This window comes from Amycolatopsis sp. GA6-003 (assembly GCF_046267895.1).
In the GTDB taxonomy this organism is placed as follows: Bacteria; Actinomycetota; Actinomycetes; order Mycobacteriales; family Pseudonocardiaceae; genus Amycolatopsis.
This window is the reverse complement of sequence record NZ_CP176499.1, coordinates 1,874,549-2,332,164: the sequence shown is the minus strand read 5'-3', so window position 1 is coordinate 2,332,164 and position 457,616 is coordinate 1,874,549. Positions and strand designations below refer to the sequence as shown.

Annotated in this window: 411 protein-coding genes, 3 pseudogenes and 1 riboswitch (1 of these 415 cut by a window edge); of the genes and pseudogenes, 240 read left to right on the top strand and 174 right to left on the bottom strand. The window is 70.4% G+C overall.

Annotated elements, in window-relative coordinates; all coding sequences use genetic code 11:
* The 22 genes from F9C12_RS09970 to F9C12_RS09865 form a co-directional block, all read left to right on the top strand.
* On the top strand, positions 1-823 hold the 3' portion of the coding sequence (locus tag F9C12_RS09970; RefSeq protein ID WP_409465670.1) for a Rieske 2Fe-2S domain-containing protein. It extends 236 nt beyond the left edge of the window; only the last 823 of its 1,059 coding nucleotides appear in the window; the start codon falls outside the window, past its left edge; the stop codon is at positions 821-823.
* Positions 824-839: 16 nt separating this feature from the next.
* Positions 840-1,766, top strand: a complete 927-nt coding sequence (locus tag F9C12_RS09965) for a VOC family protein (RefSeq protein ID WP_409181708.1) — start codon at positions 840-842, stop codon at positions 1,764-1,766.
* The gene (locus F9C12_RS09960; RefSeq protein ID WP_409465669.1) at positions 1,763-2,542 is read left to right on the top strand and encodes an aspartate dehydrogenase domain-containing protein; all 780 of its coding nucleotides are present in this window, start codon (positions 1,763-1,765) and stop codon (positions 2,540-2,542) included. The genes F9C12_RS09965 and F9C12_RS09960 overlap by 4 nt, the downstream gene beginning before the upstream one ends.
* Positions 2,539-3,327, top strand: a complete 789-nt coding sequence (locus F9C12_RS09955; protein WP_409465668.1) for an alpha/beta fold hydrolase — start codon at positions 2,539-2,541, stop codon at positions 3,325-3,327. Before F9C12_RS09960 ends, F9C12_RS09955 begins: the two co-directional genes overlap by 4 nt.
* A complete protein-coding gene (locus F9C12_RS09950) occupies positions 3,324-4,064 on the top strand; it encodes an SDR family oxidoreductase (protein ID WP_409465667.1) in 741 nt (246 codons plus the stop codon). The genes F9C12_RS09955 and F9C12_RS09950 overlap by 4 nt, the downstream gene beginning before the upstream one ends.
* An 11-nt stretch (positions 4,065-4,075) precedes the next feature.
* Positions 4,076-4,864 carry an SDR family oxidoreductase gene (locus F9C12_RS09945; protein ID WP_409465666.1) on the top strand — a complete coding sequence of 263 codons (789 nt, stop codon included), beginning with the start codon at positions 4,076-4,078 and terminating at the stop codon, positions 4,862-4,864.
* Between the two features lie 13 nt (positions 4,865-4,877).
* Positions 4,878-6,503 (top strand): thiamine pyrophosphate-binding protein, encoded by a 1,626-nt coding sequence (locus F9C12_RS09940; RefSeq protein ID WP_409465665.1) that lies wholly within the window; start codon positions 4,878-4,880, stop codon positions 6,501-6,503.
* Positions 6,504-6,515: 12 nt separating this feature from the next.
* The gene (locus F9C12_RS09935; protein WP_409465664.1) at positions 6,516-7,100 is read left to right on the top strand and encodes a dienelactone hydrolase family protein; all 585 of its coding nucleotides are present in this window, start codon (positions 6,516-6,518) and stop codon (positions 7,098-7,100) included.
* 114 nt (positions 7,101-7,214) lie between these two features.
* Positions 7,215-8,597 carry an MFS transporter gene (locus F9C12_RS09930; protein WP_409465663.1) on the top strand — a complete coding sequence of 461 codons (1,383 nt, stop codon included), beginning with the start codon at positions 7,215-7,217 and terminating at the stop codon, positions 8,595-8,597.
* Positions 8,594-9,487, top strand: a complete 894-nt coding sequence (locus F9C12_RS09925; RefSeq protein WP_409465662.1) for an MBL fold metallo-hydrolase — start codon at positions 8,594-8,596, stop codon at positions 9,485-9,487. Before F9C12_RS09930 ends, F9C12_RS09925 begins: the two co-directional genes overlap by 4 nt.
* 14 nt (positions 9,488-9,501) lie before the next feature.
* Positions 9,502-10,620 (top strand): FAD-dependent monooxygenase, encoded by a 1,119-nt coding sequence (locus F9C12_RS09920; protein ID WP_409465661.1) that lies wholly within the window; start codon positions 9,502-9,504, stop codon positions 10,618-10,620.
* 98 nt (positions 10,621-10,718) lie between these two features.
* On the top strand, positions 10,719-11,291 hold the full coding sequence (locus tag F9C12_RS09915) for a dihydrofolate reductase family protein (RefSeq protein WP_409465660.1): 573 nt from the start codon (positions 10,719-10,721) through the stop codon (positions 11,289-11,291).
* Between the two features lie 42 nt (positions 11,292-11,333).
* Entirely contained in the window at positions 11,334-11,915 is a 582-nt protein-coding gene (locus F9C12_RS09910) for a TetR/AcrR family transcriptional regulator (protein WP_409465659.1), read from the top strand.
* 128 nt (positions 11,916-12,043) lie between these two features.
* Positions 12,044-12,538 carry a hypothetical protein gene (locus F9C12_RS09905; protein WP_409465658.1) on the top strand — a complete coding sequence of 165 codons (495 nt, stop codon included), beginning with the start codon at positions 12,044-12,046 and terminating at the stop codon, positions 12,536-12,538.
* A complete protein-coding gene (locus F9C12_RS09900) occupies positions 12,535-13,728 on the top strand; it encodes a PPE domain-containing protein (protein WP_409465657.1) in 1,194 nt (397 codons plus the stop codon). The genes F9C12_RS09905 and F9C12_RS09900 overlap by 4 nt, the downstream gene beginning before the upstream one ends.
* 6 nt (positions 13,729-13,734) lie before the next feature.
* Entirely contained in the window at positions 13,735-14,556 is an 822-nt protein-coding gene (locus tag F9C12_RS09895; RefSeq protein ID WP_409181694.1) for an ESX secretion-associated protein EspG, read from the top strand.
* A gap of 36 nt (positions 14,557-14,592) precedes the next feature.
* Positions 14,593-15,354, top strand: a complete 762-nt coding sequence (locus F9C12_RS09890; protein WP_409465656.1) for a transglycosylase SLT domain-containing protein — start codon at positions 14,593-14,595, stop codon at positions 15,352-15,354.
* A 10-nt stretch (positions 15,355-15,364) separates the two neighbouring features.
* Complete coding sequence (locus tag F9C12_RS09885) at positions 15,365-16,471, top strand: CHAP domain-containing protein (RefSeq protein WP_409465655.1); 1,107 nt, start codon at positions 15,365-15,367, stop codon at positions 16,469-16,471.
* Positions 16,468-16,773, top strand: a complete 306-nt coding sequence (locus tag F9C12_RS09880) for a YbaB/EbfC family nucleoid-associated protein (RefSeq protein WP_409465654.1) — start codon at positions 16,468-16,470, stop codon at positions 16,771-16,773. The genes F9C12_RS09885 and F9C12_RS09880 overlap by 4 nt, the downstream gene beginning before the upstream one ends.
* Positions 16,774-17,243: 470 nt before the next feature.
* Complete coding sequence (locus F9C12_RS09875) at positions 17,244-17,924, top strand: hypothetical protein (protein WP_409465653.1); 681 nt, start codon at positions 17,244-17,246, stop codon at positions 17,922-17,924.
* Positions 17,925-18,070: 146 nt separating this feature from the next.
* Positions 18,071-18,220 (top strand): hypothetical protein, encoded by a 150-nt coding sequence (locus F9C12_RS09870; protein WP_409465652.1) that lies wholly within the window; start codon positions 18,071-18,073, stop codon positions 18,218-18,220.
* Positions 18,221-18,381: 161 nt separating this feature from the next.
* Complete coding sequence (locus tag F9C12_RS09865; protein ID WP_409181689.1) at positions 18,382-18,573, top strand: hypothetical protein; 192 nt, start codon at positions 18,382-18,384, stop codon at positions 18,571-18,573.
* A gap of 88 nt (positions 18,574-18,661) precedes the next feature.
* Here F9C12_RS09865 and F9C12_RS09860 read toward each other — a convergent pair whose 3' ends face one another.
* Positions 18,662-19,840: an amidohydrolase family protein gene (locus tag F9C12_RS09860; RefSeq protein WP_409465651.1), complete on the bottom strand. Its 1,179-nt coding sequence runs from the start codon at positions 19,838-19,840 to the stop codon at positions 18,662-18,664.
* A 233-nt stretch (positions 19,841-20,073) separates the two neighbouring features.
* Between F9C12_RS09860 and F9C12_RS09855 the strand changes: the two genes are divergently transcribed.
* From F9C12_RS09855 to F9C12_RS09820, 8 genes are all read left to right on the top strand, one after another.
* Positions 20,074-20,733, top strand: a complete 660-nt coding sequence (locus F9C12_RS09855) for a GntR family transcriptional regulator (RefSeq protein ID WP_409465650.1) — start codon at positions 20,074-20,076, stop codon at positions 20,731-20,733.
* On the top strand, positions 20,730-21,542 hold the full coding sequence (locus tag F9C12_RS09850; protein ID WP_409465649.1) for a carbon-nitrogen family hydrolase: 813 nt from the start codon (positions 20,730-20,732) through the stop codon (positions 21,540-21,542). Before F9C12_RS09855 ends, F9C12_RS09850 begins: the two co-directional genes overlap by 4 nt.
* The gene (locus F9C12_RS09845) at positions 21,539-22,198 is read left to right on the top strand and encodes a DUF2848 family protein (RefSeq protein ID WP_409465648.1); all 660 of its coding nucleotides are present in this window, start codon (positions 21,539-21,541) and stop codon (positions 22,196-22,198) included. Before F9C12_RS09850 ends, F9C12_RS09845 begins: the two co-directional genes overlap by 4 nt.
* Positions 22,198-23,658, top strand: coding sequence for a 4-hydroxyphenylacetate 3-hydroxylase family protein (locus F9C12_RS09840; protein ID WP_409465647.1), 1,461 nt, complete (start codon positions 22,198-22,200; stop codon positions 23,656-23,658). Before F9C12_RS09845 ends, F9C12_RS09840 begins: the two co-directional genes overlap by 1 nt.
* Positions 23,655-23,999, top strand: coding sequence for a cupin domain-containing protein (locus F9C12_RS09835; RefSeq protein ID WP_037353225.1), 345 nt, complete (start codon positions 23,655-23,657; stop codon positions 23,997-23,999). The genes F9C12_RS09840 and F9C12_RS09835 overlap by 4 nt, the downstream gene beginning before the upstream one ends.
* Before the next feature lie 63 nt (positions 24,000-24,062).
* Entirely contained in the window at positions 24,063-24,581 is a 519-nt protein-coding gene (locus tag F9C12_RS09830) for a flavin reductase family protein (RefSeq protein WP_409465646.1), read from the top strand.
* Positions 24,582-24,689: 108 nt separating this feature from the next.
* On the top strand, positions 24,690-26,030 hold the full coding sequence (locus F9C12_RS09825; RefSeq protein ID WP_409465645.1) for an MFS transporter: 1,341 nt from the start codon (positions 24,690-24,692) through the stop codon (positions 26,028-26,030).
* On the top strand, positions 26,014-26,757 hold the full coding sequence (locus tag F9C12_RS09820; RefSeq protein ID WP_409465644.1) for a cysteine hydrolase family protein: 744 nt from the start codon (positions 26,014-26,016) through the stop codon (positions 26,755-26,757). The genes F9C12_RS09825 and F9C12_RS09820 overlap by 17 nt, the downstream gene beginning before the upstream one ends.
* Here the strand turns inward: F9C12_RS09820 and F9C12_RS09815 are convergent.
* A complete protein-coding gene (locus F9C12_RS09815) occupies positions 26,741-27,721 on the bottom strand; it encodes a biotin-dependent carboxyltransferase family protein (RefSeq protein WP_409465643.1) in 981 nt (326 codons plus the stop codon). The two genes, F9C12_RS09820 and F9C12_RS09815, sit on opposite strands and share 17 nt — an antisense overlap.
* On the bottom strand, positions 27,718-28,671 hold the full coding sequence (locus tag F9C12_RS09810; RefSeq protein WP_409465642.1) for a 5-oxoprolinase subunit B family protein: 954 nt from the start codon (positions 28,669-28,671) through the stop codon (positions 27,718-27,720). The genes F9C12_RS09815 and F9C12_RS09810 overlap by 4 nt, the downstream gene beginning before the upstream one ends.
* A 181-nt stretch (positions 28,672-28,852) precedes the next feature.
* On the opposite strand from F9C12_RS09810, the gene F9C12_RS09805 reads away from it, so the two are divergent.
* The 15 genes from F9C12_RS09805 (at position 28,853) to F9C12_RS09735 (ending at position 40,908) form a co-directional block, all read left to right on the top strand.
* Entirely contained in the window at positions 28,853-30,376 is a 1,524-nt protein-coding gene (locus F9C12_RS09805) for a PucR family transcriptional regulator (RefSeq protein WP_409465641.1), read from the top strand.
* Between the two features lie 525 nt (positions 30,377-30,901).
* Positions 30,902-31,609, top strand: coding sequence for a hypothetical protein (locus F9C12_RS09800; RefSeq protein ID WP_409465640.1), 708 nt, complete (start codon positions 30,902-30,904; stop codon positions 31,607-31,609).
* A gap of 18 nt (positions 31,610-31,627) precedes the next feature.
* Positions 31,628-33,124, top strand: coding sequence for a YHS domain-containing protein (locus F9C12_RS09795; RefSeq protein WP_409465639.1), 1,497 nt, complete (start codon positions 31,628-31,630; stop codon positions 33,122-33,124).
* Positions 33,125-33,135: 11 nt separating this feature from the next.
* The gene (locus tag F9C12_RS09790; protein WP_409465638.1) at positions 33,136-33,390 is read left to right on the top strand and encodes a toluene-4-monooxygenase system B family protein; all 255 of its coding nucleotides are present in this window, start codon (positions 33,136-33,138) and stop codon (positions 33,388-33,390) included.
* A gap of 10 nt (positions 33,391-33,400) precedes the next feature.
* A complete protein-coding gene (locus tag F9C12_RS09785; RefSeq protein WP_409465637.1) occupies positions 33,401-33,724 on the top strand; it encodes an MmoB/DmpM family protein in 324 nt (107 codons plus the stop codon).
* The gene (locus F9C12_RS09780) at positions 33,721-34,707 is read left to right on the top strand and encodes a toluene monooxygenase (protein ID WP_409465636.1); all 987 of its coding nucleotides are present in this window, start codon (positions 33,721-33,723) and stop codon (positions 34,705-34,707) included. The genes F9C12_RS09785 and F9C12_RS09780 overlap by 4 nt, the downstream gene beginning before the upstream one ends.
* Positions 34,708-34,714: 7 nt before the next feature.
* Complete coding sequence (locus F9C12_RS09775) at positions 34,715-35,725, top strand: 2Fe-2S iron-sulfur cluster-binding protein (RefSeq protein ID WP_409465635.1); 1,011 nt, start codon at positions 34,715-34,717, stop codon at positions 35,723-35,725.
* Between the two features lie 15 nt (positions 35,726-35,740).
* Positions 35,741-36,076 (top strand): Rieske 2Fe-2S domain-containing protein, encoded by a 336-nt coding sequence (locus F9C12_RS09770; protein ID WP_409465634.1) that lies wholly within the window; start codon positions 35,741-35,743, stop codon positions 36,074-36,076.
* A gap of 33 nt (positions 36,077-36,109) precedes the next feature.
* Positions 36,110-36,832 (top strand): 5-oxoprolinase subunit PxpA, encoded by a 723-nt coding sequence (gene pxpA, locus F9C12_RS09765; protein WP_409465633.1) that lies wholly within the window; start codon positions 36,110-36,112, stop codon positions 36,830-36,832.
* Between the two features lie 43 nt (positions 36,833-36,875).
* A complete protein-coding gene (locus tag F9C12_RS09760; RefSeq protein ID WP_037717008.1) occupies positions 36,876-37,124 on the top strand; it encodes an acetyl-CoA carboxylase in 249 nt (82 codons plus the stop codon).
* A complete protein-coding gene (locus tag F9C12_RS09755) occupies positions 37,121-38,479 on the top strand; it encodes an acetyl-CoA carboxylase biotin carboxylase subunit (protein WP_409465632.1) in 1,359 nt (452 codons plus the stop codon). Before F9C12_RS09760 ends, F9C12_RS09755 begins: the two co-directional genes overlap by 4 nt.
* Complete coding sequence (locus F9C12_RS09750) at positions 38,476-39,366, top strand: 5-oxoprolinase subunit B family protein (RefSeq protein WP_409465631.1); 891 nt, start codon at positions 38,476-38,478, stop codon at positions 39,364-39,366. The genes F9C12_RS09755 and F9C12_RS09750 overlap by 4 nt, the downstream gene beginning before the upstream one ends.
* Positions 39,356-40,321 carry a biotin-dependent carboxyltransferase family protein gene (locus tag F9C12_RS09745; protein WP_409465630.1) on the top strand — a complete coding sequence of 322 codons (966 nt, stop codon included), beginning with the start codon at positions 39,356-39,358 and terminating at the stop codon, positions 40,319-40,321. Before F9C12_RS09750 ends, F9C12_RS09745 begins: the two co-directional genes overlap by 11 nt.
* Before the next feature lie 12 nt (positions 40,322-40,333).
* Positions 40,334-40,519 carry a tautomerase family protein gene (locus tag F9C12_RS09740; RefSeq protein WP_043840203.1) on the top strand — a complete coding sequence of 62 codons (186 nt, stop codon included), beginning with the start codon at positions 40,334-40,336 and terminating at the stop codon, positions 40,517-40,519.
* A complete protein-coding gene (locus F9C12_RS09735) occupies positions 40,519-40,908 on the top strand; it encodes an SRPBCC family protein (RefSeq protein ID WP_409465629.1) in 390 nt (129 codons plus the stop codon). Before F9C12_RS09740 ends, F9C12_RS09735 begins: the two co-directional genes overlap by 1 nt.
* A 42-nt stretch (positions 40,909-40,950) precedes the next feature.
* Here F9C12_RS09735 and F9C12_RS09730 read toward each other — a convergent pair whose 3' ends face one another.
* Positions 40,951-41,814 (bottom strand): MBL fold metallo-hydrolase, encoded by an 864-nt coding sequence (locus tag F9C12_RS09730; RefSeq protein WP_409465628.1) that lies wholly within the window; start codon positions 41,812-41,814, stop codon positions 40,951-40,953.
* Between the two features lie 91 nt (positions 41,815-41,905).
* Here F9C12_RS09730 and F9C12_RS09725 point away from each other — a divergent pair, with 91 nt between their 5' ends.
* From F9C12_RS09725 to F9C12_RS09715, 3 genes are read left to right on the top strand one after another with little or no spacing between them, the layout of a single operon-like run.
* Positions 41,906-42,106, top strand: a complete 201-nt coding sequence (locus F9C12_RS09725; protein ID WP_409465627.1) for a hypothetical protein — start codon at positions 41,906-41,908, stop codon at positions 42,104-42,106.
* Positions 42,093-43,409 (top strand): amidase, encoded by a 1,317-nt coding sequence (locus F9C12_RS09720; protein WP_409465626.1) that lies wholly within the window; start codon positions 42,093-42,095, stop codon positions 43,407-43,409. Before F9C12_RS09725 ends, F9C12_RS09720 begins: the two co-directional genes overlap by 14 nt.
* Positions 43,406-43,960: a TetR/AcrR family transcriptional regulator gene (locus tag F9C12_RS09715; protein WP_409465625.1), complete on the top strand. Its 555-nt coding sequence runs from the start codon at positions 43,406-43,408 to the stop codon at positions 43,958-43,960. The genes F9C12_RS09720 and F9C12_RS09715 overlap by 4 nt, the downstream gene beginning before the upstream one ends.
* Here the strand turns inward: F9C12_RS09715 and F9C12_RS09710 are convergent.
* From F9C12_RS09710 to F9C12_RS09695, 4 genes are all read right to left on the bottom strand, one after another.
* Positions 43,957-45,150 carry a GNAT family N-acetyltransferase gene (locus F9C12_RS09710; RefSeq protein WP_409465624.1) on the bottom strand — a complete coding sequence of 398 codons (1,194 nt, stop codon included), beginning with the start codon at positions 45,148-45,150 and terminating at the stop codon, positions 43,957-43,959. The two genes, F9C12_RS09715 and F9C12_RS09710, sit on opposite strands and share 4 nt — an antisense overlap.
* Positions 45,151-45,221: 71 nt before the next feature.
* Positions 45,222-46,046, bottom strand: coding sequence for a xanthine dehydrogenase accessory protein XdhC (gene xdhC, locus F9C12_RS09705; RefSeq protein WP_409465623.1), 825 nt, complete (start codon positions 46,044-46,046; stop codon positions 45,222-45,224).
* A complete protein-coding gene (gene xdhB, locus F9C12_RS09700) occupies positions 46,043-48,412 on the bottom strand; it encodes a xanthine dehydrogenase molybdopterin binding subunit (protein WP_409465622.1) in 2,370 nt (789 codons plus the stop codon). The genes xdhC and xdhB overlap by 4 nt, the downstream gene beginning before the upstream one ends.
* Positions 48,409-49,833 (bottom strand): xanthine dehydrogenase small subunit, encoded by a 1,425-nt coding sequence (locus tag F9C12_RS09695; protein WP_409465621.1) that lies wholly within the window; start codon positions 49,831-49,833, stop codon positions 48,409-48,411. Before F9C12_RS09695 ends, xdhB begins: the two co-directional genes overlap by 4 nt.
* Positions 49,834-50,255: 422 nt before the next feature.
* On the opposite strand from F9C12_RS09695, the gene F9C12_RS09690 reads away from it, so the two are divergent.
* Together F9C12_RS09690 and F9C12_RS09685 are read left to right on the top strand one after the other, a co-directional pair.
* Positions 50,256-50,951 (top strand): hypothetical protein, encoded by a 696-nt coding sequence (locus F9C12_RS09690; RefSeq protein ID WP_409465620.1) that lies wholly within the window; start codon positions 50,256-50,258, stop codon positions 50,949-50,951.
* 48 nt (positions 50,952-50,999) lie between these two features.
* Entirely contained in the window at positions 51,000-52,391 is a 1,392-nt protein-coding gene (locus tag F9C12_RS09685; RefSeq protein WP_409465619.1) for an MFS transporter, read from the top strand.
* Between the two features lie 51 nt (positions 52,392-52,442).
* Here the strand turns inward: F9C12_RS09685 and F9C12_RS09680 are convergent, their stop codons facing one another.
* The 3 genes from F9C12_RS09680 to F9C12_RS09670 are packed head-to-tail and all read right to left on the bottom strand — an operon-like array spanning position 52,443 to position 54,576.
* On the bottom strand, positions 52,443-52,865 hold the full coding sequence (locus tag F9C12_RS09680) for a DUF2871 domain-containing protein (protein WP_409465618.1): 423 nt from the start codon (positions 52,863-52,865) through the stop codon (positions 52,443-52,445).
* Entirely contained in the window at positions 52,862-53,560 is a 699-nt protein-coding gene (locus F9C12_RS09675; protein ID WP_409465617.1) for an ABC transporter ATP-binding protein, read from the bottom strand. Before F9C12_RS09675 ends, F9C12_RS09680 begins: the two co-directional genes overlap by 4 nt.
* A complete protein-coding gene (locus tag F9C12_RS09670; protein ID WP_409465616.1) occupies positions 53,560-54,576 on the bottom strand; it encodes an ABC transporter permease in 1,017 nt (338 codons plus the stop codon). Before F9C12_RS09670 ends, F9C12_RS09675 begins: the two co-directional genes overlap by 1 nt.
* A gap of 171 nt (positions 54,577-54,747) precedes the next feature.
* On the opposite strand from F9C12_RS09670, the gene F9C12_RS09665 reads away from it, so the two are divergent.
* The 7 genes from F9C12_RS09665 (at position 54,748) to F9C12_RS09635 (ending at position 61,927) form a co-directional block, all read left to right on the top strand.
* Positions 54,748-55,923: a sensor histidine kinase gene (locus F9C12_RS09665; RefSeq protein ID WP_409465615.1), complete on the top strand. Its 1,176-nt coding sequence runs from the start codon at positions 54,748-54,750 to the stop codon at positions 55,921-55,923.
* On the top strand, positions 55,920-56,537 hold the full coding sequence (locus F9C12_RS09660) for a response regulator (protein ID WP_409465614.1): 618 nt from the start codon (positions 55,920-55,922) through the stop codon (positions 56,535-56,537). Before F9C12_RS09665 ends, F9C12_RS09660 begins: the two co-directional genes overlap by 4 nt.
* A 361-nt stretch (positions 56,538-56,898) precedes the next feature.
* Positions 56,899-58,767, top strand: coding sequence for a hypothetical protein (locus F9C12_RS09655; RefSeq protein WP_409465613.1), 1,869 nt, complete (start codon positions 56,899-56,901; stop codon positions 58,765-58,767).
* A 193-nt stretch (positions 58,768-58,960) separates the two neighbouring features.
* Positions 58,961-59,707, top strand: coding sequence for a hypothetical protein (locus F9C12_RS09650; RefSeq protein WP_409465612.1), 747 nt, complete (start codon positions 58,961-58,963; stop codon positions 59,705-59,707).
* A gap of 103 nt (positions 59,708-59,810) precedes the next feature.
* Positions 59,811-60,767 (top strand): hypothetical protein, encoded by a 957-nt coding sequence (locus F9C12_RS09645; protein ID WP_409181662.1) that lies wholly within the window; start codon positions 59,811-59,813, stop codon positions 60,765-60,767.
* Between the two features lie 143 nt (positions 60,768-60,910).
* On the top strand, positions 60,911-61,507 hold the full coding sequence (locus F9C12_RS09640) for a GNAT family N-acetyltransferase (protein WP_409187039.1): 597 nt from the start codon (positions 60,911-60,913) through the stop codon (positions 61,505-61,507).
* Between the two features lie 48 nt (positions 61,508-61,555).
* Entirely contained in the window at positions 61,556-61,927 is a 372-nt protein-coding gene (locus F9C12_RS09635; protein WP_409465611.1) for a VOC family protein, read from the top strand.
* On the opposite strand, the gene F9C12_RS09630 is transcribed toward F9C12_RS09635, so the two are convergent.
* Positions 61,816-63,054, bottom strand: coding sequence for a cytochrome P450 (locus F9C12_RS09630; RefSeq protein WP_409465610.1), 1,239 nt, complete (start codon positions 63,052-63,054; stop codon positions 61,816-61,818). The two genes, F9C12_RS09635 and F9C12_RS09630, sit on opposite strands and share 112 nt — an antisense overlap.
* 300 nt (positions 63,055-63,354) lie before the next feature.
* On the opposite strand from F9C12_RS09630, the gene F9C12_RS09625 reads away from it, so the two are divergent.
* A complete protein-coding gene (locus F9C12_RS09625) occupies positions 63,355-64,854 on the top strand; it encodes an MFS transporter (RefSeq protein ID WP_409465609.1) in 1,500 nt (499 codons plus the stop codon).
* Between the two features lie 3 nt (positions 64,855-64,857).
* Here the strand turns inward: F9C12_RS09625 and F9C12_RS09620 are convergent, their stop codons facing one another.
* The 3 genes from F9C12_RS09620 to F9C12_RS09610 all read right to left on the bottom strand — a co-directional run bounded on the left by F9C12_RS09620 (position 64,858) and on the right by F9C12_RS09610 (position 68,281).
* Positions 64,858-65,853 carry an Lrp/AsnC family transcriptional regulator gene (locus F9C12_RS09620; protein ID WP_409181657.1) on the bottom strand — a complete coding sequence of 332 codons (996 nt, stop codon included), beginning with the start codon at positions 65,851-65,853 and terminating at the stop codon, positions 64,858-64,860.
* A gap of 127 nt (positions 65,854-65,980) precedes the next feature.
* A complete protein-coding gene (locus tag F9C12_RS09615) occupies positions 65,981-67,057 on the bottom strand; it encodes an LLM class flavin-dependent oxidoreductase (protein ID WP_409465608.1) in 1,077 nt (358 codons plus the stop codon).
* Positions 67,058-67,081: 24 nt separating this feature from the next.
* Positions 67,082-68,281: an aminotransferase class V-fold PLP-dependent enzyme gene (locus F9C12_RS09610; protein ID WP_409465607.1), complete on the bottom strand. Its 1,200-nt coding sequence runs from the start codon at positions 68,279-68,281 to the stop codon at positions 67,082-67,084.
* A 437-nt stretch (positions 68,282-68,718) separates the two neighbouring features.
* Here F9C12_RS09610 and F9C12_RS09605 point away from each other — a divergent pair, with 437 nt between their 5' ends.
* Positions 68,719-69,720 carry an isopenicillin N synthase family dioxygenase gene (locus tag F9C12_RS09605; protein ID WP_409181654.1) on the top strand — a complete coding sequence of 334 codons (1,002 nt, stop codon included), beginning with the start codon at positions 68,719-68,721 and terminating at the stop codon, positions 69,718-69,720.
* 59 nt (positions 69,721-69,779) lie between these two features.
* Here F9C12_RS09605 and F9C12_RS09600 read toward each other — a convergent pair whose 3' ends face one another.
* Positions 69,780-70,181: a nuclear transport factor 2 family protein gene (locus F9C12_RS09600; protein WP_409181653.1), complete on the bottom strand. Its 402-nt coding sequence runs from the start codon at positions 70,179-70,181 to the stop codon at positions 69,780-69,782.
* Positions 70,182-70,249: 68 nt separating this feature from the next.
* Entirely contained in the window at positions 70,250-72,118 is a 1,869-nt protein-coding gene (asnB, locus tag F9C12_RS09595; RefSeq protein ID WP_409181652.1) for an asparagine synthase (glutamine-hydrolyzing), read from the bottom strand.
* Between the two features lie 653 nt (positions 72,119-72,771).
* Here asnB and F9C12_RS09590 point away from each other — a divergent pair.
* The 12 genes from F9C12_RS09590 (at position 72,772) to F9C12_RS09535 (ending at position 86,044) form a co-directional block, all read left to right on the top strand.
* Positions 72,772-73,761: a ParB N-terminal domain-containing protein gene (locus F9C12_RS09590; RefSeq protein ID WP_409181651.1), complete on the top strand. Its 990-nt coding sequence runs from the start codon at positions 72,772-72,774 to the stop codon at positions 73,759-73,761.
* Between the two features lie 196 nt (positions 73,762-73,957).
* Positions 73,958-74,842, top strand: a complete 885-nt coding sequence (thpD, locus tag F9C12_RS09585; RefSeq protein ID WP_409465606.1) for an ectoine hydroxylase — start codon at positions 73,958-73,960, stop codon at positions 74,840-74,842.
* 312 nt (positions 74,843-75,154) lie between these two features.
* Complete coding sequence (locus F9C12_RS09580; RefSeq protein WP_409181649.1) at positions 75,155-76,774, top strand: AMP-binding protein; 1,620 nt, start codon at positions 75,155-75,157, stop codon at positions 76,772-76,774.
* Between the two features lie 3 nt (positions 76,775-76,777).
* Positions 76,778-78,007: an acyl-CoA dehydrogenase family protein gene (locus F9C12_RS09575; RefSeq protein WP_409465605.1), complete on the top strand. Its 1,230-nt coding sequence runs from the start codon at positions 76,778-76,780 to the stop codon at positions 78,005-78,007.
* Between the two features lie 40 nt (positions 78,008-78,047).
* Positions 78,048-79,151, top strand: coding sequence for an acyl-CoA dehydrogenase family protein (locus F9C12_RS09570; protein ID WP_409465604.1), 1,104 nt, complete (start codon positions 78,048-78,050; stop codon positions 79,149-79,151).
* 26 nt (positions 79,152-79,177) lie between these two features.
* Positions 79,178-79,813, top strand: a complete 636-nt coding sequence (locus tag F9C12_RS09565; protein ID WP_409181646.1) for a DUF6875 domain-containing protein — start codon at positions 79,178-79,180, stop codon at positions 79,811-79,813.
* A complete protein-coding gene (locus F9C12_RS09560; RefSeq protein WP_409181645.1) occupies positions 79,813-80,847 on the top strand; it encodes a ketoacyl-ACP synthase III family protein in 1,035 nt (344 codons plus the stop codon). The genes F9C12_RS09565 and F9C12_RS09560 overlap by 1 nt, the downstream gene beginning before the upstream one ends.
* Positions 80,847-82,475 carry a (2,3-dihydroxybenzoyl)adenylate synthase gene (locus F9C12_RS09555; protein WP_409466984.1) on the top strand — a complete coding sequence of 543 codons (1,629 nt, stop codon included), beginning with the start codon at positions 80,847-80,849 and terminating at the stop codon, positions 82,473-82,475. The genes F9C12_RS09560 and F9C12_RS09555 overlap by 1 nt, the downstream gene beginning before the upstream one ends.
* Positions 82,472-82,696, top strand: coding sequence for a phosphopantetheine-binding protein (locus F9C12_RS09550; RefSeq protein WP_344278357.1), 225 nt, complete (start codon positions 82,472-82,474; stop codon positions 82,694-82,696). Before F9C12_RS09555 ends, F9C12_RS09550 begins: the two co-directional genes overlap by 4 nt.
* The gene (locus F9C12_RS09545; RefSeq protein WP_409465603.1) at positions 82,693-84,174 is read left to right on the top strand and encodes an amidohydrolase family protein; all 1,482 of its coding nucleotides are present in this window, start codon (positions 82,693-82,695) and stop codon (positions 84,172-84,174) included. The genes F9C12_RS09550 and F9C12_RS09545 overlap by 4 nt, the downstream gene beginning before the upstream one ends.
* The gene (locus F9C12_RS09540) at positions 84,171-84,989 is read left to right on the top strand and encodes a tryptophan 2,3-dioxygenase (RefSeq protein WP_409465602.1); all 819 of its coding nucleotides are present in this window, start codon (positions 84,171-84,173) and stop codon (positions 84,987-84,989) included. The genes F9C12_RS09545 and F9C12_RS09540 overlap by 4 nt, the downstream gene beginning before the upstream one ends.
* Positions 84,986-86,044: a methyltransferase gene (locus F9C12_RS09535; protein WP_409181642.1), complete on the top strand. Its 1,059-nt coding sequence runs from the start codon at positions 84,986-84,988 to the stop codon at positions 86,042-86,044. The genes F9C12_RS09540 and F9C12_RS09535 overlap by 4 nt, the downstream gene beginning before the upstream one ends.
* A 42-nt stretch (positions 86,045-86,086) precedes the next feature.
* On the opposite strand, the gene F9C12_RS09530 is transcribed toward F9C12_RS09535, so the two are convergent.
* The 4 genes from F9C12_RS09530 to F9C12_RS09515 all read right to left on the bottom strand — a co-directional run bounded on the left by F9C12_RS09530 (position 86,087) and on the right by F9C12_RS09515 (position 90,020).
* Positions 86,087-86,932, bottom strand: coding sequence for an alpha/beta hydrolase (locus F9C12_RS09530; protein ID WP_409465601.1), 846 nt, complete (start codon positions 86,930-86,932; stop codon positions 86,087-86,089).
* 38 nt (positions 86,933-86,970) lie between these two features.
* On the bottom strand, positions 86,971-87,813 hold the full coding sequence (locus tag F9C12_RS09525; RefSeq protein WP_409465600.1) for a BTAD domain-containing putative transcriptional regulator: 843 nt from the start codon (positions 87,811-87,813) through the stop codon (positions 86,971-86,973).
* 140 nt (positions 87,814-87,953) lie between these two features.
* Positions 87,954-89,279, bottom strand: a complete 1,326-nt coding sequence (locus F9C12_RS09520) for a cytochrome P450 (protein WP_409181639.1) — start codon at positions 89,277-89,279, stop codon at positions 87,954-87,956.
* A gap of 195 nt (positions 89,280-89,474) precedes the next feature.
* Complete coding sequence (locus F9C12_RS09515) at positions 89,475-90,020, bottom strand: ArsR/SmtB family transcription factor (RefSeq protein ID WP_409465599.1); 546 nt, start codon at positions 90,018-90,020, stop codon at positions 89,475-89,477.
* Between the two features lie 46 nt (positions 90,021-90,066).
* Between F9C12_RS09515 and F9C12_RS09510 the strand changes: the two genes are divergently transcribed.
* Together F9C12_RS09510 and F9C12_RS09505 are read left to right on the top strand one after the other, a co-directional pair.
* Entirely contained in the window at positions 90,067-91,431 is a 1,365-nt protein-coding gene (locus F9C12_RS09510) for a M20/M25/M40 family metallo-hydrolase (RefSeq protein ID WP_409465598.1), read from the top strand.
* Between the two features lie 91 nt (positions 91,432-91,522).
* Positions 91,523-92,812 (top strand): MFS transporter, encoded by a 1,290-nt coding sequence (locus F9C12_RS09505; RefSeq protein ID WP_409465597.1) that lies wholly within the window; start codon positions 91,523-91,525, stop codon positions 92,810-92,812.
* A 28-nt stretch (positions 92,813-92,840) separates the two neighbouring features.
* Here the strand turns inward: F9C12_RS09505 and F9C12_RS09500 are convergent, their stop codons facing one another.
* Positions 92,841-93,854 (bottom strand): LacI family DNA-binding transcriptional regulator, encoded by a 1,014-nt coding sequence (locus tag F9C12_RS09500; protein WP_409181635.1) that lies wholly within the window; start codon positions 93,852-93,854, stop codon positions 92,841-92,843.
* A gap of 136 nt (positions 93,855-93,990) precedes the next feature.
* Here F9C12_RS09500 and F9C12_RS09495 point away from each other — a divergent pair, with 136 nt between their 5' ends.
* The 4 genes from F9C12_RS09495 to F9C12_RS09480 are packed head-to-tail and all read left to right on the top strand — an operon-like array spanning position 93,991 to position 99,266.
* On the top strand, positions 93,991-95,376 hold the full coding sequence (locus F9C12_RS09495) for an ABC transporter substrate-binding protein (RefSeq protein WP_409181634.1): 1,386 nt from the start codon (positions 93,991-93,993) through the stop codon (positions 95,374-95,376).
* Positions 95,373-96,329: a carbohydrate ABC transporter permease gene (locus F9C12_RS09490; protein WP_409465596.1), complete on the top strand. Its 957-nt coding sequence runs from the start codon at positions 95,373-95,375 to the stop codon at positions 96,327-96,329. Before F9C12_RS09495 ends, F9C12_RS09490 begins: the two co-directional genes overlap by 4 nt.
* A 1-nt stretch (position 96,330) precedes the next feature.
* Complete coding sequence (locus F9C12_RS09485; RefSeq protein WP_409465595.1) at positions 96,331-97,206, top strand: carbohydrate ABC transporter permease; 876 nt, start codon at positions 96,331-96,333, stop codon at positions 97,204-97,206.
* A gap of 5 nt (positions 97,207-97,211) precedes the next feature.
* A complete protein-coding gene (locus tag F9C12_RS09480) occupies positions 97,212-99,266 on the top strand; it encodes a glycoside hydrolase family 2 protein (RefSeq protein WP_409465594.1) in 2,055 nt (684 codons plus the stop codon).
* Between the two features lie 234 nt (positions 99,267-99,500).
* Here the strand turns inward: F9C12_RS09480 and F9C12_RS09475 are convergent, their stop codons facing one another.
* Together F9C12_RS09475 and F9C12_RS09470 are read right to left on the bottom strand one after the other, a co-directional pair.
* Positions 99,501-101,150 carry a ricin-type beta-trefoil lectin domain protein gene (locus F9C12_RS09475; protein WP_409465593.1) on the bottom strand — a complete coding sequence of 550 codons (1,650 nt, stop codon included), beginning with the start codon at positions 101,148-101,150 and terminating at the stop codon, positions 99,501-99,503.
* 194 nt (positions 101,151-101,344) lie between these two features.
* Entirely contained in the window at positions 101,345-101,629 is a 285-nt protein-coding gene (locus F9C12_RS09470; protein WP_409465592.1) for a hypothetical protein, read from the bottom strand.
* A gap of 470 nt (positions 101,630-102,099) precedes the next feature.
* Here F9C12_RS09470 and F9C12_RS09465 point away from each other — a divergent pair, with 470 nt between their 5' ends.
* The 4 genes from F9C12_RS09465 to F9C12_RS09450 all read left to right on the top strand — a co-directional run bounded on the left by F9C12_RS09465 (position 102,100) and on the right by F9C12_RS09450 (position 106,153).
* A complete protein-coding gene (locus tag F9C12_RS09465) occupies positions 102,100-102,852 on the top strand; it encodes an SDR family oxidoreductase (protein WP_409181628.1) in 753 nt (250 codons plus the stop codon).
* Entirely contained in the window at positions 102,849-103,622 is a 774-nt protein-coding gene (locus F9C12_RS09460; RefSeq protein ID WP_409465591.1) for an SDR family oxidoreductase, read from the top strand. The genes F9C12_RS09465 and F9C12_RS09460 overlap by 4 nt, the downstream gene beginning before the upstream one ends.
* Before the next feature lie 53 nt (positions 103,623-103,675).
* The gene (locus F9C12_RS09455) at positions 103,676-104,980 is read left to right on the top strand and encodes an MFS transporter (RefSeq protein ID WP_409465590.1); all 1,305 of its coding nucleotides are present in this window, start codon (positions 103,676-103,678) and stop codon (positions 104,978-104,980) included.
* Between the two features lie 198 nt (positions 104,981-105,178).
* Positions 105,179-106,153 (top strand): chitinase, encoded by a 975-nt coding sequence (locus tag F9C12_RS09450; RefSeq protein ID WP_409465589.1) that lies wholly within the window; start codon positions 105,179-105,181, stop codon positions 106,151-106,153.
* 542 nt (positions 106,154-106,695) lie between these two features.
* Here F9C12_RS09450 and F9C12_RS09445 read toward each other — a convergent pair.
* The 7 genes from F9C12_RS09445 to fabG all read right to left on the bottom strand — a co-directional run bounded on the left by F9C12_RS09445 (position 106,696) and on the right by fabG (position 113,072).
* Positions 106,696-107,247, bottom strand: coding sequence for a GrpB family protein (locus F9C12_RS09445; protein ID WP_409465588.1), 552 nt, complete (start codon positions 107,245-107,247; stop codon positions 106,696-106,698).
* Between the two features lie 64 nt (positions 107,248-107,311).
* A complete protein-coding gene (locus tag F9C12_RS09440; RefSeq protein WP_409465587.1) occupies positions 107,312-108,406 on the bottom strand; it encodes an acyl-CoA dehydrogenase family protein in 1,095 nt (364 codons plus the stop codon).
* Positions 108,403-109,581 (bottom strand): acyl-CoA dehydrogenase family protein, encoded by a 1,179-nt coding sequence (locus F9C12_RS09435; RefSeq protein WP_409465586.1) that lies wholly within the window; start codon positions 109,579-109,581, stop codon positions 108,403-108,405. The genes F9C12_RS09440 and F9C12_RS09435 overlap by 4 nt, the downstream gene beginning before the upstream one ends.
* On the bottom strand, positions 109,578-110,801 hold the full coding sequence (locus tag F9C12_RS09430; protein ID WP_409465585.1) for an acyl-CoA dehydrogenase family protein: 1,224 nt from the start codon (positions 110,799-110,801) through the stop codon (positions 109,578-109,580). The genes F9C12_RS09435 and F9C12_RS09430 overlap by 4 nt, the downstream gene beginning before the upstream one ends.
* Entirely contained in the window at positions 110,801-111,826 is a 1,026-nt protein-coding gene (locus F9C12_RS09425) for a phosphotransferase family protein (RefSeq protein WP_409181620.1), read from the bottom strand. The genes F9C12_RS09430 and F9C12_RS09425 overlap by 1 nt, the downstream gene beginning before the upstream one ends.
* Before the next feature lie 32 nt (positions 111,827-111,858).
* Complete coding sequence (locus tag F9C12_RS09420) at positions 111,859-112,311, bottom strand: MaoC family dehydratase (RefSeq protein ID WP_409465584.1); 453 nt, start codon at positions 112,309-112,311, stop codon at positions 111,859-111,861.
* Between the two features lie 5 nt (positions 112,312-112,316).
* Positions 112,317-113,072: a 3-oxoacyl-ACP reductase FabG gene (fabG, locus tag F9C12_RS09415; protein WP_409465583.1), complete on the bottom strand. Its 756-nt coding sequence runs from the start codon at positions 113,070-113,072 to the stop codon at positions 112,317-112,319.
* 140 nt (positions 113,073-113,212) lie between these two features.
* Between fabG and F9C12_RS09410 the strand changes: the two genes are divergently transcribed.
* The 3 genes from F9C12_RS09410 to F9C12_RS09400 all read left to right on the top strand — a co-directional run bounded on the left by F9C12_RS09410 (position 113,213) and on the right by F9C12_RS09400 (position 116,300).
* A complete protein-coding gene (locus tag F9C12_RS09410; protein WP_409465582.1) occupies positions 113,213-114,388 on the top strand; it encodes a sensor histidine kinase in 1,176 nt (391 codons plus the stop codon).
* Positions 114,389-114,398: 10 nt separating this feature from the next.
* Entirely contained in the window at positions 114,399-115,061 is a 663-nt protein-coding gene (locus tag F9C12_RS09405; RefSeq protein WP_409465581.1) for a response regulator, read from the top strand.
* A 102-nt stretch (positions 115,062-115,163) separates the two neighbouring features.
* Positions 115,164-116,300, top strand: a complete 1,137-nt coding sequence (locus F9C12_RS09400) for a glycosyltransferase 87 family protein (protein ID WP_409465580.1) — start codon at positions 115,164-115,166, stop codon at positions 116,298-116,300.
* Here F9C12_RS09400 and F9C12_RS09395 read toward each other — a convergent pair.
* The 3 genes from F9C12_RS09395 to F9C12_RS09385 form a co-directional block, all read right to left on the bottom strand.
* A complete protein-coding gene (locus tag F9C12_RS09395; RefSeq protein ID WP_409465579.1) occupies positions 116,236-116,892 on the bottom strand; it encodes a DUF998 domain-containing protein in 657 nt (218 codons plus the stop codon). The genes F9C12_RS09400 and F9C12_RS09395 overlap by 65 nt on opposite strands.
* Positions 116,893-116,931: 39 nt before the next feature.
* Complete coding sequence (locus F9C12_RS09390) at positions 116,932-118,011, bottom strand: J domain-containing protein (RefSeq protein ID WP_409465578.1); 1,080 nt, start codon at positions 118,009-118,011, stop codon at positions 116,932-116,934.
* A 100-nt stretch (positions 118,012-118,111) separates the two neighbouring features.
* Entirely contained in the window at positions 118,112-118,639 is a 528-nt protein-coding gene (locus F9C12_RS09385) for a GNAT family N-acetyltransferase (protein WP_409465577.1), read from the bottom strand.
* Positions 118,640-118,932: 293 nt separating this feature from the next.
* Here F9C12_RS09385 and F9C12_RS09380 point away from each other — a divergent pair, with 293 nt between their 5' ends.
* The 5 genes from F9C12_RS09380 (at position 118,933) to F9C12_RS09360 (ending at position 125,602) form a co-directional block, all read left to right on the top strand.
* Complete coding sequence (locus F9C12_RS09380) at positions 118,933-120,366, top strand: APC family permease (protein WP_409465576.1); 1,434 nt, start codon at positions 118,933-118,935, stop codon at positions 120,364-120,366.
* Positions 120,363-123,230, top strand: coding sequence for a glycosyl hydrolase 2 galactose-binding domain-containing protein (locus F9C12_RS09375; protein ID WP_409465575.1), 2,868 nt, complete (start codon positions 120,363-120,365; stop codon positions 123,228-123,230). Before F9C12_RS09380 ends, F9C12_RS09375 begins: the two co-directional genes overlap by 4 nt.
* Positions 123,227-124,117: an ROK family protein gene (locus tag F9C12_RS09370; protein ID WP_409465574.1), complete on the top strand. Its 891-nt coding sequence runs from the start codon at positions 123,227-123,229 to the stop codon at positions 124,115-124,117. Before F9C12_RS09375 ends, F9C12_RS09370 begins: the two co-directional genes overlap by 4 nt.
* A 6-nt stretch (positions 124,118-124,123) precedes the next feature.
* Positions 124,124-124,723: a formate/nitrite transporter family protein gene (locus tag F9C12_RS09365; protein ID WP_409465573.1), complete on the top strand. Its 600-nt coding sequence runs from the start codon at positions 124,124-124,126 to the stop codon at positions 124,721-124,723.
* A 105-nt stretch (positions 124,724-124,828) separates the two neighbouring features.
* Positions 124,829-125,602 carry a hypothetical protein gene (locus F9C12_RS09360; RefSeq protein ID WP_409465572.1) on the top strand — a complete coding sequence of 258 codons (774 nt, stop codon included), beginning with the start codon at positions 124,829-124,831 and terminating at the stop codon, positions 125,600-125,602.
* A 1,279-nt stretch (positions 125,603-126,881) separates the two neighbouring features.
* On the opposite strand, the gene F9C12_RS09355 is transcribed toward F9C12_RS09360, so the two are convergent.
* On the bottom strand, positions 126,882-127,382 hold the full coding sequence (locus tag F9C12_RS09355; protein WP_409465571.1) for a hypothetical protein: 501 nt from the start codon (positions 127,380-127,382) through the stop codon (positions 126,882-126,884).
* A gap of 1,065 nt (positions 127,383-128,447) precedes the next feature.
* Between F9C12_RS09355 and F9C12_RS09350 the strand changes: the two genes are divergently transcribed.
* The 3 genes from F9C12_RS09350 to F9C12_RS09340 are packed head-to-tail and all read left to right on the top strand — an operon-like array spanning position 128,448 to position 130,866.
* Entirely contained in the window at positions 128,448-129,017 is a 570-nt protein-coding gene (locus tag F9C12_RS09350; RefSeq protein ID WP_409181607.1) for an NADPH-dependent FMN reductase, read from the top strand.
* A 23-nt stretch (positions 129,018-129,040) separates the two neighbouring features.
* Positions 129,041-130,024 carry an ATP-binding cassette domain-containing protein gene (locus tag F9C12_RS09345; RefSeq protein ID WP_409465570.1) on the top strand — a complete coding sequence of 328 codons (984 nt, stop codon included), beginning with the start codon at positions 129,041-129,043 and terminating at the stop codon, positions 130,022-130,024.
* On the top strand, positions 130,021-130,866 hold the full coding sequence (locus tag F9C12_RS09340; RefSeq protein WP_409465569.1) for an ABC transporter permease: 846 nt from the start codon (positions 130,021-130,023) through the stop codon (positions 130,864-130,866). The genes F9C12_RS09345 and F9C12_RS09340 overlap by 4 nt, the downstream gene beginning before the upstream one ends.
* A gap of 56 nt (positions 130,867-130,922) precedes the next feature.
* Here the strand turns inward: F9C12_RS09340 and F9C12_RS09335 are convergent, their stop codons facing one another.
* Positions 130,923-133,577 carry a P-loop NTPase fold protein gene (locus F9C12_RS09335; RefSeq protein WP_409465568.1) on the bottom strand — a complete coding sequence of 885 codons (2,655 nt, stop codon included), beginning with the start codon at positions 133,575-133,577 and terminating at the stop codon, positions 130,923-130,925.
* Between the two features lie 882 nt (positions 133,578-134,459).
* On the opposite strand from F9C12_RS09335, the pseudogene F9C12_RS09330 reads away from it, so the two are divergent.
* A pseudogene (locus F9C12_RS09330) lies at positions 134,460-134,598 on the top strand (integrase); the annotation flags it as partial.
* A 90-nt stretch (positions 134,599-134,688) separates the two neighbouring features.
* On the opposite strand, the gene F9C12_RS09325 reads toward F9C12_RS09330, so the two are convergent.
* The gene (locus tag F9C12_RS09325; protein WP_409465567.1) at positions 134,689-137,778 is read right to left on the bottom strand and encodes an ATP-binding protein; all 3,090 of its coding nucleotides are present in this window, start codon (positions 137,776-137,778) and stop codon (positions 134,689-134,691) included.
* Positions 137,779-138,040: 262 nt separating this feature from the next.
* On the opposite strand from F9C12_RS09325, the gene F9C12_RS09320 reads away from it, so the two are divergent.
* On the top strand, positions 138,041-139,318 hold the full coding sequence (locus F9C12_RS09320; RefSeq protein WP_409465566.1) for a cytochrome P450: 1,278 nt from the start codon (positions 138,041-138,043) through the stop codon (positions 139,316-139,318).
* Positions 139,319-139,845: 527 nt separating this feature from the next.
* Here F9C12_RS09320 and F9C12_RS09315 read toward each other — a convergent pair.
* Positions 139,846-140,472 (bottom strand): alpha-ketoglutarate-dependent dioxygenase AlkB, encoded by a 627-nt coding sequence (locus F9C12_RS09315; protein ID WP_409181601.1) that lies wholly within the window; start codon positions 140,470-140,472, stop codon positions 139,846-139,848.
* A gap of 41 nt (positions 140,473-140,513) precedes the next feature.
* Positions 140,514-141,092: an ArsR/SmtB family transcription factor gene (locus F9C12_RS09310; protein WP_409181600.1), complete on the bottom strand. Its 579-nt coding sequence runs from the start codon at positions 141,090-141,092 to the stop codon at positions 140,514-140,516.
* A 194-nt stretch (positions 141,093-141,286) separates the two neighbouring features.
* Here F9C12_RS09310 and F9C12_RS09305 point away from each other — a divergent pair, with 194 nt between their 5' ends.
* Entirely contained in the window at positions 141,287-141,835 is a 549-nt protein-coding gene (locus F9C12_RS09305) for a hypothetical protein (protein WP_409466983.1), read from the top strand.
* A gap of 526 nt (positions 141,836-142,361) precedes the next feature.
* Here F9C12_RS09305 and F9C12_RS09300 read toward each other — a convergent pair.
* On the bottom strand, positions 142,362-143,291 hold the full coding sequence (locus tag F9C12_RS09300; protein ID WP_409465565.1) for an RluA family pseudouridine synthase: 930 nt from the start codon (positions 143,289-143,291) through the stop codon (positions 142,362-142,364).
* 12 nt (positions 143,292-143,303) lie between these two features.
* Positions 143,304-143,699 carry a DUF5313 domain-containing protein gene (locus F9C12_RS09295; protein ID WP_037353431.1) on the bottom strand — a complete coding sequence of 132 codons (396 nt, stop codon included), beginning with the start codon at positions 143,697-143,699 and terminating at the stop codon, positions 143,304-143,306.
* A gap of 104 nt (positions 143,700-143,803) precedes the next feature.
* Here F9C12_RS09295 and F9C12_RS09290 point away from each other — a divergent pair, with 104 nt between their 5' ends.
* Positions 143,804-144,247: a MarR family winged helix-turn-helix transcriptional regulator gene (locus tag F9C12_RS09290; protein ID WP_409181598.1), complete on the top strand. Its 444-nt coding sequence runs from the start codon at positions 143,804-143,806 to the stop codon at positions 144,245-144,247.
* A 65-nt stretch (positions 144,248-144,312) separates the two neighbouring features.
* Positions 144,313-145,197: a TIGR03854 family LLM class F420-dependent oxidoreductase gene (locus tag F9C12_RS09285; RefSeq protein WP_409465564.1), complete on the top strand. Its 885-nt coding sequence runs from the start codon at positions 144,313-144,315 to the stop codon at positions 145,195-145,197.
* On the opposite strand, the gene F9C12_RS09280 is transcribed toward F9C12_RS09285, so the two are convergent.
* Positions 145,194-146,720 carry an MDR family MFS transporter gene (locus tag F9C12_RS09280; RefSeq protein ID WP_409181596.1) on the bottom strand — a complete coding sequence of 509 codons (1,527 nt, stop codon included), beginning with the start codon at positions 146,718-146,720 and terminating at the stop codon, positions 145,194-145,196. The two genes, F9C12_RS09285 and F9C12_RS09280, sit on opposite strands and share 4 nt — an antisense overlap.
* A gap of 86 nt (positions 146,721-146,806) precedes the next feature.
* Between F9C12_RS09280 and F9C12_RS09275 the strand changes: the two genes are divergently transcribed.
* From F9C12_RS09275 to ligD, 3 genes are read left to right on the top strand one after another with little or no spacing between them, the layout of a single operon-like run.
* Entirely contained in the window at positions 146,807-147,943 is a 1,137-nt protein-coding gene (locus F9C12_RS09275) for a DUF1015 family protein (RefSeq protein ID WP_409465563.1), read from the top strand.
* 41 nt (positions 147,944-147,984) lie between these two features.
* Positions 147,985-149,061, top strand: a complete 1,077-nt coding sequence (locus F9C12_RS09270; protein ID WP_409465562.1) for an ATP-dependent DNA ligase — start codon at positions 147,985-147,987, stop codon at positions 149,059-149,061.
* Positions 149,058-150,059 carry a non-homologous end-joining DNA ligase gene (gene ligD, locus F9C12_RS09265; RefSeq protein ID WP_409465561.1) on the top strand — a complete coding sequence of 334 codons (1,002 nt, stop codon included), beginning with the start codon at positions 149,058-149,060 and terminating at the stop codon, positions 150,057-150,059. Before F9C12_RS09270 ends, ligD begins: the two co-directional genes overlap by 4 nt.
* 11 nt (positions 150,060-150,070) lie before the next feature.
* On the opposite strand, the gene F9C12_RS09260 is transcribed toward ligD, so the two are convergent.
* On the bottom strand, positions 150,071-150,340 hold the full coding sequence (locus tag F9C12_RS09260) for a hypothetical protein (protein ID WP_409181592.1): 270 nt from the start codon (positions 150,338-150,340) through the stop codon (positions 150,071-150,073).
* A 74-nt stretch (positions 150,341-150,414) separates the two neighbouring features.
* Positions 150,415-151,449 (bottom strand): CobW family GTP-binding protein, encoded by a 1,035-nt coding sequence (locus F9C12_RS09255; protein WP_409465560.1) that lies wholly within the window; start codon positions 151,447-151,449, stop codon positions 150,415-150,417.
* Between the two features lie 106 nt (positions 151,450-151,555).
* Between F9C12_RS09255 and F9C12_RS09250 the strand changes: the two genes are divergently transcribed.
* The 14 genes from F9C12_RS09250 (at position 151,556) to dnaE (ending at position 169,545) form a co-directional block, all read left to right on the top strand.
* Positions 151,556-152,515 carry a nucleoside-diphosphate kinase gene (locus tag F9C12_RS09250; protein WP_409465559.1) on the top strand — a complete coding sequence of 320 codons (960 nt, stop codon included), beginning with the start codon at positions 151,556-151,558 and terminating at the stop codon, positions 152,513-152,515.
* A 1,047-nt stretch (positions 152,516-153,562) separates the two neighbouring features.
* Positions 153,563-154,354 carry a YqcI/YcgG family protein gene (locus tag F9C12_RS09245; protein WP_409181588.1) on the top strand — a complete coding sequence of 264 codons (792 nt, stop codon included), beginning with the start codon at positions 153,563-153,565 and terminating at the stop codon, positions 154,352-154,354.
* A gap of 13 nt (positions 154,355-154,367) precedes the next feature.
* Positions 154,368-155,186 (top strand): arginase family protein, encoded by an 819-nt coding sequence (locus F9C12_RS09240; protein ID WP_409465558.1) that lies wholly within the window; start codon positions 154,368-154,370, stop codon positions 155,184-155,186.
* Positions 155,183-156,049 carry a diaminopimelate epimerase gene (gene dapF / locus F9C12_RS09235; RefSeq protein ID WP_409465557.1) on the top strand — a complete coding sequence of 289 codons (867 nt, stop codon included), beginning with the start codon at positions 155,183-155,185 and terminating at the stop codon, positions 156,047-156,049. The genes F9C12_RS09240 and dapF overlap by 4 nt, the downstream gene beginning before the upstream one ends.
* A complete protein-coding gene (cysK, locus tag F9C12_RS09230; RefSeq protein WP_409465556.1) occupies positions 156,024-156,986 on the top strand; it encodes a cysteine synthase A in 963 nt (320 codons plus the stop codon). The genes dapF and cysK overlap by 26 nt, the downstream gene beginning before the upstream one ends.
* A 33-nt stretch (positions 156,987-157,019) precedes the next feature.
* Positions 157,020-158,117 carry a homoserine O-acetyltransferase gene (locus F9C12_RS09225; RefSeq protein ID WP_409181584.1) on the top strand — a complete coding sequence of 366 codons (1,098 nt, stop codon included), beginning with the start codon at positions 157,020-157,022 and terminating at the stop codon, positions 158,115-158,117.
* A gap of 32 nt (positions 158,118-158,149) precedes the next feature.
* Positions 158,150-158,887: an SDR family oxidoreductase gene (locus F9C12_RS09220; protein WP_409181583.1), complete on the top strand. Its 738-nt coding sequence runs from the start codon at positions 158,150-158,152 to the stop codon at positions 158,885-158,887.
* Positions 158,888-158,918: 31 nt separating this feature from the next.
* On the top strand, positions 158,919-159,818 hold the full coding sequence (locus tag F9C12_RS09215) for a RimK family alpha-L-glutamate ligase (protein ID WP_409465555.1): 900 nt from the start codon (positions 158,919-158,921) through the stop codon (positions 159,816-159,818).
* Between the two features lie 48 nt (positions 159,819-159,866).
* Entirely contained in the window at positions 159,867-160,715 is an 849-nt protein-coding gene (locus F9C12_RS09210; RefSeq protein WP_409465554.1) for an aminodeoxychorismate lyase, read from the top strand.
* Positions 160,716-161,598: 883 nt separating this feature from the next.
* Positions 161,599-162,789: a CynX/NimT family MFS transporter gene (locus tag F9C12_RS09205; protein ID WP_409465553.1), complete on the top strand. Its 1,191-nt coding sequence runs from the start codon at positions 161,599-161,601 to the stop codon at positions 162,787-162,789.
* Positions 162,790-162,814: 25 nt separating this feature from the next.
* A complete protein-coding gene (locus F9C12_RS09200) occupies positions 162,815-163,321 on the top strand; it encodes a flavodoxin domain-containing protein (protein WP_409181579.1) in 507 nt (168 codons plus the stop codon).
* Between the two features lie 198 nt (positions 163,322-163,519).
* Entirely contained in the window at positions 163,520-164,722 is a 1,203-nt protein-coding gene (locus tag F9C12_RS09195; protein ID WP_409466982.1) for an MFS transporter, read from the top strand.
* Positions 164,723-165,444: 722 nt separating this feature from the next.
* On the top strand, positions 165,445-165,891 hold the full coding sequence (locus F9C12_RS09190; RefSeq protein ID WP_409465552.1) for a PadR family transcriptional regulator: 447 nt from the start codon (positions 165,445-165,447) through the stop codon (positions 165,889-165,891).
* 129 nt (positions 165,892-166,020) lie between these two features.
* The gene (gene dnaE, locus F9C12_RS09185) at positions 166,021-169,545 is read left to right on the top strand and encodes a DNA polymerase III subunit alpha (RefSeq protein WP_409465551.1); all 3,525 of its coding nucleotides are present in this window, start codon (positions 166,021-166,023) and stop codon (positions 169,543-169,545) included.
* 103 nt (positions 169,546-169,648) lie between these two features.
* Here dnaE and F9C12_RS09180 read toward each other — a convergent pair whose 3' ends face one another.
* Entirely contained in the window at positions 169,649-175,111 is a 5,463-nt protein-coding gene (locus F9C12_RS09180; protein WP_409465550.1) for a biotin carboxylase N-terminal domain-containing protein, read from the bottom strand.
* Positions 175,112-175,543: 432 nt separating this feature from the next.
* Between F9C12_RS09180 and F9C12_RS09175 the strand changes: the two genes are divergently transcribed.
* The 13 genes and pseudogenes from F9C12_RS09175 (at position 175,544) to metH (ending at position 192,364) form a co-directional block, all read left to right on the top strand.
* Positions 175,544-177,073: a sugar ABC transporter ATP-binding protein gene (locus tag F9C12_RS09175; protein WP_409465549.1), complete on the top strand. Its 1,530-nt coding sequence runs from the start codon at positions 175,544-175,546 to the stop codon at positions 177,071-177,073.
* Entirely contained in the window at positions 177,070-178,059 is a 990-nt protein-coding gene (locus F9C12_RS09170; RefSeq protein ID WP_409465548.1) for an ABC transporter permease, read from the top strand. Before F9C12_RS09175 ends, F9C12_RS09170 begins: the two co-directional genes overlap by 4 nt.
* 21 nt (positions 178,060-178,080) lie before the next feature.
* Positions 178,081-179,082 (top strand): substrate-binding domain-containing protein, encoded by a 1,002-nt coding sequence (locus F9C12_RS09165; RefSeq protein WP_409181573.1) that lies wholly within the window; start codon positions 178,081-178,083, stop codon positions 179,080-179,082.
* A 6-nt stretch (positions 179,083-179,088) separates the two neighbouring features.
* Positions 179,089-180,495 (top strand): L-fucose/L-arabinose isomerase family protein, encoded by a 1,407-nt coding sequence (locus F9C12_RS09160; protein WP_409465547.1) that lies wholly within the window; start codon positions 179,089-179,091, stop codon positions 180,493-180,495.
* 940 nt (positions 180,496-181,435) lie between these two features.
* Positions 181,436-181,738: a hypothetical protein gene (locus tag F9C12_RS09155; RefSeq protein WP_409465546.1), complete on the top strand. Its 303-nt coding sequence runs from the start codon at positions 181,436-181,438 to the stop codon at positions 181,736-181,738.
* A gap of 358 nt (positions 181,739-182,096) precedes the next feature.
* Positions 182,097-182,615, top strand: coding sequence for an SsgA family sporulation/cell division regulator (locus F9C12_RS09150; protein WP_409465545.1), 519 nt, complete (start codon positions 182,097-182,099; stop codon positions 182,613-182,615).
* Between the two features lie 735 nt (positions 182,616-183,350).
* Positions 183,351-183,680 (top strand): STAS domain-containing protein, encoded by a 330-nt coding sequence (locus tag F9C12_RS09145; protein WP_409465544.1) that lies wholly within the window; start codon positions 183,351-183,353, stop codon positions 183,678-183,680.
* Between the two features lie 43 nt (positions 183,681-183,723).
* Complete coding sequence (locus F9C12_RS09140; RefSeq protein ID WP_409465543.1) at positions 183,724-184,563, top strand: aldo/keto reductase; 840 nt, start codon at positions 183,724-183,726, stop codon at positions 184,561-184,563.
* Positions 184,564-184,610: 47 nt separating this feature from the next.
* A complete protein-coding gene (locus F9C12_RS09135; RefSeq protein ID WP_409465542.1) occupies positions 184,611-185,627 on the top strand; it encodes a glycosyltransferase family 4 protein in 1,017 nt (338 codons plus the stop codon).
* Positions 185,579-186,388, top strand: a pseudogene (locus tag F9C12_RS09130) (YbhN family protein); the annotation flags it as partial. The gene F9C12_RS09135 and the pseudogene F9C12_RS09130, both read left to right, overlap by 49 nt.
* A 251-nt stretch (positions 186,389-186,639) precedes the next feature.
* Positions 186,640-188,010, top strand: a complete 1,371-nt coding sequence (locus F9C12_RS09125; protein WP_409465541.1) for a carboxylesterase/lipase family protein — start codon at positions 186,640-186,642, stop codon at positions 188,008-188,010.
* 4 nt (positions 188,011-188,014) lie between these two features.
* Positions 188,015-188,617, top strand: coding sequence for a maleylpyruvate isomerase family mycothiol-dependent enzyme (locus tag F9C12_RS09120; RefSeq protein ID WP_409465540.1), 603 nt, complete (start codon positions 188,015-188,017; stop codon positions 188,615-188,617).
* Positions 188,618-188,661: 44 nt separating this feature from the next.
* Positions 188,662-188,740: riboswitch (S-adenosyl-L-homocysteine riboswitch) on the top strand.
* A gap of 18 nt (positions 188,741-188,758) precedes the next feature.
* Positions 188,759-192,364, top strand: a complete 3,606-nt coding sequence (gene metH / locus F9C12_RS09115; RefSeq protein ID WP_409465539.1) for a methionine synthase — start codon at positions 188,759-188,761, stop codon at positions 192,362-192,364.
* A 221-nt stretch (positions 192,365-192,585) separates the two neighbouring features.
* Here the strand turns inward: metH and F9C12_RS09110 are convergent, their stop codons facing one another.
* The gene (locus tag F9C12_RS09110; RefSeq protein ID WP_409181562.1) at positions 192,586-192,999 is read right to left on the bottom strand and encodes a MarR family winged helix-turn-helix transcriptional regulator; all 414 of its coding nucleotides are present in this window, start codon (positions 192,997-192,999) and stop codon (positions 192,586-192,588) included.
* A 97-nt stretch (positions 193,000-193,096) separates the two neighbouring features.
* Between F9C12_RS09110 and F9C12_RS09105 the strand changes: the two genes are divergently transcribed.
* The 4 genes from F9C12_RS09105 to F9C12_RS09090 all read left to right on the top strand — a co-directional run bounded on the left by F9C12_RS09105 (position 193,097) and on the right by F9C12_RS09090 (position 196,697).
* The gene (locus F9C12_RS09105; protein ID WP_409465538.1) at positions 193,097-193,582 is read left to right on the top strand and encodes a DUF6790 family protein; all 486 of its coding nucleotides are present in this window, start codon (positions 193,097-193,099) and stop codon (positions 193,580-193,582) included.
* A gap of 41 nt (positions 193,583-193,623) precedes the next feature.
* On the top strand, positions 193,624-195,219 hold the full coding sequence (locus tag F9C12_RS09100; RefSeq protein WP_409465537.1) for an FMN-binding glutamate synthase family protein: 1,596 nt from the start codon (positions 193,624-193,626) through the stop codon (positions 195,217-195,219).
* Between the two features lie 693 nt (positions 195,220-195,912).
* Entirely contained in the window at positions 195,913-196,287 is a 375-nt protein-coding gene (locus tag F9C12_RS09095) for an STAS domain-containing protein (protein WP_409181559.1), read from the top strand.
* A 2-nt stretch (positions 196,288-196,289) separates the two neighbouring features.
* Positions 196,290-196,697, top strand: a complete 408-nt coding sequence (locus tag F9C12_RS09090) for an ATP-binding protein (RefSeq protein ID WP_409181558.1) — start codon at positions 196,290-196,292, stop codon at positions 196,695-196,697.
* 277 nt (positions 196,698-196,974) lie between these two features.
* On the opposite strand, the gene F9C12_RS09085 is transcribed toward F9C12_RS09090, so the two are convergent.
* The 7 genes from F9C12_RS09085 to F9C12_RS09055 form a co-directional block, all read right to left on the bottom strand.
* Positions 196,975-198,588: an AMP-binding protein gene (locus F9C12_RS09085; RefSeq protein WP_409465536.1), complete on the bottom strand. Its 1,614-nt coding sequence runs from the start codon at positions 198,586-198,588 to the stop codon at positions 196,975-196,977.
* Positions 198,589-198,831: 243 nt separating this feature from the next.
* Positions 198,832-199,251 (bottom strand): contact-dependent growth inhibition system immunity protein, encoded by a 420-nt coding sequence (locus tag F9C12_RS09080; RefSeq protein WP_409465535.1) that lies wholly within the window; start codon positions 199,249-199,251, stop codon positions 198,832-198,834.
* Positions 199,252-199,492: 241 nt separating this feature from the next.
* Positions 199,493-201,622, bottom strand: coding sequence for a transglycosylase domain-containing protein (locus F9C12_RS09075; RefSeq protein WP_409465534.1), 2,130 nt, complete (start codon positions 201,620-201,622; stop codon positions 199,493-199,495).
* A gap of 45 nt (positions 201,623-201,667) precedes the next feature.
* Positions 201,668-202,477, bottom strand: a complete 810-nt coding sequence (locus tag F9C12_RS09070) for an ABC transporter permease (protein ID WP_409181554.1) — start codon at positions 202,475-202,477, stop codon at positions 201,668-201,670.
* Positions 202,478-202,534: 57 nt separating this feature from the next.
* On the bottom strand, positions 202,535-203,332 hold the full coding sequence (locus tag F9C12_RS09065; protein ID WP_409181553.1) for an ABC transporter ATP-binding protein: 798 nt from the start codon (positions 203,330-203,332) through the stop codon (positions 202,535-202,537).
* Entirely contained in the window at positions 203,329-203,781 is a 453-nt protein-coding gene (locus F9C12_RS09060) for a MarR family winged helix-turn-helix transcriptional regulator (RefSeq protein WP_409465533.1), read from the bottom strand. The genes F9C12_RS09065 and F9C12_RS09060 overlap by 4 nt, the downstream gene beginning before the upstream one ends.
* Positions 203,782-203,852: 71 nt before the next feature.
* On the bottom strand, positions 203,853-204,488 hold the full coding sequence (locus tag F9C12_RS09055; protein WP_409465532.1) for a LysE/ArgO family amino acid transporter: 636 nt from the start codon (positions 204,486-204,488) through the stop codon (positions 203,853-203,855).
* Positions 204,489-204,528: 40 nt separating this feature from the next.
* On the opposite strand from F9C12_RS09055, the gene F9C12_RS09050 reads away from it, so the two are divergent.
* The 3 genes from F9C12_RS09050 (at position 204,529) to F9C12_RS09040 (ending at position 206,329) form a co-directional block, all read left to right on the top strand.
* Positions 204,529-205,413, top strand: a complete 885-nt coding sequence (locus F9C12_RS09050; protein ID WP_409465531.1) for a LysR family transcriptional regulator ArgP — start codon at positions 204,529-204,531, stop codon at positions 205,411-205,413.
* Positions 205,414-205,724: 311 nt separating this feature from the next.
* Entirely contained in the window at positions 205,725-206,168 is a 444-nt protein-coding gene (locus F9C12_RS09045) for a hypothetical protein (RefSeq protein ID WP_409465530.1), read from the top strand.
* On the top strand, positions 206,138-206,329 hold the full coding sequence (locus F9C12_RS09040) for a hypothetical protein (protein WP_409465529.1): 192 nt from the start codon (positions 206,138-206,140) through the stop codon (positions 206,327-206,329). The genes F9C12_RS09045 and F9C12_RS09040 overlap by 31 nt, the downstream gene beginning before the upstream one ends.
* A 1-nt stretch (position 206,330) precedes the next feature.
* On the opposite strand, the gene F9C12_RS09035 is transcribed toward F9C12_RS09040, so the two are convergent.
* Positions 206,331-208,403 (bottom strand): AMP-binding protein, encoded by a 2,073-nt coding sequence (locus F9C12_RS09035; protein ID WP_409465528.1) that lies wholly within the window; start codon positions 208,401-208,403, stop codon positions 206,331-206,333.
* A 209-nt stretch (positions 208,404-208,612) separates the two neighbouring features.
* Here F9C12_RS09035 and F9C12_RS09030 point away from each other — a divergent pair, with 209 nt between their 5' ends.
* The 4 genes from F9C12_RS09030 to glgC all read left to right on the top strand — a co-directional run bounded on the left by F9C12_RS09030 (position 208,613) and on the right by glgC (position 212,288).
* Positions 208,613-209,098 (top strand): universal stress protein, encoded by a 486-nt coding sequence (locus F9C12_RS09030; RefSeq protein ID WP_409181547.1) that lies wholly within the window; start codon positions 208,613-208,615, stop codon positions 209,096-209,098.
* Positions 209,095-209,850, top strand: a complete 756-nt coding sequence (locus F9C12_RS09025) for a putative protein N(5)-glutamine methyltransferase (protein WP_409465527.1) — start codon at positions 209,095-209,097, stop codon at positions 209,848-209,850. The genes F9C12_RS09030 and F9C12_RS09025 overlap by 4 nt, the downstream gene beginning before the upstream one ends.
* A gap of 66 nt (positions 209,851-209,916) precedes the next feature.
* Entirely contained in the window at positions 209,917-211,074 is a 1,158-nt protein-coding gene (glgA, locus tag F9C12_RS09020; RefSeq protein ID WP_409465526.1) for a glycogen synthase, read from the top strand.
* Positions 211,071-212,288, top strand: coding sequence for a glucose-1-phosphate adenylyltransferase (glgC, locus tag F9C12_RS09015; RefSeq protein WP_409181544.1), 1,218 nt, complete (start codon positions 211,071-211,073; stop codon positions 212,286-212,288). The genes glgA and glgC overlap by 4 nt, the downstream gene beginning before the upstream one ends.
* Here glgC and F9C12_RS09010 read toward each other — a convergent pair.
* Complete coding sequence (locus tag F9C12_RS09010; RefSeq protein ID WP_409465525.1) at positions 212,285-213,499, bottom strand: nucleotide disphospho-sugar-binding domain-containing protein; 1,215 nt, start codon at positions 213,497-213,499, stop codon at positions 212,285-212,287. The genes glgC and F9C12_RS09010 overlap by 4 nt on opposite strands.
* 128 nt (positions 213,500-213,627) lie before the next feature.
* Between F9C12_RS09010 and F9C12_RS09005 the strand changes: the two genes are divergently transcribed.
* The 3 genes from F9C12_RS09005 (at position 213,628) to F9C12_RS08995 (ending at position 216,574) form a co-directional block, all read left to right on the top strand.
* Positions 213,628-214,392, top strand: a complete 765-nt coding sequence (locus F9C12_RS09005; RefSeq protein WP_409181542.1) for an SGNH/GDSL hydrolase family protein — start codon at positions 213,628-213,630, stop codon at positions 214,390-214,392.
* Between the two features lie 624 nt (positions 214,393-215,016).
* Positions 215,017-215,742 carry a GntR family transcriptional regulator gene (locus F9C12_RS09000; protein WP_409465524.1) on the top strand — a complete coding sequence of 242 codons (726 nt, stop codon included), beginning with the start codon at positions 215,017-215,019 and terminating at the stop codon, positions 215,740-215,742.
* A 67-nt stretch (positions 215,743-215,809) separates the two neighbouring features.
* Positions 215,810-216,574: a sulfite exporter TauE/SafE family protein gene (locus F9C12_RS08995; RefSeq protein ID WP_409465523.1), complete on the top strand. Its 765-nt coding sequence runs from the start codon at positions 215,810-215,812 to the stop codon at positions 216,572-216,574.
* A gap of 35 nt (positions 216,575-216,609) precedes the next feature.
* On the opposite strand, the gene F9C12_RS08990 is transcribed toward F9C12_RS08995, so the two are convergent.
* The 7 genes from F9C12_RS08990 to F9C12_RS08960 all read right to left on the bottom strand — a co-directional run bounded on the left by F9C12_RS08990 (position 216,610) and on the right by F9C12_RS08960 (position 227,313).
* Entirely contained in the window at positions 216,610-218,439 is a 1,830-nt protein-coding gene (locus F9C12_RS08990; protein WP_409465522.1) for an exo-alpha-sialidase, read from the bottom strand.
* A complete protein-coding gene (locus tag F9C12_RS08985) occupies positions 218,436-220,442 on the bottom strand; it encodes a beta-galactosidase (RefSeq protein WP_409465521.1) in 2,007 nt (668 codons plus the stop codon). Before F9C12_RS08985 ends, F9C12_RS08990 begins: the two co-directional genes overlap by 4 nt.
* The gene (locus F9C12_RS08980) at positions 220,442-221,371 is read right to left on the bottom strand and encodes a dihydrodipicolinate synthase family protein (RefSeq protein ID WP_409465520.1); all 930 of its coding nucleotides are present in this window, start codon (positions 221,369-221,371) and stop codon (positions 220,442-220,444) included. Before F9C12_RS08980 ends, F9C12_RS08985 begins: the two co-directional genes overlap by 1 nt.
* A complete protein-coding gene (locus F9C12_RS08975; protein WP_409465519.1) occupies positions 221,368-222,327 on the bottom strand; it encodes an ABC transporter ATP-binding protein in 960 nt (319 codons plus the stop codon). The genes F9C12_RS08980 and F9C12_RS08975 overlap by 4 nt, the downstream gene beginning before the upstream one ends.
* Positions 222,324-224,285 (bottom strand): dipeptide/oligopeptide/nickel ABC transporter permease/ATP-binding protein, encoded by a 1,962-nt coding sequence (locus F9C12_RS08970; protein ID WP_409466981.1) that lies wholly within the window; start codon positions 224,283-224,285, stop codon positions 222,324-222,326. The genes F9C12_RS08975 and F9C12_RS08970 overlap by 4 nt, the downstream gene beginning before the upstream one ends.
* A 445-nt stretch (positions 224,286-224,730) precedes the next feature.
* Positions 224,731-225,690 (bottom strand): ABC transporter permease, encoded by a 960-nt coding sequence (locus F9C12_RS08965; RefSeq protein ID WP_409181534.1) that lies wholly within the window; start codon positions 225,688-225,690, stop codon positions 224,731-224,733.
* A 15-nt stretch (positions 225,691-225,705) separates the two neighbouring features.
* A complete protein-coding gene (locus F9C12_RS08960; RefSeq protein WP_409181533.1) occupies positions 225,706-227,313 on the bottom strand; it encodes an ABC transporter substrate-binding protein in 1,608 nt (535 codons plus the stop codon).
* Positions 227,314-227,527: 214 nt separating this feature from the next.
* Here F9C12_RS08960 and F9C12_RS08955 point away from each other — a divergent pair, with 214 nt between their 5' ends.
* The 4 genes from F9C12_RS08955 (at position 227,528) to F9C12_RS08940 (ending at position 230,871) form a co-directional block, all read left to right on the top strand.
* Positions 227,528-228,259 (top strand): FadR/GntR family transcriptional regulator, encoded by a 732-nt coding sequence (locus F9C12_RS08955; RefSeq protein WP_409181532.1) that lies wholly within the window; start codon positions 227,528-227,530, stop codon positions 228,257-228,259.
* 156 nt (positions 228,260-228,415) lie between these two features.
* Positions 228,416-228,955, top strand: coding sequence for a GNAT family N-acetyltransferase (locus F9C12_RS08950; protein ID WP_409465518.1), 540 nt, complete (start codon positions 228,416-228,418; stop codon positions 228,953-228,955).
* A 93-nt stretch (positions 228,956-229,048) separates the two neighbouring features.
* Positions 229,049-229,780, top strand: coding sequence for a sugar phosphate isomerase/epimerase family protein (locus tag F9C12_RS08945; RefSeq protein WP_409465517.1), 732 nt, complete (start codon positions 229,049-229,051; stop codon positions 229,778-229,780).
* The gene (locus tag F9C12_RS08940; RefSeq protein WP_409465516.1) at positions 229,777-230,871 is read left to right on the top strand and encodes a Gfo/Idh/MocA family protein; all 1,095 of its coding nucleotides are present in this window, start codon (positions 229,777-229,779) and stop codon (positions 230,869-230,871) included. Before F9C12_RS08945 ends, F9C12_RS08940 begins: the two co-directional genes overlap by 4 nt.
* Before the next feature lie 266 nt (positions 230,872-231,137).
* Here F9C12_RS08940 and F9C12_RS08935 read toward each other — a convergent pair whose 3' ends face one another.
* Entirely contained in the window at positions 231,138-231,773 is a 636-nt protein-coding gene (locus F9C12_RS08935) for a TetR/AcrR family transcriptional regulator (protein ID WP_409465515.1), read from the bottom strand.
* A 101-nt stretch (positions 231,774-231,874) separates the two neighbouring features.
* On the opposite strand from F9C12_RS08935, the gene F9C12_RS08930 reads away from it, so the two are divergent.
* Entirely contained in the window at positions 231,875-233,044 is a 1,170-nt protein-coding gene (locus F9C12_RS08930; RefSeq protein ID WP_409465514.1) for an MFS transporter, read from the top strand.
* A gap of 1 nt (position 233,045) precedes the next feature.
* Here F9C12_RS08930 and F9C12_RS08925 read toward each other — a convergent pair whose 3' ends face one another.
* From F9C12_RS08925 to F9C12_RS08915, 3 genes are read right to left on the bottom strand one after another with little or no spacing between them, the layout of a single operon-like run.
* Positions 233,046-233,504, bottom strand: coding sequence for a hypothetical protein (locus tag F9C12_RS08925; protein WP_409465513.1), 459 nt, complete (start codon positions 233,502-233,504; stop codon positions 233,046-233,048).
* The gene (locus F9C12_RS08920) at positions 233,501-234,907 is read right to left on the bottom strand and encodes an ATP-binding protein (RefSeq protein ID WP_409181522.1); all 1,407 of its coding nucleotides are present in this window, start codon (positions 234,905-234,907) and stop codon (positions 233,501-233,503) included. Before F9C12_RS08920 ends, F9C12_RS08925 begins: the two co-directional genes overlap by 4 nt.
* Positions 234,904-235,596 carry a response regulator gene (locus F9C12_RS08915; protein WP_409465512.1) on the bottom strand — a complete coding sequence of 231 codons (693 nt, stop codon included), beginning with the start codon at positions 235,594-235,596 and terminating at the stop codon, positions 234,904-234,906. The genes F9C12_RS08920 and F9C12_RS08915 overlap by 4 nt, the downstream gene beginning before the upstream one ends.
* 198 nt (positions 235,597-235,794) lie before the next feature.
* Between F9C12_RS08915 and F9C12_RS08910 the strand changes: the two genes are divergently transcribed.
* Positions 235,795-236,346 (top strand): D-alanyl-D-alanine carboxypeptidase, encoded by a 552-nt coding sequence (locus F9C12_RS08910; protein WP_409465511.1) that lies wholly within the window; start codon positions 235,795-235,797, stop codon positions 236,344-236,346.
* An 8-nt stretch (positions 236,347-236,354) separates the two neighbouring features.
* Here F9C12_RS08910 and F9C12_RS08905 read toward each other — a convergent pair whose 3' ends face one another.
* From F9C12_RS08905 to F9C12_RS08895, 3 genes are read right to left on the bottom strand one after another with little or no spacing between them, the layout of a single operon-like run.
* Positions 236,355-236,876, bottom strand: coding sequence for a flavin reductase family protein (locus F9C12_RS08905; RefSeq protein ID WP_409181519.1), 522 nt, complete (start codon positions 236,874-236,876; stop codon positions 236,355-236,357).
* A complete protein-coding gene (locus F9C12_RS08900; protein ID WP_409181518.1) occupies positions 236,870-237,310 on the bottom strand; it encodes an acyl-CoA thioesterase in 441 nt (146 codons plus the stop codon). The genes F9C12_RS08905 and F9C12_RS08900 overlap by 7 nt, the downstream gene beginning before the upstream one ends.
* 1 nt (position 237,311) lies before the next feature.
* Complete coding sequence (locus F9C12_RS08895) at positions 237,312-243,047, bottom strand: type I polyketide synthase (protein ID WP_409465510.1); 5,736 nt, start codon at positions 243,045-243,047, stop codon at positions 237,312-237,314.
* Between the two features lie 218 nt (positions 243,048-243,265).
* Here F9C12_RS08895 and F9C12_RS08890 point away from each other — a divergent pair, with 218 nt between their 5' ends.
* Genes F9C12_RS08890 through F9C12_RS08865 form a run of 6 tightly spaced genes read left to right on the top strand, consistent with a single transcriptional unit; the run spans position 243,266 to position 250,028 of the window.
* Positions 243,266-244,246 carry a DUF1702 family protein gene (locus F9C12_RS08890; RefSeq protein ID WP_409465509.1) on the top strand — a complete coding sequence of 327 codons (981 nt, stop codon included), beginning with the start codon at positions 243,266-243,268 and terminating at the stop codon, positions 244,244-244,246.
* 11 nt (positions 244,247-244,257) lie between these two features.
* Positions 244,258-245,286 (top strand): DUF1702 family protein, encoded by a 1,029-nt coding sequence (locus F9C12_RS08885; RefSeq protein WP_409465508.1) that lies wholly within the window; start codon positions 244,258-244,260, stop codon positions 245,284-245,286.
* Between the two features lie 47 nt (positions 245,287-245,333).
* Complete coding sequence (locus F9C12_RS08880) at positions 245,334-247,241, top strand: CRTAC1 family protein (protein ID WP_409466980.1); 1,908 nt, start codon at positions 245,334-245,336, stop codon at positions 247,239-247,241.
* A gap of 5 nt (positions 247,242-247,246) precedes the next feature.
* Positions 247,247-248,245 carry an enediyne biosynthesis protein gene (locus tag F9C12_RS08875; protein ID WP_409181514.1) on the top strand — a complete coding sequence of 333 codons (999 nt, stop codon included), beginning with the start codon at positions 247,247-247,249 and terminating at the stop codon, positions 248,243-248,245.
* Entirely contained in the window at positions 248,242-249,552 is a 1,311-nt protein-coding gene (locus F9C12_RS08870; RefSeq protein WP_409465507.1) for a cytochrome P450, read from the top strand. Before F9C12_RS08875 ends, F9C12_RS08870 begins: the two co-directional genes overlap by 4 nt.
* A 47-nt stretch (positions 249,553-249,599) precedes the next feature.
* Positions 249,600-250,028 carry a nuclear transport factor 2 family protein gene (locus F9C12_RS08865; protein ID WP_409181512.1) on the top strand — a complete coding sequence of 143 codons (429 nt, stop codon included), beginning with the start codon at positions 249,600-249,602 and terminating at the stop codon, positions 250,026-250,028.
* A gap of 53 nt (positions 250,029-250,081) precedes the next feature.
* On the opposite strand, the gene F9C12_RS08860 is transcribed toward F9C12_RS08865, so the two are convergent.
* Complete coding sequence (locus F9C12_RS08860; RefSeq protein ID WP_409465506.1) at positions 250,082-250,867, bottom strand: SDR family NAD(P)-dependent oxidoreductase; 786 nt, start codon at positions 250,865-250,867, stop codon at positions 250,082-250,084.
* A gap of 155 nt (positions 250,868-251,022) precedes the next feature.
* On the opposite strand from F9C12_RS08860, the gene F9C12_RS08855 reads away from it, so the two are divergent.
* Genes F9C12_RS08855 through F9C12_RS08845 form a run of 3 tightly spaced genes read left to right on the top strand, consistent with a single transcriptional unit; the run spans position 251,023 to position 254,382 of the window.
* Entirely contained in the window at positions 251,023-252,483 is a 1,461-nt protein-coding gene (locus F9C12_RS08855; protein WP_409465505.1) for an aldehyde dehydrogenase, read from the top strand.
* The gene (locus F9C12_RS08850) at positions 252,483-254,129 is read left to right on the top strand and encodes a GMC family oxidoreductase (RefSeq protein WP_409465504.1); all 1,647 of its coding nucleotides are present in this window, start codon (positions 252,483-252,485) and stop codon (positions 254,127-254,129) included. Before F9C12_RS08855 ends, F9C12_RS08850 begins: the two co-directional genes overlap by 1 nt.
* Positions 254,077-254,382: a muconolactone Delta-isomerase family protein gene (locus tag F9C12_RS08845; protein WP_409465503.1), complete on the top strand. Its 306-nt coding sequence runs from the start codon at positions 254,077-254,079 to the stop codon at positions 254,380-254,382. The genes F9C12_RS08850 and F9C12_RS08845 overlap by 53 nt, the downstream gene beginning before the upstream one ends.
* Positions 254,383-254,959: 577 nt before the next feature.
* Here the strand turns inward: F9C12_RS08845 and F9C12_RS08840 are convergent.
* From F9C12_RS08840 to F9C12_RS08810, 7 genes are all read right to left on the bottom strand, one after another.
* The gene (locus F9C12_RS08840; RefSeq protein ID WP_409465502.1) at positions 254,960-255,862 is read right to left on the bottom strand and encodes an MBL fold metallo-hydrolase; all 903 of its coding nucleotides are present in this window, start codon (positions 255,860-255,862) and stop codon (positions 254,960-254,962) included.
* A complete protein-coding gene (locus F9C12_RS08835; RefSeq protein ID WP_409465501.1) occupies positions 255,859-256,770 on the bottom strand; it encodes an aromatase/cyclase in 912 nt (303 codons plus the stop codon). Before F9C12_RS08835 ends, F9C12_RS08840 begins: the two co-directional genes overlap by 4 nt.
* Positions 256,771-256,797: 27 nt before the next feature.
* Positions 256,798-257,037, bottom strand: a complete 240-nt coding sequence (locus F9C12_RS08830) for an acyl carrier protein (RefSeq protein WP_409181505.1) — start codon at positions 257,035-257,037, stop codon at positions 256,798-256,800.
* Entirely contained in the window at positions 257,034-258,275 is a 1,242-nt protein-coding gene (locus F9C12_RS08825; RefSeq protein ID WP_409465500.1) for a ketosynthase chain-length factor, read from the bottom strand. Before F9C12_RS08825 ends, F9C12_RS08830 begins: the two co-directional genes overlap by 4 nt.
* Positions 258,272-259,540 carry a beta-ketoacyl-[acyl-carrier-protein] synthase family protein gene (locus F9C12_RS08820; RefSeq protein ID WP_409181503.1) on the bottom strand — a complete coding sequence of 423 codons (1,269 nt, stop codon included), beginning with the start codon at positions 259,538-259,540 and terminating at the stop codon, positions 258,272-258,274. Before F9C12_RS08820 ends, F9C12_RS08825 begins: the two co-directional genes overlap by 4 nt.
* A gap of 172 nt (positions 259,541-259,712) precedes the next feature.
* The gene (locus F9C12_RS08815) at positions 259,713-260,009 is read right to left on the bottom strand and encodes a hypothetical protein (RefSeq protein WP_409465499.1); all 297 of its coding nucleotides are present in this window, start codon (positions 260,007-260,009) and stop codon (positions 259,713-259,715) included.
* Positions 260,006-260,887, bottom strand: a complete 882-nt coding sequence (locus F9C12_RS08810; RefSeq protein WP_409465498.1) for a helix-turn-helix transcriptional regulator — start codon at positions 260,885-260,887, stop codon at positions 260,006-260,008. The genes F9C12_RS08815 and F9C12_RS08810 overlap by 4 nt, the downstream gene beginning before the upstream one ends.
* A 489-nt stretch (positions 260,888-261,376) precedes the next feature.
* Between F9C12_RS08810 and F9C12_RS08805 the strand changes: the two genes are divergently transcribed.
* From F9C12_RS08805 to F9C12_RS08785, 5 genes are read left to right on the top strand one after another with little or no spacing between them, the layout of a single operon-like run.
* Entirely contained in the window at positions 261,377-262,558 is a 1,182-nt protein-coding gene (locus tag F9C12_RS08805; RefSeq protein WP_409465497.1) for an acyl-CoA dehydrogenase, read from the top strand.
* Positions 262,559-262,571: 13 nt separating this feature from the next.
* Positions 262,572-262,967, top strand: a complete 396-nt coding sequence (locus tag F9C12_RS08800; protein WP_409465496.1) for an SgcJ/EcaC family oxidoreductase — start codon at positions 262,572-262,574, stop codon at positions 262,965-262,967.
* Positions 262,968-262,996: 29 nt separating this feature from the next.
* Positions 262,997-264,124, top strand: coding sequence for an acyl-CoA dehydrogenase family protein (locus F9C12_RS08795; protein ID WP_409465495.1), 1,128 nt, complete (start codon positions 262,997-262,999; stop codon positions 264,122-264,124).
* Positions 264,121-264,915, top strand: a complete 795-nt coding sequence (locus F9C12_RS08790; RefSeq protein WP_409465494.1) for an SDR family NAD(P)-dependent oxidoreductase — start codon at positions 264,121-264,123, stop codon at positions 264,913-264,915. The genes F9C12_RS08795 and F9C12_RS08790 overlap by 4 nt, the downstream gene beginning before the upstream one ends.
* A gap of 24 nt (positions 264,916-264,939) precedes the next feature.
* A complete protein-coding gene (locus F9C12_RS08785; protein ID WP_409465493.1) occupies positions 264,940-265,617 on the top strand; it encodes an O-methyltransferase in 678 nt (225 codons plus the stop codon).
* A gap of 65 nt (positions 265,618-265,682) precedes the next feature.
* Here F9C12_RS08785 and F9C12_RS08780 read toward each other — a convergent pair whose 3' ends face one another.
* Complete coding sequence (locus tag F9C12_RS08780; RefSeq protein ID WP_409465492.1) at positions 265,683-266,840, bottom strand: epoxide hydrolase family protein; 1,158 nt, start codon at positions 266,838-266,840, stop codon at positions 265,683-265,685.
* 168 nt (positions 266,841-267,008) lie between these two features.
* On the opposite strand from F9C12_RS08780, the gene F9C12_RS08775 reads away from it, so the two are divergent.
* From F9C12_RS08775 to F9C12_RS08750, 6 genes are read left to right on the top strand one after another with little or no spacing between them, the layout of a single operon-like run.
* Entirely contained in the window at positions 267,009-268,988 is a 1,980-nt protein-coding gene (locus F9C12_RS08775; RefSeq protein WP_409465491.1) for a (2,3-dihydroxybenzoyl)adenylate synthase, read from the top strand.
* A gap of 32 nt (positions 268,989-269,020) precedes the next feature.
* Positions 269,021-270,349: an NAD(P)/FAD-dependent oxidoreductase gene (locus F9C12_RS08770; protein ID WP_409465490.1), complete on the top strand. Its 1,329-nt coding sequence runs from the start codon at positions 269,021-269,023 to the stop codon at positions 270,347-270,349.
* Between the two features lie 54 nt (positions 270,350-270,403).
* Positions 270,404-271,729: an FAD-dependent oxidoreductase gene (locus F9C12_RS08765; protein WP_409465489.1), complete on the top strand. Its 1,326-nt coding sequence runs from the start codon at positions 270,404-270,406 to the stop codon at positions 271,727-271,729.
* Positions 271,730-271,780: 51 nt separating this feature from the next.
* On the top strand, positions 271,781-271,930 hold the full coding sequence (locus F9C12_RS08760) for a hypothetical protein (RefSeq protein WP_409181491.1): 150 nt from the start codon (positions 271,781-271,783) through the stop codon (positions 271,928-271,930).
* A complete protein-coding gene (locus F9C12_RS08755) occupies positions 271,927-273,687 on the top strand; it encodes a carbamoyltransferase (RefSeq protein ID WP_409465488.1) in 1,761 nt (586 codons plus the stop codon). Before F9C12_RS08760 ends, F9C12_RS08755 begins: the two co-directional genes overlap by 4 nt.
* Positions 273,668-274,660 carry a hypothetical protein gene (locus F9C12_RS08750; protein WP_409465487.1) on the top strand — a complete coding sequence of 331 codons (993 nt, stop codon included), beginning with the start codon at positions 273,668-273,670 and terminating at the stop codon, positions 274,658-274,660. The genes F9C12_RS08755 and F9C12_RS08750 overlap by 20 nt, the downstream gene beginning before the upstream one ends.
* A gap of 534 nt (positions 274,661-275,194) precedes the next feature.
* Here the strand turns inward: F9C12_RS08750 and F9C12_RS08745 are convergent.
* From F9C12_RS08745 to F9C12_RS08720, 6 genes are all read right to left on the bottom strand, one after another.
* On the bottom strand, positions 275,195-276,016 hold the full coding sequence (locus tag F9C12_RS08745; protein WP_409465486.1) for an alpha/beta fold hydrolase: 822 nt from the start codon (positions 276,014-276,016) through the stop codon (positions 275,195-275,197).
* A 13-nt stretch (positions 276,017-276,029) separates the two neighbouring features.
* Entirely contained in the window at positions 276,030-276,947 is a 918-nt protein-coding gene (locus F9C12_RS08740) for a cyclase family protein (RefSeq protein ID WP_409465485.1), read from the bottom strand.
* A complete protein-coding gene (locus F9C12_RS08735; RefSeq protein ID WP_409465484.1) occupies positions 276,944-278,116 on the bottom strand; it encodes an epoxide hydrolase family protein in 1,173 nt (390 codons plus the stop codon). Before F9C12_RS08735 ends, F9C12_RS08740 begins: the two co-directional genes overlap by 4 nt.
* 30 nt (positions 278,117-278,146) lie before the next feature.
* A complete protein-coding gene (locus tag F9C12_RS08730; protein ID WP_409465483.1) occupies positions 278,147-278,968 on the bottom strand; it encodes a BTAD domain-containing putative transcriptional regulator in 822 nt (273 codons plus the stop codon).
* An 847-nt stretch (positions 278,969-279,815) separates the two neighbouring features.
* Positions 279,816-280,994 carry an RNA polymerase sigma factor gene (locus F9C12_RS08725; RefSeq protein ID WP_409465482.1) on the bottom strand — a complete coding sequence of 393 codons (1,179 nt, stop codon included), beginning with the start codon at positions 280,992-280,994 and terminating at the stop codon, positions 279,816-279,818.
* A 47-nt stretch (positions 280,995-281,041) separates the two neighbouring features.
* Positions 281,042-281,413, bottom strand: coding sequence for a YciI family protein (locus F9C12_RS08720; protein WP_409181484.1), 372 nt, complete (start codon positions 281,411-281,413; stop codon positions 281,042-281,044).
* Positions 281,414-281,561: 148 nt separating this feature from the next.
* On the opposite strand from F9C12_RS08720, the gene F9C12_RS08715 reads away from it, so the two are divergent.
* The 15 genes from F9C12_RS08715 to F9C12_RS08645 all read left to right on the top strand — a co-directional run bounded on the left by F9C12_RS08715 (position 281,562) and on the right by F9C12_RS08645 (position 296,383).
* Positions 281,562-282,104, top strand: a complete 543-nt coding sequence (locus F9C12_RS08715) for a dihydrofolate reductase family protein (RefSeq protein ID WP_409181483.1) — start codon at positions 281,562-281,564, stop codon at positions 282,102-282,104.
* Positions 282,105-282,147: 43 nt separating this feature from the next.
* Complete coding sequence (locus tag F9C12_RS08710; protein WP_409465481.1) at positions 282,148-283,632, top strand: DHA2 family efflux MFS transporter permease subunit; 1,485 nt, start codon at positions 282,148-282,150, stop codon at positions 283,630-283,632.
* Positions 283,633-283,666: 34 nt separating this feature from the next.
* The gene (locus tag F9C12_RS08705) at positions 283,667-284,035 is read left to right on the top strand and encodes a VOC family protein (RefSeq protein ID WP_409181481.1); all 369 of its coding nucleotides are present in this window, start codon (positions 283,667-283,669) and stop codon (positions 284,033-284,035) included.
* 133 nt (positions 284,036-284,168) lie between these two features.
* Complete coding sequence (locus F9C12_RS08700) at positions 284,169-284,603, top strand: enediyne antibiotic chromoprotein (protein WP_409181480.1); 435 nt, start codon at positions 284,169-284,171, stop codon at positions 284,601-284,603.
* 139 nt (positions 284,604-284,742) lie between these two features.
* Positions 284,743-286,947 (top strand): ATP-binding cassette domain-containing protein, encoded by a 2,205-nt coding sequence (locus F9C12_RS08695; protein WP_409465480.1) that lies wholly within the window; start codon positions 284,743-284,745, stop codon positions 286,945-286,947.
* Between the two features lie 7 nt (positions 286,948-286,954).
* Positions 286,955-287,632: a DUF899 family protein gene (locus tag F9C12_RS08690; protein ID WP_409181478.1), complete on the top strand. Its 678-nt coding sequence runs from the start codon at positions 286,955-286,957 to the stop codon at positions 287,630-287,632.
* Between the two features lie 205 nt (positions 287,633-287,837).
* Positions 287,838-288,392 carry a DUF5987 family protein gene (locus tag F9C12_RS08685; RefSeq protein ID WP_409187032.1) on the top strand — a complete coding sequence of 185 codons (555 nt, stop codon included), beginning with the start codon at positions 287,838-287,840 and terminating at the stop codon, positions 288,390-288,392.
* Positions 288,389-290,026, top strand: a complete 1,638-nt coding sequence (locus F9C12_RS08680; protein WP_409181477.1) for an FAD-dependent oxidoreductase — start codon at positions 288,389-288,391, stop codon at positions 290,024-290,026. The genes F9C12_RS08685 and F9C12_RS08680 overlap by 4 nt, the downstream gene beginning before the upstream one ends.
* The gene (locus F9C12_RS08675; RefSeq protein ID WP_409465479.1) at positions 290,023-291,051 is read left to right on the top strand and encodes a carboxymuconolactone decarboxylase family protein; all 1,029 of its coding nucleotides are present in this window, start codon (positions 290,023-290,025) and stop codon (positions 291,049-291,051) included. The genes F9C12_RS08680 and F9C12_RS08675 overlap by 4 nt, the downstream gene beginning before the upstream one ends.
* A gap of 37 nt (positions 291,052-291,088) precedes the next feature.
* Entirely contained in the window at positions 291,089-291,895 is an 807-nt protein-coding gene (locus F9C12_RS08670; RefSeq protein WP_409465478.1) for a TIGR03084 family metal-binding protein, read from the top strand.
* 1 nt (position 291,896) lies between these two features.
* Entirely contained in the window at positions 291,897-293,402 is a 1,506-nt protein-coding gene (locus F9C12_RS08665) for an MFS transporter (RefSeq protein WP_409465477.1), read from the top strand.
* Between the two features lie 67 nt (positions 293,403-293,469).
* Positions 293,470-294,285 (top strand): DUF1295 domain-containing protein, encoded by an 816-nt coding sequence (locus F9C12_RS08660; protein WP_409181473.1) that lies wholly within the window; start codon positions 293,470-293,472, stop codon positions 294,283-294,285.
* A 116-nt stretch (positions 294,286-294,401) separates the two neighbouring features.
* Positions 294,402-294,779, top strand: a complete 378-nt coding sequence (locus F9C12_RS08655) for a hypothetical protein (protein WP_409465476.1) — start codon at positions 294,402-294,404, stop codon at positions 294,777-294,779.
* 1 nt (position 294,780) lies between these two features.
* On the top strand, positions 294,781-295,827 hold the full coding sequence (locus tag F9C12_RS08650; RefSeq protein ID WP_409465475.1) for a hypothetical protein: 1,047 nt from the start codon (positions 294,781-294,783) through the stop codon (positions 295,825-295,827).
* A gap of 1 nt (position 295,828) precedes the next feature.
* On the top strand, positions 295,829-296,383 hold the full coding sequence (locus tag F9C12_RS08645; RefSeq protein ID WP_409465474.1) for a YbaB/EbfC family nucleoid-associated protein: 555 nt from the start codon (positions 295,829-295,831) through the stop codon (positions 296,381-296,383).
* A 4-nt stretch (positions 296,384-296,387) separates the two neighbouring features.
* Here F9C12_RS08645 and F9C12_RS08640 read toward each other — a convergent pair whose 3' ends face one another.
* Entirely contained in the window at positions 296,388-297,056 is a 669-nt protein-coding gene (locus tag F9C12_RS08640; RefSeq protein ID WP_409181469.1) for a TetR/AcrR family transcriptional regulator, read from the bottom strand.
* 140 nt (positions 297,057-297,196) lie between these two features.
* Between F9C12_RS08640 and F9C12_RS08635 the strand changes: the two genes are divergently transcribed.
* Positions 297,197-298,048, top strand: coding sequence for a 3-hydroxybutyryl-CoA dehydrogenase (locus tag F9C12_RS08635; RefSeq protein WP_409465473.1), 852 nt, complete (start codon positions 297,197-297,199; stop codon positions 298,046-298,048).
* A gap of 10 nt (positions 298,049-298,058) precedes the next feature.
* Positions 298,059-299,213, top strand: a complete 1,155-nt coding sequence (locus tag F9C12_RS08630; RefSeq protein ID WP_409465472.1) for an acyl-CoA dehydrogenase family protein — start codon at positions 298,059-298,061, stop codon at positions 299,211-299,213.
* 423 nt (positions 299,214-299,636) lie between these two features.
* Here F9C12_RS08630 and F9C12_RS08625 read toward each other — a convergent pair whose 3' ends face one another.
* From F9C12_RS08625 to F9C12_RS08615, 3 genes are all read right to left on the bottom strand, one after another.
* Complete coding sequence (locus tag F9C12_RS08625; protein ID WP_409181462.1) at positions 299,637-300,176, bottom strand: DUF6069 family protein; 540 nt, start codon at positions 300,174-300,176, stop codon at positions 299,637-299,639.
* A gap of 44 nt (positions 300,177-300,220) precedes the next feature.
* Complete coding sequence (locus F9C12_RS08620) at positions 300,221-300,814, bottom strand: HdeD family acid-resistance protein (protein ID WP_409181461.1); 594 nt, start codon at positions 300,812-300,814, stop codon at positions 300,221-300,223.
* 87 nt (positions 300,815-300,901) lie between these two features.
* The gene (locus tag F9C12_RS08615; RefSeq protein ID WP_409465471.1) at positions 300,902-302,047 is read right to left on the bottom strand and encodes a cytochrome P450; all 1,146 of its coding nucleotides are present in this window, start codon (positions 302,045-302,047) and stop codon (positions 300,902-300,904) included.
* Positions 302,048-302,135: 88 nt separating this feature from the next.
* Here F9C12_RS08615 and F9C12_RS08610 point away from each other — a divergent pair, with 88 nt between their 5' ends.
* Both F9C12_RS08610 and F9C12_RS08605 read left to right on the top strand, forming a co-directional pair.
* Positions 302,136-303,206 (top strand): TetR/AcrR family transcriptional regulator, encoded by a 1,071-nt coding sequence (locus F9C12_RS08610; RefSeq protein WP_409465470.1) that lies wholly within the window; start codon positions 302,136-302,138, stop codon positions 303,204-303,206.
* A gap of 106 nt (positions 303,207-303,312) precedes the next feature.
* Positions 303,313-304,239 (top strand): XRE family transcriptional regulator, encoded by a 927-nt coding sequence (locus F9C12_RS08605; protein WP_409465469.1) that lies wholly within the window; start codon positions 303,313-303,315, stop codon positions 304,237-304,239.
* Positions 304,240-304,284: 45 nt separating this feature from the next.
* Here F9C12_RS08605 and F9C12_RS08600 read toward each other — a convergent pair whose 3' ends face one another.
* From F9C12_RS08600 to F9C12_RS08570, 7 genes and pseudogenes are all read right to left on the bottom strand, one after another.
* Positions 304,285-307,581 (bottom strand): protease pro-enzyme activation domain-containing protein, encoded by a 3,297-nt coding sequence (locus tag F9C12_RS08600; RefSeq protein ID WP_409465468.1) that lies wholly within the window; start codon positions 307,579-307,581, stop codon positions 304,285-304,287.
* A 175-nt stretch (positions 307,582-307,756) separates the two neighbouring features.
* A complete protein-coding gene (locus tag F9C12_RS08595; protein ID WP_409465467.1) occupies positions 307,757-308,911 on the bottom strand; it encodes an MFS transporter in 1,155 nt (384 codons plus the stop codon).
* 494 nt (positions 308,912-309,405) lie between these two features.
* Positions 309,406-310,569, bottom strand: a complete 1,164-nt coding sequence (locus F9C12_RS08590; RefSeq protein WP_409465466.1) for a S8 family peptidase — start codon at positions 310,567-310,569, stop codon at positions 309,406-309,408.
* Between the two features lie 59 nt (positions 310,570-310,628).
* Entirely contained in the window at positions 310,629-311,099 is a 471-nt protein-coding gene (locus tag F9C12_RS08585) for a thioredoxin family protein (protein ID WP_409181454.1), read from the bottom strand.
* Between the two features lie 11 nt (positions 311,100-311,110).
* On the bottom strand, positions 311,111-311,512 hold the full coding sequence (locus F9C12_RS08580) for a rhodanese-like domain-containing protein (RefSeq protein WP_409187030.1): 402 nt from the start codon (positions 311,510-311,512) through the stop codon (positions 311,111-311,113).
* A gap of 147 nt (positions 311,513-311,659) precedes the next feature.
* A pseudogene (locus F9C12_RS08575) lies at positions 311,660-312,652 on the bottom strand (cytosine permease); the annotation flags it as partial.
* A gap of 137 nt (positions 312,653-312,789) precedes the next feature.
* Entirely contained in the window at positions 312,790-313,473 is a 684-nt protein-coding gene (locus F9C12_RS08570) for a tRNA-dependent cyclodipeptide synthase (protein ID WP_409465465.1), read from the bottom strand.
* Between the two features lie 226 nt (positions 313,474-313,699).
* Between F9C12_RS08570 and F9C12_RS08565 the strand changes: the two genes are divergently transcribed.
* Entirely contained in the window at positions 313,700-314,653 is a 954-nt protein-coding gene (locus F9C12_RS08565; RefSeq protein ID WP_409181452.1) for a LysR family transcriptional regulator, read from the top strand.
* Complete coding sequence (locus F9C12_RS08560) at positions 314,629-315,558, top strand: LysR family transcriptional regulator (RefSeq protein ID WP_409465464.1); 930 nt, start codon at positions 314,629-314,631, stop codon at positions 315,556-315,558. The genes F9C12_RS08565 and F9C12_RS08560 overlap by 25 nt, the downstream gene beginning before the upstream one ends.
* Positions 315,559-315,602: 44 nt before the next feature.
* On the opposite strand, the gene F9C12_RS08555 is transcribed toward F9C12_RS08560, so the two are convergent.
* The 3 genes from F9C12_RS08555 to F9C12_RS08545 form a co-directional block, all read right to left on the bottom strand.
* Entirely contained in the window at positions 315,603-318,971 is a 3,369-nt protein-coding gene (locus tag F9C12_RS08555) for a S8 family serine peptidase (protein ID WP_409465463.1), read from the bottom strand.
* Between the two features lie 243 nt (positions 318,972-319,214).
* Positions 319,215-320,441 (bottom strand): MFS transporter, encoded by a 1,227-nt coding sequence (locus tag F9C12_RS08550; protein ID WP_409465462.1) that lies wholly within the window; start codon positions 320,439-320,441, stop codon positions 319,215-319,217.
* Positions 320,438-321,076, bottom strand: coding sequence for a GntR family transcriptional regulator (locus F9C12_RS08545; RefSeq protein WP_409465461.1), 639 nt, complete (start codon positions 321,074-321,076; stop codon positions 320,438-320,440). Before F9C12_RS08545 ends, F9C12_RS08550 begins: the two co-directional genes overlap by 4 nt.
* Positions 321,077-321,169: 93 nt before the next feature.
* On the opposite strand from F9C12_RS08545, the gene F9C12_RS08540 reads away from it, so the two are divergent.
* Positions 321,170-322,051, top strand: coding sequence for an ornithine cyclodeaminase family protein (locus F9C12_RS08540; protein ID WP_409465460.1), 882 nt, complete (start codon positions 321,170-321,172; stop codon positions 322,049-322,051).
* A 36-nt stretch (positions 322,052-322,087) separates the two neighbouring features.
* Here F9C12_RS08540 and F9C12_RS08535 read toward each other — a convergent pair whose 3' ends face one another.
* Positions 322,088-322,558 (bottom strand): trehalase-like domain-containing protein, encoded by a 471-nt coding sequence (locus F9C12_RS08535; RefSeq protein WP_409465459.1) that lies wholly within the window; start codon positions 322,556-322,558, stop codon positions 322,088-322,090.
* 54 nt (positions 322,559-322,612) lie between these two features.
* On the opposite strand from F9C12_RS08535, the gene F9C12_RS08530 reads away from it, so the two are divergent.
* Positions 322,613-323,245 carry a class I SAM-dependent DNA methyltransferase gene (locus tag F9C12_RS08530; RefSeq protein WP_409465458.1) on the top strand — a complete coding sequence of 211 codons (633 nt, stop codon included), beginning with the start codon at positions 322,613-322,615 and terminating at the stop codon, positions 323,243-323,245.
* A gap of 703 nt (positions 323,246-323,948) precedes the next feature.
* Here F9C12_RS08530 and F9C12_RS08525 read toward each other — a convergent pair.
* Positions 323,949-324,479, bottom strand: a complete 531-nt coding sequence (locus F9C12_RS08525; RefSeq protein ID WP_409465457.1) for an antitoxin — start codon at positions 324,477-324,479, stop codon at positions 323,949-323,951.
* 208 nt (positions 324,480-324,687) lie between these two features.
* On the opposite strand from F9C12_RS08525, the gene F9C12_RS08520 reads away from it, so the two are divergent.
* Complete coding sequence (locus tag F9C12_RS08520) at positions 324,688-325,782, top strand: CaiB/BaiF CoA transferase family protein (RefSeq protein ID WP_409465456.1); 1,095 nt, start codon at positions 324,688-324,690, stop codon at positions 325,780-325,782.
* Between the two features lie 253 nt (positions 325,783-326,035).
* On the opposite strand, the gene F9C12_RS08515 is transcribed toward F9C12_RS08520, so the two are convergent.
* Positions 326,036-327,256 carry a cytochrome P450 family protein gene (locus F9C12_RS08515; RefSeq protein WP_409465455.1) on the bottom strand — a complete coding sequence of 407 codons (1,221 nt, stop codon included), beginning with the start codon at positions 327,254-327,256 and terminating at the stop codon, positions 326,036-326,038.
* A gap of 142 nt (positions 327,257-327,398) precedes the next feature.
* A complete protein-coding gene (locus F9C12_RS08510) occupies positions 327,399-328,805 on the bottom strand; it encodes a purple acid phosphatase family protein (protein ID WP_409465454.1) in 1,407 nt (468 codons plus the stop codon).
* 428 nt (positions 328,806-329,233) lie between these two features.
* On the opposite strand from F9C12_RS08510, the gene eno reads away from it, so the two are divergent.
* Positions 329,234-330,508 carry a phosphopyruvate hydratase gene (eno, locus tag F9C12_RS08505; protein ID WP_409181440.1) on the top strand — a complete coding sequence of 425 codons (1,275 nt, stop codon included), beginning with the start codon at positions 329,234-329,236 and terminating at the stop codon, positions 330,506-330,508.
* A 47-nt stretch (positions 330,509-330,555) separates the two neighbouring features.
* Here eno and F9C12_RS08500 read toward each other — a convergent pair whose 3' ends face one another.
* From F9C12_RS08500 to F9C12_RS08490, 3 genes are all read right to left on the bottom strand, one after another.
* Positions 330,556-331,653: an MFS transporter gene (locus F9C12_RS08500; protein ID WP_409465453.1), complete on the bottom strand. Its 1,098-nt coding sequence runs from the start codon at positions 331,651-331,653 to the stop codon at positions 330,556-330,558.
* A 1,518-nt stretch (positions 331,654-333,171) separates the two neighbouring features.
* Positions 333,172-333,930, bottom strand: coding sequence for a S1 family peptidase (locus F9C12_RS08495; protein WP_409465452.1), 759 nt, complete (start codon positions 333,928-333,930; stop codon positions 333,172-333,174).
* A 921-nt stretch (positions 333,931-334,851) separates the two neighbouring features.
* The gene (locus tag F9C12_RS08490) at positions 334,852-336,063 is read right to left on the bottom strand and encodes a hypothetical protein (protein WP_409181437.1); all 1,212 of its coding nucleotides are present in this window, start codon (positions 336,061-336,063) and stop codon (positions 334,852-334,854) included.
* Between the two features lie 173 nt (positions 336,064-336,236).
* Here F9C12_RS08490 and F9C12_RS08485 point away from each other — a divergent pair, with 173 nt between their 5' ends.
* Complete coding sequence (locus tag F9C12_RS08485) at positions 336,237-337,073, top strand: SDR family oxidoreductase (protein ID WP_409465451.1); 837 nt, start codon at positions 336,237-336,239, stop codon at positions 337,071-337,073.
* Positions 337,074-337,095: 22 nt separating this feature from the next.
* Here F9C12_RS08485 and F9C12_RS08480 read toward each other — a convergent pair whose 3' ends face one another.
* Genes F9C12_RS08480 through F9C12_RS08470 form a run of 3 tightly spaced genes read right to left on the bottom strand, consistent with a single transcriptional unit; the run spans position 337,096 to position 339,152 of the window.
* Positions 337,096-337,488, bottom strand: a complete 393-nt coding sequence (locus F9C12_RS08480) for an Imm1 family immunity protein (protein ID WP_409465450.1) — start codon at positions 337,486-337,488, stop codon at positions 337,096-337,098.
* Positions 337,489-337,518: 30 nt separating this feature from the next.
* Positions 337,519-338,757, bottom strand: coding sequence for an RNA polymerase sigma factor (locus F9C12_RS08475; protein WP_409465449.1), 1,239 nt, complete (start codon positions 338,755-338,757; stop codon positions 337,519-337,521).
* Complete coding sequence (locus tag F9C12_RS08470) at positions 338,754-339,152, bottom strand: YciI family protein (protein ID WP_409181433.1); 399 nt, start codon at positions 339,150-339,152, stop codon at positions 338,754-338,756. Before F9C12_RS08470 ends, F9C12_RS08475 begins: the two co-directional genes overlap by 4 nt.
* 196 nt (positions 339,153-339,348) lie before the next feature.
* Between F9C12_RS08470 and F9C12_RS08465 the strand changes: the two genes are divergently transcribed.
* Complete coding sequence (locus F9C12_RS08465) at positions 339,349-340,140, top strand: thioesterase family protein (protein ID WP_409181432.1); 792 nt, start codon at positions 339,349-339,351, stop codon at positions 340,138-340,140.
* Between the two features lie 11 nt (positions 340,141-340,151).
* Here the strand turns inward: F9C12_RS08465 and F9C12_RS08460 are convergent, their stop codons facing one another.
* Positions 340,152-340,526, bottom strand: coding sequence for a hypothetical protein (locus F9C12_RS08460; protein WP_409465448.1), 375 nt, complete (start codon positions 340,524-340,526; stop codon positions 340,152-340,154).
* Positions 340,527-340,558: 32 nt separating this feature from the next.
* Positions 340,559-341,335 carry a GntR family transcriptional regulator gene (locus F9C12_RS08455; protein ID WP_409181430.1) on the bottom strand — a complete coding sequence of 259 codons (777 nt, stop codon included), beginning with the start codon at positions 341,333-341,335 and terminating at the stop codon, positions 340,559-340,561.
* Between the two features lie 96 nt (positions 341,336-341,431).
* Here F9C12_RS08455 and F9C12_RS08450 point away from each other — a divergent pair, with 96 nt between their 5' ends.
* Entirely contained in the window at positions 341,432-342,484 is a 1,053-nt protein-coding gene (locus tag F9C12_RS08450; protein ID WP_409465447.1) for a YeiH family protein, read from the top strand.
* A gap of 4 nt (positions 342,485-342,488) precedes the next feature.
* Here F9C12_RS08450 and F9C12_RS08445 read toward each other — a convergent pair whose 3' ends face one another.
* Entirely contained in the window at positions 342,489-342,794 is a 306-nt protein-coding gene (locus F9C12_RS08445) for a hypothetical protein (protein WP_409465446.1), read from the bottom strand.
* 61 nt (positions 342,795-342,855) lie between these two features.
* On the opposite strand from F9C12_RS08445, the gene F9C12_RS08440 reads away from it, so the two are divergent.
* Positions 342,856-343,362, top strand: a complete 507-nt coding sequence (locus F9C12_RS08440; RefSeq protein WP_409465445.1) for a putative immunity protein — start codon at positions 342,856-342,858, stop codon at positions 343,360-343,362.
* Here the strand turns inward: F9C12_RS08440 and F9C12_RS08435 are convergent.
* From F9C12_RS08435 to F9C12_RS08420, 4 genes are all read right to left on the bottom strand, one after another.
* Positions 343,359-344,978, bottom strand: coding sequence for an ABC-F family ATP-binding cassette domain-containing protein (locus tag F9C12_RS08435; RefSeq protein ID WP_409465444.1), 1,620 nt, complete (start codon positions 344,976-344,978; stop codon positions 343,359-343,361). The two genes, F9C12_RS08440 and F9C12_RS08435, sit on opposite strands and share 4 nt — an antisense overlap.
* Before the next feature lie 99 nt (positions 344,979-345,077).
* Positions 345,078-346,604 carry a catalase gene (locus F9C12_RS08430; protein WP_409181425.1) on the bottom strand — a complete coding sequence of 509 codons (1,527 nt, stop codon included), beginning with the start codon at positions 346,602-346,604 and terminating at the stop codon, positions 345,078-345,080.
* On the bottom strand, positions 346,601-347,041 hold the full coding sequence (locus tag F9C12_RS08425; protein ID WP_409181424.1) for a Fur family transcriptional regulator: 441 nt from the start codon (positions 347,039-347,041) through the stop codon (positions 346,601-346,603). Before F9C12_RS08425 ends, F9C12_RS08430 begins: the two co-directional genes overlap by 4 nt.
* Positions 347,042-347,104: 63 nt before the next feature.
* Positions 347,105-347,740: a TetR/AcrR family transcriptional regulator gene (locus F9C12_RS08420; RefSeq protein WP_409465443.1), complete on the bottom strand. Its 636-nt coding sequence runs from the start codon at positions 347,738-347,740 to the stop codon at positions 347,105-347,107.
* Between the two features lie 67 nt (positions 347,741-347,807).
* Between F9C12_RS08420 and F9C12_RS08415 the strand changes: the two genes are divergently transcribed.
* The 3 genes from F9C12_RS08415 to F9C12_RS08405 all read left to right on the top strand — a co-directional run bounded on the left by F9C12_RS08415 (position 347,808) and on the right by F9C12_RS08405 (position 349,298).
* Positions 347,808-348,086, top strand: a complete 279-nt coding sequence (locus tag F9C12_RS08415) for a hypothetical protein (RefSeq protein WP_409465442.1) — start codon at positions 347,808-347,810, stop codon at positions 348,084-348,086.
* A complete protein-coding gene (locus F9C12_RS08410) occupies positions 348,083-348,226 on the top strand; it encodes a hypothetical protein (RefSeq protein WP_409181421.1) in 144 nt (47 codons plus the stop codon). Before F9C12_RS08415 ends, F9C12_RS08410 begins: the two co-directional genes overlap by 4 nt.
* Before the next feature lie 118 nt (positions 348,227-348,344).
* A complete protein-coding gene (locus tag F9C12_RS08405) occupies positions 348,345-349,298 on the top strand; it encodes an alpha/beta hydrolase (RefSeq protein WP_409465441.1) in 954 nt (317 codons plus the stop codon).
* Positions 349,299-349,663: 365 nt separating this feature from the next.
* Here the strand turns inward: F9C12_RS08405 and F9C12_RS08400 are convergent, their stop codons facing one another.
* From F9C12_RS08400 to F9C12_RS08390, 3 genes are all read right to left on the bottom strand, one after another.
* Positions 349,664-350,764, bottom strand: a complete 1,101-nt coding sequence (locus tag F9C12_RS08400; protein ID WP_409465440.1) for a PucR family transcriptional regulator — start codon at positions 350,762-350,764, stop codon at positions 349,664-349,666.
* A gap of 22 nt (positions 350,765-350,786) precedes the next feature.
* Positions 350,787-351,254, bottom strand: a complete 468-nt coding sequence (locus tag F9C12_RS08395) for an HNH endonuclease (RefSeq protein WP_182891972.1) — start codon at positions 351,252-351,254, stop codon at positions 350,787-350,789.
* Between the two features lie 261 nt (positions 351,255-351,515).
* Positions 351,516-352,403 (bottom strand): LysR family transcriptional regulator, encoded by an 888-nt coding sequence (locus tag F9C12_RS08390; RefSeq protein WP_409181418.1) that lies wholly within the window; start codon positions 352,401-352,403, stop codon positions 351,516-351,518.
* Positions 352,404-352,472: 69 nt separating this feature from the next.
* On the opposite strand from F9C12_RS08390, the gene F9C12_RS08385 reads away from it, so the two are divergent.
* From F9C12_RS08385 to F9C12_RS08375, 3 genes are read left to right on the top strand one after another with little or no spacing between them, the layout of a single operon-like run.
* The gene (locus F9C12_RS08385; protein ID WP_409465439.1) at positions 352,473-353,339 is read left to right on the top strand and encodes an EamA family transporter; all 867 of its coding nucleotides are present in this window, start codon (positions 352,473-352,475) and stop codon (positions 353,337-353,339) included.
* A gap of 50 nt (positions 353,340-353,389) precedes the next feature.
* On the top strand, positions 353,390-354,304 hold the full coding sequence (locus F9C12_RS08380; protein ID WP_409181416.1) for a hypothetical protein: 915 nt from the start codon (positions 353,390-353,392) through the stop codon (positions 354,302-354,304).
* A gap of 52 nt (positions 354,305-354,356) precedes the next feature.
* Entirely contained in the window at positions 354,357-354,725 is a 369-nt protein-coding gene (locus F9C12_RS08375; RefSeq protein WP_409181415.1) for a hypothetical protein, read from the top strand.
* 635 nt (positions 354,726-355,360) lie between these two features.
* On the opposite strand, the gene F9C12_RS08370 is transcribed toward F9C12_RS08375, so the two are convergent.
* Entirely contained in the window at positions 355,361-355,816 is a 456-nt protein-coding gene (locus F9C12_RS08370; RefSeq protein ID WP_409181414.1) for a hypothetical protein, read from the bottom strand.
* An 87-nt stretch (positions 355,817-355,903) separates the two neighbouring features.
* Between F9C12_RS08370 and F9C12_RS08365 the strand changes: the two genes are divergently transcribed.
* A complete protein-coding gene (locus tag F9C12_RS08365) occupies positions 355,904-356,641 on the top strand; it encodes a TetR family transcriptional regulator (RefSeq protein ID WP_409181413.1) in 738 nt (245 codons plus the stop codon).
* A 506-nt stretch (positions 356,642-357,147) separates the two neighbouring features.
* On the opposite strand, the gene F9C12_RS08360 is transcribed toward F9C12_RS08365, so the two are convergent.
* The gene (locus tag F9C12_RS08360; RefSeq protein ID WP_409465438.1) at positions 357,148-358,041 is read right to left on the bottom strand and encodes an NAD(P)H-binding protein; all 894 of its coding nucleotides are present in this window, start codon (positions 358,039-358,041) and stop codon (positions 357,148-357,150) included.
* An 80-nt stretch (positions 358,042-358,121) separates the two neighbouring features.
* On the opposite strand from F9C12_RS08360, the gene F9C12_RS08355 reads away from it, so the two are divergent.
* Entirely contained in the window at positions 358,122-358,778 is a 657-nt protein-coding gene (locus tag F9C12_RS08355; protein ID WP_409465437.1) for a TetR/AcrR family transcriptional regulator, read from the top strand.
* An 82-nt stretch (positions 358,779-358,860) separates the two neighbouring features.
* Here the strand turns inward: F9C12_RS08355 and F9C12_RS08350 are convergent, their stop codons facing one another.
* The 3 genes from F9C12_RS08350 to F9C12_RS08340 all read right to left on the bottom strand — a co-directional run bounded on the left by F9C12_RS08350 (position 358,861) and on the right by F9C12_RS08340 (position 361,908).
* Entirely contained in the window at positions 358,861-360,033 is a 1,173-nt protein-coding gene (locus tag F9C12_RS08350) for a glycoside hydrolase family 64 protein (RefSeq protein WP_409466979.1), read from the bottom strand.
* Between the two features lie 188 nt (positions 360,034-360,221).
* On the bottom strand, positions 360,222-360,740 hold the full coding sequence (locus F9C12_RS08345) for a lytic polysaccharide monooxygenase auxiliary activity family 9 protein (protein ID WP_409181410.1): 519 nt from the start codon (positions 360,738-360,740) through the stop codon (positions 360,222-360,224).
* 598 nt (positions 360,741-361,338) lie between these two features.
* Positions 361,339-361,908 (bottom strand): CGNR zinc finger domain-containing protein, encoded by a 570-nt coding sequence (locus tag F9C12_RS08340; protein WP_409465436.1) that lies wholly within the window; start codon positions 361,906-361,908, stop codon positions 361,339-361,341.
* Positions 361,909-362,196: 288 nt separating this feature from the next.
* Here F9C12_RS08340 and F9C12_RS08335 point away from each other — a divergent pair, with 288 nt between their 5' ends.
* A complete protein-coding gene (locus tag F9C12_RS08335) occupies positions 362,197-362,622 on the top strand; it encodes an Ohr family peroxiredoxin (RefSeq protein WP_409181408.1) in 426 nt (141 codons plus the stop codon).
* A 97-nt stretch (positions 362,623-362,719) separates the two neighbouring features.
* On the opposite strand, the gene F9C12_RS08330 is transcribed toward F9C12_RS08335, so the two are convergent.
* Positions 362,720-363,652: a LysR family transcriptional regulator gene (locus F9C12_RS08330; RefSeq protein WP_409465435.1), complete on the bottom strand. Its 933-nt coding sequence runs from the start codon at positions 363,650-363,652 to the stop codon at positions 362,720-362,722.
* Positions 363,653-363,736: 84 nt separating this feature from the next.
* On the opposite strand from F9C12_RS08330, the gene F9C12_RS08325 reads away from it, so the two are divergent.
* Together F9C12_RS08325 and F9C12_RS08320 are read left to right on the top strand one after the other, a co-directional pair.
* The gene (locus F9C12_RS08325; protein WP_409465434.1) at positions 363,737-364,951 is read left to right on the top strand and encodes an MFS transporter; all 1,215 of its coding nucleotides are present in this window, start codon (positions 363,737-363,739) and stop codon (positions 364,949-364,951) included.
* Positions 364,951-365,373 carry a PPOX class F420-dependent oxidoreductase gene (locus tag F9C12_RS08320; protein ID WP_409465433.1) on the top strand — a complete coding sequence of 141 codons (423 nt, stop codon included), beginning with the start codon at positions 364,951-364,953 and terminating at the stop codon, positions 365,371-365,373. The genes F9C12_RS08325 and F9C12_RS08320 overlap by 1 nt, the downstream gene beginning before the upstream one ends.
* A 3-nt stretch (positions 365,374-365,376) precedes the next feature.
* On the opposite strand, the gene F9C12_RS08315 is transcribed toward F9C12_RS08320, so the two are convergent.
* The 9 genes from F9C12_RS08315 to hpnC form a co-directional block, all read right to left on the bottom strand.
* Positions 365,377-367,158, bottom strand: a complete 1,782-nt coding sequence (locus F9C12_RS08315; protein WP_409465432.1) for a hypothetical protein — start codon at positions 367,156-367,158, stop codon at positions 365,377-365,379.
* A gap of 13 nt (positions 367,159-367,171) precedes the next feature.
* On the bottom strand, positions 367,172-368,197 hold the full coding sequence (locus tag F9C12_RS08310) for a phenylalanine--tRNA ligase subunit alpha (protein WP_409465431.1): 1,026 nt from the start codon (positions 368,195-368,197) through the stop codon (positions 367,172-367,174).
* 266 nt (positions 368,198-368,463) lie between these two features.
* Positions 368,464-369,465 carry an adenosyl-hopene transferase HpnH gene (hpnH, locus tag F9C12_RS08305; protein ID WP_009076658.1) on the bottom strand — a complete coding sequence of 334 codons (1,002 nt, stop codon included), beginning with the start codon at positions 369,463-369,465 and terminating at the stop codon, positions 368,464-368,466.
* 3 nt (positions 369,466-369,468) lie between these two features.
* Positions 369,469-370,938, bottom strand: a complete 1,470-nt coding sequence (ispH, locus tag F9C12_RS08300) for a 4-hydroxy-3-methylbut-2-enyl diphosphate reductase (RefSeq protein ID WP_409465430.1) — start codon at positions 370,936-370,938, stop codon at positions 369,469-369,471.
* Positions 370,935-372,839: a squalene--hopene cyclase gene (gene shc / locus F9C12_RS08295; RefSeq protein WP_409181401.1), complete on the bottom strand. Its 1,905-nt coding sequence runs from the start codon at positions 372,837-372,839 to the stop codon at positions 370,935-370,937. The genes ispH and shc overlap by 4 nt, the downstream gene beginning before the upstream one ends.
* Positions 372,839-373,870, bottom strand: coding sequence for a polyprenyl synthetase family protein (locus F9C12_RS08290; protein ID WP_409465429.1), 1,032 nt, complete (start codon positions 373,868-373,870; stop codon positions 372,839-372,841). Before F9C12_RS08290 ends, shc begins: the two co-directional genes overlap by 1 nt.
* Positions 373,867-375,204, bottom strand: a complete 1,338-nt coding sequence (hpnE, locus tag F9C12_RS08285) for a hydroxysqualene dehydroxylase HpnE (protein WP_409465428.1) — start codon at positions 375,202-375,204, stop codon at positions 373,867-373,869. The genes F9C12_RS08290 and hpnE overlap by 4 nt, the downstream gene beginning before the upstream one ends.
* A complete protein-coding gene (gene hpnD, locus F9C12_RS08280; RefSeq protein WP_409465427.1) occupies positions 375,201-376,070 on the bottom strand; it encodes a presqualene diphosphate synthase HpnD in 870 nt (289 codons plus the stop codon). The genes hpnE and hpnD overlap by 4 nt, the downstream gene beginning before the upstream one ends.
* A complete protein-coding gene (hpnC, locus tag F9C12_RS08275) occupies positions 376,067-376,933 on the bottom strand; it encodes a squalene synthase HpnC (protein ID WP_409465426.1) in 867 nt (288 codons plus the stop codon). The genes hpnD and hpnC overlap by 4 nt, the downstream gene beginning before the upstream one ends.
* 150 nt (positions 376,934-377,083) lie before the next feature.
* On the opposite strand from hpnC, the gene F9C12_RS08270 reads away from it, so the two are divergent.
* On the top strand, positions 377,084-378,280 hold the full coding sequence (locus F9C12_RS08270) for a helix-turn-helix domain-containing protein (protein ID WP_409465425.1): 1,197 nt from the start codon (positions 377,084-377,086) through the stop codon (positions 378,278-378,280).
* A gap of 118 nt (positions 378,281-378,398) precedes the next feature.
* On the opposite strand, the gene F9C12_RS08265 is transcribed toward F9C12_RS08270, so the two are convergent.
* Complete coding sequence (locus tag F9C12_RS08265) at positions 378,399-379,148, bottom strand: SDR family NAD(P)-dependent oxidoreductase (RefSeq protein WP_409465424.1); 750 nt, start codon at positions 379,146-379,148, stop codon at positions 378,399-378,401.
* On the bottom strand, positions 379,148-379,813 hold the full coding sequence (locus tag F9C12_RS08260; protein WP_409181394.1) for a VC0807 family protein: 666 nt from the start codon (positions 379,811-379,813) through the stop codon (positions 379,148-379,150). Before F9C12_RS08260 ends, F9C12_RS08265 begins: the two co-directional genes overlap by 1 nt.
* Before the next feature lie 98 nt (positions 379,814-379,911).
* Between F9C12_RS08260 and F9C12_RS08255 the strand changes: the two genes are divergently transcribed.
* On the top strand, positions 379,912-380,895 hold the full coding sequence (locus F9C12_RS08255) for a DMT family transporter (protein ID WP_409465423.1): 984 nt from the start codon (positions 379,912-379,914) through the stop codon (positions 380,893-380,895).
* Positions 380,896-380,922: 27 nt separating this feature from the next.
* Positions 380,923-383,769 carry an MGDG synthase family glycosyltransferase gene (locus tag F9C12_RS08250; RefSeq protein WP_409466978.1) on the top strand — a complete coding sequence of 949 codons (2,847 nt, stop codon included), beginning with the start codon at positions 380,923-380,925 and terminating at the stop codon, positions 383,767-383,769.
* Position 383,770: 1 nt separating this feature from the next.
* On the opposite strand, the gene F9C12_RS08245 is transcribed toward F9C12_RS08250, so the two are convergent.
* The 3 genes from F9C12_RS08245 to F9C12_RS08235 all read right to left on the bottom strand — a co-directional run bounded on the left by F9C12_RS08245 (position 383,771) and on the right by F9C12_RS08235 (position 385,988).
* A complete protein-coding gene (locus tag F9C12_RS08245; RefSeq protein ID WP_409465422.1) occupies positions 383,771-384,502 on the bottom strand; it encodes a DUF427 domain-containing protein in 732 nt (243 codons plus the stop codon).
* 3 nt (positions 384,503-384,505) lie between these two features.
* On the bottom strand, positions 384,506-385,003 hold the full coding sequence (gene msrA, locus F9C12_RS08240; RefSeq protein ID WP_409465421.1) for a peptide-methionine (S)-S-oxide reductase MsrA: 498 nt from the start codon (positions 385,001-385,003) through the stop codon (positions 384,506-384,508).
* Between the two features lie 79 nt (positions 385,004-385,082).
* Positions 385,083-385,988, bottom strand: a complete 906-nt coding sequence (locus tag F9C12_RS08235) for a LysR family transcriptional regulator (protein WP_409465420.1) — start codon at positions 385,986-385,988, stop codon at positions 385,083-385,085.
* 108 nt (positions 385,989-386,096) lie between these two features.
* On the opposite strand from F9C12_RS08235, the gene F9C12_RS08230 reads away from it, so the two are divergent.
* Positions 386,097-387,320: an MFS transporter gene (locus F9C12_RS08230; protein WP_409465419.1), complete on the top strand. Its 1,224-nt coding sequence runs from the start codon at positions 386,097-386,099 to the stop codon at positions 387,318-387,320.
* Between the two features lies 1 nt (position 387,321).
* Here the strand turns inward: F9C12_RS08230 and F9C12_RS08225 are convergent, their stop codons facing one another.
* Together F9C12_RS08225 and F9C12_RS08220 are read right to left on the bottom strand one after the other, a co-directional pair.
* Entirely contained in the window at positions 387,322-388,128 is an 807-nt protein-coding gene (locus F9C12_RS08225; protein WP_409465418.1) for an ABC transporter ATP-binding protein, read from the bottom strand.
* A complete protein-coding gene (locus F9C12_RS08220; RefSeq protein WP_409465417.1) occupies positions 388,125-388,796 on the bottom strand; it encodes a FadR/GntR family transcriptional regulator in 672 nt (223 codons plus the stop codon). Before F9C12_RS08220 ends, F9C12_RS08225 begins: the two co-directional genes overlap by 4 nt.
* A gap of 187 nt (positions 388,797-388,983) precedes the next feature.
* Between F9C12_RS08220 and F9C12_RS08215 the strand changes: the two genes are divergently transcribed.
* A complete protein-coding gene (locus F9C12_RS08215) occupies positions 388,984-390,612 on the top strand; it encodes a choice-of-anchor A family protein (protein ID WP_409465416.1) in 1,629 nt (542 codons plus the stop codon).
* 205 nt (positions 390,613-390,817) lie between these two features.
* On the opposite strand, the gene F9C12_RS08210 is transcribed toward F9C12_RS08215, so the two are convergent.
* Together F9C12_RS08210 and F9C12_RS08205 are read right to left on the bottom strand one after the other, a co-directional pair.
* Complete coding sequence (locus F9C12_RS08210; RefSeq protein ID WP_409465415.1) at positions 390,818-392,020, bottom strand: FAD-dependent oxidoreductase; 1,203 nt, start codon at positions 392,018-392,020, stop codon at positions 390,818-390,820.
* A 90-nt stretch (positions 392,021-392,110) separates the two neighbouring features.
* On the bottom strand, positions 392,111-392,326 hold the full coding sequence (locus F9C12_RS08205; RefSeq protein ID WP_409465414.1) for a hypothetical protein: 216 nt from the start codon (positions 392,324-392,326) through the stop codon (positions 392,111-392,113).
* 32 nt (positions 392,327-392,358) lie between these two features.
* Between F9C12_RS08205 and F9C12_RS08200 the strand changes: the two genes are divergently transcribed.
* Positions 392,359-392,460, top strand: coding sequence for a hypothetical protein (locus tag F9C12_RS08200; RefSeq protein ID WP_409465413.1), 102 nt, complete (start codon positions 392,359-392,361; stop codon positions 392,458-392,460).
* On the opposite strand, the gene F9C12_RS08195 is transcribed toward F9C12_RS08200, so the two are convergent.
* The 3 genes from F9C12_RS08195 to F9C12_RS08185 are packed head-to-tail and all read right to left on the bottom strand — an operon-like array spanning position 392,457 to position 396,426.
* On the bottom strand, positions 392,457-394,550 hold the full coding sequence (locus F9C12_RS08195; protein WP_409465412.1) for an iron ABC transporter permease: 2,094 nt from the start codon (positions 394,548-394,550) through the stop codon (positions 392,457-392,459). The genes F9C12_RS08200 and F9C12_RS08195 overlap by 4 nt on opposite strands.
* Positions 394,551-394,554: 4 nt before the next feature.
* The gene (locus tag F9C12_RS08190; protein ID WP_409465411.1) at positions 394,555-395,565 is read right to left on the bottom strand and encodes an ABC transporter substrate-binding protein; all 1,011 of its coding nucleotides are present in this window, start codon (positions 395,563-395,565) and stop codon (positions 394,555-394,557) included.
* A gap of 30 nt (positions 395,566-395,595) precedes the next feature.
* Positions 395,596-396,426, bottom strand: coding sequence for an ABC transporter ATP-binding protein (locus tag F9C12_RS08185; protein ID WP_409465410.1), 831 nt, complete (start codon positions 396,424-396,426; stop codon positions 395,596-395,598).
* A 188-nt stretch (positions 396,427-396,614) separates the two neighbouring features.
* On the opposite strand from F9C12_RS08185, the gene F9C12_RS08180 reads away from it, so the two are divergent.
* Together F9C12_RS08180 and F9C12_RS08175 are read left to right on the top strand one after the other, a co-directional pair.
* A complete protein-coding gene (locus F9C12_RS08180; RefSeq protein WP_409181381.1) occupies positions 396,615-397,964 on the top strand; it encodes an aminotransferase class I/II-fold pyridoxal phosphate-dependent enzyme in 1,350 nt (449 codons plus the stop codon).
* A gap of 8 nt (positions 397,965-397,972) precedes the next feature.
* Complete coding sequence (locus F9C12_RS08175; protein ID WP_409465409.1) at positions 397,973-398,671, top strand: GNAT family N-acetyltransferase; 699 nt, start codon at positions 397,973-397,975, stop codon at positions 398,669-398,671.
* A 52-nt stretch (positions 398,672-398,723) separates the two neighbouring features.
* Here F9C12_RS08175 and F9C12_RS08170 read toward each other — a convergent pair whose 3' ends face one another.
* The 3 genes from F9C12_RS08170 to F9C12_RS08160 are packed head-to-tail and all read right to left on the bottom strand — an operon-like array spanning position 398,724 to position 401,466.
* Positions 398,724-399,713, bottom strand: coding sequence for a transporter substrate-binding domain-containing protein (locus tag F9C12_RS08170; RefSeq protein WP_409465408.1), 990 nt, complete (start codon positions 399,711-399,713; stop codon positions 398,724-398,726).
* Positions 399,710-400,495 carry an amino acid ABC transporter ATP-binding protein gene (locus tag F9C12_RS08165; protein ID WP_409465407.1) on the bottom strand — a complete coding sequence of 262 codons (786 nt, stop codon included), beginning with the start codon at positions 400,493-400,495 and terminating at the stop codon, positions 399,710-399,712. The genes F9C12_RS08170 and F9C12_RS08165 overlap by 4 nt, the downstream gene beginning before the upstream one ends.
* On the bottom strand, positions 400,492-401,466 hold the full coding sequence (locus tag F9C12_RS08160; protein WP_409465406.1) for an amino acid ABC transporter permease: 975 nt from the start codon (positions 401,464-401,466) through the stop codon (positions 400,492-400,494). Before F9C12_RS08160 ends, F9C12_RS08165 begins: the two co-directional genes overlap by 4 nt.
* 617 nt (positions 401,467-402,083) lie before the next feature.
* Here F9C12_RS08160 and F9C12_RS08155 point away from each other — a divergent pair.
* The 4 genes from F9C12_RS08155 to F9C12_RS08140 all read left to right on the top strand — a co-directional run bounded on the left by F9C12_RS08155 (position 402,084) and on the right by F9C12_RS08140 (position 409,465).
* The gene (locus tag F9C12_RS08155) at positions 402,084-402,797 is read left to right on the top strand and encodes a hypothetical protein (RefSeq protein WP_409465405.1); all 714 of its coding nucleotides are present in this window, start codon (positions 402,084-402,086) and stop codon (positions 402,795-402,797) included.
* A gap of 137 nt (positions 402,798-402,934) precedes the next feature.
* The gene (locus F9C12_RS08150) at positions 402,935-404,152 is read left to right on the top strand and encodes an SEFIR domain-containing protein (protein WP_409465404.1); all 1,218 of its coding nucleotides are present in this window, start codon (positions 402,935-402,937) and stop codon (positions 404,150-404,152) included.
* The gene (locus tag F9C12_RS08145; protein ID WP_409465403.1) at positions 404,149-407,253 is read left to right on the top strand and encodes a DEAD/DEAH box helicase; all 3,105 of its coding nucleotides are present in this window, start codon (positions 404,149-404,151) and stop codon (positions 407,251-407,253) included. Before F9C12_RS08150 ends, F9C12_RS08145 begins: the two co-directional genes overlap by 4 nt.
* A 37-nt stretch (positions 407,254-407,290) precedes the next feature.
* The gene (locus F9C12_RS08140; protein WP_409465402.1) at positions 407,291-409,465 is read left to right on the top strand and encodes a helix-turn-helix domain-containing protein; all 2,175 of its coding nucleotides are present in this window, start codon (positions 407,291-407,293) and stop codon (positions 409,463-409,465) included.
* 38 nt (positions 409,466-409,503) lie between these two features.
* On the opposite strand, the gene F9C12_RS08135 is transcribed toward F9C12_RS08140, so the two are convergent.
* A complete protein-coding gene (locus tag F9C12_RS08135; RefSeq protein ID WP_409465401.1) occupies positions 409,504-410,739 on the bottom strand; it encodes an FAD-binding protein in 1,236 nt (411 codons plus the stop codon).
* 64 nt (positions 410,740-410,803) lie between these two features.
* On the opposite strand from F9C12_RS08135, the gene F9C12_RS08130 reads away from it, so the two are divergent.
* From F9C12_RS08130 to F9C12_RS08105, 6 genes are all read left to right on the top strand, one after another.
* Positions 410,804-411,661, top strand: a complete 858-nt coding sequence (locus tag F9C12_RS08130; RefSeq protein WP_409465400.1) for an NAD(+)/NADH kinase — start codon at positions 410,804-410,806, stop codon at positions 411,659-411,661.
* A gap of 149 nt (positions 411,662-411,810) precedes the next feature.
* A complete protein-coding gene (locus tag F9C12_RS08125; protein WP_409465399.1) occupies positions 411,811-412,464 on the top strand; it encodes a hypothetical protein in 654 nt (217 codons plus the stop codon).
* A 110-nt stretch (positions 412,465-412,574) separates the two neighbouring features.
* A complete protein-coding gene (locus tag F9C12_RS08120) occupies positions 412,575-413,888 on the top strand; it encodes a M14 family zinc carboxypeptidase (protein WP_409181373.1) in 1,314 nt (437 codons plus the stop codon).
* Positions 413,889-413,940: 52 nt separating this feature from the next.
* Positions 413,941-414,078, top strand: coding sequence for a hypothetical protein (locus F9C12_RS08115; protein ID WP_409465398.1), 138 nt, complete (start codon positions 413,941-413,943; stop codon positions 414,076-414,078).
* Positions 414,079-414,383: 305 nt separating this feature from the next.
* Positions 414,384-415,742 (top strand): MFS transporter, encoded by a 1,359-nt coding sequence (locus F9C12_RS08110; protein ID WP_409465397.1) that lies wholly within the window; start codon positions 414,384-414,386, stop codon positions 415,740-415,742.
* The gene (locus F9C12_RS08105; RefSeq protein ID WP_409181370.1) at positions 415,739-416,197 is read left to right on the top strand and encodes a MarR family winged helix-turn-helix transcriptional regulator; all 459 of its coding nucleotides are present in this window, start codon (positions 415,739-415,741) and stop codon (positions 416,195-416,197) included. Before F9C12_RS08110 ends, F9C12_RS08105 begins: the two co-directional genes overlap by 4 nt.
* 382 nt (positions 416,198-416,579) lie before the next feature.
* On the opposite strand, the gene F9C12_RS08100 is transcribed toward F9C12_RS08105, so the two are convergent.
* The 4 genes from F9C12_RS08100 to F9C12_RS08085 all read right to left on the bottom strand — a co-directional run bounded on the left by F9C12_RS08100 (position 416,580) and on the right by F9C12_RS08085 (position 420,312).
* Positions 416,580-416,738 carry a hypothetical protein gene (locus tag F9C12_RS08100; protein ID WP_409465396.1) on the bottom strand — a complete coding sequence of 53 codons (159 nt, stop codon included), beginning with the start codon at positions 416,736-416,738 and terminating at the stop codon, positions 416,580-416,582.
* A gap of 284 nt (positions 416,739-417,022) precedes the next feature.
* Positions 417,023-418,612, bottom strand: coding sequence for an amidohydrolase (locus tag F9C12_RS08095; protein WP_409465395.1), 1,590 nt, complete (start codon positions 418,610-418,612; stop codon positions 417,023-417,025).
* Entirely contained in the window at positions 418,609-418,779 is a 171-nt protein-coding gene (locus tag F9C12_RS08090; RefSeq protein ID WP_409465394.1) for a hypothetical protein, read from the bottom strand. Before F9C12_RS08090 ends, F9C12_RS08095 begins: the two co-directional genes overlap by 4 nt.
* Positions 418,780-418,875: 96 nt before the next feature.
* Positions 418,876-420,312: a purine-cytosine permease family protein gene (locus F9C12_RS08085; RefSeq protein WP_409181367.1), complete on the bottom strand. Its 1,437-nt coding sequence runs from the start codon at positions 420,310-420,312 to the stop codon at positions 418,876-418,878.
* A gap of 119 nt (positions 420,313-420,431) precedes the next feature.
* On the opposite strand from F9C12_RS08085, the gene F9C12_RS08080 reads away from it, so the two are divergent.
* Positions 420,432-421,457, top strand: coding sequence for a LacI family DNA-binding transcriptional regulator (locus F9C12_RS08080; protein WP_409181366.1), 1,026 nt, complete (start codon positions 420,432-420,434; stop codon positions 421,455-421,457).
* A gap of 9 nt (positions 421,458-421,466) precedes the next feature.
* On the opposite strand, the gene F9C12_RS08075 is transcribed toward F9C12_RS08080, so the two are convergent.
* A complete protein-coding gene (locus F9C12_RS08075; RefSeq protein WP_409181365.1) occupies positions 421,467-421,886 on the bottom strand; it encodes a DoxX family protein in 420 nt (139 codons plus the stop codon).
* A gap of 369 nt (positions 421,887-422,255) precedes the next feature.
* Positions 422,256-423,173, bottom strand: a complete 918-nt coding sequence (locus F9C12_RS08070; RefSeq protein WP_409465393.1) for an NADP-dependent oxidoreductase — start codon at positions 423,171-423,173, stop codon at positions 422,256-422,258.
* Between the two features lie 82 nt (positions 423,174-423,255).
* On the opposite strand from F9C12_RS08070, the gene F9C12_RS08065 reads away from it, so the two are divergent.
* Positions 423,256-423,948 (top strand): TetR/AcrR family transcriptional regulator, encoded by a 693-nt coding sequence (locus F9C12_RS08065; protein ID WP_409465392.1) that lies wholly within the window; start codon positions 423,256-423,258, stop codon positions 423,946-423,948.
* A 741-nt stretch (positions 423,949-424,689) separates the two neighbouring features.
* On the opposite strand, the gene F9C12_RS08060 is transcribed toward F9C12_RS08065, so the two are convergent.
* Positions 424,690-425,262, bottom strand: a complete 573-nt coding sequence (locus F9C12_RS08060) for a TetR/AcrR family transcriptional regulator (RefSeq protein ID WP_409465391.1) — start codon at positions 425,260-425,262, stop codon at positions 424,690-424,692.
* A gap of 68 nt (positions 425,263-425,330) precedes the next feature.
* Here F9C12_RS08060 and F9C12_RS08055 point away from each other — a divergent pair, with 68 nt between their 5' ends.
* Positions 425,331-426,185 carry an SDR family NAD(P)-dependent oxidoreductase gene (locus tag F9C12_RS08055; RefSeq protein WP_409465390.1) on the top strand — a complete coding sequence of 285 codons (855 nt, stop codon included), beginning with the start codon at positions 425,331-425,333 and terminating at the stop codon, positions 426,183-426,185.
* Here the strand turns inward: F9C12_RS08055 and F9C12_RS08050 are convergent.
* The 4 genes from F9C12_RS08050 to F9C12_RS08035 form a co-directional block, all read right to left on the bottom strand.
* On the bottom strand, positions 426,178-427,203 hold the full coding sequence (locus F9C12_RS08050; RefSeq protein WP_409465389.1) for an NADPH:quinone reductase: 1,026 nt from the start codon (positions 427,201-427,203) through the stop codon (positions 426,178-426,180). The genes F9C12_RS08055 and F9C12_RS08050 overlap by 8 nt on opposite strands.
* Before the next feature lie 48 nt (positions 427,204-427,251).
* Positions 427,252-428,070, bottom strand: coding sequence for an LLM class flavin-dependent oxidoreductase (locus F9C12_RS08045; protein WP_409181360.1), 819 nt, complete (start codon positions 428,068-428,070; stop codon positions 427,252-427,254).
* A 57-nt stretch (positions 428,071-428,127) separates the two neighbouring features.
* Complete coding sequence (locus F9C12_RS08040) at positions 428,128-428,955, bottom strand: peptidoglycan-binding protein (RefSeq protein WP_409181359.1); 828 nt, start codon at positions 428,953-428,955, stop codon at positions 428,128-428,130.
* Positions 428,956-429,034: 79 nt separating this feature from the next.
* Positions 429,035-429,343 carry a cupin domain-containing protein gene (locus tag F9C12_RS08035; RefSeq protein ID WP_409465388.1) on the bottom strand — a complete coding sequence of 103 codons (309 nt, stop codon included), beginning with the start codon at positions 429,341-429,343 and terminating at the stop codon, positions 429,035-429,037.
* A gap of 174 nt (positions 429,344-429,517) precedes the next feature.
* Between F9C12_RS08035 and F9C12_RS08030 the strand changes: the two genes are divergently transcribed.
* A complete protein-coding gene (locus tag F9C12_RS08030; RefSeq protein WP_409465387.1) occupies positions 429,518-432,655 on the top strand; it encodes a GH92 family glycosyl hydrolase in 3,138 nt (1,045 codons plus the stop codon).
* A gap of 104 nt (positions 432,656-432,759) precedes the next feature.
* Entirely contained in the window at positions 432,760-434,022 is a 1,263-nt protein-coding gene (locus F9C12_RS08025; RefSeq protein WP_409465386.1) for a Bcr/CflA family multidrug efflux MFS transporter, read from the top strand.
* Positions 434,023-434,077: 55 nt separating this feature from the next.
* Here the strand turns inward: F9C12_RS08025 and lexA are convergent, their stop codons facing one another.
* A complete protein-coding gene (gene lexA / locus F9C12_RS08020) occupies positions 434,078-434,731 on the bottom strand; it encodes a transcriptional repressor LexA (protein ID WP_409181355.1) in 654 nt (217 codons plus the stop codon).
* A 129-nt stretch (positions 434,732-434,860) separates the two neighbouring features.
* On the opposite strand from lexA, the gene F9C12_RS08015 reads away from it, so the two are divergent.
* Positions 434,861-435,499 (top strand): hypothetical protein, encoded by a 639-nt coding sequence (locus tag F9C12_RS08015; RefSeq protein ID WP_409465385.1) that lies wholly within the window; start codon positions 434,861-434,863, stop codon positions 435,497-435,499.
* Here the strand turns inward: F9C12_RS08015 and F9C12_RS08010 are convergent, their stop codons facing one another.
* The 9 genes from F9C12_RS08010 to bla all read right to left on the bottom strand — a co-directional run bounded on the left by F9C12_RS08010 (position 435,500) and on the right by bla (position 441,539).
* Entirely contained in the window at positions 435,500-435,955 is a 456-nt protein-coding gene (locus F9C12_RS08010; protein WP_409181353.1) for a MarR family winged helix-turn-helix transcriptional regulator, read from the bottom strand.
* Positions 435,956-435,976: 21 nt separating this feature from the next.
* Positions 435,977-436,339 (bottom strand): VOC family protein, encoded by a 363-nt coding sequence (locus F9C12_RS08005; protein WP_409465384.1) that lies wholly within the window; start codon positions 436,337-436,339, stop codon positions 435,977-435,979.
* Between the two features lie 65 nt (positions 436,340-436,404).
* Entirely contained in the window at positions 436,405-437,130 is a 726-nt protein-coding gene (locus F9C12_RS08000; RefSeq protein WP_409181351.1) for a decarboxylase, read from the bottom strand.
* Between the two features lie 40 nt (positions 437,131-437,170).
* The gene (locus tag F9C12_RS07995; RefSeq protein WP_409465383.1) at positions 437,171-437,491 is read right to left on the bottom strand and encodes a hypothetical protein; all 321 of its coding nucleotides are present in this window, start codon (positions 437,489-437,491) and stop codon (positions 437,171-437,173) included.
* Positions 437,492-437,571: 80 nt separating this feature from the next.
* The gene (locus tag F9C12_RS07990; protein WP_409465382.1) at positions 437,572-438,306 is read right to left on the bottom strand and encodes a hypothetical protein; all 735 of its coding nucleotides are present in this window, start codon (positions 438,304-438,306) and stop codon (positions 437,572-437,574) included.
* A 61-nt stretch (positions 438,307-438,367) separates the two neighbouring features.
* Positions 438,368-438,907 (bottom strand): hypothetical protein, encoded by a 540-nt coding sequence (locus F9C12_RS07985; RefSeq protein ID WP_409465381.1) that lies wholly within the window; start codon positions 438,905-438,907, stop codon positions 438,368-438,370.
* A gap of 328 nt (positions 438,908-439,235) precedes the next feature.
* Complete coding sequence (locus F9C12_RS07980) at positions 439,236-439,988, bottom strand: hypothetical protein (RefSeq protein WP_409465380.1); 753 nt, start codon at positions 439,986-439,988, stop codon at positions 439,236-439,238.
* 136 nt (positions 439,989-440,124) lie between these two features.
* Positions 440,125-440,646 (bottom strand): D-alanyl-D-alanine carboxypeptidase family protein, encoded by a 522-nt coding sequence (locus F9C12_RS07975; protein ID WP_409465379.1) that lies wholly within the window; start codon positions 440,644-440,646, stop codon positions 440,125-440,127.
* Complete coding sequence (gene bla, locus F9C12_RS07970; protein WP_409465378.1) at positions 440,643-441,539, bottom strand: class A beta-lactamase; 897 nt, start codon at positions 441,537-441,539, stop codon at positions 440,643-440,645. The genes F9C12_RS07975 and bla overlap by 4 nt, the downstream gene beginning before the upstream one ends.
* A gap of 112 nt (positions 441,540-441,651) precedes the next feature.
* Here bla and F9C12_RS07965 point away from each other — a divergent pair, with 112 nt between their 5' ends.
* Both F9C12_RS07965 and F9C12_RS07960 read left to right on the top strand, forming a co-directional pair.
* Positions 441,652-442,530 carry a LysR family transcriptional regulator gene (locus F9C12_RS07965; protein WP_409465377.1) on the top strand — a complete coding sequence of 293 codons (879 nt, stop codon included), beginning with the start codon at positions 441,652-441,654 and terminating at the stop codon, positions 442,528-442,530.
* 4 nt (positions 442,531-442,534) lie between these two features.
* Complete coding sequence (locus F9C12_RS07960; protein WP_409465376.1) at positions 442,535-443,440, top strand: serine hydrolase; 906 nt, start codon at positions 442,535-442,537, stop codon at positions 443,438-443,440.
* Between the two features lie 295 nt (positions 443,441-443,735).
* Here F9C12_RS07960 and F9C12_RS07955 read toward each other — a convergent pair whose 3' ends face one another.
* Positions 443,736-444,689 carry an SEFIR domain-containing protein gene (locus F9C12_RS07955; protein WP_409465375.1) on the bottom strand — a complete coding sequence of 318 codons (954 nt, stop codon included), beginning with the start codon at positions 444,687-444,689 and terminating at the stop codon, positions 443,736-443,738.
* A gap of 180 nt (positions 444,690-444,869) precedes the next feature.
* On the opposite strand from F9C12_RS07955, the gene F9C12_RS07950 reads away from it, so the two are divergent.
* The 4 genes from F9C12_RS07950 to F9C12_RS07935 all read left to right on the top strand — a co-directional run bounded on the left by F9C12_RS07950 (position 444,870) and on the right by F9C12_RS07935 (position 450,957).
* Complete coding sequence (locus F9C12_RS07950; RefSeq protein WP_409465374.1) at positions 444,870-445,445, top strand: TIR domain-containing protein; 576 nt, start codon at positions 444,870-444,872, stop codon at positions 445,443-445,445.
* A 3-nt stretch (positions 445,446-445,448) separates the two neighbouring features.
* Positions 445,449-447,056, top strand: a complete 1,608-nt coding sequence (locus F9C12_RS07945) for a KGGVGR-motif variant AAA ATPase (protein WP_409465373.1) — start codon at positions 445,449-445,451, stop codon at positions 447,054-447,056.
* A 62-nt stretch (positions 447,057-447,118) separates the two neighbouring features.
* Positions 447,119-447,751 (top strand): hypothetical protein, encoded by a 633-nt coding sequence (locus tag F9C12_RS07940; RefSeq protein ID WP_409181339.1) that lies wholly within the window; start codon positions 447,119-447,121, stop codon positions 447,749-447,751.
* Positions 447,748-450,957, top strand: a complete 3,210-nt coding sequence (locus tag F9C12_RS07935) for a helicase HerA domain-containing protein (RefSeq protein WP_409465372.1) — start codon at positions 447,748-447,750, stop codon at positions 450,955-450,957. Before F9C12_RS07940 ends, F9C12_RS07935 begins: the two co-directional genes overlap by 4 nt.
* Before the next feature lie 54 nt (positions 450,958-451,011).
* On the opposite strand, the gene F9C12_RS07930 is transcribed toward F9C12_RS07935, so the two are convergent.
* Complete coding sequence (locus tag F9C12_RS07930; protein ID WP_409181337.1) at positions 451,012-451,719, bottom strand: S1 family peptidase; 708 nt, start codon at positions 451,717-451,719, stop codon at positions 451,012-451,014.
* Positions 451,720-451,979: 260 nt separating this feature from the next.
* Here F9C12_RS07930 and F9C12_RS07925 point away from each other — a divergent pair, with 260 nt between their 5' ends.
* A complete protein-coding gene (locus F9C12_RS07925) occupies positions 451,980-452,396 on the top strand; it encodes an STAS domain-containing protein (protein ID WP_009076775.1) in 417 nt (138 codons plus the stop codon).
* 115 nt (positions 452,397-452,511) lie between these two features.
* Here F9C12_RS07925 and F9C12_RS07920 read toward each other — a convergent pair whose 3' ends face one another.
* A complete protein-coding gene (locus F9C12_RS07920) occupies positions 452,512-453,162 on the bottom strand; it encodes a sigma-70 family RNA polymerase sigma factor (RefSeq protein WP_409181336.1) in 651 nt (216 codons plus the stop codon).
* 284 nt (positions 453,163-453,446) lie between these two features.
* Complete coding sequence (locus F9C12_RS07915; protein ID WP_409181335.1) at positions 453,447-454,406, bottom strand: hypothetical protein; 960 nt, start codon at positions 454,404-454,406, stop codon at positions 453,447-453,449.
* Positions 454,407-454,860: 454 nt separating this feature from the next.
* Here F9C12_RS07915 and F9C12_RS07910 point away from each other — a divergent pair, with 454 nt between their 5' ends.
* Together F9C12_RS07910 and F9C12_RS07905 are read left to right on the top strand one after the other, a co-directional pair.
* Entirely contained in the window at positions 454,861-455,004 is a 144-nt protein-coding gene (locus F9C12_RS07910; RefSeq protein ID WP_220507312.1) for a hypothetical protein, read from the top strand.
* A 62-nt stretch (positions 455,005-455,066) separates the two neighbouring features.
* Complete coding sequence (locus F9C12_RS07905; protein ID WP_409465371.1) at positions 455,067-457,229, top strand: ATP-binding protein; 2,163 nt, start codon at positions 455,067-455,069, stop codon at positions 457,227-457,229.
* Positions 457,230-457,616: the final 387 nt, after the last annotated feature.

The window sequence follows — 457,616 nt, the reverse complement described above, 5'->3', positions numbered from 1 at the left end:
CTACCACGGGGTGCAGGTGGACGGCGACGGCGTCGTCGTGTCGGTGCCCGGCAGCCCGGGGTGCGCGCTGGAAGGCCGTCGCGCGCTGCGGACGTTCCCGGCGGAGGAGCACGCCGGTGCCGTGTTCGCCTGGTTCGGCTTGGACGAGGCCGCCGAGCCGAAGCCGTTGCGGGTGCCGGACCCGATCGCGGGCGGCGAATGGGACAACTTTCTCTGCTACGTCGAATGGGACGCGCCCTACGGCTACTCCCTGGACAACCTGCTCGACCCGATGCACGGCGCGTTCCTGCACCGCAACAGCCACACCATGTTCGGCGGCAAGCGCGAAGCCGTCTTCCAGATCCGCGCGATCGACGACGGGTTCGTCTTCGAGAAGACCGACCAGCGCGGCGTGAACTTCGACTGGGTGCAGCTCACCGACGCCGGCGCGCAGTGGGTCACGCTCGACATCCCGTATCCGGACACCGCCGGTCCGGGCGGCGCGTTCACCATCGTGGCGGCGCTGTGCGCGATCAACGAAACCCAGCACGCGGCCTTCTTCTGGCGCTGCCGCAAGGTTTCCGGCTGGGAACGCGACAGCTGGCGCGTGCTCTACCGCAACCGGCTCGAGGCCCGGCACTGGGCGGTGCTGGAACAGGACCGCGAGATGGCCGAGGCGATGCCGCTCGACGCGTGGGACCGGGAAAACCTGTACCAGCACGACATCGCGCTCGTCCGGATGCGCCGGCTGCTGCGGTCGGAAGCCCGCCGCCAGGCCGCCGCGCTCGCCGCTCCCGCCGCCGCGCCGGCTCCGGCCGCGCCCGTGCCCGCCCCCACCCGCTGAAGCCCCAGGAGGCCTCATGTCCGCCGAACCCATCGCGCGGCTCCGCGCCCTGCGCGCGGTGACGCTGCGTTCGACGCAGTGCGCCGATTCCGGCGAGTTCTACCGCGAAGTCTGGGGGCTGCAGCAGGTCGAAGCCGACCGCGGCGCCGTGTGGCTGCGCGGTTCCGGCGACGAGCACCACGTGCTCCAGCTCGAACAGGCCGACCAGAACGCGCTCGGCAAGATCGCGTTCGCCGTCGCGACCCCGCGCGAGGTCGACGCGGCCGCCGCCCGGCTGGCCGCGCACGGCGTTCCGCTCGTCACCGAACCCGGCAAGCTCGACCAGGTCGGCGGCGGGTACGGCCTGCGCTTCGCCGACCCGGAAGGCCGTCTGGTGGAACTGTCCGCCGAGGTCGACGCGGTCGTCCCGGGCGATCCGGACGGCCGCGCCGCGGTGCCGCGGAAACTGGCGCACGTCGTGCTCAACACGGTCGACATCGACGCGGCCTGCGAGTTCTACACCCGGGTGCTGGGCATGCGGATCTCCGACTGGTCCGAGCACCAGATGGCGTTCCTGCGCTGCAACGCCGACCACCACGTGATCGCGTTCAACCAGGCCGAATTCGCGTCGGTGAACCACATCGCGTACGAGATGAACTCGATCGACCACTTCATGCGCGGCATCGGACGGCTCAAGCACAACGGCGTCACGCCGCTGTGGGGCCCCGGCCGGCACGGCCCGGGCAGCAACACGTTCAGCTACTTCGCCGACCCGGCCGGGCTCGTCTGCGAGTACACCTCCGAGGTCGCGCAGGTCGAGGAGGACGCGTGGCTGTGCCGGGTGTGGCGGCGCACGCCGGAGCTGTCCGACCTGTGGGGCACCGCGGGCCCGCCGTCGAAGGACGTCCGCTCGCACATGCGCGGCGTGCCGGACCCCGGCTACTCGGCGTGGTGGCAGTCGTGAAGATAGGAGTGCTGGGCGCGGGGTCGATCGGTTCCGTCGTCGCGGAAGCGCTGCGCGACGGGCGGGTGCCGGGCGCGGAGCTGGCCGGGGTTGTCGATCCGGCGCTTTCCTCGGCGGGACTGCCGATGTGCGCGTTGCCGGAGCTGCTGTCCGCTTCGGACCTGGTGGTCGAGGCGGCCGGGCAGCGGGCGCTGGCGGACGCCGGTCCGCAGGTGCTGTCGGCGGGATGCGATCTGCTGGTGGTCTCGGTCGGCGCGCTGGCGGCGGACGGGCTGCTGGACAAGCTGCTCGCGGCCGGGCCGGGCGCGGTCCATTTGTCGACCGGCGCGATCGGCGGGCTGGACCTGCTGCGCTCGGCGGCGCTGCTCGGGCCGTTCGAGCGGGTGGTCATCGAGACGACGAAGAAGGCGTCTTCGCTGGTGCAGCCGTGGATGTCGCCTGCGGAAGCAGAGGAATTGCGACAAGCGACTGAGCCGGTCGAGCTGCGGCGCGGGCCCGCGCGGGAGATCACCGCGGCGTTCCCGAAGTCGGCGAACGTGGCCGCGTCGGTGGCGTTGGCGGTGCGGGATTGGGACGTCGTGGAGGCGGCGGTGATCGCTGATCCGGCCGCGCCGTTGACTTCGCACGTGATCACCGCGGCCGGTCCGGCGGGGGAGTACCGGTTCGAGATCCGGAATCAGCCGTCGCCGCAGACGCCGACGTCGAGCCAGGTCGTGCCGTACGCGGTGCTTTCCGCACTGGAAGCGTTGGCGGCACCGAGGGCGGTGTTCCGGTGATCTCCACAGTGGACGGTGTGCGGGTGCGGATCGCCGGGGACGGCAGTCCGGTGTTGTTGCTGCACGGCATCGGCGGTTCGAGTGCGTCGTTCGACGCGCAGCTGGCTGGGCTGGCGCCGAAACACCGCGTGCTCGCCTGGGACGCACCTGGTTACGGCGGTTCGGCCGATCCGGAGAAGCCGCTGGGGATGGCCGGATACGCGGCGCTCGTCGGCCGTCTGCTGACCTCGTTGGACGCAGCGCCCGCGCATCTCGTGGGCGTGTCGTGGGGCGGCGTGATCGCGACGCGGGTCGCGCTCGACTACCCGGAGGTCGTGCGGTCGCTGGTGCTGGCGGATTCGACTCGCGGTTCCGGCATCGACTCCGAGCGCGCCGCGGTGATGCGGTCCCGGCCGAGCGAGCTGAACCGGGTGGGTGCGGCCGAGTTCGCTCGCCGTCGCGCGCCTCGGCTGCTCGCCCCTGGCGCGGATCCTGCGGTGGCGCAACGGGTCGAGGCCATCATGGCGGGCATTCGGCTGCCCGGGTACACGTCCGCCGCGGAGTCGATGGCCGAGACGGACCACGGTCCGCGGTTGTCGCGGATTTCCGTCCCCACGCTCGTTCTTGTCGGCGAGCACGACCAGGTGACCGGCGTCGGCGAGGCCCGGCGGCTCGCCGCGTCGATTCCGGGCGCCCGGCTGGAAGTGCTGCCCGGCGGGCACGCGGCGAATCAGGAGTCGCCGCGCCGGTTTTCCGCCGAGGTGCTGGACTTTCTGTCCGAAGTGGACTCGGTGGTGGCGCGATGAAGGACCGGCTGTATGTGGTCACCGGCGCGGGTCGCGGTCTCGGCTGGGCGATCGCCCGCGAAATCGGCAGGCAAGGCGGTCGCGTCGTGGTCGCCGAACGGTCTCCGGACCGCGCGGCGGACGGCGTCGCCCGGTTGCACGCGGAAGGCGTTGCGGCATATCGGATCGACACCGATGTAGCGGATCCGGAATCTGTCGCGGCCCTGGCGGACGCGGTCGCGAAGCTCGGCCCGTTGCACGGCTTGGTGAACAACGCGGCCATGGCGGACGGTGTGGGCGGCAAGCATTTCGCGGAGCTGGACGTCGAAGCGTGGGACACGTTGATGACCGTCAACGCACGCGGCCCCTGGCTCGTCTCCCGCGCGCTGTATCCGCAGCTCGCGCAGACCGGCGGACGCATCGTGAATCTCGCGTCGGACGCCGCGCTGTACGGCTCGCCGCGACTGGTCCAGTACGTGGCGTCCAAGGGCGCGGTGATCGCGATGACCCGGGCGATGGCGCGCGACGGCGGCCCGGACGGCGTGACCGTCAACGCGGTCGCGCCCGGACTGACCGAGGTCGAGGCCACCGCGGGCATTCCGCGGGAGCGGCATGAGCTGTACGCGCTGAACCGCGCGCTGACCCGGCCGCAGCAGCCGGAGGACGTCGTCGGTTCGGTGGCGTTCCTGCTGTCCGACGCGGCCTCCTACATCACCGGCCAGACCCTCGTGGTCGACGGCGGATTCGTCTGCAGCTGAAGGGAAAACCCGTGGATTTGGGATTGAAGGGCGCGGCGGTGCTCGTGACCGGGGCCAGCTCCGGCGTCGGGCTCGCGACCGCGGCCGCGCTGCTGGCCGAAGGCGCGCACGTCGCCGCCTGCGCCCGCGACGGCGTCCGGCTGGAGAAGGCCCTCGCCGATCTGCCCCGTGCCGAGGGAGCCCGGCTGTACACCGCGTCCTGCGACGTGCTCGACCAGCAGCAGGTGGAAACGTTCGTCGCCGACGCCGCCCGCGAGCTGGGCGGACTGACCGGGGTCGTCAACAACGCGGGCCGCTCGCTGATGGCGCGGCTCGCCGAGACCACCGACGACCAGTGGCGCGACGAACTGCACCTCAAGATCTTTTCGGTGCTGCACGTCGTCCGGGCCGCCCTGCCGTGGTTGCGCGCGGCTTCGAATCCGGCTGTGGTGAACGTGAACGCGATCCTCGCCCGCCAGCCCGAACCCCGGTTGGCAGCCACTTCGGCGGCAAGGGCAGCGTTGCTCAATCTCTCCACGACGTTGGCGACCGAATTGGCCGAGGACGGCGTGCGAGTCAACTCGGTCTGCCTCGGGCTGGTCGACACCGGACAGTGGCGGCGCCGGTACGAGGCTTCCGGCAGCGAGTTGTCCTTTGCGGACTGGTCGGCGGAGCTGGCCGCCGACCGAGGAATCCCGTTAGGACGGCTCGGCACCGCGGAAGAGGTCGCTTTCCCCATCGTCACGCTGCTTTCGCCGCGTGCCTCCTACGTGACCGGCGCGACGATCGACGTCGGCGGCGGCATTGCTCGTTACGTCTAGAAGGGACGGACCCATGAATCACGGTCACGGAGGCGAGCTGCTCGTTCGCCTGCTGTCCGAAGCCGGAGTGGACACCGCCTTCGGCGTGGTGAGTGTGCACAACCTGCCGCTGGTGGAAGCGGTTTCGCAGCACCTGCGGTTCGTGCCGGTGCGGCACGAGGCCGCCGCGGTGAACGCCGCCGACGGGTTCGCGCGGGCCAGCGGCGGCCTCGGCGTCGCGATCACCAGCACCGGCACCGGCGCGGGCAACGCGGCCGGCGCGCTGGTCGAGGCCCTCACGGCGGGCAGCCGCGTGCTGCACGTGACCGGGCAGATCGACTCCGAATTCCTCGGCAGCGGCCGCGGCGTCATTCACGAGACGCGGGACCAGATCGGCATGCTGACCGCGATTTCCCAGCACGCGGCCACGATCACGTCGGTGGAGACCGCCGAGGAAACGTTGCGCGTGGCGATCCGGCAAGCGCTGTCGGTGCCGAGCGGTCCGGCAAGCGTCGAATGGCCGATCGATCTGCAGTACTCGCGGCACGAGTTCCGTCCCGGCTCGCTGGAACCGACGCCGATCCCGCCGCCCGACCCCGCGATGCTCGCGCAAGCCGCCGAATTGCTGGCTGCCGCACGCCGTCCGGTGTTCTGGCTCGGCGGGGGAGCGACCGGCGCCCGCGACGAGGTGCGCGCCCTCGCGGAACGGCTCGGCGCGGCGGTGTTCACCAGCAACTCCGGCCGGGGCACGGTGCCGGAGAACCACGAACTGGTCGTCGGGAACTTCGCCGCCCACGAGTCGGCAGCCGCGCTGCTCGCCGACGCCGACCTGCTCGTCTCGGTCGGCACGCACTTCCGCTCCAACGAAACCAAGCACTACCACCTGAAACTGCCCGACCGGCACCTGCAGATCGACGTTGCCGCCGATGCGCTGGGCCGCGTCTACCCGGCCACTGTCGGAGTGCAAGGCGACGCCGCAACCGTCCTCGCCAGTCTGTCCACTGTGGAATCCAGCGCCGAAGCTGGCTGGCGCGACCGCGTGGTCGAGACCCGGAAAGCGGTGCGGGACAAGCTGAACGAGGCGATCGGCCCGTACGCGGAGATCTGCGCCGCGCTGCGCGACGGTCTCCCGGTCGAATCCGTGATCGCCCGCGACGTCACCATCCCGTCCAGCCAGTGGGGAAACCGGCTGCTGGACATCCACGACCCGCGCACCAACGTGTTCCCGGTCGGCGGCGGCATCGGCCAGGGCCTGGCCACCGGCATCGGGGCCGCGCTCGCGACACCGGACGCGCCCACCGTGGTCATGGTCGGCGACGGCGGTCTCGCGGTGCACCTGGGCGAACTGTGCACGCTGGCGCAGGAACGGCCGTGGCTCGCGCTGGTCGTGTTCAACGACGGCGGCTACGGCGTGCTGCGCAACATGCAAGACCACCACCGCGGACAGCGCGCCGGCGTCGATCTGTACACACCGGACTTCGCGCGCATGGCGCAATCGCTGGACCTGCCGCACGCGCTGGTGTCGAAGCCGGGCCAGTTCGCCAACGCGCTGGCGAAGGCGGTGGCCCAGCAGGGGCCGTTCGTCATCGAGGTGGACGTGACCGCCCTGCCCGCGACGCCGCGGCCGTTCGTGCCGCCGGTGCCGGTTCCGGAGAGCTGAGGGAGACCAGACGTGGGAGGCACCATCGAAGCTGCCGAAGTCCACCATCACGGGCACGGACCCGCGAACCGCCGCCGCCGGGTGGTGCGGACGTCCGCGCCGCTGCTGGTGCGGCATCCGCCCGGCCGCGTGCGCGGCGCGGTGCTCGTGCTGCACGGCGCCGCCGGGCTCGACGAACCCGTCGAAAACTGCTGCCGCACGCTCGCGAGCTGCGGATACGTCACCGTCGCGCCGCTGTTCTACTACGAGACCGGCGGCCACACTTTCGGTCCGGACAAAGCGGACGCCGCCTTCGCCGCGCTCGCGCTGTCCGATCTCGAAGCCGACCTCGCCGGCGCGCTCGACTACCTCGGCGCCCGGCTGGGAATTCCGCGGCACCGCGTGGCCGCCGCCGGTTTCGGTTCCGCCGCCCACCTGACCGAACTGGCCGGCGCGGACCTCGCCGCCGCTCTCGGGCCCGAGCCGCCACCGTGGCCCGGTTCGCCCGGATTCGACCCGCATGCGCCCGATCGGCTCGTGCTGCCCTTCGGACCGTCCGCTGTGGACGATCTGGTCCGGTTCCTGGACGCCGCCTGGAGTCCGTGCGGGGAACCCTGAGCGAAGCGGAGTCCCCGCACGGACACCAGCTGCCCACAGCGCAGCCGCGAGTTCCCGGCATCGCGCGCGAAACCCCTTACGATCGACTGCACGCTCCGGCTCCGAGGAGGGCCCATGAGTATCGCCGCCACCCCCGAGGTGACCCAGCGGGACATCGCCGCCCGGCTGGAACGGCTCCCGATGTCGCGCTGGCAGGTCTCGATCCGCCTGATCATCGGCATCGTCACGTTCTTCGAGGCGTTCGACCAGCTGCTGATCGCCTACACGCTTCCGGTCATCGGCCGCGAATGGCACCTGACGACCGCCTCCAGCACCGCGACCCTGACCGTCGGCTCGATCGGCATGCTGCTCGGCGCGCTGGCGTCCGGCTGGGCCGCCGACCGGATCGGCCGCGTCAAGGTGATCACGCTGTGCGTCGCGATCACCGCGTTGTGCAGCCTCGCGATGACGCTGTGCACCGCGCTCCTGCCGTTCCTGATTCTCCGGTTCGTCCAAGGCCTCGCCATCGGCGGTGAAGTGCCGACCGCGGCCGCGTACATCGCGGAGATCAGCCGGGCTCGCCGTCGCGGCCGGTTCGTGCTGATGTACGAGATCGTCTTCCCGGCCGGGCTCGCGGTCGGCGCGCTGGTCGCGGCCTGGGTCATCCCGCACTGGGGCTGGCGGCCGCTGTTCGCGCTGGCCGCCGTTCCCGGTCTCGCCGCGGTGCTGCTGCAGCTGCGGATCCCGGAATCGCCGCGCTGGCTCGCCGCGCACGGGCACACCGAGAAGGCCGAGGCGACGATGGCACTGATCGAGCGCCGGGTCGAGGAATCCCTCGGCCGCCCGCTGCCGCCGCCTGCCGCGGCCACTGCGGCACCGGCGGCCGGGCCCGCGAAGCGCGGTTCGCTGCGCGACCTGTTCGCCGGCCGCTACCGGCGGCGCACGCTGATGGTGTGGACGATCTGGTTCGTCGGCTACCTCGCCAACTACGGCATCACCTCGTGGCTGCCGACGCTGTACAAGGGCTCGTTCCACCTCTCGATCGGCCAAGCGCTCTGGTACAGCACCGCGACGTCGGTCGCCGGTCTCGTCGGCTGCTTGATCGCCGCGCTGGTCGTGGACAAGCTCGGCCGCCGCGTCGTGCTGGCCGCGGGCCTGGGCGGGACGACCGCGATGCTGGTGGTGCTGGGCGCGCTCGGCGCCGGAACCCCGCTGCAGCTGCTGGTGTGGTCGTCGCTCGCGGCGATGTTCAACTTCGCGGTGAACGTCTGCCTGTACCTGTACACGCCGGAGCTGTACCCGACCCGCAGCCGCGCGCTGGGCGTCAGCCTCGGCGGCGTGCTGAACCGGTTCGGCCTGATCCTCGGCCCGATCCTGGTCGGCGCGCTGTACGCCGGCGGCAGCGGTCTCGCGTCGGTGTTCCTCGTGCTCGGCGCGATCTGTCTCGTCGGTGCGCTGGTCGCCGGGTTCTTCGCCGAGGAGACGAAGGGCCGCACGCTCGAAGAGGTTTCGCCGTGACGGACGCGCTGCGCGTGGTCCTGCTCGGCACGGCGGCCGGGCCGTACCCGGCGCCGGGCCGGCAGGGCTGCGCGAACGCGGTGGTGGTCGGCGGCCGCGTGTACCTGGTCGACGCGGGCTACGGGACGCTCGGCAAGTACGTCTCCGCCGGGCTGTCCCTGCGCGATCTCGCCGCCGTGTTCGTGACCCATCTGCATTCCGACCACGTCGCCGAGCTGTTCACGCTCTTCCTGCTCGGCTGGGGCCCGGCCAACCAGGGCGTCGTCGATCCGGTGCCGGTCTACGGACCCGGCCCGGACCCCACCGACCCCGGTCCGCCCGCCGCCGGAACCGAGGGGCTGATCGCGGGCAATCTCGCCGCGTTCGGCCAGGACGTCGCGGTGCGCCAGCGGACCAGCGACCGGCCGCGGCTGGCTGGCCTGATCCGCGCCGCCGACGTCTCGGTAGCGGGGGAAACCGTGGTGCACGAGGACGATCGGGTGCGCGTGACGGCTCGGGCCGTTCCGCATCCGCCGCTGAATCTGGCGCTGGGCTACCGATTCGAGACCGAGCACGGCGTGGTCGCCTTCTCCGGCGACACCGCCCGCAGCGACGCGGTCGGCGAACTGGCCGCCGGCGCCGATTTGCTGGTCCACGAAGCGATGGAGCCCGATTTCTACCGCAGCATCGGCTATTCGCCGCGACTGCTGGACTTCCTCGCCGCCTCGCACACCTCGCCGGCGGACGTCGGCCGGGTCGCCGCGGCGGCCGGGGCCCGGCGGGTCGCGCTGTCGCACCTCGGCCCGGCCGACCCCGCCCGCCTCGACGACGAGGGCTGGCTGCGGCGGGTCCGTCCGCACTACTCCGGCCCGGTCGTCGTGGGCCACGATCTGCTCGATCTCACTGTCTAGAAGGAGCTTTCGCTGTGCCGGAAATCGCCATCGTCGGCGGCGGGATCGGCGGTCTCGCCGCCGCGGTCGCCCTGCGGAAGGCCGGATTCTCCCCGGTCGTGCACGAACAGGCGGCCGGATTCGGCCGCGTCGGCGCGGACATCAACCTGACCCCCAACGCCGTCCGCGCGCTCGACGGACTCGGCGTCGGCGGCGAACTGCGCGAAACCGCCGCGCGGCCGAAGTACCGGATCAGCCGCACCTGGGACACCGGCGAGGAAACCTCGCGGCTGCCGATGGGCGACGAGGCCGAACGCCGGTACGGTTCGCCGCAGCTCACGATGCACCGCGCCGATCTGCTGGCCGCCTTGGAACGCGCGCTGCCCGACGGCGTCGTCCACTTGGGACACAAGCTGACCGGACTGTCCACAACAGACTCGGTTTCGCTGGACTTCGGCGGCGCCAGTGCTTCCGCGGACGTCGTGATCGGCGCCGACGGCATCCACTCCGCCGTCCGCACCGCGTTGTTCGGCGCGGAACATCCGGAGTTCACCGGCGTGGTCGCCTACCGCGCGGTGCTGCCCGCGGGTTCGGTGGACGTGCCGAACCTGGACTGCTTCACCAAGTGGTGGGGTCCGGACCCGGACACGCAGTTGGTGACTTTCCCGCTCAATCGCGGTGCCGACGTGTTTGTCTTCGCCACGACCCGGCAAAGCCAGTGGCGGCACGAATCCTGGACCACCCCAGGCGATGTCGACGAACTGCGCGAGGCTTATCGCGGCTTCCACCCCGAGGCCCGCGCCTTGCTGGAGGCGTGCGATTCGGTGCTGCAGTCCGCGCTGTACGTTCGTGACCCGCTGCCGAACTGGTCGTCCGGCCCGGTGACGCTGCTGGGCGACGCGTGCCACCCGATGATGCCGTTCATGGCGCAGGGCGCGGGAATGGCCATTGAGGACAGTGTGGTGCTGGCGCGGGCGCTGGCGGCGTATCCGGACACCGAGGTCGCGCTGAAGGCATACCAGGCGGCCCGGCTCGACCGCACGCGCGAGGTGCAGCTGGCTTCGCGGGGCAACAGCTGGCTCAAGCAGAGCGGGACGAGTTCGGCCGCCGCGGACGCGATTTACGGCTACGACGCCTGGCACACTCCGGTGTGACCCAGGTCATACTCTTGGTTCGGGTGGCGTGTCTGTCCGGGACGGTTTCGTTCGACGCGTAGGTAAACCAGGCATTATCCCGAACCAGGAGCTGAACCATGCGCACCATCGTCGCCACCGCGTTCGTGTCCCTCGACGGCGTCGTCGAAGCCCCCGGCGGCGAGCCCGGCTACCGGAACGCCGGCTGGACGTTCAAGGACATCGAGTTCGACCCCGCCGCCTACGCGCTCAAGGGCGCCGAGCAGGAGGAAGCGACCGCGCTGCTGCTCGGCCGCGTCAGCTACGAGGCGTTCTCGCCGGTGTGGCCGGGCATGGCAGAGTTCCCGCACTACAAAGTGATGCCGAAGTACGTCGTGTCGACCACTTTGCGCGAGGAGGACCTCGTGTCGAACTGGGGCGAAACGACCATTCTTCGCTCGCTTGACGACGTCGCCGCGCTGAAGGAAACCGAGGGCGGCCCGATCATCGTCAACGGCAGCGCGACGCTGGTCCGCGACCTCACCGACGCGGGCCTGGTCGACCGGCTGAACCTGCTGGTCTTCCCGGTCCTGCTGGGCGCGGGGAAGCGGCTGTTCAGCGAAACCGACAAGGAAAAGCAGCCGCTGAAGCTGATCGAAAGCGAAAGCTACTCGAACGGGATCCAGAAGCAGATCTTCGAATTCGTCCGCTGAACGGCTGACCTGGGCGCGGGCAAGCCGGGCATACTCGAGCCCATGGCCCGTCGTTACCACCACGGCGATCTGCGGCAGGCGGTGCTGACCGAGGCCGTCGCGGTGCTCGGCGAATCCGGCCCGGGCGCGGTCAACCTGCGCGATCTGGCCCGCCGGGTCGGGGTCTCGCACGCCGCCCCGGCGCACCATTTCGGCGATCGCGCCGGCCTGCTCACCGCGGTGGCCGCGCAGGGCTTCGACCTGCTCGCGGACGCGCTCGAGGAGCTGCCGCCGTCGGCGGACCTGCTCGAGGCCGGAGTCGCCTACGCCTCGTTCGCGGTCGAGCACCGGGCCCATTTCGAGGTGATGTTCCGCGCGGACCTGCTCCGCGCCGACGACCCGGACCTGCGGGCCGCGCGGGAACGCAGCAGCCAGGCGCTGGACTGGGCCGTCGCCGGGTTCCGCGACGGCGGCGTCGATCCGGTGGTCGCGGGCGCGGCGGCCTGGTCGCTCGTGCACGGGTTCGCGACGCTGTGGCTGCAGCGGGCGCTTCCCGCCGGCCTTGGCGACGACGTCCGGGCGGCCGTCCGCGCGGTGGCGGACCTGCTCGTCCGGGGCGCGCACCCGCCTCCGCCGTCCGGGTGACCGGCGGAACCGCGGCCTCGCCGGGACCGTCTCATCGCCGACTTTCCCGGACCGGGTGCCTGCGGTCCGGACGGCTGACATACTGGTGCGCGCGTCCGCTGAGGACGCCCGCTGGGAGGTGGACTGGGGTGAGTTCGCACCGGGTATCAGACTGGGCAGACGTCCGTGCCCTGCACAGAAAACAGGCCAAGGAGACGCACCGGTCCGGGCGGCCGGAGACGGCGGATTCCGTGCGCGGCCCGTCCGGGGCGGGCAACGCCGAGATCGTCGCGGACACCGGCGTCATCGAGCTGGACCCGGCCGAGATCGCCGCGGCCGACGCGGAGCTGGAAAGGCGTCAGCAGGAGCTGACCGCCTGCCTCGAACAGGCCAAGCAGCTCACGCATCCGCTCAAGGACGGCACCAGCCCGGTCGCCGCGCACCTGCGGAAGGCGTTCGGCGTCCGCGGCTCCGCCGACGGCGGCGCGCAGGCGATCTTGCGGCAGTACCTCGACGAGCTGTCGGCCTTGCGCGAGGCCATCCGCCGGGCGAGCGCGGGCCACGTCCAGCAGGAAAGCGACGCCAAGGATTCGCTCGACGCGGTGGGCCGCCGGGCGGACGACGGGGGAGGGACGCCGGCATGAGCCGGACACCGGGCTACGAACGGCTGCCGTACGAGAAGCACCGCAAACACCGGCTGTGGAGCGAGGACCACCCGCCCACCGCCGCGCAGCGCCGGGTCCTGCGGCGCACCAAGCTCGCCCAGCGGGCGAACCTGAAGGACGCATCGTTCGGCAAGATCAACTGGAACGCCTGGGCGCACACCACGCTCTACGACATGATCATGACCGCGGACCCGGTCGAAATGGGCGCGTCCGCGCACCAGTGGGGCAAGCTCGCCTACGACGTCGACTCGGCGACCGCCGCGGTGCACAAAACGGTGCAGAAGCTGCTGCTGTCCTGGCGCGGCGGCGCGGCCGGGCAGGCGGCGCAGTCGGCCTCGAAGCTGACGTCGTGGGGCACCGGCGCGAGCGAGACGATGCGCGCGGTCGGCGACAAGCTCGACCACTACACGAGCGCGGTCGAAACGGCGAAGCACAAGATGCCGGAACCGGTGTTCTACGCGGCGGAAAACCAGTTCCGCGACGGCTACGACCTCAACGCGGCCAGCGGTCCCAGCGGTGCGGTGATGGTCGATCAGCTCCTCGACGACCACCTGCCGGCCAAACGCGCGGCGTCGCGGGCCAAGGCCGAGGCCGTCCGCGTGATGGAGAGCTACGAGACCTCGAGCAAGGGCGTGCACGACAAACTGCCGCACTTCACCGCCGCGCCGAAGACGACGAACATCGATTCCGCGGGCGGCGACGGACGCGGCAGTCGCGGCGAACGGCATTCCGGCGGTTCCGACGGAACGGGCAGCGACGCGACTACCGCGTCGTCGGTCGTGCCGGGCGGCGCCGGGCAGTTCGCGGACGGGTCGTTCGGGGGCGGGCCGTTCGGCGGGACGTCCGGAATGCCGGGTTCCGCCGGTGCGTTCGGGAGCGGGTCCGGCGGTGCGCTGGGCGGCACGGGTTCCGGCAGCGGCGGTGCGCTGCCCGGCTCGCTGTCCGGCGGGATGCCCGGCGGGGCGACCGGGCCCGGCGCCGCCGCGGCCGGGGCAGCCGGTGCGGCGGGCGCGCGCGGCGGGAGCCCGATGTCCGGCGGGTTCTTCCCGCCGATGGCGGGCCAGCGCGGCGAAGGCTCCGAAGACCACCAGAACCGTTACACCAAGGGCAGTTCCTTCGACTTCCTCGAGGACCTGCCGGACGCGTACCCGCCCGTGCTGGGCGAGTGAGGCGGGATGGCCAGACATCTCCCCGAGGTCGACGGGGTAGCGCTCTCGCACCTGGAATTCGACCTGCTGTGGGCGGATTTCGACCTCGGCCCCCTGCCGTATCCGCTCGACGTGCCCTCGCACGGTTCCACGATGGACGAACGCGACGAGCTGGGCGCGCAGGTCGCGGAAAGCCTCGCCGCGGCCGGGCTGCTCGACGCCGAGGACGAACCGCACCCGCGGCTCGGCCAGGTGTTCGCGGTGCTGGCCGATCCGGTGTTTTCGGTCGACCTGCTGGTGTTCCGCGATCCGCCGCTGCGCGCGCTGGCCGCGGCCGGGCGGAAACTGGGCGTGCTGGCCGTTCTCGACGCGGGCGAACTCGCGTTGCGGCCGTGCCTGCCCGACGACGTCCCGCAGCTCGCGGCGAGCGTCATCGGTCCGGCCGAACCCGGGCCGGGCAACGCGGTGCGGCTGCCGCGCGAGGCGTTTTCCGAGGCGATGCAAGCGTTCGCGGACCACGGGCACGCCGCGTTCGAGCGGGTGCTCGGCCGGGCCGGTCTCTCCGGCCGCGATCTGCGCGCGATTTCGACGCTCGTCGCCACGCCGCGGGTCGCGTACGGCCAGTTCGCGGTGAACGGTCCGGGCGGCCGTTCGCCGGTAGTCGCTTGGTACGACACGGAAGCCGGGCGGTACGGCGCGGTCGTGCGGGAGTCGGCGGGCACGAAGTGGGTCACCGTCGCGCCCGCCGACCACGCGTGGCTCGCCGACCGGATGCGGGAACTCGGGCGCGGGGTGTCGTCCGATCGGGGGACTAGGGAACCAGAACGCGAAGGGTTCCGTCTCACTTAGGGCAGCGGCGAAGCGCCCTGCTGAAGGGGGCAGGAGATGAGCAAGTTGTCGGCCGGGGAAATCGCCGAGCACGCGTACCGGGCCGGGTTCCGCGGGCACGCGCTGACCACCGCGGTCGCGGTGGCACTGGCGGAATCGGGCGGGAACACCCGTGCGCACAACGGGACGCCGCCGGACAATTCGTACGGGCTGTGGCAGGTCAACATGCTCGGCTCGCTCGGGCCCGCCCGCCGCCGCGAGTTCCGTCTGCACTCCAACGACGAACTGTTCAACGCGGACGAGAACGCCAAGGCGGCCTGGGCGATTTCGGGGCACGGCAAGAGCTTCCAGCCGTGGTCCACCTACACCAACGGCGCGTACAAGAGCCATCTCGCCGCCGCGCGCAAGGCCGCCGAGGACGTCGCCCGCCACCACGGCAAGGGCGGGCATCACCCGCACAAACCGCATCACGGCAAGGGCGGCAAGGACGGCGGGTTCAAGGCCGATCTCGAGCAGTTCCTCGCCTACGAGCGCACCACCGAGCACGTCGCGAACGAACTGGTGGCGGTCGGCAGGAAGACGGTGCACCGGGTCGCCGGGATCGCCAAGGACAGCTTCGGAAAGGTCGGCCAGGAAACCGGGTTCTCCGACGCGCTGGGGGATTTCAGCCGTTCGCTGGAATCGCAGGTGCGGGCCACCGGGGCGCACGCGCGCACGCTGAGCGCCTCGGTTTTCCGGGCCCGGCAGGCCTACGCGGGAGCCGATGCCGACGCCGGCGCGGCGATCCGCGAACACGACATCAAGGGCATTCTGGGCTGAGGGGGAATCCGTGCTGGACACCGCAGGGGTCGCGACGCTGTTCGCGGACGAGATGAAAACGCACCACGGCAAGCTCCAGGGCAAGGCCGCGGATTCGCAGGCCGCGCAGCACGCGCTGCAGCAAGCAGCGCGCGAGATCACCGCGCAGTACGAGGCGCAGCGCAAAGCCGCGCACGCGCTGCTGAACACCTGGCACAGCAAGGCGAATCCGGCCTTCGAGCACGACACCGACAAGTTCGGCCGCGACCTCAAGGTCACCGCGCAGGCGAGCACGCACGGGGCCAAAGTGGTCAGCGAGGTCACCGACGCGCTCGCCGGGCGGCACCAGGCCACCGGAAAGCTGATCGACGAGTTCGTCGCGAAGGCGCGCAAGATCATCGACGCCGGGTATGTCCTGGCGCGCAACGGAAGCCCGGCCGCGCTGCTGATGGCGATCGGCGACGTGGCCGACCTGGCGGGCAAGTACCTGAAGGAATCCGGCGGGCACTTGAAGAACGCCCGCGCGGAGATGGAGGAAGCGGCCCGGAAGCTGCGCGCGCTGCAGAAGGATTTGAACCACGACGGCGTCGCCGACCCGGGCGGAGCGCACCGCGCCAAGCCCGGCGACCATCGCAAGCACGAGCAGCACAAAAAGCACGAAGCGCACAAAAAGCACGTGCAGCACCACGGGGGCACGCACGCGAGCCACAGCAAGAAGGTCGACAAGATCCTCGACCACGCGCGGCACAACCTCGGCTACCACGAGGGCCCGAACAACCGGAACAAGTGGGGCCCGACCGGACAGCCGTGGTGCGCGTACTTCGCGACGTCGATGTGGCGTTCGGCGGGGGTCGACATCCCGAAGTACGGCTTCACTGGCGACGTCTACAAGTGGGGCCAGCGCCACCACCTCGCCTACGACCGCGCCGCCCTGGCGCACAACGCCCGCCCGGGCGACACCATTCTCTTCGGTGACGGTCCGTCCTGGGGGCACAGCCACCACATCGGGATCATCGAAAAGGTGGAGGGCAACAAGATCACCACGATCGAGGGCAACGCGAACGACCAGGTAGAGCGCCTCACGTATACGCTGCCGCGAGACCTGCACAAGTTCTACGGCGGAGTACACCCGAAGTGACCATCACCGGCACGGCGCGCCACGCCGGGGTGACAGTGGAGGTCGCCCCCGGCGGAGCCTTGCGCACTCTGGAACTGACCGCGAACGCCCTCCGAGGCGGCGGCCCGCGACTGGCGGACACCATCCTGCACGCGGTACGCGAGGCAACCGCCGAGGCGAACGAACGGGCCCGCCGAGCCCTGGAAGCCGAACTGGGCGATCTCGGCGGCACCGAGTTGAGCCGCCTCGGCCTCGGTTCGGAGAAGGAGCTGGCCGAGCGAGCCGAGGACACCACCCCGGACACGTGGAGGTGGAGGGTGTGATGACTGAGTCGCACCGGGGGAACGCGGCTGACCATCCCGAGGACGGGCGCGTGAATCTGGCTTCCGAGGGCGGCGGGGTTTCGGGGGAGTCGTTCGGGCGGTCTGGCGTTGTCGGTGGCGATGAGCGCGGGGCGGCTGTTCCGCTCGGCGGGCGCGTGATTCCGGCTGTCGGGACCGGTGGGGTTCCGGGGGAGCGGTTTGAGCGGTCTGGCGTTCTTGGTGGGGGCGAGCGTGGGGTGGCTGGTCGGCGTGTGGATGCGGTTTTCGTGAGTGGTGAGGGTTCGGCGGGGCCGTCCGAGCGGGCTGGCGTTCTCGGCGGGGATGAGCGCGGAGCGGCTGATCGGCCCGAGGGCGCGCGCGTGGATCTGCCTTTCGAGGGCGGTGGGGTTCCGGGGGAGCCGTTCGGGCGGGCCGACGTTCTTGGTGGGGGCGAGCGTGGGGTGGCTGGTCGGCGTGTGGATGCGGTTTTCGTGAGTGGTGAGGGTTCGGCGGGGCCGTCCGAGCGGGCTGGCGTTTTCGGCGGGGATGAGCGCGGAGCGGCTGATCGGCCCGAGGGCGGGCCCGCAGATCTGCCTTTCGAGGGCGGTCGGGTTTCGGGGGAGCGGGCCGACGTTCCCGGCGGCGCGCGTGCAGTCCCGGCTTTCGAGGCCAGTGAGGTTCCGGCCGAGACGCCTGACCAGGCCGACGTTCCCGGTGCGGACGAGCGAGGAATCGACGAGCTGATCGAGATCGCCGAGGAAATCCCGGAGCAGCTCGGCCTGTCCGAGGGCCTCGCCGCCATCCGCGCCACTGCCAGGGGCGAGGGTCTGAGCGTCACGGTGGATGTGCACGGCATGCTCGTCCACCTGGACATCGGCGAATCCGCTCTCGAACTGGGCCCGGCCGCGCTGGCCGCGGAGATTTCGCGCCTCAGCGCCGAGGCGGGGGCGCAGGCGTTGCAGCAGGGTATGCGGGCTGTCCGCGCCGGATGTGTCCCCGCGGTCGCGGCGGCTGTCGAGGACGTGTTGGCGCTGGACGACGTTCCGGAGCCAGCCCCGGCACCCCGTCCGGAGGTCACGCGCGAGCCGGAACCGCCGCCGGTCTCGCGGAGGCGGGCTCCGGTGGACGACCATGACGAGGAAGGGTTCGTGCTCAAGCCGGTGAGGGACTGACGCTCGCCCGACCAGGGCTGAAGGCCTGTCGGATTTGGGTGGTGTTTCGGAAAGGAGTCGTTCGCTGCCTCAAAGCCCCGCCAGGATCTCGCGCGGGGAGCCTGCTTGAGTGCTCGGCATCCCGAGCCGGGACCGTCTAGGGCGACGTGCGCGACCACCTCCCGTCCGAACGGCTGCACCAGCTCGTCGGCGGTGACGTCTTCCGCGGCGTCGATGCCGTAGCGGAATTCGGACCCGGCGGTGCGACGGCCGGTGCGGTGGCCAGATGTTCCTTGACGCTGGTCGGCCCCGGGTAGCCAGCCGGACGAGGCACGATGCCGACCGCGGCGGTGGTGGGGAGTCCAGTGGCGCGCCGGGCGGGTGGATCTGGGCGATGTTCAGGAGCCGTCCACTGCTCCCCGGACGCAGCGGGCGCGTCCCCGAGCGCACGTCCGCGCCCGATGCCATCCTGGGAGGCATGACCCACTACGCATTGACCCAGTCCGTGGCCATCGCGGCCGACCTCGAGGCCAAGGGCTTCCTCGGCACGGTCGGCAAAATCGCCGCCGCCACCGTCATTTTCTTCATCGCGATCGGCCTGATCGTCGGGCTCGTCCTCGGGTATTTCATCGGCCGTTCGGTCGGACGGCGCCAGGGCAGCGGCGGCTGACCGGGTTAACCCGGCTGTGCGAAACAGGGACAGAACCCGCGCGGGTTCGGTGCGGAGGTTCACCCGCCCGAAGACCCCGCGACGCGGGTCAGGAACCGTTGCGCCACACGCGCTGGATTGAGAGGGTGTCTCCGATGGTGACGGTCGGGTCGCCCGTGACCAGCACGAGATCCGCGCGCAAACCCGGCTTGATCCGGCCGCGGTCAGTCAGTCCGAAGCGCTGCGCCGGGACGGAGGTCGCTGCCCGCAGGGCTTCCGTCGGGGTGAAGCCCGCCGTCGTCAGAAGGCGAAGTTCGTCGTGCAGGCTGGCGCCATGGGCCATTCCCGGAGCGCCGAGGTGCGCCGCGTCCGTGCCCGCCAAGAGGTCGACTCCGGCTTTCTTCAACGCGGACAGCGTTTCCAGCGCGTAGTCGAAGTGCTCGCGGGGGCTGGTCGCCATCGCGCCGGACAGGTTTTCGCGCCATTCCGGCGTCAGCTTGGGGTAGACCCGCCGGTCCTCCGCGAGTCGGCGACCGGCGGGCTCGCCCGTGATCGACGCGATCACCGTCAACGTGGGAATGACGAAAGCGTTAGCCGCAGCGATCTTTTCGACCAGTTCCGCAGTGGGCGGCCGGTCGAAGAAAAGGTGAGTGAGACCGTCCACTCCGGCGTCGACGACCTGCCCGGCGGTCTCGACGGTCATCGCGTGCGCTAGCACCATCTTCCCGCGCCGGTGGCTTTCGCGAACCGTCGCCGCGACCAGTTCCGGTGCGAGCCGGGGCAGGGTGTCGCTTCCGAACAGCCGCCCGTCCTCCACCAGGACCTTGAGGTAGTCGGCCCCCTCGGAGACCCTGGCCTCGACAAAGGCCGCCACTTCCTGCGGACGGGTAGCAGTCGGCCACGGCGGGTCGCCTTCGTTCCTCCTCAGCTGGTGCGGATGCCCGCCCTTGGGAGTGAGCCCGATGGACGGCGACCGCACGTCGGCGAGGTCGTTCGAGGCGGCGGCCTTGCGGCGCAACGGAATCATCTGCTGCGGCATCGAGAGCATGTCGAATTCGGTGGTGACCCCGAACGCCAAGGCCTGGCGGAGCGACTCCTCGTCGGTGTGCGTGTGCGCGTCGATCAGCCCGGGCAGCAGGGTCGCGCCGGAGCCGTCGACGAGGTCGGCGTTCGCGGGGCGCTCGCCGCCGACGTTCGCGATTTTCCCGTCGGCGACCTCGACGTCCACGGTTCCGAGCGAGTTCTCGCCGTCGAAAACGTGGGCGCCGGTGATGACGAAGTGGTTCACGGAGGGCTCCTGGCAGGTGCTGCGGTGGCGATTCCGGAACCGTAAGCGGCGTGCTCGCGGGTGCCAAGAAGGCACTTTCCGGCTAGCTGGTGAGGCTCAGGTGACCAGGCGAGTTCTCCGGAGAGGGGCCGCTCAGCCAAGCCGCCGAGCGGCCCGACAGAGCCCGGCTCACCCGTTCAACCTCGGCAAACGCCTCTTGCCCGGCTGCCATGCGTGATGTATACATCTTGTCCATGAGCAGTGTACGACAGGCTGGGCGGGCCGGGTCCGCGCAGGACGTCACCTATCGGTTCCTCAAACAGCGGATCGCCGAGCTGCCCCGCGACGGCGGGACGTTCCTCACCGAATCGGAGGTCGCCGAGGCGGCGGGGACGTCGCGCACGCCGGTGCGGGAGGCTCTGCTGCGGCTCGAGGCCGAGGGCTTCCTCGAGATCGTGCCGAAGAAGGGCGCGTTCGTGCCGCCGATTTCCGACGCCGAGGTGCGGGCGGTGATGGAGGCGCGCGAGCTGGTCGAGGACTGGTGCGTCCGCAAGCTCGCCGAGCGCGTCGACGAAGCGTTTCTCTCCGAGCTGGACGACATCCTCGCGAAGCAGAGCGAAGTGGTGGACGAGCCGGTGCGGTTCATCGAGTTCGACCGCGCGTTCCACCGGGCGATCGTGCGGCGCGCCGGCAACCCGGTGCTGGCCGAGTTCTACGAATCGTTGCGGGAGCGGCAGGTCCGGATGGGGTTGCGCGCGGTCGCGGGCAGCGAGACCCGGGCGGGAACGGTGCTGGCGGAGCACGCGGCGATTGTCGAAGCGTTGCGCGGCGGCGAGCCCGCCGCGGCCGGGGACGCGCTGGCCAAGCACCTGTCCAGCACGATGACGGCGCTGCGAGTCGGGGAACCGCTGTGAAGGTCGCGTTGGTGCAGCTGGCCAGCCCGCCGGACGAGACGGCTGCGGACCGCCGCGTGCGGGCGGGGCAGCTGGTGGAGTCGGCGCGCGGGGCCGATCTCGTGGTGCTGCCGGAGTTGTGGGCGGCCGGATATTTCTCGTTCGACGCGTATCCGGCGGAAGCGGAATCGCTCGACGGGCCGACGGTCGCGGCGGGCCGGGAGTGGGCGCGCAGCCTTGGTGCGTATGTGCACCTGGGCAGTCTGGTCGAGCGGGACGCGGCCGGGCGGTTGTTCAATACCGCGGTGCTGCTCGCGCCGGACGGCTCGATCGCGCATACCTATCGCAAGGTGCACGTCTTCGGCTATGCCTCGCGAGAGGCGGAATTGCTGACACCGGGCGAAACGCTCAGCGTCGCGGAAACGGAACTGGGTCCGATCGGGGCCACGACCTGTTACGACCTCAGGTTTCCCGAATTGTGGCGCGGGCTGGTGGATCGCGGCGCGAAGACGGTCGTCGTTCCGGCCGCGTGGCCGGCCGCGCGGCGCGAGCACTGGCGGATGTTCACCTCGTGCCGGGCGGTGGAAGAGCAGGTTCTGGTGCTCGCGGTGAACTCGGCCGGCACCCAACACGGCGGCGTCGAGCTGGCCGGGACCAGCCGGATCGTGGATCCGTGGGGCACCGTGCTGGCTGAAGCGGGAACCGGCGAGGAAGTGCTGCGCTGCGAAATAGACCAATCCATTGTGGACACGGTACGGGCGGAGTTCCCGGTGCTGGCCGACCGGCGGTGGCCGGTGTCCACAGCAGACTTCACGGGAGCGGGAGTATGAGCACGATTGCCCTGCACGTCGCGGGAACCGGGGAGGAACTCGCGTTCGCCCCGGCGCGGCTGGTGGTGGCCGGGTACACCGGAAGCGACGAGGCCGCGGTCGAGGAGCACATCGCCGAACTCGAGGCGATTGGCGTGCCGCGGCCGGAATCGGTGCCCGCGTTCTATCACCTGGACCCGGAATTGCTGACGACGGAGCCGGTGGTGGGGGTGAGCGCGCCGGCGACGTCCGGGGAGGTCGAGCCGGTGCTGATCCGGTACCAGGGGCGGTATTTCCTCGGGGTCGGGTCCGATCACACCGACCGCGATCTCGAACGGGACGGCGTGGCACTGTCCAAAGCGGCCTGTCCGAAACCGCTCGGGGAAGTGGTCGCCGAGATCGGGGCCGAACTGTCCATTCCGGACTGGGAGCACGTCGTCGCGGATTCCAGTGTGGACGGATGCCCGTATCAGAAGGGCGAGCTGTCCGCGTTGCGGCATCCGGCGGACCTGCTCGACCGGCTCGGTCCGGTCGAGGGCGATTTCGCGCTGTACTGCGGCACTCTGCCGCTGCTCGGCGGGGAGTTCGCTTACGGCGCGTACTGGCGCGTCCACTTGGAACTGCCCGGCGGCCCGACCCTGACCCACGCGTACGAAACGAAACAGAGGAGCGAGTGATGCGCAGCGGAGCCGACTATCTGGCCGCACTGAAAGGCCCCCGGCGGATCTACCTCGACGGCGCGCCGGTCGAGGACGTCGCCCACCACCCGGCGTTCGCGCCGATCGCGAAGACCATCGCGGAACTGTTCGACCTCGCGGCCGACCCGGAGTCCGGCATCTCGGTCACCGACCCGGCGACCGGGTCCACGGTGAACCGCCTGTTCACGCCGCCGCGCAGCCGGGAAGACCTGAAGGCCTACCGCGAAGCGGCGACCACCTGGGCGCGGCACACGCACGGCTGGGTCGGCCGCAGCCCGGACCACGTGGGTGCGTTCGTCGCCGCGTTCTCCGCGCATCCGGAGGCGTTTTCCCAAGGGGAGCGCGACTTTTCCGCCAACATCGCCGCGTACCACAAGCGCGTGCTGGAGGAGAATTTGTACGTCTCCTACGCGATCATTCCGCCGCAGGTGTCGCGGGCGACCACCGCGCACGCGTGGGAAGGCGACCTGATCCAGGCAGGCGTCGCGGAGGAGCGCGAGGACGGGATTGTGATCCGCGGGGCGCAGATGCTCGCCACCGGCGGTGCGGTGGCCGACGAGATCTTCGTATCCTGCATCAAGCCGCTCGGACCGGAGGACGCGGATTTCGCACTCGGCTTCGCGGTTCCCGTTGACGCAGAAGGACTTAAGCTTTACTGCCGCCGTCCGTACGCCCCGGCTGCCACGAGTGAATACGACTACCCGCTCACCTCGCGCTATGACGAAACCGACGCGCTGGTGGTCTTCGACGACGTCTTCATTCCGTGGGACCGGGTGTTCGTTTACCGCGACGTCGCGGGATTGCGGCGGCAATTCTTCGACACCGGCGCGCACGTGTTCGGAAACTGGCAGGCGCAGATCCGGTTCATGGTGAAGACGCAGTTCATCGCCGGGCTCGCGCGCAAGGTCGCCGCGGTGAACGGGGTCGACAAGTTCCCCGGCGTGGTCGAGAAGCTCGGCGAGCTGGCGAGTCTGGCGTCCATTGTGGAGTCCGCGGTGCTGGCGGCGGAATACACCGCGGAACCGGACGGCAACGGCATGTGGCGGCCCGGTTCCCGTGCGGTGTACGGCGCGATGGGGCTGCAGGCCGAGCTGTACCCGCGGCTGCTGGCGATCCTGCGCGACCTGGTCGGCGGCGGGGTGCTGCAGGTCCCGTCGAGCGTCGCGGACCTGACCAATCCGGAGACCCGGGCCGATATCGACAAGTACATTTACAGCCCGTCCGCGCCCGCCGAGGAACGGGTGAAGCTGTTCAAGCTCGCCTGGGACGTCGTCGGCAGCGAATTCGCCGGACGCCACCACCAATACGAGATGTTCTACGCCGGCGCGCCGTTCGTGGTGAAGGGCTACGCCTTCCGCAATTACGGCTTCGACGCCGCGCTCGGCGACATCGACGCCTTCCTCTCCAGCTACGACCTCGACGGAGCGATCACCCGATGAACAAACCGGAACACGAATTCTTCCCGGTGACCGAAGTCCCGTTCACGGTGTGCCCGGGCGACGACCCGAAGATCACCGAACGGATTCTCGCCAAAGATCCGGAAACCGGCGTGGCGACGCGGATCCTCCGTTACGAGCCGGGAGCCGATTCGACGCCGATGGGCGTGCAGAAGCACGATTTCTGGGAGGAGGTCTACATTCTCGAGGGCTCGTTCACCGACCTCACGCTCGGCCGGACGTTCACCGCGGGGATGTACGCCTGCCGTCCGCCGGGCATGCCGCACGGCCCGTGGCGGACCGACGAGGGGGTCGTCACGTTCGAGGTCCGCTACCCCGCCTGAACCGCTCGTGAGCGGCTAAGCCGGCGCTTGCCACGCACGACCCCCTTCGCAAGGAGAACCCCCATGATCACTTCCTCGGCCGAGGTCGACCCGATGACGATGCGCCGCACGATGGGGCGTTTCGCCACCGGCGTCGCGGTGGTCACCACCCGGGCGGCGGGGGTGCCGCACGGGATGACTGTCAACTCGCTGACCTCGGTTTCGCTCGATCCGCCGCTGCTGCTGGTGTGCCTGACGACCGGTGCGCGCAGCACCGACGCGGTCGTCGACGCGGGCCGGTTCGCGGTCAACATCCTGTCCGCGCGGCAGGAACAGCTCGCGCTCCGCTTCGCCCGCCGCGGCGAGGACCACTTCGCCGGGCTGGAGGTGACCGAGGGCAGGCATCAGGTGCCGGTGATCCCGGACGCCTTCGCGCACCTCGAATGCGACGTCGAACGGCACCTCGTCGCCGGCGACCACGTGGTCGTGTTCGGGCACGTGCGCAGCGTGTGCGAGCGCGACGGCGAACCGCTGGCGTTCCACGGGGGGCGGTTCGCCGACATCGCCGACCGGGCCAACGAGCCCGTGCACTGGTTCTTCTGAGGCAGTCCCCAGGGGGGAACCCGCCTCGGTGGCTGCGCCAACAGCCACCGAGGCTTCCGGCACCAGCACTTCATCCGCGTCACGGACCCTCCGACTCCAGGAGCCGAAATGGCTGATACCTCTCGCGAACGTAACAGAAAACGCCCGCACACGCGGCTGGGGGTGGTGGCGGCGTCGAGCCTCGCCGGCACCGCCGTCGAATGGTACGACTTCTTTCTGTACGGCACCGCGTCCACTTTGGTCTTCAACAAACTGTACTTCCCGTCGCACGACCCGTTGGTCGGCACGGTTCTCGCTTTCGCCACCTACGCCGTCGGCTTCCTCGCCCGGCCCCTCGGCGCGGTAGTGCTCGGCCACCTCGGCGACCGCAAGGGACGGCGGTCGACGCTGATCGCCAGCCTGCTGTTGATGGGTGCGTCGACCTTCTTGATCGCACTGCTGCCCACGTATGAGGCGGTCGGCGTGCTCGCGCCGCTGCTCCTGGTCGTGTGCCGTCTGGTGCAAGGGTTTGCGCTCGGCGGCGAATGGGGCGGGGCGGTGCTGCTGGTGTCCGAACACGGCGGCAGTGCGCGCCGGGCGTTCTGGTCTTCGTGGCCGAATGTCGGGCCACCGCTGGGAAATCTGCTCGCCGCCGGAGTGCTGGCGGTGCTAGGCGCGGTGCTGCCGTCGGCGCAGTTCCTCTCCTGGGGCTGGCGGATCGCGTTCGGGTTGTCCGCGGTATTGGTGTTGATCGGCTTGTGGCTGCGGCTTTATGTCGCGGAAACCCCGTTGTTCAAAGACGCGCCGAAGCCCAAGGGACTGCCCGCCGGGGTGGTGGTCCGCAAACATTGGCGCAGTGTGCTGCTCGCCGCGGCGACGCGATTCGGCGAGAACGCCGGGTTCTATCTGTTCTCGTTGTTCGTGATCACCTACGTCACGACTGTGCTCAAAATGGACAGTTCGGTCGGATTGACGGCAGTGCTGGTCGGCCAGGCGTGCGCGGTGGTCACGATCCCGCTGTTCGCCCTGCTGGCCGACCGGATCGGACGGCGCCCGATTTACGTGGTCGCTTCGGTGGCGACGATCGTCTGGGCCTTCGTGTTCTTCGCGCTGGTCGACACGCGGAGCCCGGGATTGATCATGGTCGCGGTGGCAGGCGGATTGCTGATCTTCGCCGCGTACAGCTCGGTGATCGGGGCGTTCTTCGCGGAGTTGTTCCCGACCGAGGTGCGGTATTCCGGGGTTTCGCTGGCGTACAACCTGGCGTCGGTGCTGGCGGGTTCGCTCGCGCCGATCATCGCGATCGGGCTGTACGCGAAATTCAGCACCGGGTATGCGATCGGGGCGTACCTGGCCGTGATGGGTTTGATTTCACTGGTGGCGTCGCTGATCGCGAAGGAGACGAAGTCGGTCGATCTTGGTTCGGTGGCCGGGAAAGGGGAGGAGGAAGTTCGTGCATCCGTTGAATGAGTATCTGACTGCTTACGGTCGGGCGGAGGGGGATCTTCTCGACGGCGAGCGCGAGCAGATCGCGGCCGCCGACGCGGACTACGAGACGGACAAGCACTGGGCGTTCGAGATCAAGCCCGAGGAATGCGCGCTGATCGTGGTGGACCTCCAGGAGGACTTCGTCCGCCCCGACGGGCCGATGCGGGTGCCGGAGGCCTACCGGCAACTCCCGCGGGTGCGGGCGCTGATCGAGGCGTGCCGGGAAGCCGGGGTGCCGGTGCTCTACACCGAGCACACGATCGCGCCGGATGTCGCGCACGACTTCTCTTCCTTCTGGCCGCCGATCGCGAACGGCGCGATCGCGGAGGGAACTCCCGGAGCCAAGCTGTACCACGGGCTGAAGCCGCGCGACGACGAGCGCATCATTTCCGCGAAGCACACCTACGATTCCTTCGCGGGCACGGATCTCGACTATGCGTTGCGGTGCCAGGGAGTCCGGACGTTGATCGTGTGCGGCACCCTAACCAACTTCTGCTGCGAATCGACCGCTCGCACCGGATATTTCCTGGGCTACCACATCGTGTTCGGCTCGGACGTCAACGCGACCGACAACGCCGAAGCACACCGCGCCACTCTCCGCACCATTCGGCGGGGCTTCGGTCGCGTAATGGACCACCAGGCGATCATCGCCGCCTTGAGCGACGGCGACGCCCTTTACCGCGAAGCAAAACTCAAGACAGGGCCTTGACTTCCAGCAACTGATTCACCTGCGCATTGAGCGCCGCCGCCTGGCTGAGGTTGATTTCCCGGAACGTGACCGTGTCCCGGCCGGGCCGGAGCTGGCCGACCTTCCACAGCGAGGCCGACGCGACGGTGGCGATCACCGCGAACCCGCCGGAGGTGTTGCTGTCCGGGCCGAGCACGGTGAGCACGTCGCCGTAGGCCAGGATGCCGCCCGGCGGGTAGCTGGAGTCCAGGATGTTCGACGGGTGCCCGCCCGCCACGTCGCCGGACGGGCGGGCCCAGCGGAACCGGTGCGGGTTGAACCGGATGCCGACCCGGTCCGAACTCAGGTCGCAGCGCCACGACGCGGCCAGGAAGTCGGCGAAATCCTCCGCGGTCAGGAAATCCGGGTCGGCGTGCGGGCCGCGCAGGATTTCGATTTCCCACGCGGCCGGGTAGGTCGGGCGCAGGGAAACCGGGAGGCGGCGCGGCCGGGACGGGGCGGCCGGGAACGTGTCGAGGATGTCCGCGCGTTCCAGTGCCCGGCCGTCGAGGCCGCCGATTCCGGCGAGCAGAAATGTGGAGCGGGAACCGAATACTTCCGGCACCGCGATGCCGCCGGACAGCGCCAGGTACAGGCGGTGCCCGGGGCCGCGCAGCACTTCGCAGGCCAGCACGTCGCCGGTTTCCACCGGTACCGATTCCCATTGCGGGATCGGGGATCCGTTCACCGTGACCGTGGTTTCCGGGCCGGTGACGGCGATCCGGCCGGGAGCGAGGACGCCTGCTTGAAAACGGCCCAGCGGGATTTCCAGGGCGGCCGCGCCGGGACGGTTGCCGACGAGGAGATTCGCGAGGCGGAAAGCGAGCGAATCGACTGGACCGGAAGGGAAGAAGCCCAATGACTGCCTGCCGCGCCGTCCCGGGTAATCCTGCACGGTCGTCTGCAGGCCGGGTTCCAGCACTTCCAGGGCGGCGGTCTGGGTCACGGGATTTTCACCAGTTCCTGTGCGGCGACCCGGTCCGCGCGCCGTTTGGCCGCCTCGGCCGCGATCGCCGGATCGGCCTGGACGGCGAGGTGGTCGGCGACCGCGTACCGGCCGGGTTCGATGTCGTAGTCGTAGCGGCCTTCGAAAACCTGTCTGCGCAGTTCGATCAGCTCCGCCTCTTCGACGCGGTAGAAGGAAATCCGGTCGCCGGGGTGGATCAGGATCGGGTCCGCCCGGTGCGCGCGGGGGCGGCGGACAAGGTCGCAAATCGGCAGAGTCCGGCCGAAAAGCTGATACGAACCCGGCGATTCGATCGGATGGATCACCAGACAAGGACCGCCGAACGCGACGGCGCCCTCCGGGGTCCAGGAGCGGGCCGGATTGTACTTCGGCGCGACCAGTTCCGAGCGCGGGTCGAGCGGGAGCAGCGACGGCAGGCCGGGGTAGAAACCGGTGAACGCGTTCCACCACTGCGATTCCAGGATCCGCGCATACAGCGCTTCGCGGTTCGGCAGGCCGTTCGAGCGCACGAGGTAGTCGACGTTGGTGCCGTCGACGACGTTCGGCGCGTCCGGGCGCGTGGTGATCTGGTAGCGTTCCACGGCTTCCCGCGACGTCGAATCGTCGAACGCGATCGGGAGTTTCACCCGGCGGCTCGGCAGCACGAGCGAACCGGGTTCGGGGATTTCGCGGTGCAGCTGGTCCAGTTCGGCGATCACGGCGTCGTGCTGGATCGTTTCCGGGTCGTAGTGCACGAGCAGCGAACGCAGTCCCGGCGCGACTTCCAGCACGCCGCGCACCGGATTTTCCTCCAGCCGCCGGGCCGACGCGTGCGCGAAGAAGTTGAGCCCGAGGTCGACCGGCAGCGGCGGCCCGTACTCGACGAGCAGCGCGCGATCGCCCGCGGTCCGGTACGTGACGTCCGGCCGGGACGGGGCGGGTGCGGGCATCGGGATCCCTTTCCGTTGTGCCGCCGGACATCCGCGGGCGGGGAAGTCCGATCGGGACGGTTTCTACCCAGCGGAGCCGGGTTTTGTCCAGAACGTTGGTTCGTCCGGGTGGCGATCGCCCGGCAGCCCGGCGAAGCGCCGGTTACACTTCCGGCCGCCGGATCCGTCCCCGGGAGACACCATGCCGCTTACGGTCCAGATGCTGCTCGAACGCGGCGAACACGGTCTCGAACTCGCCGCCGAAGGAGCGCCCGGAGCTTTGGACCGGGCAGTCACGTGGGCGTTGATCAGCGAACTGCCCGACCCCTCGCCGTATCTCGAGGGCGGCGAACTCGTGCTGACCACCGGGTCGCGGCTCGCGCTGGGCGCCGCGGCCAGCCGGGAGTACGTCGACCGGCTCGTGGCCGGCGGTGCGGTGGCGCTGGGATTCGGGGCCAGCTCGTTCTATCAGAACGTGCCGCGGCCGCTGGTCGAGGCGGCAGGCGAGGCGGGATTGCCGGTGCTGGCGGTGCCCGCGACGACGCGGTTCGCCGCGTTGAGCCGGCTGGTTGCCGGGCATCTGTCCGACGAGCGGCAGCGGGAGTTGAATTACGCGGTTTCGGCGCAGCGGGATTTGACTAGGGCGTCGCTGTCGCCGTACTCGGCCCGGGCGATCGCGGAGCGGCTGGCGAAGGCGGTGCGCGGGTGGACGTTGCTGCTGGACGCGGCCGGCGGGTACCGGGCGGGGGTGCCGGCGGCTCGGATGCATGTGGCGCGGGTGCGGATCGAGCTGCCCCGGCTGCGGGACCGGGCCAATTCGGCGAGTCTCAGCATGACGATCGCGGGGGAGTCCGTCGTGGTGCTGCCGTTGGCGGTACGCGGGCGGGTGCAAGGGTTTCTCGTGGTCGGGCGGTCGACGCCGCTTACGACGGCTGAGCAGGCGATTGTCACTACCGCGGTGTCGTTGTTGTGCGCTGAGTTGCATAGTGCGCGCGGGGTGCTGGACAGCGAGCGGCGGCATCGGTTGGCGGTGTTCAAAGCTGCTGTCGCCGGCGACGTGGAGTTGGCTGCCGCTATTGGGGAGGCGCTCGACACGGACTTTCCGGAGGGGGATCTGCGGGTCGCGATTTTGGGGGTTCCCTCCGGGCACGAGCGGGAGTTGCTCGAGCATGCCGAGGGGGATCACGGGTTGCGGAGTCTTCGTGCGCTGGTTGCCGAGTGGGAGCGGGGGCGGGTGGTGGTGTTGATGCCGCCCGCGGAGGGGGACACGCGGACGTTGGAGGCGTTGTTGCGCCGGATTCCGCTGGCTCGGGGTGCGGTTAGCGATCCGACTCCTCCGGAGGGGCTGGCTGCTGCTTGGGAGCAGGTTCGGTCGGTGTTCACCAGTTCGCCCGGGGGTGCCGGGGTGCTGACTTGCGCCGGGGACGTGGCTGCCAGCGGGTTGATGCGGTTTCTCGACAACGACGAGGTGCGGGGGTGGGCTCGGGCTTTATTGGAGCCGGTGACGGACAAGACTGGGTCGGCGAAGATCGATTTGCGGCATACGCTGCGGACGTTTTTGGCGCATAACGGGCAGTCGGATGCTTCGGCCAGTGCGTTGGGGATTCATCGGCATACGTTGCGGTATCGGATGGGGAAGGTCGCGGAGGCGTTGGGGAGGGAGGTGGATGATCCGGCTGTTCGGGCGGAGTTGTGGATTGCTTTGCAGTTGGATGATCAGTTGTGAGTCGGCTCGTCGCCCTGGCGGGCGACATTGCCGGTGAATGGGTCGCGTGGGGCACCCCGATTTTTCATTGTGCTGACGGTTCGGGGGTGCTTGTCAAGGCGGGAAAGATGCCTTGACAAGCACCCCCGAACCGCAGGGCGGCTTTGTATCGGGGGCGGGGGGAGGTGTGGGTGCCTCGCTTTTTGGGTGCAGCGGTGGCGGTTGGAGGGGCTGGGTGCCTCGTTGTTTTGGTGCGGCGGTAGCGGTTGGGGGGGCCTCGTTGTTTTGGTGCGGCGGTGCGGTTGGTCGGGGAGGGGTTCCTCGCTCGGTGGGTGCACCGATTCAGAAGCGTTGCGGTGATCGTTGTGCGGGGTGCTGACCTGCGTTGATGGCCGGTGGTGCTCCGGTTTGGCAGTTGCGGCGGGTGCGTTGTCCAAGGTGCGCACTGGTGGGGGCGGGGTGCGTCGCGCAGTCTTTGGGGCACCGCTTCGGGGAGGTTGACCGGGGCGGGGGGCAAGTTCAACGGTGAACCTGGAGGCAACCCCTATGGGCACGTCGCTGCATCCGCCGCAGTTGGTGACCGGGTCTCGGACTCTCTATCTCGTGTGGGTGCCCGAGGATCCGGACGGCGTGGCGGAGCTTGTTCCGGAGGGGCTCACGCCGGCCGCGGATCGTTCGTGTTACCTCAATCAGTACGTGGTCGAGGGGGACTCTCAGACCTCGGCGAGCCAAGGGGACGACGCCTTCGGTGCTTACTCCCTGACTTATCTCGGCGTGAATCTGTCCGGGTTGGACACCGAGGCCGGTGTTCCCGGGCGGTGGTGGACCGATTATCACAACAGTTCCGAGCCGATGATCCGGTACGCCCGGGAGCACGGCGTTCCGGCCGGTGCGCCGGGCGAGACGACGCTCGATCTCGACGGGGAGCGGCTGGTCGCCACGACGGTCGTCGAGGGGCGGCCGATTATTCGGACTGTCGCGCGTCTCAAGATTGGCACGCCGCAGCGGGTTACCGGGCAGTTGCGGTACATCACCAGGCGTGGTGGTGAATTCGTCAGCGGGCGGTACGCCTATGTCGCTGATATAGCCGAGGAATTCGCGGTCGAATCCCTCGAGTTCCTCGACAAGGAGCATCCTGCCTACCGGCTGCGGCCTGCGCACCCCTTGCAGGTGACCTTCGGGTTCTACGCCCCGGCCATGTCCTTCGTCTACCCCGGCGGCGAAGGGCCGCTGGGTTCCGAGCACGGCAGCTAAAAAACAAGGAGCACCCGCATGGCTCTGCTGGACCGAGCACAGTGGTACGACATCGCCCGCGACACTCAATGGACTCCGCGTTACGTCACCGAGGCGGAATTGTTCCCGCCCGAGCTTTCCGGCGGCGAGGGGCTGCCCGACGAGGTGTGGGCGACTTATGACGAGCCGTACAAGGTGAGTTATCGCGAGTACGTCGATATTCAGCGGCAGAAGGACGCTGGGGCGTATTCGGTGAAGGCCGCGCTGGAGCGCGCGGATTTGTACAACAAAGCCGATCCGGGCTGGATTTCCATTCTCAAGGAGCACTACGCGGCGGTCGCGCTCGTGGAGTACGGCGCGTCGTTCCAGGAGTCTCGCTTCGTGCGCTGGTCGAAGGCTCCGGGCATGCGCAACATGGCGACGTTCGGGATGCTGGACGAGATCCGGCACGGGCAGATCCAGTTGTACTTCCCGCACGAGTACGTGAACAAGGACCGCCAGTTCGAGTGGTCGCACGCGGCGATGTTCACCGACAACTGGGTCACCCTCGGAGCCCGGCACTTCTTCGACGACGTGATGATGACCCGCGACGCCGTCTCGACCTCGATTTTCGCGAACTTCTCCTTCGAGACCGGCTTCACCAACCTGCAGTTCATCGGCCTTTCCGGCGACGCCGCGAAAGCCGGCGACTTCACGTTCTCCAAGCTGATCCAGAGCATCCAGTCCGACGAGGCCCGGCACGCGCAGCTCGGCACGCCGCTGCTGCAGATGCTGATCGAGAACGGCCAGAAGGAAGAAGCGCAGAAGAAGATCGACATCGCGTTCTGGCGGTCGTACCGGCTGTTCACCATTCTGTCCGGGATTCCGATGGACTACTACGTCCCGCTGGACGTGCGCGAGGCGTCCTTCAAGGAATTCATGGAGGAATGGATCGTCACCCAGTTCATGCGCTCGCTGGAGGACCTTGGCCTCTCCAAGCCGTGGTACTGGGACATCTTCCTGCGCGACATCTCCGAGCACCACCACGGCCAGCACCTCGGCACCTACTCGTGGCGGCCGACGCTGTGGTGGAACCCGGCGGCGGGCGTCAGCCCGGAGGAACGCGACTGGCTGGAGGAGAAGTACCCGGGCTGGAACGACACCTTCGGCAAGGTGTGGGACGTGCTGATCGACAACTTCGCCCACGACCGTCCGGAAAAGACGGTGCCCGGCACGCTGCCGATCATCTGCAACGTCTCGCAGCTGCCGATCGTCGGCACGCCGTCCCGGACGCTGCGCGACATCTCTCTGGTCCACGAAGGACGGCGCTACCACTTCGCGTCCGAAGTGGACAAGTGGATCTTCGAGGACGACCCGGAGCGCTACCGGCACCACAAGAACCTGGTCGACCGGTTCCTCGGCGGCGAGATCCAGCCCGCGGACCTCGGCGGCGTGCTGGAGTACATGGGCCTCGGCTCGGTCGGTCCCGGCGGCGACGACGCGCACGGCTTCTCCTGGGTCGACACCTACCGCAAGCAGCTCGTCAAGGCCGGCTGAAAGGAACGCTGATGGCCACCATTCCGCTCGCCGTGCACTTCGACGGCGACTTCGTGCTCAAACTGCTCCCCGCGGACAGCGAGCACACGATGGACGAACTCGCCGCCGCGGCGGCCGGGAACTCGGTCGGCATCCACGTGCCCGACCAGCCGGGCCGGACGCTGCGGGTGCGCCGCCAGGGCGACGCGCAGCCGTTCGAGCGCACCAGCACCGTCGCGGCGGCCGGCCTCGAGCCGACCGAATGCGTCGAAGTCTATTTCGAGTGAGGAGGACCGGATGAGCAGCATCGGACCCATCGCCGACCCGGTCGGCCCGGTCCTCCAGGTCGGCGAGGTGGCGCGCGCCGTCGCCGACGCCGCGGTGACCGACAACCCCGGCCGCCGGGTCGACATCCGCGACCGCGGTTCGTACGTGCGGGTCGAGGTCGAGGGCGGCGAATGCGTCCTGCGCCGCGAGACCATCGCCGAGGAACTCGGCCGCCCGTTCAAGATGTCCGAGCTGGAGCTGATCATGCCCTCGTTCGTCGGGCGGATCGAGACCGGCGGCGACGTCATCCGCTTCTACCTGGGCGCTTCCGCCCGCAAGGAGGCCAGCTCGTGAGCACCCCGCTCAAGCCGCTCAAGACCTGGGGGCACCTCGCCGCCCGCCGGCGCAAGCCGAGCGAGTACGAGATCGTCTCCACCAACCTGCTGTGGCACACCCGCGACCCGGAACAGCCGTGGGACGTCGGGCACACCGGGTTCATGGCGGATTTCTACCGCCGCTACCGCAACCAGAGCCCGGTCACGCACCCCGACTGGAACGCCTTCCGCGACCCGGACGAGCTGGTGTACCGCACGTACAACATCCTCCAGGACGGCCAAGAGTCCTATGTGGATGGCTTGCTCGACCAGCACGACGCCGAGGGCCATGACCGCGGGCTCTCGCCGGAGTGGGTCGCGGTGCTGGCCCAGCTGTACACGCCGAGCCGGTACCTGCTGCACACCGTGCAGATGGCCAGCGCGTACCTCGTGCACATGGCCCCGGCCAGCACGATCGCCAACTGCGCGGCGTTCCAGGCCGCCGACTCGCTGCGCTGGCTGTCCAATGTGGCCTACCGGACCGCGGAGCTGCGCCAAGCGCATCCGACCGCCGGGTTCGGCGAGCGCGAACGCGAGCTGTGGGAGGAACTTCCGGCCTGGCAAGGGTTCCGCGAGCTGATGGAACGCCAGCTGACCACCTTCGACTGGGCCGAGGCGTTCGTCGCGCTCAACGTGGTGGCGAAGCCAGCGCTTGACGAGATCGTGCTGCGCCAGCTCGGCGTCAGCGCCCGGCGGCACGGCGACGTGCTGCACGCGCTGCTGGCCGAATCGGCGTTGCGGGACAGCGAGCGTTCCCGGCGCTGGACCGAGGCGCTGGTCAAGCAGATGTCCGAAGTGGACTCGAACGTGCCGCAGCTGCGCGAGTGGGTCGCGAAATGGCAGCCGCTCGCGGTCGCCGCGATCGAGGCGTACGGCGCGGAGGTGGCGGAGAACGCCGAAGCGGCGGAGAACGCGATCGGCGCGGTCCGGGCGTTCCAGCGGCAGCTCGGCATCGGAGGCTGAACCGGCCATGACGACCGAACACCAAGTCCTCCTGCGGGGGACCGGCGTTCGCTTTCCTTGCGCGGAGGGCGACACGCTGCTGCGTGCCGCCCTCCGCGCGGGGGTCGGCCTCAGCTACGAGTGCAACAGCGGCGCCTGCGGAAGCTGCCGGTACGAGCTGCTGGAGGGCGACGTCCGCACGCGCTGGGCGGACGCGCCCGGACTCAGCGCCCGCGACCGCCGCAAGGGCCGCCGGCTGGCCTGCCAGAGCGAACCGGCCAGCGACTGCGTGGTCGACCTCAGTTCGGTGCCGGAACCCGCGCCGCACCGGCCGATCCGGCAGCGCGCCCAGCTGCGCGAGGTGCACCGGCTCACCCACGACATGGCCGAATTCGTCTTCATCGCGGAAAAGCACGCCGCGTTCAGCGCCGGGCAGTACGCGATGCTCGGGTTCCCCAGCGGCATCGAGCGCGCGTATTCGATGAGCAACCTCGGGAACTGCCAGCGGGAATGGAAATTCGTCGTCAAACGGTCGCCGGGCGGGAAAGCGACGTCGATCCTGTTCGACGGGCTCGACCTCGGCGAGACGATCGAGCTGGACGGCCCGTACGGCCAGGCGTACTACCGGGCCGGGGACGACCGCGACATCGTCTGCGTCGCAGGCGGTTCCGGACTCGGCGCGATGGTGAGCGTCGTGCTCGGCGCGGCCGCCCAGGCCGACGCCGGCGAGCGCACGGTCCATTTGTTCTGCGGCGGCCGTGCTCCGCGCGATTTGCACATTCCGGAAGCGATGGCGATGGCGCAGCGCCGGTTGCGCGCGCTCCACGTGCACACCGCGGTTTCCGAGCCCGGTGCGGCGGATTCCGGTTCGCACCAAGGATTCGTGCACGAGGCCGTGGTCGCGGAACTGGGCGAAACGCTGACTGACTTCACCTATTACGCCGCCGGGCCGCCCGCGATGACCGACGCGCTCGCCCGCGCGCTGGTGCTGGACGGCGGGCTGGACGCCGACCGGCTCCATTTCGACCGGTTCAGCTGAGAAAGGAGCTTCCGCATGGGTTTCGTGCGGGTGTGCAGCCTCGACGACGTCTGGGAAGGCGACATGGAGTCGTTCGAGGTGGGGGACAAGGAAGTGCTGATCGCCCACCTCGACGGCGGCGAGGTCGTCGCGACCCAGGCGATCTGCCCGCACCAGCAGGTCGAACTGGTCGAGGGCGAACTGGACAAGAAGACCCTCATGTGCAAAAGCCACCTGTGGACGTTCGACCTCGCCACCTGCCAGGGCATCAACCCCGGCCACGCGCGGCTGGCCCGGTACCCGGTGCGGCTCGAGGGCGACGACGTCTACATCGACCCCGACGGGGACACCCCGAAGATCGCGCATTCCTGAAAAGATCTTCCGAAAAGACAAGGAACAGCACTCATGGTTGCCATCAACTGCGACATGGGCGAGGCCTACAGCATCTACCGCTGCGGCGACGACGAGGGCATCATGCCCTACATCACGGTCGCGAACGTCGCCTGCGGTTTCCACGCCGCCGACCCGGTCGTCATGCGGCGGACCGTCGCGCTGGCGCACGAGCATTCGGTGAAGGTGGGCGCCCACCCGTCGTTCCCGGACCGCGACGGGTTCGGCAGGCGGGAGCTGAAGATGGAGCCCGGGGAACTCACCGCCGCGGTGGTGTACCAGGTCGGCGCGCTGACCGGATTCCTGGCCGAACACGGCATGCCGCTCAACCACATCAAACCGCACGGCGCGCTGTACGGCCTGGCCTCGCGGGACGAGACGGTCGCGCGGGCGATCGCGGAGGCGGCCGACGTGTTCGACGTGCCGTTGATGGGGATGGCCAATACCGTGCACGAAAAGGTGTGGGGCAAGCGCGGCCAGGGCTTCCTCGCCGAGTACTACACCGATCTCGACTACCGCGCCGACGGTTCGCTCATCATCACCCGCGAGCACGTCGCCTACGATCCGGCGATCGCCGCCGAACGGTCCGTGCGCGCGGTCACCGAGGGGCTCGCGACCTCTGTGGACGGTCAGGACATCCCGATGCGCGCGGACTGCGTCTGCGTGCACTCCGACACTCCTGGCGCGGTGGATCTGGCGAAAAGCGTGCACGATGCGCTGACGCCGTACCTGACCTGATTTCTGCAACTGTTCCCGCCGAACCGAGCGCGAGGTGACGCTGATGTCCCGTCTCGAAGTGGTTTCGCCCATTCCCGGGGTCTTTTACCGCAAACCCGATCCGGACAGCCCGGATTTCGTGAAGCCCGGCCAGAAGGTCGGCGCGGACGACACGGTCGGGCTGGTCGAGGTGATGAAGTCCTTCTACCCGGTGCCCGCGGGCGCGGCCGGGACCGTCGTGGAGTTCGCCGCGGACGCCGAGGCGGTCGTCGACGCGGGCCAGCCGCTCGTCGTGCTCGAGGTGGACGCGTGAAACGGGTGCTGATCGCCAACCGCGGCGAGATCGCGGTCCGGATCATCCGCGCGGCCAACGACCTCGGCATCGAGACGGTCGCGGTGGTCAGCGAGGCCGACCGCAGCGCCGCGCACGCGCTGCTCGCCGACCAGGTCGTCCCGATCGGCCCGGCCCCGGCGACGAAGAGCTATCTGGTGGCGGACGCGATCCTCGCCGCGGCCAAGGAAACCGGCGCGGACGCGGTGCATCCCGGTTACGGGTTCCTGTCTGAGCGCGCGTCGTTCGCCGCGGCGGTGGCGGACGCGGGGCTGACGTTCGTCGGTCCGGAGGCCTCGGTCATCGAGCAGATGGGGGACAAGGTCCGGGCGCGGCAGGTCGCGCAGGCGGCCGGCGTGCCGACGGTGCCCGGCACGCCCGGCGGAGTGTCCGATGCGGCCGAAGCCGTGGCGGCGGCGGACGAGATCGGGTACCCGATCATGCTGAAAGCGGCGGCGGGTGGCGGCGGTCGCGGGATCCGGGTGGTCGCGGACGAGGCCGAACTGAAGGCCGCGTTCCCGCAGGCGTCCGGCGAGGCGGCGAGCGCGTTCGGCGACGGGCGGATGTACCTGGAACGGTTCGTGCGGGCGGCCCGGCACGTCGAGGTGCAGGTGCTCGGCGACGGTTCCGAGACGGTGCACGTCTTCGAGCGCGAGTGCTCGCTGCAGCGGCGGCGGCAGAAGGTGGTCGAGGAGGCTCCGTCGCCGGGGATCGACGAGCGGATCCGGGCCGAGATGACGGCCGCGGCGGTGCGGTTGTGCAAGGAGGTCGGCTACCGCAGCGCGGGCACCTGCGAGTTCCTGGTGGACGACGACACCGGCGAGTTCTTCTTCATCGAGATGAACACCCGGATCCAGGTCGAGCACCCGGTGACCGAATTGATCACCGGGATCGACCTGGTCGCCGAGCAGTTGCGGATCGCGGCCGGGGAACCGTTGCGGTACCGGCAGCCGGACGTGGCCAAGCGCGGGCACGCCGTCGAATTCCGGGTTTGCGCCGAGGATCCGGAACGCAATTTCCTTCCCGGTCCCGGAAAGATCGGCGACGTCCGGTTGCCGGGCGGTCCGTGGGTCCGCACGGACACCTGGCTCGCGCCGGGGAGCCAGGTCCCGCCGTTCTACGATTCCTTGGTGGCCAAGGTGGTCGTGTGGGGCGAGGACCGGCCGACCGCGTTGCGCAGGGCGAAGCGGGCACTGTCCGAATTGGTCGTCGAAGGCGTTCCCACCACCACGGCGCTGCTGATCGAACTCCTCGGGCAGCAGTGGTTCGCCGACGGCGCGTTCACCACCGGGACGCTCGAAGAGTGGCTCCTCCAGCGAGCGGAGGCGGGCGCATGAGCGGCGTGACTCCCGCCCGGTACAGCTGGGGCGGGGACGAGCACATTTTCGTCGAGCTGGCCGAGGAAATGAGCCTGCAGGCCAATTTCCGCGCGATGGCGATCACCACGTCGCTGCGCGAGAACCGGCCGGACGGCGTCGTGGAGATCTGCCCGGCGAACGCGTCCTACCAGGTCCGGTACAACCCGGACGTGATCGAACCGCGCACGCTGCTGACGCGTCTGCGCGAGATCGAGGAGAAGGTCGGCGACGCCGCGGATTTCAGCCTTTCGACGCGCGTGGTCGAGATTCCGGTGCTGTATCAGGATCCGTGGACCACTGAGACGCTGATGCGGTTCCGCGACCGGCATCAGGACCCGGACGCCACCGACATCGAGTATGCCGCTCGGATCAACGGATATGCCGGGGCCGAGGAATTCATCGCGGCCCACAGCGGTGCGCCGTGGTTTGTTTCGATGGTCGGTTTCGTCGCCGGGCTTCCGTTCATGTATCAGATGGTGCCCCGGGAACGGCAGATCGTCGTGCCGAAGTATCTGCGGCCGCGCACCGACACTCCAAAGCAGACAGTCGGTTACGGCGGTTGTTTCAGCTGCATTTACTCAGTCCGCGGCGCGGGCGGGTACCAGATGTTCGGCATCACGCCCGCGCCGATTTACGATCCGGCGCGGGAACTTCCGGACTTCGCCGATTTCATGGTGTTCTTCCGCCCCGGCGACATCGTGCGGTTCAAGCCGATCGACCGGGACGCCTACGACGACCACGTCAAGGAGGTCGAGGCCGGGACGTTCCGGATCCGTTCGCGCCCGGTCGACTTCGGGCTGCGCGAGTACCTCGACGACCCGGACGGCTTCACCGCGGGACTGCTGGAGGTGCTCCGTGCCGATTGAGGTCCGCCAGCCCGGACTGGCCACGACGATCCAGGACGCCGGCCGCAACGGCTATTACGACGTCGGCATCCCGCCCTCGGGCGCGCTCGACCAGTACTCGTACTCGGTCGCGAACCGCCTGGTGGGCAACGATCCCGGCGCGGCCGCGCTCGAATGTGTCTACCTGGGACCGGAGCTGCACTTCACCGAGGACACGGTGGTCGCGATCGCCGGTGCGGAGTTGCCGCCGAAACTCAACGGCGAGGAACGGCCGCTGTGGGAGGCGTTCGCGGTCAATGCGGGCGATGTCCTTACGTTCGGGTTCTGCAAACGCGGCGCTCGCGCGTATCTCGCGGTGAGCGGCGGCATTGACGTGCCTTTGGTGCTGGGCAGCCGATCCACCTACGGACTCGGAAAGCTCGGCGGGATCAGCGGTGCGCCGCTGGTTGCCGGGGACGTCATTCCGGTGGGCGCTGGCGCCGGTGTGCCCGGGCGTTCCCTGCCGGAAAACTTGCGCCCGGCGTTGTCGAAGGAAATCGAAGTCCGCGTGGTGATGGGTCTTTACGACCACGTGCTCACCGACGCGGGCCGCGCGACGTTCCTGGACACCGAGTGGACGCTGACTCCGGTCGCCGATCGCGTCGGTTTCCGGTACCAGGGCGGGAAATTGGAGACCAAACCGCGCACGCCGCCGTTCGGGGCCGGACAGGATCCGTCGAACATCGTGGACGCGCCTTATCCGATCGGCTCGATCCAGGTCCCTGGCGGTGTCGAGCCGATCATCCTGCACCGCGACGCGGTGTCCGGCGGCGGGTACCTGATGGTCGGCACTGTCCTCAGTGGAGACCTGGACCTGGTGGCGCAATCCGCGCCGAACACCAAAACCCGCTTCGTCGCGGTCGATCTGGACGAAGCCCTCGCCCTCCGCCGCGATTACCGCGCCCGCACCCAGCGGGCCGCTGAATCCCTGAGCTGACAAGGAGTTCTCATGCCGCACGTTCAGATCGACTGGTTCCCCGGTCGCACGACCGAACAGAAACGCGAGCTGGCCGAGGTGCTGACCCGCGAGATCTGCCGGATCGGCGACTGCGCCCCGGAATCGGTCGGCATCGTGTTCACCGACGTCGACACCGCGAACTGGGCGCGGGCGGGCAAGCTTTTCTCGGACAGCTGATGGCCAGCCTTCGCTCCCACGTCCTGATCGACGCCCCCGCCGACGCGGTGTGGCGGGTGCTCGGCGACGCCGCGGCGGTCGCCGGCTGGTTCCCGTCGATGAAGTCCTCCACCGGCGACAGCCGCCACCGCACGGTGGTCCTGGGCGACGGGTCTGTCCTGGAAGAAGCCGTCGTCACCCACGACCCGGCCCGGCGGCGGTTGCAGTACCGGGTGACCGGCGGCGATCTCCCCGTCACCGACCACCTGGGCACGGTAGACGTGCTGGAGATCGATCCGGAACGGTCGATTGTCGTGTACAGCACGGAAATCTCGCCGGACTCGCTCGCCGGCGCCTTCGACGCGGCGATCAGCGAGGCCGTCGCGGGCCTGCCCGCACACCTGTCCTGAGGTCCGTGCGGGGAACCCAAGCTGATTCCCCCGGGGTTCCCCTCACGGACGATCGGCGAACCGGTAGCCGGACCCGTGGGCGGTCAGGCGGCCGCCGGTGGGCGGGGTGAAGTGCGTGCCCAGCAGGAGGGTGCCCGAATCGGCCAGTTCGGCGAGGAGGCGGCGGCGGGTCTTCTCGGATTCCGCCGGGTCGATGTCCACCGACGCGCCGATCCCCGGATGCGCGAACTGCACGGGATGGTGCACCGCGTCGCCGGTGATCAGTGCGGTCTCGCCGGAGCTGGCGAGTTCGACCGAGACGTGCCCCGGGGTGTGGCCGGGCGTCGGCCGCAAGCGCACGCCGGACACGATTTCGACTCCCTCCTCGGGGACGTCGACCAGGTCCAGCAGCCCCGCGCGCTCCACCGGCAGCACCGAGTCGTCGAACATCTGCCGGCGCGCCGCGTCCATGTCGTAGCCCGCCCAGAATTCCCGTTCGGCGCGGGCGGTGACGTACCGGGCGGAGGCGAACGTCGGCACCCACTCGCCGTCCTGTTCGCGGGTGTTCCAGCCGACGTGGTCGGCGTGCAGGTGGGTGAGCAGCACCAGGTCCACCTCGTCCGGTGCGAATCCGGCGGCGGCCAGCGCGTCGAGGTAACCGGTGTCGAGGTCGTGCCACGCCGGGTTGGCGCGCGTCTTCCCGTTGCCGATCCCGGTGTCGACGAGGATCTTCGTCCCGTCCTTTTCGAACGCGAAACTGTGGCTGTGCAAGCGGATCGCGCCGTCGTCGGCGAAGTCCGGCCGCAGCCAGTCCTCGCCCGAGACGACCTCGGCGGTCGCCCCGGGGAGCAGCCACGGTCCGGTCGCGGCGGGGAATTCGATCTCGTCGATCCGGTGCACAGTGATCTCGCCGACGGTCCAGGACATGGGGAGTGCCTCCTTAACGCAACATGTTTGCGTTAAGCGACGGTAGCGGCTATCGTCGGTTAACGCAAATACTTAGCTTTTAGGAGCGCTCGTGTCCGAATTGACCCCCGGCGAGGCGGCCCGTCTCGCCGCCCGAGCCGGATTGCCGCTGGCCGCCGCCCGGCACACCGACGTGGCCGCCGTCGCCAACCACATCCACTCCGTGGTGACCGTCCTGCGCGACCTGGATTTCGGCGACATCCCGCCGGCTTCCACGTACCGAGCGGAGGAGGTCCGGTATGTCGCTGGCTGACCTCACCCTCGCCGAAGCGTCCGCCGCGATCCGGGACCGGCGCGTGTCGCCGGTCGAGCTGGTCGAGGAGGTCCTCGCGCGCATCGCCGAGGTCGAACCCCGGCTGCACGCGTACGTCACGGTGGACGCCGACCGCGCCCGGGCCGAAGCCGCGGCGCTGGGCGAGATCCGCGGGCCGCTGCACGGCATTCCGATGGGCTTGAAGGACCTGATCGACGTCGCCGGAACCGCGACCACCGCCAGCTCCCAGGTCCGCGCCGGACATCGCGCCGAGCGGGACAGCACCGTCGCCGCCCAGCTCAAGGCCGCCGGAACGGTCCTCCTCGGCAAGACTCACACGCACGAATTCGCCTACGGCCTCACGACTCCGCAGACCCACAACGCCCGCAACCCGTCGCGCGTCGCCGGAGGATCCAGCGGCGGTTCCGCCGTCGCTGTCGCCGCGGGAGCCGCGACGTTCGCCCTCGGCACCGACACCGGCGGCTCGATCCGGGTGCCCGCCGCGCTGAACGGAGTCGTCGGCCTGAAACCGACCTACGGCCTCATCCCGCGCGACGGCGTGACGTCGCTGTCCTGGTCGCTGGACCACGTCGGCCCGATCACCCGCACCGTCGAGGACGCCGCACTCGTGCTGTCAGTCCTCATTGGACAGTCGGTCTCGGTCGGCGGCGAGCTGGCCGGGCTGCGGGTCGGAGTCCCGGGCAACTACTACTTCGACCGCGTCGACCCGGCGGTGGAAACCGCGGTCCGCGAGGCCATCGGGCATCTCGAGGAGCTGGGCGCCGAGCTGGTCGACGTCGAAATCCCGATGACCCGGTACCTCCAGGCAACGCAGTGGGGCCTGATGGTTCCGGAAGCCACGGCTTATCACGAGCGCAGCTTGCGTACCGTGCCGGACCAGTACGCCGCCGACGTCCGGATCCTGCTCGAAGCTGGCGAGCTGATGACTGCGGGGGACTACCTGCGCGCCCAACGCGCCCGCACCCTCATGCGGCAGGAATGGACGCGGCTGTTCGAGAAGGTCGACGTCCTCGCCGCGCCGACAGTCCCGATGACGGCTGTCCCGGCCGGACAGGAGACGGTCACCTGGTCCGATGGAAGCGTCGAAGCGGTTTCGGACGCGTACGTGCGGCTTTCGGCTCCCGCGAACATCACCGGCGTACCAGCGTTGACGGTCCCGATCGGCGACGATCCCGACGGATTGCCGATCGGCCTGCAGCTGCTCGCCCGGCCGCATGGCGAGTCCGTGCTGCTGCGGACCGGGCACGCCGTGGAACGGGCGCGCCTTACAGTGGCACGGTGAGCCAGAAGCGGATGGTGCGTCCGGGCGGGCGCAGTGCGCGAGTCCAGGAATCGGTGCACGCCGCGGTCCGCGACCTGATCGCCGAATCGGGCCGGGACGCGCTGACCGTGCCCCAGGTCGCGGCGCGGGCGGGCGTCACGCCGTCGACGATCTACCGGCGGTGGGGCGACCTGCAGGAACTCCTGTCGGACGTCGCGGTCGAACGGCTGCGCCCGGAAGCCCCGCCGGAGGACCACGGTTCGCTGGCCGCGGACCTGACGGCGTGGACCGAACTGTTCCTGGACGAAATGTCCTCGCCGGCGGGCCGGGCCTACATCCGCGACGCACTGCTCGGCGACCCGGACGGCAGCAACGCCGGCCAGTGCTCGGCGTACGCCGCCGACCAGGTCGAAGTCGTCCTGGCCAGGGCGATCGCCCGAGGCGAGGCGGCGCCGTCCGCGGAAACGGTGATGGACCGGGTGGTGGCTCCGATCATGTACCGGATCCTGTTCCGCCCGTACGGCCTGGACGCCGAGTACGCCCGCCGGTTGGCGGCTGAGGTGCTGGCTTAGAACCAGTGCACGCAGTGCGGCGCACGATCCGACCGGAACAACGCGTCCGCCACCCCGGCCGCCTCCCCGTGGTGCGCCCGGATATGCCCCGCCCGGACCAGCACGCTCGGCAATGTCCCGCCGAGATAAACCGAGCCCAGGTCGCTCACGTCGAGCGACAGGTCCGGCGCGAGGTCCGTCCGCACGCACTCCGCCTTCCCGTCCCGCACCGTCAGCCGGTAGCGGCCGTGTTCCTCCAGGAAGGGGTCCGTCACGTCGAGGACCAGCGAACCGTCCGCGAACCAGCCGCGGGTGGTCAGGGCGCGGGGGATGTCGAGCAGCCGCACCCAGAGCCAGTCCGTGGTGCGGGGCTCGGCCGCGCGCAGGTCCGCGAGCTGCCAGCGCAGCGGGTTCCCCGGCGGGAGGTGTTTGAAGTCGATCGTCTTGACCAGGTCGTGCCCCAGCAGGTACTGGGTGAGCGAGGTGAAGGCCGCGTCGTCGGCCGCGATGACCTCGTCGACCGTCAGGACGCCGTCGGTGACCAGGTAGCTCGCGTACCCGTCCGCGGTGCCGTCGGTGTCCCGGTGCACGGCGAGGTACCGCGGTTCCGGGCCGGTCGGCGGATGGCCCGCGCCCAGCGCCCACCAGCGGTGCGGCCGCGACAACGCGCCCGGCTGGGTGCGGCGGTAGCGGTCGTAGATCTCTTCCAGCAGGCCACCGCAGTCGACGCGGCGGAGCAGCTCGACCGAGCCCGTCGCGACCGGCGTACCTCCGCGCGGGGCACCGAAAGCGGAGCGGTGCCGTTCGACGGTCATCTGCTCGGTGGAGGTCGCCGGTCCGTAGCCGAACCGCCGGTAGATCACCGCTTCGGAGCAGAGCAGCACCGACAGGAACTCGCCACGGGCGCGGACGTCGGCTAGGTGCTCCTGCATCAGCGCGCGGAGCACGCCCTGCCGCCGGTGCGTCGGCAGTACGCCGACGGCGGTCACGCCAGCGGCGGAGGCGAGCACATCCCCGGGCAGCGTGAGGTCGAAGGAGAACGCGCCGGTGGTGCCGACCGGTTTCCCGTCTGGAGCGTAGGCGATCAAGCTCCGGTCGCTCTCGAAAGCGCCCAGGATGCCACTGCCCGGCGACTCGGGCCAGTAGCGGCCGAACGCGGCTTGGACGGTGCGGAAGAAGACGTCGTAATCGTTGTCGCGCCGGATTTCCATCGCAGAAGGCCCCCAGGAGCTGACGGTGTCTCCCCGTATCCCAGTCGTGCTCCCGGGGGCAGGCAAGCGATTTACGCCTGAAGCGCGCCCGGCTGCACCCGCGCCGGGAATTTCTGCAGCAGGTCGGCCGCCACGCTCACCGCGATCACCGCCGGTTCCTTGCCGGTCAGGCCCGGCAAGCCGATCGGCGTCGTGATCCGGGACAGCGCCGCCTCGTCGTGGCCGAGATCGGTGAGCCGCTTCCGGAACCTCGACCACTTCCCGGCGGATCCGATCAACCCGATCGACCCGCACGTGCCGCTGCGCAGCGCCGCGTCGCACAGGGCGATGTCCTCGGCGTGGTCGTGCGTCATGATCAGCACGTGCGTGCCCGCCGGCAGCTCGGACAGCACCGTCTCCGGCAGCAGCGGGACCTGGTGGACGTGCACGGTCGCCACCGCGTCATCGAGCACGGCCAACCGTTCCGCGGTCAGCTGCGCCGGCCGGCTGTCGATCAGGTGCAGCGAAATCTCGTGCCGGGCGAGCACCCGCGCCAGCTCCAGGCCGACGTGGCCGACGCCGAAGACCGCCACCGACGGACGCACCGGAAGCGGCTCGAACAGCAGCGTCATCGTCCCTCCGCAGCATTGCACGCCGTGCTGGTAAGGAGCCTTGTCGGACAGCGAAAGCGTTTGCAGCACCGGCGCGGTCGCGTTGTCCCGCAGCAGTTCCCGGGCCCGCTCGATGGCGACCGCCTCGGCATTGCCGCCGCCGATCGTGCCGTGGGTTTCCGCCGAGCCGACCACCATTTTCGCGCCGCCCTCGCGCGGAGTGTGCCCGCGCGAGGACGTCACCGTGACGAGCACGCCCGGCAGCCCCGCGTCCCGCAGGTGCTGTACCGCGCTGATCCAGTTCATGGCTGGCCCACCAGATCCGGTACCTGGGCCTCGACCTCCGGAGCCGCGGTGACAGCGCGGTCGATCGCCCAGAACACGGCTTCCGGCGTCGCCGGGGACGCCAGATCGACGCTGTGCCCGGGCTCGCCGAACGCGGCGACCGCCTGCCGCAGCGCTTCCCGCACCGAGAAGGCCAGCATCAACGGCGGTTCGCCGACCGCCTTCGACCCGTAGACCGCGCCTTCTTCGGTGGCATCGGTCAGCAGCGTGACGTTGAAGACTTCCGGCATCTCCGAGAAACTCGGCAGCTTGTACGTGCTCGCCGCCTGGGTCGCGAGCCGCCCGCGGGTGGGCCGGTCGGACTCGTCCCAGCGCAGGTCCTCCAGGGTCAGCCAGCCCATGCCCTGCACGAATCCGCCCTCGATCTGGCCGATGTCGATCAGCGGGGACAGGCTGTCGCCGACGTCGTGCACGATGTCGACCCGCCGCGTCCGGTACGCGCCGGTGAAGTCGTCCACCTCGACCTCGGCCAGCGCCGCGCCGTAGGCGAAGTACTTGAACGGCGAGCCGCTCATCGTGGCGGAATCCCAGCTCAGGCCCTCGGTCCGGTAGTACCCGGCGGCGGACAGGTGCACCCGGTCGAAGTAGGCCGCGTGCACCAGCTCGTCCCAGCCGATTTCCTCGCCGGACGGGGTGCGCGCCGCGCCGCGGACGATCCGGACGTCGCTTTCCGGCACGCCGAGCTTGCCCGCCGCGACGGCGAGCAGCCGGTCGCGGATCTGCTCGCAGGCGTTCTTGACCGCGCCGCCGTTGAGGTCCGCGCCCGAACTCGCCGCGGTGGCCGAGGTGTTCGGCACCTTGTCCGTCCGGGTCGGGGCCAGCCGCACCTTCTCCGGCGGCACGCCCAGCGCGGTCGCGGCCACCTGCAGCATCTTCGTGTGCAGTCCCTGGCCCATTTCGGTGCCGCCGTGGTTGATCAGCACCGAGCCGTCCTTATAGACGTGCACCAGCGCCCCGGCCTGGTTGAACGCGGTGAGGTTGAACGAAATCCCGAACTTCACCGGCGTGATCGCGAGCCCGCGCTTGGAATGCGCGTGTTTCACGTTGTACGCGGCGATCTCGGCCTGCCGGCGCTCGGCCTCGCCCGAGTCCAGCAGCTGCTGCCAGATCCGGTGGATGCGTTCCGGGTGCCGCACTGGCATCCCGTACGGCGTTTCCTGGCCTTCGGAGTAGAAATTGCGCCGCCGCAGCTCGGCCGGGTCGATGCCGAGCAGCGGTGCGCAGCGGCCGAGGATGTCCTCGATCACCAGCATGCCCTGCGGCCCGCCGAATCCGCGGAACGCGGTCTGCGACGTCTTGTTCGTTTTCGCGATCCGCCCCATCGCGCGGACGTGCGGGATCCAGTACGCGTTGTCGACGTGGCACAGCGCGCGGGCGAGCACCGGTTCGGACAGGTCGAGGCTCCAGCCGCCGTCCGCGGTCAGCACGACGTCCAGCGCCTGCAGCTTGCCGTCGGAGTCGAAGCCGACGCTCCATTCGGCGTGGAAACCGTGCCGTTTGCCGGTCATCGTCAGGTCCTGGGTGCGGGTGAGCCGCAGCCGCACCGGACGTCCGGTGAGCGTCGCGCCGAGCGCGGCGACGGCGGCGTACCCGTGCGGCTGCCATTCCTTGCCGCCGAACCCGCCGCCCATCCGCAGGCTCTGCACGGTGACCTCGTGGCTGTGCTTGCCCAGCACGTGCGCCACGATGTCCTGCGTTTCCGACGGATGCTGCGTGCTGCTCTGCACGAAAACCTGCTCGGACTCGTCGACGTGGGCCAGCGCGCACTGGGTTTCGAGGTAGAAATGCTCCTGCCCGGCGAAGTCGAACTCGCCGCGGAAGACGTGCGCCGAACCGGCCATCCCCGAGTCGACGTCGCCGCGCGCCACCACTCGCGGCTCGCCCTGGAAACTGCCCGCGGCGATGGCTTCGCCGACGGTGACCAGCGACGGCAGCGGTTCGGTGTCCACCTCGACGGCCGCCGCGCCCAGCCGCGCCGCTTCCAGCGTCTCGCCGAGCACCCAGCACACCGCGTGGCCGTAGAACATCACCTCGGACGGGAACAGCGGTTCGTCGTGGTGCACGCCGGAATCGTTGACGCCAGGGACATCCGCCGCGGTGAGGACGCGGACCACGCCGGGCACGGCCTCGGCCGCTTCGGTGCGGATCGCGAGCACCTTCGCGTGTGCCTCGGGTACCTGTACGGGGTATGCGTGCAGCACGTCTTTGGTGCGGGCGACGAGGTCGTCGGTGTACAGCGCGGTGCCCCGGACGTGCGCCGCGGCGGCCTCGTGCGGCCGGGCGATCCCGATGGACGGGCTTTCCGGGCGGTCCGAAAGTGCGCTCATGCTCGTGCTCCCTCGAGAGAGTCGGCGTGCAGTTTCAGCAGGCTGCGGCCCAACGTCGCGGCGCGGTAGGCGGCGCTCGCGCGGTGGTCGTCCATCGGCGTGCCCTCGCCGCGCAGGATTTCCGCTGCGGCGCGGACGGTTTCCTCGTTCCAGGGCTGTCCGACGAGCGCCGCTTCGGTGTCTTTAGCGCGGATCGGGGTCGCGGCGACCCCGCCAAGGCCGATCTGCGCGGTGCGGACGAGACCGTCTTCGAGGTCGAGCGCGAACGCGACGGCGACGCTGGAAATATCGTCGAACCGCCGTTTGGCGACCTTGTGGAACGCGGTGGTTCCGGCCAGCGGCAACGGAATCCGCACCGAACGGATCAGCTCGGCGTCCCGCCGCACGCTCTGCCGGTACCCGGTGAAGTACTCCGCGAGCGGCACCTCGCGCTCTCCGTCCACTGAGGACAGGACGACGCTGGCGCCGAGCGCGAGGAGCACCGGTGCGGAGTCGCCGATCGGCGAACCGGTGCCGAGGTTTCCGCCGAGGGTCGCGGCGTTCCGGATCAGCCGCGACGCGAATTGCGGGATCAGCTGGCTCAGCAACGGAATCCGGCCGTCGAGGCGGCGGTCCATTTCGGTGAGGCTCAGCCCGGCGCCGATTTCGATCGTGTCCGCGCCGACGTTCAGCACCTGCAGTTCGGGGATGCGGTCGATGGCGACGACGCAGTCCGCCCGGACGCCGCGGATGTTCACCTCGACGCCCCAGTCCGTCGACCCGGCCACGAAAGTCGCGTTAGGACGGTCGTGGCGCAGCCGGAGCGCTTCGGCCCAGCTGGCCGGGCGAAGGTAGTCCCGTCCGTCGCGGTGCAGTTGTGTCGCAACGGGTTCCGGCGCGCGGCAGGTGCGCCGCAGGGCCAGCGGGTCGTCGGCCGGGGGAGCGCCGAGCGCGTGCGCGGCGTCGCGGATCGGCCGGTATCCGGTGCAGCGGCACAGGTTTCCGCTCAGCGCGTGGATGTCGAAGCCGTTCGGCGCGTGGTCGTCGCCGGTCGCGGCGCGGTCGCCGCGGTAGTACTCGGCCGCCATGCTGCAGACGAACCCGGGAGTGCAGTAGCCGCACTGGGATCCGCCGCGCACGGCCATTTCGTGCTGCACCGGGTGCAGTTCTTCGGCGGACCCGAGACCCTCGGCCGTCCACACCTCCTGCCCGTCCAGCGAACCGACCGGGGCGAGGCAGGCGTTGATCGCGACCAGGTCGGTCGGGGATTCGACGCCGGGCCGCGCGACCAGGATCGCGCACGCGCCGCATTCGCCCTCGGCGCAGCCCTCCTTGCAGCTGGTCAGGCCCTGTCCGCGGAGCCAGTCCAGTGCCGTGGTGTGCACGGGGACGGCGCCGATCGCGGTGCGTTTCCCGTTGACGGTCACCTCGGGGTCGACCATCGGAGTTCCTCTCGTCTTTTCTCGGCTGGGGCCACGGCCGCCACCGCGCCGTCGGCGCAGGTCAGGGGACCGTGGGAAAGGGCGGCAACGGGACTGGGGGAGCCCGTGCGCGAGCGCGGCCGAGCGGGGGAGACCGCTCAGTGCCGCGTTGGCCAGCCGTGCGCGACGCGCCCCTTGTTCCAGGCGGACTGGCGCGTGCGCTGGCGGAGGTCGGCGAGCTGGCCGGAAGTCAGCAGCATCGCGCACCTCCTCGAGAGCGAACGGAACGGGCGGTGCGGGCGCACTGCCGTTGCCGAAGCGTAACGCCGGGCAAAGCCCGAGACAAGGGCCGGCGTCGCCCGGAAGGAGACCCAGGACACACTTCCAAATACCCCCAGGGGGTATAAGGTCTGTGGCGTCGAGAACGAGCGAAGGAGAGTCCGATGAACGGCAACGGCACCGCACTTTCGGCCGGCGGGGTCCAGCTCGGCGTCGTGCACGCCCCCGTCCGCGCGGGGGAGGACGGCGAGCTTGCGTTCACTGTCAGCACCGCCGACGGACAGCCGGTCACCAAATACGAGGAGGCGCACGGCAAGCAGTTGCACCTGATCGTGGTTCGCACGGACGGCGCGCACTTCCGGCACCGCCATCCGGTGCTCGACCCGGAGATCGGCGTCTGGTCGATCCCGTGGACCTGGGCAGCGGCGGGCGCCTACCGGGTCTTCACCGACCTGACTCCGGCGGGCGGCGAGAGCGTGACGCTGTCGCGGACGGTCGAGGTCGCCGGCGACTACCAGCCGCAGGCCGCGGAACCCGTCGCGAAGGACGTGGTGGACGGCTACGAAGTGACCCTCGACGGCACGCTCGCGGCGGGCGCGGCGACGATGCTGACCGCCCGCGTGACCCGCGGCGGACAGCCGGTCGCCGAGCTGGAGCCGTACCTGGGTTCGTTCGGCCACCTGGTCGCGCTGCGCCAGGGCGACCTCGCCTACCTGCACATCCACGCGCTCGGCGACGGGGAGCCCGGGGAAATCCGGTTCCACGCCGAGGCCCCGACGACCGGCCGCTACCTGCTGTACCTGGACTTCCAGGCCGAGGGCACGGTGCGCACCGCCGCCTTCGTCCTCGACGCGGCCTGAGCAGCTTCATGCCGTGCTGCCGATCCCCTTGAAGAGAAAGAGAAAACGATGACCACCGCACAGGAAACCCGGCCGAACACGCTCCGCTGGTGGGCGCTCGGACTGATCGCCCTCGCCCAGTTCATGGTGATCATGGACACCTCGATCATCGGCGTCGCCCTGCCGCGCATGCGCGACGCTCTCGGCTTCACGCCCAGCACGTTGTCCTGGGTCTTCAACGCCTACGTGATCGCCTTCGGCGGCCTGCTGCTGCTCGGCGGGCGGCTGTCGGATTTGTTCGGCGCCAGAAGGCTTTTCGCGACCGGATGGGCGATACTCCTGGCCGGTTCGGTGCTCGCCGGAGCCGCCGGGAACGTGCCGGTCGAACTCGCCGGCCGGATCGTGCAGGGCGCGGGAGCCGCGCTGATCGCCCCGTCCGCGCTGACGTTGCTGATGATGCTCTTCGGCAGCAGCCCGAAGGAACTCACGAAAGCCCTCGCGCTGTACGGCGCGGCGGCTCCGGCCGGCGGCACCGCCGGGGTGTTCCTCGGCGGGGTGATCACCGAATACCTGTCGTGGCCGTGGGTGTTCTACCTGAACGTGCCGATCGCGGTGCTCGCGCTGTTCGCCGCTCGCGCCGTGCTGCCCGGGGGAGCGACCGGAACCCGTGGCACGGTTGATGTTTTCGGCGCGCTGACCGTCACGCTCGGCTTGGGGACGCTGGTGTACGGGATCGTCCGCGCTCCGGAAGCGGGATGGACGTCCACCTGGATCGCGCTCGCTGCCGGTCTCGTGCTGCTGGCCGGTTTCGTTGTCCGCCAGGCGAAAGCGCGCACTCCGCTGATGCGGCTGTCGATCTTCCGCGCCCCGCGGCTCGGCGCGGCGAACCTGGCGCAGGTTTTCCTCGGCGCGGCCTGGATTCCGATGTGGTTCTTCCTGAACCTCTACCTGCAGCAGGTGCTCGGGTTCCGCGCCTTCCCGGCCGGCGCCGCGCTGCTGCCGATGACCGCGCTGATCATGCTGGGCATGATCGCCCTGGCCCCGCGGGTGATCGGCCGGTTCGGCCCGAAGCCGCCGATCGTGGCCGGATTGCTGCTGCTGGCGGCCGGCTTGGGCTGGCTCGCGCTGGTGCGCGCGGACGGCAGCTTCTGGGCGGACGTCCTGCCCGCGTCGCTGGTCGCGGCACTGGGGATGTCGCTGGCCTTCATCCCGTCGCTCGGCACGGCGATCTCGGCGGCCCGGCCGGAAGAAGGCGGGCTCGCGTCGGGAATCGTGAACACCGGCTACCAGGTGGGTTCGGCGCTGGGGCTGGCCGTGATGACCGCACTGGCGGCGGCTTCGGGCGCGGGCGCGCTCGGCGACCCGGCGGCGTTGACGAACGGCTACTCGGTCGCCTTCGTCGGCTCGGCGGTAATCGCCCTGGTGGGGGCTGGTCTCGCGGCTGTGACCTTCCGCCGGTAAGTCCGTGAGGGGACTCTGGGGGAATCTGATTCCCTCAGGGTTCCCCTCACGTCACGCCTTGGTCTCGGCGGGCTTCCAGATCCGCCCGTGCAGTCCCACGAACAGCAATACGAACGCGACCGTCAGCAGGATGTGCCCCAGCCCGGCGATCCCGGCGATCGCCGCGCCGGATTCCTTGCCCAGCACGGTGAGCGTGCCGTGCACGAGCATTCCGCCCACCGTGACGAGCATCCCGGCGTGGTAGATCCAGAAGAACGGCGCGAAGGAGCGGGTCGCCGACAGCGTGAACACCTTGTCCAGCACCAGGACGATCAGGAACACCAGCGTCCCGAGCGCGAGCAGGTGGGTGTGCACAATGGACAGCTGGGTGTCGCCGGTGAAATGCTCCGCCTTGGTCAGTTCGCGGTAGTAGAGCCCGCCGAGCAGGCCGAGGATCGTGTAGATCGCGGCGGCCCAGTAGATCTTCTTCGTCATCGGTTCTCCTCGGCGCCGGCCCGGGCCGGCTGGTGGATCCGTCCGTCGACGACCTCGTGCACCGAGTCGACCCCTTCGAGGTGGGAGCGGTCGTGGGTGACCAGCACGGTTGCCGTCGCCTGCTGGTGCGTGATCGTAGTGAGCAGATCGACGACCGCCGCGCTGCGGTCCTGGTCCAGCGCGCTCGTCGGCTCGTCGACCAGCAGCACGGCGGGCTCGTTCATCAGGGCGCGCGCGATGTTCACTCGCTGCTGCTGTCCGCCGGAAAGCCGCCCTGGCCGATGCGCCGCGCGATCAGTTAGTCCGACGGCGTCGAGCAGCTCCTTCGCTCGGTTTGTCGCGGCGCGACGCGGCGTTCCGTTCAGGTGCGCCATGACTTCCAGCTGTTCCACCGCGGTGAGCGACGCGAGCAGATTCGGTTGCTGGAACACGATCCCGATCTTGGTGCGCCGCAACTCGGCCAGCGCGGCCCGGTCCAGCTCGGCGGTGTCGACGCCGCCGACGACCACGCGTCCGTGATCGGGCCGGATGAGGGTCGCGGCGACGGCGAGCAGGCTCGATTTCCCGGATCCGGACGGTCCGACGACCGCGGCGACGTTTCCGGCGGGCACGTGCAGGTCGACCCGGTCGAGGGCGGTGAGGCGGGAATCGCCGTCGGGGTAGGTGAGGGTGATGCCGGACAGGTGCAGGCTCATCAGTGCGCTCCGGAGGTGAGGGCGGTCAGCGGGTCGACGGAGGTGATGCGGCGGACCGCGAGCGCGGCGCCGAGCGCGCCGAGGACCACCAGCACCGCGGCCGGGCCGAGCAAGGTGCCCGCGCTGAGCACGAACGGCACCGTTCCGGACGCGACCGCTCCGAGCGCGGCAGCGAGGCCGGTCCCGAGGGCAGTTCCGCCGATCAGCAGCACGACGGCTTGGCCGAGCGCGTCGCGCAGCAAGTACTTCGTGGTCGCGCCGAGTGCCTTCAGCACCGCGATGTCGCGGCTGCGCTGGATCGTCCACACGGTGAAGAACGCGCCGATCACCAGTGCGGAGATCACGAACAGAAAGCCGCGCATGAGCTGGAGCGAGCCGTTTTCCGCCGAGTAGGAGCCGATGGCGGACAACGCATCGTCCTTCGTGACGGTGCGGGTGCCGATCCGCGCATCTGCCGCGGCGATATCGGCGGACGGATCGGTGGTCACCGCGAGCACTGTCGCGTTTGGACCGGTGAAGTGAGTCCACACCACCGGGAGATGGCTATAGGACGCGTCTCCGTCGATGGCGGACACGGTGACTTTCTGGCCTTGCAGCGTGAGTTGGTCGCCTTGACCGGCCTTCAACGCGTCTGCGGCGCTCGTGGACAAGACGACCGTGCCTGGCCGTGAGTTCCGGACTCCGAACGCCGCCAACGTCGCGGTGCGCTCGCCGACCGCCGCGCTGGCGGTGCTGATCGCGATCGGTTCCGCGCTGGTCACTCCGGGCACCCGGGCGTACTCCTCGGCCTGCGCCCGGGTCACTGTGGACTGTCCAAACGAGAGCGATCCGCTGCCGGGATCGGCGAAGACCAGGTGGTCGGCCGGCAACCCGGTGATCGCGGACGTGCTCTTCTCGGCCAGCCCGGAGGTGAGCCCGGACAGCAGACCGACCAGCAACGTCATCAGCACGACGACGGTCCCCATCAACGCGAACCGCCCCTTGGCGAAGCGCAGATCCCGCCACGCGACGAACATGTGCGTCCCTTCCTTCTCGATGTGCGCTCCAGCGTGCTCCGGCCGAGGCGCGGGGACATCGCGCCGCGGACGGTCTCCCCGGAATCGATGGGCGCACTCGCCGCTCAACCTTTCGATTGATGCGGATTCCGCCCGGGACACGGACAATCGGCAGGGGAGGTAGCCGCTTTCGTGAATCCGCAGACCCTCGACCGGCCGTTGCGCGTGCTGCGCGTCTGCCTGCACCTTCTGCTGGCCGGGCTGCTGGTGCTCGCCGTCGCGCGCGCGTTCGCCGACGGACAGCCGCACGCGCCCGCGGTGCTGGCCGGGGCCCTGGTGATGGGCGGCGTTTACACGGTGGGCCCGCTGCTGCCGCGAATCGGCCGCCTCCCGGGTGCGACGGCGGCCTGGCTGGCCGTGCTGGGCGTCGCGTGGCTCGTGCTGCTGTGGCTCACTCCGGACGGGGTGTGGCTGGCTTTCCCGCTGTATTTCCTGCAAATGCACCTGCTGCCGACCCGCTGGGGCCCGGCCGTCGTCGCGCTGACCACCGTTCTGGCGATCGCCGGGTTCACCCGCCACCAAGGCGCGTTCAGCATCGGCGTGCTCCTCGGCCCGACGCTCGGGGCGGCGGTCGCGATCGCCACCGTCCTCGGCTACCAGGTGCTCTACCGGGAAAGCGAACAACGGCGGCGGCTCATCGAGGAGTTGCGCGAGACCCGCAACGATCTGGCCGCGATGGAACACTCCGCCGGAGTCCTGGCCGAACGCGAGCGGTTGGCGAGGGAAATCCACGACACCCTGGCGCAGGGCCTGTCGAGCATCCACCTGCTGCTGCGCGCCGCCGAACGCGCGCTGCCGGACCGTCCCGACGCCGCGGTCCCGCACGTCTCCCAGGCCCGGCAAGCCGCACAGGACAACCTCACCGAAGCCCGCCGCCTCGTCTACGCGCTGGCCCCAGTGGAACTGGAAGGCTCTTCCTTGCCGGCGGCGCTGGAACGCCTGTGCGCGACCACGCAGCAGCGTTCCGGCCTGACTGTCCACTTTCACCTCAGCGGCGAACCGTTCGACGTGCCCACCGCGTACGAGGTCGCGTTGCTGCGGATCGCCCAGTCGGCGCTGGCCAACACCGTCCGGCACGCCGCGGCCGGCCGGGCCGAACTGACCTTGAGCTACATGGACACGAGCGTCACCCTGGACGCCGTGGACGACGGCATCGGCTTCGACCCGCGGGAAGTGCGCGGCGGCAGCGGCTTCGGCCTGCCCGCGATGCGCGCCCGCGCCCGCTCGCTCGGCGGTTCGTGGACGGTGGAATCGTCCCCCGGCAACGGCACCGCGCTGGCCGTGAGTTTCCCGGTGGACCCGCGATGATCCGCCTCCTGCTGGCCGACGACCACCCCGTCGTCCGCGCGGGACTGCGCGCGGTCCTGGAGACCGAACCGGACCTGGAGGTCGTCGCCGAAGCCTCGTCCGCGGAGGAGGCCGTGCGGCTGGCGAGCGGCGTGGACGTGGTGCTGATGGACCTCCAGTTCGGCTCCGGAATGCATGGCTCCGAAGCGACCGCGCACATCACCTCCGCCGCGGACGCGCCGAAAGTCCTGGTCCTGACGACGTACGACACCGACGGCGACATCCTGGCCGCGATCGAAGCGGGCGCGACCGGGTATCTGCTGAAGGACGCCCCGCCGGAGGACCTCGCCGCCGCGGTGCGCAATGCCGCCGCCGGGCAGACCGTGCTGGCCCCCGCGGTCGCCCACCGGCTGATGAACCGCATGCGCGCCCCGGCGGCCGCGTTGTCGCCGCGCGAGATCGAGGTGCTGGGGCTGGTCGCGGACGGACTGTCGAATCAGGAAATCAGCAAGCGGCTGTTTTTGAGCCAGGCGACGGTGAAATCGCATCTGGTGCACATTTACGCGAAATTGGGAGTGGACTCCCGGACCACGGCGGTGGCGGCGGGCAAGGAGCGGGGGCTGATCCGCCGCTGACGGCCGCGCCGAGCGCCAGCACGATCAAGCACAGCCTGATAGTGGTTGACCATGACCTGATCGCTGCCCGGATTGTCTTGTTCAGTTCGGCGAACATCGTGCCCCTCTCTCGTGATGTGCCCCGAGAGTGGCGTGTCCGGGCCGTCGATGTCGTTGTTCGCGTGAACAATGCAGGTGCGGGATGAACAATGGGGAGTTGTTCGCGAACAAAGGGGAGCGCGTGGGAGGACGTCCGTGGGGTCCGATCAAGTCGGATGACCCTGCCACTCGAGACTCAGTGCTGTGGCTCAGAGGCTTGATGGAACGCTCGGGCAAGACGACGCGGGAGGTCGCCGCGGCGTGCAGTTGCAAGCCTTCGACGGTGTCGATGCGGCTCAACGGGACCAAGCCGCCTTCGCTGGAGTTTGGTGATCAGGTGATCGAGGCGTGTGCTCCGCGTGCGAAGTGGCCTGAGCGGAAAGCGGAGTTTCGGAAGCTGAGGAACCGCCCGCGGACGTCGACTGCCGCTCCGGTTGTCCTGGATGCCCGTACCCGGATCCTGGAAGCCCAGGATGAAACAGTTCGCGCGCAGGCGCACGCGATCCGCGCGCTGGACGAGTTGAACCACACGAGGGACCAACTGGCGGCTGGTGTTCGGCTGGAGTACCAGGCCGCGCAGATTATTGCTGCATTGCGGACGGTGTTGATGCACTTGGTCGGTGTCGGCGATTCGGTCGTCGGCGAGCGTGCGCAGGCGAAGATGTACCTGCAACGGGCGAAGGACGAGCGAGCCAGAGCGGAACACCTGGCCGATCAAGCGCAGACAGTGCTTGACGCGCTTGGTCAGCGCCTCGCCGCCGGGGAAGTGATCACCGCCGAGCCGGTGATCACTTCGGACGCTGTTCTCCTCGACGTGACAGCAGGCTTGGCCAGCGTCGAGCAGCTCTTGGACGAGCAGGATGCGCAGCTTAGCCACTGGGAAGACGCAGACTTGCCCGAGGTCGCTGCTCGATTGGGCGCGCAGTACGCGGACGCGTCGATGCCCATGGCGATCCTCGCCTCCGACGGCCGTATTTTATGGACGAATCGACAATTTCAATTCAGGTTCAAATGCTCCGCCGAGTCAGCAGCCTCGATGAGATGGACCGACGTGGTCCGAGGATGGATCGACGAGGACGACCATTTGATCCGAGTGGGGGACGGGTACCTCGATAGTGTTCAGGTGCGGTTTCGTCCGGAGGCTGGATGCACGGTAGCGGTGCTCTATGAGCCGAGGTATCCGGAATTCGTCGGAATTCCGCCGATTGTCTGGTTGGATACGAGATTCGGCGAGGTGGGCGGATTCAGTTCAGACAACGTGGGTGCGCTGCAAGTTTCGTTTGAAGTGGCACCGAATCTTGACGATGACTGGCGTTTCGACCAGATGTTTTTCGATCTGGTGTCGAAGGGGCGGGCGGTCATCGCGCGCGATGAAGGTTGCTACTTGCTGGTTTTCGACGGTTCTGTGCTAAGTTTGGCTGAATTGATTGAGGACGTGCGTCCGGTGTTCGAGGGGTTCGGTGAATTCACTCTTGACGCTGCAGTGGAACCAAGTGCCTTCTCGCCTGAGCGGTCGGCAGAGCTGCTGTGGCAGGTCGACACTTCGCTGCGGTGGGCGCGGGCGGTGGATTCGGGACGGCTTTGGCCAGTGCCTGTGCCAGTGTTCCGTCAAGCTGTCCCGGCTCCAGCCAGGCAGTTGCAGTTCCTGCCCTTGGTGGAAGGCTCAGGTGGGCTGGTCGGGTTGGAAGTGGTCAACCCGATATCCCTGGAGACATTCGACGGGGTTGCCGAGCAGCTTCGCGAGTGGCAAGAAAGTCCAGTCATCGGGATCATCCCGAGGGTGGAAATCATGGTCACGGCTGAGGATTTGCGCCGTTACGACTGGCGGCAGCGACTCATGCAATGGTGGGATGTAAAAAACTACATATGCTTAGTTCTCGACGAGTTGCGAGACTTTGAAAGCTTCGCGCTTTTGCGGCGGTTTGAGTTTATGGGCGCGGTCCGGGTCCGATCTTCGGTGTTTTCTGGCGAAGTCCTGGAGAAACTGTATCTGGATACTTCGAGATCGGTGGCAGATAGATGCCTGCCGCTAGACGCGCGCGAGGTTGAGAACGTGCTGCGACGGCAGCACGACAGCCGCCTGAACGCGGTATTTTCAAGGGCTTCCGGAAATTTCTCGAAAGAAACTCGCAGATCTCCGGGAGTTGACTAGTCTGCGCAGTGATGTTGTCGTCCGAACTTCGCGCAATGTCGGCCTGCGCCGGAATCGCTCGCTGCGGCGGTTCGGACGGCCGGCGGCGATCCTCCTGGCTGAGCGGCGCACCGCACCCGAGCCGCATCCAGGTGACGGAAGTAGCCCGTCCATCCGGACCGGGCGAGAATGCTTCGCGGGAGGAGGCGCGCCGATGATCCTGTTCGCGATGGCCGTGGTCCTCCTCGCCGGGCTGGCTAGACCGCTGCTGGGCGCTTCGCTCGAGCTGCGCGAGTTCGGCCAGCACCCGGTGATGTTCGTGCTCGCCGCGTTGATCGCGGCAGGGGCGGTCGTGGGCCGCGGCGCGACGCGGTTGCTGGGCCAGCCGTTGCCGCTGGCGGTGCTCACCGGCGCACAGCTGGGTGCGCCGGTCGCCATCTGCGCGCACGACAGTTGCTCGCCTCGGGCGAGGGCGGGCGATTCTCGCCGCGCCGCTGATCAGTGTCGGCGACACCGTGTGGGCCGCGTCCCGCGCTGCGAAAGATGCCAGGAATGCGAAGAAGCCCGAATCGAGGGAGGCGTCGTGAAAAAGCACTGGAAAGACGAACCGGACGAGCACGATTACCCGGCGGCGTTCGACTACCTCACCCTCATCGCGCCCGACGCGGTCGCGGCGGGTCTGGTCCGGCAGCTGAAAGAAGCGGAGCTGACCCGTCGCAAGGCGAAGGACATCCTGCGGGCCAGCAAGCTGAGGCTGCTGCCGGAGGACAACGCGCACGTCGAGAAGGACCTCGAGAAGGTCAAGGACGGCAAGGCGCTTTCGCCGGTGCTGCTCGTCCGCGGGCACGGCCACCCCGGCTTCGAGACGGCCGACGACCTGGTCGTCGCGGACGGTTACCACCGCGTGTGCGCTTCGTATCACCTCGACGAAAACACCGACATTCCGTGCAAACTGATTTGAGGTCCGGCCGGGTTCCGAATTGATTGCGAAGACCCGCCGCCCGTAACGCCCGCCCGCGGTTGTCGATCTTTGGTTGCGAGATCGACGACGCGAGGCGGAGCGAGTGGACGACCACGACATCGAAAGCCACCCGGACCTGATGGACCCGGATTGGCGGCGGCACGCCGAGAAGGAAGCCCGGACCGGCCTGCGCCGGGAGCGCCGCCGCGCGCGCAGGCTCAGGGCGGCGGTGCTCTCGGCGGCGGTGGTGGTCGTCGTGGCGGCGGCGGGGTTCTACGTGTGGAAGCGGGGGACGAGCCCGGAGGAGGTCGCCGGGGGCAGTCCGGCCGCGCCGGTGTCCACCACCACCGCGCCCGCTCCGAGCACCCTTCCCGACTACGGCCACGTCGACCTGGCCAAGCCGTTCCTCAACACCCCGGCGCAGAACTGGCCCGAGGGCATCGCCGGACTGACCGTCCCGGCCCCGGCGAAGGTCGGCTCGTTCTCCGCGAAGCAGGTCGGCGAGGCGCAGGAGCGGGTCAAGCACGCGGTCGAGGTCGCGCACTTCGACAAGGACGTCCTGGAAGGGCATCACCCGGACGGATACATCGGCCTTTTCGCCCCGGACGGCAGGGACCGGCTCCAGGCCGATCCGCAGGCTTACGTGGTCTACCTGCAGGACGGCTACCGTCTGCTGCCGGTGAAGCCGAGGATGACCGGGAAGATGACCGTGCGGCCGGGCGAGGCCGGGGAGCTGTACCTGCACGTCTCGTACGTGGTGGCCTACGCCTTCGATCCCGGCGGCCGGGTGGTCCAGGGACCGGGCGACCTGGAGCCGTTCGTGCGGACCGACGCCGACTACGTGCTGCGCAGCGGTTCGGCCTGGGCGCCGGGCAGCCGCGGCCTGTGGCTCGGCGAGACCAGCGGGTACTTCACCGAGGTCTCGTGCGTCGCGGCGAAGCAGCGCCTGCTCGCCCCCGCGTTCGCCGACCCGGACTTCGCCGGACCGTCGCTGTCGCAGGAACCGGGCCAGTTCGATCCGGAGAAACCCGCTCCGGTCAAGGGAAACTGCAGGGAGTGACCGGGTCCGGCTCCGCTCGGGGATTCTCGTGCGAGCCGTCCGGGCGCGGCCCGGTACCATCACTCCCGATGATCACGAACGCGTCTCGGCGGTCCGGGTCCGCAGCCGTCGCCCCGTGGCGGGTCGACGAGGTCGGCCGGAAGGTGCGGCTGCGCGCGGTCCGCCCCGGCGACCAGCGCACCCTCGCCGGATTCGACCGGGACTCGGTCCGGGCGCGGGACCCGCGGGTCGGCGGCTACCGGCACTGGGCGACGCACCGCGCGCACTCCTCCCCGGACGGTTTCCACTTCGCGATCGAGACCCTGCACAACCGGACGCTGGTCGGCTCCGTGTGGGTCGAAACGGACCCGTTCTCCGGCCGGTTCAGCTACGGCATCGGGATCGGCCCGCAGCACCGCCGCTGCGGGTACGCCGCCGACGCCGTCGCGCTGCTGCTGGCCTTCATGTTCGGGCGGTGCCGGTACCGGGCGTGCGAGGTGAGCGTGAACGGGAGCAATTTCGCTTCCCTGTCGCTGCACGGCGAGCTGGGGTTCCGGGAGGAGGGCCGGCTTCGCGACGCTGAGTTGTCGCGCGGGGAGGTCAAGTACCCGGTTCTGATGAGCATCACCGCGGAGCAGTTCGCGGAGCGTCACCTGGCGTTGGCGGCTCGCGGTTCGGGCCGGTCGTCGTCGCGCGGCCGGCACTGGCGGGTCCAGCGTCCCGGACGGCACCGTCGCGTCGCCTACTCCGCCGGCGGCTAGCTCCCTTTTTTCCAAGCCCTCGGCGAACCGGTCTGCGACGCTGGCCCGGTGATCAAGCGCATCATCGCCTACTCCGCGGGCTCCGACAACGCCGCGACCCGCGATTTCTACGTCCACGTCCTCGGGCTCGACGTCACCATGGACGACCCCGTCCTCGGCTTCCGCAGCCGCGACGACCCGGCCGCCCAAGTGCTCGTCCTTCCGCCCGGGAGCACCGACCCCGTTCCGCGCTGGGGCGTCGACCTCGGCGAACCGGAGGCAGTCGAGCGAGCCCACGCCGAGGCGGTCCGGCGCGGGCTGCGCGTCGTCTATCCGCTCACCGACGAACCGTGGGGCGTGCGGCGGTTCTTCGTCGAGGACCCGGGCGGCACCGTCGTCAACGTGCTCGCCCACGTGACGGGCAGCTCGCGCACCGAGTAGAAGATCGCGTTCTCCTTGAACTCCAAGCGATCCAGCGGCGCCGCCAGCTCCAGCGTCGGGATCCGGCGGCGCAACGCGGAGTACGCGACCTCCAGCTCGACCCGGGCCAGCGGCGCGCCGAGGCAGAGGTGCCGTCCGTAACCGAAAGCGACGTGGTGGCGCGCGGAACGGCGGACGTCGAAGCGGCCGGGATCCGGGAAGGCCAGCGGATCCCGGTTCGCCGTGCTCTTCACCGCGATGATCCCCTCGCCCGCGCGGATGAGCTGCCCGCCGATCTCCAGATCCGCCAACGCGACGCGCCGGGCTTCGGTGTGCGTGATGGACAGGTAGCGCAACAGTTCCTCCACCGGGTCGGCCGTGGCGTCGCGGAACTGCTCTGGGTGCGTCAGCAGCACAGCGGTGCCCAACGCGATCATGGCTGCGGTGGTGTCGTGTCCTGCCACCAGAAGAAGCTGGCCCAGAACGGCGATCTCGCGCGAGGTCATCGCTCCGCGCTGCTGGAGTTTGCTCAGCAGATCATCGCCTGGTTCGGCGGCTTTCGCGGCGACCAGGTCTTCCAGGTACGCGTTCAGCTCTTCGCTGGCGGCCACGGCGCGGGCCGGGTCCGGGTCGTCCATGACGAGCGTCCGGGCCACGCCCTGGAAGAAGTCGCGGTCCGCGTAGGGGACGCCGAGGAGTTCGCAGATCACCAGGGAGGGGAGCGGCAGCGCGAACGCCTCGACCAGATCGGCCGGATTCGGCCCGGCCAGCATCCGGTCGAGGAGACCGTCGACCAGTTCCTGAACGCGCGGCCGCAGCGCCGCCATTTTCCGGACGGTGAACTCCGGGGCCAGGAGCCGCCGCTGGACGGTGTGCTCCGGCGGATCCATCTGCATCAACGTCTTCATCCGCGCGTCGCGTGCCTTGCTGACCGCGTTGGTATGCGGAAAACCGGGCTGTGCGACGTCAACGCTGACGCGCGGGTCCGCCAGCACCGCACGGACGTCGGCGTACCGGGTGATCAGCCAGGGCTCGCTGCCGTCCCACAGCCGTACCCGGGACACCGGCGCCCGCTTCGCCAATCCGGGGGCGGGGTCGAAGGGGCAGCCGGCCGCCCGTGCCATCGGGAAGGTTTCCTTGCCGCTCATGCGGTCTCCTCACGGTCGAGTGCGGTTCGGACCTGAAGCATGGCCGCGGGGGAGGACCCGGTAATCAGACAAATCGGACGTGAACTGCGTCACAATCCATGCTGTCGCCGCGGTGGCGGCGCGGACGGGCGAAAACAGGTCGCCCACGGTCCCGGAGATGAGCGATTCCGTCATCTGAAGCCTTCTCGTGGAGGTCTTCGCCGATCTGCCGCGCAGAGGTGGAGGGAGTGCGGCCCGACCAGGCATCCTGCTCGCCGTGAGATCCGACATCTCACCCTTTTGGCTGGTCAGGGGGAATCGATGCGCAAGTGGTGGCCGTTGGTGGGCGTATGCCTCGGCACCTTCATGTTGTTGCTGGATCTGACGATCCTGTCCGTGGCGCTGCCCAGCGTCGCGGTGGGCCTGCACACCACGCTGGCCGGGTTGCAGTGGGTGCTGGACATCTACGCGCTGGCCCTGGCGGCTCTGGTGCTGGTGGGCGGATCGGTGGCGGACATCGTGGGCCGTCGCCGGGTTTATCTGTACGGCCTCGCCGTTTTCGCGGTGGCCTCGCTGGCCTGCGGGTTGTCCACGTCGGTGGTTTTTCTCGTCACCGCGCGGGCGGTGCAGGGCATCGGAGCGGCGGCGATGTACGCCACGACGATCGCGCTGCTGGCCGACCACTACACCGGCCGGGACCGGGGCACCGCGTTCGGCGTCTGGGGCGCGGTCAACGGCGTCGCCGGCGCGGCGGGTCCGCTGGTCGGCGGGCTGATCACCGAATACCTGAACTGGCGGTGGATTTTCGGGGTCAACATCCCGATCTGCCTCGTCGCCGTCCTGATCACCTTGCGCTGCCTGCACGAGACGGAAAAGCGCGCGCAGCGGAAGTTCGACATTCCCGGAATGGTGTCGTTCGCGGTGGCCGCCACCGCGATCGTCTACGGGCTGATCCTGGTCAACGGCACCGGCTGGACCGACCCGAGCACGCTGCTCGTTTTCGCGGCGGCGGTGGTGGCGCTGGTCGTGTTCGTCATCGTCGAATTGCGGACCGAATCGCCGTTCATCGATTTGCGCCTGCTGCGCAGCAAAGCGTTCAACATGATCATGGTGGCGACCTTGGTCCTGCAGGTCGCGGCGTTCACCTACATGCCGTTCACGTCGCTGTGGATCCAATCGGTGCTCGGCGCGGGACCGATGCAGGGCGGGCTGGTCTTCGCCGCACAGGGCGGCGGCGCGCTGGTGGCCTCCCTGCTGGCAGGGCGGTTCCTGCACGGGGTCGCGCCGCGCTGGTCGGTCGGGTTCGGCGTGCTGATCGTCGGCTGCGGCGCCTTGCTGCAAGCGGGGATCGGCGCGGACGCGGATTCGTCGGCGGTGATTCTCGGGCTGGCGGTGTCCGGCATCGGGATCGGTCTCGGAACCCCGACCCTGGTTTCGGCCGCGGTGGCCGCGGTGCCGCCGAAGGACGCGGGCATGGCGGGCGGCGCGGTGAACACGTTGCGCCAGTTCGGTTATGCGCTCGGCGTCGCGGTGCTGGGACTCATTTTCGCCTCCGCGGTGCAGTCCTCGTTCGAGTCGTCGCATTCGGTCGCCGACCCGCACGCCGCCGCGGAAAAGCTCGCCAGCGGCGGGGCCGGCGAACTGCTGGCGGCCAACCGCGGGCTGACCGGGGCGGTCCAGCACGCGTTCGTCTCCGGCCTGAACACGATCTGCCTCGTCGCCGGGCTGCTCGGCGTGGTCGGCGGATTGCTGGTGCTCGTGTTCGGCGCGGTGCGTACGAAGGACGACAAGGCCGTGCCGGAACCGGTCAAGACCACCTGACCGCTATCGCGGCCGGGCGGCGGTCCGGCCGAGGTCACGGGCCGCTCCCGCGCTCTTGAGCGTCTGGAGCACGGGAGCGGTCTCCATGTGGCGGATCGCGTCGAGGGAACACACGCGTTCGGTGAGGTATTCGTGCAGGGCGTCGAGGTCGCGGCACAGCGCGTGCACCACCAGGTTGGTCGGCCCGGTGGTGGCCGCGACCACGGCCACCTCGGCGTGGCCCGCCAGAGTCGTCGCGACCTCGACCAGCCGCGAGGGTTTCACCGACAGCCAGAGCCACGTTTCCGCGCTGTACCCCATCGCGAATTCGTCGATCTCGATGTCGAAGAACACCACGCCGTGCTGACGCAAGGCCTGCAACCGGCGTTTGACGGTGGTCTCGGACCATCCGGTGGCCGCCGCCAGCTCGCCGTAGCTCATCCGGCCGTCCCGCGTCAGCTCGGCCAGCAGCGGGGCGTCGGCGTCGGTGAGCGCGACGTCGCCGCCGGTCTCGACCGGGGGCGGGCGCAGCTCGTCCTGCTGCGCGGGCGTGAGCGCGGTGGTCAGCGCGCGCCAGCCGGACGGTCCGCCGAAGTACATGTGCAGCAGGCAATGCGCGGAAACCGACATGACCCGGGGAGTGCGCGGCAGTTCGCGCAAAAGCAGGGAACCCTGTGCGTTGCCCGGAACGGTGCGGACGGTGCACATGATTTCGGTGCCGCCGGAAATAAGCTGCACCCAGGAAGTGTCGGACCGCCGCGCCAATGCCTCGGCCACGGTTTTGGCGGCGTTCGGAGTCACCGACAATCGCACCATCCATTCGATTTCCCCGGAACGGCGCGGCGCGGGAAGCCCGACCACCCGGAGAATCCCGGCCTCGCGCAGCCGCCGGTACCGCCGCGCGACCGTCTGCTGGGAAACCCCGAGCACCGCCGCGACCCGGCTGAACGAAACCCGGCCGTCGAGATGCAGGGCATGGATCAGACCGCGGTCCACCTCGTCCAGGACGACTTTCTCCATGGGGCGAGCTTAGTCCGGCGGGGGAACGTGGTTTCGGAGGATTCCGGTTGAAACGCGTTCTGTTCGGACGCGGAGTGAGGCCGGCGGAGCGTCTGCGAGGGCAAACGCGCCGCCGGCCGTGATGGGGTTACGAAACGAGCGGGCGGACTTCCTCGGCGAGGAAGCGGAAAAAGCCGACTGGGTCGGGTTCGTCGGGGGTGGGTTCGAGGATTACCGTGTCGGCGCCGGCTTCGGACCATTGCGTGATGGTGTCCGCGATAGCGCGGGCATCGCCGACGGCTGTGAGACTGTCGCCGACGTCATGGCCCAGCCTTTTCGTTTCGGCTCCGGCTCGTTCGGCCGCGTCCGGTCCGGTCGCGGCCACCAGCTGGACCATGAACGGGAATTCCCCGCCGCTTTGTTCGCGCGCGGCCCGCCCTTCGCGCACCAATTCGATCGCTTGCGGAAGACCCGCCAAAGTCGTTCCGGTGACGACGCCGTCGGCGGTTTCCCCGATCAGCCGCAGGCTGCGCGGACCGAACGCGCCGGCCACCACCGCCGGAGCGGTTTCCGGCGGCCAGTCGAGAGCGACGTTGTCCAGCTGGACATAGCGGCCCTGCGTGGTGACGCGTTTCCCGGCGAGCAAATCCCGCAGGGCGTCGAGATATTCGCGCAGCAAGGTGAGCGGCGAAACGACCCGGGCCCCGACCTGGCCCATCCACTCCTGGTTGCCGTGGCCGACTCCCCAGATCGCCCGACCGGGGAACATTCTCTCGAGGGTGGCGATTTCCATGGCGGTCAGCGCGACATTGCGCAGCGGCACCGGAAGAACGCCGACGCCGATGCGAACGCGCTCGGACCAGGCGAGCGCCGCCGCGGCACTCGAGATGCCGCCTTCGGCGAAGCAGTCTTCGCACAGCCAAAGTTCTTCGAGACCCGCCGCATCTGCTACCTTCACCACCTCCCGGAGCAGCTCTGGGGGATTTTGCGGACGGAATACGACACCCATGGTTGTCATGCCCCTATTGCTACCATTCGGCACCGCTTCGGGCCAGCGAATATAGCCGCGATCGCGTACTACGGATCGGTGAACATTCGGGGGCGCTTTCCGCGGATCGCGGATCGGTGCCGGTCCGGTCAGCTCATTCGCCTGCCGGGAAGCCGGTCGCCTTGCCTGGTCCGCATTGCCGCCCGCCGCGATGTGCGAAAGCGTGTCCGCATTCACGACGACGGCCGAGTGTGGAATATTTCACGCCACCGCGGTCACTATGTCGACAACGCGCCGAATGTGGTCTTTCGTCACATAAAGCGGCGCGAAGGCGAAGCGAATCAGGTCCGGCGGCCGCGAATCGACGTGCACACCGCGTTCGGCGAGTTCGCGCTCGACCCGCTCGGCCTCCGCGACGCGCACCGCGAGATGCCCGCCGCGCCGAAGAGCGTCCCGCGGCGAGACAAGCTGCTCCGCCAGATCCGGCCGGCTTTCCTCGAGACAGGCGAGGAAATAATCGCCGAGTTCGCGAGTGCGCTGGTAGAGCGCTTCGACCCCCACCTCGAGCAGTGGATCGAGCGCGTGGTTCAACCCGGCGAGGCTGAGCACCGGCGGGGTTCCCGTGCGGGCCCGGTCGATCCCGTCGGCGGGCTCGAAACCGGCGGTCATCGCGAACGGCCTGGCGTGGCCGTGCCATCCGGCCAGCGGGAAATCCACGTCCGGCTGATGCCGCACGGGCACGTAGGTGAAAGCCGGGGCTCCCGGCCCTCCGCCGAGATACTTGTACCCGCAGCCGATGGCGAGGTCGACTTCGTTGGCGTCGAGTTCGACCGGGAGCACGCCCGCGGCGTGACTGAGATCCCACACCGAAATCGCTCCGGCGTCGTGGCACAGCGCGGTGGTCGCCCCGATGTCCCGGCGTTCTCCGGTGCGGAAGTCCACCGGCGAAGTGAGTGCGGCGGCCACTTCATCGCCGTGTTCGCGCAAGCGGCTGTCCAGTTCTGCGCGGGATACGGCGACCAAGCGCCGGTCGAGCAATCGCGCGACGGATGCCGCGATGTACAGGTCGGTGGGAAACGACTCCTGCTCCACCAGCAAAACCGGCCGGTCCGCGCGCAACCGGCAGGCCGCGACGAGGACATTGAACAAGGTCGTCGACGTCGTTTCTCCCGCGACGACAATCTGTCCCGGTTTCGCGCCGAGCAGCACGCCCAGCTTGTCTCCGACCGTGCGCGGCAGATCCAGCCAGCCTTCCTGGAACCATCCGCGCACTTGCAGAGGAGCCCATTGCCGGGAAATCAGCCGTCCGAGTTCGGGAACCAAGCTGTGCCGCGGAGCGCCGAGCGAATTCCCGTTGAGATGGATCCGGCCGTCCAGGGCGTACTCTCGCGAGTAGGGCGAAAGCGGGTCGGCATTTTCTTGGGTTGCTCCGCCTTCGTCGATCCTGGCCTGAATCGTCATTCCTGATTCTCCTTCTCGTCGGCCCCGGGGAAACAGTTATTGCCGAAGAATAGTCGCCGGTGTGGTGTCGCGCCATGAGTTCTGGCAGTGCCTACGGCCTCGGCGAACGAGATGAGCGGCTCTTGAGCCGCGCTTGAGCGAGCGCCGGTAATTTGGCGAAACCGCTTTTCTCTCCGGGCGCGCGGGAACCTCCGCGCGGTTGACACGCGGGGCGTCCGGTACCTACTCTCGATCAAGTCCTGCTCCGAATCAGGGCGCGCGGTAGTGCGATCGTCAGTGCTGGGGTGTCGAGACCAATCGGCGAAAACTGCCGACGGCCGTTTCCGGCCGGCCGAATTGTGCTGAACAGGCGAAGACGGGCGCCGCGTGCGATCGGCGGCGGATCAGTGGTGCGCTTTCCCGCGTTGTGGCAAGGGTGTATCAGAAAGGGACTCATCGTGCAGCAGAAATCGGTCACCATGGTCGACGGTTACGTGCCGGTCATCGACATTTCGTCCCGCGACAGCGCGGAGGGCCGCGGGGCACTGGCCGCCGCGATCGGCAAGGCGTGCGAAACGTCGGGCTTCTTCGTCATCGTGAACCACGGTGTCCCGCAGGAGCTCATCACCCGGACGTGCGAGGTGACCAACGAGTTCTTCCGGCTGCCGGACGAGGAGAAGGAGCTGATCGCCCACCGGCCCGGAGCGTCCGGCTTCCGCCGGTCCGGCGGCAAGGTGGCGCAGAGCATCGACCGGAAGACCCCGCCGGACCTGTGCGAGACGTTCGCCGCGCATTCCACCGGCGAGCTGAGCGAAACGGAACGCGCGAAGCTGGGCGACTACCAGGCGACCTGGAAGCTGGCCAACATCTGGCCGGAGCGCCCGGCCGGGTTCAAGGACACCTGGCACGAATACATGGCCGCCCTCGAAGCGCTGTCCGCCGACCTGATGCGCTTGTTCGCCCTCGCGCTCGGCCTGGACGAGAACTTCTACGACTCCAAATTCGACCGCCACGTGTCCGCGCTCGTCGCCAACTACTACTACCCGCAGCACGAAAAGCCCTTGCCCGGCCAGCTGCGGAAGGGCGCGCACACCGATTTCGGCAGCCTGACCGTCCTGTACCAGGAGGACAACCTGGGCGGGCTCCAGGTCCTTCAGGGCGAGGACGAGTGGCGGGACGTCCGGGCCATCCCGGGCAGCTTCGTGGTGAACGTCGGCGACCTGATCTCCCTGTGGACCGGAGGGCGCTGGGTGTCGACCATGCACCGGGTGGTCAACCCGGAGCAGGGCAACACCTCCTCCCGGCTGTCGTTGCCCTTCTTCTACCAGCCCAACCACGACGCCCGCGTAGAACCGCTGCGCCCGCTCGCGGCGGCGGCCGACGACAGCCGCTTCGACACCGTGATCGCCGGGGAATGGGTGGCGATGAAGATGAGCAAGCTGTTCGCGACCGCGCATTGACGGCTTGGGAAGGCTGAGGTGCGGCCGGCGGCCCGCCTCGGCCTTCCCCGCGTTCCGGGTCAAGGCCGCACGGCGTTCGCGACCGCGTAGCTGTCCTCGAGGAAGAGATAACGCGTGATCCGGCCGCCGGCGACGGTGATCCGGATGGCGAACTGGCTTTCGACCGGTCGGCCGGTGGCGCGCACGACAGACCGCAGGCGACCGGTGACCACGGCCTCCTCGCCGTCGACGAAGACCCGGTCCACTTCGAACAGTTCCTGGATCACGTACCGGCCCATCGAGGCGTAGAAGTCCGCGACCTCGGCCGGCGTGCGGCGGCGTCCGAGCCACGGAACAAGGTCGGCGGCGCCGGGGATATGCCAGTCCACTTCGTCGGCGAACAAGCTGTCGAGTCCGTCGAGGTCGGCTTTGGCCAGTCGCGCGAACAGTTCGTCGACGACGGCGCGGGTGCTCGGGGTCAAGGTTTCCTCCGGCGAGACAGTGGCGAGTACGGCAGGGCGGGCGGTCCGGGAACCGCCCGCCCTTTCTGCTACTTCAGTTGTTCGTAAGACACGCCGTAGGCGCCGAGCCAGTTGTTGAGCCGGATCGGGGTTTCGGCGAGGAGGATCCGTTCGAACATCGAGCACGGCTGGGTCACCGGCTGGTTCGCTTGCGCCCGGCAGGCCTCGACGTCGAGCAACGGCAGGGCGGGCGAATCCGGGTTCGCCACGATCTTGCCGAGTTCCTGGTTGATCGCCTCGTCGTAGGCAGTGTCCTGAGTGGACGGATACGGTGCCTTGCGGCGCTGCAGGATCGACTCGGGAAGCAGGTCGGTCGCCGCCGCCCGCAGGAGGCTCTTCTCGCGGCCGTCGAACGTTTTCATCGCCCACGGTGTGCCGTAGACGTACTCCACGAGCCGGTGGTCGCAGAAGGGCACCCGGACTTCCAGGCCGTTGGCCATGCTCATCCGGTCCTTGCGGTCCAGCAGCTGGGGCATCCAGCGGGTGATGTTGAGATAGTTGTTGTTCCGCATGCGGCGTTCGAACTCGGACTGGTCCGGCGGATGGGGCACCTCGGCCAAGGCCGTCTGGTACTGGTCGGCGACGTATTCCGGCAGGCTGAGCTCCTTGACGAGGTCGGGGCGGAAGAACCGGGTGGACAGACTCGCGGGGGACTCGCTGGCGAGCGCGTGCCACGAGAAGGTGTCGGCTTCCACCGCGCGCGGCAGATGACTCCACAGGTACCCGCCGAACACCTCGTCGGCTGATTCGCCGGACAGCGCGACCGTCGAATGTTCGCGGATCGCCTTGAACAGGAGGTACAGCGAAGGGTCGTGGTCGCCGAGCCCGTACGGCAGATCCCAAGCGCGCAGCACCTCCTCGCGCACCGCGGGATCCACGAGGTCGGCGTTATTGAGCAGAATGGTCGTGTGGTCGGTCCCGGCGTGTGCGGCCAGTTCGGCGGCGTACGGGCTGTCCGGGGCCTCGCGCAGCGGCTCGGGTTCGAAATTGCTGGTGTAGCCGACGAAGTCGACGGAAAACGCGCGGACCTTGCCCTCGCCGCGCGCGTTCGCGGTGCGTTGCGCCAGCGCGGTGATGACGCTCGAGTCCAGGCCGCCGGACAGCAGCGTGCACAGCGGCACGTCGGAGATCATCTGCCGGCTCATGATGTCGTCGAGAAGTTCGCGGACGGTGGAGATCGTCGTGCGCAGATCGTCCGTGTGCGGGTTGCCGGTCAGCGACCAGTAGCGCTGCTCGGCGAGCCCGTTCCCGCGCACGCGCACGAGATGTCCCGGTTTGACCTCGTGCATGCCGCGCAGCGGCGTCTGCCCCGGAACCCGCAGAAAAGAGATCGCGTCGCGCAGGCCGTCCACGGTGATTTCGGCGGAGCTGAGGGGGTTGGCGAGAATGGCCTTGGGCTCCGAACCGAACAGCACTCCGTCCGGCGTCGGGTAGTAGAACAGCGGCTTCACGCCGAGCCGGTCCCGGACCAGCAGGAGTTCCTGGGCGCGGTTGTCCCAGATCGCGAAAGCGAACATTCCGTTGAGGCGCTCCACGAAGCCGTGCCCCCACTGCAGGTAGGCCCGCAGCACGACCTCGGTGTCGCTGCGCGTGCGGAACCGATGCCCGTGTGCGGCGAGTTCGTCGCGGAGTTCGGCGAAGTTGTAGACCTCGCCGCTGTAGCTGAGCACCGCCAGCGGGTCGCCGTCGCTCGTCGTTTCCGGGCTGGACATCGGCTGCTGCCCGCCGGGAAGGTCGATGACGGCGAGCCGGCGATGGCCCAGCGCGACCCTCGGGCGGAGCCACAGGCCCGCCGCGTCCGGGCCGCGGCACGCCATCGTGGCGACCATGCGCTCAGCGGTTTTCTCCTGCCGCGTGAGATCGCGCTGAAAATCCACCCACCCAGTAATTCCGCACATGAAAGACCTTTCCCCGAGGAAGAAATGTGGATTGCCGTCCGTCGGCCTGCTGGCGAGAACCGGAAGCGGCAGGCCCGCTCGATTGTCCTTGGTAGCACGACTTCCGTCCGGGGCGGAACAGCAGACCATCGGCCGCACCGATTTCCGCGCTGCGGCCAAGGGCGGTGCCGAGGGCGGGCATCGGGCGCAGGAACCTGTCTTGCGGTTCGGCAAGCAAGCCGCCGTCGCGTCCCGGCGAGGTTGCCCCTAGTGAAATGACAGGGGTTGTGCACCTGATCTGCGATCACACAAATGGCGTATTCTTCGCCGGTTCCCGCTGGACAGCCGAGTGTTCGTCCGCGCGCAATTTCGCGCCAGGCTTCCCTTAGCTGGTGGCTAATTGCGTGAATCGGATTGCCGAATCCGGGATGCTACGAAATCCGTAGCTCATGCCTATGCGGTCGCGTTATCTGGACCGCGGCGGGCGCTCTCGACGAAGCGGACCCGAGATGATCGAGCTGGTAGACTCGTGATCGACACGATGCGGCACCGCTCGTCGGGGGTTGTATGTGCCAACCTGGGGGCAAGTCGCTGCTGAACACGTTCGGGCCGAGTTCAATCGTTACTGGGTACGTGGGGGCACGGTGGGCGACGTCATCAATGGTGAATCATCAATGGAGGAAGTGCGTTTCGCATCGGCGGCGATTCGGGAGCTGCCGTCCTGTTCCACAGTAGTGCAATGCCGGATATCGGACGTGCTGCCCGCGGATTCGTCGCCGCGCAGTGCGGCCCTGGATGCCGAGCACCTGAGAAAACTGCGCGAATCGGAGTCGCCGCTCCCGCCGATTGTAGTGCATCGGGAGACGATGCGGGTCGTCGACGGCTGGCACCGGCTGCACGCGGCGAAGTCGCGCGGGGACGCCACAATCGCTGCGGTGTTCTTCAACGGCACTTTCGAAGAGGCTTTCGTGCTGTCGGTGAAACTCAACTCGGCGCACGGGCTGCCGCTGTCGCTCGCCGAGCGGAAGGCCGCGGCGGAACGCATTCTGACGTGGTATCCGAACTGGTCGGACCGGTCGATCGCGGCCATCGCCGGGATCTCGCACACCACCGTCGCCGCCGTGCGCGGCCGGTCGACTGGCAAATCTGGCCAGTCGACCGGGCGGATAGCCCGCAACGGGGCGGTGTACCGGTCCAAGGTGCCGCAGGGGCGCCGGCGCGCGGCCGAGCTGTTCGTCGCCGACCCCAGCGCGTCGGCGCGCAAGGTGGCCCAGGCGGCGGGCATCTCCACCACCACGGCCAAGGACGTGCGGAAGAGGCTGCGGGCGGGGGAAGACCCGGCGGCGTCTCGCGGGGGCGCGTCCGGCGAGTCCCCGGCAGGCGAGCCGGACGGGAAGCTGCGGGTGCCGCACCAGAGGACCGTCGGCGCCGCCGAAATGCTCGACCGATTGCGCCGGGACCCGTCGTTGCGGTTCACCGATTTCGGCCGGAAACTGCTGCACTGGCTGGAGAGCCCGCTCGGCGACCACATCGACTGGGACGCCGTGGTCAGCAGGCTTCCGAGCCACTGCACCAGGAACATCGCCGAGATCGCCCGGCAGCGTTCCAAGGATTGGCAGCAGCTGGCGGAATTGATCGACCGCGACCTCAACGTCACCGGGTGAAAGCCGCCGCCTGCCCGCGGAGCGCCCGGATCGCCGAGGGTGACCGGGCTTCCTGACGCGCAACGGTCTCGTTAGGACAAGCGCCCGGATGACCGGGTGCAGTGTGTTCACCGCATTGGTGCTCGGTAAACAATGCGCGAAGAAACGGCGCATGTTCATTTTGTCGCGAGAAAAAACTGGTCAGGAGAAGAATGCCGTGACGACTTTGGCCGAAAGACGCATCGACCGGTACCGGACCCGGACCGACGAGGCCGCGCCGCTGATCCGGCGGACCGACCCCGCGGTGTGGGGAAAGAAGGATTCGCCCGTGCTGGGCCGGCTGGACGCGGACGGCTACGCGGTCCTCGACGCCTTGCTGAGCCCGGCGGAAACGGCGGAGCTGGCGGCCGGGATGGACCGGCTGGAAAGCGACCGCGACCTGCGGGACGACGAGCGGGTGGTCATCGAGAAGAAGGCGGACCGGGTCCGGTCGGTCTTCGAGGTGCACCGGATCAGCCCGGCCGTCGCGGATCTGGTGCGGGACGAGCGGCTGGCGGGCCTGGCGCGGCAGGTGCTGGGTTCGGAGGTCTACGTCCACCAGAGCCGCGTGAATTACATGCCCGGTTTCGACGGGGCCGGATTCTATTGGCATTCCGACTTCGAGACCTGGCACGCCGAGGACGGGATGCCGCTGCCGAGGGCGGTGAGCCTTTCGATCGCGCTGACCGACAACCTCCCGTACAACGGCAGCCTGATGGTGATCCCCGGTTCGCATCGCTTCTTCGTGCCGTGCCGGGGGAAGACCCCGGACGAGCACTACCGGGAATCGCTGCGGGAGCAGCGGATCGGTGTTCCTTCGGAGGAGCACGTCGCCGAATTGGCCCGCGGCCGGGGGATCGTCCAGTTCACCGGTGCTCCCGGGTCGGCGCTGCTGTTCGACTCGAACGTGATGCACGGCTCGGCCAACAACATCACGCCGTTCCGGCGCTCCAACATCTTCGTGGTGTTCAACAGCGTCGAGAACGCGCTGGAGGATCCTTTCGCGGCCGCCGCCCCGCGTCCGGCGCATGTCGCGGCGCGGGATTTCACTCCGGTGCGCTGACGCGCGCGGCCCGGTCCGCCGGGCGGACGGCGCGTTGACGACGGCATGGGACGGCACTAATCTCTCGTGAGAACCAGTGCGAACGTGAATTTCCGACTCGCACAATGTTGGGGGAATACCGGTCTTCGGCGCGGAAGCGGTTTTGCCCGGAGGCCGACGGACTCAGGCGCTCCGGACAGGCGAACCCGCGTTCCAGGAAATCGTTCTCGTTCAGTCGGGTCCGCGCCCGGCTCACGTTTCGCGAGGCGCGGAGAAAACGTCGTTGGTTTCCAGGGGCTGTTTCGGCGGCCCTGACAAGGGAGAGAAAACTTCGTGGATACGGAACCATTGCTGAACCTCGTCCTCGGCGACGTGCTGAGCAGGCAGGCCCGCGAATACCGGAACGAGGCGTTCCTGCGGTTTCGGGAGGGAGACCTGACCTACGGCGAGGTCGACGAGATGGTCAACCGGGTGGCGCAGGGGCTGATCTCGGCCGGCATCGGCCCCGGCGACCACGTCGCGGTGATGATCCCCAACCAGCCGGAGATCCTGTACTCGATTTTCGCGCTGGCCAAGCTGGGGGCGCCCTCGGTGCCGGTCAACACCGAATACCACAGCGAACTGCTGCGGCACGTGCTGCACAGTTCGGACAGCACGACGCTGATCGTCGATTCCCGCTACGTGGACCGGATACCGCCGTTGGCCGCGCGTCTTCCGCGGCTGGAGCGGATCATCGTCTGCGGCGCGGACGCCGCCGCGGCGGCCCGCCTGCCGCTGGGCAAACCGGCGGTGACGCTGAAGAGCCTGCTGGGCAACGGAAACGCGCGGCCGCTGGTCGAGGTCGGCTTCTCCGACCTGCAGGCGATCCAGTACACCTCCGGCACCACCGGCCCGTCCAAGGGCGTGATGGTGTCGCACGCGCACGCGCTGATGTGTTCGCTGGATTCGCTGAACTACCTGGACCGCTGGGGAAAGACGAGCTACAGCCCGCTGCCGCTGTACCACGGGTCCGCGTTGTGGGACGGGGCGTTCTCCGCGCTGCTGTGCGGCGGCTCGGTGGGGATCGTCGAGCGGTTCAGCGCCTCGCGGTTCTGGGACGACGTGCGGTTTTTCAACGCGAAGGTCGCGATGAGCGTGTTCACCATGATCCCGATCCTGCTCAACGCGCCGCCCAGCCCCCGGGACAAGGACCATCCGCTGGAGATGTTCTACACCGGCAAGTCCGCGCTGGACGACACCCTGCGGGACCGGTTCGGCGTGCGGTCGGTCGAGACCTACAGCGCCGCCGAGGTCGGCCTGCCGATCGCCAGCCCGTACGGGCAATGGCGCACCGGTTCGTGCGGCCGGGTGGTGGCGGACAAGTTCGAAGCCGCGGTCGTGGACGAGCACGATTTCGTGGTCGGTCCCGGGGTGGCCGGCGAGCTGGTGATCCGGCCGAAGCTGCCGTCGATCGTGACCGGCGGCTACTACGGCGTCCCGGAGGCGACCGCGCGGTGTTTCCGGAACATGTGGCTGCACACCGGCGACCGCGTGTGGCAGGACGCCGACGGCTACTTCTACTTCATCGACCGGATGCGCGACGCGATTCGCCGGCGCGGCGAGAACATCTCGGCGTTCGATCTGGAATGCGAGGTGAACCTGCACCCCGCCGTGCTCGAGACCGCGGCGATCGCGGTGCCGTCCGAACTGGGCGAGGACGACGTGAAGCTGGCCGTCGTGCTGCGGCCCGGTTCGACGCTGACGCCGCAGGAGCTGATCGAGTTCTGCACCGAGAAGCTGCCCCGGTTCATGGTCCCGCGGTACGTGGAGTTCGTCGATTCCCTGCCCCGGACCGGAAACGACAAGGTCGCCAAGTACCTGCTGCGGGCGCAAGGCGAGCACGGGGTCACGCCGGGAACGTGGGACCGGGACAAGCCGGCGCAGGCCGAGGCGAGCGCCGGGGAAGGGGCCTGAGGGGTGCACTGGGCCGACAGCGAGCAGGACGCGGCGTTCCGCGACGAGGTGCGCGCCTTCATCCGCGACTCCTTCCCGGCCGGGTACGAACCGGATCCGGCGGGCGAGAACAGCCTGGAGCCGGAGGACGCCCTCGGCTACGAGTGGTCGGCGGACCGGGTCAGTCCCGACCCGGCCCGCCGCGAACACGCGCGGGCGTGGGCGGCGGCGCTCGCCGGCCGGGGCTGGGTGGCGCCCCGGCTGCCGGAGAAGTACGGCGGGGCCGGGTGCTCTCCGATGCAGGAGCTGATCCTGCAGGAGGAGATGATGCGCGCCGGAGTGCCGACGGTGAACGGCATCGCGGCCTTCCTGTTCGCGCCGACCTTGCTCGCCTGCGGCACCGAGGAACAACGCGCCGCCCACCTGCCGGGCATCGCGCGCGGCGAAGTCACCTGGGCGCAGGGGTTTTCCGAACCGGACGCGGGATCCGACCTCGCGTCGGTGCGGACGAGGGCGGTCCGCCGGGGCGGCGAGTACGTCCTCAACGGGCAGAAGGTGTGGACCTCGCTGGCGCAGTACGCGGACTGGCTGTTCGTGCTCGCTCGCACCGATCCGGACGCGCCGAAACACCGCGGGCTCACCATGCTGCTGGTGGACGCCAGGTCGCCGGGCGTGGCGATCCGGCCGATCCGCGACCTCCGCGGCGCCGAGCCGTTCAACGAAATGTTCTTCACCGACGTCCGGGTGCCCGCGGAGAACCTGGTCGGCGCCGAGAACGAGGGCTGGAAGGCGGCGATGACGGCGCTGGGGTTCGAACGCGCCGGCATCGGGGCGACGATCAAGTACGAACGAGTGCTCGCCCAGCTTGTCGAGTACCTCCGGAGCGGGCAAGCGGTGCCGTTCGTGCGGGACGACGCCGCGGTGCTGCGCCGCGAGATCGCCCAGCGATACCTGGAAATCCGCGTGCTGCACAACCTGGCGCGCTACACCGTCAGCAAGCAGGAGGCGGGCGAGATGCCCGGATACGAGGCGTCGGCCAGCCTGTTGTTCGGCGCCGAGCTGAACCAGCGGCTGGCGCGCACGGGCGCCGGCGCGTTCGGCCCGTTCGCGAATCTGTGGCAGCGCGGCGAAGCGCCCTTGGGAGCGCTGTTCACCCATCTGCGGTTCGACTCGGTGGCCGCCACCTTCATCGGGGGCGCGGCGGAGATCCAGCGGCAGATCATCGCCTGCCGCGGCCTGGGTTTGCCGCGATGACCGCGAGCGGTCCCGGGCAGGCGACGAGGAAAGGCGAGCAATGGATCTGACCCTCACCGCGGACCAGCGGCTGATCCGCGACGCCGCGGCCGAGTTTCTTTCGGCGCGGGCGGCCGAGGCCGGAGCGCGGGCGGTGCGCACGGAAGCGGCGGGCTACAGCAGGACCTTGTGGAAGGAACTGGTCGACCTCGGGTGGACCGGGCTGCCGCTGCCGGCGAGCGACGGAGGCGAGGGCGCCGGATTCCTGACTGCGTGCCTGCTGCTCGAACAGCTGGGCGCGCACCAGATTCCCAGCCCGTATCTGCCGAGCGTGGTGTGCGCGGCGTTCCCCATCGCCCGGTTCGGAACGCCCGCGCAGCGCGAGGAATTCGTCGGCGGGATCGTGCGGGGCCGGGTGCTCAGCTATGCCCGCGCCGCACCGCGCGGGCAGTGGGACTCGGATGACTCGGAGGTGCGGGCCACGCCCGTCCCCGGCGGCTACCGGCTGTCCGGCACCGCGTGGTTCGTGCCGTATGCCGAGGCCGCCGAGCAGCTGCTCGTCGTGGCCGGACTGGACGGCGAGCTGGCCGTGTTCGTCGCGGACACCGCGGTCCCCGGCGTGCACAGCGCCGAGCTTGACGTGGTGGGCAGCGAACCGCAGTATCGGGTGGAGTTCCGCGACGTCGTGGTTCCGGCCTCCCGCCTGATCGACGGCGGGCGCGCCGTGGTGCGGCTGATCTCCGCACTCGGCGCGGCGGCCGCCTGCGCGGAGATGGCGGGCGGGGCGCAGCGGGTGCTCGACAGCACCGTCCAGTACGCCCGCACGCGCGAACAGTTCGGCAGGCCGATCGGCAGTTTCCAAGCGGTGCAACACCATTGCGCGGACATGGCGGTCGACGTGCTCGGTGCGCGGCTGACCGCGTACGAGGCCGCGTGGCGGCTGTCCGAAGGACTGCCCGCCGAGATGGAGGTGGCCGTCGCCAAGGCGGCGGTGAGCGAGGCGTACCGCCGGGTGTGCGCGCTGGGCCATCAGGTGCACGGGGCGATCGGCTTCACCGGCGAGCACGACCTGCACCTGTACACCCGCCACCAGTTCGCCTGCTCGCTCGCCTTCGGCGACGCCGGCGCGCACCTCGACTACGTCGCGCGGGCGCTCGGTATCTGATCATCGACCACAGTCCGGGGGACAAAGTGCTGTTAAAGCTGGACGAATTGGAAGGCGAGCTGGCCGCCACGTTCGACGAATGGCTGACCGGGTACATCGAAAGACCGCATCCGGAACTGGGCCGGAAAGGCGCGATCTGCCCGTTCGTCCGGCCCGCCCGGCTCGCGTCCGGGCTGCGCGCGTACCGGTACCACTGGCTCGCGGGCGGCGACCTCGGGGACATGCTGCAGATCTTCGACACCGCGATGTGCCGGTACCGGCAGGAGGACTTCGGCGAGCTCAAGCCGACCCTGCGCACGCTGGTGGTGGTGATTTCCGGGCTGCCTCCCCGGGACTACGAACTCGTCGACCAGGCGCACGCCGAGCGCAAGGGCGACGCGATCGCGCACGGGCTGATGCTCGGGCAGTTCCATCCGGAATGCCCCGCGCCGGCCGCGCACAACGAGCGGTTCCTGGTCAACCAGGCGCCGTTCGCCGCGGTGGCGGTCCGGGACATGGCGTTCCACGACATTCTGTTCCTGAACCACGTCGGAAAATGGTTCCGGGAGTACCGGGACCGGTTCGGCCATTTGTACGACGACGGCAAGCGGGTCGATCCGCATTTCCGGGAATTGTTCGACGCGGCGCAGTCCAGGCAAGAACACAAGATGGAGGTTGGGTAATGCGGATGGGGGACGTGTACATCGCGGGCATCGGGACCCACTTGCCGGATCGGTACAGCGCCGAGCAGGCCGTGGCCGAGGGACGCTACGACGAGGAGGTGCGCGAGGCGACGGGGATGCTGTCCGTGTCGGTCGCGGGGGACACGCCGGCCCCCGACCTGGCCATCGCGGCGGGCCGCGCCGCGCTGCGGATGGCGAACATCCGCGCGGAGGACTTCGCCGTCCTGGTGCACAGCCACGCCCATTTCCAGGGACCGGAGACCTGGTCGGCCCAGCACTACATCTTGAACAACACGGTCGGGCTTCCGATCCCGGCGCTCTCGTTGATCCAGGGGTGCAACGCGTCGGTGACGGCGCTGAGCTTCGTGCGCAGCTTTCTCAAGGCGGGCACGGAGAAAACCGCGGCGCTCATCACGGCGGGAGACAACTTCGGCACGCCGGTGATCGACCGCTGGCGGTGCATGAACCTGGCCCCGCTCGGCGACGGCGGCGGCGCGCTGGTGCTGTCCACCGAGTCCGGATTCGCCCGGCTGCTGTCCAACGGGGCCCATTCCAAGCCGATGATGGAAGAACTGCACCGGGGCGGCGAGCAGATGTTCCCGCCGCCGATCACCGTCGGCGAGCCGGTGGACCTGGAACGCCGGTTCGCCTACTGGAACCGGCAATGGGCGCAGGGCGTGAAACCGCCGACCGGCGACGCGACCGAGAACATCAGGGAAGCGGTCGGGCAGGCGCTGGCCGACGCGGAGCTGAAGATGGGCGACATCGCCAGGGTCGTGCAGCCGCACTTCGGCAAGCCCGCGATGCGCAACTTCTTCCTCGACCCCATCGACGTGGAACTGGAGCGCGGCACCTACGAGTTCGGCAGGCGGATCGGGCACGTCGGGCCGGTCGACATCATCGCCGGGCTCGAGCACCTGTGGCGCACCGGCGCGGTGCGGGCGGGGGAGATCGTGCTGCTGCTGTCCGAGACTCCGGGCATGGAGGCGGGCGCGGTGCTGGTCGAGATCACGCGCGACGGGAGCGACCAGTGATGCTCGCCGGATGCACGCCGTGGCCGGAGGAGTTCGCCCGGCGCTACCGCGAGGCCGGGCTGTGGCTCGACGTCCCCCTGGGCGAGCTGCCCCGGCAATGGGCCCGCGAATACGGCACGGCCACCGCCGTGGTGTCCGGCCAGGAGCGGCTGAGCTACGCCGAGCTGGACGAGAAGATCGACCGGATGGCGGGCGGCCTCGCCGGATACGGCCTCGTCCGCGGGGACCGGGCAGTGGTCCAGATGACCAACGAAAGCGCGTTCCTGATCGTCTGCTTCGCGATGTTCCGGCTGGGCGTCACCCCGGTGTTCTCGCTGCCCGCGCATCGCGACGTCGAAGTGATCCACCTGATCGAAACCTCCGGCGCGGTCGCGTACGTGATCCCCGACGTGCGGCTCGGCTACGACTACCGGCTGCTGGCGGCCCGGGTCGCGATTCCCCGGCGGAGCGTGCGGACCGTGTTCGTGGCCGGCGACGTGGGGGAGTACGCCGAGTTCGTTTCGCTGTCCACCGTGGGCGAGGAACCGGCCGAGCTGCCGGAGATCGACGCGCAGGACGTCGCGTTCTTCCTGCTTTCCGGCGGAACGACAGGGCTGCCCAAGCTGATCCCGCGCACCCACGCGGACTACTTCTACCAGCTGCGCTCGGCCGCGAAGCTGTGCGAGCTGGACCGGGACACGGTGTACCTCGCGGTGCTTCCGATGGAGTTCAACTACTGCCTCGGCTGCCCCGGGGTGCTCGGCACCCTGCACCACGGCGGCCGGGCGGTGCTCGCGCTGAGCCCGAGCCCGGACGGCTGCTTCCCGCTGATCGAACGCGAACGCGTGACGATGAGCTCCCTGGTGCCCACGATCGCGCACGCGTGGGTCGAAGCGCGGGAATGGAGCGAAGCCGACCTGAGCAGCCTGGAAGTGGTGCAGATCGGAAGCGCCAAGCTGCACGAGAGCCTGGCCCGCAAGATCACCCCGATGCTGGGCTGCCGGCTGCAGCAGGTGTTCGGCATGTCCGAGGGGCTGATGAGCTACGTGCGCCGGGGAGACCCGGAGTACACCGTGCTGCACACCCAGGGGCAGCCGCTGAGCGAATTCGACGAGCTGCGCGTGGTCGACCCGGAGACCGGCCAGGACGTGCCGCGCGGCGAATGCGGCGAATTGTGGGCGCGCGGCCCGTACACGATCCGCGGCTACTACAACGCGCCCGAGCACAACGCGGTCGCCTTCACCGAGGACGGGTTCTACCGCTCCGGAGACCTGATCTGGCAGACCGAGCGGGGCGACATGGTGGTCGCGGGCCGGATCAAGGACGTGATCAACCGGGGCGGCGACAAGGTGTCGGCGACCGAGGTCGAGGGCTATCTGCAGGCGGAGGAGGGAATCCGGCAGGCGGCCGTGGTGGCGATGCCCGACGAGGTGCTCGGCGAGAAGACCTGCGCCTTCGTCATCGCCGACGGAAAGGCGCCGACCGGGCTGCAGCTGCGGTCCTCCTGGCGGGCCAAGGGGATCGCGGACTTCAAGATCCCGGACCGGGTGGAGCTCGTCGACGAGCTGCCGCTCACCGGACTGGGAAAGCTGGACAAGGCCAGGCTGCGCGCGGACATCGCGGCGAAACTGCGGGAGGAGGCCGGATGAGCGGGCACGAGGAGCTCAGGGACGAGGTCGCGGGAGTGCTTTCCCTGCGCCCGGAGGACATCGAGGAGCATCGCAATCTCGCCGACCTCGGCATGACGTCGATGGAATTGATGGGACTGATCAACCGGTGGCGGAAGCGGGGGCTGCAGGTCTCGTTCGACACGCTGGTGGAACAGCCGACCCTGGCGGCCTGGCGGAAACATCTGGAGGCGGTTTCATGACGGCGGGCGAAGCGCAGCTGATCAGGGCCGGGATCGTCTACACCGCGGACGAGACCGAGCGGGTCGTCCCCGGCGGCGCGGTCCTGGTCGAGGACGGGAGGATCGCGGCGGTCGGGACGGACGCCGAGGTCGCCGCCGCGGCCGCGGCGCTGGACCGGCCGGTGCGCACGGTCGACGCGACGAACATGATGGTGCTGCCCGGTTTCGTCAACGCGCACTGGCACGAGTTCTTCTCGTCCCGGATCAGCCCCATGGACGCGCTGCGCCCGGTGCGCGACGACGAGGACGTGCCGGGATGGATGTCCTCGGGCGGCAACTTGCTGGCGGTCTCGCCGCTGTTCGACAGGTTCGCCGACCTGGTGCCGCGGCTGACCGAGCGGGAAGCGGTCGACATCGCCACCTACTCGGTGTGGACCCAGCTGCGTTCCGGGACCACCGCGCTCGCCGATCTCGGTTCGCTCAACCAGCCGGACGCCCTGGTCGCCGCGTTCCGCGCGGTCGGCATCCGCGGCGTGGTCAGCACCTGGGTCAGCGATGTCGTGTGCGAAGCGGGGGCGGCCCGCCCGCGGCGGTCGCGCCCGGCTGCCGCCGTCGTGGACGAACTGGACCGGGTGGCGAAGATCTGCGCCGCCGACGACACCGGGATGCTGCGGGCGCGCGCGTCGGTCGTCGTGGTGACCAATATGTCCGACGAAGCGGGAACGGGTCTCGCGGAGCTGGCCGACCGGTACGGGCTGACCACCGGGGCCCACTTGTGCGCGCTGCGCACGGAAAGCCCGACGGTGCGGGAGTTCTTCGGCCGGGGCTCGGTGCACCGGTTCGCCGATCTCGGGCTGCTCAACGACCGGTTGCTCGGCGCGCACACCAGTTTCGCCGACGAAGCCGAGCGGCGGCTGCTGATCGAGGCGGGCGTGCACGTCAGCCATTCGCCCGCCAAGTACGGGCCGGTGGGCGAATCCACGATGTCCGAAACCCGGCTGATCCCGGAGTTCGCCAAGGCCGGGCTTCCGGTGTCGCTGTCCACCGACGGCGCGGGCAAACCCATCGGCGGCATGGCGGAAAACATGCGCGCGGCGTGGCAGCAGCACAACGAGCTGTACGCCGACCCGACCGTGCTGCGCGCCAGCCGGGCACTGGCGATGGCCACCCGGCTGCCCGCCGAAGCCCTGCGCTGGCAGGACGAGATCGGCAGCATCGCCCCGGGCAAGCAAGCCGATCTGCTGATGGTGCGGGCGGACGACTGGCGGTACCTGCTGGAGCCGCGTCCGCTCGAGGCCTTCCTGCATCTGGGCGGGTCGCTGGACGTCGACACCGTGCTGGTCGCCGGCCGGACGCTGATCAAGGGCGGAAAATCGGTGCACCTGGACGAAACCGAACTGCGGAGGCGGTACCTGGACGCGCTGCGCTCGTGCTCGGCCCGGGTCTTCGACGTGGCGGAGCCGCAGCTGCGCGAGGTCTTCGCCAGGGCGGCCCGATGACCGCGGAACGGGAGGCGGTCTGCCCGCTGCGTCCGCCGGAATACGTCAGCTACGCGCACATGGACCGGTTGCACGAGCTGGTCGAGCCGAGGACGGACTCGCCGAGGGAAGTGGTTTTCCTTCTGGTGAGCCACGTCAAGGAGCTGCTGTTCCGGGTCGGGTACGTGGAGCTCGACCAGGCGCGCGAGCAGCTGCGCACCCGCCGGGTCGACCAGGCGTGCCTCGCGCTCGACCGGGCCGCCCAGTCGCTGCGGGTGCTCGTGCAGACCTGGGACCTGCTGACCTCGATGTCCCCGGACGAGTTCCTCGTGTTCCGGCACATCCTCGGCGAGGCGTCGGGCACCCAGTCCTTCATGTACCGCACCTTGGAGTTCTGCCTGGGCAACAAGGATCCGCGCATGGTCGCCGCGGCCGAGGACCAGCTGGCGCTCTACCCGCAGCTGCGCCGGGAACTGGCCGCTCGCACCGTCTACGACGAGGCGCTGGGGCTGCTGGCCCGCGAGGGCCTCGACATCCCCGCGGCGGTGCTGGAGCGGGACGTGTCCGCGCAGTACCGGCCGGACGCCGCGGTGGAACTCGCGTGGCGGGCGGTGTACGAGCAGCCGGCGCGGTGGCCGGCCGCGCACCGGATCGCCGAGCGGCTGACCGAGGTGGCGTTCCGGTTCTCCCACTGGCGCGCCAGCCACCTGCTGGTGGTGGAGCGGATGCTGGGCAGCAAGCCGGGAACGGGCGGCACCACCGGGGCGCCGTGGCTGCGCGAGATCAACGAACATCGGTTCTTTCCCGAACTCTGGTCAGTGAGGACGTCGCTGTGACCCCAACGCTCAAGAGCCGCACTGCCCCGCTGACCATGCCGGGGCTGGTCCCGATCCTGTTCGGGCACGCCGCGTTCCAGCAGCTGAACGCCGGTTTCCAGCTCGGGCTTTTCGCCCGGCTGGCCGAGCGTCCGGACAGCTCGAAGCCGGAGCTGGCCGCCGCGCTCGACCTGCCCGCCCGCTCGGCCGACGTGCTGCTGCTCGGCACCACCGCGCTGGGGCTCACCACCGCCGAGGACGGCCGTTACCGGAACGCGGAGATCATCGACGCGGCGTTCCGGGACGGCAGCTGGCAGACACTGCGCGACATCGTGGAGTTCCAGGCCCGGATCAGCTATCTGCCCGCGTCCGACTACGCGGAATCCCTGCGCACCGGCCGGAACGCGGGCATCCGGCATTTCCCGGGGGACACCGAGGACCTCTACAGCAGGCTGTCGAATTCGGAAGGCCTGGAGGAACTGTTCTACCGCGGGATGAACGCCTGGTCGAAGCTGTCCAATCCGGTGCTGGTGAACGGGCCGCGGTTCGCCGAGGTGCGCCGGGTGCTCGACGTGGGCGGCGGCGACGCGGTCAACGCGATCGCGTTGGCCCAGGCGCATCCGCACCTGCGGGTCACGGTGCTCGACCGCCCGGCCGCGCTGGAGGTCGCGGCGGAGCGGGTGCGCGCCGCCGGACTGCGGGACCGCATCGAGCTGCACGCCGCCGACATCTTCACCGGCGAGTACCCGGGCGGCCACGACTGCGTCCTGTTCGCCCATCAGCTCGTGATCTGGACGCCGGAGCAGAACCGCGAACTGCTCGGCAAGGCATGGCACGCGGTCGAGCCCGGCGGACGCGTGCTGATCTTCAACGCCTTCGCCGACGACGACGGGCAGGGGCCGTTGTACGCGGCGCTGGACAGCGTGTACTTCTCCACGTTGCCCTTCGCCGGCAGCACGCTGTATCCGTGGCACCGGTACGAGGAATGGTTGCGGGAAACCGGTTTTGCCGAGATCACCCGGGTCGGCACGTCGTCCTGGACGCCGCACGGGGTGCTTCAGGCGATCAAGTCCTGACTGCTGGGTGCCGCCGAGACTGGGCCTCGGCGGCACCCAGCGCTAGCGCGTCGCCATGGCCGCCAGCACCCGGGCGCCCAGCGGGTCCGCGGGATTTCCCAGTCCCAGCACCAGATCGAAATGGTTGGCCCCCGGGACGACCAGCTCGGCCGCCTGATTGCCCGCCCGGCGTGCCGCGGCCGCGAATTCCTTCTGCTGGCGAATGTATTCGCCGGTCTCGAATTCGCCCCGCGCCAGCAGCAGCCGGGGCGTCCGGCAGGGCAGCGCGTGCAGCGGGCTGTGCGCCCGGGCCGTCGCGGCGTCGAGGCCGAGCGCGTCGTTGACGTAGGTGTGCCGGATCGGTTCCAGGTCGTAGGTGCCGCTCAGCAGGCAAGCGCTGGCCAGCGGGGGCCGCTCGCCGGGCGTGCGCCGATCGGTGCACAGCGCCATGGCCAGCAGGTGCGCACCCGCGGAACTTCCGCTGGCGTGCACCGCGTCCGGCCTGGTGCCGAGTTTTCCGGCGTTGTCCCGGATCCAGCACAACGCCCGCCACACCGCGTCGCACATCTCGGGCAGGGTCCGGCCGGGCGCGAGGCCGTAGCCCACCGCGGCGAATCCGTAGCCCTGGTTGACGAAATCCAGTGCGCTGAAGCTGGCCTCGTCCTTGCTGGTCTGCTGCCAGTGTCCGCCGTGGACGAACACCTGCAGCGGCGCGCCGGGCTCGGAAGCGGGGAAGTGGTCCACGGCTTCGGCCGGATGCGGGCCGTAGGAATAGGTGGCGAATCCGGTCGTGTCTTTGGCTTTCCGGCTGAGTTCGGCGCATTCCTCGAGAATGGCCGGGAAATTCGGGGCCAGGCGGCTCGGGGAGAATTCCGCGTCCAGCCGGGATCGCGGGGTTGGGTCGACCATGAGTTCCATGGTCGGTTTCCGCGGAACCGGTGTCAATATCAGCGCCCGGGGGCGGCGTACAGCTGGTGGAGCAAAGAGTGCCGGGCGATCGGTTCGATCGCGGAAGTGCTGTTGGCGTCGAGCACCCTTCGCTGCAGCAGCTGCAGTTCGGCGGACGGTTCGATGCCCAGTTCCTCGGTCATCGATTTGCGCAGTTCATGGAATACGCGCAGCGCGTCCTGGCGTCTTCCCGCTCGCTGCAGCGCGATCATGTAGTAACCGTGCAAATGCTCGTCGAAGGGATGTTCCACGACCAGTCCGGACAATTCGGCGAGCACCTCGCGGAACTGCCCGATGTGCAGCTGGGTTTCCACTCGCTTGATCCGGGCGTTGGACCGCGTCTGCTCGATCCGGGCGACTTCGGCCTGCAGCAACGGCCCCTGGTCGACATCGAGCAGCGGGAGCCCGCGCCACAGCTGCTCGGCCGCGGCGAGCAGCCGCACTCCCTTGGCGTGGTCGCCGGCGTCCAGCGCGGTGCTGCCCCGTGCGGTCAGCCGCTCGAATTCGGCGAGGTCGAACCGGCTTTGCGCGGTGTCGAACAGATATCCCCGGTTGTGGGTCTGCAGTATTTCGGCGCGCACCCGGCTGCCGGGAACGTCCAGTGCCGCCGCCAGCTGCCGCCGGATGTTCAGAATGTAGGTCTGCACCGCGGTCACCGCGGACTTGGAAGGCTTTTTGAGCCACAGCTCGTCGATGATCCGGTTCAGCGAAACGACTTTTTCGTGCTGGGTGAGCAGCAACCCGAGCAAATGGCGTTCCTTCGGGGCGGACGGGGTCAGCGTCCTGTTCCCCGCGGATACCGAGAGAGGTCCTAATATCCTGAGGTCAAGAGTGCTCCGCATCTGGCTCCCCCATGAGACGCGCGCCGGTTTCCGGGCACGCTGTGCGCATTCGCGACGATTTTCCTGCATCGCCGGGCGAATGTGCAACAGGTCGGCCGATCCGAAGGGGAGTCTCCTGGCCGGGGAACGGGAAGCGCTGGTCAAGGCTTTCGGGCGGTCGCCCGCAACAGCAGCCCTTTGGTGCGCAGCGTCCCGGCGGGGACCGGGCGCACCCGGGCGCCGGGCACCGGGTCGAGGCGCCATTGGCGGGTGATGCCGGCGAGAGCCAGTGCCGCTTCGCCGAGGGCGAAGTTGTCGGCGATGCACTTGCGCGCCCCGTTGCCGAAGGGGATGTACGAGGCCGTCGCGGTAGCGCGGGTGTGCAGCCAGCGGTCCGGGTCGAAGCGTTCCGGATCCGGGTAGAGGTCCTCGCGGCGGTGGATGAGATAAGGGCTGACGATCACGTTCGTCCCGGCGGGCAGGAGGTGGTCGCCGAGTTTGGTGTCGGCGGTCAGCGAGCGGGAGGCGACCCAGCCCGGCGGCCGCAGCCGCAGCGTCTCGCTGATCACCCGGCGCGCGAGGGGCAGGCGCTCCAGATCCGCCGGGCCGACCGGATGGTCTGCCAGCACCTCGTCCGCCTCGGCGCGCAACCGGCTGGCCACCTCCGGCGCCCGCGTCAGGTGGTGGAGAGCCCAGGCCAGGGTGAGCGACGTCGTCTCGGCGCCGGCGAGGAAGAAGGTCAGCACGTTGTTGCTGATCTGTTCTTCCGGGGACGACAGGGCGCCCTGGTCGTCCTTGTCCGCGATCAGGATCGACAGCAGATCGTGGCGGTCGCGTCCGCCGGAACGGTGCCGCCGCACGAGGTCGGTGCTCACCTCCTGCAGCCGCTGCTGGGCTTGCTTGCGTTCCCGGACGTTCAGCACCGGCAGCTTGAATTCGCTCAGCGTGAGCAGCTGCACCGGAGTGTTGAGGAATACGTCCCCGTCCCGCAATGCCTGGCGGACCGTGTCCGGCGGAATCGAATCGGAGAACAGCGTGGACACCACGACCGACGAGGTGAGTTTCCGCATTTCCGCCGAGACGTCGAGAATCTGCCCGTCTTGCCAGGAACCGGTCAGTTCGGCGATCCGGGCCGCGGCTTTGCCCAGGTAACCGGAGACGAGGTCGCGGTGGAAAACGGGCTGGAGCTGCCGCCGCTGGCGGCGGTGGAGGTCGTGCGGGCAGGTGAACAGGCCGTCGCCCAGCAGCCGGCGATTCCATTCCGAGATCGGGCCGCCCTTGTCGAACGCGCGGTCGTCGCGGTGCACTTGGCGGGTCAGTTCGGGATCGCACACCACCACCACGGTCGCCGGGCCGGCCTTGACGCGCACCAGGTCGCCCTGTTCGGGCAGTCCGGTGAGAAAGCCGAAGGGATCGCGCAGCAAGGGGAGCAGATGCCCGAGGACGGGCAAGGCTCCGGCGGCGAGCGGGATCGTGCGCAGACTCATCGCTTGAAATTCTCCCCAGCACATCGGAAACGGGAAAGGCGGAATGCGTGACCCGGGGGCGCGCCGCCGTGGTCCGCGAAAAATACGCTTAGCCTGATCGAGGCTAGTCCTCGTCGCTCAAAGCGCGCTCAATTCCGGCGAGGCGACGGAATGGGCGTCCGCGATTTCCGCCCCGCGCGACAGCACTTGCCGTCGTCAGTCCTTCGCGGGGTCCGGCTCTCCGGGCCGCTCGACCACGCTCCACAGGAACGAATACCTGCGCCCGGTCGGTTCCTCGCGTTCGACGAACTCGTCCAGCAGTGCGTCCAGCCGGGACTGGAGTTCGGACGCGGCCTCGTCGCTCAGCCGGACCACGCCGCGGCGGGTCTGCTGGATCGACGCCGGGTCGGTTTCGAGCATTTCGGCTCGGTGCGCGTCCAGGGTCGCAAGTTCGACGCGTGCGGTCAGCGCCGGATCGCCTGCGTGGTCGAGGTCCAGGTGCCAGGTCCGCCGCGTCGTCCGGTAGGGGCGTTCCCACGCGCCCAGGTCGCTGCGGCGGGCCGGTTCGGCGACGAGGAAACCCGCTTCCGCGAGGGCGTGCACCCGGCGCAGCACGGTCGCCGGCGACTCTTCCAGCCGTTTCGCCAACTGCTGGTTCGTCCACGCGGAATCCAGGCACAGCCGCAGAATCCGCCAGCTCAGCGGGTGCGCGAGCGCGCGGAGGTCGGCGGCGGTCGCCTGGCGCGGGAGGGGCTCGTCCATTGACAGCAGCTTAGCCGATTTGCTTCGATGGTATCGATATCAGAAAATGAAATCACTGGAGGTCCGGGTGCGCCGCATCGAGTCGTACGTCGAGCAGCACCGGGAGCGGCACGAGGCGGAGCTGGCCGAGTGGATCGGCGTTCCCAGCGTGAGCGCCACCGGCGAGGGCATGGCCGAGGCGGCCGAGTTCGCGTGCGGGCTGCTGCGGCGCAGCGGGCTCGACGCGCGGCAGGTGGACACCGGCGGCTGGCCGTTGGCCGTGGGGCGCGCCGACGGGCCTCCCGGATCGCCGCACGTGGTGATCTACGGGCATTACGACGTCCAGCCGGCCGGGCCGCTGTCCGCTTGGGACAGTCCGCCGTTCGAGGCCAGCGTCCGCGACGGGCGGATGTACGGGCGCGGCACGGGGGACAACAAGGGGCAGCATTTCGCGCAACTGCTGGCGTTGCGGGCGCTCGCCGAGACCGGTGAACTGCCGTGCAGCGTGACGGTGCTGCTCGACGGCGAGGAAGAAATCGGCAGTCCGAACCTGGAGCCGGCGCTCGCCGGGCTGCGCGACGAGTGGGACGCGGACCTGGTGCTGTGGAGCGACGGGCCGGTGCACGACAGCGGCGAGCCGACGGTCAGCCTCGGCGTGCGCGGCGCGGTCCGGTTCGAGATCCGGGTGCCCGGCGCTCCGGCGGCCCTGCATTCGGGAAACTGGGGCGGGGTCGCGGCGAACCCGGCGTGGGAGCTGGTGTGGCTGCTGTCGACGATGCGCTCGCCGGAAGGGGAGATCCTGGTCGAGGGGCTCACCGACGGCATGGTCCCGCTGAGCCCGTCGGAACGGGACGCGCTCGACGCGCTTCCGGTCGACGTGCCCGCGGCGCTCGCCGAAGTCGGGCTGGACCGGATGGACGTGCCGGACGGCGCCGGGTTCAACGACCGCCTCGCCTCGCCCACCTTCAGCATCAACTCGCTGTCCTGTTTGGACGGAGGCGAGCACCGCACGGTCATCCCGGCGGTCGCGGTGGCCCGCTGCGATATCCGGACGGTCGGCGGCCAGCGGGCTTCCACGGTCATCGACGCGTTGCGCGCGCACCTCGCGCAACACCTTCCGCACGCCGAACTGCACGTCCCGGGCGGGGTGATGGAAGCTTCGCGGACGCTGCCGGAATCGCCTTACACCACGGTGATCACCGACGCGGTCAGCGCGGCCGCCGGGCGTCCGGCGGTGCTGGTGCCCGCGATGGGCGGCAGCCTTCCGATCGCCGCGCTGTCCGACGGTCTCGGCCTGCCGTGCTACGGAATCCCGCTGGCGAACGTCGACGAGCACAACCACGGCCCCAACGAGAATTTCGAACTCGCCCGGTTCCACGCCGGGATCACGGCCGCCGCGAACGTCCTGCTCGAATTGGGCAAGCTCCGCTGAATTCCCGCACATGGTTGCTCCGGGCGAATGCGCTCGGAGCCGCGATTCATCCACGAAGCCGAACCGCTGACGCACCGCCCCGGAGGCGACCATGTCGATCCCCGCTCCCGATTCCCCTGCCCTGAAAACCGGCCACGGCCCAGCACCGCGTTCGTCCCGGATCGTGTTCGCGGCCACGATCGGCAACACCCTGGAATGGTTCAGCCTCGGGGCTTACACCTTGTTTGCCGACGTGCTGGCGAAACAGTTCTTTCCCGCGACTGATCCGGCGGTTTCGCTGATGCTGGCTTTCGCCAGCGTCGCAGTAGCGTATTTGATCCGCCCGTTCGGCGGGATGATCCTCGGGTCCTACGCCGACCGCGCGGGCCGCAAAGCCGCGCTGGTGGTGTCGATCCGGATCATGGCGGTGGCCTCGCTGCTGATCGCGATCATGCCGAATTACGCGACGATCGGGATCGCGGCCCCGATCGGGCTGGTGTTCGCCAACCTGCTGCAGGGATTCTCGGCGGGCGGCGAATTCGGCAGCGCGACCGCGTATCTGGTGGAGAGCAACCGGAAACGCCGCGGCTTCATGGGCAGCTGGGGCGCGGCGAGCCAGGGCTTGAGCACCTTGCTGGGCATCGTGTTCGCCGCCGTGCTGAGCGCGGTGCTCACCGAACAGCAGCTGGGTTCGTGGGGCTGGCGGATTCCCTTTGCCTTCGGCCTGCTGATCGCGCCGATCGGTTTTTATATCCGGCGGCACGTCGAGGAATCCCCGGCATTCGAGAAGGAGTCCGTCGAGGCTCCGCTGCGGGAAGTCCTGCGTGCGCAGAAAACGCGGATTCTGGTCGCGATGGGCGCGATGGCGGTGTCGACCGCGATCAGTTACCTGATCATTTACCTGCCGACCTACGCGATCCGCAATCTCGGACTGCCCACATCGCTGGCCTTCACCACGACGATCGTCGCGCAGATCGTGCTGACCGTCCTCGCGCCGGTCGCCGGACGGCTCTCCGACCGGACCGGCCGCGTTCCGCTGATGGCGGCCGCCTGTTCGGTGCTGCTGCTGGCGATCTTCCCGTTGTTCCTCGCGCTGAACAGCCATCCGACGTTCGCGATGATGACGGCGGTGCTGGCGGCGATCGGCCTGGTCAAGGTCTGGTACGTCGGCCCGCTGGGCACGATGATGGCCGACGTCTTCCCGACCCGGACCAGGGCGACCGGGCTGGCGGTCAGCTACAACCTCACCGCCTCGCTGTTCGGCGGGTTCACGCCGCTGGTGGTGATTTGGCTGATCGAGGCGACCGGGAGCAACCTGGCGCCGAGTTACTACGTGATGGCGTTGGCGGTGCTGAGCCTCAGCGCACTGGTCTTCGCCCGGCGGCGGCTGCGGGTGCGCTGAAGCCACGGGTTGCTGTGCCGGTGCCGGGTCAGCTTCCTCCCGTGCTCTCGCGGGCGAGCAGCGTGTGCGGTGCGATGAACTCCTCCGCAGGCAGCCCAGGGTCCTCGATCCGCGCGGCCAGCCGGGCAACAGCCGTTCTCGCGATGAACGGCGTGTCAAGCGAAACAGTGCTCAGCGACGGCCGGGAGTAGCGGCCTTCCTCGATGTCGTCGATCCCGATGATCGCCACGTCTTCTGGCACCCGCAGACCGGCGTCGAACACCGCGCGCATCGCGCCCATCGCGAGGAGGTCGGAGTAGCAGAAGATCGCGTCCGGATGCGGTGACTTGCGCAGCAGCGACGTCGCGGCAGCGTAGCCGTCGGCGCGGCCGTAGTGCGCGGCCGTGCGCTGCAGCGCGTTCACCGGTTCGAGCCCGCGTTCCTCCAGTGCTTTCCGGAAGCCCTCCGTGCGTTGCAACGGCGTCGAGTAGGTCTGCTTGGGCTGGGCGCCGATCGCCGCGATGCGGGTGCGGCCGCGGTCGAGCAGGTGTTTCGTCGCGTCGTGGGCCGCGACGACGTTGTCGATCGCCACGTGGTCGAAGCGCTGGTCGAAGACGTGCTCGCCGAGCAGGATCAGCGGCGACGAGCGGCCCGGGTCGACGTCGCGCAGCTCGTCCCTCGTCGCGAGCGGGGCGAACAGCATGCCGTCGAACAGGTTGCGCCTGCCGCCGCCGCGCAGCAGCTGGCGTTCCCGCTCGTGGTCGTGCCCGGTCTGGTCGATCATCACCTGGAAGCCGAGACCCGCGGCGGCGTCGATGACCTCGCGCGCGAGCTGGCTGAAGTACGGCACGTCGATTTCCGGCACCACCAGCGAAAGCAGGCCGGTCTTGCCGGTGCGCAGCGTGCGCGCGACCGGGTTCGGGATGTAGCCGAGCTCCTCGATCGCCCGCAGCACGCGCTGGCGCATCTTGTCGCTGACGTGCTCGTAGCCGCTGACGACGTTCGACACCGTCCGCACGGAAACCTGTGCCCGATCCGCTACGTCCCGCAACGTCGCCGCCATGGAAACCCCCTTCGTCCGGAAGCCACCCTACCTTTTGCAACGTGTGCAAGCATGTCGTACAGTTTGCGTACGATGGCAAACGAGGGCGCGTCCTTCTCCCCGCGCCCCTTGTCACCGTCCCGCACAAAGGAGTGCCATGAAATCCACTCTCGGACGGAGCGGCGGACCAGCCCGCCTCCTCGCGCGCCGCGGCGGAACGGCCGCCGCGGCGGTCCTGCTCGTCGCCGGGCTGACCGGCTGCGGCCCGGACATCGGTTCCGGCGGCGCGGAGGCGGACAACGCCGTCCTGCAGGCCCCGGCGGAGGACGCGCCGAAAGGCGAGATCACCATCTGGGACCGCTCCGGCGACCTGTACAAGGTCTTCGACTCCGCGATCAAGAAGTTCACCGCCAAATACCCCGGCGTCACGGTCAAGCACGAGGCCGTCGACATCGACTCCAAACTGCAGAACACGCTGATCACCGGCACCGACGTGCCCGACGGCGTTTTCCTCGACGACGCCAAGGTCGGCGGCTACGTCAGCCACCTGTGGAATCTCAAGGACGTGCTCGCGCCCTACACCAAGGACATCGCGAAGCAGAAGGTCGACGTCAACACCGTGGGCGGCGGCATCTACGGCGTGCCCTTCGACCTCGACCCCGGGCTGCTGTTCTACAACGCGAAGGCGCTGAGCGCGGCCGGGATCGACCCGAACGGCATCAAGACCTACGACGACCTGCTCGCCGCGGCGAAGAAGTACCAGCAGTACAAGCCCGGCGCGAAGCCGATCCACCTGGAGCAGAACGCCTTCAACAGCCAGCTCCAGCTCGAGATGTTCGCCAGCCAGCTCGGCACCAGCCTGGCCGGCCCGGACGGCGCGCTGCGGCTGGATTCGCCGCAGTACCGCCAGATCTTGACCTGGCTCGACACCGTGCGCAAGGACGGGCTCGGCACCCGCGCGGAGTACCTCAAGCCCAGCGACGTCAGCGCGCTCGACTCCGGCAACGAGGTCTTCTACCCGTGGGCGATCTGGTTCGATTTCGCCCCGCAGCAGCAGCTGACCGCCACGAAGGGCGACTGGCGGGCGATGCCGTTGCCGGCGTGGACCGCGGGCGGCGCGCGCAGCGGCGCGATGGGCGGCTCGTCGTTCGTCATCCCCAAGGACGCCAAGAACCCGAAGCTGGCTTGGCTGTTCTACCGCTTCCTGGCGTTCGAGGAGGCCGGCTACACCGGGGTCTACGGCCCGAACGCGGTCTATCCGGGCGGCCTGAACACGTCGATCCCGGCCTACCGGCCCGCGGCCGACCCGGCGAAACCGCTGTTCCGCCCGATCGAGGCGATGGGCGGCCAGGACCTGTGGAAGACCGCGGTCGAAGCGAGCCGGGACATCCCCGGCGGCGCGCCGATCCCGTCCTGGTGGTCCGGCGCGGTCGACTACCTCGGCACCGGCCTGCAGAAAATGCTGGACGGCGCGCTCACCCCGCAGCAGGTGATCGACAAGGCGGGCAAGGACATCCAGACCAACCTGATCGACCGCAAATGACCACTCGTTCCGTTTCCGCCGCGACGAGAGCGTTCCGGGAACCGCCGCCTGCCGCCGCACCGCGGTCCCGGGCGCCCCGTCGGCGGCGGAGCGCCCTGTCCTGGCGCCGCCGGTTCGCGCCGTACGTCTTCGTGCTGCCGTTCGTGCTGGTGTTCTTGGCTTTCAGCGTCTACCCGCTGTTCTTCACGCTGCGCCTGAGCTTCACCGACTGGCACGGCTCCGGCGCCGCGCACTGGGTCGGCCTCGACAACTACCAGTACCTGCTGACCAACGGCGGTTTCTGGTCGTCGCTGGGCAATTCCGGGGTGCTGTGGCTGCTGATCGTCCCGGCGCAGATCGTGCTGGCGGTGCTCGTGTCGGTGCTGCTCAACGCGATCAAGCGGCTGCGCGGCTTCTACCGGGTGGCGTTCGTCGTGCCGTTCGTGACGCCGCTGGTCGCGGTCGCGCAGATCTGGATCGTGCTGTTCGACCAGGACAACGGCGCGGTGAACGCGCTGCTCGGCGCGGTCGGCCTGCCGCCGGTCGGCTGGCTCGTCACGAGCGGATGGGCGAAGCCGACGCTCGCGTTGCTGTTTCTCTGGAAGACCACCGGGTTCGTGGTGCTGATCGTCCTTTCCGGACTCCAGCAGATCGACCGCGGACTGTACGAGGCGGCCTCGCTCGACGGAGCCGGCCGGGTACGGCAGCTGTGGTCGATCACCGTTCCGCTGCTGCGCCGTTCGCTGATGTTCAGCGTCGTCCTGCAGACGCTGGCGGTGTTCCAGATGTTCGCCGAACCGTACGTGGTGACGAAAGGCGGGCCGTACACCTCGACCACCACCGCCGGGCTCTACCTGTACCAGCACATCACCCGCGCGGATCTCGGCACCGGAGCGGCGAACTCGTTCCTGCTGGTGATCGTCGTGATGGCGGTGTCGCTGCTTTTCGTGCGGCTGCTGCGAGCGGAGGACTGACATGACGACCCTCGGCGTCCGCGAACGGCGGTCCAAGGCGCGGCCGTTGCTCGGCTCGCACGCGTTCCTGATCGTGCTGACCGTGGCGCTGCTCGCGCCGGTGGCGTGGGCGATCCTGTCGTCGTTCAAACCGGCGGGCGAGATCATCCGGGACCCGCTCGGATTCGATCCGGCGACCTTCACCCTCGCCAATTTCCGCGGGATGTTCCAGGACGTCCCGATCGGCAGCGGGTTCGTCAACACCGGCGTCGTGCTCGTGGCGAAGGGCGCGATCACGATGTTCTGCGCGCCGCTGGCGGCGTACGCGTTCGCGAAGTACCGGTTCGCCGGCCGCAACCTGATCTTCGGCACGGTGCTGCTCACGTTGATGCTGCCGACGATCGTGCTGATCATCCCGCTGCTGCTGGAGATGAAGGAACTCGGCTGGGTCAACACCTACCAGGCGCTGATCCTGCCCGGTTCGGTCGACGCGTTCGCGATTTTCTGGATGCGCCAGGTGATCGCGGCGGTCCCGGACGAACTGCTCGACGCCGCGCGCGTCGACGGCTGCGGCGAGTTCGGCATCTTCTGGCGGGTGGTCGTCCCGGCGATCCGGCCCGGTCTCGCCGGGCTCGGCGTGCTGACGATCATGAACATCTACAACGATTTCGTCTGGCCGGTCGTGGCGGCCAGCTCCAGCCGGATGGCCACCCTGCAGGTCGTCCTCTCGACGCTCGCCCAGAACATCTCGGGCAACCGCGTGGACGCCGACTACGCGACGGTCACCGGCGAGCTGCTCGCCGCCGCGTCGCTCGCGCTCGTCCCGCTCCTGATCCTGTTCATCGTGCTGCAGAAGCATTTCATCAACGGCATCCTCGCCGGAAGCGTAAAGGGCTGACACACATGACGATTGCCGAGAACGCCGCCGAGCCGACCACTGCGGAGGCGGTGGCCCGGCCCGGATATCCGCGTCCCGACCGGGACCGGTCCGCGCGGTGGCTCAACCTGAACGGCCGCTGGCGGTTCACCGCCGACGACGGGGCTCCGGACTCGATCGTCGTCCCGTTCGCTTGGGAGACCGCGGCTTCCGGCGTGCAGCGGACGTGGCTGCCGCATGCGGTCTACGCGCGCACGGTCACGGTCCCGCCGGAGTGGGCCGGACACCGGGTGGTGCTGTGCTTCGGCGCGGTGCATCACCGGGCGGACGTGTCGATCGACGGCGTACCTGTCGGGTCGCACGTCGGCGGGCACAGCTCGTTCGAGTTCGATGTCACCGACGTGCTGGAACCGGGCCGCCCGGCCGAGCTGACCGTCGAGGTCGAAGCACCGGCGGACAAACGCGAAATCCCGCACGGCAAACAGCGTTCGATCCCGCGCGACGACTACGACGGCGTGTCGTTCACGCCGACGTCCGGGATCTGGCAGACCGTCTGGCTGGAAGCCCGCGGCCGCACGTACGCCGCCGAAGTCTCGGTGCGCGGAGATTCGCTGACCGGGTTCGACCTCGCGGGCGAACTCGCCGGCGACGCTCCGGACAGCGCGGTGGTGGTCGCTCGCCTCGAAGGCCGCGAGACCGTCCTTCCGGTGCGCGACGGGCGGTTCTCCGGACGGCTGGACCTTCCCGATCCGCAGTTGTGGAGCCCGGACTCGCCGCATCTCTACTCGATCGAGGTGACCGTCGGCGAGGGCGAGTACGCCGACCGGCTGACCGTGACCGGCGGATTGCGCCGGATCGAAACACGCGGCGAAGGGCTGTATCTCAACGGAGAGCGGCTGTACGTGCGAGGCGTGCTCGACCAGGGCTACTGGCCGGAGAGCGGGCTCACCGCACCGGACGACGAAGCGCTGGTCCGCGACCTCGACCTGGCGCGAGAACTCGGGTTTTCCCTGGTGCGCAAGCATCTCAAGGCCGAGGAACCGCGGTGGCTGGACTACGCGGACCGGACCGGGATGCTGGTCTGGGCCGAACCGCCGGGCCCGAGCCGGTTCAGCCCGGCGGCCGCGGCGGCCTTCGAAGCGCAGCTGCCCGACCTCGTGCGCCGCGACGGCAACCATCCGTCGATCGTGATCTGGGGGCTGTACAACGAAGAATGGGGCCTGGACTGGGACATCCCGGGCAGCCCGGAGCGCGCCGCCGCGGCCGAGCACGCGTACGACCTCATGCGGTCGCTCGACGACACCCGGCCGATCGTGGAGAACTCCGGCTGGGCGCACGTGAAGACGGACTTGGTCGACTGGCACTACTACGACGAAAACCCGCGCCACTGGGCGGAAAACGTCGCCGCGCTCGCGTCGGGGGAGCGGGAGTCGTTCGAGGTGAGGCTCCGGCCGGATTTCCTGGTCGACAAATCGTTCTACGGTTCGGCGAGCTTCCCGCGCTCCGGCGTCCCGGTGCTGAACAGCGAATACGGCGCCGGGTTCACCAGCCTGGAGCGGGCGTGGCACGTGCGCTGGCAGACCCAGGAGATCCGCAGGCACGACCGGTTCTCGGGCTACATCTACACCGAACTCACCGACGTGGAACACGAGATGGCGGGCCTGCTGGACGCACACCGGCGGCCGAAGGACTGGGGCGGGCTGAACCCGGCCGACGCCTTCGCGGAGACGACTCTCGTGGTCGACCTCGTGCCCGCGCACGCAGGCGCTGACGTCCCGGTCCCGACCGGGCCGCTGACGCTGGACGTGCACGTCTCGCACACCGGCCAGGAGCCGATCGCGGGGACGCTGCACGCCGGATGGGGCGCGCCGGGTTCGCGCAGTCTGCCTCCGGCCTCGGTTTCCCTTGCCGCGCAAGCGAAACCGTTCCGGCTCAGCGACGCGTTCCCGCTGACCGTCCCGGCGCCGGGCGGCCCGGCGCGGTTGCATCTGTGGTTGGAGACGGACGGCGTGGCGGTCGCGCGGACGTTTGTGGACGCCGCGGTGGTGGAGGAATTGAACCGGCGCGGCGCGCGGGAGTGACTGTCGCCGGGAAGGGGCGGTCAGCTTGGGCTGGCCGCCCCTTTTCGGTTAGGCCGGGAGGTGCCAGGCCTGGGTGGACAGTCCGTGGCAGATGCGTTTCCGCTGACTGTCCCGGCACCGCGGCCTGCATCTGTGGTTGGAGACAGACGGCGAGGATTTGAACCGGCCCGGCGCGCGGGAGCGACTCGCACGGCGAAGGGGGCGGCCAGTCTGAGCCGGCCGCCCCCTTCCCGATTAGGCCGGAACGTGCCAGACCTGAGTGAACAGCCCATTGCAGTCGTAGTTCTGCAACTGCGTGCCGTCCGCCGTCTGGGCCTGCGGGTCGTCGAGGCAGCGACCCGACTGCGGGTTGAAGAGCGACCCGTCGGCCCGAGCCCGCCACTGCTGCGAAGGCGTGCCGAGGCAGTCGCGAAGCTCCACTTTGGCCGAGTTCGCGGTCGCGCCGCCGACGATGTTGAGGCATTTGTCGAAGGCGCGGACCGTGCCGTCGGTTTCCAGCGACCACTGCTGCCCCGTCGCGATGCCGCAGGTGTAGAGCTGCACCGCGTTGCCGTTGACCGACGTGTTGGTGTTCACGTCGACGCACTTGCCGCCGGGGCCGGTGATCTGGCCCTGCGCGTTCGGCAGCGTCGCGGTGCCGAAGTCCGTTTCGCATTTGCCGGTCGGCAAATGCGTGCCCGCGAGCATCAGGAACGTGGCGCCCGACGGCGCGCCGAGCAACGGCGAGCTGTATCCGGCGCAGGCCGTCTCGCCGGCGTTGTAGCCGCCGGTCGGAGCGGTGGTCACCGGCGTGGTGATCTCCTGCCAGGGGCCCGATCCGAGGTTCCGGTTCACGAACAGCACGTGCCCGTCCTCCGGCTGGATCGCCAGCGATCCGTCAGTGCCCGCGACGACCCGCTGCCCGGACGCGACGAGCGTCCCGTTCGCGCCGCCCGCCGGGGACCACGTGAGATACGGCGTGTGCAGCAGGAACCGGTGATCGGCGGTCTCGATGCGGGTGCCGAGGCTGCCGGGATTCCACGTCACGGCGTCCGGCGAGGTCTTGAAGTAGACGTCGCAGGCCTGGTCCGGGTCGGCGCCGGCTTTGCAGTCCTCGTAGGTCATCGCGTACGTGCCGTTGGGCAACGGGACGACGGTGGCCATCCCCGGCCGGTCGACGCCGTTTTGCAGCGCGACGTCGTAGACCTCGTTGCCCCAGGTCAGGCCGCCGTCCGTGGAGACGGTGTGCGCGAGGACCTGGGCGTAGTTGTTCGCCGAGGGGCGCTCGTCGGAGAAGTAGCAGATGAGCCCGCTGTCGGTGACGGCGAATTCCGGTTCCCAGATGCCGTGGCCGATCGTGTTGGCCATGCCCGACTCGGCCGCGCACGAACTGCGGTAGGTCCAGCTCGCGCCCTGATCGGTGGACGCGAAAACCTCGACTGCCTGCTGCGTGTAGTCGCCATGGTTCCAGGCGGTGCCCGCGGCGAGCAGCGTGCCGGCCGGCAACGATCCTTGGGCGCGCGGCAGTTCGTAAAGCGTCGGACCGTCGAGATCCCAGCCGTGCTGGGTGTCGGTGACCGTGCTGATCGGCGAGGACGTCCAGGTGACGCCGTTGTCGGTCGAGCGGTAGATCGGGAAATTCGCCTTGCCGACGCCCGTGCCGGAATGGGAGAACGTCGCCAGCAGCGTGCCGTTCGCGCTGCCGTTGTGCGCGAGCCGGACGACCCGCGGATAGCTCGCGTCCTCAGTGGACCCGGCCGCGGTGCTGGGCCGGTAAAGCACTCCGCCGGACGTCGTCGCGGCCTGCCCCGGCGCGGCGGCCAGCACGGCCGCGCCGAGGACTGTCGCCGCGACCAGTGCGCCGCGTCTGAAGCGGTGCCGGAAAACCAGGGGACCAGGGGCCATGGACCTCACTCCTCGGACGGGAAGGCGCCGTGGCCCGCGGACGGCTTGGCGCAGCCAGGGTTCGCGCGTCGCGTCCGAAGCGCGCGAGCAGCGCGGGACGACCCGGGTGCTCGCTGCGGGCCAGTTTGCCATCGTGTGCAAGGAGGGTACCGCCGTTTTGCACACGATGGCAACCATGGCTGGATACCTGTCCGCTAAGCGTTTTCGGCGGACACGACCACCGGAATGCGCCGCAGCCTTTCGAGGAGCAGGCCGGTTTCCCTGGCGGTCAAAAGAACTGTGCAGCTCACCCGGCTTTCCACTACGCCTTCGCGCACGTCGACGTCGAGGCCGCGGACCGGATAACGCCGGCCGTGCAACAGGGTCAGGACGCGCAGTGCGCCGGCGAGCCCGCCGGTGACGTGGGCGGTGACAGCGCGGTAGACGGGGAATTCGGCCGGCGAAGCCGGGGAGACTTCCGGGGAAACGGCGGCACTCATGGTTGAACGAGACAAGACGGATCTCCTGCACCAGTGTTCGGGTGGATGATCCGGACCAGGTTCCGAAGCGCACGAAAGACAGCGCGCCGGCGACCTGGTCTAGCCGACGCGCCAGCGAATGATCAGCGTGCGCACGGGCTGAGCATACCCGGGGCGCTCCGGTTGTCCAGCCCGCGGCGGAGAAACCGGCGCGGCTGCGCTGCCGGAAAAGAAGAGCATTTCGGGTCGGCCGCCGCGATTGTTCTGGAGTATTCGAAATTCCGGGCCTCGCTGATCGACCCGACTTCGCCGAGTCGGCGTTGCGGAGGGCCGCTCCCGCCGGACACGCAGGGTTCGCGCCGCGGTGACTCGCGGTGGTGTGCCGGTCGCGCGGGCGGCCTGAGGTTGCGCGGGGAGCCCGGGCCGTTGTTATCCTGCGGTAAGCGGTCGCTTAGCGGCTGCTGTCCAGCGGCGGACAAGGAGACGGTGTGGTGGAGTCGTTCAAGGATCGCGTTGCCCTGATCACCGGGGCCAGCCGGGGGATCGGGCTGGCCATCGCGAAGGGGCTCGTCGAACGCGGGGCGAAGGTGTGCATCACCGCGCGCAAACCGGAGCCGCTCGCGGAGGCCGTCGAGCAGCTCGGCGGTCCGGACGTCGCGATCGCGGTGCCCGGCAAGGCCGACGACGCCGCCCACCAGCAGGAGGCGGTCGCCGCCGCGGTGGAGAAGTTCGGCAGGCTCGACATGCTGGTCAACAACACCGGCATCAACCCGGTTTACGGTCCGACGCTGGACGTCGACCCGGCCGCGGCGAGCAAGATCTTCGCGGTGAACGTGGTCGCGCCGCTGTCGTGGATCCGCGCCGCGCGGGACGCGTGGATGGGCGAGCACGGCGGGGCGGTGGTCAACGTCGCGTCGATCGCGGGCATCCGCACCTCGCCGGGCATCGGCATGTACGGCGTCAGCAAGGCCGCGCTGATCCGGCTCACCCAGGAACTCGGCGCCGAGCTCGGGCCGAAGATCCGGGTGAACGCGGTGGCTCCGGCGGTGGTCAAGACGCAGTTCGCGACCGCGCTCTACGAGGGGCGCGAGGAAGAGGTCGCGGCCGCGTATCCGATGAAGCGGCTCGGCGTGCCGGAGGACATCGCGGGCGCGGTGGCGTTCCTGCTGTCCGGCGAAGCGGGCTGGATGACCGGGCAGACGGTCGTCCTCGACGGCGGCGTGACGCTCGGCGGCGGCCTGTGAGCGCCGGCGTCGTCATCACCGGCGGCGGTGGCGGGATCGGGGCGGCCCTGGCCCGGCGGTTCGCGGCGGACGGGGCTCGCGTCGTCGTCGCGGACCTCGACGGCGACCGGGCGGCCGAAGTCGCGGCCGAGGTGGGCGGCACCTCTTTCGCGGGGGACGTGGCCAGCGAATCCGGGGTGGCCGACCTGATCACGGCAGCCCGCGAAACGCTCGGTGAGATCGACGTTTTCTGTGCCAACGCCGGGGTCGCGCCGTTCGGCGACGCGCACGCGGACGAGGACGCGTGGGCGCTGGCGTGGGACGTGAACGTGATGGCACACGTCCGCGCGGCCCGGCTGCTGCTGCCCGCGTGGCTGGAGCGCGGCGAGGGCCGGTTCGTCGCGACGGTGTCCGCGGCGGGCGTGCTGACCAGCCTCGGTTCGGCGCCGTATTCGGTGACCAAGCACGGTGCCCTGGCGTTCGCGGAATGGCTGTCGGCCACCTACCGGCACCGCGGGATCACCGTGCAGGCGATCTGCCCGCAGGGCGTGCGCACCGCGATGCTGGAGGAGACCGGGGAACGCGGCAAACTGCTGATGGGCGCGACCGCGATCGACCCGCCGCAGGTCGCCGACGCGCTGTTCGCCGCGATGGCCGAGAACCGGTTCCTGGTGCTGCCGCACGCCGAGGTCGCCGACTTCTATGCGTTGCGCGCCACCGAAACCGACCGGTGGCTCGGCGGGATGAACAAACTGCAGCGGAAAATGGAGGAGCTGCCCGGCGACGCGTGACCCGATATTCTCCTTGCGCGGCACGGGGCCGCAGGGAGAACAGGGGAACCGGAATGACCGCACCCGCGCGAGCCGGCCTTTCGCGCATCGCCACCGCCAGTTTCATCGGCACCGCCATCGAGTTCTGCGATTTCTACATCTACGGCACCGCGGCGGCGCTGGTGTTCGGGAAGGTCTTTTTCCCGACCTTCTCCTCGACCGCCGGGGTGCTGGCCTCGCTCGGTACCTTCGCGGTGGGCTTCGTCGCGCGCCCGGTCGGAGCGATCCTTTTCGGACACTGGGGCGACCGGATCGGCCGCAAGTCGATGCTGGTCGCGTCCCTGCTGGTGATGGGACTGTCCACCGTGGCCGTCGGACTGGTGCCGGACTACGGCACGCTCGGCCTCTGGGCGCCGATCCTGCTGGTGGCGCTGCGGTTCGTGCAGGGCATCGGCCTCGGCGGCGAATGGGGCGGCGCGGTGCTGATGTCGACCGAGTACGCGCCGCCGGGCAAACGCGGGCTGTACTCGGCCTTCCCGCAGCTCGGCCCGGCCATCGGATTCGTGCTGGGCAATCTGCTGTTCCTGGTGCTGGACGCGGCGCTCCCGCCCGCGGAGTTCCTGTCCTGGGGCTGGCGGCTGCCGTTCCTGTTCTCCGCGGTGCTGCTGGCGGTCGGGTTTTACATCCGGATCAAAATCGCCGAGACGCCGGTTTTCCAAGCTGCCTTGGACAAGGCCGAACAGGCGAAGGTTCCGCTGTTCGAATTGCTGCGGAAACAGCCGCGGGTTTTGGTGCTCTCCACGTTGTCCTTCGTGCTCGCTCACGCGCTTTTCTACACTGTGACCACATTCTGCCTTTCGATGGCGACGACCACGCTCGGCATTCCGCGCACGACCGTCCTGATCAGCCTGCTCATCGCCGCCACCGTGATGGGCGTGGCGACATTGGCGTTCGCCAGGAAATCCGACCAATGGGGCCGCCGGCGGCTGAGCACGGCAGCCGCGGTGTCGGTAGTGGTCTGGGCGTTTCCGCTGTTCGCCTTGCTGCACACCGGAAATCCGGTGCTGCTCACACTCGGGTTCGTCGGCGGTCTGACGTGCTTCGCGATGCTGTACGGGCCGATGGGCGCGTTTCTGCCGGAATTGTTCCGGGTGCGGTACCGCTATTCCGGCGCGTCGATCGCGTACAGCGCCGCCGGGGTGATCGGCGGCGGGGTCGTGCCGTTGATCTCGACGGACCTGTGGGCGTCGACCGGTTCGACGGTGCCGGTTTCGCTGGTCCTGGTGGTGCTCGGGGTGCTCAGTTTCCTGTGCGTGCTCGCGCTGCCGGAGACGCGGGACCACGACTTCTCCGACGGGCTCGGCGAGGGCCGCTCCTGACTTTCGGCCCCACCCGGGCGGGGGAAACCCGGCCGGGCGAGGGGTTTCCGCCTCCGGTGCGCCGTTCGGGCTGCGGCTCTTGACACGCCGATTTGGTCTAGTCCAGTGTGTGACGGCACCCTTCCGGGTGCACTCCTCCCGGGTTGATCCCGCCGCCTCAAACCGGAGGTGTTCCGTGGTGCTCGTGGGAGGAACACGATGAAGACAGTGCGTCGGCTGGCCGCGCTCGCGGCGGCGGCAGGGGCGGCCCTCGCGACCGCGGCCGGGGTGGCCACGGCCGCTCCCGCCGCTCGGCTCGCGGCCGCTCCGGACCCGGTTCTGGCCTCGCCGTACCTGTACCAGTGGGCGGGGCAGACCAGTGCGTCGGCGGCGATGTCCGCGACCGGGATCAAGACGTTCACGCTCGCGTTCATGCTGTCGGACGGCGGATGCAACCCGAAGTGGGACGGCGACCGTTCGCTGACCGGTTCGGACAAAACCCTGATCCAGGGCATCCGCGCCGCGGGCGGCGACGTCATCCCGTCCTTCGGCGGCTGGTCCGGCACGAAACTCGGCGCGAAGTGCACCTCGGCCGGCGCGCTGGCGGGGGCGTACCAGAAGGTGATCGACGCCTACGGCCTGAAGGCGATCGACCTCGACATCGAGAACACCGACGAGTTCGAGAACGCGACCGTGCAGGACCGGATCCTGAACGCGGTCAAGATCGCCAAGCAGAAGAACCCGGGCCTGCGCGTCGTGATCACGATCGGCACCGAAACGTCCGGCCCGAACGACTGGGGCAAGCGGCTGATCAAGCAGGCGAAGGCGATCGGCGCGCCGGTGGACGTGTGGTCGGTGATGCCGTTCGACTTCTCCAGCGGCGGCGACATGGCGGGCAAGACGAAGTCCGCGGTGGACGGACTGGCGGCCCAGCTGAAGTCGACTTTCGGCTGGGACAGCGCGACGGCGTACCGGCACGCGGGCCTGTCGTCGATGAACGGCAAGACGGACAACCCCGGCGAGGTCGTGTCGGTGGCCGATTTCACCGCGATCCGCGACTACGCCGCCAGCCGCCACCTCGGCCGCTTCACCTTCTGGGCAACGAACCGAGACTGCTCGGGCGGCGGCGAGTGCAGCGGAATCTCCCAGCCGAAGTACGCGTTCACGAAGATCGTCGCCGGATACCACGGCTGACCCTGCCCCAGGCCGGTGCCGAGGCCGCCGTTCCGAGGGGTGCGGCCCCGACACCGGCCTGCGGTGCGGCTGGGATTGGGCGGGTGGCGTGGTGGGGGTTCGGGGCGGCCGGTGGGGTGCCGGCGGAGTGGCGTTCGGCTCGGCAGGAGCGGCTGAGGTGGGTTCAGGCGCGACCGTGGTGGTTGGGGATGGCGCTGGCGCGGCCGGTCGGTGACGGGGAGTCGCCGCCGGGTCGGCGAGAGTGGCTGGGGGCGGGTGCAGGCGGGGGCCGGTGGGTGCCGGGGCAGTCGCGTTCGAATCGGCAAGAGCGGTCGGAGTGGGTCTTGGTGCGGCCGGTGGTCGCGGGGAGAGCCGCGTTCGGGTCGGCAGGAGCGGCTGGGCTGGGTTCCGGGCCGGTCGGCGACGGGCTCCGCAGGTGGAGCGACCAGAGCGCCGGGTTGGGATTCTGGCGCAGGGGGCCTGAATCCCGCGCAATCGCGCAGAGCAGCCGGATCAGCGAGCGAACAGCCAACGGTCCGAAACCGCCGACAAACCAGCCAAGCTCACTCTCCCAGCACCCGCCGCACGAACTCCGTCTTCCCCGCCGTGTACTCCTCCCGATCCGTCGCCTCCCCGGCAAGCCGCCGCTTCAGCTCGGCATACTCCTCGGCCAACCCGCGGTCCGCCCGCAGTGCGTTCCGGAAGCGGAGCTGGGCATGCCACCTCGGATGTCCCACCGGCAGCAAATGCAGATGCGCCACCCGCCGCCGCCCCTCCGTGTCCGGCAGCACGAAAAACCGTCGCCACGGTGCCGCGGCGTCCAGCGACGGCGGCACGAAACACCATCCGGCAGCGGAAAGCACCGGTACCACCGCCGCGACCGTCTCGGCGGACAGGTCCCGCATCGGGGCCATCACGTCGAGCACCGGTTTCGCCGCCAAACCGGGCACCGCGGTCGAGCCGACGTGTTCCACCCGCCCGGGGGCGAGCCACGGCGCGAGCAGCCGGGCGACCTGGGCGCACAGGTCGGAGCCCCGCGCCGCCCACGTCGGATCCGGGGGACGGATTTCCGGCCGTTCGTACGCCCAGGCCGGAACATCGGGCAGGTCAGCCATGCGAAAGTGAAGCCGGGGTCGCCACCATGCCCACTACGCTAACCCCGGCCACCGACAAAAACCGTCAGGCGGGCAGATCCACCAGGTCAGCCAGCCGGGCCCGATGCCGGCCCGGCGTGCCGAACGCGATCTGGTCGCTCTTGGCCCGCTTGAGATAGAGATGCGCCGGATGTTCCCACGTCATCCCGATCCCGCCGTGCAGCTGGATCGCTTCCTCCGCCGCGTGCACCGCGATCGGTGACACCCGCGCTTGCGCGACCGCCACCGCGATCGGCACGTCGTTCCCGGTCGCCAGCGCGTCCGCCGCGTACCGGGCCGTCGCCCGCGCGTTGACCAGTTCCGTGTACAGGTTCGCCAACCGGTGCTTCAACGACTGGAAACCACCCACCGGACGGCCGAATTGGTACCGCCCCTTCAGGTATGTCACGGTCTCCGTCAACGCCCACTCGGTGATCCCGGTCTGCTCCGAAGCCAGCAACCCGGCCGCAGTAGTCAGCGCGTGCTCCAAAGCCTCCGCGGCGGCGGCACCGGTGCAAATCACCTGCGCGGCAGCGGAATCCAGAGCCACGTCGGCGACCCGGCGGGTCAGGTCAAGCGACACCGCCTCGGTCACGGTCGCCGCGGAAGCGTCCACCGAGTACAGGCCAGGCCCGTCCGGACCGACAGCGGGGACGATCAGCAGATCAGCGACCGAAGCATCGACCACTGTGGACACTCGACCGGTCAAGGTTCCGTCGAGATACGAAACCGCGGAAGGGAAAGCGGAACCCGGCGCGGTCGACAACGGCACCGCCAAAGCGCCGATCGCCGAGCCGGAAGCGAGCCGGGGGAGCAGGTCCGAGCCCGCGGCCAGCAGAGCGGCGGTCGCGAGCACCGCACTGCCCAGATAGGGCACCGGCGCGACGCTCCGGCCCAGTTCCTCCATGACGACCGCGACCTCGCGCGCCGAAGCCCCGTGTCCGCCCAGGGATTCCGGCACCAGCAGCCCCGCCGCGCCGAGGTCGGCGGCCAGCGTCTTCCACAGGGCGAGGTCGTACGGAGTGTCCGTTTCGACCCGCGCCAGCAGCGCGGCCGGCCCGGCGCGGTCGGCGAGCAGCGCCCGCACCGAGGACCGCAGATCCTCTTCCACCTCCGAGTACAGCAGGTCCGGCGTGCTCATCGGGGCAGGTCCTTCCAGGCGACGTCCTTGTCCACCCGCGGCTCGGACGGCAGCCCCAGCACGCGTTCGGAGATGATGTTCCGCAGCACCTCCGAGGTGCCGCCCTCGATCGAGTTCCCCTTGGCGCGCAAGTACCGGTACCCGGCGTCGCGGCCGAAGAAGTCGACCTGTTCCGGACGGCGCATCGTCCAGTCCTCGTAGCGCAGGCCCTCTTCGCCGAGCAGTTCCAGCTCCAGCCCGGACAGCTGCTGGTTCAGCTCGGCGAACGCCACCTTCATCGCCGAACCCTCCGGACCGGGCGCGCCCAGCGCGAGCTGCTGCCGCTGCCGTTCCCCGGCCAGCCGCAGCGATTCGGCCTCGACCCAGTGCTGCACGAGCCGGTCGCGCAGTTCCGGCGTGCGCAGCTCCGGCCGCTCCCGCCAGGTTTTCGCGACCAGGCCGATCATCCCGCCCTCGCGCGGCATCGCGGTGCCGCCGATCGCGACGCGCTCGTTCATCAGCGTGGTCTGCGCGACCTTCCAGCCCTCGCCGACCGCGCCGAGCCGCTGCGAATCCGGGATCCGCACCTCGGTCAGGAAAACCTCGTTGAACTCCGCCTCGCCGGTGATCTGCCGCAGGGGCCGGACCTCGACGCCGGGCGCGGTCATGTCGCACAGGAAGTACGTCATGCCCTGGTGCTTCGGCACGTCCGGGTCGGTGCGGGCGACGAGGATGGCCCACTGCGCGAGATGCGCGCTGGACGTCCACACCTTCTGCCCGGTCACGACCCAGTCGTCGCCGTCGCGGACCGCGCGCGTGGCCAGCGCGGCGAGGTCGGAGCCGGCGCCGGGTTCGCTGAACAGCTGGCACCACACCTCCTCGCCGGTCCACAGTGGACGGAGGTAGCGCTTCTTCTGCTCCTCGGTGCCGAACGCGAGGATCGTCGGCGCGGCCATGCCGAGCCCGATCAGGATCCGGCGCGGGTTGTTGTCCGGCGCGCCCGCGGCGGCGAAAGCGGCCTCGACCTCGGCCTGCAGCGCACGCGGAGCACCCTGTCCGCCGAGGCCCTCGGGGAAGTGCACCCAGGCCAGCCCGGCGTCGAACCGAGCCCGCAGGAAGGCAGTAGCGGACATCGAGGCCGGGTCGTGTGCCGCGAGGAACGAAGCGACCTGCGCCCGCAACTCCTCGGCGGTCACTTGCCCGCCTCCGTCCGGTACTTCTTCAGCTCGCGCCGCGCCAGCGACCGCTTGTGCACCTCGTCCGGCCCGTCGGCGAGCCGCAGCGTGCGCACCCCGGCCCAGATTTCCGCCAGCGGGAAGTCCTGCGAAACGCCGCCCGCGCCATGCGCCTGGATCGCCTTGTCCAGGATCCACTCGACGGCCAGCGGGGTGGAGATCTTGATCGCCTGGATCTCGGTGTGCGCGCCCTGGTTGCCGACGGTGTCCATCAGCCACGCGGTCTTGAGCACCAGCAGCCGCTGCTGCTCGATCCGCACGCGCGCCTCGGCGATCCAGTCCTGCACCACGCCGGAATCGGCGATCGGGCGGCCGAACGTCTCGCGCGACAGCGTCCGGCGGCACATCGCCTCCAACGCCCGTTCCGCCATGCCGATCGCGCGCATGCAGTGGTGGATGCGGCCCGGCCCGAGGCGGGCCTGCGCGATGGCGAAGCCGGAACCCTCGTCGGCGATCAGGTTTTCCGCGGGCACCCGGACGTCCTCGAACAGCACCTCGGCGTGCCCGCCGTGGTCGCCGTCGGTGTAGCCGAACACCTGCATGCCGCGCACGACGGTCAGCCCCGGCGTGTCGCGCGGGACCAGGATCATGCTCTGCTGCTTGTGCGGGGGCGCGTCCGGATCGGTCTTGCCCATCACGATGAAGATCTTGCAGTTCGGGTTCATCGCGCCGGTGATGTACCACTTGCGCCCGTTGATGACGTACTCGTCGCCCTCGCGCCGGATGCTGGTGGCGATGTTGCGCGCGTCCGACGAGGCCACGTCGGGTTCGGTCATCGCGAACGCGGAGCGGATCTCCCCGGCCAGCAACGGTTCCAGCCACTGCTTCTTCTGCTGCTCGCTGCCGAACATGGTGAGCACTTCCATGTTCCCGGTGTCCGGGGCGGCGCAGTTCACCGCGGCGGGCGCGAGATGCGGGCTGCGGCCGGTGATCTCGGCGAGCGGCGCGTACTGCAGGTTGGTCAGCCCCGCGCCGTGATCGCCGGGCAGGAAGAAGTTCCACAGCCCGCGTTTGCGCGCCTCGGCCTTCAGCTCGTCGACGACCGGCGGCGGCGACCACGGGTCGGTGCGCGCGGCCAGCTGCTCGTGGAAAACCGCCTCGGCCGGGTAGACGTGGGAATCCATGAATTCGAGCAGCTGCCCGCGCAGTTCCTCGGTGCGGGCGTCGAACGCGAAGTCCATCAGTTCTCCTTGCTGAGCGTCTTGGCGCCCTGCTCGATCAGGGGAGCGACGGCGGCGCCGATCTGGTCGAAGCCCTCGCCGACGGTTTTGCCTTGCTGGAAACGGAAGTAGATGCCCTCGAGGATCACCGCGAGCTTGAAGAACGCGAAGCTGACATACCAGTTCAGCGCGGACAGATCGCGACCGGACCGCTGCGCGTAGCGGGCGATCGTCTCGTCGGTGTCCGGATACCCGGGCGCGCTGCTGGCGTTGGACACCATCGGCAGCGAAAGCTGGTCGCGCTGCGCGTAGGTGACCATCAGGCCGAGGTCGGTGAGCGGGTCGCCGAGCGTGGACATCTCCCAGTCCAGCACCGCGGTGATCCGGTCGTCGCCGTCGACGAGCACGTTGTCCAGCCGGTAGTCGCCGTGCACGATGGCGGGCGGGCCGGACGCCGGGATCGCCGCGGCGAGCTGGTCGTGCAGCCGCTCCGCGCCGGGAAGGTCGCGGCTGCGCGAACCGTCGAGCTGCTTCTTCCACCGGCGCAGCTGGCGTTCCAGGAAGCCGTCCGGACGGCCGAAATCGCCGAGCCCGACCGCTTCCGGATCGACCGAGTGCAGGTCCACGAGCGTGTCCACCAGCGAATCGGCGATCGCCCGCGTCCGCTCCGGGCCGAGCTGTTCCAGCTCCTCCGCCGTGCGGTACGGCGTGCCCTCGACGAACTTCATCACGTAGAACTGCGCGCCGAGCACGTCGGAGTCCTCGCACAGCAGAACGGTTTCCGGCACCGGCACCGCGGTTCCGGCGAGCCCGCTCATCACCCGGAACTCGCGTCCCATGTCGTGCGCGGTCGGCAGCACGTGGCCGAGCGGCGGACGGCGCACGACCCAGCGCTGCGTGCCGTCGGAGACGAGGTAGGTGAGGTTGGACCGCCCGCCCTGCACCACTTCCGCGGTGAGGGCGCCGGAGACGAGCCCGGGCCGCTCGCGGTCGAGATGGGAGCGCAGCCTCGCCAGATCGAGGCCGGGCGGGTCGGTTTCGGTCATCGGAAGGACTCCAGTTCGGGCTAGGTCGGCGATCAGAGGATGAGCCGGGAAACCATCTCGGCGACGCAGGCGGGCTTGTCCTCGCCCTCGATTTCGACGGTCCAGCACACGACGGCCTGCTTGCCGCCGGGCACGTCGGTCAGCTCGACCAGGTCGGCGGTCCCGCGCACCCGCGAGCCGACCTTCACCGGCTGCGGGAACCGCACCTTGTTGAGGCCGTAGTTGATGCCCATCTTCAGGCCCTCGACCCGGTAGATCTCCGGCAGGAACGCCGGGATCAGCGACAGGGTGAGGAACCCGTGCGCGATCGTCGTGCCGAACGGGCCGGCGGCGGCCTTTTCGGTGTCGAGGTGGATCCACTGGTGGTCGCCGGTGGCGTCGGCGAACAGCTGCACCTGCTCCTGGGAGACGGTGTGCCATTCGCTCGTGCCCAGCGTCCCGCCCACTGCTCCGGCGAGTTCGGCGACATCGGAGAACACGCGCATCGCGATCAGTCCTTCGGTCCGCCGGCGACGTAGATGACCTGCCCGGACACGAAGCCCGCGCCCTCGCTGACCAGGAACGACGCGACGTTCGCGATGTCCTCGGGCGTGCCGACGCGCTGCACCGGGATCTGCGAGGCGGCCGCGGCCTTGAAGTCTTCGAAGCTCATGCCGACGCGCTCGGCGGTCGCCGCGGTCATGTCGGTGGCGATGAACCCGGGCGCGATCGCGTTGGCGGTGACGCCGAACTTGCCCAGTTCGATCGCCAGCGTCTTGGTGAAGCCCTGCATGCCCGCCTTGGCCGCGGAGTAGTTGGCCTGCCCGCGGTTGCCCAGCGCCGACGTGCTGGACAGGTTGACGATCCGGCCCCACTTCTCCTGCGTCTGGTACTTCTGCACGGCGCGGGTCATCAGGAAGGAGCCGCGCAGGTGCACGTTCAGCACCGAGTCCCAGTCCTGTTCGGTCATCTTGAACAGCAGGTTGTCGCGGGTGATGCCGGCGTTGTTGATCAGCACGGTCGGCGCGCCGAGCTCCTCGGCCACGCGGGTCACCGCGGCCTCGACCTGCTCGGCGTCGCTGACGTCCAGCGCGACGCCGACCGCGCGGCCGCCGTCGGCGACGATCGCTTCGGCTCCCTGCTTCACCCCGGCCTCGTCGAGGTCCAGCAGGCCGACGGCGAACCCGTCGGAAGCGAGGCGGCGGGCTACGGCGGCGCCGATGCCACGGCCGGTGCCGGTCACGATGGCCACACGGGAAGCGGTCACGGGGATCTCCTCATCGTCGAGAAAGCGGTTCGGCAGCGGCGCTAAGCGTACGCTTAGTACGAGAATTTCGCGAGACCTCGGAAGGGCGGTTCGCCGCGTGCGGCCGGAATCGTCGGTCTGGACCGGTAGGGTCGCCGCCGATGAAGACGACGAGCGCGCCGCTCGCGGCGGCGGGACGCGCGCTGGGGCAGGCGGTCGCCGGGGGAGGCGGTCCGGCGGTCGCGCCCGGCCGGACGCACCAGGCGCTGATCGGGCTCGCCGCGGTCGTCGCCGGGGTGCTCGCGTTCTTCCCCGCCGACCGCGCGAACGAGGGCACGCGGGTGCTGGCGGCCGCGCTGACCATGTTCGCGGTCGGGCTCACGCTGGTGCGTCCGCTGTGGTCCTGGCGCGTGCTGATCGTGATGGTGGGCTGCGCGGACCAGCTGTACGGGATCCACGCCCGGTTCGGCTGGCCGTGGACCGGGGGGTTCGCGTTCGCGGCGATCCCCGTGCTCGCCGCGGTCGGCCGCAACCACCGGCCGGGCGTGCTGGCGTGGGTCTGGCTGATCTCCACCGGGGTCAGCGCCCTGCTGGCGAACGTGCGGGGCGAGCTGGTCGTGATTTCCGTGCTGCTCGCGGTGCCGCTGGCGTTCGGCTGGCTGGTTTCGCGGCTGCGCGGCGCCGAACGCGACCTGGAAGCGGAGTCCGCCCGCCGGGCGGTGCTGGAGGAACGGGCCCGGATCGCTCGCGAACTGCACGACGTGGTCGCGCACCACATGTCCGTGCTGGCCATGCGCGCGGATTCGGCGCGCTACCGGTTCCCCGGCCTCGACGACGGGTTGCGCGAAGAGTTCCAGTCGATCCAGGACACCGCCCGCAACGGGATGACCGAAATGCGCAGGATGCTCGGCCTGCTGCGCGCCGGGACGGGCCAGGAGACCGAGCCCCAGCCCGGGGCCGAGCAGATCGAACAGCTGGTGGAACGCGTCCGCGCGGCGGGTACCGACGTGCGGTTCGAGCTGCGAGGCGATTACCGCGGGCTGCCTGAGGGCGTTGGGCTGTCGGCGTACCGGATCGTCCAGGAAGGACTCAGCAACGCGGTGCGGCACGCTCCCGGCGCGCCGGTCGAGGTGTTCGTACACGTCGGTCCGGGACAGCTGCGGCTCGTCGTGCAGGACACCGGTGCCGTCGCGCGCGCTCCGGAGGACACGGCGGGCCGGGAGAAACACGGACTGCTCGGGATGCGGGAACGCGCGGCAGCGCTCGGCGGTACGTTTTCCGCGGGACGACGGGACGGCGGCGGGTTCGCCGTCGTCGTGACCGTTCCGCTGGACTAGGGGGACAGCCATGGCGGTGACGGTGGTGATCGCCGACGACCAGACCATGGTCCGGCAGAGCTTTCGCGCGGTGCTGGACGCGCAGCCGGACATCGAGGTGATCGGCGAGGCGGCCACCGGGACCGAAGCAGTGGCCGCGTGCCGCGCACTGCGTCCGGACCTGGTGCTGATGGACATCCGGATGCCGGACCTCGACGGGCTGGCCGCGACCCGGCTCATCCTTGGCGACGGGCGGGACGCCGGACCGAAGGTGCTCATGCTGACCACCTTCGACGCGGACGAGTACGTCTACGGCGCGCTCAGCGCCGGTGCCAGCGGGTTCCTGCTGAAGGACTCCCCGCTGGACGATCTGGTCGTCGCGGTCCGGATGGTGGCCGCGGGCAACGCGCTGTTCGCGCCCGCGGTGACCCGGCGGGTGATCGAGGGGTTCGCCGGGACGCGGCCGCCGACCCAGAACGTCGGCAGGCTGTCCGAACTGACCGCGCGCGAACTCGAAGTGCTGCGGCTGATCGCGCGCGGACTGTCCAACGCGGACATCGCGGGGCAGCTGGTGATCGCGGAGCAGACCGCCAAGACGCACGTCAGCCGGGTGCTGGGCAAGCTCGGGGTCCGTGACCGCGCCCAAGCCGTAGTGCTGGCGTACGAGGCCAAGGTCGTGGTGCCGGGCCAGTGATACGCCGGTAGCACTCGCGCGCGGGGACGCTACCGGGGGAGCAGCCGAAGACGGCTCCGCGGACCGACGATTCCGGGGCACTCGTCTCCCTAGCTTTCCCTGGTGCGCCAAGAGAAAAAGATCGTCCTCGGGGTCGCGATCGCCGTGTTGACCGGGATCGCCGTCGTCCGCTGGCTCGGCGGAGCGCCGCTCGGGGTGGACAGCGCGGTGTACCGCGCCGGTGCGCTGGCCGTGCTGCGCGGACAGCCGCTCTACGAACCCTTGCTCGCGCTCGACCCGAAGTCCGCGCTGGAACTGCCTTTCACGTACCCGCCGAGCGCGGCGTTGCTGTTCCTGCCGCTGGCCGCGCTCCCGGTGCACTTCGGGTGGCTGCTGATCGCGGTCGGCTCGGTGCTCGCGCTCTGGTCGGTGACGCGCCGGTTCGCCCGGGAACGGCCGCTGCCGGCGCTCTGTCTCCTGCCCGTGCTGGAACCCGTGTGGCGGATGATTTCGCTGGGCCAGATCAACGGTGTCCTGATGGCCATGGTCGTGCTGGACGCGCTGCCGGTCCGCAACCGCAGATCCGGCGGAATGCTGATCGGGCTGGCCGCGGCGGTGAAGCTGACCCCGCTGATCTTCGTCCCGTACCTGTTCCTGACCGGCCGCCGAACCGACGCGTGGCGTGCGCTGGCGACCTTCCTCGGAGTGAGCGCCGCCGGAGCGCTGCTCCTGCCGGGCGACTCGATCCGGTACTGGACCTCGGCCATGCTGGACAACCGCAACGCCGGAACCGTCGACTGGGTCCTCGACCAATCCCTGCACGGCATGTTCGCGAGGTTCGGTGCGACCTCGCTCGGCTGGTACGCGGCGTCGGCGGCGCTGTGCCTGCTGGCGGGCGCGCTGCTGGTCCGCGAGTTCCACCGGCGCGGCGACCCGCGAGCCGCGCTGCTCGTGACGGCGGCGTGCGGGCTGCTGGTGAGCCCGCTTTCCTGGACGCACCACTGGATTTGGGCGGTGCCGCTGGCCGGTTTTCTGTCGGGCAAACCGGCTGGGCTGATCTGCGCCGGGACGGTTTTCAGCGGGATCGCGCTGGCCGTGGTTCCCGAAGGCGGGCATCGGGAACTGTCCTGGAACCCGGTCGAGGTGGTGCTGGGCAACGCCTATGTGCTGAGCGCGTTGGCCGTCGGCGCGGTCCTCAGCGTCCGGCTGCTGACCCGGCGCTCGGGGCGGCTAGTGCGGCCAGCGCGACAAGTTCGGTGAGCGCCATCCCGCGTTCGACGAGGCCCAGCGGGATGAGCAGCCACCAGCGCTGGTCGGTCAGCGCGGCGACCACGACCGCACCGAGGATCACCGCGAACCAGGCGAGCGACGCGACCGCGAGCACGCGGGCGAGGAACCGGCGGCGCGGGGAGTCCGGAAAAGCCGCGCGCGCCGAGACGAGCACCGCGAGCGGAAGGCAGACGAACGCGACGACGCTGGCGATCCGGTGCAGCGTGCCGCCCGCGCCGGTGGCCGCCGCGTTGGTCCAGTCGGTCTTCGGGAACGCGACTATCACCAGCAGCCCGGCGGTCCAGAACGCACCGAGCACCGCCGCGAGGACCGGCAGCCGTCCCTGCAGCCGCAGCACGGCGAACGCGACCGCGGAACCGGCCGCGACCAGCACGACTGCCAGATCGAACACCCATTTGTGGTCCGACCGCCCGTATTCGCTGATCGTCCGGCGGGTCGCGCTGATCTCGTCGGTGGGCGGCACCACCTGCAACAGCAGCATCAGCACGGCGCCGAGAGCGAGCGCGGCGATCCCGGCCAGCGCGAGCAGGGCCGGGCGGCGGTCCGCGGAGACGGTGGTCATGCACTCACCGTGCCACGTGCCGGATATGCCCCGGGTGAATCAGGCCGCCCGGCCGGACCCGGTGACCTGCGCGCGCACCGTGCGCAGCGCGTCGTGGTCCACAGTGGACGGTTCGGCGGACAGCCAGCCGCCGATCTCGTGCAGGAACTGCTCCGGCGTCATCGGCGGACCGGGTTCGCCGTCCGGTTCGGCGGTGGTGACCTCGCCGTCGCGGCTGGGGTACACGATCATCGCGCCGCGCAGCGCGACGCCGGGCAGCAGTTCGCGGTAGCGCTCCAGGCTTTCTTCCAGCTGGCTGCCGCCGCCGCGGAACGGGCGGCCGTTGCGCAGCAGCCGTCCGTCCTCGGCGGTCTCGTAGTGCCCGGGCAGCCACAGCTTCGACTCGACCAGCACCAGCCGTTTCCCGCACAGCACCGCGTGGTCGACGTCGGCGAACACCGAACCCGGCCAGGCGAGCCCGTGGAAGATGCGCGCGCCGGGCAGCCGGGTCAGATACCGCTCCAGCAGGTCCGCGGTGAGCCGTTCGGCCAGTTCGTCGTCTTCGGCGCCGGGGGAGCCGAACACCGCGGTGGCGCCGAATTCCTCGGCGAACTCGTGCCGGGCGCGGCGCGCGGACAGGAAGCCGCGGGCGAGCCGGTGCACGAGCAGCGCGGTGCCCGCGGTGAGCGCGAGCCAGACGATCAGCACCGGCGGCGTGAAGTCGATCCCGGTGAGCAGCGGCAACAGCACCAGCACCGCGCCCGCGACCGCCGCGACGACCGGCGTGTGCCCCGGCCCGCGCCGCCGCCCGTGCCGCATCCGCGGGTCGGCGGCGGCGAACGACCACCACTCCAGGGTTTCCGGATCGATGTCCGGCGCCTCCGGCCGGTAGCCGGGCTGCTCGCCGAAACGCCGCCGCGGCCGGGGTTTGGGCACCGAGGCGGCCGGAACGCCGGCGTCGTAGCGCGCGCGTTGGTGGGGGTCGGCGAGCGTGTCGTAGGCCTCGCGCAACAGCTGGAAGGTGCCGACCGTGCCGCCCGCGTCCGGGTGCAGCGTCTTGGCCAGCCGGCGGTAGGCGGCCTTGATCTCCGTGGGGGACGCGGTTTTCCCCACGCCGAGTACCGCGTAGTAGTCGGGCACGGTTCGGGTTCCACCTCCGGACGGCTGCCCGCGCAACGATATGGGGTCGCCGGGGCGCGGCGCCATCCGCCTCCGCGGCGCGCCGGGGTGAACGTGTCCGCTACGCCCACTCCTCGCGGCCGATGGCGTACTCGACGGCGTGGCGGTCGTCGCCGGGCGAGAAGTACTCCGGGTCGGCGACGAAGTCCCGGACGTGCCGGAGCCCGATCGCGGCCATCGTCGCCTGGGAGCCTTTGTTGGCGGCCGCGGTGCGGGCGTAGACGCGGTCGAGCCCGACGTCGCGGAACGCGTGCCGGAGCATTTCGCGGCCGCCCTCCTTGGCGAGTCCCTTACGCCAGTGCCGGCGGTGCAGGCGGTACCCCAGTTCGGCCTGCCCGGCGGATTCGCCCGGCCGCAGGGACCAGAAACCGGCGAAACCGGCTTCGACGAAACCCGCCCAGCACCCGAGGCCGCCGCCGGCGTAGGCGAGGGTCTTCCGCAGCTCTTCCGCCGCCTGCTCCCGGGTCAGCACGCCGGCCAGATACCGCATCACTTCCGGGTCGGCGGAGAGTTCGGCCAGGTGCTCGAGATGTCCGGCGGACAACGGGACCAGCCGGATGCGCTCGGTGCGCAAGATCGGTTGCGACATCAGGCGAACCTCCCCAGTTCGGCACCCGAGCAGTCTGACAGCCGCGCGGGCCGTCCGTCAGCTCGTTTTCCGGCTGTCGTCGCAGGCCGGCGCGCCGCGGCGGCTCCCGGTCAGCGGGGCCGTCCGGCCGGAGCGCCCGCTTCCGCCGGGACTCGCCGTCTCCCCGGACCCGCGCCTCATCGTCCCCTTCTCCCACTCCCGCACCGGTTTCGGCAACTTTCCGGACGCAGCCCTTCCGCACCCCGTTCATTCTATGTTAAGAAGCTTTACTAACTATTGGATGGAGGCACGACGTGAGCTCACCCTCCCGCCCGGGGGACTCCGCGACCCTTCCGCGGACCGGTCTCGAACGCCGGATCGGGCCGCTGCAGGCGACCGCGATCAACATGACGCAGATGTGCGGGATCGGCCCGTTCGTCACCATCCCCGCGATGGTCGCGACCATGGGCGGCCCGCAGGCGATGTTCGGCTGGATCATCGGCGCGATCATCGCGCTCGCCGACGGGCTGGTGTGGGCCGAACTGGGCGCGGCGCTGCCCGGGGCCGGCGGCACCTACATCTACCTGCGGGAGGCGTTCCAGTACCGCTCCGGGCGGCTGATGCCGTTCCTCTTCGCCTGGAGCGCGGTGCTGTTCATCCCGCTGATCATGTCCACCGGCATCATCGGGCTGGTCCAGTACCTCGGCTACCTGGTGCCCGGCGTGACCGACGCGGACGGCGTGACCCCGCTGGGCAAACTCGTCGGCATCGGCCTCGTCGTGCTGATCGTGCTCGCGCTGTTCCGCCGGATCGGCCAGATCAGCAAGCTCACCACCGCGCTGTTCCTGATCATGCTGTTCGCCGTCTTCGCGGTGATCATCGCGGCCTTCACGCACTTCGACGCGCACCAGGCGTTCGCCTTCACCCCGGGAGCCTTCAGCTGGGGCGGCTCGTTCTGGGCCGGTCTCGGCGCGGGTCTGATCATCGCCGTCTACGACTACCTCGGCTACAACACGAGCGCGTACCTCGGCGGCGAGGTCCGGAACCCGGGCCGCACGCTCCCGCGCTCGATCATCTTCTCGATCCTCGGCATCATGACGCTCTACTTCCTGCTGCAGGTCGGCGTTCTGGGCTCGCAGCCGCTGGAGTCGATCAAGAGCGCGACGTCGGTGGCGTCGTCGGTGCTGGAGCAGGCGTGGGGTTCGGCGGCCGCCAAGATCGTCACCGTCTTCATCGTGATCGCCGCGGTCGGTTCGGTGTTCGCCGGGCTGCTCGGCGGGTCGCGGGTGCCGTTCGAAGCCGCGCGCGACAAGGTGTTCCTGCCGGTGTTCGGTACACTGCACCCCAAGCTGAACCTCCCGACCGCGGGCGTGCTCGCGATGGGGCTGATCACCGCGATCGGTTCGCTGTTCACGCTGACCGACGTGATCAACGCGGCGGTCACCGTGCTGGTGATCATCCAGTCGCTGGCGCAGGTCGCGGCGATCGTGGTGCTGCGCCGTCGGCAGCCGCATCTCAAGCGGCCGTACCGGCAGGTGCTGTATCCGGTGCCGACGATCATCGCGGGTATCGGGTGGGTGTACGTGTTCCATTCCGCTACGCCGCTGTCGAAGTGGCTCACGGCCGCGTGGATCGTTCTCGGCCTCGTCGCCTTCGCGTTTTATGCCGCCAAGGAAAAGGTGTGGCCGTTCGGTCCCAAGGAAATCCGCGAGGCGTTCGCCTCCCCGGCCGCGGGGGCGGAGTCATGAGGAAACCGCTGATCGCCGGGATCGCCGCGCTGGTCCTCGTTCCCGGCGTCGTTTCAGCCACCGCTTCGGCGCAGCAGCCGGAAACGGCGGCGTCGCGCCCGCAGGGACCGTCGACGATCGGCCTCGGCGGCTGGCAGGTGCTGACGACCGCGCAGGTCAAGGACGACGGACCGGCGGTGTCGAGGCCGGGTTACCCGACGCACGGCTGGCTGAAGGTGAAGCCGGACGACGCGGGCGCGCCGGGCACCGAGATCAACGCGCTGGTGCAGAACGGCAAGTGTCCGAACGTGTTCTACTCGGACAACCTGCGCAAATGCTTCGGCTACCAGGCGAAGCGCGGACCGGTCGGCACGAAGCAGTTCAAGGACCCGTGGTGGTTCCGCACCGATTTCAACCCCGGGTTCCGGCCGGGCAAAAACGCGAAGCTGACCATCCCGGGCGTCGTCGGCGAGGGCGACGTGTGGCTGAACGGCACGCTCGTCGCGGGCAAGGACGTGGTGAGCGGCGCGTACGCGAGCCACACCTTCGACGTCACGAAACTCCTGCGGCCGGGCAAGAACACGCTCGCGGTCAAGATGTACCCGAACGACCCGAATTCGATGTACACGCTCGACCAGGCCGACTGGGCGCAGATCGTGCCGGACAACAACACCGGTCTGCAGTTCCCGCCGACGCTGCAGCTGTCGGACGCGCTGAGCGGCGACAACGCGCACGTCGTGCAAGACAACGCGGCGGATCTGTCGACGTCCTCGCTGACCGCGAAGGTCGACGTCGCCAATGACGCGGACACGCCGCAGACCGGCGAGGTCACCGCGACCGTCACGCCGCCGGGCCGCGGTGCGCCGATCGTGGCGAAGCAGAGCGTCACGATTCCCGCGCACAGCAAGCAAACCGTGACGTTCACGCCGGCGAAGTTCCCGCAGTTGAAGATCGTCAAGCCTCAGGTGTGGTGGCCGTACTCGATGGGTGCCCAGCCGTTGTACACCTTGGGTACGACAGTTTCGCAGGGCGGCGTGGTCTCGACGTCGTCGTCGGAGACGTTCGGGATCCGGACGGTGACGTCGAAGCTGATCGGCAAGTCCCCGGCGCTGCCGGACGGCGCGCGGAAGTTCGCGATCAACGGCCGCGACTTCGTGTTCCGCGGCGGCGGTTTCGCCCCGGACCTGTTCCTGCGCTACGACAAGGCCGACATCGCGCACCAGCTCGCGCTGATCAAGAACCTGGGCCTGTCCGGCGTCCGCCTCGAAGGCCACGACATGCCCGCGGACTTCTACGAACAAGCCGACCGCGCCGGACTGCTCGTGCTCGGCGGATTCATGTGCTGCGACGCCTGGCAGCCGGAACATCTGGAGAAACTGACCGAGCGCGACTACCGGATCATGCACGATTCCGCGTACTCGATCGCGCGGGCCGAACGCAGCCACCCCAGCGTGATCACCTACGGCTGGAGCGACAACGAGCCGATCCCTCGGCAGGAAACCGAGACGCTGAACGCGTTCAAGGCGGCCGACTGGGACGTGCCGGTGATCGCGTCGGCGGAGTACAAGAGCACCAAGACGCTCGGCCCGTCGGGGGAGAAGGAAGGCCCGTACGACTGGGTCCCGCCGACCTATTGGTACGACTCGTCGACCTTCGACAAGACCGACCCGAGCCGCACGAACGCGGGCGGCGCCTGGGGTTTCGCGAGCGAACAGAGCGCCGGGCACACCGTCCCGACCCTGGATTCGCTCCGCCGGTTCCTGTCGCCGGAGGAGCAGGCGAAGCTGTGGCAGGACCCGGGTTACAACCAGTATCATGCGAACTACGAGTCCGGGCACGGCGGCTACAAGTTCGGCACCCTGTACACCTTGGACGAGTCGATCGCCCGCCGGTACGGCGAATGGGATTCGCTGGAGTCCTATGTGGAATCCGCGCAGATCGCGAACTACGAGAACACCCGTTCGCAGTTCGAGGCGTTCCTCGCGCACGCCAACGACAAGCAGAACCCGTCGACCGGCGTGGTGTACTGGCAGCTGAACAAGGGCTGGCCGACGCTGCTGTGGGCGCTGTACAACAACGACGGCGACCAGCCGGGCGCGTATTTCGGCGCGCAGAAGGCGAACAAGCCGCTGCACGCGCTGTACGCCTATGACGCCGGCACGGTCGCGCTCTCCAACCTGGGCGCCGCGCGGCAGAACGGGATTTCCGTGCAGGCCAAGGTGTACGACACCGCGGGCAAGGTCCTCGACGACCAAACCGCGCCGGCGGTTTCGCTGGACAGCCAAGGCGTCGCGACTGGGTTGCTGAAGCCGAAGGTGCCCGCGGAGACGAAGGCGCCGGCGAAGGCGCAGGTGTATTTCGTGGAGCTGCAGGTGCGGCAGGGCGGGAAGGTCGTGGACCGGAACGTCTACTGGATGTCCACCCAGAAGGACGTCGTGGACTGGGCGAAGACGCTGCAGAATCCGCAAGCGACGATGAGCCAGTACGGTGATTTCACCGCACTGCGCGATCTGCCGAAGTCGCAGGTCGCCGTGACCGCGTCCACCCGCCCGTCGCGCGGCCCGGACGGCACGGACACCGCGACGACGGTCACCGTTGCGAACACGTCGAAAACCTCCGCGGTCAGTTTCTTCCTGCGCGCGGATCTGCGCCGCAGTACTGACGGGTCGCAGCTGCCCGCTGCGCTTTGGGACGACAACGACATCACGTTGTGGCCGGGCCAGTCGCAGACGCTGACCGTCCGCTACCGGGCCGCCGACCTCCACGGCGCGGCCCCGACCGTCAGTGTCGACGGGTTCAACACCGGCCGGGTCGTGGTCCCGGCCGGTCCGCACCGGGACAGCCAGGACGCTGTCCCGCCGGTCATCGAGGGGACCCGCGAGTGACATCGGACGACCTGATCCTGGGCATCGACTTCGGCGGCACGAAAGTGGCGCTGGGTCTGTCCGACCGGACCGGCACGCTGCTGGCCACGCGCCGCCTGGACACCGACGCCGAAGCGGGCGCGGAACAGGTGGTCACGCGGGCGCTGACGGCCGCCGCCGAGCTGGCCGCCGGCTCCTCGCCGGCCGCGATCGGCGTGGTCAGCCCGGGAATCGTGCTGCCGGACCGGATCCTGCTGGCCCCGAACGTGCCCGGCTGGGAAGAACTCCGCCTGGCCGAACTGGTGTCGGCGGCCTTCCCCGCCGTGCCGGTGAGCGTCGGCACCGACGCGAAAGCCGCCGCGCTGGCGGAATGGACCTGGGGCGCCCTGGCCGGAGCCGACCCGGCGGTGTTCCTGTCCCTGGGCACCGGAATCGCCGCCGCGGTACTGGTCGGCGGCCGCCTGCTGACCGGCGCGAACGGGGCGGCCGGGGAGATCGGGTACAACCTGCGCACCCCCCAAGACACCGACGGTTTCGCCAGCGGAGCGGCGCCGCTGGAAGAAGCCGTCGGAGGCCGGTGGCTGGGCACGCGGGCAACCGCGCTGCTCGGCCGCCCGGTCACGGCGGGGGAGTTGTTCGCACTGGCCCGGGAAAACACGGAAGCGAAGGAATTGGTCGCGTCGGCGCTGGACGAGCTTTCCATGCACGTGGCCAACCTGGCGATCGCATTCGACCCGGCCCGGATAGCCGTCGGCGGCGGATTGGTCCGATCGGCTGACGTACTGCTTCCCGCCCTGCGAGAACGCTTGGCGGCGGCGGTGCCGTTCCCGCCGGAGTTGGTCCCCGCGCGGTTCGACCAGGACGCTTCACTGCTGGGCGCGGTGGCGCTGGCGTTGAGGGAGGAATAAGACTCCGTGACCGGCGGGGTTGGTTGTGCGCTTCGCCGGTCACGGGTTCCAGGGTTCTGGCTGGGGTTTCGCTGGGTTGGTTGCGGTTTTGGCTGGCCGGGGTTCTGTTCCTCGCTCTCGCGCCCCGGACTCCGTCGTGCCCCCGGCCCCGGCGCGGCTCTGCTCGCGAGCCTGGTCAAGGCGAAGACCGCGGAATCCGCGAGCGCGCTGTTCTTCCGCGGCGTGCTGTGCAACTTCCTGGTCTGCCTGGCGGTGTGGATGGCCGCGCGCACGAAGTCGGACGGCGCGAAGCTGGCGCTGATCTTCTGGTGCCTGCTGGCGTTCGTCAGCTCCGGATTCGAGCACGTGGTCGCCAACATGACGACCTTCTCGCTCGGCCTGCTCGACGGAGTGCCCGGCGCGTTCGGCCGCAACCTGCTGTTCGTCGGACTGGGAAACCTCGTCGGCGGCGGGCTTCTCGTTGGAGCCGCGTATGCCCGTGCTGGGCACCCGGCCCCGCACCGCCGTTCCCCCGGCCCCGGTGACGGAAGAACTCGCGACCACCGGCAGCTGACCCGGCTGTTTTCGCCGCCCGAGGCACCCTCCGCGCCCGCCTCGGCCGCGTAGCGACAGGGCGTTCGGCCCGGGCCTGCCGTCACAAATACCGATGTGCGCGGAAAGTCCCCTCAGTATCGTGTGGCCGACCGCACTCCCGGAGAGGACCGTGCCCCAGTGGACACCGTCGCCGATCTCGGCCCGTTGACCAGCACGCACCGCGTCGACAACCGCGCCCGGCAGCGCGTGGGGCTCGGCATGAGCGCGCTCGGCGCCGGCGCGGGGGTGCTGGGACTGCTGGTTTCGCAGCTCCCGATCGACCGGGCCGTCGCCCGTATCCTCGGCATCATTCTGGGGCTTGGGGTCGCGTTGCTGATCGTCGGGCTCCACGCCGTCGCCGTCGCGGTCCGCGGCGGGCCGGGCGAACGCGTCGACGTCCACGAGAACGGCATCGCCTGCCGGACCAAGCGCAGCGTCCGGCAGTGGAGCTGGGACCGGATCACCGCGATCCGCCTCCGCCAGACAGAGTCCTCGAACCCGCTCGCGCTGAAACTGCGCACGGACTACTGGTGCGACGTGGAAATCGACGGCAAACGGCAGCTCGTCATCACCGGAATGACCGACGAGCCCGAGGAACTGGTGCGCGCGCTGAAGCGGCGACGGCCCGACGTCTACGACGGGAACCCGCCGCACCCGGTGGCCCGGCTGCGCTGGTGGTGGCTCGGCGCGGGCATCGTGTTCTTCGCCGGGCTCGCCGCCGCGGTCATCTTCCTGATCACGCACCCGGACACCGAGGTCCAGGTCACGCACGGCACCATCACCGAGATCACCGACGTGCCCGCGATCAGCAAGGACGCGCAGCCGTATTTCTACGGTGCCATGCTCGCCTGCCTGGTTCTCGGGATCACGGGCATCCGGCTGTTCCTTTACGCCACCCGCGAACGCCGCTGAGCTTGCCCGGCCCGCTGGAGGGTCAGGTCTGGTGATGGACCAGGGTGGCGCCCGTCCGGAAGTCCTCGAGAACCGCGGTGATCGACCGGTGGGGCAACACGCGCGCATAGCCGGGGTCGGGCGTAACCCATACCTATCCCGGCGACGACGCTGTCCTTCACCGGGTAATCCTTGGCGGTCGCGGAGCCGGGGGTGTCGAGCGTCGGTTCGCCGTTGGTGCGGAAGTGCGCCGCGGCGGCCGAGGCGCCGTTGGCTCCGGCGGCGACTGGCCCGGCAGCGGCCCGCACCACTCGCCGCCGTCGCTGACGCGTTTCCGGCTGGCCGTGAACTCCCGGTGCTGGAAGCCCACTGGCACGTCGTTGGTGTCCTGGTCCTTGGCCCCGCCGCGGGCTCCGTTGACGACCGTGAAGTCCTTCGTCGTCGAGTCGCAGCCGCAGCGTCGCGAAACCGATCCGCGGACTGGAGACGCCCCGCAGGTTGGCGGCCGAAACCCGGAATTTGACGTCGATCAGCTGCTCGCTGTGGAAGACCTCTTCAAGCACGCTCCGGCTGCTGTCGTGCTTGAAGCGGACTGCCTGCACCCTCCAGCTGTCCGGCGACGGAAGGTCGCAGACCTGCCACCGGCTCTTGAAGGTGACGGCCGTGGAACCCTCCTCCGAGATCGAAACCGTGCGACTGGACCACGAGGTTCTGCAGGGAGCTGAACCCGTGGAACGCCGTGCCGTCTCCGGCCAGCGCGCCGCGTCCGCCTCGGGCGTCCCGGGACGACGTCGAACTGACTGGAGAAACCTCGGTCGCGGGCAAGCTCACCGCGCCGCGCGGAGCGGCGGAAGCCGCCGTCGCCCCGGGGCAACGCCACCACGCCGACCGCGACACGATTATCCATTTCTGCCTCTTTCCCTGTCCGGGACAAGACATGTTTCCGAAAGAAGGCTTTCGGTGGCTCGCGCCGCCGCCGAAGCACGCTCGGTCCCGAGTTCGGCAGAAAGAATGCTGCCTGAGTTGTCTCTTCCGGTAAAAGCCCGGCGGGTTTCGCCTCGGTCCGGAATTGCCCGCGGCCGAACGGCTCGGCAAGACTGCCGCTGGCGCCCCGAGGGCATGCGAGTCAGCTCACTTGCCCCGGAGTCGGCCACGACCCCGGCCTAGGCCGACACCGCGACGGCGACGACGCTCGTGCTCGCCAGACCCGACGTCGGCGGCCCGGTGTCGGCCTGGGCGACCGCGAAGTCCTCCGGCCGCTTGCCCCTCCGCGCCGGCAAGCGGCGCGGAGGAACAAGGATCAGCGAACAGTTTTCGATTCGGCGATGTAACGGCTGGACTCGGGCAGGAACGACAGCACCACGCCGACGACACCGCACACGGCGGAGGCATAGCCGATCACCGTGCCCTGCCCGAACAGCAAGGAAAGGACCTGCAAGGCGGTCAGCACCGTCAGCACGATCCGGGCCCAGTTGCGGCCCGCTCGCAGTTTGAACGCGAAAAGCAAGTGCAGCAACGCGACCACGAGCGCGATCGCCACGCCCATCGTGATGGCGATCGTCGCCGCCTGGTCGATCTGCGCGTCCGTGAGCTGCTGGGCGTTCTGCCCGTTGGCTCTGCGCGCCGCGTCGACCAGCGCGTCTTTCGAAAAGAGCAGCAACACCGCGGCGACCACCCCGACCGCCGTCGCGGCGACGAATGCCCAGAACGCACCGGTGATCGTTCCGGGTCGTTCGAGGACGCCCGCGCGCTCCGCGGGCTGGTCGGAGGAAGAGGAAGGGTAAGCAGGCAAGTCAGTCATGCGAAGAAGGTGGCACAACGCCGACGAGGCTGCACAATGAAACGCGAAATTCTCTCCGGAAGTCGTATTTCCCGAAGATATCCTTCATTGTCGCGCGCAATTCCGGTTTAGCGCCGGGGTGCAGCGGGTACCCATGGCGACTTTGGCCACTGCGGGTGCCATTCTGCCCTCGCCAGATAGGCTTCCTCTGCGGAGGATACGGCAACACCTGGCGAAACCCGAACCGGGCGACGAAAATAATGCTGAACACGCCGGAAAGTCGTCCTATTCGTCAACGGGGCAGCCTTTTCCTGAGAAATTCGGCACTCGTCCGAAGCGGACAGAGCGAGACCGCGCGGCGGGGTGCGGGCGAACGGATGCTCCGGACGTCGCCAGGGCTGCCAGCGGCTCGGCACGTCGTCCCCTGGGCGAAAGCCGGAGAATGTCACCTCGCGCGGCTTCCCTCGTTCGGCAGTGCGGTCACGGGGGGCGTGGGCGGCGACGGCAGCGCTGAACAGGGCAGCGTCCCCGACCCTGGTGGGGGTCGAGGCCCGTCAGGTCGGTGATCTTGCGGAGCCGGTAGTCGACGGTGTGTTGGGGCGGACGTGCAGGGCGGCGGCGGGGGTGCGCCGGCCGCTGTGCCGCGGTACCGAGGTGGTGCAGCCGGAGCTGCAGGACCAGATCAACGCCGCCGCCCACGCGGCGTACGTCCGCAGCATCTACGGCGAGCTGTCCGACGTCGGGGACAAGCTCACCACCGCTTCCGACGGCGCGCATCGGCTGGTCGACGCCACCACGGTCGGACAGCAGGCGGCCGACGCCCTCACCTCGGGCACCTGCACACTGCGCCAGAAGACCTCCGCCGAATCCCGCCCTCACAGGTGCCTCCGTCGAGCATCCGGCGGTCGGCCGCGGCGGTTCCCGGCCCGTCGCCGGGCCCGCCAGATCCTGTCTCGCATTCCGCGCCCCGCCCCTCCTCATCCCGCCACCAAGCTTCTTCCCCTCCCTCACCACCCTCCTGACCAGCGAAAACCCCCGCTAGATCCAACCTGGCACCCCCGCGCACCGATCTGGCGCCCAAGAAGTGTGGACGAGGAGCTGCGGGTTGCCGTGCTCGTCGCCAGCACCCGGGAGGGCCGGGTCGGCGGCGAGGTCGGCCGATGGTTCGTCGAGCGGGCCGCCGGGCACGGCGGGGTGGTGCTCGACGTGCTCGACCTCGCGACGTTCGCGATCCCGGCCCGGCTGCCCGCCGAGCCGACGGCCGCCATGGCCGGGTTCGCGAAGCGGATCGCGGCGGCCGAGGCGTATGTGGTGGTCACGCCCGAGTACAACCGCAGCTTCCCGGCGTCGCTGAAGCAGGCGATCGACTGCGCGTACGAGGAATGGCGGGCCAAACCGGTCGGCTTCGTCTCCTACGGCTACCGCGCGGGCGGCCGTTACGCGGTGGAGCACCTCCGGGATGTCTTCACCGAACTGCACACGGCGACGGTGCGGGATTCGGTGTGTCTCGACCTGTTCGAGCACGAATGCGGCGACCCCGGCGCGGGCCCGCACGGCGAATCCGCGGGCCACGCGGCCTCTGCTTTGCTGGACGAGCTGGTCTGGTGGGGCCTCGCGCTGCGCGACGGCCGGCGCGCGCGGCCGTATCGCGGATGAAGAACTGAGGGGAAAGGAAAGACATGAGCAACGCTGCCGGGGAACCGGCGATCGAGACTTCCGGGCTCGTCAAGGTGTTCGGCGAGACCCGGGCGGTCGACGGGGTCGACCTCGTGGTGCCCGCCGGAACCGTCTACGGCGTCCTCGGGCCCAACGGCGCGGGCAAGACCACCACGGTCCGGATGCTCGCCACGCTGTCCCGCCCGGACGGCGGCGAGGCGCGGGTGTTCGGCCACGACGTGGTGCGCGAGGCGGACGCCGTGCGCAGCCGGGTCAGCCTCACCGGCCAGTACGCCTCGGTCGACGAAGACCTGACCGGGCAAGAAAACCTGGTCCTGCTCGGCAAACTGCTGGGCCACCGCGGCGGTGCCGCGCGCGATCGGGCGGCTCAGCTGCTCGCGGCGTTCGGGCTCACCGACGCCGCGCGCCGCCAGGTGAAGAACTACTCCGGCGGCATGCGTAGGCGGCTCGACATCGCCGCGAGCATCCTCAACACGCCGGACCTGCTGTTCCTCGACGAGCCGACCACCGGTCTCGACCCGCGCAGCCGCAACCAGGTGTGGGACATCGTCCGCGCGATCGTCGCGCAGGGCACCACCGTCCTGCTCACCACGCAGTACCTCGACGAGGCCGACCAGCTGGCGTCGCGGATCGCGGTCATCGACCACGGCCGCGTCATCGCCGAGGGCACCAAGGGAGAGCTGAAGGCCTCCGTCGGGGTCGGAGCCGTCCACTTGCGGCTGCGCGACGCCGATCAGCGCGCGACCGCCGCCGAACTGCTGGAACGCTCGCTGTCGGCCACCGTGCAACTGGATCCCGACCCGGTCGCGATCACCGCCCGGCTGTCGTCCGAGGCGCACGAGGCCGCCGCCGACCGCGCGTCGCGTGCCCTCGCGGAACTCGCGAAGGCCGGCGTCATCGTCGACACGTTCTCGCTCGGCCAGCCCAGCCTCGACGAGGTTTTCCTGGCCCTCACCGACCGCACTGCCACCGAGGAGGCGGCGTGACCACCGTCAAGGAACCCGATCTCGACCTCGCGGCCCCGAAGCCGGACGAACTGGCAGCGGTCCTGCTCGCCACCGAACGGCCGCCGCGGCCGAGCGCGCTGTCCGCGTCGTTCTCCTTCGGCTGGCGGGCGGTGCTGAAGATCAAGCACGTGCCGGAACAGCTGTTCGACGTCACCGCGTTCCCGATCATGATGACGTTGATGTTCACCTACCTGTTCGGCGGCGCGCTGGCCGGTTCGCCGACGCAGTACCTGCAGTTCTTCCTGCCGGGCATCCTCGCGTCGAGCGTCGTGATGATCACGATGTACACCGGCGTCGCGGTGAACACCGACATCGCGAAGGGCGTGTTCGACCGGTTCCGCACCCTCCCGATCTGGCGGCCCGCCCCGATGATCGGCTACCTCCTCGGCGACGTGCTGCGGTACCTGATCGCGTCCGTGGTGATCATGGTCGTCGGCCTGATCCTGGGCTTCCGCCCGGACGGCGGGGTCGGCGGCGTGGCCGCGGGAGTCCTGCTGCTGCTCGTGTTCTCGTTCGGGCTGTCGTGGGTGTGGACGATGTTCGGGCTGCTGCTGAGGTCCGAAAAGTCGGTGATGGGCGTCAGCATGATGGTGATCATGCCGCTGACGTTCCTCAGCAACATCTACGTCGACCCGTCCACCATGCCCGGCTGGCTCCAGGCCGGCGTCTCGGCCAACCCGATCAGCCACCTCGTGACCGCGGTGCGCTCGATGATGTCCGGGACCTGGGACGGCGGCGCCATCACGTGGACGCTGATCGCGGCGGCCGCGCTGACGGCGGTGTTCGGGACGCTGACCATGCGGCTGTACAACCGAAAATGACCCGGCGTCGGGGGAGGCCGTCCGGCTGCGAACCGGACGGCCTCCCGGCCTCGGCTTCAGGTCGCGGGGGAGAGCACGTAAGAGAACCGGCGGACCGCCGGAACCCAGTGCTGGAAACGGGAAAGCGTGTCGATGCGCAGCGTGGCCGACACGTGCGCGAGTCCGCGATGGAGCTGACGCCAATCCCGCACTTCGTTGTCGCACAGCGTTCCGGCGACGGGATTCCGCCAGACCTCGCCCTGCCGCCGCGGTGCGCAATCGGCCACGAACCCGGACCAGGCGGCGTCCGGCGCACGGTGTACGAGGCCGCCGGTGACCGACCGGTCCGGGTCCGGCAGCGTGTCCAGCGCCTTTTCCAGCACGAGACCCGGCGCGGTCAACAGCCCGAGCAACGCCACCACCGCCTGGTAGTCGCCAGGCGTGGTGTCGTCGCCGAGGAAACGCGACGCCTCGGACAGATCCCGGGTCGCGCGAAGCATCCGGTACAGGTTGAACAGCCGTTTCGCCTCGCGCGGCGTGCTGATCAGCAGGTCCAGTTCGGACAACAGGTCGATTTCCGCGGGCGTGAGCGGACGCGGCGGGTCCGCGGCTCGTTCCGGACGGCTCTGACTGTCTACTTCGGACCCTTCCTCGATCTGGGGGACCAGGTCCGGGAGCGCTTTGGCCGGGGAAGGGATCCGCTGCGTCCGCGGCCGTTCCTCGCCCGCCGGTTCCAGCAGGCGGTCGTCGGTCAGCGACCGCAGCAGCCGGCGCAGGCTCCCCTCGGACATGGTGGGCAGCACGAACGGCAGATTGATGATCTTCCCGAGATAGTCCTCCGGCGAAGCGAGCCGGCCGGCGTCGGGCGCATCGTCGAGCATCCCGTCGTAGCGGCTGTGCAACGACCGGGTCAGCCACCGCGGGTCGACGCCGACCACCACCACGAACAGCTCCAGGGCGAGCAGCAGATGCACCGCCTCCAGCACCTCGACCACCTGGCGGGCGCTGCACCGGTCGAGGTCGTCGATGTACAGCACGATCCGGTCGATCGGCGTGCCGCCGGAGCCGGGGTGCGCGCGCCAATCGGCCATGAGTTCGACCAGCTGCTCGAAATCCTTCCGGATGGTCGAGATCAGCCCGAGGTCGCGCCGGTAGGAATCGCCGTGCGCGCGATCGGCGAGAAACGCGTAAAGATTGCGGCCCGGCGTCAGCTCGGTCAGCTCCCGGCCGAGTTCGCCGACCCGCGCCACCACTTCTTCCAGCTGAGCCTCGGCGACCCGCTGATCGGTCTCCGCCCGGCGGAGCTCCTCGAGCATCCGGGACACCTCGGGTGCGAGCATCCTGCTCGCACCCCGGTCGATTCCGCGCCGGAGATCTTCGCTGAGTTCGCGCAACTCCCGAAACCCCGCCCGGGCGCGGCTCAGCAACGCGATCCCAGTGCCCGCCGCCGCGGCGAATGCGACGCCGACCCCGGCCAGCCATTCCCGCGCCACCGGCATGATCGCGGCGACGAAAAACCCGGCGAACAAAATGACCGCGGACACGATCAGCGCTGCTCGGCCCCAGCGCCCTCTCGGCGATCTGCGCAACGCCTCGGCTTCGGACAACGTGCCGCGCAATTGCTCGACGAGCAGCGCCCCCTGCTCGGCCTCGTCCTGAATCCCGAGCCGCTGCCACACTTCCCGGCTGCCAGCCAACGCCCGAATCAGGATTCGCGCGGTGTCCTTTCGGCTCAAGGCGGCTTTGTCGACGTCCGCTTGAAGTTTCGCGGCGGTCGCCTGCGCCTGCCGCTTCGCGTCCTCGAGTTCGGTGACCTGATCAAGCCGTTTGGAGAGTTCCTCGCGCAGTTGCTCGCGCCGCTGCTGCGCGTTCGGTCCCGGACCGGCGAGCTGGCGGAAGATCTCGTCGCCGAGGCTGGCCCACAGATTGCGGTCCGCGTAATGCCAGGCGTTGAACCCGATCTGGACGATCTCGCCGCAGTAAGCCGGATTGCCCGACCCCGCGAGCCGGTCGACCTCGTTCCGCATCAGGCCCATGAAGTAGCTCTTGCCGGACCCCCATTCGCCGAACACCCCGACCGACAGCGGCGGCAGCGTGCTCCGGTCGGCGATCACTGTCGCGAGCATCGACACGTAGGGCGCGACACCGAGCCGGTCGCGCTCGAGCGGGATGCCGCGGGTCGGATCGACCAGGTCGTTGGAGATGCCGCCGGCCAGTTCGACCGCGGAGAACCGCAGGCCTCCCGCCTGCTGCCAAGCCGCGCGGATCGCGTCTTCGGCGGGTTCGGAGTTGCAGACGAAGACAAGACTGCGCAGCCCGCTGGTTTCTTGGAGAGCCTTGATCGCCGCCGGAACCGCTACCGCGGCGACTTCCGCTTCCCCAAGCCCGAGGTCGCCAGTGCCCAGCAGCGGCAACCCGAGTGCGACCACGTTCGCGCTCGCCGCGAACCGGATACCGGCGTCGGTGGCGGCAGAGATCGCCGTCAAAGACGGCAGACCGAACGCCCCGTCTTCATGCGGCGTCACGAGCACGGCGAACCGCAGCGGACCCCGGCCGGCGCCGCGGAGGTCCAGCAGGAACGGCCGCTCGGGCACGACCGCGTCGTAGTCGACCGAATCCCAGCCCGCGTCCGGATACTCCTCCCGGACGGCGCGGCCAAGACTGCCGAGCGTCCCGCCGACGGACACCGCGACCGCATCGATGCCGGTTTCCCACGGATGCTGCGTGCGCACCACATGGCACGAAGTCCCGCCTGCTGAACCGAGATAACCGGAGTCGGTGGGTGCTGGTGTGCCTGCCATATCAGCCCGCGGCCTCCACGACCTCGACGTCAACGCGGACGGCCAGCCTAGCCAACACCGCCGCTTCGGCGCTCGGACTGCGCGGTTTCGGATACACGAACGGCGCACTGCCGCACCCGTAAGCCTGAACGGCTTACGCTTCGCGGGTTCGGCCAGCGGCAGTCCGGTCTGGTTGCCTGAGCCGGGCGGAACGAGCGCGGCCTTGGACGACTCAGCGGCTGGCGCACGGCGCGGCCACGTTCCCACAACCTCGCCGATGCCAGTTTTCCGCTCCTCGCGATCGCTTCTGCCCTCGCGATCGCTTCTGCCCTCGCGATCGCTTCTCCCCTGGCAATCGCTCGGTCCCTAGCAATCGCTCCGCTGGCGGGTGCGGGAATTTCCGCCTCCCGCTCAGACAGCCTCACCATCACTCGGCTCGGTTTCGCGGCGTCCCTCGCCGCCTTCGCGTCGCTACTTTGCCTAGCCTCCTTCCGCTGGTTTCCTCATGCGGTGGTCGGGCAGCACGTCCTGCCGCACAGCCCCGGGCTTTGCTGGGCGGCCGCGGTTCGTTCTGGCAGATGGGTGCGTGGGGCGCTCGCCGCTCCGGCTGGCGGTCGGATTGTCTCGCTGGGCCCTGGCGCGGTCTGCTCCTGTTTGGTCTCCTCCCTTCGGTGCGGTGGTGCGGTGGTGCGGTGGTGCGGTGGTGCGGTGGTGCGGTGGTGCGGTGGTGCGGTGGTGCGGTGGTGCGGTGGTGCGGTGGTGCGGTGGTGCGGTGGTGCGGCGGTGCGGCGGTGCGGCGGTGCGGTGGTGCGGCGGTGCGGCGGTGCGGTGGTGGATCCCTGGCCGGAACGCGACGTGCTGGTGCTCGCGCTCGGGCTGCTCGCGGGCTCGCGGGCAGCGGAAATGCGCGCTCACCCCGCGGTCGGTGGTCGGCCGAGATGGTGAACTGCGGTCGCACGTCCACGGCAATGGCCGTGCGGTGGTGCGGTTTGTCTCCTTCTCTCTCCTTCCCCTCCTTGCTGAGGCGGCTGCGGTTCCGGTCCGGGGCTGGCGGGCGCGCTGGCTACAAACGCCAGGTCATGGGTGTGTCCGGTTGGTAGCTGCAGGACGAGCCGGTCGTGATGGTGTTGCGGAGGTGGTCGGCCAGTTCCGGGTGGAGGTCGTTCAGTTTGCGGAGGGTGTCGCGGATGCGGGCGGTCACGGCTTTGCGGGCGCGTTCCGTTTCGTCGCCGAGGCGGCGGGTACGGCCGGACAGGCCGGTGGACGTTCGGAGTTCCTCCAGCAGGGCGGCGCGTTCGTGGTCCAGGGCGGCGGCTTTGGCGTCGTCGCCGCGGAGGGTGGCGGTGTCGATGGCTTCGTCCAGTTGGTCCAGGCGGCGGCGGTAGGCGGCTTTCGCGGTGTCGTCCAGGATGGGGTCGCCGCTGAAGGTTCGGGTGGCTTCCGATTCTCGTCCGCCGTCCGGGGAAAGCAGTTGTGCGGCCGGGATTTCGGTTCCTGGTCTGCTCAGCAGGAAATTCAGGTCTCGCAGGCCTTTCGCGTCGGGCATGCGGACTTCGCGGTCGGCGAAGCGCAGGGTCCAGACCGCGTCGGTGCGGTGGAATTCGTTGGCGGGCACGGGCGGCGGCGAGGGCTCGGGGCGGGCGGTGATGTGGTGCAGGCCAAGTTCGGCTGCTTCGGCCGTGACGGCGTCGGCCAATGCGGTCGCGCGGTCGGTGTCGCCTAGGTCTCGCAACGTGGCTGCCAGGTGGTTGCGGGCTTCGACGGCCCACGGACGGGCGCGCAACCGGTCCGCGGAGCGGGCGGCGGCAGTGAGATGCGCGGCGGCGGTTTCGTGGTCGCCGAGGGTTCTGTGCAGCAGGCCGGTCCACAGGTCTACCGGGCCGCTCAATTCGCAGCCGTACAGGGAGACCAGCCATTCTCCTCGGTGTGGCGAGAGTTCGCGCAGCAAGCGTTCTGCCGCGGTGCGGTCTTTCAGCACTACGGCGGCTTGGGCCTGGCAGCGCAGCCATAGCGGGGTGAAAGTGCGGGCGTACGGGCCCTCTGCGTGTGCTTCGGACAGTTCGTATCGGGTGGTGGCTGCGTCGCCCGCCAACGCGGCGGTCAGGGTGCGGAGGAGCGCTGGGTGCGGGAAACCGGAATCGGCGACCTTTGTGGCGAGGTCGGCGGCTTCGGCGAATCGGCCTTGTACGAGCAGGGCGCTCCAGCGCAACTGGTCGGGCATATAGCCGTAATCGTTGCTGCCGAAGATTTCCGGGGCGGCCAGTGCCTCCGCGAGTGCCGCGTCGGCTTCGGCGAAGCGGCCGCGGAAGGTGCAGATGATGCTGCGGTCGATCGCTTCCGCCAGTTTCGCCGCTCGTACGCCTTCGTCGGCGATCCCTCGGAACACCTGGAATTGGTCCAGGTATCGCGGATCTCCCTGTTCCAGCATCGCGACCCACTTCAGCGAGGCCGCGAAGAACTCGGTCTCCCGGTCGCCGGTGCGTCTCGCGATGGCGGTCAGCTCATCGGTGAGCCGCTCGCGTTCGGCGCTGCTGCCCAGGCCCCAGATCGCGTCGTGTCTTGCCCACAAGGAGAACGCCAGCGCGTCGTCGTCTTCGTCGTCTCGGGCGAGGATCGCGGCGCGGGCGGTGAGTTCCAGCCGGATGCGGTCCAGCGAGAGAGGTTCGGACGCGTTGCCGCCGCAGAGTTTTTCGTGTGCCTCGCGGAGCACTTCAGCGGTGAACTCGCGCCGTGCCCCGCTCGTGCCGAATTTAGACAGGGTGAGGGCGGCGCGGGCGAGGAGGTTTGCGTTGTCCTGGCGGCGAGCCAGGGCGACGGCCTCCTCGCACAGAAGCCAGGCCTCGTCTTTCTCCTCGAAGCGCCACAGCGTGGTGGCCAATTCCAGCGCGACGACTGCTTGACTGCGTTCGTCGGCCGCTCTTTCCCGGGCTCGGCGCAGGTGTGCGATGGATTCCTCGAAGGCCATCCGGGCGGCTGCGTCCTTGGCGGCGGCGAGCAGCAGGCGGACGACGTGCTTCGGTTCGAGCTCGGTATGGGCGCGATAGGCGTGCCGGGCCCGCTCGGCGACGCCGATCAGGGTTGGCGTGTGCTCGCTGGCGCGCACGACCGCCGCGTGCCGGCGTTGTGCTTCGGCGGGCGTCAGCTCGGCGTATCTCGATTCTCGTACCAGGTCGTGCGCGAAGGAGAAGCGGCCTTCGCCGAGCGCGAGGACCAGCCGGGCGGCTACGGCGCGGGCGAGCAGGTGGTCGACCTGTGCGGCGGGCGCGCCGGCGGTGGCGGCGAGCAGTTGGAGCGAGAACTCGCGGCCGAGCACCGCGGCGTTGGTGAGCAGTTCGGTGACTGGACGGGGGAGGAGGGACAGCCGCCGCTGGAGGGCGTCGGCGACTCCGGGCGCGACTGCGGACACCGTGCTTCCGCTGCGCCACAACCGCGCTGTCTGTTCCACGAAGAACGGGTTGCCGCCGGTGCGCCGGTGGACCTCGGACGCCAGCTCGGCACCCGGATCCGCGCCCGCGGTGCGGCTCATCAGCTCGGCTACCCCGGCTTCGTCCAGGCCGGTGAGCGTGATCGTGGTCGCCTTGGCGACCAGCGGCAGCATCAGCTCGTGCAGAGGGTGGCCGGGCGCGTCCACCTCGACGTCGCGGTAGGTGCCGATGAGCAGCAGCCGCTCGAACCAGGTGTGCCGGGCCGCGAATTCGAGCAGCCGCAGCGACGCCGGATCGGCCCAGTGCAGATCGTCGAGGATGACCGTCACTGGGCGGTCCTGGGCCACCGCGACCAGCGCTCGGGTGACCGCGTCGGGCAGCTGGAACCCGTCGTCGGCGGGCGGTTCGGGGGTTTCGCCGAGCAGCGCGGACAGCGTCGGCGAGCTCGCGACGGCCCATTCGTGCGGCGCGGCTTCCCGCCGCAGCGAGCGCATGACCTGGACCCACGGCCAGTAGCCGGGCGCGGCCCCGGACTCCCAGCAGGTGCCGCCGAGGACGAGCGCGCCTGCCTCGCGCGCGTCGTCGGCCAGTGCGCTGACCAGCGTGGTCTTGCCGATTCCGGCCTCGCCGGCGACCAGCGTGAGGCCGCCGTGGCTGGCCTTGGCGCGCGAGAGCTGCGCACGCAAGGTCGCGGCGGGGTGGGCCCGCCCGATCAGCGCCGCAGTCATGTCCGGTTCCTCCCTTTCTCTGCGAGCCTCTCACGGGACTCGCGGTGCCGTCTCGTCCTTTCACCGCACGCGACCGGCCGGTCACGCAGTTCGTGCTGGTCGCGGGTGATGCGGGCCATTCTGTCCGCGGGGTCTGACAATTCCCGGGGGTCCGTCGCCTGACCGGGTGACGGGAGTCCACTGTGGACCGGCGCTGGCCTCGGGGTGACGGGCGTCTCCGCCCAGGACCGGCGGAAGGGGTGGTTGCGGTACTGTCGCGGCCATGGGGAGTCTCCGTTCGCGCATCCTCGCCTGGGCCGGCCGCCGGTACATCGCCCGCCAGCAGAAGCGCGGTTTCGATCTCGAGAAGATGGCGCTGCTGCCGGATTCGGCGCTGGAGCCGTTGCGCCGCCAGGGGCTCGACCCGCTGCCGGACCTCGGCCGGTTGCGCGGCGAGGCGCCGATCAGCAAGCTGGACCTGCCGTTCGGGATGAACGCCTGGCTCGTGACCGGGTACGAGGAGGCCAAGGCCGTCCTCGGGAAGGGCACGGAGTTCAGCAACGACTTCACGAACCTCGTCGGCAACGCGGGCGTCACCGAGGACCAGAACCCGGGCGGTCTCGGATTCGCCGACCCGCCGGTCCACACCCGGCTGCGGAAGCTGCTGACGCCCGAGTTCACGATGCGCCGGCTTTCCCGGCTCACGCCGCGGATCGACGAGATCGTGGCGGACCAGCTGGACGCGATGGCCGCCGCGGACGGGCCGGTGGACCTGTGGGAGCAGTTCGCGCTGCCGATTCCCTCGCTCACGATCTGCGAGCTGCTCGGCGTGTCCTATGAGGACCGGGCGGATTTCCAGCGGCTGAGCACCGCGCGGTTCGACCTGTTCAGCGGCGCGGGCGCGTCGCTGGGGGCGATCTCGGAATCGCTGGGGTACCTGCTGGAGATCGTGCGCAAACAGCGCGAGCAGCCCGGCGACGGCCTGCTCGGCATGCTGATCAAGGAGCACGGCGACGAGATCGACGACCGCGAACTGGCCGGTCTCGCCGACGGCATCCTGACCGGCGGCCTCGAGACCACGGCGAGCATGCTGGCGCTGGGCGCGCTGGTGGTGCTGCGCGACCCGGCCGCGTTCGACGCGGTCCGGGGCGACGACGATTCGGTGCACCGGTTCGTCGAGGAGCTGCTGCGCTACCTGACGGTGGTCCAGATGGCGTTCCCGCGGTTCGCGAAACAGGACATGGACATCGCGGGCGTGCACATCAGCGAGGGCGACATCGTGCTGGTGTCGCTGTCGGTCGCGGACCGCGACCCGGTGCTCGGCAAGGGCGACATGGACCGCTTCGACCCGACCCGCGAGCCGTCCTCGCACCTGGCCTTCGGGTACGGGATCCACCGGTGCATCGGCGCGGAACTGGGCCGGATGGAACTGCGGGCGGCGTACCCGGCCCTGGTCCGGCGCTTCCCGAACCTGCGGCTGGCGGTGCAGCCGGAGGAGCTGGCGTTCCGGAAGGTGTCGATCGTGTACGGGCTCGATTCGTTGCCGGTGCTGGTGGACTGATCTCGGCTTGCTGGACGGCCGAGGCGGCTGGGGTGGGTGCCTCGGGGTCGGTCGGCTGGGGACTGGTTCGCCCGCGGTTGGGTCGGCGCGGTTGGTCGCCTGCCGTCGGGATGCGGCGGATTCGGCCCGTGGATGGCTTCGGCACTCGCCGCACCGGTGCCGTAGCTGTTCGGGACAGTGGACGGTTGGATCGGCCGCGCGCTCACGGGTGGGCGAGATGGCTCCGTCCGACTTGCGGAGCGCGGGTGATGTGAACGGCCGCCCGGTTGAATCGGCGGCGCTTGAGATGCTCCGATTGGACGGACCGCGTGCGGGTGGGTTCACGGCGGCACGGTCGAATCTGCGGCGCGGAACGTACGAGGCGGTGCGCCAGGGCCCGCGGTGGAATCCGCGGTGCGCTCAGGAACGCACGAGGCGGACTAACCGAACCGACTGCGCACCCGTGATGGGCGAGGCGACGCGGTCGAACCAAATCCACGCAGGTGCTCGGAACCCGTCACGGTACCGCGTTCGCCGGGCTTCTCACCTCAGCGCACCCCTCTCGGCCGAAACTGGATACTGATCCGCGGCCCTACCGCGCGGGCCGTTTTCGGGATCGCGTGTTCCCACGTCCTCTGGCAGGATCCGCCCATCACGATCAAGTCCCCGTGTCCCAGCGGGTACCGCACCGATTCCCCGCCGCCTCTCGGGCGCAGTGCCAGGTGCCGGGCCGCGCCTACGGACAGGATCGCCACCATGGTGTCCTCGGTCCGGCCGCGGCCGAGGTCGTCGCCGTGCCAGGCGACGCTGTCCTGGCCGTCGCGGTAGTAGCAGAGCCCGGCCGTGCGGAACGGTTCGCCCAGTTCAGCCGCGTAGTGGGCGGAGAGTGCCTCCCGGGCCTCGGTGAGGACTGGGTGCGGCAGCGGTGCGTGTTCCCGGTAGAAGCACAGCAGCCGCGGCACGGCGACCACTCGGTCGTACATCTGGCGGCGTTCCGCGTACCACGGGACCTCGGCCGCCAGGTGCTCGTACAGCTCGTCCGAGCCGTCGAGCCATCCGGGCAGCACGTCGATCCACGCGCCTTGTCCCAGTTCGGTGCGCTGTATGCCGGACAGCGGGCCCAGCGTGGCCGGCCCGCTGGCACCGAACAGCGAGCCCTGAAATGCCTGACTCATGCCTCCAGGCTACACGACAATCGAACACCTGTTCGGATGAACTACTCGGCGGGCTTGGGATGCGCGGTGACGACGAGCCGGTGCAGGCGGGCGTCGGGGGCGGATTCGTTGTGGTAGCGGGAGACGAGGTCGGTCACGAGAGCGGTGAGTTCGTCGGTGAACGCGGATCGGTCGCGGGCGGAGGCGAAGGCGATTTCCGTGTCCAGGGTCAGCGTCGAGAGCGGTTTGCCCGCGCGGGCCGCGCGTCGGGTCAACCCGGCGACCTCGCGCAGGGTCCGGCCGGCGACGGCCAGCAGGTAGCTGACCGACAGGCGGTCCGGTTTCACGCGGGCGGAGCCGGCTGCGCCGAGGGCGGCGGGGGAGACGAGGTAGGCGCCGGCGGTGGCGGCGAAAAGCCGTTCGGTGAGGCCGCCCCACTGCCGGGTCCCGGCGGGTTCGACCAGGCCGTGCGTTTCGAGCGCGCGCAGGTGGTAGTTGACCTTTTGCCTGGTCAGGCCGACCTTGGCGGCCAGCGCCGCGGCGGACGCCGGTTCGGTCAGCGCGGCCAGCAGGCGGGCGCGCACCGGGTCCAGCGCGGCCGCCGCGACGGCGGGGTCCTCGATCACTTCGACGTCCTGCATCCCCTGAGCCAAGCAGTGACAAACAAAGTCGTCAAGGAGCCGGCCCTTGTCCGCGACCGGCCGGGGACTTACAGTGACCCACCAGTGGTCTGGACCTGTACCGCTACCGCCGCCCTGAGTTCGACGGAGGTTGGCACGTGCGCACGAGAACCCGGATCGGCGGAGCACTGGCGGCGGCGGTGTGCGGGCTGGCGATGCTCGCCCCGGCCGCGGACGCCCAGGTCGGCGGCGGCACCTGGAAGCCCTGGTCGCCGGGGTACAAGGAACAGCAGAAGGGCTGCGGCCAGATCAGCGGGCTCACCTTCAAGCTGACCTGCTCCGACGGCAGCGGCGAACAGCGCGCCGAACGCCGCTACGAGACCTACACCGGCGGCACGCACCAGTTCGAGGGCTCCTTCACGATCACCAGCATGGGCGGCTCGCGGACCAGCCTGAAGCAGACGTTCCGCGACGGGTCGGACGCCGGGCCGTATTTCCTGCTGGCGGTGGAGAAGGGCGGCCGGCTGTACGCCGTGGAGAACGGCCAGACGGTGGCGACCGGCGCGACGGTCGGGACTTCGGTGCGGGTCAACACGATCAATCAGGTGGGCAGCTCCCACAAGGTATACATCAACGGCTCGCTGAAGCAGACCGATGCCAGCCCATCGGGTAGTTATTACGACAAATTCGGGTCGTATCGGACGGCGAGCGGGGCGGGGCCGATCACCGTGCAGTGGAGCGGGATCAAGTTCTGGACCAGGTGATCTCCGCGACGGATGCCTGCCGCCGCCGGGCATCCGTCGCGCGGGAATTCCGTTGCCGCGGAAGGGGGATTCGGTCACTGTCGTGGCCATGACTTTGGTTGAGCACTACGACACCGCGACCGCGGAGAACACGCGGCTGGTCAGATCGCCGCAGGGCAGACTGGAATTCCTGCGCACGCGCGAGTTCGTGCGCAGAGCGACGCCTGCGCCGAGGCCGGAGAGCGCGCGACGTCAGCGGGGCGACCGGAGTGCATGCACGTTGGCTGGCTGCGGACGGACATTCGGTGCACGTGGTCGATCCGGTGCTCAGGCGCGTCGCGGAGGAGGTCGGAATCGAAGGTGTGACAGTGGAAATGGCTCTTGTCGAAGCCCGGTGCGTGCTTCGGCAAGCGGCATTTTTGGTCGCTGCGTCGACCAACCGTTATCTCCCGGGCGTGGGTCGGCTCACCGAACAGTTGTGCCCGGCAGCAACGGCGTCATCGAGGAATTACCGCCAACGCCAGCGCGCATTTCCTGGCCGTAGCCCTCAACTAGCCCATGCTTCGAGCGAATCCCACGCCGCCAGCGTCCGGCGGCTGGTGAAGCGGCGGTGTTCGCCGGTCAGCGGGTCGTCGAATTCCAGTACTTTCGCCAGCAGCTGCAACGGTTTCGTGAAGTCGTCGAGCGGTTTCTCGTGCAGTTCCGGATAAAAGTCGTCGCCAAGGATCGGGATGCCCAAAGAGCACATGTGCACTCGCAGCTGGTGCGTGCGTCCGGTGGCGGGGGTGAGGCGGTAGCGGCCCAGCCCGTCCCGGTGTTCCAGAAGTTCCACTGTGGACTCGGCATTCGGCGGGCCGGGAATCTCCTGTGCGGCCAGCACGCCGCGTTCCTTCACGATCCTGCTGCGCACCACCCGGGGCAGCTCCAGCGCCGGGTCATAGGGCGCGATCGCCTCGTATTCCTTGTGTACCAGCCGATCGCGGAACATCGTCTGGTACGCACCGCGCGCGGACGGCGTGATCACGAACATCACCAGCCCCGCCGTCACGCGGTCGAGGCGGTGGGCGGGGGAGAGGGCGGGCAGGTCCAGCGAACGGCGGAGGCGCACCAGGGCGGTTTCCAGGACGTGCCGCCCGCGCGGGATGGTCGCCAGGAAGTGCGGTTTGTCGACCACCAGCAGGTGTTCGTCGCGGTGGAGAACGGAGACGTCGAACGGCACCGGGACCTCGTCGGGCAGGTCGCGGTGGAACCAGATGAACGAACCGGGGACGTACGCCGCGTCGATCCCCAGTGGACCGTTCTCGCCGTGGATCCGCTGCTGGTGCAGCATTTCCTCGATCCGTGCGGGGGCGACCCTTGGCAGCCGTTCGACCAGATGCTCCAGCAGGGTCGTCCACGGACCCTCCTCGGGCAGCCGCAGCCGGGCGGGGTCCAGGCCGTGCCGGGGCGGGATCGGGGCCGGGCGCTTGCGTCTCATCGGCTCCCGAGTCTAGTCGGCCGGGTCCTGCCGGTAGGCCGCGATGTAGCGGGCGGTCGCCTCGGCGTTGGCCTCGGCGGCTTTCTCGCGCCGGATCCGCTTGCCGGTCCCGGGCGGGAAACCGTTGCGGGACAACCGGTGGTCGATGCTTTCTTCCATGTAGGCGCAGGAGTAGAAGTACGACACCAGCGCGGCCATCAGCACGATCGCCAGCCGCAGCCCGAGCGGGGCCGGCAGCAGCAGCCAGACCAGGCACAGCGGCGCGATGCCCACCGTCGCGCGCAGGACGTGCCGGGCCTTCCAGTGCTTGGACGTCGCGTCGTGCAGCAGCCAGTCGCGGTAGCGCTCGGGAAGCCGTCCGCTCACGGCATACCAGAACCAGCGGAGAACGCCGGGCCGGTCGGTCATCGCTCCTCCTCGGGGTCTGCTGCCACAGTACCCTAATGATTAGTACACTAACTATTAGTGTGGTGCAGCCCGCGCTAGAGTGGGCCCGAGCACGAGGAGGACGAGTGGCCGAGATCGACCTTGGCGAGGACCCGCTGAAGCTCGACCGGCAGGTGTGCTTCGCGCTGTCGGTCGCCTCGCGCAGCGTGATCGCGATTTACCGGCCGCTGCTGGAGCCGCACGGGCTGACCCATCCGCAGTACCTGGTGATGCTGGCGCTGTGGGAGCAGTCGCCGCGGTCGGTCAAGGACCTCAGCACGGCGTTGCGGCACGAGCCCGCGACGCTGTCGCCGCTGCTCAAACGGCTGGAGGCGATCGGGTACGTGACCCGCGGCCGCAGCCGCGCCGACGAGCGCCAGCTGACCGTCGAACTCACCGACAAGGGGCGGGAGCTGCGCGCCGAGGCGGAGAAGATCCCGTATCGCGTCGTGGAGCGGCTCGGCATGGAGGTGTCCGAACTGGAGGCGCTGCACGCCGCGCTGGGCCGGGTCATCGCGGCGACCGCCTAGCGGGAAGAACTCGCGCCGGGATCCGGTTCTGCCGAGGGAAACCTGTCGAGGAGAGCGGAGCGGGCGTGGACAAGATCCGGGTGGGGGTGGCTCCGGGGCTCGGGACCGGGCCGGCGGAATTCACCGGTCTGGCCGAGCTGACGGAGGCGGCGGGCGTCGACTCGCTGTGGCTGTCCGAAGTGGTCTATTCGCCGGACGTCGACGCGTTGATCGGCATGACGCACGCGCTCGCCCGCACCGAACGGCTCAAGCTCGGCACGGGCGTGGCGATCCTGCCTGGACGGAACCCGGTGCTGGTCGCGAAACAGCTGGTCACGCTGGCCGGGCTGGCTCCGAAACGCGTGCTGCCGGTGTTCGGCCTGCTGCCCGCGCAGCCCGCGGAACGCGCCCTGTTCCCGGTGCCGGAAGGCCGTCGCGCGGCGGTGTTCGACGAGTCGCTCGCCTTGCTTCGGCTGCTGCTCGAACAGGACAACGTGTCCTTCGACGGCGAGTTTTTCCAGGTCGACGGCGTGACGATCGGGCCGCGTCCGGCGAAGCGGCTCGACGTGTGGGTCGGCGGGGCCGCGCCTGCCGCCTTGCGCCGCGCGGGCCGGCTGTCCGACGGATGGCTCGGCAGTTTCCACACGCCGGAGCAGTCCCGGGCGGCGCGGCTGGCGATCCAGGAAGCCGCCGCCGACGCCGGCCGGGAGATCGAATCGGACCACTTCGGACTGAGCATGGTCCTGGCTCTGCACGGGATCCCGGAAAGGCTGCGCGCGGTGGCGCAGCAGCGCAATCCGGGCCGTCCGGCCACCGACCTCGTGCCCACCAGCTGGGCCGGGGCGCGCCGGATGATCGAGCAGCACCTCGAGGCCGGAATCACGAAATTCGTGGTCCGGCCGGGATACTCCGGCGACTACCGGCAGTTCCTCGACGATTTCGTGCGCGAACTCGTGCCGCTGCAGAACTAGAACGTCAGCTGTTCGGTCTTGCGGGGCATGAGCAGCAGCGCGACGACACTGAGCACCGAAACGGCGACGATCGCGAGGAACACGTTGTGCGTGGCCCCGGCGAGCGATTCGCGCACGTACGCCGTCGCCGGCGAGTTGTCGTGCGCGCCGCTGAGGACGCGGCTCGTGGCGTCGACGCTCTCCGGAAGATGGCCGGCGACCTCGGCGGGCGGGTTCGCGAACCGGCCGGCGAGGGTGGCGTTGGCGATCGCGCCGAAGATCGCCGTGCCGACCGCGCTGCCGAGCGAGCGGCTGAACATGTTGGTCGCGGTCACGACGCCGCGGCGTTCCCAGCCGACGGTCGACTGCACGGCCACCACGGTCGGGCTGGCGGAAAGCCCGAGCCCGACGCCGACCACGAACACGGCCGCCGCGGCCGTCCAGACCACCGAGTCCAGGCCGAGGAACGTCGCCATCACCGCCCCGACGAGCAGGAATCCGCTGCCGATCAGCGCGGTGTCGCGGAATCCGATCCGCAGGTAGATCTTGCCGGACAGCGAAGCCGCGATCGGCCAGCCGATCGTGAGCGCGGCCAGCGCGAAGCCCGCGGTGAGCGCGTCCGTGCCGAGCACGCCCTCGGAGTAGGTGGGCAGGAAGGAGCTGAAGCCCAGCAGGACCGCGCCGGTGACGAGAGCGACCAGGTTCCCGCCGATCAGCGTGCGGCGGGTGAACACCCACAGCGGCAGCACGGGTTCTTCCGCGCGCCGTTCGACCAGCACGAACGCGACCAGCAGCAGGACGGCGGCGGTGAAGATCGCCAGGCTCGGCGCCGACGTCCAGCCCCACGCGACGCCGCCTTCCAGCAGGGCCAGGATCAGCAGCGCGCACCCGAGCGTCAGCAGGGTCGCGCCCGGGTAGTCGACCTTGTGCCGCGTGCGTTTCACCTGCTCGGTGAACTTGCGGTAGAGCATCCACGCGGCGAGCGCGCCGAGCGGCAGGTTGACGAAGAAGATCCACCGCCAGCTGAGGTACTCGGCGAACACGCCGCCGAGCGTCGGCCCGATCACCGACGCGACCGCCCACACCCCGGCGAGGTAGCCCTGCACCCGGGCGCGCTCCTCGACCGTGTACAGGTCGCCGACCATCGTCATGCTGATCGGCTGGACCGCGCCCGCGCCGATGCCCTGCACCGCGCGCGCCGCGATCAGCACCGGCATGCTCCACGCGATCCCGCACAGCACCGAACCGAGCAGGAACGCGGCGATGCCGAAGAACATCACCGGACGGCGGCCGAGGACGTCGGCGAACTTGCCGTACAGCGGCACGGTGACCGCCTGGGTGAGCAGGTAGATCGAAAACAGCCACGGGAACTGGGAAAACCCGCCGAGGTCGCGGACCACCGAGGGGACCGCGGTGGCGATGATGGTGCTGTCGAGGGCCACCAGGCCGGTGCTCAGCATGACAGCGGCGAGGACGGGGCCCCGCTCGGATCGAAGGCCCACGGCGGCGCGTTTCGCCGCGGGCGGACTGCTCGTGCTACCCATGCCGGGAATGAACTCCTTCGCCTCGGCAAGCATTCCCCAGCCGATCGATCGGTGCCCGGCGTTCGCCTGGCCGCCATCATGGAGGCATGGACAGATGGGTGCGGCCGATCAGCCGGGGCTGGGTCGTCGAGGGAGCGGTGCCGGGACCGGACGTCGACGAGTTCGCCGAACCGGAGGCGGTGACGAGGGCGCTCGCGGCGGCGGAAGGGGACACGCTGCTGGCCGCGCAGCATCCGGCGCGCACGCCCGCGGCGCTGGCGGCCGGGCTGGACGTCGAGGCCGCGCTGCCGGAGGCCCGTGCGACGCTCGAACGCCTGCTGACCGGGCATTACCGGCCGGAGACCGGATTCGTCGCGGCTTACCGGATCGGCGAAACCATCGCGGGCGTGCTGTGCCTGGTCGACGTCCGGGAGCTGACCTCGGCCGGGGCGCACGTGAAGCACACCGAGGAGGTCTACCCGGAGGTGGTCGCCGAACGCGCGGCCGTGCTGGACGGCCTCGGCTGCGCGACGAGCGCCGCGCTTCTGGTGCCGGTCGGCGACGCCGCGGAGCTGACCGCCGCGGTCAAGGAAGCGGCGAGTTCGGCGGAACCCGACGTGTCCACTGTGGACCGGGCGGGACTGCCGCACGAGCTGTGGGTGGTGCGGCCGGGCGAGATGCAGGAACGGCTGCTGGAGGCGGCGTCGGCGAGCGATCTGCTGGTGGCGGACGGAAACCACCGGGTCGCGGCGGCGGCGGGGAGCGGGCAGCTGCTGGCGCTGATCACCGAGGGTGCGCAGCTGGAGATCCGGGCGATCAACCGGGTGCTCCTCGGGACCGGGCTTTCCGCGGAGAGCCTGTTCGCGGCTTGGCAGGAGGCCGGATTGGCCGTGGCCTGGGCGGACGACGCGACCCCGCCGTCCTGCCCCGGCACGGCGGTGGTGCTGGCCGGATCGCGGGCGCTCTCGGTGCGGCTGCCTGCCGCGGATCCGCTGGTCATCGACCACGAGGTGGTGGAACAAACGCTCCTCGGCTCGGCGCTCGGCCTCGACCCGGACGGCCCGCACGTGCGTCCGCTCCTGCCTGGCAGCCCCGTCCCGCCGGACGCGGACGCGGTGGTGCACCTGGCCCCGGTGCCGTTCGAGACGGTGCGGGCGGTGCACGCGGCGGGGCGGCGGATGCCGCGGAAGGCGACGTACTTCATGCCCAAGCCGCGGGGCGGGCTGGTGCTGGCGCGCTGGTAAAAAGGTGCAGGTCAGCGCCTGGTCCCTTTAGGATCGCGCAGGTGGAGCTACCCCTGATGCCGCCGGTGCGGCCGATGCTCGCCAAAGCCGTGCACGAGGTGCCGCGCGGCGGCGGGTTCTGGTATGAGCCCAAGTGGGACGGCTTCCGGTGCGTCGTGTTCCGCGACGGCGACGAGGTCGAACTCGGCTCGCGCAACGACCGGCCGCTCACCCGGTACTTCCCGGAGCTGGTCGAGCTGCTGCGGGACGCGTTGCCGGAGAAATGCGTCGTCGACGGCGAGATCGTGCTGGTCACGCCGCGCGGGCTGGACTTCGGGGCGCTGCAGCTGCGGCTGCATCCGGCGGCCAGCCGGGTCCGGAAGCTCGCGGCGGAGACCCCGGCCAGTTTCGTCGCGTTCGACCTGCTCGCGCTGGGGGAGCGGGACCTGACCGAGGAGCCGTTCGCCGAGCGGCGCCGGGCGCTGGAGGGCATTTTCGCGCCCTCGACCGGCTTGCAGCGGGTGCATCTGACCCCGCTCACGACGGACCCGGACACCGCGCAGGACTGGTTCACCCGGTTCGAGGGCGCGGGCTTCGACGGGGTGATGGCGAAGCCCGCCGACCTGCCGTATGAGCAGGACAAACGCGTGATGCTGAAGGTGAAGCACGAGCGCACCGCGGACTGTGTCGTCGCCGGGTTCCGGTGGCACAAGGACGGCAAGGGCGTCGGGTCGCTGCTGCTCGGGCTGTACGACGACGAGGGGTCGCTGCACCACGTCGGCGTCGCGAGCAGCTTCACCGCGGCGCGGCGGCGGGAGCTGGTCGAGGAGCTGGCCCCGTGGCGGGAGAACGCGCTGGACGGGCATCCGTGGCGGACGTGGGCGGAATGGCAGTCCGAGGAGGTGCGCCGGCCGGGGGCCAACAGCCGGTGGGCTCCGGACAAGGACCTGTCGTGGGAACCGCTGCGCCCGGAACAGGTCGCGGAAGTGCGCTACGAACACCTCCAGGGCGGCCGCTTCCGGCACGGCGGCCGATTGGTGCGGTTCCGCCCGGACCGGACCCCGGAATCGTGCACCTACGCACAGCTGGAAGAAGCCCCGCCGGCCGAACTGGCGGATTTGTTCGGGGAGGCCCGATGAGCGGCGTGCCGCTGGACGTCGACGGCGTGGAATTGACGATCTCCAGTCCGGACAAGGTGTATTTCCCCGAACGGGGCGAAACCAAGCTCGATCTCGTCCGGTATTACCAAGCCGTCGCCGGCCCGTTGCTGGCCCGGCTCGGCGGACGCCCATTGCTGCTGGAGCGCTATCCGGACGGCGCGGGCGGGAAATCGTGGTTCCAAAAACGCATCCCGAAGAACGCCCCGGCCTGGCTGACCACCGCCGTCGTCTCCACCCCCAACGGCACCACCAGCGACGCGCTGGTGGCCGCGGATCTGGCGCACGTCCTGTGGGCGGTCAACCAAGGCTGCCTGGGCTTCCACGTGTGGCCGAACCGCGCGGCAGCCTTGGAGATCGCGGACGAACTGCGCATCGACCTCGACCCGTCGCCCGGGATCGGCTTCCCGCAGCTGCGCGAAGCAGCGGTGCTGGTGCGGGAATTCCTGGCCGAATTGGGAATCGAGGTCTACGTGAAGACCTCGGGATCCCGCGGATTGCACCTGTATTCGATTCTGGAACCACGCTGGGACGGTTACGAAGTGCGAGCCGCCGCGGTGGCGCTGGCAAGGGCTTTGGAACGGCGGCACCCGGACTTGATCACCGCGCAGTGGTGGAAGGAAGAACGCGGCTCACGGGTCTTTGTGGACTTCAACCAGAACGCGCCGCACAAGACGGTCTTCGGAGCTTGGTGCGTGCGACCGAGGGTCGGCGGCCAGGTTTCCACCCCGATCGCCTGGGACGAACTGGCGACAGTGGAGCCGGACGCCTTGACGCTTTCGACGGTCCCGGCACTGGTCGCGGAACGGGGAGATCCGTGGGCCGGCGCGAACGACCGGCCGCAGTCGATCGAGGCGCTGCTGGAGATGTCGCGCGAGGACCTGGCCGGCGGGCTGATGGACGCGCCGTGGCCGCCGGTGTATCCGAAGATGCCGAACGAACCGCCTCGGGTCGCGCCGAGCCGGGCGAAGAAGGAATGACCCGGCAGGCCTCACCCCAGCGGCAGATCGAACGCCAGCTGCTCCTGCGCGCCCGCTCCCGCCGGCACTCCGGCCAAAGTGCCCGCGCACCCGGGACACGGCGTGACGTGCCCCGTCCCCGGAGCGGTCAGATCGACCGGCGTCCACGTCCGCGATTCCCGCTCCCCGCACGCGGACCGCCGGTACCGCAGATCGTCCGCCCGGGTCATCAGATGCGCGACCGGATCGTCCTCCGGCAGCGCGCCTACGAGGTACCACCGAGCCGCAATCGTCTTCGCCATGGAACTAGTCCTCCAAAGAGGCTGGTCCGAGCTACGAAGACATAGTGCGACTCCACTCCGGCAAACCCGCGCGTTTACGCGTCTTCGGCGTGGCGTTCTTCCGCAGGCTCGTCCAGATACCGCAGAAACCGCAAAAGCCCCCGCTCATCCGGCGCATCGTCCTCCGCCACACACGCGGCGAGCTGCCGCTCAACAGCCGCGGAATCAATCCCGGCGCCAATCAGCACCAGCTCGGTCCGCCGCGGCCCAGACCCCCACGAAGACCGCTCCACCTGCACAAACGCCCCGACAGTGTGCAGCCCGAACCGGGACCGGGCCTCGGCCGACCCGAGATCCACGTGCCCCTTGACCCGGTAAAGCCCAGCGGGCCGGCTCTCCAGAAACGCGAGAAACCGCCGAGGCGAAAGCGGCCGGTCAGCGGTGAACGTCACGCTCTCGTACTGTTCGTGCAGATGCTCGGAATGATCATGTTCCCGCAGATCGTCGAATGACAGCTGCCCGTAGCTTTCCCGAGGCCGAGGGTCGAAAAACAACCCCGGATCGACCCGTCCCCGTTCAGTCGCCAGCACCGGCACCCCGGGCGCGTGCTCCTCGACCACCGCCCGCACCTTGGCCAGCGCGTCCGCCTCGGCCCGGTCGGCCTTGTTGAGCACCACCAGGTCCGCGACCCGCAGGTGCTCGGTCAATTCCGGATGCCGGACCCGCGTGGCCTCGAACTCGACCGCGTCGACGACTTCGACCAGCCCGCCGTAGCGGATGTCCGGGTTCTCGCTGGCGATCATCAGCCGCAGCAGGTCGCGCGGCTCGGCGATCCCGCTGGCCTCCACGACGATCACGTCGATGCCCGCCTCCGGCCGCGACAGCTTGCCCAGCATCGCGTCCAGCCCGCTGGCGTCGACCGCGCAGCACAGGCAGCCGTTGCCCAGGGACACCATCGTGTCGACCTGCCCGGCGACCGCGAGCGCGTCGACGTTCACCTGGCCGAAGTCGTTCACCACGACCCCGACCCGGACGCCTTGGCGGTTGGCGAGCAGATGGTTGAGCATCGTGGTCTTCCCCGCTCCGAGAAAACCCGCGACGAGCACTACCGGAACCCGCTGCCTGGCCACGCGTCCACTCCTCCTTCACGTCCGGGCCGCCGACGATACCCGCAGCGGGCGCCGGGACCGGGGCAACCTCGGCGGACGGAGCGCGTCGTCGTGGCAGGATGACCTGATGATCTGGACGCCGGGCAGGGAGGACCGCGTCGACGGCATGCCGACGGCCGGGGAATGGCGGCGGTTGTCGGTCGTGCCGGAGAAACGGGAGGTGTTCGGCTGCGACCTGTACTTCCGCGAGGGCTGGGCGGACGTGCTTTCGGTGTTCGGCGGCGACGCGACCGGTGTCCTCGACGGGCTGGCGATGCTGGTGGTCAAACCGGACGCGGTGGCCGGCCGCAGGCTCGGCCCGATCATGGAGTACTTGGCGGACAACGGTTTCGTGCCCGTCGCCACGACGCGGTTCGGCTACACGCGGCATTCGATGCGCGAGGTGTGGCGCTACGACTGGCACATCTACACCGTGGACCGGCTGCAGCTGTGCACTTTCTGGTATCTCACCAACGACGTGCTGGTGTTCCTGGCGCGTGACGTCCGCCCGGTCCCGGGGCTGCCCGCCACGGTCCGGCTGTGCGATCTGAAGGGCGTCGGCGACCCGGCCCGGCGCCAGCCGCACCATCTGCGCACGAAGCTGAACCCGCCCAACCGGATGCTGAACTTCGTGCACGTCGGCGACGAACCGGCGGACATCGTGCGCGAGCTGGCGATTTTCCTCGACCGCCCGGAGCGGCTCCGGTTCCTCGAGGACCTGCGGGCGCATCTCGGCGAGGACCGCACGGCGCAGGCGCGGGCCGAGATCGCGGCCCTCGAAGCGGACTGCCCGGCGCACGACCTGGACCTCGCCGCGGCGTTGTCCCGGCTGGCCCCGCTGGCGGGCGAGGCCGCGGCGGCCCGGTTGCGGGACGTCGCCGCGAGCGGGCCGCGAATCAGCTGGGACGAGCTGGCCGAGCTGGTGCCCTTCGAGAAGGCCGATCGCTGGGACGTGATCGTGACGGCGTCGTTCGTGGTGCACGACGAACGTCCGGTGCCGCATGCGTTGCTGCCGCCCGTTTCTCCGGAGGCCTGGACGGCGCGGTAGCGGCGTCTGCAATGGACGCCGGGCCCGGGGTTTGTTCCCGAGCGGGGGAGCCGGGTTGGCGATTGCCTTCGGAGACCAGCCGGGACCACGGAGGCCAGTCCCGCCAGTGCTTCCCGGCGCTGCGGCGAGTCGAGCGGCAGGCTGAGTTCGCGGACCAAGTCGGCAAGCTCGTCGGCGACGTGCACGTATCTGAGGTTCCGGTTGTGCTGGCCCAGCAGGGCGCGCAGCGTGCCGGGCTCGCGCTCCCGCGGGCCGTCCCGCAGGAGCAGCAGGGCAGGGCGGTGTCGCGGGGGCCTTCCCGGAAATCGGTTTCGCGGCGGTAGGCGAGGCGCTTCGCGGGCGTGAAGCACCGATGAGCAGTCAGCCAAAAAATGCCGAACGCTTTCGGCGCGGAACTCCCGCGTACCGATCGTCCACTGTGGACAACGGGGTTTTCCCGCCAGGACAGGCGTTTTCAGTGGTCCGGACCAGCAAGCGCGGATGATCCCGCATCCCCGTACTCGCGGATTCCGCCGGATGTCGCAGGCGGATTGGTCGGTTCCGGGTCTTGTCTCCACATATTCCCCGGCATTCCCCGAATTCGCGTAGAATGTTGTTCACCCGGATGGTCGCTGCGCCGGTTTGCCGGGGTCCATAGAGTCTGAGGGGCAGCCCTGGTCCAGTGGGGGAATCACCGCCAGCGGCTTCGCTTCGCGGCTCGCACAGTGCCGCGCTGGAACGGACGGGTGCGGGTGAGCCCCGGACGCGCCGTGCGCGGCACTGGACCGATCGGCTGCGCGAACACCCCGTAATCGCACCGCATCCGGCACGCCGCGCCCCGAGCGGCGTGCAGCCGAGCACGAGCACCACCGCGCGCACCGTCGTCGCACCGGCGGCGCTTCGCGTGCCCGGACGGTCGACGCCGCACCGGGCGGCCGCCGACCAGCCGGAATCCGTTCCGCGGGACGGCCGGGGCACCCTGCTCGACCGATCTCCGCGCGCCCGCGGCCCGGCCGGAAGGCGGAAAGGACCACACATCCCGAGGAAGAACATTCCCGGAGGGCCGGAATGCACCGACTGCCCGAACCCCGCAGCATCACCCTGACCACCCAGCAGGAGGCCGAAACCTTCGGAACCGACTGGCGCGCCCGCGCGTTCCGCGACGTCGAATCCCGGCTCACCGACCGCGGTTTCCCCTGTGTCTTCTCGAGAAACGCGTTCCGGAAGAGGCTGCTGCTGTTCGCCTTCGCCGAGGACGCCGGTCCGGACGCCATCGCGAGACTCGGCGTCCAGCTGGCCGAGTACGTGGAGCTGTCCCGGGACTGGAACGGCCATCTCGACACCGCGTACCCGCTGCTGATCGTGTTCTCGCCCGCGGCGGTGTCCGCCGGGTCGGTCGCCGGGTACCAGGCGTTCGGCTGGGAGGTGCTCCAGAAGCTGCACCACGTCGACCCCGCGCCGTGGCCGGAGAACGTCGGCACCGACCCCGCGGACAGCTCGTGGTCCATGTGTTTCAACGGAATGCCGTTGTTCTTCAACATGAGCAGCCCCGCGCACCGGGTCCGGCGCAGCCGCAACCTCGGCGAGCACTTCGTGCTCGTGGTCAACCCGCGCGAGCGGTTCGACGTCGTCGCGGGCGACACCCCGAGCGGGCGCAAGGTCCGCGGCAACATCCGGGCGAGGATCGACCGCTACGACGGCGCCCCGCGCGCCCGCCAGCTCGGCTCGTACGGCGTCGCCGGGCTCGAATGGTGGCAGTACGGCCTGCCCGAGGACGACGTCGACCGGACCGATTCCTGCCCGTTTTCCTTCCGGGCCCCCGAAACCGCGCAGCCGGACGGGGCCGCGGCCGCTACCTGATCGGAGACAGGCGATGATGGAACTGATCGTTTCCCAAGGCCGCATCGGCGACCGCGGCGCGGGAATGATCGAGGGCGCGGCCCGTACGGCGCGTGCGCTGCACGAGCGGTACGGCGTCGAACCGCGGTACGTCGGCACCCCGGCCGGTCCGCGGGACGACGACTGGACGGTCAGCCTCGCGGCCGCGGAGGAGACGCTTTCCGGGTTGGCGGCAGCCGTTTCGGCGAGTGTCGCGGCCGGACGGCGCACGGTGCTCGCGGCCAACACCTGCTCGGCCAGCCTGGCGACGCTGCCGGCCGCGGTCCGGGCCTTCCCGGACTGCGTGGTGCTGTGGATCGACGCGCACGGCGATTTCAACACCCCGGACACCACGGAATCCGGCTACCTCGGCGGAATGGCGCTCGCCGGCGCGTGCGGCCTGTGGGAAAGCGGGCACGGCGCGGGCGTCGAGCCCGGCCGGGTCGTCCTCGTCGGCGCGCGCGACCTCGATCCGCCCGAACGCGAGCTGCTGGACAAGGCGGGCGTCCGGATCCTCGCCCCGGCGGAGGCGACCGGGAAGCGGGTCGCGGCGGCGGCCGGCGGCGCGCGGGTGTGGGCGCACATCGACTGGGACGTGCTCGAACCGGGCACCGTGCCCGCCGACTACCACGTGCCGGAAGGCCTTCCGCCGCACCGGATCCGCGAGATTCTCGAGGCGATCCCGGCCGGGGACGTCCTGGGTCTCGAACTCGCCGAGTTCGCCGCTACGGGCGACGAAAGCGTCGACGCGCGCGCGACGGAGTCCATTATGGACATGATCGCGCCGGTGTTCGCGACCGCGGCGGTGCGATGAACCAGCGCGCGAATCTTCCGTTCACCAAAATGCACGGGTGCGGCAACGATTTCGTCGTGCTCGACCTGCGGGACGCTCCCGCGCCGTCGCCGGAGCTGTGCCGGGCGCTCGCCGACCGGCACACCGGCGTCGGCTGCGACCTGATCCTCGGGATCCGGCTGCCGCGCAGCGCCTCGGCGGTCGCGGCGTTCGAGATCTGGACCGGAGACGGCGAAAGCTCGCCGCAATGCGGCAACGGCGCCCGCTGCGTCGCCTCCTGGCTCGTCCAGGCCGGGCTGGCGCGTCCGCCGTCGTTCGAGATCGACAGTCCGAGCGGCACGCACCGGGTGGAAGTGCTGGGAGACGACAGGTTCAGCATAGAACTGACTGTCCCCCGGTTCGCTCCCGAGCAGATCCCGCTGTCCGGCTTCGCGAGCCGGGACGGCCGGTACGAGGCGGTGCTGGCGGACGGGACTCCGGTCCGCTTCGCCGCGGTGTCCACCGGAAATCCGCACGTCGTGCTCGAAGTCGACGACGCAGGCAGCGCGCCGGTGGCCCGGCTCGGCCCGGCCGTGCGGGCGCTGCCCGGTCTGCCGCCGACGGTCAACGTCGGCTTCGCCGAGCTCGTGGCGCGCGACCGGATCCGGTTGCGGGTCCACGAGTTCGGCGCGGGCGAGACGCTCGCCTGCGGCAGCGGGGCCTGCGCCGCCGCCGCGGTGCTGATCCGGGCCGGACGGCTCGACCGGGACGCGGCGGTCGAGGTGCCCGGCGGGGAACTCCGGATCGGCTGGCCCGCCGAGGAGGAGCCGATCGTGCTGGCCGGCCCGGCCACCACTGTGTACGAAGGAGGTTTCCGTCATGCCGCTGTACTCCAGCATTCTTGACGCGATCGGCCGCACGCCGATCGTGCGGCTGAACCGGATGGCGCCCGAGCACGTCTCGGTGTACGTCAAGGTCGAATCGTTCAACCCGGGCGGTTCGGTGAAGGACCGGCTGGCGCTGGCCATCGTCCTCGACGCGGAGGCGAGGGGAGCGCTCAAGCCCGGCGACACGATCGTGGAGTGCACGTCCGGCAACGTCGGCATCGCGCTGGCGATGGTGGCGGCCGCGCGCGGGTACCGGTTCGTCGCGGTCCTCGGCGACACGTACTCGGTGGAGCGGCGCAAGCTGATCCGCGCGTACGGCGGCAAGGTGCTGCTGTTCCCCGGCCATCTCGGCAGCCTCGGCGGCAACCGGATCGCCGACGAACTGGCCGAGAAGCACGGCTGGTTCCGCGCCCGCCAGTTCGAGAACCCGGCGAACCCCGCCTATCACCGGGAGACCACGGCCGCGGAAATCCTCTCCGACTTCGCCGGGAAACGGCTGGACACGTTCGTCACCGGCTTCGGCACCAGCGGCACGATCACCGGCGTCGGGCAGATGCTCAAGCTCGCCCGCCCGGACGTGCGGACTGTCGTGCTGGAGCCGGAAAAGGCGGCCGTGCTGGCCGGACAGTCGTGGAATCTGCATCAGCTGCAGGGATTGGCTCCGAACTTCGTCCCCGCAGTGCTGGACCGCACGGTGATCGACGAGCTGGTGACGATCGACGACGAGCTGGCCAGGGACACCGCGCGCCGCCTCGCCGCCGAGGAGGGGATCTTCGCCGGCATGTCCGCGGGCGCGACCCTCGCCGCCGCGCTGCGCGAAGCGGAGAACTCGCCCGAGGGCGCGGTGCTGCTCGCGATGCTTCCCGACACCGGCGAACGGTATCTGTCCAGCTTCTGGTTCGAAGGGATCAGCGACGGTTCGGACGACGAATGGCTGGCCTCGCTCGGCGAGTGACGCGCACGCTCGCCCGACCACTGGGGACGCATGATGCACGAGTTCATTCCTCCGGCCACGCGGTTCGCGCGGCTGCCGGAGAGATTCGCGATGAAACGCGGCGGCGTGCTGCACGGCGCGCGCGTCGCCTACGAGACCTTCGGACAGCCCGCTCCGGACGGGGGCAACGTCGTGCTGCTGCTCACCGGTCTTTCGCCGAACGCGCACGCCGCGTCCTGCGCGGAGGACCCGAGCCCGGGCTGGTGGGAGCAGATGGTGGGGCCGGGCAAGCCGATCGACACCGAGCAGTGGCACGTGGTCTGCGTGAACTCGCTCGGCGGCTGCCACGGATCGACCGGACCCGCCTCGGCCGACCCGGCGACCGGGCAGCCGTACCGGCTCGGCTTCCCCGAACTGTCCATTGAGGACATCGCGGACGCCGCGGCGCACACGGTGCGGAGCCTCGGATTCGAGCGGCTGGCGTGCGTCGTCGGCGCGTCGATGGGCGGGATGAGCGCGCTGGCGCTGCTGGCGCGGCATCCGGAGCTGGCGCGCAGCCACGTCAGCATTTCCGCGGCGGCGCATTCGCTGCCGTACTCGATCGCGATCCGTTCCCTGCAACGGGAAGCGATCCGCTCGGATCCACTGTGGAACGACGGCCGCTACGGTCCGGAACGCTACCCGGAACGCGGCATGCTGACCGCGCGCAAAATCGGCATGACCACCTACCGGTCCGCCCGGGAATGGGAACGCCGGTTCGGCCGCGAGAGATCCGGGCCCGGGGACGTCGCGTTCGGCCCGGAGTTCGCCGTCGAGTCCTATCTGGACCATCACGCCCGCCGGTTCGTGCGCCGGTTCGACCCCAACAGCTACCTCTACCTCAGCCGCAGCATGGACTGGTTCGACCTCGGCGAGTTCCGCGGCGCCGCCGAGGCGCTGGCGGCGCTGCGGGTCGACCAGGCGCTGGTGATCGGCACGCAGACGGACATCCTGTTCCCGCTGCACCAGCAGCGGCAGATCGCCGACGGACTGCGGGCGGGCGGCGCGGACGTGGAATTCCTCGCGCTGGAGTCCGACCTCGGCCACGACGCGTTCCTGGCGGACCTCGACAGTTTCGGGCCGCCGGTGGCGAAATTCCTGTCCACCCTGTGACGGCCCCGGACCGACAAGAGAGCGAGACCGAGTTGGAGAACACCATCGCGCTGGTCACCGGCGCCAACCGCGGCATCGGCTTCGAGATCGTGCGCCAGCTCGCCGAACGCGGCGTCCGCGTGGTGCTGAGCGGGAGGGACGAAGCGGCGGTCGAGACGGCCGCGGCGGGATTGCGCGACACGGGCCTTGCCGTCGAAGGGCTGCGGCTCGACGTCACGGACTCGAAGAGCATCGAGGCCGCCGCGGCGGAGCTGGAAACCCGGCACGGACGGCTCGACGTCCTGGTCAACAACGCCGCCGTGCGGATCGAGAAGTACGGCAAACGGCCGTCGCAGCAGACGCTGGCCGAATGGCGGGAAACCTTCGACACCAACCTGTTCGGCATGGTCGAGACGACGCTGGCGATGCTGCCGCTGATCCGGAAGTCGGCCGCCGGGAGGATCGTCAACGTGTCGAGCCTGCTCGGTTCGCTGACCCTGCACAGCGATCCGGAGTCCTACACCTACAGCGACACCTTCAAGGCGCTTCCGGCTTACAGCGCCACGAAAAGCGCGGTGAACTCGTGGACCGTGCACCTGGCGTACGAGCTGCGGGACACGCCGATCAAGGTCAACTCGGCGCATCCCGGCTACACGAAAACCGGAATGAACGACGGAGCGGGCGACCAGGAACCGCCGGACGGCGCCGTGACCAGCGTCGAACTCGCGCTGCTCGACGAGAACGGCCCGAGCGGCAGCTACGTGCACGCCGGGAAGGTCCTGCCGTGGTGACCCGCACCGTCCCGATCGGGGGAACTGCTCGATGACCACCGTCGCACTCGTGACCGACCGCGTCAGCCTGCCCATCGACTACGACATGCCGCTGCTGCGCGAGGCCTGCGCGCGGACCGGACTCGACACCGAGGTCTGCCCCTGGGAGGACGCCGAGGTCGACTGGGGCCGGTTCGACGCGGTCGTGCTGCGCTCGCCGTGGAACTACGTGGACCAGCTGCCGGACTTCCTGGCCTGGTGCGAGCGGGTCGAGGAGGAGACGCTCCTGCTCAACCCGCTCGCGGTCGCCCGGTGGGCGCTGGACAAGTCGTATCTCGCGGACCTGGCCGCGCTCGGCGTCCCGGTCGTCCCGAGCCGGTTCGCCTCGCCCGGCGACGACCCGGACGTCGTGGTGCGGGAAGTGCTGGACACGCATCCGAACGCGACGGAAATCGTCGTCAAACCGGGAGTCGGCGCGTATTCGCGCAATGTCCGCCGGTTCACCCGGCCGGCGGCGCCCGAGGCCGCCGCGCATCTGTCGAAACTGTTCGGCGAAGGCGGGCACGCGCTGGTCCAGCCGTATTTCGAGTCGGTCGACCGGGACGGCGAAACGAACCTGGTCTACTTCGACCGGCAGTACAGCCACGCGATCCGCAAGGCCGCGATGCTGATGCCGGACGGAACCGTGCACGTCCCGACGCTCGACTTCCGCACCCCGCGCGTCGCCGACGAGGACGAACGCGCGGTCGCGGTCGCCGCCCTCGACGCCGCGGCGAGCCATCTGGGCCTGGACCGCCCGCTCCTGTACGGCCGGGTCGACCTGGTCCGCGACGACCGGGGACAGCCGAGGGTGCTGGAACTCGACATCTGCGAACCGTCGCTCAACCTGCCGTTCGGCGACGGCAGCGCGCTGCGGTTCGCCACCGTTCTCGCCGAGCGGATCGGGGCCTGACCCCGCCCGTTCCGGTCTCGTGCCATCGTGACGAAGGAGTTGTGTGACGTGCGTGTTCTTGGCTACCTGGACGGTTCCGTAGCCGATCCGGACGACCCGCAGATCAAGGTCGCCGACCTGGGCCTGCTCCGCGGCGACGGAGTCTTCGAAACGGTCCTGGTCGAGGACGGCGAACCGCGGGAACTCGACCTGCACCTGGACCGGCTCGCCCGCTCGGCGCGGATGATGGAGCTGCCCGAACCGGACGACGCGCAGTGGGAACGGGCCATCCGCGCGGTGGTCGACGCCTGGCCCGACGACAGCGAAATCGCGATGAAACTCATCTACACCAGGGGTTTGGACAGCGAACCCGACTCCCCGCCGACGGCCTTCGCGCTCGGACTGGAGATCAGCCCGAAGATGCTGCGCGAACGCACCGAAGGCATCGCCGCGATCACCCTGGAGCGCGGCATCGAACCGGGTATCGCCGAACGCGCGCCGTGGCTGCTGCTGGGCGCGAAGACGTTGTCCTACGCGGTCAACATGGCCGCCCTGCGCGAGGCGAACCGCCGCGGCGCGTCGGACGTCATCTTCACCGCGACCGACGGTTCGGTGCTGGAAGGCCCGACGGTTTCGGTGGTAATGGTGCGCGACCGGACGCTGTACACGCCGCCGCCGATCATCGGCATCCTGCCCGGGACCACGCAGGCCGCGGTGTACCGGGGAGCCGAGCGCGCCGGGTTCACCGCGAAGATCGAAACGCTGACCGCCGACGACCTTTTCTCGGGCGACGGCGTTTTCGTCGCGTCGTCGGTCCGCAAACTGACCCGGGTGCACACCCTGGACGGCAAAAAACTGCCCGACTCGACCGAATTGCACCGCGAACTGAGCGCGGCCTACGAATCGGTGTACCGGTAGGGATCTTGCCGACCCCGCGCGCAACCGGGCAAGATCGGAACCGGCGAAGCCCGCCAGTCTTGCCCGGCGCCGGGCGGGCGGCGGGGAGAATATTCCGGCTGCGGGGAGGATCCGATGCCCGAGGATTCGGTTCTGCCGGCTGTGTCCTGCGTATGGGGTGGGCCGTGACCTCGGCTGGGCCTGGGCGGTCCGGTCGCGGTGGTGCGGGGGGTCTTGCTGGCCGGTTGCCTCGAGCGAGGGTTTCTTGGCGGGGTGTCAGCGCTCGGTTCGGTTCTGCGGTTTCTGACGCTGCGGGATCGAGGATGCGGCGCGCCTTTTCGGCTGCGAGGGGCTGTCGGGGCGGGGGCGGTCGTGTGACCGGTTGCCTTGTCTTCGCGGGTTCGGTGGGCGGTGTTTTGCCGGGGCGTGAGCCGGTCTCCACCGCCGTGAACTGTCCACTGCGCAGTGCTTCTCGGTGCGGAGGTCGTTGCGTGGTGGTCCGCCTTGTTTTCGGGGCTTCCGAGCGGGCTGTTTTGCTGGGGCGCGAGCCGGTCTCCTCCGCCGTGAGCTGTTCTCGGCGCAATGGTTCTCGCCGCGTGGTCATCCGCCGCGTCTTCGCGGCTTCCGAGCGGGCCGTCTTGCCGGGGTGTGAGTCGGTCTCCACCGCCGTGGGCTGTTCTCTGCGCAGTGCTTCTCGAGGCGGGGCTTGTCGCTTGATCATTCGCCTTGCCCTCGCGGCTCCGGAGCGTGATGCTCTGGCGGGGCTTGAGCCGAGCACCGTCCCCGCGCCCCGAGTCGTCCCGCGCAATGCTTCTCGGTGCGGAGGTCGCCCCGTGATCGTCCGCCTGGCTCCCGCGCCGCAAGCCGTTCCCCGTGCTGCACCCCTCGGTGCGGAGGTCGCCGCATGACCGCTCGTCCCGCCGTCCCGGAACGGGTGACGCCGTTGCGTCCCGGGCTCGTCCTGATCGGCGTTCTGCTGATCGCCACGAACCTGCGCGCCGCGATCACCACCCTCGGGCCCACCCTGAGCCTCGTCCAGGCCGACCAGGGGCTTTCGTCCGTCGCCGCGTCCGTCCTGGTCAGCGTGCCGCTCATCGCCTTCGCCGTCTGCTCGCCGATCGCGCCCAAGGTCGCCGCGAAGCTCGGGCTCGAGCGGGCGCTCGGCGCGGCGGTGGCGCTGCTCGCGGTCGGGATCCTGCTGCGTTCCACGCCGCCGCAGGTGTTGCTGTGGACCGGGACCGTGCTGCTCGGGGTCGCCATCGCGATCCTGAACGTCCTGCTCCCGGCCCTGGTCAAACGCGATTTCCCGACCCGGATCGGGCCGATCACCGGCACGTACACCGCGGTCCAGTCCGGCGTCGCCGCGATCGCCGCCGGGGTCGCGGTGCCGCTGGCCGGGCAGCAAGCAGGCGGATGGCGGCTGTCGCTGGGAGTCTGGGCCGGGCTCGCCCTTGTCGCGCTCGGGGTGTTCCTCCCGCAACTGCGGCGTTCCGCGACGGCACCGGCCCTCGCGCCGACCACCGGCGCGGCGCGGCCCTGGACGAGCGCGCTGGCCTGGCAGGTCACCATTTTCATGGGCCTGCAGTCGCTCGCCTTCTACGTGCTGGTGACCTGGCTGTCTTCGATCGAGCACGCCGCGGGCATCAGCTCGGTGACCGCGGGGTTCCACCAGCTGCTGTTCAACCTTTCCGGCCTGGCGGGCAGTCTCGCCTGCTCGGCGCTCATCCACCGGTTGCCGGATCAGCGGGCGATCGCGATTACCGGGTCGTTGCTGCTGACGAGTGCGTTGACGGGGCTCCTGGCCGCGCCGGGGGCCGCGGTGCTGTGGGCGATCCTCGCCGGACTCGCGGGCGGGATCACGCTGGCGCTGGCGTTGTCCCTGTTCGGATTGCGCACCAAGGACTATTCCGATGCGGGAGCGTTGTCCGGGATGGCGCAGTCCGCGGGGTACACGCTTGCCGCGCTGGGGCCGATCGCGATCGGCGCGATCCACGACGCGACCTCGTCCTGGACGCCCGCACTCGGGGTGATGATCGCGCTTGCGCTGGTGCAGACCGCGTTTGGGGCATTGGCTTCCCGGCCTCGGACGATTTGATCGTCCAAGGGTGGACAATAAGGACATGATCAACGTCCTCGTCGCCTACGCGGGAAAGCACGGCGGCACCCGCGAAATCGCCGAAGTCATCGGCGAGGAGTTGCGCGCCGCCGAGTTCGCCGTGGATGTGCGTGACGCGGGCGAGATCGACCGGGTCGCCGGGTACGCCGCGGTGGTGGTCGGCAGCGCGCTCTATTACGCGCGGTGGCGGCCCGAAGCGGTGCGGCTGCTGGAGCGCAACACCGAGGCGCTTCGGGCGCGTCCAGTCTGGTTATTCCACAGTGGACCATGTGGCCCTGGCGCGAATCTCACCCGGGTGAGCCTGCCCGCGCGCGTGACCTTGCTGGCCGCCGCGATCGACGCGGGGCGTACCGAGACGTTCGGCGGGCGGCTTGATCCGGCGCTCGCGGACGGTGTGCTGGAAAAACTGATGGCGCGCGGAAACCGGGTCGGCGATTTCCGCGATTGGGACAGAATCCGGGCGTGGGCGCGGGACATCGGCCGGCGGATTCATTCCCGCGTCCCGATCTGAGCGCCGCGCGAAACGCCCGGTTCCTCCGCTTTATCTTGATATGTCAGCGATGCGCGGTGTCCGCATGCGACTCTTGCCTCTCCGCCGCGCCGGGTGTAGACCAGGCCGGTGACCGAAAACGCAGCCGGGGGCAAGGAAAAACGCAAGCTCAGCGCCGATCAGCGGAATTCGTTCCTCGCCGCGTGGCTCGGCTGGAGCATGGACGCGTTCGACTATTTCCTGGTCGTGTTCGTGCTCGCGGACATCGCCAAGGACACATCGTTCGGGGCCACCGCCACCCAGTTGGCGTTCATCACCACCGCGACGCTCGTGATGCGCCCGGTCGGCGCGCTGCTGTTCGGGCTGTGGGCGGACCGGTCCGGACGGCGGGTCCCGCTGATGGTCGACGTCCTGCTGTACTCGGTGGCGGGCGTGCTGTGCGCGGTCGCGCCGAACTTCACCGTGCTGCTCGTCCTGCGGTTCGTCTACGGCATCGGCATGGGCGGCGAATGGGGGCTCGGCGCGGCGCTCGCGATGGAGAAGATCCCGGTGGAGCGGCGCGGGTTCTTCTCCGGGCTGCTGCAGGCCGGCTACTCCGCCGGATATCTGCTCGCCGCGTTGGCATATCTGTTGTTCCACACCGCGCTCGGCCTGGAGTGGCGGTGGATTTTCGTGCTGAGCATCTTCCCGGCGCTGATCAGCCTGCTGATCCGGGCGCGGGTCAAGGAATCCGAGGTGTGGGAGGCGGCGCAGGAGAAGATGCGCGTCACCCGGACGTCGGTCAAGGACGTCCTGCTCAACCCCAAGGTGCTGCGCCGGTTCGGGTACCTCGTGCTGCTGATGACCGCCTTCAACTGGATGTCTCACGGGACGCAGGACCTGTACCCCACGTTCCTGAAGGCGACCGACCACGGCGGCGCGGGGCTGAGCGCGGCGACCAGCACGTGGATCGCCGTGCTGTACAACGTCGGCGCGATCGTCGGCGGACTGGTCTTCGGCTCGCTGTCGGAACGCTTCGGCCGCCGGATGACGATCGTCGGCGCGGCGGTGCTCGGACTGCCGATCGTCCCGATCTTCGCCGTCGACCACGGGGCCGGGATGCTCGCGCTCGGCTCGTTCCTGATGCAGGTCATGGTGCAGGGCGCGTGGGGCGTCATCCCCGCGCACCTGACGGAAATGTCCCCGGACGCGATCCGCGGCTTCTTCCCCGGCGTGACATATCAACTCGGCAACCTGCTGGCCGCGCTGAACCTGCCGATCCAGCAAAGCATCGCCCAGTCGCAGGGCTACCCGGCCGCTCTCCTGTGGACGGTGATCCCGGTGCTCCTCGCGGTCGCCGTGCTGACCTCGCTGGGCAAGGAAGCGAAGTCCATCCGCTTCGGCGGGGAAGGCGCGACCACCGCGCCCGCCGGAACTTCCTGATCTTCCCCCTCCTGCCGGAGCGCCTTGCCGTCGAACAATCGCCGATATATCGTGTGCATATCGGCGATTGTTCGACGACGAAGGAGGAGCACATGACGAGGACCGCAGGCGGAGGACATCTCTTCCGGGGCTTCGGCGGACCGGAACGTTTCGGTGGACCCGGAGTGCCGTTCGGATTCGGCCGCCCCGGGCAGGTTCGCCCTGGTGACGGGGGGCGTGGCGGGCGGGGCGAGGGGAGGGAGCGACATCCGGGCGGACCGGGGGAAGGACACGGGTGGCCCGGGCCCGGCGAGGAGCGGGACCGGCCGGGGCAATTCGGTGGGCTGGGGGCTGAGTTCGGCTGGCCTGGGCATCCGGGCTGGCAGGTGGGTGAGCATCCCGGCTCGCTGGGTGTGGCGGGGGAGGGTCACGCGCACCCCGGCCATGCCGGTTTGCCGCGTGACCCGGTTGGGCACCACGGGCACCCCGGCCATCCGGGCGGGAACCCCGGCTACCCCGGTGGCGGGGAAGCGTGGGACGACACCGTCCTCCAAGCGCGCGGCGGCTTCCCTCCCGGACCTCCTGGGCCTCCCGGACCGCCTGGACCGCCGCATCGGCCGGGATTTCCCGGGTTTCCTGGCTTCCCCGGGTTTCCCGGCGGACCGGGCGGCCCCGGCGGGTTCTTCGGCGGTCCGCCCCACGGCGGGCACGGCGGGAGAGGGGGGCGAGGTCCGGCCCGTCCGGTGCGGCCGGCCGTTCTCGCTCTGCTCGCTGAGGAGCCGCGGCACGGGTATCAGTTGATGCAGGAGATCCGGCGTCGCACGAATGACGAGTGGCGGCCCAGTCCGGGGTCGATTTACCCGATTCTGCAGCAGCTCGAGGACGAAGGTCTCGTCCGCACGGCCGAGGAGGGCGGCCGGCGCGTCGCGCATCTCACCGAGGCTGGGCGGGAGCACGTCGCGGGGCGCGAGGAGGAGTTCGCCGCGCTGTGGGAGTCTTCGGCTCGCGACGAGGAACCCGGCGCGGACCGGTTCGCTGCGCTGTACCAGCAGATCGGCGAGCTGGCCGGGGCCGCGGCGCAGGTCGCGCACACCGGGAGCGAGGCGCAGTGCGCGGAGGCGCGCAAGATCCTCCGCGAAGCCCGCCGCCGGTTGTACGCGCTGCTCGCGGACGACGATTCCGACGAATGAAAACCCGCCGGTTGGCGAGTCCATTGTGGACTCGCCAACCGGCGGTCACCTCGGGGCACAACCGGAGGTGGTCTGGGCGCGCGTGTCGGTTGTTGGACGGCAGCGCGGTGCGGCGGGTCCAATGCGGCCATGCCATCGTTTGTCCACCTGCACGTCCATACCGAGTATTCGATGCTGGACGGTGCGGCGAAGATCGGTCCGTTGTTCGCGGAGGCTGCTCGGTTGGGGATGCCCGCGGTGGGGATGACCGATCACGGGAACATGTACGGCGGGGACGAGTTTTATCAGACGTCGAAGAAGCACGGGATCAAGCCGATCATCGGGATCGAGGCGTATGTGGCGCCGGAGTCGCGGTTTCACAAGAAGCCGGTGTTCTGGGGGCAGGCGTCGCAGCGGGGGTCGGACGAGTTCGGCGAGGGCGGCGACGTGTCGGGCGGCGGCGCGTATACGCACATGACGATGGTGGCGGGGAACGCGACGGGGTTGCGGAATCTGTTCAAGCTGTCGTCGCTGGCGTCGATTCAGGGGTATTACCGCAAGCCGCGGATGGATCGGGAGCTGATCGCGGAGAACGCGGAGGGGATCATCGCGACGACGGGGTGCCCGTCGGGCGAGGTGCAGACGCGGTTGCGGCTGGGGCAGCGGGAGGCGGCGATCCAGGCGGCCTCGGATTACAAGGACATTTTCGGCGCGGGGAATTTCTATCTGGAGCTGATGGACCACGGGTTGCCGATCGAGCGGTCGGTGAGGGAGGGGTTGCTGGAGATCGGGAGGCTGCTGGACCTGCCGCCGCTGGCGACGAACGATTCGCATTATGTGACGAAGGACCAGGCGGACACGCATTCGGCGTTGTTGTGCGTGCAGGCGGGGAAGACGCTGAACGATCCGACGCGGTTCAAGTTCGACGGGGACGGTTATTTCCTGAAGTCCGCGGAGGAGATGCGCGAGTACTGGGATAGGGAGGTCCCGGGGGCGGCGGACAACACGCTGCTGATCGCGGAGCGGGTGGAGTCGTATGAGGACGTGTACGCGCACAAGGACCGGATGCCGGTCTTCGACGTCCCCGAGGGCCACACCGAAGCCTCCTGGCTGCGCCATGAAGTGATGGCTGGGCTCGAGCACCGGCTGCCGGAGGGAGTGCCCGCCGAATATCGGGAGCGCGCCGAGTACGAGCTTGAAGTCATTGTGGACAAAGGGTTTCCCGGGTACTTCCTCATCACGGCTGACCTGATGACGCACGCCCGCGAGGCCGGGATTCGCGTGGGGCCGGGGCGTGGATCGGCGGCGGGCGCGCTCGTCGCGTACGCACTCCGCATCACCAATCTCGATCCGATCCGGCACGGTCTGCTGTTCGAACGCTTCCTCAATCCGGAACGAGTGTCCATGCCGGACATCGACATGGACTTCGACGACCGCCGCCGCGGCGAAATGATCCGGTATGCCACCGAGAAATACGGCTCCGACCGGATCGCCCAGGTCATCACCTTCGGCACCATCAAGACGAAAGCGGCGATCAAGGATTCCGCGCGAGTCCACTTTGGACAACCCGGCTACGCGATCGCGGACCGGATTTCCAAAGCATTGCCGCCGCCGGTGGCCGCCAAAGACATTCCGCTGTCCGGCATTGTCGACGCGAAGCACGAGCGTTACGCGGAAGCGGCCGAGGTGCGCATGCTGGTGGAGACCGACGAAGAGTGCAAGACGATCTTCGACACCGCCCGCGGCTTGGAGGGGTTGATTCGCAACGCGGGTGTGCACGCTTGCGCGGTGATCATGTCCAGCGAACCCTTGCTGAACGTGATTCCGTTGTGGCGAAGGGACGACGGCTCGATCGTCACCGGCTGGGACTACCCGTCGTGCGAGGCCATCGGCCTGCTGAAGATGGACTTCCTCGGCCTGCGCAACCTGACCGTCATCGGCGACGCGATCGACAACATCAAGGCCAACCGCGGCGAAGACATCGATCTCGACCGGCTGGCCACCGACGATCCGGAAACCTTCGCCCTGCTGGTCCGCGGCGACAGCCTCGGAGTGTTCCAATTGGACGGTGGCGCGATGCGGGACCTGTTGCGCCGCATGCGTCCCACGGGATTCGAGGACATCGTGGCCGTCAACGCGCTCTACCGGCCAGGCCCCATGGCGATGAACACGCACAACAACTACGCCGACCGCAAGAACAACCGGCAGGCCGTCGAACCGATCCATCCGGAACTGGAGGAACCGCTGCGCGAGATCCTCGCCGAAACGCACGGTCTGGTGGTGTACCAGGAACAGATCATGCAGATCGCGCAAAAGGTCGCGGGCTACTCGATGGGCCGAGCGGACGTGCTGCGCCGCGCGATGGGCAAGAAGAAAAAGGAAGTCCTGGAAAAGGAATTCGCGGGCTTCCGGGCCGGGATGCTCGGCAACGGCTTCTCCGCCGAGGCCGTGCAAGCGTTGTGGGACACGATCCTGCCGTTCGCGGGCTACGCCTTCAACAAATCGCACGCCGCCGGTTACGCGCTGGTCGGCTACTGGACCGCGTATCTGAAGGCGAACTACACCGCGGAGTACATGGCCGCGTTGCTCACGTCGGTGGGCGACAACAAGGACAAGTCGGCGATCTATCTGTCGGAGTGCCGCCGGCTGGGGATCAAGGTGCTGCCGCCGGACGTGAACGAGTCGGCTCTGCGGTTCGCGGCCGTCGGGAACGACATCCGGTTCGGCCTGGGTGCGGTGCGCAACGTGGGCGCGAACGTGGTGGAGTCGATCATCAAGACGCGCGAGGAGAAGGGCAAGTACTCCTCGTTCACTGATTTCCTGGACAAGTCGGAGCTGGTGGCCTGCAACAAGCGGGTGATCGAGTCGCTGATCAAGGCGGGCGCGTTCGATTCGATGGGGCACACGCGGCTGTCGATGATCCAGGTGCACGAGGACGCGGTGGAAGCCGTCGTCCCGCTCAAGCGCCAGGAAGCGATGGGCCAATTCGACCTCTTCGGCGGCGAAAACGAAGAACCGGCGTCCTCTCCGTTGGCGCACGTGAAATTCACCGCCGAAGAGTGGCCGCGCAAGCAGCTGCTCGCGCACGAACGGGACATGCTCGGCCTTTACGTTTCGGCGCATCCTTTGGACGGGGCCGAGGGCGTCCTCCGCAAATACGCACCGCGCCCGATCGCGGCGATCATCGACAACCCGCCGAAGGAAGGCGAACTCGTCGTCGCCGGATTGATCACCTCGCTGGAGCGGCGGGTGAACAAAAAAGGCGAACCGTGGGCGATCTGCACGATCGAGGATTTGGACGCGTCGCTGGAAGTGCTGTTCTTCGCCAAATCGTACGCGTTGTGCGCGGCGGATCTGGTCGAGGACAACGCGGTGCTGGTGAAGGGCCGGGTGAACTGGCGGGAGGACAAAATGTCGGTCTTCGGGGCGGATCTGGCGCCGCTGGACCTGACGGAACTCGGGGAAGCGCCGCTGGTGCTGCACACGCGGGCGGAGAAGGTGACGCTGCCGGTGGTGCTGGAACTCAAGCAGACTTTGCTGGCACACCAGGGAAACACGCCGGTGCACCTGCACGTGGGGGAGCGGCGTTACGCGCTCGACGGCTACTCGGTCAAGGTGACCCCGGCGCTGCTCGGCGAGGTGAAGACGATCCGGGGGATCACGGTGGGTTCGTGAGCGGCGATGCCGGGGAGAACCGCCGCTCACGACTCCCTTCGGCTGGGGCTCGTGAGCGCCTATGCCGGTTCTCCCCGGCGCCAGCGCTCACGAGCCCCTTCCCTCAGCGCTTCAGCCCGTGTTCGATCGCCTCGATGATCCGCGGCCGCAGCTGCGCCGTGCTGACGATCGCGTCCACCGACCCGACCTCGACCGCGCGCTGGATGCTGTGCACCCGGTCGAACTCCGACGCCACCTCGCCGAGCTTCTCCGACCGCACCGACGACGTGACCTCAGCCAGCTCGGCCGCGCACGCCGCCCGTTCCGCCCCGCTCAGCTCGCCGAGCCGTTTCTGCAGCTCAGCCACCCGCGGATCGTTCGCCGTCCGGGTCTTCACCTCGCCCGCGAACACCACCGCGGCCGCCGGCGCGCCGCCCAGCACCGAGGCGAACGAGCCCTCCAGCGCCAGCACCGTCATGTTCGGGTTCAGCGCCTTCGAGAACACCACGAACGCCCCGCCGTGGTAGCGCGAGATCACCGTGAACACGATCGGGCCCTCGAAGTTCACGATCGCGCGGCCGATCTCGGCCCCGTACTCCAGCTGGAGCTTCTTCATCGACTCCGGCGAGCCGTCGAAGCCGGACAGGTTCGCCAGCACCACCAGCGGACGGTTGCCGCTCGCCGCGTTGATCGCGCGCGCCGCCTTCTTCGACGACTTCGGGAACAGCGTGCCCGCGGTGAACGTGTCCGGGCCGTCGGTGGGCGGGAAGCCGCGGCGCGGCACCGAACGCGATTCGATGCCCAGCAGGCACACCGGGTGGCCGCCGATGTGCACGTCCTGCACCGCGGCGGTGTCCGCGTCCGCCATGCCCGCCCAGCGTTCCAGCACCGGGTGGTCCTGGTCCGACAGCGCGCGCATCACCGTGCGGATGTCGAACGGCTTCTTGCGGTCCGGGTTGTGCTCGGCGGAGAAGATCTGGCCCACCGTGGTGAAGTCGCTGCCGACGACGGCGTGCGGGTAGTCCGACACGTCGCGGGTCGCCGGGTCGGTCGTGACCGCCTTGCGCGGGCCCGTTTCGCCCGGCACGACGTAGGTGTGCGCGTAGTGCGCCATCAGCACGTCGCGCGCCCCGGCGAGGTTCGGCGCCCAGTACTGCGCCTGCCCGTTCGGGCCCATCACGCGGTCGTAGCCGCCGATGCCGAAGTTGTCCTCGGCCGACACGCCGCCGGAGAAGTCCAGCGACTGCTTGCCGGTGAGCACCATCGCCGAATCCGGCGTCATCACCAGGATGCCCTTGGTGTGCATGAGCATCGTGGCCTCGGCGTTCCAGTACGGCTGCGCGCCCACGGTGATCCCGGCGACCACGATGTTGATCTCGCCGCCGTCCTGGGTGAACTCCACGATCCGCTTCAGCGCGGCCGCGACCCAGTCCATGTTCTCGGTGCCGGACTCCATCGAGATCCGCGCGCCGGACGACAGCGCGAACCATTCGACCGGGACCCGCAGCTCCTGCGCCAGGTTCAGCGCCGCGATCACCCGCGTGCACTCCGGTTCGGCGAGCGCGCCGAGCGACTTCGTCGGGTCGCCCAGCAGCACCACGCGCTTGACGCCCTCGGGCACCAGGTCGGTCGGCGTGCTGACCACGCCGGCCACGAGCCCGGCCTTGTTCTGCCCGCGCGGCCGGTCGACCGGCACCAGCGCGCCGGTGTCGTCGAGGTCGTGCTCCACGAAGGACCCGCCGCCGGCCAGCAGGTCGGTCAGCTCGTACGGGTACACCGTGTCGCGGCGGGCCGCGCGCAGCACCTTCTGCCGGTAGTCGTCCAGCGGCTGCACCGGTTCGGTGCTCGGGGCCTCGACCGTGAGCCGCACGCCCGCGCCGACCTCGTTGCGGACGGTCACCGCGACGTCGGTCAGCTCGCCGGTTTCGGCGTTCCGCTGGCGGGCGAGGAACTGGATCTCCTCCAGGCCCGCGCCCGCGGTGGTCGGCAGCACGCGGCGGGCGAGCAGGTTCAGCTCGTCCATGGTCAGGTCGCTCGGCGGCCACACGTAGATGACGATCCGGTTGGTGTCGAACCGGTTCTTCGCCGGACGCCGCGCCTGCGCGTTGCGGACCGCGTCGAGGCACGCGGCGAGCGTGTCCTCGGCCGAGGGCAGCGACACGAGCCTGCCGTCCGCCTCGCGCAGCGGCGTGAGGTCGCGGACCTGCGCCATCGCGATCAGCCGCTCGTCGGCCGGGTTCGTCTTCGCGGTGCCGGTGAACAGGTAGACCTCTTCGTCCGCCGACGGCAGCCGGGTGAGGTCGAATTCCTGCAGCCGCTCCAGCTGCAGCCGCTCGGCGACGCGCGGGTGCAGGCCGCGGATCACCCGGTCCTCGGCGAACCCGGATTCGGTGCGGCGGAAGGTGAAGTGGTGGTGCATCACCGCGCCGCCGCCCCCGGCGACGGTGGTGACGACCCGGTCGACATCGGCCGGAAGCGGTTGCGCCGCCACGATTTCGCCCAGCTTCGCGGCCATCGCGTCGCTGTCCGGCTGGTCCGTCCACTTGAGATAGACGTCCGCGGCGACCGGCGCCCCGGCGCCGGCGGACAGTTCGGCGACCGCGCGCATCGCGTCCGGCAGCTGCGGGAAGTCGACCGCGGTGGTGACCACGCGCGCCGGTTCGGGGTGCTCCGCGGTGACGAACGAGCAGCCCGCGACCTCGCGCACGCGCACGTCGGTGAGCGCCTTGTTGCCGTAGTAGCGCCGGGTCAGCACCTCGAGCATCGGGGCCGGGTCCGCGCCCGGCCGCCCGATCCGCTGGCCGAGCAGCCGCACCAGCGGCTCGTTGCTCGACACCATGCCGGAGATCCGCTCGGCGCGGTCGGGCGCGTCCGGGTTGCGGTCGAGATAGCGCAGGTGGCCGCGGATCTCGGCGTACACCTCGGCGCGGGCCCGGCGCAGCATCGGCTGCGCGAACCAGCGGAACACCACGCCGCGGGCGAGGTCGCTGACCGCCGGGAACCGCAGCTGCGTGGCGGCGACCAGGTGCTCCAGCGCAAGCCCGGCCGCCTCGCGCAGCTCGGCCGAGGGCGGGGCCTCGGCGAGCCACTGCCGCAGCAGCGCGGACACGATCGCGCTGTCGCTCGAAGCCCGTTGCTGGGCAAGGAAAATCCGGAAGACCGCCTCTTCCAGCTCCGGCGTGCGCTCGAGGTCGCCGACGCCGTAGTGGCCGAGCACGCGGCGCAGCCGGCCCTGGAATTTCTCCGGCAGCCCGGCCCGCTCGACGTCGAGGCTCTGCAGATAGGTGTGGAAGTACTCGCGGGCGCTGTGCACCGGGCTCGACGCGCTGAGGTCGTCGTCGGCGGGCTTGTTGCGGCTCAGCTCGGACAGGTCGGCGAACACGTCCAGCAGTTCGAGCTCGCCCTCCAGCGGACGCGCCGGCAGCTGCGCGCGCGCCGCCAGGTAGCCGCTGAGCACGCGGCCCTGGTCGTGCGGGTCGACGTCGAACCCGAGCAGCAGGCTGCGCAGATCCTGCCTGCCGCGCTCGACCCGGTCGGCCGCGCTCGTGCCGTCCTGCTCGGCGGGCAGATCGATTTCGGCGGTCTCGGTCTGCGCGGCGGCCTCGTCCTCGGAACCGTCGGCCAGCGGTTCGAGCCGCAGCAGCGGCGCCCCGGTCTCCACCTGGCTGCCGATCGACACCGGAAGTTCCTTGACCCGGGCCCGGAACGGCGCGCGCAGCACCGTCTCCATCTTCATGCTTTCCAGCACGAGCACCGGCGCGCCGGATTCGACCTCGTCGTCCACCGCGACCGGCGTGGCGACCACCAGCGCGGGCGCGGGGGAGCGGACGACGCCGCCCTCGTCGCGGCTGATCCGGTGCGTGACGCCGTCGACCTCGACCAGGTGGATCGGCCCGTGCGTGCCGGTGACGAGCCGGAACCGCGTGCCGTTGACGGTGATCTGGCCGCTGTACTCGTCGAACCGCTCCAGCTCGACGTCGGCCTGGTGCACGTCGCCGCCGCCGCTGACGCCGACCCGGAACCGCTTCGGGCCGGTGCGCGCGACCGTGACGCGGTAGGACGCGCCGCGCAGTTTCAGGTCCAGCGGCCGGATTTCGTGGCGCACCTGCGGACGGCCGCCGAACGCGGTGGACAGCAGGCGCTGCCGGCCGACCTCCTCGTCGTCCTCGTAGGCCTCGATCGCCGCCGCGGCGAGCGCGACCGCGGAATGCCGCGTGGTGACGAGCCGGCCTTCGGCGCGGACGCGGTCGATCCAGCCGGTGTCCGCGCTGGCGTCGATCACCTCGGGCTGGTCGAGCAGGTCGAGCACGAAGCTCTTGTTGGTGGCTCCGCCCTCGATGAGCACGGACGTCTCGGCCATCGCCCGGCGCAGCCGCGCGAGCGCCTGGTCGCGGTCGCGGCCGTAGGCGATGATCTTGGCGATCATCGAGTCGAAGTCGGCGGGGATGGTGTCGCCCTCGCTGACGCCGGTGTCGACCCGGATGCCCGGGCCGGCGGGCAGCAGCAGCCGCGCGATGCGGCCCGGGGACGGCGCGAAGTCGCGGTCCGGGTCCTCGGCGTTGAGCCGCGCTTCGACGGCGTGCCCGGACTCTTCCGGCTGGGTGCCTTCGAGCTTGCCGCCGGACGCGACGTGCAGCTGCAGCCGGACCAGGTCGGTGCCGGTGGTGATCTCGGTGATCGGGTGCTCCACCTGGAGCCGGGTGTTGACCTCGAGGAAGGCGAACATCCGGTCGCCGGGGTGGTAGAGGAATTCGACGGTGCACGCGCCGCGGTAGCCGACCGCGACCGCGAGCCGTTCGGCCGACGCCTTCAGCTCGGCGGTCTGGTCCGCGCCGAGCACCGGCGAGGCGGACTCCTCGATGATCTTCTGGTTGCGCCGCTGCACCGAGCAGTCGCGGACGCCGAGCGCCCACGCGGTCTCGCCGTCGGAGATCACCTGGACCTCGACGTGCCGCGCGCCGGTGACCAGCCGCTCCAGGAACACGACGCCGCTGCCGAACGCGCGCAGCGCCTCCTGGCTGGTGCGCTCGTACGCCTCGGTGAGGTCGTCCGCCGATTCCACCTTGCGGATGCCGCGCCCGCCGCCGCCCGCGGTGGCCTTGAGCATCAGCGGGTAGCCGATCTTGTCGCCCGCCGCCAGCGCCTCCTCGAGCGTCGCGACCTCGCCGCCGCTCCACGGGGCGACCGGGACGCCGACCTCCTCGGCGATCAGCTTCGCGCCGATCTTGTCGCCGAGCTTGCGCATCGCGTCCGCGCTCGGGCCGACGAAGGCGACGCCGATCTTCTCGCACAGTTCGGCGAAGGCCGGGTCCTCGGCGACGAAGCCCCAGCCGACCCACGCCGCGTCGGCCTTGGTCTCGACCAGGGCCTTCTCCAGTTTGGCGAGGTCGAGGTAGGGCCGCGCGGAGGCGGGGCCGAGCGAATAGGCGACGTCGGCTTCGCGGACGAAAGTCGCGGTGGCGTCCGCGTCCGTGTAGAGCGCGACCGTCTCGATCCGTCGCCCGGTCTCGGCGGACAAGTCCCGGACGGCGTGGATCAACCGCATCGCGGCCTCTCCGCGGTTGACGATGGCGACGCGATTGAACACGGACAAAGCCTCCCAGTGAACCGACTGCACCCACGCACAGCAGGCGACGCCGGACCCGCCGGAACGTCGCCTGTCTTCGTCGTACACATTGCTCCCTTACCGCCGGGTACACCAATGTCGCGGATGGCGCATGCCGCGCCTGCCGGTTTGTAGGAACCCGCCAAAAACGGCTCGTGTCACGTCGTCCGGGCCTCGTTTCTCGCGAGGTATGCCACAAATCACGCCCGGTCGGCGGCGGCTGGACGGCCGGCCGTTCCCAGGGGGTCGGACAGGGGTCACCCGCAGTTCAGGCGGCGGTGCGGAGGGCGCCCGGACGAACCGGAGCTGAGGCTCCCCTGAGGTGGGAAATTGTGACCCTTGACACTCCTCGCGGGGCCCCCTACGGTCCGAGTAATCGATTTCTCGACGCGGGGCGGGCCGAGAGGGCGGGGCATGGGCGACGGTGGCGTCGCGCTGGTCGAGCTGGCCGGCGTCAGCAAGACCTACGGCGGGGTGCGTGCCCTGGGCGCGGTGGATTTCACCGCGGCGAAGGGGGAGGTGCACGCGCTGCTCGGCGAGAACGGGGCAGGCAAGTCCACGCTGCTGAAGATCTTGTCGGGGGAAATCGCCGCGGGGGGAGGGGCGATCCGGATCGCGGGGGAGGCGGTCCGGTTCGCCCGCCCGGCCGACGCGCGCCGCGCCGGGGTCGCGATGATCCACCAGGAACTGGACCTCGTTCCCGCGCTTTCGGTGGCGGAGAACGTCTTCCTCGGCCGCGAACCGCACACCCGGGCCGGCACGGTCGACCGGCGGCGGATGGTCGCGGCCACGCGCGAGGTGCTGGAGCGGTCCGGCGTCGGCCTCGACCCGCGCACGCCGGTCGAACGGCTGCGCACCGGCGAACAACAGCTCGTCACCATCGCGAAAGCCCTGTCGCTGGACGCGCGGATCCTGCTGATGGACGAACCCACGTCGGCGCTGTCGCCGCGCGAGGTCGAGCGGCTGTTCACGGTCATCGACCAGCTGCGCGCCGACGGGGCCGCGATCGTCTACGTGTCGCACCGGATGGACGAGATCGGCCGGGTCGCGGACCGGGCGACAGTGCTGCGCAACGGCGAGGTCGTCGCGGAGTTCAGCGCGGCGGAGCTGACCGCGGAACGGGCGGCGGAGGCGATGGCCGGCCGTCCGGTGCACCTGATGTTCCGCGCGGACAGCGTGTCTTCGCCGGATCAGGACGAGGTGCTTCGCGTCGAAGATCTCGTGGTGCGGCCGCGTGCCGGGCGGCGGGAGCCGGACGGGATCAGTCTCACCGTGCGGGCGGGCGAGATCGTCGGGGTTGCCGGATTGCTCGGCGCGGGGCGGACCGAGTTGCTGGAGACGCTGTACGGCGCGTCCGGCGGCAAGGTTCTCCGGGGAAGGATTTTCCTGCGGGGCAAGGAGTTCCGGCCGCGGTCGCCGCGCGCGTCGCTGCGGGCGGGGATGGCGTTCGTGCCCGAGGACCGGCGGATCGCGGGGCTGGCGCTGGAGCATTCCGTCGTGGCGAACACCGTGCTGTCCATTGTGGACCGGCTGGCCCGGTTCGGGATCGTTCCCGGACGGCGCGAGCGGGCGGTGGCCGGGAAAGAAGCGGGGCGGCTCGGGGTGAAACTCGGGTCGCTCGCCGATCCGGTGGGTTCGCTGTCCGGCGGGAACCAGCAGAAAGTGGTGCTGGGCCGGGCTTTGCTCACCGAACCGGCGTTGCTGCTGCTGGACGAGCCGACGCGCGGCGTGGACGTCGGGGCGAAGGCGGAGATCTACCGGCTGCTCGGCGAGGCCGCGCGCGGCGGCGTCGGGGTGGTGCTGGCGTCGTCGGAACCGGCGGAGCTGGTCGGCGTGTGCGATCGCGTGGTTGTGCTGCGCGGCGGGCGCAGCGTGCACGAGCTGGACACCGCCCGCGCCGGCGAGGCGGAACTGCTCGCCGCGTCGATGGGAGACGTCCGGTGACCGGGCGCGCCGTGCTGGCCGCGGTGTTCCGGTTCCAGAGCGTCTTCGGGCTCGTGCTGGTGTTCGCCGCCGCGATCGTCTTTTCCCCGCACCGCGACGGGGAGCTGGTGTTTCTGGGCAGCGGCAACCTGTTCAACGTCGTCCGCGCGATCTCCGAGATCGGCATCATCGCGGTCGGCATGACGCTGGTGATCCTGGTCGGCGGCATCGACCTGTCGGTGGGCTCGGTGATGGGGCTGGCCAGCGTCGGCGTCGCGCTGCTGCTCACCAGCGGCGGCTGGGGCCTCGTGCCGGGCTTGCTGGCGATCCTCGCGCTCGGCTTCGGTTTCGGCCTGGTGCAAGGGATCGCGAGCGCGCGGTTCCGGATCCAGTCGTTCATCGTGACGCTCGCCGGGATGCAGATCGCCCGCGGCATCGCGCGCATGTGGTCCGGCGGCGAAGGCGTTTCGATCGCCTACGGCACCGGTCCCGGCCAGGCTCCGGTGCCGTTCTCGCTGCTGGGCGAGCGGACGTTCGGCGGCGTGGTGCCGATCCCGGCGCTGTTCTTCGTGGTCGTCGCCGCTCTGGCGGTGCTCGTGCTGCGGGCGAGCGCGTTCTCTCGGCACGTGTACGCGATCGGCGGCAACGAGAAGGCCGCGGTGCTGTCCGGAGTGCCGGTGATCCGGGTGAAAGTGCTGGTCTTCGGCCTGTGCGGGCTGCTCGCCGCGCTGGCCGGGATCGTCCACGCGGGACAGTACAACTTCGGCGGGCCCAACGACGGCACCGGCTACGAGCTGAACGCCATCGCGGCGGTCGTGATCGGCGGGACCAGCCTGTCCGGCGGGCGCGGGTCGGTGTCCGGCACCGTCGCGGGCGCCCTGCTGGTCGGCGTGCTCGACAACATCCTCCAGCTCAACGACATCGATGCGAACGTCCAGCTGATCGTGGTCGGCGTGGTGATCGTGCTGGCCGCGGGCCTGCAGCGGCTGCGCCCGGCCACGGTCTAGACGTTCGGGGAAAGAGGCGCAATGTCCGGCATCCTCCGCGGCGGAGCGGTCCTGGCGGGGCTGGCCCTCGTCGCCGCTTGCGGCACCACGCACGAGAACGCGCCGGGCGCGTCGTCCGGGACCGCGCCGGCCGCGAAACAGTGCCGCGGCCCGAGCGGGAAATACAAAATCGGGATGAGCCAGGCGAATCTCGCCGAACCGTATCGGGTCCGGATGGACGACGACATCCGCAAAGCGGCGGCCGGGGTGCCGCAATTCAGCGTCAGTTACGCGGATGCCGCGCAGGACAATGCGAAACAGGTCGAGCAGGTCAACACCTTTCTCACTCAGGGAATCGACCTGCTGATCATCAGCCCGAACGAGGCGACGCCGCTGACCGGGGTGGTGAAGAAGGCCTACGACCAGGGGATTCCGGTGCTCGTGCTGGACCGGAAGGTCGACGGCGACGGGTACACGTCGTTCATCGGTGCGGACAATGTGGACATCGGCCGGCAGGCGGGGAAGTTCTTCGCCGAGAAACTGCTGCCGCACGGCGGGAAAGTCGTCGAGCTGAAGGGGCTCGCCGGGTCGACGCCCGCCAAGGAACGCAGCGACGGATTCAACCAGGGCATCACCGACCGGAATATCACCGTGGTGGGCAGCGCGGACGCGGATTGGTTGCGGGACAAGGGGCAGCAGCAGGCGGACGCGTTGCTGAAGGCGCATCCGGACGCGCAGGCGATGTTCTCCGAAAACGACCCGATGGCCGAGGGCGCGCGCATCGCCGCGCAGAACGCGGGCCGCGCGGACCTGCCGATCGTCGGCATCGACGGCCTGCCGGTGCCCGAGGGCGGCATCAAGGCGGTGGAGGCCGGCCGGCTGTCCGCGACGTTCATTTACCCCACCGGCGGCAAGGAAGCCGTTGCGGCGGCGAAGAAACTGCTCGTCGACTGCCAGCCCGTGGCGAAGACGCAGACCCTGCCCACCCGCCTGGTGACGCGCGACAACGCGGCCCAGGTCTACGCCGAACTGAACCGGAGCTGACCCCCTATGGCGCGCATCGGCCTCCTCGCCGTCTCCGACGGACGCGACCACGTGCACCGGCGGAACACCGGTTTCATCCGGGCCAAAGCGGACGAGTTCGCCGCCGCGCTGACCGCGGCGGGCCACGACGTGGTCACCGGAGGACTGGTCGCCACGAACACGACCGCGACCGCGGCCGCGCGCTCGGTCGCGGCGAGTTCGGTGGACGTGACGGTGTTTTATTACGCGGTGTGGGCCTTTCCGCACTTCACCATGCTGGCCGCGGACGCGACGCCGGGCCCGCTGCTGCTGGTCGCGAGCACCGACCCGACCGAGCCCGGCCTGGTCGGAATGCTCGCCGCCGGGGGCGCGCTCGACCAGATCGGCCGCGCGCACACCCGCCTGTGGGGCGCCCCGTCCGACGCCGGGCTGATCGCGGAAGTCGGCGCCCACGCGAGCGCCGCCGCCGCGGTCGGCGCCCTGCGCGGTTCGACCTTCGGCCGCTTCGGCGGGCGGCCGATGGGGATGAACACCGCGGTGGCCAATACCGATCAGTGGATGCGCCAATTCGGGGTGGACGTCGAGGAAATCGACCAGTACGAACTCGTCCGCCGCGCCGAATCCGGCGGTGCGGCCGAGGCGGTCAGCGGCCGGAAATGGCTGGAAGAGCAGGCGACTGTGCATTATGATGGGGATCGGCTCACGCCGGAGTTATTGGAACGCCAACTGCGTCTTTACCTTGCCGTGCGCGATGTCGCCGCCGAACGCCACCTGGATTTCTCCGGGATCAAAGCACAACCGGAACTGACCGAACACTTCGCGACCGCCGATGTCGCCGAAGCGCTGCTCAACGATCCTTACGACTGGAACGGCCCGAAGGCAGTGCACGTCACCGCCACCGAAGCAGACATGGACGGCGCGCTGACCATGCAGCTGATGCACCGGATCACCGGGACGCCAGTGCTGTTCGCGGACGTCCGGCACTACCACCCGGACCGGGATGTGTGGGACCTGTGCAACTCCGGCCAGCACGCGACGTGGTTCGCCGCGCGGAGCGAGGATCCGGCGGAGAACCTGTCCCGCGTGCACCTGTACCCGGAGGTGTTTTTCTTCCCCGCGGGCGGCGCTTCGGTGCAGCACATCGCCGCCCCCGGCCGGATGACCCTGGCACGGCTGAGCCGCTGGGACGGGGAATACCGGCTGCAGATGGTGCTGGGGGAGTTCGAGAACTACGACGAGCGAACCACGAAGGACCTGGTGTCGCGGTCGACGCCGGAGTGGCCGCATGCCTTCGCACGCCTGGAGGTGGCCGCGGAGACGTTCCTGTCGCACTTCGGAGCGAACCACATCCACGCGGTGCCCGGGGACCGACGAAGGGAGCTGCGAGCGGCGGCTGGGCTGATGGGGGTGCGAGTGGAGGAGTGGAGCCGCTGATCGGGCGGGGTGGAATAGGCCAGTCGTTCGTAGGCCAACCATCGCTCCCCGCCGACCCCCGCACGCTTCGCCTGGCAACCGTGCCCGACGCAGTGCGGGACCGGTCACTCATCCGCGCCGCGCCAGCACGCCAGCCGCAAACTCCACGCATCGCTCCCAGCCGAATCCATGGCTGCTTCAGCGCGGCTGGCGCCCCCCGCGCCCGCGCAGTGCGGGTGCGGTCGCTCGTCGGGGCTGTTTCGGTGCGCCGGTGGCGAATCTCGCGTGTTGCTCCCGGTCGCTTGGACGCGGTTGGCACCCCCGCGCTCGCACAGTGCGGGTCCGGTCGCTCGTCCGGGCCGTTTCAGTGCGCCAGTCGCAAACCTCGCGCACGTGGCTGGCGACCACCCGGCGCCACGCAGCGCGGGTCCGGTCGCTCGTCCGGGCCGTTCCAGCGCGCCAGTCGCAAACCTCGCGGATCGCTCCCATTCGCTTGCACGCGGCTGGCACACCCGCGCCCGCGCAGTGCGGGTCCGGTCGCTCGTCCGGGCCGTTCCAGCACGCCAGCCACAAACTCCGCATATCACTCCCAGCCAAATCCATGGCTGCTTCCGCGCGCCTGGCAACCACCCACGCCCAAGCAAGCCGGAATCGCGACGCCGCAGCATCGGGCACCCGGTCATTCACCTCCGCCACTCCGGCCCGCTAGGCAGCGCGCCCCCACCACTTCCTCGCGACCGCACCGCTTCAATGGGCCCACATACCGGCAGGCTCCCTGCTGCCAACACCATCGCGGTTCTGCTCTGGAGCGGGCGCGGTGAAGCGACGTTGGGTTGGGGCGAGGCACGGCGTTCTGTTGCTGCCGTGCTGAAGCGGCGCGTGCGACCGCCCGAATCCCCGCCCCTGAGCCGCCCGGGCACGGCCGGGGACCGGTCCCACCTCTGCTGGATAACTTCGCCGCATGGGTGAACAGCCGTCGGGCAGGGCGGGCATTACCGCGTTCGTGCTCGGCATCGTCAGCTGGCTTTTGTTCCTCGGGACCTATCCCGCAGGCGGGACGAGTTTCGGCGACGCCGTCTACTACGAGCCGGTCACCGTGCTGGGGCCGTTGGTGCTGCCTGTCGTCGCGATCGTTTTCGGCCACGTCGGCGTGCGCCGAGCCGTTTCCAAGGGGCGCGGTCTCGCGGCGGCCGCGCTGGTGCTCGGGTATCTCGCGTTCGCCTTCGGGGCCGCGCGGTTCGTCGGGCTGGCCGCGGCGAGCTGAACCACCTGCCGATCGAGCCGTTATTCCGGCTTGAAACGATTTGCCGGACATCGGGCCGAAATAGTCCGGCGGCGGGAAATCGTCCGCTCCGCCGCCCTCGGGGACCGCTGGGTCCCCGATCGTGTCTCGTCGTTTTCGCAGGTCGAAGCTGTCCTGGGCCGGATGGGGGAGCGAGGGGAGGGTTGCCCCTTCCTGCTGTCAATGCTGCCCTTGCGTAGCCAACTGAGACGTAGATCTCCACCGTTGGAGTGAAATCTGCTCGGTCGGGCAGCTTAGGCTCTTACGGCGCGTTACTTATTGAGAAACATTCACTTCGGTCCGGACAGGTTCGCGACCGGATAACGAAGGAGGCGCCGTCGTGGAAACCGAACCGCAGGTCGTCCGCGCGACGATCATCTTCGGGCTGCGCACGTTCGGGTCCGTCCCGCTGCCGGTGCGCGCCGATGTGGAATACGACCCGGCGGATCCGTTCGCGGTGTCGGTCGGCTACCACGCCGGCGGGGGTGTCGTGCGCTGGCTGTTCGGCCGCGACCTGCTCGCCGACGGCCTGCTCGCCCCGGCGGGCGACGGCGACGTCCGGGTCCGCCCCGCCGCCGACGACAGCCGCGTGCTGGTGGAGCTGAACGCCCCCGACGGTTCCGCGGTGCTCGAGGCGGCGGCGAGCGAACTCGCCGACTTCCTCGACCGCACCTACGACGAGGTCCCGGTCGGCTCCGAAGACCGTTGCTTCGACTTCGACGAGGACTCGCGAAGCTCGCCCTGCGCGACTGACAGTCCACAGTGGACGCCCGGCCCGCGCCGGGCAGGCTCCCGGGCAGGCGACCTGCTTCGGGAGCGGGCGGGGCTTGGTCGCGGAGTGCTTCCGTCGGCCAGTTGAAGCAAGGCGGGCTCGTGCCGCGAGGGGTCGAGAGTCGCGGTGCAGGGGCCGGTCGGGCCACAGCGTGCTCCCGTCGGCCAGTTGAAGCTAGGTGGGCTCGCGCTGCGGGAACCGGCAGCAGTGGCGCGCATGCCGGTGGGGTCACAGCGTGCTCCCGTCGGCCCGCCAAAGCCACGCAGACTCGCGCTGCGAGAACCGACAGCAGTGGCGCGCACGCCGCTTGGGTCGCGGAGCGCTCGTGTCGGCCAGTTGAAGCAAGGCGGCCTCTTGCGGCGAGACTTGGCAGCCGCAGTGCGAACACCCGCCGGAGTGTTCCTCTCGGCCAGCTGAAGCCAGGCGCTCCGTCCTGCGAGGATCAGCGCAACCCCGTGCCAGGCCCGCAGAGCGCTCCCGTAAGCGAGAACCGGCAGCAGCGGCACCAACGCGGCCCCAGCCAGGCATCCCCCACCCAGGTGCCCGCGCATGAACGCCCGATGAACAAACCCTCACCGCCCCGGCGAAAACCGGCAACCCGCCAACAACGCGCCGACCAGCCTCCGCCCGCAGCGCAACCCGGTACCGCACTGCCGGAGCAGGCTCTCCGATCAGGGCAGGTTCCGCTGCCGCGCGAGTGAACCCGTGGTCACCCGGGTTGACCGCACTGGCAGAGCGCGTACCGTCGCCTGTGTTGGCTGTTGTCCGGAACATACTGCGGTCAGCGCCCCAAGCAGGTCTCTGCGAAAGGAGCGCAAACCCATGACTCTCCACCTTCCCGGCGTCACCGCGCCGGAGGAATTGACCGTCCGTTCGGCTAGGCGGGCGGACGCGATCCACCTCGCCCTAGCCGGCGACCTCGACGCGGCTACCGTGCATCTCTTCGAAGCCGCCGTCGCGTCGTTGGCCGGGCCGGTGGTCGTCGATCTGTCCGGTGTCGCGTTTCTGAGTTGCGCGGGGGTGCGCGCCTTGCTCGACGCGCACGAACGGATTCCAGGCTTCACTGTCGTGCCGGGGAAAGCGCACGCGGTCCGGCGGTGTCTCGCGGTGACCGGCGCGGACGAGATCCTGCGCGACGCGGTCGCTGCCTGATCGAGGGAGTTTCACCGCCGCCGGGCACGGGTAGGCCGCCGACATGACGATCGAGACGAACCGCGTTCCGCAGCTCGAACTCAACAACGGCGTCCGGATTCCGCAGTTCGGCCTGGGCGTCTTCCAGATCCCGCCGGAGGAAACGGCTTCGGCGGTGCGCGAAGCGCTGGAGGCCGGATACCGGCACCTCGACACCGCGCAGATGTACCGCAACGAAGAAGGCGTCGGGGCGGGCATCCGCGAATCCGGCGTACCTCGCGAAGAAATCTTCGTCACCACAAAACTGGCGAACGACGCACAGGGCCACGACAACGCGATCAACGCGATGGAGGGCAGCCTGCAACGGCTCGGCCTGGACTATGTCGACCTCTACCTGATCCACTGGCCGCTGCCGAAACAGGACAGGTACGTCGCCACCTGGCACGGCTTCGAGGAGCTGCTGCGCGCCGGGAAGGCCCGCGCGATCGGGGTGTCCAATTTCCAGGTCGCGCACCTCGAACGGCTGGCCGCGGAGTCGGCGACGGTGCCCGCGGTCAACCAGATCGAACTGCATCCCGCGCTGCAGCAGCCGGAACTGCGTTCCTACCACGAGGCGCACGGCATCGTGACCGAGGCGTGGAGCCCGCTCGCCCAAGGCGAGGTGCTCGAGGACCCGCTGCTGGCCGAGCTGGCCGAGAAACACGGCAAAACACCCGCCCAGATCGTGCTGCGCTGGCACATCCAGCTCGGCAACGTGGTGTTCCCGAAGTCGTCGTCGCCGAAGCGGATGCGGGAGAACATCGACATCTTCGACTTCTCCCTCAGCGACGGCGACCTCGACGTCCTCAGCGGCCTGGACGAGGGCCGCCGCACCGGTTTCGACCCGGACACCTTCGAAGGCTGAACCGGATCGGCCCGTCGCCCGTTGTCTCCTGTCAGGAGGGAGGCAGCGTGCGACTGTCCTGTTTCGTAGTGCCCGGCGACATCGACGACCGCAGCGTGCCCAGCGGCGGCAACACCTACGACCGCCGGATGGCCGAGCAGCTGCCGGCGCGGCTGCGGCCGGTCGACGGGGCCTGGCCGGATCCTGGGCAGGCCGCGGAAAAGCAGCTGGACCAGGTCCTCGCCGAGGTTCCCGACCGGGCGAAGGTGCTGCTCGACGGCCTGGTCGCCTGCGGAGTGCCGGACGTCCTCGCCCGGCACGCGGACCGGCTCGACCTGGCTGTCCTGGTGCATCTGCCGCTCGCCGACGAAACCGGCCTCGACCCGCGGCGCGCGGCTGACCTCGACGCCCGCGAACGGAAGACGCTCCACCTGGCGCGCCAGGTCATTGTCACCAGCCCCGCCGCCGCCCACGCCGTCGAGCGGCGCCACGGCCTCGCCACCGTCCACATCGCACCGCCGGGGACCGATCCGGCGCCGCGCGCGAACGGGACGGACGGGGTGTCCCAGCTGATCTGCGTCGCCGCGTTGACCCCGCGCAAGGGCCAGGGCCTTCTGCTCGAAGCACTGTCTGAAGTGGACGGACTCCGCGCGGACCTCGTCGGCTCACGCACCCGAAACCCGGCCTACGCCAACAGCTTGCGCCATCCCCGGGCCCGCTTCACCGGTCCGCTCGCCGGGTCGGAGCTGGAAGCCGCCTACGACCGAGCCGACCTGCTGGTCCTGCCTTCGCTTGCCGAGACGTACGGCATGGTCGTCACGGAGGCGCTCGCCCGCGGCATTCCGGTGCTCGCCTCGGAAGTCGGCGGCGTGCCCGACGCCCTCGGCCGTGCCCCGGACGGCGAACAACCCGGCCTCCTCGTCCCGCCCGGCGACAGTGCGGCGCTCGCCGAAGCGCTCCGAAGCTGGCGCGACGACCCTGACCTGCGGAAACGACTCCGTACCGCAGCTGCCGCACGAGCGCGCACCCTGGAGGGATGGGCTGCCGCGGCGACCCGGTTGCGCGGAATCTTGGCGGTGGGCTGATGCGGTGGCTGCGTTTGCTGGCCGGGGCCGCGCTCCTCGCCGCGCTGTGGTGGCGGCTCGGCACCGGGGCGTTCGCCGGCGGTCTGCGCGCACTGGGCCCGGGGCCGATCGCGACAGCCCTGGTCATCGGGGTGGTGACCACCCTCGCGAGCGCCGCGCGCTGGCGGCTGGTCGCGGCGCGGCTCGGCCTGCCCCTGCCGTTCCGGGAAGCCGTCGGCGACTACTACGGCGCGCAGTTTCTCAACGGCATCCTCCCGGCTGGCGTGCTCGGCGACGTCCACCGCGCGGTGCAGCACGGCCGACGCTCCGGCGACGTCGGCCGCGGTATCCGGGCGGTCGTGCTCGAACGCGCCGCCGGGCAAACCGTGGTCGTGATCGCCGGGCTGGCGGTCGTGGTTTTCCGGCCGGAGCTGTTGCCCCGGCAGGTGCTGATCTGCCTGGGGGTCGTGCTCGTGGCCCTCTTAGCCGTCGCAGTGGCGATCCGGCAACGGCTGCGCCGGGTCTGGGCAGCCGACCTCCGGACCGGCGTGCTCGAAGCGTGGCCCGGCGTCACCGGCTGGTCCGTGGTCGCGGCGGCGGGCCATCTGACGCTGTTCGCGGTCGCCGCCCGGGCCGCCGGTGCGACCGCGCCGTTGAGCGTCCTGCTGCCACTGCTGGTGCTCGCGTTGCTGGCGATGGGGATGCCGCTGAACGTCGGCGGATTCGGCCCGCGCGAGGGCGCCGCGGCGGTGTCGTTCGCCGCCGCCGGGCTGGGCGCGGAGCAGGGCGTGACGGTCGCGGTCGGCTACGGCGTGCTCGGCCTGGTCTCGACGCTGCCCGGCGGGGCGGTTCTCGCGCTCCGCCGGATGATCCGGCGGCCGGACCCGCAGGCCCGGCCGGTATCGTCCGGCCGGTGGCGGCGGCTTTCCGGAGGATTCGGCGACGGTGGTGCGCGGCGCTGGCCGTCGTCGGAGTTCTGGCCGCGCCGGCCTGCGCGGCTTCGGACGCGGCGATCAGCCGGGCAGGCGACGTCGTGCACACCGCAGCCGGCGTCGTCCGCGGCAGTGTCGCTCCCGGACACCGGCTCTTCCAGGGCATCCCGTACGCGGCCGCGCCTGTCCGCGAGCGGCGCTGGCAGCCGCCCGCCCCGGTCGAGCCCTGGGCGGGCGAGCGGGACGCCACGAAACCAGGGCCCCGCTGCCCGCAGGCCGCCGACGGAGCCCTGACCAGCGAAGACTGCCTTTACCTGAACGTCTGGACCCCGCCGGCCGGCGAGCGCGCGCGGCCGGTTCTGGTGTGGCTGCACGGCGGCGCGTTCCTCAGCGGCGGCGGCGACCGCTACGGCGCCGCGCGGCTCGTCGAACGCGGCGACGTGCTGGTCGTGACGCTCAACTACCGGCTCGGCGCGCTCGGCTTCCTCGCCGACCCGGCGCTGGGCCCGGAACCGGGCAACTACGGCTTTCTCGACCAGCAGCAGGCCCTGCGCTGGGTGCGCGACAACATCGAATCCTTCGGCGGCGACCCGAACCAGGTGACGATCGCGGGGGAGTCCGCGGGCGGGATGTCGGTGTGCGACCACCTGGTCGCGCCCGGCTCGCGCGGGCTGTTCCGGGCCGCGATCATCCAAAGCGGACCGTGCCAGGCGCAGGCGACGCTGCCCGCGGCCGAACGCGAGAGCGTCGAGTACGCCGCCGCGCGCGGGTGCCCCGACCGGCGGACCGCCGCGACCTGCCTGCGCGCGTTGCCCGACCGGAAACTCCTGGCCGCACCGGCGTACGGCTCGATCGCGGGCATCGAGATGCCCGGCCCGGTCACCGGCGGTTCGGTGCTGCCCGGCAAGGTCCCGGCGACTCCGGTGCCGGTGCTGCTGGGCACGACGCACGACGAGTTCACCTATTTCCTCGCCGAGCAGGCGGCGGCCGGGCGCGAGGTCACGCGGCACGGCTATCCGCAAGCGCTGGCCCGCGTCTTCCCGCAGGCCGACGCGGTCGCTCGCGAATACCCGGCGGACGCGTTCAGCGGCAACGCATCGCTGGCGTACGCGGCGGCTGTCACGGACTGGGCGTTCGCCTGCCCGACCGCGCGGCTCGCCAGCTCGCTGCCGAGCGTGTCGACCTACGAGTTCAACGACCCGACCTCGCCGGCCGGGGCCGCGCTGCGGGCGCCGTTCCCGCTCGGCGCCACGCACACCGCGGAACTGCCCTACCTGTTCGATTTCGCCGAGCAGCCAACGACATTCACCCCGGCGCAGCAACGGCTCGCGGACCGGATGGTGGACGACTGGACCGCGTTCGTCCGCGGCGGCCCGACCGGGAAGGCAGTCGCGTACCGGCCGGGCGGCGCGCAGCCGTTGACCGGCTTCGCGAAAGAGCACCATTGCGGGTTCTGGGCTTCTCTACGCTGACCGGATGACCGTGCGCGCCGAAGACCTCGACGAAGCCCTCACCCGCCTGTCCGCCGCTCTCGAACCCGTCACCGGCGGCGACTGGACCCGTCCGGCGGGCGACCTCGACTGGGATTGCCGGTACACCGCCGAGCACCTCGGCGACACGCTCCTGTCCTACGCCGCGCAAGTCGTGAGCCGTCCGGCCGACCGCTACGTGCGCTTCCTCGCCAAAGCCGACGCCGGCGCGTCCCCGGCCGAACTGCTCGAATTCGCCCTCACCGGCGGTCGCCTGCTGGCCGCCGCGGTCCGGAACAGCCGGCCGGACGACCGCGCCTACCACCCGACCGGCCGCTCCGATCCGGCCGGGTTCGCCGCGATGGGCTGCGTCGAACTGCTGTTGCACGGCGACGACATCGCACGGGGCCTCGGCGCCGCGATCGACCCGCCGCGCGAGGTCTGCGCCCGCGTCGTCGCGCGGCTTTTCCCCGAGCAGGAGCCGATTCCCGACGCTTGGGACGCGCTGCGCTGGTGCGCCGGCCGGATCGACCTGCCCGGACGGCCCCGGCGGACCGGCTGGAAGTGGCGGGGCAGCCCGCTCGAGGACCGCTCGATTCCCGAGGAGTGAACACTCCTGCCCGCGGGGTGGTCACATCCGGTAGTCTTGACCACCAGGTCGAGAGGCGCTGCAACGGACCGGTGGTCCGCCACGCTCGGCCGGCACCACCATTCCCAAGGGCGCCTCCGTGGACTTCATGCGGAGGTGGCGATGACCCAGAACCTGCGGAACCTGCTCGACCAGCGCGTCGTCGTGCTCGACGGGGCCTGGGGCACGATGCTGCAGGGCGCCGGTCTCGCTCCCGAGGACTACCGGGCGGACTGGCTCGAAGGGCACGAGAAGGACGTCACCGGCGACCCGGACCTGCTCAACCTCACGCGGCCGGACGTCGTGCTCGACGTGCACCGCCAGTACCTCGCCGCGGGCGCGGACATCACCACCACCAACACGTTCACCGCCACCAGCATCGGCCAGGCCGACTACGGCCTGCAGGACCGCGTGCGCGAGATGAACCTGCGCGCCGCGGAACTCGCGCGCCAGGCCGCGGACGAGTTCGAAAACCGGTTCGTGGCCGGGTCGATCGGCCCGCTGAACGTCACGCTGTCGCTGTCGCCGCGCGTCGAGGACCCGGCGTTCCGCGCGGTCACTTACGAAGAGGTCAAAGCCGCCTACGCCGAGCAGATCAAGGCGCTCGCCGACGGCGGCGTCGACCTGCTGCTGATCGAGACGATCTTCGACACCCTCAACTGCAAGGCCGCGATCACCGCGGCCCGCGAGGTCGCGCCGCACCTGCCGCTGTGGATTTCGGTGACCATCGTCGACCTGTCCGGGCGCACGCTGTCCGGCCAGACCGTCGAGGCGTTCTGGACGTCGATCGCGCACGCGCGCCCGCTGGTCGTCGGCGTCAACTGTTCGCTCGGGGCCGCGGAAATGCGCCCGCACGTGGAGGAACTGGCGAAACTCGCGGACACCTACACCGCGTGCCACCCGAACGCGGGCCTGCCCAACGCGTTCGGCGGCTACGACCAGACGCCCGAGGAGACCGGCGGGATGCTCGGCGAGTTCGCCGGGGCCGGGATGGTCAACATCGTCGGCGGCTGCTGCGGAACCTCGCCGGCGCACATCGCGAAGATCGCCGAGGCGGTCAAGGGGCTTCCGCCGCGGCCGGTGCCCGCGCACGAGCCGAGCACGCGGTTCTCCGGGCTCGAGCCGTTCAAGATCGGCGCGGACACCGGGTTCGTGATGATCGGCGAGCGCACCAACGTCACCGGCTCGGCGAAGTTCCGCAGGCTGATCGAGGCGGGCGACCACCAGGCGGCCGTCGACGTCGCGCTGGAGCAGGTCCGCGGCGGCGCGAACCTGCTCGACGTCAACTTCGACGCCGACCTGCTCGAATCCGAGCAGGAGATGACCACGTTCCTCAACCTGATCGCCACCGAGCCCGAGGTCGCGCGCATCCCGGTGATGATCGACAGCTCGCGCTGGAGCGTGCTGGAGGCCGGGCTCCGCTGCGTGCAGGGCAAGGGCGTGGTCAACTCGATCAGCCTCAAGGAGGGCGAGGGCCCGTTCCTGGAGCAGGCCCGGCGCATCCGCGACTACGGCGCCGGCGTCGTGGTGATGGCCTTCGACGAGAAGGGCCAGGCCGACACGGTCGAGCGCAAGGTCGAAATCTGTTCCCGCGCCTACGATCTGCTCACCCGCGAGGCGGGTTTCGCCGGCGAGGACATCATTTTCGACCCGAACGTGCTCGCCGTCGCCACCGGCATCAGCGAGCACAACGGCTACGCGAAGGCGTTCATCGAGGCGCTGCCGCTGATCAAGGAACGCTGCCCGGGCGCGCGCACCTCCGGCGGCATCTCGAACCTGTCGTTCTCCTTCCGCGGCAACAACGTCGTGCGCGAGGCGATGCACTCGGCGTTCCTGTTCCACGCCGTGCGCGCCGGGCTCGACATGGGCATCGTCAACGCCGGCCAGCTCGCGGTGTACGAGGACATCCCGAAGGACCTGCTGGAGCTGGTCGAGGACGTGCTGTTCGACCGCCGTCCGGACGCCACCGACCGGCTCGTGGAGTTCGCCGAGACGGTCAAGGGCAGCGGCACCAAGCGCGTCGTCGACCTGTCCTGGCGGGAAGCGCCGGTGGCGGAACGGCTTTCGCACGCGCTGGTGCACGGCATCGTGGACTTCATCGAGGACGACACCGAGGAGGCCCGGCAGCAGTTCGCCCGGCCGCTCGAGGTGATCGAGGGCCCGCTGATGGACGGCATGAAGATCGTCGGCGACCTCTTCGGCTCCGGGAAGATGTTCCTGCCGCAGGTGGTCAAGAGCGCGCGGGTGATGAAGCGTTCGGTGGCCTACCTCGAGCCGTACATGGAGGCGGAGAAGGCCAAAATGCAGGCCGAGGGCCGCTTCGACACCTCGCGCGGCAACGGCAAAGTCGTGCTCGCTACGGTGAAGGGCGACGTGCACGACATCGGCAAGAACATCGTCGGCGTCGTGCTGGGCTGCAACAACTACGAGGTGATCGACCTCGGCGTGATGGTGCCCGCGGCGAAGATCCTCGACACTGCGGTGGCCGAGCACGCGGACGTCGTCGGGCTGTCCGGGCTGATCACGCCGTCGCTGGACGAGATGGTGTCGGTCGCGCAGGAAATGCAGCGGCGCGGGCTCAAGCTGCCGTTGCTGATCGGCGGCGCGACCACGTCGAAGCAGCACACCGCGGTGAAGATCGCCCCGGCGTATGACCACACGACGGTGCACGTGCTCGACGCGTCGCGGGTGGTCGGCGTGGTGTCCGACCTGCTCGACACCGACCGCGCGGACGCGCTGGACACCGCCAACCGCGCGGAGCAGCAGCGGTTGCGCGTCCAGCACGAAAACCGGCACGCGACGCCGATGCTGACTCTCGAACAGGCCCGGGCGAACGCCGAGAAGGTGTCGTTCGACGAGATCCCGACGCCGGAGTTCACCGGGGTGCGGGTGGTGGAGCCGTCGATCCCGCAGCTGCGCGAGATGATCGACTGGCAGTTCCTGTTCCTGGCCTGGGAACTCAAGGGCAAGTACCCGGCGATCCTCGACCAGCCGGTCGCGCGCGAGCTGTTCGACGACGCGAACCAGCTGCTGGACGAGATCATCGAGAACGGCTCGTTCACCGCGCGCGGCGCGTACGCGTTCTGGCCCGCGCATTCCGAGGGCGACGACATCCTGCTCGAAGGCGAGTACTCGGACTGGAAGTTCCCGATGCTGCGCCAGCAGACGCAGAAGCCGGACGGCCGCGCGAACCGGTGCCTGGCGGACTACATCGCCCCGGCTGGTTTCGGCGACCACCTGGGCGGCTTCGCCGTCGCCATCCACGGCGCGGAGGACCTGGCCGCGCGCTACGAGGCCGAGCACGACGACTACCGGGCGATCATGGTGAAGGCGCTGGCCGACCGGCTGGCCGAGGCGTTCGCCGAGTACCTGCACCTGGAGGCCCGCCGCCGCTGGTTCGAGCCGGACGCGCAGCCGGACCTGGCGGACCTGCACGCGGAACGCTTCCGCGGCATCCGCCCGGCGCTCGGCTACCCGGCGAGCCCGGACCACAGCGAGAAGAAGGACCTGTTCACCCTGCTGGGCGCGGAAGAGCTGGGGATCGGGCTGACCGAGTCGTACGCGATGACCCCGGCCGCCGCGGTGAGCGGGCTGATCTTCGCGCATCCGGAGTCGCGGTACTTCACCGTCGGCCGGCTGGGACGCGACCAGACCGAGGACTACGCCCGCCGGCGCGGCGAGGAACTGTCCGAAGTGGAGCGGTGGCTGCGGCCCAATCTGGCTTACTGAGCCCGCTGGGGCCTTCCTGGTCGTTCCGCCGGCGTTGTTTTCGACGGGCTGCCCGAGCCGGGAAGCTGGCGGCCGGTGCCACGCCGTCGCGGTCCTTTGCAGCCTGCGGAAACTCGTGCATGCCGGACGAGGAGCAGCTGTGCGGGCGTTCTTTCCGTTGCGGCGATGGCGCTTTTCAGGCTCGACGGCTGGACAGACGTGAGCTCAAGGCCCGGCCAGGTTCAGGACAGCAGTTCGGCGAGCCGCTCGGTGTCGCGCAGGTACTGCTCGTACGGGAATCCCGCCGCCAGCAAGGCTTCGCGCAGCTCGTCCCGCATGGGTTTCCCGGTCTCGCGGAATGCTGTCCGGCCCGCGTCGGTGAGCGTGACCAGCCGCCGTCGCGCGTGGCCGGGGTCTTGGCGCACCTGGACGAACCCGGCCGTTTCCAGCGGACGCAGCGCGCGGCTGATCGCCGGGTCGGACACCGACATCGCCTGCGCGAGCTGATGCTGGGTCGCGGGTTCGATGTCTTCCACGGCGCCCAGCAAGCGCAGCTGGCTGTAGGTCAGTCCGGCTGAGCCGTCCGCGCGTTTCCGCGCGGCTTCGCCCATCAGGAACACCACCCGGTGCAGTGCTTCGGCAAGTCCGTCGTCCACGGGAGCGAGCCTACCAGGATTGTTGACTCGTTAATATTAACTATGCAAGACGTCTTGCGACGTGGAGATCCCTTGCCTCGCCCAGACCCTGTTCCCCTTGAGCTGGCCGCTGATCGCGGTCGCCGGTGCGCTCGTCCGCGCCCGGAAGAGCCCTTCGCCGCGGGTCAGGCTCGAAACGTGGCAACGGTGGTGGGCCGTCGCCGCGCTCGGCTGCGGCAGCCTGTGGATGGTTTTCGCCTGCCTCGGCGCGCCGGGCGTGATGGCCGACGCGATCGGGTTCGCCCGCTCGCCGTTCCAGTTCGAGATCGCGTTCGCCAACCTCGGGCTCGCGGTGATGGGCTTCCGGGCCGCCTCGTCGTCGGCCACCGCGCGGGAGCGGATCACCGTCGGCCTCGGAGCCGGGATGTTCCTGTGGGGCGCGCTGATCGGCCACGGGTACCAGTGGTTCGCCAATGGCGACCACGCGCCGGGCAACACCGGCGGCGTCCTGGTCTGCGACCTGCTGTTCCCGGCGGTGCTGATCGTCCTCGCGGTCCGCTCGAAGCGGCTGGCCGCGACTGTCGCGAAGCCCGCGCTGGTCTAGCCGGCCTGCGCGGTCTCGCCCCGGGGGTTAGTTTCGACGCCGTGGCGAGACTCAGTGCGGTCCGATCAGGACTGGTCGCGGGGCTGGTTCTGCTCGCGGCCGGGGCGGTGGTGCTCAGCGCGGCGGTGTCGGCCTGGTGGTGGTTCCTGGCGGCGCCGCTGCTGGCGCTCGCGGCGACCGGGGTTTACGACCTCGTGCAGCGGCGGCATTCGGTGCTGCGGAACTACCCGGTTCTCGGGCATCTGCGCTTCTTGCTCGAAAGCGTCCGGCCGGAATTGCAGCAGTACTTTGTGGAACGCAACTTCGACGGCCGTCCGTACGACCGTGATGTCCGGTCCATTGTGTACCAGCGCGCCAAGGGAACCGCGGCGGAAGAACCCTTCGGCACCGAGCGTGATGTGTACGCCGAGGGATACGAATTCCTTGTTCCGTCGCTCGCGCCGGTGCCCGTTCCCGATCGTGTGCCGCGAGTCCGGGTCGGGGGTCCGGATTGCGCGAAGCCGTACGAGATGGCTTTGCTGAACGTGTCCGCGATGAGCTTCGGTTCCTTGTCCGGCAACGCGATCCTCGCGTTGAACCAAGGCGCCGCCCGCGGCGGGTTCGCCCACGACACCGGCGAAGGCGGCCTCTCGGAGCACCACCTGCGGGGCGGCGGCGACTTGATCTGGGAAATCGGCACCGGCTACTTCGGCTGCCGGACCTCGGACGGAGATTTCGACCCGTCGACGTTCGCCGACAAAGCCGCGCACGAGGCGGTCAAATGCGTTTCCCTCAAACTCTCGCAAGGCGCCAAACCCGGAATGGGCGGCGTGCTGCCGGGTTCGAAGGTGAACGCGGAAATCGCCCGGGTGCGTGAGGTTTCGAGGGGAGAAACGGTGGTTTCCCCGCCGTATCACCGCGTTTTCTCGACGCCGCGCGAACTGGTGCTGTTCCTCGCCCGGATGCGCGAGCTGGCCGGCGGGAAACCGACCGGGTTCAAGCTTTGCGTCGGGTCGCGGGTGCAGGTCCTGGCGGTGTGCAAGGCGATGCTGGCGGAAGGGGTCACGCCGGATTTCATCGTGGTCGACGGAGCCGAGGGCGGGACCGGAGCCGCGCCGCTGGAGTTCGCGGACCACCTCGGCACGCCGCTCACCGAGGGACTGCACATCGTCCACAACGCACTGGTCGGCACCGGACTGCGCGACCGGATCCGGCTCGGGGCGAGCGGGAAGGTCGCGACCGGGGCGGACGTGGTGAAGCGGCTGATCCAGGGAGCGGACTACACGAACGCGGCGCGGGCGATGATGTTCGCGGTGGGATGCGTCCAGTCGCAGCGGTGCCATACCAACAAGTGCCCGGTGGGGGTCGCGACGCAGGATCCGCGCCGGGGACGGGCGCTGGACGTGGGGGACAAGACCGAGCGGGTCCGGCGGTATCAGGAGGCCACGGTCGCCTCGGCGATGCGCATCATGGCGGCGATGGGGGTTTCGGATCCCTCGGAGCTGTCGCCGCGCATGCTGCGGAGGCGGGTGGACGCGCGGACGGTGCTGTCGTATGCGGAGTGGTACGACTGGCTGGAGCCCGGGCAGTTGCTGGCCGAGCCGCCGAGCGGATGGGCGGAGGAATGGGACGCGGCTGATCCGGACCGGTTCGCTTGATCGTTGTTCTGGTGCGGCGTGGCCGGGGTGGGTCGGGCGTGGGTGGTTCGGTGGTTGGCTGGTGCGTGGCTGTTTTGGCTGGCGTGTGCGTCTTGGCGGCGGATGTCGCTGATCGGGGTTCTGCTGTCGCGGGTGTGGGCCGGGTTGCCTGAGCGTGGGTGGTTCGGTGGTTGGCGTGTGCGTCTTGACGGCGAATTCCGGTGATCGCGGTTCCGTTGCCGCGGGTGTGGGCCGGGTTGTTGGGGCTTGGGTGGTTCGGTGGCTGGCCGAATGCGTGGCTGTCTTGGTCGGCGTGCGCGCCTTGGCGGTGAACTTTGCTGATCGCGGTTCTGCCGTCGCAGGTGGTTCGGTGGCTGTCCGGGTGCGTGGCTGTCTTGGTCGGCGTGCGCGTCTCGGCAGCGCACTCCGCCGACTCCGCACTTCATGGGAGACCATGCCGGGCGAGGAGTCTTGCTGACGGAGCCGATCGGGTGAAGCGGCATCGGCGCGTGCGGCGCGCCCCGGGTGGTGAGCCGCCGGGGGTTGGCGGGGGCGGCCGGCCGGACCTTTGGCTTGACGTGCCGTTCTCCGCGACCGGGCGTCGCCGGGTTCGCTGTTGGCGGAGTGATCGCACCGCCGGGCGGCGGGGCTGCGGTGCCCCCGGCCGGGGGGTCTGCTGGCGATCCGTCCTCTGATCGGGCACGATCGGTGATCGTGGCTTCGGCAAACGGGCAGGACCCGGGGGACCTCGAGGTTTCCGTGCGGTGGCGGGGACCCGCCGCGGTGGTGACCGTGGGCGGCGAGATCGATCTGGTCACCGCGCCGGAACTCGGCGAGGTCGTGGGCGGGGTGCTGGAACGCGAGCCCGGCGTGCTGGTGGTCGACCTGCGCGCGGTCGATTTCCTCAGCTCGTCCGGGCTGCAGGTGCTGGCCGGCGCGCACCGCAAGCTCGACGCGGGAGCGTTGCGGGTGGTGAGCACGTCGTCGGTCACGTCGAAGCCGTTCACGAGCACCGGGCTCGACGAGTGGATCGCGCTGTTCCCCTCGGTCGACCAAGCGCTGGCCGGGGTCGCCGGGGCGGGCGGCTGACGATGGACGTGCAGGAGGGCACCCGCGCGCTGAGCTGCCACGGGATCGTGGCGGAACCGGAGTCGCTGCGCACGCTGCGGCACCGGTTGCTGGCCTGGGCGCGGGAGTCGGGCATTCCGGACGATCGGGCGCACGACATCGTGCTGGCCGGATACGAGGCGCTGGCGAACGTCGCGGACCACGCGTATCCCGGAGAACCGGGGCTGGTCGACCTCGACGCGGTGTGCCGCTCGGACAGCGTCGAGGTCGTGATCGCGGACCACGGCGAATGGCGCCCGCCGGACGAAACCGAGAACGACCCGGTGTCGGTGCGCGGCCGCGGCCTGCTGCTGGTGCAGGCGACGGCGGACGAATCGGACGTGCGAACCAGCGCGGGCGGCACGGTCGTCACGTTGCGGTGGCGGCTCTGAGGAGCCCGGCTCGGGGTTCCGCGTTGCCGGGCTGGTGCGGATTGTCGTGTTGGGACGGAGTCTCGGCTGGGGATTGCTGGTTCGGTTGAGGGCCCGGCCGTGACCCGGTCGCATGCGGACAGTGGCTGGTCGGTGCGAGCGGCGCGGTGGTTTCGCTGCGAGAGCGGTTGGTGCGGGCGATGGCTGATCGAGTGAGCCAGCGCGGCGGCCGTTGAGGAGCCCAGTCTGATGCTCCCCATTCGGCGAATCAGCGCGGGCGGCCCGGAAAGTCCGGTGCTCAGCTCACCGGTTCGGCGGCTCGGCGGCGGAGCAGGTAGCGCTGCACTTTGCCGCTCGGGTTGCGCGGCAGGTTCGGGACGAATTCCACCCGGCGCGGGTATTTGTACGGCGCGGCAAGGGATTTCGCGAAGTCCTGCAGCTCCTTGACCTTCGCCTCGTCGCCGGGAACACCCTCGTTGAGGACCACGTAAGCGGCGACGATCGAGCCCCGGGCGTCGTCCGGGGCGGCTACTACCGCGCATTCCAGCACGTCCGGGTGGCGCAGCAGCACCTCTTCCACCTCGGGGCCGGCGATGTTGTAGCCGGACGAGACGATCATGTCGTCGCTGCGGGCGCGGTAGTGGAAGTAGCCGTCGGAGTCGCGGACGTAGGTGTCACCGGTGAGGTTCCAGCCGTCTTCGACGAAGACTGTCTGCCGGTCGTCGGCGAGGTAGCGGCAGCCCGTCGGGCCTTGGACGGCCAGGCGGCCCGGGGTGCCGTCGGGGACGGGGCGGCCGTTGTCGTCGACGATCTGTGCTCGGTAGCCGGGCACGACGCGGCCGGTCGCGCCCGGGCGGGCGTCCTCGTCGGCGGCGGAGATGAAGACGTGCAGCATTTCGGTGCTGCCGATGCCGTCGATGAGCCAGTGGCCGGTCGCCTCGTGGAAGTCGATCGCGACGGATTCGGGCAGCGCCTCGCCCGCCGACACCGCGCGGCGCAGGCCGGACAGCAGCGGGCGGCGGTCGGACGCCAGGATCGCCCGGTACGCGGTGGGTGCGGTGAACAGCACCGTCACGTGATGCTCGGCGACGAGGTCCGCGAGTTCGGTCGGGGTGGCGCGCTCGACGAGCAGCGTCGCGGCGCCGGCGTGCAGCGGGAACACCAGCAGGCCGCCGAGGCCGAAGGTGAACGCCAGCGGGGGAGTGCCGCAGAACAGGTCGGTTTCCCGGGGTTTGACCAGGTGCCGGGAGAACGTGTCGGCGATGGCCAGCAGGTCGCGGTGGAAATGCATGGTCGCCTTCGGACGGCCGGTGGTGCCGGAGGTGAAGGCGAGGAGCGCGACGTCGTCCGCGGCGGTGTCGACGTCCTCGAACGTCGCCGGGCGGGCGGGGCAGCGGGCGGCCAGGTCGTCCGGGCTGTCGCCGCCGTAAGGGACGAGCGGGAGGTCGAAGGGCCGCAGTTCCTCGGGATACCGGTGGTCGCAGAGGGCGAGGACGGGCGTGCTGGCCTCGATGATCTTCGACAGCTCGTGCGCGCGCAGCATCGGCATGGTGGCGACGGCGACCGCGCCCGCTTTCAGCACGCCGAGCCAGCACGCGGCGAGCCACGGGGTGTTCGGTCCGCGCAGCAGCACGCGGTTGCCGGGCACGACGCCCTGGGCGGTCAGCTCGTGGGCGATCTGGTTGGCGCGGGTCAGCAGGTCGCCGTAGGACCAGGATTCGGTGGGGGACAGCAGCGCGGGACGGTCGGCTCCCCAGCGCGCGATCGTGTCGTCGAGCAGGCGCGTCGCCGCGTTGAGCCGGTCCGGGTACTGCAGTTCGGGCAGGTCGAACCACAACCGCGGCCACTGCTCGAACGGCGGGAGGTGGTCCCGGCAGAACGTGTCGACATGCGCACTCGGCTGGAGCTGCACTGCGTGCCCCCAATTCGGACGACGGCCATTCACGCGTCCAGCTACTGTAATACGTTTTACGACCGTCAGGAAGACGCAACATCGGACGGCGCTCGCGGGGGCACGGAGCGCAGCCGGGAACCCGGCTGGAGTTCCCGCGGAGCGCGGTGGATCGGGCCCGGCCGCGCAAGGGATGCGGGTGCGGACGATGCGGAGGGGCGGATTCTCTCGGGGCGGGCCGCCGTGCTGGAGTGGGCGCCCGGGTCAGGCGCGGAGCTTCTCGCGGAAGGTGGCGATCCGCTCGCGGAGAAGGCTGTCGAAGTCTTCGGCGGTCGTGTCGATCGAGGCGAGGACGCGTTCGAGCCGCTCGAGGTGGTCCGGCCGGGCTCGCCAGTGGGAGAGCGGGGCGCGGAGCGTGGCCTCGAGAAGGTCGCCGGGGTAGAAGTCGCCTTCGCACAGCGGATCCTGCTCCAGCATGGCCAGCGCGCGCGGCACGAGGAACGGCACGCCGACCTGCTGGCCGAGCAAGAGCCGGAGGTCCTCGACGGTGAGCAGGGCGAGGGGCTTGCGCCGCAAGCGATGCACGGTTTCGATCAACCGGGTCGCGTCGGCGGGCGGGTCGCCCCAGTCGGAGTTTTCGAGCTGTTCCAGCGATTGCGCGGACCGGTCGGTTCGTCGGGACATGGTGCTCACCTCGTTCCGGCAAGGATGTTCGCATCGAGGGGGCGAGGATCCGGGAAAAGTCCACGAGGGAACCCCGGGAAGGGGACGCACGGAACGCGGCTGCCCGTTCATCGCGGCGAAGCAGGGCGGCGCGGCGACTGTGACTGTGCGGACCGCTTCGGATCGACGGGCTTCGGTGGTCGCGTTGTTCCGGCGAGGACCGTCGCGTCGGCGGGTTCCGGGTCTCACGGGGCGCGGCGGCTCAGGCGTGCGCGTCCAGGTAGGCCGGGTCCGGGGGTGGGATCGGAACGTCCGGCTGTCCGGCCAGCAGCTGGTTCATCGCGGCGAAGTACGGTGGCGCGGCGACTGTGCCGCCGAAGGCGCCGTGGCCGCAGTCGCCCAGGTGGACTGGGGTGCCGGGGCAGATTTCCTGGGGGCGCGGGCCGTCGGCGAAGACCATGGACGACACGGCGTAGTGGTCGACTCCGCCGACGAACGCGACGGATTCGCTTTCCTGCGTGGTTCCGGTCTTGCCGATGTCGGGATGGGTCCAGCCGGCCGCCTGGGCCGCGCGGGCCGACGTGCCGACGGTGGTGTCCTGGCTCAGCCCCGCCTCCAGCGTGTTCGCGACGCCGGGCGGGATCACCTGTTCGCACGCCTGCTGGTGCAGCGCGACGGGCTGGCCGTGGCGGTCGGTGACGGACAGGATCGGATTGGGCGGGCACCACGTGCCGCCGCTCATCAGGGTGGCCGAGACGTTCGCCATTTCCAGCGGGCTGACCGGGCTGTTGCCCAGGGTGAAGGACAGCAGGTTCTGGAAGTACTGCGACTGCGGTTCGTTGTACTGCGGGTTCTTCGACCGCGGGTCGGCCGGGTCGGTGATCGGCTTGGTGCCCGCGTCGTTGGTCGCCATGGTGGTGCGCAGGCCCAGTTTCCGCGCCATGTCGAGCACCGCGGGCATGCCCACTTGCGATTCGAGGCCGACGAACGCGACGTTCGGCGACGTCGCCAGCCCGGCGGCCAGCGAGATCGGGTTCGGGTAGCTGGTGCCGTCGTTGCTCACCGGATAGCAGTGCGTGTACCGGTTCATGTTGGGCGGGTTGAAGCAGTCGTGGTACGGGTTCGGCAGCGGCGTGTTCAGGCCCGCCTTCCCGGCGACCATCGCCGCGGCCGAGGTGAAGATCTTGAACGACGAGCCCGCGCCGAACTTGTTGCTCGCGTCGGCGACGATGTTCGTGGACGTCTCGCCCTGGTCGGGATCGGTGCCGTAGTTGCGGTTCGCGACCATCGCGAGCACCTGGTGCCCGTCGCTGCCGGGCTGCACGACCGCGAAGGTGTTGGCGACGCCGTCCTGCGTAGTCGGCACGTTCGCGTCCACCGCGTCCTTCGTCACCTGGCTGACGTGCGGGTCCATGGTGGTTTTCACGGTGTATCCGCCGGTGTCGATCTGGTCGGCGGTGAGCCCGGACTGCACGAGATAGCGCACCGCGTACGCGCAGAAGAATCCGGCGTCCGGTGCCGCGCCGAGACACGTGCTCGACGGTGCTTGCGGTCGCGGACCGCTGAGGCCCAGCGGGGTCGCCTTCGCGGTTTCGCCGTAGGACGCCGGGATCGAGCGTGCGGACACCATCGCGTCGATCACCAGATTGCGCCGTTGGAGCGCCTTGTCCGGATGCGTGTACGGGTTGTAGATGTTCGGGTTGTTCACCATCCCGGCCAGCAGCGCGGCCTGCGGCACGGTCAGTTTGTCCGCCGTCGTCCCGAAATACGCCTGCGCGGCGGCTCCGACGCCGTAGACCGTGCCGGTGTACTCGACCACGTTCAGGTAGTCGGCGAGGAGGTCGTCCTTGGACACGGTTTGGCTCAGCTGCACGGCTATCTTCGCCTCGCGCAGCTTGCGCGCCAGCGAATCCTCCTGATCCCGTTGCTGCGCCGCCTTGTTGTTGCGGTCCACGACGTTCACCAGGTAGTTCTTCACGTATTGCTGCGTGAGCGTGGACGCGCCCTGCAGGTTCCCGCCGGAACTGTTGTGCACCGCGGCGCGCAGCATGCCCTGCGGGTCGACGCCGCCCTCCTGATAGAACCTGCGGTCCTCGATGTCGACGATCGCGGCTTTCATCGCCGGGGAGATCTGCGCCGCGGTGACCGGAATGCGGTACTGCGAGTACAAAGTCGCGATCGTCCCGCCGTTCCGGTCGGTGACCGTGGTGACGAGCGGCGGCTCCGCGTGCACCAGGTCGGCGGAGATGGCGTCGACGGAATCGCTGACCTGATTGGACAGCACGCCGGCTCCGATCGCGGCCGGGGCCAGCGTGCCGGCGACGAGAATCCCGGCCAGCACGCACAATCCGAGGAACGGGGCTATCCCCCTGCGACGAGACACGGTTCCCACGTTATGCCTGTCCCGGTGAGGAAACTGTGTGCATCTCGGGGTTTTTCATCGAGCCAACCTTCCCAGCAGAGCCGAAGCGACCGCGATCGCCAGCGCGGTCGCACCCACTAAGACGCCGAAGTCCGCTCCGAGGTTCTCCGGGGTTCCGATCAAGAGCCCCCGCAAGGCATCGACAAGGTAACTGAGCGGGTTCACGTGGCTCAGAGCCTTGAGCCAGGACGGCATCAGGTTCACCGGATAGAGCGCGTTGGACCCGAAAAACAGCGGCATCGTGATCGCCTGGCCGATGCCCATCAGCCGTTCGCGGGAAAGCACCAAACCGGCGATAACGATCGAAAAACAGCAGAAAAAGGCCGAACCGAGCACCACGGCCACCGCCGCGCCCAGCAACCGCAACGGGTTCGCGGTCAGCCCGACGCCGAGCAGTGCGGCGAGGAGCACCACGATGAACGCCTGCACGAGCGCGCGCACTCCGGCGGCGAACGCCTTGCCCGTCACCAGCGCGGCGCGTGGCGTCGGGGTGACGAGCAGCTTCGCGAGGACGCCCGCGTCGCGTTCCCAGATGATCTGGATGCCGTAGAAGATGGAGATGAAGAGCGCGGACTGGGCGAGGATGCCGGGCGCGAGGTAATCGAGGTAGGGCACGGATCCGGTCGGGATCGCGCGTAGGCGGGTGAAGGTCTCGCCGAAGATGAGCAGCCACAGGGCAGGCTGGATGGCCCGGGTGAGCAGTTCGGTTTGATCGCGGCGGAGTTTTTGCAGTTCTACCAGGCACATCGCGCCGATGCGGGAGAACAGCACGCGCAGCTGGCCCAGTGGACTGGGGTCGGCTGGCACGGCGAGTGGCGCGGACATCGCGGTTCCCTTCTTTGTGGGGGCGCGTTTCCGGTGGCGAGCCGGAATGCGGCCGGGTCAGCCGAGACGGCGGGCGGTGCGGCGGGCGGCGCGGACGTCGCGGAGCCCGCCCGCGTCGAGTGCGTTGCCGGTGACTGTCCGGAATACGTCGTCCAAAGTGGACTCCGGGCCGAGTCCGGCTTCGAGGTCGGCCGGGGTGCCGAGCGCGCGGATCTTGCCGGTGTGCATCAGCGCGACGCGGTCGCAGTACTGCTCGGCTTCGTCCATGTAGTGGGTGGTGACGAGCACGGTCATGCCGGTGGTGGCGCGGATTTCCGAGATCCGCTCCCAGACCGCCGAGCGCGCGACCGGGTCGAGGCCGATGGTCGGTTCGTCGAGGATCAGCAGCCGGGGCGAGCTGACCAGCGCCTGCGCCAGTTCCAGGCGGCGGATCATGCCGCCGGAGTACCGTCCGGCGGGGCGGTCCGCGTCGTTTTCCAGGCCGACCAGTTCCAGTGCCTCGCGCACCTGCGCGGCTCGCCGGGCGCGGGGAACGTCGAAGAGCCGGGCGAACAGCGCGACGTTCTCGCGGCCGGTGAGCGCGCCGTCGGCGGAAAGCTGTTGCGGGACATAGCCGAGCAGCCGGCGGACGGCCGTCCGGCGGCGGGCGACGTCGAGGCCGAAGACGGTGATGTGGTCCGCGGGCACGGGCAGAAGCGTCGTGATCATCCGGATCGTGGTGGTTTTCCCGGCTCCGTTCGGGCCGAGGAGGCCGAAGACCTCGCCGGATTCGATGGCGAGATCCACGCCGTCGACCGCGACGGCGGCGCCGAAGGAGTGCCGCAATCCGGTGCAGCGGACTGCTGGTTCGCTCACGTGTCCTCCTTGAGCACTTCGGTGAGCCGTTCGAGAGCGGGCAGCGCGGCGGCGATCGCCGCGGTGTCCTCTTCGGACAGGTGGGCGAGCGCGTCGGAGACCAGCCCGATCCGGGCGCGCCGCCAGGCCGCCATCCGGTCCCGGGCCGCGTCGGTGAGCTGCAGCCGCGCGGCCCGGCGGTCGGCCGGGTCGACTTCGCGGCGCAGCAGACCGGCCTCGGTGAGCACGTTCACGAGCGTGCTCACCGAGTTCCCGGCCAGGCTCAGCTCCCGGGCCGCCGCCGCGACGCCGATGCCCGGGTTCCGGTGCACCACCCGCAGCAGTTCCACCTGCGAGCCCGGCAGATGCGGTCCGGGCAGTTCGGCTCCCACGCGGCGGCGCACGACGCGGCGGATGCCCAGGACGGCGGTGAGAACGCGTTCGGCGAGGTCGATCCGGGGTGCGGGCATGCCGCCCACATTAGCTCTGACTCAGAGTTATTAGCAACACTAAATGTCTCGTTCGCCCGAAGTCCGCCGATTCATCCCCGGTGCAGCAGCAGTGCGCCGCCCAGCGCGATCATGGTCGCCGCGATCACCCCGTCCAGGATTCGCCAGGCCGTGGGGCGCGCGAAGACGGCGGACAGCCTGCGCGCGCCGAGCCCGAGCGCGGTGAACCAGACCGCGCTCGCGACTACCGCGCCGATGCCGAAAAGCCAGCGGCCGTCCCCGTGTCCGGCCGCGACGGAACCGACGAGCAGCACCGTGTCGAGGTAGACGTGCGGGTTGAGCCAGGTGAGTGCGAGGCAGGTGAGGAGCGTGCGCTTCGGCGAGGACAGGTCCGCGGGGGAGACGGTCAGCGTGCCCGGCCGGAAGGCGCGGCGCGCGGCGAGAATTCCGTACCCGACAAGGAAAAGCCCGCCGACGATCGCGATCGCCTGGAGCGCCGACGGCCACCGCTGCAGGACCGCGCCGATCCCGCTCACCCCGGCGGCGATGAGGATCGCGTCGGAAAGCGTGCAGACGAGGATCACCGGCACGACGAGGCCGCCGCGCAGCCCTTGGCGGAGGACGAAGGCGTTCTGGGCGCCGATGGCGACGATGAGGGACATGCCGGTGCCGAATCCGGCGCTGAGCGCAGCGATCACCCCGCCGACGGTAGAAGCGCCCGCGGGCATTAATCCAGGTAAAGATTCTGAACTAAGATAAGCGATCGTGATGTCCGATCTTCCGCTCGACCAGGTCCGCACCTTGCTCGCGGTGGTGGACGAGCAGTCGTTCGACCGCGCCGCGGCGGTGCTGCACGTGACGCCGCCCGCGGTGAGCCAGCGGGTGAAGGCGCTGGAACAGCGGATCGGCCGGGTGCTCGTGCTGCGGTCGAAACCCGTGCGGCTCACCGAATCCGGCGAGGTGCTGGTGCGGTTCGCGCGGCAGCTGACCCGGCTCGAAGCGGACACGCGCGCGGAGCTGGGCCTCGGCGGCCCCGGCCGGTCGGCCACGCTGCCGATCGCGGTCAACGCGGACTCGCTGGCCACCTGGTTCCTGTCCGCGCTCGAAGAGGTGCCCGCCGAACCGCCGGTCTCGTTCGACCTGCGCAGCGACGACCAGGACCACACCGCCGCCCTGCTGCGCGAGGGGCTGGTGATGGCCGCGATCACCGCGACGCCGCAGCCGGTGCAGGGCTGCACGGTCAGCCGGCTCGGCACGATGCGGTACCGGGCGGTGGCGTCGGCGGAGTTCGTGCGCCGCTGGCTGGACGGCGGCCCGCTGGCGGAACGGCTGCCCGCCGCGCCGGCCGTGCTGTTCGACCGGAAAGACGATCTGCAGGACCGGTTCCTGCGCAGGCTGACCCGGCGCAAGCTGCCGAGCCGGGTCCGGCACTACGTCCCGGCGTCGGTGTCCTTTGTGGACGCGGTGGCGGCCGGGCTGGGCTGGGGCATGGTGCCGGAGCTGCAGCTGTCCGGGCGGGACCTGACGGATCTCGCGCCGGACCGGGCGGTGGACGTGGCGTTGTACTGGCAGCAGTGGAAGCTCGACTCGCCCGCGCTGGCCGCGGTGGCGGAGGCGGTGGGGCGGGCGGCCGGGCGCGCGCTCGGGCCGTAACGGGCGGATCGGCAGACAGAACCGCGCGGGCTTTTCCGGCCGAGAGGATCTCCAGTGACGGGACCGGCCACCGCCGAGGCGATCGACCGGCTGAGCGACGACTGGACGAGGCCGAGAACTGGGCCGCGAAGCGGTGCGGGAGTTCCCGGACGACCCGGCGCTGGGGAAGGCGCAGCTGATCCGGTACCGCCGGGAAGAAGCGCTGGAGTCCTTTGCGGTCGGCCGGGGACTTCGTCGAGGGCGAGGACGTCTTGCAGCAAGCCTTGCGCCGTAACGATTGCGACCTTCCGCGATGGCAATTGCTGGTCGCAGTGGCCAAATTGCTCATCGAACGCGGCGACGCCACCCAAGGCAGGCAGTTCCACGCCGACGCGCTCGCCCGCGCGCAGGAGGCGATTTCCCTTGCCGCGAACGAAGCCGAACCGTACTTCGTGGCCGCCGTCGCGCGGTACCAGCTGGCTGAGTCCGCCGGGGATTTCCCGGCCAAGCCGATGCAGCGGCGCAAGGCGATCCGCGACCTGCGGCGGTGCGTGAAACTCGATCCGGGGAACGGCGAGGCGCAGCGCAGCGAAAGCCTGCGGATTACCCGGAGCAGCACGGCGGGCAGCGTCGTGGTGGTGGTCGTCGGGGTCGCTGCGCTGATCGCGTTGTGGGTCGCGTTCTTCTTGCCGGACAAGATCACCGGCGTCATGCTGACGACGCTCACGCCGGTGCCGTCGGGCTCGTGGTCGTCGGCCTGGTGCTGCCGTTCCTGATCCGGCTGAAGCTCCCCGGCGGGGTGGAGGCCGACCTGAGCGCGAGCATCCGGCAGATCTCGTCCGGCCCGGCCGGCGAGGACACCTTCGGACCGGGCCGGTTCAGTGTGACCGCCGCGGCGGCGAGCCCGGGGCCGCAGGGGCAGTTGGCTCGGTTGTGAGTCAGCTTTGTGCGATGGGCCAGAGGTCGTCGTTGAGGAGTCGTTTGACGATCTTCCCGGTCGCGTTGCGCGGTAGCTCCGGTACGAAGTAGACGTCGCGCGGCACGGCGAAGCGGGCGAGGCGTTGGTGGATGTAGTGCCGGACGTCTTCGGCGTGCATGCGGGCGCCGTGGCGGAGGACGACGTAGGCGGCGAGGCGTTGGCCGAACTCTTCGTCCGGGACGCCGACCACGGCTGCGTCCCGGACCCCGGGCAGTGCGGCCAGTGCTTCCTCCACCGGGCGCGGGAACACGTTCTCGCCGCCGGACACGATCATCTCGTCCGCGCGGCCGGTGACGAACAGGCGTCCGGACGCGTCCTGGTAGCCGACGTCGCCGGTCGCCATCAGGTCGTGGGCCCGGGGGACGCTGGAACCGTTCGTGTAGCCGTCGAACAGCATGTCGTTGCCGACGAAGATCTGGCCCTCGTCGCCGGGCGGGACCGGGCGGCGTTCGTCGTCCAGGATCGCTACCTGGGTGCCCGGCGGGCAGCGGCCCGCGGACGTCGGCGCGGCGCGCAGGTCCGCCGGGTCGGCGATGCTCGCCCAGGACACCTCGGTGGAGCCGTAGAAGTTGTAGAGGACGTCGCCGAAGGTGTCCATGAACGACGTCACGAACGCGCCCGGCATCGCCGACCCGCTGCTCGCCACGATCCGCAGCGACGACAGGTCGTACCGGCTGCGCACGCGTTCGGGCAGGTCGAGGATCCGCTGCAGCATGATCGGCACCGCGAACAGCGCGTCGCAGCGGTGTTCGGCGATCGTGCGCAGGGTTTGCTCCGCGTCGAACCGGCGGATCAGCGACAGTTCCGCCCGCAGCGCCATGCCGAGCTGCATCGCGGCCAGGCCCCAGCTGTGGAACAGCGGCGCGGCCACCGCGATCCTGCCCCTGGCCCGCAACGGGATTCGCGACAAAACGGTCGCCGACGTGCTCACGCCCTTCGGCGTCGGACGGCGGGCGCCCTTCGGCGCGCCAGTGGTGCCGGAGGTCAGCACGACGATCCGGCCCTCGCGTTCGCTCGGCTTCGGCCGGGTCGTCGGGGCGTCCTGGAGCAGTTCGTCGAGCGTGCGGTAGCCCTGGTCGGCGTCGTCCCACGTGCTCACCCGCGGGAACTCGCCGGGCACCGACGCGATGATCGGCGCGAACTCGTCGTCGGCCAGTACCGCGGCGGGCGGATGCTGCGTGAGCACTTCCTCGACGGCGGCGGGGGAGAGGCCGGTGTTGAGCAGGATGACGTCGGCGCCGAGTTTGCTGCAGCCGACGAACGCCTCGACCATCGCCGCGTGGTTGCGGCACATCAGCGCGACCCGCGAACCGGCCTCGACGCCGAGCGCGGCCAGTGCGTTGGCCAGCTGGTTGCTGCGCTCGTCGATCTCGCCGAACGTGCGGGTGTTGCGCTCGTCGTGCACCGCGACGTCGTCGGCGCCGCGGGCGGCCGCGGCGAGGTATCCGCCGGCCAGCGTCGCGCCCCAGCGCGCGAGGGAACTGAGCTGCTTGACCATCTTGTCCGGCCGTCCCGCGGCCAGCACGCCCGCGCGGACCAGCGTGTTCGCCGTGCGCAGGGCGGTGGCCTGCTCCTGCTCCGGCGGGTCGCCGGGCAGCCCGGACAGCTGCTGCCCGATCCGCTTCGCCAGCTGTTTGAGCAGGCCTTTCACCGTGCCGCGGGCGAGCAGGCCGGAGTGTTCCGGCGGCAGCGACGGGAGCATCATCCGCAGCACGATCTCGGTGCCGCCGCGCGGGACCGGCCGCAGTTCGACCGACACCCAGGTGCGCTCGTCCGGCAGCCCGCACCAGACGACGTGCTCGCCCGGCCGGTAGACCGCCGCGTGGATCGTGCCCTCGACCAGGGTTTCCCGGTCCGGGGCGAGCCGGATCAGGCAGTGCGGCCCGCGGCCGCGTTCGGCCGGCACGGTGACCTCGCACCAGCTGATCGCCGGGACGAACCTCGGGTACAGCTCGGGACTGCCGACGATCTGCCACACCTGTCCGGGCGGGTGCCCGACCACCGCACTCGCCTCGACCACATCGTCTCGCATCGCGATCCGCCTCGCCGCCGCACGCGTGTGGGCTCCCCGGTCCTTCCCGGACGCGTGTTCAGGTTGCGGGGACGCTACCAGGCACTGCGGGCCTGGGGTACTCCGAAGGACGGGAAATCCAACCAGATGGGAATTTTCTTGCCGGGTCCCCCGGGGCCGGCGGCGGCCGCGGACCGGCGGGTTCCGGCGCTCCGGACATAATGGGCCGGGTGGAGCAACTGGTCGAGGAATACGGACCCAGCTGGGACCCGGGCCCGTACGAACGGGGCACCGACGGACCGCGCGTGATCCTGGTCGGGGCGGACACTTCGCCGACCGGGCTGCGGGCGACGGCGTACGGCGGCGGTCTCGCCCGGCGGCAGCGCGCGCGGCTGGTCGTGGTGTACGTGGCCGCGCCGACGGTGTGGACCGGGCTCGCCGCGGCCGCCGTCGTCGACGTGCAGCAGCAGACCTTCGAGGAGGAGATCGAGCAGCTGCGCGCGGAACTGCGCGACCGGGCGGCCGACCTGCAGGTGCCGGTCACGTTCGTGGTCCGCCGCGGCGAGACCTTCCCCGAACTGCGCCAGGCCGCGCTGGAGGCGAACGCCGACATGGTCGTGGTCGGCGCTTCCGAACAGGGCGGGCACCGGCTCGTCGGCTCGGTCGGCAACCGGCTGGTGCGCGCGGCGACCTGGCCGGTCGTCGTGGTGCCGTGAGCGATTTCGAGAACATCGTCACTCGGCTGCGGGCCGCCGGATGCGTGTTCGCCGAGGACGAAGCGCGGCTCCTGCTGGGCCAACCGGGCGACCTGGCCGGGATGGTCGAGCGCCGGGTCGCCGGGGAGCCGCTGGAGCACATCCTCGGCTGGGCGGAGTTCGCCGGCCGCCGGTTCGTCGTCGCGCCGGGCGTTTTCGTGCCCCGGCATCGCACCGAGCTGCTCGTCCGGCTGGCCGCCGGGTTCGCGCACGAGCGGTCAGTGGTGCTCGATCTGTGCTGCGGTTCCGGTGCGCTGGGCGCGACGGTCGCGGCCGAGGTGCCCGGGATCGAACTGCACGCGGCGGACGTCGAGCCCGCCGCGGTCGGCTGCGCGCGGCGCAACGTGCCTGGTGAGGTCTATCAAGGCGATCTGTACGCACCTCTTCCGCGACGGTTGCGCGGCCGGGTGGACGTGGTGATCGCGAACGTCCCGTACGTCCCGACCGGCGACGTCGCGTTCATGCCGCCCGAGGCACGCGACCACGAACCCCGGGTCGCGCTCGACGGGGGAGCCGACGGTCTCGACGTCTTCCGCCGCGTGGTCGCGGAGGTTCCGGCGTGGCTCGCGCCCGGCGGACACGTGCTTTTCGAAGCCAGCGAACGTCAAGCGGCCGCCGCGACGGCCGAACTGCGCCGGTCAGGGCTGGTCGCGTCCGTCGAAGAAGACGACGAACTCGGCGCGACAGTCGTGGTAGGACAACGCGAACACTGAGCGGCGAACCGGATTCGCCCGCATTCCGTACTGCGTGCGTCCGGTGGGGACGTCTAGGGTCAACGCATGAAGGTCGGCCTGCTCACCCGGGAGTACCCGCCGGACGTGTACGGGGGAGCGGGGGTGCATGTCGAGTTCCTCGCCCGGGAGCTGCGGTCGCTGGTCGACCTCGACGTGCACTGCTGGGGCCCCGACCGGCCGGACGGCGCGCACGGGCACCGCGACGCGCACGGATACGCCCAGCCCGCGTTCGCCACGATGGACATCGCGGTTTCGATGGCCGATGCGCTCGTCGGGCACGATCTCGCGCACAGTCATACCTGGTACGCGAACCTCGGCGGGCATCTCGCGAAGCTCGCGCACGGCATCCCGCACGTCATCACCGCGCATTCGCTCGAACCGCTGCGGCCGTGGAAAGCCGAGCAGCTCGGCGGCGGCTACCGCGTGTCGTCGTGGATCGAGCGCGAGGCCTACGAGGCGGCGGACGCGATCATCGCGGTCAGCTCCGGCATGCGGCGCGACGTGCTCGCCGCGTATCCGAACGTCGACCCGGCGCGGGTGCACGTGGTGCGCAACGGCATCGACACCGAGCTGTACCAACCCGATCCCGGCACCGACGTACTGGAGAAGCACGGCATCGACCCGAACCGGCCGTACGCGTTGTTCGTCGGCCGGATCACGCGGCAGAAGGGCGTGCCGCATCTCGTGCGTGCCGGGGCCGCGCTGGACGAGGACGTGCAGCTGATCCTGTGCGCGGGCGGCGCGGACACGCCGGAACTGGACGCGGAGTTCCGCGGGCTGGTCGCGGAATTGCAGGAAAAACGCTCCGGCGTGCACTGGATTCCGGAAATGCTGCCGCGCGGCGAAGTCGTCCAGCTGCTGACGCACGCGCTCGTGTTCGTCTGCCCGTCGGTGTACGAACCGCTCGGCATCGTGAACCTGGAAGCGATGGCGTGCGGCACCGCGGTGGTGGCCAGCGACGTCGGCGGGATCCCGGAGGTGGTCGCCGACGGCGAGACCGGGGTGCTGGTGCATTACGACGAGAACGAGCCCGGCGCTTTCGAGGCCGGGCTCGCGCGCGGGATCAACGGCTTGGCCGCCGACCGCGAGCGCGCCGCCCGGCTGGGGCTGGCCGGACGGGACCGCGCGGTGGGAGAGTTCGGCTGGGCAGCGATCGCCGCCGCGACGGTCGGGGTTTACGAGGCGTGCGGGAGGGTTTCGTGATCGACGGATCCGATGTGCTGGGGATCGTTCTCGCCGGCGGCGAGGGCAAACGGCTGATGCCGCTGACCACCGACCGGGCGAAACCCGCGGTCCCGTTCGGCGGCGTGCACCGGCTGATCGACTTCGTGCTCTCCAACCTGGTGCACGGCGGGATCCGCCGGATCTGCGTGCTGACGCAGTACAAATCGCATTCGCTGGACCGGCACATCTCGACGACGTGGCGGCTGTCTTCGCTGACCGGCGAGTACGTCACGCCGGTGCCGGCGCAGCAGCGGCTGGGCCCGCGCTGGTTCCAGGGCAGTGCGGACGCGATCCACCAGAGCCTGAACCTGGTGCACGACGAATCGCCCGCGTACATCGCGGTGTTCGGCGCGGACAACATCTACCGGATGGACCCGCGCCAGATGATCGACGCGCACATCGCGTCCGGCGCGGGCGTGACGGTCGCCGGCATCCGGGTGCCGCGCGCGGAGGCCCGTTCGTTCGGCGTGATCAGCACCGAGGACGGCACCAAGATCGACGCGTTCCTGGAGAAACCCGACGACCCGCCGGGCCTGCCGGATTCGCCGGACGAATCGTACGTGTCGATGGGCAATTACGTGTTCACGACGCAGGTGATGCTCGACGCGCTCCACGAGGACGCGAAGAACCCGGCGTCCAAACACGACATGGGCCGCGACATCATCCCGGCGCTGGTGGAGAAATCCGAGGCGGCCGTCTACGACTTCAACGGCAATGTGGTGCCCGGCGAAACCGACCGGGACCACGGCTACTGGCGCGATGTCGGAACGATCGACAGCTATTACGACGCGCACACGGATTTGATTTCGACGCAGCCGATTTTCAACCTGTACAACCGGAAATGGCCGATCCTGGCCCATCCCGGCCAGCGCGCGGCGGCGAAATTCGTGGAAGGCGGCACGGCGACCCAGTCGATCGTCAGCAACGGCTGCATCATCTCCGGCGCGCAGGTGGTGGATTCCGTGCTGTCGCCGGACGTTTTCATCGAGAACGGCGCGGTCGTGCAGGGCTCGGTGCTGCTGGACGGCGCCCGGGTCGGGCGCGGCGCGGTGGTGCGGCGCGCGATCCTGGACAAGAACGTCGTCGTCCCGCCGGGAGCGCACATCGGGGTGGACCTGGCCCGGGATCGCGGCCACTACCACGTCAGCGACTTCGGGATCGTCGTGCTGGGCAAGGGGGAAACGGCCATCTAGCCCGCGGCTTCCCCGCGGAGGGCCGCGACCGCGCGCGCGACGACGTCGGCCGGGGCGGGCTGCTCGCCCATCTCCGCCCGGACCTCCGCGGCCGCGCGGCGGAACGACTCGTCCTCGAGCAGCTGCGCCACCAGCTTCCGCACCGTGAAAACGTCCACAGTGGACGGATCGTGGCTCAGTCCGACGCCCCGGTCGACCACTCGCTCCGCCGACATCGGATTGTCCGCGAAGCTGGGCAGAACCAGCTGCGGCACTCCGTAGAACAACGGCGCGGCAGTGGTCCCGGACCCGCCGTGGTGCACGATCGCCGCGCATCCCGGCAAAAACGCCGACAGCGGCAAGTACCCCACCGACCGGACATTCCCCGGAAGCTCGCCCAGTTCGCTCAGATCGGCGGTGCCCGCCGCGAGAACGACTTCGACGTCCATCCCGCCGAGCGCGTCGAGCACCACCTTCAAGCTGCTGACCCCGCTCATCGCCGGAACCACCGTGCCCAGCGTGACAGCCACCCGAGGCCGTTCCGGCTTCCGCAGGGCCCACTCCGGCAGCACGGCCCCGCCGTTGTAGGGCACGAACCGCATCGGCCACCACGGGACGCCGTCGCGTTCGTCGGGGTGCTCCTCGTCCGCCCGCAGCCCGCCCATGCTCGGCGCGCGCGGGTCGATCCGGGCCAGGACCTTCACCGGCGCGTCGCCGATGCCGAGCTTCTCGCGCATCAGCGTGACGAGTTCGCCGTCGAGGAAGTCGTCGTGCTCGGTGCGCCACGAGAGGTCGCGGGTCGACCACGAGATCCGGTTGCCGACCTCGAGCGCGGGCACGCCGAGCGCGGCCGCGGCGAGCGCGCCGGCCCCGTGGTCGGACGGGTAGACGACCAGCTCCGCGCCGAACGCCCGGCCCGCTTCGACGGTGCCTTCGGTCATCGCGGCGGTGAAGAGGCCGAACGGCCCCTGGTGCCGCCGGGCGATCCGGTACTCCTCGGGTTCGTCCGGGTCCGGTGCGGTGCCGTCCTTGACGGTGGCCAGCAGGTCGGCCCAGATGTCGCGGCCGGGGAAGACGTCGGCGACCGGCAGCCCGGCGCGCGCGGACACCTCGGCGATCTCGGCGGTGGTGGCCAGCAGCACCTCGTGCCCGGCGGCGCGGGCGGCCCAGACGACCGGGATCAGCGGCAGCGTGAGCCCGTACCCGGGCGCGGACGCGAACAAGATCTTCACGCCTCCGAGACTGCCAGAACCGTGACGCTCCCCGCATCCCGGTTCCCGTTTCCGAACCCCGGTAACGCGCCGGGCCGCCGCCGCGACACATCCGCAGATCATCTCTCCCCGGAAAGGCCCGGTCCCCCATGCGAAGATCCCGTATCGCGGCATTGCTGACCCTGGTCGGCCTCGGCATCGCGATGTCCCCCGCCGTCGCCGCCGACGCAGGCCAGACCAGTACGTGGTGCACCAAGAAGGAGCAGGTGGCGATCCTCGGCACGTCCGCCGACACCGGCTACGGCACCACGGGCTACCAGTCCACGACGGACACTTACGCTCCGACCACCTACGGCTGGACCACGAAAATCGCCAACGACCTCCACGCCGAGTGGAACACCACGACCAAGAACTACGCGCACAACGGCGCGATGGCGACCGACTACCTCCCCGGCGGCCGCTGGCCCGACACGACCGGCGCGCTCGCCGACCTCACGCAACGCCAGCCCGACCTGGTGCTCGTCGACCTCGGCGGCAACGAGCTGATCGCCCAGGTCGACCCGGCGGTGTTCAAGGCGAACCTCGGCAAGCTCATCGACAACATCCGCGCGGCGCGGCCCGGAGTGGACATCCTGCTGTCGATCTACGCCGAGCTGAAGTGGACGCCCAACCCGTGGGGCGGGCAGACGCAGAAGTACTTCTGGTCGCAGTACGGCACGGCGATCTACCAGACGGCGGTCGCGAAGGGAACGGCGCTCGTCGATTTGCGGCAGTACATCCCGCCCGCCGGGTCGGCGAATCTGCCGAACCCGAGCCCGTGGATGGCCGACAACGTGCACCTGAACGACGCGGGGAACCTCGCCGAATACGGGATGTGGTGGGGGTGGACGTCGAGTCTGGGGAGTATTTGCTGAACGGTGCGGGGTCGGGTCGCTGATCCGGGCTGGCCGCGCTGGGGTGCGGCGGGGCCGGACGGTGGTTGAGCGGCGGCGTCGGGGAGCCGTCGTTCCCGGGCTGCGGTGTTGGCGGGGGTTGCCGGGGTTCGGCGGTCGTGACCGTGTGCGGTCTGGTGGTTGATCTGGCCTGGCTGCGCTGGGGTTCGGCGGGGTCGGATGGCGGTTGAGCGGCGGCATCGGGGGCTGCCGAGGCCCGGCGGTCGTGCGGAGGGCGGGCACGACCTCGCCGGGGCGGTTCGGCACTCGGGACCGCGACGGGCGAGCGGGCCTTGCCGTCGCTGAACGGGTTGCAGGCGCGGCGGCGGGCGGGTCGCGGTCCGCTTGCCGGGTGGGGCGGCCGGTGGCTGGATGGTGGGCTTCTGCCGGTCGCTGCTCGCGGGTGTTCCCGCAACCTGGGCGACGGCGCGTCGTCATCGGCCCGCGTCCCCGGCGGGCGGTCGACGGCCGGATGGCGGCCTTCTGCCAGCTCGTGGTGGCGGAACCGGCACCCCGGCCGCGCATTGCCGCTGCTCACAACGTTTCCCCAGGTCAACCTGGGTGGCGTAACCTCGGCGTAATACAAACCCCGGTAGCGTCGCCGGCGTGGTGACTGCGCAGCGGAGGGCGGAACGGGCCCGGCAGGTGGCCGACGGGTTGCGGCAGCGGATCGTCGCGGGCGAGGTCGGCGCGTTGCTTCCGGGCGAGCGCGAGCTGGGCGAGTGGTTCGGCGCGTCGCGGAACGTCGTCCGGGAGGCGCTCGGCTTGTTGCGGGACGAGGGGCTGGTCGAGCGTCGGCAAGGTGTCGGGACGGTGGTGGTGCGCCCGAAGTACGGCCACGGGCTCGACCAGTTGACCGGGCTGGCCGAGGCGCTCGAGGGGCACGGCGAGGTCGTGAACGAGGTGCGCACGGCCGGGACGGTCGCCGCGCCGCCCGCGGTGGCGGAGCGTCTCGGCCTGGCGGCGGGGGAGGAGGTCGTGCACCTGGAGCGCGTCCGGCGGCTGGGCGGGGCGCCGTTGTCGCTGGACTCGACGTATCTGGTCGCCGACCTGGGAATTCCGTTGCTGGGCAAGGATTTGGCGCACCGGGACCTGTTCGCGCTGCTGGAGGAGACCAACGGCATCCGGCTGGGGCGGGCGGAGGTCGAGGTGCACGCGGTGTCCGCCGGGCCGGACACGGCCGCGTTGCTGGACATCGCGCCGGGGACCGCGGTGTTCGCCCTCGACCGGTTGACCCGGCTGCCGGACGGGCGGCCGGTGGACGCGGAGTGGCTGCACATCCGCGCGGACCGGCTCACCTTGCGCGCGACCTTGCACCGGGGGCCGGGGTGATCCGCCGAAATCGGTTGCCGGGGCGGCCGGTGCACCGAGAGGGAGTGATTCGATTGGCAGGCTGCGGGTGCCGGCGGGGCGAGAGCGGCTTTCGGTGGTGGCCCAGGTGATCGCGGCGCTCATCGTGACCGGGTTGCTCGCCGGGATCGGCATCACCGCCGTCGGGCCGGGCGGGGTGCTCGCGACCGTCGGGCTGTTCGTCTTCACCTCGCTGACTCCGGCGCAGGTGGCCGGGACGGCGATCGTCACGCACGTGGCCACCGGGATTCTCGGCAGTGCCGCGTTCGTCCGTTCCGGACAGTTGCGGGAGCCGGAAACCCGGCGGGTGGCGGGAGTTCTCGCCGCGGCCGCGACAGTGGGGACGCCGTTGGGGGTGCTGCTGAACTCCTGGGTGTCCGCTAAGGCGTTCGGAATCGTCCTTGGCGGGTTCGCGCTGGTCGTGGCGGTGTTCGTCGGGTTCAAGGGACGGGAGCGGGCCGTCGGGACGCCGGTCGCGGGGGCGATCGGGGCCGGGGTCGCGGTGGTCGCGGGACTGGTCGGGGTCGGCGGGCCGATGCTGGCGGTGCCGTTGCTGGTGGTCGCCGGGATGCCGGTGCTCGGCGCGCTCGCCGCGGCGCAGGTGCAGTCGGTGGTGATCGCCGGCGTCGGCACCCTCGGTTACGTCCTGGACGGAGCGATCGACTGGCGGCTGGCGGCGATTGTCGGGATTCCGGAGCTGGCGGGCGTTTTGCTCGGCTGGCGGATCGCGCACGCGCTGCCGGCCAAAACGCTCAAAGCCGTTCTCGTCGCGGTGCTGGTCGGGATCGCGCCGTATCTCGCGTTGCACGGCTGAAGCCGGGTGGCCGCCACCCGGCTTCAGCCGATGCGTTACCGGTCGAAGGGCAGCTGCAGGACCGCTCCGGAGACGGGTTTTCCGGCGCGGACCGTATCCAGCTCCACAGTGGACAGTGCCCGGCGGTAGAGGCGCGTGTCGTCCAGCGAACCGGACAGGTGCTGCGCGCCGTCCAGGCGTTCGCCCAGCCACAGCTGGAACGAGACGGTCTGGGTGACCGAACCGGGGGAGTTCGGACCGGACGCGGCTACCGTGCCGTCGACCAGGATGCGAAGCTGACCGTCCGAGCGCTGGAGCGCCACGTGGTGCCATTTTTGGTCGTCGTAGGCCGACTGTGTGGTGACCGATGTGCTTCCGGCCGCCGTGGTCATCATCGCGATCAGCCGATGCGACGAGGGTTCGGCGCGCAGCCACAGCTGCGGCGCGGTCGAGCCCATGCCGCCCAGCCACAGCAGGGCTTGCGGATCCTTCGAAGCACCGTAGTTGACCCAGGTGGAGAAGGTGAAGTCGCCGGAGCCGACCAGTTGCGTCGGCGAGTACGGGACGCGCACGAAGGCGTTCTGCAGCTGGACGGCCTTGCCGTACTTGCCGGGAACCAAACTGGCGTCGCCAAGAATGCGCGCGGGCTGTCCACTTGCGACGTCCGGAGTGGACACTCCCGGCGAACGCTTCCAGCCAAGGTGGTTCTCGTCGAAGCGGGCGAAGCGGATTTCGTCGCGGGCGTCCACCGCGCCGCCCTCGTACAGCAGGCCGATCTTCGCGTTCTTGTCCTGCGGACCGCTCAGCTGGACCAGATCGGAGTAGCCGGACCAGTCTGTCGTGATCCGCGTTCCCTGGTCGGCGTTTTCCCAGGTGCGACCGTCGTCATAGGACGAACGGATGGTCATCCAGCGCCGCCGGTCGGTGTCGGCGGGCGAGGCGAACAGGATCCGCTTGCCGCCGGGGCGGTCGAGGCGCAGCAGCGAACCTTGCACCATCGGCGTCACGAGGTCGGGAATCGTGGTGAAGCGCTGGGAAAAGGTCGCGCCGCCGTCCCGGCTCAACGCGTAGTCGCGGTTGCCGATGTCGGTGCCGCTTTGTTCGCGGCCACCGGCGTAGATGGTGCCGTCCGGCAATTCCGCCACGCTGACTTCCGAGGGCTTTTGCACGAAGGTGCCGCCCACTGGGTGCAGGTAGTTGTCGACCGCGCCGACGTGCCAGGAAGAACCGCCGTCGTCGCTGTAGATCAGACCGGCGTAGTTCTCGACGGAATGGGTGCCGTCACTGCGTTCCGCGTTCACTCCGAAGACGAGCCGGCCCGCGTGCCTGCCGCGCTGAAGCTGAATGCCGTGCACCGGACCGGAGGCGTACCAGGAATCCCACGCGGGCAGCTTCGCCTGCGCGCTGATGTCGACCGGCGTGGACCAGGTGCGGCCGTCGTCGGTGCTGTACTGCGAGTGCGGCGTGCGCGGGCACGGCACGTCGCAGCCCTTGTCGTCGGTGCGGCCCTTGTTGTACGTGGTGATCAGGACGATCCGGCCGGTTTTGGTGTCCACAATGGGCACTGGGTTGCCGTGGGTGTCGCCGCCGCCGCGGTTGACCACCTGCAGCGGCGACCAGGTGGTGCCGCCGTCGGCGGATCGCTTCAGCACCAGGTCGATGTCGCCGGTGTCGCCGCAGTTGTCCTTGCGGCCCTCGGCGAAGGCCAGCAACGTGCCGTGCGTGCTGCGGACGATCGCCGGGATGCGGAAACACGCGTAGCCGGTTTCCTGATGCGGGTTGAAGAGCGCTTTCTGGTCGAATTGCGGCGCGGCCTGCGCCGAGCCGACGGGGGCGAGGAAAGCCAGCAGCACGAACGCCAGCACCACGCGAAGGGCGGATCTCATCTGGTCTCCGTTCCGAACTGTCCGGAAAGGACAGCCACGCCGTACGCGGCCAATTCCACTTCGGACGATGGCTGGGCGGGATCGGTGAGCAAATCTGTACCGGGCGAAGGCAGGGAAACAGTGACAGCTTCAGCGTTGTGGTTGAGCAGGAACAGATAATCGTCGGAACCGTGCCGCACGACCGCCTGCACCCCGTCCGGCAATCCGGGCAGCACCGGCGAAACTCCGGCGTCGGCGGTGACGCGGTGGAAGAGCGTGCGCATGCCCTCCGCGTCCGGCCGGGTGCCGAGGTACCACGCGACCCCGGAGCCGAACTCGTGCCGGGTGATCGCGGGGCGGCCGGCCAGCGGACCCTCGGCGAAGGTGGCGACGACGTCCGCGCCCTCGGCTTCGATCCATTCGGACCAGATCGTCGCGCTGACCGGCGCGCCGTCGAGGTCGATGGTCGTGGAGCCGCCTTCCGGAAGCGGCCAGAACTCCTCGACGCGCAGGCCGAGAATGTCCCGCAGGGGCGCTGGATAACCGCCGGTGTACACGCGGTCGTTCTCGTCGGCGATGCCGGAGAAGAACGACACCGCCAGATGTCCGCCACCCTCCACATAGGAGCGGAGATTGGCGGCGACCGCACTGTCCATCAGGTACAGATTGGGCGCCACGACGAGCCGGTATCCGGACAGGTCGCGCGACGGGTGCACGACGTCGCAGGTGACGTTCGCGTCGAACAGCGGCGCGTAATGCGCGAGGTGCGCGTCGAGCTGGCTGAGATCGTCCGACGGATGCGAGTTCAGCTCCAGCGCCCACCAGCTGTCCCAGTCGTGCAGGACCGCGACGTCGGCCTTGACCCGGCTGTCCGCCAGCTGCGGCAGCGACGCCAGTTCCCGGCCGAGGTCGCGCACCTCGCGGAAGATCCGGGTGTCCGGACCGCCGTGCGGCACCATCGCGGAGTGGAACTTCTCGGCCCCGCCCGGAGTTTGCCGCCACTGGAAGAACAACACCGCGTCCGCGCCGCGCGCCACGGCCTGCCAGCTGCCCAGCCGCATCGTCCCCGGCGGCTTCGGGCTGTTGCGGGTGCGCCAGTTCACCGCGCTCGGCGCCTGCTCCAGCAGCAGCCACGGCTGACCGTCCTTGATGGACCGGACGAGGTCGTAGGCGAAGGCGGCTTCCAGGTGCCCGCGCGGATCGGATGGATCGGGGTAGGAATCGAGGCTCACAATGTCCTCGTGCGGCACCCATTCGTTCCAGTCGAGCGACTTCTGCACCAGGCCGACGAAGTTCGTGGTCACCGGGACGTCCGGGGTGATCCGGGCCAGCACCTCGCGCTCGTTGAGGTAGCAGCCGAGCGACGCGTCGGAGGAGAACCGGTGGTAGTCCAGCTGGTGTGCCGGATTCGGGAAGGTCGGCGCGACGCGCGGCGGCCGCACCTCGGCGAAGTCGGAGTACCGCTGCGACCAGAAACTCGTGCTCCAGGCTTCGTTCAACGCTTCGACGCTGCCGTAGCGTTCGGCGAGCCAGCGCCGGAAGTCCACCGCGGACTCGTCGCAGTAACAGGCGCGGATGTGGCAGCCGAATTCGTTGCCGATATGCCACATTTCCAGGGCCGGATGTCCGGCGTACTGAGTGGCGACCTGTTCCACCAGGCGTGCGGCGTGTTCGCGGAACACCGGGCTGGACGGGCAGAACTGCTGCCGCGCGCCAGCGGACAGCCGCGTGCCGTCAGCGCGTACCGGCAGGATTTCCGGATATCGGTGGGAAAGCCACGGCGGCGGCGAGGCCGTCATGGTGCCGAGGCAGGCTCGCACGCCACCGGAAGCGAGGTTGTCCATCACCGTGTCGAACCAGCCGAAATCGAATTCCCCGGGACGTGGTTCGACCTGCGCCCAGGAGAAAATCCCGACCGTCACCATCGAAACCGACGCCTCGGCCATCAGTTTCAGGTCTTCCGCCCATACGTCGGGCGACCAATGCTCGGGGTTGTAATCCCCGCCGTAGTACAGCCGATCCATCAGAGGAGACCCGCTTCCGCCAGCTTTCCCTTGATCTGCAGCAGTTCGTCGTCGTTGAGGGGGAGTTGCGGCGGCGCCATCACCGCGTTGTCGATGAATCCGCGCATTTTCATCGACGCCTTGAACGCGCCCAGCGCGGCCGACCCGCGGCCCATCCGGCTCGGCGGGGCCACGTCGGTGATGCTGAACAGCGTCAGCAGCCGTTCTTGTTCCCGCCGCGCGGCCTGCGGGTTGCCGCCGCGGAAGTGGTCGTAGATCAGCACATAACCGACCGGGTCGACGTTGCCGAGTCCCGGAACCGCGCCGTCCGCGCCCTGCGCGAGCGCGGCGTCCACCAGCAGTTCGGAGCCGGTGAACACGGCGAAGCGCTCCAGCCCGCGTTCGCGGCGCTGCTGCAGCACCATCCGGAACCCGGCCTCGTCGCCGCTGGAATCCTTGAGCCCGGCCAGCACCCCGTCCGCGGCCAGGTTCAGCACCAGTTCGCGGTCGAGCTTCGTGTGCACGGCGATCGGGATGTCGTAAGCGAAAATCGGCAGCGACGTCCGCTCGTGCAGCAGCCGGAAATGCCGGTCGATCTCCGCGACGTGCGTGCGCGTGTAGTACGGCGCGGTCACCACGATGGCGTCCGCACCGGCCGCCTCCGCGGTCTTCACATGCTCCGCGACGCGCAGGGTCGTCATGTCGATGCAGCCGGCGAGCACCGGGACCCGCCCGGCGACCTGGTCGACGGCGGTTTCGACGGTGATCCGGCGCTGGTCGTCGGGCAGGAAGGCGACTTCGCTGGACGAGCCGAGCACGAAGATGCCGTGCACGCCGGCGTCGAGCTGGAATTCGATGTGCCGCCGCAGCGACGCGGTGTCCACGGTGAAATCGTCGTGGAACGGCGTGCAGAGCGGCGGGATGATGCCGGCGAACGCGGGCGCGGTCATGAGGCAGTCACTCCGATTTCTGGGTGGATGCAGCGATAGGTGTGCTCGTCCGGCCCGGACTGCGGCGGCAAGGCCAGCGAGCATTCGGCGGTGGCTTTCGGGCAGCGGGTGTGGAACGGGCACCCGGGCGGCGGCGCGGTCGCCGACGGCACGGGTCCACTGAGGACAATCGGTTCCACCGGACGCAGCAAACTCGGCGTCGCCGAGAACAATGCGCGCGTGTACGGATGATGCGCGTGGTGCGGCAGTTCGCTCGCCGGGGCTTGTTCGACGATCCGGCCGAGGTACATCGTCACGATGCGGTCGCTCATCCGGCGCACGGTCTGGATGTCGTGCGAGACGAACACCATCGCCAGTTCGAGCTGTTCGCGCAGTTCCAGCAACAGGTTCAGGATCTGCGCGCGCACCGAAACGTCCAATGCGGACGTTGGCTCGTCGGCCACCAGCAGCGCCGGCCGCAAGGCGAGCGCGCGGGCGATCGCCACGCGCTGCCGCTGCCCGCCGGAAAGCTGCGACGGCAGTGCGTCCGCCACACTGGACGGCAGCCCGACTAGATGCATCAGCTCCCGGGCCCGTTCGGCGCGTTCGGCGGCGGTGCCGATCTGGTGCACGTCGAGCGGGTCGCGCAGGATTTTCGAGACGGGCAGCCGCCGGTTCAGCGCGGTCGACGGGTCCTGGAAGATCATGCCTACCGTGCGGCCCAGTTCGGCCGGCCGCAGCTCGGACAATGGCTGACCCGCGTAGCGCACCGTACCGGAAGTGGGCTTTTGCAGCCCGACCAGCACCTTGGCCAAAGTGGACTTTCCGCAGCCGGATTCCCCGACCACGCCGACGGTTTCGCCCTTCGCGATGGCCAGAGTGGCGTCGGTGAGCGCGTATACCCGGTCGTGTCCGAACAGGCTCGAACCGCGGATCTTGTGCACCACGTGCACGCCGTCGACTTCGACGAGGTTCATGCCTGTGCTCCTTCCGCCAGGGCGGCGACCGGGCTCTCGGCGGGATAGTGACAGGCCACGAGATGCCCTTCGCCCGCTGGTTCGGGCGCGACCTCGAAGCAGTGCCCGCGCGCGGCGGGACACCGGCTCGCGAACCGGCAGCCGGGCGGGAAGTCCGCCGGTGCGGGCACGACGCCCTTGATCTGGGTGAGCGTCGCTTCGTTCTCTTCCAGCGACAGGACGGCGCTGAGCAGGCCACGGGTGTAGTGGTGCTGCGGGGCTCCGACGACGGCCGCGGTCGCGCCGGTTTCGGCGACCTGTCCGCCGTACATCACCACCACCCGGTCGGCGATGTCGGATACCAACGCGAGGTCGTGAGATACCAACACCAGAGCGAAGCCGAGTTCTTCCTGCAGCCGCAGCAAAAGCGCCATGATCTGCGCCTGCACTGTCACGTCGAGCGCCGTCGTCGGTTCGTCGGCGACGATCAGCTTTGGGCTGCGAGACAACGCCATCGCGATCAGCACGCGCTGGCGCTGTCCGCCGGACAGCTCGTGCGGGTACGCGCGCAGCGTGCGGCCCGGGTCGAGGTTGACCAGTTCCAGCAGCTCCTCCGGCGTGCGGGTGCCGCCGCGCCGGGTGAACTGCTTGAGCTGCGCGCGAATGGTCATCGCCGGGTTCAGCGAGCTGAGCGCGTCCTGGTACACCATCGCCAGGTCGTGCCCGAGGTGCCGGCGGCGGACGCTCGGCTTCATGGTCAGCAGGTCGGCGCCGGCGAACCGGATCTCGCCGCTGAGCCGCGCGGCGTCCGGCTGCAGGCCCATGATCGACAGCGCGGTCAGCGATTTCCCGCAGCCCGATTCGCCGATCAAGCCCAGCACCTCGCCGGATCGGACCGAAAAGGACACTCCGTCGACGACGTTCACGCCGTTGTGCCGGTCCGGGAACGAGATCGCGAGATTTTCCACCGCCAGCACGGTTTCCCGGCCCGACAGATCCCGCGCCTTGGCGGCCAGCCGTTGCCCGGCCTCGCGAAGACCGCGCAGCGGCAGCACCGGAGCGGTGGCCTCGGGAGCCAATTCGATCTGCTGCGCCGCCTCAGCCGCCTTCGCGGTGCGGGCCGACGGCGCGGCCCAGGCGTCGGAGATTCCCTCGGAGAGGATGTTCAACGCCAGCACGGTGGCCAGGATCAGCAGACCGGGGAAAAGCGTCGCCCACCAGCCGCCGGTCAGCACGAGGTCCTTGCCGTCCGACAGCACCGAACCCCACGACGGATCGGGCGGCTGGATCCCCGCGCCGATGAACGACAGCGAAGCCTCGAAGACGATCGCGTCCGCGACGGTGACCGTGCAGTACACCAAGATCGGCGCGGCGCAGTTGACCGCGACGTGCCGGGCGAGGATGAACAGCCGTTTCGCGCCGATCACCCGCTCGGCCGCTACGTAGTCCTCGCCGTACTGCGCGAGCACGTTCGCCCGCACCACCCGCGCCACCGGGGCCATGTTGAGGAAGCCGATGGCGAGGATCAGCACGAGGATGCCGCGCCCGAACACCGCCACCAGCACCGCGGCGAGCGCGATGCCGGGGAAGGCCATCAGGACGTCGAGGACCCGCATGACCAGGCCGTCGGCGCGGCGGCCGGACGTCGCCGCGAACGCCCCGACGACGACCCCGGCGACCAGCGCGAGCAGCGTCGCGCCGAGCCCGATCGCGAGCGACCAGCGGGTGCCCGCGACGAGCCGGGAGAAGATGTCGCGGCCGGACTGGTCGGTGCCGAACCAGTGCGCCGCGCTGGGCCCGCCGGTGTCGGTGCTGAGCAGGTCCGGGTTGTGCGTGGCCGCGGCGGTGCCGAGGATCGCGACGAGCCCGAGCACGATCAGCACGCCGAGCGCGATCCACGACGGCAGGGCAAGCCGCCGGAACCGCACGCCGGGCCGCGACAGCCGGGCGGTCAGGTTCGGACGGAGGACCGGGCGCATCACGAGCGGCTCCGGGGACGGGGGTCGGCGGGGTGATGGTGTCGGTGGCGGGGGAGGGCCGGGTGCGTCACGAGCGGCTCCGCGGGCGAGGGCTGGCGGGGTGGGAGGGCACGGCTAGGGGGATCGGGGGCGTGGTCGGCGAGGGGGTTGCCGGAGTTCGGGTGTTCGGGGGCCTGCGGGATTCGGTTCGCTGCTGTGGTCGGGAGGGTTCGGGCGGGAGTGTGGTGAGCGGTTGCGTGGGTGAGGGGGCCGGGAGCCTGGCGGATTCGGGTCGCTGCTGTGGTCGGCAGGGTTCGGGCGGTGATGTGGCGAGCGGTTGCGTGGGCGAGGAGGTCGGGGGCCTGGCGGGTTCGGTTCGCCGCTGCGGTCGGCAGGATTCGGGAGGGCGAGGAGGTCGGGGACCCGCCGGACCCGGCTCGCGGTCGGCAGGGTGCGGGCCGGGGTGTCACGAGCGGCTCCGCAGGCGGGGGTTGGCCAGCAGGTAGAGCACGTCGACGATCAGGTTCACGAGCACGAACCCGGCCGCGATGGTGATCACGAAGCCCTGCACCTTGGCGGTGTCGCCGTCCTGCACGGCCTGGATCATGTTCTGGCCCATGCCGGGCAGCGCGAACATCGTCTCGATCACCACCGCGCCGCCGAGCAGGTAGCCGACCCGGAGGCCCAGCACGGTCAGCGGGTTGACCAGTGCGTTGCGCAGCACGTTGCGGCCGACCACCACGACCGGCGGGAGGCCGCCGCCGCGGGCGGTGCGTACGTAGTCCTTGTCGAGTTCTTCGACCATCGACGTGCGGATCACCCGCGTCAGCTGCGCGGCGACCGGTGCGGCCAGCGCGATCGCGGGCAGCGTCAGCGAGTTCAGCCAGCCGGAGAACGAATCCGCCGGGCTGACGTAGCCGCTGGTCGGGAAGAGGCCCTTGCCCACCGCCAGCCACTGCACCAGCAGCAGCGCGATCCAGAACGCGGGCGCGGCGACGCCGGCGAGCGTCACGAACCGGATGAGGTGGTCCGGCCAGCGGCCGCGGAACAGCGCCGAGGTCACGCCGAGCACGACCGAGACGACGAGCGCCAGCGCCAGGCCGAGCAGGGTCAGCTGCACGGTGAGCGGGAGCGCGGTGGCGATGGTCTGGCCCACCGGCTCCTTGGTGATCACGCTCGTGCCGAAATCGCCCTGCAGCAGATGCCACACGAAGTGCACGTACTGCAGCGGCAACGGATCGAGCAGGCCGTTCTGCTCGCGGAACCGCTGGAGCTGGTCGGCGGTGGCGTTGGCCCCGTTGAACGCGGCCATCGCCGGGTCGACCGGCGAGAACCGCATCACGATGAACACGAACAGGATCACGCCGAGCAGCAGCGGGATCAGGGCGAGGATGCGGCCGGCCAGCATCCGCACGACGACTGTCACTTCCTGGCCCTCCCGTCAGACCGGTTTGGCCTGGTTGAGGTAGATGCCCGGGTAGCCCTGGGCACGCACGCCGCTGATCGCCTTCGGGTCCCAGGCGGTGCCCGTCTGCGTGAAGACGATCGGGTAGATCACCGCCTGTTCCGAGATCTGGTCGAGCAGCTGCCGGTACAGCCCGCCGCGCTTGGTCTCGTCGGTTTCGGCTGCGGCCTTGTCCTGCAACGCCAGCAACGCGTCGGTGTCCGGGCCGCTCCAGCGCGCGTACCGGGTCATGAGCACCGATTGCTTGTCGTAGTAGTAGCGGATGAGCAGATCCGGGTCGTTGCCGAACTGCAGCGGGTTGTTCGTGGTGGCCACGACCTGGAAGTCGTCGCCGTTGTCCAGTTTGGAGAACAGCGCCTTGGTGTCCTGGGAGTCCAAAGTGGTCTGGACGCCGATCGCGTCCCAGCCCTCCTTGATCACCTTGACGCAGTCGAGCACCAGCGAAGTGTTCGTAGTGGACAGTGAGATCTTCAGTCCGCTGACGCCCGCTTCGGCGAGCAGTTGCTTCGCCTTTTCCGGGTTGTGCTCGAAACTCTGCGCCGCGGGCTGCGAACCGGGCAGCTTCGGGTTGATGAACGACGTGCCCGCGGTTCCGGTGCCGCGCAAGCCGATTTCGATCATCTTCTTCTTGTCGATCGCGTAATGCAGGGCTTGCCGGACGCGTTTGTCGGCGAACGGCGAGTGCTGGGTGTTGAAGAGCAGGAACAGGTTGTTGCCGCCGTCGGCGAATTCGACCGTGCGGCCCGCCTTGCGCAGCTGGTCGGCGTTGGCGGGCGGGATGTTCTCCGCGATCTGCGCGTCCGGCTTGGCCCCGGAGATCGCCGCCACCCTCGGCGCGGAATCCACAATGGATTTCCACAGCATCTTGTCGTACGCGGCCGGGCGGGGTCCGTTGTAGTCGGCGAACTTCTCGAACGAGGTGTGCGACAGCGGGGCCTGTTCGGTGATCTTGTACGGCCCGGAGCCGACGACCTTGCCCGCCGCGGCGGCCTTCCAGTTGTTCTCGAACACGTGCTTGGGCACGATCTTGCAGATCTGGATCCGCTGCAGTGCGTACGGGAACGCGAACTTCAGCTTGAACTCCACGGTCTTCGCGTCGACCTTGGCGACCGACTCCAGCCACTGCGAGAAGAAGCTGTGGATGAGAACGTTTTCCTTCGGGTCGAGGACGCGGGCGTAGGTGAACACGACGTCGTCGGCGGTCACCGGCTGTCCGTCGTGCCACTTCGCGCCGTCGCGGAGCTCGAAGCGCATCGTGGTGCTCTTGAGATCCGCCGGCAGCGCCTTGGCCAGGCCGGGGAACGGTTCCCGGGTGACCGGGTCGCCCTCGACGAGCGATTCGTAGCTGTGCAGGATGGCCGCCATCGCGAACGCCGACGCGGTCTGCAGCGGGTCCCAGGTCTGGTTGTTGCCATACCCGATCACCGCGGTGACGGAACCGGACGAGGCGCCGGTCTTGTTGGTCGACGCGGGACCGCCGCACGCGGCGAGCGTCGACGAAACCGCTGCGGCAGCCCCGGCGAGGCCGGCGTAGCGCAGCAGTGCGCGCCGGTTGAACGAAGTCCCCATGGCGGTTCGGGACATGGCGTCTCCTGACTTGATGCGGTGTTCCACCCAGAAAGCATCGAGAAGTAGGACGTGGGACGTCCTATGACTTGCCGGAACCCTAAGTCCCGTTCCGCGCCCGGTCAAGAGGCGCGTTCCCACCCGCGCGGGTGCAGCGGCGAAAGCCGATCATGACGTAGGATGTCCTCCGATGGCGACGTGCCAGTGCAAGAAAGACATCCGGGAGACACGTGTGGCGCGCCCGCAACGCAGTGAAGAGATCACCAAGCAGATCATCGACCTGATCGTCGACCGGCAGCTGCCGACCGGCGCGCCGATGCCGACCGAACTGAGCCTCGCCGAGGACCTCGGGGTCAGCCGGAATTCGATCCGGGAGGCGGTCAAGGCGCTGCAGGCGCTCGGCATCGTCGAGGTCCGGCACGGCTACGGCACGTTCGTCGGCTCGGCGGGGTCGGAGGCGCTGCAGACGTGGCTGCTCTTCCGCACGCGCAGCCGCGGCAGCACCGACGCCGGGCGGCTGCGCGACCTGCTCGAGGTCCGCGAGATGATCGAAACGGAGCTGACCAGCCGGGTCGCGCGCGACCACCGGCCGGAGCTGATCGGGGAACTGCAGGCGTGCGTGGCGCGGATGCGGCGCAAGGGACCGGACGCGGCGGTGGCCGACCGCGAGTTCCACGACCTCATCTGCGCCGAGGCGGGATTCGACCTCGCGCGCGAGCTGACCGGCCTGTTCTGGGACGTCTACCGCGCCGCGGAAGGCGAAATGGGCGGTCCGGTGTCGTCCGCCCCGGCCACCGCGAAACGGCACCAGGCGATCGTGGACGCGCTCGTCAGCGGCGACGCGGAGGCGGCGGCGCACGCGGTGCACCGGCATTTCGACGAGGTGCGCAAGCGCGCGAAGGCGGGCCGGTATGGCGGCTTCGGCGAGGCGCGGCCTGCGGTTTCCGGTTCGGCTGTCAGTTGAGTGCGGTTAGGCCGGACGGGTGCGGCGGCGCCGCGGTGCGCTGGCATTTCGACGAGGTGCGCAAGCGCGCGAAAGCGGGCCGGTATGGCGGCTTCGGCGAGGCGCGGCCTGCGGTTTCCGGTTCGGCCGTCAGCTGAGTGCGGTTAGGCTGGACAGGTGACGACTCCGGAGATCGCCTTCCTGCCGCCGTCCGCCGCTGAGGACGCCGCGTTGGTATCCCAGCTGACCGAGCTGGTGAACACCGTCTACGCCAAGGCCGAGGCGGGATTGTGGGCCGGTTCGGCCGATCGGATCGATGCCGGGGAGATGGCCGGGCTGGTCCGCGCGGGCGAGATCGCGGTCGCCCGGCTCGACGGGGTCGTGGCGGGGTCGGTCCGGATTCAGCGGCTGGCCGAGGGTCTCGGGGAGTTCGGGCTGCTCGCCGCCGCGCCGGAGGTGCGCGGCGCGGGGATCGGGCGGGAGCTGGTCCGGTTCGCGGAGGAGCACTGCCGGAGCCAGGGGTGTGCGCGGATGCAGCTGGAGCTGCTGGCGCCGCGCGAATGGACGCATCCGGCCAAGGAGTTCCTCGCGCGGTGGTACACCCGGCTGGGGTATCGGGTGGTGGAGACCTCGACGATCGACGGGCCGCATCCGGAGCTGGCTCCGCTGCTGGCCACTCCGTGCGATTTTCTCATCTGGCACAAGGATCTCGGCTGAACGTGGCGGCGGATTTCCGTCCGGTTCTGTCCTGGTGTCAATTCTGACCGGGTGGTAGAAATTGGCGAAAGCCCTCTACCGCTAGGAGCTGGCATGGGTGGACCTTCGGTGCAGCTGTACTCGGTGCGCGACGCGTTCGCGGCCGATCCGGACGAGACGTTGCGGCGGCTGGCCGCGATCGGGTTCCGCCGGGTCGAACCGTACGGGGTGGTGGAGAACGTCGAGGCGCTCCGGGCGGGGCTGGCGGCGCACGGGTTGAGTGCGCCTACCGCGCATGCCGCGGTGGTGGGGAAGGATCAGGAGGCGGTGTTCGGCGCTGCCCGGGAATTGGGGATCGACGTCGTGATCGAGCCGTTGATTCCTGCTGAGCGGTGGGGAAATTCGGCGGATGTCGCCGCGACGGCGGAAGCGCTCAATGCCGCGGCGAAGGTGGCGGCGAGGTATGGCGTCCGGGTGGGATATCACAACCATTGGTGGGAGCTGGAATCGCGGATTTCCGGGCGTAGTGCGTTGGAGGTTTTCGCGGATCGGCTTTCTTCGGAGATCGTGCTGGAGATCGACGTTTACTGGGCCACGGCGGGCGGCGAGGACGCGGCCGCGTTGCTGCGGCGGCTCGGGGAGCGGGTGGGCGCGATTCATGTGAAGGACGGGTCGTTAGCTGTCGATGCCACCGGGCAGGTGCCCGCGGGGCAGGGGCGGGTGCCGCTCCGGGAGGTGCTCGCGGCGGCTCCGGGGGCGTTGCGGGTGGTGGAGTTCGATCAGCATCCGGATGTTTTCGGGGGAATCGCGGAGAGTTTCGCTTATCTCGCCGGGGCGGGCGAGTGACTGTCGGGGTCGGGGTTGTCGGGGCCGGGTTCATCAGTGATGCGTATTTGGAGAATTTGACCGCGTTTCCGGATCTTCGGGTGGTGGGGGTTGCCGACCTCGATCTCGACCGGGCTCGGTCGCGGGCGGAGCGATACGGCGTTCCCTGGTTCGGTTCGGCAGCGGAGCTGCTCGCGTTGCCGGAGGTTGAGATCGTCGTGAATTTGACTGTGCCCGCGGTGCATGCCGAGGTCAGTCTCGCGGCGGTGGAGGCGGGGAAGCACGTTTGGACGGAGAAGCCGATCGGGGTGGATCGGGAATCCGTTCGGAAGCTTCTCGACCGGGCGCGGGAAAAGGGGGTGCGGGTGGCTGGGGCGCCGGACACTCTGCTCGGTGCTGGGCATCAGACCGCGTTTCGGGCGCTTGCGGGTGGGCGGATCGGGGTGCCTTTTACCGCGTTGGCGCTGTTTCAGACGCCGGGGCCGGAGGGGTGGCATCCGGCACCGGAGTTTTTGTTTCAGGCTGGGGGCGGGCCGTTGCTGGATATCGGGCCGTATTACTTGGCGCAATTGGTCCAGGTGTTCGGGTCCGTGCGGAAGGTTACCGCGGTTGGCGGGCGGGGGAGGGAGACTCGGGTCATCGGGGCTGGGCCTCGGGCCGGGACTGAGTTTTCGGTTGCGGTGCCTACTACGGTGAGTGCCTTGATCGAGTTTGTGCGCGGGGGGAGTGCGCAGGTTTTGCTGTCCTTTGATTCCGCGGTGCGGCGGACTGGGGTGGTTGAGGTTTCCGGGCCGTTGGGGACTGCGGTTTTGCCGGATCCCAATGGGTTTGGTGGTTCTACTGTGGTGCATTTGGGTGGGGGTGCGGAGCCGGAGGAGTGGGGTGCGGTGGGGCATTCGGCTTCTCGCGGGACTGGGGTGCTTGATCTAGCCCGGTCGGTTCGGGCGGGGGTGGCAGAGAGGGCTTCGGGGGAGATGGCTTGGCATGTTCTGGACGTGATGGTGGCTGTTGAGGAGGCTATGGAGGGTGGGGGCGGGGTGGAGGTGGGCAGCCGGGTGGAGGTGGCGGAGTTGTTGCCCGTTGAGTGGGATCCGTTTGTGCGGACGTTGTGACGGCGGCTCGTCGCCCTGGCGGGCGACATTGCCGGTTGATGGGTTGCGTGGGGCACCCCGAAGCTCAATTGTGCTGACGGTTCGGGGGTGCTTGTCAAGGCGGGAAAGATGCCTTGACAAGCACCCCCGAACCGCAGGGAGGCTTCGTATCGGGGTGCGGGGGAGGGGCTGGGTGCCTCGCTTGTTTGGGTGCATCGGCGCCTGTTTTAGGGCCGTGAGGGAACCCTGGGGCAGGGGCGGGGAACCCTCGCGGGCGGTGGGCGGGGTCAGCGGCTGTTCGGGGCTGGATCTCCGGAAGTCGCCTCGTTCGGGAACAGCGGGACGGTCAGGAGAGTTTGCAGAGAGAGACGGAGTGAACCGACTGCGTCTACTGCTGTGGGGGTGGTGAGCCACTGGACCTGGAGGCCGTCCATCAGTGCGATGAAGGTGAGTGCCGCCAAGTCCGGGTCGATGCCGGGGCGCAGCTCGCCTGTTTCGGCGAGCGCGCGGAACGACTGGGCGATGCTGTCGCGGGCTTCGCGGTAATGGCGGGCGAAGTAGGCGTGTGCGGGGTGGTCTTCCGAGATCGCCTCGGCGGCCAGGCGCGCGTACACCTCGACGATGCCCCGGTGGCGGACGTTGTGTTCGGCCAGCGCGAGGAAGCGGCGCAGGACTTCGAGGCCGGGCGGGGCGGCGGTCAGTTGTTCGCGCGCGGCGTCCTCGGCGTCGCGGCGTTCCAGTACCGCGGCGAGCAGTGCTTCCTTCGTCGGGAAGTGGTACAGCAGGCCGGCGTGGGTGATGCCTGCTCGTTTGGCTATTTCCCGCAGCGACGACGCGTGGTAGCCGGCCTCGCCGTACACCTCGGCGGCCGCCGAAACGATGTCGTCGCGGCGGATTCTGCCCTTCAGGTAGCCCTCGCTCACGGGGCGGCGGCCAGGTCGGTTCCCACCCGCCCATCATGCCCCAGCCCCGTTCGCGTCCGTGTTCCCGACTGGACCCGACCCCCGAAGAGGAGCCGAGCCCGATGACCGAGCTTTCCCCGTCCCCGGTGCTGCCCCGGGCGGCCCGCGTCGCCACCTGGACCGTGTTCGCGCTGTGCGGGTTCGCGGTCGGCATGTGGGTGGTGCACATCCCGGTGATCGAACGCGCGACCGGCGTTTCGCACACCGCGCTCGGGGCGCTGCTGCTCGTGCTCGGCGGATCGGCGCTGCTCGGGATGCAGGTCACCGGGCCGCTCGCGGACCGGTTCGGGCATCCGCGGGTCGTGTCCGTCGCGGGGGTGCTCGTCGGGGGCGCGGTGGTGCTGCCGGGGCTCGCGGCGAACTGGTGGACGCTCGGGCTGGCGCTCGCGGCGTTCGGGTTCTTCAACGGATCGCTGGACGTCGCGATGAACGCGCACGCGGTGGTCGTCGAACGCGCTTATCCGCGGCCGATCATGGCGGCCTTCCACGCGATGTGGTCGATCGGCGGCGCGATCGCGGCCGCGGTCGGCGCGGCGGTGCTCGGGGCGGGCGTGCCGACGCTCGTGTCGCTCGGCGGCACCGGCGTGCTGTGCATCGTGGTTTCGCTGGTGGTCCGCCGGTACTTGCTCGACTCCTCGGAGGAGACCGCGGAAAAAACCGCGGAGAAAGCCGAACCGACGCGGACGCCAGCTCGCGTGGTGTGGCTGCTGGGTCTGCTGGCCTTCGCGCTGATGCTGTCCGAAGGCGTCGCGAACGACTGGGCCGCGCTGTATCTCCGCGACGGGCTCGGGACGTCCGAAAGCACCGCCGCCCTGGCTTACGGCTCGTTCGCGGTGGCGATGACCGTCGGCCGGTTCGTGACCGACCGGGTGGCCGCGCTGGCCGGGCCGGTCGCCGTGGTGCGCTACGGAAGCGGGCTGGCCGCGCTGGGGCTGGCGATCGCGTCGCTCGCGCCGTGGGTGCCGCTGTCGTTGTGCGGCTGGGCGGTGTTCGGGCTCGGGCTTGCCGGCGGCGTCCCGCAGTTGTTCACCGCGGCGGGCAACCTCGACAAACGCGCGTCGGGGACGTTGATGGCGCGGGTGGTCGGCGTCGGATACGTCGGGCTGCTGGCCGGTCCGGCGATCATCGGCGGGCTGGCGCACTGGGTGCCGCTGAACGTCGCGTTCCTGCTGCCGCTGGCGTTGTGCGTGGTGGCGGTGGTGCTCGCGCCCGCGATGAAACCCCGCGGCTGAGTCAGCCCCCGCACGCCCGGGGCCGCAGCTTCTGGCCGCCGCCGGACAGCGTGATCGTCCCGGACTCCCCGCCCCCGCCCGCCGCGATCACCGTGCAGACGAGCTGCGCGACCGCGTTCGGCGACAATTCCCGGACGTTCACCCCGATCGCCGCCTCGCTCACTCCGATGGCGATCGGCTCGAACGACGGCGGAAGCTCGGTCGTGTAGCCGCCGGCCCGTTCGTCCTCGTCCGGCCCCTGCTCCAGCGCCCGGACCCGGTCCGCGGCCACTTCGCCGACGCCGCTGCGCACCACCGGGACGACCCGGCCGTTCAGCACGAAATACACCGTCGCGGTGGTCCCGAAGTTCCCGTTCGGCGGCCCGCTGGGCGCGTTCTCGCCAGGGATCACACCGCTGGGCCGCACCCCGCAGCTGCTCGCCAGCGCCAGGACCGCGAGCATCGCCAGCAATCGCTTCATCGCACCTCCCGAGGCAGCCACAACGTGAACACCGCACCGCCTTCGGGCCGGTTCCCGGCGACCAGTTCCCCGCGGTGCAACCGGGCGTTCTCCCAGGCGATCGCGAGCCCGAGCCCGCTCCCTTCGGACCGGCTGCGCGCGGTGTCCGCCTTGTAGAACCGGGAAAACACGTGCGGAAGCACCTCCTCGTCCAGCCCGGGGCCGGAGTCTTCGACGGCGAGCGTGATCCCCGCCTGGTCGCCCCGCAGCCGCACCGTCACCGGCTCCGCGCCGTGCCGCAGCGCGTTGCCCACGAGATTGGCCACGATCACGTCCAGCCGACGCGGATCTATCCGCGCGCGGATCCCGTCCGGCAGCTCGGTCTCGACCGCGAAGCCTCGCGCCCGCAGCGTCGCCCGGACCGCCTCGGCCACGTCGACGTCGTCCACCTCGAGCGACGCGGTGCCGGAGTCGAACCGGGTGACCTCGATCAGGTCGTTCACCAGCCGCGTCAGATTGTGCGTTTCCTGGCTGACCAGCCGCACCGCCTCGCCCGCCGCGTCCGGCAGCCGCTTCGCCTCGGCGTCGAGCATGTCGGTGACCGCGGTCATCGCGGCCAGCGGCGTGCGCAGTTCGTGCGACACGTCGGCGACGAACCGCCGCGCGTCGGCTTCCATCCGGCGCAGTTCGCCGACGTGCCGTTGCAGCGATTCGGCGGTCGAGTTGAACGTCTCGGCGACACTGGCCAGTTCGTCGCTGCCGCGGACGGCGATCCGGGCGTCGAGGTCGCCCGCGCCGAGCCTGCGGGCCGCCCGCTGCAGTTCGCCGACCGGCCGCAACACGCTCCCCGCGGCCAGCACGGCGAGGATCAGCGCCACCACCAGCGCGGCCCCGCCGGCGAGCCACGCGTCCCGGGCGAGCCGGTTCACCGCGTCGATTTCCGCGTCGAGATTGCGCAGTTCGTAGACCTCGATGCCGGACGGGATCGCCGGACTCCGCCGGTCGCCGGTCGAGATCAGCAACTGCGAGCCCAGCAGCAGCTGCGTCACGCCGCCGACGTCCACCCGCTGCCACGCGACCCGCCCGGACCGCACGACCTCCCGCAGCTCCGGCGTGATCACCGCGGCGGGCAGGTCGCCCGCGCTGTGTCCGCCGCTCGTCACCAGCGCGGAGGTCTTCCGGCCGTTCAGCCGGTCGGCGGCCGACTGCAGCGCGCTCGGGGACACCGGCTGCCGGGGGAGCGGGTACAGCTGCTTGAGCTGGGTGGTCATCTCGACGGCGGCGTTGTCCTGGGTGCGCTGCAGGATCCCGTTCCGCGCCTGCACGTAGCCGATCCCGGCGACGGCCAGCGCGGTGAACACGCTCAGCAGCGCGAACGCCACCAGCAGCCGGGTGCGCAGCCCGCGCAGCCGCCAGCCGGTCACAGCGGCCCGAAGCGATAGCCGAACCCGCGCAGGGTCTGGACGTACACCGGTTTCGCCGGGTCGTCCTCGATCTTCGCGCGCAGCCGCTGCACGCACGCGTCGACGAGCCGCGAATCACCGAGATAGCCCTGGTCCCACACGGATTCGAGCAGCTGCTGGCGGCTGAGCACGCGGCCAGGCGCCGACGACAGCTCCAGCAGCAGCCGCAGTTCGGTCGGCGCGAGCCCGATCACCGTGCCGTGCTTGCTGACCACGAGACCCTCGCGGTCGATCGTCAGGTCGCCGTGCCGTTCCGGGCCCGGCTTCGCGTCCGGATTGCGCGGCTCGCCGCCGGTGCGGCGCAGCACCGCGCGGATGCGCGCCTCCAGCACCCGGGCCTGCGCGGGTTTCACCACGTAGTCGTCGGCTCCCGCCTCGAGCCCGGCCACCACGTCGATGTCGTCGTTGCGCGCGGTGAGCATGATGATCGGCAGGTCGCCGGCCGCGCGGATGCGGCGGCACACCTCGAAGCCGTCCATCCCGGGCAGCATGAGGTCGAGGACGACGACGTCGGCCGGGTGCCCGGCGAGCCGGGCGAGGCCTTCCTCGCCGGTCTCCACCGCGTCGACCGTGTGGCCCTGGTACGTCAGGGCCAGCCGCAGGCCGTCGCGCACGGCCTGGTCGTCTTCGATCAGCAGCACCCTCGGCATGTCTCCCACTATCGCAGCCCGCCCGTCCGGCCGCCCGGACAGTCCACAGCGGACACCGGGCCCCAGCGTGCCCGGCCCGGATCCCCGCGCGGTGCGTGCGGTGTCATCGTTCGGTAACAGCGCTGCCGCGGCGAACTGTTACAGAGCTGTCAAACTCCGTGCGCAGTGCGCGCACACTGGGGCCCGAAAGTGGACCCCATGATCGAGTCGCTTCGCCGGCCCCGGGTCCTCGCGGCCGCCACCCGCCTCCTGGCGATGGCGCTGCTCCCGGCGGCGTTCCTGCGTTCGCCCGGCCGCGGCCGGCACCTGGCCTGCCAGTGGGCGCTCGCGATGCGATACCCGGCCGAGGACCTCGCGGGCCTCAGCGAACCGGCCCGCGCGGCCTTCGCCGCGGCGCGCACCGAGGCGTTCTGGCGGTACCGTCAGCTGATCGGAGTCACCTCCGGCCACCGCGACGCCGCCCACCAGCACCGGCTGTTCGCCGAGGAGGTGCACCGCACCGGCTCCGTCGCCGCGGCCCGGCGGCGAGTGCTGCCCCCGCACGAATCGGCGCACGTCCGCGGCACCGCGCTGGACGTGCGGCCGGTCGAGGGCGCGGCGTGGCTGGAGCGGCACGGGGCGAAGTACCGGCTGTATCGCCGGTATGACAACGAATGGTGGCACTTCGAGTACCACGCGGACACGGTGCCGATGCGGTTGCCGGATCCGGACGCGCTGCGTGCGCCTTCGCTGGCGCGGGCGGTCGGCTAGCGCAGCCGTCATCCGGCCGCCGCGGGGGTCGCGGGCCGGAGTGTTCCGTCGAAGAACAGCAGGGCGTCGTCGCCGGCGCCGCGTGTCGCGGAGCGCACTTCGCCGACGAAGATCGAATGGTCCCCGCCGGCGTAGTGGCTGACCAGCGTGCATTCGAGCCAGGCCAGCGCGCCGGACAGCAGCGGGGCGCCGGTGTGCGGCCCGGGGACGCAGTCGACGCCGGCGAACTGGCCGGGACCGAGCGGACGGTCCCGGCCGGAGAAGTAGCTCGCCAGCCCGCTCTGCCCGGCGCTGAGCACGGACACCGCGAACGACCCGGTCCCGGCGATCGCCTCGTGCATCGCGGCGGTCCGGGCGACGCAGCACAGCAGCAGCGGCGGGTCCAGCGACACCGAGGCGATCGCGTTGGCGGTCATCCCGTGCACGCGGGCGCCGCCGGTCGTCAGCACCGTCACGCCGGTCGCGAAGCGGGCCATCGCCTTGCGGAAGCCGGCCGCCTCGACGACGCGGCCGTTCCGTTCGTTCAGCACTGGCCGCTCCCGCCCGAGTACGGAGCCAGCGCGTCCCGCAGCGCCGCCGGCACCCTGGTGGGCACGGTGGCCGTGTTCGGGCCGCGCATGCAGGCGATGCGCTGGCGTCCCCGGGCGACCAGCTCCTCCTGCCCGCCGCGCAGCACGACGTAGTCGAAGCTGAACTCGACCTGGGTCTGGGTGAGTTCCTGCAGCCGCATCCGGACCGAAAGCTCGTCGAGCGCGGTGATCTCGGCGAAGAACTCGCATTCCGCCTTGAGCGTGAACAGCTTCAGGTCCGCGCGCAGGTCGTCGATCACCTCCGGGGCCCGCTCGTGGAGGAACATTTCCCGGCACCGGCCCTGCCAGCGGAGGTAGTTCACGTAGTAGACGTTGCCGACGAGGTTCGTCTCCTCGAATCCCACCACGTGCCGCAGTTCGTAGTAGTCCGCCATCTCACCGTTCCCCTTCAGCCAGTACCGCGAACACGACCGGCTCGGCGACGCCGGCCACCGCCGCCGTCCAGGTCGCGATCCGCGCGGGCCCGGACGAGAAGACCGTCCACCCGTGCGGAAGGACTTCGTCCACAGTGGTCTTCGGATCCGCGATCCCGTTCTTGCGCAGGCATTCCAGCGCCGTCCACACGCGGGTGCCGGCGACCGCGGACGGCATCCCGGACTCCCGGACCAGCAGGTCCCGGACGGCGATGCCGTCGGGGCCGAGCAGCCCCGCCCAGTCCGGTTCGGCGCGGTCGGCGACGGTTTCGACGTCGCAGGCGAGCGGACGGCTGCCGGCGACCGCCAGCGTCAGTTCGCCGGAATGCGACGAGGAAACCAGCGCGCCGTCGGTTTCCGGCCGTCCGTCCGGGCGGTAGCGGATCCGCGCCGGTTCGCCGAGCGCACGGCTGAGCGCGAGCGCGGTGCGTTCCCGGCGGCCCGCGCCGGCCGGTCCCGGCTCCAGCACGACCGAGCGCGTGCCGCCGAGAATCCGTTCCAGGGACCGTTCCAGGTAGGACCCGGTGACCGTCGGGCTCCACGGGCCGGTTCGCTCGCGGTGGCGCACCGCGCGCAGCCGCAGTCCTTCCCAGCGTTCGACGAGCTTGCCGTCCGGAGTGAGGACGTCGATGTCGTAGGTGTAGCTGTCCCCGTCCTGCTCGCGTTCCCGCGCGTCGATCACCACCGTTTCGCCGACCGGCTGGGCCGGATCGGCCAAATGCAGCCGCTCGACGCCTTCGGGAAGCAAGGTGGCGTCCGGCACGCAGCACTGCAGTCCGTGCATCACCGCGTCGCGAGTCCCGGGATCGGCCAGGACCGTTTCCTGCGGCAGGAACGAGGCGAACCACGGTTCGGCCGCCCGCGTCGCGATTTCGGCGACCGCGTGCCGGGCGGCGGCCCGGCGGTACCCGCGGACGCGCTGGAAACGCTTGCCCTGGAACATGACTTGGCCGTAGTACTCCTCCCGCGGCCGGGCCGGGATCAGCGGCAGGCCGAGCAGTTCGGCCGGGCCTTGCGGCTCCTCGGACGCGAACCGGGCGACCGCGCGGAAGTGGTCGGCGCCGAATCCGGTTTCGCTGGAACGGATCGTCACTTCGACGGTGTCGCCGTCCCGGGCCAGCGCGGCGATCCGGACAGTGACCGAACCGTCCGGCGGCACCGCGATCGGGCGCAGGAACCGCAGGTCCTCCAGCACCGGGACGCCATCGCGTCCGCTGGCCGCGGCGGCCGCCTGCGCCATCGCCTCCATGCCCAGCACCGCCGGGAACAGCAGGGCCCCGTCGAGTTCGTGGTCGGCGAGATAGGGATCGCTGCCCGCGGTCAGCTCCGCCTCGGTGACGAGTTCGACCCCGGGGTAGTGCACCAGGACCCGGTCGAGGAACCGCTGGACGGGCACCTCGGCGCGGCGCAACGGAAGCGTCGGCAGCCCGCCGGTCCGCCCGGACACCACGACCACCGGCCCGGCGGCCGGATCGCACAGCAGCTGCCGCAGCAGGTCGATGCCCTGTCCGGCGGACACCGGCGTGATCCCCTCGCGCATCAGCGCCTCGACGACGCCGAGCCGCTCGCCCATGCCCGCGCCGGACCAGACCGACCATTCCACCGCGAGCGCGCGGGCGCCCGGATTCCGCTGTCCGAATTGGACAGTCGCCTCGGTCATCCAGTCGTTCGCGGTGGCGTAATGGGCTTCGCCGCGCAGCCCGGCCCGGCCGATGATGCTGCCGAAGGTGACGAGCAGCCGGATCCGGTCCTCGCCGACCGCGTCGAGCACGTTCTGCAAACCGGTCGCTTTCGGAGCCAGCGTCGCGCGGAAGTCGTCGGCGGTCAGGGAGGGGATCGCGGCGGGCGAGTTGCGGCCCGCGCCGTGCAGGACCGCGGTCACCTCGCCGAGTTCCTCCCGGAACCGGCGGACGGCCGCGCGCACCTGGTCCGCTGAAGAAACGTCGGCGGACAGGTACTGGTGGCGGACGCCGGCGTGCGCCATGCGTTCGAGGTTCGCGGCGAGTTCCTTGTCCTCGGCCGGGTCGGCGCGACCCAGCAGCGCGAGGCTCGCGCCGGTGTCCTGGGCGACGGCGAGCGCGCACTCCGCGGTGATGCCCTTTCCGCCGCCGGTCACCAGCAGGACGTCGGTGCTGCCGAGCGGATGCGGTCCGTCGGCGAGCCGCAGCGGGGTCAGCTCGGGCACGGTCCGGGCGCCGTCCGCCGCGTACTGGACCTCCGAGTATCCGGTGGTGGCCGCGACTTCGGCGGTCACCAGGGGGATCGCGGTTTCGGCGGAGACCGCCGGATCGGCGAACCGGACGACGGTCACCGGGACCGAAGCGGACTCGAGGAAGAACGTCCGGGCGAGACCGGCGGCGACCGGACCGTGCTCGACCACGACGAACCGCGTGCCGGACAACGCCGTCTGCGCCGCGCGGAGAGCGAGGTCGAGATGGGATTCGCCGGCGTCGGCGGGAAGGCAGAGCAGCACGCCGTCGCCGAGGCCGGCGTTTTCCAGCGCGTCCCGGACGGGCTTGGCGAGCGGATGCCCGTCGGCCGAGTACACCATCCAGGCCCCGGGCCGCCCGGCCGGCGCGGCGGCGGGGGCTTCCCGCTCGACCCGCCCGACCTGGAACGCCCGCACCCACGGCGCGACGCCCGGCACCTCCTTCGCGCCGGCGTCGTCCTGCTCGGTTTCGGCGAGCTGGTCGATCATCCCGGCCAGTTCCCCGACGCTCACCGTCGCGAACCCGGTCGTGGCCGCCAGCGCGGGCCGGCCCAGTTCGCGGGTGACGCCGTTGACGACCTGGCCGACCGTGATCGAGCTCAGGTGGAGTTCGTCGAGCGGATGGGTGTCCGGGCCGATCAGCTCGATCGGCAGCTCCACCCGTTCGGCGAGCTGCCTGCGCAGGACGTCCAGCGTCGAACCGGATCCGGCCGGGGCCGCGGGCTCGGGGCCGGTCTCGCCGGCGAAGACGACCCGGCCGGCGTCGGATTCGGGGGCCGCTTCGCAGGGGCTGGCGAGGAATTCGAAGCCCTCGTCGAGCGGGAACCGGCGCACCACCCGGCCGGCGAACAGGGCCGCGACCCGCGGTTGCGCGCCCAGCACGAAGGCCGCGCCGAGCGCGAGCAGCAGCGGCCGCAGGGAATCGCGGTCGGTGTCGAGCGGCAGCACCGGCTTGCCCGGGACGATCTCGGCGGCGAGGTTGCTGAGCACCCGGCCGGGGCCGAGTTCGAGGATCAGATCCGCGTCGGCGCAGGCCTTTTCCGCCGCTTCGCGGAAGCGGACCGGTTCGGTCACCTGGTCGCGCAGCAACCGGCCGAGGTCCGCGTCCTCGGCGAGCAGGTCGCCGGTGACGGTGGAGTAGGTCTTCCGGTTCGGCCGGGCGAAGGCGAATTCCTCCAGCTTGCGCTCCAGTCCCGCCGCGGCCGGGGCGACCAGCGGGGAGTGGAAGGCGTGCGCCACCGCGACTTTCGCGGTGGCGAAGCCGGCTTCGGCGGCCCGGCGGCACACCCGGTCGACCGCTTCTCCCGGCCCGGAGACGACGGTCTGGCCCGGCCCGTTGAAGGCGGCGACGACCACGTTCTCGTCGCGGAGCAGCCGCGCGGTTTCGTCGGGTCCGGCCGCGATGCTGGCCATCGCGCCGCCGCCGCGGCTCGCGGTCTCCATGATTTCGCCGCGGACCGCGGCGAGCCGCACGACGTCGCGGGCGCTGAGCGCGCCGGCCCAGTGCAACGCGCTCAGCTCGCCCAGGCTGTGCCCGGTCGCGGTGTGCGCTTCGAGGCCGAGGTCGCGCAGCACGTGCAGCGCGGTGACGGAAGCGGCGACGATCCGGGGCTGGGCGGCTCTGGTCGACAGCCGGGCGTCGGCGGGGAGGTCGAGGTCGAACGCCTCCGCCGAGGCGGGGAACCGGCGGCGCAGCGCCCGGGCGTCGCCTTCTCCGGAGCCTTGGCCGGGGAAGAGGTACGCGATTTTCGGCTGGGTGGCAGCGGTGTCCAAGAAAATGCCGTCGCGGGGGCGGAAGGCCTTGGTTTCGCCGTCGTCGAGCAGTTGAAGGAGCACCGCCAGCTTCCGCTCGGCGTCCTCGGGCGCGTCGGTCACGATCGCGGCGCGGAACCGCGCACCGGTCAGTTCGCCGGCGAGCGTGAAGGCGACGTCGGCGAGTTCGGCCGCGGCGAGCCGTCCCGCCGCCGCGTGCACGCGCTCCACCCGTTCGCGCAGGGCGGCCGGGTCCGGCGCGTCGAACAGGAACACCTCGGCGTCCTGCCGTCCGGCGGCGGCGAGGACGGTCTGCGCGTCGAGGTCGGCCCGGCGAGTGCCGCCGGGGGCCTGCTCGACCGCGATGTGCGTGTTGATGCCGCCGAACCCCATGGCCGACACGCCGGCGCGCATTTCCTCCCCGGCGGGCCACAGCAGCGGTTCGGACGGGACGAACAGCATCGCGTCCTCGCCGAGCAAGCCCGGATGCGGGACGGACTGCCCGGTGCCCGGCGGGATCACCTGGTGGTGCACGGCCAGGCACGCCTTGATCAGCCCGGCGATCCCGGCGGCGGCCTTGGTGTGGCCGAAATTCCCCTTGATCGAGCTGAGTGCCGCGGGCGCGGTCGAACCGGCTTCGCGGCGCGCGGAGGACAGCGCGGCGATCTCCGTCGCGTCCCCGACCGCGGTGCCGGTGCCGTGCCCTTCGAAGTAGGACACGGATTCCACGCCGTAGCCGGCCTTGGCGTACGCGCGGGAGAGCGCGAGCGCGTGCCCGCCCGCTTCCGGCCGGGTCATCCCGCCCTTGCCGTCGGAGGAGACGCCCCAGCCGGTGATGGTCGCGTAGACCCGCAGCCCGCGTTCGAGCGCGTCCCGTTCGCGCACCAGGACCAGCTGCCCGCAGCCCTCGCCCGGCCAGAACCCGTTGGAATCGCGGTCGTAGACCTTCATCTCGGCGGTGGCGAGCGCGCCGGTCTTGGCGAAACCGATGGTCTCGAAGGGATCGATGGACAGGTCGACCCCGCCCGCGAGCACCGCGTCCAGTTCCCCTTCGGCGAGCGCCCGCGCCGCGGTCGCCACCGCGAGCAACGACGACGAGCAGGCCCCGTCGACGGTGTACCCGCCGCCGCGCAGGTCGAAGTGGTTGCAGATCCGGCCCGCGATGGTGTTCCCGAGCCCGCCGGCCAGGGAATCCTCGTTGATCGGCGGGAACGGCGCCTTGTACCGGCCTTCCAGCTCCTCGAGGAACGCGGCGGTCTCGTCGGCCGCCCAGCCGCGGTCTCCGAGCGCGGCGGCGAGCGTGCGCCGGACGTAGGGCCAGCGCAGCCGCATCATCCCGGCGCGGGTGAACTCGCCGCCGAGGCTGTTGCCGAGCACCACGCCGGTCTTCTCGTGGGGAAGCCCTTCGCCGTCCGGGAACCCGGCGTCGGCCAGCGCGCGGCCTGCCACGTCGAGCGCGACCCAGTGCGTCGTGTCGCTGGCCCGGTAGGTGTCCTTGGAAACGCGGTACTTGACCCGGTCGAACCGGAAATCCCGGAGCACCGCGGCCTTCTCCGTGTACATCCGGTCCGCCGCGGCCGGGTCGGGGGAGTAGTAGTCGTCGAGGTTCAGCCGTTCGGCCGGAATCCGCCGGAACGCGCGGCGCCCGGCCAGGACGTTGTCCCACAGTTCGGCAGGCGAACCGGCGTCGGGATAGCACAGTCCGATGCCGACGACTGCGATCCGGTTTTCCGTCATTCTCCACGCAGCTTTCTCTTCGCCGGGAAATCGCGCCCGAATTCGGTGAGGCAAGGCCGGTCGAGGCACGGCCGTTGCCGGGGAAGCTCACCGAACACGCTAGGCGCACCGCGGCCCACGCGTCTTCTTCGGCACTGTCCGACCCGGGCCGGTGCTGGGCAGCGACGGAGACGTCGCGGCGGCCGGACCCGCGCACAATTGGCTCGCGAGGAGGAAGAATGCCGAATATTGCGGGAACTCTCCGCCGGCTCGTGCTGGCCCCTTCGCTGGCCTCGGTCAGCTTCGCCGGGCGTGGTTTCGAGATCGAACCGAGCGATTCGACCCGGCGGTTGGAGGCTATTCCGCGCACCGTGGTGTGCGGTTTCGAATGGGCCATCGAAACACGCCGGATCAGCGAACTCGAATTGCGGCTGGAACTGATCGAACCGGAATTGCGCGGGTTCGCCTACGAGGGCGCCGCGATGGCGCTCACCGTCCTGGACGCGACGGCGGGCGGTTCCCGCACCCGCGAACTGCTGAGCGGGAAGGGTGCGCCGCATCTGCTGCTCGCCTACATCGGCATCGGCTTCGCGATGGCCCGGCTGCCCCGGGCGCGCTGGCGGAAGGTGCTGCCGGACCTCGAACCGTCGGTCTTCCATCCGGTGCTGAGCTGGCTCGTCGTCGACGGGTACGGCTTCGACCTCGCCTACTTCGGCGCCGAACGCTGGATCGGCAGGCAGGAAATCCCGAAGCCGTATCCGTGGCAGGGCTCGCCGGGGTATTTCCCCCGCGCGGTGGACCAGGGAATCGGCCGGGCGCTGTGGTTCGTGCACGGCGGGCGGCCCTCGCGGGTGCTCGACGCGGTCGGCGCTTTCGCGGAGGCGCGGCACGAGGATCTGTGGGCCGGCGTCGGTCTCGCCGCCACCTTCGCGGGCGGCTGCGGCGCGGACGAACTCGCCGCGCTCGCCCAGGCCGCGGGCGCCCATCGCGCCGCGCTGGGCGTCGGATGCGTTTTCGCGGTGCGGGCCCGGACTTTCGCCGGGCACGTGCCGGAGCACACCGAACTCTCCGCGCTGGCGCTGGCCGGGGCCGGGGTCGGCGAACTGGCCCGGATCGCGGACGAGACCGCCGTCGCCGAGGACGGCGCGGCGGAACCCGCTTACGAACTCTGGCGGCAGCGGATCAGACAGCGGCTGCACGCCATCGAACCCATCGGATGAGGAGCCGGTACATGCCATTGCGAGAACGACCCGGACCGGTGCGGCCCGGCCGGTCGCCGGGAGCCGCCTTCCGGGCGGCGCGGCGGAAACTGCTCACGCCGGACGTCGCCGAAACCCGGCTCGCCGTCCGGGGTTTCCACGAAAAGGACGCGGCCGCGCGGGATCTGCTGGAAACCGTCGGCCGCACTTTTCTCGAGGGATACGGCAGCGCCGTCGAATCGAGGTCCGCGCCGGAGATTGTCGAGCGGCTGGCGGAGATCCCGGACCGGTTCCGCGGCTTCGCCTACGAGGGCGCGGGCATGGGACTGGCCATTGTGGACGGTCTCCCGTTCGGCGGCTCGTCACGGGTGGCGCGGCTGCTCGGCACCGAGCCCGGCTCCGCGCAGCTCTACCTGATCTACGTCGGCATCGGCTGGGCGATGGCCCGGCTGCCGCGGATCTGCTGGCCTCGGCCCGACCGGCTGGACCCGGTGGTGCGCTGGCTCGTGCTCGACGGATACGGCTTCCACCAGGCCTACTTCCACACCCGGAAATACGTGCACGAGCAATACCGCGAAAAGACGTTCGGCTGGCCGGACAAGACCCGCGGCGAGTACGCGCTCCGGGTGGTGGACCAGGGCATCGGGCGGGCGATGTGGTTCGTCGGCGGCGCCGATCCCGACCAGGTCGCCACGCTCATCGAACGGTTCCCGCGAGCGCGGCAAGCCGATCTGTACAGCGGGGCCGGACTCGCCGCCACTTACGCCGGCGGCGTGACCCGGGAAGAACTGGAGCGGTTTCGCGACCGCGCCGGGGAGCACGCGCCCGCGCTGGCCCAAGGCAGCGTTTTCGCCGCCGACGCGCGGGTTTCCGGCGGGATCGTCGTCCCGCACAACGCGCTGGCCACTTCGGTGCTCTGCGGCATGAGCCCGGAGGAAGCCTCGCTCGCCGCCCGGAAGGCCCGGCCGTCCGGGCCCGACGACGGCCCCCTGCCCGCCTACGAGCACTGGCGGCAGGCCCTTTCCCGACAGTTCGTCTCCGACGGGGGTGCTAGCACGTGAAAACCGGAGTGAAGCGATTGCTTCCGGGCGTCGTGGCGGTCGCGCTGATGCTGACCTTGTTCGCCGTGGCCAGGGTTCCCGCCACGTCGGCGAGCGAGGAACGCGCGGTCGCCGCGCGGTATCAGTTCACGCCGATGACCATCGCCATGCCGGCGGCGCCGAAGCAGCAGACGATGCGGAAGGTCAACCAGGCCTACCGGGACATCGCGGGCTGGGTGTCCTCGGTGGGCGCCGGCATCGCGATGGCCGACCTGGCCGGCACTGGGCGCCCCGAGGACCTGTGCGTCGTGGACACCCGCACCGACCAGGTCGTGGTGACGCCCGTCCCGGGCACCGGGCCGCGGTACGCGCCGTTCGCGCTCGACCCGTCCCCGCTCCCGATGGACGACACGATGGCCCCGATGGGCTGCGCTCCCGGCGACTTCACCGGGTCCGGGCGGATGGGGCTGCTGGTCTACTACTGGGGCCGCACGCCGATCCTGTTCCTGCCCAAGGCGAGCGCGACCGGCGTCGGACCCGGCACGTACGAACCGGTCGAACTGGTCCCGCATTCGGGCGGTTCCCGTTACGCCGGACCGCAGTGGAATTCCAACGCGGTCGCGATCGACGATTTCGACGGCGACGGGCATCCGGACATCTACGTCGGCAACTACTTCCCGGACAGCCCGGTGCTCGACGCCACGAAGTCCGGCGGCGTCGTGATGAACGGTTCGCTGTCGCACGCGGACAACGGCGGCCCCGCGCACGTGCTGCGCTGGGTTTCGGCCAGCAACGGCGACCATCCCGCCGCCCGGTTCGACCCGGCGCCGGACGCACTGCCCGCCGACGACATCTCGTCCAAGGGCTGGACGCTCGCCGCCGCCGCGAACGATCTCGACGGCGACCAGCTGCCGGAACTGTTCGTCGGCAAGGACCACGGCGGTTCCGCCTTGCTGCGCAACGTGTCGCAGCGCGGCCGGATCAAGTTCGAGCGCGTCGAGGCCGCGCGCGATCCGATGGTGCCGAAGTCGAAACGGCTCGGCTCGGACACCTCGTTCAAGGGCATGGGCGTGGACTTCGGCGACCTGGACGACCACGGCCGGTACGACTTCTTCATCAGCAACATCACCACGACCTTCGGCATCCAGGAAAGCAACCTGCACTTCGTCAACTCGACGAAGAACGACGCCGAGGCCCGCGCCGCGCTGAGCCGGGGCGAAGCGCCGTGGACCGACCGCAGCACCGATCGCGGCACGGCGTGGGGCGGCTGGTGCTGGGACGCCAAGCTCGCGGACTTCGACAACAGCGGCCACCTCGCCATCGCGCAGGCCAACGGGTTCGTCAAGGGCGAGGTCAACCGCTGGCCGCAGCTTCAGGAACTGGCCACCTCGAACGACCTGACGGTCGGGCATCCGGGGCTGTGGCCGAACGTCCGCGAGGGCGACGACATCGCCGGCAACCAGGGGATGAACTTCTTCGCCAAGGGCGCGGACGGGCGCTACGTCAACATCGCGGGCGACCTCGGCCTGAACGCCCCGGTGCCGACCCGCGGGATCGCCGTCGGCGACGCGTTCGGCGACGGCAGGCTGGACTTCGCGGTCGCCCGGCAGTTCGACGCCCCGGTGTTCTACCGCAATACCAGCCCCGCTCCCGGCGCGTTCCTCGGCCTGAAGCTCTACCGCGACGACCCCGCCGCTCCCGGTTCGCTTCCCGCCCCGGGCACCCCGGTGATCGGCGCGCAGGCGACCGTCACGACCGCGGACGGCCGAGTCCACATCGGACACGTCGACGGCGGCAGCGGGCACTCCGGCAAGCGAAGCCAGGACGTCCACTTCGGACTCGGCGAAAACGTCGCCGGACCGCTGCAGGTCGACCTGAAATGGCGCGATTCCTCCGGCCAGCCGCACGAGCAGCGCCTTCAGCTCGGCACCGGCTGGCACACCCTGACCCTCGGCGCTACGGCGAAGGAGAAGTGAAGACCATGACCGGGCAGACGCACAGTCCGCCGAACCGCGACCCCCGGGTCGTCACGGCGTTGCGCAGATTCGCCATTTCGATCACCGTGTTCAACATCCTCGGCTACACCCTGCTCGGCTTCGAGCAGCCGTGGCTGTGGCCGATCATCGCGATGCTTTGCGCCTATACCGTCGAAATCGGCCTCGAAACGCTCGCCGCGCGGGTCGAGCGCCGCGCGCCGCGCTTCACCGGCAACGGGGTGCGCGGGGTCGTCGAATTCCTTTTCTCCGCGCACATCACCGCGCTGGCGGTGAACATGCTCAGCTACGTCAACGACCAGATCTTCGCGATGATTTTCGGGGTGACGGTCGCGATCGGGGCCAAGTGGGTGCTGCGGGCCCCGGTCCGCGGCCGGATGCGGCACTTCATGAACCCGTCGAACCTCGGCATCGCGGTGATCCTGGTGGTCTTCCCGTGGGCGAGCATCGCGCCGCCGTACGAGTTCACCGCCAAGGTCGGTCCGGTGTGGGACTGGGTGATCCCGATCGTGATCCTGGCCTCGGGCACGATGCTCAACGCGATGCTGACCCGGCGGATGTGGCTGATCGCCGGCTGGCTGAGCTTCTTCGCGCTGCAGGCCGTGGTGCGCGGGCTGCTGCTGGGCACCGCGATCCCGGCCGCGCTCACCGCGATGACCGGCGTGGCGTTCGTGCTGTTCACCAACTACATGGTCACCGATCCGGGGACCACGCCGAGCAAACCCGGTTCCCAGTTCGCCTTCGGGGCGGGCGTCGCGATCGTCTACGGCGTGCTCACCGGCGCGGAGATCGCCTACGGGCTGTTCTTCGCGACCGCCATCGTGTGCCTCGTGCGCGGCGGGTTCCTCTGGGCCTTGCACGTGGTGGACCAGGCCCGCGCCGCCGAGGAGGCACAGCGCCGGTCCGCCGCCGCGGTCGAGGCGGCCGCGGCCGGAACCGCGAACGGGAGCGTTCCGCAGCAGCTCGCGGCGGGGACCGCGGGATGACCAGCGCCGCGGTCCGCCCGCCGGGACCGCCGAGGCGGGCGACGCCGAATCTGCTCCGGATGCTGTTCACCGACCGGCTCGCGCTGATGTCGCGGGCGGCGAGCCGGTACGGGGACGCGGTGCGCATCGCGATCGGGCCCAAGCAGCTGTATTTGTTCAACCACCCCGACTACGCCAAGCACGTGCTGGTCGAGGCGAATGACAACTACCGCAAGGGAATCGGGCTGGCACAGGCGCGCCGCGCGCTCGGCGACGGGCTGCTCACGAGCGAGGGCGAGCTGTGGCGGCGGCAGCGCAAGGCGATCCAGCCCGCGTTGCAGCAGAAGCGGATCGACGCGCAGGCCGGCGTCGTGGCCGCCGAGGCGGGGGAGCTGGCGCGGCGGCTGGCCGCCCGGATCGGCGGCGGCCCGGTCGACGTGGCGGGCGAGGTGACCAGGATGACCGTCGGCGTGCTCGGCCGGATGCTGCTGCACGCCGACCTCGGCCCGGCCGCCGTCCTCGCCCACCACTTCGACGCGGTCCAGGACCAGGCGATGTTCGAGGCGGTGACGCTGGAGGCGATTCCGTCCTGGCTGCCGCTGCCCGGGCAGCGCCGGTTCCGGGCCGCCCGGGCGGCACTGCGGCGGCTGGCCGGGCAGGTGGTGGACCAGCAGGGCTCCGGCGTGCTCGCCGAGGCGCTCGCCGGAGCCGGCGGCGACCGGGCGCAGGCCAGGGACGAGGTGATCACCCTGCTGCTCGCCGGGCACGAGACGACAGCGAGCACGCTCGGCTGGACGATGGCGATGCTCGACCGGCATCCGGACGTGGCGGAGCGGGTGCGCGCGGAGGCGGCCCAGGTCCTCGGCGACCGGCTGCCCGCCGCCGCGGACCTGCACCGGCTGGTCTACACCGGCAACGTGGTGCAGGAGGTCATGCGGCTGTACCCGCCGGTGTGGCTCCTGCCGAGGGTCGCCGTGGCGGCCGACCGGATCGGCGGCTACCCGGTGCCCGCCGGGGCCGACGTGGTCGTCTGCCCGTACACCCTGCACCGCCACCCGGAGTTCTGGCCGGACCCGGAGCGGTTCGACCCGGACCGGTTCGAGCAGTCCCGGGCGGCGGGCCGGCCGCGGTACGCCTACCTGCCGTTCGGGGCCGGGCCGAGGTTCTGCGTCGGCCGCCATCTCGGGCTGATGGAGGCGGTGTTCGCGGTCGCGGTCCTGTGCCGGGACCTGCGGCTGTCCGTCGTGCCCGGGCACCGCCTGGTGCCCGAGGCGATGCTCTCGCTGCGCATCCGCGGCGGGCTGCCGATGTCGGTGCGGCCCGCCTGACGTTGTTCCCGTCCCGGGTTTGCCGGGACGTTCACCGAGGAGGAGAAATGACCCAAGCCGTCGTGTCCCGCGAGACCCTGGCCGAGATCCAGGACTTCTACGCCCGCCAGGTGCAGGCCATGGACAACGGCCGGTACGCCGAATTCGCCGACACCTTCGCCGAGGACTGCGCGTTCACCCCGGTCAAGAACCAGAGCACCGCGCACGGCAGGCAGGCGATCGTGGCCAAGCTCGACGATTTCGCCCGGACGCTGTCCGGGAACGGCGAGCAGCGGCGGCACTGGATGTCGATGTCGGTCATCGACGAGGCCGGGCCCGGCGAGTACGACGTCGTGTCGTACGCGCTGGTGACGAACACCGCGCCGGGAGAGCCGCCGAAGTTGCATTGGTCGGGTGAGATCGTGGACCGGTTGGTGCGTGAGGGTGACCGGTTGCGGGTGCGCACGCGGGCGGTCAACAGCGATTCGATCGCCTGAAAAATCCGGAAGGGACGCCCCGGCGAGGGCGTCCCTTCCGGCTTGGGCGGGGTTCAGTAGTTGCCGAGTCCGCCGCAGACGTTGATCGCCTGCGCGGTGATCGGGGCGGCGGCTTCGGTGGTCAGGTACCGGACGAGCCCGGCGACCTCGTCCGGCGTGGTGTAGCGGCCGAGCGGGATCTTGGCGGTGAACCGGCTGAGCACGTCGTCCTCGGTGGTCTCCCAGATCCGCGCGTAGTTCGCCCGGACCTCTTGCGCCATCGGGGTTTCCACGTAGCCGGGGCAGACCGCGTTGACGGTGATCCCGGTCTTCGCCAGTTCGAGGCCCAGCGCCTTGGTGAACCCGACGACCCCGTGCTTCGACGCCGAATAGGGCGCGCCGAGGACAACGCCCTGTTTTCCGCCGGTGGACGCGATGTTGACGATCCGGCCGGACCCCCGCTCCAGCATCCCGCCCGTGGTGAGCGCGGCCCGGCAGGCGAAGAACACGCTGTTGAGGTTCGTCGCGAGGACGTCGGTCCACAGGTCGTCGGTCAGCTGCGCGGTCGGTCCGCCGCCGCTTCGGCCCGCGTTGTTGACGAGCACGTCGACGCGGCCGAACCGCTCGACTGCCTCGCGCGTTACCGCGTCGACCGCGGCGGACGAGGTCACGTCGCAGGCCGCGCCCGCGACGTCCGCGCCCGCCGCGCTGAGCTCGCGCACGGTGCGGTCCACGTCGCCGCCGGTGCGCGCGCAGAGGAAAAGCCGGAAGCCGTCCTTGGCGAGGCCCTCGGCCACCGCCAGTCCGATGCCCCGGGTGGCTCCGGTCACCAAGGCCACCGGCTTGCCGCCGTCCGTCATCGATTACTCCTTCTCGGTAAGGGGAATTGTCCTCCTCCACCGTGCACAAAGGACCTTCAGCCTCGCTAGAGCCGGGGGTGACCGGTTGGTTAGCCGGATTGAAGGCGCGCCCGGCACGGTGGGAGCAGGCCCGAAAACGTCGTCCGGGAGAGACCATGACCTTCGATTATCAGGAGCTGCTCATCGGCAGCCGCTGGGCAGACCCGGCCGGCCGGAACCGCATCGGGGCCGTCTCGGCGGCCGGCGGGGAACCGCTGGGAAGCGTGCCGGAGGGCACGGCGGCCGACATCGATCTCGCGGTCGCCGAGGCCAGGGAAGCCTTCGACGATCCGCGCGGCTGGTCCCGCTGGCCTGCCGCGCGGCGGGCGGACGTGTTGCTGCGCCTGGCGGAAATCCTCGAGAAGCGCAGCGCCGAAACGGTTCGCCGGGTCAGCGCGCAGAACGGCATGCCGGTCAGCGTCGGCGCGTACAGCGAAGGCGTGGTACCCGCGATGCTGCTCCGGTATTACTCGGCGCTCGCCAGCGAATTGCCCGAGGAAGCGTTGCGGCGCAACCTGAGCGGCGGCACGACTGTCGTGCGCGAGGTTCCGGTGGGGGTGCTGGCCGCCGTTGTGCCGTGGAATTTCCCGCAGACGCTGACCTTCGCCAAGATCGCGCCCGCGCTGGCGGCCGGCTGCACGGTGGTCGTGAAACCGGCTCCGGAGACCGTTCTCGACGCGTTCCTGCTCGCCGAATCCGTCGCGGAGGCCGGTTTCCCGGACGGGGTGGTGTCGATCGTGCCCGGCGGCGCGGACGTCGGCGCGTACCTGGTCGCGCATCCCGGCGTGGACGCGGTCGCCTTCACCGGTTCGACCGCCGCCGGCCGGGAAGTCGCGCGGGAATGCGGACGGCTGCTCCGCCCGGTGACGCTGGAGCTGGGCGGGAAGTCCGCGGCGATCCTGCTCGACGACGTCGACCTGGCCGCCGCGCTTCCCGCGCTGGCCGCGGCGACGCTCGGCAACAACGGCCAGACCTGTTACCTGTCCACGAGAATCCTCGCGCCCCGGCGGCGGTACCACGAGGTGGTCGACGCGGTCACGGCGATGGCCGCCGGACTGCGCGTCGGCGATCCGCTCGACCCGGCGACCCAGCTCGGCCCGCTGGTCAGCGAGCGGCAGCGGGACCGGGTCGAGAAGCTCGTCGCCGCGGGCCGGGCCGAGGGCGGCCGGATCACCACCGGCGGCGGACGGCCGGCCGGCTTCGAACGCGGCTGGTACGTGGAGCCGACGGTGTTCACCGGTCTCGAGAACAGCAGTTCGGTCTGCCAGACGGAAATCTTCGGCCCGGTGCTCGCGGTGCTGGAGTACGAGAGCCCGGACCACGCGGTGGCGCTCGCGAACGACAGCGCCTACGGGCTGGCCGGAACGGTGTGGACCGCCGACGAGGAGCGCGGCCTGGCGCTCGCCCGGCGCATGCGCACCGGCACGGTCGGCGTCAACGGGTACACAGTGGACATCGGCGCGCCGTTCGGCGGCACGAAGGCGAGCGGGCTGGGCCGGGAACTGGGCCCGGAGGCGTTCGCCGCGATCCGGGAGCCGCAGTCGATTTACCTGCCGCGGCGGGAATGGGACCGCTGATGGGCGCGGAAGGATACGACACCGTCGTCGTCGGCGGCGGGACCGCCGGATGCGCGGTCGCGGCCCGGCTTTCCGAGGACCCGGCGCACCGCGTCCTGCTGCTGGAAGCGGGCGGCTCCAACCGGATGCCGCAGGTGCGGATCCCGGCGGCGTTCGCGGCGCAGTTCGGGTCCAAAGTGGACTGGGACTACCGCTGCGAACCAGAACCGGCTTACCACGGCCGGGTTCTGGCCCATCCAAGAGGCCGGATGCTCGGCGGCAGCGGGTCGATGAACCTCATGCTCTACATCCGCGGGAACCGCCTCGACTACGACGGCTGGGGCGTGCCCGGCTGGTCCTATGCGGACGTTCTCCCGTTTTTCCGGCGCTCGGAGCACAACGAGGAGTTCCGGGACGAGTACCACGGCACCGCGGGCCCGCTCAACGTCACCAAGATCCCGTCGCCGGATCCGCTGACGCACGAATGGATCGTCGCGGCGGTCGCCGCGGGCCTGCGGCCGAACGCCGACTTCAACGGCGCGGAGCAGGACGGCGTCGGACGGCCGCAGGTGACGCAGCTGCGCGGTTCCCGGTGCGACCCGGCGACCGCGTTCCTGCGCCCGGCGCTCGGCAGGCCCAACCTGACCGTGGTCACCGGCGCGCTGGCCGACCGCGTCCGGCTCCGCGGCGGCCGGGCGGTGGCCGTGGACTACGTGCACCGGGGCGCGCTCCGGACCGCGTTCGCCAGCGGCCGGATCGTGGTGTGCGGCGGGACGTTCGGCAGCGCGGAAATCCTCCAGCGGTCCGGAATCGGGCCGGCGGACCGGCTGCGCGCGCTGGGCGTCCCGGTCGAGGCGGACCTGCCCGCGGTCGGCGCGAACCTCGCCGAGCATCCGCTCGTGTCGCTGCAGTACGAGATCGCCTCGGACGAGGTCGGCCTGCACGACGTGACCGGCCGCGCGAACCTGCCGCGGCTGCGTTACCTGGCCGAATGGGCGTTGCGCCGGACCGGGAAACTCACCAGCAACGCCGGCGAGGCGCTGGCGCACGTCCGCAGCGAACCGGGCTTGCCCGCGCCGGACTTCCAACTGCTGTTCGCCCCAGTCTTCTTCGCCGCCGACGGCCGCACGCACCCGGCCCCGGCGATCACCATGGGCGCGTCGTACCTGACTCCGGTCAGCACCGGCTCGGTCCTGATCCGGTCCCGCCGCCCGGACGAGCGCGCGCAGGTCCGCCTGAACCTGCTGTCGACCGACGCGGAACTGGCCGCCTGCCTGCGCGCACTGGACCTGCTCCAGGACATCGCCGCCCGCCGCCCGATGGCGGGCCACCTCGGCCGCGCGCTGCTGGAAGGCCGCGACCGGGCAGCGCTGATCCGGCACCTGCGGCAAACCGGCGCGCACACCTTCCACGCGTCCGGAACGGTCCGGATGGGCCCGGACGGCGCGGTGGACGAACGACTCCGAGTGCACGGGATCGACGGACTGCGGGTCGCGGACGCCTCGGTGTTCCCCGCCATCCCGCGCGGAAACACGAACGCGCCCGCGCTGATGATCGGCGAACGGTGCGCGGAATTCATCCGGGAAGAGATTTCACCGACGAATGGAGTGGGAAATGGCGAAATTCGCGATCCTGGCCACGCAGGCCCCGAACGGCATCACCGGTGAGGACTACCGCCGCCGGCTGCCGGAGGGGGTGGCGTACATGAAAGGCCTGCTGGAACGCGGAGTGGTGACCCACGCGTGGACGAGAGTCGGCGCGTCGGGCGGGCTGTTCATCGCGGATGTCGGGTCGCACGAGGAATTGCTGGCGGCGCTGTACGACAATCCGATCAGCGCGCATCTGGATTTCGAGGTCGTGCCGCTGACCGATTTCGGGGAGTTCTCGGGGTCGTTCGAGTCGACTCCGGCGGGGGAATGAGTGAGGTCCCCGGGGCGCTTGGCGCTCCGGGGACCTTGTTTGTGTGTGGTGCGGTTCGCGACTCTCGTTCCCGAATCGGCTTCGGTGGGGGTATGAGTGAGGTCTGCGGGGTGCTTGGCCCCCCGGGGACCTTGTTTGTGTGGGGTGGGTGGTGCAGTTTCGCGACTCTGCTTCTCGCAGCCCGCGGAACCGGTGCGGTTCCGTGGGCTCTGGCTTCGGGGCGTTCTAGTCGACTCCGTTGGGGATGAAGTGAGGTCCCCGGGGGTGCTTGGCGCGCCGGGGATCTTGTTTATGCGTGGAGGCGGGCGGTGCAGATGCGTGACCAGGCGCTCCGGTTGCCGCAGCCTGGGTAACCGGTGTGGTTCAGTCTGCTTTGGTTCCGGGGAGTTCTCGGGGTCGTTCGAGCCGACTCCGGCGGCGGAATGAGTGAGGTCCCCCGGGATGCTCGGGTGCGCCGGGGACCTCGTCTATGCGTGGCAGGCACCGGTCTAGGCGGTCAGTTCCCCGGATGCCGTCACACGTCCAGTTCCGCCTCAAGCGGTGCGCCCCGGGGTGCTTGGCGCTCCGGGGACCTTCTTCATGCGTAGCAAGCAGGCGGTCGCCCCCCAGCGAACGCAGTCAATTCCCCGAACGCCGCCACCACATCCAGTTCCGCCCCGGGAGGCGCCCCGTCGAGTTCGGCGTACGCCCGGTGCAGGTTCGCGACCAGCCGCTCCGGGTCCCGGAGTTCGCGGAATCGGCCCAGTTCCGTCCGGCGGGCCAGTTCCAGCGGCGGCAGTCCGGCCCGCCAGCCGTCCTCGGCCGTATCCCGGAGCCAGCGGAGGTAGTCCAAATTCTCCTCGAACACCTCCGGTCCGGCCACCGGACCGTGTCCGCACAGCACCTTCTCCGCGCCCAGCCGCGCCAGGTCGGCGACGGCGGACAGCGAGCCGCTCAGCGAACCCATCAGCACGAACGGCGTGCAGCCGGACATCAGGACGTCCCCGGCGAACAGCACCCGTTCCTCCGGCAGCCACACCACCACGTCGGTCGTGGTGTGCGCCGGGCCGACGTGGAGCAGGCGCGCCTCGCGGTCGCCGACGTGCAGGGTCAGCTGGTCGTCGAAGACCACCGTCGGCGGCGTGACGCGGATCGGGCCCCAGTCGACGTCCGGCCAGAGCCGGGTGAGGCCGAGGCCCGCGCCGAGCATTTCGGCGCGGGTCCGGCGGTGCCCGACGAGCGTCGCGTCCGGGAAGAACTGGTTGCCGAACGTGTGGTCTCCGTGGAAATGCGTGTTGACCACCGTCCGCACCGGACCGCGGGCGAGGTCCGCGACCGCGGTGCGCAAGGCGATCGTGCGGGCGGCGGTGGCGAGGGTGTCGACCAGCGCCACCTCGCCGCCGCCGGTGAGCACGCCGGAATTGCTCACGCACCAGCCCCCGTCGGGCTGGACGTACCCGAAGATCCCGTCGGCCAGTTCGGCGAGATAAGGCGCGTTCATCGGGCGGTCTCGGCGAAACGGCCCGCGTGCTCGAGGGTGGCCCGGCTGTTGCCGCCGATGGTGCGGCGCACGAAGTCCCGCGCCTGGGCGAGCGTGGTTCCGGCCCCCAGCACGGTTTCCACCGCGTCCGGCTTGATCGCCACGGTGTGCTCGGAGGTCACCCGGCAGCGCGCGCCGGCCGCCTCGAACACCCAGCGCCCGCTGTGCCCGGACAGCAGCGGAGGCAGCGCGGTCTGCTTGTAGACGATGCTCGATTCCAGCCGGATCCGCACGGACGTGGTCGTGTGCCGGGATCCGTCCGCGCCGATCGTGCACATCGTCATCCGCTGCTCGCCGTCCTCGCCGACGGTCAGGTCGAGCCCGTCGACGTGCGGCAGCCGCGAAGGCCAGTGCTCGGCTTCGTCGATGAACCGGTACGCCAGTTCCGCCGGTCCGTCGATCCATCGTGCGTCGGAGAACTTCAGCACCGGGCCGCCGAGCGCCGCGACGCGCAGGCTCGCCAGTTCCGCCTCGCTGTTGGCGTCCAGTGCCTGGCGGATCCACGCCGACGCGCCGGGATCGTCCTCGACCGGCGTGTATTCGTGGCGCAGGTCGACCGCGGTGCCGCCGGCGACCGGCGTGAAATGCCAGCTGCCCGACATCGAGGCGATGGGCGGGCGCGACACCTCCTGCCGGAAGGAAATCACGCGTGCGGCACGGTCGATTTTGCGCCGCGAGACCCAGTCTTTGACCCGGTCGCCCGCGGTCGCCCAGATGCGGAACCGTTCCTCGGTCGCGCTGCGTTCGAGGTGGTCCACGTGGATGGTCGGGGGAAACACGACGGGCCAGTCCGCGGACTCGGCGACCAGTCCGAAGACGACGTCGGCCGGCGCGGGCACCACGACGGAATGCAGGCTGTGCTCGATCATGGCAGTGCCTTTCTGGTCGCGGACGGCTCAGCCGGCCGCGCGCGCGGCGTTGACGGCGGCGAGCAGTTCGGCGGGGGAGCGCAGGTCGGCGACCACCGCGTCGGGCACGACCACGCCGAGCCGCTGCCGGATCCGGGCCGCGGTCTCGATCACCGCGAGCGAATCGACGCCGAGCGCGGCGAATTCCGCGTCGGCGAGGTCTCCGGCCAGCTCCTCGGTCGGCCCGGCGCATTCGACGAGAATCGCGCGCAGTTCTTCCATGGTCATGGTGCGGTTCCTCCGGTAGTCGTCGGGGCGGCGCCGCTGACCACGACAGCCGCGTTGAATCCGCCGGCGCCGCGGGCGAGCACCAGGCAATGCCGCAGCCGGGTGTGCCGGGGTACGCCGGTCACGAGGTCGAGCTGGTGGCGCGGGTCGGGCCGCAGCCGCGTCCCGCAGGGGGGAAGGACGTGGTCGCGCAGGGAGAGCAGGGCGGTGGCGACGTCGAGCGGCGGCCCGCCGGAATACAGCCGGCCGACCAGCGCCTTGGGCGCGGCGACCGGCACCCCGTACGGCCCGAACACCGCGGCCAGCGCCCGCGCCTCGGCCGCGTCCGCGTCGGGAATCCCGGCGCAGTCGGCGAAAACCGCGTCGATCTCGCCCGGATCGAGCCCGGCGTCCGCGACGGCCAGCCGGATCGCCCGCTCCAGCCCGGGAGGACGGCCCGAGCCCGGCCGGGGATCGAAAGTGGCGGCGTAGCCCCGGATCTCCCCGTGTGCGCGGGCTCCGCGCGCCTGGGCGAATTCCTCGTTCTCCAGCACCAGAACCGCGCCGCCCTCGCCCGGGACGTACCCGCGGGCGCGCGGGTCGAACGGGAGATAGGCGGTGGCCGGGTCGGTGCTGTCGCTGAGCCGTCCGCTGGCCCATTGGGAAACCCACGCCCACGGATCGAGCGCGGAGTCCAGCCCGCCGCCGAGCACGAGCCCGGTGCCGCCGCGCAGCACCCGGCGGCACTGGCCGAGCGCGTCGAGCCCGCCGGCCTGTTCGGACACCAGCACCGCGCCGGGACCGCGCAAGCCGTGCCGGATGGAGATCTGCCCGGTGTTCACCGCGTAGAACCAGGCGAACGATTCGTAGACGCTCACGAACTCCGGCCCCTGCGTCCACAGTTTCCGGATTTCGCGGTGGGTGAAGGCGAATCCGCCCGCCGCGTTGGCGGTGACGACGCCGAGGTCGTACTCGGGCAGCCGAGCGGGCTCGGCCCCGGCGTCGGCCAAGGCGTCTTCGGCGGCGGCGAGAGCGAGCTGAGTGGCCCGGTCGGTCTGCTGCAGCAGATGCGGCGGAACCCTTGCGGTGGCGTCGAATCCGGTCACTTGCCCGGCGAGACGGGCGGGGTAGGTGTCGTAGTCCTTTCCGGGCAAGGGGGCGATTCCGGTGCGTCCGGCGAGTGTGGCGGTCCAGTATTCTTCGGTGCCGCAGCCGTTCGGGGCGACGATGCCGATGCCGGTGATCAGTGCGCGGGTCATCGGAGCACCGCCTGGGGGGATCGCAGCACGAGCGCCGTTTGGAACCCGCCGAATCCGCTGCCTACCGAGAGCACGGTGTCGACGCGCGTTTCGCGTGCGGTCAACGGAACATAGTCCAGGTCGCACTCCGGATCGGGTTCGTGGAGATTGGCCGTCGGCGGCACGACGTTCGTGTTCAGCGCGAGTGCGCAGGCCGCGACCTCGATCGCGCCGATCGCGCCGAGCGAGTGGCCGACCATGGACTTGATGGAGCTGACCGGGACCCGGCGGGCGTGTTCGCCGAGGCTGCGTTTGAACGCCGCCGTTTCGTGCCGGTCGTTCTGCCGGGTGCCCGAGCCGTGTGCGTTCACGTAGTCCACTTCGGACGGATGGGTGCCGGATTCGTCCAGCGCGCAGCGGATCGCCTCGGCCATCTCGCGGCCGTCCGGGCGGAGGCCGGTCATGTGGTAGGCGTTGCAGCGCGTGGCGAAACCGGTGACCGCGGCGTAGATCCGGGCTCCTCGGGCGAGCGCGTGCTCGTGGCTTTCCAGGACGAACATCGCCGCGCCCTCGGCGAGCACGAAGCCGTTGCGCGTGGCGTCGAACGGGCGGGACGCGGTCGCCGGATCGTGCTTGTCCGGCGTGGTCGCGCGGATCGCGTCGAAGCAGGCGACGGCGATGGGCGTGATCGGGGTGTCCGCCGCGCCGGCGATCATCACGTCGGCGGAGCCCTCCTCGATGAGCCGGGCCGCGTGGCCGATCGCGTCGAGGCCGGACGTGCAGCCGTCGGAGACCACCGCCGCCGGGCCCTCCGCGCCGACCGACCAGGCGACCTCCGCGGCCATCGAACTCGGCACCAGGTAGTCGAACAGGTGCGGGGTCGCGTAGCGGTGGTCGACGCTCCAGTCCCGGCCGCGTCCGGAAAGGACGAGGTATTCGCGTTCGAGGCTGGTCGCGGCTCCCACCGCGGTGCCGACGGTCACCCCGACCCGGTGCGGGTCGACGCCGGCGAATTCCAGCCCGCTGTCGGCGACGCACTGCCGGGCGGACGCGACGGCGAACTGGGCCGCGCGGTCCATCCGGCGCGTCTCCCGCTCGTCCAGCCCGGCGGCCGCCGGATCGAAGTCGCACTCGCCGGCCACCTGGGACCGGTACGGGCTCGGGTCGAAGAACGAGATGAGGCGGGTGGCGGTGCGGCCGGACGTGAGCAGGTCCCAGAACTCCTTGGCTCCGGTGCCGCCGGGGGCGAGAACCCCGATTCCGGTAATGACCGCCCGGCGTTTCATATCCGCCGCCCGGGGCGGGTTCCCGGCGGCGGAAGGGCTGGCGCTGACTGCATGGAACGGTTCCTCCGGTGAAGTGCGCGAGGACGGAAAGTGGTCGAGACCAGTTCAGGATCTCCGCGGCCGCTGGCGATTCGCTGCAATATCGGCACAGCCGCGGCGGAAAGCGTTTCGGTCAGCGGTTTCCCGCGGTTTCCCGCAGCGCGTGAGTCACCGCGCCGACCGCCGCGCGGGCGCTGCCGAGCGCCTCGAGCAGCGCCGCGCGCCGCGCCGCGGGGCCGCGGTCCGCGGGCTCGGCGTGCCCGGCCAGCAACAGGACCGCGGTATCCAAAGCGGACGCCGCGGCCCACAGCACCGGGTCGGCGGGCGTCCCGAGGCCGCGGAGCCGGACGGCCGTCCGGGTGAGCCGGGCGCGCAGTTCCGCCGCGTCCGAGGCGGGCAGCGCGGGAGAATCCGGCCGGGGTTCGGTCATCGGGACGACATCACCCGGTCGGTCCACACTGGCCCGGGGGCGGCGGGCCACGGGCCGCCGCCCGCCGGGCCGTCCCCCGCCCGCGCGGCCGGGATCAGCGCGGAGAGCCGGGCCGGCGGCCGCGCGAAGACGGTCGCGATCGGCGGATCGCTGAGCCGCGGCGGGCGCAGCGCGAGTTCCGCGGCCGTCAGCCGGCCGGGCCGGACGCAGAGTGCCCGGCTGACTCCGAGGAGGTGCGGACCGGAGTCCGCGCCGCCGGAACCGTCGCCGGCCAGGGCGATCAGATGCCAGCGGCCCGCCGGGACCGAACCCAGCGAGATCTCCGCCGACCGCGTCCGCCGGACCGCGGCGCAGGCGACCGGCGCGCCCTGCGGCACGACGGTGTCGAAGACCCCGACGATCACGTCGGCCGGGGCGTGTCCGGCGGGGACGGAGACCGTGCAGGTCACCGAGCCGGCGGACCGGGCGCCCGGCGGCTGCGCGCGGTGCGCGGCCGCGGTCAGCTCGAAGGACGGCATCATGCGCATTCCCGGGCCGACCGCGCCGAAGAGGTCGCGCACCGCGGGGTCGCGCAGCTGCGTCGGGGTCATGCCGGTCTCCCGCAGGAACCTGCTGGAGAACGTGCCGACGCTGGCGTAGCCGACCGCGGCGACCACGTCGGACACGGTCAGCGAGGTGGTCATGAGCAGCCGCTTCGCGGCGAACTGGCGGAGCGCCTTCAGATATCGGCTCGGCGGGGTGCCGGTGACCTTCTGGAACGCTCGCGAGAAGTAGAACGGACTGACGAAGATCTCCTCCGATATGCTGGCGACGGTGAGGTGTTCGGAATATCTCTCGTGAATAATCTGCAGCGCTTTATTTACGGCGTGATCGATCACGGTTCATTTCCCCCAGCTGGCGTACTCGCAGATGCCTTCGGCGTTCGTGCCTCGAACCAAGGTAGCGGAAATCGAACCCGTCGGTCAGCGAAGGAGCAGAACGGAAGAAAGCGGCATGCTAATGGGTCAGCAACGCGCCTTCCCGGATTGACGCTGCGCCGTCGGGGGGTCTGCCGTCAGCGGCCGTTCGAGGAGGGCCTGTCAATCGAACGGCCTAATATCTCGGCGCTCCGTAACGAAGTTGCCGGGTCCTCCTAACCTGATCGCTGTTACACGTTCAGCGGATGCGCTCGCGCTGTGTGACCGGTCACGCGGGGCGCCCGGCCGGTCCCAGGCGTTCGGCACAACCGGGCAAGGGCAGCGGCGAAGACGCGGCGGTTTAACTCGGCCTGAGAAGGTTCGGTGCCTGGGCGCCGACCCCTCCGGCGAAATGCGGCTATTGCCGCGAAGGACCGGGCCGTGCATTCCAGATTCCCTAGAGGAGGTTGTGTGGTGACGTCCGATCGGCGCTTCCGGGAGGAAATTGTCGACCGCGCCAACGCGGTTGTTCCGGTCTTGCGCGACAATTCTTCCTGGTCCGAGGAAAACCGCCGGCTTTCCACCGAGGCGATTGCCGCGCTGGCCGGGGCGGGACTGTTCCGGCTCCGCCATCCGAAACGTTTCGGCGGGTACGAGGCCGGGGCGCGCACGCTGGTCGACGTGGCCGCCGTGCTCGGCAGGGCCGACGGCGCGGCGGCGTGGGTGACGTCGGTGTACTGGATCCCCGGCTGGATGGCGAGCATGTTCCCGGACGAGGTCCAGGAGCAGGTGTTCGCCGATCCGGACGCGCGGGTGTGCGGCACGCTCAGCCCGAGCGCGATGTCCGCGCCCGCCGACGGCGGCATCGTCGTCAACGGGAAGTGGGGGTTCATCAGCGGCGCGCTGCACGCGGGATGGCAGGAGATCATCTCGGTGCACGTGCCGGAGGAGGGGCCGCCGCATCCGGTGGTCGCCCTCGTTCCGATGACGGACCTGCTGGTGGTGGACGACTGGCAGACCTCGGGCATGCGCGGTTCCGGCAGCGTCAGCACGGTCGCGAAGGACCTTTTCGTGCCCAGCGAACGGGTCCTGCCGCTCGCGACGGTCCTCGAAGGGAACCCGGTTTCGCCCGTCAGCGCCGCGTCGCCGATCTACCGGACCCCGCTGCTGCCGGTCGCTTCGGCCTCTTCGGTCGGTGCGGTGCTCGGCCTCGGCCGGGCCGCGATGGACGCGTTCCTCGCCCGGCTGCCCGGCCGCAAGATCACTTACACCGGCTACGAAAGCCAGAGCGCGGCTCCGCTGACCCACCTTCAGGTCGCCGAAGCCGCGCGGAAGCTGGACGAGGCCGAGTTCCACGCCTACCGGCTGGCGGACACCGTCGACCGCAAAACCGCCGGCGGGAGCGGCTGGGACCTGCCCGAACGCGCCCGCGTGCGGGCCGATCTCGGCGCGGCGGTCCGGCTGGTCAAGGAGGCGGTCGACGTGCTCGCCACCGCCAGCGGCGGTTCGTCGGTCTACTCCGACGTGCCGATCCAGCGCATCCAGCGCGACGTGCACGCGGTCAGCCTGCACGCGCTCATGCACCCGGACACCAACGACGAGCTGTACGGCCGGATCTTGTGCGGGCTCGAGCCCGACACCCTCTACCTCTAGCGGAAGGAATCCCATGACTGCGCTGTCCGAATCGGACCAGGCGGCCGTCGCCGCGCTGACCCGGAAAGTGATCGCCGCCTGGGCCTATCACGACCACGACGCGTTCGCCGACCTCTTCACCGAGGACGGCACGATGATCCTGTCCGGCGTGTACTGCGCGGGCCGGGAGAAGATCCGCGAGTTCCTGAAAGCGGCCTACCAGAACGAATACCGGGGCACCCAGGTCACCGGCCAGCCGCTGTCGCTGCGCCCGCTCGGCCGGGACGCGGCCGTCCTGCTCACCCAGGGCGGCGTGCTGCGCCCCGGCGAGAGCGAGGTGTCCGCTGCCAACGCCATCCGCGCGTCGTGGGTGGTGCTCCGCCGCGACGGCCAGTGGCTCCTGTCCGCCTACCAGAACAGCCCGCGCTGAGCCGTTTCCCGGCGAGTGAAGGAATGACGATGACTTCGACCCCGGCAGTCCGGCTGCCGCTTTCGGAATCGGCCGCGCGGGTGCGCTCGCTGGCGGCGGAGCGTGCCGCCGCCGGCGAGGCCGCGCGCAGACTCGACCAGGAGGTGCTCGACGCGATCGTCGCGGCGGGTTTCGCCCGGCATTTCGTGCCCGCCCGCTGGGGCGGGCACGAGGGCAGCCTCGCCGACGCGGGCGAGGCGGTCGCTCTCGTCGGCGAGGGCTGTGCGTCCGCGGCCTGGCTCGCCTCGGTTTTCGCTTATTCGGGGCGGTTCGCCGCCCTCCTGCCGGAGCGGGCGCAGGCGGAGGTGTGGGCCGACGGCCCGGACCGGATCCTCGCCAGCGCGCTCGTCCCGGTCGGCACGGCGGACGAGGTCCCGGGCGGCTGGCGGGTTTCCGGGACCTGGCTCTACATCAGCGGCGCCGAGGAAGCGGGGTGGGCGCTGGTCTGCGGTCCGGCGCCGGCCGGCCCGAAGCAGCCGCTGAAGGTTTTCGCGGTGCCACGCGAGGATTACGCCGTCGAGGACACCTGGCATTCGACCGGCATGCGCGCCACGATGAGCAACACCCTGGTCCTCGACGACGTGTTCGTGCCGGAACACCGGGTGTTCCCGCACGCGGTGCTGCTCGGCGGCGCGGCCGATCCGGCGCGACCCGCGTGCCACCGGACGCCGATGCGGGCGGCGGGCGGGCTGACCTTCGGCATGCCGATCGTCGGCGCGGCCACCGGCGCGCTGCGGGCCGCGACCGCCGCACAGGCGGCGAAACAGGAGCGCAGCGGCAAGCCCGACCGGCCCGCGCAGCTGGAACTCACCCGGGCCGCCGCCGAAATCGACACCGCGCGAAGGACGTTGCGGCAGGTGGCGCAACAGTGCGACCAGGGCCGGTTCGGCCGCCTGGAGCGGGCGCGGTATCCGCGGGACGCGGCGCTCGCCGTGGAGCTCGCGGCGACCGCGGTGGACCGGCTGGTGCGGCTCGGCGGGACCGCGGGGTTCGCCGACGACACGCCGATCCAGCGGATCTGGCGGGACGTCACGTGCGCGTCCACGCATCACGCGGTCCGCATGGCCACCGCGGCCCCGGCGTTCGCGGCGGCCCTGCTCGACGGGGAAGGCCGGTGAACGCGCCGTCGCTGGCCGGGAAAACCGCGCTGGTCACCGGAGCCGGACGGGGGATCGGCGCGGCGACCGCGCGGGCGCTCGGCCGGCACGGTGCGGCGGTGGCGGTCAACTACTACTCCAACGCCGAAACCGCCGCCGAGGTCGTCTCCGACATCGAAGCCGCCGGTTCCCGGGCATTGGCCATCCCGGCCGACGCCCGGGTTCCGGCGGAGGTTCGGGCGCTGACCGCCCGGACGGTGGAGGAGTTCGGCGGCGTCGACATCCTGGTGTGCAACGCGATCGGCGACACCCGGTCGCTCAACTCCCGGGTCGGCCGCTCCGTTCCGTCCTTTGTGGACTCCGACGACGGGGTCGCGCGCCTGCGCCGCGCGGTGCTCTCGCAGCTGGACGCCACGTTGACCTGCTGCCGCCAGGTAGTGCCCGAAATGCGCCGCCGAGGCGGCGGTTCGATCGTGTTCATCGGGGCGTCGGTGACGCACAACAGCGCGCCCGCGCCGGCCGAGATCGCGGTGGCGAAGAGCGCGCAGGACGCGGTCGCCCGGATGCTGGCGCAGCAGCTCGGCCCGGACAACATCCGGGTGAACAACGTCGCGCCGGGGTTCGTCCCGACCGACGCCAACGCGGGGCCGCACCAGCGGACCATCATGGAGCACATCGCGATCCAGACCCCGCTGCAGCCGAACATCCGCGCCGAGGACGTCGCGAACACCGTCGTGGCGCTCGTCGGAGACCTCGCCGCGCGGCTGACCGGGCTCTTCGTCCCGGTCGACGGCGGACTGACCCTCGGCTGAACCCCCGACCACGGAAGGGAAACGATGAACACCTTGACCAGCGAGCGGGTGCGCTCCGTGCTCGGCAGGCTGCGCGCGGGCGAGCGAAGCGGGCTCGGCGCGCTCGCGGCGGCCGGGAAGAAGATGGCCGCCCGGGCGGGCGACCGCGTGCCGTACGACCTTCCGGTGCCGGAAATGGTGGACCTCTTCGCGGAACTGCCGATCCCGGTCACCGAGGAGACCGGCCGGCTGCTGTACCTGCTCGCCCGGTTCGCCAAGGCGCGCACCGTGGTGGAATTCGGCACCTCGTTCGGGGTGTCGGCGATCCACCTGGCCTCGGCGGTCCGCGACAACGGCGGCGGCCGGGTGATCGGAACCGAACTGCACCCGGCCAAAGCGGCGGCGGCACGGGAAAACCTCGCCGAGGCGGGCTTGGCGGACCTGACCGAAATCCGCGAGGGCGACGCACTGGTCACCCTGCGGCAGCTCCCGCCGGAGGTAGACCTGCTGCTGATCGACGGCTTCCCGAGCGTGCAGCTGGAAGTGCTGCGGGTGGTGGAGCCGAACCTGCGCCCGGGCGCGATGGTGGTGGCGGACGGGGTGCCGGGCGGCGGGGAGGTGCTGCGCGCGTATCGCGAGTACGTGCGGGCGCCGGAGAACGGGTACGCGAGTGTGGAGATTCCGCTCGGGGACCGGTTGGAGATCTCCGTACGCGTGGGCTGAGCACCCGGGAAAACCGAGAAGCCGCACCGGAATCGACCGGTGCGGCTTCTCCGCGTCAGTGCGGTTTACCGGACGTGCTTGGCGACGAACGCCCGGATGTCGCCGACCAGCGCGTCCGGCTGTTCCATCGTCGCGAAGTGCCCGCCGCGCGGGAATTCGGTCCAGTGCACCAGCGACGGGACGATCTTCTCCGCCCACCGCCGGATCGGCCGCGAGACGTCCTGGGGGAAGAACGCCATCCCGACCGGCATGGCGACCGGCCACGGGCCGCCCCAGGTGCGGGCGAACTGGTCGGGGAGGCGGCCGGACTCGTAGTACACCTGCGCGCTCGAGCCCGCGGTCGCGGTGAGCCAGTACAGCGTGACGTTGGTCAGCAGGTGGTCGCGGTCGACAGCGTCCTCGGGCACTTCCGGCGCGTCCGCCCATTCCTTGAACTTCTCCGCGATCCAGGCGAGCTGGCCGACCGGCGAGTCGGTGAGCGCGTAGGCCAGCGTCTGCGGGCGGCTGGACTGGATCTTCTGGAAGCCGAACCCGTCGAGCGCGAACTCCATGGCGTGGTCCAGCCGGGCCCGCTCGCTGTCGTCGAGCTCGGCGATCGCGGCGTCGTCGGGCGGGAAGGTGACCAGCATGTTGATGTGCACCGCGGACACGTTTTCCGGCGCGGTGAGTCCGAGCTGCAGCGAGGTGAGCATCCCGTAGTCGCTGCCTTGCGCGACATACCGGTCGTAGCCGAGCCGCCGCATCAGTTCGGCCCACGCGCGGGCGATCCGGGGCACGCCCCAGCCGCCGTCCTTCGGCGGCCCGGAGAAGCCGAAACCGGGGATGCTCGGCACGACCACGTGGAACGCGTCGGCCGGATCGCCGCCGTGGCCGCGCGGATCGCTCAGCGGCCCGATCATTTCGAGGAATTCGACGAAGGAGCCGGGCCAGCCGTGGGTCAGGAGCAGCGGGACGGCGTCCGGTTCGGGGGAGCGCACGTGCAGGAAGTGCACGGTGGTCCCGTCGATTTCCGTGGTGTACTGCGGAAACTGGTTGAGCCGCCGCTCCTGCGCGCGCCAGTCGAAGTCCTCGGCCCAGTACCGGGCCAGCTCCTTCAGGTAGCCGAGCGGGATCCCGCGGGCCCAGCCGGGCCCCGGTCCGGCGTCCGGCCACCGGGTGCGGGCGAGGCGGTCGCGCAGATCGTCCAGGTCCTCCTGGGCGATGTCGATGCGAAACGGTTCCATGGGCGGCCTCCGAAAGAGTGCGAACGGGCGCAGACCCGTACCGTCCCAGCCGCCGGTCTCCCGCGACGTCTCCGGCCGTGCGCACCGGCAGCAGCGCGGGAGACGTGCCGGGCCCGCCCGCGCGGCGAGCATGGACCCGAGCGAGTCCCACCGGCGGAGGAGAAAAGGGTGGCTTCAACACCGATCCAGCCCAGCAGCAACGGTTTCACCCCCTGGCCGGACGACGCCGTCGCGCGTTACGCCGGCGAGGGGTACTGGGAGGGGCGGACTCTGGCCGAGCATTTCGCCGAGGCCGCCTCCGCCCGCCCGGACGAGATCGCGGTCGTGGACGGCGCGGTCCGGCTGACCTTCCGGGACCTCCTGGCGCGCGCGGAAACCCTTGCGGCGCACCTGGAAGAGCGCGGACTGAACGCGGACGACCGGATCGTCGCGCAGCTCCCGAACTGCTGGGAGCTGGTGGTGCTGATGCTCGCCTGCTTCCGCTCCGGGGTGCTGCCGGTGCTCGCGCTGCCGGCCCACGGGGAACACGAGATCGCGGGCATCGCCGAGACCGCCGAGGCACGCGCGCTCGTAGTGTCCGATGTGGACGGACGCAAGCAGGATCTCGCCCGCGCCGTCGCCGGCAAGGTGGCGACGATCGAGCACGTCCTGGTGGCCGGAACGACGGTACGGGACGGAAATCTGGACCTGCGCGCGCTGAGCGAACCGGTCGGCCGCACCGCGCGCCCCGCTCCCGCCGACTCGCGGGCGATCGCGTTGTTCCTGCTTTCCGGCGGCACCACCGGAAAGCCGAAGCTGATCGCCCGCACGCACGACGATTTCGCGTATTACCTGAAGCTGTGCGGGAAAAGCGGCCGGTTCGGCCCGGACACGGTGAACCTGGCGGTCCTGCCGATGAGCCACAACTTCCAGCTCGGCGGCGTGCTGGCCACGCTGCTCGCCGGCGGGCGGGTCGTGGTCGGCTCGTTCACCGCCGCCGCGGACGCGTTCGCGGCGATCGAACGCGAGCGGGTGACGATCGCCGCCGCGGTTCCGGCGATCGTCACCCGCTGGCTCGACCGCCGGGCCGAAGACCAGGCCACGGACCTCGGTTCCCTGCGGGTGCTGATGGTCGGCGGCGCGCCGATGGCCGAGGCGGTCGCGGCGCGCATCGGGCCGGAGCTGGGCTGCACGCTGCAGCACGGCTACGGCATGGCGGAGGGATTGGTCTGCACCACCCGGATCGACGCCCCGGAGGAAGTCCGGGTGGCGACGCAGGGCCAGCCGCTGAGCCCGGCCGACGAGATCGCGGTGGTGGACGACGACGGGAACCCGGTCGCGCCGGGCGAGGCGGGCCTGCTGCTCACGCGCGGCCCGTACACGATCCGCGGCTACTACCGCGCGGACGAAGAGAACGCCCGGGCGTTCACCGCGGACGGCTGGTACCGCACCGGAGACATCGTGCGGCTGCGCCCGGACGGCAACCTCGTCGTCGAAGGGCGGGAGAAGGACCTCATCAACCGCGGCGGCGAGAAGATCTCCGCGGAGGAGGTCGAGGAATTCGCCTACCGGACCGCCGGCGTGGCGATGGCCGCCGCGGTCGGCATGCCCGACCGGCAGCTCGGCGAACGCGTGTGCCTGTACGTCGTCTGCCGTCCCGGCGCGACGGTCACCGCCGACGACGTGCGGGCCGTGATGGAACAGGCCGGAGCGGCCCGGTTCAAACAGCCCGAACGCCTGGTGGCGCTGGATTCGCTGCCGGTGACCGCGATCGGCAAGGTCGACAAACGCGCGCTCCGGGCCGACATCGCGCGGCGGCTCAGCGACGAAGCCGGGCTGGCCGGGAAGTGGTCGGTCACCGTGCTCGAACAAAGCTCGCGCCGCACCGTCACGCGGCACGGGGTGTTCACCTTCGCCCCCGACGGCAAGGGCGAGGTCGCGACCTCGACCGGGTTCTCCGGGGCCATTTCCTGGGAGCGGGACGGCGACGGCATCCGCTTCGAGTTCGACCACGGCCTGCGCCGCGGCTGGGAAGTCCGCGGCTCGCAGCGGGGAGTGTTCGGCGGCGATTCCTTCGGCTCGCACGGCGAGGTCCGGGTCTTCGACGCCGACGGCGCGGCGGTCGAGGTCTTCCAGTCCGTGATGACCGCCGTCCGGCAGCACGGCTGATCCGGAACCGACGAAGAGGAAGGACCTCACCGATGAGCCGGTATCTCGGCGACCGCGCGATCGTGCTGGGCGGCGGCATGGCCGGCCTGCTGGCCGCGCGCGTGCTCGCGGACCGCTACCCCCGGGTGCTGGTGCTCGACCGGGACGCGCTGGCCGGAACGGCCGACGCCCGGCGCGGGGTGCCGCAGGGACGGCACGCGCACGCGTTGCTGGCCAGGGGACAGCAGATTCTCGAACAGCTGTTTCCCGGCCTGCTCGCCGAGCTGACCGCGTCCGGCGTGCTCAGCTGCGACCTGGCGGGCAGCCTGCGCTGGTATTTCCACGGCCGCCCGCTGCGGCAGGCCCAGTCCGGGCTGCTGAGCGTCTCGGCGACCCGGCCGGAGCTCGAAGCGCACGTCCGGACGCGGGTCGCCGCGCTGCCGGGCGTCGAACTGCGGGAGCGGACGGTGATCCATGGCATCGTCGGCGACGGCGGCCGGATCACCGGCGTCCGGGCCAGCGCGGCGGATTCGGAAGCCGAACCGGAAACGCTGCGCGCCGACCTGGTGGTCGACGCGACCGGCCGCGGCAGCCGCGCGCCCGCGTGGCTGGCCGACCTGGGCTATGCGCGCCCGCCCGAGGAGAAGGTCAAGATCGACCTCGCCTACACCACGCGATTGTTCAAGCTGGCCAGCGATCCCTACGGAACCGATTTGTCGATCAATTCCGTCGCGTCGCCAGCCAATCCGCGCGGGGCGTTCTTCGCGAAGCTGAACGACCAGGTCGCCATGCTGTCGCTCACCGGCATGCTCGGCGACCACCCGCCGAGGGACGACGAGGGTTTCCTGGACTTCGCCAAATCCCTTTCCGCGCCGGAGATCTACGAGACGGTGAAGGATTCCGCACCGGTCGACGACGCGGTCACCTTCCGCGTCCCGGCCAGCGTGCGGCGGCGGTACGACCGGCTTTCCCGTTTCCCCGAAGGATTTCTCGTCATCGGCGACGCGGTCTGCAGCTTCAACCCGGTGTACGGCCAGGGAATGACGGTCGCCGCGATGGAGGCGCTCGTGCTGTCCGAGCACCTGCGCGCGGGCCCGCCCCGGCCGCTCGCCTACTTCCGGGAACTCGTGCCGATCGTGGACGTGCCGTGGGAGATCTCCGCGAGCGGCGACCTAGCGTTCCCCGGGGTGAGCGGCAAACGGACGCTGAAAACCCGCGTCGGCAACGCGTACATCGCGAAGCTGCACGCGGCGGCGCATTCCGACAGCCGGTTCACCGAAGCGTTCTTCCGGGTCGCCGGACTGGTCGACCCGCCGCAGGCGCTCATGCGCCCGCGGCTCGTGGCGGCCGTGCTGCGCGCGGCACGCCGTGCCAAGGACTGAAAAAACCCGCCCGTCCGCACTGCACCGGGGCTGCCCGGATTCGGAGGTATGCACGTGAAACAGTTCATCGGCGACCGGGCGATCGTCGTCGGCGGGAGCATCGTCGGCACGCTCGCGGCCAGGGTGCTGTCGGAGTCCTACCGGGAAGTCGTCGTGGTGGACCGGGACAAGGTGCTCGGCGTGCGCGAGGTCCGCCGCGGCGCGCCGCAGGCCGCGCACGCCCACGCGTTCCACAGCCGCGGGTTCCGGATCGTGCACGAGCTGTTCCCCCGGCTGCCGGAGGAACTCGAACGCGCACAGGTGCCGGTGCCCGACCTCGGCGAGATGCGCTGGTATTTCAACGCCCGGCTGCTCCGCCAGACCAAGACCGGGCTGCGCTCGATCGGCGCGCTGCGGCCGGTGGCCGAGGACATCCTGCGCTCGATGACCGCCGCGCTCCCGAACGTGACCTACCGGGAAGAGACGGAACTCGCCGGCTACCTGGCCGATGCCGGCCGCGACCGGATCGAGGGCGTGCGGCTGCGCGGTTCGGCCGCCGGATCGGCCGCGTTCGACCTGCACGGAGACCTAGTCGTGGACGCGACCGGACGCGGTTCGCGCACCCCGGCGCTGCTGGAGCGGTTCGGCTGCGAGCGCCCGCCGGAGTCCCGGATGCGGATCGGGCTCACCTACACCACGCGGCTGTTCCGCCGCCCGCCCGGAGTCCTCGAGGACACCCAGTCGGTCAACCCGGTGGCCTCGCCCGCCCATCCCCGGGGCGCGTTCTTCGGCCGGGTCGGGCCCGAGACGTGCATCCTGTCGCTCACCGGGATCCTCGGCGACCGGCCGCCGACCGACCCGGAAGGATTCCTCGCCTACGCGAAATCCCTGCCGGTTCCCGAGGTGTACGAGGCCGTGCGCGACGCGGAGCCGACGACCGACGCGGTGTCGTTCAGCTTCCCGGCGAGCGTGCGCCGCCACTACGAGCGGCTCACCCGGTTCCCGGACCGGCTGGTCGTGCTCGGCGACGCGGTGTGCAGCTTCAACCCGGTCTACGGGCAGGGCATGACGGTCGGCGCGATGCAGGTCATGGCCCTGCGCGAACGGCTGGCCCAGGGCACGCCGCCGGATTCGCTCGGGCTGCGCCAGGACGTCGCGGCGGCGGTGGACGCCCCGTGGGCCATTTCCACCGGCGGCGACCTCGATTTCCCCGGGGTGCCCGGGGAGCGCACGCCGGAAGTGGTGGAGGGCAACCGGTTCCTGGCCCGGCTGGCCGCGGCGGCGACCGAGGACCCGGTGCTCACCGAAGCGTTCCTGAAGGTCGCCGGGCTCGTCGCGCCGCCGGACTCGCTGATGAGCCCGGACGTCGTCGCCCGCGTCGACCGGCACGTCGCCGCGTAACGGCGTCCCGTGGCGGAATCGATTCGTTCGCTTGGAAAAGGCGGTCTTGGCATGCAGAAGAAATGGGCGTCCGCGGCGACGCTCCTGGCGGGTTTCGCGCTGATCCGCACCCTCGCCCGGCGCCGGCTCGGATTCGGGCGGCGGCCGGGCTGGCGGAGCCCGGGCAAGGGCGCCAGCCGGAACAGCAGGAGCATGGCGTGACGACGGTTCTCGGCATTTCCTGTCATTTCCACGACGCGGCGGCCGCGATCGTCCGGGACGGCGAGGTCGTGGCCGCGGTCGAGGAGGAGCGGTTCTCCCGGCGCAAGCACGACGCCTCCTTCCCCGCCGCCGCGATCCGGCATTGCCTCGACGCGGCCGGCGTTTCCGGGGCCGACCTCGACCTGGCGGTCTTCTACGAACGGCCGCTGGCGAAGCTCTCCCGGACCGTCGCGACCGGGCTCGCGTCCTGGCCGCGCGGCCGCGGGGTGTTCCGGCGCAGCCTCGCTTCCTGGGCGGACGAACGGATCTGGATCCGGTCGACCATCGCCGGGACGGTCGGGGTTCCGCCGGGCAGGATCCTGTTCTGCGACCACCACGTCGCGCACGCCGCCAGCGCGGTGTTCGCCTCGCCGTTCTCCGACGCGGCGACCCTCACCGTCGACGGCGCCGGCGAATGGGCCACCGCGACGATCGGCCGCGCCTCGACGGATCTGGCTCCCGGCGTCCGCAACAGCCTCGAACTCGATGCGGCGCTCGAATTCCCCGATTCTCTCGGGCTGTTTTATTCGGCGCTGACGCAATACCTCGGTTTCGAGGTGAACGAAGGAGAGTTCAAAGTCATGGGGCTGGCCGCGTACGGCCGCCCGCGGTTCCGCGAGGAACTGGCCAAGGTCTGCCGGATCGCCGAGGACGGTTCGCTGTCGCTGGACATGCGGTACTTCGAGTTCCACCACAGCGACCGGCGCGGGTTCAGCGACCGGCTGATCAGCCTGCTCGGCCGCGAACCCCGCGATCCGGCGCGGCAGATGGACATCGACGCGGCCACCGGCCGGATGAACACCCCCACCGACCGGCACTACGCCGACGTCGCGGCCTCCGTGCAGCAGCTGTGCGAGGACGCGGTGGTCGCGATGGCCGACGCCGCGCACCGCGCGCATCCTTCGCCGAACCTCGCGATGGCCGGGGGAGTAGCGCTCAACGGACTGGCGAACGCGGCCGTGCTGGCCCGGACTCCGTTCGAGAACCTGTACATCCCGCCCGCTCCCGGGGACTCCGGCGCCGCACTCGGCGCGGCGCTGCACGGCTACCACGTCGTGCTCGGCCAGCCGCGCAAGTACATCGGCCGCGACGCCTACCTCGGTCCGGGTTACTCCGACGCCGACATCGCGACCACGCTGGCCGGCTGGGGCATCGCCGCCGACGAGGCCGACGACGACCGGCTGCCCGACCTGGTGGCCGGGGAAATCGCCGAGGGCCGCGTCGTGGGCTGGTACCAGGGCCGGTCGGAATGGGGCCCGCGGGCGCTCGGCCACCGGAGCATCCTGGCCGACCCGCGGCCGGCCGGGATGAAGGCGCGGATCAACGAGAAAGTCAAGTTCCGGGAACAGTTCCGGCCGTTCGCGCCGATGGCCGCCGCGCGCGCGGCCGACCGGCTGTGCGCCGGCCCGGTGCTGCACGATCCGGCCCGTTTCATGCTGCTGGTCCTCCCGGTGCTGCCCGAGGCCGAGGCGGACCTCGGCGCGGCGAGCCATTTCGGCACCGCCCGCCTGCAGACGGTGCACCCCGGCCAGGACCCGCTGCTGGAACGGCTGCTCGACGCCGTCGAAGTCCACAGTGGACAGCCAGTGCTGCTCAACACGTCGTTCAACCTGAAAGGGGAGCCGATGGTCGAAAGCCCGGCGAACGCCATCTCGACATTCCTGCGAAGCGGTCTCGACACGCTGGTGATGGGGCATCATGTGGTCAAAAAGAGTTGATTCGGCAATCCTCGGCGGGCGTTACGAGGCCGCGCCGCAGCTGGAAACCTACGACGGGCTCGAGCCGAGGGTGCACCCGTGGGTCGCGATGTCCGCGCCGCGCGAGGTCCGCACCCCGGTGGTTTCGACGGACTACCAGGGCTTCCGCCGCACCCCCTGCGGCTCCGGCACCGTGGACAGCGCGACCCCCGCGGCCGACGGCGTGGTGCTCGGCGGGTCTTTCGTCTTCGGCGTCGGCGCCGAATCCGACGCGGAGACCCTGCCCGCGCACCTGGCCCGGATCACCGGCCGGACCTGGCGGAACCTGGGCGTCCGCGCCGGCACGTCCACCCACGAGCTGGTGGCCGCGCTGCCCTTCGTGGAGGGCGACCGGCAGGTCGTGGTGTGCTCCGGGGCGAACAACCTGATCGCCGCACTGCAGACCGCCCGGCCGCACGACGTCTACGGTCCGCTGTTCTTCGAGGAAACCCTGCTCAAGGTCGGCGCGCGCTCGATGCACGACGTGGCCGCGCTGATCGACGGCCAGGCCCGCCCGAGCCGGGGCGGCAGCCCTGACGTCCCGCCGGCGGAGGGCGTCGACGTCGGCACCTTCGACCAGCGGCGCGGACAGGCCCTCGAACGCCAGCTGCGCGACCTGCGCCTGCTCACCCGGCTGGCGGGCGGCCCGGAACAGGTGCTGTTCTGCGCGCAGCCGTTCGTGGACAAGAGTTCCCGCTCGGCGGTGCCGGAGGAGCAGCCGCTGCTCGGGCTGCACGACCGGCAGCTGGGGGAGTCGTGGGAGCGCATCCGCGAGTACGCGCTGGCGACGTGGCCGCGCTACACCGAGGAACTGGGCAACCGGTGCGCCGCGCTCGGGATCCCGTTCGTGAACCTGCCGGCGAGCGCGTTCCGCGGCTGGAGCTTCGTGGACCGGCTGCACTGCCGCGGCGAGGGCTACCGGCAAGCCGCCGAACGCCTGGCGGCCGCCCTGTGATGCGGCTGCTGGACCTGCTGCTGCGCCTGCACGCACGGTGGGCGTTCGGGCGGCGGGCGGGGCGGACCGGGCGGGAGATCGAGGTTCCGAAGGACAACGTTTACCCGCTTTGGTGAGCGGGATGGGGCGGGGCGGGAGGCCGGGTGGTCTTCCGTCCCGTTTTCGCGTTGCGGTGCAGGCGAAAACGCCCGACCAGCGGCCCAGGTGAGCGCCTTCGCCGAGATGAGCGCTGGCGGCGGAGGAGAAACCGCGCGGGGCCCGTAGCGATTCCGGGTCGTTCCCCGCTGCCGAACGTTGGGCGCGGGGAGTTGCGGCGGGGACCCGTAGTAATTCCGGGCGGCTCCCCGCTGCCGACCGTCGTCGACCGTTGCGGCGCAAGCGAAAAAACTCGGCGATCAGGCCCTGCCGAGCGCGGTCGCCGAGCTGTCCGTCGTCGGCGGGCAGCATCGGCGCGGGGAGTGCGGGCGAATCGCCGCGGCGCAAGCGAAAACGCCCGGCCGGCGAACCCGGCCGAGCGTTCCCGCCGAACGATCCTCAGGCGAGGAAGAACTTCTCCAGCAACGGAGCCCCCACCGCCTGCGGGAACATGTGGCTGTGCCCCTCCAGCACCAGATGCTCGGCCCGCGGCAGCAGCGACAGCAGCTCCGCGCAAGCCAGCCGCTGCCACTCCGGGCTGTCGCCGCCTTCCATCATCAGGGTCGGGACGTCGACCTCGCGCACCACGTCCGCCGGGACCGAGCCGTCGCCGACGATCACTCGTTCGTAGACCAGCGTGTGCGCCAGTCCCTCGATCACCGGCCACGCCGGGTGGTTGCGCATCCGCTCGACGAAGCCGTCTCCGTTGCCGACCGCCTCCTTCTGGAACATCACGATCGCCTCCTCGCGGCGGCCGGCCGCGATGAGCGCCTTCAGCCGCTCCAGGTAGTCGGCCGGGGCCGGGGCCTTGCCGCCGCCCACCGAATAGGGCGGTTCGTACAGCGCCAGCTTCCGCATCGGGACGCCGCGCGCGGCCGCGTGCATCGCGAGGATTCCGCCGGTGCAGTTGCCGAAGACGAACGCGGGTTCGCCGATCGAGCCGAGGATCGTGGCGAGGTCGTCGATCTCGAGGTCCATCGTGTAGTCGTCCGCGTCGCTGTCGCCGCTGTCGCCCCGGCCGCGGCGGTCGTAGTTGAAGACGGTGAACTTCGGCGAGAGCAGCTCGACCAGCTTGCCGAACATCACCCGCTGGTTGAGCCCGCCGCTGATCACGACGACCGGCGGGCCGTCGCCGGTGCGCTCGACGGCGATCAGGGTGTCGTCGGAGGAGGCGAGGGTCGCCAGCGCCGGGGTCGTGCGGTCGGTGTGCTGTGCGGTCACGTTCCTTGCCCTTCTACTTGATTGCGATGGGGTTGACCGGGGAACCGGCGGCCCGGGTCACCGGAAGCGGCGGCGCGGCGAAGAAGAACTCCCAGACGCCGTCGCCCCGGCAGTCCTCGGCGAGCGCCTCGAGGTCGAGGATTTCGCACAGCGACATGCCCATGTCGCGGATCAGGACCAGGTGCACGTTCAGCAGCACCTCGGGAAACTCCCCGGGCAGCACCTCGATCGCCCAGTTGTCCGAACCGACCGCGGCGACGTCACGTTCGCGCAGCCATTCGCAGCACCGCTGGCCCAGCCCCGGCTCGCCGGCCATGAAAGCCGCGGCGTCGCGGTCGGCGAGGAATTTGCGCCGCCAGCCGGTGCGGAACAACAGGATGTCGCCGGGGCCGACCGACACGCCCTGCGCCGCGCACGCCTCGTCCAGGTCCTCCGGCGTGATCACCGTGCCGGACGGCAGCCAGTCCACGCCCTTCAGCGCGGCGATGTCCAGCAGCACTCCGCGCCCGGCGATCCCGTCCGCCTGCTTGTCGATCGAACAGTGCGCGGCGCCCTTGACGGTGATCCGGTCCGCCGGGAAACCGTTGTACATCAGGTCGTCGTAGTAGACGTGGGCGAGCGCGTCCCATTGGGACGCACTCTGCAGCGGCATGAACAGGTAGTCGTCCGCGTAGCGGAAACCGCCGGGGAAAAGCTGTTCCGCTCCGGTTTCCGCCATCAGGTGCACCGGGTTGACCCGGCCGGTGCCCGGCTGCGGGCCGTCGGAGCCGAGCGGGATGCCGAGGCCGAACACCGCGCCCCGGCGGACCAGCCCGGCGGCCGCGACCAGGCGTTCCGGCGTGATCAGGTTGACCGTGCCCCGCTCGTCGCCGGGACCCCACCGGCCCCAGTTGCTCAGCCGCGCCCCGAGCGCGCGGAAGTCCTCGCTCACCGGCCGGCCTTCCCGGTCGCCGTCCGGCGGAACTTCCGCACGTCGGCGACGAACAGGTCCGGCTCCTCGAGCGCGGCGAAGTTGCCGCCCCGGTCGAATTCGCTCCAGTGCACCAGGGTCGGGAAATCGCGTTCGGCGAACCGGCGGACCGGGACGAACGGCGCGCGCGGGAACACCGCGATCCCCAGCGGCGGCGCGATCGGGTCGTACCGGCCGGTGGTGACGTTGATCGGCAGGTAGTCGGCGATCTCGCAGTAGAACTGGGACGACGACGCCCCGGTCCGGTTCAGCCAGTAGCTCATCACGATCGTGAGCATCCGGTCGCGGCTCACCGCGTCCTCGGGGACCTGGGCGGAATCCGTCCAGTCCTTGAACTTCTCGACGATCCAGGCCAGCTGGCCGATCGGCGAATCGGTGAGGCCGTAGCCGACCGTGTGCGGGCGGGTGGCCATGAGCTTCATGGAACCGGCCAGCTCCCTGCCGAACCGCGCGTTCTGGGCCAGCGCCGCCTGCTCGCGGGGAGTGAGCACGGCGGTCTCGGCGGGATCGTCGCCCGCCGGGGTCGTCGGAAGGGTGTTGAGGTGCACGCCGACGAGGTGCTCGGCGTCCTCCGCGGCCAGCGCCAGGGTCACGCCGCAGCCGAAATCGGCCGCCTGGGCCAGGTACCGGGAGTAGCCGAGGTCGCTCATCAGCCGCGCCCACGCCCGCGCGACCCGGGGGCTGTCCCAGCCGGTTTCGCCCGGCGGCGGGGAGAATCCGAAGCCGGGGATGGACGGGATCACCAGGTGGAAGGCGTCGGCCGGATCGCCGCCGTGCGCGCGCGGGTCGGTCAGCGGGCCCAGCACGTCGAGGAATTCCGCGACCGAACCCGGCCAGCCGTGCGTGACGATCATCGGCATGGCGTCCGGTTCGGGGGACCGCACGTGCAGGAAGTGGATGTCGGCCCCGTCGATCGAGGCGAGGAACTGCGGGACCGCGTTGAGCTCGGCCTCGGCGGCGCGCCAGTCGTACTCGCGGCGCCAGTAGTCGGCCAGCTCGCGCAGGTACCCGGCCGGGACCCCGCGTTCCCATCCGACCTCGGGAAGCCGGTCCGGCCACCGGGCGGCGGCGAGCCTGCGGTGCAGATCGTCCAGGTCCTCCTGGGCGGTTTCGATCCGGAACGGATGCATGCCGGTGTTCTCCTTCGCGTCGGTGGGAGGTCAGCCGGTGAAACGGAGCCGGCCGACGGTTTCCGCCCCGGTGCCGGGGAAATCGAGGCCGGGCTCGGCGGCGAGGATCGCGCGGTGCAGCGTCTGCAGCCGCGGCGCCGGTTCGAGCCCGAGTTCGGAATTCAGCGAAGCCCGCAGCGCGGCGAATACTTCCAGCGCCCGGGTGCGATTTCCGGAACGGTGCAGGGCGAGCATGAATTGCGCGTGCAACCCTTCGTGAAAAGGATGCAGAAGGACGAGCCCGGCGAGTTCGGAAAGGGTGTCCCGATGCCGGCCGAGGCGCAGTTCCGCCTCGATCTTCCGCTCGAGCACGGTCAGCCGGGACTGTTCCAGCCCGACGACCCGCGCGGTGATCAACGGCCCGTGCTCGACGTCCATCAGCGCCGACCCCTGCCACTGCCCGAGCGCGCGCTGATAGGCGGCGACCGCGGCGGTGTCGTCGCCGACGCTTAGCGCCTGATCGCCCGCGACCTGCCACCGCTGGTATTCGTGCAGGTCCAGCTCGCCGCGGCCGAGCCGGAAGGCATAGCCGCCGCTGCGGGTCTGCAGCAGCTCTTCCGCGACCTCGGCGGACGTCATGCCGAACGCGCGGGCGAACAACCGGCGCAGATGCAGAACGTAGGTCTGCACGAGCGTCGGCCCGCTTTTCGGGGGATTGTCGCCCCAGATCTCCGCCATCAGCGTCCCGGCGGCCACCGTCCGGTTGTCGTTGAGCAGAAGCAGGGAAAGAACGGTGCGCGGTTTGCGCGCGGTAGGCACCGCGGAAACCGCGTCGCGGAATAGCGAAAGCGGCCCCAATATCTCGACTCGCACCCTGCCCAACTCCCTGGATTAGCCCACGTGCCAGATTCCGCCGAGCGGTCGATCGACTTCTTCACGGTAATCGCGGGAAGGAACGCGATTCGTCTCCGGAGCTGCTCGGCCAGCCGGGTTAGGCGGGGGAGGTCCGGGGAGGGGTTTCGAGGGAATCGGCTTCCGGTGGGAAGCCCGCTTTCGCGGGCTCCGGAGGCGAGGCGATGCTGCGGGAAGCCCCGTGCCGCGGACGGGCAGTGCGACCGTGCTTGCTCGTGTTCCCGGCCATGGCGAGCAAATGCGCTCGGGTCCCCTCCGCGCGCGGGCGTCGGCGGTGCCGCGGAGAAGAGCCCGTCAGAAAGGAACGGGATCGCAGGCGCGGGACCCGAGATCCCGTCGCTTGGTGCCGCTCAGCGCCCGCCGCGCCGCCGACCTATAACACGACCGTGCCTTCTCATGCTTCCCGGCCATGGCAAGTAAATGCACTCGCGCCACGTCGACCCCCGGCGTGTGTTGCCAGCGCGCCCTCTGCGCGCGGGCATCGGTGGGCGGCGAGGCGGGGCTGCGGAGAAGAGTCCCGTCAGGAAGGTGCGGGATCGTAGGGTGCGGCGCGGGATCCGAGATCCCATCGCTCCAGAGAACTCAGTGCCCGTCATGCCGCCGACCGGGAATGCGAAGCGTACTTGCGCGTGCTCCTCGGCCATCGCGAGCAAATGCGCCCGCACCACGTCCACCCGATGGTGTGTTGCCCGCCCGTCCCTCCGCGCGCGGGCGTCGGCGGGCTGCGGAGAAGAGTCCGTCAGCAAGGTGCGGGATCCCGTCGCTCCAAGCCGCTCAGTGCCCGCCAACCCCCCGACCGGCAGTTCCGTCAGGAAGACGCGGGATTCTCCGGCGCAGCACGGGATTCGAGATACCGCTGCTCCGGCACGCTCAACGTCCGCCGTGCCGCCGACCGGTAATACGACCGTGCCTTCTCGTGCTCCCCGGCCATGTCGAGCAGATGCGCCCGCACCACGTCGACCCGGTGGTGCGACGCCAGTGCCGCGTCCCCGGCGATCCCGTCCAGCTGGCGGAGCCCCTCCGCCGGTCCGTGCACCATCGCGACCGCGACGATGCGGTTCAGTGCCGCGACCGGGCTCGGGGCGATGCCGAGCAGCAGGTCGTACAGGCCGAGGATCTGCGGCCAGTCGGTGTCCTCCGCGCGCGCGGCCTCGTCGTGCACCGCGGCGATCGCGGCCTGGATCTGGTACGGGCCGAGCCTGCTGCTGGCCAGCGTCTTGCCGATCAGCTCGAGTCCCTCGGCGATCGCGGCGGAGTCCCACAGCGAGCGGTCCTGTTCGGCGAGCGGCACCGCGCTGCCGTCGGACCGGGTGCGGGCCGGGCGGCGGGCGTCGGTCAGCAGCATGAGCGCCAGCAGGCCGGCGACCTCTCCGTCGTGGGGGACCTGGGCGTGCAGCTGCCGGGTGAGGCGGATGGCCTCGGCCGTCAGCTCCACCCGGTTCAGCGAGGTGCCCGAACTCGCGGTGTAGCCCTCGTTGAAGATCAGGTACAGCACCTGCAGCACCGCGCTCATCCGGGCGGCCTGCTTCTCCGGCGGCGGCATCCGGAACTGCGCCCCGCTCGCGCTGATCCGCTTCTTCGCCCGGTTGATCCGCTGGCTGACCGTCTTCTCCGGGACGAGGAACGCCCGGCCGATCTCCGCGGTGGTGAGCCCGCCGACCGCGCGCAGGGTCAGCGCGAGCTGCGCCGGTTCGCTCAGCTCCGGATGGCAGCACAGCATCAGCAGGGTGAGCGTGTCGTCGACGGCCGGGACCGGTTCGGGCTGCGGCAGCGCCAGGATCGCGGCGGTGTTCTCGCGCTGCTGGCGGGCCGCGTCGCTGCGCTGGAGGTCGATGCGCCGGCGCGAGGCCGCGGTGATCAGCCAGTTCTTCGGGTTGTCCGGCATGCCCTGCTTCGGCCACTGCAACGCGGCCGCCAGCAGCGCCTCCTGCACGGCGTCCTCGCAGAGCGCGAAGTCGCCGAACCGGCGGCAGACGGCGTTGAGCACCTGCGGCGTGAGATCGCGCAGCAGGTGCTCGAAGCCGTGTGCCGCGGTCAGAGATCCATCGCCTTCACGTCGAGGATCGGCCGCACCTCGATCTTCCCGTACTGCGCGTCCGGGACCCGCGCGGCGTGCTCGAGCGCGCGCTCCATGCTGTCGCATTCGACCAGGTAGAAGCCGACCAGATGCTCCTTGACCTCGGCGAACGGCCCGTCGCTCGCCACCGCCTTCCCGTCGAGCACGGTGACGCACTTGGCCATCGCCGGGTCCGCGAGCCCCTCGCTGAGGATCAGTTCGCCGGACTCCTCGAGCGTGCGGTTCAGCGCCATGTGCCCTCGGCCGAACTCGGCCCGCTTCTCGTTGGGCAGCTCTTCCCAGATCTCCCGGAACTTCGGGTTGCTGTGGATCATGATCAGGTACCGCACGCGGGGCCCCTCCGCCGTCTCGAAAATTTCCGGAGTTTTTTCCGCGGCCGTGTCGCTTCCGGCAGTCCCGGCTCCGACGTCCCCAGTGTAAGGAGCCCGCCCGGCGCCGGAGAGCGCGCGGTCGGTCCGCGTAAGAAGGAGCATAGTGGTGCGAAAGATCGTGGCAGGACTGTCCGTCTCGCTGGACGGCGTGACCGACTCCCCTCCGGACTGGATGATGCAGAGTCCCGAGATGGACGAGGTCATCCACACCGGCATCGCCGAGTCCGACGCCATCCTGCTCGGCCGGAACACCTACGTGGACTTCGCCCGGCTGTGGCCGGGCATGGGGGACTCGTTCCCGATGGCCGCGTTCATGAACAACACCCCGAAGTACGTCGTGTCGAGCACGCTGACCGAGCTGGACTGGAACGGCTCGACCCTGCTCGGCGGCGACCTGGCGGCCGAGCTGACCGCGCTCAAGGACAAGCCGGGCCGCAACATCCAGATCCCCGGCAGCCCGAAGCTCGTGCGCTCGCTGCTGCTGGCGGGCCTGCTGGACGAGCTGAGCCTGCTGATTCACCCGATCGTGCTCGGCTCGGGCGCGCGGCTGTTCGAGGAGCCCTCCGACCGGGCCGACCTCGAACTGACCGCGTCCAGGACGTTCGGGAACGGCGTCATCTCGGTGACGTACCGCCCGAAGCGGGGCTGAGGCGGATGCGCGCCCGGGAACGGGCTGAGCGAGGAGGAAGACGATGACCGCGGAGCCGAACGAGAAGGCCGTGCACCAGGGGGATCCGGCCGGCCCGCCGGACCCCCGGAGATGGCGCACCCTCGCCGTGCTGGGCCTGGTCCAGTTCATGCTCATCCTCGACGTGACGGTCGTGAACATCGCGCTGCCGCGGATCCAGGACACGCTCGGCTTCTCGTCGGCCGGGCTGGCCTGGGTCGTCAACGGCTACGTCGTGATGGCGGGCGGGCTGCTGCTGCTCGGCGGCAGGCTCGCCGACGTCTTCGGGCGGCGGCGGCTGTTCATGACCGGCGTCGTGGTGTTCGGCGTGGGCTCGGTGGTCTGCGGGGCCGCGGCGAACCCGGCCACGATGGTGACTGGCCGGTTCGTGCAGGGGCTGGGCGAGGCGCTCACCGCGCCGGCCGCGCTCGGGCTGATCGCGCTGCTGTTCACCGACGCCAAGGAACGCGGCAAGGCGTTCGGGATCTGGGGCGGCCTCGCCGGGCTCGGCGGCGTCACCGGCTCGGTGCTGTCCGGCGTGCTGGTCGACCTCGTGTCGTGGCGGTGGATCTTCCTGATCAACGTTCCGGTCGCGGTGGTCGCGCTCGTCCTGGTCCCGATGCTGACGTCGGAAAGCCGGATGACCCGCGTGCGCGCCCGGCTGGACTTCAGCGGCGCGATCGTCGGGACGCTCGGGCTCAGCGCGGTCGTCTACGGCCTGCTGCAGGCGGTTTCCCGTTCGTGGGGAGCGTGGCAGGTGCTCGTCCCGCTGCTCGGCGGGCTCGCCGCGCTGGCCGCGATGCTCGCGATCGAATCCCGTTCGGCGGCCCCGCTGATCCCGCTGAGCTTTTTCGCCAACCGCACCCGGCTGGTGGCGAACGTCGCCACCTTGGTCAGCACCGGCGGGTTCTTCACCTATTCCTATCTGCTGACCATGTACGAACAACAGGTGCTGCATTACAGCCCGCTCACCGGCGGGCTGTCGTATCTGCCGTTCGGGTTCGCGATCGGCCTCGGCATCGGAGCGAACAACGCGCTGATGCCGAAGCTGGGCGTGCGGGCGACGCTCGCGATCGGATTCGTCGGTTCCGCGGTGGGGCTTTTCCTCACCGGGATGATCGACGCCGATTCCGGGTACGTCGGCGGCGTGCTGCCCGGCATGATCATTCTCGGCGCGTTCACCGGGATCGCGATCCCGGCGTCGACGAGCGCCGCGCTGCACGAGGTGGACACGGAGAACTCCAGCCTCGCCTCGGCGGTGCAGAACGTCATGCAACAGGTCGGCGCCGCGGTCGGGATCGCCTGCCTGGTCGCGCTCGCGCTGACGCACACCACCGGCCAGCTGCGGTCCGGCGCGGCGCCGGACGCCGCGGCGGCCAGCGGATTCGCGCTCTCGTTCTGGGTCGGCGCGGCACTCATGGCGGCCGCCGCCGTGCTGGTGCTGGCGCTGCTCGGCAACCCCAAGGCCGCGGAATGGGGCGCACCGAAAGAAAACCCGGCGCCCGCGTGACGGCGCGCCGATTCCCGAATTGAAGGAGCAAACAGTGTTCGACACCAGCAAGGCATTCAGCGGGTTCTCGGTGGACGACGTCCCGGTGGCGAAGAAATTCTACGCCGATACCCTCGGCATCGAGGTCACCGAAAACTGGGGCATGCTGCGCCTGCATTTCGGCGAGGGCCGGGAGGTGCTGGTCTACCCGAAGGGCGACAAGCACGTCCCCGCCGAGTACACCGTCCTCAATTTCCCGGTGGACGACATCGACAAGGCGGTCGCTGACCTCGGCGCGGCGGGCGTTTCCTTCGAGCCGTTCGACGGCGTGGACGAAAAAGGCGTGTTCCGGCTCGGCGGCCCGCTCATCGCGTGGTTCAAGGACCCGGCCGGAAACATTCTTTCCGTCGTCCAGGAAAACTGAAAGCGAATCCGGACGGAAACTTGTTGACAGAACTCCGGCGGTATTTGTAAGGTGGAATTCGGGCGGTGGAAGCGAATGCCCCCGCCCGAATTCCCGGGAAATCCCATTCGGAAACCGTGAGAACGGAGTTGTCATGGTCATGTCCAAGGCGCGCGTGAAGGTCGCTCTCGCCGCGGCTGCCGGTGTTTCGGTGCTGCCGCTGCTGGCGTCTGCCGCTTCGGCCGAGCCCGCGGCGCCGGCGGTCGTGGTGTCGCCGGCCACTGGCCTCAGCGACGGCCAGTCGGTCACGGTCACCGCGACCGGCTTCGGGGCGAACGCCACTCTGACGATCTCGGAGTGCACGCCCGCGGCGAACAACGCCGGAGCGTGCAAGGAGGTTCCGCCGCTGACGTTCACCACCGACGCCAGCGGTTCGGGCAGCACCACCTATGTCGTGAAGAAGAGCTTCGCCGCCAAGCTGCCGGACGGCACCGACGCCGGCACCGTCGACTGCGGCACCGCGGTCTGCTTCATCGGGGTCCGCGATTCCTCGCTGCAGGGCGGCGGGCAGCAGATCTTCTTCTCGTAAGGCCAGCACGCCGGCGGTTCCGGGGCGCCCCGGAACCGCCGGCGCATCCACTTTTTCCGGGCGCACGGGCAGGGAACGGAGCAGGGCAATCTACGGGGACATCGAGATCGTCGGCGCACGCGAGAACAATCTCAAAAACGTGTCGCTGACCATTCCCAAGCGCAAGATCACCGTGTTCACCGGGGTGTCCGGATCGGGCAAGTCCTCGCTCGTGTTCGGGATCATCGCGGCCGAATCGCAGCGGCTGATCAACGAGACCTACCCGCTGTTCGTCCAGGCCCTGCTGCCGCATTACGGAAGGCCGGAAGCGGATTCGGTGGAAAACCTGTCGGCGGCGATCGTCATCGACCAGAAACGGTTCGGCGGCAACACCCGCTCGACGGTCGGCACCGCCACCGACAGCCACGCCCTGCTGCGGCAGATCTTCGCCCGCTGCACCGGCGGCGGCAAGCTCGGCGCCCGCGCCTTCTCCTTCAACGACCCGCAGGGCGTGTGCCCGGACTGCGAGGGCATCGGCCAGGTGTCCGCGGTGGACGTCGACGCGCTGGTCGACCGGGACAAATCGATCAACGAGGGCCCGATCCGGTTCCCGACCTTCGCGGTCGACTCGCGGTTCTGGGGCCTGATGGTCAACTCCGGCTTCTTCGACAACGACAAGAAGCTGCGGGACTTCACCGAGGACGAATGGCACAAGCTGGTCCACCTCGGCGACACCAAGATCGACATCGTCTACGCGGGCAAGACCTTCAAGGCCACCTACGAGGGCCTGATCCCGCGGTTCAAGAAGAACTACCTGGCCAAGGGCGTCGAAGGGCTGCAACCGCACCTGCGCAAGGACTACGAGCGGGTGGTCACCACGCAGCCGTGCTCGCTGTGCGGCGGCACCCGGCTGAGCCAGGCGGCGCTGGCCGCGAAGCTCGACGGCAAGAACATCGCGGACTGCACCGCGATGGAGGTCGCCGACCTGGCCGCGTTCGTCCGGGGGATCACGAAGCCGGAGGTCGCGCCGCTGGTCGCCGCGCTCGGCGAACGGCTGGAGAGCCTCGAGCGCATCGGGCTGGGCTACCTGACGCTGGACCGGCAGAGCTCCACGCTGTCCGGCGGCGAATCGCAGCGGGTCAAGATGGTGCGCCACCTCGGATCGAGCCTCACCGACCTGACCTACGTCTTCGACGAGCCCAGCGTGGGACTGCACCCGCACGACCTGCACCGGCTCAACGAGCTGTTCCGCAGGCTGCGGGACAAGGGGAACACCGTGCTGGTGGTCGAGCACAAACCGGAGATCATGGCGATCGCCGACCACATCGTCGACCTCGGCCCCGGCGCGGGCGCGGCCGGCGGCGAGGTCGTCTTCGAGGGCGAGTTCGCGGCGCTGGCCTCCTCCGGAACGCTGACCGGGCAGCACCTGAGCCGGCACGCGGAGGTGAAGGCCAGCCCGCGCAAGCCCACCGGGAAGCTGCTGATCGAAAACGCCTCGCTGCACAATCTGAAGGACGTCACCGTCGAACTGCCCGAGGGCGTCCTCACCGTGGTCACCGGGGTGGCCGGGTCCGGCAAGAGCTCGCTCGTGCAGGGCTGCCTTCCGGCGAGCTACCCGGACTGCACGATCATCGACCAGAACGTCGCGAGCGGGTCGAGGCGGTCCAACCTGGCCACCTACACCGGGATGCTCGACCCGATCCGGAAGGCCTTCGCGTCGGCGAACAAGGTGAGCGCGGCCCTGTTCAGCGCCAACTCCGAAGGGGCCTGCGCGGACTGCCAGGGCCTCGGCGTGATCTACACCGACCTGGCCCAGCTGGACCCGGTGGTCACGACGTGCGAGACCTGCGCGGGCAAGCGGTTCACCGCCGAGGTGCTGCGGTACCAGCTGCGCGGCCGGGACATCAGCGAGGTGCTGGGGCTGTCGGTGGCGGAGGCCCGCGAGTACTTCACCGAGAAGCCGATCCTGCGCACGCTGAAGACCCTCGAGGAGGTCGGGCTCGGCTATCTGACGCTGTGGCAGCCGGTGAGCACGCTGTCCGGCGGCGAGCGCCAGCGGCTCAAACTGGCCGGAGAACTCGGGAAATCCGCGCAGATCTACGTGCTGGACGAGCCGACCACCGGGCTGCACATGAACGACGTCGACACGCTGATCGGCCTTCTCGACCGGCTGGTGGACGCGGGCAGCACGGTGGTGGTGATCGAGCACAACCTCGAGGTGATCGCCAGGGCGGACTGGATCGTCGACCTCGGCCCCGGGGCCGGGCGCGACGGCGGGAGCGTCGTGTTCGAAGGCCCGCCCGCGAAGCTGCTCAAGAACAAGAAGTCGCTCACCGCGCGGTATCTGCGCGAACGGCAGAAGTGAGGCGGACGTGCCGGTCGCGTTTCCCGGGGAGTCGCCGGAGTACCGAGCCGCTCGCGACGCGCTGCTGCGGCGGGAGATCGAACTGCGCCGGCTGACCGAGGAGGTCGCCGAAGCGCGCCGCCGCCTGCCGCCCGGCGGGGAGGTGCCGCAGGATTACGTCTTCCGCCGCGTCGACCCTGGCGGCGAAGCGCCGTACGTGCGGTTGTCCGAGCTGTTTTCCCCTGGCCGGGATTCGCTCGCCGTCTACAGCTTCATGTTCGGGCCGGACCGGGCCGAGGCGTGCCCGATGTGCACGTCGCTGCTCGACGGGCTGGAGGGCGTGGCCGAGCACGTCGGCAGGCAGGCGGACTTCTGGGTGGTCGCGAGTTCGAGCACGGACCGGCTGCGGGAATTCGCGGCCGGCCGGGGATGGCGGCGGCTGCGCCTGCTGTCCACCGCGGGCAACGACTACAACCGGGACTACTTCGGGCGCACGCCGGAGGGCCACGAAACCTCGATGCTGAACGTGTTCCGCCGGACCGGCGGGTCCGTCCGGCATTTCTGGGGCTCCGAACTGTTCTACGAGCCGCCCGAGCCCGGACAGGACTTCCGCGCGCTCGACCCGCTCGGAGCGCTGTGGAACCTGCTCGACTTCCTCCCCCAGGGGCGCGATCCGCACTGGCGCCCGAAGCTGAGCTATTCCTGACGTGCTCCCGGGAAAACCCGGTTCCCGCCCGAGGGGACCGGGTTTTTCCGTGCCCGGCTTCTCCTCCCGCGCCCGGACGCGGCGCCCGGACAGGCGAGAAGACGCTGCGCGGGATCCCCCGTGGTGTTCTGGTTCGCGCACAGTGCCGAACCGCCCGTCCGTCCACTTCGGACTCAAGCCGGGCCGACGAGGAGTTGCCATGTCCATGGGTGAGGACGAGCGCAGGACGATGACGCTGGAGGCCTTCGCCGACACCATCGTCCCCGGCGCGAAACGCAGTCCGGACGACCACGCGATCGCCGGTGCGGCAGCGGGTCCGGGCGCGGTCGAAGCGGGCGCGCTGGAGGTGCTGGAACTGCCCGCGCCGGGATTGTCCGCGGGGCTGCCCGATTTCGCCGCGCGGCTCGACGAGCACGCGACGGAATACGCAGGCCGGCACGGATTGACCCTCGACGCGGCGCTTCCGCCTTTCGTCGCGCTGCCGCATCCGCATCGCGCCCGGCTGGTCGCGAAGCTGACGGCGCCGGGGCATCCGGAGAAGGACGGCTGGGTGCTGCTCGCCTTGTTCAGCAACATGGCCTTCGACACCGCTCCGCACCTGCACACCGGCGAGGCGCTCGCGGCGGGCCACCCCGGGCTGACCGCGATGGGGTTCGCGCGGCCCGGATCCGACGGGCTGTGGCGGTTCCCGAAGTTCTCCTACCGCAGGCAGCTCGCCCGGCCGCATCCCGCCACGACGGCGTCGGGGAGCCCGGCGTGAACGCGGTGGAGAGCGTCGACGCGGTGGTGATCGGCAGCGGGTTCGGCGGCGCGATCGCGGCCTACTACCTGGCCGCCGGCGGCGCGCGGGTGGTCGTGCTGGAGCGCGGCCCGTGGCTGGCCGGCGCCGACTTCGACCACGACTACCTGCTCGGTTCCAGCTACACGCGGGTCTTCGATTTCGTCGCGGGCGACGGGATGAGCGTGCTCGGCGGCAACTGCGTCGGCGGCGGCAGCGTGGTCTATTTCGCGGCTTTGCCGCGGGCGCCGCGATTCGTGTTCGAACGCCGCGGCAGCATCGGCAGGCGGATGTGGCCTGCCGAGATCACCCGGGACACCCTGGATCCTTGGTACGACCGGGTTTCCGCGGCGATCCCGGTGTCCCAGCAGGGCTGGGACGACGTCTCCTACGCGGGCGGCCTGTGGGCCGCGGCCTGCGACCACGCCGGGGGAACGGCGAATCCCGTCCCGGTGGGCGTCGACAATTCCCTCTGCACCAACTGCAACTGGATGATGGCGGGCTGCCGGTTCGACGCGAAGCGCTCGCTGCTGTTCAACTACCTTCCCGGCGCGCTCGCGCACGGCGCCGAGATCCGGCCGCTGCACGAGGCGGAGCGCATCGCCCGCAACGACGACGGCGGCTACCGGATCCACTACGAACTGGTCGACGACGTCGACTACCGCGTGCACACCGGGTCCGGCGCGATCGACGCGAAGATCGTCGTCGTCGCCGCCGGGGCCGGGGCGACGCCGGTGCTCCTGCAGCGCTCGGCCGAGGGACTGGGCGCGCTGCCGGAGGCGGTCGGCCGGTACTTCTCGGGCAACGGGGAACGGCTCAACACCGCGGTGATCGACGAGGACCGGGTGCGCGAGGTGCTCGGCCTCGACCGCGGCGACGGACGGGCGTACGAGGCCAACCAGATCGGGAAGGGCCCGGTGGTCGCCAACTGGGACCACCTCGACGGCTCGCTGCCGGAGTACTCGCGGTATTCGCTGGAGCAGCTGTACTTCCCGCCCGGGCTCGGCACGATTCTCGCGCAGGCGCCCGGGAGCCCGGCGCCGAGCTGGTTCGGGCCGGACAAGAAGAAAATGCTCGAACAGTGGCAGTCGTGGCTGACGGTCTTCTCGATGATCGAGGACGACAACGAGGGCGTTTTCGGCCCGCCGCCGCCGACCGGCAACGCGTACCGGATCTCGCAGCAGATGCTCGGCCGCGGCACGCTTTCCTACCGGCCGACCGAGAACACGCTGCGCGCCTGGGCGGAATCGGACGCCGAGGTGAAGCGGATCATCGAGGGCGCCGGGCTCGGGAAGGTCGCGCCGTGGACGAACGACCTCGTGGGCGCCTACACCGTGCACCCGCTCGCCTCGTGCCGGATCGGGGACGATCCGCGCACCTCGGCGCTGACCCCCGGCCACGAACTGCGCGGCCACCCCGGCATTTTCGTCACCGACGGCTCGGCGGTGCCGGGCGCGCTCACCGTGAATCCCGCGCTGACCATTTCCGCGCTGGCCGAACGCGCGATGCCGGGCATCCTTCGGGCGGCCCGCGAGCGGGGCGTCGACGTCAGCGACGGCGCGCCGGTCCCGGTCCCGTCCGCCGTTCCGGCGCGGCCGGGCGGAGTCTCCCGGTGAGCCTGCTCGACCGGGCGCTGCTCGCCGCCCTGCGCCGGGCGCCGTCCCGGGTCCGGCACGGTCTCGCCGGCCGGCCCGGACCCGGTCCGGCCGGCGAGGTCCGGCGGCAGATGGAGCGCGACTTCGGCCTGTTCGCGCCGCCGATCGCGCTGCACGCGTCCTCGCCGCCGGTGCTCGCGGCGGCGTGGGCGATGCTGCGGGAGACGCTGCTGCACGGCTCGGTGCCGAGGCCGGTCAAGGAAACGCTCGCCACCGAGATCTCGGCGGCGAACTCCTGTCCGTATTGCGTCGAGGTGCACGGCACGGTGCTCTCCGCGGTGACCGGCGGACAGCCCGGAGCGGGCCCGGTCGCGGAATGGGCCAGAGCGAGCGTCCGTCGGGACACCGCCCGGTCCGCGGCACTGCCGGGCACCGCGGCGCAGGCGCCGGAATTCCTGGGCGTCGCAGTGACTTTCCATTACCTCAACCGCATGGTGAACGTGTTCCTCGAGGCCTCGCCGCTGCCGCCGTCCGCGCGGGCCGGGCTGCGCGAGGGCGCGCTGCGGGCGCTCGGCCGGTCGTTGGCCGGCCCGGCGACCGCGCCGTGTCGGCCGGGGGAGGCCACGGCGCTGCTGCCGCCGGCCGCACTTCCGGGTGTTTTGGCTTGGGCGGCACCGAATCCGGTGCTCGCCGACGCCTTCGCGCGGGTCGCGGCCGCGATGGAAGCCGCGGGCGAGCGATCCGTCCCGGAACCGGTGCGCGCTGTGGTCCTGGAGCGGCTGCGGGAGTGGGACGGCGCACCGCCGGGCCTCGGGGCCGAGCTTTTCGCGCGCCTCCCGGCCGAACACGAGGCGGCGGGCCGGCTCGCGTTGCTGACGGCCTTCGCGCCGTACCGGATCGACGACGGGCTCGTCGCGCGTTTCCGGGCGACCGGCGGGACCACCGCGGCGTTGGCGGAGCTGACCGCCTGGGCGGCGTTCGCCGCGGCCCGCACGGCCGGTTCCTGGTCGGCACCGGAGGAGATGCCCGGCGGAGCGCGCCGGTGAAGAGTTGGCTCGCAGCAGAACAGACGAAAGGAAAGCCATGACGGCGATGCCCCGAGTCCTGTCCGACTTTCTCGCCGAAGGCGACGACCTCGAAGACCTGCTGGCCGGACTGGCCCCGGAGCACTGGCGGCTGCCGACGCCGGCGCCGGGCTGGACGGTCGCGCACCAGGTGGCGCATCTCGCGTCGGTGTTCCGGATGGCCGCGCTGTCGGCGGGGGACCCGGAGCGGTTCGCCGCGATGGCCGCCGGGCTCAGCGACGACTTCGAGGCCAACGTCGCCGCGGCGCTCGCCGGGTACCTCGGCGATCCGCCGGACCGGCTGCTGCGCCGGTGGCGGGAGGAACGCATCGCCGCCGCGAAGGCGCTCGGCTCCGGCCCGCTGGACCGGATCGTGCCCTGGCTGGTCCGCCCGATGCCGGCGAGTTTCCTCGGCGCGGCGGGCGTGATGGAGCTGTTCGCGCACGGCCAGGACGTCGCGGACGCGGTCGGCGTGCGCCGCGAATACACCGACCGGATCGAGCATCTCGTCGGATTCGCCGTCCGCAACCGGGATTTCGGGTTCGAGGTGCGCGGGCTCGCCGCGCCGAAGGACCCGTTCCGCTTCGAACTGACCGCGCCGTCGGGAGCCCAGTGGGCTTACGGCCCGGCGGACGCGCCGCAGCGGGTCACCGGGTCCGCGGTCGACTTCTGCCTGCTGACCACGCGCCGCAGGCACCGCGACGACCTGGACGTGCGCGCGGAGGGCCGGGACGCCGACCGCTGGCTGGACGTCGCGCAGGCGTACCGGGGCCCCTCGGGCGAGGGCAGGCGGCCCGGGCAGTTCCGGATGGCCGAGGCGGACTGACATGACGACGGTTTCGGGACCGGCCAGGACGAGCTGGCGGGGAGTGCTCGCGCTGGCCGCGGCGGTGGTCGTGGCCGCTTCGGCGTGGGGTTTCTTCCGGGCGTTCGACATGTCCGGGATGGAGTCGATGGGCCCGATGGATTCCGTGGGGCCGATGGATTCGATGGACTCGACGGGGTCGGCGGCCGACCGGAGGCTGCACGGCATGGCGCTGGCCGACATGCCGGAGATGTTCGTCGCCGGAGCGGCCTTGCTGCTGGCGCTGGTCGCCGCGCTGGTCCTCGGCCGGAAGCGGCCCGCGCCGGCCGTCTTGCCGCAGCCGACGGTGCGCGGACGGCGGATGATCGCGGCGGTCGCCACGGCCGCGCTGACGATCGACATCAGCAAGACCTCGACGCTGGGCTTCGTCATCCCCGGCCTGCGCACGGAATACGGCATCGACGCCTCGACCGCGTCGCTGCTGGCGGTGAGCGGGCTGTCCGGCACCGCGCTGGGCGCGCTGGCGTTCAGCCAGCTGGCCGAGCGCATCGGCAGGCGGGCCTGCTACCTGCTCGCCACGCTCGGGTTCACCGCGACCAGCATGTGCGGCACCATGCCGGACTTCGGCGGCAACGTGGTGATGTGCTTCCTGATGGGCATCGCGGTCGGCGGGCTGGCCCCGATGCTGATCACCGTGCTCAGCGACCTCTTCCCGGGACGCGGCAGGGGAGCGGTGGTGACCGGGCTGTCGATCGTCGCGACCGCGATCGGCTACCTGATCGCGTCCGGTTCGGCGCTGTGGCTGGAGCCGGTGTACGGATGGCGCGTGCTGTGGCTCATCGGCGCGCCGACCGGACTGCTGCTGGCGGCCGCCGCGGCGGTCATCCCGGATCGGCGGAGCGTCCCCGCGAACCCCGGGCCGGAGACGAACTGGCTGGTCCGGAACACGCTCACGACCCGGCTGCAATGGGTGTTCGCCTTCGCCATCGGCTTGACCACCTTCGGCCTGACCACGTGGGTGCCGACGCTGTCCCGCGTCGGCGGGCTCTCGCTGACCACGGCGAACGCCCTGCTGACCGGATCCGCGGTGGCGATGGTGGTGTGCGCGGGACTGCTGGTGCTCGGCTACCGCCGGTTCGGCCCGACAGGCGTGACGGTCCGGCTGGCCGTGTGCACCGCGGTTCTGCTGCTCGCGCTCGCGGTGTCCGGATGGGCGGTCGCCGCGCCGTGGCTGTCGGCCGCGGTGCTGACGGTCGCCTTGCTGGGCGTCAACACGATGGCCGCGGTGTTCCTCCCGGTCGCGGCCGACGTGACCGAGGACGGCAAGCGCGGCCGGGTCGCCGGGTCGGTGTCGTTCTTCAACCGGCTGGGCGGGCTGACCGGGCCGCTGGTGCTTTCGCTGCTGGTGAAGTCGGTGACGGAGGTGCTGTGGTCGGTCGCGCTCCTGGCGCTGCTGTGCGGTTCGGTCGCGGCCTACACCAGCAGGCGGCAGCGGGTGCTGCGGAAATCCCGGGCCGGGCAGGCCTGACCGGCCGGTTTCGTCCCGGGGGCGCTGCCGGGACCGCCTCGGCGGTTCCGGCAGTACTGTCGCGGGCATGAACGCGTTCCAGGCGTGCCTCTGGGTGTTCGCGGGCGTCTGCGCCGGCTGCTGGCTGCTGTCGGTGCTCACCAGGGAGTACTCCTGGGTGGACCGGATCTGGTCGGTCGTCCCGGTGGGGTACGCAGGGATCTTCGCCGGGCACGCGGGATTCGCGGACGCCCGGCTGAACCTGCTGTTCGCGCTCGTTTTCCTGTGGGGCGCGCGGCTGACGTTCAACTACGCCCGCAAGGGCGGCTACGCGCCCGGCGGCGAGGACTACCGCTGGGCGGTGCTGCGCGGCCGGATGGCCCCGTGGCAGTTCCAGCTGTTCAACTTCTTCTTCATCACGCTCTACCAGAACGCGCTCCTGCTGCTCATCACGCTTCCCGCGGGGACCGCGCTCGAGCATCGGACGCCGCTGGGCATCGCCGACGTCGTGCTGGCCGTCGCGTTCCTGGCCTGCCTGGCCGGCGAGACGATCGCGGACCAGCAGCAGTGGAACTTCCACCAGTGGAAGAAGCGCGAGACGGCCGCCGGGCGGACTCCCGACCCGCGGTTTGCGCAGACCGGGCTCTTCCGGTTTTCCCGCCACCCCAACTTCTTCTTCGAACAAGCGCAGTGGTGGCTGGTGTTCCTGTTCGGCGTCTCCGCGGCGGGCGCGGTCACCTGGACCGTCGCCGGAGCGGTCCTGCTGACGGCGCTGTTCGCCGGTTCGACGATCTTCACCGAGAGCATCACGCTCGGCCGCTACCCGGAGTACGCGGACTACCAGCGGCGCGTTTCGCCGATCGTGCCGTGGTTCCCGCGCCGGCGTCCACTTCGGACTGAGTAGGGGCGGCTCTGTGACCGTCCTCACGCACGTGCCGTGAACCTCCCCGCGGTCCGATGAGTCGGAAAGGATACCGTTCGCCCGGTAGGGTCACGGTTCACACGACTGGGGGTAGTTTCATGATCGGTTTCGAAACCGACCTCGACGATCTGCGCAAGGCGAGCAGGTTCGTCGCGGCCGCCGGGGACGCGGCGGACACGGCACGCGGCGGCGTGCGCGGGCTGGACCTGCCCGACGCGGTCGGCCCGGCCGCCATCGTCGGCTCGATCAACCCGTTCGGCGGCGGCCCGGCCACCGCGTTCGGCGGCTCGCTCGGCATGCCCAAGGTCGCGGCGGCGTACGAAAACCACCGCGCGAAGGTGGAGGAAGCGCTCGCGAAGCTGGCCTTCACGACGCACCAGGCGAGCGAAGCGCTCCAGCGGGTGGCCGAACTGTACGAAACGTCGGACGCCGACGCGCAGTCCGCGGTGCGGCGCGCGGGCGGGGAGGTGCGCTGACGTGAGCGAGCAGGAAGACTACTTCGGGCTCAGCGGCGGCGGGGAAGGCCGTCCGCGCGCGGAGTTGCTCGAAGGCATCAGCGAGGACCTGCAGAAGGGCGCCAACGACGCGCTCGACGGGCTGGAATTCCTGCGCTACGCGGAGTTCTTCAAGTTCTCCATGGCGAACGAGCTGTACGAGGCGTACCAGGACAAGGTCACCGAGGCCTTCCGGGAGTTCTCCGAGGCCGACCTCAAGGACACCGGCGGCGGCCTGCAGGCGATGATCAACTCGTACGAGCCGGTGTGGAAGAACCTCAGCCGCGGGTCGCTCACCGAACTGCGGCGGGCGAAGGAACTGCTGGGTTCGTGGCGCGGCAACGCGGCCGAGGACGTCAAGACCTATCTCGACCGGCTGTCGGAGACCTACGAGGCGCTCGCCGCCGAGATCACCGTCGTGGAGAGCGACCTCGTCGCCAGCCGGGACGCCGTCTGGGCCGCGCGGGACGACCTCAGCTCGCTCGCGATGACGTTCCGCGAGACCGCCGAGAAGTACCAGAAGGCGAAGGCCAAGGAGGGCGAAATCTCCTGGTCGAAGGTGGCGGCGGTGGCCTTCACCGGCGCGCTGGTCGGGATGCTCGCCGTGGTCGCCACCCCGGCCAGCGCCGCGGCTGTCGGGGGCGAGCTGACGATGAGCGCGGTCGGCGCGCAGGCCGCGTTCGCGGGTGCCGGAGCCGGCCTCACCGAGGTGACGGCGCAGGCGTCGGCCAAGGTCGAAGGCGACAACGCGGACGACATCTTCGAGAGCTTCCTCGGCGGCGTGGACAAGATCCGGTCGCACATGCGGGAGTCGGCGGGGCGGCTCGCGGACAAGATCCTCGAGAAGTCGGTCAACCTGCCGCCGGTCCCGAACCCGCCCGACGTGAGCCCCGGCGATTCGTTCGACCCGTCCAACTTCGAGACCTCGAACACCCCGAAGGACACCGAAAAACGGGTCCGGGACCGCAACGTCGACATCGCGCCGGACGGTTCGGTGTCGCAGCCGCTGTCGCCGTCCGCGATGCACTGACGTGGCCGGTCCGGAAGAGCTGCTCCAGGCACTGTCCGCGTTGTCGGTCGAGGCGTGCTCGCCCGACAACGCGGTCACCGCCACCGTCAACACCGACGGTGTCCTCACTGGACTGAACCTGTCCGGCACGGCAAGGAATTTGCCGCCGGACGAGCTGGCCTCACTGGTGCTGCGCACGTACGCCGAAGCTCAGCGGGAGTCGGCGAACCGGACGGCGGCCCTGCTCGCTCCGCTCGGCACCCGCGGCTACGTGATGGACCGGTTGAAGTGGCGGGCCGGGTTCACGCCCGAGGTCGCGCCCGCGACGCCGGTTCCTCGACGGCCCGCTCCGCCCGCTGAGGAGCGGCCGCCTGCTTCGCCTGCTTCGCCGGCCGAGGCGAAACCCGTTGCCACGCCGGTGTCTCGGCGAACGGCGGGAGGATCCGCCGCCGTGCAGGGGGAGGGCGACTACCTCCGCAACCGCACTGCCGACCCCGGGCATCCGGCGGAACCGGAACGCCCGGTGAGCGACGAGGACTGGTACGAGGCGGGCGTGCGGTTCGACGAGGCCTGGTAGCCGTTCAGCCGAGCGTTCCTTCGTCGCCGAGCAGCTTGCGCAGTCCGGGCAGGACGGCGGAAAGGTCTTTGCCAGTACGGAAAGCGACCACCGTCGTCTCGGTCTCGCCGGTGGTGCCGAACAGCGCGACCGTGTCCGCCATCGCGGCGTCGAAGGCCGCTTCCGGATCCGTGGCCTGCCCGCGCAGCCACCGGCGAAGAACGTGGTTGTGCGCCGTCACCACTGCCGCCGCCATGAGTTCGGCGCGCAGTGCGGTGTCCTCTCCGCCGCCCATCCAGCGGTGGACGAATTCCTGGAACAGCCGCTGATACTGCCGCGTTCCGGCGATTTCGCGCGCCCGCAGGGCGGGCACGCTGCGGGTGAGCCGGTACCGGGCCAGCGCCAGGTCGCCTTCCGCGACGTAATGCCGCAGCACCAGCCGCGCGGCTTCGGTGACCGCGACGATCGCGGTGCGCGGGTCGGATCCGGCGAGCCGGGCTTCGATCGCGCTCAGCAGCACCTCGTGGTCGGGGAAGATCACGTCCTCTTTGGACCGGAACGCGCGGAAGAACGTGCTGCGCCCGACGCCCGCGCGGTCGGTGATGTCGTCCACCGTCGTCTGGTCGTAGCCGCGTTCCTCGAACAGCGCGAACGCGGCCTCGGTCAGCCGCTGCTTGGCTGGTTTCTCGGGCATCGGGCCACCTTTCGCACGCACGCTGCGGCCAGCCTAATCCGCCGCCGCCCGGGCCGGGCACAGTGAGGTGGGCCACCCCGGCCTCGCCTACTCGCCGGTACTGAGTACCGTCATCATGAAACCAAGTACCGGAGGGATGGGTGAGGCACGTGGAGCTCGTCGGCGTGGTCGGCTGCGGCCAGATGGGGGCGGGGATCGCCGAGGTGTGCGCGCGGGCCGGCCTGGACGTCGTGGCGGTCGAATCGAGCCGGGCGGCCGCCGACGCGGGCCGGGCGCGGCTGGAGGCGTCGCTGGGCCGGGCCGAGCGCAAGGGGAAGATCGCGTCCGCGGCCGGGGTGCTGGAGCGGATCCGGATCACCGAGAACCTCGACGACCTGGCCGACCGCACGCTCGTCGTCGAGGCGATCGTGGAGAACGAGGCGGTCAAGGCGGAACTGTTCGGGAAACTGGACAAGATCGTCGCCGCGCCGGACGCGGTGCTGGCCTCCAACACGTCGTCGATCCCGATCATGAAGCTCGGCACCGCGACCGAGCGCCCGGCGCAGGTGCTGGGCATCCACTTCTTCAACCCGGTCCCGGTGCTGCCGCTGGTCGAACTGGTGCCGAGCCTGCTCACCGGCGACGAGACCACCGACCGCGCGCGGAAGTTCGCCGAGGAGACTCTCGGCAAGCACGCCATCCTGTGCCAGGACCGCGCCGGGTTCGTGGTGAACGCGCTGCTGATCCCGTTCATCCTCGCCGCGGTGCGCATGCTGGAGTCGGGCTTCGCGACGAAGGAGGCCATCGACGAGGGCCTCGTGCGCGGCGCCGCCCACCCGCAGGGCCCGCTCGCGCTGGCCGACCTGATCGGCTTGGACACCACGAAGGCGGTCGCGGAATCGCTGTACGAGGAGTTCAAGGAGCCGCTGTACGCGCCGCCGCCGCTGCTGGCCCGCATGGTCGACGCCGGCCTGCTGGGCCGCAAGACCGGCCGCGGCTTCTACACCTACTAGGAGATCTCCGATGAGCTTCGACCTGTTCAAAGTCAACGAGGACCACGAGGCGATCCGCGAGGCCGTCCGCGCGGTCGCCGAAGAGCAGATCGCCCCGCACGCCGCGGAGGCCGACGAACGCGAAGAATTCCCCAAGGCGTCCTACGACGCACTGGTCGCGTCCGACTTCCACGCCCCGCACGTGCCGGAACAGTACGGCGGCGCCGGGGCCGATGCGCTGGCCACCTGCATCGTGATCGAGGAAGTGGCACGCGTGTGCGCGTCGTCCTCGCTGATCCCCGCGGTGAACAAGCTCGGCAGCCTGCCGCTGATCCTGGCCGCGAACGAGGAAGTCAAGGCGAAATACCTGCCGCCGCTGGCCTCGGGCGCGGCAGGATTCTCGTACGGACTGTCCGAACGCGACGCGGGCTCGGACACCGCCTCGATGCGGTGCCGCGCAACTCCTTCCGGCGACGACTGGATCCTGAATGGACAGAAGTCCTGGATCACCAACGCGGGATTCTCGGAGTATTACACGGTCCTGGCAGTCACTGATCCCGACGGCCGCCGCGGCGCCAACGTGACCGCCTTCGTAGTCGAGAAGTCCGACCCGGGATTCTCCTTCGGCGCCAAGGAAAAGAAACTGGGCATCAAGGGCTCGCCGACGCGTGAGCTGCTGTTCGACCAGGTGCGCATCCCGGGTGACCGCATGGTCGGCGAGCCGGGGCAGGGCCTGAAGATCGCTTTGAAGACACTGGACCACACCCGCGTGACGATCGCCGCCCAGGCCGTCGGCATCGCGCAGGGCGCTTTGGACCACGCACTGGCGTATGTCAAGGAGCGCAAGCAGTTCGGCAAGCACATCGCGGACTTCCAGGGAATCCAGTTCATGCTGGCAGACATGGCGATGGCGGTGGAGACGGCACGCCAGATGGTGTACACCGCTGCCGCCAAGTCCGAACGAGGAGACGACGACCTGTCGTTCTTCGGCGCGGCGGCCAAGTGCCACGCCTCGGATGTGGCGATGAGCGTGACGACAGACGCGGTGCAGCTGCTCGGCGGGTACGGGTACACGCGGGACTTTCCGCTGGAACGCATGATGCGGGACGCGAAGATTACGCAGATTTACGAGGGAACGAACCAAATCCAGCGGCTGGTGATGGCTCGGCAGTTGCTGAAGGACTGAGGTTCTGTTCCGGCGGTCCTGGTTGTCCGTGATCATGCTGTCACGGCCACCAGGATCGCCGGGACCCGAACGGTCACGCGCGTTTGCCCGATCCCGGGTGCCCGCCGCTGACGATCCGCACCTGGCGTACTGGATACAGAGGCCCGCTGATCCGTTTCCTGGTCCGGCTCCTGTCCGGGGCGAAGGGAACCGGTTTTGTGCCGCTGTTACGTCAGCGCTCCAGGACTAGCCTGGTCACGCCGTCGCGAGATCCTGACTGACGGCCGTCGAGCCAAGCCGAACTACTCGACGACCTGCGCCCCATACACGCGGGCGGTCCGCCTCCCGGGCAGAGGCGGATCCCGCAGTGATCAGCCCTCGACTGCGGAACAAAGCGGCAAATCCGCCCCTCCGCCCGGACGGTCCGCGAAACCCGCGACCCGATCAGCGGTCGTAATAAGTAGTCGGCCCCTCCGGCCACTGCCGCGTCGGAGGCGGCTGCTCCGTCCGGCCGTTTCGCTTCCGCCGGTGCAGCGTCCGTGCGCTGGCTGCCATGCTGCTCACCAGCGAAGCGATCACCAGCCCGATCACCAGGTTGATCGCCGCGGTGGCGATTTTCGCTTCCAGGCCCACCGTCAGGGTGAGCGGCAGGACCACGGCGATGGCCGTCACCAGCACCATGATCCAGCCGAAAAACTGTCCCGGCGCGGGGGTCGCCACGCTCAGCAGGTGCATCAGCCCCGTCGCCAGCAACGCGACAGCCGCGGCGGAAATGGCGTACGTCGGCGTGCTCGCCTTGCCCCACAGGCCGTCGCCTTTCGGGGCGAGGACTGGTACCTCGAAGATGCCCCGCGCGATCAGCAGGCCGACCACCGCCACCAGAGCCGCGACCACCGCGGTGGCTATTCCGCCTGCCCACAGCCTCGCCGCTGCGATGCCTGGCCGGGTGTCTTCCCCGTATTCGCCGGGGTAGTGCTGCGCCATCGGCGGTCCCTCCGTCGCAAAACCGGTCGCTGCCGATTGTCTCGCTATCGAGGCTGTTCCGCCGGGTCGGCGGACTTCGCCAGCGAACGCAGCCGGAACGACAGGACCACGAGGGTTACCCCGTAGATCACCGCGTAAATCCCGATCAGCAGCGCGACGCCGAACGCGCCCGCGATCGGGTGGAACAGCACGAGCACCCCGGCGATCACCGAGAGCGCGCCCGCGACGATCAAGAACGCCTCGCCGGTGATCTGCTTGCGCAGCCGGATCGCGGCGACGATTTCCATGATCCCGGTGACCACCGCCCACGCCCCGACGAGCGTCGCCAGCACCAGCACGGTCACACCGGGCCACACCAGCGTCATGATCCCGGCGACCAGCCCCAGCACGCCGAGCAGGGCGTAGGCGATCCGGTGCGCGCCGTCGCCCGGCCGGAACGCCTGCAGGAGCGCGCCGACCGCGTCGACCAGCACGTAGATCCCGAACAGGAAAGCCAGCGCCAGCACGGTGATCCCGGGCCACACCAGCGCCAGCACGCCGAACAGGACGCCCAGGATCCCGCGCGTGAGCACGAGCGGCCACGCGCGCCGCGGATCGAGCACCGCGAAGCCGAGGACGGGCGGAATGGGCGTGGACATCGGATGCCTCCCGGGGTGTCGTGCTGACCTGGCGAAACGGTAGCCGGGCCCGGGCGGCAGCGCCGGGACCTCACCCGATCGAGGGCGTCACCACGCGACCGTCAGCCCGGCGAGCCGCCACGTTCCGGGGTCGGGTACCCGCTTCGCCTCGAGAACACGCAAACCGGGGAACCGGTCCAGCACCGCGGTCAGCGCCACCTCCGCCTGAACCCTCGCGAACGACGCGCCGAGGCAGAAATGCGGCCCGTGCGCGAAACCGAGGTGCGCGCCCGCCGAACGGCGGACGTCGAAGCGGTCCGGATCGGCGAAGACGCGCGGGTCCCGGTTCGCCGCAGCGATCGACGCGGTCACCGGCTCGCCCGCGCTGATCCGCGCCCCGGCCAAGTCCAGGTCCTCGGTCGCCCGCCGGGGGATCGTCAGCAGCTGCGAACCGCACCAGCGCATCAATTCCTCGACCGCGCCCGGCCACAGTTCCGGTTCGGCGCGCAGGATTTCGAGCTGATCCGGATGCGCCAGCAGGGTTTCCACCGAATTGGCGATGAAATTCGCCGGGGTCTGCCCGGCCAGCACGAGCTGCCAGACCAGCGCGACGGCTTCCGTTTCCGACAGCCCCGCGCTCGTCAGATGCGCCAGCATCGCGCTGTCCGGACGCGTCACGAGCGTCCGCGAGCTGTCGATGATCCCGGGCACGGCGGCGGCGAACTCTTCTCCGGACACCTGGACGACTGCCGCGCCGTATTCGTGCCAGCGCGGCCGTTCGGCTTCCGGCACGCCGACGAGCGCGCAGATGACCTCCATCGGCAGCGGCCGGGCGAATTCGGCCAGCAGGTCGACCGGGCCTTCCGCGGGCAGCGCGTCCAGGTACCGGGCGACGATTTTCTCGATCTCCGGACGGAAGTCCAGCGCCCGGCGGGCGGCGAACGCGGGCGCGGCGAGACGGCGCAGCCGGGCGTGCTCCGCCCCCTCCATTTCCTGCATGGTCCGCAGGTACGGACGGCAGTGCTCGGGCACGTCCGGACGTTGATAACTGGCCTCGCTCAAGGCGAACCGCTGGTCGGTGAGCATCGCGCGGGCCTCGGCGTGCCGCGTCAGCACCCACATCGGCGGGAAGCCGGGGCCGGTCAGCTTGGCCAGCGGAGATTGTTCGCGGGCGGCTCCGTAGGCGGTGAACGGGTCGCTCGTGACGGCCGGATCGGTCAGGTCGAGCTCGGGAACGGGCGGTGCGGGGGACACGGAAGACCTCCAGATGGTCATTTCAGATGATCTCATCATATGAATGGTGACGGTATCTTGGCAAGGAAGCGGACCGGGAGGACTCACGATGGCGCGGCTGACCAGGGCGCAGACGCAGGAGCGCAACCGGGCGAAGGTGCTGGCCGCCGCCCGCGAGGAGTTCACCGAGCGCGGGTTCCGCGACGCCAAGATCGACGTGATCGCCGAGCGCGCCGAGCTGACCCGCGGCGCGGTCTACTCCAACTTCCCCGGCAAGCGCGCGCTCTACTTCGCCGTCCTCGCCGCCGAGGCGGAACAGTTCGCCGCCCGGCCGCCCGAACCGGATCCGGGCCTGACGCCCGCCGAGGCGCTCGGGGCGTTCGCCCGCGCCTGGGTCGCCCGGCTTCCGCTGGCCACCGACCCGGACGCGCGGCTCGGCGTCGATCTGCTGCCGGAAATCCTCGCCGACGAACTCACCCACCGGCCGTACGCACAGCTGCTGCGGTTCGACGCGATCGTGCTCGGCCTGGTGCTGGAGCGGCTTTCGCCGTCGTCCGGACGGCTGGTGCGGGTGGCGGAAGCGGCGCTGACGATGCTGCACGGAGCGAGTCAGCTCGCCGCCGCGGCACCGGGTTTCGGCGAGCCGTTCAACGTCGTGCGCGCGTGCGAAGCGTTGCCCACGCTGGGACTGAGCGACAGCTGGCCGGAGCCGCCGATCGTCCCGCAAGCCCGGCCAGTCGGGGAAATCTGGGCTCCGCCCGAGGTTTTCGACGCCCTGCGCGAGCGTCCGGCGCGCATCGACGGCGACGGAGTGGTCGCGGTGATCGGGCTGCACCGGCTGTCCGCGGTGGAGGAAGCCTTGCGCGCGGCCAAGGACGTCACGCTCGTCGTCGTCACCGGTCAGCCGGGGGAGCTGGTGCCGTTGACCCAGCTGGTGCTGGCGGATCTGCGCGGGCTGCTGAAGCGGTCGTGCCCGGAATCGGCGTGGCCGGCCGTGCGCGTGATCGTGGACGAGACCGGCGCGGTCGCCGCCGCGGCAGGCGTTTCGGCGGTGAGCGACGCGACCGAGACCGCCATCCGGGTCCACAATGGACAGATCGTGCTGCGGGCGGAGGGCTTCGGCGCCTGCCACGCCGCCGCGACGGGCGCGGTGCCCGCCGGACCCGGGGGAGACCGGTAGGGCCCGCGGAATCCGCTGCCGGGGCCGGGCAAACCCTTCCGAGGTCGGTGGACACGGCCGTCGCCGCGGCAGATAGTGGAGCGAAGATCGGCCGAAAGGAGCGGCGATGGCCGAGATCGCTCCGGTGCTGCCGGCGGACCGGCGGTTGCGCGGCCTGCTGCGGCACGGCACGTTCGCGCAGGTCCTCGACCACGCGCTGAACGCACGGGGGCTGAGCCTCGAACAGGTCCGGCGGCGGCTCGCCGGACAGGGGGTGCGGGTCAGCCGGGCGGCGCTGAGCTACTGGCGCCACGGCCGCAGCCGTCCGGAACGGGCCGAATCGCTGCGCGCGGTGCGGGCGCTGGAGGAGGTGCTCGGCCTGCCGCCGGAATCGCTGGTTTCGCTGCTCGGCCCGCCTCGGCCGCGGGGAAGGGGAGCGGCGGCGGACCCGGAGGCCATCGACCGCAAGCGGCTGTGGCCGGGGCACCGGCCGCTGCTGGCGGACCTGGACCTGCCGCCGGACAGCCTGGTCCGCCGCCTCGACATCCACGAGCACCTGCGGGTCGACGAGCACCGGCGGCTCACCCGGGTGCACACCCGGCTGGTCGTGGAGGCCACCGCCGACCGGGTCGACCGGTGCGTGGTGTTCCTGTGGGCCGAAGGGTCCGCGCCCGCGCTGCCCGCCGAGGTGCGGTACTGCCGCCCGGGCCGGGTCCGGGTGGATCCGGAAGCCGGGGCGACGGTCTGCGAACTGCTGCTGGACCAGCGGCTCGCGACGGGCGAGCGCAGCGTGCTCGAGTACACCGCGGTCTACCCGCCCGGCCCGGAACTGACCTTCTACCACCACCGGTTCACCCGCCCGGTGCGGCAGTACCTGCTGCAGGCGGAGTTCGCCGGGGCCCCGCCTGCCACCTGCGTTCCGTTCCGGCAGAACAGCGTGCAGGCGCCGCGCCGTCCCGGTCCGCCGCTGTGGATCGGCGCCTCCCGGACCGCGCACCTGGTGCTGACCGACGTGCGGCCGGGCATCGCGGGCCTGGCCTGGGAATGGGCCTGACCGGCGGTCCCGGGGAACCGCCGGTCAAGCCCCTGTCTCACCCGGTCAGTAGACGAACCAGGAGACCTGCGCCTTCCCCGCGGCGCCGGAGGTGTCGGTGGCGGTGATCGTCGAATCCCGCAGGCCCGAGGTGGTCTGCGGGTTTCCGGAGATCACGCCGGTGGCGCGGTCGATCGACAGCCCCGAAGGCAGTCCGGCGGCGCTCCAGGAATAGCTGCCGGTGCCGCCGGAGGCCCGCATCGCCAGGCGCACCGGCGTGCCGTGCGGCACGAACTGGAAACCCGGGTCGGCCACGGTGACCGGACCGGACGAACCGCCCTGCACGGTGAGCGTGAACGTGGTGTCGTGGCTCGCCGTGGCGTTCTTGCCGGTGATCGTCACCCGGTAGGTCCCCTGCGGCGTCGAGGCGCTGGTGGCGATCGTCAGCTTCGCCGAACCGCCCGCGTTGACCGACGCCGGATCGAACGTGGCACTCGCCCCGGTGGGCAGTCCGCTCGCGGACAACGCGATGTCCCCGTCCGAAGGCGTGCCGCCGATCTGCTGGTTGGCCCAGTCGCCCATCGAGCCCCACAGCTTGCCGTGCGCGTTGTAGGACGCGCAGTCGGTGCGCAGCCAGGAGAAAACGCCGTAGATCTTGCCGTTGTAGTAGTACGGCCCGCCCGAGTCGCCTTGGCACAGGCCCTTGCTGCCGTCGCCGTAGCCGTCGCAGAACATGTACTGCGGCTTGAACACCGACGAATCGATGCTGCTGCACTTCGAACCGTCCACAGTGGGCAGTACGACCTCGCGCAGCTTGGTGTTCTTGGTGGCGTCGTTGGCGTCGGTCTTGCCGTAGCCGATGGCGGTGCCCTGGGTGCCCAGCGGCAGGTCGTCGGCCGAGGACGCGATCTTCGGATAGGTCATGCCTGCCGGAACGGGGATGTCGGTCTTGGTGAAGATGATCGCCACGTCGTTGCCGTTGCGCCAGCCCTGGTCGCTCTGCGGGCTGTAGTCCGGATGGATCCGGAACTCCGCGATCTCGATCCGGGTGCCCTTGCTGGTGTCGCTGAGGTCGTCCCGTCCGTAGATCAGGTACTTCGGATCGCCGTCGGCGAACTTGCAGTGCGCCGCGATCAGCACGGCCCGTTTGGCGACCACGCTGCCGGTGCAGGACTGCTCCTGCGGGCGCACGCCGCCGGTGCGGTGCTCGGAAATGATGAACGGGTACTTGGCGACGGTGGTCGGCTGCCCGTTGATCACGCTCGGGGTCGCCGACGGCGCGGCACCGTTCACCGCGGTGGCCGAGACGGTGGCGGTCGTGGACTGCCCGGCGTTGACGGTCGCGGAAGCCGGGCTGACGCTGAGCGAGAAATCGCCTTGACCGGAACCGTTGACGGTCAGCGTGACCGGAGTCGTGTGCGTGGCGTCGGCGGTTTTTCCGGTCACCGTCACAGTGGTCTGCCCCGGCGAGGCCGAGGACGACGCCGCGAGGGTGAGCGTGGACGTGCCGCCCGCGGTCACCGACGTCGGGTCGAAGGTCGCGGTGACCCCGGCCGGAAGCCCGCTCGCCGAAAGCGCGACGCTCTGCGCGCTGCCCTTGACGACCTTGGTGGTGATCTTCGCGGTCGCCGACTTGCCTGGGTCCACGCTGACCGACGCCGGGTCCGCGGCGAGGGAGAAGTCGTTGGCCGCGGGCGGGGTCGTGCCGTTGATCAACGGGTCCGCGAGGTTGTCGCCCTGCATCGACCCCCACCCGGTGCACAGGTCGTAGCCGGTGCCCGCGTCGTAGGTGCCGTTGTTGCCGGAGATGACGTCGTGGAAGGCCGAGGAGTACTGCGAGGACTGGGCGATCGAGTACACCGTGGGGTTGATGGCGCCGAGATTGCTCTTGCCCGAGCTTTTCGCCTTCTGGTTGACCATCGCGAGGTAACCGGCCCACAGCGGGGAGGACAGGCTGGTTCCGCCGACGTCCTGCCAGCCGCCGTTCATGTACACCGAAAGCGCGCCGGCCCCGTAGTCGGCGTCGAGCGCGACGTCGGGCACTGAACGGTATTTGCTGCTGCCCGGCTGCCATTCCGGCTTGCTGTAGACCGCCGAGTACCCGCCGCCGGAGCGGGTGTTGCCGGTGCCGCCCTGGTTCCAGCACGACTCCGACTGGTAGGTGCCCGCGCTGTCGCTCGTCCGCAGCTGGGTGCCGCCCACGCCGGTGAACAGCGGGTCGCTGGCCGGGTAATCGGCTTGCACGGTGGAGTTGTCGCCGTTGTAGCCGCAGCCGGTGGCGCCCCAGTCGCCGGAGGCCGACAGCAAGGTCACGCCCTGGGCGACCATCTGGGCGTAGGAATCGTGCGACGCGGCGATCGGGTCGGATTCGCACTTCTCGCCGAGCAGCCACGAGCCCGACAGGATGGTGATCGCGTTGTCGCTGGCGATTTTCGCCATCTCGTCGACCCAGGCTTTGTCGCTGTTGGGCGCCTCGTAGACGATCTGGGCGGCGCCCGGCGCGGTGGCCGCGACCGCCTGGATGTCCAGCGTCACCTCGAGCTGTCCGCTGCCCGGCTGGGAAACCCCGCCGTCCACCGGGACCACCTGGGGCTTGACCGCGGGCTGTTTGAAGTAGTTCGTCCAAGCGTCGATGTCGGACTGCTTGAACGAGTCGAACTCGATCAGCCCGACCGTCTGCCCGGAACCGTTGTAGGAACCGGAAAGCTGCTTCATGCTGTAGGCGGTGCGGAACTGCTCGGGCGTGTAGCCGCCGCCCGGGCCGCCGGGTCCTGCCGGGGCCGAGGCGCGATGCGCGACGGGCCGGTTCGTCAGGCCGGTCACCGTGCGCACGACATTGGCGAGCGAGGACGGCACGCTCGAGGCGGATTCCCTGGCGTAGAAATGCTTTCCGCTCGAGTCGGAGTAGTCGCCGAGCCGGGTGCCGAACGCCGTCTCGACCTGTCCGACGGTCCCGACCGCGTCGATCACCTGGCGGTTGGCCGAAACGTCGGTGACCCGCAGGCCCTGTTTCTCCAGATACGCCTTCGCGGCGTCCACATCGGACGCTCGCGGGGCGAAGCGGGCCGTGTAGTCCGCGCTGGACAGGAAGTGCCGGTAGTCCGGCGAACGCGGATCGCTGACCGCGGCGACGAACTGGGCGAGCCCGGCTTCGTCGTGCGGCCGCAGCGACAGCGCGATCGGGATTTCCCGGTCGGTGTCGGTGGCGCCGAGGCGGTGCGCGCCGGCCGGGGCGGAGCCGGTGGGCGCCAGCGGCGTCCGCGACTCCTGTGCGGCGGCCGAGCCCGGTATCGCCAGGGCGGCGGTCAGGACGAGACCGGCGGCCGCGGCGGCCGGTCTCGCCCACGGGGAACGAGGGAGCACGATTCCTCCAAACTGAAGCGGAGAAGAAACAGCCGGCCAAGGCTAGCCGCGGCGGCGGTCTCCGAATCGGGCTCGCTGAACGTTCGACGATGTTCAGCCGGGATTTTGAACGATGCCGTTTTCCCTGGTCAGCGCGGGTGGGTTGAAACAGTTTTCCACAGAATGGCGGGCTGTTTCACCGCGCCGGGAGAACTGAACGGGAAAGGAGAACCGGCACGACCATCAGTGCGATGGCCGTCCAGGGCAGCGCTCCGGTGCCGAGCAGTGCTCCGCCGATCAGCGCGCCGCCTGCGACGGCTCCGTTCCAGCCGGCGATGGTCAACGATTGCGCGATATCGGCCCGGCGGCCGGCCAGGACCGCGGTGACCGCTTGGAACGACGTCGGCGCCCCGCCGAAAGCCAAGCCCCACAACGCACTCGCGGCGAGCAGCAGCACCGGTTCGCGGCCGCCGAAGACCAGTATCGCGAAACAGGCGGCAGTGACGGCGGCGCAGCACAGCAGTACGGCGCGCGGATGCCGGTCGAGAGCGAGCCCGACCAGCCACAGCCCGGCGACCGTGGCCGCGCCGAACAGCAACAGGCCGGCGCTCAACAGCGCGAGATGCCCGCGGCCGGCGTAGAATGGGCCGAGGTACGTGTAGAACATGTTGTGCGCCAAGGAAAACGCGATCACCAGAAGCAGCAGCGGGCGCAGTCCCGGCGTGCGCAGGACCGCGCGGAGACTCGTCCGGGCACCCGGTTCCTCGCCGGACAGCGGCGGAACCACCGCCACGATCCACCACAGCAGCGGCACCGCGACGAAGGCCATCCCGGCGAACACCCAACGCCAGCCGACGAGTTCGCCGAGCGCGGCGCCGGCCGGAACGCCGAGCGCGAAACCGACCGGGGTGCCGGCCATCGCGACGGCGAGCGCGCGGCCGGACCGTTCCGCGGGCACCAGCCGCATGGCGTAGTTCGCGACGAGGGACCACAGGATCCCGGTGAGCGCCCCGGAGGCCACCCGGGCCGCGAGCACCAGCGCGAACCACGGGGACAACGCGACCGTCAGGTTGGTCGCCACGAACCCGGCGACGAGCAGAAGCAGGAGTTTCCGGCGAGGCATCCGGGCCGACGCGGCAGTCAGCGGCAACGCGGTGAGCGCGGTGGTGATCGCGTACACCGACACGAGCTGCCCCGCGGCGGCCGGGGACACCCCGAGATCGGCCGCGGCGGGAAGCAGGATCCCGGCCGGGACGATCTCGGTCAGGCAGCCGAGGAACACCGCGGTGGCGAGGGCGAGCAGAGCGGGCATCGGGAGGGAGGTGCGGCCGGGCGGTGCCGTGACGTCCATGGCGGGTCCTCGGGTGGTGGCGGTCGGTCCGGTCGCGTTCGTTGTGCGGGGAGGTGCGGTCGGTCGGTGGGGTCTTGAGGGGCGGTTCGGCCGGGCGGGTGTCTGGTGTTGGCGGGGGTGTTGGTGGAGGGAGCGGTGCGGTGGGGTTGCCGGTGGGGCCTTGCGGTTCGGGCGGTTCGGCCGGGCGTGTGTATGGCGTTGGCGGGGGTGTCGGTGGAGGGAGCGGTGCGGTGGGGTTGCCGGTGGGGCCTTGCGGGTCGGGCGGTTCGGCCGGGCGGGTGTCTGGCGTTGGCGGGGAGTCGGTGGAGGGAGCCGTGCGGTGGGATTGCCGGTGGAGCCCACGAGAGCCGGGGCGGTTCGGCCGCGGGTGTGGCGGGCGGCGGCGGAGTGCGTCCGGCGCAGTGCCCGGCGAACGGGGGAGATGCGGCCGGGCGGCACCGCGCCGCCCAGGTGGGGGCTCCTGGCGTCGCGGTGACCGGCCCGGCCGCGCGCGGTTACGTCGTGTGCAGCAGCAGGTTGTGCGACCCTTCCCCGGGATCGACGACCTTGTCCTTCGCGGCCGCGTCGGTCATGCCCTTCAGCACCGCGTCCGGAGTGGCGTCCGGATGCTCGGCCAGGAACATCGCGGCGACCCCGGCGGCCTCCGCCGAAGCGAGCGACGTCCCGGAGACCACGCTGGACGCGCAATCGTCGGCATTGTCCGCCGTCCGGATGTCCTTGCCTGGCGCGTAAAGGTCCACGCAGCTGCCGAAATTCGAGGACGGCACCCGGTGGTCGGCCTGGTCGGTGGCTCCCACGGTGATCCCGGTGGTCTGCCGGGCGGGCGTGACGTCGCAGGCGTTCACCCCGGCGCCGCCCGAGCCGTTGCCCGCGGCGACGGTGTAGGCGAGGCCGTTCTGGGTCATCTTGTAGAGCTGGATGTCGAGAACTGTCCCGCTGGGGCCGGAGAAGCTGAGGTTCAGCAGGGCCGGGCGCTGCGCGTGGACGTTCACCCAGTCCAAAGCGGACAGAATCTCCTCGGTGGTGCCCGTGCCGTCGCAGCCGAGGGTCCGCACCGACTCGATCGAAGCCTCTTTCGCGACCCCGTAGCGGTGGCCGGCGATGGCAGCGGCGACCTGCGTGCCGTGGCCGTTGCAGTCCGATCCGCTCTGGTCGTCGCCGGGGTCGATCGCGTCGTACGCGGCGTGCGCGCGGCCGCCGAAGTCGTGATGGCTCGTGCGCACCCCGGTGTCGAGCACGTACACGTGCACGTTCGCCGCGGTGTTCGGATAGGTGTAGCTGCCGTCGAGCGGGAGGTCCGCCTGGTCGATCCGGTCCTGACCCCACGAAGGCGGGTCTTCCTGAGTCCCGGCCGCGGTGTAGACCTGGTTGGCCCCGACCGTGGTGACGGCCGCGTCGGTGAGGTACTTGTCGTGCTGTTCCCGGGTCGCCGAAAGGGAAAACGCCTGCGAGACCGAGTAGTAGACCCGGCGCAGCGTGCCGCCGTACTTGGCGATCAGCGCGTTCGCGGCGGCGGTGACCTTGTCCTTGTCCTTGTCCATCGGCTTGAGCCGCACGAGGTACACCGCGGTGTCGTCGGCGACCGCCGCGGGCGCGGCCGTGCCGGCCGCGAGGCAGAGCAGCGCCGCCAGCACGACGGCTTTCGGGGTGCGTTTCATGGTGATCCCTTCGGGGACCGCCGCCGGGACCGGGGAGTCCCGGCGGCGTTCGGGCGAGGTCAGAGGTTGTTGAGCCAGGTGCGCAGGTCGTCCGGGCCGCTGCCCTCGTCGAACCCGACCACCCGGCTGCCCTTCTCCTGGCCGCCTGAGACGTCGATCAGCGTGGGGATGTACTCGATGCCGTACTTGTCGGCGATCTCCTTGTTCTGGCCCTGCTCGCTCAGGTCCACCTTCGCCCAGATCCACTTGCCGTTGTCGGCCGCGTGGTATTTCTCCAGGTACGGGGCCATCTTCTGACAGGGACCGCACCAGCTGGCGTAGAAGTCCAGCACCACCGGCTTGGTCTTGGACATCTCCATCACCTGGTCGTAGTTGGCCGAGGTGACGTCGACGACGGTCTCGTCCTGCGGGGCCAGCGAGGCGTACGACGCCGGGGCCGGCGCCGCGTTCGCCGGGGCCGCCGCGGCGCCGCCGAGGACGCCTGCCGTCATCGCCGCGACGGCCGCGAACATCCGGATTCTCGTTCCCATCGTTCTCTCCTCTATTCGGGGTGGTTGACCGGCACCGGCGCGGGACGCGCCGGGGTCTCGGGGGCCGGGCCGGTTTCGGTGGGATGCCCGGCCGCGACCCAGTCTTCGATTCCTTCGCGGTACTTGCGGACGTCGGCGTAACCGAGTTCGAGCAGCCGGGCGCCGACGAATTCGCTGTTGCGGCAAGGGGTGTTGGCGCAGTAGACGACGATCGGCGCGGTTTTGTCCGGGACCACTCGCGGGGCGTGCTCGTCGGTGAACCGCGCGGCCTGCTCGTAGGGGAAGCCCGGGATGTTGCGGGCGCCGGGGAGGTGTTCGCGGGCGTAGTAGTCGGGCGGCATGGTGTCGACGACGATCACCGTGCCCTCGTCCATCGCGGTTTTCAGCTCTTCGCGGCCGATCAGCGGCAGCATGCCGGTTCCTCCCGGGTTCCGGCGGCGGGTCAGCAGGCCCGCCGCGAGGTGACTGACGAACGCCACGACCACCGAGTTGATCGTGGGAATCCCGAAGTCGAAGACGACCGCGAACGCCGTCCCCAGCGCCCAGCTGACCAGCGCGGCCGGCGCCCAGTCGCGGCCGGCGACCGCCTGCCCGCGGCGCAGCGCGGCGAAAACGGGACGGCACCGGCGAAGCACGAAGTACTCCGCGATGAGCACCCCGGCCACCGGCGGCGCGAGCACGCCGACCGCGGTCAGGAATCCGGCGAAGTCGTCCGCGATCCCGAGCGCCGACGCCGCGGTGCCGAAGACCCCGAGCACCAGCACGACGCGCACCCGGCCGACCTTCCGGTCGAACAGCACGTCCACGACGTTGACCAGGCCGAGCGAGGAGGAGTACAGGTTCCAGTCGTTGATCTTGAGGATCGCGGTGGCCAGCACCAGGGTGCCGAGCAGTCCCGAGGACGACGTGACGATGCCGACGACGTCCGAGGTCGCGGCGGCGTGCGCGAGCAGCACGCCGATCAGCCCGATCAGGTACTCGCCGAGCGTCACGCTGAGCACGGTCTGCTTGACCACGTCGCCGCGGGTGCGGTTGAACCGCGTCATGTCCGGGGTCATCAGCGCGCCGAGGATGAACGCGCCGGACACCAGCGTGGTCGCCGCGCCGAGCGACAGCGGCGGTCCCGGCGGGGGAGCGGCGATCAAGGCCGCCAGCGAGTGCGTGTGCAGCGCGTCCAGCACCGAATACCCGGCCAGCACCAGGAAAGCGGGCACGGTCAGGTAGGCGGTCCAGGCCATCAGGCGGAAGCCGTAGACGGTGATCACGGTGATCGCCAGCCCGCCGACCAGCGCCCAGCCCCATTCCGGCAGCGCGCCGCCGAAGGCGTGCATCCCGTGCGCGAACACCCCGTTCTGCACGCCGAACCAGCCCGCGAGGCTGATCGCGACCAGCAGGCCGACCAGCGCGGAACCCTTCCGGCCGAACCCGGCCCAGCGGGCCAGCACCGAGGTGGACAGCCCCTCGCGCACCCCGGCGATGCCGAGCAGCACGGTGATGACCTCCAGCAGCACCGACCCGATCGTGATGGCCAGCACCGCGTTCCAGAAGGTCATGCCGTAGCCGAGCAGCGCGCCGACGATGAACTGCTGGAACGAGGAAACCTGCCCGAACCGCTGCACCGCGACCGAGGGCCAGGACCGGCGGGCGGAGTCCGGGACGCGGGTCAGCGAATAGTCGTCGTGGCGCCCGCTCATCGGCCGGTCGCTTCCAGCGCGGCTTCGGCGACGACCAGGAAACCCTGGCCGGGTTCGGGCCGGAAGGAGAATTCGCGGGCGAAGAACTTTTCCAGAAACGGCACCCGCTGGTGGTAGACGAACATCGACCGCGGATTTCCGGTGATCAGCCCGGAACCGGCGAACAACGGGAGTTCGGCGAGGAAGTAGCGCACCGCGAGGCGCAGCGCCTCCTCGTCCGGCGCGTTTCCGGTCCGGCCCTGCAGCACCCAGGTGGAAGCGCCGTAGCAGGCGGAACGGAATGCGCGGTCGGTTTCGAAGCAGTTTTCCGCCGCGGCCAGCAGCCGCCGATAGGCGGGCAGTTCGCGCAGCCGGGCCATGCCGAGGATCCGGCTCTCCGGATCGGGCACGTCCAGCGCGCGCAGCGCGGCGGCGATCTTGTTGTGCACGTGGCAGGACTGCCGGTGCGCCTTCTGTTTCGCCCTGGCCGGCGGGTATCCGAGCGCTTCGAGCGTGTAGGCGGTGACCTCGTCCGGGACGAAGAAGCAGAACTCGGCGAAGTGGCCCGCGGTCCACGCGGCGAGCCGGATCAGCCGTTCCGCGGTGAAATAGCCGTTGAACGGGCTCACCCCGACACAGGCGTGCCGGACGTCCGGGTACAGCCGGGCGCAGCCGGAAGACAGCGGAGTCGCGTCGAACATGGAAATCCTCCACCTTTTCTCGTCCCGATTCCGCGTTTCCCCGGCGGGGCGGGACCGGTGCGCTCACTGTGCCGGGACGGAAGCGGGCCGGGTAATGCCTGCCGGTTATGCCGTCGCGGGACGGCGAAGTGGGTGAGTTCGGAAAGAGGATTTCCTACTTTGGTCGGGCGATCGCCACACTTTCGCCGGTGCACTCGCCCGCGAAAGCGTCATATCGTGGACTTTCGTGGAGTTGGAACTCAAGCATTTGCGCCACCTCCAGGCGATCGCGAAAGCGGGCAGTCTCAACCGCGCCGCCACCGAACTCGTGCTGCCGCAGCCCGCGCTCAGCCGCGAGCTGCGCCGGATCGAGGAACTGCTCGGCCGGCCGCTGTTCGAACGCGCCCGCGCCGGGGTGCGGCCCACGCCGTTCGGGCGGCTGATCCTCGACTACGCGGACGGGATCCTCGCGCGCGCCGCCCGGATCGGGCCCGCCCTCGCGCAGCAGTGCGCCCAGCGGGCCGGCGCGCTGCGGGTCGGCTGGTCGCAGACCGTGCTGTCCGGCCCGTTGCTCCGCGCGCTGGAGACGGCCGGGCTCGGCGACCGGGCGGAGATCCGGACCGCCGGGTCGACCGCCGAACTGCTCGTCTGGTTCGGGCGCGGCGAACTCGACCTCGCCGTGCTGTCCGAACAGTGCGAGGTGCCGCTCCCGGCGAACACCGGCCGGATCGACCTCGCCGAGGACCCGCTGCTGATGATGCTCCCGGACTGGCATCCGCTCGCTGCCCGGCACACCGTGGACCTGGCCGAGCTGGAACACGAGCGGTGGATCTCCTCGACCGGGCCGGACCGCTGCCGCGAGTTCCTGGCCCGGGTCTGCGGCCCGTACGGGTTCGCCCCGGTGATCGCGCACTACGTGCCGGTTTCCGGCCCGCGCGACGAGATCGTCCGCTACCAGGGCGACGTCACGCTCATCCAGGCCTCCCGTCCGCTCGCTCCGGGGGTGGTGCACCGGCCGGTCGCCGATCTGCGGATGCGGACCAGCCATTTCCTGCTCTACCGCGAGGACAGCCCGGTCGCCGCGCGCGCCGGTCTCCTGGCCGGCTTGGTCCTCGACGGCTTTCACGACGACCGCGGCGGCTACGACGGCCCGCGCGCGATTCCCGGGGAACTGCCGTGGCTGACCGCCCGGACCAGCTGATCCGCACCGGCCCGGACCTCGAGCTGCGGCAGCTGAAGCTGCTGGTCGCGATCGCCGAGGCGGGCAGCGTGCCGGCCGCCGCGGCCGCGCTCGGAACCACTCCGGCGAAGCTCGCGGCGCGGATCCGGCGGCTGGAACGGATGATCGGGGCGGCTCTGCTGGCCGCGGAACCGGCCGGGAAGCTGTTCACCGAGACCGGCGAACTCCTGCTCGAACACGCCGCGGTGGTGGTGCCGCAGTTCGACCGGATGCTGTCCGCCGCTCGCGCCGGCCTCGACCGGCCCGCCGCCCAGATCCGGATCGGCTCGGTGCCGACGCCCGTGCTGCCGCGGCTGATTCGCGAGGTGGGCCGCCGCAATCCCGGCGCCGAACTGGCGGTCCGGACCGGCGAATCGGCCGCGGAGCTGGCCGAAGCACTGCTTCGCGACGAACTGGACCTCGGCGTGCTGCGGCAGGACGCCGTGCGGGAACGCCCTGCTCTGGAATGGGTTTCGATCGCCACGGAACCGCTGGTGGTCGGGATTCCGCACCGGCATCCGCTCGGCGTTCCGGATTCGCTCACCCCGGCCGCGCTGTCCGGACAGCGCTGCGTTGCCCTGGACCAGCCTCGGACCCGCGCTTTGCTCGCGGCCTTCGCCGACGCGGGCGCCGATCCGCGGCTGTGCTACGCGGAAACCGAATGGGCGGCGTTGTGTCTTGGCTACGGTGCCGGGATTCTGTCGGTGACAGCTCTGCCGACGACCCCGATGCCGGACACCTCGTACCGGCCATTGCATTGTGCGGCAACGAATTCGACGCTGGTGCTGGCTTGGACTGGCGGGTCGCTCGCTGGTTGGGTCCCGCGCGTGCGGGCGGCGATGACGCGCGCGCATGCCGAGCACCTTCGCGCTCTGACAACTGCGTGAGGGCCGCTTCGGAAGAAACCCGAAGCGGCCTTCACGGAAACCCGTCAGCCGATGCGGTAGCTGTACGGCAGAGTCGCCAGCACCTCACCGGTTCCGACCTGCGGCAGGCCGGTCGCCCCGGTCGGCAGCGACGGCACGGTCACGATGTTCAAGTGCCCGGCCACCTGCTGCCCGCGGTCGCCCGACGGCGTGATCGTCACCAGGATGGTCGCGGTCTCGCCCGGCTTCACCAGTTGCGGCGTGCCGCCGGTGCCGTTCGGGTCCACCGACTGGCCGTACGGGTCGCCGGTCGACGACGTCACCGAGGAGTCGAAGCCCGCGGTCTGGATCGACGCCGTGTAGCTCGAATGCCCGGCCGGCGCGCCTTCCGGGCCGAACGGGCCGATCTCCTGCACGTCGGCGAACCAGACGCCCTTGGTGACGTACCCGGTCTTCTCGCCGATCGTCGCGACTGACACCGTGCTGCCGTTCTGCGCGGACTTCAGGTCGCCGAGCACGTCGATGCCCGCCGCCGAGCCCTGGATCTCCGCCTGCGCGGGCACGGTCGAGGACGTCGCGACGGTGAACTTGCTCGTCTCCGGCGGAATCGAGTACACCGGCGCGTTCGTGTTCAGCTCCGGCAGGTCGACCTCGGTCGAACCCTGGATCGGCTGCGGCTGCAGCGTTTGCCGGGCGTTGGTGCGCGCGTCGATGCCGATGGCGATCGGCTCGACGCCGGTGTTGCGCACCGTCACCGGCACGGTCACCGCCTTGCCCGCCGGGAGCGACGCCGACCGCGGCAGCGCGGGCGCGCTGGCCGAGACCTGGTCGAAGCCGACGGTTCCGGTGAACGGCTGGTCGATCTGCTTGCCCGTCACCGGGTTCTGCACCACGAGCACGAGGTGCCAGCGGCCCGGCAGCGGATTCGCGTCGACGAGCTGCAACCCGGTGCCCTGCTTCAGCGTGGTGGCCGAATCGAGGTAGGCGTTGCTGTTCACGTCGGCGAGCTCGCCGTTCGGGTCGACCAGGACGCCGTCGAGCAGCGTGCCCGGATCCTGCAGTTTCACCGCGACGTCGAGGTCCCGTTTGCCGCGCGGGACGTCGAATTCGTAGGAGAACGTCTGCGCGGGCGACACAGCACGGGCGTTGCCGCCGGTGATCGTGCCGCTGAACGCACCCGGCCCGTTCCTGGTCGGGATCAGCGCGCGCAGCACGGCCGACACGGAGGTCTGGTGGCCGTCGGAGCTGCCGAAGGTGATCGAATAGTCCGCGTCGCCGCCGCTGCCCGGAGTCTGCAGCGCGACGTGCACCGGCTTCGTCTGGCCCGGCTTGAGTTCCAGGATCTGCGGCGACACCTGGCCGTACGGGACGGCTCGCTGCGCGGTGGTCGCCAGCTGGACGTCACCGGTGTAGCCGGCCGGTCCGGACGCCGAGTACAGCACCGCGGTCCAGGTGCCCGCGGCCGGGCGCGTGACGTCCACGTTGGCGTAGTTGGCCGTCGCGGCCCCGCCCTGCGGACGGCTGTTGGCGACGAAGGTGCCGTCCGGCGCGAGCAGCGTCAGCCGCACCACCGGGGTGACACTCTGGCCGTTGACCGTCTTCGGGCTGCCCTGCCAGGCCATCCGCGCCAGCAGCCGCTGCGCGCCGTTCGGCACGGAGAACGTGACCTTCTGGTATGCCCAGTTCGTGCCGTTGAAGTACGGGAACGTCGGCAGCTTGGTCGAATCGAACGCGGTGGTCTGCGTCTGCGTGCCCATCGGGACGAACGTCCGCGTGCCGGTGCTGACCGTCAGCGGCTTGGTGCCCGAGTTGGTGACGTTCACCGACGCCTGCTGCGTGCTGCCCGGCGCGCCTTCCAGCGTCAGCTGGTCGGCCGACAGCGTGATGTTCGAGGAAACCCCCGCTGGCACCCCAGTCGAACCCGGAGCGGTGAGCGCCGCTTCGACCGCCGCGCGCGCGTCGAGAAGGCCAGCGCCCTGCTCGTCGGCCGGGAGGTTGAGGTCGCGCGCGGTGCTGGTGATGATCTGCTTCACCTGCGCGGGCGACGGCGACGCACCGTGATGCGCATTGCGGTAACTCTGGATCACCAGCGCAGCGACACCCGCGGTCAGCGGGGCGGATTCGCTGGTGCCGCCGAAGGATTCGAGGTCGGTCGGCTTCGGGACGGTGTTGAAGTTGCGGCATTCCGAGTACGCCGGGGAGCAGTCGGCCCAGTTGCCCTCGCCGGGCGCGACGAGGTCGATGGTGCGGCCGTTCTGCGTGATGCCGGACGAGGACAGCGCGGAGATGTTGTCGCTCACCCACTTCCCGTTGGAGAAGCCGAAAGCCGCGTAACCGGTCTGCGCGTACAGCCGGTTGTCGGTCGTCGCGCCGGTGGAGATCACCAGCGGGTCGGTGGCCGGGCTGCCGATCGTGGACGTGGTGCCCGCGTCGCCGCTGGACGCGGTGACCGTGACGCCCGCGGCCACGGCCTGGTCGTTGAAGACCTGGAACAGGTTACGGGAGCTGGAATCCGGGTACTGGTTGAGGCCGAGCGACTCGTTGAGCACGTCGACGTGGTCGACCGTCACCGCGTAGTCGATCGCCTGCAGCACCGCGGAGTTCGTGGCGGTCTTGCCGAAGACGTTCAGGCCGACCAGGCTCGCGCCCGGCGCGACGCCCTTGACGACGATGTTGCAGCCCGCCGGGAGCGGATGCTTTTCGTTCACGAACTTCGACAGGTCGTGCACCACCACGCCCTGCGCGGCGATCGAGGAAGCGTCGCCGAACGCCTCGGCCCCGGCGTCGGTCGTGTTCGGGCCGTCGCCGGAGAAGTCCTGGTAGTCGGAGAACACATGGCTGCCGTCCGGACGGATGAAGTCCGCGTAGTTCGGGTCCATGTTGTCGGCGAGGAACGCGACCTTGACCCCGGCGCCGTCGGCCAGATCGGACGCGCTCTTGCCGCCGGTGGTGCTGTACGCGCGGATCGAGGTCAGTGCTTCGGGCTCCAGCAACGGTTTCGCCGGATCGGCCGGGCAGGTCGCGTTCGGCACGCCCGGCGCGGCCGGCCCGCCTGCCTTGGGCGCGGCGGCCGGTGCGCCCGGTTTGGCGTCCGTCAGCGTCACCTTGCTGTCCGGCAGCACCTGCGCGACCGCCGGATCGTGCGCGAGCTGCGCGGCCTGCGCGGGCGTGACGGTGGCGGAAAACGCGTTGCCCAGCGCGAAATGCTTGACCTTCGCCGGTGCCGCGCCGGAGAGCTTGGCGAGCACCGAATCCTGTTCTTGGGTGGCTTTGGCGCGGCGGGTGTCCGAGGCCGCCTTGGTGGGCGGCGCGCTCGGCAGCTGGTCGGAAAGGACGACGATCACCGATTGCGGCGCGGAGTCGGCCGCGGCTGGTACGGCAGCCCGCGCCGGCTGGGTCGCCCCGGCCAGCACCAGGCTGCCGGTCGCAGCCATGACCAGGGCGCGAACGGATCGCGAGGAACGCCCCATGTGCGGTTCCCACTTCCTGCTAGAAGGGTTCGTGAGTTGCCGGCCCCGACGAAATCGGGCGCATTCGTGCCGCGCTCGATTTCCCGGCAACAGAACTCTTTCCGGTTCCTTCCCGATCCACAAGCGACAATAGTGGGAAACAAATCCGGCAAACGGGACCGAATTTCCGCGCGGCCGCGCATTCGGTCCCGTTTGCCGGAATCGCGTTCAGTCCTGGGGCAGGTGCCGGCGCGAGTGCCGGGTCACCACAAGGGTTCCCGCGACGGCGACCAGCGCGACGCAGGCGAGCAGCACCGGGTAGCCCGCTACTCCGTTCAGGGCCGCTAAAAGTGACGGCAAGAGGAATCCGACGTAGGCCAGCGCGTAGTACACGCCGGTCAGTTCCGCGATTTCGCCCGGCCGGGCGAGCCGTTGCAATTCGAGCAGTCCGGACACGACGACGATGCCGTAAGCGGTGCCCAGCACGACTGCCGCGCCGAGCGCGAGCCACGGCGATTCCCGCGCCGCCGCGAAGACGCTCAGGACGAGGCCGGCGCAGAGCACCACCATCCCGGTGAGCACGGCCCGGGCGCTGGTCGCGCGGTCGACGCGCTTGGCGATCGGCTGGATGCCGACGCCCGCGCCGATCGCGCAGACGGTGAGCAAGGTGGAGTAGGCCAGCGCCCATGACCCGGTCCGGTGCTCGACGAGCTGCGGCAGGATCGCGTACGCCACGCCGCAGGAACCGAAAATCCACGGTGCGGCAGGCAGGATCACCCGGCGGAAGCGCGGATGCCGGGCGGTGGCGGGCAACGCGGCGCGGACCGAATCGGTCCGGACGGCGAGTGTTTCCGGACTGCGCGCGACCGCGGCCAGCGAGACCAGCGCGAGTCCGATGTGGACCAGATAGGGCAGGACCATCGGCCACGGACCCCACTGCGCGAGCGCTCCGGCGATGCCCGGGCCGATGCCGAGGCCGAGCGTGAGGCACAACGCCGCGCGCCGGGTGCCCAGATCGGCCGCGCGGTACGGGTCGGCGTCGGTGAGTTCCTTGATCCAGGTGGAACCCACGGCCATCGCGACCGCCACCGCGATGCCGGAGAGGAACCGGCCGGCGGCGATCCACGCGACGCCGAGCGGGCCGAGCGCCAGCAGGACGCTCGCCAGCAGCGACAACGCGGTGCCCGCGAACATCACCGGGCGGCGACCGTGCCGATTGGACAGTCCGCCGGAGAGCAGCAGTCCCGGCACGAGACCGACGACGTACGCGCCGAGCAGGGCGTCGACGGTGAACGCGGAGTAGCCCGCGGCGTGGTACATCACGAGCAGCGGGGTGAACTGGTTGCCGCCCCAGCCGCAGGCGAACACCGCCGCGGCGGCCGGGAACCAAGCCGGGCGGGCGGTCGTTCCGGGCGTTCCGGGAACGCGGTCAGTGCGGTGAGTGGTAGCAGTCATCGACGGTGCACCGAATCCAGGTGGGCTCGCAGGGCCGGAGCGAAAGTGTCGGCTTTCGTCTCGGCGTCCGCGATGATGTGCAGAAGCTCTTCGTGCTCGCCGACGACCTGCGGGAGGCGAGCCGGGATCGGCGCGAGCGCGTGGACGTTCATCCGGCGCTGGCGGTCGGCGAGGGTGGTGTAGAAGCTGAGCAGCAGCGCGTTGCCGCCCGCCTCGACGATCGTGCGGTGAAACAGCGCGTCGGCCTCCGCGAACGCAGGCACGTCGCCCGCTTCCGCATGCCGCCGCTGAATGTCCAGCACCTCGCGCAGCTGCTCCAGCGCGGCGGGGATCAACTCCGGACGCCGCCCCAGCCGCTGTACCGCGGCGCTCTCGACGGCCTCGCGGGCCTCGAGCACATCCTCGGCCTCGCCCGGGGTGATCGGCACGACGATCGCGCCGCGCTTCGGGATCAGGTTCAGCAGCCCCTCGACCTGCAGCCGCAGGAACGCCTCGCGCACCGGAGTCCGGCTCACCCCGAGGCGCTCGGCGATCTCGCCCTCGCTGAACAGGTGCCCGCCGGGCAGTTCGCCGGTGAGCACCAGTTCCTTGGTGAGCTCGTAGGCGCGATCGGCAGCGGGTTTCAACGCGTTCACGCTGAGACGCTAACATGCATCCCAGCTTGTATCTAAGCTGTTGTGACCTGCGGCTCAGCCGGTTTTGTCGGTGTCGCGTGGGATGCTCGTGCGGTGCTGCTCCTCGATGCCCGGCCGACCGTGCCCCAAGCCGTTGCCGCCCTCCGCGCCGCCCTGACCGGCGGCCTCGACCCCGACCAGGACCCACCGCGGTCCGTCGTGCCCGTGCCCGCCGGGCAGCTCCTGCTCATGCCCGCGTTCTGGGACCGCTACGCCGGGGTCAAGGTCGCGTCCGTGGCCCCGGACAACCCCGCGCAGGGCCTGCCTCGAATCCAGGGCCACTACCTGTTGCTGGACGGCCCGACGCTCACCCCCATGGCCCTCCTGGACGGCGTCGCCCTCACGTCGGTGCGCACCGCGGCGGTCTCCGCGGTGGCGGCGGACCTGCTAGCGGTGCCGGACGCGGAACGCCTGGTGGTGTTCGGGACCGGCCCGCAAGCAGAGAGCCACATCGAAGCCCTCCGCGCGGTGCGGCCAGTGCGGGATGTGGTAGTAGTCGGCCGAAATCCGGAGCGTACGCAAGCCTTCGCCGCGCAGTACCCATTCGCCCGGCCAGGCACGGCCGACGACGTGTCGTCCGCCGATCTGATCGCCTGCTGCACGTCGTCGCGCACGCCAGTGTTCGATGGCGCGAAGGTCCCCGAGCACGCCACCGTCGTCGCCGTAGGCTCGCACGAACGCGATGCGCGGGAAGTAGATGATGTCCTCATTGGACGGTCCACTGTGGTGGTCGAAGGCATCGCCGCGGCTACCCGCGAGTCCGGAGAGGTAGTGCAGGCAATGGAATCCGGTGCGCTTGCCTCGGAGGACCTGGTTTCACTTGCGGCATTGGCGCAGGGTTTCGCGGTGCCGTCGGGTCCGCGGCTGTTCAAGAGCGTCGGGATGGCTTGGGAAGACCTGGTAGTCGCTGCGGCCGTCTACGAAGCTTCCCTGTGATGTCACGGTGAGACGCGACTGCCCACCCGGAGGCGGTCAGTGCGTAGCCCGAGCGCACCGCCCGCGGCGGGTCCGCTCGGGTGACCGGTTTGCTGGGGCGAGCGCGTCGGTGAGGAGCCTGAACTCGGTGAGCGCCGTGGTGGCTCCGCCGGGGAGGCAGCGCGAGTTCGGCAGTCCGGTTGGTTGGGGAGCCGCGCGGGGGTCGGCGGTTTCGGCGTCGTTGAGGTGGTTGGATTCGGTGTGCGGTGCGTGGGTCGGCCGGGAAGGTGGACAGCGAGTTCGGCAACCCGGTCGGCTGGGGACTTCGCGGTGGTCGCCGGATTCCGCATCGTCGAGCTGACTGACTGGTCCGTGCGGTCCACTTCGGACAGTCCAGGCGCGGCGAGATCCGTGGTGCCGCAGTTCGAGGACCACCGGCAGCTCCGGCGTCGGCTGGAGGCTCGAGGTCGCGGTGTCCTGCGGGCCGTCGCAGGCGATCGACCATTCGACGCCCGGCGAACGCGGCACGAACGGCTCCGGGGCGGCTAGCCTGGGTGCCCTCGACGGCGAGGGGAGACCGGGATGTCCGAGGAACCGACCACCGCGGCGGAACTGTTCGACGCGATCGGCGCCAAGTACGAGGAAGCGTTCGGCCACCGGCCGGTCGTGGAAGCGGCGGTACGGGAGCTGATCGACGTGCTGCCGCCGTCCGCGCGGGTGCTCGACGTCGGCAGCGGAACCGGCCGCCCCGCCGCCGCGGAGCTGGCGGCCGCGGGGCATCGGGTGACCGGCATCGACGTGTCGGCGGAGATGGTGCGGATCGCCCGCGAACAGGTGCCCGGAGCCGAGTTCGTGCAGGCTGACGTGCGGGAATGGCAGACCGCGCCGGGCACGTGGGACGCGGTGTGCGCGTTCTTCTCGTTCGTGCAGCTGTCGAGGACGGAGACGGAGCAGGTCCTCGGCCGCATCGCCGGCTGGCTGGCGCCGGGAGGAAGGTTCGCGCTGGTGACCGTACCCGGCGACATCGAGGACGTGCCGATCGAATTCCTCGGCCACTCGATCCGGGTGACAAGCTTCCCAGCGGACGCACTGACCGACCGGGTGCGAGCGGCAGGCCTGGAGGTGACCGGGACCCGCATGGAGCGCTTCGAACCGGGCAAACCGGGCGCGGAACCGGAGGAGCACCTGCTGATCTCCGCCCGCAAACCCGGCTGAAACGCATTCGTGTTCCGGTCCGCCGGGAAAACGGGGCGGCATTTTCGCGCTGACCGGATGAACACGCCGGAAACTGCGCGGAAAATACCGCCCCGCCCCGCTGGACGCGACCGGGTTTTAGTCTGCCGAATGAATATCGCAGCGGCCGGGCAGCCGCCGGATCGGCACGTGTCGCACTGTGCGCGTCCCGGCCAATTCCGCCGACTGCACCCGCGGCCCGGCTGTCGCGGCCGATGCCTGCCCTGACTGCGGTGCTCGACGTGTGTCCGCAACCCGCCTGTCGCGGCCGATGCTCGCACTGACTGCGGTGCTCGACCTGCGTCCGCGGCTCGCTGTCGCAGCTGATGCCTGCCCTGACCGCGGCGCTCAACCTGCTTCCGAGGCTCGGCTGTTGCGGCCGATGCCTGCCCTGACCGCGGTGTTCGACCTGCGTCCGGAACTCGCCTGTCGCGGCCGATGCCTGGGACCGCGAGGCTTGCCTGTCGCGGGCCGATGTCCGGACTGAGCGTGGCGCTCGGCCCTGCGTCCGCAGCTAGGTTGTCGCGGCCGATCCGCTTTGGCCGCGGCGCTCGACCTGCTTCTCTCGACGGACTGGGCTGGCTGCCCGCCGCGGCCGGGTTTCGCAGGTCGCCGCCGCGGGCGGTTCGCGCGCCTTCCCGGGGTGCGCGAACCGCGAGCGCTCAGGCGGGGATCGCCTTCGCTGCTACTGGTTGCCCCACTGCTGCTCGCCCTGCTGACCGCCCTGGTCGTAACCGCCCTGCTGCTCGTAACCGCCTTGCTCGCCGCCCTGGTCGAAACCCTGCTGCTGGCCGCCCTGCTGGAAGCCGCCCTGCTCGCCCTGGCCGAAACCGCCCTGGCCGCCTTGGTCGAAACCGCCTTGGCCGCCCTGGCCGAAGCCGCCCTGCTGACCGCCCTGGCCGCCCTGCTGGAAGCCGCCTTGGTCGCCTTGGCCGAAGCCGCCCTGCTGGCCGCCTTGGTCAAAGCCGCCCTGACCGCCCTGGTCTCCCTGGCCGAAACCACCCTGCGGCTGTCCGCCCTGTTCCTGGCCGCCTTGCTGGCCGCCGCCGAAGTTCTCCTTCAGCTTGTCCGCGCCCTGGCGGATCTGGTCGCCGTGCTTGCCGCCGGTTTTCTCGTCGGCGAATTCGGCGGCCTTGTCGATGCCCTGGCCGACTTTGTCCGGGTTGTTGCCCGCGAATTCCTGGATCTTGTCCTTCGCCTGGTCGAAAAAGCTCATCGAAATCCTCCTTGATCTATTCGTGACACATGGATACCAGCCGGGTACCCGGCCGACCGGACGGCGAGACGCCAGTCCCCGGTTCGGGTGAGGCGCGGCGCCGGTTCTGCCCGGGTCGGGCCACGGGTGGGTTACCCCACACGCCCGGACGCGGACCCGACCGGCCGGTAGGGTCGCCGCGGCAGGGCGCCGTAGCCGAGGAGGACGCGTGGCGGGACCGTTGAGCGGGCTGAAAGTCGTCGAGCTGGCCGGGATCGGGCCGGGTCCGCACGCGTGCATGGTGCTCGCCGACCTGGGCGCGGACGTCGTCCGCGTGGAACGGCCCTCCGGATCGCTCGACCTCTCCGGCGGCAAGCCGGACCCGCTGCTGCGCGGCCGCCGCTCGGTCGCGGCCGACCTCAAGACCCCGGAAGGCCGCGAACTCGTCCTGCGCCTCGCGGCGAAGGCGGACGTGCTGATCGAAGGCCTGCGCCCGGGCGTCACCGAACGGCTCGGCGTCGGCCCGGACGACTGTTTCGCGTGCAACCCCCGGCTGGTCTACGGCCGGATGACCGGCTGGGGCCAGGACGGCCCGCTCGCCCAGCGCGCCGGGCACGACATCAACTACCTCGGCCTCACCGGCGTGCTGCACGCGATCGGCCGCGCGGGCGAACGCCCGGTCCCGCCGCTCAACCTGGTCGGCGACTTCGGCGGCGGCTCGATGTTCCTGATCGCGGGCGTGCTCGCGGCGCTGTGGGAGTGCGCCCGGACCGGACGGGGCCAGGTCGTGGACGCGGCGATGGTCGACGGCGCGAACGTGCTGTCCCAGATGATGTGGTCCTTGCGCGGCCTCGGCTCGTGGTCCGACGAACGCGGCACCAACCTTTTGGACGGCGGCGCCCCGTTCTACGACACCTACGTCTGCGCGGACGGCCGCTACGTCGCCGTCGGCTCCCTGGAACCGCAGTTCTACGCCGCGCTCCTGGACGGCCTCGGCCTCGCCGCGGAAGACCTCCCGCCGCAACTCGACCGCGCCGGCTGGCCCACCCTCCGCGCCGCCTTCACCCGCGCGTTCCTGACCAAGACCCGCGACGAATGGACCGAAGTCTTCGACGGCACCGACGCGTGCGTCACCCCCGTCCTCGCCCCCGACGAGGCGCCCCGGCACCCGCACATCGCCGCCCGGTCCGGCCTGATCACCCTGGACGGAATCGTCCAGCCCGCCCCGGCGCCGCGGTTTTCGCGCAGCACGCCGGACGTGCCGTCCTCGCCGCCGGTCCCGGGCGCGGACACGGAAAAGGTCCTCGCCGACTGGGGCGCCTAACTTCCGCAGCACTGGCGGGACATGGCGGGGGACGGCGTCGGTTCCGGTCGGTCGGCGACCTGCCAGCCGCAGCGCCTTGGCTTCGCGACCGCATCAGCCGGACGCGGCGAACGACGGCCCAGGCCCGGTCGGTCGGCGACCTGCCAGCCGCAGCACTCGAATTCGCGACCGCACCAGCCGCCCGCGGAGAACAACGGCCCACGCCCAGCCAGCAAGCCCCAGAAACCACGGCCCACCAGCACAACCGCCCCGCCTAACCCCGCAACCGCACCGGCAGCTCCATATGCCCGTTGGTGATGAACGACGGCACCGGCTCCAGCTTCTCCTCGGCCACCGCCAGCGCCAGCCCCGGGAACCGTTCGAACAACGCCGGTAGCGCGAGTTCCGCCTCCATCCGGGCGAGCTGCGCCCCGAGGCAATAGTGCACGCCATGGCCGAACGCGAGCGCTGACTTGTCCTTCCGCGACAGGTCGAACTCGTCGGCGTCCGGGCCGTGGTGGTTCTCGTCGCGGCCGGCCGGGCCGAAGGACGGGAGGATCGGGTCGCCCGCCCGGATCGTCGTGCCCGCGACCTCGATGTCCTCCAGCGCGAACCGCAGCGGCAGGTGCGAAAGCGGGGCCTGCCAGCGCAACGTCTCGTCCACCACGTCGGTCCAGGTGCGCGTTCCGTCCAGCACCTGCCGCAGCTGCGCGGGGTGGGTCAGCAGCGCGGTCACGGCCTGGTCGAGCAGGTTGACCGTCGTCTCGTGGCCGGCGGTGATCACCAGGATCAGCGTGTCCACGAGTTCCTCTTCGCTGAGCCGGGAGCCGTCGGAGTCGCGGGCGGCGATGAGCGCGGTGGCGAGGTCGTCGCCGGGCTCGGCGCGTCGCCGGGAGACGAGGTCGGCGAGAATTCCGTACAGCATCTCGACGTTCGCGGTCGCTTCCTCCGCGGTCGCCGACGTCGCGAAGATCCCGGCCACCGCGGTGCGCAGGCCCGGCCGCGCTTGTTCGGGGACGCCGACCAGCCGGCAGATCACCTCGATCGGCAAGCGGTAGCAGTACTGTTCGCGCAGGTCGGTTTCCGCCGGTCCGGCGTCGAGCTCGGCGAGCAGGCGGTCGGTGATTTCGGCGACCACCGGGCGCAGCGCGGAGATCCGGCTGGGCGCGAAAGCCTTGGACACCAGCGAACGCAGCCGCCGGTGCTCCTCGCCGTAGGCGGTGAACATGTTCCGCACCGAAACCCAGATGTGCAGCGGCCAGTCGGAGGAGATCTCGCCGTCCCGGTAGGCGGGCCAGTGCCGCCGGGCGTCCTTCGACACCCGCGGGTCGGCAAGCAGGGCGCGCAGCAGCGGCAGGCTGGTGACCGACCAGGCGAGCACGCCGCCCGGCAGTTCGACCACGGTCAGCGGTCCGCGGGCGCGAAGCCGGGCGCCCTCGCCGTGCACGTCCGGCCCCGCCGGATCCAGCACGAAGGGCGTGACGGCGTGGTCCATGGGCGCTCCTCGCGGCCCGATGGTCCACAATGGACGGACGATGGGGGAGGTGTCCGTTGCGGCCGCCGGGTCCGCGACAAGCGTAGCGCGGCTAAGGATCGCGCTGCCGCGGTTGAGGGGTGGTCCGGACCAGGGGTTGACGTCAGCCGTCGGAGCGCTTGCGGTGCAGCGAAAACCGCTCGAAAACCGACAGCTCGCCGGTCGGCTTGTTCACGTTGTAGTAGGTCACGCGCAGGGTCGTCGTTCCGCCCGGACAGCGTCCGGGGTCGACGGTGAACGCGGCGAATCCGTAGGGGTGGTCGAGGTCGCGCACCGCGCTCCACACCGCTTTTTCGCGCACGTAAGCGGGTTTCCGCTTGCCCGTGACCGGATCCCGCTTGTCGGCGACGGCGGTCAGCACCTTTCCGGTGCCATCCTTGAAGAAGCTGCCGTTGGTGGTGCCGGAAACGCCGCCTCCGCCGAGAATCATGTGCACGGTGCCGTGCGTGGTGTCGATGTCGTCGGTCGCGTCGGACACCGGATTCGGCGTGAGCGTTTCGCTTTCCGCGACGACGCCGTGCACGGCGAGGGAGCGTTCGTAGTCGTGTTCGTGCCCGCAGAGCACCAGATCGACGCCGGAGCGGTCGAACAGCGGGCCGTACTTCTCGCGCAGGCCGAGGTCGGCGCCGTTCGCGTCGGACGTGCTGACCATGACCTGGTGCATCGCGACGACGATCCAGTCGACGTCGCGCGACGCCCGGGCCGCGGCCAGTTCTTTCTCCAGCCAGGCCAGCTGCCGTCCGCCGGAATAGCCGTTGACATATATGTCGCCGCCGTCCTGGAGGCAGTGGTCGTCGTTCTGCAGCACGAGCACCCGCACCGAGCCGACGGTGAAGCCGTACCAGAGGCCGGCGAGTTCCGGGTCGGTTTCGGTGGAGGGCAGCTGGAAGTACGCCTGGTAGGCGTCCATCCCGAGCGCGCCGTTCTTCTTCTCGATCTCGTGGTTGCCCGCGGCGGGCATCCACGGCCGGTACCGCGCCGAGCGGGTGTTGTTGGCGAAGAAGTTGTTCCAGGTGCGCACGCGGTCGACGTCGAGGTTGGCGTAGCAGAGGTCGCCGTTGAGCAGGTGGAACAGCGGCGCGACGGTCTCGATGCCGGTGACGATGTCCTTCGTGGCCGGGGTGGAGAAGAAGTCGAGCGCGGGCGCGCCCTTGAGATCCCAGGTGACCTGCGGCGCCGACTGGTCGCCGAAGCTGGTGAAGGTGAACGCGGAACGGCCGCTGGGCGCGGTGCGGAACGTACCCGCGTCGGGCGTCGCGCCGTCGTGCTGGGCGAGGTACAGGTACTCGGTGTTCGGGCAGAGCTGGTCGATCTGGGCGTGGTGCACCCAGACCGTGCGGTTGGAAGCGCCGTCGAGGTAGGTCCGCGTGACGGCGGGCGCGTACGAGCCGAAGCCGGCGTCGAGCGTGCCGTAAAGGACGCGGGGGCGGCGGACCGGACCGTCGGTGAGCCACGAAACCACCATTTGCCGGGCCGGGTCGCGGCCGAAGGTGAGATGCAAACCCTGCACTGGTGTCGCACCACCGCCCCGAGTTGGCATGAGCGGAGCGGCAGTTGCCATACCAGTGCCGAGCAGTGGTACGGCAGCGGTTGCGCCCATGAGACCTAATGCTCCTCGACGGCTGACGGCGTTGGACATGGCGGCGGCCTCCTCCGGCTCCCCAGGCGGATGCGAAGCTATGCGGGCGGCGCGGCCCGCCGATGAACGGCGGCTGTCCGGCATGTGAAGTGTCGTCCGGGTCCATTCCGGTTCGTTCCCTTTGCCGGGAAACGGTTTCCGTACTGTCCGAAGTGGACCGTCCAGGCTTCGCCGGATCGATTCAGAAGGGTTCTGCTAGCCTCCGGGGTGACGTGCGGCTCGCCGTGGTGCCGCGTTGCTGCCGGAGCGCTTCACGGAGCGTGCGCTGAGTGCTTCGGCTCGAACCTCCGAGGAGCGTTATGACAGGCATCGTCCGGGTCCGGGGCCGTGAGGTGCTCGACAGCCGGGGCAACCCGACGGTCGAGGTCGACGTGGTGCTGGCGGACGGGTCGGCGGGCCGGGCGGCGGTGCCGTCCGGGGCGTCCACCGGCACGCGCGAGGCCGTTGAGCTGCGGGACGGCGACGCGAAGCGGTTCCACGGCAAGGGCGTGCGCAAGGCGGTCGACGCGGTCAACGGCGAGATCGCCGACGCCGTGGTCGGCATGGAGGCCGAGGCGCAGGCCGACGTCGACCGCGCCCTGATCGCCCTCGACGGCACCGAGAACAAGGCGCGGCTGGGCGCGAACGCGACGCTCGGGGTCTCGCTGGCGGTGGCGAAGGCGGCCGCCGCGGCGAACACGCTGCCGCTGTACCGCTACGTCGGCGGGGTGTACGCGCACCTGCTGCCGATGCCGATGATGAACATCATCAACGGCGGCGCGCACGCGGACAACCCGATCGACTTCCAGGAGTTCATGATCGGCCCGGTCGGCGCGGAGACGTTCGCCGACGCCGTGCGGATGGGCTCGGAGGTGTTCCACACGCTGCGGAAATCGCTGCACGACGCGGGACACAACACGAATGTCGGCGACGAGGGCGGGTTCGCGCCGCAGCTGGGGTCGGCCGACGAGGCGCTCGAGTTCGTGGTCCGCGCGATCGAGCAGACCGGGTACGAGCCGGGCAAGGACATCGCGCTGCTGCTGGACCCGGCGGCGTCGGAGTTCTACCGCGACGGCGTCTACGACTACACCGGCGAGGGCCGCAAGCGCAGCGTCGAGGAGCACGTCGCGTACCTGACCGAGCTGACCGAGCGCTTCCCGATCGTCTCGATCGAGGACGGTCTCGCCCAGGACGACTACGCCGGCTGGAAGCAGCTGACCGACGGCATCGGCGACCGCGTGCAGCTCGTCGGCGACGACCTGTTCTGCACGAACGTCGAGATCCTGCGAGACGGCATCAAGCGCGGCATCGCCAACTCGATCCTCATCAAGGTCAACCAGATCGGCACCCTGACCGAGACGCTGTCCGCCGTCGACACCGCGCACAAGGCGGGTTACTCGGCGGTCATGTCGCACCGTTCGGGCGAAACCGAGGACACGACGATCGCCGACCTCGCGGTGGCGACCGGCTGCGGCCAGATCAAGACGGGTTCGCTGTCGCGGTCCGACCGCACGGCGAAGTACAACCAGCTGATCCGCATCGAGGAGGAGCTGGGCACCGAGGCTCGCTACGCGGGCTGGGACACCCTGCGCTGAGCTTGGCTTCAGGGGCGGCCCGGGCTTTCCGCCCGGGCCGCCTTTGTCTATTTTTTCACCCTCAGGAACATCGCCACGGCGCTGAACGCCGCGCTTACCCAGAACGCCGCCCGCGCATGCGCCGAGTCCACGACGACGGCACCCGCCACCGCGGGCCCGATCACCGCGCCGAGATTGAACGCAGTGGTCGCGATCGCCCCGGCCACCCGCGGCGCGTCAGTGCTGGCGGTGGTGACGATCGCGGCGATCAACGCGGACCCGACGCCGAACGCCGTCGCGCCGGTCAGCAAGGCGGCGGTCAGGAGCCCCGGAAGACTCTGCGCCGCGAAGAACGCCGCCACCCACACGATGGTCAGCACGGCGATGCCCGCTTTGAGGACCTTCGGACCTGCCTTGCCCGCGATCGTGACGCCGACGAACGAGCCCACGCCGAACACCGCCAGCACAACCGGCACCCAGCCGGTCGATGTGGACATCGTGCCGAGGTAGGTGAACGCGGCGAACGTCCCGGCGTTGACGAGAACACCCTTGAGCACGGTGGCCGCGACGCTCGGCCGAGCCAGGACCCGCCACTCGCGATACACCGGACTGGTCGCCGGCGGATTGTCGAACGAGGACGTGGTCAATGCGGCCGCGGCGGCCGCGGTGACCGCCGCGATGGCCCAGAACGCAGCTTGCCACCCGGCGTACTGCCCGAGCACGGTACCGGCCGGAACGCCGACGATGCACGCGAGTGTGACCCCGGAAAGCAACACGGACGTCGCCCGCCCGACCGCACCCGCCGGGACGAGCGAAGGCAACGACGCGAGAGCCACCGCGAGAAACCCGGCATTGGCGAACGCAGCGACGGCGCGGGTGGCGAGCAGGAGGGGGAAACTGGCGGTGAGGGCGGCGATGACGTGCGCTCCGCTGAACAGCCCGAGGAAGGAGAGAAGCGCCAGCTTGCGCGGCAATTTGCTGCCGAGCATGGCGAGCATGGGCGCCCCGACGACCATTCCGGCCGCGAAGAGGGACGTCAGCAGCCCCGCGGTGCCAAGGGAAACGCCGGTGCTGGTGGCGATCTGGGGGAGGAGCCCGGAGAGGACGAACTCGGACGTGCCTTGGGCGAAGACTGCGGTGGCGAGGAGGAAGATTATGGGAGGCAAGGGGTTTCGCTCCGAGGTTGGTGGCGTTGGGGACGCCTGGGGATGAGGACGGTTTGGGTGCGGAGTGGGGCTTTGGCCTGCGGGCAGAGCAGCTGTGAGTTCGCTTGACCGCCTGGCTGTCGTGGCCGGGCAGGGCTTTGCTGCGGCGCGGTTGCCGCGCGCGGCCTTTGTCCGACGCTGCGATGCCAAGCACGCTTTGCCAGGGGTGCTCGGGTGGCAGCAGGCTTTGCCGTGACGTGGTCCGGGTGGATAGCCGTGTTGCTCCGCTGTGGTGGGCGGGGTTTGCCAGCAGCGCGGGCATGCCTTGCCGTGACGCGGCTGTGGCGGGAGAGCTGTGTTGCTGGCTCCGCTGTGGTGGGCGGGGTTGCCAGCAGCGCGGGCACGCCTTGCCGTGACGCGGCCGTGGCGGAGAGCTGTGTTGCTGGCTCCGCTGTGGTGGGCGGGGTTTGCCAGCAGCGCGGGCACGCCTTGCCGTGACGCGGCTGTGGCGGAGAGCTGTGTTGCTGGCTCCGCTGTGGTGGGCGGGCTTTGCCAGCAGCACGGGCACGCCTTGCTGGATGCAGCCGGGTCCGGAGAACCGTGCTGCTAGCTCCGCCGCAGTGCGCAGGCTTTGCCGCTGACTGCCGTTGCCATACGCGGACCTTGTCCGTGACATGCCTGGGCAGCATTAACCCCAGCGGCACCACGATGCGAGCGTGCTTTGCCAGCGACCCTGATGCGCGCAGGCCTCGCCCGGGCGCGTCTGCAACCAGCGGACTCTGCCTGGGGCGTCAGACTTCACCATGACGTGGCCGCCGCGCGCCGGGTTGGCGTTTGGCTGGCTTGACCTCGCCGCCGCGGCCCTTGTGCTGCGGCCGGTCGGTTTGTGCCTGCCTGTGCTGGTGACTGCCATGCGTGTTTGCACCGGTCACCAGCACCAACCTGCCCACGGCACAGCTCGACCGCGCGTGGTGGTGGTGAAGCTTTCGCCGGTCAGCCCGGCCCGGGAGTAATCCCGGCACCCGTCACTCCGCCGCCCACCTTGCGGATGGGCGGCTACCGTCTGTTGGCCTCCGGCGACGTCATGCCTCGGACTTTACCCTGTCGTGCTCACGGAGTCGCGTGCGTATTGCTGTTCCGCCGTCGTGGCAGGAAAACCCGGCCGGGGCGTGCGGCATGTCGATGCGGTCGCTGGTGTTCGAGGCATGGCGGTTCGTCTCGCGCGGATCCGGGGTGGGCCGGGTTCGCGGTTGGCCGCACGCTGCTTATCCGGGTGGTGTGGTGGCGGTGGGTTGTTGAGTCCGGTTTTGTCGGGGGACGGCGGCGCGGGTTTGTGGTAGCTCGTCTCGCGTGGGCGCGGCGGGGGCTAGGTTCGCGGTTGGCCGCGGAGCGCCTGTCGGGCGGTGTGGCGATCGCGGGTCGTTGAGTCCGGTATGGCCTTGTGGGCACGGTGGCGCGGCTGCACATGTTCGGTGCGTGTGGCAGCTCGCCTAGCAGGGGTGCGATGGGGCGGAGGGTGGTGCTTGCGGGTCCGCGGGCTTAGCCGACTCCTGCGTGGGCTGCGATGTCGTCGGCGAAGGACGTCACCCTGGTGTACATCCCGGGCTTGCCTGGCTTCCCGCATCCGTCGCCGTAGGACACGATGCCCACTATCGTGTCTCCTACTACGAGCGGGCCTCCTGAATCTCCTTTGCAGGCGTCGACACCGCCGTTCGGGTAGCCGGCGCACAGCATGCTCGCCGCGGAGTATTCCGGGTAGGCGGTGTGGCAGGTGGCGTCGTCGGCCAGCGGCACCGTGGCTTGGCGGAGGTAGTCCGATCGGTCGCCGCCGTCGGCGGTGCGGCCCCAGCCCAGGACGGTGGCGTTGGTTCCGGCGGGGTAGCGGCTCGGGTCGCGGGCCAGGTCGGCGGGGCGGTAGGGGAGCGAGCCTCGGACGGTGAGGACGGCGATGTCCGAACCTTGTTGCGGCGTGCGGAAATCCGGGTGTTGCCAGACGTCCGCCACTGCGCGGACGATGCCGTCCTGGCTGCGTTTGTCCTCCCGTCCGGCTACGACGCTGAGTTCGCTGGCCGGAACAGTGGCGGCGCAATGCGCGGCGGTCGCGACCGCGGTACGGCTGACGATGACGCCTCCGCAGAACTGGGTTCCGTGACTGTCCACTAAGTACACTGCGTACGGATATCGGGCCAGGGAAGCTTTTTCTCCCCCGATGATGACCGGGGCGGCACTGGCGGCGGATGCGGTCAGGCTGATGACGGACAGGACGACGGCGACGATGAATGCGACTCGGCGTGGCATGGCGGACCCCCTCGGCTGCGGCAGCGCACGAAGACCACTTTAACCGGCGGTTGAGCGGAAAACCGTCGCTGAACCGGGTGGAAACCGGGACAGTCCGGGCCCGTGCTCCTGCGGCGGCTGGGGCGAATGGGTTTCGAAACCTGGCTCGGGCAAAGGGATTCCGGGCGGATTCGCGGGTGGGGATCACGCGGATGGAGTAGCGACGGGGTCAGAACGCGGGATCCGGGGGCGAGACTCGTTGGCGGCTGGATCGCCATTGAGGAAGCGTTCAGCGGCCACGGCTTCCGAACGGAACCGGGCAGCTTCTTAGGAAGGAGAGCCGGCGGTGAGGCCTTGGGCTACACGGCCAACTACCGAGAAAATCGGCGGGGCGGCGGGTGGGGGTCGCTGGTGAGGCATCGGACCCGCTGGCAACTTCCGAGAAATTCGACGCAGTGGCGTGCGGGGTCCGCCGGTGAGACCTCGGGCTCCATCGGCAACCTCCGAGGGATTCGGCGGTCGCCGGTGAGGTCTTGTGCCCCGCCGGGTACCTCCGAGGGATTCGGCGGTCGCCGGTGAGGTCTTGGGCCCCGCCGGGCACCTCCGAGGAATTGGGCGCGGCGGTGGCTGAGGGGCTGCCGGGGAGACCTCGGTCCTCGCTGGAAACTCCCGAGAGGTTCGGCGCAGCGGGGGAGTGCGGGGTCGCCGGTGAGGCCTCGGGCCCGCCGGGAACCCCGGAGAAATTCTGCGGGGCGGCGGGCGAGGGGTTGTCGGTGAGGACTCGGGCCGGACGGGAACCTCCGAGAGATTCGCCGGAGCGGCAGGTGAAGGACTGCCGGTGAGGCCTCACGCCCCATCGGCAACCCCCGAGAAATTCACCGGAACGCCGAGCGACGGGGCCGCCCCAAACCCCAAGCCCCGCACCGGCAACCCCGCACACGGTCAGCAGAGCGGCGCCACCGGTCCGTCCGAGCCGGTCTTCACGTACGTGTCCGAGATGTAGTGTCCGGGCCCGATCCGGTCCCAGATCTTGCTCGTCCCGAATTTTCCGGTCACACTGTCTCCGTTGACGTAGCATTCGATGTTCACCTTGGCGTAGTTCGCCGCCAGGCCCTTCACCGGCGAGGACGTGTGCGCGCCCGACCGGACGTTCACCGGGTCGCCTGCCGTCTGGACCAGGCCGGTCGCCGCGGCGGAGCCTGTCCACAGGTAGGTGACCTTCACGTTTCCGTTGTCGCTCAAGCCGACGCCGGAGCTGAAGGTGCCGTCCGCCAGGTCGATGCCCGCCGGGTTGCCCACTTTGTACCCGAGGTCGTCGCGGCCTCCGTTGTAGCCGTTGTGGTAGGCGGCGTAGGCCTCCGGCTGGCCTTGGGGCAGGTCCTTGTACTCCGCGCGCACCGAGGGCGGGTTCCAGTAGTCGTCCTTGGTGTTCCACGGGCCGACGTCCCAGACTGGCGCGTATTCGCAGCGGCTGTTGTCCGTCTTGCACACTCGAACGGTGTAGTTGCCGGTTCCCTTGGGCGACAAGGCTTTCCCGGACGGCAGCGCGACGAAGTGGTCGTTGCTCGCGATGACGTGGCCGTTCGCGGTGGTGTGGCCGGTGAGGCCTTCGCGGGTGGCGTAGATGGTGTAGGTGAGCGGGGCGGCCGCGACGAGGGTGTTCGCCTGCGGGGCAAGGGAAGCGGTCAGTGCGACGTCGCGCACGGCGGGGCGGGCGGCGGTCGTGCTGGACAGCGTGATCCTGGTCTGCACGACGCTCACCGCGCGCGGGAGCGCGGTGCCGGCGGGGGTCCATTCCGTCCAGTCGTCGGCGCCGGAGCGGCCGCGGACGTCGACTTCCACCGACGTTCCCTGCGGCGCGTCGGCGGAGATGTCGGCGGCTACCCGGTTCGCCGGCGCGGACAGGCGGCGTTCGGCGGAAACCAGGTAGCCCTCGGCGCCCGCGGCCCGGTCGGCGGGTCTCCACGCGGAGTCTCGCAGCGTGAGCGTGCCGCTGGCCGCGGCGACGTTGACGTCGTCACTGTCCACTGAGGACAGATCGGCTCGCCAGGCGGCGGAGGTTTCGGCAGCGCTCACGGGGGTCGCGACTGCGGTGACCGCCCCCGCGGCGAGCAGTGCGGCGACCGTGCGCCGGACCGGTGCGTTTCCGACCACGACGGATCTCCCTTCACTCGTCCGAATCGAACTGCCGGAGTGTCGGAGGGATCCGTACACGATCCATACAACGATCTCGCCCGGCCGTGTACCGGAGGCGGGAGGTTGACAGCGGAGAGTGAAGCGATATAGCTTTGATAGCAAAGTTAATTTAGAAGCAAAGGAAGTTCGGGATGACCATCCTGGTGACGGGGGCGCGCGGGAATGTCGGGAGCGAGGTCGTCCGGGTGCTCCGCGAGGGCGGGCACGAGGTGCGGGGGTCGGCGCGGGACGCGGCCGCGCTGGACCTGCCGGACGCGGTGTCGCTGGACCTCGCGGCGAAGAGTGGGTTCGAGGACGCGCTGCGCGGCGTGGACGCGATTTTCCTGTATCCGACGCGGCCGAACGGCGCGGCGGATTTCCTTGCCGCAGCACGAAAGGCAGGCGTGTCCTACGTCGTGCTGCTGTCGTCGCCGGACGTCTACGAAGGGGCGGCGGACAACCCGATCCGGCTGGGGCATCTGCCCGCGGAGGCGGCGGTGGCGGAATCCGGGCTGCCGTTCACCGTGCTGTATCCGGGCTGGCTGGCGGGCAACACCCGGCGCGACTGGGGCGCGGCGATCCGGGCCCGGGAACCGGTGCGGCTCTTCTCCCCGGAGGCGCAGTTCACGCCGACGGCTGAGGCGGACGTGGCCGCGGTTGCCGCGAAACTGCTCACGGAATGTAGCTATCCTGGCCGCAGCCTGGCGGTGACCGGCCCGGAGTCGATGACGCAGCGTGCGGTGGTCCAGACCCTTGCGGAGGAATTGGGCCGCCCGATCGAAGTGGTGACCGAAACGCGGAGCGAGGCCCTGGCGCGGCGTCCGGAATGGATGCCCGCGGCGATTCTGGAGCATCTGATGGACGTGGAGGAGGCATCGGTGGGCCGGGTGGCTCCGGTGAACAACACGGTGGAACGGTTCGCGGGACGGGCGACGTCCTTCCGCGAATGGGCGCGGGCGCACAAGGACGACTTCGCCCCGCGGCCCTGAACAAGTCCGATGTGGACGGAAACTACGCGCGCTTCCAGGAAACGCAGGCAGGCCGCGTCCGCGATTCGCACAGTTCCCGCACCGCGCCCAGCACTTCTTCGGCGGAAACGTCGCTCCCGGCGGGCTGCGGGAAGTGCGCTCCCTGGAGGCTGAAATAGTCGACCGGATCCTCGCCGGCACCGTCCGCGGGGAAGAAAGTCTCGCCGTTTTCGTGCCACACCAGGCTTCCGCGCGCGCCGCGCAACCCGGCGACCAGGTACGGCGTCCCCGGCTTCCGCCCGGCGTACAGCCACCAGGCGACCCCGGCGTCCGGCCTGGGCGGTTCGGCGGCGCGCAGGGCGGAGAGCACGTCGTCGGCGGCCGTCTCGGTGACGTCGTACCCGGTCCGGCGACGGGCGTCTTCGCTGCTCGCCATGGTGTGCTCCGCTCGTGAAGTGTCCTGATACTACTCGGTGCCGCTCGGCGAGCTACTTGTGGAATGGCCGGCGCGGAGGCGGGCCGCGCGGAGCGTCAGATACCGCTGCTCGGCGGTGTTTCCGGTGCGGGCGGCGGCCGCGGTGTAGTGGCGGACGGCTTCCTCTCGTTCGCCGGCCAGTTCCAGGAGATGCGCGCGGGCGGCGGCGAGGCGGTGGTGGTCGGGGAGCCGGTCGTCGAGTCTGGCGAGCATGGTCAGCCCGGCGTCCGGCCCGTGCACCATCGCGGTCGCGATCGCGCGGTTGAGCGTGACGACCGGGTTGCCGGTCAACGCCTCCAGCCGCGTGTACAACGCGAGCACGCGCGGCCAATCGGTGTCTCGGGCGCGCGGCGCGATGTCGTGCGTCGCGGCGATCGCGGCCTGCAGGCGGTATTCGCCGATGCCGTCGCGGGTCAGAGCGGCGGTGATCAGCGCGACGCCTTCCCGGATCAGCGAACGGTCCCATCGCGACCGGTCCTGGTCGGCAAGGGGGATGAGGTCGCCGTCCGGTCCGGTGCGGGCCGGCCGGCGGGCGTCGGTGAGCAGCATCAGCGCGAGCAAACCGGCCGCCTCGCCGTCGTCCGGCAGCGCGGCGTGCAGGAGCCGCGCGAGCCGGATCGCCTCGGCGGACAGTTCGGTCCGGTGCAGCCGGCGGCCGCCGCTGCTCGTGTAACCCTCGTTGAAAATCAGGTACAGCACGTGCAGCACGGACCGCAGCCGCGCCTGCCGTTCCTCCGCGGCGGGCATCCGGAACGGCAGGCCGGACTTCTTGATTTTCGCCTTCGCCCGGCTGATCCGTTGCGCCATCGTGGTTTCCGGCACGAGGAACGCGCTCGCGATCTCCGCGGTCGTCAGCCCGCCGACGGCCCGCAACGTCAGCGCGATCGCCGACGCCGAGGTCAGCGACGGATGCGCGCACAGGAACAGCAGCGTCAGCGTGTCGTCGTGGTCCGGCACTTCGGCCGCCGGCGGCTCGGCGGCGACGGTGTCCTCGCGCCGCCGCCGGGCCTGGTCGCTGCGGAAACTGTCGATGATCCGGCGGCTGGCCGTCTGCAGCAGCCAGCCGCGCGGATTCTCCGGGATCCCCTCGGCCGGCCAATGGCGCACGGCGGCGAGAAGGGCTTCCTGCGTCGCGTCCTCGGCCGCGCCGAAATCGCCGGACCGGCGCGCGAGGACGGCGAGGACCTGGGGCGCGAGCGTGCGCACCAGGTCCTCCACCTCGGTGCTCACACCTCCGGCGCGCTCATGACCTGGCGCACCTCGATCGGCACTCGCAGCGGCGCGCCGTCCGGGCCGGGCGCGGCCGAGACCCGGGTCGCGATCTCCAGCGCGCGGGCCTCCGATTCGACGTCCACCACGCGGTACCCGGCCAGCAGTTCCTTGCCCTCCGGGAACGGCCCGTCGGTGACGACCGCGCCGCCCTTGCCGTCCGCGACCACGGTCTTCGCCGCTTCCGGCCCGGCCAGCCCCTCCGCCTCGACGAGCTCCCCGGCTTCGGACAGCTCCGCGTTGAGCACGTGCTGGAACTGGATGTGCGCGCGGATGTCCTCCGGAGCCCACTCCGGCATCGGCACGTCGCAGTCCTCGCCCTGGGCGTAGGTCTGCAGCAGCATGTACTTCGGCATCGCGTTTCCTCCAGTGTCCGGCTCGCCGCTTCGGGGCGGGCTCATCAAGGGAACGGAGCCCGCGCGCGGTCCTCGACATGCCTCGCGGACATCTTGCCGGGGAAACGCGCGCCGCGGGTGGCGTGTGTCTCAGTGCCCGGGACGTCCGAACGGCCTAGCAGGTAGGTTGCGGGAAGCAACTCACCTGGAGGGACCCGTGAGCACGACGACCTTCGCCGCGGTGTCGGCGGTCAAGCAGCGCTCCGACACCGAGTTCAGCGTCGACCTCAGCCCGGCGTGGACCATCGGCGGCCGCCCGAACGGCGGCTATCTGCTCGCCACCGTCGCCCGCGCCGCGACCGTCGTTTCCGGGCATCCGGACGTGCTCGCCGCCAGCGCGCACTACCTGCGCTCGCCCGAACCGGGCCCGGCGGAGATCGAGGTCGAGGTGCTGAGGACCGGCCGGACCGCGACCCAGCTGCGCGGACGCCTGCTCAAGGACGGCGTGCCCCAGGTCGAGGCGCTGCTGACGCTGGGCGTGCTCGGCGAGGCCGAACCGTTCTGGCAGGACGGCGTGCCGCGGCCGGAGTTCGGGCCGTTCCCGGAGAAGCCGTGGGGCCCGGACGTGCTGTCGTCCGGCATCCCGATCGCGATCCGCGACGAGATCGACGTGTACTTCGACCGCCCGCTCGCCGACGGGCCCAGCGGCCGCGGCGAACTGCGCGCCCTGCTCGCGCTGCCCGGCGACGAGCCGTTCGACCCGGTCAGCCTGCTGTTCGCGGTCGACGCGCTGCCTCCGGCGACCCTCGATGTCGCGCCGTCCGGCTGGGTTCCGACGCTCGAGCTGACCGCCTACGTGCGGGCGCATCCGGCTCCCGGCCCGGTGCGCGTGCTGCACCGCGCCCACCTGATCGGCGACGGGCGCGTCGACGAGTCCTGCCACGTGTGGGACAGCGCCGGGACGCTGGTCGCGCAGGGCACGCAGCTGGCCGGGATCCGGATCGGCTGAAGCCGGCGGAATCACTGCCCCGGGTACGGCGGCTGCTGCTGCGGGTAGCCGGGGTACGGGCCGGGGGCGGCCGGACCCGGGAACGCCGGCGCGGGCGCTGGCGAGTTCATCGACAGCAGCAGATTCTCGACGGTCCTGCGGCGCGCGCCCGCGACGACCGCGACGGCCATGATCTCGAGCGCGAGGCCGAGCACGAACCAGAACAGGTGGTAGCTCGTGAACGACTCGAGGTCGGTCGAGCGGCACGACGTGTAATTCGGCTCATTGCGCGACACCTCGCACGTCCAGTACGGCTTGGCGATCAGCACCATGATCAGCCCGACGCCGATGCTGACCAGCCCGGCGATCATGAAGAAAACCTGCAGAATCCGCGCGAAGATCGACATGCGCGGAGCGTAGCGACCCGGTGCCCGCCGGGTCAGCGGGTTCCGGCAAGTGCCCCCGTCGTGACCAACCGGTACCCGGTGCGGCCGGAGAACTCCGCGGTCAGCGCGAACCGGTCGCCGCGCACCAGCGTGTGCCGCCATTCGATGCGCTTGCCCGCGCTCGTTCCCAGGCGCCCGATGGAGAACGCGCCCACGGTTTCGCCGCAGCCGAGCAAGGTGCGCTCGGCCCGCGTCGGCACGACGGCGCGGATCTGCTCCTCGCCGTGGTCGAGCCGGACGCCGGTGCGGCGGTGGAGTTCGCCGTACAGGCTGGTGTGCTGGAAATCCGCTTCCAGCAGCGGCCGGGCGAGGTCGGCGGGCAGCCACACCCGGTCGACGGCCAGCGGGTCGTTCCCGGCCAGCCGCACGCGTTCCAGGTACAGCAGGGGAGTGGAGCCCTCCAGCGACAGCCGTTCGGCGACCACCGCGTCCGCGCGGATGTCGAGCCGGCGCACGACGCTGTGCTGGTCGAGCCCGGCCTCCTCGACCGCGGCGAAGAGGCTGTAGAGCGCGCCGAGCGGCTGCTGGATCTCCGCGGCCGCGGCGACGCGGGGCTGGCGGCCGCGTTCGGCGATGAGCGTGCCGTCCGCGCGCAGTTCCCGCAGCGCCTGCCGGACGGTCTGCCTGCTGACGCTGTACTCCTCGGCGAGCGCGAGCTCCCCGGGGAACGCGCTGTCGAACTCCCCGGCGCGGATGCGCACCAGCAGCCGCTGCTGCAACTGCCGCCACAGGGGCTGTCCGCCGGTCCGGACCAGCTCTGCCTCGCCCATGCCGGGAACAGTACCGCTTGCCAAATGTACGGACAGCTCTTAGATTAAATGTACGTACATTAGCGAGGAGGCCAGAGTGCGCACAGGAGTGAACCGGTGACCGGCGCGACGCTCGGAGCGACGCACGCGACGGCCGAATGGCGGGCCAAGCTCGCCCGCCCGGTGCCGGGACTCGCGGTCGCGCTGCTGGTCGCGGCGGTGGCCACGGCGGGCGGCAAGCTCGTGCCGGTGGTCGGCGGGCCGGTGCTGGCGATCCTGCTCGGCGCGGTCGCCGGGGCGGTCGTGCCGGGGCTGCGCGGCTGGCGGTTCAGCCCGGGCTACGCGATCGCGTCGCGGCCGGTGCTCCAGCTGTCGATCGTCGTGCTGGGCACGGGACTGTCGATCCAGCAGGTGGTGCACGTCGGCGGGCAGTCGCTGCCGGTGATGCTCGGCACGCTCGCGGTCGCGCTCGGCGGCGCGTGGGTGCTCGGCCGGGTGCTCGGCGTTCGCGGGGACACGCAGACGCTGATCGGCGTGGGCACCGGCATTTGCGGCGCGTCCGCGATCGCGGCGACCAGCGCGGTGCTGAAGCCGAAGGAAGCCCACGTCGCTTACGCGCTCGGCACGATCTTCACCTTCAACGTCGCCGCGGTCCTGCTGTTCCCGCCGCTCGGGCACGCGCTCGGGATGTCGCCGCACGCCTTCGGCCTGTGGGCGGGAACCGCGGTGAACGACACGTCTTCCGTCGTCGCGGCTTCCTACGCCTACGGCGGCGACGCCGGCGCGTACGGCCTCGTCGTGAAGCTCACCCGCACGCTCACGCTGATCCCGATCGTGCTGTTCCTCGCCGTGCTCGTCGCGCGCAAGCAGGCCGGCGGCCGGGTTTCCCTGCGCGCCATGCCTTGGCACCGCCTGGTGCCGCCGTTCCTGATCGGCTTCCTCGCCGCGGCCACGGTGGAAAGCGCGGGCTGGATCCCGGAATCGTGGCACGCGCCGCTCTCGACGCTCGGCACCTTCCTGATCACCATGGCGCTCGCCGGGATCGGCCTCGCGCTCAAGCCCTCCGACCTGCGCAAGGCGGGCCACAAGCCGTTGCTGATGGGGGCCATCCTGTGGATCGCGGTCGCCGCTTCCAGCCTCGGGCTGCAGGCGCTGACCGGCGCGATGTGACGCGCTAGCGCACGCGCGGATTCCGCTTCCGCCGCCTGCGCTCGGCAAGAGCCGCCAGCAGCCGGGGCACCGCCCGGCTCCGGCGCACGAACACCAAGGATTCGCCGCGTGGGGCCGGTTCGGCCCCCGCGGCGTTTTCGTGGTGCGGGCCGCGCCGGAATTCGCGGAGCCCGGCGGCGAACTCGTCCGGGTCGCCGCCGACGTCCGGATGGTGGGTGCGCACGAATCGGCGGTAGGCCGCCTTGTCGGCTTCGGACCACGCCCTCCGCTCGTCCACCGCCGTCCTTCCCCGGTTGAGGGTTTCGCTCATCGTTCCTGTTGGAAGTCGTGGTGAACTGCCAACCGGCGGTTCAACGATACAGTTCAAGCACATGACCGAGAAGATCGAACTCGGCCTGCCCGAGCTTCGCGCCGTCACGGCTTACGCGGTGGCCTGTGCGGAGCCCGCGCTGCCGATCTTCGAACAAGCCCGCCCAGGCGATCGACGCCCGCACGAGGCGATCGAGGCGGCCCGGGCGTTCGCCCAGGGAGCTAAGCGCGGCAAGGCGATTCGCGACGGTGCCTGGGCGGCGCAGCGGGCGTATCAGGAAGCCCGCGATGCCGGACAACACGCGGCCAGCGAGGCCGCGCGGGCCGCGGTCGCCGCTGCCGGAGCGGCGTTTCTGCATCCGCTCGCGAAGGCGACGCAGGTGTGGCACATCCTCGGCCCGGCTGGCCACACGGCGTACGCGTTCGAGCTGGCTGGGCTGGAAGCGCGGCAGCCAGCTGCCGATCCGGTGGTGGTCCGGGTGTTGTCGCGATACCCGGAGGCTCCGGGCGGCCGCGGACGCGCGGGGGAGCTGGTGCGCGAGCTGGATGCCTTGCTGCGCAAGGGTTAGCGAACCCGCTCCACCCGCCGCTCGTCCCAGACCGGTTCCGGGGTCTCGCGCACCACGCCGTCCGAGCCGAAGACCAGGAAGCGGTCGAACGAGCGCGCGAACCAACGGTCGTGGGTGACCGCGAGCACCGTGCCCTCGTACGATTCCAGCCCGTCCTGCAGCGCCTCGGCCGATTCCAGGTCGAGGTTGTCGGTCGGCTCGTCCAGCAGCAGCGCGGTGGTTCCGGCCAGTTCCAGCAACAGGATCTGGAACCGCGCCTGCTGCCCGCCGGACAACCGGTCGAACGTCTGCTCGCCCTGGCGATGCAGTTCGTACCGGCGCAGTGCGGCCATCGCCGCGCCGCGATCGGCCGAATGCTCCGTCCACAGCACGTCGACCAGCGTGCGGCCGGTGAGTTCGGGACGGGCGTGCGTTTGCGCGAAATGGCCGGGCACGACGCGCGCGCCGGTCTTCCATTCGCCGGTGTGCGCGACGTCGCCGCCCGCGAGCAGCCGCAGGAAATGCGATTTCCCGGATCCGTTCGAGCCGAGCACCGCGACGCGCTCGCCGAAGAAGATCTCCAGCGAGAACGGTTTCATCAACCCGGTGAGTTCCAGGTTCTTGCAGGTCACCGCGCGCACGCCGGTGCGGCCGCCGCGCAGCCGCATCCGGATGTCCTGCGGCCGCGGCGGTTCCGGCGGGGGACCGGCTTCCTCGAACTTCCGCAGCCGGGTCTGCGCCGCTTTGTACCGGGACGCCATCTCGTCGCTGCGCGCCGCGTACTGCTGCATGTCCCGGACCAGCCGTTTGAGCTGGGCGTGTTTCTCGTCCCAGCGCCGCCGCAATTCGTCGTAGCGGGCGAACCGTTCCTGCCGCGCTTCGTGATACGTGCTGAATCCGCCGCCGTGCACCCAGGCGTCCGCGCCGTCGCCGCCCGGTTCGACGCTCACGATCTTGTCCGCCGCTTGCGCGAGCAATTCACGGTCGTGCGACACGAACAGGACGGTTTTGCGGGTTTCCTTCAACCGGGCTTCGAGCCAGCGTTTGCCGGGCACGTCGAGGTAGTTGTCCGGCTCGTCCAGCAGAAGCACCTCGTCCGGCCCGCGCAGCAGCGCCTCCAGCACCAGGCGTTTCTGCTCGCCGCCGCTGAGCGTGCGCACGAGCCGCCAGCGCGCGCGGTCGAACGGCACGCCGAGCGCCTCGGTCGTGCATATGTCCCAGGTCGTCTCGAACTCGTACCCGCGCGCTTCGGCCCAGTCGCTGAGCGCCTGCGCGTACTGCATTTGCGCGGCCTCGTCGTCGACCTCCAGCAACCGCTCCTCGGCCGCGTCGACGGCTCGGGCGGCGTCGCGAACCCGTTTCGGGGCAACGGAAACCAGGAGATCGCGTACCGTGCGTTCGTCGCGCACCGACCCGACGAACTGCGCCATCACGCCCAGCCCGCCGGACACCGTGACCGCGCCCTCGTCCGGCTTCAGCTCTCCCGACAGCAGCCGCAGCAGCGTGGTTTTGCCCGCGCCGTTGGGGCCGACCAGTGCGACGACCGCGCCCTCGCCGACCCGGAACGAGACGTCGCCGAGCAGCGGACGCCCGTCCGGCAGCACGTAGCGCAGATGCGCGGCTTCCAGATGGCCCATGGCGGGGACTCTACCCAGCGCGCCGCGAATGGCCGCACGGTTTTTCCGGCGTCGTGAGTGGCAATCCCGGTTCTAACCGGGATTGCCACTCACGAGCGGTTATGCCTTGCGCTGCATGCTTTCCCGGGCCGGGTTGGCCTGCTCGGCCGCCTTCGGGTCCTTCTCGTCCTGCTTCGCGCGCACGCCGGACTCGACGCGGTCGCCGAGGTCCTTGTCCACGTTGTGCCAGTACTCGAACGCCCGCTTCAGCACCGGTTCGGACACCCCGTTCAGCAGGTGCCCGACGATGTTGTCCACCAGCCGTTCGCGCGCGGCGTCGTCCAGCACCTCGCGCACGAGCGTGCCGGCCTGGCCCCAGTCGTCGTCCTCGGCGTGGTCGACGTAGGCCGAGCGGACCATCTCGCCGTCGGCGTGCCAGCCGGCCGGCGTGCCGTAGCGTTCGGTGTCGGCGCGCGGGCCGCCCTTGGAGTTCGGCGCGTACACCGGGTCGGAGACCTTGGCGTAGCGCATCGAACCGTCCTTGCTGTAGCTGTGCACCGGCGCGACCGGCGTGTTCACCGGCAGCTGCTTGTAGTTCGCGCCGATCCGGTACCGGTGCGCGTCGGCGTAGGCGAACAGCCGGCCCAGCAGCATCCGGTCCGGGCTCGGGCCGATGCCGGGCACCAGGTTGTTCGGCTCGAACGCGGCCTGCTCGATCTCGGTGTGGTGGTCGGTCGGGTTGCGGTCGAGCGTCATCCTGCCGACCTCGATCAGCGGGTAGTCGCCGTGCGGCCACACCTTCGTCAGGTCGAACGGGTTGAACCGGTAGGTCTTCGCGTCCTCGAACGGCATCACCTGGACGTGCAGCGTCCAGCTGGGGTAGTCGCCGCGCGCGATGGCCTCGAACAGGTCCCGGGTGTGGTAGTCGGTGTCGGCCGAGGCCATCTGGTCGGCCTCGTGCTGGGTGAAGAACTCGATGCCCTGGTCGGTCTTGAAGTGGTACTTCACCCAGAACTTCTCGCCCGCGGCGTTGACCCACATGTAGGTGTGCGAGCTGTAGCCGTTCATGTGCCGCCACGTGCGCGGGATGCCGCGGTCGCCCATCAACCAGGTGACCTGGTGCGCCGATTCGGGGGACAGCGTCCAGAAGTCCCACTGCATGTCGTGGTCGCGGAGATTGCTGTCCGCGCGGCGTTTCTGCGACCGGATGAAGTGCTGGAACTTCAGCGGGTCCTTGATGAAGAACACCGGGGTGTTGTTGCCGACGAGGTCGTAGTTGCCCTCGGGGGTGTAGAACTTCAGCGCGAACCCGCGCGGGTCGCGCCAGGTGTCCGGGCTGCCGCGCTCGCCGGCCACGGTCGAGAACCGCGCCGCCATCGGGGTTTTCGCGCCCGGCTGGAACACCGCCGCCTTGGTGAAGCGGCTGACGTCGGCGGTCACCTCGAAGTGCCCGAACGCGCCGCTGCCCTTCGCGTGCGGCTGCCGTTCCGGCACCCGTTCGCGGTTGAACTGCGCCATCTGCTCGATCAGGTAGTGGTCCTGCAGCAGGATCGGGCCGCCCGGGCCGAGGGTGAGCGAATGCTCGTCGCTCTCGGCCGGGATCCCGGAGTCCGTGGTGGTCGCCGGGGGTTTCGGTTCTTCGGTCATCTCGCGAGCTCCTCGTGGTGGTCGGAAACGCCGGAGCAGTCCGGGCACAGGCCCCAGAAGACGATCTCGGCCTCGTCGACGGCGTACCCGTGCCGGTCGTGCGGCGTGAGGCAGGGGGCCTCGCCGCGGACGCAGTCGACGTCCTCGGCCCGGCCGCAGCGCCGGCACACGACGTGGTGGTGGTTGTCGCCGGTCCGCCGTTCGAACCGCGCCGGATGCCCGGACAGCTCGATCCGGCGGACGAGACCCGCTTCGCCGCACGCGGCGAGCACGTCGTAGACCGCCTGGATCGAAACGCTGCCGAGGCTTTCGCGCACGCCCGCCGCGATCGCCTCGACCGTCGCGTGCGGATGCTCGCCGAGCCAGCCGAGCACGGCTTGCCGCGGCTTGGTGACGCGCAGGCCGGCCGCCCGCAGCGTCGCCGCCGAGTCCGGCATCGGAGTCCTCCCCGGGGATCTGGAACCGCTCCAGTTCCGCCGGTTACCCGGTCTCCGCGAGCCTCACACCTGGGTGTCACCCACCGGCCGGACGAACTCGGCCAGATGCGCGCGAAGGACGGCGACGCATTCCTCCGGCGAGGTGAGTTCCGGCTGCAGCACGGCGCGGAACGCGATCCCGTCCAGGAGCGCGGCCAGCCGGGGCGCTTCGACCTCGGGGTCTTTCGGTTCGAACCGGCCGCTGCGGACCTGGGCGTCGAGGATGCGCCGGGCCAGCGTGACGGTGCCCTGGACCGCTTCCCGGGCCAGGTCGTCCAGGCCCGGATCGGCGCGCGCGGCCATCAGGAATTCGATCAGCACGGTCACCTCGGTGCGCCGCCGCTCGTCCAGCGGCAGCAGCTCGGACAGGAACTCGGCGAGCTGGTCGACGACCTCGTCCGGCGACAGCTCCGACAGCGACCCGATCTTCTCGCGGCGTTCGACGAGCCGCGCGGTCGTGCGGTCGATGGTGGTGCGCATCGCGAACCGCATCAGCTCGTGCTGGCTGTCGAAGTAATGCCGCACCGACCCGATGTTCAGGCCCGATTCCGCGGCCACCGCGCGCAGCGAGACCGCGTGCAGCCCGCCCTTCGCGGCCAGCCGCAGCACCGCGTCGGCGATGTGCGCGCGCCGCTCTTCCCCGTCCACCACTCTAGGCACTGGACTTTTATATCACAGCCGTGATAGAAACGGGTTGTATCACAGGTGTGACAGAAAGGGGTGCGCTGTGGAGACGGTGCTGAACATCCTGCTGATCCGGTTCGGCATCATCGCCGGGATCGTCGTGGTCCTCGGGCTGGGCGCGTTCGCGCTGATCGTTTCGCTGCGGCGGCGCGGCAAGGGGGAGCGCGTCCGGGAAGGCGCGGCGGTGCTGGCGAAATCCGCGGCGAGGGCGATGGACCGGCGCGGGGCGCGGGGAGTGCGCGGCCGGGTCGGCGGCGAGGTCGTGCGGCAGGCCGCGCGATGGCTGGACGAGGACCCGGGCCGGAAGCGGTCCGGCCGGTGAACGCGGTGCTGCTGGCCGACGGGAACGAGGTGCTGCAACACCTGATGCACGACCTGCTGGTGAAGGGGCTGATCGTGCTGGGGGCGGTAGTGGTGGCGGTCGTCGGGATCGTGGTGATCTGGAAGAAGGTGGGGCGCTGAGGGTTTCCGCCGCGCCAGTCGGCGGGACAACCCCGCGCGGTACGCGACACGTGGCGGTGCCTGCCGGCACCGGAATTTCGGCACGATGGAGTCTTCCCCTGGAAGACGGAGGCTGTCGATGAGTTATCCGTTCGATCCCGAAATCGCCGCCGCGATCCCGATGCTGCCCGAGGTCGACTTTCTCGATATCGCCGCTTCGCGGGCGGGCATGGCGGAGCTGATCGCCTCGATGCAAGGCGACGTCGACGAAACCGGCGTGACCGCGCGCGACGAGTCCGTGCCCGGCCCCGAGGGCGCGCCGGACGTCCCGATCCGGATCTACACCCCCGATCGCGTCGCCACGAAGGCGCTGGTGTTCGACATCCACGGCGGCGGTTTCGCGCTCGGCGATTTGCAAGTCGACCACGCGGCCAACGTGGAACTGGCGAGGGACCTCGGCGTGGTGATCGTGTCGGTCGAGTACCGGCTCGCGCCGGAGAATCCGTACCCGGCCGGGCTGGAGGACTGCTACGCGGCGCTCGAATGGTCGGTCAAGCACGCCGGCGAACTGGGCGTAGATCCGGAAAAAGTGGTGCTCTACGGCGTGAGCGCGGGCGGCGGCCTGGCCGCGGCGCTGGCGTTGCTGGCCCGCGACCGGGGCGGCCCGTCGATCGCGTTCCAGTTCCTCGCCGTGCCGGAACTGGACGACCGCCTCGAGAGCGGAAGCATGCGCCGGTTCGCGGACACGCCGATGTGGCATCTGCGGGCGGCCGAGGCGAGCTGGGACTACTACTTGGGCGGACCGGGCAAACGCGGCGGTCCGGACGTCCCGGTGTACGCGGCACCCGCTCGGGCCGCCGATCTCTCGGGATTGCCGCCCGCGTACGTGTCGGTGGCGGAGTTCGACCCGCTGCGGGACGAGGGAATCGCCTATGCGCAGAGCCTTTTGGCGGCTGGGGTGCCTACGGAACTGCATTTGTTCCCAGGGACTTTCCACGGCTCCGGGGTGATCCGGCACGCGACGGTGAGCCGCCGGGAAGCCGCGGAACGACGGGCGGTGCTTGCCCGGGTTCTCGGGGTTGAGGCGGGCTGAGGCGGGGGTTCTGGGGGGGTGAGGCGGGCTGGCGGGGGTTCTGGTTGCTGTGCTTCGGCAGGGTGCGGCTGGAATCGCCTGCCTCCAGGCCGATTCCAGCGCGCCCGTTGGGCTCGTTTCCGCGAGTGGGGCTGCTTGTGCTGCTCAAGCGCGCTTCCGCGACTGGGGCTTGTTTGCGCAACTCGGGCGCGCTTCCCCAACCCGCGCTCGTTTCCGCAATTGGGGCTTGCTTCCGGAACTGGGGCCTGCTTCCACAACTCGGGCTCGCTTCCACAACCCGACCTCGCTGTGGACAGCTCAGCCAAAGACGCCGGAATTGTCCGTGGAGGCCGGTAGAGTAGAAACCGGGGGGACCCCCGCACCCCTCAACCGGATTCCGCCAACCTCCGCGCCACCAGCGCCAGCCGTGCCCGGAAGCGGCCCGCCGGGTCGTCCAGCGACCAGCCCAGCGCGTCCTCCACCTGCGCCAGCCGCGCCGCCACCGAGCTGTGGTGCCGGTGCAGCGCCACCGCTGCCTGGCGCAGGGAACCCGTACGGCAGAAGGCTTCCAGCGTCTCCCGATCGGCTTTCCCGAGCGCGTTCAACGCCACCACGTCCGGCTGTGCGCGCAGCTGTTCCGCGGGGATCTCCGCCAGCAGCGTCACCGCGCCGAGGTTCTCGTGCACGACCAACGGCCGCGACGTCGCCGCGAATCGTTGTGCCAGGCGGGCTTGCAGCCACGAGCGCCGGGCTTCCAGGCCGTCGACCGCGTCGCCGACGCCTACCCGGACGGTGTCCGGGAGCGTGCGGTCCTTGGCCCGCAACGCCAACGTCTCGGACAGTGTCGGCACGACCGAATCCGGCCCCTCGCGCGGCTGCAGCACCACCGCGGCCACCCCGCCGACCACCGCCACCCGCGCGCCGAGCGGTTTGCCGCGGGCGACGAGCGCGACCGCGTCCGCCCCGGCGTCCCGGCCCGCTCCCGAAGCGACCGCCACCACTCGCAGCGGGCGCGTGGTGTCCAGGCCGAGCAGGCTCAGCGCCCGCGCCCGGTCCTCGTCCGCGGCCTGCTCGCCGAGCACCAGTTCGACCAGCGCCGGGTCGGCGAGATGCGGTGCGGCGGGCGGCGGTTCGACCGGATTGAGCACCTTCGCGGCGATCGCGAGCCGTTCGAGCACCAGGACGTCGAGCGGGCCCGGCTCGCCCGTGCGTTCCAGCCAGACCCGCCCGGCGCCGTCGAGGTCCACGACGACCGCGCCGGACGGTTCCGGGCCGTCGCCGCCGGGTTCGCCGGTCGGCCGGTACCGGAGCACGGTTCCGTCGACACAGCGAATCCCGGCGACGCATTCGGCGAGAAACGCCGTGGCGCGCAGCAGATCCGGCAGCGTCGCCCGGCGGGCGATCAGCTCGTCGAAATACGCGATGACGCGCACCGCCGTTTCCGCGCCGGAATCGACCGCCGACAACCGCAGCAGCAAGCCCTTCACGGGTTCCAGCCTAGCGCGAGTCTCAAGTGGACAGTCCGGCCAGCGGATGCAGCTCCTCCCAGCGCGGCACGCGCGGCGGGAAGCGCAGCGTCAGCCCGGCTTCCGCGGGCGTGCGGTCGGCCTTGCGCGCGTTGCAGCTGCGCGCCGACCCGCCGCAGGCGGCGACGGTGTTGAGCCAGCTCGTGCGCGCGCCGCCACGAGAAACCGGCGTGATGTGGTCGACCGTGGTGGCCCGGCGGCCGCAGTAGGCGCACGTGTGCCGGTCGCGCCGCAGCACGCCGGAACGGGACCAGCGCGGCGGCCCGGAATAACGCCATTTCATCACGACGTAGCGCAGCAGCCGCACCACCTTCGGCCGCGGGAAGACGCCGAGGTCCGGCCCGTCGCTTTCGTGGACGACCGCGACCTGGCGGACCAGCATCCGGATGGCATGGGGGAGCGAGACGGTGTGCAGGGGCTCGTAGCCGGCGTTGAGAACCAGGACTCCCATGGCGACGGGCACCTCCTTTCCACAGTCGTTACGGGCCGGGAACGCAAAAGCCGCCCGGCCGGGGTTCCGGCGGGCGGCTCCTCGCTCACGGCGTGGCAGGCCACGTCATGGCGCGGAGCCGGAAATGCCCATCAGGTGCATGCATTCGTCGCGACGCGGCATTCCGGGGTTCCTTTCGTGGCTGGACGAGTTCATCATTGCCGTCCCGCGCCGCGGCGTCAACGGAAAATGATCGTCCCCGGGTTCAAGATCCACAGTGGACTATCGAGGACGCGCGGAAGCGGTTTCCCGTTTCGGCGAAGCGCGGTACAGCTCGCCCAGCAAGGCCACCGCGGCGTGCGTGGCCGGATGCGGATCGTGGGCGCGCCAGGCGAGCTGCACCGGCACCGGCGGAGCGTCGCGGACCCGGCGGTACACAATGCCGTCACGGCGATACTGCGTCACCGTCGAATGCGGCGTGACGCCGACGCAGCGGCCCGTGGTGATGGCGGCGAGCCAGTCGTCGACGTCATGTGTGACCTCGATCCGCGGCCGCGATTCCGGCGGCCACAGCTCGGCGGAAGTGGTGCCAGTGCGCGGATCGACTACCAGCAGCCGCGACGCGAGATCGGCGAGCGTGACGGTGCGGCGCCGCGCGAGCGGGTCGTCGACCGCCATGGCGCAGTAGCGGTCCTCGTGGCCGACCGTCGCGTGCGCGAACTTCCCGGACGGCACCTGATGCCGGACCACCGCGAGGTCGGCCAGTCCTTCCGCCAGCCCGGCGGTCGCGGTGTTGGCGCGCACCAGCAGCAGTTCGACCTCCGGGTACCGGGAGGCCCAGCGGCGCTGGAATTCCGCGGTGTGCCTGCCCATCGCCGACCACGCGTGGCCGATGCGCAGCCGCGTGTGCCCGGTGGTCGCTTCGCGGACGAGATCGTCGGCCTCGGCGAGCAGATGCCGGGCGCGGGCGAGCACCTGGACGCCGGCGGTCGTCGGCTCGAGGCTCCGGCTGGTGCGGTGCAGCAGTCGCACGCCGAGAAACCGTTCCAGCGACGCCAGATTCCGGGACACCGCCGCTTGCGAGACGCCGAGTTCGAGCGCGGCGTCGGTGAACGTGCCGGCGTCCACGATCGTCACGAGGCAACGCAGCTGACGCAGCTCCAGATCCATGCGTCCAGCGTATCGCTGATGCGGTCAATGCATTTTGCGCATGGATCGGCCGGACGCATGCTCGACCGCATGGCGACTACGGAACTGGCTCCTTCCGCGCGCGACCACGCCCGGGCGACCGGGGCCGCGATGCTGCTCGGGAGCGCGCTGTCCAACCAGGTCGGCGCGGCGATCGCGGCGCTCGCGTTCCCGGTGCTCGGCCCGCCGGGCGTGGTGGCGGTCCGCCAGTGGGTGGCCGCGGTGGTGCTGCTGGCGGTCGGCCGCCCGCGGTTGCGGACGTTCACCGCGCGGCAGTGGCGGCCGGTGCTCGGCCTGGCCGCCGTGTTCGCGACGATGAACCTGTCGCTCTACACCGCCGTCGACCGGATCGGCCTCGGCCTGGCCGTGACGCTCGAGTTCCTCGGCCCGCTGGCGATCGCGCTGGCCGGTTCGCGCCGCCGGACGGACCTGGCGTGCGCGATCGCCGCGGCGATCGCGGTCGGCGCGCTGATGCGGCCGCAGCCGAGCACCGACTACCTCGGGATCGGGCTCGCGCTGGTCGCCGCGTCGTGCTGGGCCTGCTACATCCTGTTGAACCGGACCGTCGGCCGTCGTCTGCCCGGGGCCGCGGGTTCGGCCGCCGCGGCCGGGGTGTCCGGGCTGCTGTACGTGCCGATCGGGTTGGTCGCGATGCTGAACCACCCGCCGACGACCGGTGCGCTCGCGGCGGCGCTCACCGCCGGAGTGCTGTCGTCGGCGCTGCCGTTCCTCGTCGATCTGATCGCGTTGCGCCGGGTGCCGGCGCAGTTCTTCGGTGCGTTCATGAGCGTCAACCCGGTGATGGCCGCGCTGGTCGGGCTCGTGGTGCTCGACCAGCGGCTGGACGCTGTCGCGTGGGCGGCGATCGGGGTGATCGTGGCGGCGAACACGGTGGCCGTGCTGCGGCGGGCCGCGTAATTGTCGGTGGGGCGGGCTAACGTAGGCGGCGCTGGTTGAGGAGGTGCGGCATGGTGCGGATCGCGGATCAGGAGTGGCCTTCCACAGTCGTGCCCGCCGACGCGCGCGAACGCGCCCAGGCGACGGGCGTGCTGGTCCGCCGCATGGGCTGGGTGTCCGAGCGGCTGACCCGGGAGGAACGCGACGACGTCGAGCGGCAGCTGGAATTCTGGTACTCCCGCGGATACTGCCCGGACGCGCTGCTGATCGCGATGAGCGCGCTGCCGGACGGGACGCGCCAGCGGCCGCGGCGGTCCGGCGAGAAACCGGGGGACTTCCTGCGCTCGCGGATGAAGGCCTGGTTCGCCGACGAGACCGCCGCGGACCTGTCCGAGGTGCGCGAGCCGCCGCGGCGCGGGCAGACTTTCGAAGCCTGGCTGGCCAACCGGCGCAAGCAAATGGCCGACGAGGGCACGTACCAACGGCGCTCGCGGCTGAGCGACGCCGGGGAGCGGGCCCGGGCCGAGGCTCGTTCGATCGCGGCGTCCCGGCGGAAGGATCCGCTCGCGCGCGTGCGCGAGAGCGAACGTCGGCGTGCGGCGGCTTTGGAGAGTTTGCGGGTGGTCGGCGAGGCCGTGGAGGTGCCACCGCCGCCGGCCGAGACGCGCACGACGCCGCGGATGGTCGCGTCGTTCGCCGGAAGGCAGGCGCTGGCCGCGCATTCGCCGCAGGTGCGGCGGATCGTCGAGCGGTTGCGGGCGGAGAAGCGGGGTCCGTCGGCGGCAGAGCTGGCGGTGCTGCGGAACGCGGTCCGCGACGCGCATCACAGCGCCGGGCTGGGCACGTTGGAGGCGGCGAGCGCGGAGGTCAACGACGTCGAGACGCTGACCCCGGACGGGCAGCGGATCAAGGATTTCCTCGCGCGCGCCGCGGACGACCGGCTGCCGCTCGACGCGACAGTGCGGTTGCTTCACTCGATGCGGTGAGCCGTGCGTGTCGGGTCGCCCGCGGCGGGGAGGGTGCTTCCAGACTCGCCCGGTGACGAACACGGCGATGGACGATGCCGGGCGCTGCCTGCTTTCGGTGGCGTGGAACATCCGGACCGGCGGTCCGCGGGCGGATCCGCGGGCCGACGAGGTGCGGGAACGGCTGCGGACGGTGTGCCGGGAGCTGGGGCACGCGGCTTGCCGGTTCGCGGCGGGGGAGGTCGGCGGGGATCCGGTGCCGTTGTTGCGGTTGGCGGATCGGGCTTATGAAGTCGACACGTTGTTGTTGCTGGTGGGGACTTCGTTGATTCCGGATCCCGGGCGGGACGCGCGGTGGTGGGGGGAGATTGAGCGGTTGGTCGCCGAGGTGGACGGGATGGTGGTCGAGGCTTCGGCTTCGTTGGGTGGGGTTTGTGTTTGAGTCTCGGCTCGGCTCGTCGCCCTGGCGGGCGACATTGCCGGGTTTATGGGTGCGTGGGGCCCCCGATTTTTTAGTGTGACTACGGCGCTGGGGTGCTTGTCAAGGCGGGAAAGATGCCTTGACAAGCACCCCAGCGCCGTGTTTTTGGCTGTGTATCGGGGGTGGGGGAGGGGTGTGGGTGCCTCGCTCGTTGGGTGCAGTGGCTGCGGTGGGGTGGGTGGATTGATGGTGCGGTGCGGTCCGGGGTGGGCCTCGATGGTTGGGTGGCGCGGTGCGGTGGGTGGACGCGCGGGGTGAGTGCGTCGGGTCAGCGCGGGCTGGTGGGCGAGGGGACGGGCCGTGGTGAGCTGGGTGCGGTTCACGGTGGAGGGCTAGCGGCCCGACGCGGCCTGGAGTGCGTGCGACTCGCCGGATGCCAGATGGGTGTTTGCCGTGCACCAACGCCACTTGGGGTGCACGGCGGCTGTGGGCGAGGGTCCGTGAAGGGGCCCCTCATGACGTCGGCGGGTTGTGAGGGGAACCTTTCACGGACTCCGAACTGCGGTGCGCTCGTCGCGGAGTCGGTGGCGGGTAAGGAAAACAGCCCGGGAGGAGCGGCTCTCAGGCAAACGGACCCCCAATGCGAGGGCGGAGTGTCAGGGGCGTTGGCGCACTCCGGCAAGTACGGCGCTCACGCTCGGCAGCCAGCGGTGCCTCGGGTCCGGTGCGGTCAGCCATTCCGGGCCCGTTCCGGGGGCTTGCTGTCCGGTCGGCAGCGGGAGGAGTGCGCCGCTGTCCAGGACGGTGACGTCTGCGGGCAGGCTGCCGCGCAGGAGGAGTTCGCCGTCGGTTTCGGCGAGGATTGCCAGGCGCGGGCCGTGTTGGGTCGGGAGGATCAGGGACGGGCCTTCGCAGCCCAGCGCGGACAGGTGGTGCCGGACCGGGCCCGAGGTGAGTTTCGGCAGGGTTACCGCGCACAGGCCGTTTTCCAAGGCCAGAAACAGGCGCGCGCCTTGCCGTCGGACGGACCAGCCGAACACCCCGCCGTAATACGCGTCCGCCGGGTCTGGGCCGGTGTGGTGGTCGGGCCGCAGTTGCTGGTCGAGAGTCATCGTCGACGCCTTCCGCTCGCATGGGGGTGCCCGACCATGCTAACGGCACTCAGTGCCACTAGCAACCCGGGCTGCTACCGTTCGGGCATGACCGAGACGCCGCGCACCCGGGTCGGGGCGACGCCGGCCGGGCGGCGGCAGTTGCGTCGCGCGCTGGCGACGGCGGCCGTGGATCTCTTCGCCGCCAACGGGTACGAGGCCACGACCATCGACGACATCGCCGCGGCGGCGGGCGTCGGAAGGCGGACGTTTTTCCGGTACTTCGACAGCAAGGACGACGTCCTCTTCGCCAACCACGACGAGATCGTCGCCGAGATGGAGCAGGTCTTCGAGACCGCCGACCCGGCGCGCGACCCGATCGAGGTGGCGACCGCGGCGGTGTCGCTCGTGCTGGAGTCCTATGCCGCGGAACTGGACGTCTCGCTCAAGCGGTTCACCCTCACCCGCACGGTGCCTTCCTTGCGGGACAAGGAAGTCGCGACGGTCGACCGCTACCAGCGCGTCCTCGCCCGCTACCTCCAGGACCGCTTCGCCGCCGCGGGCGACGAGGCCGCGACTCTCCGAGCGGCAGTAGCGGCGGCGGCGATCGCGGCCGCCAACAACCACGTCCTGCGACGCTGGCTCCGCAGCGGCGGACGGGACGACATCGAAGCCGCGGCGAGGGAGGCGTTCGCCCTGGTCGCGGACGCATTCCGCACGTCCGGCGCGAAGCCTTCGAGCGAGCCGGAGCCCGGGACGGTGGTGGCGGTGCTCAGCACCGCGACGCCGCTGCACGAGGTGGTGACCCGGATCGGCGCCGCGCTGCGCGAGGCCGAATCCCCGTGAAGTGCACTGAGTGCCACTGAGGCTTTCGAGGTGTGGTGGCGCTGGGCTGCTCGGGGCGGTCCGGGGTGGTGACCGGATTCTGGGAGTGGGCGTCGTGCGCGGGCGGGAAAGTTGCTGGTTGTGCGGGGGCCGGAGGTGGCGGTCCGGGCCGGTGAACGGGTGCGGTGTGCGAGCGGGACTGTGCTGGGCTGCTCCGGCGAGGCGGGTTCGCAGCGACGCCGGGCGTTGGAGCTGGGGCGGTGCGTGGCCGTCGGCGGGAGTGTGGTGGGCGGCCTGGTGATAGGGCGAGATGGTGCCAGGGTTGGTGTCGTGAGCGGGTGTTGGCGGGAGCGCGCCTGGCAAGAGGACGAGACGGTGCGGTGCGCGGTCGTCAGCGGGAGTGTGGTGAGCGGCCTGGCGAGAGGGCGAGATGGTGCCGGGATTGGGTGCCGTGCGCTGGTGTCGGCGGCGAGGGCGCTGGTGGGCGGGGGAGCGCCGAAGCGGCAGGCATCGGCGCTCCAACCGGATCAGGCCTTGTCCACCGCGGGCTTCAGGGCCTCTTCGCACCACTGCCGGAAGGTCGTCGGAGTTTCCTTGGCGTGCTGCGGAGTGCGGACGACACCCTCGTCCAGATGGTTCAGCTTCGCGGTCGCCATGTCCATCATGGACTGTGCCATCGCCTCCGAATATCCGCGGGCGAGAACCTGTGCGCCCAGCGCGGAGACCGGGATCTGCTGGTACTTAACGGAAATCCCTAGCACGTCGCTGATGATGGACGCCTGCTCGTCCGGTGACAGGTCCTCCGGGCCGAGCACCGGGACGTCCTCTCGTCCGGTCCACAAAGGATCGAGCAGGAGCCGGGACGCGACGGCGGCGATGTCTCGCGTGCAGACGAGCGGGGCGGCGTAGTCGGGCGGCAGGACGTCGTAGAACGTGCCTTGTTCTTTGAGCGCACCGGTTTGGCGCAGCAGATTGTCCATAAAGGTCGGATTCGCGAGTGCGCGGAAGGCGACTCCGGTGTCGGCGATGAGGTCGTCCATCGCCAGCGTCGCGGTGACGTGTCCGGCTCGTTCGGCGGAGGCGGTGCCGCGGCCCAGTGCGCTGACCGACACCACTCGGCGCACGCCGTGCGTTCGGATGGCTTCGACGGCGGGCCGGGCGAACCCGGAGTAGGCCTCGTCGGCGCTCGCGGCTCGCGGGTCGGGCGGGACGAGCCAGAAGACGGTGTCCGCGTCGGCGAAGGCTCGGGCGAGTACTTCGGGGTCGCGGTGCGAACCGGGGTGGATCTCGACGCGTTCGCGCAGGTCAGCGGGGATCTTCGCGGGATCGCGGACGATCGCGCGGACAGGGCGGGAACCGTCGGCGACCTCGGCGAGCACTCGGCTGCCGATGTTTCCGGTGGGGGCGGTGACGACGATCATGCGGGCTCTCCTGGAGACTGTCGAAGAGGTGGAGGAGGAAGTAAACTCCACCGTACCGTTTACTTTTGGCGGAGGCAAGGATGGCGCGTGAAGGCGGTTCGCAGCTGCGGGGTGCGGAGTTGCGCAAGCACATCCTGCTGGCGGCGAAGAACGTGTTCCTCGAGACCGGGTTCGAGCGCGCGTCGATGGACGCCGTCGCGGCCAGTGCGGGGACGTCCAAGCGGTCGCTGTACGCGCACTTCGAGAGCAAGGACAAGCTGTTCCTCGCGGTGCTTGACCTGGTCCGCGAGCTGTATCTCGGCAAGCTGAGGACGCCGGACGCGTACGCGGGCGAGCCGATCGAGGCGGTCGCGCTGTTTTGCGGGCGGTTCCAGCAGCTGCTGACGTGGGAACCGCAGGCGCGGACGTGCCGGCTCTGCATTTCGGCTGCGGAGCGGTTGCCGGACAGCGCGAAGGCGTATTACGACGCGATGTTCGACGTGATGTACGCGCGGCTCGCCGGGTATCTGGCTGCGCTGTACAAAATGGACACTACAGAGGCGGCGGCGCTCGCCGAGGATCTCGTCGGGCGGACGGTGCTGCCGCGGGTGTTCCGGGTGCTGCTGAAGGCGGAGCCGGCGATCGAGGAAATGCCCGGGGCCGAGGCGACGGTGGAAAACGTCGAGCTGGAACCGATCCGGCGGATCGTTTCGGCGGCGCTGGGGCAGCGGGCAGGAAAATCGTCGGCGTCGACGTGATCCGCGGCGAAGAACCAGCGGGAAGGCGATCTCACCGGAGGACGGTGCCGCGGTCCGAAATGGACCGCGGCACGTCTTTGGTTCAGCGCAAGGCGTTTACCGTGATGGTGAGCGTGTCCGGGTCGCCTGCCTGGACGGCGCCGCTGAAATCGGGGCCCGGCGAAACGTCGTCGTAGGGGAAGGCGTAACCGCGGTTGTCCGGCAGTTTGCTGTGCACGATCCGTGCGTAGTGGTTGGTTTCCGGGTTTTGGTAGAACTTCGCCGGGTCCTCGCCGGTCGGCTGTTTCGGGTTGTCGCGCAAGGTGGTGCGGTTCAAGGCCGCCGCCAGCCGGGGGATGATCGCTTTGCGGGCGTCGCTGTCGCCTTGTTTGATGGCGAACGGGCCGCTGTCGCAGCTCCACACGTCCGGCGTGGCGGGCTTTTCGAAGCGTTCGCCGTTGTTGAAGGCAAGCACGCCGTCCGCGCCGACCTGGCCGGTGAACGCGCCGAGTCCGGGCACCTGAGTGTCGACGGTGAGCGTCTCGCTGCGGTATTTCTGCCACACCTCGTCGATATAGCCGTCGAGGTATCCGCCGAATTGGTCTGCGCGGTAATGCGCGGACAGCGCGCGCAACGGTTTGCCGTCGCCGCCGGTTTCGATCAGCGTGCTCCATTTGCCGCCCTGGGCGTTGAGTGCGTCGCAGATCGGGTCGAGCGAGCGGGCGGGCAGGCCGGGTACGGTCTGGTCGCCGGAACCGGTCGTGGTGAGGTGCAGGCCGAGCGGGATCGCGACGAAATCGACGTAGCTGATGTTGGCGAACAACACGTCGTTGTTGAAGGTGAATTCGCAGAACGACCAGTTCCGGGCGTAATTCGGGTCGTCGGCGGCCAGGAAGCTCGGATGCACGAGCGCCGGGCCCTTGTTGACGAAAAAGTCCAGCTTGCTGTCGAGGGCGACGTAGATCCGGGCCGCGTACATTTTCGGCACGGTGACCTGGGAAAGCGACTTCAGCGGGATCGCGCAGTCCTCGGCGAGCGGGGTGTGGTCGCTGTCCGGGGACGGCGGATAGTACGGCGTGCCATCGGATTTCAGGACGACTAGCCGGTTGTCGAGCGTCGTGCCGGTGATGTACGCGTAGGTCCGGCCGGCGCCGGACTGGTCGTCGAAAGCGACCTTCGCGGTGTCGGGGGTGGCAGCGGAGGCGAACGCCGAGTTCCAGAGTGGAAATGTCGCGGCCGCCGCGGATGCGCCGAGGAATGCCCGCCGGGAAATCAAGGAAAACCGCCTCCTGGAGTCGTGCCCTTTTCCGGTGACCGGCACGCTAGTCACGGCCGGGAAAGCGGGTCAACGAGTCCGCGGGAAATTGGCTGGTTTTGTCATTTCCGGAGCCGGGCCCGGACGCGCGCTGAGGCACGGGCCGCCGCCACGGCCCGTGCCTCAGTGTCCGATGTGGACTTTCCGGGTCAGCTCGCCTGCAGGTCGATGCAGGCGTAGAAGGCGTTCGCGGTGTCCGCGATGTTCCAGACGGCGAGCACCGTCTGCCTTCCGGTGTGCCCCTTGAGGTTCACGTTGTGGGTGACCGTCGCCGGGGGCTGCTGGCCGCCGCCGTCCACGGTGGCGATCTTGTCGTTGCCGATCCAGTACTCGTAATTCGACGTGCGGTGCCGGGCGGTGAACTTCCAGGTGAACGCCACCGTGGAGCCGACCGGCGTCGCCTTCCAGCCCTTGTTGTTGTCGTTCAGCTCGGCGAACTGGGCGTTGCCGCCGCTGCAGCTGTGCAGCCCCTTCGGCCCTTCGACGCTCTGCGGCTCCCACTTGATCTGGCCGCAGGACACGACGCCCTGCGCGCATTGGGCCTGCCGGCTCGCCGGCGCGTTGACATACCCGTGCGCGCTGGCGGTGCCTGCCGGGCTGATCAGCACGAGCACCGGCGCGATCGCCGTGCCGACCGCGGCGGCGACGAGTTTCCGGTTCGCTTTCATGGGCAGCTCCTTCGGGGAATGCTCGTTTCCCCGTGCGGGTACGACAAAGCGACGCACCGGCTTTCCGGGAGCCGGCCCGCACGGGGTGGGAGCGAAGGGGGTGGGCTTCTTGGTCTAGACCATACGCCCGAGGTTCGGGAAAGGTCAACAGCTGGCAAAGAAAGGCGGGGGAGGGGTTATCCGTCAACGTTGTCACCCCGGACCACTGTCTCTTGTGGTGCGTGCGGAACGGGTTTCCGCGGATTGCGCCGGACGGGTGGCGAAACGCGGATCATGGCCACCCAGCGTGATTTCGTCCGGTCCGGACTGTCTATAGTGGACAGTGGGAAGCTGCGCGGGCGCACGGAAAGCGGCGGGCCGGGGAAGTCCGGGGCAGCGATTCTGCCCGGGTTTCGAAATCCCCGACTTCCGGGGGGTTGAACGGATTCGATCCGGAATGCTCAACTGGTTGGTTGGCGTTCTCGCGGACTTGGGGCAGGTTTGCCTTTGCCAGCCGCGGAATTTCGCACGGCCAGGGGACGGTCAGGGGCGCCCCGAGACGGGGTATGGGATGCCTGGCGGCGCGACTCTGGCGGAGAATCAGGGAGCCGTGGAACGTTCAGGACTGCCGCGACGGGGTCAGCGGCGGGTTCCCTCGCCGCCGCGCCCGGTAAGCCGCCGCCTTCATCTTGTTCCCGCAGGTGGCCATCGCGCACCATTCGCGCCGCGACCCGCGCGAATGGTCCAGGTAGACCTGCGTGCATTCCGGCCGCCCGCATTCCTTCAGCAGATCCGCGTCCGGCCCGCCCAGGATCGTCACCGCGGCCCGGGCCACTGTCGACAGCGCCTGCGCTGCCGTCGCCCGGACCTGCAGTCCGGTCCGGGTCAGCTGGGGGACCGCGTCCGGCTGCGCGGCCGCCTCGTTGACCAGCGTCAGCGCCTCCGCGTCGTACTCGTCGCCGACCAGCCGGGCCGCGACCAGCGCGTAGATCGCCTCCCGGACCGCGATCGCCCCGGCCAGGTCCGCGGCCGTGCTCGCCGGGTCGGTGCCGGTGACCCCTGACTCGCGGAACCAGGCGTCGAGGCTGCGCGGCGACCCGAGCATCTCGGCCGGTTCGTCGTTGCGGCGGGCCCGCAGCGTGCCGACGAAGTCCAGCGCCGGGTTGCCGCAGGGGAAGGCGTGCTCCATGCGCACCAGTCTGACAGGTGACGAATCGCCGCGCAAGCACCTCTAACCGCTCTAGGGGGTTATGAGTAGCAGGTCACAGAAAAACGTAACCGTCTTGACCGGTGACGAATTCTCGTGCGAAGGTTCTCCCGTCGCCGAGACCGGAGGACAGCGGCCCGGTCACCTGCCGGAAGGGCAAGTCCGATGGACCAGATCACGTGGGCGTTCCGGGAAGTTCTCGGCGCACTGGCGGCGCTTGCCGGCACCGTCCTCAGCGGCTTCTGAAAAATGTTCTGGAAAGGGAAAATCATGTCTGAAACCACTTACACCGCCGTCGTCACCACCACCGGCGAAGGCCGCAACGGGGGACGCGCGGTTTCCTCCGACGGTGCGCTCGACCTGAAATTCGCCATCCCGAAGGAACTGGGCGGCAACGGCGGCGCGACCAATCCGGAGCAGCTGCTCGCGGCCGGCTGGTCCTCGTGCTTCATGGGCGCGGTCCGGATCGCCGCGGCGCAGCGGAAGGTGAAGCTGGCCGACCTGGCGGTGGTCGCGGACGTGACGCTGCACCACGACGAGGCGAACTTCTGGCTCAGCGCCGCCCTGCATCTCGAGCTGACCGGCGTTGACCAGGAAACCGCCGACACGCTGGCCGCCGCCGCGCACCAGACCTGCCCGTATTCGAAGGCGCTGGGCGGAAGCATCGAGGTCACGGTGGACGCGACGGTGGCCTGACCGGGACGGTTGGTCGGGGGTGCGCACGGCATCCCCGACCCGGTGGTGTCGCGGGCTCGCGGCCGCCGTTAAGAGCACCCGGCCGAAAGCTGCCGGCTCAGGTCCGTCCCGGCGGCGCCTGCCGGGCCAGCTCGCGCGCGACTTCGACCGCCACCTCGATGGTCCGCGCCGCGAGCGGGGACTCGGCGCCGCGGCCGGGCGGCCAGTGCAGGTAGATCGAGCGGGCCGGGGCGGGGTCGAGGTCGTGCACCCGCAGGTCCGGCCATCCCTCCGGTCCGTGGATCGCACCGCAGTCGCGGCACACGACCTGGTGGATCGCCAGCCAGGGCAGCACCGCGAGCCCCATCCCGGCGCGCACCATCGACAGGATCGTCTCGCTGCCCGCGGACCGGAAGACGATCCGCGGCCGCGCGCCGGCGTCCGCGAGGGATTTCTCCAGTCTGGGCTGGTCGCACGTGGCCGGCCAGGCGACCATCGGCCTGCCGTCCAGTTTCCGGGCGGGCACCGGGCCCGCCGGCAGGTCGCCGGGCGGCGCGACGACCAGGTAGGGGTCCTCCATCAGCAGGGCGTGTTCGGTTTGCTCGCCGAGCAGGCCGTCGTAGAACAGCAGGTCCAGCTCGCCGAGCCGGGGCTCGTCGGGTTCCGAGAGCCGGATCTCGCAGCGCGGGTGCTCCTCGCGGAGAAGGCGCAGCACCGTCGGCAGGATGGCGTGCGAGACGCTTTGCAGGGTGCCGACGTCGATCCGGCCTTCCCCGGCCTTGAAGCGGTCGACCGCCCGGCCCAGCGCTTCGGCTTTCGCCAGCACCTCCCGGCCGTGTTCGAGGACCACGGCGCCAAGGGGAGTGATCCGCACCGGCCGCGGACCGCCCGGCCGGTCGAACACCGCGCCGCCGAGGGATCGTTCCAAGGCCGCGATGTGCTGGCTCACGCTCGACTGCGTGTAGCCCAGCCGGGTCGCGGCGCGGGAGAACGTTCCCTCCTCGGCGATCGCGAGCATCGTCGTCAGCTGCCGCAGGTCCAGGTCCGCCATGACCTCAGTCTATTACGGTTCACGATGGATCCAATCGTAAACAATCGCTTTTCTTAATCTCCTGGCGCTCCTAGCGTCGTTGCCATGACAGTCGCAACGATCACCGCCGAGAGAACTTCCGCTCGCCGGCTCCCGTCGCTCGCTTGGGCGCTGGGCGCGTGCCACCTCGTCGCGCGAGGCGGTTCGTTCGTGCAGCCGATGCTGGTGCTGTATCTGACGCAGGACCAGCGGATGACCCCGGCGGCCGCGGGTGCGGTGGTGGCGGCCGTGGGCATCGGCGATTTCGGGTCGCAGCTGCTGGGAGGCTGGCTCGGGGACCGGGCCGGGCGGCGGAAGACGATGCTCCTCGGGTTCCTCGGGACGGCGATCGCCTTGGCTGCCTTGGGATCCGCCGAGGCGACGCCGGTCATCTGGGGCACGGCCGCCGGGTACGGCCTCGCGGCCGGGCTCTTCCGCCCGGCCGGATCCGCGGCGGTGGCGGACCTTCCGCCGGAGCAGCGGGTGCGGGCGTACAGCCTGCTTTATTGGGCGGCGAATCTCGGATATTCCGTCGCCGCAACGGTTTCCGGGGTGCTCGCGAGTCGCGGTTACGGTCTGCTGTTCTGGTTGAACGCAGTCGCGATGCTGGTCGCCGCCTTGATCGTGGTGGCGGCGGTGCCGGAGACGTGCTCGGCTGCGAGCGGTCCAAAACGTGCGCTGCTGCCGGTGTTGCGGGCGGACCGGCTGATGCTCGCCATGATTGCGATTCACGTCGGCTGTTTCACGCTGCTCATGGAATCGTTCGCCACCTTGCCGTTGCTGATGACCGCGCAACAGTTCAGCTCCGCTACCTATGGTGCGGTGCTCGCGCTCAATGGGCTCGCCATTGTTGTCCTGCAACCGTTGGCCGTCGGCGTGCTGGCGAATCGCGACCGGGGGACCGTACTCGCCATCTCGATGGTGCTGGTCGGCCTCGGCGGTGGATGGGCGGCTTTGACGCACAGCATTGCTGGCTATGCCGTCGCGATTCTCATTGTCAGCCTTGGGCAGATCGGGCTCGCGGTCCAATTCGGAGCGACCTTCGCCGCTCTTGCGCCGCCGGATCTGCGCAGCGGGTACCTGGGCGTCGCGTCGAGCGCGTGGAGCCTCGGCGCGGTCCTTGGCCCGATCATCGGCACGGCGTTGCTGCAGCAAGCCGGTCGGACTTGCCTGGGCGGCGTTGCTTTCGCCGCCGGGCTCCTGCTTTTCCTGGCACAGCAAGCCGTTGCTGGACGCCTCCGCGTCCGAAGTGGTCAGTCAACCGAGAAGGGAACACACTGATGTCAACCATGACCGACAGCGAATGGCGCACTTTCCTCTCCGAAGGAACCAGGCTTGCCCATTTAGCTCTCACGCGCGCCGACGGACGTCCGCACGTCACCCCGATTTGTTTCGTGCTGGACGGGGACGAACTCGCCTTCGCTTTGTCGCCGGGGAGTGTCAAAGGGAAAAGCCTGGTGCGGGACGGACGCGTCGCGGTCTGCGTCAGCGACGAACGGCAGCCGTACAGCTTCGTGACTATCGAAGGCCAAGCCCGGATTTCCGCCGAGCCGGACCAGATCAGGCGGGTGGCGGCGGGGATCGCCGAACGCTACTACCCCGAGCAGTCCGCAGTGGACCTTGCCGAATCGTTCGTCCACGGTGGATTCACCGCGGTGCGGATCAGCATCGCGCACGTGATCGCCCACTCTGGTCTCGGCTGAGTCTCACCGCAACCGCGCCCCCACCCGCTCGAGTGCAGCCAGCACTTCGGAGCGGGCGGTGGCGATCTCGCTCGCGGTCAGTGTTGCGGACCTCGGGCGGAGCGTGACCCGCAAGGTGAGCGACCGGTGGTCCGCCGGAATCCGCGAACCCCGGTACTCGCCGACGTAAGCCACCCGCTGTACCAAGGCATGGGCCCGGCTCGCGGAGTCGGCGAACAGAGACCACGGCACCGTGTCGGCGGCGAGGACGGAGAGGTCGAAGTCCGACTCGGGCAGGTCGCCGACCGGGGTGTAGCGGTTCTCCCGCGACGGGTGTGCCCGCAGCGCGCCGAGATCCAGTTCGACGCAGGCGATCGCGCCCCGGTCGATCCCCGCCGCCCGGAGCACCGACGGCCGGACCAGCGCCAGCGTGCCGCCTGGGCGGATCGCCAGTCGCGCCGACTGGTCAGTCCAGGCCGGGGTGGGTGCACCGGACAGATCCAGTGCGGTGAGATGGCAGTACCGGCGGACCAGGTCGACCAGCCCCTTGGCCCGGCGGAACAGGCCGGCCCCGTCCGGTCCGGCGAGCAGGATCCCGGCGGACGTCCGTTCGGCGGCGGCGAAGACGGTGCCGACTTCGAAGATGCTGAACTCGTCGTAGTAGCGGAGGTTGGCGGCTGCGGCTTCGAGCAGGTTCGGGACCAGCGACGGGCGCAACCGGGCGCGGTCCGGGGCCGGCGGGTGGCTGATCGCCAGGTCGGCGTCGAGTCCGCAGGCGGTGAGCAGGTGGTCGGCGGACCAGGGGTAGGTCAGCACCTCGGTCGCCCCGCCGCGGGCGGCCAGCACCTCCCGGACTCGGCGGCTCAACGGGAGGCGGGGGCTCGGCGTGAGGGTCACGACGGGCCTCGGCGCGGGGAGCGCGTCGAAGCCGTGGATCCGGGCCAGTTCCTCGACGATGTCCACGGGCAGCGAGAGATCGCCGGTGGAACGCCACGACGGAGCCACCACTCGCAGCAGTTCCCCGGTGATCTCGGCGGTGCAGCCGAGGGCGCGGAGGATGCGCAGGATCTCGTCCGGAGGGAGCCGGACCCCGATCCGGCTTTCGAGTTCTGCCAGGCTCACCTCGATTTCGGCTCGCCGGGTGGCGGCGAGCACGAGGTCCTCCTCGCCGAGTGCGACCGCGGACGGGTCGGCCTCGGTCAGGAGGTGAAGGAACAGGTCGGCGGCCTGGTCCGCGCGTTGGGTGTCCAAGCCTTTCTCCTGGCGCACCGACGCCTCGGTCCGGGCGCTGCGGCGGGCTCGGCTCGGGAGCAGAGTTGGTATCTCAAGCACGAGTGAGCCGTCCGAACTGCGGACGTCACTCGGTTGCCCGACGGCGAACATCACGTACGCGCTCAGGTCGGCGCACAGGTTCCGGCTTGGTGCACCGATTCGCCGGAGCCGGTCGCGGACGAACGCCGGAGTCGGTACGGAACTGTCCACTGTGCACCGCAAGGCCAGGATCCTTCGGTGCCAAGCAGGATCGGCCGCGGTGAGGCCAGTAGTGCTCGGCGGCCGGACGACCTGGGGAAGGGGGGCCAGCGGAAGTCCATAGAGGACAGACAGCTCGCGGGCGATTCCATAGTGGCTCCACAGATCAGGACGATGGGTGAGCGATTTGTTGTCGATCTCGAAGACGACATCGCCCTCAACGAGGTCGTACCCCTCGACCTCGACGGTTTTCAAGGTCAGCTCGTGCGCCAGCTGCTCCGGCGCACAGTCGGGCAGCGGCACGTAGTCGGCGAGCCAATCCCGGGAAATCTTCACGGCAGCGGGCCTTTCAGGCGAATTGAGTGAGGAAGCGCAGGTCGGCGCTGTGCATCAGCCGGACGTCGTCGATGCCGTAGCGCATCATCGCCAGCCGGTCCAAGCCGACGTTGAGGTAGCAGCCGGACCAGCGTGCCGGGTCGAGCCCGGCCGCGCGCAGCACGTGCGGATGCGGGCTGCCGCCGGGCATCACCTCGAGCCAGCCGGTCCGTCCGCAGGTGCGGCAGCCGCGCCCCGAGCACACCCGGCAGGCCATGTCGATTTCGAAACCCGGCTCTACGAAAGGGAAGTATCCGGCACGCATCCGCGTCCGCACCGGTTCGCCGAACACCGTGCCGAGAATGGTGTCGACGAGGAACCGGGCGGTGGCGAGCGGAACCGCGTCGTCCACCACGAGCACCTCGTACTGGAAGAACGCGCGCTCGTGCCGGGCGTCGGTGCTTTCGTTGCGGTAAACGCGGCCCGGGTAGGCGATCCGGACCGGCGGTGCGTTCGTGCTCAGGTGCCGGACGCTCGCGCCGGTCAGGTGCGGGCGCAGGCACCGGCCGTCGGCCAGCCAATAGGTGTCCATGCTTTCGCGCGCCGGATGGTCGGCGGGGAAGTTCAACCGGTCGAATTCCCTCTCCGCGGAGCTGATTTCCGGACCCTCGACGACCGTGAAGTTGAGCGCGCGGAAGGCGTCGTCGAGGTCGTCTCTCAGCTGGGTCACCGGATGCAGTCCGGCGGTCGGCGGCGGGAGGCCGGGAATGGTGGGGTCGAGCGGGTGGTCCAGCGCGGTTTCGGCGAACGCCTTCGCGGCGAACGCGGTGGCAAGGCGTTGGTGTGCTTCGGAAAGCGCGAGGCCGAGCTGTTTGCGGGAGGCCGGGTCGTACCGGCCGAGGTCGCGGCGGACGGCGGCGAGCGGGCTGGATTTGCCGAGCGCGGAACGGCGTGCGTCGGCGACGGCGGCCGGAGTGCGGGCCTGGGCGAGCTCGGCGAGTGCAGCGTCGGTCAGCGCGGTGATCCGGCGCAGCGTCGAGGCGGGGTCAAGGGGGTCCACGGGAAGGGTTTCCTCACTTCGGAGCGTGAAGTTCTGGACTTCACCCCCGGGCAGCGAGGGGAGACGCGGACGTCAGCGGGCGGAGCCCGGCGCGCACGCGCAGCCCCCGGGCACTGCCCGGGGGCGGAGAAATCGCTGCGCACGCATGCGCCCATCATGGCACGCCCCGCTCGCGCTGAGCAAACCCTTTGCGTCGGCCGTGCGGGGAACCCCGGGGAACCCCGAGGGAATCAGCGTCCCCCGGGGTTCCCCGCACGACCGGTGAGTCAGTGTCCGACGGCGGCTCGGACGGATTCCTTCAGCGAGCCGAGCGTCGCGATCACCGCGGTGGGTTCGTAGCCGCAGTGCGCCATGCAGTTCGAGCAGCGCGGGTCCTTGCCGCGGCCGAAGTTCTCCCATTCGGTGGTCTCGATGAGCTCCCGGTACGTTTTCGCGTAGCCGTCGTCGAGCAGATAGCACGGGCGCTGCCAGCCGAGCAGCGAATACGACGGAATGCCCCACGGCGTGCATTCCAGGTCGCGTTTGCCCTCGAGGAAATCGAGGAACACCGGCGAATGGTTGAGCCGCCAGCGTTTCCGGTTCCCGCCGCCGAAGGCCTTGGCGAACAGTTCCCGGGTCTGCTGCACGCCGAGCCAGTGGTCCTGGTCCGGGGCTTTCTCGTAGGCGTACCCGGGCGAGATCTGCATGTTGTCGACGCCGAGGTCGTTGAGGTAGTCGAGCACGTCGATGACGTCCTGCGGGGTGTCCCCGGTGAAGAACGTCGTGTTCGTCATGACGCGGAAGCCCTTTTCCTTGGCGAGCTTGATCGCGTCGACCGCCGCCTGGAAACCGCCCTCCTTGCGCACCGACGCGTCGTGCCGTTCTTCGAGGCCGTCGATGTGCACCATCCACGCGAAATTGCGGTGCGGCTTGAACTTGTGGATGTGCTTGGGCAGCAGCAGCGCGTTGGTGCACAGGAAAATGATCTTGTTGCGGGCGAGCAGCTGCCGGGTGATCTCGTCGATCTGCGGGTGCATCAGCGGTTCGCCGCCCGCGATCGACACCATCGGGGCGCCGCTCTCTTCGATCGCCCCGACGGCCTGTTCCACCGGCATCCGCTGTTTCAGCAGGGTGTGCGGCTGCGCGATCTTGCCGCAGCCGCCGCATTTGAGGTTGCACGCGAAGAGCGGTTCCAGCTCGACCAGGAGCGGGAACTTCTCCTTGCGCAGCAGCTTCTGCTTCATCAGGTAACCGCCCAGTCGAAGAGACTGGCGCAACGGCATGGCCATCGCTCAGAGCACCTCCCGAGGTAGGGTGAACGTCATTTCTTCCTCCGTCAGCGGGTTTTCCGCGACGCTGACCGGCCCCAATCCGCGCAGGGCCTCGACCGTTTCGGCCACCAGATGCGGCGGCGCCGACGCGCCCGCGGTGAGCCCGATCCGCCCGGCCCCGGCGAGCCGGCGCAGGTCGACGTCGCCGCAGCCGTCCACCAGCACCGCCGGGGTCCCCTCGCGTTCGGAGACTTCCACCAGCCGCCGCGAGTTGGACGAATTCCCGGAACCCACGACCAGCACCAGATCCACCTCGCGGGCGATCGCGCGCAAGGCTTGCTGCCGGTTGGTCGTGGCGTAGCAAATGTCGTCCTTGCGCGGCGCGGAAAGTCCCGGGAATCGTTCCCGCAGCACGGACGCGATCTCTTCGGCCTCGTCGAGCGCGAGGGTGGTCTGCATGGTGTAGGCGGTCCGCGACGGGTCGCGCACGGTGACCGTCCGGGCGGCCTCGACATCTCTCACGACCACCACGTTGTCCGGCGCTTCCCCGACGGTTCCTTCGACTTCCTCGTGCTCGGCGTGCCCGATCAGGAACACCGTCTCGCCGCGCCCGGTGTAGCGGCGGACTTCGTTGTGCACCTTGGTGACCAACGGGCACGTCGCGTCCACAACGGACAGTCCGCGATCCGCGGCGGCCCGCCGGACGGCGGGAGAGACCCCGTGGGCGGCGAACACGAGCGTCTCGCCTTCCGGAACTTCCTCCACCTCGTCCACGAACACCGCACCGCGACCCTGCAACCGATGCACGACATGAGTGTTGTGCACGATCTGCCGGCGCACGTACACCGGTGCGCCATGCTTCTCCAGCGCCCGTTCGACGATCTCGATCGCCCGCTCCACTCCGGCGCAGAACGACCGCGGACTAGCTAACCGCACCGTACGCGGCCGCACCGCTTCGGCCCACGCGGCCAGCGCGGGCGCGGTCCGGCGCAGGCTCCGTAACCCGGCGAGTCCATTCGAGACAGTCGAAGGACGCAGCAGCGGTTCGCCGACCGTGTCCACAATGGCCCGAACCACCGCGAACGGTTCACCGCTGGCAGCAAGCCACGCGGACTCCATGTCGACCGCCAGCGCGCCGCTGGAAGCCAGCGAAGCCCGTTCCCGCTCTCGGACCACGTGCGAACTGCCGACCACCGGTCCTAGATGGACAGTGAGCCCCAGCCGTCGCAACGCACCCGCCAGCAACGGCGCGGACGGAACCGGAATTACGCCGGAAGGACCGCGCACCTCGGTGGCGACGACGACGTCCCCCGGCCGTACGGAAGGAGTGAGCCCACCACCGAGCCCCGCGACGATCCGCGGTCCGGACGGGAGCCGGGCCGCAGCGGCGGCGGCCCGGCGAGGCCCGAGTCCGGTGTGGACCGTTCGCGGACCGGGACCGCGCAGCGCGGCCTGTTCGATCCGCAGCGGGGTGCAGACGATCGGCGTCATGACCCGCCCCGTACGTACCGGCCGAGGGCGGACAGCGGAAACACCACGCGGTACAGGTGATACGAAAGGTAGAAGTCGCCCGGGAACCCGGTGCCGGTGTGCTTGTCCTCGTCCCATCCGCCGTCCGGCCGCTGGCGTTCGCACAGCCACTCGACGCCCCGGGAGACCACAGTGGACTCGCGCTCCCCGGCAGCCAGCAGCGCCAGCAACGCCCACGCGGTCTGGGACGGCGTCGAATCGCCGCGCCCGGCCCACGCCCGGTCGTCGTAGGACCGCAGGTCCTCGCCCCAGCCGCCGTCGTCGTTCTGGTGCTCGGCCAGCCACTCCACCGCACGCCGGATCCGCGGGTCGGTCCCGGGGATCCCGGCCGCGACCAGCGCGGGCACCACCGCACCCGTGCCGTACACGTAGTTCGCGCCCCAACGGCCGAACCACGAACCGTCCTCTTCCTGGTTGTCCAGCAGCCACCGCACCCCGCGACGGCAGGCGCGCGTGTCCGTTTTCCCTTCCGCGGCCAGCATTTCGACCACGTGCGCGGTCACGTCCGCCGACGGCGGATCGATCACCGCGCCGAAATCGCAGAACGGCAGCCGCGTGGTCAGCACCTGCGTGTTGTCCGCGTCGAACGCGCCCCATCCGCCGTCGCTGGACTGCATTCCCTCCAGCCACGCGACGCTCCGGTCGACCGCCTCGCGGATCCGCAGGTGGTCCGGTTTGCCCATCCGCCGCAGCGCGAGCACCACCTCGGCGGTGTCGTCGGTGTCCGGATACCCGTCGTTGGCGAATTCGAAGGCGAACCCGCCCGGCTCCAGCGAAGGCCGCCGCACCGCCCAGTCGCCGGGCACCCGGATTTCCTCGCCCAGCATCCACTCCGCGGCGCGGACCAGGGTTTCGTCGCCGGGGGAGACGCCCGCGTCGAGCAGCGCGGTCATCGCCAAGGCGGTGTCCCACACCGGCGACTGGCAGGCTTCGAGCCGCCGCACCCAGCCCTGCTCGGTCTTCTCCCGGATGGTGAACCCGTCCAGCCCGGCGATCCCTGCCTTGAGCGCGGGATGGTCGAGCGGATAGCCCAGCAGGTGCAGCGCGAGGATCGAGTACACCCACGGCGGCTGGATCCCGCCCCACGAACCGTCGGCCTCCTGCCGCGCGAGAATCCACTCCGCCGCCTGCTTCATCGCCAGCTTGCGCACCGGGTTGAACGGCAGTTTCGCGTACGCGTGCAACGCGGTGTCGAGGTTCTGGAACACGCCGTCCCACGTCCACGGCGCGCGGGTCTTCGGCGGGCGTTTGCCGGTGCGCAGTTCGTCGACCTCGAAGGGCAGCTTCCGCACCGGGCGCAGCGTGCCGACGATGGTCAGCGGCACGATCGTCTGCCGTGCCCAGCAGGCGAAATCGTAGACGTTGAGCGGGAACCACGACGGCAGGAAGATCAGCTCCGGCGGCAGGCTCGGCAGGTCGTCCCACGACCACTGGCCGACCATCGCGAGCCAGATCCGGGTGAACACCCGCGTCGCCTCGATCCCGCCGTGCTCGCGGATCCACTCCGCGGCGGCGGCCAGCCACGGCGCGTCCGCCGGATCGCCGGCCAGCCGGAGCGCCACCCACGCCTCGACCGTGGTGGACAGGTCGGCTGGGCCGTCCGGGAAGTTCGCCCAGGTGCCGTCCGCGCGCTGCTGCGAGCGGATCCAGCGGGCGGACTCCTCGGCGATCTGCGGCGTCAGGATGCCCAGGAAATGCCGCAGCAGCAGGTCTTCGGCGTCCATCGTGACGTTGGTGGCGAGTTCGCCCTTCCACCATCCGGCGCGGTCCTGTTCGCGGCGCAGGAATTCGACGGCCGCCGCGACGGTGTCGGCGGCGGTGCGGGCGACGGGCGCGGAGGCGCGGGGGACGGTCTGGGTCATCACGCTTCCCTTCCGGCGATGAAACGGGCGATCGAAACGAGGTCGGAGCGCGGGCCGGACGGGACGACGGCCAGCGCTTGCTCGGCGGCGGCGACGTGCCGCGCCGCTTCCGCAGTGGCCCATTCGCGGCCGCCCGCGTCGTCCACCAGCGTGGCGATCCGGGCCAGGTCGGTGTCGTCGTCCCCGGCGAGCCATTCGGCCAGCCGGCGGCCCGCCGCGCCGCCGTGCGTGGTCGCGTAGGTGATCGGCAGCGACTTCTTGCGCGCCCGCAGATCGGAGTACACCGACTTCCCGGTGACCGCCGGGTCGCCCCAGATGCCGAGCACGTCGTCGACGAGCTGGAACGCCAGGCCGATCTCCTCGCCGAACACCGCAAGCGCGTCGACGACCTCGGCGGGCGCGCCGGCCAGCACCGCCCCGATCGCGGCGCTGGCGGACAGCAGCGCGCCGGTTTTCCCGGCGGCCATCGTCACGCATTCGGCGAGCGTGACGTTGTCCCGCTGTTCGAACGAGACGTCCAGGAACTGGCCGTGGATCAGGCGGCGCGTGGTCTCGGTGAGCAGCCGGCCGGCGGCGACCGCGTGCGGGGAACCGCTGTCCAGCACCACTTCCTGGGCGAGCGCGAGCATCGCGTCCCCGGTCAGGATCGCGCTCGCCGACCCCCACAGCGCCCACACCGTGGGCCGGTGCCTGCGTTCGGTGTCGCCGTCCATCAGATCGTCGTGCACGAGCGAGAAGTTGTGCACCAGCTCCACCGCGACCGCGCCGGGCACGCCGGCCTCCACCGGCGCGCCCGCGGCCTGCGCGGACACCACGGCGAGCGCCGAACGCACGGCCTTGCCCCCGTTGCCTCGCACCGGCACGCCGTTCGGGTCGGTCCAGCCGAGGTGGTAGGCGCTGATCGCGCGGCTGGTGTCGTCCAGCCGGTCGACGGCGGCGCGCAACGCTGGCTGCACGACGTCCCGGGCGCTGCCGAGCACCGGCGGCGCCGCCGCACGCGTTTTTTCGGCAGGAAACAGATTGGCGGTCATGCTCCGACTCCCTCCCTCTTACCGTTGTGCTGAAGAAGGGCAGCGGCCGCGGTCGCGCCACTGCGCGCGGCCCCCTCCATGGTCGCGGGCCATCCGGTCGCGGTCCACGCGCCCGCCAAGTACAGCCCGGGCAACGCGGTGCGCGCGGGCGGGCGAAGCGAGGCGGTGCCGGGACCGGGCCGGAATGTCGCGTGCCGCTCGCGGGTGACGAAAAAGTCGAGCACCTGCGCGCCCCGCGCCTCGGGCAGCAGCGCCAGCAGCTCGGGCAGCAACTGCTCGCGGAGTTTCGCCGTGGGCAGGTCGATCTGCGCGTCCGCGGCGGACAGCGACATCGCGAGATACTGCCCGGAGTCCAAACCGGACTGTCGCGTTCGGTCGAACACCCACTGCACCGGCGTGCGCACGCCCGCGACGAACGGTTCGCCGAGGACTTTCCGGTCGAGCACCACGTGCACGTTCACGATCGGGGAGCTGCCGAGCCCGCCGGACCAGCCCGGCGGCAGCCCGATCGCCCCGGCCGGCGCGAGCTGTTCGGTCACCGGCGGCGGAGTGGCGAGCACGACCTGGCCGAACTCCTCCTCGCCGCGATCCGTGACGACCCGCCAGCCCTCGCTGATCGCGCGCACCTTCGTGCTCACCCGGACGTCCGCTCCGGCCTCGATCAGCCGCTCGTGCGCGGGGTCGCCGTGCAGTTCCCGCAACGGCACCAGCGACCACCCGATGTCGGCGGCGGCCGGATCGGTGAGCAGGCCCTCTTGGAACACTGTCGCGGCGAGGCTGAGCGACGCGTCGTCGGCGGTCGCGTTCAGCGTGGCCACCCCGACCAAATCCCACAGCGCTTCGATCGCCGCCGCGCTCTGCCCGTGCCGCCGCAGCCATTCCCCGAACGACTGACGATCCGTGCGGTCCGCTTTCGGGTCCACCCGGCGCAACGCGAGCGCGGCGAGCGCGAACCGGGCCCGGTCGAGCGGGCGCAGCGGGTCGTAGCGCAGCAGCGAGGTGGCCAGGTGCAGCGGCGCGGGCAGATCGTCGCGCCGCAGCCACGTCGGCGCGGACGCGCCCGGCAGCCGGATCGGGATTTCCAGGCGCGGCTGCAGCACCACCCGGTCCGCGACGCCGAGCCGGTCGAGCAGCGCGCGATAAGCGGTGCAGCAGCGGAGGAACACGTGCTGTCCATTGTCGACATGCAGGTCGCCGCGGGTGAACGAATGCGTGAGCCCGCCCAGGTGCGGCCGCGCCTCGAACAGCGTGACCGGACGGCCGGCGTCGGCGCAGGCGAGCGCGGCGGCGATGCCCGCGAGCCCGCCGCCGACCACCGCGACCGGGGCGGTCATCGGCCGATCCCGGTCAGCGCCCGGAACGCCACCACCGCCTTTTCCCGGCCGGACAACGAAAGCCGCCGGTCGAACACGCGCGCCGGCTGTTCGTCGATCCGGTCCAGCAGGGTGCGGTAGATGCCGGACATCGCGGTGCAGCACGCGGCGCTGCGCCCGTCCAAAGAGGGCACCAGGCGAAGCCCGCGGGAATACCAGTCGCGGGCCCGCGCGGCGCTGTCGTGGATCAGCGCGGAGAGCCCGCCGTCGGGATCGGCCAGCCTGCCGTCCGGCCCGACGGACAGTTCGACGCCGAACCGGTCGAGGTCCTCTTTGGGCAGATACACGCGGCCGTTGAGCAGATCCTCGCGGATGTCGCGCAGGATATTGGTCTGCTGCAAGGCAATTCCCAATTCGTCGGCGTACACCGGCGCGTTCGGCTCCGGACGGCTGCCGAAGACGCCGAGGCACAGCCGCCCGACCGAACCCGCCACGCACCGGCAGTACTCGACCAGTTCCTCGAAGCGCACGTATTCGCGGCCGGTCACGTCCATTTCGACGCCGTCGAGCAGTTCCTCGAACGCGCCCAGCGGAATCGGGTACCGGCGCGCCGCGTCGGCGACCGCGACGTACACCGGATCGGTGGTCGCGGACAGATCGCCGAGCGATTTCCGCACCCCGGCGAGCCCCTGCAGCTTGGTCTCGGCGGACGCCTCGGTGTCGTCGCCGATGTCGTCGATGATCCGGGCCAGCGCGTACACCGCGCACAGCGCCGCGCGTTTGCCCGGCGGCAGCAACCGGATTCCGTAGTAGAAGTTGCGCGCCTGTTCCTTGGTGACCGCCGCGCAGTGCGCGTAGGCCTCGTCCACTGTGCCCAGTGCCGTCATCCGGACCGCCTCCTCGTGCCGACTTGCAGCCACCCCAGCCAACTCAGCAGTCCGGCCCGGCTCGGCCGGACCGGTGCGGACAGCACGTCGCCGCCGCTCGCGCGCAGCGCGTCGACCGTCGCGAGCCCGCCGGCGAGGAAGCCGCTGACCGCGAACCGCCCCCAGCCGGACAGGTGCCCGAGCAAATCCGCGCCGCCGCCCAGCAGGACGGCGGCGCGGTCGGTTTCCCACCGCATCAGCGCTTTCATCTCCGGCGACGCGTGCGCGGCGCCCAGCTCCTCCTCGGCCACGCCGAACTCGGCGAGATCCTCCTGCGGCAGGTACACCCGCCCGTTGCGGTAGTCCTCGCCGACGTCCTGCCAGTGCTCCACGAGCTGGAGCCCGGTGCAGATCCGGTCGGACAGCTGCTCGGCGGCCGGATCGTGGACGCCGAGCAGGCCGAGCACGATGCGCCCGACCGGGTCGGCGGAAAGCCGGCAGTACGCCAGCAAGTCCGCGAAGACCGGATACCGGTGCACGCGCTGGTCCTGGATGTTGGCCTGCACGAGCCGCTGGAACGGTTCCTCGGTCAGCCGCCCGGCGCGGATCGCCGGGAGAAGTCCACGGACCGCGGGATCTTCCGGTTCGCCGTTGCCGAACGCCGCGGACAGCTGCGAAGAGAAAGCCTCGAGCCGCGCGACCCGGTCGCCCTCGGCCTCGTCGCCCAGATCGTCCACAGTGCGCGCGACGGAATAGACCGCGACGAGGTCGGCGCGCAGCTGTTCCGGCAGCACCCGCAGGGCCACCGGGAAGTTTTCCGCGCGCCGTTTCTCTCGCAGTCCGTTTGTGTCCGCAGTGTTACGGGCGGCCGGGGTCGCTCTCATCCCCGCCAGTGTCGCGCCCCCGGACGGGCGGCTTCTGCCGCCGGAAAGCGAATTTCGGTGGCTTCGACTTGGCACGAGGGGCCAAAGTGGGGACAGGATGTCCCGAGGCGACCCGAGACCGCTGCCTGCGACGGAAGGACTCCCGGACACATGGGACCAGATCAGGTGACCCGGCTTGACGAACTGGAGACGGTGGTGACCCGCCGGCTGCCCGCCATGCTCAACGAGGTCCGCGACCAGCTCGCGGACGAGCATCCCGACTACGCGGAGTTCCTGACCGAAGAGCTCGCCGACCTCGTCGCCGCCAGCGCGGGGTTCGTCCGGCGGCTGATCGACATCGCGGCCGAGCCCGACGAGCGGCTGCCGGAACTGGGGTCCGGCGTCGAGCAGACGGTGTTCGAGGAAATCGGCCGGGCGCAATACCAGCAGGGCAGGCGGGTCACGAGCCTGCTGTCGGCCTACCGGGTCGGCGCGCGCGTGGCGTGGCGGTACGTTTCGGAAGCGGCGCTCGATCTCGGCGTGCCCGCCGAACTGTTCGCCTCGCTCGCCACCACCGTGTTCGCTCTGGTGGACCAGCTTTCGGAATCGTCGCTGCGGGGGTACCTGCAGGAGCAGTCGGACGCGGTGCGCGCGCGGGAACGGCTGCGCGACGAGCTGACCGCGCTGCTGCTGTCCGACCGGGCGGACAAGGCCGCGGTGCGGGCCGCGGCGGCGCGCGCGGACTGGCGGCTGCCGAAGCACGCCGCGGTCGTGCTGGTGGAGGACGAAAACGAACTGGGGCGGGAATTGGTGTTCCGCCTCGAAGACAGCTGCCTGCGGCTGCGCCGGCCCGGCGTCGTGGTGGCGATCGTGCCGGACCCGGGCGGCCCGGGCAGACGCGCGTGGCTGGCCAGGGCGCTGCGCGGCGGCGGCGCGGTGGTCGGCGCGACGGTGCCGCTCGACCGGCTCCCGGCCAGCCTGCGCATCGCCGAGGTGACCGCGCGGTTGCGCCGCGACCACCTGCTCAGCGACGATCCGGTGTTCGCCGACGAACACCTCGACGCGATCATCGTGCACCGTGACGACCGGCTGCTCGACGTGCTGAGAAGACAGGCCCTCGCTCCGCTCGCCGAGCTGAACGAATCCGCGCGGGAACGATTGTTGACCACGCTCACGTCGTGGCTGCTGCATCTGGGGGACCGCAAGGCGGTCGCGGAGGATCTGCACATCCATCCGCAGACGGTGTCCTACCGGCTCGGCCGCCTGCACGACCTGTTCGGGCCGTCGCTGGACGACCCGGCCGTGCGCGCGACGCTGGTGCTGGCGCTCGCCTGGGGGCCGCCCGGGCAGGTGGACGAGATCGCCTGATCGGGGAATTCCCCTGATGCGGCAGCACAGGGGACGTGCTTGGGTCTCGTAAGCGGCCGGTGCCGGGTACGGCATTGCCGCTCACGAGATACTGGGGGAGGAGGTTCGCGTGGACCCGTCAGCTTTCGGCGCCGAATCGCGCCGCGAGCGCGCGGTACAGGCCGGGCGCCGTGCCGCGCAATGCGACGGGGATTCGCAGCCAGCGCGGCACGTAGTAGTCGCCCGGACGCGCGGCGGCGCGCACCACGGCGGCGGCCACGCGTTCGGCGCTCACCGGCCGCGGGGTGCTGCGGGTGTACGGACGCCCGCGACGTTCGAAGAATTCCGTGCGTACCACGCCGGGAACTACGATTCCGACCGTAACTCCGGTGCCGTGCAACTCGAATCGAAGGCTGTCGGCGAAAGCGTCCACACCGGACTTCGCCGCCGCGTACACGGCTTCTCCGGCGACGCCGGTGCGTCCGGCGATCGAGGAGACGAAAACGATCTGCCCGCGGTCGCGTTCCAGCATCGCGGGCAGCAGCGCGCGGGTCAGGTCGAGCGGCGCGGTCAGGTTCACCGCGACCAGGTGCCGCAGCCGTTCCGCGGACAGCTCGGGCAGCGGACCGGCCCAGCCGAGGCCGGCGTTGTTGACGAGCAGATCCACCGATCCGGTGACTTCCCGTGCGCGTTCGGCGAGTTCCGCCGCGGCTCCGGGGGGCGCGAGGTCGGCGGCGAGCGCGGTGCCGCCGGTTTCCCGGGCGAGGGCGGCCAGCCGGTCCTCGTCGCGGCCGTGCAGCAGCACGTGGACGCCCGCGCGGGCGAGCCGGCGCGCGGTGGCGGCTCCGATGCCGGACGACGCGCCGGTGACGAGGGCGGTGCGGGCCATCAGGCGGCGGGCAGCGCGGCCGGACGGTGTCCCATGCGCAGCGTGATGCCCGCCGAGCGCAGCGAACGGCGGAACCACCACAGCGAACCGGCGATGGCCAGCCCGATCACCGAGTACGACCCCGCGGTGCTCACCATGAGGAAGCTGCCGACCGTTTCCCGCGCGAGCATCAGCAGCGTCACGCCGCCGTTCACCGCGAACACGAGCCCCCACAGCACCGACACGCGCTGGAAGAACCGGCGCATTCCGGGATGTCCGGAGAGCGTTTCCGGGAATGCGCAGAAATCGCCGGCCAGCCGCGCGAGCAGCGGTTTGTTGAACGGCGCGGACACCAGGAACAGGCCGGCGACGAGGAAATTCTGTAGAGTCGGCTGCAGGAAGTACAGGAAGGCGCTGCCGGTCGCCAGGCCCAGCACAGTGCGCGCGACCAGCAGAGCCGTGGTCAGCAGCAGCACGGCGGGGATCTTCTTGCGCAGGACCAGCCGGGCGCCGACCACGGCGACCGACCAGCACAGCGCGGCGATGACCCCGCTGTCGAAGCTCACCAGGGTCAGCAGGAGATAGAACAGGCCGGCCGGGACGAGCGCCGACTCCAGCAGGTGCCGGCTCCCGTCCGCCAGGAGATTGCGGAGCGAGGGGAGGTCGATCGTGTGGGGGTGTCGCATGCGGGTTCTGCTGCCTCCGGTGCCAACCGGGCGACTCGGCCTCGGACAAGGCTTGAGCATAAGCACGGGGGATGGGGACGGTGTGAGGTGAAGAGTCCGTGACAGTTTCGGGGATGTCGCTGGTCGTGGCTGTCCCCGCCGCCGTCGCCGGCGCGGCGTGCATGGGACTCGCGAGCGCAGCGCAGGCCAGGGCGACCAAAGAGGTGGAAACCGGCAAACCGCTCGACCTGACGCTCTTCAAGCGGCTCGTCGGACGCCCATTGTGGCTCATCGGGATCGCCGCCACCATCCTGGGTCTCGTCCTGCAGCTCGTCGCGCTCGCGTTCGGGCCGTTGCTGCTGGTCCAGCCGCTGCTCGTGACGTCGCTCATGTTCGCCGGGCTGGCGTCCGCGCGGCTGGAGCGCCGCCGACCGGACCGCACGATGAGCGTCGGCGGGCTGCTGTGCGTGGCCGGGCTGGCCGCGTTCCTCGTCATCGCCCGTCCGAGCGGAAACAGCGAAACGCTGGTCAGCGGCGGCGCGCTGCTGCCGCTCGGCATCGCGCTCGCCGCGGTGACCCTGGTGTCGCTTGTCGTTGCCGCGTCGACGAATTCCGGATCTTGGCGGGTGCTCGGGCTGGCCGTCGCCACCGGCGTCCTGTACGGCCTCACCGCCGGGCTGATGAAGGTGGTCGCGGGCCAGTTCCGCGTCGGGATCGACGAGCCGTTCCGGCACTGGACGCTGTATCTGGTGTGCCTCGTGGGGCCGCTGGGATTCCTGTTGAGCCAGAACACGTTCCAGCAGGGCCGGTTCCTGACGCCCGCGCTCGCCGTGATCACCGCGCTGGACCCGCTGGTCGGCGTGGCGATCGGGCTGTCGTGGATGGGCGAATCGGCCGACGGGAGGCCGCTCGCGCTGTTCGGCGAGGCGCTGGCCGGGCTGGTGATCGTGGTCGGGATCGCGCTGCTGTCCACGCGCGCGTCGCATTTGTCGGCGGAATCGGACCAGCCGCCCGCCGAAGAGGAAACCGCATCGGAAGAATCCGGCGAACGGCCCGATTCGGACCCGGACGACGGGTACGGGCTGGCCGGGACCGCCTGCTAGCGAAAAAAGGGGGCAGCGTTGGAGCGCGTGCTGATCGTGTCCGCGAACATGGGGCAGGGGCACAACGCCACGGGACGCGCGCTCGAGGACGCGATCCGGCGGCGCTGGCCGGGCGCGACCGTGCGCTGGGTCAACGCGCTGGAACGGCTGGGTCCCGGTTTCGAGGGGCTTTTCCAGCGGATTTACGTCGCCAACGTGGAAAGCGTCCCGTGGCTGTACGAATTCTTTTACGGCGCGATCTGGCGGATTCCGTGGTTCGCCGCCGCGTCCCGGTGGTTCACCGCCGCGTGGTGCGGCCGGCGGCTCGCGAAACCGCTCGCGGAATTCGCGCCGGACCTGGTGCTGTCGACGTATCCGATGGGCACCGCGGGACTGGCCTGGCTGCGCCGCAAGGGAAAGCTCTCGGCGCCGATCGGCGCGTGGGTTTCGGACTTCGCGCCGCATCCGTTCTGGGTTTACGGCGCGGCCGATCTCACCATGGTGATGCACGACGTCGCGGTCGAACCCGCGCTGCGCTCGTCGCCCTCGGCGCACGTCGGGGTGTCCGCGCCGCCGGTGCGCGCGGTGTTCCGGCCCGGGGACCAAGGTGCGGCGCGCCAGGAGCTGGGGCTGCCGCCGGACGCGTTCGTCCCGCTGGTTTCGTGCGGTTCGCTGGGTTTCGGCGAAATCGAGACCACGGTGCGGGAATTGCTGGCGGCGGACCCGTCGGTCGTGCCGATCGCGATCTGCGGGCGCAACGACGCGGTGGCCGACCGGTTGCGGGCGCTGAACGAACCGAGGCTGCACGTGGTCGGCTGGACCGATCAGCCTGAGCGGTACACGCTGGCGGCCGACGTCGTGGTGACGAACGCGGGCGGGGCGACCTCGCTGGAGGCGCTGGCGTGCGGCCGCCCGGTGCTGATGCATCGCCCGATCGCCGCGCACGGCAAGGCCAACGCCCGGCTGATGGCCGCGGCCGGGCTCGCCCTGGTGTCCACAAAGGACGGAGAGCTGGCGGACACGGTGCGGGGCCTGCTGGCCGAACCGCACCGGCTCAAGGAGATGGCGGAAGCGGTCGCCCGGCATTGCGAAACGGCCACTCCGCTGGAGGAGGCGCTGGAATCGCTGGTCTCCGCGCCGCTGAACCCGCCGACGCAGCGGCTCCGGCCGGAGGACGCGCTGTTCGTGCACGTGGCCACCCCGGAGGTGCCGCAGCAGGTCGGGGCGGTGCTGGTGTTCGACCCCAAGGCGGACGGCACGCCGGTCACCCGCGCGGACGCGGAACATTTGCTGGCCGCGACGCCGGGTTTGCGCACGCGCTTGCTGCCCGGCAGCGGATTGTGGCGGGCGCGGTGGCAGGAGGACCCGGGCCGGACGTCGGCGGATGTGCTGACTTCCGTGCGGGTCGGCCCGGACGCGCCGTTGGACGCGGCTTTGACCGAGGAGATGGACGCGTTTTTCTCGGAACCGGTGTCGCCGGAGCATCCGGTGCGGGCGCGGCTGGTGACGGGGATCGAGGGCGAGCAGGGAGCGCTGCTGATCGCGCTGCACCACGCGGCGAGCGACGGGATCGCGGTGATCAGCGCGCTGGTGGGGCAGGCTCGGGGGAAGGAGCCGTTGGTTCCGGCGGCGGTTCCTCGGCGGAGGGGGTGGCGGAGCCGCCTCAGTGCCGGTTGGGGTGCGTTGGCGCGCGGTGCTGTTGGGGGCGGGCGCAGGAGTGGGGTGCTCGGCGGGGCCAGTGTGTCTGCGGCGGGTGGTGCTGGTGCTGGGGATGTCTCTAGGGCCGATGAGCTTGCGGCAGGTGGTGTTGCCGTTGGCGGCGTCGGCGGTGCGAGTGTGTCTGCGGTAGGTGGCGTTGCCGGTGGGGCGAGTGGGTCTGCTGTGGATGGTGATGCCGGTGGGGCATCCAGCCCGTCGCCGATCGAGCCGACGGCGCGTGCGGGCGGCGGGCGCATGGACGAAGCGTCCCCTGCCTCCTTGGGGCGCAACGGGTCTCGACCCGGGCCGGGTGCGGTGCGAGCGGGGCTTGCCCGGCTGGCGGCACCAGTACGTGGGGTGCTCGCTCGCGTGGCGGGCCCGGTGTGGCACGGACTTGACCGGCCGTCGGGAGCAGCCGGTGGGTCCGGCGTCGCCGAGACTGTGCGCCCGAACTCCAGTGCGGGCGGCAAAACCCAAGCCGCCGAGCTGGTCCGCGGCGTCTGGACTCTCGCCCGGGCCGGCGCCGCGCCGCGGGTTCGCTGGGACAAGCGCATCGACGGCCCGCAGCGGCATTTCGCGCGGGCGCACCTCTCCGCCCCCGAGGTTCGGAAGGCGGCGCGGCGGGCGGGGGTGCCGACGACCAACCTCGTCCTCGCGCTCGTCGCCGAGGCCCTGCACCGCGAACTCGGCGGCACCGCGCCGGATCAGCTGCGAGTGCTGATCCCGATGTCGGTCCGCGACACCGGGACCTTCCGCCAGCTCGGCAACCACACCGGCGCGGCCTCGGTCGATCTGCCGACCGCCGCGATGTCGCTGCCCGAGCGGGTGCGCGAGACCGACCGGATGCTGTCGGAGCAGGTCGGTCGCGGCGCGCCGCGCGCGGGGAACGCGGTCGTGCGCGTGCTCGGGGTCCTGCCTCCGGCGCTGCACCGCCGGGCGGCCAAACTCGTCTACCGCGGCACGTGGTTCAGCGTCATCGCTTCGGTGCTCCCCGGCGCGCGGTCGCCGGTCGTGCTCAACGGCGCGCTCGTCCGCACGGTGTACCCGGTGTTGTCGCTCGCCCCGGGGGTCCCGGTGGCGGTCGGCATCATGACGTGGGCGGACCGGTTCACCGTCTGCATCACCGTGCCCTCCGCACACGAGGACCGCGCGGATCGGCTGGCGGCGGCGGTCGTGGAGGCGTTCGGGTGGTTGTGAGCTACTTCGAGAAGTGCGTCCGCGGACGGGGGAGAAGTTCGCCGTCTGCTTCGATGTCCACCATCTCGTTGTAGAACGCCACCAGTCCGGCGATCGGCTGGACTGCCGCGGCCGGGTAGGCGTACGTCCACGCGAGATGCTCGTGCAGGACGTCGCCGACGCGGACGGACCAGTAGCCGGACGTCTCGCCCTTGTACGGACAGGCGGTGGCCATGCCGGGCTCGGCGACCAGGTGCGTGAAGTCGACTTCGGTGCGGTTGAAGTAATACCGCGTCGGGAGGCCGGTTTCGAACAGCAGCACCGGTGACGACGATTCCGCCAAGGCCACCCCGTCCAGCCGCACGCGGACGTGCCGGGTCGAGCGCAGGGCGTCCACCCGCGTGTACGGGCTGCGCGGGTGGACGAAAACCTGTTCGTCCTCTTCGAACCAGGCGTCCAAGGCGTCCCAGGCGAACCGGATGTGTCCGGACAGGACGTCGTCGGATGTCCAAGCGGCAGGAGGCTTTTCCACCTCGCCGACCCGCAGCGAGTACCGTCCGTCGGGCTCCGATGCCAGGACATCGGGGAGCACGTCGGCGATCGGGAAATAGAACTGCGGATAGTACGGCCATTCCCAGACGTATTTGGCCCGCCTGCTGTCCACAATGGTCTTCCCGGCGAGCACGCCGCGCACTCGCCGGGGGACTGGTTCGACGTGGCCGGTGTGGACTGCTGCCGCTGGGTAGTCGGTCATCAGTCAGCCGCGCTTCGGGAGTTTCCAGCCGGGGCGCGGGAAGTGGCAGGTGTAGCCGTGCGGGTAGCGCTGGAGGTAGTCCTGGTGCTCCGGTTCGGCTTCCCAGAAGTCTCCGGCGGGGGTGACTTCGGTGACGACTTTGCCGGGCCAGAGGCCGGAGGCGTCGACGTCGGCGATGGTGTCTTCGGCGATGCGTTTTTGCTCGTCGGTGGTGTAGAAGATCGCCGAGCGGTAGCTGGTGCCGATGTCGTTGCCTTGGCGGTTTTTGGTGGTGGGGTCGTGGACCTGGAAGAAGAATTCGAGCAGGGTGCGGAAGTCGGTCTGTGACGGGTCGTAGGTGACTTCGATGGTTTCGGCGTGGGTGCCGTGGTTGCGGTAGGTGGCGTGGGGGACGTCGCCGCCGCTGTAGCCGACGCGGGTCGCGGTCACGCCGGGCTGGTGGCGGAACAGTTCCTCCATGCCCCAGAAACACCCGCCGGCCAGGATCGCTTTTTCCGTCATTTCCTTCTCTTCCGTCGAGGAATCCGTACCCAGCACGACGCCGCGGAGGCGGTCGCTATTCCGGTCGCCCCGGGCCCGGTCAGAACTCCGTAATATCTCCCTCCGCCGCGGCCGCGACGAACAGGTCCAGCAGCGTCCGCAGGGCCTGCGACGGCGGTCGTTTCGCGGAGACGACGACAGTGAGCGGCCAGGTCAGCGAGGTGTCGGCGAGGGGGATCGCCACGACGCCCGGGAGGCCCAGCCGGGCGGTGCCGGGCAGCACCGCGACCCCGAGTCCGGCGGCGACGTAGCGCGGCACCGTCCGCAGGTCGGCGACCTCGGCGGCCACCCTGCGGGACAGCCCGAGCGACGCGAATTCGCGGTCCACCGCCAGCCGGTTCCCGAAGCCGCGCGGGCAGTCGACGAACAGTTCGCCGTCCAGCTCCGGCAGCGTGACTGCCTCGCGCTTCGCGAGCGGATGGCTGTCCGGCAGCACGGCGTAGTACGGCACGCTGGCCAGCTGCGTCGCGTCGAGGCCGCCCAGCTCCGCCCGGGAAAGGCCGAGCAGCGCGACGTCGAGGCGGCCGTGGCGGACGTCGTCGGCGAGGCCGGACGAACCGGTGAGCGACACCGTCAGATGCAGGTCGACCAGCGGGTGCTTGCGGTGGAACGCGCCGAGCAGCACCGGCAGATCGAACGCGTTCATGCTGGTCAGCGTGCCGATCCGGAGACTCCCGCGTAGCCCGGCGGACGCTTGCTGCACCACCTCTCGGGCCCGCTCGACCGATTCCAGCGCCGCTTTCGCCTCGGGCAGGAAGAGCGCGCCCGCGGGGGACAGCGCGACCCGGCGGGTAGACCGGTCGAACAGCGTCGCGCCGAGGTCGGTTTCGAGGGCGCGGATCGTCGCCGAGACCGTGGACTGCGTGGCGAACAGCCGCTGCGCCGCCCGCGTGAAGCTCAGCTCCTCGGCGACCGCCACGAAGTACTCCAGCTGCCGCGTGTCCATCGGCCGAATTATCGCGGATCCCGATAACTCTGTCCAAGACTTTTCGTTGGACTTGGTGAGTCCGGCGAGGGATCGTTTCAGGGGCAGGTTCTCGCTCGGAAGGTCGACATGGTCACCACAGCTCCGCCCGCTTTCCCCGCCTCGGCCGGATGGCGCGTCAGCCACGGCTGGGGATTCCGGGTGATCGCCTTCGCGTTCGCCGCGTGTCTCGCGTTCTCCACCGTGCCGACCCCGCTGTACGCGCTTTACCAGCAGCGGGACGGGTTTCCGACGTTCCTGGTCACCGTCATCTTCGCGGCGTACGCGGTCGGCGTGATGGCCAGCCTCTACCTCGCCGGGCACGTCAGCGACTGGCTCGGCCGCCGCCGCGTGATCCTCGCCTCGACGCTCGCCGAGGCGCTGTCCGCGGTCCTGTTCCTGCTCTGGCCGGAGGTCCCGGGCCTGCTCATCGCGCGCTTCGTGTGCGGCGTGGGCATCGGCGCGCTGACGGCCACCGCCACCGCGCACCTGTCCGAACTGCGCGCCGTGACCAGGCCGGACCAGGACCTCGGCCGCTCCGGGTTGATCGCCACGGTGGTCAACATGGGCGGCCTCGGGCTCGGCCCGGTGGTCGGCGGAGTCTTCGCGCAGTACCTCGACGGGCCGTTGACCAGCACGTTCGTCGTGTTCCTGATCGTGTTGCTGGCGGCGGCGCTCGCGGTGTGCCTGGTGCCGGAGACCGTCGAACGCCGCGAGGAGCGTCCGGCGTACCGGCCGCAGCGGGTGTCGCTGCCCGCCGGGGCGCGGCCGGCGTTCGTCGGCGCGGCGATCGGGGTGTTCGCCGCGTTCGCGATCACCGGACTGTTCATGTCGCTCGCGCCGACCCTGCTCGCCGAAGGACTGCACGAGCACAACCGGATGCTCGCCGGGGCGACCGCGGGGTCGATGCTGGGCGCGGCGGCGGTGGCGCAGGTGGTCTTCGCGCCGCTGGCCGCGCGGGCCCAGCTGCGCCTGGGATTCGTGCTGATGCCGATCGGGCTGGCGGTGCTTTCGGTGGCGGCGTTGCTGCCTTCGCTGACGCTGTTCCTGGTTGGCTCGGTGCTCGCGGGGAGCGGGATGGGGCTGGGTTTCCGTGCCGCGGTCGGGACGGTGGCCGCGCTGGCCGACCCGCTGTCGCGCGGGGAGGTGCTGGCCGGGATCTTCCTGGCGGCTTACGCGGGGCTGGTGGTGCCGGTTCTGCTGGTCGGCCTGACGCTGCTGTGGGTGCCGAGCCCGGTCGCGCTGGTCGGGTTTTCGGCGGCGGAGCTGGCGCTGCTGGGGTTCTCCGCCTGGCGGGTGCTGCGGACCGCGTGAGTCAGGCGACCTCGGTGGACCGCGTCCGGGCGGCGCGGGCGCTCCACCGTCCGTCGTGCCGGTCCACGCGGATCGGGTGGCCGAACGCCCGGCTGATGCTGGCCGTGGTCACCGCCTGGTCGATCGGCCCCGACGAAACCGCGGAACCGTCGGCGATCACCAGCGCGTGCGTGGTGGTTTCCGGCAGTTCCTCCAGATGGTGGGTGACCACGATGGAGGCGAGCCGCGGATGCGTGCGGGTGAGCAGGTCGATCGTTTCGAGCAGCTGCTCACGGGCCGCGACGTCCAGGCCGGTGGACGGTTCGTCGAGCAGCAGCAGCCGGGGGTCGCTGATCAGCGCGCGGGCGATCAGGGCGCGGCCGCGTTCGCCCTGGGACAGCGTCGGCCAGCGTTCCCCGGCCTTGCCGGTCAGCCCGAGCAGGCCGAGGAGTTCGTCGGCCTGCTCGACCTGCGCGGCCGTGGGCCGCCAGCGCGGCGGCGTGTCGATGCTCCCGGTCACGCCGGTCAGCACGACCTCCCGGATGGTGAGCGGCGAACGCAGCGGATGCCGCGGGTTGACGTGCCCGATGCTGCGGCGCAGCGCCTGGAGTTCGACCTGGCCGAGACGTCCGCCGAGGACGTCGACGGTGCCGCTGGTCGGATGCGTGACCGCGCCGCAGAACCCCAGGATCGTGCTTTTCCCGGCGCCGTTCGGGCCGAGCAGCGCCCAGTGTTCGCCCGCCCGCACGGTCAGGCTCACGCCGTGCAGGATTTCCTTGCCCTGCCTGCGGAACACGACATCGGTCAGCCGCAGCACGACCTCGCTCACGAAAGTGCCTCCTTCAAGGCGGTCAAGTGCGCCCGGCTCAGTTCCGCGGCGGCGGACGCGTCTTTGTCCGCGATCGCTTCGACCAGCGCCAGATGCGCGGCTTGGTCTTCTTCGAGCGCGGTGATCGGCCGTGCGCGCAGCATGTCGGTCATCGCGCGGTGGATGCGCGGCACGAAACTGTCGAACAATTCCATCAGCACGTCGTTGTGCGCGGCGACGAGCACGGTGCGGTGGAACGCGGTGTCGGTGTCCACCAGGGCTTCGACGTCCGGGTCGCCGATCGCGCGGGCGGCGAGCGCGCGGCGGATCGCGCGCAGGTCGGTCGGCGTCCGGCGGTGCGCGGCGAGGGCGGCGGCTTCCGCTTCGATGGCGATGCGCGCCTCGATCACCGCGCCGATGCTGGCGCGGCGCAGCACCGCGTCCCAATCCTCGGCGACGTCCAGCGCGGTCACGAAAACGCCGGAACCCTGGCGGGAATCGAGCACGCCTTTGCCCGCCAATTCGCGGATCGCTTCGCGCAGCGTCGAACGGCCGACGCCCAGTTGCGCGGCCAAAGTCGTTTCCCCGGGCAATTTGTGGCCGAGCGGCCATTCGCCGGCGCGAATGCGCCCGAGAAGGACTTCGGCGGCTTGCGCGGCGAGCGGGTGCCGGTGCACGAGAGGGGGCATCGGAGGGCTTTCTGGTCGGGCGGGAGTGCCGGAGCGAGGCTACTGCGGGACATTCGCGCGGCGGGGTGTCGAGTGTGGAGCGTCACTAGTCTACTTGTCTGAGGAGCGAGCGAATTTCTGACCCGTTCGGGTGGGTTACGGTGTTTCGACTGCCGGATTTCGGGCGGTCCGGGTGAGGATCGGCCGCATGCGTGCCAGGAAAATGGCCGTCGTGGGCGGAGCGATCGCCGCGGCGGTGTGTTCGGTGGCGTTCGTGGCCGGTCCCGGCGCGAGCGCCGCTCCGTTGCCCGGGGGCCTGGGGCCGTGCGTCGGCGACGCCTGCCCGGACAAGTACCCGCCGGTCAACAACGGGCCGTTCGCGGGACGGGACAACGGCATCAACGTCTTCGCCGGCGGCGATTTCCGGGTGCGCGAGGCCGCGGCCGAGGCGGAAGGCCGGGTCGTCGTGCTGGGCGGTTTCGACATGGCCAAGCGGGCGGGCGCGTCCTCGGTCTACAACGTCGGCATCGTGGGCGTCGGCTCGCGCGTGCCCCCGCCGGACGGCGCCGATTTCCTCACCACCGGCAAGGACGTCACCATCGCGCCGGGCCAGCGGCTGCTCGCGGAGGGCGGCGTCGTGCGGTACGGCGGCACTGTCACCGGGACCGTGGCCGGCACCCTGAAGCAGGATCCGAACGCGGCGGACCCGTACCAGCAGCTCCGGCCGCAGCTGCAGGAAGCCAGCACCTGCTACGGCAAGGCCGCGGCGACCGGGACGGCGAAGAACGAGGGCTACCGCACGCTGTTCACCGGCGACGGGAAGTCCGCGCTGCAGGTGTTCAATGTGGACTTCGACCTCACCGGCGCCGGCGGCGGCATGCAGGGCCTGGAGTTCACCGGCATCCCGGCGGGCGCGACGGTCCTGGTGAACCTCGTCGGCGGCGCCCGGGTGATCAACACCTACACCGGCGACCTCGCCGACCAGGACCCGATCAACCATCTGCGCGAGAAGCTGCTGTGGAACTTCCCGGACGCGTCGCAGGTGAAGATCGCCGGGCAGGCGCAGTTCCAGGGCAGCGTGCTGGTCGGCAACCCGGCCAGCGACACGACGGTCACCGCGTCCGGCACCAACGGCCGGTTCTTCACCGCGGGCAACCTGCTGCACACCTCCGACGGCGCGGCGGGCGGGCAGGAGTTCCACGCCTACCCGTTCACCGGCGACCTGCCGGACTGCACCGCCCCGACGACGACGCCCACGAGCGCTACGTCCACCTCGAGCAGCTCCAGCACGACTACGTCTACGGAGCCGACGAGTTCGACCAGCACCACGACGTCGGCCGGGCCGACGAGTTCGAGCAGCACCACGACGTCAACGGAGCCGACCAGTTCGACCAGCTCCAGCACGTCGACTTCTTCCACGACGTCGACCACGACTGAGCCGACGTCGTCCAGCACGACCTCGTCCAGCACGACCTCGTCGAGCGCTACTTCGTCGACCAGTTCGACGACGTCCTCCTCGACCGCGCCGACGTCGTCCTCGGAGACTTCCAGCGCGACGTCCTCGAGTTCGCAGCCGACGTCCTCGGGCAGCAGCACGAGCCCGACGACGTCCAGCTCGTCGTCCTCGGCGTCCTCGTCGTCTTCGGAGGCCCCGGCCCCGATCACGACCACGAGCGACAACTCCGGCGGCGTGGCCCCGGGCACCGGCCCGTCCGACCAGGGCCCACTCGCCTCGACCGGCGCGGACATCCGCGGCTACCTCATCGGCGGCGGCGCGCTGCTGCTCATCGGCGGCGCGCTGGTGGCGGCGGTGGCGGTGCGGCGCAAGCGCTCCTGACGTAAGCAGGGAAGGGTTCCTTGAGGAAGATTTCCTCAAGGAACCCTTCCCGTACCGCGCTCGGTGATCGCGGTGTGGAGTCCGTGAGGGTGGCTCTCACGGATGTCACCGAGTGAGGTGGCTCTCACGTCGTGCCCGCGGCCATGAATGTTCCACCCGGGAGACTTCGCGATGGCCGACGGTCCGTGAAGGCCACCCGCCCGGACTACCGGGCGGCGGGAGTGCGCGAGGCGCGGTACTCGGCGGCCCGGGCCTCGTAGGCGCGGAGTTCTTCCTCCCGGTCCGGCACGTCCTGCGCGGCACCCTCCGGCTGGTCGGCGAAGAACTCCCGCAGGGCCGCGTTCGCGTCGGCGGCGAGTCGTCCGGTGCGGGCGAACATCGCGGTCTCGTAGCGGGTCAGCGCGGCTTCGACGTTCGGCTCCTCGTGCAGCGCGTGCGCCAATTCCGCCCCGTCGAGCAGCGCCAGGTTCGCGCCGTGGCCGCCGAACGGGGCCATCGCGTGCGCGGCGTCTCCGAGTACGGTGAGGCCCGGGACTCGTTCCCAGGTCAGGGGAGCGGGCAGCGCGGTGAATGCCCGGGCTACGTAGTCGCCGTCGTTGTCGGTCAGCAGCGGACGCATCTTCGAGCCCCAGCCGCGGAACTCGCGCAGCAGGAACTCCCGTACCGAGGCGCGGTCGGTCAGGTCGACGCCTTCCCGGGCGGCCCAGTCCTCCTCCGCCCGGAACGCGACATAGCCGCGGATCACCCCGTTGCTGTTGCGCTGCAGGATCACCGCGCGGCCGGCGCCGTCGGCGGCGAACAGCTGCCCGTTGCCTACCAGGGCGGCGATTTCCGGGTGCCGGGACTCGACGTCGTCGAACCGGACGTCCAAAAAGGACACTCCCAGGTACTCCGGCTGCGCGTCGGTGAGCCGGCGGCGCACCTTCGACCAGGTGCCGTCCGCGCCGATCACGACGTCGGCGTCCACTGTGGAGCTATCGGCGAAGCGCAGGCGGTGGACACCGTTTTCAGTGGTCACCTCGGCGAGTTTGCGTCCCCAGTGGACAGTGCCGGGCGGGAGCCGTTCGTACAGCATCGTGCGCAGCTGGCCGCGGTCGATTTCCGGGGCGGCGGTGTCGTCGTCGGCGGGGGTGAACTCCTTCAGCAGGGCGCCGCGGTGGTCGCGTCTGGTCATGGCTTGGCCTTCGGTGCGGGCCAGCGCGCGGAAATCGGCCAGCAGCCCGGCGTCTTCCAGTGCGATCTGCCCGCTGTCGGCGTGCAGGTCGAGCGTGCCGCCGGGATCTCGGGAGTCCACGGCGGTGTCGGCGTCGTAGACGGTCGCGGCGATTCCGTGGCGGCGCAGGACGTGCGCGGCGAGCAGCCCGCCCGGGCCGCCGCCGACGATCGCGATGCGTGGTGTCTCGTTCATGGTCTTCCCCTCTCGTGCCGGTGTGGTCCGCACCAGCATAAGTGGAACCATGCAAAAAGTGCAACCGTACAACTTAGTGAGTCATTGCACTTAGCGCGGCGGCTTCGCCTCCAGCCCGGCGAGCACGATGCCGAGGGCGTAGCCGAAGCTGTCCGTGCTCCCGGCCGCCGCTCGCTCCCGCAATCCCTGCGCCAGCAGCGGAAACGGGATGCTTTCGAGGGTCGCTTCCAGGTCGTCGGGCCAGGTCTGGTCCTCGACCGGTCCCTTGTGGACGATGACGGCCGGGTGGCCCGGCTCTCGGACCACACCCGTACCGGACGCGGGGTTACGTGGTGCCGGTGACGAACACCGAATCGTTCCTGCTGCGCCCAGACGGCGTTATCGCCTGGGCGGGCGGAAAAGCCGAGCTGAAAACGGCGCTGGACACCTGGTTCGGCTAGGCGTTCGCGCGGCTCCGCCACAGCAGCCACCCGAAGTACGGCGCCCCGATCAACGCGGTCACCAGACCAGCCGCGATCTGGGTCGGGGCGAGCACGGTGCGGCCCAGCGTGTCGGCGACGCACACCAGCACCGCTCCCAGCGCGGCCGCCACCGGCAGCGAGCGCGCGTGTCGCGAACCCACCAGCGCCCGTGCGGCGTGCGGGGCCACCAACCCGACGAATCCCAGCGCGCCGACCGCGCACGCGGCCGCGGCGGTGAGCACCGCGGCGAGTGCGGCGAAGGCGAGGCGAGACCGGTCCAGCGGGACGCCGAGGACGCGCGGCACGTCCTCGTCCAGCGAGACGAGGTCGAGGGTCCGTGCGCTCGACAGGGCGATCGGCAGGGCGATGACCAGGCACACCAGCACCGGCAGGACCTGGCTGAACTCCCGGCCGTAGGTCGATCCGGCGAGCCAGGTGAGCGCGAGGTGCGCGTTCCACGGCGACGTCAGGACCACGACCAGCGTCGTGATCGCCTGGGCACCCGCGCTGACGCCGATGCCGACCAGCACCAGCCGGTCCGACGACAGTCCTCGGCCGGCCGAACCGCGGCCGGCGGCGAGCCAGTGCACGAGGGCGAAGGTGGCGAAGGCGGCGACGGTCGCCGCGCCCATCATCGGCCAGATTCCGATGCCGGGCACCAAAAGCACGACGCTGATCGCGCCGACGCTCGCGCCCGGCGTCACGCCGAGCAGGCTCGGTTCGGCCAGCGGGTTGCGGCAGATCGCCTGCACCAGTGCGCCCGCGACGGCCAGTGCGGCCCCGCCGAGCAGTGCGGCGAGCATTCGCGGCCAGCGCAGGTCGAGCGCGAACGACACCTCGGTGCCGGACACCCCGCGCAGCCAGTTCAGGACGTCGCCGAGCAGCACGATCCGGTCGCCCAGCAGGAGCGCGGCTAGCACCGCGCCGACGAGCGCGACGGCCAGCACCACGCCGGTCCCGGCCACCCAGCGGCGAGACCGGACGGTGCCGTGCGTGCCGCGCGCGGACGGTGTTCCGGACGGCTGCCGTCGCGCGAGCCAGACCAGCACGGTCGCGCCGGCGAGGGTCGTGACGACGCCGGTCGGCACCGAAACCGCTTTGTCCGCCGGGACAAGAGCGCGCAGCAGGACGTCGGCGGCGACCACGACCAACGCTCCGGTCAGTCCGGCGAGCGGCAGCAGCAGCGGATGTTTGCCGAGCCCGGGCACGCGGCTGGCCAGCAGCCGCGCGATCACCGGCGCGCACAGGCCGACGAACCCGATCGGCCCGGCGACGGTGACCGCGATCGCCGAAAGCAGCACCGCCACGACGACGGCGAAGGTGCGCGTGCGGCGGACGTCGATGCCCAGCACGCGCGCGTGGTCGTCGCCGAGGCTGAGGACGTCGAGCCGGTGCGCGAGCACGAGGGTAGCCACGATGCCGATCGCGATCACCGGTGCGGCAAGGGAAACCTGCCGAAGTCCGGATTGGACAGTCGTGCCGCTGCCCCAGCCGTACAGGCCCGCGGTCCGCTCCTGGAACAGCATCAGCAGCACCGACGTGAGCGCGGTCAGCGCCAGCGCGATCGCGGACCCGGCGAGGACGAGCCGGGCCGCTCCGCCGCTGCTGCTGCGCGCGACCAGCAACACCAGCCCGGCCGCCGCGAGACCGCCGAGGAAGGCGACGATTCCGTTGACGTAGAAGGGAAGCGAGATCCCGAACGCGGCGACGCCGACCACCGAGACGTACGCGCCGGCGTTGACCGCGAGCGTGTCCGGCGAGGTGAGCGGGTTCCGCGCCACCGATTGCAGCACGCAGCCCGCGAACCCGAGCGCCAGCCCCACGAGCAGCGCCGCGGCCAGCCGGGGGAGCCGGCTGGCCACGAGCACGGCCACCGCCTGGCTGCGCGCATCGTCTTCTGTGCTAGGGAAAACGGCGCGCAGGAGTTCGCCGAGCCCGATGTGCGACGTGCCTTGCAGCAGGTGCACGGCGGACAGGACGAGCAGCGCGACGATCCCGGTCCCGAAGATGACGGACGCGGTGAGCCGCGAGGCGCGCGGCCGGGCGGGTGCGGTGGCTGGTGCGGTCATCGGATCAGCGCGTCAGCGCGGCGGCGAGCGCGTCCACGTAGGCGATCGCCGACTTCGGGCCGCCGAACATCCAGATGCCGTCCGGGATCCGGTGCAGCTTCGCGGCCTTGACGAACGGCAGCTGCTTCCACACGGCGTTGCCCGCGAGATCCTGGGTGAAGACGTCTGATTCGGCGGCGTTGGCGGCGTAGACGAAGGTCGTGGCCGGGTCGGCGATCTTGGTCAGGCCCTCGACGTCGGTCGGCGCGAGGCCGTAGACCTTGTCGCCCTCGCCGGTCCACTGGTTGGCGGCGCCGAGCTGCTCGGCGACGGCGCCGAGGAACGAGCCCTTCGTGTACATCCGGACGGTGACCGTGCCGGAGGTCGAATAGCCGTCGGCCATGACGAACTTGGCCCCGGACTTGCCCGCGTCCGCCAGCTTCTTCTTGCCCTCGGTGACCTTGGCGTCGAATTCGGCCAGCAGTTTCCTGCCCTGCTCCTGCGTTCCGGTCGCCTCGGACAGCGTGGTCACGGTCTTGCGCAGGTAGCCGATCGGGTCGGCCGAATCCGAGCCGCGCAGGGTGAGCACCTTCGTCTGCTTCGCGAGCTGCGCGATGACGTTCTCCGGCAGGTCCGTGGTGGTGACCACGAGATCCGGGTGCAGCGCGGCGATCGCGTCGAGGCTCGGTTCGCCGCGGGTGCCGACGTCCGGAGTGGACTCGGCGAGCGGAAGCACCTTGTCGTAAGTGTTGTAGCCCTTGACGTCCGCCGCTCCGATCGGTTTCACGCCCAGCGCCAGCAGGTTCTCGGTGAGCCCCCATTCCAGCGACACGATCTTGGCCGCCGGGCCGGGCAGGTCGACCTTGCCGCGCTCGTCGGTCAGGTGGACCGGGCCGGACGGCTTCGCGGCGGCGGCCGGCTCCCCGGCGGCGGGGGCCTCGGTGGTGCCGCACGCGGCGAGCGCGAACGTGGCGAGCACGGCCGCGGCGGTCTTCAGGATCGGCCTGCGGGCAGGACGGGAGAACACACTGGACACGGGTTTTCCTTCGGAACTAGAGGGGGTGGGTCAAGCTGAGCGGACCGGCCGCGGCCGGGAGGTGTGCCGTCCGACCGGGCGCGTGCGGACGTGCCCCTCGCCGTCGACGTGCACGTCGATGCGCAGGCCGTAGACGTCGCTGAGCAGGTCGGCGGTCAGCACGTCGGCCGGGCGGCCGGCGGCGCGGACGGTGCCGCGGCACAGCAGCACCACCTCGTCGGCGACGGCGGCGGCCTGGTCGAGGTCGTGCAGCACGACGCCGACCGCGACGCCGTGCTCGTCGGCGAGATCGCGGACGAGGTCCAGCGTTTCGATCTGGTATCTCAGGTCGAGGAAGGTGGTCGGCTCGTCGAGCAGGACGACGCCGGTGTCCTGGGCGAAGCAGGTGGCCAGCCAGACGCGCTGGAGTTCGCCGCCGGACAGTTCGTCCACCGGGCGCTCGGCCATTCCGTCCACGCCGGTGTGCCGCATGGCCCGTTCGACCAGCTCCGGGCCCTCGGGATCGCCGGAGCCGAAGCGGCCGCGATAGGGATGGCGGCCGTAGGACACGACGTCGCGCACGCGCACGCCGCCGGGCGTGGGGCGCGACTGGGTCAGCAGCGTGACGCGGCGGGCGAACTCCTTGGGGGACAACGCGAGCGCGTCTTGCCCGGCCAGGGAGACGTCGCCCGCGGTCAGCGGATGCAGCCGGGCCAGCGAGCGCAGGAGGGTCGATTTCCCGGACCCGTTGGGGCCCACCAGCACGGTGACCGCGCCCGCGCGCAGGACGATCTCCGCGTCCTGGACCACCGGCTTCGCGCCGTAGCCGAGGGCGAGCCCGGTGCCGGCGAGCGCCGGTGCTTCCGGCCAGGTGTGACTCATGAAGGTTAGCCTAACCTGATCGAGTGAATATCCGAAACCGGACACCGCGGCGGTGTCGGACGTCACGGGCGTTTTGTACCGGGCGGGCCCGCCAGGATGTGAAACGCCTTTCCCGCGTCCCGTTGCCGCTCTAGCTTCTGATCGGGTCAGAGGTTTTCGGATTTCCGGGTGACGAGGGGAGCCGGTGCGTGGCCACGGGCGAACTCGCGACGACGACGCTGCCGGTCGGGGCAGGCTGGCTCGGGTCCCGCATCGGCGAGCGCACCGCGCGGGGCGTGGCCGGGACGGTGTCCGGCCTGATCCGCGACGGGGAGGTGCCTCCCGGCACGCGGCTGCCGACGGTGCGGGCGCTGGCCGCGGAGCTTTCGGTCAGTCCCACGACGATCGCCGAAGCGTGGTCGCAGCTGCGCGCGGCCGGATTGATCGGCACCGGCCGACGACGCGGCACGATAGTGCTGGAACCGCCATCGAGCCCGCCGCCGGAGCGCGCGTTTTCCGGCTGGCAGACGGTCGACCTGGAACACGGCCTCCCGGATCCCGGACTGCTGCCGCCGCTGGAAGACGCTGTCGCCGCGGGAGTCCACACGGAACGGTTCGGCGGTCCGGTCAAGAACTCGATCACGCCCCAGTTGCGCGCCGCGGTCAAGCCGACGTGGCCGTTCGCCGCCGAATCGTGGACCGTCGCGGCGGGCGGGCAGGACGGGATGCTGCTGGCCTGCCAGGCGGTCGCGCGGCCGGGCGACGTGGTCGCGCTGGAAGCGCCGACCGCGCCGTGGCTGCGCGAAGTGCTGCGCCGGTCGCGGATCCACGTGGTGCCGGTGCGCTGCGACGAGGACGGGCCGCTGCCGTCGTCGCTGGCGGCGGCGCTGGAACACCGTCCGGTCGCGTTCGTCTACCAGCCGCGCGCGCAGTCGCCGCTCGGCCATTCGGTTCCGGCGGACCGGCTCGCGGAACTCGCCGCCGTACTGTCCGAAGAGGACATCGCGGTGATCGAGGACGACGACTTCGGGCCGCTGGCTTCGGCTCCGTCGCTGAGCCTCGGCACGCACTTGCCCGGCCGGGTGTTGCTGGTGCGGTCGTATTGCACGGCTTTCGGGCTTGAACTGCGCAGTTGCGTGATCGGCGGTTCGGCGGTGCTGGTGGAGCGGGTGCGGCAGCAGCGTGGGCCGGGGTCGGTGTGGTCGAGCCGGATTCTTCAGGACGCACAGGCGTTTCTGCTCACTGACCCCGGCAGCGGGGAACTGCTGAACCGGGCCCGGCATCGGTACGCGCACCGGCGGGCCGCGTTGACGGAAGCGTTGCGGGAGCACGGGATTTCGGTGCGGGCCCGGGACGGGCTGACTCTGTGGGTGCCGGTTCCGGAGGAGTCGCGGACGTTGATGACGTTGGCGGCCAACGGGGTTTCCGCCGGATCGGGCACGCGGGCGGGCAATCCGGGGACGCCGCACATCCGCGTGGCGACCGGGCAGCTGCCGGACGACCCGGCTTTGGTGGCGGATCTGGCGCGGATGATCGCCCGGGCTGCTCGGCGGCCTTGAGGTCTGTGGTGGACAGTTCTGTTCTGGACAACGCGGCTTGGGCTTCGCTGACTGGCCCGCATGCCGGGTTCGCCGAGCGGGCCGGGCAGGCCGTGCGTTATCCGGTCGACGTTTCGGTCTTTTCGGCGGTGCCCGACGAGCCGTCCGCGGGCGTGTGGGACGACGTCGCCGCGCTCGCCGGGCCGGGTGCGGTGGTGCCGGTCTTTCCGCAGGCCGGGCCGCCTCCGCCGGACTGGGAGCCGCTGGAGCGGATGGCCGGGGTCCAGCTGGTGGACGCCGGGGTCGACGCCGTGCCCGACCCGGAGGCGGTGCGGCTGACCGCGGCCGACGTGCCGGAGATGCTGGCTCTGGTCGCCCGTACGAAACCCGGCCCGTTTTTGCCGCGCACTGTTCTGCTCGGGACGTATCTCGGCATCCGGCACCGCGGGGTGCTGGTCGCGATGGCGGGGGAGCGGCTGCATCCGCCGGGGTGGACGGAGATCAGCGCGGTGTGCACGGATCCGGCTTACCGCGACCGCGGTCTCGCCGGACGGCTGGTGCGCGCGGTGGCCGCGGGGATCCGCGAGCGGGGCGAGACGCCGTTCATGCACGCGGTGGCGACGAACGTGAACGCGATCCGGCGGTACGAGGGAATGGGATTCCGGTTGCGGCGGCGGACCGCGTTCGGCCGGGTGCGCATTCCGGAGGACTGGCGGGCGGCGGCTTGAACTCGTGAGCGCCTGTGCCGGTGAGAACCGGCACAGGCACTCACGACGGTAGTCAGGAATCGCTCAGCGGAAGGCCCGGCGGATTGATGTCCGCCTTCTTCACCGCTTCGTTCTCCAGTCCGTACGCGGCGAGCCATTTCGCGTACTGGCCGTGCTGGATCAGGTAGTCGATCGCCGCGGCGACCGGTTTCACGAGGCCGTTGTCCTTTTTGGTGGTAGCCGCGATCAGTCCCTGCAACTTGGCTCCGGCCCCGGAGTACGTGCCCGCGGTGCGGGTCGGGTTCGGGGTTTTCGCCGTCTGCGCCACGTGGTAGGCGATGCTCGGGTTCGGTGAGAAGTAGGCGTCGATCCGACCGGACGCCAATGCCAGATACGTGCTGTTCTTGTCCGCGAAATTGCGAACGTCGAGCTTCTTGCCCTCGGCCGCCAGCTTCCGCTGCCATTCCCGGAGGATCTTCTCCTGGTTCGTCCCGCTTTCGACGGCGACGGTTTTGCCCGCCAGCACTTCGTAATTCCCGTCGAAGGTCCACGGGTTCGAGCGGTTCGTCTCGAAGGCGAGGTTGTCCTCGCGGTACGCGGCGAAGTCGAAGCCTTGCTGCTTGCGTTGTTCGGTCACCGTGATGTTCGAGAACCCGGCGTCGAATTGGCCGCTTTGCAGGCGTACGAACAGGTTCTGCCAAGACGCGTTCTGCACGTCCGGTTCGAGGCCCAGCACCGCGGCGACGAGACGGCCGAGGTCGGGTTCGGCTCCGGTCAGGGTGCGCTGGTCGGTGCCGACGTAGGCCAGCGGCGGGAATCCCGACGGCAGCGCGCCGACGCCGATCGTCAGCTTGCCCCGGTCGAGGAACTTCTTCGGCAGTTGCGCGCGGATCTCCGCGACGACCGGGACGGTCAGCGAAACCGGGTGCGCGTCCGCGGTGTTCGCGGCGACGGTGACGGTCTGCGAACCGTTCCCGCTGGTCGACGCCTGGGTGTTGCCGCCGCAGGCGCCGGCGAGGAGCGCGATCGCGGCGAGGACGGGCAGGAGCGTGCGGGTTTTCATGCGTTCTCCGGGAGTTCGAGGCGGGCGACCTTGCCGAGGAAGGCTCGGGTCCGGTCGTGGCGGGGTCGGTCGAGCACGGCGGACGGCGGTCCTTCTTCGAGGACGCGCCCTTCGTCGAGGAACACGACGTGGTCGGCGAGTTCGCGGGCGAACCCGATCTCGTGGGTCACCACGATCATCGTCGTGCCGGAGCGGGCCAGTTCCCGGATCACCGCCAGCACTTCGCCGACCAGCTCCGGGTCGAGCGCGGACGTCGGCTCGTCCAGCAGGATCAGCCGCGGTTCGAGCGCGAGCGCCCGGGCGATGGCGACGCGCTGCTGCTGGCCGCCGGACAGCTGCCGCGGATAGGCCCCGGCTTTGTCTTCGAGACCTACGCGGGCAAGCAATTCCTTCGCCCGTTTTTCCGCTTCGGCGCGGGAAAGCCGTTGCGTGACGAGCGGCGCTTCCACGACGTTGTCGAGAATGGTGAGATGCGGGAAGAGGTTGAAATTCTGGAAGACGAACCCGATCCGGGACCGTTGCCGCAGAATGGCGCGCTCGCTCAGCTCCTTGAACCGGTCGCCGTGCACGCGCACGCCGACGAGTTCGCCGTCGATGCTGACGTAGCCGCTGTCAAGGCGTTCCAAATGGTTGACGGCCCGCAGCAAAGTCGATTTGCCGGAACCGGACGGACCCAGCACGACGGTCACCTGCCCGCCGGGCGCGGTGAGGTCGATGCCGTCGAGCACGCGGATTCCGTCGTAGGACTTGACCGCGCTGCGAACCCGGACTTCGGCGCTCATCGGGCGACCCCCAGCGCGCGCAGCCGGGCGCGGAACCGCTGGAACGGCGTCGGCGGGACAGTCCGCAACGCGCCGCGGGAGTAGAAGCGTTCCACGTAATACTGGATCACCGACAGGACGCTGGTGAGGATGATGTACCAGACCGTGCCGACGAGCAGCAGCGGAATGATCTGCCCGCTGTTGGTGCTGGCCTGGGTTTCGACCACGCCGAACAATTCCAGCAGCGACGTGATGTAGACGACCGAAGTGCCTTTGAGCAGGCCGATCAGCTGGTTCGCGTAGGCAGGCACGATCGCGCGGGTGGCCTGCGGCAGGATGATCCGCCGATATTGCCGGGACCGCGGAAGTCCCAGCGCGGCCGCCGCTTCGAGCTGTCCTTGGTCCACCGAAAGCACCCCGGCGCGCACGATTTCCGCGGCGTAGGCGGCTTCGTTCAAGCTCAGGCCGAGCACCGCGACGACGAAGAAGCTCAGCACGTCGGTGGCGCTGAAGCTGAGAAACGACGGTCCGAACGGAATGCCGAGGCTGAGCGTGCTGTACAGCGCGGTCACGTTGGCGAGGAACAGCAGCAAAACGATCAACGGAATCGACCGGAAGATCCACACATACGCCCACGAAACCGCTTGGAGCAGCGGGTTTTTCGACAATCGAAGGAGCGCGAGCACGATTCCGCCGACCAGCCCGAACACCGCGGCGAGGCCGGTCAGTTCGAGGGTGAGCAGCAGTCCTTCGAGGATCACCGGACGGAAGAACCAATAGCCGAAAACGTCCCACTGGAAGACCGGATTGGTGATCAGCGCGTGCGCCAGCTGGGCGAGCAGCACGAGCACGACCGCCGCCGCGAGCCACCGGCCGGGACGGCGCAACGGGGCGACTTTCTTCGCGGCCAGCTCGCGCAACCGCGCTTCGCCGGGCGGCTCGGGACCTGCGGACGGCGCCGGCACGGCGCGCAGCGTAGGAGGAGAACTCACAGTGGCTCCTGGGGATCGCGGAGAGGGCGATGGCCACTGTGACCCGAGGGGTTCCCGGCTGTCGAGCGTCCTCTGGGGACTCCCACATGGTGAGCGCGGTGGTACGGCAGACGGTTTTGTACCGGCTTTGTTCCTGACTGTCTACTGTGGACTAACGGGGTGCTGGATAGCTAGCGAGTCTCGGGTTGCACCGGGCGAGGCTCGCTGGCGGAGACGGTGGGGGTGTGCGGGTCCGGTCGGAGTCGACGAGCGGTCGTGCGGGGTCCGTAGTCGTTGTGGCCGGACTGGACAGTCTGTCCAACGGTCTCATCAGTCGTAGAGCGTGCGAGGCGCGCGGACTGACGTCGTGAGCGGCCCGATCGGGGACCTAGCCGCAACCCATGGTCTTCGAGGTGGACGTCGCGCAGCCAACACTGCCTCGAATGGCTGAACTGGGACGGAAATGCGAAAAGAGTTGCGTGACAGAAGCCTCTGACATGCAGATTATCGGGTTTGGCTGTTTGCATTTTTTTGCATCGAGGATGCAAAAACGGAAAGGGTATTGACGGCTGGAAACTGGCCGGGCATTGTCTGCCATGTTCGATATCGTGGACCGCCGCACGGGAGCGTGACGCCTGATGTCGCTTAGCCAATTAGAAGTTCTGAATCGTCGTTTCCAGGAATTCGTCGAGGCGGACGCCTTGCCCTCGCTGGATGCCTGGGAACTCGGTGTCGAGACCGAGCAACAGTGGCTGCGCGGCGGGCAGGTGCGGGATCTCCTCGCTGATCGGTCGACCGACCAGTCTGTCCGGGACGCGATCTGGGGCGAGCTCGTCCGGCGCGTCCAGCGGCACGGGGAGCCGTGGAAGACGTACGCGATCGGGCTGATGCTGCCGGCATTGCGCCGGGTGACGTGGCGAATCGTCAACAAACGAGGCGGTGACCGCTCGGAGGTGGAGTCGGCTGCGGTCGTCGGGCTAGTCGAGGCTCTCGGTGCGGCCGACCCGACTCGCAGAAAGTTAGCGTGGAGCCTGCAGGATGCTGCGTATCAACGCGCGCTCGGCTCCGACGGCGGTCGGGCGCCTGCTCCGCGACCCGAGTTCTCGGGGGCGGACCTGTTGCGCCAAGTGCCGGTGGTGGCGCCGGAAGGGCATGTGGATCTTGTTCTGGCACGGGCTGTCCGAGCGGGTGCGGTGACCGGCGTCGAGGCCGACATCTTCGTTGCGATCAAGTTCGAGGACGTGGACTTGGAAGCGGTGGCCGACCGGCTGCGGCTTCCCTATCCCGAATGCGTGTTCCGTCTTCAGAACGCGGAGAAGGAATTGCTGTCGTTCATTCTTTCGGGTGAGTGACTGGAACTTTCCGTGTAAGTTTTCGTCAACGCATCGAAACGGTTTCCCCGTCCTGAGGGGTTCCGCTTCGCCGCGGGAGCCGCGGCGTTGACGCCCCGGGGCTGATTGCTCTATCCATTTCGTCGAGGAGGTGCTGCGTGTCGTCTCACGCGGAATCGTGGTCGATGTCCGAATGTTGCGAGATCGAGCTTTTGCAGGTTGATGACGGCGCTCGATGGCTTGAAACGGAGCCTCGTGGGTTCGCGGTAGGAGCCGTGCGGCTGAGCGGATGGCAGGTCCATCCGGTCGCCACTGGTCCGGAACCGACGATCGGCCGCGACTGCTATCTGGTGCGGATCAACTACGAAGTGGCAGTCGACCGAAACCTCGCCCCGATCCCGTGGCTGGAGGTGGGTTTCTCCTTTGCCACCGAGGAAGACGCAGGCGGCGCGACGGTGCTCGATGCAGTACCGCACGCGGTTTCGGAACAGCAGGACGCCGCGGCGTACGTGCTGAACCGGTATCTCAATCTCGCGCCTGCGTCAGGCGTCGTCGGCGACGTCCACCTGCCCGCGATCGCGCCGAAGGTCGACGTGTTCGGGATCGGCGGGCCCTCGGTGCGCTGGCGGCAGGTCACGCCGGGAGGAATTCGGCCGGGTTCCCATGTCGCGTTCGTAGTCCTGGCCGTTCCTCGAGGCAGCCGGATGCTGCATGTGGAGGCCGGCGCGCGGTTCGACGTCCCGTCGGCGGACGGCGAGGACTGCCGCCCGGCCGCGCGCGCTGTGCAGTTCGCTCTCCTGCTCGGTTGCGGGCAAGACGGATTCGCGACGGAGGCGACGGGTCTCCTGCCTCCCTCGCCTCCGGGCGCGAGGCGGCGTCCGGAGGCGGCACCCGGTGTTCCCCGCCTGTTCATCTGCTACGCCCACGACGATGCGGAACACGTGGCGTGCACCATCGAGTTCGCACGGTTCCTGGTCAGCTTGAGCCTCGACGTGCACATCGACTTCTGGGATGTCGGCGAACGCAAGGACTGGTCCCTATGGGCCCAGCGCGAGATCAGGGAGGCAGATTTCGTTCTCGTGGTCGCGTCGCCGATGTGCAAAGCCGTCGGGGACGGAACCGTCGACGGACCACGTCACCGCGGCATGCAGTCCGAACTCGCCTTGTTGCGCGACGCTCTTCACAGCGACCGGTCTAGGTGGGTGCCGAAAGTGCTGCCGGTCGTCCTGCCGGGCGGCTCCGTCGAGGACATCCCAGACTTTCTTCAACCGGGTACCGCTGACCGCTATGTCCTGGACGCGTTCACTCTCCACGCGGTCCGAGAACTGCTGGGAGCGATGGCATACCGGCCAGCTCGCCGCGGAGCCGGCCGGTGAACGGACGGAACGACTTCCATGGTCTTTTCGTCGGGGTCGACGGCTTCGCCACATCGGCGATCCGGCCACTGCGCTTCGCGAAGGCTGATGCACGCACGCTGGAAGCGCTGTTCAGGGACAACCTCGGTTCCGATACTCGCGAGCTGTGCGACGCGGCGGCGACCCGGGCCGCGTTCGTGTCGGAGCTGGAGCAGCTGGCCGACCGCAGCCGCCCGAACGATGTCGTCGTGATCAGTTACTCCGGGCACGGCAGCCCAACGCACGAGTTGGCGACCTATGACACAGATCCGGCTGACCTGGCAGGCACCGGGCTGTCGCTCGACGAACTCGTGAAGCTCACGGAGCGGATCCCGGCACGGGTCATGCTCGTCGTGCTCGACTGCTGTTTTTCCGGTGCGGCGGCGGCAAAGGTGATTCCTTCGTCGCACGCGCCCAGGGGCGGGCCGGGCATGCCTCGTTCTGTCGAGGCGGTTTTGGCCGAGGTATCCGGAGCGGGCAGGGTGTACATCACGGCTGCCGGGGCAGACCAGGAAGCTCGGGAAGATTCGCGGCACGGCCACGGCGTTCTCACTCATTTCGTGCTACAAGCGCTGATGGGCGCCGAGGAGGTCGTCGAAAACGGGCGAGTTTCGCTCCTGCGGATGTTCTCGTTCGTGCAAGACAGAGTCGCTGCCGCGGCCTCCTCGTCGCGACGCTCGCCGCAAACGCCGACATTGCGGGGGAAGATCGATGGGAGAACGTCGCTGCCAGTGCTGCGTCCGCGGGCGCATTATCGGGCACTCGACGGCCGGCACCGCCCGCCGGATGCCACCGCGGACCTGGCCAGTCTTCGCGCGCACGGCATCGATGACGACGCTGTGCTGGCCGGTTTGGCCCGCGAGATCGGCTCCCTCAACGAGTTGCAGATAGCAGCTGTGAACAAGTGCGGGCTGCTGGTTCGTGAGGACGTCGTCATCTGTGCGCCGACCGCGGCGGGGAAGACCATGGTGGGCATCCTCGCTGCCGACGCCGCGGTACATCGCGGTCGCCGGGCAGTCTTCCTGTTGCCGACCCGTTCATTGGTTGACGAGCTGTACTTGCGGCTGACCCGGATACACGAGGCTGCCGGGATCCGGACGCTGCGGCTGACGGGAGAGATGAACGACCACGTGCCGGCTTTCCTCCGCGGCGACTACGGACTGGCAGTGCTCACCTACGAAAAGTATTTGGGCCTGGTACACCGGCGGCCTTCGATCGTCGAGCAGGCCGGAGTGCTCGTAGTGGACGAAATCCAGTCGATCGCCGATGGCGGGAGGGGGTGGGCACTAGAGCTGCTTTTGACCGCCGTCCTGTCCAGCAAGGCGCGCCGGAACATCCAGATCGTGGGTCTTTCCGCGGTTTTGGGCGGGCTCGGCCATGTCGACACGTGGCTTGGCGCGGAGTCCTTGGCAGCAACGGCGAGGCCGGTCCCTCTGGTGGAAGGAGTCCTGGACCGAAGCGGCTCGTTGCGTTCGCTCGGCGAGGGCGGGGCGGAAACGACAGTCCAATTCGTGCCTGCGACGGGGGGAACCCAGCTCCTCGCCGTCGTCCGGAGACTGGTCGAAGCGGGCGAGCAAGTCCTTGTGTTCCGGAACACGCGTGCGGCGGCCGAAGGCAGCGCGCTCGAGCTAGCCGAGACGCTTGGTCTTCCGGAAGCGTCCCGCGCGCTTGCCGGATTCGAACCCGGCGACGTGGGAGCCACGATGGCGCGGTTGCGACAATGTCTTTCCGGTGGGACGGCTTTTCATACAGCGGACCTGACCGCCGCCGAGGGCGCGCTGGTGGCGGAGCACTTCCTGGCCGGCTCCGAGGTGCGGGTGCTGGTTGCGACGACCACTCTGGCCCAAGGGGTCAACCTTCCCGCCGACACCGTCGTGCTGAGCGAACTAGAGCACTACGGCCCCGGCGGACTGCGCCCGTATTCGGTGGCGGACTACAAGAACATGGCTGGCAGGGCTGGGCGCACCGGATTTGCTGAGCGAGGGCGCTCGATCATCCTCGCCGGCAGTGCGCTGGATGCGCGATCGAAATGGGACCGCTATGTTCGTGCGGCTCCGGAGGTCCTCCGTTCTTCCTTGCTCAGAGAGCAGAGCGACTCCAGGAGCATCGTGCTGATGGCGTGCGCTGTCGCGGGAGCAGGTCCGGAAAACGTGCATGCCGGGCAGGTGGCTTCCTTTTTGGCCGCGACCTTCGCCGCGCATCAGAGCCGGATGGACGGCCGTCCTGAGCCGTATCCGCCCGAAGAAGTCGAGGCGATCTTGTCAGGGCTGGTCCAGCGCGGGTTGCTTCAGCAAGAAGCCGCCGGATACGCGCCGACGCAGCTGGGCGAGATCGCTGTGCGCGGCACGTTGTCGATGGATTCGGTGCTGCGGGTGGCCGAGGCATTCGCCGAAGTCGCGCCGGAACAAGTGAACCGCATGACGGTCATCGCTGTCGCACAACTCGCGACGGAACTCGAACAGGTCAGCATTCCGGTCAGTTTCCGTCAGCGCCTGCCTGAGCGGGAGGAATTCGACCAGGTAATGCGGGCGCAGCGCCTTGCGGATCCGGTGTTTCGCAGGATCCGGTCGGGGCCGAGCCAGGACAAAGCGACAGCTCGCGTCAAGCGGGCATTCGCAGTCGCGGCCTGGAGCCGCGGGATGCCGCTCGCGGACATCGAAGAACGACTTGCGCGGTATCTTCCCCCTGAATACCGGGCTCGCGCCATTATCCCGGTGCGGCGAGCAGCGAAAAGGACTGCGGATGTCATGGACGCGATCTTCGACATCGCGCGGTTCGTTCACCCGTCGGCTGGGTTCGGTTCGCTGGCAGTGTCGCTGCCCCAGCAGCTCGCGCTGGGAGTGCTCGACGGGCTCGTGCCGATCGCGCTCGCGGCCAAGGGAACTTTGGGCCGGGAAACCTTCTGCGCGCTTGTCCGCGCGGGCATCACCAGCAGGGAAGGTCTGCTTGCCAGCGAGGACGCGGTGCTGCTTGGTTGTCTCGGAGGTGATCGGCGACGCCTGGCAGTGCTGCGTCGTACCGCTGCAGCCGTCGAGGACGACGCGACGACGATGAGCCTGGCGCTCGACGAGCCTTTTGATTGAACGGGCGTCAGGAATACCCGACAACCTAGGAGCACACGTGCATCTATTCGGCACCGAACTCAGACGCCGCCGCAACGAGAAGGGCTTGTGCCTGGCAACGGTGGCGAAAGCGCTGGGCTACTGCACCTCGACGCTGAGCCGCATCGAGAGGGGACAGAGCCGCCCCCAACCCAAGTTCGTGCTGAAAGCGGACAAGTACTTCCAAGCGAACGGGGCATTGGTCGGATTGGCCCAGACCGACGCGGGGTGCTCCCGGCCCGCTGGAATTCCCTGGGGACTTCCCGACAAGCCGCGGCATTTCGTCGGCCGACATCGGGAACTCGCCGACGCGGTCTCGACGCTGCTCGAACCACGACCGGAGACAGTGGTCGTGGGAGGAATCGCGGGCGCGGGAAAGACGGCGTTGGCCGTCGTGGCGGGGATGGCGGTCATGCATACCTACCCGGACGGCTGCCTCATGCTCGACTTTCAGGGATACACAATGGGCAGTCCGGGGCTTACCGAAGCGGAAGGCCTTGCACGCGTGCTCCGTGTGGTCGCCCCGGACGCAGACATTCCGCCGGATCGGGACAGCCGGATCACTTTGCTGCGCACCGTGCTGACTGGCCGCCGGATGCTGTTCGTCTTCGACAACGTACGTTCGGTGAGCCAGATCCGGTCCTTGCTTCCCGCCGAGCCGAAATGCGGAGTGCTGGTCACCAGCCGCACCCGCTTGAACGCGCTCGACGAGGCTCGGCGCATCGACCTCGGAGGGTTGGGGAAAGACGACGCCGCGGACTTGTTCCGGTTGGTCTCAGGCCACGAATTGGCACCGGATCCAGACGTCCAGGACATTGTGGCCTCGTGCGGCGGCCTTCCTCTCGCGGTCCGCATCGTGGCCGCTCGTTATCATGCTGGCGGAGTCACCTCGGAGGAACTCCGCGCGCAATTGTCCTCGGAGACGAGTCGCTTTGCTGCGCTTGAAGACGACGAGCGGAGTGTCGCCGGTGCCCTGTCGCTGTCTTGTACGAGGCTGCGTCCCGAGGAACAGCGCCTCCTCGCACAGCTGGCGGTGCATCCCGGCGGACGGGCTGACGTGGCGTTCGTCGCCGCCATGGCCGGCCTCGGCCGGCTGGAGACGGTCTGCCTGCTGGACCGCCTCCACCAGGCTTACCTCGTCGAACGCCGGTCAGCGGACGACGTCGAACTGCACGACCTGGTGCGGGCACTCGTTTCCGGACATCAGTTGTTCAGACTGGACGACGCTGACCGCCGTGCCGCGCTTGGCCGACTGCTGGATTACGTAGTGCCGATGACCGGTGCGGCCGACGGGCTCATCGAGCCTGGCCGGTTCCAGTCAGACGTACCTAGGTGCGACGGGACAGAGTTCGCTGACAGCGGGCAGGCGTTGACGTGGTTGCGCAAGCGGTGGCCAGCTCTTGCGTCGCTGTGCGAGCTGGCCGACGAGATCGGGCGGCCGCACGATTGCTGGCGCCTTGCTCATCTGTTGCGGGCGTTCTTCAGCCGGGAGAAGTTGCTGGAACCGTGGCTCCGGACTCACCAGCGCGCGCTTGCTGCAGCGGAACGGGAAAGCGAGACGCGTGTCGTGGCAATGATCGAGAACAACCTCGGAATGGCATATCAGGAACGTGGAGACCTGCCAGAGGCGGCGCGGAGCCATGGACGCGCCGCGGAGCTCTTCGCCGGTCTGGTCGACGAACGCGGAGAGACGGACTCGCGCGCGAGTCTTGCTTGGGTCCAGCTGTACCGGGGAGAACCGGGCGAAGCACTGGCTGGTCTCCGCAAAGCCGCAGAGGTCTACCGCACGTCCGGCCGATCACGCAACGAAGTCATCACACTACGAGGAATGGCGCTGGCGGCGACGTCTTTGAACCGGTCCTTCGAAGCCCTGGAGTACGCGCGGCGGGCGCATGAGCTCGCGAGTTCGCCGCGCGAGGCGTTGTTGGCGGTGAATTGCCTAGGGTGGGTTTGCTACCGCGCCGCTATCCACGGCGACGCCCACACCTGGTACGAGAAGGCGGCATGCCTTGCCCGGGAAGAAAATGAAGTCGCAGAGCTTGCCAGGTCGCTGGTGGGCTTGGGCAACATCGCGGCGGAACAAGGCGAGTTGGCCGTGGCAAGCGAGCGGTGGGCAGCCGCTGACCGGCTGCCGGTGCAGCTCAACCCCGTCATTGTCGGCGAGTTGGTCGCTCGCCGACGACTGTGCTCATGAGTTGGCGGCATTCGGTCTCGTTCAGATGCCGACTGCGTCTATCGGAGCAGGTGCCGTTCCAGGAACGGGTTTCGGAACTTCCCGGCCGGATCCAGCTCGGCCGCCAGCGCGCGGAACTGCCGCACCCCTTGGTGATCCAGATCCAAAACCGCGCCGTGGAACAGCTTCCCCCAATGCGCGCGGACCCCGAAGGGGGCCAGCTTCTCCTCGAGAGCCGGCAGCACCGCTTCCACCTCCGGTTGCCGCTGCTGCCAGGTGAAATGCAGCGCCACCCGGTCGCCGCCGTACGCCGGGCCGAGCCAATGCTCGTCACCGGCGACCGTGCGGATTTCCGACACCACCAGCAGCGGCGCGATCCGGTCGCCGATGCTGCGCAACGCCTCGAACGCGGCGGCCGCGTGTGCTCGCGGCACGAAGTACTCGCTCTGCAATTCCGCTCCGACGCTCGGCGCGAATTCCAGGCGGAAATGCGGCAGCCGGGCGTACCACGGTCCGGGAACGCCGCCTTGCACCGTGGTGTTTTCCGCCGAAATGCCCGCCGCGTGGGCGGGGTGGCGCGGGCCGTCGGCGGGCAGCGCGCCGAACAGCGAACCGGGGATCTCCGCCGGGACGCGGTTTTTGAGCAGGACCTGGTCGACCGCGTCGCGCGCCCAGTTCGTGAACAGGCTGACGCTGTAGCCCGCGGCCTGGATTTCGTCGAAGTGCTCCAGGGCGGCGGACCACGGGAGGGCGTCGAAAACGTCTTGGCGGACCGAGTAAGCCGGCTCCAGGTCGAGGGTGAGCCGGGTGAGGATGCCGAGCGCGCCGACGTTCACCACCACTCCGGGGAACTCGGCGTCGCCGCGGGAAAAGGTGCGCAGGGAGCCGTCGGCGGTGAGGAGTTCGACTGCCGACACCGCCGAGGCCAGGCCGGGCAGTCGCTCGCCGGAGCCGTGGGTGCCGGTGGCGACGCTGCCGGCGACGGTGATGTGGGGGAGCGACGCGAGATTGGCCAGGGCGTACCCGGCTTCGTGCACTTGTGCGACCACGTCGCCGTAACGGGTCGCCCCGCCGATGGTGAGCGTCGCCGCGGTGATTTCCGGGGCGCGGTTGAGCGCGGAGAGGTCGAGCTGGACGCCGTCCGGGCTGTCGGCGATCGCGTTGAAGCTGTGCCGGCTGCCGAGGGCTTTGACCCGGGCGGCGCCGGCGACGAGGTCTTGCGCTTCGGCAACAGTGCGCGGGGCGACGACCTCGCGCGCGCGGTAAGCGAGATTGCCCGCCCAGTTTTCGATCACGAGCGCCGAGCCTAACCGGCCCCGGCACGGCAGACTGGGGACAGGCCGAGACGAGGAGACCGACATGCATTCCGCTGGACTCGTGCTGCACCCGCGCCGCGATTCGCAAGCCGCGGTGGACGCGGTGCTGGGCTGGGCCGCCGGGCGCGGGATCGAGATCCTCGGCATCGTGGACGAGATCGCCAGGGTCGATTGCGCGGCGACCGGGGTCCAGCCCGCTGAGCTGGGCAAACGGTCGGATTTGGTGGTCAGCCTCGGCGGCGACGGCACCATGCTGCGCGCGATGCGGCTCGCCGACGGGCAGCACGCGCCGGTGCTCGGCGTCAACCTCGGGAAGCTCGGCTTCCTCGCCGAGGTCGACGTGCCGGACCTGCCGCTCGCGCTGTCCGCGATCGACCGCGAGGAGTTCACCGTCGAGCCGCGGCTGGCGGTGGACGCGCGGTTCGGCGGCCGGATCGAGACCGCCTTCAACGACGTCGCGGTGGTGCGCGTGCCCGGGGACGGGAGCGCGGCGGTCGCGGTGCTGGTGAACGGTGAACAGTTCGTGAGTTACGCCGCCGACGCGGTCGTGGTCGCGACGCCGACCGGTTCCACCGCGTACAGCTTCTCCGCCGGAGGGCCGATCACCAGCCCCGCGGTGGAAGCGCTGCTGGTCACGCCCGCCGCGCCGCATTCGGCGTACAGCCGCGGCGTCGTGTTGTCGGTGCACGACACCGTGACGCTGGAGGTGCTGCCGTCGAGCGGGCGGCTCGCGGTGGAGGTCGACGGCCAGGTGGCGGGTTACGCCGGGCCCGGGGAAACGCTCGACCTGCATGCCCGGCCGAACGCGGCCCGCGTGGTCCGGCTCGGCATGACGACGTTCTACCAGCGCGCCCGGCGCAAGCTGCGGCTCTCCGATTCGGCGGAGATCCCGCTGTCCTGAGCAGGCCGCGCGTTCTCCTGGTAACCGTGCGCTGACCTGCGGTGATCCCGGCCGCGATGTGCCCGCTGTCACTTGTCGGTGACATTGCCGTGTCCTGTTCGTAATGTCGTGGCGGCTTTGCGACCCGAACGAGGAGATGGTGGTGCGAGGTGTCCGGTAGACATCGGGACGGATCGAAGTCGTGGCGGCTGCCGACCGCGGCCGGCGTGCTGGCCGTCGGCGCGCTGGCGGTGCCGGTGTGGCTGACCGCCGGCTCGGTCGAACCGCAGCAGGTCCCGGCCGCTGCCGCGGAGATGCACGCGTTCAGCGCGCCGCGGCCGTCGAGCACCGTTCCGTCGACCACTTCGCCGCCGCCGACGTCTTCCAGCGCTGCGCCGACGTCCTCGCCTTCGCCTTCCTCGACGAGCAAAACGCCTTCGAGCACTCCGAAAACCCCGGCGGCGAAAGCGTGTTCGTCCACTTTGGCCGGCACGCAGCCTTCGGTGGCCCAGGCGGGCAATTTCCTCAAGGAGAAGTTCTCGGTGGATTCGGTCGGCGGCCGGGCCGGACGGTCCGGCGCGAGCGACCATCCGGCCGGTCTCGCGCTGGACTTCATGGTCGACGCGAAGACCGGAAACGCTTTGGCCGCTTACGTTCTCGAGCACCAGGACGAACTCGGCGCGAAGTACGTGATCTGGCAGCAGCGCTACAACGACGGCAGCGGCTGGTCGGCGATGGAGGACCGCGGCGGCGAGACCGCGAACCACTACGACCACGTCCACGTTTCGTTCGAGCGCGGCGCGAAGGTTTCGGTCACCTGCTGACACCCGACTTTCGGAGGTGGGCCGGATTCGTCCCGGAGAGCACACTGTGCGCTGCCGAGTGGTCACCGTCCGCGCGTGGTGACCTTCCTTTCGCTGCGTGAGGAGCTCCGATGGCGGGCAAGTTCTCGATCCGGCTCACTCTCAGCGTCGTCGGAGTGCTGGCGGCACTCGGCGGCACCACGACCGCCGCGGCCGCCGCTGCGCCGGACGATCCGGTTTCGTGGCGTGTACCCGCGACTCCCGCGGAGGCGGCTTCGCTGGCTCGCGCCGGTTTCGACGTCGCCGAGACCGGCCCGGGCGTGGCGTACGTGATCGGAAACCAGACGGTCGCCGGGCAATTGCGGGACCGCGGTTATTCCCCGGAATTCTTCGACACTGTCTACAAAGGAGTGACCACGCGCGCCGCGGGCGACACGTTCTACGGCGGCTACCGTACAGTTCCGGCGCAGGAAGCGCACCTCGCGAAGGTCGCGGCGGCGCATCCGGATCTCGCCACTGAGTACACGATCGGCCAGTCGTGGCGGAAGACCCAGGGCAAGGGCGGCCACGACATCAACGCGATCTGCCTGACCAAGAAACAAGAGGGCGACTGCACGCTGTCGACGAAATCCCCGAAGCCGAAATTCGTGCTGATGGCGCAGATCCACGCGCGGGAGATCGCGACCGGCGAACTCGCCTGGCGCTGGATCGACTACCTCGCCGACGGCTACGCCGGCGACGCCACCGCCAAGTCCATTTTGGACACCACCGAGGTCTGGGTGGTGCCGATCTCGAACCCGGACGGCGTCGACATCGTCGCCTCCGGCGGGAATTCGCCGAAACTGCAGCGCAAAAACGCGAACACGAGCAACGGCAACTGCGGCGGGACGCGGAGCGGCATCGACCTGAACCGCAACTCGACCTTCCGCTGGGGCGCGGACTCGAACTCGCCGTGCGCGGAGACCTACCAGGGCCCGGAGGCCGGATCGGAACCCGAAGTCCAGGCGCTGGAAAAGCTGTTCCGCTCGATCTATCCCGAACAGCGCGGCAGCGGCGACAACGACCCGGCTCCCGACACCGCGCGCGGCACCATGATCACGTTGCACAGCTACGGGAACGACATCATCGTCCCGTGGGGCTTCACGTCCGACCCCGCGCCGAACGACGCCGCGCTGCGCAAGCTCGGCGCGAAGTTCAGCGATTCGAACGGGTATCTGGTGGGCACCAACACGGAAACCGTGGGCTACTCGACGAGCGGCACGACCGACGACTTCACCTACGGTGCGCTGGGAGTCGCGAGCTTCACCTTCGAGGTAGGCGGGCAGAGCGGCAGCTGCGGCGGGTTCCTGCCGCGGTACTCGTGCGTGGACAGCACGTTCTGGCCGAAGAACAAGGGAGCACTGATCACGGCAGCCCAGTCGGCGGCGGCTCCTTACCAGCAGTGAGGTCCGGGGCACTCGGGCGGATGACGCCTGGGTGCCCCGTAGCGTGTCCGCGGTGACTGACGACGTCGATTCGATCGCGCTGAGCAAAGCCGAGGAGACCGATCTGCCGCGGGCGCTGCTCGAACTCTGCGCACCCCGACGTCGTCGACGAGTAGCTTGCGGTCTTCGCTTCGGACGGCGGCGGCCGTAGGTGCGCGGTCGGATACCGCAGCGGAACCGTCTTCCGGCTTCCCTGTCGGCGGCCAGGAGAACCAGGTTGACGCGAAGGATCCCCCGGAATTTCCTGGACCGCCTCCTGCGCAACGCCCGAGCCTTTAGCGACGAGGACTACGGCGAACACCTCCTCAGGTGAGGCTGTCGGCACTCTCCGGTTAACTCGGCGGGCGATCTACCTCACGCCGCCGACCCGGCAAACGTCACCATCCCGGCCCTGCCATATGTACGTACATCCCGTATAGTAGTTCTGTAACAGAACTAATAGCGCGGGAGGCGGCAGTGACGATCGGCCTGGAGCGGCCTCGGCCCGCGGTCGTGCGGGAGCATCCGAAGGCCGGGTGGTTCGCCGTCGGCGCGGTGTGTTTCGGGGCGTTCATGGGGCAGCTCGACGCCAGCATCGTCACGCTCACCTTTCCCGCGCTGCAGCACGAGTACGGGGCTCCGCTGGCCGCCGTCCAGTGGGTGTCGCTGGCGTATCTGCTCGCGCTCGTAGGGTTGCTGGCCGCGGTCGGGCGGGTCGCGGACGCGGTCGGGCGGAAGCTCACCTACGTGCAGGGGTTCGGCGTGTTCACCGTCGCGTCGGTCGCGTGCGGGCTCGCGCCGACGCTCGGCTGGCTGGTCGCGTTCCGCGTCGTGCAGGCGATCGGTGCGGCGATGCTGCAGGCCAACAGCGTCGCGCTGGTGGTGCGCAGCGTGCGCGAGGACCGGGCGCGCGCCGCGCTCGGGGTGCAGGCGGCGGCGCAGGCGCTGGGGCTCGCGCTCGGGCCCGCGGTGGGCGGGCTGCTGGTGGACACCGTCGGCTGGCGGTGGGTTTTCCTGGTCAACGCGCCGGTCGGGCTGGCCGGGCTGATCGCCGGGCGGTACTTGCTGCCGCGCACCCGCGAGCGCACGCCGCTGGGCCGCTTCGACGGGGCCGGGGTCGGGTTGCTGGCGACCGCGTCGACGGCATTGCTGCTGGTGATTTCCGGGGTGTCCGGCCTGGAAATGCCGGGGTGGCTGCTCGTCGCGCTCGCCGGGGCGACAGTGTGCGCGGCGATCGGGTTCGTGCTGCGGGAAAAGGCGGCGAGCAGCCCGATCCTGCAGCTTTCGGTGCTGAAGCCGCCGGTGGTGTCGCTCGGGCTGGCCGGGGCGCTGTGCGGATACCTGGTGCTGTTCGGGCCGCTGACGTTGCTGCCGCAGGTCCTCGGCACGGCGGGCGGAACCGGGGCGGTGCTGACGTGCCTTCCCGCCGGGTTCGCGGTGGCGGCGGTGCTGGCCGACCGGGTGCTGCCGAAGCGGCTCGGCTCCCGCGGGCGCACCGTGCTGGGCGCGCTCGTCGCGGCGGCCGGCTGCGCGGCGCTGGGGCCGGCGTCCGCTCCGTGGGAGGTGGGCGTGTCGCTGGTGGTGGCCGGGCTCGGTCTGGGAGTGTTCATTCCAGCCAACAACTCGGCTGTCATGAGCGCGATCCCGGCGCGGATGTCGGCCACCGGAGGAGGACTGGTGAACATGGCGCGCGGACTGGGGACGGCGCTCGGCGTGGCGCTGGTGACACTGTGCCTGCACACCGGCGGGGAAACGGCCGCGCTGGCGGTGCTGGCCGGAGCCGGTGTCCTGGCCGCGGCGACCGGGCTGGCGGCGCGCCCGGAGCGGGCCCGGTGACCGCGCCCGAACCCGCCCTCGCCGACGTCGTCGCGCGGCTCCGGCGAGCCATGCGGCGGGCCGCGCGCACCGCCGATCCGGACAACACGCTGTCGGTCGCGCAGCTCGAACTGCTGTCGTGCCTGTACGAGAATCCCGGCGCGCGGCCGAGCCGGATCGCGCAATTGCTGAAGCTCGCGCCGAACTCGGTGACCACGATGGTCACCGGCCTGCGCTCGCGGGACCTGGTCACCCGCACCAGCGGCGGCGACGACCGCCGGACGGTGGCGCTCGAACTCACCGACACCGGCCGCGCCGCGGTGGAACGGTGGCAGGGCCACAACGCCGCGATCCTGGCCGCCGCGCTGGACGGGGTGCACCCGGCGTGGCGGCATCTGATCGCGGCGGCGGTGCCCGCGCTGAACGAGCTGGTGGGGGCGATCGACGCGCTGGCGGAGTCCGGGCAGTCGCACTGAACCGGCGGGTTTCCGTTTGACCACCTCGATCGCGATGGGTGTTTCGTTGTGATGCGGCGGTCGGGGTGGCGCACTGGATCGGCGGGTTTTGTGTGGCCGCGCCGATTGCGGTGGGGTTTTGGGGTGGTGCGGCGGCCGGGGTGGCGCGGTGGATCGGTGGGTTTTGGTTGGCCATGCCGATTGCGGTGGGTGTTTCGTTGTGATGTGGCGGCCGGGGCGGCGCGCTGAACCGGCGGTTTCGCTCGCTGAGGCCGGTCGGCTCCGGGGCATCGGAGAAGCACGGCCTCTAAAGCGCGGGCGGGCCCAGCCTCAACCCGGCGCAGCACGTGCTCCAGCTTGTCCTCCTCCGCGCTCCCGAACGGCAGGCATTCCTCCCACCACGTCACCCCGGCCTCGGCCAGCGGGGCGACTCGAGACCCTCGTCCAGCTTCTCGGCGACCACCTTCGGGCCGCCGAAGTCGCCGTACTCCGCTTCCAGCGGCGCGCCCAGCCCGGCTCCGAACACCACCCGGCCGCCGGACAGCTGGTCCAAAGTGGACACCAGACGGGCGAGCTGCTGCGTGCGACCGGCGTGACCATCGGGCCGAGCCGGATCCGGCCGGTTGCCAGCGCGGCGGCGGTGAGCAGCAGCCACGGATCGCCGAAGGGGCGGCCGGGGCGTTTGTCCAGCACCACGTGGTCCCACGCGAACAAACCGTCCCAGTCCGCCCCTTCCGTCGGCGCGGCGACCTTGGCCACCGCGCGCGGGTCGGCGAAATCGCCGAAGTTCGGGACGCAGACCGAGAAGCGCAAGGGCACCACCCTGCCCACCCCCCGGCGGACGCGTCAAACGGGTTTGCCCGCCACGAAAGTCTGCCGCACCCGCGCCCGCAGCAATGCGTCCGCTTCGGTGAACGGATCGACGTCCAGCACCACGAAATCCGCGGCCAAGCCCGGCGCGAGCTGTCCGGTCAGGCCTTCCCATCGGCACGCGTACGCGGCATCGCGGGTGCCGTGGGCGAGGGCTTCGGCCAGCGGCAGGGCGTATTCCGGCAAGTTGGGTTCCAGGTCGGGGTTCAGCGCGGAGCGGCGGGTGGTCGCGATGTACATGTTCGGCAGCGGCGGATGCGGCGCGGTCGGGGCGTCGGAGCCGAACGCGAGGACGGCCCCGGCGGCGGTCATTTCCGGCCACGGGTAGCCGCGCTGTACGCGGTCGTCGCCCAGCATCGCGCGCCAGTTGTCCTGGATCGCCGGGTCCGCGTGCACCGGCTGCATCGACGCGACCGCACCGAGTTTGGCCAAGCGCTGGACGTTCTCCGGGGTCACCGTCTCGAGATGTTCGAGCCGATGCCGCCGGTCGCGCGGGCCGTTGACCTCGATCGCGTGTTCCAACGCCGACAGCGCGATGTCCGACGCTTCGTCGCCGATGGCGTGCATCGCGACCTGAAGTCCGGCCGCGTCCGCCGCCGCGACGACCGGGGCCAGCGCTTCCAGCGGCCACAACGGCCCGGGGTGGCTGCCGTCCGCGAAGGGCTTTTTCATCGCCGCCGTGCAGGTGTCGATGACTCCGTCGACCATCACCTTGATCCCGGTCACCCGCAGCCACGGTCCGGACAGCCGGGCGCTCAACTCCGCCGCGCGCTCGACCTGGCGGAGGTCGTCCTCGGTGTTTCCGGTGCGCTCGATCAGCCAGTGTGCGGCGACGCGCAGGGGGAGCCGTCCGTTGTCGAGAGCCCGTTCCAGCGCGGCGAGGTCGGTCTCGGTGAGCGCCAGGTCGACAGCGGTCGTGACGCCGTCCGCGAGGTAATGCGTGAACGCCGACGCCAGTGCGCGGTCGCGGTCGGCGTCGCTGGTCTGCTCGTCGAGGAAGTGGCGCATCAGTTGCAGCGCAGCGGTTTCGTAGAGCATGCCGTCCGGTTCGCCGGACGCGTCGCGGCCGATGCGGCCGTCGAGCGGGTCGGGCGTGTCGCGGTCGATCCCCAGCTCGCGCAACGCGGCGCTGTTCACCCACGCGGAGTGGAGGTCGTTCGCGGCGAGGTAGACCGGACGGTCCGGGACCGCCGCGTCGATCAGCCGCCGGTGCGGTGCTTGGCCGCCGAGCGCGTCGAAAAGCCAGCTGCGGCCCAGGATCCGGGGCGCGGACGGATCGGCCGCCGCGGCGCGGGCGAGCCGGTGCTGGAGGTCTTCGGGCGAGGTGGCGGAGAACAGGTCCACTTGCTCCAGCGCTTCGCCCATCGAGACCAGGTGGGTGTGCGCGTCGACGAAACCGGGCAGCACGAAGGCGCCGTCCAGGTCGACCACCCGGGCCTCGATCCGGTCGGCCTCCGCTGTGCTGCCCGCGTATTCGATGGTTTCGCCTCGGACGACCAGGGATTCCGCCCAGCCGGACGTGCTCGCAGTGAAGATCCGGCCGCCGCGGTAGTGCACCGGGGTCATCGGGCCACCACCGTCTCCGCGGCCAGCGTCGCCCACTGGCCGCCGAAAGAAGCGTCGGCGTCCGGGACACCGCACAGCTCGGGTGCGCCGGGTCCGGAGCGAAGGAAGCCGACGAGATCGACGGCTTGCGTTGGGGTGTCGGGGTCGAGGAAATTGTTGGTGTGCACCAGGAAACCTGCTTCGGGTTCGAGGGTGGTTACTGTGGCGGGGAGGTGCGGATCGGGACTGAGCGCAGGAGATCGCGCGCTTCGGCGAGGCCGAGGTCAGGCGGTGGCGCGGGGGCGGCCGGCGAGCAGGTAGACGCCGGCCGCGATCAGCATTCCCGCGGGCAGCGACAAGTCGATTCCGCCGGCCGCGCTCGCGAGGAACCCGGTGTACATCCCGGGCACGGCCAGGCAGGACGCCGAAGCCGCCGCGCCGAGGACGAGGGCGGCGATTCCGGCCCAGTGCACGCCGCCGACGTACCAGAACGGGCCGCCGCGGCGTTCGTCGGCGAGTGCGTGGCCGTCGTAGCGGTTGCGGCGCAGCAGAAGGTCGGTGGCGTAGATCGCCATCATCGGGCCGAGCACGACGACCATCAGCTGCATCAGGTCGTTGACCGCCTTGAGGAAATCCGACACCAGCAAGGCGTACAGGGTGAGCAGCACTCCGGCCGTGCCGTCGAGCAGAACGCTGCGGGAGCGGCGCAGGCGGACGCCGATCGCCTGCAGCGCGAGGCCGGAGCTGTACACGGTCATCGCGTTGTTGGCGATCGCGCCGAGGATCACCGCGATCAGGAAGATCGGGGTGAACCATGGCGGCAGCACGGATTCCAGCGCGGTTTGCGGATCGCTCATGTCCAAAGTGGTCGCCGCGAACGCGCCGAGCGCGGTGAACGCGATGCTCGGCAGAAAGGCTCCGGCGGCGGTCCAGGCGGCGACGGCGAACGGCTTGGTGTCGCGCGGAAGATACCGCGCGAAGTCCGCGCTGTTGTTGTAGGACAAGGAAGCCGACGCGACCAGCGCGACGCCGCCGGCCAGCGCCGCCCACAGCGCGACCCCGTGCAGCGGTGTCGCGGGCTGGTAGCTCCACGCGGTGTGCCGGATCAGGAATCCGCCCAGCACCAGGAATACCGCGGTCGTCACGATGGCCAGCGGCAGGTAGAGGCGCACGATCACGGAGTGGCCGTAGACGCTGATCACCAGGGTCGCGGCGGCGATCGCGACGATCACGAGGACCTTGCCCAGGGTGTTCAGCTCGATGCCGAGCCGCGCGCACAGGCTGAACGCGGTCACCGAGGCCGCGGACCAGCTCAGTGCCACGTAACAGACCGAAACGAGCCAGCCGTTCAGGCCGATCACGAAGCGGTTGCCGCGAGTGCCGAACATCGCCCGCATGATGACCTCGCTCGGCGCGCCCGCCGCCGGGCCGCTGACCGCGACGAGGCCGACCAGCACCCAGCACAGGTTGCCGACGACGATCACCGCGAGCGCCTGCAGCAGGGTCAATCCGCTGAGCACCAGCGCGCCGCCGACCACCAGGCTGAGGTAGCTGACGTTGGGCGCGGCCCACACCCCGAACAGGTCCCGGGCGCGGCCGTGCCGTTCGGCGTCGCTGATGACGTCGATGCCGTGGGCTTCCACGCGGGGACCGCGCCCGGACCCGGCCGGGGGCGGCGCGGACGTGCCGGGCGACACGGGCGGGGTGGCGGGAGCGGTCATGGCGGAACCTCCGGACCGGGGACGCGACTCGGGCCACGGTAAGGACCCAAATCGATTTGGGCAATGCTCTCGGCGAACCGGGTTCCAAAACGATTTGGGCGAGGTTAGGCTCCTGCGTCATGGCCGGGAAACGAACGCGGGCGACCATCAAGGACGTCGCGCGGCGCGCCGGGGTTTCGCCGACGACGGTGTCGCACGCCTTCAGCGGCAACGGGACGGTCGCGGCCGAGACCGCGGAACGGGTGCGCGAGGCGGCGCGCGAGCTGGGCTACCGGCCGGACACGGTCGCGCGCGGGCTGCGGTCCAGCCGGCTCGGGGTGCTCGGGCTGGTGGTGCGGCCGCTCGACCCGTCGGACACCGCGTTCCTGGAGGGCGTCGACTACTTCCTGCGGTTCGCCGGGTCGGCGGCGCTGGCCGCGGTGGAACGCGGGTACGGCCTGATGCTGGTGCCGGATCCGACGCGCGCCGACGCGCCCTCGGTCGGCCTCGCCTGCGACGGGTTCCTGATCACCGAACCGGTGGAGAACGATCCGCTGATCACGATGCTGGACCGCGAATGCGTGCCGTTCCTCGGCGTCGGGCGGGATCCGGCGCGGCCCGCGTCGCCGGACTACCTCGACCTCGGCACCGGGCGGATCGTCGCCGAGGTGCTCGACCACCTGGCGGCGGCGGGCGGGACGCGGGTCGCGGCGGTGCTGGGCACCGACCGCAACGAATGGAACCTCGACGCCGAAACCGCTTATCTGGACTGGGTTCGCGCTCGCGGGCAAGAGCCGCTGGCGGTGCGCCGCGCGGAGGTCGCGGGAGAGGCGGGCGGACGCGAGGCGGGGGAGGAGCTGTTCGGTCTGGCTTCGCCGCCGGACGCGGTGTACTGCCAGACCGGGCGGCACGCGGCCGGGGTGCTCGCCGCGGCGCTGGCGCGGGGTTTGGCGGTGCCCGGCGACGTGCGCATCGCGTGCGGCGCGGATTCCGAGTCCGAGCACACGCGGGCGTGCGTCCCGCCGATCACCGCGGTCGACCTGCGGCCGGTGCGGCTGGCCCGGACCGCGGTCGCGGTGCTGGCCGATCGGGTCGAAGGCATCGAGCCGCCGGTCCCCGGGCCGGCGGAGTACGAACTGATCGTGCGCGGGTCGACCCGGGGATAGGCGGGGAGTTCAGGCGTGCGGAACCGCTCCGACGCGCGAGTCGCGCGGCCGCAGCGCGCCGCTGAGCGCGAGCCGGCCCGGGCCGGTGAACGCGAGCAGCAGCAGCGCCCAGCAGAACATCGCGGCCGCCTCGCCGCCGTTCTCGATGGGGAAAAGCCCTTGCGGCGCATGGACGGCGAAGTAGGCGTACGCCATCGAGCCCGACCCGACCAGTGCCGCGATCCGGGTGGCGACGCCGAGCAGGACGAGCCCTCCCGCGACGAGCTGGATGAGCGCGGCCCACCAGCCCGGCCAGGAGCCCGCCGGGACCGCGCCGTGCGCGCCGAGCACCCCGAACAGCGATTTGACGCCGTGGCAGGCGAAAAGGAACCCGACGACGATGCGGAACAAGCCGAGCGCGTAATCCTGTGCCGCGTCCAGCCGGTGCATGATGCCTCCACATAGGACGACTCGGGCGGACGGCGGGACGTCCGTTCGGACACCAGTGCCGGTCCGCGAGAGTGGTCCAGACCTTTCCTGGACCGTGTCAAGGTATACCGGTGACGCGCGTCTCCGCGATACCTGCGAAAGTCAGGTTCCGCCCGATCCGCCGGGTGTGGTAACCGCGGGGGAACGGGTCGGGGACCGGTTCGGGGAAAGGCCGGGTCCGTTGGGGGGAACGGGGTTTCCGGCGTCTGCCGGCGAGGATCGCGCCGGGCGGTCCGGTCTCGGCGGAGGATTCCGCCGCTGCTGAAATTGTTTCGCGTTCCGGGTCCGAAAACCAAGTCCGGACTTGGTTTTCGGAGCTTCGGCACCGGTTTACAGCGTGACCACGATCTTGCCGTGGGCGTGCCGAGCGGCCTGCATCTTCACGGCTTCGCGGAACTGCTCGACCGGGAAGGTCGCTGCGATCGGCACCGTGAGTTCGCCGGAACGGATCGCGTCCGTGATCCGTTCAAGGGCGCCTGGCTTGGCGTCGAACGCACCCGTCGCGTGCACGTCCGGCAAAGCGGGGCCGTCCGCGACCGTGGAGATCCGCCCGGGTGTCACGCCGAGTTCGAGTGCGGTCTCGGCGGTCTCCCTGCCGAACAGGTCGGTCGCCGCGGTGATCCCTTCCGGTGCCAAGGCGCGCACCCGGTCCGAGAGGCCGGGACCGTAGGCCACGGGTTCGGCACCGAGTTCACGCAGGAAGCCGAACGTGCTCTCGGAAGCCGTGCCGAGCACCCGGGCGCCCGCCAGCTTCGCCAATTGCACGGCGAAGATCCCGACGCCGCCCGCCGCGCCGCCGATCAGGACGGTGTCGCCGGCGCGTAGCCCGATCGCGGCGAGTGCGGCGGAGGCCGTCAGACCGGCAACCGGAAGCGTGCTCGCCACCTCGTCGCTGATGCCCTCCGGCGTGCGCCACAGCGTCGTGGCGGGGGTTTTGACCAGAACGAAATCAGCGACGGACCGGCCGATCGCGCCTCCGTGCACCCGGTCGCCCACGGCGAATCCGGTGGCTTCCGTTCCGATTTCGTCGACGACGCCGGCGAAATCGCTGCCGAACCCGGCGGGCAGGGCGATGCCGAACCCCGCCGCCATCTCAGGCTTGGCGGCGATCTGCCAGTCCATCGGATTCAGCCCGGCGGCGGTGACCCGGACGCGCACCTCGTCGGGTCCGGCGTGCGGCTCGGGCACTTCTTCCAGTTCGAGTGCTTCGAGTCCGCCGAATCGGTGGTAACGGACTGCTCTGCTCATCGGTCTCGTCTCCTCGGGGTGATGGGACTTGGTCTCATCAACCGTACCGCAGTGATGAGACCAAGTCCCGTAGACTGTCTTCATGGCTCGCTGGCAACCCGACGCAGCAGGACGGCTCGCCGCCGCGGCCCTCGACCTGTTCGAGGAACGCGGCTACGAAAACACGACCGTGATCGAGATCGCGGAGCGCGCGGGGCTTACGAAAAGCACGTTTTTCCGGCACTTCCCGGACAAGCGGGAGGTGCTTTTCGGGGAAAGCGGGATGACCGGTCTGCTGGTCGAAGCGATCGCCGCGGCGCCTGCCTCGGCCGGGCCGCTCGAGGCGGTGGCGCATGCCTTGGACGTGCTGGGCCGGGAGATCTTCACCGATGCCCGGCGCGAGTTCAGTGCCCGGCGGCAGGCTGTGCTGGACGCCAATCCGGAACTGCGGGAACGCGAGGCGCGCAAGAGGATCGGTCTGGTCGAGTCGATGATCGAGGCGCTCGTAGGGCGTGGCGTGCCGGAGCGGACGGCGCGGGTGGCCGCGAAGGTGGGGGCGGTTGCGTGGGAGATCGCGCATGACGAGTGGATTGGCGGTGGTGGGGAGGAGTTCGGGTCTCTGGTGCGGGGGGTGCTTGCTGAGGTGGGGGTGGTTAGTTCTGGTGGGGGAGATGCTGGCCGAGGTGGGGTGGTTAGTTCTGGTGGGGGAGATGCTGGCCGAGGTGGGGTGGTTAGTTCTGGTGGGGGAGGTGCTCCGCGGGGTGGGGGCGGTGCTGGTCGAGGTGGGGGTGGCTAGTGCTGGTGCGGGGGAGGCGCTCGCTGATGTTTGGGCGGTGAGTGCTGGTGGAGGAGATGGTCGCCGGGGTGGGGGTGGTTAGTGCTGGTGCGGGAAATGCTCGCCGGGGGAGGTGCTCGCCGGGGCGTGGGCGGTGAGTGCTGGTGGGGGAGATGCTGGCCGAGGTGGGGGTGGCTAGTGCTGGTGCGGGGGAGGTGCTCGCTGATGTGTGGGCGGTTAGTGCTGGTGGAGGAGATGCTGGCCGAGGTGGGGCGGTGAGTGCTGGTGGAGGAGATGGCCGCCGGGATGGGGGCGGTGAGTGCCGGTGCGGCAGGCGCTCGCCGAAGTGCGGGCGGTAAGCGCTGCTGGTTGCGGATGCTCGGGTTCGCGGCGTTGTCCACATCCCGCTTGAGTTGTGGAGCATTCGGCCCGTTCGCGTCTCGGGAGCCGGTTTTGTCGGGTGGGGGCAGTAGACTGGACTAGGGCAGCCCCCCAGGAGAGGGCGGGGGTGGGTCCGGCCGCGAGAGCAAGAGCGAGCCGCTTCGCGTGCGCGATCTCGTTCGAGGTTCGGCTGGAGTCAGCGCTTGAGCGGCTTCCCCGGCGAGGGCTTGGGCTCGGCGGTCGGGAAGCGTTCCCCTCGAACGGGGCGACGGTTTTCGCTCGGGCGTGGGAAATCCGCGGCTGTGGCTGCCAGCGATCGAACAATGCTCGGGTGGCGTGCGCGGCACCCGGGAAACTGAATCCCCAAGCAGTTCAGGGGGCTCAAGACCGCGGCGGCCACCCGGATTCCAGCAGGGCGAACACCGACGCCAAGGCGGCCGCGGGGTCCGGTGCGGTGCCCGTGAGGTCCGGGATTTCCAGCACGAACCGCGCCAAAGCCCGCACTGCTGGGGCATCCGGTGGCAGGCCGCTTTCCTCGGCCAGTGCTTCGGTCAGCTCTGGTTCGCAGGAATGCCACAGCCGGCGCGCGTATTCGCGCAAGGCGGGCGTTTGCACGATCAGATCGCGTTTCGGGGCGTGTTCCGGCGGGATCTCCGTCGAGTACGGGCCGCGGGCGGCGAAGAATTTGTGCAGGGCTTCGAGAATCGGTTCCTTCCGGTCGCGGAGCGCGGCGACGATTCCGGCTCGCCGTTCCGAGCCGTCGTCGAAGATCAGGGCTTCCTTGCCGTCCGGGACGTGTGCGAAGAGGGTCGCGACGGAGATGTCGGCCTCTTCGGCGATCTGCGCGACGGTCACCCCGTCGTAGCCGTGCTCCAGGAACAGCCGCAGCGCGACCTCGTCCAGCTTGCGCCGGGTTTCGCGCTTGCGGCGTTCGCGTCGTCCGGTGTTGGCCACGACCCCACTCTACCCCAAACCTGAAGTGGGTTTAAAGTTGGAATCACTTCAGGTTTAGGAGGGGTGTCATGGCGGTGCTGGTGACCGGGGGCAATGCCGGGATCGGCTACTTCGTCGCGGAGCAGCTGGCGGAGGCGGGTGCGGAGGTGGTGCTCGGCAGCCGGGACGCGGCGAAGGCGGAGGTCGCGGTGCGGGTGCTCCGCGAGCGGGCGCCGGGGGCGCGCGTGTCGTGGGCGCGGCTGGACCTCGCCGACCTGGCTTCGGTGAAGGGGATCGAGGTCGGCGAACTCGACGCGGTCGTGCTGAACGCGGGGGTCTATCTCGACGGGCCGGAGCGGCGGGAGACCAAGGACGGGCACGAGATGACGTTCGGGGTCAACCATCTCGGCCATTTCGCGCTGACCGCCGCGCTTCAGGACCGGTTGAAGCCGGGGGCGAGGATCGTGACCATGGGCAGCTTCGCGGCGAAATCGGCGAAACTCGATTTCGAGGATCTGCAAAGCAAGCGCGATTATCGGCCGAAAACCGCGTATGAACGGTCGAAGCTCGCGCAAACGCTCTTCGCGCTGGAGCTGGACCGGCGGCTGCGGGCAGCGGGCAGCAGCAGGCTGAGTGTCGTCGCGCATCCCGGCGGGGCGTTGGACAGCCTGACTCCGGACCGGCCGCCGCTGCACGTGCGGAGCAAGAAGCTGAGCCTCGCGCGGATTGCCTTGCAGGGCAAGGACGGCGGCGCGCGGCCGGCGGTGCGGTCGGCGGTCGGCCCGGATGTCCACAGTGGTCAGATCTGGGGGCCGCGCGTGTTCGGCCTCAAGGGTGCGCCCCGGCCGGAACCGGTGCGCGGGCCGTACGCGGACGCCGGCGCCGCCGCCCGGTTGTGGGCGGCGAGCGTGGAACTGACCGGGGTCGAGCCGATGTTCAGCTGACGTCGATCAGCACCTTGCCGGTGATGCCCTTCTCCGACGCTTCGTGCGCGCGAGCGGTTTCCGCCAGCGGGAACCGGTGCACGGGCAGCCCGTGGTCGGGGCCGAGCCGGAGCCCGCCGTCGCGCAGGGCGGCGTTCAGGTCTTCCGCACCGGCGCGCAGCCGGTCGAATCCGACCGTGTAAAGCACCAAGAACTGGTAGCGGCTGTTGAGCCAGACGTTCTGTCCGAAGTCGACAGTCACCTTCCCGGTGCCGCGGTCGTCGCCGTAAGCCGCGACCACCCCGCGCGGGCGCAGGACCTCGGCGTGCAGGGGAGCGTTCACGCCGACGGCGACCTCCACGATCGTGTCGACCCCGTCCGGCGCGATTTCCCGGATCGCCGCGGCGACGTCTCCTTCGGTGTACCGCACGACATGCTGCGCACCGGCGGCCCGCGCGAGCGCGGCCTTGTCCTCGGTGCTGACCGTGGCGATGACGGTCGCACCGGCCCAGCGCGCCAGCTGGATCGCGGCGTTGCCGACCGCGCCCGCGCCGCCGCTGACCAGAATCGTCTTGCCGGCCAACGCATTCGGCGCGAGTCGCTGCGGTCCGTCCTCGTCGACGGTGAGCGCGCGGTGCGCGGTGAGCGCCGGGATCGCGAACGCGGCGCCTTCGTCGAACCCGACCTCGTCGGGGATCGGGACGAGCCGGTCCGCCGGGAGCACGGTGTACTCCTGCGCGGTCCCGGACGTCGGCGAGTACGCGGCGGCCAGCAGCAGCCACACCCGGTCGCCCACGGCGAAGCCGTCCACCCCGGCGCCGACCGCGTCCACGACGCCGGCCCCGTCCTGATTGGGCACGGACAATTCCGCGTCGGCGCTGGCACGGGAGGAGCCGGCGCGCGCCTTCCAGTCGGTCGGGTTCACCGCGGACACGACGATCCGCACGCGCACCTCGCCCGGCCCCGGCTCGGGCACGGCGAGTTCGGACAACGTCAGCACTTCCGGGCCGCCGAACTGGCGGTAAGTCACAGCTTTCACCCTCCGTGCAATTCACCGGCGGGCGCGGCTATTCCCGGCGCGATCGGGTCAGCGTCCGCTGAGCCGCGCGATCACCGGGGCGAAGTCCTCGAGGAACGCGCCGTTCACGCTGAAATACGACACCCCGAGTTCCTCCCGCCGCCGCTGCAGCTCGTCGGCCATCGCCGCCGGTCCGCCGCGCAAGAGGGTGAGGGAGTCGTGTTCGATGAGGGTTTCGATGTCGTGCCCGATGAAACCGCGGATCCACGGCGGGATCTCCTCGCCGACGACGAAAATGTTCATCGCCAGTTCGATCTCCCGGCTCCCGGCCGCGGCGCGGATCTCGGCGGCGTGCTTCGCGGTGTCCGCGCGGCTGGTGAGGACGCTGCCGGCGAGAGTGACGATGTCCGCGCGCTCGCCGGCCAGCTGACGGGCTTTCGGCCCGCCCGCGGCGACCATCACCGGCGTGTGCGCGTCGCCGTCGAGACGGCGCAGGTGCGAGATCGTCTCCGACACCTGGGCCAGCCGCTCCGGACCGGTGCCGTAGGGCAGGCCCACCTCGGCGGCGGCCTCGCGCATCGCCGGGATCCCGGTGCCGATCCCCATCTCGAACCGGCGGTCGGTGAGCACGCTGAGGCTGTGCGCCTCCCACGCGGCCGCGCGCGGCGTGCGCAGCGGGCTGGCGAACACGAAGGTGCCGACCCGCAGTTCGGTCGTCACCGCCGCCGCGACGGCCAGCGCCGCGGTCGGGGTCGGCAGATGGAGGTTGTCCGGCGACAACAGGGTCGAATACCCCAGGTCCTCGGCGCGGCGGGCGGTTTCGCGCCATTTCGCGCTGCCCTCCTGCGCTGCCGCGACGACCCCGAACCTAAATGTTTTTCCCGCCATGGCACCAGAAAACCACGGCTGCCGCACTCGCGCCAGCGAATGCGGCAGCCGGGTGACTCAGCCGCGCTGGTACTGCTCCCAGGTCAGCTTCGGGTTGACCGCGGGGCCGTCGTCCTTGCCGTGGTCGGCCAGGCCGTTCTGCCCGAGGTAGTACGCGCCGACCTGGTGCTGCGCCCCCGAGGACAGGTCGGGATCGTTGACCGCGATCGCGTGGATGTGGTAGCCCCAGTCGCCTTGCGCGGGCGTGCGCACCCAGGCCGCGAACCCGACTTTCCGGAGGTCCTTGGCGAATTCGGTGCGGGTCGCCGAGGACATGTTCGCCACCGAAACGTCGAACGCGCCGCCGCCGTCGTGCGTTCCGGCCGACGCGCCGACGCCGCCCGGGTTGTACGAACCCTGGGTGAGGCCGACCTCCTTGCCGAACAGCTTCTCCGCCGCCTGCAGCATCGCCTTGGTGCGCGTGTTCAGCGTGACGCCGTGATAGGTCACGTGGCTGCCCGCGGAGACGACGTTCGACACGGTGTAGGTGCCGGAGCCGAGCTTCTCCAGCGACGTCTTGCCGGGCAGGCCGGACGCGTCGATTCCGGTGTAGCCAAGGGACTTCTGGTACTTCGAGTAGGCGTCGATGGTGGTGGTACCGAAGTAGCCGTCGACGTACTTGGCGTCCAGCAGCCCCTTGGCCTGCAGCGCCTTCTCGACCAGCAGGACGCTGTCGTGCGCGCCCGGCGTCTGCGTGCTGTCCGCGCGCTGCGGGTCGATCTGGGCCGCGAGCAGCACGGCCTCCATGTTCGCCGCCGGCAGCGCGGCGGCCACGCCCGGAACGGCGACGGCGACCGTGGCCGCCGCAGCGGCCCCGGCGGTGAGCACTGCGAGTTTCCTGAACATCCGTGTCCTCCCGGTCCTGGTCGGTCCGGGCCGAGCATCGCCGAGCGGGATACACGGGACGTACAAATGCGGGTCGACCTCACTCCAGCCACTCGGTGACGAACCGGTCGTTCTCGTGGATGTGCACCGCCTCGTACGGTTCGGGACCGAGCGAGACGAACTTGTGCGGCATGTTCGCCGGGGCGACGAGCACGTCCCCGGCGACGCCCTCGCGCTGTTCGCCGCCGAGGGTGAACAGCGCGCGCCCCCGCTGGACGACGAAGGTTTCGCGGTAGGGATGCCGGTGCAGGCGCGGTCCGGTGCCGGGTTCGACGGCGTACTCGCGAATGACGGAGACGCCGGAGCCGACCTCGTAGCCCTCGACGTCCCGGGTGGCGGGTTCTGTCATGTCTTCCGAGGTTAGCCCGGTTGGCGCGGTTCAGGGGATCGTGCCGTGGGCCCGTCTCGGGGATGCCGCCGGTCGGACGTCTGTCCGGGCCAAACCGGCCAGATCTCTGTCATCCGGTTGACCTCGCCGCCCGCTAGCCGGAAAGGTCGGACAACACGAGGTCTGGGAGGCGCCGTGCGGTACTCGGTCGTGGCAGCGTTGGCGACGGCAGCGGTCGTCGGGGCGGGGACGGTCGCGGCGGCGGCGCCGCAGGCTCCGTTGGTCGGTGATCCGGCGGCGTACGTCGATCCGCTCATCGGCACCGGGCGCGGCGGCACTTCGGTCGGCGAGATCAACAACTTCCCCGGCCCGGCCGCGCCGTTCGGGATGATGCAGTTCTCTCCGGACACCGACGGGTCTTACGCCGGCTACCAGTACCACAGCGACAAGATCCGCGGCTTCAGCCTCGACCACGCGTCGGTCGGCTGCAACGCGTTCGGCGACGTGCCGATTCTGCCGATCGCCGGCGACGTCGGAGCGAAACCGTGGGATCGCGTCGAGCGCTTCACTCATGACGGCGAGCAGGCTGAGCCCGGCTATTACGCGGTCACGTTCCCCGATTCCGGCGTGCGTACCGAGCTGACGGCGACCACGCGCACGGGGTTGGCGGCGTTTACCTTCCCCGCCGGGCAGAACGCGCAGGTGCTGGTCAAGGGCGGCGCGAGCCTGGCGGGCAACTCCGCGGCCGCGCTGCGGATCACCGGCGACCGCGAGGTCAGCGGGCAGGCGACGACCGGTCGTTTCTGCGGGAAGCCGAACAAGTACACCGTTTACTACGATATCGTCTTCGACCGTCCGTTCACCGCCCACGGCACCTGGGACGGCAAAACCGTCCAGCCGGGCAGCGACCAGGCCGACGCGCCGAAAGCCGGGGCGTACCTGACGTTCGGCGACGCTGGCGTGGTGCACGCGAAGGTCTCGATGTCCTATGTGGACGTTCAGGGCGCGAAGAAGAACATGACGCCCGGCTGGGACTTCGCCGCGATGCGCGAGAACACGAAGGACGCCTGGCGCGACGCACTCGGCCGGATTCGCGTGGCGGGCAAGGATTCCGCGCAGCTCAAGACCTTCTACACCGCGCTCTACCACGGCCTGATGCACCCCAACACGTTCAACGACGCCGACGGCCGGTATCTCGGCTTCGACAACCAGATCCGCACGCTCCCGGCCGGGCACGCGCACTATGCCAACTTCTCCGACTGGGATACCTACCGCTCGCTCGCGCCCTTGCACGGCATGCTGTTCCCGAAGGAAGCCAGCGACATGGCGCAGTCGCTGACCAACGACGCGGTCCAGGGCGGCTGGTGGCCGCGCTGGCCGATGGCCAACGGCTACACCGGGCAGATGACCGGCGACAGCTCGGTCGCGCTGCTGTCGAGCCTCTACGCCTTCGGCGCGCACGATTTCGACGTCAAGACCGCGTTGAAGTACCTGGTCAAGGGCGCGACGTCGGTGGACGAAACGCCGGGCGCGTACCAGGAACGCCGGGGGATCGCGGACTACCTCGCCCGCGGCTACCTGCCGAACAACGACGCCTCCCGCGGCGACCACGCCCGCGTCGGCGCGTCGATCACGCTGGAATGGGCGATCGACGACTTCGCCATCGCGCAGTTCGCGGGCGCGATCGGCGACCGCGGCGTCGCCCGCGACTTCGCGAAACGCGGCCAGAACTGGCAGCACCTGTTCAACCCGGCCACCGGCTACCTCCAGCCGCGCGGACAGGACGGCCGGTTCCCGGACGGCCCGGCCTACCAGCCGCCCGCGCCCGGCACCTTCGGCCAGGACGGGTTCGACGAGGGCAACGCCGCGCAGTACACCTGGCTCGTGCCGCAGAACACGGCCGGGCTGGTGACCGCGATGGGCGGTCCGGCGGCGGTGTCCGCGCGGCTCGACACGTTCTTCCAGAAGCTCAACGCCGGCCCGAACGAACCGTACATGTGGGCGGGCAACGAACCCGACTTCGGCGTTCCCTGGCTGTACAACCACGTCGGCCAGCCGTGGAAGACGCAGGAAGTGGTGCGCCGGATCGCGACCACGCTGTTCAGCGCGACTCCGGACGGCGAACCCGGCAACGACGACCTCGGCGCGCAATCGTCCTGGTACGTCTGGGCCGCGCTGGGGCTGTACCCGTCGACTCCGGGCACGCCGGATCTCACCGTGCACAGCCCGCTGTTCGAACGCGCGGTGCTGACGCTGCCCGGCGGCCGCACCCTCGACCTTCGCGCGCCGGGAGCGTCGACGACCACGCAGTACGTCCACGGTCTCACGGTGAACGGGCACCGGTGGGATCGGACGTCGCTGCCGCAAGATCTCGCACGCACCGGCGGACGGCTCGACTTCGCGCTGTCCGCGCAGCCGGACCGCACCTGGGCGGCGAACACCCAGCCACCGTCCTATCGGGACGGTGAGGAACCGTTCGTCGGCTCGGTGGCCAACCAGGTCACCGTCGAACCCGGCGGCTCCGGCACCGTCGCGGTGAACGGCCAGCGGCTCGGCGGGCACTTGCGCTCGCTGGACCTCTCGACGTCGGCACCGGCCGGGATCGCCGTGTCCGGCCCGCGCGCGGTGTGGCTCGACAACCGCACCGGCGGCGGGAAAACCGAACTGACCGTGACGGTCGCGGCCGGAACTCCCGCGGGTTACTACGAGGTGCCGGTGACCTTGCGCGGAGCCGGACATTCGGTTTCTTCCTCGGCAATTGTATTGGTCGCGCCGAAGGGAAGCCTGGCCGCCGCTTTCGGCAATGCCGGCGTTTCCGACGACGGCGACAGCGGTTCGGCCAATTTCGACGGAGCCGGGAACAGCTATTCGCGGAAAGCGCTCGCCGACGCCGGTCTCGCTCCGGGGTCGACCGGACACGCGGCGGGGACGACGTTCGTCTGGCCCGCCGCGCCGTCCGGCCGTCCGGACAACGCGGCGGCGGCCGGACAGAAGCTCGATTTAGGTGGAACTTCAGCCGCCCGCCTGCTTTTCGTCGGTTCGGCGACGAACGGAGACCACCGGGGGAGCGCGACCGTCGCGTTCACCGACGGCACCGCGGCGACCGCCGATCTTTCGTTCGGTGACTGGGTGTTGCCGGGCGGAAATGCCGAACCAGTGTTCGGCAATACGCTCGTGGCCCGCACGGCGCACCGGAACCAGCCCGGCGGCCAGGGAATCGGCGCCTCGGTTTACGCCACCGCGCCGCTGGAAATCCCGGCGGGCAAGAAGATCGCGGCGGTGACCCTCCCGTCCGATCCGGACCTCCACGTTTTCGCCCTCGGCCTCGGCTGAGATTGTCAAGCGGGATTCCCAAGGTGTGATCTGTTCGAGGGACCCGGAATTTCTCGGCCGTCTTCTTCGTAGGTGCTCAAGTGCTCACGACGAAGGGGAGTGGCGTGAACGAAACACGCGAAGCGCCCAAGGCCGGGAGCCAGCTGAAGCTGGTGCTCGTGCTGGGCGTTCTGGTGGCACTGGGGCCGCTGTCCATCGACATGTACCTTCCGGCCCTGCCGGACATCACCCGCGAACTGTCGACGACGGAGTCGACGATCCAGCTGACCCTCACCGGAACGGTGCTGGGGCTCGGGCTCGGCCAGCTGATCGCCGGCCCGCTTTCGGACGCGATGGGGCGGCGGATCCCGCTCGTCGCGGGAAGCGCGATCCACGTGCTCGCGTCCCTGCTGTGCCTGGTGGCTCCGACGGTCGAGCTGCTGAGCGCGGCCCGCGTGCTGCAGGGGCTGGGCGCCTCGGCGGGCGCGGTGCTGGCGCTGGCCGTGGTGCGCGATCTCTACACCGATCGCGCCGCGGCGAAACTGCTGTCCAAGCTCATCCTGGTGATGGGCGTTTCCCCGGTCCTGGCCCCGACGCTCGGCAGCGCGCTGCTGGCGTGGACGCACTGGCGCGGGGTGTTCGTGGCGCTCGCCGCGATCGGGCTGGCGAGCGGCGTCGCGGCGGCGCTCGCGCTGCCGGAGACCCTGCCGCCCGCGCGGCGGCAGCCGTTCCGGTTCCGGGCGACCGTGCGGTCCTACCGCGGCCTGTTCACCGACCGCTCGTTCGTCGGGCTGGTGCTGGTGGCCGGGTTCGCGATGGCCGGGCTGTTCGCGTTCGTCAGCGGCGGGTCGTTCGTGTTCCAGCAGCAGTACGGCCTGGACCAGCAGCAGTTCGGCCTGATGTTCGGGGCGAGCGCGGTGTGGCTGATCGCCGCGACGCAGGTCAACGCCCGGCTGATGAACCGGTTCGAACCGCACCAGGTGCTGCTGTTCGCGAGCGTCGCGGCGGCGGTGTCGGCGGCGGTGCTGCTGGCGACCGCGCTGACCGGATTCGGCGGCATGTTCGGCGTCGCGGTGCCGGTGTGGGTGGTGCTGTTCTTCGCCGGGCTGATCCTGCCGAACGCGCCCGCGGTCGCGCTCGACGCGCACGGGGACAACGCCGGGACGGCGGCGTCGCTGCTGGGCGCGGTGCAGTTCGGCGTCGGCGCGGCGGTCTCGCCGGTGGTCGGCTTGCTGGGCAACAACGCGGTCGCGATGGCGACGGTGATGTTCGGCGGACTGCTGGTGTCCGGGCTCGTGCTGTGGCTGATCGCGCGGCCGTGGCGGGTCCGGGCCGCCGCCGGACAGGCGGACCTGGTCGACGCCCGGGTGCCGGTGGCGGTCGACTAGCTGGGGGTCGTGAGTGGCGTTGCCGGCTCTCACCGGGAACGCCACTCACGACGCATCACATGCTGCGGAGCACCGAGACGACCACGCCGAGCACCGTGGCCCGGTCGCCGTCGATCACGTCGTAGGCCGGGTTGCGCGGCTCGAGGTAGACGTGCCCGTCGCGGCGGCGGTAGACCTTCACCGTCGCCTCCTCGTCGATCATCGCGGCGACGATCTGGCCGGAATGCGCTTCGGACTGCTGCTTCACCACCACGATGTCGCCGTCGCAGATCGCCGCGTCGATCATCGAATCGCCGCGCACGCGCAGCCCGAACACGGTGCCCCGGCCGGTGAGCCCGCGCGGCAGCTGCATGACGTCGTCCACGTGCTCCTGCGCGGAGATCGGCGTGCCGGCCGCGATGTCGCCGACCACCGGCACCGGCACGGAGTCGCCGCCGTCGCGCGAGCGGACGTCGCCGAGGAAGGCGCGCACGTCGATCGGCCGCGACATAGTGGAGCTGCGGCGCAGGAAACCCTTGTCCTCCAGCGCGGCGAGGTGCTTCGACACCGAGGAAGTCGACCGCAGTCCGACCGCTTCGCCGATCTCGCGCGTGCTCGGCGAGTACCCGTGCCTGCCCACCCAGTCCCGGATGGTGGCGAGGATGTGCTGCTGCCGTTCGGGCAGGGCCGAAGCGTCGAGGTGGTCGAAGACGTCGTCGTAGGCGGTCACGGGCCGATCGTAGAGGGCGTCCGGGCCGGTCGCGGGGACCGGGGGCGGTGTTCCCTCGGTCGCTCCACTGTGGACTGTGGCTGCGCTTGGTAGAGTCGTCCCTCCGGAGGGTGACGGGAGGGGACCGGGATGACTCAGCCGGTGATACGGCCGAAGGTGACGGGGATCGGCATCGCGGTGGCGGTTTTGCTCGCGGGGCTGGAGATATTCGCGATCCGCGGGGGATTCTGGTCGGTCAGCGAAATCGTGAGCGGGGGAACCCGCGTCAGCCTGTCCAGCTACCTGTCCGCGGCGAGCCTGCTGCTGGCGATCGTGGTGCTCGCCGGCATCGCGCTGATGTTCGCGCGGCGGCAATCGGCCGGCCGGATTCTGCTGTGGGGCGCGCCGGCGCAGCTGCTGTGCGCGCTCGCCGGGGTGGTCCTTGCCCATTCCTGGTGGGACAGCGCCTCGTTCGGCTTGATGACGGTCCTGGCGGTGGTGCTGCGGCTGCCCGCGGTGTCCGCGAAGATGCCTCCGCCCGCGGGACACGGAATGCCTTACGGGGCACCGGTTCCGGGGATGCCGCAGTATCCGGGGCAGGTTTCGACGGGGCAGCAGTATCCGCAGCCGGGCCCGGTCCCGCCGCAGTATCCGCAGCAGTACGGCGCACCGGGCATGCCGCAGCAATACCCGCCGCAGTACCCGCAGCAACAGCCTTATCCGCAGCAGCCGATGCCGGGCCAATGGCCTGCCTCCGGGCCGCCCCAGCAGGGGTGGCCGGGCCAGTGATCAGTGCCCGGCGAAGCGCCGCTGTTCGTCGGTGACCTCCGCCAGCACGCGCTTGAACTCCGCGTACTCTCCCCGCCCGAGCCGCTGGGCGTGCCGGTCCTCGATCGCGGCGAGAATCCGGGCCGAGGCCGCGATCATGGCCTGCCCGCGTTCGGTCGGGCAGACGAGTTTCGCGCGCCGGTCGGCCGGGTCGGGGCGGCGTTCGACGTAGCCGAGCGTCGCGAGTTCGTCGACCATGGCGCCGATGACCTGCTTGCGCCGTCCGGACCGGCGGGACAGCTCGGTCGCGCGCGCCCCGTCCGGGCCGAGGTAGGCGAGCACCGCGCCGTGCCGCGGGCTCAGGTCGCCGAACCCCTCGGCGGCCAGCGCGGTGAACAGCTCCCGCTGCACCGCGAACAGCAACCGCCCGGCGAGCATCCCGAGGTCGGGACCGGCGGGCACTCGGGAGTCGGGCACGGCGGAGATCGTAGCGCGGGGTCAGGACCGCCGGGGGAGCACGCAGAATTCGTTGTCCTCGGGGTCTTTCAACACGATCCAGTGGTCTTCTTCCGCATCTTCCACGACTTTCGCGCCGAGGGTGACGAGGCGGGCCACCTCGTCCCGCTGGTCGATCGTGTCCGGCGCGATGTCCAGGTGCAGCCGGTTCTTGACCGTCTTCCCCTCGGGCACCGGCTGGAACAGCAGCGACGGCCGGTCCGGCGCTTTCAGCTCGACATAGGTGAGTCCGTGGTTGTCCGTCCACCGCTCGGTCCGCGGATAGTCCAGCGCTTCCCGCCAGAACGCGGCGAGCGCGTCGGCGTCCCGGCAATCGATGGCGACGGCGATCAGGTGGCTGCTCATGATCGAGGAGTTACCCGCGATCGGCCCCGGTTATGCCCGGGACCTGATATGTCCACAATGGACAATCAATGCGGGTGGGCGAGCAGCGTGCCGAGACCGGGTCCGGCGGCAGGCCTGCCGAGCAGGGTGAGGCAGTGCCAGAGCGTCACCTGGGTCGCGGTGAGCACGGGTTTGCCCGCGCGTTGTTCGAGTTCGGCGAGCAGCGGCGCGGTGTGCAGGGCGGTCTCCGGGAGCAGGACGGCCTGGGCGTCCGAGGAGGCCGCGGAGTCGACCAGGTCGCGGATGCGGCCGCTGTCCCAGGCGGCCAGGTCGCGGTCCGAACCGGCGTCGGCGGAGACGGCGTGCACGGTGGCGATGTCTTCCTCGGCGAGGAACGCCGAGAACGCGTCGGTGATCTCCGGCGCGTACACCGAGGCGAGCGCGACCCGCCGGAGGCCGAGCCGGTGCGCGGCGGCGAGGAACGCCAGCGACGTGCTGCTCGCCGGGACGCCCAGCGCGTCCGTCAGCGCGTCGGTCTGGGTTTTGGCCGCCGCGACGCCGTCGATGAAGCTGCAGCTCGTGCACGCCCAGCTGACCACGCGCGGGGACGTCGTAAACTTCGCCGCCGTCCGGACCAGCCGGTCCGGCTCGCTCAGCTCGCGCACGGCGGCCTGGACGTTCTCCCGCTCGACCGCCTGCCGGGCCCACGGGACGTAGGCGAATTCCACGCCCGGCCGGGCGTCGAGGCATCCGGCCAGGGCGGTGAAGTCGTCCTCGGCGCAATCGCGAGTGGGATACAGCAGACCGATCATCCCGGGCAGTGTCGCACCTGATCGCCCGGTCGGCAGAACTTCAGGAGCCGGGGCCGGAACGGATCTCGGCGGCGGGCGGGGCCGGGACCGGCTCGGGGCCGCTCCGGCTGAAGTCCAGCGTGCCTTGCTTCGGGGACTCGTACCGCGGCAGGGAGCAGGCCGAACCGATGCGCTCGAGGCAGATCGCCCGGCCGCCGTTCCGGTACCGCGGCACCGGCGTGCCCGCCGCGTCGACGGGTTCGCCCGCGGAGCAGCCGGGCACGTCGAGGTCGTCGATCAGGGTGCCGACGAAGAAGTCGAGGTCCAGGAAGTGGTTGAGCGCCTCGCGGCAAACCCGGGCCATCGGGGAGTCCAGCGACACCGCTCAGGAGAAGACCGGGCGAATCGTGCGAGGTCCGTTCAGGAGAGGCCCGGGCGGCGGGAACGCGAGACGGGGGCGGGTCAGGAGCCGGGGCCGGAGTAGATCTCGGCGGCGGGCGGGGCCTTGGCCGGGACGGGCTCGCCCAGCTCGAGGTCCACCGCGCCGTCCGTCGGGGACTCGTACCGCATCAGGGAGTAGGTCGTTCCGAAACGCCCGAGGTAGATCGTCTTGCCGCCGTTCCGGTACCGCACCGCCGGAGTGCCCGCCAGGTCGACGGGTTCGCCCGCGGAGTAGCCGGGCTTGTCGAGGTCGTCGGCGGCGGCGCCGAGGAAGGCATCGCAGTCCAGGAGGTTCTTCAATTTCGCGCCGCGACCGCGGAGCAGCGGAGCGTCCGCCGACAACCACTTGCCGCCTATCTTCGACCAGGCTCCGGCGGGCAGTCCGACGATCGTGGTCAGCGCGGTGTCGACCTTGATCCACATCTTGTCGCCGACGCGCACGAGCGACAGCGGCGCGCCGTCCTTCTCGACCGAACCGCCCGCACTGTCGTGGTTGAGCTGCAGGTCGACCATGAGGCCGTCGACGGTCGTGCCCTTGACGTGGACAGCTCTGGCCATGTCCAGTTCGTTCGCGACGGTCTCGCCGACCGTGGCGGCGTCGGGCGGCGCGTCGAACGGTTTGACCGGCGAACTCGAGGCCGCGCTGGCCGGCGGCTGGGCGGGAGCGCCCCCGGAGCAGGCGGTGCAGGCGAGCGCGGCGGCGGCCGCGACACTGGCGCAGCGCAGGACGAGACGGGGCGAGACCGGGCGAATCATGCGGTTTCCGTTCAGGAGAGGCCCGGGACGCCCCGGACGGCGGGAATGCGAGACGGTGCGGTCAGGAGCCGGGGCCGGAGTAGATCTCGGCGGCGGGCGGGGCCTCGACCGGGCGGGAGTCGTCCCATCCGCTGAACTCCATCGCGCCTTGCTCCGGGGACTCGTAGCGCAGCAGCCGGTGCGCGCCGGCCGCCTCGAGGAACATCGTCCGGCTGCCGTTGCGGTACTTCAGCGCCGGGGCGCCCGCCACGTCGGCGGGTTCGCTCGCGGAATAGCCGGGCTGGTCGAGATCCTCGGCCATGGCGCCGACGAGGAAGTCGCGGTCCACGAAGAGCTTGACCCCCTCGCCCAGCCCCTTGGCCATCGGGGAGTCCATCGACACCCACTTGCCGTCCACTGGAGAGCGGGCCCCGGCGGGCCGCCCGGCCAGCTTGGCCATGCCCCGGGTGAACTTGATCCAGACCTTGTCGCCGACGCGGACCACCGGGATCTCCGAGCCGTCCTGCTCGATCGAGCCGCTCGCGCTGTCCTTGTTGAGCTGCACGTCGATCTTCGTCGTGCCGTCCTTGCCCTTGACGTGCACCGCGCCGGACTTCTTCATCGCGGCCTTGACGGTGTCGCCGATCGTCGCGGCGTCGACCGGCGAACTCGCGGCCGCGCTAGCCGGAGACTGGGCAGGAGCGCCCCCGGAGCAGGCGGTGCATCCGAGCGCGGCCGCGACGGCGGCGCAGCTCAGGAGAAAACGGGGGGGAGACCGGGCGAATCATGCGGTTTTCCGTTCGGGACAGGCCTGGGACACCCCCGGGCGCATCCGCTTATCGCCTGCTCCAGCGGTCCGTTACCGCTCGCCTGTCTCCGTCATGGATCCGTGATCATGCGGTCCGCGGCCTCGCGTTCCCGGGCGGGCGCGGGAACGCGAGGCGATCCGGTCAGGAACCGGGGCCGGAGTAGATCTCCGCGGCGGGCGGGGCCTTCGCCGGGACCGGTTCGTCCCATCCGGTGAACTCCATCGTGCCCTCCGAAGGGGACTCGAGCCGCAGCAGGCGGTGCGCACCGGCGGCCTCGAGGAAGATCGTCCGGCTGCCGTTGCGGTACTTCAGCGCCGGGACGCCCGCGACGTCGGCGGGTTCGGCCGCGGAGTAGCCGGTCTTATCGACGTCGTCGGCCATGGAACCGACGAAGACGTCGTAGTCCATGAACAGCTTGAACACCTCGCCCATGCCCTGGGCGAGCTGGGAGTCGAGCGACACCCACTTGTCGTTGACCATCGCGGCGGCCTCGGCGGGCAGCCCGGCCTCCTTGGTCAGCGACTTGCTGAACCGCATCCAGACCTTTTCGCCGACGCGCAGCACCGGGACCTCGACGCCGTCCTTCTCGATCGAGCCGCTCACGCTGTCCTTGTTGAACTGCATGTCGACCTTCATCTTGCCGTCGTCGCTCTTCGAGCCCTTGACGTGGACCGCGGTCGACTTCTTCATCGCGGCCTTGACGGTTTCGCCGACGGTCGCGGCGTCGGGCGGCGCCGCGGAGGGGGCGGCCGACGAGGTCGCGGCCGGGCTGGCGGCGGCGGGCGGCTGGGCGGCGTTGCCGCCGGAGCCGGAGCAGGAGGTGCACGCGAGCGCGGCGGCGGCCGCGACGGCGCCGTAGCTCAGCAGGAGACGGTGCGAGACCGGGCGAATCATGCGATTTCCGTTCGGGACAGGCCCGGGACGCCCCCGGGCACATCCGCTTATCGCCCGGATCCGCGGTCCGTTACGGCTTGTCCGGTTTCGTTACCGGCTTGTGCTGCCCGGCCAGTCCACAGTGGACGAATCAGCTTCAGCTGGCGGCGCGGGTCGCGGCGAAACCGGGGTGCGGCAGCCGCTGCGGACGGCCGTCCGGGTGGTACTCGAAGTGCCACCATTCGTTGTCGTACACGCGATACAGGCCGAACCGTCCACCGTGGACTTCGAGCCACTGCGCGCCCTCGTAGGGCCGCACGTCGAGCGCGACGCCTCGCACGTGCTGCGATTGCGAGGGCGGAAGCGTGAGGTGCAGGGCGAGTTCGCGGGAACCGGCGCGCTGGACCTCGGCGCGGAACAGGTCGGCCTGCGTCGCCGCGTCTCGGTGGCCGGACGTCAGGCCGAGCAGGATTCCGTGCCGCCACAACGCTTCGGTGCGCGCGGCGGTGAACGCGGCGTGCGTGCCCGGCGTGAGCCCGGCGAGGTTTTCGGCCGGATAGCGGGCCCCCAGCGCCCACTGGCACGCGACGTGCCGCGCCCGGCCCCGCGCGACCACCCACGCGACGGGTACGAAAAGCACCGCGAGCACGTGGGTGACCACTCGGTAGATTCCGGTCACTGCAACGCCTTCACGACCGCGGCGGCGGCCTGCGCGATCAGCTTGTCGTCGGTCTTCGCGTCCTTGTGCGGGCGATCGGACAGCACGGCGAGCACGATCGGCGCGCGGTGCGGCGGCCATACCACGGCGATGTCGTTGCGCGTGGCGTAATCGGCGGATCCGGTCTTGTCCGCGACCTGCCAGTCCGCGGGCACGCCGGCGCGGATCACGTGCGCGCCGGTGGTGTTCGCGCGCATGATCTTGGTGAGCACGGCCTGCTTGTCCGCCGGGAGTCCCGAGTCGAGCGCGACGGCGCGCAGGTCCTTGGCCCAGACTCGCGGGGTGGTCGTGTCCCGGACGTCACCAGGGCTCGTCTCGTTGAGAGCGGGCTCGATGCGGTCCACGCGGGTGACCGTATCCCCCAGCCGGCGAAGCTCCGCAGCCAGCCCGGCGGGACCGCCGATTTCGCCGAACATGAGGTTATCCGCCGTGTTGTCGCTGTAACGCAGCGCAGCGTCGAGGACGCTCTGTAACGAGATTCGCTCCCCGACGTGCTTTTCCGTGATCGGCGAATTGGGCACGAGATCGCTTTGCCGAATCGTGACCGTCCGGCCCAGATCGTCCCCGCGGTGCAGGATGGCTGCCGCGTTGAACACCTTGTGCGTGGAAGCGTAGGCAAAGCGGTCGTCGGCGTGATAGGCGACCTCGCGGCCGTCGCCGGTGTCGATCGCGTACACGCCGAGCCGGGCGTCGAAAGCCTTCTCCAGCGCGGCGAAATCCGGCTGCGCCACCGGCTTGGCCTTGACCGGCGCGGCGGACTGCGCGGCGCTCGCCGGGGCGTCCGGTGTTGCTGGTGCGGCACACGAGGCTAGCGCGGCCACTGCGAACGAGGCCAGGGTCAGCCTGCGGAACACGGGGTTCTCCCTCCGAAGTCGATCATCTCCTCGAGCAGCGTGCCCCCGGCCGGTTCATGCGGTCCAAGACACTTTTGTGCCAGTTGATGCGAATCTGGCATAAGCTCAGGTCGTGGACCTGGTCGGCTGCTGCAAGGCGTTCGTGAGCGTGACCGAAGCGGGGAGTTTCACCGGCGGCGCGGCGATCGCGCGGATCCCGCAGCCGGTGGCGAGCCGCCGGATCGCCGCGCTCGAAAAGCACCTGGGGGAGCGGCTGTTCGACCGGTCGACGCGGCGGGCGCGGCTCACGCCGTTCGGCCGGGACCTGCTGCCGTCCGCGCAGCGCCTGGTCCGGCTCGCCGAGGCGATGGAGCACGACGCGCAGCGCGCGCGGCGGCGGCCGCTGCGGCTGGCCGTCCCGGACACCGCGACCACTCGCGATCTCGCCGAACTCGAGGCGCAGGCGCGCACGGCCGAGGTGTTCCTGGAGTTCCGCGTCGCCGGTCCGGCGGAGCGGGCCGAGCTGGTGCGGACGCAGGAGGTGCGGGCCGCGCTGGTCGCGGTGCCGCCGGAGGACGGGGTGTGGACGGTGCCGCTCGGGCTGGCCAGCGAGGCCGAGCCGGACGAAGCGGTGGTGCACCTGGAAACCCTGCGCGCGGGCCGGTCGGCCGGTGCGCGCCGCCGGGTGTGGGTGCAGCCGGAGGACGACGTGCCGCATGTGCGCGACCGGGTGTTCCGCGCGCGCGACGCGGCCGGGCTATTGCCCTCGCAGGTCGAGGTCGCGGCGACGCTGACCACGGCCGCGGCGAGCGTGATCGCGTCGGCGGACCTGCTGCTGTGCTCGGCGGATCAGGCGCGGGAACTGGGGTTGGCGTGGCGTCCGGCGGGCGGCGTCCGGCTCGCGCGCGGCTACGACGTGGCCGCCGGGCTGGGCGACGACGTCGACCGGGTGCGCACGCCGCTGCGCGCGGCGATCGCTCGATGTCTCGGCGCGAGCGTTGCGGCAGACTGACGCGGTGAACACTGAGGCGCTGCTGGCGCGGCTGCGGGACGAACTCGACGAAGGCGGGCTGCGCGGCTCGTTCCTCGTCCGCGACCTCGGGTCCGGCCGCGAAATCGGGATCGAGCCCGATCTGGAGTTCGCGACCGCGTCGCTGGTCAAGGTTCCGCTCGTGGCGGTGACGCAGGACCGGATCCGGCGCGGCGAGCTGGACGGCGCGCAGCAGGTGGAGATCGAACCCGGCCGCGCGGACAACGCCGGGCCGACCGGGCTGGCGCGGTTCCGGCATCCGGCGCGGGTGGCGCTGGACGACCTGATGTACCTGGCTTCCGCGATCAGCGACAGCGCGGCGGCCGACGAGCTGCTGGCCCTCACCTCGCCCGCGGAGGTCACGCGGACGGTGCGGGAGTGGGGCGTCACGGGCATTTCGGTGCGGCATTCGCTGAGCGAGCTGAACGACACGCCGCTGGAACGGTTCGACGCGGCCGAAGCGCACCTCGCGCATTCGCTGGCGATCGGCGCGGTGACCGAGGGGCGGGGGCATCCGGTGCGGCAGCTGGACGTTTCGCGGGCGAGTTCGGGTTCGGCGCGCGCGTTCGCCGACTTGCTGACCGCGTTGTGGACGCCGTCGAAAATCGACCCGGACGTGGCCGCCCGGGTGCGGCAGCTGATGGGCGAAAACCTGCTGCGCCAACGGCTGGCGCCGGATTTCGCGTCGGATTCCGCGAAGTGGTCCTCGAAAACCGGGACGCTGGTGAACTTGCGGCACGAGATCGGCGTGGTGGAGCACTCGGACGGCCAGGCGTTCGCGGTCGCCGCGCTCACCGAATCCCGCGTGCCCGCGGCGATCCAGCCGGAGGCGGAGATCCTGATGGCGCGGGTCGCGCGGTCGCTGCGGGACCATCTGCGCGCTCGCGGCTGACCGGCGGCCGGATCCGCCCTCGCGGCGAATCCGGCCGTTCCCGCGTCAGGCCAGGCCCAGCAGCGTGAGGATGAGAATGATTCCGTGCGTCTGCATTTCCCGCACCTCCCTCCCGGATCCAGGCACGGAAAACCCCCGCCGCGAAAGAGCGTTCTTTCGCGGTAGAGCAGGGCTTCCGTGATTCTCGGCGAACCGCCCGGAGCGAGCGGCGTGCACCCAGAATGCGATCCGGGAACGAATGCGGAAAGGGGTTTCCCGTTTCCTCGGCGAGCAGGAAACACCGCCTCCCGGGCGGCTAGCGGAGGGTGGGGTTTCCCCAGGCCAGCGCGGCGGGGCGGGTCGCCAGGGCGAGCGGGTCCGCCGGGGGACGGCGGACCTCGAGCCGCAGCCGCCGGATTCCGGTGACGTCGAGTTCGAGGTGCCGGGGACTGCCGGACGCGGAATGGTCGAGATGGCGGATTTCGCCGTCGAGCCGGACGCAGAACACGCCGATCTGGAAAGCCGCGTCCTCGGCGTCGTCGAGCACCCCGGCGACCGCGGTGAAATGCGCGTACGCACCGCCGAGGTCGATTTCCGCGAACGCCCACGCCCCGTTCGTCGGCCCGGCGGTGCGGAAAACGACGCTGTGCTCGTAGCTGATCCCGTCGATCCGCGCCGTGCCGGCGGCGATGTCCGCGCTCTTCTCGCGCCACGGCAGTTCGGTCGCCAGTACCGGCCCGGACGCGGAATCCGTTGCGCCGCGCCAGATCCCGCGCACCGGCCGCTCGTTCTGGCTGCGCCCGGTGATCGCGGAGACCAGCCCGGCGACGCCGTCGTCGGTGAACGCGGGAATCCGGAAATGCGTGGTGGAATACGGCGTGAGAAACGCCGGGACGTCCTCGACGGAACCGCCGGGCAGCACCACCGGCAGGATGCGTTTGGTCTCGCGCTCGAGGTCGCGGGTGAGCGCGTCGCGCATGATCCGCGCCTCGAACTGGGAGCCGCGGCCCTCGTCGAAGGGCGCCTCGCCGTCGGCGCGCCGTTTGTAGTCCGGCGAGGCGATCACCAGCACGAAATCGGCGGCGCGGATGTTCCGGATCGCCCAGGCCGACCAGTCGAGCCGGGAGGCGTCGTCCCATTGGTCGAGCCGGACGTCGAGCCCGATCCGGGCGCGCAGGAAGGTGGCGAAGGTCCCGACCTGCCGGTAGTGCTCGGCGGCGGTGTCGTGGGCGTAGCTGACGAAGATCCGGGGTGCGGCGGGCGCGGACATCGGGCTCCTCGAATTCCGGCGGAAGCGACCGGTCCAGTTTCGGCCCCGGCGCCCGCCCGGGGGTTTTCGGCCACAAAGTGTCCAGAATCTGTCCCTTGTCGGCGTCGCCGCCAAAGGTATCGTCGGGGTCCGGAACCGGGATCGCCAGGACGCGGAAATCGACGGGGGAGCGCTGCCCAGGTGTACCACTACGACGTTTTCATCAGTTATCTGCGCACCGCCGATCCGATCGCCCGGTGGGTCCGCAACCATTTCCATCCGCGGCTGTGCGAACTGCTCGACGGCAACCTGGACCGGGACGTCCAGGTGTTCTTCGACGGCTCGGTCCGGGTCGGCGGGAAGTGGCCGGACGAACTGCGCTCCGCCTTGCGGCACACCAGGATCCTGGTCCCGGTGTGTTCCCCGAAGTACTTCTACGACGAGTGGTGCCGGGCCGAATGGGCCTCGATGGAGCGCCGCGAGGAACTGGCCGGAGGGGACAGCCCGACGACGCTGATCTATCCGGTCATCTATTGCGATTCGAAGAATTTCCCGCCGTTCGCGCACGAACGCCGGATGCAGGACCTGACCGAGTGGAACCATCCGTACGAGCAATTCGAGGTCTCGGCCAAGTACATCGGTTTCCACGACCGGATGAACCGCATCGCGACCGAGATCGAGGAACTGGTCAGCGCGGCCCCGGCGTGGCGGGCGGACTGGCCGGTCCTCAATCCCCGGCCGGACGCGCCGCCCGTCTCGAGCTTTCCGAGGCTCTGAGCGATGCCCGGCGTCGTGATCACGTTCTATTCCTACAAGGGCGGCGTCGGCCGCAGCTTCACCCTGGCCAACATCGCGGTGCTGCTGGCCCGCTGGGGGCATCGCGTGCTGTGCGTCGACTGGGATCTCGAGGCGCCGGGGCTGCGCGAGTACTTCCGGCCGGCGCTGGACCGCGACCCGGAAGGCGGCGTGGTCGACCTCGTCGCCGATTTCCGGGAGGGCGGCGTCCGGCCGAACCGGCACATCGTCCCGGTCGCGCTGGACAACGTGCCCGGCGCGCTGGACTTCCTCCCGGCGGGCGGCGACGGCCCGCGGTATCCGGGACAGGTGCAGGGAATCGACTGGGAAAGCCTGTACGACGAGGAGTTCGGCGAGTACCTCGAACGCTGCCGGAAGGCGTGGACCTCGGACTACGACTACGTCCTGCTCGACAGCCGCACCGGGATCTCCGACGTCGGCAGCATCTGCACCGCGCACCTGCCGGACCGGCTGGTCGTCCTCTACACCGCGAACATGCAGAGCGTGCGCGGCGCGGTCGACGTCGCCCAGCGCGCGAACGTCGCGCGGAACGCCCTGCCCTACGACCGTCCGCAACTTCCCGTGCTGCCCGTGCTTTCGCGGTTCGACACGCGCGAGGAGTACGACCGGTCGGAAAGCTGGCGGGAGATCTGCCTCGACGAGACGCGGAGCCTGTTCGACAGCTGGCTGGACCAGACCGTTTCGCCCGCGGTGATCGCCCGCCACCTCACGCTGCCCTACGTGTCGTATTGGACCTTCGGCGAGCAATTGCCGGTGCTGCTGGAGAAAAGCCCGGGCGCGGACCAGATCGGCTACGCGCTCGAGACCGTCGCCGCGGTGATCGCGCATTCCTTCGACCGGACCGAGCTGCTGGCCGAAAACCGCGACGCCTATGTGGCGGCGGTGCGCACCCAGACGCAGAATTTCGCCTACGACATCCAGGTCAGCATGCCCCGGTCGAACCTCGGAGTGTCCCGGGATCTGGTGGCGGAGCTGGAGAAACTCGGCATCCGGGTGGGGCGTTCGCTCTCCGGCGACCGGTCCTGGCTCGGCCGCGTGGAAACCGACGCCCGGCACCTGTGCCTGGTGATCGACGGCAAGGCGAGCCGGTGGCAGCTGGCGGAGGTCGAGCTGTTCCTGCACCGCACGCTCGGCCAGGACCGCAGGCTGATCCCGGTGCTCACCGAAGGGACCGACCCGCGCGACCTGTCCGGCTACCTCGGCAACCTGCGCCACCTGCGCCTCGGCCCGGCGACCGGCCCGGCGAAGGTCGCCCGCGCCCTCGCCGACGAGATCGGCGCCGGCCGGGCACTGGTCGACACCGGCCAGTCCGACCTGGTTTCCCTGCTGCGCCAAGCGGCGCACGCCCGGCTGCGGCCGCCGCTGTGGGACCTCGTCGACGACCTGGCGGGCGAAATCCCGGCCGCGGTCGGAGCCGGCGACAGCGTGCGGGCGCAGGAACTCGGCGCGGACCTGGCCGTGCTGCTGCGCCCGCGCCGCGGCGACGACGGCGCGACACCGCCGCCGCGACGGGTCCAGAACGCCCTGGCGTGGGCCCAGCAAGTGCTCGACGTGCGGGTGAACGGCAGCTAGCCGCGCCCCGCCAGACGCCCCGCCCGCGCCCGCGGCCGGGATGCCCCGAGAAAGGACGGCGGATGCACGAACGACTGAGCCACAAACAGTCCGCGGCGATGATCGCGCTGATGGTGAACGGCCGGGAGATGACGAACCCGGAACTGCGCGCGGCGGCGGGCTTCGCGCTCGACGGGAGGGACCGGCACAAGCTCAACGAACGCTACGTCAGCAGCCGGAAATCCGGCCGTGCCTACGCACACCAGCTGACCGACGCCGGCTGGGACTGGTGCGCGGAAGAACTGGCCGCGCTGAGCCCGCCGAAGCCGGTGCGGAGCACGTTGACGGTGGTGGCTTACCTGGCGTTGAACAAGTTCTTCGAGTATCTGCGGCTGCACAACGTTTCGCTGAAGGAGATCTTCGGCGGCGCGGACGGAAACGCGCCGCAGGCGGTGAACCTGAAGGAACTGATCGTCACGACCTACCGCAAACTCGCCAGCGAGCCGCGGGGCTGGGTGGGGCTGGCCGATCTGCGGTCGTCGCTCGGCGACGCGGAGACCGCCGAGGTCGACGCGGTGCTCAAGGAGCTGAGCCGGACCGGGCAGGCGAAACTGGTGCCGGAATCCAACCGCAAGATGCTGACCGCGGCGGACCGGGCGGCGGCGGTGCGCATCGGCGGTGAAGAGAATCATATGCTGTCGATCGAGGCGTCATGATCGAACATCTGGCCGTGCTGGCGACCTTGCGGTTCGACTGGGCCGACACTCCCGACCACGTGTGGCGGGATTCCCCTTACCACGTCGACGGACTGCACGCGGACGTGATGGCGGCGATCGACGTCGGCATCCGCGACGCGGCGGCGAGCGACGGGCCGAGCCCGATCGGGCTGGTCATGCAGGGCATGAAGGGCGTCGGCAAAACCCATCTCCTCGGGATGGTCCGGCGGGCGGCGCACCGCGCGGGCGGGTACTTCTTCCTCGACGACCTCACCGCCGGCGACGCGTTCTGGGAGAACACGGCCGACGCGTTGCGCCGCGGCTTGCTGCGCACCGACGATTCCGGGGAAACGCAGCTGCGCAGCTTTGTGCGCCGGGTCTGCGAACGCGGGGATGTGTCCTGGGAAGCGACCTCGGCTCTGCTGGGCACGGGAGCGTTGACGCGCGCCCACCTCGACGCGTTCGTGCTGGGACTGCGGAAGCTCGACCGCCAGGTCGCCGTGGAGTGCGCGGACACGGCCCGCGCACTGGTGCTGTACGCCGCCGAAGACCTGACCCAGAACGAGATCGGCGACGAGTACCTGGGCAGTTCCGAGGAATCGAAATCCGGCGTCCGCCGGAAGTGGGGCATCCGGGCGAAACCGAAGTCCGCGCTGGGGCAGGTGCACGACATCACCCGGCTGCTCGCGCTGACCGGGCCGCTCGTGATCGGGGTCGACCAGCTCGACACGCTGATCGCCCGTTCTTCCTTGCAGGCGAGGGAAATCGGGCATCGCGGGGAGGAGGATTTCCTCGTCGCCCAGATCGCCGACGGGCTGATGGAACTGCGCGAGGTCACCCGGCGGACGCTGACCGTGCTCGCCTGCCTGCCGACGACGTGGATGCTGATCAAGGACAAGGCCGCCGACACCGTCCCCGACCGGTTCCGCGAGACCCTCACGCTCGGCCGGGTGCTGGACGCCGAGGTCGGACGGCGGCTGATCGAACGGCGGCTCGGAGTGGCTTACGCCGCGATGGATTTCACTCCGCCGCATTCGACCTGGCCGGTCGCCCCTTCCGCGTTCGACGGGCCGTGGGAGGAGTACACCCCGCGGGAGCTGCTGAAGCGGATCGGCGCCCACATCGACGCGTGCGTCCGCGCGGAACGCGTGCAGGAGCTGACCAGCTTCGACACCGACGCGCCGCCGGTCCTGCCGGCGCGCGCGGAACCGAAGCCCGACCGTTTCTCCGAACTGGACTCCTGGTTCGAGCAGCTCCGCGCGGCCGCGGACCCCTCGGCGCTGCTCGACCACAAGGTGGAGGACGAGGTGATGCCCCGTCTGCTGTCGGCCGCGCTCCGCGGCTGGATCACCGAGGTCGGCGACGACGAAATGGAGTGGGACGCCCGCGGCAGCGAGGACGAACTGCACGCGTGGCTCACCCATACCCTCGACGAGGACTCCGACCTGGAGGAACACTGGGCGTTCCGGGCGATCTCCGTGCGGCATCCGCTCGCGGTGCTCAACCGGTTCCGCAAGGCGCGCTCGGCCGCCGGGCTCCGGCCGGGGGCGGACAACCGGCACCTCATCCTGATCCGGAACTCCTCGTGGTCCAAAGGAGAGAAAACCCAGGCCGAACTCCGGGCCTTCGAAGCCGCCGGGGGGAAGCGGCTCAAGATGTCCGAGGCGGACGTCCGCACGTTCTGGGCGCTGGACGAGATGTTCGTCAAGGGCGGCCCGGACGTCCACGAATGGCTCATCGACCGCAGGCCCGCCCGACGGTCGCAGCTGCTTTCCGGAGTCCTGCCCGACACCGCGGCTCGTTCCGAAAGCCGCGCGACGTCGCCATCCCCGGCACCGCAGCGGCCCGCGAACCCGAGCCCCGCGGCCCAGCCTTCCCTCTTCACCCAACCCGCCCCGCGCTCGAACCGCACCGGAAGCGCCCAAGCCCCCCGTTCCGACGGAACCCACCCCCCGCCCGGCGGCACGGTCACCCTCGGCACCGAAACCGGCTCCGGCAAGCCAGTCCGCATCGAACTCTCCGCACTCCGCAAGCACGCCGCCGTCTTCGCCGGTTCCGGATCGGGGAAAACCGTGCTGCTGCGCCGGATCATCGAGGAATGCGCGCTGCTCGGCGTGTCGTCCATCGTGCTGGACCCGAACAACGACCTCGCCCGCCTCGGCGACCCGTGGCCGAGTCCGCCGAGCGGCTGGGGGCCGGAAGACGCGCGGCTCGCCGAGCGCTATCTCGAGGGCACCGACGTCGTCGTCTGGACCCCGGGCCGCGCCACCGGGCGTCCGCTCGGGTTCGAGCCGCTGCCGGATTTCGCCGGGGTGCTCGACGACGAGGACGAGTTCTCCGCGGCGGTCGAGGTGGCCGTCGCCGCTCTCGCGCCGCAGGCCCGGCTCACCGGAAGCACCGCGAAAGCGGACATCGGCCTGGCCGTGCTGCGGCAGGCGATCGTGCACCACGCCCGCACCGGGTCGCGGAGCCTGCCGGAGCTGATCGGCCTCCTCGAGGACCTTCCCGACGGCGTCACCAATCTCAACGGCGGGCGAAAAATCGCTGCCGAGGTCGCGGAGCTGCTCAAGGCCGCGATGGTGAACGACCCGCTGTTCGCCGGAGCCGGAACCCCGGTCGATCCGGCGGTGCTGCTCACCCCGGCCGGCGGCAAGCGGGCGCGGATTTCGGTGATCAGCTTCGCCGGGCTGCCCGCCGAGGCGCAGCGGCAGAGCTTCGTGAACCAGCTGCAGATGGAGCTGTTCGCGTGGATCAAGCGGAATCCGGCGGGGGACCGGCCGCTGGGCGCGCTGTTCGTGATGGACGAGGCGCAGACGCTCGCGGCGTCGGGTTCGCTCACCGCCAGCACGCGCAGCACGATCGTGCTCGCCGCGCAGGCCCGGAAGTACGGGCTGGGGCTGCTGTTCGCGACGCAGGCGCCGAAGGGCCTGCACAACCAGATCGCCGGCAACGCGATGACGCAGTTCTTCGGTCGGCTCAACAGCCCGGCGCAGATCGCCGCGGCGAACGAGATGGCGCGGGCGAAGGGGAGTCCGGTGGCGGACATCTCGCGGCTCGAACGCGCCCAGTTCTACGTGTCCGGCGAGGCGTTCGGGTTCCGGCGCGTGGCGACGCCGCTGTGCCTGAGCCACCACCCGGCGAGCCCGCTGCGCCTCGAGGAGGTGCTCGCGCGGGCCAGGAACGGGGAGGGAAGAGGGGAGGGGTGAAACAGCGGCCCGGGCCCGGGCCCGGGGATCCGTCCGGGCCCGGGCCGCTGCGGATCAGACGCCCGCGACCGACTGGATCCAGTCGCGGTACTGGGTGATGTTGATGTAGGCGGTGTAGGACTGGCGGTCGCTGGTGGAGGCGACGCCGACCTGCTTGCCGTTGGCGTACATCGGGCCGCCGGAGTCGCCGCCGGCGGTGATGCCGTCGACGCGGTTGGCGCACACCGAGACGCCGGCCGCGCCGTCCGGGCAGTCGACCGAGGTGACCTGGACGTTCGCCACCTTCAGCACCTGCGACTGGCAGTTGATCTCCGGCTGGTCGGTGCAGGTCGCGCCCCAGCCGTAGACCTGCGCGGTGTCGCCGACGTTGACGTCGCCCGCGGTGCCGAGCGGCGCGTACTCGGTCTGGACCTTCTGGTCGATCTGGACCAGCGAGATGTCGGCGTCGGGGGAGTCGTGCACCGACGTCGCGGAGACCTCGGTGCCCTGGGTCTGGTCGAGGCTGCCGACGTGGAAGGTGATCTGCTTGCCGCCCGCGCCCTGCGTGCAGTGCCGGGCGGTGAGGATCCAGTCGGGCGCGATGATCGTGGCGGAACAGAGTTCCTGGCCGCCGGCGAACATCCGGGCGGCGGCGTGCAGGGAGTCGGCGGTGCTGCCGTCGATGATGGCGGGCTGGGCGGGGGCGGCCGCGGCCGGGGAGGCCGCGGCGACGGCGGCGAAGGCCAGGCCGGACAGGACTGCGGCGGTACGCGCGATTCGCACTGGGGATCAACTCCGGTGGGTACGGGGAGTAGTGGTCAGGTACTGACCCACCGTCGTGAATGTCGGTAAATGACGGAACCCGCCGAAGGTTTGGGCCGCCCGAGTTCCCGACTTTCGTCGTAGGACAAGCGGCCCAGCCCGCCCTGACGCGGCGCGGAGGCGGACTGTGAGCGCGCTCACCGTGCCCGGAGGGCCAGAATGGTGTCGGGTGGACGAGCGGGCGCGAAGGGCCCCGCCTGGACAGGGAGTGCAGCACGCGGATGGAAGCCGGCTCACAGGGATCGGCACGGCTGAAGTCGTCGTACCGCTACGACGACCTCGACGTGCTCACGCTGCTGCTGGCGGGGGAACTCGACGCCGGCACCGCGCTGGTGGTGGTGCGGGCGGTGACGTTCGCGCTGGCGAAGCGCCCGATGGCGCTGGTGCTGGACCTGACCGGGCTGACCGAGCTGAGCGACGCGGGCGTGCACGTCCTGCGGGCCGCGCAGGACCGCGCGGCCGCCGAGGGCGTGGTGCTGCGGCTGCTCGCGCACCCCTCGGGCGCGGCGGGCCGGCGGCTCGCCGAGACCGGGATGACCGGCGTGTTCGACATCTACCCGGACCGCACCGCGGTCCGCGTGGAGACCGACCGGATCGCGTTCCTGCGCCGGATGAAGCGCCGGCTCGACGCGGGCTGAGCCGGTCCGGACCCCGGGTGTTCGGGGCCTATCCGAAGCGGCGAAGTGGCCCGAGCGGGTGAACTTCGGAAATTTCTTCGCCAGTGGTCCGGACCAGTGCGGGGATGTTGCGAGTTCACGCCAGCAGCGCTTCGGCCAGTCCCTGCTCCCGGATCGAGTCCCGGAGTTTCGCCAGCGCGCGGCACTGCGTCACCCGGACGTTGCCCGGCGAGATCCCCAGCGTCTTCGCCGTTTCGGCCGACGTCAGGCCGACGACCACGCGCAGGGTCAGGATTTCCTGCTGGAGCTTCGGCATCCCGGCCAGCAGCCGCCCGAGCGAGGCGCCGAGGTCGGCGGTGAGCGTGTGCGATTCGGGGCCGTCGCCGAGATCCGGGTTCTCCGGGACGTCGGGCACCGGCCGCGAGCGGTCGCGCGACACCGCGCGGAAGGCGTCGGCCACCTTGTTCGCCGCGATCGCGCGCACCAGGTGCAGGAACGATCCGCCGCGGTCCTCGTAGCCCGGCACCGCCTGCAGGACCGCGATGCACACTTCCTGCGCGACGTCGTCGGCCGACAGATAGGACAGGTCGCGTCCGCCGATGCGGGCGCGGCAGTAGCGCGCGATCACCGGTTTCAGCAGCGCCAGCAGTTCCGGGGCCGCGCCGGGGACCTCGTCGCGGGCCGCGCGGACCACGGTTTCCAGGCGCTCGGCCAGCCCGGACGGGCGCGGCAGCGCGGCGAGCGGGACGTAGCCTTCGACCGGTTCGGGCACGGTGGCGGTGGGCATAGGGGTCGTTCCTTTCGTACGGGCGGCCGCGGTGGTCTCGCCCGCTCGGTCCGGGAGTCGGGAGTCCGGGCGCGGATGTTGCGCCCCGGCGGGTGTTGTCCAGCTTCTGTCCGTTGCGCGGCAACGGAATTCGCGGGGACCTGGACAGATCTTGGACAGGTTTCGCCCGCCGGTAGCGCGTCCGGGCGCGCCGGCGATCCCGGTGCGGTCGGAGAAATCCCGAGCGGGAAGGGGAATCGCGATGATCACGCACTGACCGCGGGCCGCGGCCCGGCCGGCCGGGTTCAGCCGGCCGGGCTCCACCGGATGCCGTAGGCGAAGCCGGGCGCGAGCCGGTCGAACCCGAGGTGCACGTCGCCCGACCCGTCCGGGGTCACGAGGTCGCCGCGTGCGCCCGGATCGCGTGCGTCGTCCTGGAACACGCGGTCCAGCCGCACGATTTCGGCCGGCGGCGCGGCCGGGAAGCGCACGTGCAGGTCGAACCGGTCGACCGGATGCCGCGGCACGCACACGTAGTGCGGATGCCGGAACTCCGCGCGGAACCGCAGCGCGAGCTCGTGCTTTTCCCCGCGCGCCAACGGCTTGGCCAGCCGCAGCGCCAGCCCGACCCGGTCGTTCGACTCCATCGCGCGGCGGACCAGCGTGCCGCCGTGGAAGACGTCGACGTCGAGATCGCTTTCCCGCACCGGCCCGGCGGCCGCGGACGTGGTGGTGAGGGTGAGCGCGAGGTCCAGTTCGGCGACCCCGTCGTGGTCGGCGGCGATCCGCCGGAACTCGAACACCTCGGGCCGTTCCTGGTCCAGCGCGAGCGAGACGCGCAGCAGCTCGGTGTGCCAGCTGCCGTCGGGCGCGGGCCGTCTCCCGCCCTCGCGCGGGGCGGCGAGCGCGAGGTGCGCGACGTGCTCGATGCCCTCGTCGATGCGCCGCCGGATCGTGCGGTCGTCGCGGTCCAGTTCGCGCGCGGCCCAGTGCACCCGTTCCTGGTAGAACGGCTTGCGCGCCGGCTCGTGCATCGCGAACGCCGCGAGCACGGCGATCCGGAGGTCGTCCGGGAGGGTCTTGGCCAGCGGCTCCAGCACATGCGCGAGCCGGTCGCGGATCTCGACGTTTTCCGCGTGGTCGGGAATCCCGCACACCTCGCGCAGGACCGGGCCGACCCGAATCCCGAGCGGAGTGGTGAATACGCCGCGCCCCTTGCGGAGCACTTTCAATTCCGCGACCAAGTCCGCCGCGTTCGGTTCCACCCGTTCCTCCCTCGCGTCTCCCCGCCCGCAGCCACTGTTCCGCAATGCGGCCGCCGATGTCCAGCCTTGCCCGCGGATGGCGCACGGACTGTGACCGGAATGATTTCCCATTCCCGCGTCCGGCTGGCGCGCCCGGGTTTATCGGCGCGGCAAATTCGCTCGGATGGCGCCTTCCCGAAACGGCGGGTGACTGTTCCAGTCCGTTGCCGGCGAACGGTCAGCCGGTCCGGCTCGCGCTCTCGTGAGCCGGCCCGCGGCGGACTCCCCTGCTGGTCCCGGCAGAATTCCTTTCGCCGCGGGCCAGGCCAGGGCAATGCGACTGCGTTGCCTCTCCGTTCCCCGTTCACGCGACTAAGGCGGAAACGGGAAACTCCTTCCCCGATTGCCGCGTGCTCGCGCATTCTCGGGACAGGCCGCTGATCAGGCGGCCGGAAATCCTCGGAGGGAGCTTGTCGTGAAGGTCGTCTGTTCGTTTTCCCTGCTGGTGCGCGCCGCGTTGTGGCTCGCCGGGGTCGCGCTCGTGTCCGGGCTCGCCCTCGGCCATCCGGGCGGTCCCGCGCCGGTCGCGCCGCCGGTGTCGGTGCGGACCGCGCCGTGACGAAGCCGCGGCCCGGTGCCTGCCGGATCGTCATACTGGGAGCGAGAAGAGGGTGGAGGCGGATGACAGCGCGCGCGACGTTCGGGGCGGAACTGCGGCGGCTGCGCACTTCGGCCGGGCTTTCGCTGACCGAGCTGGCGGCCCGGGTGCACTACAGCAAGGGGTATCTGAGCAAAGTCGAAACCGGCTTGGCTGCTCCGAATTCCGCACTCGCTGCTTTATGTGAAGCAGAATTCGGTACCCCGGGTGCCCTTACCGCGCTGATTCCCGCGGAAACCGGAAAACGCCGCACCCGGCCGGACGTCCGCCCGTCCGGCCTTCCCCCGATGGCTTCCGGCTTCACCGGGCGCGATTGCGAATCCGAAGCCGTCCGCGAGATTCTCGAGTCCGACGGTGGCGTCTGCGTCATTTCGGGGATGGGCGGAGCCGGGAAGACGGCGCTGGCGGTGCGGTGCGCGTACCGGCTCGAAGCGTCCTTCGCCGACGGCAGCCTCTTTCTCGATCTGCGCGGCACCTCCGACGAACCGGTCGCTCCCGCCGACGCGCACGACCGGCTGCTTCGGATCCTGCAGGTGCCCGCCGAGCGGATCCCGGCCGATCCCGACGACCGCGCCGCGCTGTTCCGGACCTGCCTGCGCGGCCGGAGTTTCCTGCTGGTGCTGGACAACGCGGGCAGCACCGGGCAAGTGCGCCCGCTGCTGCCCGCGGAACCGAAGTGCCGCGTCGTGATCACCAGCCGCTCCCGCCTGCCCGCATTGGACGAAGCGCAGCACGTCTCGCTGGGCGTCCTCCCGTCCGCTTCTGCCGCCGCGCTGGTCGCCGCCTTGACCGGGGCGTCCCCCGACGCCGCCCTGCGGATCGCCGACCGCTGCGGCCGCCTCCCGCTGGCCATCCGGATCGCCGCGGCCCGCCTGCGCGCCCACCCGGCGTGGGACGTCGCGGAACTGGAGCGCCGCCTGGCCGACGAAACCCGCCGCCTGGGCGAACTCGACGACGGCGAACGAAGCCTGGCCGCCGCCTTCCGGTTGTCGGCCCGCCAATTGGAGCAGCCGGAAGCGCGGCTGTTCGGCTTGCTCGCCCTGCACCCCGGCCCGGACTTCGACGTCACCGCCGCGCAAGCGCTGGGCTCGCTGGACGCGCGGGAGGCCGAGCGGCTGCTGGACCGCCTGCACCAGGCGTACCTGCTCACCCAGCCGGAACTGGGCCGGTTCGGTTTCCATGACCTGGTAAGGGTTTTCGCCGCCTCCGGCGTCGCAGGCCAGGACGCTTTCCGCCGGCTGGCCGATTTCTCCGTCGCCGCCGCGGAACGCGCCGACCGGATGGTGAGCGGCCCGCGCTACCGCCCGGAAGTGACCTATCCGCCCGGCCTGCCCGAACTCGAGTTCCCGGACCAGGACGCCGCGATCGCCTGGTTCCGCGCCGAATGGCCGAACCTGGTCGCGCTGTGCCGCCGGGCCGGGGCGTCCGAGCGATGCTGGCAGTTGGCGTTCTTCCTGCGCGGATTCTTCTACCTGACCAAACTGTGGGACCCGTGGATCGCGACGCACCGCTGGGCGCGCGCCGCCGCCGAAGCCGTCGGCAACCGCTGGGCCGCCGCCACGACGACCGCGAACCTGGGGATCGCCTACGTCGACCGCGGCGATCTGGACGAAGCCTGCCGGTGTTACCGCCAAGCGCTGCGCGAGTACCGGGAAATCGGCGACCGCCACGGCGAAGCGACCGCGCTGGCGCATTCGGCCTGGGCGGAGCACTACCGGGGCAACCACGAACAAGCCCTGCGCGACCTGCGCAGCGCGGCGGAGTTTTATGCCCTGACCGGCAACCGACGCAGCGGTGCTATCACGACGCGGGGCATCGCCCTGGTCCTGACCGCGCTCGGGCAGCCGGACGAAGCTGGCCGTTTGGTCGAGGAGACGCTGGCGGTGTTCGAGGAGCTGGGGCTGGAACTGGACGTCGTGATGGCGCTGAACTGCCTTGGCTGGGCAAGGTTCCGCGCCGGGGACCACTCGGGTGCGGAATCGGCTTACCGGGAAGCCGCGGCTCGCGCGGAAGCCTGCGGCAGCACCCATGAGGCGGCGCGGGCTTACCTGGGGTTGGGGAATGCGGCCGCGGCGCTGGGGGCTGAGGGGGAGGCCGCGACGCAGTGGGAACGGGCCGAGGCGGCGCATCCTGGGCTTGATCCGGTGACGGTGGGGGAGGCGGCTGCTCGGGCCGAGTTTCGGTGAGGGTTCGGCGTTGGCCGGGTGTCGAGTTGCCGAGGCAAGTGGCAGTCGAGCTGCGGGTTGTTGGTCTAGTAGGGAGCACGTGACTGGATTGGGGACGGTGAACGCAGTTGCACCTGCCGGGGACGGCGTGGGTAGGGCGGCCGATCGGTGCGGGATGCGTGTGAACTGTGGCGGGTCTGGCTGGGTCGCCGCTTGCAGCCAAAGGGTCCGTGGGCGGAGCGAACTTGCGTGCCCGCTGTCTCCGCGGGGCGTGACTGGATTGTGAACCGTGGCGGGCCTGATTGGAGTCACCTGTGCGGCTCGGTGGCGAAAGAGTGCGCGCGGCGGAGCGGACTCGCGGGGAGTATGCCCGCTGTCTCTGCGGGGCGGGCCTGGCTGAGTCATCGT

What these genes read in the sequence shown, in the direction of transcription:
- F9C12_RS08345 (WP_409181410.1), bottom strand. Translation starts at nt 360,740, where the DNA reads ATGAAAGCGAACCGGAAACTCGTCGCCGCCGCGGTCGGCACGGCGATC.
- F9C12_RS09540 (WP_409465602.1), top strand. Translation starts at nt 84,171, where the DNA reads ATGACCGCGGAACGGGAGGCGGTCTGCCCGCTGCGTCCGCCGGAATAC.
- F9C12_RS09410 (WP_409465582.1), top strand. Translation starts at nt 113,213, where the DNA reads ATGAAGACGACGAGCGCGCCGCTCGCGGCGGCGGGACGCGCGCTGGGG.
- F9C12_RS09690 (WP_409465620.1), top strand. Translation starts at nt 50,256, where the DNA reads ATGAACGGCAACGGCACCGCACTTTCGGCCGGCGGGGTCCAGCTCGGC.
- F9C12_RS09245 (WP_409181588.1), top strand. Translation starts at nt 153,563, where the DNA reads ATGCACCGACTGCCCGAACCCCGCAGCATCACCCTGACCACCCAGCAG.
- F9C12_RS08525 (WP_409465457.1), bottom strand. Translation starts at nt 324,479, where the DNA reads ATGAGCTTTTTCGACCAGGCGAAGGACAAGATCCAGGAATTCGCGGGC.
- F9C12_RS07905 (WP_409465371.1), top strand. Translation starts at nt 455,067, where the DNA reads ATGACAGCGCGCGCGACGTTCGGGGCGGAACTGCGGCGGCTGCGCACT.
- F9C12_RS08070 (WP_409465393.1), bottom strand. Translation starts at nt 423,173, where the DNA reads ATGAGCAGAGCAGTCCGTTACCACCGATTCGGCGGACTCGAAGCACTC.
- F9C12_RS09005 (WP_409181542.1), top strand. Translation starts at nt 213,628, where the DNA reads ATGCGAAGATCCCGTATCGCGGCATTGCTGACCCTGGTCGGCCTCGGC.
- F9C12_RS08555 (WP_409465463.1), bottom strand. Translation starts at nt 318,971, where the DNA reads ATGGCTGCGACCGGCAGCCTGGTGCTGGCCGGGGCGACCCAGCCGGCG.
- F9C12_RS09560 (WP_409181645.1), top strand. Translation starts at nt 79,813, where the DNA reads ATGCGGATGGGGGACGTGTACATCGCGGGCATCGGGACCCACTTGCCG.
- F9C12_RS08605 (WP_409465469.1), top strand. Translation starts at nt 303,313, where the DNA reads ATGGCCGAGATCGCTCCGGTGCTGCCGGCGGACCGGCGGTTGCGCGGC.
- F9C12_RS08085 (WP_409181367.1), bottom strand. Translation starts at nt 420,312, where the DNA reads ATGACCGCTCCCGCCACCCCGCCCGTGTCGCCCGGCACGTCCGCGCCG.
- F9C12_RS08065 (WP_409465392.1), top strand. Translation starts at nt 423,256, where the DNA reads ATGGCTCGCTGGCAACCCGACGCAGCAGGACGGCTCGCCGCCGCGGCC.
- F9C12_RS09070 (WP_409181554.1), bottom strand. Translation starts at nt 202,477, where the DNA reads ATGTCCGCGCCACTCGCCGTGCCAGCCGACCCCAGTCCACTGGGCCAG.
- F9C12_RS09060 (WP_409465533.1), bottom strand. Translation starts at nt 203,781, where the DNA reads ATGCCCGCACCCCGGATCGACCTCGCCGAACGCGTTCTCACCGCCGTC.
- F9C12_RS09055 (WP_409465532.1), bottom strand. Translation starts at nt 204,488, where the DNA reads ATGCCCGCGGGCGCTTCTACCGTCGGCGGGGTGATCGCTGCGCTCAGC.
- F9C12_RS08595 (WP_409465467.1), bottom strand. Translation starts at nt 308,911, where the DNA reads ATGGACGTCACGGCACCGCCCGGCCGCACCTCCCTCCCGATGCCCGCT.
- F9C12_RS08750 (WP_409465487.1), top strand. Translation starts at nt 273,668, where the DNA reads ATGTGGTCAAAAAGAGTTGATTCGGCAATCCTCGGCGGGCGTTACGAG.
- F9C12_RS08870 (WP_409465507.1), top strand. Translation starts at nt 248,242, where the DNA reads ATGACCAGCGCCGCGGTCCGCCCGCCGGGACCGCCGAGGCGGGCGACG.
- F9C12_RS09275 (WP_409465563.1), top strand. Translation starts at nt 146,807, where the DNA reads ATGGACAGATGGGTGCGGCCGATCAGCCGGGGCTGGGTCGTCGAGGGA.
- F9C12_RS08885 (WP_409465508.1), top strand. Translation starts at nt 244,258, where the DNA reads ATGCCATTGCGAGAACGACCCGGACCGGTGCGGCCCGGCCGGTCGCCG.
- F9C12_RS09355 (WP_409465571.1), bottom strand. Translation starts at nt 127,382, where the DNA reads ATGACTGACTTGCCTGCTTACCCTTCCTCTTCCTCCGACCAGCCCGCG.
- F9C12_RS07945 (WP_409465373.1), top strand. Translation starts at nt 445,449, where the DNA reads ATGCCCGGCGTCGTGATCACGTTCTATTCCTACAAGGGCGGCGTCGGC.
- F9C12_RS09800 (WP_409465640.1), top strand. Translation starts at nt 30,902, where the DNA reads ATGGGCACGTCGCTGCATCCGCCGCAGTTGGTGACCGGGTCTCGGACT.
- F9C12_RS08780 (WP_409465492.1), bottom strand. Translation starts at nt 266,840, where the DNA reads ATGGAACCGTTTCGCATCGACATCGCCCAGGAGGACCTGGACGATCTG.
- F9C12_RS09495 (WP_409181634.1), top strand. Translation starts at nt 93,991, where the DNA reads ATGAAATCCACTCTCGGACGGAGCGGCGGACCAGCCCGCCTCCTCGCG.
- F9C12_RS09160 (WP_409465547.1), top strand. Translation starts at nt 179,089, where the DNA reads ATGGCGCGCATCGGCCTCCTCGCCGTCTCCGACGGACGCGACCACGTG.
- F9C12_RS09630 (WP_409465610.1), bottom strand. Translation starts at nt 63,054, where the DNA reads ATGAGCGGCAAGGAAACCTTCCCGATGGCACGGGCGGCCGGCTGCCCC.
- F9C12_RS09155 (WP_409465546.1), top strand. Translation starts at nt 181,436, where the DNA reads ATGGGTGAACAGCCGTCGGGCAGGGCGGGCATTACCGCGTTCGTGCTC.
- F9C12_RS09375 (WP_409465575.1), top strand. Translation starts at nt 120,363, where the DNA reads ATGAGGAAACCGCTGATCGCCGGGATCGCCGCGCTGGTCCTCGTTCCC.
- F9C12_RS09325 (WP_409465567.1), bottom strand. Translation starts at nt 137,778, where the DNA reads ATGACTGCGGCGCTGATCGGGCGGGCCCACCCCGCCGCGACCTTGCGT.
- F9C12_RS08770 (WP_409465490.1), top strand. Translation starts at nt 269,021, where the DNA reads ATGAGCCGGTATCTCGGCGACCGCGCGATCGTGCTGGGCGGCGGCATG.
- shc (WP_409181401.1), bottom strand. Translation starts at nt 372,839, where the DNA reads ATGACCCAGACCGTCCCCCGCGCCTCCGCGCCCGTCGCCCGCACCGCC.
- F9C12_RS08230 (WP_409465419.1), top strand. Translation starts at nt 386,097, where the DNA reads ATGGTCACCACAGCTCCGCCCGCTTTCCCCGCCTCGGCCGGATGGCGC.
- F9C12_RS08360 (WP_409465438.1), bottom strand. Translation starts at nt 358,041, where the DNA reads ATGATCGTCGTCACCGCCCCCACCGGAAACATCGGCAGCCGAGTGCTC.
- F9C12_RS08435 (WP_409465444.1), bottom strand. Translation starts at nt 344,978, where the DNA reads ATGGGCCATCTGGAAGCCGCGCATCTGCGCTACGTGCTGCCGGACGGG.
- F9C12_RS09950 (WP_409465667.1), top strand. Translation starts at nt 3,324, where the DNA reads ATGAAGGACCGGCTGTATGTGGTCACCGGCGCGGGTCGCGGTCTCGGC.
- F9C12_RS08210 (WP_409465415.1), bottom strand. Translation starts at nt 392,020, where the DNA reads ATGAACGAGACACCACGCATCGCGATCGTCGGCGGCGGCCCGGGCGGG.
- F9C12_RS09215 (WP_409465555.1), top strand. Translation starts at nt 158,919, where the DNA reads ATGACCACCGTCGCACTCGTGACCGACCGCGTCAGCCTGCCCATCGAC.
- F9C12_RS09760 (WP_037717008.1), top strand. Translation starts at nt 36,876, where the DNA reads ATGTCCCGTCTCGAAGTGGTTTCGCCCATTCCCGGGGTCTTTTACCGC.
- F9C12_RS08130 (WP_409465400.1), top strand. Translation starts at nt 410,804, where the DNA reads ATGCATTCCGCTGGACTCGTGCTGCACCCGCGCCGCGATTCGCAAGCC.
- F9C12_RS09805 (WP_409465641.1), top strand. Translation starts at nt 28,853, where the DNA reads ATGCCGCTTACGGTCCAGATGCTGCTCGAACGCGGCGAACACGGTCTC.
- ligD (WP_409465561.1), top strand. Translation starts at nt 149,058, where the DNA reads ATGAGCGGCGTGCCGCTGGACGTCGACGGCGTGGAATTGACGATCTCC.
- F9C12_RS08835 (WP_409465501.1), bottom strand. Translation starts at nt 256,770, where the DNA reads ATGATCGAGCACAGCCTGCATTCCGTCGTGGTGCCCGCGCCGGCCGAC.
- F9C12_RS08165 (WP_409465407.1), bottom strand. Translation starts at nt 400,495, where the DNA reads ATGAGCGCCGAAGTCCGGGTTCGCAGCGCGGTCAAGTCCTACGACGGA.
- F9C12_RS08045 (WP_409181360.1), bottom strand. Translation starts at nt 428,070, where the DNA reads ATGGCGGGAAAAACATTTAGGTTCGGGGTCGTCGCGGCAGCGCAGGAG.
- F9C12_RS09525 (WP_409465600.1), bottom strand. Translation starts at nt 87,813, where the DNA reads ATGCGGAGCACTCTTGACCTCAGGATATTAGGACCTCTCTCGGTATCC.
- F9C12_RS09670 (WP_409465616.1), bottom strand. Translation starts at nt 54,576, where the DNA reads ATGTTCGTCGCGTGGCGGGATCTGCGCTTCGCCAAGGGGCGGTTCGCG.
- F9C12_RS09385 (WP_409465577.1), bottom strand. Translation starts at nt 118,639, where the DNA reads ATGTCGCAACCGATCTTGCGCACCGAGCGCATCCGGCTGGTCCCGTTG.
- F9C12_RS09710 (WP_409465624.1), bottom strand. Translation starts at nt 45,150, where the DNA reads ATGGAAATCCGGCGCGACAACGATTACGACGTCTTCTTCCGCACCGTC.
- F9C12_RS09260 (WP_409181592.1), bottom strand. Translation starts at nt 150,340, where the DNA reads ATGGCGAAGACGATTGCGGCTCGGTGGTACCTCGTAGGCGCGCTGCCG.
- F9C12_RS08890 (WP_409465509.1), top strand. Translation starts at nt 243,266, where the DNA reads ATGCCGAATATTGCGGGAACTCTCCGCCGGCTCGTGCTGGCCCCTTCG.
- F9C12_RS08365 (WP_409181413.1), top strand. Translation starts at nt 355,904, where the DNA reads ATGACCGAGACGCCGCGCACCCGGGTCGGGGCGACGCCGGCCGGGCGG.
- F9C12_RS09450 (WP_409465589.1), top strand. Translation starts at nt 105,179, where the DNA reads ATGAAGACAGTGCGTCGGCTGGCCGCGCTCGCGGCGGCGGCAGGGGCG.
- F9C12_RS08260 (WP_409181394.1), bottom strand. Translation starts at nt 379,813, where the DNA reads ATGCGACACCCCCACACGATCGACCTCCCCTCGCTCCGCAATCTCCTG.
- F9C12_RS08425 (WP_409181424.1), bottom strand. Translation starts at nt 347,041, where the DNA reads ATGCCGGACTCGGCGGCGACGCTGCGGGCGGCCGGCCTGCGCGTCACC.
- F9C12_RS09050 (WP_409465531.1), top strand. Translation starts at nt 204,529, where the DNA reads ATGTCCGATCTTCCGCTCGACCAGGTCCGCACCTTGCTCGCGGTGGTG.
- F9C12_RS08590 (WP_409465466.1), bottom strand. Translation starts at nt 310,569, where the DNA reads ATGAAACGCACCCCGAAAGCCGTCGTGCTGGCGGCGCTGCTCTGCCTC.
- F9C12_RS09785 (WP_409465637.1), top strand. Translation starts at nt 33,401, where the DNA reads ATGAGCAGCATCGGACCCATCGCCGACCCGGTCGGCCCGGTCCTCCAG.
- F9C12_RS08930 (WP_409465514.1), top strand. Translation starts at nt 231,875, where the DNA reads ATGACCGAGCTTTCCCCGTCCCCGGTGCTGCCCCGGGCGGCCCGCGTC.
- F9C12_RS08245 (WP_409465422.1), bottom strand. Translation starts at nt 384,502, where the DNA reads ATGACCGACTACCCAGCGGCAGCAGTCCACACCGGCCACGTCGAACCA.
- F9C12_RS08460 (WP_409465448.1), bottom strand. Translation starts at nt 340,526, where the DNA reads ATGTCGATCTTCGCGCGGATTCTGCAGGTTTTCTTCATGATCGCCGGG.
- F9C12_RS08850 (WP_409465504.1), top strand. Translation starts at nt 252,483, where the DNA reads ATGGGCGCGGAAGGATACGACACCGTCGTCGTCGGCGGCGGGACCGCC.
- F9C12_RS08370 (WP_409181414.1), bottom strand. Translation starts at nt 355,816, where the DNA reads ATGACTCTCGACCAGCAACTGCGGCCCGACCACCACACCGGCCCAGAC.
- F9C12_RS08395 (WP_182891972.1), bottom strand. Translation starts at nt 351,254, where the DNA reads ATGGGAGTCCTGGTTCTCAACGCCGGCTACGAGCCCCTGCACACCGTC.
- F9C12_RS09825 (WP_409465645.1), top strand. Translation starts at nt 24,690, where the DNA reads ATGGCTGATACCTCTCGCGAACGTAACAGAAAACGCCCGCACACGCGG.
- F9C12_RS08380 (WP_409181416.1), top strand. Translation starts at nt 353,390, where the DNA reads ATGGTGCGGATCGCGGATCAGGAGTGGCCTTCCACAGTCGTGCCCGCC.
- F9C12_RS09470 (WP_409465592.1), bottom strand. Translation starts at nt 101,629, where the DNA reads ATGAGTGCCGCCGTTTCCCCGGAAGTCTCCCCGGCTTCGCCGGCCGAA.
- F9C12_RS09490 (WP_409465596.1), top strand. Translation starts at nt 95,373, where the DNA reads ATGACCACTCGTTCCGTTTCCGCCGCGACGAGAGCGTTCCGGGAACCG.
- F9C12_RS09915 (WP_409465660.1), top strand. Translation starts at nt 10,719, where the DNA reads ATGCGCACCATCGTCGCCACCGCGTTCGTGTCCCTCGACGGCGTCGTC.
- F9C12_RS09240 (WP_409465558.1), top strand. Translation starts at nt 154,368, where the DNA reads ATGATGGAACTGATCGTTTCCCAAGGCCGCATCGGCGACCGCGGCGCG.
- F9C12_RS08195 (WP_409465412.1), bottom strand. Translation starts at nt 394,550, where the DNA reads ATGACCGCACCAGCCACCGCACCCGCCCGGCCGCGCGCCTCGCGGCTC.
- F9C12_RS07990 (WP_409465382.1), bottom strand. Translation starts at nt 438,306, where the DNA reads ATGATTCGCCCGGTCTCGCCCCGTCTCGTCCTGCGCTGCGCCAGTGTC.
- F9C12_RS08015 (WP_409465385.1), top strand. Translation starts at nt 434,861, where the DNA reads ATGACTCAGCCGGTGATACGGCCGAAGGTGACGGGGATCGGCATCGCG.
- F9C12_RS08760 (WP_409181491.1), top strand. Translation starts at nt 271,781, where the DNA reads ATGCAGAAGAAATGGGCGTCCGCGGCGACGCTCCTGGCGGGTTTCGCG.
- F9C12_RS08390 (WP_409181418.1), bottom strand. Translation starts at nt 352,403, where the DNA reads ATGGATCTGGAGCTGCGTCAGCTGCGTTGCCTCGTGACGATCGTGGAC.
- F9C12_RS08455 (WP_409181430.1), bottom strand. Translation starts at nt 341,335, where the DNA reads ATGGGCGAGGCAGAGCTGGTCCGGACCGGCGGACAGCCCCTGTGGCGG.
- F9C12_RS09165 (WP_409181573.1), top strand. Translation starts at nt 178,081, where the DNA reads ATGTCCGGCATCCTCCGCGGCGGAGCGGTCCTGGCGGGGCTGGCCCTC.
- F9C12_RS09900 (WP_409465657.1), top strand. Translation starts at nt 12,535, where the DNA reads ATGAGCCGGACACCGGGCTACGAACGGCTGCCGTACGAGAAGCACCGC.
- F9C12_RS08980 (WP_409465520.1), bottom strand. Translation starts at nt 221,371, where the DNA reads ATGACCGCGCCCGCGTTCGCCGGCATCATCCCGCCGCTCTGCACGCCG.
- F9C12_RS09720 (WP_409465626.1), top strand. Translation starts at nt 42,093, where the DNA reads ATGTCGCTGGCTGACCTCACCCTCGCCGAAGCGTCCGCCGCGATCCGG.
- eno (WP_409181440.1), top strand. Translation starts at nt 329,234, where the DNA reads ATGACAGGCATCGTCCGGGTCCGGGGCCGTGAGGTGCTCGACAGCCGG.
- F9C12_RS09510 (WP_409465598.1), top strand. Translation starts at nt 90,067, where the DNA reads ATGAAATCACTGGAGGTCCGGGTGCGCCGCATCGAGTCGTACGTCGAG.
- F9C12_RS09405 (WP_409465581.1), top strand. Translation starts at nt 114,399, where the DNA reads ATGGCGGTGACGGTGGTGATCGCCGACGACCAGACCATGGTCCGGCAG.
- F9C12_RS09035 (WP_409465528.1), bottom strand. Translation starts at nt 208,403, where the DNA reads ATGCGAGACGATGTGGTCGAGGCGAGTGCGGTGGTCGGGCACCCGCCC.
- F9C12_RS08820 (WP_409181503.1), bottom strand. Translation starts at nt 259,540, where the DNA reads ATGAAACGCCGGGCGGTCATTACCGGAATCGGGGTTCTCGCCCCCGGC.
- F9C12_RS09660 (WP_409465614.1), top strand. Translation starts at nt 55,920, where the DNA reads ATGATCCGCCTCCTGCTGGCCGACGACCACCCCGTCGTCCGCGCGGGA.
- F9C12_RS08985 (WP_409465521.1), bottom strand. Translation starts at nt 220,442, where the DNA reads ATGGATCGGCTGTACTACGGCGGGGATTACAACCCCGAGCATTGGTCG.
- pxpA (WP_409465633.1), top strand. Translation starts at nt 36,110, where the DNA reads ATGGTTGCCATCAACTGCGACATGGGCGAGGCCTACAGCATCTACCGC.
- F9C12_RS09835 (WP_037353225.1), top strand. Translation starts at nt 23,655, where the DNA reads ATGAACAAACCGGAACACGAATTCTTCCCGGTGACCGAAGTCCCGTTC.
- F9C12_RS08860 (WP_409465506.1), bottom strand. Translation starts at nt 250,867, where the DNA reads ATGACGGACGGCGGCAAGCCGGTGGCCTTGGTGACCGGAGCCACCCGG.
- F9C12_RS08610 (WP_409465470.1), top strand. Translation starts at nt 302,136, where the DNA reads ATGGCGCGGCTGACCAGGGCGCAGACGCAGGAGCGCAACCGGGCGAAG.
- F9C12_RS09225 (WP_409181584.1), top strand. Translation starts at nt 157,020, where the DNA reads ATGCACGAGTTCATTCCTCCGGCCACGCGGTTCGCGCGGCTGCCGGAG.
- F9C12_RS08620 (WP_409181461.1), bottom strand. Translation starts at nt 300,814, where the DNA reads ATGTCCACGCCCATTCCGCCCGTCCTCGGCTTCGCGGTGCTCGATCCG.
- F9C12_RS08185 (WP_409465410.1), bottom strand. Translation starts at nt 396,426, where the DNA reads ATGAGTCACACCTGGCCGGAAGCACCGGCGCTCGCCGGCACCGGGCTC.
- F9C12_RS08000 (WP_409181351.1), bottom strand. Translation starts at nt 437,130, where the DNA reads ATGATCGGTCTGCTGTATCCCACTCGCGATTGCGCCGAGGACGACTTC.
- F9C12_RS08795 (WP_409465495.1), top strand. Translation starts at nt 262,997, where the DNA reads ATGACTTCGACCCCGGCAGTCCGGCTGCCGCTTTCGGAATCGGCCGCG.
- F9C12_RS09685 (WP_409465619.1), top strand. Translation starts at nt 51,000, where the DNA reads ATGACCACCGCACAGGAAACCCGGCCGAACACGCTCCGCTGGTGGGCG.
- F9C12_RS08055 (WP_409465390.1), top strand. Translation starts at nt 425,331, where the DNA reads ATGGCGGTGCTGGTGACCGGGGGCAATGCCGGGATCGGCTACTTCGTC.
- F9C12_RS09795 (WP_409465639.1), top strand. Translation starts at nt 31,628, where the DNA reads ATGGCTCTGCTGGACCGAGCACAGTGGTACGACATCGCCCGCGACACT.
- F9C12_RS08075 (WP_409181365.1), bottom strand. Translation starts at nt 421,886, where the DNA reads ATGCACCGGCTGGACGCGGCACAGGATTACGCGCTCGGCTTGTTCCGC.
- metH (WP_409465539.1), top strand. Translation starts at nt 188,759, where the DNA reads ATGACCCAGAACCTGCGGAACCTGCTCGACCAGCGCGTCGTCGTGCTC.
- F9C12_RS08430 (WP_409181425.1), bottom strand. Translation starts at nt 346,604, where the DNA reads ATGACCGAAGAACCGAAACCCCCGGCGACCACCACGGACTCCGGGATC.
- F9C12_RS08355 (WP_409465437.1), top strand. Translation starts at nt 358,122, where the DNA reads ATGGCGCGTGAAGGCGGTTCGCAGCTGCGGGGTGCGGAGTTGCGCAAG.
- xdhC (WP_409465623.1), bottom strand. Translation starts at nt 46,046, where the DNA reads ATGAACTGGATCAGCGCGGTACAGCACCTGCGGGACGCGGGGCTGCCG.
- hpnH (WP_009076658.1), bottom strand. Translation starts at nt 369,465, where the DNA reads ATGGCCATGCCGTTGCGCCAGTCTCTTCGACTGGGCGGTTACCTGATG.
- F9C12_RS08840 (WP_409465502.1), bottom strand. Translation starts at nt 255,862, where the DNA reads ATGAACGCGCCTTATCTCGCCGAACTGGCCGACGGGATCTTCGGGTAC.
- F9C12_RS08975 (WP_409465519.1), bottom strand. Translation starts at nt 222,327, where the DNA reads ATGAACCTCGTCGAAGTCGACGGCGTGCACGTGGTGCACAAGATCCGC.
- F9C12_RS08515 (WP_409465455.1), bottom strand. Translation starts at nt 327,256, where the DNA reads ATGGACCACGCCGTCACGCCCTTCGTGCTGGATCCGGCGGGGCCGGAC.
- F9C12_RS09545 (WP_409465603.1), top strand. Translation starts at nt 82,693, where the DNA reads ATGACGGCGGGCGAAGCGCAGCTGATCAGGGCCGGGATCGTCTACACC.
- F9C12_RS08660 (WP_409181473.1), top strand. Translation starts at nt 293,470, where the DNA reads ATGAACGCGTTCCAGGCGTGCCTCTGGGTGTTCGCGGGCGTCTGCGCC.
- F9C12_RS08220 (WP_409465417.1), bottom strand. Translation starts at nt 388,796, where the DNA reads ATGCCCCCTCTCGTGCACCGGCACCCGCTCGCCGCGCAAGCCGCCGAA.
- cysK (WP_409465556.1), top strand. Translation starts at nt 156,024, where the DNA reads ATGCCGCTGTACTCCAGCATTCTTGACGCGATCGGCCGCACGCCGATC.
- hpnD (WP_409465427.1), bottom strand. Translation starts at nt 376,070, where the DNA reads ATGACGGCACTGGGCACAGTGGACGAGGCCTACGCGCACTGCGCGGCG.
- F9C12_RS08800 (WP_409465496.1), top strand. Translation starts at nt 262,572, where the DNA reads ATGACTGCGCTGTCCGAATCGGACCAGGCGGCCGTCGCCGCGCTGACC.
- F9C12_RS09590 (WP_409181651.1), top strand. Translation starts at nt 72,772, where the DNA reads ATGGAGGAAGTGCGTTTCGCATCGGCGGCGATTCGGGAGCTGCCGTCC.
- F9C12_RS08470 (WP_409181433.1), bottom strand. Translation starts at nt 339,152, where the DNA reads ATGCCGAAGTACATGCTGCTGCAGACCTACGCCCAGGGCGAGGACTGC.
- F9C12_RS09310 (WP_409181600.1), bottom strand. Translation starts at nt 141,092, where the DNA reads ATGCAGGACGTCGAAGTGATCGAGGACCCCGCCGTCGCGGCGGCCGCG.
- msrA (WP_409465421.1), bottom strand. Translation starts at nt 385,003, where the DNA reads ATGACGGAAAAAGCGATCCTGGCCGGCGGGTGTTTCTGGGGCATGGAG.
- hpnE (WP_409465428.1), bottom strand. Translation starts at nt 375,204, where the DNA reads ATGACCGCCCCGGTCGCGGTGGTCGGCGGCGGGCTCGCGGGCATCGCC.
- F9C12_RS08570 (WP_409465465.1), bottom strand. Translation starts at nt 313,473, where the DNA reads ATGTTCGACGCGACTCCGCTGTCTTCCGGCTGCGCCCGGCTGTACCCG.
- F9C12_RS08335 (WP_409181408.1), top strand. Translation starts at nt 362,197, where the DNA reads ATGTCTGAAACCACTTACACCGCCGTCGTCACCACCACCGGCGAAGGC.
- xdhB (WP_409465622.1), bottom strand. Translation starts at nt 48,412, where the DNA reads ATGAGCGCACTTTCGGACCGCCCGGAAAGCCCGTCCATCGGGATCGCC.
- F9C12_RS08215 (WP_409465416.1), top strand. Translation starts at nt 388,984, where the DNA reads ATGCGTGCCAGGAAAATGGCCGTCGTGGGCGGAGCGATCGCCGCGGCG.
- F9C12_RS09090 (WP_409181558.1), top strand. Translation starts at nt 196,290, where the DNA reads ATGGACGTGCAGGAGGGCACCCGCGCGCTGAGCTGCCACGGGATCGTG.
- F9C12_RS09840 (WP_409465647.1), top strand. Translation starts at nt 22,198, where the DNA reads ATGCGCAGCGGAGCCGACTATCTGGCCGCACTGAAAGGCCCCCGGCGG.
- F9C12_RS08290 (WP_409465429.1), bottom strand. Translation starts at nt 373,870, where the DNA reads ATGACCGCCAATCTGTTTCCTGCCGAAAAAACGCGTGCGGCGGCGCCG.
- F9C12_RS09620 (WP_409181657.1), bottom strand. Translation starts at nt 65,853, where the DNA reads ATGGAGAAAGTCGTCCTGGACGAGGTGGACCGCGGTCTGATCCATGCC.
- F9C12_RS08580 (WP_409187030.1), bottom strand. Translation starts at nt 311,512, where the DNA reads ATGCTGCCGCTGATCGGCCGCGAAGAGCTGAAAACCGCGATGGACGAG.
- F9C12_RS09530 (WP_409465601.1), bottom strand. Translation starts at nt 86,932, where the DNA reads ATGGTCGACCCAACCCCGCGATCCCGGCTGGACGCGGAATTCTCCCCG.
- F9C12_RS08830 (WP_409181505.1), bottom strand. Translation starts at nt 257,037, where the DNA reads ATGACCATGGAAGAACTGCGCGCGATTCTCGTCGAATGCGCCGGGCCG.
- F9C12_RS09675 (WP_409465617.1), bottom strand. Translation starts at nt 53,560, where the DNA reads ATGAGCCTGCACCTGTCCGGCATCACCCTCACCTACCCCGACGGCGAT.
- hpnC (WP_409465426.1), bottom strand. Translation starts at nt 376,933, where the DNA reads ATGAGAGCGACCCCGGCCGCCCGTAACACTGCGGACACAAACGGACTG.
- F9C12_RS09395 (WP_409465579.1), bottom strand. Translation starts at nt 116,892, where the DNA reads ATGACCACCGTCTCCGCGGACCGCCGCCCGGCCCTGCTCGCGCTGGCC.
- F9C12_RS08445 (WP_409465446.1), bottom strand. Translation starts at nt 342,794, where the DNA reads ATGAGCGAAACCCTCAACCGGGGAAGGACGGCGGTGGACGAGCGGAGG.
- F9C12_RS09895 (WP_409181694.1), top strand. Translation starts at nt 13,735, where the DNA reads ATGGCCAGACATCTCCCCGAGGTCGACGGGGTAGCGCTCTCGCACCTG.
- F9C12_RS08925 (WP_409465513.1), bottom strand. Translation starts at nt 233,504, where the DNA reads ATGAAGCGATTGCTGGCGATGCTCGCGGTCCTGGCGCTGGCGAGCAGC.
- F9C12_RS08550 (WP_409465462.1), bottom strand. Translation starts at nt 320,441, where the DNA reads ATGACTGCTACCACTCACCGCACTGACCGCGTTCCCGGAACGCCCGGA.
- F9C12_RS09520 (WP_409181639.1), bottom strand. Translation starts at nt 89,279, where the DNA reads ATGAGTCTGCGCACGATCCCGCTCGCCGCCGGAGCCTTGCCCGTCCTC.
- F9C12_RS08170 (WP_409465408.1), bottom strand. Translation starts at nt 399,713, where the DNA reads ATGAAAACCCGCACGCTCCTGCCCGTCCTCGCCGCGATCGCGCTCCTC.
- F9C12_RS08320 (WP_409465433.1), top strand. Translation starts at nt 364,951, where the DNA reads ATGTCAACCATGACCGACAGCGAATGGCGCACTTTCCTCTCCGAAGGA.
- F9C12_RS07925 (WP_009076775.1), top strand. Translation starts at nt 451,980, where the DNA reads ATGGAAGCCGGCTCACAGGGATCGGCACGGCTGAAGTCGTCGTACCGC.
- dapF (WP_409465557.1), top strand. Translation starts at nt 155,183, where the DNA reads ATGAACCAGCGCGCGAATCTTCCGTTCACCAAAATGCACGGGTGCGGC.
- F9C12_RS08970 (WP_409466981.1), bottom strand. Translation starts at nt 224,285, where the DNA reads ATGCGCCCGGTCCTCCGTCCGAACCTGACCGCCCGGCTGTCGCGGCCC.
- F9C12_RS08825 (WP_409465500.1), bottom strand. Translation starts at nt 258,275, where the DNA reads ATGACCCGCGCACTGATCACCGGCATCGGCATCGTCGCCCCGAACGGC.
- F9C12_RS07935 (WP_409465372.1), top strand. Translation starts at nt 447,748, where the DNA reads ATGATCGAACATCTGGCCGTGCTGGCGACCTTGCGGTTCGACTGGGCC.
- F9C12_RS09625 (WP_409465609.1), top strand. Translation starts at nt 63,355, where the DNA reads ATGCGCAAGTGGTGGCCGTTGGTGGGCGTATGCCTCGGCACCTTCATG.
- F9C12_RS08585 (WP_409181454.1), bottom strand. Translation starts at nt 311,099, where the DNA reads ATGGGAACGAGAATCCGGATGTTCGCGGCCGTCGCGGCGATGACGGCA.
- F9C12_RS09940 (WP_409465665.1), top strand. Translation starts at nt 4,878, where the DNA reads ATGAATCACGGTCACGGAGGCGAGCTGCTCGTTCGCCTGCTGTCCGAA.
- F9C12_RS08685 (WP_409187032.1), top strand. Translation starts at nt 287,838, where the DNA reads ATGGGTGAGGACGAGCGCAGGACGATGACGCTGGAGGCCTTCGCCGAC.
- F9C12_RS09195 (WP_409466982.1), top strand. Translation starts at nt 163,520, where the DNA reads ATGGACGCGTTCGACTATTTCCTGGTCGTGTTCGTGCTCGCGGACATC.
- F9C12_RS08265 (WP_409465424.1), bottom strand. Translation starts at nt 379,148, where the DNA reads ATGGCCCGCACCGCCCTCGTCACCGGCGCGTCGTCCGGCATCGGAGCC.
- F9C12_RS08915 (WP_409465512.1), bottom strand. Translation starts at nt 235,596, where the DNA reads ATGCCGAGGGTGCTGCTGATCGAAGACGACCAGGCCGTGCGCGACGGC.
- F9C12_RS09550 (WP_344278357.1), top strand. Translation starts at nt 82,472, where the DNA reads ATGAGCGGGCACGAGGAGCTCAGGGACGAGGTCGCGGGAGTGCTTTCC.
- F9C12_RS09865 (WP_409181689.1), top strand. Translation starts at nt 18,382, where the DNA reads ATGACCCACTACGCATTGACCCAGTCCGTGGCCATCGCGGCCGACCTC.
- F9C12_RS09845 (WP_409465648.1), top strand. Translation starts at nt 21,539, where the DNA reads ATGAGCACGATTGCCCTGCACGTCGCGGGAACCGGGGAGGAACTCGCG.
- F9C12_RS09440 (WP_409465587.1), bottom strand. Translation starts at nt 108,406, where the DNA reads ATGAGCACGCCGGACCTGCTGTACTCGGAGGTGGAAGAGGATCTGCGG.
- F9C12_RS08855 (WP_409465505.1), top strand. Translation starts at nt 251,023, where the DNA reads ATGACCTTCGATTATCAGGAGCTGCTCATCGGCAGCCGCTGGGCAGAC.
- F9C12_RS09430 (WP_409465585.1), bottom strand. Translation starts at nt 110,801, where the DNA reads ATGGACTTCGCGTTCGACGCCCGCACCGAGGAACTGCGCGGGCAGCTG.
- F9C12_RS09120 (WP_409465540.1), top strand. Translation starts at nt 188,015, where the DNA reads ATGACCGTGCGCGCCGAAGACCTCGACGAAGCCCTCACCCGCCTGTCC.
- F9C12_RS09140 (WP_409465543.1), top strand. Translation starts at nt 183,724, where the DNA reads ATGACGATCGAGACGAACCGCGTTCCGCAGCTCGAACTCAACAACGGC.
- F9C12_RS09175 (WP_409465549.1), top strand. Translation starts at nt 175,544, where the DNA reads ATGGGCGACGGTGGCGTCGCGCTGGTCGAGCTGGCCGGCGTCAGCAAG.
- F9C12_RS09445 (WP_409465588.1), bottom strand. Translation starts at nt 107,247, where the DNA reads ATGGCTGACCTGCCCGATGTTCCGGCCTGGGCGTACGAACGGCCGGAA.
- F9C12_RS09890 (WP_409465656.1), top strand. Translation starts at nt 14,593, where the DNA reads ATGAGCAAGTTGTCGGCCGGGGAAATCGCCGAGCACGCGTACCGGGCC.
- F9C12_RS08895 (WP_409465510.1), bottom strand. Translation starts at nt 243,047, where the DNA reads ATGACGGAAAACCGGATCGCAGTCGTCGGCATCGGACTGTGCTATCCC.
- F9C12_RS09500 (WP_409181635.1), bottom strand. Translation starts at nt 93,854, where the DNA reads ATGGCGGCGACGTTGCGGGACGTAGCGGATCGGGCACAGGTTTCCGTG.
- F9C12_RS08120 (WP_409181373.1), top strand. Translation starts at nt 412,575, where the DNA reads ATGGCGGGCAAGTTCTCGATCCGGCTCACTCTCAGCGTCGTCGGAGTG.
- F9C12_RS08325 (WP_409465434.1), top strand. Translation starts at nt 363,737, where the DNA reads ATGACAGTCGCAACGATCACCGCCGAGAGAACTTCCGCTCGCCGGCTC.
- F9C12_RS09830 (WP_409465646.1), top strand. Translation starts at nt 24,063, where the DNA reads ATGATCACTTCCTCGGCCGAGGTCGACCCGATGACGATGCGCCGCACG.
- F9C12_RS08845 (WP_409465503.1), top strand. Translation starts at nt 254,077, where the DNA reads ATGGCGAAATTCGCGATCCTGGCCACGCAGGCCCCGAACGGCATCACC.
- F9C12_RS09810 (WP_409465642.1), bottom strand. Translation starts at nt 28,671, where the DNA reads ATGCCCGCACCCGCCCCGTCCCGGCCGGACGTCACGTACCGGACCGCG.
- F9C12_RS08485 (WP_409465451.1), top strand. Translation starts at nt 336,237, where the DNA reads ATGACCATCCTGGTGACGGGGGCGCGCGGGAATGTCGGGAGCGAGGTC.
- F9C12_RS08865 (WP_409181512.1), top strand. Translation starts at nt 249,600, where the DNA reads ATGACCCAAGCCGTCGTGTCCCGCGAGACCCTGGCCGAGATCCAGGAC.
- F9C12_RS09305 (WP_409466983.1), top strand. Translation starts at nt 141,287, where the DNA reads ATGCTCGCCCCGGCCGCGGACGCCCAGGTCGGCGGCGGCACCTGGAAG.
- F9C12_RS09750 (WP_409465631.1), top strand. Translation starts at nt 38,476, where the DNA reads ATGAGCGGCGTGACTCCCGCCCGGTACAGCTGGGGCGGGGACGAGCAC.
- F9C12_RS08330 (WP_409465435.1), bottom strand. Translation starts at nt 363,652, where the DNA reads ATGGCGGACCTGGACCTGCGGCAGCTGACGACGATGCTCGCGATCGCC.
- F9C12_RS09480 (WP_409465594.1), top strand. Translation starts at nt 97,212, where the DNA reads ATGACGATTGCCGAGAACGCCGCCGAGCCGACCACTGCGGAGGCGGTG.
- F9C12_RS09345 (WP_409465570.1), top strand. Translation starts at nt 129,041, where the DNA reads ATGAGCAACGCTGCCGGGGAACCGGCGATCGAGACTTCCGGGCTCGTC.
- F9C12_RS09425 (WP_409181620.1), bottom strand. Translation starts at nt 111,826, where the DNA reads ATGACCGAAACCGACCCGCCCGGCCTCGATCTGGCGAGGCTGCGCTCC.
- F9C12_RS09455 (WP_409465590.1), top strand. Translation starts at nt 103,676, where the DNA reads ATGACCGCACCCGCGCGAGCCGGCCTTTCGCGCATCGCCACCGCCAGT.
- F9C12_RS08095 (WP_409465395.1), bottom strand. Translation starts at nt 418,612, where the DNA reads ATGACCCCGGTGCACTACCGCGGCGGCCGGATCTTCACTGCGAGCACG.
- F9C12_RS09775 (WP_409465635.1), top strand. Translation starts at nt 34,715, where the DNA reads ATGACGACCGAACACCAAGTCCTCCTGCGGGGGACCGGCGTTCGCTTT.
- F9C12_RS09695 (WP_409465621.1), bottom strand. Translation starts at nt 49,833, where the DNA reads ATGGTCGACCCCGAGGTGACCGTCAACGGGAAACGCACCGCGATCGGC.
- F9C12_RS08340 (WP_409465436.1), bottom strand. Translation starts at nt 361,908, where the DNA reads ATGGAGCACGCCTTCCCCTGCGGCAACCCGGCGCTGGACTTCGTCGGC.
- F9C12_RS09315 (WP_409181601.1), bottom strand. Translation starts at nt 140,472, where the DNA reads ATGAGTCAGGCATTTCAGGGCTCGCTGTTCGGTGCCAGCGGGCCGGCC.
- F9C12_RS08665 (WP_409465477.1), top strand. Translation starts at nt 291,897, where the DNA reads ATGACGACGGTTTCGGGACCGGCCAGGACGAGCTGGCGGGGAGTGCTC.
- F9C12_RS09080 (WP_409465535.1), bottom strand. Translation starts at nt 199,251, where the DNA reads ATGTCCCGACGAACCGACCGGTCCGCGCAATCGCTGGAACAGCTCGAA.
- F9C12_RS09680 (WP_409465618.1), bottom strand. Translation starts at nt 52,865, where the DNA reads ATGACGAAGAAGATCTACTGGGCCGCCGCGATCTACACGATCCTCGGC.
- F9C12_RS08385 (WP_409465439.1), top strand. Translation starts at nt 352,473, where the DNA reads ATGGCGACTACGGAACTGGCTCCTTCCGCGCGCGACCACGCCCGGGCG.
- F9C12_RS08440 (WP_409465445.1), top strand. Translation starts at nt 342,856, where the DNA reads ATGACCGAGAAGATCGAACTCGGCCTGCCCGAGCTTCGCGCCGTCACG.
- F9C12_RS08945 (WP_409465517.1), top strand. Translation starts at nt 229,049, where the DNA reads ATGGGTGGACCTTCGGTGCAGCTGTACTCGGTGCGCGACGCGTTCGCG.
- F9C12_RS08270 (WP_409465425.1), top strand. Translation starts at nt 377,084, where the DNA reads ATGGGACCAGATCAGGTGACCCGGCTTGACGAACTGGAGACGGTGGTG.
- F9C12_RS08005 (WP_409465384.1), bottom strand. Translation starts at nt 436,339, where the DNA reads ATGAGCAGCCACCTGATCGCCGTCGCCATCGATTGCCGGGACGCCGAC.
- glgA (WP_409465526.1), top strand. Translation starts at nt 209,917, where the DNA reads ATGAAGGTCGGCCTGCTCACCCGGGAGTACCCGCCGGACGTGTACGGG.
- F9C12_RS08910 (WP_409465511.1), top strand. Translation starts at nt 235,795, where the DNA reads ATGATCGAGTCGCTTCGCCGGCCCCGGGTCCTCGCGGCCGCCACCCGC.
- F9C12_RS07920 (WP_409181336.1), bottom strand. Translation starts at nt 453,162, where the DNA reads ATGCCCACCGCCACCGTGCCCGAACCGGTCGAAGGCTACGTCCCGCTC.
- F9C12_RS08815 (WP_409465499.1), bottom strand. Translation starts at nt 260,009, where the DNA reads ATGACCGAACCCCGGCCGGATTCTCCCGCGCTGCCCGCCTCGGACGCG.
- F9C12_RS09855 (WP_409465650.1), top strand. Translation starts at nt 20,074, where the DNA reads ATGAGCAGTGTACGACAGGCTGGGCGGGCCGGGTCCGCGCAGGACGTC.
- F9C12_RS09205 (WP_409465553.1), top strand. Translation starts at nt 161,599, where the DNA reads ATGACCGCTCGTCCCGCCGTCCCGGAACGGGTGACGCCGTTGCGTCCC.
- F9C12_RS08735 (WP_409465484.1), bottom strand. Translation starts at nt 278,116, where the DNA reads ATGCATCCGTTCCGGATCGAAACCGCCCAGGAGGACCTGGACGATCTG.
- F9C12_RS09320 (WP_409465566.1), top strand. Translation starts at nt 138,041, where the DNA reads ATGGGGAGTCTCCGTTCGCGCATCCTCGCCTGGGCCGGCCGCCGGTAC.
- F9C12_RS08630 (WP_409465472.1), top strand. Translation starts at nt 298,059, where the DNA reads ATGAGCTTCGACCTGTTCAAAGTCAACGAGGACCACGAGGCGATCCGC.
- F9C12_RS09965 (WP_409181708.1), top strand. Translation starts at nt 840, where the DNA reads ATGTCCGCCGAACCCATCGCGCGGCTCCGCGCCCTGCGCGCGGTGACG.
- F9C12_RS08670 (WP_409465478.1), top strand. Translation starts at nt 291,089, where the DNA reads ATGACGGCGATGCCCCGAGTCCTGTCCGACTTTCTCGCCGAAGGCGAC.
- F9C12_RS08990 (WP_409465522.1), bottom strand. Translation starts at nt 218,439, where the DNA reads ATGAGATCCGCCCTTCGCGTGGTGCTGGCGTTCGTGCTGCTGGCTTTC.
- F9C12_RS09790 (WP_409465638.1), top strand. Translation starts at nt 33,136, where the DNA reads ATGGCCACCATTCCGCTCGCCGTGCACTTCGACGGCGACTTCGTGCTC.
- F9C12_RS07940 (WP_409181339.1), top strand. Translation starts at nt 447,119, where the DNA reads ATGCACGAACGACTGAGCCACAAACAGTCCGCGGCGATGATCGCGCTG.
- F9C12_RS08080 (WP_409181366.1), top strand. Translation starts at nt 420,432, where the DNA reads ATGGCCGGGAAACGAACGCGGGCGACCATCAAGGACGTCGCGCGGCGC.
- F9C12_RS07955 (WP_409465375.1), bottom strand. Translation starts at nt 444,689, where the DNA reads ATGTCCGCGCCCGCCGCACCCCGGATCTTCGTCAGCTACGCCCACGAC.
- F9C12_RS08640 (WP_409181469.1), bottom strand. Translation starts at nt 297,056, where the DNA reads ATGCCCGAGAAACCAGCCAAGCAGCGGCTGACCGAGGCCGCGTTCGCG.
- F9C12_RS09505 (WP_409465597.1), top strand. Translation starts at nt 91,523, where the DNA reads ATGTCGATCCCCGCTCCCGATTCCCCTGCCCTGAAAACCGGCCACGGC.
- F9C12_RS08625 (WP_409181462.1), bottom strand. Translation starts at nt 300,176, where the DNA reads ATGGCGCAGCACTACCCCGGCGAATACGGGGAAGACACCCGGCCAGGC.
- F9C12_RS09930 (WP_409465663.1), top strand. Translation starts at nt 7,215, where the DNA reads ATGAGTATCGCCGCCACCCCCGAGGTGACCCAGCGGGACATCGCCGCC.
- ispH (WP_409465430.1), bottom strand. Translation starts at nt 370,938, where the DNA reads ATGACGCCGATCGTCTGCACCCCGCTGCGGATCGAACAGGCCGCGCTG.
- F9C12_RS08235 (WP_409465420.1), bottom strand. Translation starts at nt 385,988, where the DNA reads ATGGACACGCGGCAGCTGGAGTACTTCGTGGCGGTCGCCGAGGAGCTG.
- F9C12_RS08480 (WP_409465450.1), bottom strand. Translation starts at nt 337,488, where the DNA reads ATGGCGAGCAGCGAAGACGCCCGTCGCCGGACCGGGTACGACGTCACC.
- F9C12_RS09280 (WP_409181596.1), bottom strand. Translation starts at nt 146,720, where the DNA reads ATGGGTAGCACGAGCAGTCCGCCCGCGGCGAAACGCGCCGCCGTGGGC.
- F9C12_RS08710 (WP_409465481.1), top strand. Translation starts at nt 282,148, where the DNA reads ATGACCGCGGAGCCGAACGAGAAGGCCGTGCACCAGGGGGATCCGGCC.
- F9C12_RS09910 (WP_409465659.1), top strand. Translation starts at nt 11,334, where the DNA reads ATGGCCCGTCGTTACCACCACGGCGATCTGCGGCAGGCGGTGCTGACC.
- F9C12_RS09610 (WP_409465607.1), bottom strand. Translation starts at nt 68,281, where the DNA reads ATGACGATTCAGGCCAGGATCGACGAAGGCGGAGCAACCCAAGAAAAT.
- F9C12_RS09145 (WP_409465544.1), top strand. Translation starts at nt 183,351, where the DNA reads ATGACTCTCCACCTTCCCGGCGTCACCGCGCCGGAGGAATTGACCGTC.
- F9C12_RS09740 (WP_043840203.1), top strand. Translation starts at nt 40,334, where the DNA reads ATGCCGCACGTTCAGATCGACTGGTTCCCCGGTCGCACGACCGAACAG.
- F9C12_RS09650 (WP_409465612.1), top strand. Translation starts at nt 58,961, where the DNA reads ATGATCCTGTTCGCGATGGCCGTGGTCCTCCTCGCCGGGCTGGCTAGA.
- F9C12_RS09295 (WP_037353431.1), bottom strand. Translation starts at nt 143,699, where the DNA reads ATGACCGACCGGCCCGGCGTTCTCCGCTGGTTCTGGTATGCCGTGAGC.
- F9C12_RS07985 (WP_409465381.1), bottom strand. Translation starts at nt 438,907, where the DNA reads ATGAAGAAGTCCGGCGCGGTGCACGTCAAGGGCAAGGACGGCACGACG.
- F9C12_RS08040 (WP_409181359.1), bottom strand. Translation starts at nt 428,955, where the DNA reads ATGTTCAGGAAACTCGCAGTGCTCACCGCCGGGGCCGCTGCGGCGGCC.
- F9C12_RS08960 (WP_409181533.1), bottom strand. Translation starts at nt 227,313, where the DNA reads ATGTCCCGAACCGCCATGGGGACTTCGTTCAACCGGCGCGCACTGCTG.
- F9C12_RS08405 (WP_409465441.1), top strand. Translation starts at nt 348,345, where the DNA reads ATGAGTTATCCGTTCGATCCCGAAATCGCCGCCGCGATCCCGATGCTG.
- F9C12_RS08880 (WP_409466980.1), top strand. Translation starts at nt 245,334, where the DNA reads ATGCTGACCTTGTTCGCCGTGGCCAGGGTTCCCGCCACGTCGGCGAGC.
- F9C12_RS08875 (WP_409181514.1), top strand. Translation starts at nt 247,247, where the DNA reads ATGACCGGGCAGACGCACAGTCCGCCGAACCGCGACCCCCGGGTCGTC.
- F9C12_RS08495 (WP_409465452.1), bottom strand. Translation starts at nt 333,930, where the DNA reads ATGCCACGCCGAGTCGCATTCATCGTCGCCGTCGTCCTGTCCGTCATC.
- F9C12_RS09515 (WP_409465599.1), bottom strand. Translation starts at nt 90,020, where the DNA reads ATGGACGAGCCCCTCCCGCGCCAGGCGACCGCCGCCGACCTCCGCGCG.
- F9C12_RS08700 (WP_409181480.1), top strand. Translation starts at nt 284,169, where the DNA reads ATGGTCATGTCCAAGGCGCGCGTGAAGGTCGCTCTCGCCGCGGCTGCC.
- F9C12_RS08785 (WP_409465493.1), top strand. Translation starts at nt 264,940, where the DNA reads ATGAACACCTTGACCAGCGAGCGGGTGCGCTCCGTGCTCGGCAGGCTG.
- F9C12_RS08655 (WP_409465476.1), top strand. Translation starts at nt 294,402, where the DNA reads ATGATCGGTTTCGAAACCGACCTCGACGATCTGCGCAAGGCGAGCAGG.
- F9C12_RS09420 (WP_409465584.1), bottom strand. Translation starts at nt 112,311, where the DNA reads ATGCGCGTGTTCTCCGATGTCGCCGAACTCGCCGGAGCAGTGGGCGGG.
- F9C12_RS09300 (WP_409465565.1), bottom strand. Translation starts at nt 143,291, where the DNA reads ATGAGACGCAAGCGCCCGGCCCCGATCCCGCCCCGGCACGGCCTGGAC.
- F9C12_RS09250 (WP_409465559.1), top strand. Translation starts at nt 151,556, where the DNA reads ATGATCTGGACGCCGGGCAGGGAGGACCGCGTCGACGGCATGCCGACG.
- F9C12_RS09730 (WP_409465628.1), bottom strand. Translation starts at nt 41,814, where the DNA reads ATGTCCTGGACCGTCGGCGAGATCACTGTGCACCGGATCGACGAGATC.
- F9C12_RS09485 (WP_409465595.1), top strand. Translation starts at nt 96,331, where the DNA reads ATGACGACCCTCGGCGTCCGCGAACGGCGGTCCAAGGCGCGGCCGTTG.
- F9C12_RS09475 (WP_409465593.1), bottom strand. Translation starts at nt 101,150, where the DNA reads ATGGCCCCTGGTCCCCTGGTTTTCCGGCACCGCTTCAGACGCGGCGCA.
- F9C12_RS08155 (WP_409465405.1), top strand. Translation starts at nt 402,084, where the DNA reads ATGTCGCTTAGCCAATTAGAAGTTCTGAATCGTCGTTTCCAGGAATTC.
- F9C12_RS09570 (WP_409465604.1), top strand. Translation starts at nt 78,048, where the DNA reads ATGGATCTGACCCTCACCGCGGACCAGCGGCTGATCCGCGACGCCGCG.
- F9C12_RS09770 (WP_409465634.1), top strand. Translation starts at nt 35,741, where the DNA reads ATGGGTTTCGTGCGGGTGTGCAGCCTCGACGACGTCTGGGAAGGCGAC.
- dnaE (WP_409465551.1), top strand. Translation starts at nt 166,021, where the DNA reads ATGCCATCGTTTGTCCACCTGCACGTCCATACCGAGTATTCGATGCTG.
- F9C12_RS09200 (WP_409181579.1), top strand. Translation starts at nt 162,815, where the DNA reads ATGATCAACGTCCTCGTCGCCTACGCGGGAAAGCACGGCGGCACCCGC.
- F9C12_RS08900 (WP_409181518.1), bottom strand. Translation starts at nt 237,310, where the DNA reads ATGGCGGACTACTACGAACTGCGGCACGTGGTGGGATTCGAGGAGACG.
- F9C12_RS07980 (WP_409465380.1), bottom strand. Translation starts at nt 439,988, where the DNA reads ATGATTCGCCCGGTCTCGCACCGTCTCCTGCTGAGCTACGGCGCCGTC.
- F9C12_RS09735 (WP_409465629.1), top strand. Translation starts at nt 40,519, where the DNA reads ATGGCCAGCCTTCGCTCCCACGTCCTGATCGACGCCCCCGCCGACGCG.
- F9C12_RS08035 (WP_409465388.1), bottom strand. Translation starts at nt 429,343, where the DNA reads ATGACAGAACCCGCCACCCGGGACGTCGAGGGCTACGAGGTCGGCTCC.
- asnB (WP_409181652.1), bottom strand. Translation starts at nt 72,118, where the DNA reads ATGTGCGGAATTACTGGGTGGGTGGATTTTCAGCGCGATCTCACGCGG.
- F9C12_RS09555 (WP_409466984.1), top strand. Translation starts at nt 80,847, where the DNA reads ATGCTCGCCGGATGCACGCCGTGGCCGGAGGAGTTCGCCCGGCGCTAC.
- F9C12_RS08530 (WP_409465458.1), top strand. Translation starts at nt 322,613, where the DNA reads ATGTCCGAGGAACCGACCACCGCGGCGGAACTGTTCGACGCGATCGGC.